At 66.5% G+C, this 461373-nt stretch carries 426 protein-coding genes, 9 tRNA genes and 4 pseudogenes (1 of these 439 only partly in view); 130 read left to right on the top strand and 309 right to left on the bottom strand.

Features of this window, described 5'->3' with window-relative positions; all coding sequences use genetic code 11:
- From ON04_RS11585 to ON04_RS11540, 10 genes are all read right to left on the bottom strand, one after another.
- Window positions 1–1004, bottom strand: the 5' end (the start) of a protein-coding gene (locus ON04_RS11585; protein WP_010541785.1) for a DEAD/DEAH box helicase. Its footprint begins 1657 nt before the window's first position; the window shows 1004 of its 2661 coding nt (coding positions 1–1004); its start codon is at window positions 1002–1004; the stop codon falls past the left edge of the window.
- Complete coding sequence (gene tatC, locus ON04_RS11580) at window positions 988–1962, bottom strand: twin-arginine translocase subunit TatC (RefSeq protein WP_010541784.1); 975 nt, start codon at window positions 1960–1962, stop codon at window positions 988–990. The genes ON04_RS11585 and tatC overlap by 17 nt, the downstream gene beginning before the upstream one ends.
- A 114-nt stretch (window positions 1963–2076) precedes the next feature.
- Window positions 2077–2484, bottom strand: a complete 408-nt coding sequence (tatA, locus tag ON04_RS11575) for a Sec-independent protein translocase subunit TatA (RefSeq protein ID WP_010541783.1) — start codon at window positions 2482–2484, stop codon at window positions 2077–2079.
- 116 nt (window positions 2485–2600) lie between these two features.
- Window positions 2601–3557, bottom strand: coding sequence for a helix-turn-helix transcriptional regulator (locus ON04_RS11570; RefSeq protein WP_010541782.1), 957 nt, complete (start codon window positions 3555–3557; stop codon window positions 2601–2603).
- Complete coding sequence (locus ON04_RS11565) at window positions 3557–4522, bottom strand: helix-turn-helix transcriptional regulator (protein ID WP_010541781.1); 966 nt, start codon at window positions 4520–4522, stop codon at window positions 3557–3559. The genes ON04_RS11570 and ON04_RS11565 overlap by 1 nt, the downstream gene beginning before the upstream one ends.
- An 11-nt stretch (window positions 4523–4533) precedes the next feature.
- Window positions 4534–5940 (bottom strand): Pup--protein ligase, encoded by a 1407-nt coding sequence (pafA, locus tag ON04_RS11560; protein ID WP_010541780.1) that lies wholly within the window; start codon window positions 5938–5940, stop codon window positions 4534–4536.
- A gap of 6 nt (window positions 5941–5946) precedes the next feature.
- On the bottom strand, window positions 5947–6123 hold the full coding sequence (locus tag ON04_RS11555) for a ubiquitin-like protein Pup (RefSeq protein WP_010541779.1): 177 nt from the start codon (window positions 6121–6123) through the stop codon (window positions 5947–5949).
- Between the two features lie 11 nt (window positions 6124–6134).
- Entirely contained in the window at window positions 6135–7622 is a 1488-nt protein-coding gene (gene dop / locus ON04_RS11550; RefSeq protein ID WP_010541778.1) for a depupylase/deamidase Dop, read from the bottom strand.
- On the bottom strand, window positions 7619–9319 hold the full coding sequence (gene arc / locus ON04_RS11545; protein ID WP_010541777.1) for a proteasome ATPase: 1701 nt from the start codon (window positions 9317–9319) through the stop codon (window positions 7619–7621). Before arc ends, dop begins: the two co-directional genes overlap by 4 nt.
- Before the next feature lie 88 nt (window positions 9320–9407).
- On the bottom strand, window positions 9408–10247 hold the full coding sequence (locus ON04_RS11540) for a tRNA (adenine-N1)-methyltransferase (RefSeq protein ID WP_010541776.1): 840 nt from the start codon (window positions 10245–10247) through the stop codon (window positions 9408–9410).
- Between the two features lie 30 nt (window positions 10248–10277).
- On the opposite strand from ON04_RS11540, the gene ON04_RS11535 reads away from it, so the two are divergent.
- A complete protein-coding gene (locus ON04_RS11535; RefSeq protein ID WP_010541775.1) occupies window positions 10278–11243 on the top strand; it encodes a RecB family exonuclease in 966 nt (321 codons plus the stop codon).
- Window positions 11240–12007 (top strand): thioesterase family protein, encoded by a 768-nt coding sequence (locus tag ON04_RS11530; protein WP_010541774.1) that lies wholly within the window; start codon window positions 11240–11242, stop codon window positions 12005–12007. The genes ON04_RS11535 and ON04_RS11530 overlap by 4 nt, the downstream gene beginning before the upstream one ends.
- A 20-nt stretch (window positions 12008–12027) precedes the next feature.
- Here ON04_RS11530 and hisG read toward each other — a convergent pair whose 3' ends face one another.
- From hisG to metH, 4 genes are all read right to left on the bottom strand, one after another.
- Window positions 12028–12879 (bottom strand): ATP phosphoribosyltransferase, encoded by an 852-nt coding sequence (hisG, locus tag ON04_RS11525; protein WP_010541773.1) that lies wholly within the window; start codon window positions 12877–12879, stop codon window positions 12028–12030.
- A gap of 53 nt (window positions 12880–12932) precedes the next feature.
- The gene (locus ON04_RS11520; protein WP_010541772.1) at window positions 12933–13196 is read right to left on the bottom strand and encodes a phosphoribosyl-ATP diphosphatase; all 264 of its coding nucleotides are present in this window, start codon (window positions 13194–13196) and stop codon (window positions 12933–12935) included.
- Entirely contained in the window at window positions 13193–13909 is a 717-nt protein-coding gene (locus ON04_RS11515) for an HAD family hydrolase (protein ID WP_010541771.1), read from the bottom strand. Before ON04_RS11515 ends, ON04_RS11520 begins: the two co-directional genes overlap by 4 nt.
- Before the next feature lie 93 nt (window positions 13910–14002).
- Entirely contained in the window at window positions 14003–17563 is a 3561-nt protein-coding gene (gene metH, locus ON04_RS11510) for a methionine synthase (RefSeq protein ID WP_010541770.1), read from the bottom strand.
- Window positions 17564–17612: 49 nt separating this feature from the next.
- Here metH and ON04_RS11505 point away from each other — a divergent pair, with 49 nt between their 5' ends.
- Entirely contained in the window at window positions 17613–18536 is a 924-nt protein-coding gene (locus ON04_RS11505; RefSeq protein WP_010541769.1) for a PAC2 family protein, read from the top strand.
- 28 nt (window positions 18537–18564) lie between these two features.
- Here the strand turns inward: ON04_RS11505 and mshC are convergent, their stop codons facing one another.
- From mshC to ON04_RS11480, 5 genes are read right to left on the bottom strand one after another with little or no spacing between them, the layout of a single operon-like run.
- Window positions 18565–19818, bottom strand: a complete 1254-nt coding sequence (gene mshC, locus ON04_RS11500) for a cysteine--1-D-myo-inosityl 2-amino-2-deoxy-alpha-D-glucopyranoside ligase (protein ID WP_010541768.1) — start codon at window positions 19816–19818, stop codon at window positions 18565–18567.
- A gap of 27 nt (window positions 19819–19845) precedes the next feature.
- On the bottom strand, window positions 19846–20631 hold the full coding sequence (locus ON04_RS11495) for an SCO1664 family protein (RefSeq protein ID WP_010541767.1): 786 nt from the start codon (window positions 20629–20631) through the stop codon (window positions 19846–19848).
- Window positions 20628–21215, bottom strand: coding sequence for a DUF3090 domain-containing protein (locus ON04_RS11490; protein ID WP_010541766.1), 588 nt, complete (start codon window positions 21213–21215; stop codon window positions 20628–20630). Before ON04_RS11490 ends, ON04_RS11495 begins: the two co-directional genes overlap by 4 nt.
- Window positions 21216–21267: 52 nt before the next feature.
- A complete protein-coding gene (locus ON04_RS11485; protein ID WP_010541765.1) occupies window positions 21268–21972 on the bottom strand; it encodes a histidine phosphatase family protein in 705 nt (234 codons plus the stop codon).
- Between the two features lie 42 nt (window positions 21973–22014).
- A complete protein-coding gene (locus ON04_RS11480) occupies window positions 22015–22860 on the bottom strand; it encodes an undecaprenyl-diphosphate phosphatase (RefSeq protein WP_010541764.1) in 846 nt (281 codons plus the stop codon).
- Between the two features lie 177 nt (window positions 22861–23037).
- On the opposite strand from ON04_RS11480, the gene ON04_RS11475 reads away from it, so the two are divergent.
- Together ON04_RS11475 and ON04_RS11470 are read left to right on the top strand one after the other, a co-directional pair.
- A complete protein-coding gene (locus ON04_RS11475) occupies window positions 23038–24069 on the top strand; it encodes a YncE family protein (protein ID WP_010541763.1) in 1032 nt (343 codons plus the stop codon).
- A 35-nt stretch (window positions 24070–24104) separates the two neighbouring features.
- Complete coding sequence (locus tag ON04_RS11470) at window positions 24105–25172, top strand: quinone-dependent dihydroorotate dehydrogenase (protein ID WP_010541762.1); 1068 nt, start codon at window positions 24105–24107, stop codon at window positions 25170–25172.
- Between the two features lie 3 nt (window positions 25173–25175).
- Here ON04_RS11470 and ON04_RS11465 read toward each other — a convergent pair whose 3' ends face one another.
- On the bottom strand, window positions 25176–25718 hold the full coding sequence (locus ON04_RS11465) for a YbhB/YbcL family Raf kinase inhibitor-like protein (protein WP_010541761.1): 543 nt from the start codon (window positions 25716–25718) through the stop codon (window positions 25176–25178).
- Window positions 25719–25906: 188 nt separating this feature from the next.
- Here ON04_RS11465 and ON04_RS11460 point away from each other — a divergent pair.
- From ON04_RS11460 to ON04_RS11445, 4 genes are all read left to right on the top strand, one after another.
- Window positions 25907–25992 (top strand) — tRNA-Leu (locus tag ON04_RS11460).
- Between the two features lie 142 nt (window positions 25993–26134).
- A complete protein-coding gene (locus ON04_RS11455) occupies window positions 26135–27583 on the top strand; it encodes an SDR family NAD(P)-dependent oxidoreductase (protein ID WP_010541760.1) in 1449 nt (482 codons plus the stop codon).
- 361 nt (window positions 27584–27944) lie between these two features.
- Window positions 27945–29138: an acyltransferase family protein gene (locus tag ON04_RS11450; RefSeq protein WP_238529303.1), complete on the top strand. Its 1194-nt coding sequence runs from the start codon at window positions 27945–27947 to the stop codon at window positions 29136–29138.
- A 102-nt stretch (window positions 29139–29240) separates the two neighbouring features.
- On the top strand, window positions 29241–30032 hold the full coding sequence (locus ON04_RS11445; RefSeq protein WP_010541758.1) for a class I SAM-dependent methyltransferase: 792 nt from the start codon (window positions 29241–29243) through the stop codon (window positions 30030–30032).
- 56 nt (window positions 30033–30088) lie between these two features.
- On the opposite strand, the gene meaB is transcribed toward ON04_RS11445, so the two are convergent.
- From meaB to ON04_RS11430, 3 genes are all read right to left on the bottom strand, one after another.
- Complete coding sequence (gene meaB / locus ON04_RS11440; protein ID WP_010541757.1) at window positions 30089–31096, bottom strand: methylmalonyl Co-A mutase-associated GTPase MeaB; 1008 nt, start codon at window positions 31094–31096, stop codon at window positions 30089–30091.
- A gap of 92 nt (window positions 31097–31188) precedes the next feature.
- On the bottom strand, window positions 31189–33477 hold the full coding sequence (gene scpA, locus ON04_RS11435) for a methylmalonyl-CoA mutase (protein ID WP_010541756.1): 2289 nt from the start codon (window positions 33475–33477) through the stop codon (window positions 31189–31191).
- Window position 33478: 1 nt separating this feature from the next.
- Entirely contained in the window at window positions 33479–35317 is a 1839-nt protein-coding gene (locus tag ON04_RS11430) for a methylmalonyl-CoA mutase family protein (protein WP_010541755.1), read from the bottom strand.
- 139 nt (window positions 35318–35456) lie between these two features.
- Here ON04_RS11430 and ON04_RS11425 point away from each other — a divergent pair, with 139 nt between their 5' ends.
- Complete coding sequence (locus tag ON04_RS11425) at window positions 35457–36092, top strand: TVP38/TMEM64 family protein (protein ID WP_238529302.1); 636 nt, start codon at window positions 35457–35459, stop codon at window positions 36090–36092.
- On the opposite strand, the gene ON04_RS11420 is transcribed toward ON04_RS11425, so the two are convergent.
- Entirely contained in the window at window positions 36076–36894 is an 819-nt protein-coding gene (locus ON04_RS11420; RefSeq protein ID WP_010541753.1) for a DUF3097 domain-containing protein, read from the bottom strand. The two genes, ON04_RS11425 and ON04_RS11420, sit on opposite strands and share 17 nt — an antisense overlap.
- Before the next feature lie 68 nt (window positions 36895–36962).
- On the opposite strand from ON04_RS11420, the gene ON04_RS11415 reads away from it, so the two are divergent.
- On the top strand, window positions 36963–37772 hold the full coding sequence (locus ON04_RS11415) for a hypothetical protein (protein WP_010541752.1): 810 nt from the start codon (window positions 36963–36965) through the stop codon (window positions 37770–37772).
- On the opposite strand, the gene ON04_RS11410 is transcribed toward ON04_RS11415, so the two are convergent.
- The 8 genes from ON04_RS11410 to ON04_RS11375 form a co-directional block, all read right to left on the bottom strand.
- The gene (locus tag ON04_RS11410; protein ID WP_010541751.1) at window positions 37773–38819 is read right to left on the bottom strand and encodes a ferrochelatase; all 1047 of its coding nucleotides are present in this window, start codon (window positions 38817–38819) and stop codon (window positions 37773–37775) included.
- A 1-nt stretch (window position 38820) separates the two neighbouring features.
- Window positions 38821–39651, bottom strand: coding sequence for an NADH-dependent enoyl-ACP reductase InhA (inhA, locus tag ON04_RS11405; RefSeq protein ID WP_010541750.1), 831 nt, complete (start codon window positions 39649–39651; stop codon window positions 38821–38823).
- A 1-nt stretch (window position 39652) separates the two neighbouring features.
- Complete coding sequence (fabG1, locus tag ON04_RS11400) at window positions 39653–40384, bottom strand: 3-oxoacyl-ACP reductase FabG1 (protein ID WP_010541749.1); 732 nt, start codon at window positions 40382–40384, stop codon at window positions 39653–39655.
- A 22-nt stretch (window positions 40385–40406) separates the two neighbouring features.
- A complete protein-coding gene (locus ON04_RS11395) occupies window positions 40407–41387 on the bottom strand; it encodes a VWA domain-containing protein (protein WP_010541748.1) in 981 nt (326 codons plus the stop codon).
- Complete coding sequence (locus tag ON04_RS11390; RefSeq protein ID WP_010541747.1) at window positions 41384–42367, bottom strand: DUF58 domain-containing protein; 984 nt, start codon at window positions 42365–42367, stop codon at window positions 41384–41386. Before ON04_RS11390 ends, ON04_RS11395 begins: the two co-directional genes overlap by 4 nt.
- A complete protein-coding gene (locus ON04_RS11385) occupies window positions 42364–43428 on the bottom strand; it encodes an AAA family ATPase (RefSeq protein ID WP_010541746.1) in 1065 nt (354 codons plus the stop codon). The genes ON04_RS11390 and ON04_RS11385 overlap by 4 nt, the downstream gene beginning before the upstream one ends.
- Window positions 43429–43565: 137 nt before the next feature.
- Window positions 43566–44975, bottom strand: a complete 1410-nt coding sequence (locus ON04_RS17225) for an NlpC/P60 family protein (RefSeq protein ID WP_010541745.1) — start codon at window positions 44973–44975, stop codon at window positions 43566–43568.
- A gap of 444 nt (window positions 44976–45419) precedes the next feature.
- Window positions 45420–45959 carry an Rv1476 family membrane protein gene (locus ON04_RS11375; RefSeq protein WP_010541744.1) on the bottom strand — a complete coding sequence of 180 codons (540 nt, stop codon included), beginning with the start codon at window positions 45957–45959 and terminating at the stop codon, window positions 45420–45422.
- Window positions 45960–46200: 241 nt separating this feature from the next.
- On the opposite strand from ON04_RS11375, the gene ON04_RS11370 reads away from it, so the two are divergent.
- Together ON04_RS11370 and ON04_RS11365 are read left to right on the top strand one after the other, a co-directional pair.
- The gene (locus ON04_RS11370) at window positions 46201–49014 is read left to right on the top strand and encodes an aconitate hydratase (protein WP_010541743.1); all 2814 of its coding nucleotides are present in this window, start codon (window positions 46201–46203) and stop codon (window positions 49012–49014) included.
- A gap of 94 nt (window positions 49015–49108) precedes the next feature.
- On the top strand, window positions 49109–49678 hold the full coding sequence (locus ON04_RS11365) for a TetR/AcrR family transcriptional regulator (RefSeq protein ID WP_029458295.1): 570 nt from the start codon (window positions 49109–49111) through the stop codon (window positions 49676–49678).
- Between the two features lie 25 nt (window positions 49679–49703).
- Here the strand turns inward: ON04_RS11365 and ON04_RS11360 are convergent, their stop codons facing one another.
- Window positions 49704–50408, bottom strand: a complete 705-nt coding sequence (locus ON04_RS11360; protein WP_010541741.1) for a hypothetical protein — start codon at window positions 50406–50408, stop codon at window positions 49704–49706.
- Window positions 50409–50520: 112 nt separating this feature from the next.
- Here ON04_RS11360 and ON04_RS11355 point away from each other — a divergent pair, with 112 nt between their 5' ends.
- Genes ON04_RS11355 through ON04_RS11345 form a run of 3 tightly spaced genes read left to right on the top strand, consistent with a single transcriptional unit; the run spans window position 50521 to window position 54329 of the window.
- A complete protein-coding gene (locus ON04_RS11355) occupies window positions 50521–51357 on the top strand; it encodes an aldo/keto reductase (RefSeq protein ID WP_010541740.1) in 837 nt (278 codons plus the stop codon).
- Window positions 51358–51411: 54 nt separating this feature from the next.
- A complete protein-coding gene (locus ON04_RS11350) occupies window positions 51412–52785 on the top strand; it encodes an MFS transporter (RefSeq protein WP_010541739.1) in 1374 nt (457 codons plus the stop codon).
- The gene (locus ON04_RS11345; RefSeq protein WP_010541738.1) at window positions 52782–54329 is read left to right on the top strand and encodes a pyridoxal phosphate-dependent decarboxylase family protein; all 1548 of its coding nucleotides are present in this window, start codon (window positions 52782–52784) and stop codon (window positions 54327–54329) included. Before ON04_RS11350 ends, ON04_RS11345 begins: the two co-directional genes overlap by 4 nt.
- 96 nt (window positions 54330–54425) lie before the next feature.
- Here ON04_RS11345 and ON04_RS11340 read toward each other — a convergent pair whose 3' ends face one another.
- Window positions 54426–54776, bottom strand: coding sequence for a hypothetical protein (locus tag ON04_RS11340; RefSeq protein ID WP_010541737.1), 351 nt, complete (start codon window positions 54774–54776; stop codon window positions 54426–54428).
- 345 nt (window positions 54777–55121) lie between these two features.
- Here ON04_RS11340 and ON04_RS11335 point away from each other — a divergent pair, with 345 nt between their 5' ends.
- The 3 genes and pseudogenes from ON04_RS11335 to ON04_RS16525 all read left to right on the top strand — a co-directional run.
- The gene (locus tag ON04_RS11335) at window positions 55122–55862 is read left to right on the top strand and encodes a mycothiol-dependent nitroreductase Rv2466c family protein (protein WP_050815341.1); all 741 of its coding nucleotides are present in this window, start codon (window positions 55122–55124) and stop codon (window positions 55860–55862) included.
- Complete coding sequence (locus tag ON04_RS11330; protein WP_010541735.1) at window positions 55855–56661, top strand: maleylpyruvate isomerase family mycothiol-dependent enzyme; 807 nt, start codon at window positions 55855–55857, stop codon at window positions 56659–56661. The genes ON04_RS11335 and ON04_RS11330 overlap by 8 nt, the downstream gene beginning before the upstream one ends.
- A gap of 77 nt (window positions 56662–56738) precedes the next feature.
- Window positions 56739–56828, top strand: a pseudogene (locus ON04_RS16525) (IS6 family transposase); the annotation flags it as partial.
- An 87-nt stretch (window positions 56829–56915) separates the two neighbouring features.
- Here the strand turns inward: ON04_RS16525 and ON04_RS11320 are convergent.
- Window positions 56916–58547 carry an ABC-F family ATP-binding cassette domain-containing protein gene (locus tag ON04_RS11320; protein WP_010541733.1) on the bottom strand — a complete coding sequence of 544 codons (1632 nt, stop codon included), beginning with the start codon at window positions 58545–58547 and terminating at the stop codon, window positions 56916–56918.
- A gap of 145 nt (window positions 58548–58692) precedes the next feature.
- Between ON04_RS11320 and ON04_RS11315 the strand changes: the two genes are divergently transcribed.
- Window positions 58693–59832 carry a lycopene cyclase family protein gene (locus tag ON04_RS11315; RefSeq protein ID WP_010541732.1) on the top strand — a complete coding sequence of 380 codons (1140 nt, stop codon included), beginning with the start codon at window positions 58693–58695 and terminating at the stop codon, window positions 59830–59832.
- On the opposite strand, the gene ON04_RS11310 is transcribed toward ON04_RS11315, so the two are convergent.
- The 8 genes from ON04_RS11310 to ON04_RS11275 all read right to left on the bottom strand — a co-directional run bounded on the left by ON04_RS11310 (window position 59818) and on the right by ON04_RS11275 (window position 67051).
- Window positions 59818–60603, bottom strand: coding sequence for a hypothetical protein (locus ON04_RS11310; protein WP_010541731.1), 786 nt, complete (start codon window positions 60601–60603; stop codon window positions 59818–59820). The genes ON04_RS11315 and ON04_RS11310 overlap by 15 nt on opposite strands.
- Before the next feature lie 78 nt (window positions 60604–60681).
- Window positions 60682–61089 carry a metal-sulfur cluster assembly factor gene (locus ON04_RS11305; protein ID WP_010541730.1) on the bottom strand — a complete coding sequence of 136 codons (408 nt, stop codon included), beginning with the start codon at window positions 61087–61089 and terminating at the stop codon, window positions 60682–60684.
- 3 nt (window positions 61090–61092) lie between these two features.
- Entirely contained in the window at window positions 61093–61545 is a 453-nt protein-coding gene (gene sufU, locus ON04_RS11300) for a Fe-S cluster assembly sulfur transfer protein SufU (protein WP_010541729.1), read from the bottom strand.
- The gene (locus tag ON04_RS11295) at window positions 61542–62801 is read right to left on the bottom strand and encodes a cysteine desulfurase (RefSeq protein ID WP_010541728.1); all 1260 of its coding nucleotides are present in this window, start codon (window positions 62799–62801) and stop codon (window positions 61542–61544) included. Before ON04_RS11295 ends, sufU begins: the two co-directional genes overlap by 4 nt.
- A gap of 18 nt (window positions 62802–62819) precedes the next feature.
- Complete coding sequence (sufC, locus tag ON04_RS11290) at window positions 62820–63587, bottom strand: Fe-S cluster assembly ATPase SufC (RefSeq protein ID WP_010541727.1); 768 nt, start codon at window positions 63585–63587, stop codon at window positions 62820–62822.
- Between the two features lie 58 nt (window positions 63588–63645).
- The gene (gene sufD / locus ON04_RS11285) at window positions 63646–64854 is read right to left on the bottom strand and encodes a Fe-S cluster assembly protein SufD (RefSeq protein ID WP_010541726.1); all 1209 of its coding nucleotides are present in this window, start codon (window positions 64852–64854) and stop codon (window positions 63646–63648) included.
- A gap of 5 nt (window positions 64855–64859) precedes the next feature.
- Complete coding sequence (gene sufB, locus ON04_RS11280) at window positions 64860–66317, bottom strand: Fe-S cluster assembly protein SufB (protein WP_010541725.1); 1458 nt, start codon at window positions 66315–66317, stop codon at window positions 64860–64862.
- Window positions 66314–67051, bottom strand: a complete 738-nt coding sequence (locus tag ON04_RS11275) for a helix-turn-helix transcriptional regulator (protein WP_010541724.1) — start codon at window positions 67049–67051, stop codon at window positions 66314–66316. Before ON04_RS11275 ends, sufB begins: the two co-directional genes overlap by 4 nt.
- A gap of 163 nt (window positions 67052–67214) precedes the next feature.
- On the opposite strand from ON04_RS11275, the gene mptB reads away from it, so the two are divergent.
- The 4 genes from mptB to ON04_RS11255 all read left to right on the top strand — a co-directional run bounded on the left by mptB (window position 67215) and on the right by ON04_RS11255 (window position 71570).
- Window positions 67215–68801, top strand: coding sequence for a polyprenol phosphomannose-dependent alpha 1,6 mannosyltransferase MptB (mptB, locus tag ON04_RS11270; RefSeq protein ID WP_010541723.1), 1587 nt, complete (start codon window positions 67215–67217; stop codon window positions 68799–68801).
- Window positions 68802–68825: 24 nt separating this feature from the next.
- Window positions 68826–69761, top strand: a complete 936-nt coding sequence (locus ON04_RS11265; protein WP_010541722.1) for an ABC transporter ATP-binding protein — start codon at window positions 68826–68828, stop codon at window positions 69759–69761.
- Window positions 69758–70549: an ABC transporter permease gene (locus tag ON04_RS11260; RefSeq protein WP_010541721.1), complete on the top strand. Its 792-nt coding sequence runs from the start codon at window positions 69758–69760 to the stop codon at window positions 70547–70549. Before ON04_RS11265 ends, ON04_RS11260 begins: the two co-directional genes overlap by 4 nt.
- Before the next feature lie 124 nt (window positions 70550–70673).
- The gene (locus tag ON04_RS11255) at window positions 70674–71570 is read left to right on the top strand and encodes a COX15/CtaA family protein (protein ID WP_010541720.1); all 897 of its coding nucleotides are present in this window, start codon (window positions 70674–70676) and stop codon (window positions 71568–71570) included.
- Between the two features lie 59 nt (window positions 71571–71629).
- Here ON04_RS11255 and ON04_RS17110 read toward each other — a convergent pair whose 3' ends face one another.
- On the bottom strand, window positions 71630–73063 hold the full coding sequence (locus ON04_RS17110; RefSeq protein WP_010541719.1) for a hypothetical protein: 1434 nt from the start codon (window positions 73061–73063) through the stop codon (window positions 71630–71632).
- A gap of 112 nt (window positions 73064–73175) precedes the next feature.
- Here ON04_RS17110 and ON04_RS11245 point away from each other — a divergent pair, with 112 nt between their 5' ends.
- Window positions 73176–74144 carry a quinone oxidoreductase family protein gene (locus tag ON04_RS11245; protein WP_010541718.1) on the top strand — a complete coding sequence of 323 codons (969 nt, stop codon included), beginning with the start codon at window positions 73176–73178 and terminating at the stop codon, window positions 74142–74144.
- 37 nt (window positions 74145–74181) lie between these two features.
- Here the strand turns inward: ON04_RS11245 and ON04_RS11240 are convergent, their stop codons facing one another.
- Entirely contained in the window at window positions 74182–75195 is a 1014-nt protein-coding gene (locus ON04_RS11240; RefSeq protein ID WP_081477174.1) for a heme o synthase, read from the bottom strand.
- A gap of 176 nt (window positions 75196–75371) precedes the next feature.
- Between ON04_RS11240 and tkt the strand changes: the two genes are divergently transcribed.
- The 5 genes from tkt to pgl are packed head-to-tail and all read left to right on the top strand — an operon-like array spanning window position 75372 to window position 81854.
- On the top strand, window positions 75372–77480 hold the full coding sequence (tkt, locus tag ON04_RS11235) for a transketolase (RefSeq protein ID WP_010541716.1): 2109 nt from the start codon (window positions 75372–75374) through the stop codon (window positions 77478–77480).
- The gene (gene tal, locus ON04_RS11230; RefSeq protein WP_010541715.1) at window positions 77480–78586 is read left to right on the top strand and encodes a transaldolase; all 1107 of its coding nucleotides are present in this window, start codon (window positions 77480–77482) and stop codon (window positions 78584–78586) included. The genes tkt and tal overlap by 1 nt, the downstream gene beginning before the upstream one ends.
- Window positions 78583–80163, top strand: coding sequence for a glucose-6-phosphate dehydrogenase (gene zwf, locus ON04_RS11225; RefSeq protein WP_010541714.1), 1581 nt, complete (start codon window positions 78583–78585; stop codon window positions 80161–80163). The genes tal and zwf overlap by 4 nt, the downstream gene beginning before the upstream one ends.
- The gene (locus ON04_RS11220) at window positions 80160–81080 is read left to right on the top strand and encodes a glucose-6-phosphate dehydrogenase assembly protein OpcA (RefSeq protein WP_337998991.1); all 921 of its coding nucleotides are present in this window, start codon (window positions 80160–80162) and stop codon (window positions 81078–81080) included. The genes zwf and ON04_RS11220 overlap by 4 nt, the downstream gene beginning before the upstream one ends.
- Window positions 81081–81131: 51 nt before the next feature.
- Window positions 81132–81854 carry a 6-phosphogluconolactonase gene (pgl, locus tag ON04_RS11215; protein ID WP_010541712.1) on the top strand — a complete coding sequence of 241 codons (723 nt, stop codon included), beginning with the start codon at window positions 81132–81134 and terminating at the stop codon, window positions 81852–81854.
- An 82-nt stretch (window positions 81855–81936) separates the two neighbouring features.
- Here pgl and secG read toward each other — a convergent pair whose 3' ends face one another.
- From secG to ON04_RS11010, 42 genes are all read right to left on the bottom strand, one after another.
- On the bottom strand, window positions 81937–82170 hold the full coding sequence (gene secG / locus ON04_RS11210; protein WP_010541711.1) for a preprotein translocase subunit SecG: 234 nt from the start codon (window positions 82168–82170) through the stop codon (window positions 81937–81939).
- A 128-nt stretch (window positions 82171–82298) separates the two neighbouring features.
- Window positions 82299–83084, bottom strand: coding sequence for a triose-phosphate isomerase (gene tpiA, locus ON04_RS11205; protein WP_010541710.1), 786 nt, complete (start codon window positions 83082–83084; stop codon window positions 82299–82301).
- 27 nt (window positions 83085–83111) lie between these two features.
- On the bottom strand, window positions 83112–84329 hold the full coding sequence (locus ON04_RS11200) for a phosphoglycerate kinase (RefSeq protein WP_010541709.1): 1218 nt from the start codon (window positions 84327–84329) through the stop codon (window positions 83112–83114).
- A 131-nt stretch (window positions 84330–84460) separates the two neighbouring features.
- Window positions 84461–85477: a type I glyceraldehyde-3-phosphate dehydrogenase gene (gene gap / locus ON04_RS11195; RefSeq protein ID WP_010541708.1), complete on the bottom strand. Its 1017-nt coding sequence runs from the start codon at window positions 85475–85477 to the stop codon at window positions 84461–84463.
- A 121-nt stretch (window positions 85478–85598) separates the two neighbouring features.
- Window positions 85599–86582 carry a DNA-binding protein WhiA gene (gene whiA / locus ON04_RS11190; RefSeq protein ID WP_010541707.1) on the bottom strand — a complete coding sequence of 328 codons (984 nt, stop codon included), beginning with the start codon at window positions 86580–86582 and terminating at the stop codon, window positions 85599–85601.
- 25 nt (window positions 86583–86607) lie between these two features.
- Window positions 86608–87624 carry a gluconeogenesis factor YvcK family protein gene (locus ON04_RS11185; protein WP_010541706.1) on the bottom strand — a complete coding sequence of 339 codons (1017 nt, stop codon included), beginning with the start codon at window positions 87622–87624 and terminating at the stop codon, window positions 86608–86610.
- 8 nt (window positions 87625–87632) lie between these two features.
- Entirely contained in the window at window positions 87633–88505 is an 873-nt protein-coding gene (gene rapZ, locus ON04_RS11180; protein WP_010541705.1) for an RNase adapter RapZ, read from the bottom strand.
- Between the two features lie 4 nt (window positions 88506–88509).
- The gene (uvrC, locus tag ON04_RS11175; RefSeq protein ID WP_010541704.1) at window positions 88510–90579 is read right to left on the bottom strand and encodes an excinuclease ABC subunit UvrC; all 2070 of its coding nucleotides are present in this window, start codon (window positions 90577–90579) and stop codon (window positions 88510–88512) included.
- Between the two features lie 6 nt (window positions 90580–90585).
- Complete coding sequence (locus ON04_RS11170) at window positions 90586–91059, bottom strand: PH domain-containing protein (RefSeq protein ID WP_010541703.1); 474 nt, start codon at window positions 91057–91059, stop codon at window positions 90586–90588.
- Window positions 91056–91532, bottom strand: a complete 477-nt coding sequence (gene ribH / locus ON04_RS11165; RefSeq protein WP_010541702.1) for a 6,7-dimethyl-8-ribityllumazine synthase — start codon at window positions 91530–91532, stop codon at window positions 91056–91058. The genes ON04_RS11170 and ribH overlap by 4 nt, the downstream gene beginning before the upstream one ends.
- Window positions 91529–92785, bottom strand: a complete 1257-nt coding sequence (locus ON04_RS11160; RefSeq protein ID WP_010541701.1) for a bifunctional 3,4-dihydroxy-2-butanone-4-phosphate synthase/GTP cyclohydrolase II — start codon at window positions 92783–92785, stop codon at window positions 91529–91531. The genes ribH and ON04_RS11160 overlap by 4 nt, the downstream gene beginning before the upstream one ends.
- Window positions 92786–92856: 71 nt before the next feature.
- A complete protein-coding gene (locus ON04_RS11155; protein WP_010541700.1) occupies window positions 92857–93480 on the bottom strand; it encodes a riboflavin synthase in 624 nt (207 codons plus the stop codon).
- On the bottom strand, window positions 93480–94565 hold the full coding sequence (ribD, locus tag ON04_RS11150; RefSeq protein WP_010541699.1) for a bifunctional diaminohydroxyphosphoribosylaminopyrimidine deaminase/5-amino-6-(5-phosphoribosylamino)uracil reductase RibD: 1086 nt from the start codon (window positions 94563–94565) through the stop codon (window positions 93480–93482). Before ribD ends, ON04_RS11155 begins: the two co-directional genes overlap by 1 nt.
- A gap of 3 nt (window positions 94566–94568) precedes the next feature.
- A complete protein-coding gene (gene rpe, locus ON04_RS11145) occupies window positions 94569–95237 on the bottom strand; it encodes a ribulose-phosphate 3-epimerase (RefSeq protein WP_010541698.1) in 669 nt (222 codons plus the stop codon).
- 55 nt (window positions 95238–95292) lie between these two features.
- A complete protein-coding gene (locus tag ON04_RS11140) occupies window positions 95293–96774 on the bottom strand; it encodes an RsmB/NOP family class I SAM-dependent RNA methyltransferase (RefSeq protein WP_010541697.1) in 1482 nt (493 codons plus the stop codon).
- A complete protein-coding gene (gene fmt, locus ON04_RS11135) occupies window positions 96771–97703 on the bottom strand; it encodes a methionyl-tRNA formyltransferase (protein WP_010541696.1) in 933 nt (310 codons plus the stop codon). The genes ON04_RS11140 and fmt overlap by 4 nt, the downstream gene beginning before the upstream one ends.
- A gap of 2 nt (window positions 97704–97705) precedes the next feature.
- Window positions 97706–98260: a peptide deformylase gene (def, locus tag ON04_RS11130; protein WP_010541695.1), complete on the bottom strand. Its 555-nt coding sequence runs from the start codon at window positions 98258–98260 to the stop codon at window positions 97706–97708.
- An 83-nt stretch (window positions 98261–98343) separates the two neighbouring features.
- Window positions 98344–100389 (bottom strand): primosomal protein N', encoded by a 2046-nt coding sequence (locus ON04_RS11125; protein WP_010541694.1) that lies wholly within the window; start codon window positions 100387–100389, stop codon window positions 98344–98346.
- 43 nt (window positions 100390–100432) lie between these two features.
- Complete coding sequence (gene metK, locus ON04_RS11120) at window positions 100433–101662, bottom strand: methionine adenosyltransferase (RefSeq protein WP_033444227.1); 1230 nt, start codon at window positions 101660–101662, stop codon at window positions 100433–100435.
- A gap of 39 nt (window positions 101663–101701) precedes the next feature.
- Window positions 101702–102982 (bottom strand): bifunctional phosphopantothenoylcysteine decarboxylase/phosphopantothenate--cysteine ligase CoaBC, encoded by a 1281-nt coding sequence (coaBC, locus tag ON04_RS11115; RefSeq protein WP_010541692.1) that lies wholly within the window; start codon window positions 102980–102982, stop codon window positions 101702–101704.
- Window positions 102979–103263: a DNA-directed RNA polymerase subunit omega gene (rpoZ, locus tag ON04_RS11110; RefSeq protein WP_010541691.1), complete on the bottom strand. Its 285-nt coding sequence runs from the start codon at window positions 103261–103263 to the stop codon at window positions 102979–102981. The genes coaBC and rpoZ overlap by 4 nt, the downstream gene beginning before the upstream one ends.
- Before the next feature lie 74 nt (window positions 103264–103337).
- On the bottom strand, window positions 103338–103943 hold the full coding sequence (gene gmk / locus ON04_RS11105; RefSeq protein WP_010541690.1) for a guanylate kinase: 606 nt from the start codon (window positions 103941–103943) through the stop codon (window positions 103338–103340).
- Between the two features lie 7 nt (window positions 103944–103950).
- Window positions 103951–104274, bottom strand: coding sequence for an integration host factor, actinobacterial type (gene mihF, locus ON04_RS11100; protein ID WP_007631925.1), 324 nt, complete (start codon window positions 104272–104274; stop codon window positions 103951–103953).
- A 421-nt stretch (window positions 104275–104695) separates the two neighbouring features.
- Window positions 104696–105571, bottom strand: coding sequence for an orotidine-5'-phosphate decarboxylase (gene pyrF / locus ON04_RS11095; RefSeq protein WP_010541689.1), 876 nt, complete (start codon window positions 105569–105571; stop codon window positions 104696–104698).
- Complete coding sequence (carB, locus tag ON04_RS11090) at window positions 105568–108930, bottom strand: carbamoyl-phosphate synthase large subunit (RefSeq protein ID WP_010541688.1); 3363 nt, start codon at window positions 108928–108930, stop codon at window positions 105568–105570. Before carB ends, pyrF begins: the two co-directional genes overlap by 4 nt.
- Entirely contained in the window at window positions 108930–110138 is a 1209-nt protein-coding gene (gene carA / locus ON04_RS11085) for a glutamine-hydrolyzing carbamoyl-phosphate synthase small subunit (RefSeq protein WP_010541687.1), read from the bottom strand. The genes carB and carA overlap by 1 nt, the downstream gene beginning before the upstream one ends.
- Window positions 110135–110680 (bottom strand): PH-like domain-containing protein, encoded by a 546-nt coding sequence (locus ON04_RS11080; RefSeq protein ID WP_010541686.1) that lies wholly within the window; start codon window positions 110678–110680, stop codon window positions 110135–110137. Before ON04_RS11080 ends, carA begins: the two co-directional genes overlap by 4 nt.
- Window positions 110677–111993: a dihydroorotase gene (locus tag ON04_RS11075; RefSeq protein WP_010541685.1), complete on the bottom strand. Its 1317-nt coding sequence runs from the start codon at window positions 111991–111993 to the stop codon at window positions 110677–110679. The genes ON04_RS11080 and ON04_RS11075 overlap by 4 nt, the downstream gene beginning before the upstream one ends.
- Window positions 111990–112934, bottom strand: coding sequence for an aspartate carbamoyltransferase catalytic subunit (locus tag ON04_RS11070; RefSeq protein WP_193350619.1), 945 nt, complete (start codon window positions 112932–112934; stop codon window positions 111990–111992). Before ON04_RS11070 ends, ON04_RS11075 begins: the two co-directional genes overlap by 4 nt.
- On the bottom strand, window positions 112931–113512 hold the full coding sequence (gene pyrR, locus ON04_RS11065; protein WP_010541683.1) for a bifunctional pyr operon transcriptional regulator/uracil phosphoribosyltransferase PyrR: 582 nt from the start codon (window positions 113510–113512) through the stop codon (window positions 112931–112933). The genes ON04_RS11070 and pyrR overlap by 4 nt, the downstream gene beginning before the upstream one ends.
- Window positions 113513–113581: 69 nt before the next feature.
- Window positions 113582–114148, bottom strand: a complete 567-nt coding sequence (gene nusB, locus ON04_RS11060) for a transcription antitermination factor NusB (protein WP_010541682.1) — start codon at window positions 114146–114148, stop codon at window positions 113582–113584.
- Window positions 114149–114150: 2 nt separating this feature from the next.
- Window positions 114151–114714: an elongation factor P gene (gene efp / locus ON04_RS11055; protein ID WP_010541681.1), complete on the bottom strand. Its 564-nt coding sequence runs from the start codon at window positions 114712–114714 to the stop codon at window positions 114151–114153.
- A 71-nt stretch (window positions 114715–114785) separates the two neighbouring features.
- On the bottom strand, window positions 114786–115886 hold the full coding sequence (locus ON04_RS11050) for a M24 family metallopeptidase (RefSeq protein ID WP_010541680.1): 1101 nt from the start codon (window positions 115884–115886) through the stop codon (window positions 114786–114788).
- Window positions 115883–117010 carry a 3-dehydroquinate synthase gene (gene aroB, locus ON04_RS11045; protein WP_010541679.1) on the bottom strand — a complete coding sequence of 376 codons (1128 nt, stop codon included), beginning with the start codon at window positions 117008–117010 and terminating at the stop codon, window positions 115883–115885. Before aroB ends, ON04_RS11050 begins: the two co-directional genes overlap by 4 nt.
- A 46-nt stretch (window positions 117011–117056) precedes the next feature.
- Window positions 117057–117608, bottom strand: coding sequence for a shikimate kinase (locus ON04_RS11040; RefSeq protein ID WP_010541678.1), 552 nt, complete (start codon window positions 117606–117608; stop codon window positions 117057–117059).
- Window positions 117605–118819: a chorismate synthase gene (gene aroC, locus ON04_RS11035; protein WP_010541677.1), complete on the bottom strand. Its 1215-nt coding sequence runs from the start codon at window positions 118817–118819 to the stop codon at window positions 117605–117607. The genes ON04_RS11040 and aroC overlap by 4 nt, the downstream gene beginning before the upstream one ends.
- A 46-nt stretch (window positions 118820–118865) precedes the next feature.
- Complete coding sequence (locus tag ON04_RS11030; RefSeq protein WP_010541676.1) at window positions 118866–119705, bottom strand: shikimate dehydrogenase; 840 nt, start codon at window positions 119703–119705, stop codon at window positions 118866–118868.
- Complete coding sequence (mltG, locus tag ON04_RS11025; protein WP_010541675.1) at window positions 119695–120867, bottom strand: endolytic transglycosylase MltG; 1173 nt, start codon at window positions 120865–120867, stop codon at window positions 119695–119697. Before mltG ends, ON04_RS11030 begins: the two co-directional genes overlap by 11 nt.
- Before the next feature lie 92 nt (window positions 120868–120959).
- Window positions 120960–121451: a Holliday junction resolvase RuvX gene (ruvX, locus tag ON04_RS11020; protein WP_010541674.1), complete on the bottom strand. Its 492-nt coding sequence runs from the start codon at window positions 121449–121451 to the stop codon at window positions 120960–120962.
- Window positions 121448–124108 carry an alanine--tRNA ligase gene (alaS, locus tag ON04_RS11015; protein ID WP_010541673.1) on the bottom strand — a complete coding sequence of 887 codons (2661 nt, stop codon included), beginning with the start codon at window positions 124106–124108 and terminating at the stop codon, window positions 121448–121450. The genes ruvX and alaS overlap by 4 nt, the downstream gene beginning before the upstream one ends.
- A 181-nt stretch (window positions 124109–124289) precedes the next feature.
- Window positions 124290–124436 (bottom strand): hypothetical protein, encoded by a 147-nt coding sequence (locus ON04_RS16845; protein ID WP_193350606.1) that lies wholly within the window; start codon window positions 124434–124436, stop codon window positions 124290–124292.
- A 111-nt stretch (window positions 124437–124547) separates the two neighbouring features.
- Entirely contained in the window at window positions 124548–125894 is a 1347-nt protein-coding gene (locus ON04_RS11010) for a replication-associated recombination protein A (protein ID WP_420795342.1), read from the bottom strand.
- Between the two features lie 178 nt (window positions 125895–126072).
- On the opposite strand from ON04_RS11010, the gene ON04_RS11005 reads away from it, so the two are divergent.
- Window positions 126073–127377: an alkaline phosphatase family protein gene (locus ON04_RS11005; protein WP_010541671.1), complete on the top strand. Its 1305-nt coding sequence runs from the start codon at window positions 126073–126075 to the stop codon at window positions 127375–127377.
- 101 nt (window positions 127378–127478) lie between these two features.
- Here ON04_RS11005 and aspS read toward each other — a convergent pair whose 3' ends face one another.
- Window positions 127479–129287, bottom strand: coding sequence for an aspartate--tRNA ligase (aspS, locus tag ON04_RS11000; RefSeq protein WP_010541670.1), 1809 nt, complete (start codon window positions 129285–129287; stop codon window positions 127479–127481).
- 228 nt (window positions 129288–129515) lie between these two features.
- On the opposite strand from aspS, the gene ypfJ reads away from it, so the two are divergent.
- Window positions 129516–130433 (top strand): KPN_02809 family neutral zinc metallopeptidase, encoded by a 918-nt coding sequence (gene ypfJ, locus ON04_RS10995; protein WP_029458273.1) that lies wholly within the window; start codon window positions 129516–129518, stop codon window positions 130431–130433.
- 19 nt (window positions 130434–130452) lie between these two features.
- On the opposite strand, the gene hisS is transcribed toward ypfJ, so the two are convergent.
- Both hisS and ON04_RS10985 read right to left on the bottom strand, forming a co-directional pair.
- On the bottom strand, window positions 130453–131733 hold the full coding sequence (hisS, locus tag ON04_RS10990; RefSeq protein WP_010541668.1) for a histidine--tRNA ligase: 1281 nt from the start codon (window positions 131731–131733) through the stop codon (window positions 130453–130455).
- A 48-nt stretch (window positions 131734–131781) separates the two neighbouring features.
- The gene (locus tag ON04_RS10985) at window positions 131782–132447 is read right to left on the bottom strand and encodes an MBL fold metallo-hydrolase (protein ID WP_010541667.1); all 666 of its coding nucleotides are present in this window, start codon (window positions 132445–132447) and stop codon (window positions 131782–131784) included.
- 211 nt (window positions 132448–132658) lie between these two features.
- Between ON04_RS10985 and ON04_RS10980 the strand changes: the two genes are divergently transcribed.
- Window positions 132659–133576 carry a peptidylprolyl isomerase gene (locus tag ON04_RS10980; protein WP_010541666.1) on the top strand — a complete coding sequence of 306 codons (918 nt, stop codon included), beginning with the start codon at window positions 132659–132661 and terminating at the stop codon, window positions 133574–133576.
- Window positions 133577–133600: 24 nt separating this feature from the next.
- On the opposite strand, the gene ON04_RS10975 is transcribed toward ON04_RS10980, so the two are convergent.
- The 18 genes from ON04_RS10975 to thrS form a co-directional block, all read right to left on the bottom strand.
- The gene (locus tag ON04_RS10975; protein ID WP_029458270.1) at window positions 133601–135964 is read right to left on the bottom strand and encodes a RelA/SpoT family protein; all 2364 of its coding nucleotides are present in this window, start codon (window positions 135962–135964) and stop codon (window positions 133601–133603) included.
- Between the two features lie 46 nt (window positions 135965–136010).
- The gene (locus tag ON04_RS10970) at window positions 136011–136568 is read right to left on the bottom strand and encodes an adenine phosphoribosyltransferase (protein WP_010541664.1); all 558 of its coding nucleotides are present in this window, start codon (window positions 136566–136568) and stop codon (window positions 136011–136013) included.
- On the bottom strand, window positions 136565–137626 hold the full coding sequence (gene secF, locus ON04_RS10965) for a protein translocase subunit SecF (protein ID WP_010541663.1): 1062 nt from the start codon (window positions 137624–137626) through the stop codon (window positions 136565–136567). The genes ON04_RS10970 and secF overlap by 4 nt, the downstream gene beginning before the upstream one ends.
- Window positions 137623–139251 (bottom strand): protein translocase subunit SecD, encoded by a 1629-nt coding sequence (secD, locus tag ON04_RS10960; RefSeq protein ID WP_010541662.1) that lies wholly within the window; start codon window positions 139249–139251, stop codon window positions 137623–137625. Before secD ends, secF begins: the two co-directional genes overlap by 4 nt.
- 144 nt (window positions 139252–139395) lie before the next feature.
- Window positions 139396–139704 (bottom strand): preprotein translocase subunit YajC, encoded by a 309-nt coding sequence (yajC, locus tag ON04_RS10955; protein WP_010541661.1) that lies wholly within the window; start codon window positions 139702–139704, stop codon window positions 139396–139398.
- 91 nt (window positions 139705–139795) lie between these two features.
- On the bottom strand, window positions 139796–140884 hold the full coding sequence (gene ruvB, locus ON04_RS10950; RefSeq protein ID WP_010541660.1) for a Holliday junction branch migration DNA helicase RuvB: 1089 nt from the start codon (window positions 140882–140884) through the stop codon (window positions 139796–139798).
- Entirely contained in the window at window positions 140884–141483 is a 600-nt protein-coding gene (gene ruvA, locus ON04_RS10945; protein ID WP_010541659.1) for a Holliday junction branch migration protein RuvA, read from the bottom strand. The genes ruvB and ruvA overlap by 1 nt, the downstream gene beginning before the upstream one ends.
- Window positions 141480–142136: a crossover junction endodeoxyribonuclease RuvC gene (locus ON04_RS10940; RefSeq protein WP_141564744.1), complete on the bottom strand. Its 657-nt coding sequence runs from the start codon at window positions 142134–142136 to the stop codon at window positions 141480–141482. The genes ruvA and ON04_RS10940 overlap by 4 nt, the downstream gene beginning before the upstream one ends.
- A gap of 60 nt (window positions 142137–142196) precedes the next feature.
- Window positions 142197–142949, bottom strand: a complete 753-nt coding sequence (locus ON04_RS10935; protein ID WP_010541657.1) for a YebC/PmpR family DNA-binding transcriptional regulator — start codon at window positions 142947–142949, stop codon at window positions 142197–142199.
- Between the two features lie 82 nt (window positions 142950–143031).
- A complete protein-coding gene (gene pdxT / locus ON04_RS10930; protein WP_010541656.1) occupies window positions 143032–143646 on the bottom strand; it encodes a pyridoxal 5'-phosphate synthase glutaminase subunit PdxT in 615 nt (204 codons plus the stop codon).
- Window positions 143643–144515, bottom strand: a complete 873-nt coding sequence (locus ON04_RS10925; RefSeq protein ID WP_010541655.1) for an acyl-CoA thioesterase — start codon at window positions 144513–144515, stop codon at window positions 143643–143645. Before ON04_RS10925 ends, pdxT begins: the two co-directional genes overlap by 4 nt.
- A 186-nt stretch (window positions 144516–144701) precedes the next feature.
- The gene (pdxS, locus tag ON04_RS10920; RefSeq protein ID WP_010541654.1) at window positions 144702–145607 is read right to left on the bottom strand and encodes a pyridoxal 5'-phosphate synthase lyase subunit PdxS; all 906 of its coding nucleotides are present in this window, start codon (window positions 145605–145607) and stop codon (window positions 144702–144704) included.
- Between the two features lie 96 nt (window positions 145608–145703).
- Window positions 145704–146285 (bottom strand): LemA family protein, encoded by a 582-nt coding sequence (locus ON04_RS10915; protein WP_010541653.1) that lies wholly within the window; start codon window positions 146283–146285, stop codon window positions 145704–145706.
- Entirely contained in the window at window positions 146275–147390 is a 1116-nt protein-coding gene (locus ON04_RS10910; protein WP_029458266.1) for a glycosyltransferase family 4 protein, read from the bottom strand. Before ON04_RS10910 ends, ON04_RS10915 begins: the two co-directional genes overlap by 11 nt.
- 8 nt (window positions 147391–147398) lie before the next feature.
- Window positions 147399–148307 carry a phosphatidylinositol mannoside acyltransferase gene (locus ON04_RS10905; RefSeq protein WP_010541651.1) on the bottom strand — a complete coding sequence of 303 codons (909 nt, stop codon included), beginning with the start codon at window positions 148305–148307 and terminating at the stop codon, window positions 147399–147401.
- The gene (gene pgsA, locus ON04_RS10900; RefSeq protein ID WP_010541650.1) at window positions 148304–148948 is read right to left on the bottom strand and encodes a phosphatidylinositol phosphate synthase; all 645 of its coding nucleotides are present in this window, start codon (window positions 148946–148948) and stop codon (window positions 148304–148306) included. Before pgsA (ON04_RS10900) ends, ON04_RS10905 begins: the two co-directional genes overlap by 4 nt.
- 15 nt (window positions 148949–148963) lie before the next feature.
- Window positions 148964–149545: an ATP adenylyltransferase gene (locus tag ON04_RS10895; RefSeq protein WP_010541649.1), complete on the bottom strand. Its 582-nt coding sequence runs from the start codon at window positions 149543–149545 to the stop codon at window positions 148964–148966.
- A complete protein-coding gene (thrS, locus tag ON04_RS10890) occupies window positions 149542–151626 on the bottom strand; it encodes a threonine--tRNA ligase (RefSeq protein ID WP_033444259.1) in 2085 nt (694 codons plus the stop codon). Before thrS ends, ON04_RS10895 begins: the two co-directional genes overlap by 4 nt.
- A 157-nt stretch (window positions 151627–151783) precedes the next feature.
- On the opposite strand from thrS, the gene ON04_RS10885 reads away from it, so the two are divergent.
- The 3 genes from ON04_RS10885 (at window position 151784) to ON04_RS16270 (ending at window position 153743) form a co-directional block, all read left to right on the top strand.
- Complete coding sequence (locus ON04_RS10885) at window positions 151784–152323, top strand: DsbA family oxidoreductase (RefSeq protein WP_010541647.1); 540 nt, start codon at window positions 151784–151786, stop codon at window positions 152321–152323.
- 35 nt (window positions 152324–152358) lie between these two features.
- A protein-coding gene (locus ON04_RS10875; protein ID WP_141564743.1) for an IS3 family transposase occupies window positions 152359–153545 on the top strand; the annotation gives its coding sequence in 2 pieces (ribosomal slippage) (window positions 152359–152637 and window positions 152640–153545; 1185 coding nt in all).
- 30 nt (window positions 153546–153575) lie between these two features.
- Window positions 153576–153743, top strand: a complete 168-nt coding sequence (locus tag ON04_RS16270) for a DsbA family protein (RefSeq protein WP_081477171.1) — start codon at window positions 153576–153578, stop codon at window positions 153741–153743.
- Window positions 153744–153810: 67 nt separating this feature from the next.
- Here the strand turns inward: ON04_RS16270 and ON04_RS10870 are convergent.
- Window positions 153811–153882, bottom strand: a tRNA-Val gene (locus tag ON04_RS10870).
- A gap of 259 nt (window positions 153883–154141) precedes the next feature.
- On the opposite strand from ON04_RS10870, the gene ON04_RS10865 reads away from it, so the two are divergent.
- The 7 genes from ON04_RS10865 to ON04_RS16740 all read left to right on the top strand — a co-directional run bounded on the left by ON04_RS10865 (window position 154142) and on the right by ON04_RS16740 (window position 156972).
- Window positions 154142–154214: transfer RNA gene (locus tag ON04_RS10865), tRNA-Gly, on the top strand.
- A 47-nt stretch (window positions 154215–154261) separates the two neighbouring features.
- A tRNA-Cys gene (locus ON04_RS10860) sits at window positions 154262–154335 on the top strand.
- 27 nt (window positions 154336–154362) lie between these two features.
- Window positions 154363–154437 (top strand) — tRNA-Val (locus ON04_RS10855).
- A gap of 532 nt (window positions 154438–154969) precedes the next feature.
- A complete protein-coding gene (locus ON04_RS10850; RefSeq protein ID WP_010539787.1) occupies window positions 154970–155353 on the top strand; it encodes a hypothetical protein in 384 nt (127 codons plus the stop codon).
- A gap of 53 nt (window positions 155354–155406) precedes the next feature.
- Complete coding sequence (locus ON04_RS15775) at window positions 155407–156207, top strand: DDE-type integrase/transposase/recombinase (RefSeq protein WP_010541643.1); 801 nt, start codon at window positions 155407–155409, stop codon at window positions 156205–156207.
- A gap of 28 nt (window positions 156208–156235) precedes the next feature.
- Complete coding sequence (locus tag ON04_RS16745) at window positions 156236–156403, top strand: hypothetical protein (protein ID WP_158217838.1); 168 nt, start codon at window positions 156236–156238, stop codon at window positions 156401–156403.
- A gap of 173 nt (window positions 156404–156576) precedes the next feature.
- The gene (locus tag ON04_RS16740) at window positions 156577–156972 is read left to right on the top strand and encodes a GNAT family N-acetyltransferase (protein WP_158217837.1); all 396 of its coding nucleotides are present in this window, start codon (window positions 156577–156579) and stop codon (window positions 156970–156972) included.
- Between the two features lie 28 nt (window positions 156973–157000).
- Here the strand turns inward: ON04_RS16740 and zapE are convergent, their stop codons facing one another.
- Window positions 157001–158017, bottom strand: coding sequence for a cell division protein ZapE (zapE, locus tag ON04_RS10835; protein ID WP_010541641.1), 1017 nt, complete (start codon window positions 158015–158017; stop codon window positions 157001–157003).
- A gap of 51 nt (window positions 158018–158068) precedes the next feature.
- On the opposite strand from zapE, the gene ON04_RS10830 reads away from it, so the two are divergent.
- The 4 genes from ON04_RS10830 to msrB all read left to right on the top strand — a co-directional run bounded on the left by ON04_RS10830 (window position 158069) and on the right by msrB (window position 162005).
- Window positions 158069–158815, top strand: coding sequence for a dihydrofolate reductase family protein (locus ON04_RS10830; RefSeq protein WP_010541640.1), 747 nt, complete (start codon window positions 158069–158071; stop codon window positions 158813–158815).
- Window positions 158812–160311, top strand: coding sequence for an alpha/beta hydrolase (locus tag ON04_RS10825; RefSeq protein WP_010541639.1), 1500 nt, complete (start codon window positions 158812–158814; stop codon window positions 160309–160311). The genes ON04_RS10830 and ON04_RS10825 overlap by 4 nt, the downstream gene beginning before the upstream one ends.
- An 83-nt stretch (window positions 160312–160394) precedes the next feature.
- Entirely contained in the window at window positions 160395–161561 is a 1167-nt protein-coding gene (locus ON04_RS10820) for a glycosyltransferase family 87 protein (RefSeq protein WP_010541638.1), read from the top strand.
- 9 nt (window positions 161562–161570) lie between these two features.
- Entirely contained in the window at window positions 161571–162005 is a 435-nt protein-coding gene (msrB, locus tag ON04_RS10815) for a peptide-methionine (R)-S-oxide reductase MsrB (RefSeq protein ID WP_010541637.1), read from the top strand.
- A 96-nt stretch (window positions 162006–162101) separates the two neighbouring features.
- On the opposite strand, the gene hemQ is transcribed toward msrB, so the two are convergent.
- The 3 genes from hemQ to hemE are packed head-to-tail and all read right to left on the bottom strand — an operon-like array spanning window position 162102 to window position 165304.
- Window positions 162102–162797, bottom strand: coding sequence for a hydrogen peroxide-dependent heme synthase (hemQ, locus tag ON04_RS10810; protein WP_010541636.1), 696 nt, complete (start codon window positions 162795–162797; stop codon window positions 162102–162104).
- 3 nt (window positions 162798–162800) lie between these two features.
- A complete protein-coding gene (hemG, locus tag ON04_RS10805) occupies window positions 162801–164183 on the bottom strand; it encodes a protoporphyrinogen oxidase (protein WP_029458259.1) in 1383 nt (460 codons plus the stop codon).
- A 2-nt stretch (window positions 164184–164185) separates the two neighbouring features.
- Window positions 164186–165304, bottom strand: a complete 1119-nt coding sequence (gene hemE, locus ON04_RS10800) for a uroporphyrinogen decarboxylase (protein WP_010541634.1) — start codon at window positions 165302–165304, stop codon at window positions 164186–164188.
- Between the two features lie 106 nt (window positions 165305–165410).
- On the opposite strand from hemE, the gene ON04_RS10795 reads away from it, so the two are divergent.
- Together ON04_RS10795 and ON04_RS10790 are read left to right on the top strand one after the other, a co-directional pair.
- Window positions 165411–165998 carry a DUF3000 domain-containing protein gene (locus tag ON04_RS10795; RefSeq protein WP_010541633.1) on the top strand — a complete coding sequence of 196 codons (588 nt, stop codon included), beginning with the start codon at window positions 165411–165413 and terminating at the stop codon, window positions 165996–165998.
- Window positions 165999–166060: 62 nt separating this feature from the next.
- Window positions 166061–167233 (top strand): HRDC domain-containing protein, encoded by a 1173-nt coding sequence (locus tag ON04_RS10790; protein WP_010541632.1) that lies wholly within the window; start codon window positions 166061–166063, stop codon window positions 167231–167233.
- A 23-nt stretch (window positions 167234–167256) separates the two neighbouring features.
- Here the strand turns inward: ON04_RS10790 and dxs are convergent, their stop codons facing one another.
- From dxs to ON04_RS15770, 3 genes are all read right to left on the bottom strand, one after another.
- The gene (gene dxs / locus ON04_RS10785; protein WP_010541631.1) at window positions 167257–169146 is read right to left on the bottom strand and encodes a 1-deoxy-D-xylulose-5-phosphate synthase; all 1890 of its coding nucleotides are present in this window, start codon (window positions 169144–169146) and stop codon (window positions 167257–167259) included.
- A gap of 117 nt (window positions 169147–169263) precedes the next feature.
- On the bottom strand, window positions 169264–170589 hold the full coding sequence (locus ON04_RS10780; RefSeq protein WP_010541630.1) for a class I SAM-dependent RNA methyltransferase: 1326 nt from the start codon (window positions 170587–170589) through the stop codon (window positions 169264–169266).
- Entirely contained in the window at window positions 170586–172577 is a 1992-nt protein-coding gene (locus ON04_RS15770; protein WP_050815338.1) for an APC family permease, read from the bottom strand. Before ON04_RS15770 ends, ON04_RS10780 begins: the two co-directional genes overlap by 4 nt.
- A 115-nt stretch (window positions 172578–172692) precedes the next feature.
- Here ON04_RS15770 and ON04_RS10770 point away from each other — a divergent pair, with 115 nt between their 5' ends.
- Together ON04_RS10770 and ON04_RS10765 are read left to right on the top strand one after the other, a co-directional pair.
- Window positions 172693–173355, top strand: a complete 663-nt coding sequence (locus ON04_RS10770) for a potassium channel family protein (RefSeq protein ID WP_010541628.1) — start codon at window positions 172693–172695, stop codon at window positions 173353–173355.
- Window positions 173356–173431: 76 nt separating this feature from the next.
- Window positions 173432–174091, top strand: coding sequence for a potassium channel family protein (locus ON04_RS10765; protein ID WP_010541627.1), 660 nt, complete (start codon window positions 173432–173434; stop codon window positions 174089–174091).
- Here the strand turns inward: ON04_RS10765 and ON04_RS10760 are convergent.
- The gene (locus ON04_RS10760) at window positions 174066–174827 is read right to left on the bottom strand and encodes a hypothetical protein (protein ID WP_010541626.1); all 762 of its coding nucleotides are present in this window, start codon (window positions 174825–174827) and stop codon (window positions 174066–174068) included. The two genes, ON04_RS10765 and ON04_RS10760, sit on opposite strands and share 26 nt — an antisense overlap.
- 48 nt (window positions 174828–174875) lie before the next feature.
- Between ON04_RS10760 and ON04_RS10755 the strand changes: the two genes are divergently transcribed.
- Together ON04_RS10755 and hrpA are read left to right on the top strand one after the other, a co-directional pair.
- Window positions 174876–175064 (top strand): hypothetical protein, encoded by a 189-nt coding sequence (locus tag ON04_RS10755; protein ID WP_033444223.1) that lies wholly within the window; start codon window positions 174876–174878, stop codon window positions 175062–175064.
- A gap of 33 nt (window positions 175065–175097) precedes the next feature.
- Window positions 175098–179012: an ATP-dependent RNA helicase HrpA gene (gene hrpA / locus ON04_RS10750; protein WP_010541624.1), complete on the top strand. Its 3915-nt coding sequence runs from the start codon at window positions 175098–175100 to the stop codon at window positions 179010–179012.
- 13 nt (window positions 179013–179025) lie between these two features.
- On the opposite strand, the gene nrdR is transcribed toward hrpA, so the two are convergent.
- Both nrdR and ON04_RS10740 read right to left on the bottom strand, forming a co-directional pair.
- On the bottom strand, window positions 179026–179481 hold the full coding sequence (nrdR, locus tag ON04_RS10745; RefSeq protein WP_010541623.1) for a transcriptional regulator NrdR: 456 nt from the start codon (window positions 179479–179481) through the stop codon (window positions 179026–179028).
- Between the two features lie 112 nt (window positions 179482–179593).
- Window positions 179594–180010: a hypothetical protein gene (locus ON04_RS10740; RefSeq protein WP_010541622.1), complete on the bottom strand. Its 417-nt coding sequence runs from the start codon at window positions 180008–180010 to the stop codon at window positions 179594–179596.
- A 228-nt stretch (window positions 180011–180238) separates the two neighbouring features.
- Here ON04_RS10740 and lexA point away from each other — a divergent pair, with 228 nt between their 5' ends.
- Window positions 180239–180907 carry a transcriptional repressor LexA gene (gene lexA, locus ON04_RS10735; RefSeq protein ID WP_010541621.1) on the top strand — a complete coding sequence of 223 codons (669 nt, stop codon included), beginning with the start codon at window positions 180239–180241 and terminating at the stop codon, window positions 180905–180907.
- Between the two features lie 39 nt (window positions 180908–180946).
- Here the strand turns inward: lexA and hflX are convergent, their stop codons facing one another.
- Both hflX and dapF read right to left on the bottom strand, forming a co-directional pair.
- Entirely contained in the window at window positions 180947–182395 is a 1449-nt protein-coding gene (gene hflX / locus ON04_RS10730; RefSeq protein ID WP_010541620.1) for a GTPase HflX, read from the bottom strand.
- A gap of 54 nt (window positions 182396–182449) precedes the next feature.
- Window positions 182450–183337, bottom strand: coding sequence for a diaminopimelate epimerase (dapF, locus tag ON04_RS10725; protein WP_010541619.1), 888 nt, complete (start codon window positions 183335–183337; stop codon window positions 182450–182452).
- A gap of 118 nt (window positions 183338–183455) precedes the next feature.
- Here dapF and ON04_RS10720 point away from each other — a divergent pair, with 118 nt between their 5' ends.
- Window positions 183456–185636, top strand: coding sequence for a malate synthase G (locus ON04_RS10720; RefSeq protein ID WP_010541618.1), 2181 nt, complete (start codon window positions 183456–183458; stop codon window positions 185634–185636).
- Window positions 185637–185703: 67 nt separating this feature from the next.
- Here the strand turns inward: ON04_RS10720 and ON04_RS10715 are convergent, their stop codons facing one another.
- Genes ON04_RS10715 through ON04_RS10705 form a run of 3 tightly spaced genes read right to left on the bottom strand, consistent with a single transcriptional unit; the run spans window position 185704 to window position 188095 of the window.
- Window positions 185704–186450: an IclR family transcriptional regulator gene (locus ON04_RS10715; protein ID WP_010541617.1), complete on the bottom strand. Its 747-nt coding sequence runs from the start codon at window positions 186448–186450 to the stop codon at window positions 185704–185706.
- Complete coding sequence (miaA, locus tag ON04_RS10710) at window positions 186447–187400, bottom strand: tRNA (adenosine(37)-N6)-dimethylallyltransferase MiaA (RefSeq protein WP_010541616.1); 954 nt, start codon at window positions 187398–187400, stop codon at window positions 186447–186449. The genes ON04_RS10715 and miaA overlap by 4 nt, the downstream gene beginning before the upstream one ends.
- Window positions 187397–188095 (bottom strand): class III extradiol ring-cleavage dioxygenase family protein, encoded by a 699-nt coding sequence (locus tag ON04_RS10705; RefSeq protein ID WP_010541615.1) that lies wholly within the window; start codon window positions 188093–188095, stop codon window positions 187397–187399. The genes miaA and ON04_RS10705 overlap by 4 nt, the downstream gene beginning before the upstream one ends.
- Before the next feature lie 186 nt (window positions 188096–188281).
- Between ON04_RS10705 and ON04_RS10700 the strand changes: the two genes are divergently transcribed.
- Entirely contained in the window at window positions 188282–189655 is a 1374-nt protein-coding gene (locus ON04_RS10700) for a DUF349 domain-containing protein (RefSeq protein ID WP_029458250.1), read from the top strand.
- Window positions 189656–189671: 16 nt separating this feature from the next.
- Here the strand turns inward: ON04_RS10700 and ON04_RS10695 are convergent, their stop codons facing one another.
- The 9 genes from ON04_RS10695 to pgsA (ON04_RS10655) form a co-directional block, all read right to left on the bottom strand.
- Window positions 189672–190253, bottom strand: coding sequence for an Rv2732c family membrane protein (locus ON04_RS10695; RefSeq protein WP_029458248.1), 582 nt, complete (start codon window positions 190251–190253; stop codon window positions 189672–189674).
- Window positions 190241–191872 carry a tRNA (N6-isopentenyl adenosine(37)-C2)-methylthiotransferase MiaB gene (gene miaB / locus ON04_RS10690; protein ID WP_420795347.1) on the bottom strand — a complete coding sequence of 544 codons (1632 nt, stop codon included), beginning with the start codon at window positions 191870–191872 and terminating at the stop codon, window positions 190241–190243. Before miaB ends, ON04_RS10695 begins: the two co-directional genes overlap by 13 nt.
- Window positions 191848–192414: a regulatory protein RecX gene (locus ON04_RS10685; protein WP_010541611.1), complete on the bottom strand. Its 567-nt coding sequence runs from the start codon at window positions 192412–192414 to the stop codon at window positions 191848–191850. Before ON04_RS10685 ends, miaB begins: the two co-directional genes overlap by 25 nt.
- Before the next feature lie 41 nt (window positions 192415–192455).
- Entirely contained in the window at window positions 192456–193559 is a 1104-nt protein-coding gene (recA, locus tag ON04_RS10680) for a recombinase RecA (RefSeq protein WP_010541610.1), read from the bottom strand.
- Window positions 193560–193785: 226 nt separating this feature from the next.
- Entirely contained in the window at window positions 193786–193980 is a 195-nt protein-coding gene (locus ON04_RS10675; RefSeq protein WP_010541609.1) for a DUF3046 domain-containing protein, read from the bottom strand.
- 69 nt (window positions 193981–194049) lie between these two features.
- Window positions 194050–194877, bottom strand: a complete 828-nt coding sequence (locus ON04_RS10670) for a PspA/IM30 family protein (RefSeq protein WP_010541608.1) — start codon at window positions 194875–194877, stop codon at window positions 194050–194052.
- 96 nt (window positions 194878–194973) lie between these two features.
- A complete protein-coding gene (locus ON04_RS10665) occupies window positions 194974–195288 on the bottom strand; it encodes a helix-turn-helix domain-containing protein (RefSeq protein WP_010541607.1) in 315 nt (104 codons plus the stop codon).
- Window positions 195289–195304: 16 nt separating this feature from the next.
- Window positions 195305–195838: a CinA family protein gene (locus ON04_RS10660; RefSeq protein WP_010541606.1), complete on the bottom strand. Its 534-nt coding sequence runs from the start codon at window positions 195836–195838 to the stop codon at window positions 195305–195307.
- On the bottom strand, window positions 195822–196430 hold the full coding sequence (gene pgsA, locus ON04_RS10655) for a CDP-diacylglycerol--glycerol-3-phosphate 3-phosphatidyltransferase (RefSeq protein ID WP_010541605.1): 609 nt from the start codon (window positions 196428–196430) through the stop codon (window positions 195822–195824). Before pgsA (ON04_RS10655) ends, ON04_RS10660 begins: the two co-directional genes overlap by 17 nt.
- An 81-nt stretch (window positions 196431–196511) precedes the next feature.
- Here pgsA (ON04_RS10655) and ON04_RS10650 point away from each other — a divergent pair, with 81 nt between their 5' ends.
- Complete coding sequence (locus tag ON04_RS10650; RefSeq protein ID WP_010541604.1) at window positions 196512–196793, top strand: YciI family protein; 282 nt, start codon at window positions 196512–196514, stop codon at window positions 196791–196793.
- 37 nt (window positions 196794–196830) lie between these two features.
- Here the strand turns inward: ON04_RS10650 and ON04_RS10645 are convergent, their stop codons facing one another.
- From ON04_RS10645 to ON04_RS10535, 22 genes are all read right to left on the bottom strand, one after another.
- Window positions 196831–199704, bottom strand: a complete 2874-nt coding sequence (locus tag ON04_RS10645; RefSeq protein WP_010541603.1) for an FtsK/SpoIIIE family DNA translocase — start codon at window positions 199702–199704, stop codon at window positions 196831–196833.
- A gap of 52 nt (window positions 199705–199756) precedes the next feature.
- Window positions 199757–200413, bottom strand: a complete 657-nt coding sequence (locus tag ON04_RS10640) for a TIGR03085 family metal-binding protein (RefSeq protein WP_010541602.1) — start codon at window positions 200411–200413, stop codon at window positions 199757–199759.
- A gap of 4 nt (window positions 200414–200417) precedes the next feature.
- On the bottom strand, window positions 200418–202613 hold the full coding sequence (locus tag ON04_RS10635) for a ribonuclease J (RefSeq protein WP_029458243.1): 2196 nt from the start codon (window positions 202611–202613) through the stop codon (window positions 200418–200420).
- Window positions 202610–203569 (bottom strand): 4-hydroxy-tetrahydrodipicolinate synthase, encoded by a 960-nt coding sequence (gene dapA, locus ON04_RS10630; RefSeq protein ID WP_193350605.1) that lies wholly within the window; start codon window positions 203567–203569, stop codon window positions 202610–202612. The genes ON04_RS10635 and dapA overlap by 4 nt, the downstream gene beginning before the upstream one ends.
- Before the next feature lie 58 nt (window positions 203570–203627).
- Window positions 203628–204380, bottom strand: coding sequence for an FAD-dependent thymidylate synthase (gene thyX / locus ON04_RS10625; protein WP_010541599.1), 753 nt, complete (start codon window positions 204378–204380; stop codon window positions 203628–203630).
- A 34-nt stretch (window positions 204381–204414) separates the two neighbouring features.
- A complete protein-coding gene (locus ON04_RS10620; protein WP_010541598.1) occupies window positions 204415–204867 on the bottom strand; it encodes a flavodoxin family protein in 453 nt (150 codons plus the stop codon).
- On the bottom strand, window positions 204864–205343 hold the full coding sequence (locus tag ON04_RS10615; RefSeq protein ID WP_141564739.1) for a hypothetical protein: 480 nt from the start codon (window positions 205341–205343) through the stop codon (window positions 204864–204866). The genes ON04_RS10620 and ON04_RS10615 overlap by 4 nt, the downstream gene beginning before the upstream one ends.
- Window positions 205344–205353: 10 nt before the next feature.
- Window positions 205354–206103 carry a 4-hydroxy-tetrahydrodipicolinate reductase gene (gene dapB, locus ON04_RS10610; RefSeq protein WP_010541596.1) on the bottom strand — a complete coding sequence of 250 codons (750 nt, stop codon included), beginning with the start codon at window positions 206101–206103 and terminating at the stop codon, window positions 205354–205356.
- 33 nt (window positions 206104–206136) lie between these two features.
- Window positions 206137–207459 carry a M16 family metallopeptidase gene (locus ON04_RS10605; protein WP_010541595.1) on the bottom strand — a complete coding sequence of 441 codons (1323 nt, stop codon included), beginning with the start codon at window positions 207457–207459 and terminating at the stop codon, window positions 206137–206139.
- Between the two features lie 109 nt (window positions 207460–207568).
- On the bottom strand, window positions 207569–209821 hold the full coding sequence (locus ON04_RS10600; RefSeq protein WP_010541594.1) for a polyribonucleotide nucleotidyltransferase: 2253 nt from the start codon (window positions 209819–209821) through the stop codon (window positions 207569–207571).
- A gap of 335 nt (window positions 209822–210156) precedes the next feature.
- Window positions 210157–210426, bottom strand: a complete 270-nt coding sequence (gene rpsO, locus ON04_RS10595; protein WP_010541593.1) for a 30S ribosomal protein S15 — start codon at window positions 210424–210426, stop codon at window positions 210157–210159.
- Window positions 210427–210554: 128 nt separating this feature from the next.
- Entirely contained in the window at window positions 210555–211529 is a 975-nt protein-coding gene (locus ON04_RS10590) for a bifunctional riboflavin kinase/FAD synthetase (RefSeq protein WP_010541592.1), read from the bottom strand.
- 11 nt (window positions 211530–211540) lie between these two features.
- Complete coding sequence (truB, locus tag ON04_RS10585) at window positions 211541–212452, bottom strand: tRNA pseudouridine(55) synthase TruB (RefSeq protein ID WP_010541591.1); 912 nt, start codon at window positions 212450–212452, stop codon at window positions 211541–211543.
- Window positions 212449–213168 carry a 4'-phosphopantetheinyl transferase family protein gene (locus ON04_RS10580; RefSeq protein ID WP_010541590.1) on the bottom strand — a complete coding sequence of 240 codons (720 nt, stop codon included), beginning with the start codon at window positions 213166–213168 and terminating at the stop codon, window positions 212449–212451. Before ON04_RS10580 ends, truB begins: the two co-directional genes overlap by 4 nt.
- On the bottom strand, window positions 213165–214091 hold the full coding sequence (locus ON04_RS10575; RefSeq protein WP_010541589.1) for a metallophosphoesterase family protein: 927 nt from the start codon (window positions 214089–214091) through the stop codon (window positions 213165–213167). Before ON04_RS10575 ends, ON04_RS10580 begins: the two co-directional genes overlap by 4 nt.
- Window positions 214088–215449, bottom strand: a complete 1362-nt coding sequence (locus tag ON04_RS10570; RefSeq protein WP_141564738.1) for an MATE family efflux transporter — start codon at window positions 215447–215449, stop codon at window positions 214088–214090. Before ON04_RS10570 ends, ON04_RS10575 begins: the two co-directional genes overlap by 4 nt.
- Before the next feature lie 34 nt (window positions 215450–215483).
- Entirely contained in the window at window positions 215484–216464 is a 981-nt protein-coding gene (locus ON04_RS10565) for a DHH family phosphoesterase (RefSeq protein WP_029458232.1), read from the bottom strand.
- Window positions 216461–216922, bottom strand: a complete 462-nt coding sequence (gene rbfA / locus ON04_RS10560) for a 30S ribosome-binding factor RbfA (RefSeq protein ID WP_010541586.1) — start codon at window positions 216920–216922, stop codon at window positions 216461–216463. The genes ON04_RS10565 and rbfA overlap by 4 nt, the downstream gene beginning before the upstream one ends.
- A 145-nt stretch (window positions 216923–217067) precedes the next feature.
- Complete coding sequence (gene infB / locus ON04_RS10555) at window positions 217068–219884, bottom strand: translation initiation factor IF-2 (RefSeq protein WP_081477170.1); 2817 nt, start codon at window positions 219882–219884, stop codon at window positions 217068–217070.
- 147 nt (window positions 219885–220031) lie between these two features.
- Window positions 220032–220352, bottom strand: coding sequence for a YlxR family protein (locus ON04_RS10545; protein WP_029458228.1), 321 nt, complete (start codon window positions 220350–220352; stop codon window positions 220032–220034).
- 142 nt (window positions 220353–220494) lie between these two features.
- A complete protein-coding gene (gene nusA / locus ON04_RS10540) occupies window positions 220495–221481 on the bottom strand; it encodes a transcription termination factor NusA (RefSeq protein ID WP_010541583.1) in 987 nt (328 codons plus the stop codon).
- Window positions 221478–222023: a ribosome maturation factor RimP gene (locus ON04_RS10535; RefSeq protein WP_010541582.1), complete on the bottom strand. Its 546-nt coding sequence runs from the start codon at window positions 222021–222023 to the stop codon at window positions 221478–221480. Before ON04_RS10535 ends, nusA begins: the two co-directional genes overlap by 4 nt.
- 247 nt (window positions 222024–222270) lie before the next feature.
- On the opposite strand from ON04_RS10535, the gene ON04_RS15990 reads away from it, so the two are divergent.
- The gene (locus tag ON04_RS15990; protein ID WP_238529299.1) at window positions 222271–222618 is read left to right on the top strand and encodes a hypothetical protein; all 348 of its coding nucleotides are present in this window, start codon (window positions 222271–222273) and stop codon (window positions 222616–222618) included.
- Entirely contained in the window at window positions 222615–223019 is a 405-nt protein-coding gene (locus ON04_RS10525) for a ferritin-like domain-containing protein (protein WP_010541580.1), read from the top strand. The genes ON04_RS15990 and ON04_RS10525 overlap by 4 nt, the downstream gene beginning before the upstream one ends.
- Window positions 223020–223027: 8 nt before the next feature.
- Here the strand turns inward: ON04_RS10525 and ON04_RS10520 are convergent, their stop codons facing one another.
- A complete protein-coding gene (locus ON04_RS10520; RefSeq protein WP_010541579.1) occupies window positions 223028–224779 on the bottom strand; it encodes a proline--tRNA ligase in 1752 nt (583 codons plus the stop codon).
- Between the two features lie 58 nt (window positions 224780–224837).
- On the opposite strand from ON04_RS10520, the gene ON04_RS10515 reads away from it, so the two are divergent.
- Window positions 224838–225587 carry a YaaA family protein gene (locus ON04_RS10515; RefSeq protein WP_029458226.1) on the top strand — a complete coding sequence of 250 codons (750 nt, stop codon included), beginning with the start codon at window positions 224838–224840 and terminating at the stop codon, window positions 225585–225587.
- Between the two features lie 32 nt (window positions 225588–225619).
- On the opposite strand, the pseudogene ON04_RS15765 reads toward ON04_RS10515, so the two are convergent.
- From ON04_RS15765 to mqo, 3 genes and pseudogenes are all read right to left on the bottom strand, one after another.
- Window positions 225620–226557: pseudogene (locus tag ON04_RS15765) on the bottom strand (LLM class flavin-dependent oxidoreductase).
- Between the two features lie 33 nt (window positions 226558–226590).
- Window positions 226591–227817 carry a uroporphyrinogen-III C-methyltransferase gene (gene cobA / locus ON04_RS10505; protein WP_010541575.1) on the bottom strand — a complete coding sequence of 409 codons (1227 nt, stop codon included), beginning with the start codon at window positions 227815–227817 and terminating at the stop codon, window positions 226591–226593.
- Window positions 227818–227940: 123 nt separating this feature from the next.
- Window positions 227941–229443: a malate dehydrogenase (quinone) gene (gene mqo, locus ON04_RS10500; RefSeq protein ID WP_029458224.1), complete on the bottom strand. Its 1503-nt coding sequence runs from the start codon at window positions 229441–229443 to the stop codon at window positions 227941–227943.
- 133 nt (window positions 229444–229576) lie between these two features.
- On the opposite strand from mqo, the gene ON04_RS10495 reads away from it, so the two are divergent.
- On the top strand, window positions 229577–230623 hold the full coding sequence (locus ON04_RS10495) for an alpha/beta hydrolase (protein ID WP_238529298.1): 1047 nt from the start codon (window positions 229577–229579) through the stop codon (window positions 230621–230623).
- Between the two features lie 5 nt (window positions 230624–230628).
- A complete protein-coding gene (mtr, locus tag ON04_RS10490) occupies window positions 230629–232029 on the top strand; it encodes a mycothione reductase (RefSeq protein WP_010541572.1) in 1401 nt (466 codons plus the stop codon).
- A 62-nt stretch (window positions 232030–232091) separates the two neighbouring features.
- On the opposite strand, the gene ON04_RS10485 is transcribed toward mtr, so the two are convergent.
- The 6 genes from ON04_RS10485 to dxr form a co-directional block, all read right to left on the bottom strand.
- Window positions 232092–233567: a flavin-containing monooxygenase gene (locus ON04_RS10485; RefSeq protein ID WP_010541571.1), complete on the bottom strand. Its 1476-nt coding sequence runs from the start codon at window positions 233565–233567 to the stop codon at window positions 232092–232094.
- 102 nt (window positions 233568–233669) lie between these two features.
- Window positions 233670–234545 (bottom strand): type I methionyl aminopeptidase, encoded by an 876-nt coding sequence (gene map / locus ON04_RS10480; RefSeq protein WP_010541570.1) that lies wholly within the window; start codon window positions 234543–234545, stop codon window positions 233670–233672.
- A gap of 111 nt (window positions 234546–234656) precedes the next feature.
- On the bottom strand, window positions 234657–235511 hold the full coding sequence (locus ON04_RS10475; protein ID WP_010541569.1) for a GNAT family N-acetyltransferase: 855 nt from the start codon (window positions 235509–235511) through the stop codon (window positions 234657–234659).
- A 3-nt stretch (window positions 235512–235514) separates the two neighbouring features.
- Window positions 235515–236663, bottom strand: a complete 1149-nt coding sequence (gene ispG, locus ON04_RS10470; protein ID WP_050815333.1) for a flavodoxin-dependent (E)-4-hydroxy-3-methylbut-2-enyl-diphosphate synthase — start codon at window positions 236661–236663, stop codon at window positions 235515–235517.
- A 136-nt stretch (window positions 236664–236799) separates the two neighbouring features.
- Window positions 236800–238020, bottom strand: a complete 1221-nt coding sequence (locus ON04_RS10465; RefSeq protein WP_010541567.1) for a M50 family metallopeptidase — start codon at window positions 238018–238020, stop codon at window positions 236800–236802.
- 3 nt (window positions 238021–238023) lie between these two features.
- Complete coding sequence (gene dxr / locus ON04_RS10460) at window positions 238024–239187, bottom strand: 1-deoxy-D-xylulose-5-phosphate reductoisomerase (RefSeq protein ID WP_141564735.1); 1164 nt, start codon at window positions 239185–239187, stop codon at window positions 238024–238026.
- 164 nt (window positions 239188–239351) lie between these two features.
- Between dxr and ON04_RS10455 the strand changes: the two genes are divergently transcribed.
- Entirely contained in the window at window positions 239352–239708 is a 357-nt protein-coding gene (locus tag ON04_RS10455; protein WP_010541565.1) for a DUF2631 domain-containing protein, read from the top strand.
- Window positions 239709–239817: 109 nt separating this feature from the next.
- On the opposite strand, the gene rlmN is transcribed toward ON04_RS10455, so the two are convergent.
- Entirely contained in the window at window positions 239818–240927 is a 1110-nt protein-coding gene (gene rlmN, locus ON04_RS10450; protein ID WP_010541564.1) for a dual-specificity RNA methyltransferase RlmN, read from the bottom strand.
- Window positions 240928–241012: 85 nt separating this feature from the next.
- On the opposite strand from rlmN, the gene ON04_RS10445 reads away from it, so the two are divergent.
- Window positions 241013–241441: a LapA family protein gene (locus ON04_RS10445; RefSeq protein ID WP_010541563.1), complete on the top strand. Its 429-nt coding sequence runs from the start codon at window positions 241013–241015 to the stop codon at window positions 241439–241441.
- Window positions 241442–241458: 17 nt separating this feature from the next.
- Here the strand turns inward: ON04_RS10445 and ON04_RS10440 are convergent, their stop codons facing one another.
- The 5 genes from ON04_RS10440 to rpsB form a co-directional block, all read right to left on the bottom strand.
- A complete protein-coding gene (locus tag ON04_RS10440) occupies window positions 241459–242337 on the bottom strand; it encodes a phosphatidate cytidylyltransferase (protein ID WP_010541562.1) in 879 nt (292 codons plus the stop codon).
- Window positions 242338–242380: 43 nt separating this feature from the next.
- On the bottom strand, window positions 242381–242938 hold the full coding sequence (gene frr / locus ON04_RS10435) for a ribosome recycling factor (RefSeq protein ID WP_010541561.1): 558 nt from the start codon (window positions 242936–242938) through the stop codon (window positions 242381–242383).
- A 55-nt stretch (window positions 242939–242993) separates the two neighbouring features.
- Window positions 242994–243716 (bottom strand): UMP kinase, encoded by a 723-nt coding sequence (gene pyrH / locus ON04_RS10430; RefSeq protein WP_010541560.1) that lies wholly within the window; start codon window positions 243714–243716, stop codon window positions 242994–242996.
- A 236-nt stretch (window positions 243717–243952) separates the two neighbouring features.
- On the bottom strand, window positions 243953–244777 hold the full coding sequence (tsf, locus tag ON04_RS10425; protein ID WP_010541559.1) for a translation elongation factor Ts: 825 nt from the start codon (window positions 244775–244777) through the stop codon (window positions 243953–243955).
- A gap of 205 nt (window positions 244778–244982) precedes the next feature.
- The gene (gene rpsB / locus ON04_RS10420; RefSeq protein ID WP_010541558.1) at window positions 244983–245885 is read right to left on the bottom strand and encodes a 30S ribosomal protein S2; all 903 of its coding nucleotides are present in this window, start codon (window positions 245883–245885) and stop codon (window positions 244983–244985) included.
- 80 nt (window positions 245886–245965) lie between these two features.
- On the opposite strand from rpsB, the gene ON04_RS17290 reads away from it, so the two are divergent.
- Complete coding sequence (locus ON04_RS17290) at window positions 245966–246892, top strand: M23 family metallopeptidase (RefSeq protein WP_337998989.1); 927 nt, start codon at window positions 245966–245968, stop codon at window positions 246890–246892.
- Window positions 246893–246912: 20 nt separating this feature from the next.
- Here ON04_RS17290 and ON04_RS10415 read toward each other — a convergent pair whose 3' ends face one another.
- From ON04_RS10415 to ftsY, 16 genes are all read right to left on the bottom strand, one after another.
- On the bottom strand, window positions 246913–247881 hold the full coding sequence (locus ON04_RS10415) for a tyrosine recombinase XerC (RefSeq protein WP_010541556.1): 969 nt from the start codon (window positions 247879–247881) through the stop codon (window positions 246913–246915).
- Window positions 247882–247972: 91 nt separating this feature from the next.
- Complete coding sequence (dprA, locus tag ON04_RS10410) at window positions 247973–249157, bottom strand: DNA-processing protein DprA (protein ID WP_033444252.1); 1185 nt, start codon at window positions 249155–249157, stop codon at window positions 247973–247975.
- A gap of 20 nt (window positions 249158–249177) precedes the next feature.
- Window positions 249178–250695 (bottom strand): YifB family Mg chelatase-like AAA ATPase, encoded by a 1518-nt coding sequence (locus ON04_RS10405; protein ID WP_010541554.1) that lies wholly within the window; start codon window positions 250693–250695, stop codon window positions 249178–249180.
- Window positions 250696–251097, bottom strand: coding sequence for a YraN family protein (locus tag ON04_RS10400; protein ID WP_010541553.1), 402 nt, complete (start codon window positions 251095–251097; stop codon window positions 250696–250698).
- A gap of 145 nt (window positions 251098–251242) precedes the next feature.
- The gene (locus tag ON04_RS10395) at window positions 251243–251548 is read right to left on the bottom strand and encodes a DUF2469 domain-containing protein (RefSeq protein ID WP_007632861.1); all 306 of its coding nucleotides are present in this window, start codon (window positions 251546–251548) and stop codon (window positions 251243–251245) included.
- Entirely contained in the window at window positions 251545–252237 is a 693-nt protein-coding gene (locus ON04_RS10390; protein ID WP_010541552.1) for a ribonuclease HII, read from the bottom strand. The genes ON04_RS10395 and ON04_RS10390 overlap by 4 nt, the downstream gene beginning before the upstream one ends.
- Complete coding sequence (gene lepB / locus ON04_RS10385) at window positions 252234–252998, bottom strand: signal peptidase I (protein WP_010541551.1); 765 nt, start codon at window positions 252996–252998, stop codon at window positions 252234–252236. Before lepB ends, ON04_RS10390 begins: the two co-directional genes overlap by 4 nt.
- A 62-nt stretch (window positions 252999–253060) precedes the next feature.
- A complete protein-coding gene (rplS, locus tag ON04_RS10380) occupies window positions 253061–253402 on the bottom strand; it encodes a 50S ribosomal protein L19 (RefSeq protein ID WP_010541550.1) in 342 nt (113 codons plus the stop codon).
- A 162-nt stretch (window positions 253403–253564) separates the two neighbouring features.
- Window positions 253565–254332: a tRNA (guanosine(37)-N1)-methyltransferase TrmD gene (gene trmD / locus ON04_RS10375; protein WP_029458208.1), complete on the bottom strand. Its 768-nt coding sequence runs from the start codon at window positions 254330–254332 to the stop codon at window positions 253565–253567.
- Between the two features lie 32 nt (window positions 254333–254364).
- The gene (gene rimM, locus ON04_RS10370) at window positions 254365–254898 is read right to left on the bottom strand and encodes a ribosome maturation factor RimM (protein ID WP_010541548.1); all 534 of its coding nucleotides are present in this window, start codon (window positions 254896–254898) and stop codon (window positions 254365–254367) included.
- A 45-nt stretch (window positions 254899–254943) separates the two neighbouring features.
- Entirely contained in the window at window positions 254944–255186 is a 243-nt protein-coding gene (locus ON04_RS10365; RefSeq protein ID WP_010541547.1) for an RNA-binding protein, read from the bottom strand.
- Window positions 255187–255191: 5 nt separating this feature from the next.
- Window positions 255192–255701 carry a 30S ribosomal protein S16 gene (gene rpsP / locus ON04_RS10360; protein ID WP_010541546.1) on the bottom strand — a complete coding sequence of 170 codons (510 nt, stop codon included), beginning with the start codon at window positions 255699–255701 and terminating at the stop codon, window positions 255192–255194.
- 224 nt (window positions 255702–255925) lie between these two features.
- The gene (gene ffh, locus ON04_RS10355) at window positions 255926–257494 is read right to left on the bottom strand and encodes a signal recognition particle protein (protein WP_010541545.1); all 1569 of its coding nucleotides are present in this window, start codon (window positions 257492–257494) and stop codon (window positions 255926–255928) included.
- A gap of 195 nt (window positions 257495–257689) precedes the next feature.
- Entirely contained in the window at window positions 257690–258028 is a 339-nt protein-coding gene (locus ON04_RS10350) for a P-II family nitrogen regulator (RefSeq protein ID WP_010541544.1), read from the bottom strand.
- Between the two features lie 23 nt (window positions 258029–258051).
- The gene (locus tag ON04_RS10345; RefSeq protein WP_010541543.1) at window positions 258052–259419 is read right to left on the bottom strand and encodes an ammonium transporter; all 1368 of its coding nucleotides are present in this window, start codon (window positions 259417–259419) and stop codon (window positions 258052–258054) included.
- Between the two features lie 144 nt (window positions 259420–259563).
- On the bottom strand, window positions 259564–260976 hold the full coding sequence (gene ftsY / locus ON04_RS10340; RefSeq protein WP_010541542.1) for a signal recognition particle-docking protein FtsY: 1413 nt from the start codon (window positions 260974–260976) through the stop codon (window positions 259564–259566).
- A 194-nt stretch (window positions 260977–261170) separates the two neighbouring features.
- On the opposite strand from ftsY, the gene ON04_RS10335 reads away from it, so the two are divergent.
- From ON04_RS10335 to ON04_RS10325, 3 genes are read left to right on the top strand one after another with little or no spacing between them, the layout of a single operon-like run.
- Entirely contained in the window at window positions 261171–261806 is a 636-nt protein-coding gene (locus ON04_RS10335) for a succinate dehydrogenase cytochrome b subunit (RefSeq protein ID WP_010541541.1), read from the top strand.
- Window positions 261807–261844: 38 nt separating this feature from the next.
- The gene (locus ON04_RS10330) at window positions 261845–263779 is read left to right on the top strand and encodes a fumarate reductase/succinate dehydrogenase flavoprotein subunit (RefSeq protein ID WP_141564758.1); all 1935 of its coding nucleotides are present in this window, start codon (window positions 261845–261847) and stop codon (window positions 263777–263779) included.
- Window positions 263780–263798: 19 nt separating this feature from the next.
- Window positions 263799–264542, top strand: a complete 744-nt coding sequence (locus ON04_RS10325) for a succinate dehydrogenase/fumarate reductase iron-sulfur subunit (protein ID WP_010541539.1) — start codon at window positions 263799–263801, stop codon at window positions 264540–264542.
- Window positions 264543–264558: 16 nt separating this feature from the next.
- On the opposite strand, the gene smc is transcribed toward ON04_RS10325, so the two are convergent.
- From smc to ON04_RS10270, 11 genes are all read right to left on the bottom strand, one after another.
- Entirely contained in the window at window positions 264559–268128 is a 3570-nt protein-coding gene (gene smc / locus ON04_RS10320) for a chromosome segregation protein SMC (protein WP_010541538.1), read from the bottom strand.
- A gap of 16 nt (window positions 268129–268144) precedes the next feature.
- Complete coding sequence (locus ON04_RS10315; RefSeq protein ID WP_010541537.1) at window positions 268145–268435, bottom strand: acylphosphatase; 291 nt, start codon at window positions 268433–268435, stop codon at window positions 268145–268147.
- Window positions 268432–268890, bottom strand: coding sequence for an OsmC family protein (locus tag ON04_RS10310; RefSeq protein ID WP_010541536.1), 459 nt, complete (start codon window positions 268888–268890; stop codon window positions 268432–268434). Before ON04_RS10310 ends, ON04_RS10315 begins: the two co-directional genes overlap by 4 nt.
- Window positions 268891–268895: 5 nt before the next feature.
- Window positions 268896–269819 carry a bifunctional DNA-formamidopyrimidine glycosylase/DNA-(apurinic or apyrimidinic site) lyase gene (gene mutM / locus ON04_RS10305; RefSeq protein ID WP_010541535.1) on the bottom strand — a complete coding sequence of 308 codons (924 nt, stop codon included), beginning with the start codon at window positions 269817–269819 and terminating at the stop codon, window positions 268896–268898.
- 1 nt (window position 269820) lies between these two features.
- A complete protein-coding gene (gene rnc / locus ON04_RS10300) occupies window positions 269821–270519 on the bottom strand; it encodes a ribonuclease III (RefSeq protein WP_010541534.1) in 699 nt (232 codons plus the stop codon).
- Entirely contained in the window at window positions 270516–271097 is a 582-nt protein-coding gene (locus ON04_RS10295; RefSeq protein WP_010541533.1) for a YceD family protein, read from the bottom strand. The genes rnc and ON04_RS10295 overlap by 4 nt, the downstream gene beginning before the upstream one ends.
- Window positions 271098–271120: 23 nt before the next feature.
- Window positions 271121–271903, bottom strand: coding sequence for a DivIVA domain-containing protein (locus ON04_RS10290; protein WP_029458203.1), 783 nt, complete (start codon window positions 271901–271903; stop codon window positions 271121–271123).
- Between the two features lie 147 nt (window positions 271904–272050).
- Window positions 272051–272524, bottom strand: a complete 474-nt coding sequence (gene coaD, locus ON04_RS10285) for a pantetheine-phosphate adenylyltransferase (protein WP_010541531.1) — start codon at window positions 272522–272524, stop codon at window positions 272051–272053.
- Complete coding sequence (gene rsmD, locus ON04_RS10280) at window positions 272521–273102, bottom strand: 16S rRNA (guanine(966)-N(2))-methyltransferase RsmD (RefSeq protein WP_010541530.1); 582 nt, start codon at window positions 273100–273102, stop codon at window positions 272521–272523. The genes coaD and rsmD overlap by 4 nt, the downstream gene beginning before the upstream one ends.
- Window positions 273103–273172: 70 nt before the next feature.
- Window positions 273173–275455, bottom strand: coding sequence for an ATP-dependent DNA helicase RecG (recG, locus tag ON04_RS10275; RefSeq protein WP_050815320.1), 2283 nt, complete (start codon window positions 275453–275455; stop codon window positions 273173–273175).
- The gene (locus ON04_RS10270; RefSeq protein WP_010541528.1) at window positions 275452–277188 is read right to left on the bottom strand and encodes a DAK2 domain-containing protein; all 1737 of its coding nucleotides are present in this window, start codon (window positions 277186–277188) and stop codon (window positions 275452–275454) included. Before ON04_RS10270 ends, recG begins: the two co-directional genes overlap by 4 nt.
- Before the next feature lie 128 nt (window positions 277189–277316).
- Here ON04_RS10270 and ON04_RS10265 point away from each other — a divergent pair, with 128 nt between their 5' ends.
- Window positions 277317–278111: an enoyl-CoA hydratase/isomerase family protein gene (locus tag ON04_RS10265; protein WP_010541527.1), complete on the top strand. Its 795-nt coding sequence runs from the start codon at window positions 277317–277319 to the stop codon at window positions 278109–278111.
- A gap of 54 nt (window positions 278112–278165) precedes the next feature.
- Here ON04_RS10265 and ON04_RS10260 read toward each other — a convergent pair whose 3' ends face one another.
- From ON04_RS10260 to thiL, 3 genes are read right to left on the bottom strand one after another with little or no spacing between them, the layout of a single operon-like run.
- Window positions 278166–278876 (bottom strand): uracil-DNA glycosylase, encoded by a 711-nt coding sequence (locus tag ON04_RS10260; RefSeq protein WP_010541526.1) that lies wholly within the window; start codon window positions 278874–278876, stop codon window positions 278166–278168.
- Between the two features lie 3 nt (window positions 278877–278879).
- Window positions 278880–279401 carry a gamma carbonic anhydrase family protein gene (locus tag ON04_RS10255; RefSeq protein ID WP_010541525.1) on the bottom strand — a complete coding sequence of 174 codons (522 nt, stop codon included), beginning with the start codon at window positions 279399–279401 and terminating at the stop codon, window positions 278880–278882.
- 9 nt (window positions 279402–279410) lie between these two features.
- Window positions 279411–280397 carry a thiamine-phosphate kinase gene (gene thiL, locus ON04_RS10250; RefSeq protein WP_010541524.1) on the bottom strand — a complete coding sequence of 329 codons (987 nt, stop codon included), beginning with the start codon at window positions 280395–280397 and terminating at the stop codon, window positions 279411–279413.
- Between the two features lie 212 nt (window positions 280398–280609).
- Here thiL and ON04_RS10245 point away from each other — a divergent pair, with 212 nt between their 5' ends.
- Window positions 280610–281131, top strand: a complete 522-nt coding sequence (locus ON04_RS10245) for a DUF3515 domain-containing protein (protein WP_010541523.1) — start codon at window positions 280610–280612, stop codon at window positions 281129–281131.
- 49 nt (window positions 281132–281180) lie between these two features.
- On the opposite strand, the gene ON04_RS10240 is transcribed toward ON04_RS10245, so the two are convergent.
- Window positions 281181–282281 carry a D-alanine--D-alanine ligase family protein gene (locus ON04_RS10240; protein ID WP_010541522.1) on the bottom strand — a complete coding sequence of 367 codons (1101 nt, stop codon included), beginning with the start codon at window positions 282279–282281 and terminating at the stop codon, window positions 281181–281183.
- Between the two features lie 10 nt (window positions 282282–282291).
- On the bottom strand, window positions 282292–283290 hold the full coding sequence (locus ON04_RS10235) for an NAD(P)H-dependent glycerol-3-phosphate dehydrogenase (protein ID WP_010541521.1): 999 nt from the start codon (window positions 283288–283290) through the stop codon (window positions 282292–282294).
- A 109-nt stretch (window positions 283291–283399) separates the two neighbouring features.
- Here ON04_RS10235 and cofC point away from each other — a divergent pair, with 109 nt between their 5' ends.
- From cofC to ON04_RS10220, 3 genes are read left to right on the top strand one after another with little or no spacing between them, the layout of a single operon-like run.
- Window positions 283400–284137 carry a 2-phospho-L-lactate guanylyltransferase gene (cofC, locus tag ON04_RS10230; protein ID WP_010541520.1) on the top strand — a complete coding sequence of 246 codons (738 nt, stop codon included), beginning with the start codon at window positions 283400–283402 and terminating at the stop codon, window positions 284135–284137.
- Window positions 284134–286227, top strand: a complete 2094-nt coding sequence (locus tag ON04_RS10225) for an RNA degradosome polyphosphate kinase (RefSeq protein WP_010541519.1) — start codon at window positions 284134–284136, stop codon at window positions 286225–286227. Before cofC ends, ON04_RS10225 begins: the two co-directional genes overlap by 4 nt.
- A complete protein-coding gene (locus ON04_RS10220; RefSeq protein ID WP_010541518.1) occupies window positions 286227–287144 on the top strand; it encodes an NUDIX hydrolase in 918 nt (305 codons plus the stop codon). Before ON04_RS10225 ends, ON04_RS10220 begins: the two co-directional genes overlap by 1 nt.
- Window positions 287145–287190: 46 nt before the next feature.
- Here ON04_RS10220 and ON04_RS10215 read toward each other — a convergent pair whose 3' ends face one another.
- From ON04_RS10215 to leuC, 3 genes are all read right to left on the bottom strand, one after another.
- Window positions 287191–287583 carry an HU family DNA-binding protein gene (locus ON04_RS10215; RefSeq protein ID WP_010541517.1) on the bottom strand — a complete coding sequence of 131 codons (393 nt, stop codon included), beginning with the start codon at window positions 287581–287583 and terminating at the stop codon, window positions 287191–287193.
- 131 nt (window positions 287584–287714) lie between these two features.
- A complete protein-coding gene (leuD, locus tag ON04_RS10210) occupies window positions 287715–288311 on the bottom strand; it encodes a 3-isopropylmalate dehydratase small subunit (RefSeq protein WP_010541516.1) in 597 nt (198 codons plus the stop codon).
- Between the two features lie 6 nt (window positions 288312–288317).
- A complete protein-coding gene (leuC, locus tag ON04_RS10205; protein ID WP_010541515.1) occupies window positions 288318–289784 on the bottom strand; it encodes a 3-isopropylmalate dehydratase large subunit in 1467 nt (488 codons plus the stop codon).
- Window positions 289785–289854: 70 nt separating this feature from the next.
- Between leuC and ON04_RS10200 the strand changes: the two genes are divergently transcribed.
- Entirely contained in the window at window positions 289855–290556 is a 702-nt protein-coding gene (locus tag ON04_RS10200) for an IclR family transcriptional regulator (protein ID WP_010541514.1), read from the top strand.
- A gap of 27 nt (window positions 290557–290583) precedes the next feature.
- On the opposite strand, the gene ON04_RS10195 is transcribed toward ON04_RS10200, so the two are convergent.
- Together ON04_RS10195 and ON04_RS10190 are read right to left on the bottom strand one after the other, a co-directional pair.
- Entirely contained in the window at window positions 290584–291474 is an 891-nt protein-coding gene (locus tag ON04_RS10195) for a TroA family protein (RefSeq protein WP_010541513.1), read from the bottom strand.
- A 70-nt stretch (window positions 291475–291544) separates the two neighbouring features.
- Window positions 291545–291620, bottom strand: a tRNA-Glu gene (locus ON04_RS10190).
- 115 nt (window positions 291621–291735) lie between these two features.
- On the opposite strand from ON04_RS10190, the gene ON04_RS10185 reads away from it, so the two are divergent.
- Window positions 291736–292404: a TetR/AcrR family transcriptional regulator gene (locus ON04_RS10185; protein WP_010541512.1), complete on the top strand. Its 669-nt coding sequence runs from the start codon at window positions 291736–291738 to the stop codon at window positions 292402–292404.
- Window positions 292401–293978 carry an MDR family MFS transporter gene (locus ON04_RS10180; RefSeq protein WP_010541511.1) on the top strand — a complete coding sequence of 526 codons (1578 nt, stop codon included), beginning with the start codon at window positions 292401–292403 and terminating at the stop codon, window positions 293976–293978. The genes ON04_RS10185 and ON04_RS10180 overlap by 4 nt, the downstream gene beginning before the upstream one ends.
- Before the next feature lie 237 nt (window positions 293979–294215).
- Here ON04_RS10180 and ON04_RS10175 read toward each other — a convergent pair.
- The 3 genes from ON04_RS10175 to gltX all read right to left on the bottom strand — a co-directional run bounded on the left by ON04_RS10175 (window position 294216) and on the right by gltX (window position 295979).
- A tRNA-Glu gene (locus ON04_RS10175) sits at window positions 294216–294288 on the bottom strand.
- 54 nt (window positions 294289–294342) lie between these two features.
- Window positions 294343–294414 (bottom strand) — tRNA-Gln (locus ON04_RS10170).
- Between the two features lie 80 nt (window positions 294415–294494).
- Window positions 294495–295979, bottom strand: coding sequence for a glutamate--tRNA ligase (gene gltX / locus ON04_RS10165; RefSeq protein WP_010541510.1), 1485 nt, complete (start codon window positions 295977–295979; stop codon window positions 294495–294497).
- 121 nt (window positions 295980–296100) lie between these two features.
- On the opposite strand from gltX, the gene ON04_RS10160 reads away from it, so the two are divergent.
- Window positions 296101–297231: an isochorismate synthase gene (locus ON04_RS10160; RefSeq protein WP_010541509.1), complete on the top strand. Its 1131-nt coding sequence runs from the start codon at window positions 296101–296103 to the stop codon at window positions 297229–297231.
- 54 nt (window positions 297232–297285) lie between these two features.
- On the opposite strand, the gene ON04_RS10155 is transcribed toward ON04_RS10160, so the two are convergent.
- The 5 genes from ON04_RS10155 to serA form a co-directional block, all read right to left on the bottom strand.
- Window positions 297286–298083, bottom strand: a complete 798-nt coding sequence (locus ON04_RS10155) for a fumarylacetoacetate hydrolase family protein (protein ID WP_010541508.1) — start codon at window positions 298081–298083, stop codon at window positions 297286–297288.
- A gap of 10 nt (window positions 298084–298093) precedes the next feature.
- Complete coding sequence (locus ON04_RS10150) at window positions 298094–298810, bottom strand: exonuclease domain-containing protein (RefSeq protein ID WP_010541507.1); 717 nt, start codon at window positions 298808–298810, stop codon at window positions 298094–298096.
- On the bottom strand, window positions 298810–300672 hold the full coding sequence (locus tag ON04_RS10145; RefSeq protein ID WP_029458195.1) for a DUF294 nucleotidyltransferase-like domain-containing protein: 1863 nt from the start codon (window positions 300670–300672) through the stop codon (window positions 298810–298812). The genes ON04_RS10150 and ON04_RS10145 overlap by 1 nt, the downstream gene beginning before the upstream one ends.
- A gap of 89 nt (window positions 300673–300761) precedes the next feature.
- Window positions 300762–301781, bottom strand: a complete 1020-nt coding sequence (locus ON04_RS10140; protein ID WP_010541505.1) for a 3-isopropylmalate dehydrogenase — start codon at window positions 301779–301781, stop codon at window positions 300762–300764.
- 25 nt (window positions 301782–301806) lie between these two features.
- Complete coding sequence (serA, locus tag ON04_RS10135; protein ID WP_010541504.1) at window positions 301807–303399, bottom strand: phosphoglycerate dehydrogenase; 1593 nt, start codon at window positions 303397–303399, stop codon at window positions 301807–301809.
- Window positions 303400–303502: 103 nt separating this feature from the next.
- Between serA and ON04_RS10130 the strand changes: the two genes are divergently transcribed.
- A complete protein-coding gene (locus ON04_RS10130) occupies window positions 303503–304156 on the top strand; it encodes a hypothetical protein (RefSeq protein ID WP_238529297.1) in 654 nt (217 codons plus the stop codon).
- Window positions 304157–304170: 14 nt separating this feature from the next.
- Window positions 304171–305637, top strand: a complete 1467-nt coding sequence (locus ON04_RS10125; protein ID WP_010541502.1) for a phytoene desaturase family protein — start codon at window positions 304171–304173, stop codon at window positions 305635–305637.
- Between the two features lie 7 nt (window positions 305638–305644).
- On the opposite strand, the gene ON04_RS10120 is transcribed toward ON04_RS10125, so the two are convergent.
- The 4 genes from ON04_RS10120 to ON04_RS10105 form a co-directional block, all read right to left on the bottom strand.
- The gene (locus ON04_RS10120) at window positions 305645–307261 is read right to left on the bottom strand and encodes a hypothetical protein (protein WP_010541501.1); all 1617 of its coding nucleotides are present in this window, start codon (window positions 307259–307261) and stop codon (window positions 305645–305647) included.
- A gap of 76 nt (window positions 307262–307337) precedes the next feature.
- Complete coding sequence (gene ilvC / locus ON04_RS10115; RefSeq protein WP_010541500.1) at window positions 307338–308351, bottom strand: ketol-acid reductoisomerase; 1014 nt, start codon at window positions 308349–308351, stop codon at window positions 307338–307340.
- Window positions 308352–308387: 36 nt separating this feature from the next.
- The gene (gene ilvN, locus ON04_RS10110) at window positions 308388–308894 is read right to left on the bottom strand and encodes an acetolactate synthase small subunit (RefSeq protein ID WP_010541499.1); all 507 of its coding nucleotides are present in this window, start codon (window positions 308892–308894) and stop codon (window positions 308388–308390) included.
- On the bottom strand, window positions 308891–310786 hold the full coding sequence (locus ON04_RS10105; RefSeq protein WP_010541498.1) for an acetolactate synthase large subunit: 1896 nt from the start codon (window positions 310784–310786) through the stop codon (window positions 308891–308893). Before ON04_RS10105 ends, ilvN begins: the two co-directional genes overlap by 4 nt.
- A 189-nt stretch (window positions 310787–310975) precedes the next feature.
- Here ON04_RS10105 and ON04_RS17285 point away from each other — a divergent pair.
- Window positions 310976–311407 (top strand): annotated as a pseudogene (locus tag ON04_RS17285) (PH domain-containing protein); the annotation flags it as partial.
- Here the strand turns inward: ON04_RS17285 and ON04_RS10100 are convergent.
- Entirely contained in the window at window positions 311393–312877 is a 1485-nt protein-coding gene (locus ON04_RS10100) for a YhgE/Pip domain-containing protein (protein WP_010541496.1), read from the bottom strand. The pseudogene ON04_RS17285 and the gene ON04_RS10100 overlap by 15 nt on opposite strands.
- 203 nt (window positions 312878–313080) lie before the next feature.
- On the bottom strand, window positions 313081–313902 hold the full coding sequence (locus ON04_RS10095; protein ID WP_029458192.1) for a DoxX family protein: 822 nt from the start codon (window positions 313900–313902) through the stop codon (window positions 313081–313083).
- A 67-nt stretch (window positions 313903–313969) separates the two neighbouring features.
- Between ON04_RS10095 and ON04_RS10090 the strand changes: the two genes are divergently transcribed.
- The 4 genes from ON04_RS10090 to ON04_RS10075 all read left to right on the top strand — a co-directional run bounded on the left by ON04_RS10090 (window position 313970) and on the right by ON04_RS10075 (window position 318014).
- Entirely contained in the window at window positions 313970–314998 is a 1029-nt protein-coding gene (locus tag ON04_RS10090; RefSeq protein WP_010541494.1) for a PQQ-dependent sugar dehydrogenase family protein, read from the top strand.
- Window positions 314999–315113: 115 nt separating this feature from the next.
- Complete coding sequence (locus tag ON04_RS10085) at window positions 315114–316337, top strand: DUF222 domain-containing protein (protein WP_010541493.1); 1224 nt, start codon at window positions 315114–315116, stop codon at window positions 316335–316337.
- 290 nt (window positions 316338–316627) lie between these two features.
- Window positions 316628–317710: an IS110 family RNA-guided transposase gene (locus tag ON04_RS10080; protein ID WP_010541492.1), complete on the top strand. Its 1083-nt coding sequence runs from the start codon at window positions 316628–316630 to the stop codon at window positions 317708–317710.
- A gap of 10 nt (window positions 317711–317720) precedes the next feature.
- Complete coding sequence (locus ON04_RS10075) at window positions 317721–318014, top strand: HNH endonuclease family protein (protein ID WP_010541491.1); 294 nt, start codon at window positions 317721–317723, stop codon at window positions 318012–318014.
- Between the two features lie 23 nt (window positions 318015–318037).
- Here the strand turns inward: ON04_RS10075 and gatB are convergent, their stop codons facing one another.
- From gatB to gatC, 5 genes are read right to left on the bottom strand one after another with little or no spacing between them, the layout of a single operon-like run.
- Complete coding sequence (gatB, locus tag ON04_RS10070) at window positions 318038–319519, bottom strand: Asp-tRNA(Asn)/Glu-tRNA(Gln) amidotransferase subunit GatB (RefSeq protein ID WP_010541490.1); 1482 nt, start codon at window positions 319517–319519, stop codon at window positions 318038–318040.
- Between the two features lie 10 nt (window positions 319520–319529).
- Window positions 319530–320564, bottom strand: a complete 1035-nt coding sequence (locus ON04_RS10065; RefSeq protein ID WP_010541489.1) for an ATP-dependent 6-phosphofructokinase — start codon at window positions 320562–320564, stop codon at window positions 319530–319532.
- Window positions 320565–320609: 45 nt separating this feature from the next.
- A complete protein-coding gene (locus ON04_RS10060; RefSeq protein ID WP_010541488.1) occupies window positions 320610–321995 on the bottom strand; it encodes a DHA2 family efflux MFS transporter permease subunit in 1386 nt (461 codons plus the stop codon).
- A complete protein-coding gene (gene gatA / locus ON04_RS10055) occupies window positions 321992–323446 on the bottom strand; it encodes an Asp-tRNA(Asn)/Glu-tRNA(Gln) amidotransferase subunit GatA (RefSeq protein WP_010541487.1) in 1455 nt (484 codons plus the stop codon). Before gatA ends, ON04_RS10060 begins: the two co-directional genes overlap by 4 nt.
- Complete coding sequence (gene gatC, locus ON04_RS10050; RefSeq protein WP_010541486.1) at window positions 323443–323742, bottom strand: Asp-tRNA(Asn)/Glu-tRNA(Gln) amidotransferase subunit GatC; 300 nt, start codon at window positions 323740–323742, stop codon at window positions 323443–323445. The genes gatA and gatC overlap by 4 nt, the downstream gene beginning before the upstream one ends.
- Window positions 323743–323819: 77 nt before the next feature.
- Between gatC and ON04_RS10045 the strand changes: the two genes are divergently transcribed.
- Window positions 323820–324473: an ACT domain-containing protein gene (locus tag ON04_RS10045; RefSeq protein ID WP_010541485.1), complete on the top strand. Its 654-nt coding sequence runs from the start codon at window positions 323820–323822 to the stop codon at window positions 324471–324473.
- Here the strand turns inward: ON04_RS10045 and ON04_RS10040 are convergent.
- Together ON04_RS10040 and ligA are read right to left on the bottom strand one after the other, a co-directional pair.
- The gene (locus tag ON04_RS10040) at window positions 324434–324820 is read right to left on the bottom strand and encodes a hypothetical protein (protein ID WP_158217835.1); all 387 of its coding nucleotides are present in this window, start codon (window positions 324818–324820) and stop codon (window positions 324434–324436) included. The genes ON04_RS10045 and ON04_RS10040 overlap by 40 nt on opposite strands.
- A gap of 21 nt (window positions 324821–324841) precedes the next feature.
- Entirely contained in the window at window positions 324842–327016 is a 2175-nt protein-coding gene (ligA, locus tag ON04_RS10035) for an NAD-dependent DNA ligase LigA (RefSeq protein ID WP_010541484.1), read from the bottom strand.
- Between the two features lie 60 nt (window positions 327017–327076).
- Here ligA and ON04_RS10030 point away from each other — a divergent pair, with 60 nt between their 5' ends.
- On the top strand, window positions 327077–327772 hold the full coding sequence (locus tag ON04_RS10030; RefSeq protein ID WP_029458184.1) for an exonuclease domain-containing protein: 696 nt from the start codon (window positions 327077–327079) through the stop codon (window positions 327770–327772).
- Between the two features lie 10 nt (window positions 327773–327782).
- On the opposite strand, the gene ON04_RS10025 is transcribed toward ON04_RS10030, so the two are convergent.
- The 6 genes from ON04_RS10025 to ON04_RS10000 all read right to left on the bottom strand — a co-directional run bounded on the left by ON04_RS10025 (window position 327783) and on the right by ON04_RS10000 (window position 334833).
- On the bottom strand, window positions 327783–328865 hold the full coding sequence (locus ON04_RS10025) for a uroporphyrinogen decarboxylase/cobalamine-independent methonine synthase family protein (RefSeq protein WP_010541482.1): 1083 nt from the start codon (window positions 328863–328865) through the stop codon (window positions 327783–327785).
- Window positions 328862–329992 (bottom strand): tRNA 2-thiouridine(34) synthase MnmA, encoded by a 1131-nt coding sequence (gene mnmA, locus ON04_RS10020; RefSeq protein WP_010541481.1) that lies wholly within the window; start codon window positions 329990–329992, stop codon window positions 328862–328864. The genes ON04_RS10025 and mnmA overlap by 4 nt, the downstream gene beginning before the upstream one ends.
- Entirely contained in the window at window positions 329989–331185 is a 1197-nt protein-coding gene (locus ON04_RS10015) for a cysteine desulfurase family protein (RefSeq protein WP_010541480.1), read from the bottom strand. Before ON04_RS10015 ends, mnmA begins: the two co-directional genes overlap by 4 nt.
- 105 nt (window positions 331186–331290) lie before the next feature.
- Window positions 331291–332241 carry an electron transfer flavoprotein subunit alpha/FixB family protein gene (locus tag ON04_RS10010; RefSeq protein ID WP_010541479.1) on the bottom strand — a complete coding sequence of 317 codons (951 nt, stop codon included), beginning with the start codon at window positions 332239–332241 and terminating at the stop codon, window positions 331291–331293.
- A gap of 51 nt (window positions 332242–332292) precedes the next feature.
- On the bottom strand, window positions 332293–333078 hold the full coding sequence (locus tag ON04_RS10005) for an electron transfer flavoprotein subunit beta/FixA family protein (RefSeq protein ID WP_010541478.1): 786 nt from the start codon (window positions 333076–333078) through the stop codon (window positions 332293–332295).
- Between the two features lie 123 nt (window positions 333079–333201).
- A complete protein-coding gene (locus ON04_RS10000; RefSeq protein ID WP_010541477.1) occupies window positions 333202–334833 on the bottom strand; it encodes an AMP-binding protein in 1632 nt (543 codons plus the stop codon).
- Window positions 334834–335032: 199 nt separating this feature from the next.
- Here ON04_RS10000 and ON04_RS09995 point away from each other — a divergent pair, with 199 nt between their 5' ends.
- Window positions 335033–336394, top strand: a complete 1362-nt coding sequence (locus ON04_RS09995) for an outer membrane protein assembly factor BamB family protein (protein WP_010541476.1) — start codon at window positions 335033–335035, stop codon at window positions 336392–336394.
- On the opposite strand, the gene ON04_RS09990 is transcribed toward ON04_RS09995, so the two are convergent.
- From ON04_RS09990 to ON04_RS09980, 3 genes are read right to left on the bottom strand one after another with little or no spacing between them, the layout of a single operon-like run.
- Entirely contained in the window at window positions 336379–337599 is a 1221-nt protein-coding gene (locus ON04_RS09990; RefSeq protein WP_010541475.1) for a THUMP-like domain-containing protein, read from the bottom strand. The genes ON04_RS09995 and ON04_RS09990 overlap by 16 nt on opposite strands.
- Before the next feature lie 10 nt (window positions 337600–337609).
- On the bottom strand, window positions 337610–338365 hold the full coding sequence (locus ON04_RS09985; protein WP_010541474.1) for an NUDIX hydrolase: 756 nt from the start codon (window positions 338363–338365) through the stop codon (window positions 337610–337612).
- A complete protein-coding gene (locus ON04_RS09980; RefSeq protein ID WP_010541473.1) occupies window positions 338362–339204 on the bottom strand; it encodes an ABC transporter ATP-binding protein in 843 nt (280 codons plus the stop codon). The genes ON04_RS09985 and ON04_RS09980 overlap by 4 nt, the downstream gene beginning before the upstream one ends.
- A 151-nt stretch (window positions 339205–339355) precedes the next feature.
- On the opposite strand from ON04_RS09980, the gene ON04_RS09975 reads away from it, so the two are divergent.
- Entirely contained in the window at window positions 339356–341374 is a 2019-nt protein-coding gene (locus ON04_RS09975; protein ID WP_010541472.1) for a maltotransferase domain-containing protein, read from the top strand.
- Window positions 341375–341450: 76 nt separating this feature from the next.
- Window positions 341451–343667 (top strand): 1,4-alpha-glucan branching protein GlgB, encoded by a 2217-nt coding sequence (gene glgB / locus ON04_RS09970; RefSeq protein ID WP_033444246.1) that lies wholly within the window; start codon window positions 341451–341453, stop codon window positions 343665–343667.
- On the opposite strand, the gene ON04_RS09965 is transcribed toward glgB, so the two are convergent.
- Both ON04_RS09965 and ON04_RS09960 read right to left on the bottom strand, forming a co-directional pair.
- Entirely contained in the window at window positions 343664–344611 is a 948-nt protein-coding gene (locus ON04_RS09965) for a tetratricopeptide repeat protein (protein WP_010541470.1), read from the bottom strand. The genes glgB and ON04_RS09965 overlap by 4 nt on opposite strands.
- Before the next feature lie 35 nt (window positions 344612–344646).
- Complete coding sequence (locus ON04_RS09960) at window positions 344647–345846, bottom strand: acetyl-CoA C-acetyltransferase (protein WP_010541469.1); 1200 nt, start codon at window positions 345844–345846, stop codon at window positions 344647–344649.
- Window positions 345847–345921: 75 nt separating this feature from the next.
- On the opposite strand from ON04_RS09960, the gene mce reads away from it, so the two are divergent.
- Window positions 345922–346392, top strand: a complete 471-nt coding sequence (gene mce / locus ON04_RS09955; protein WP_010541468.1) for a methylmalonyl-CoA epimerase — start codon at window positions 345922–345924, stop codon at window positions 346390–346392.
- A gap of 51 nt (window positions 346393–346443) precedes the next feature.
- Window positions 346444–347319 carry a coiled-coil domain-containing protein gene (locus ON04_RS09950; RefSeq protein ID WP_238529296.1) on the top strand — a complete coding sequence of 292 codons (876 nt, stop codon included), beginning with the start codon at window positions 346444–346446 and terminating at the stop codon, window positions 347317–347319.
- A gap of 300 nt (window positions 347320–347619) precedes the next feature.
- On the opposite strand, the gene nucS is transcribed toward ON04_RS09950, so the two are convergent.
- The 16 genes from nucS to rho form a co-directional block, all read right to left on the bottom strand.
- Complete coding sequence (gene nucS, locus ON04_RS09945; RefSeq protein WP_010541466.1) at window positions 347620–348300, bottom strand: endonuclease NucS; 681 nt, start codon at window positions 348298–348300, stop codon at window positions 347620–347622.
- Window positions 348301–348338: 38 nt separating this feature from the next.
- Window positions 348339–348788: a DUF2550 family protein gene (locus ON04_RS09940; RefSeq protein ID WP_010541465.1), complete on the bottom strand. Its 450-nt coding sequence runs from the start codon at window positions 348786–348788 to the stop codon at window positions 348339–348341.
- A 56-nt stretch (window positions 348789–348844) separates the two neighbouring features.
- On the bottom strand, window positions 348845–349216 hold the full coding sequence (locus ON04_RS09935) for a F0F1 ATP synthase subunit epsilon (RefSeq protein WP_010541464.1): 372 nt from the start codon (window positions 349214–349216) through the stop codon (window positions 348845–348847).
- 9 nt (window positions 349217–349225) lie between these two features.
- A complete protein-coding gene (gene atpD / locus ON04_RS09930; RefSeq protein WP_010541463.1) occupies window positions 349226–350674 on the bottom strand; it encodes a F0F1 ATP synthase subunit beta in 1449 nt (482 codons plus the stop codon).
- Between the two features lie 3 nt (window positions 350675–350677).
- Window positions 350678–351670, bottom strand: a complete 993-nt coding sequence (locus tag ON04_RS09925) for a F0F1 ATP synthase subunit gamma (protein ID WP_010541462.1) — start codon at window positions 351668–351670, stop codon at window positions 350678–350680.
- A 54-nt stretch (window positions 351671–351724) separates the two neighbouring features.
- Complete coding sequence (gene atpA, locus ON04_RS09920) at window positions 351725–353365, bottom strand: F0F1 ATP synthase subunit alpha (RefSeq protein WP_010541461.1); 1641 nt, start codon at window positions 353363–353365, stop codon at window positions 351725–351727.
- Window positions 353366–353453: 88 nt separating this feature from the next.
- Window positions 353454–354272, bottom strand: a complete 819-nt coding sequence (locus tag ON04_RS09915; RefSeq protein WP_010541460.1) for a F0F1 ATP synthase subunit delta — start codon at window positions 354270–354272, stop codon at window positions 353454–353456.
- Window positions 354273–354286: 14 nt separating this feature from the next.
- Window positions 354287–354856, bottom strand: coding sequence for a F0F1 ATP synthase subunit B (locus ON04_RS09910; protein WP_010541459.1), 570 nt, complete (start codon window positions 354854–354856; stop codon window positions 354287–354289).
- 27 nt (window positions 354857–354883) lie between these two features.
- Complete coding sequence (locus tag ON04_RS09905) at window positions 354884–355132, bottom strand: ATP synthase F0 subunit C (protein ID WP_010541458.1); 249 nt, start codon at window positions 355130–355132, stop codon at window positions 354884–354886.
- Window positions 355133–355231: 99 nt separating this feature from the next.
- Entirely contained in the window at window positions 355232–355915 is a 684-nt protein-coding gene (gene atpB, locus ON04_RS09900) for a F0F1 ATP synthase subunit A (RefSeq protein ID WP_010541457.1), read from the bottom strand.
- A gap of 362 nt (window positions 355916–356277) precedes the next feature.
- A complete protein-coding gene (locus ON04_RS09895; RefSeq protein WP_010541456.1) occupies window positions 356278–356718 on the bottom strand; it encodes a Cg1360 family ATP-synthase-associated protein in 441 nt (146 codons plus the stop codon).
- 10 nt (window positions 356719–356728) lie between these two features.
- On the bottom strand, window positions 356729–357889 hold the full coding sequence (locus ON04_RS09890; protein ID WP_010541455.1) for a glycosyltransferase family 4 protein: 1161 nt from the start codon (window positions 357887–357889) through the stop codon (window positions 356729–356731).
- 3 nt (window positions 357890–357892) lie between these two features.
- On the bottom strand, window positions 357893–358546 hold the full coding sequence (locus tag ON04_RS09885) for an L-threonylcarbamoyladenylate synthase (RefSeq protein ID WP_010541454.1): 654 nt from the start codon (window positions 358544–358546) through the stop codon (window positions 357893–357895).
- The gene (gene prmC, locus ON04_RS09880; RefSeq protein WP_010541453.1) at window positions 358543–359469 is read right to left on the bottom strand and encodes a peptide chain release factor N(5)-glutamine methyltransferase; all 927 of its coding nucleotides are present in this window, start codon (window positions 359467–359469) and stop codon (window positions 358543–358545) included. The genes ON04_RS09885 and prmC overlap by 4 nt, the downstream gene beginning before the upstream one ends.
- A 4-nt stretch (window positions 359470–359473) precedes the next feature.
- Window positions 359474–360559, bottom strand: coding sequence for a peptide chain release factor 1 (gene prfA, locus ON04_RS09875; RefSeq protein WP_010541452.1), 1086 nt, complete (start codon window positions 360557–360559; stop codon window positions 359474–359476).
- Window positions 360556–362574, bottom strand: a complete 2019-nt coding sequence (gene rho / locus ON04_RS09870; RefSeq protein WP_033444245.1) for a transcription termination factor Rho — start codon at window positions 362572–362574, stop codon at window positions 360556–360558. Before rho ends, prfA begins: the two co-directional genes overlap by 4 nt.
- Window positions 362575–363062: 488 nt before the next feature.
- On the opposite strand from rho, the gene ON04_RS09865 reads away from it, so the two are divergent.
- Window positions 363063–364733, top strand: coding sequence for a long-chain-fatty-acid--CoA ligase (locus ON04_RS09865; protein WP_010541450.1), 1671 nt, complete (start codon window positions 363063–363065; stop codon window positions 364731–364733).
- Here the strand turns inward: ON04_RS09865 and thrB are convergent.
- From thrB to argS, 5 genes are read right to left on the bottom strand one after another with little or no spacing between them, the layout of a single operon-like run.
- Entirely contained in the window at window positions 364730–365692 is a 963-nt protein-coding gene (thrB, locus tag ON04_RS09860) for a homoserine kinase (protein ID WP_010541449.1), read from the bottom strand. The two genes, ON04_RS09865 and thrB, sit on opposite strands and share 4 nt — an antisense overlap.
- Entirely contained in the window at window positions 365689–366771 is a 1083-nt protein-coding gene (thrC, locus tag ON04_RS09855) for a threonine synthase (protein ID WP_010541448.1), read from the bottom strand. Before thrC ends, thrB begins: the two co-directional genes overlap by 4 nt.
- Entirely contained in the window at window positions 366768–368120 is a 1353-nt protein-coding gene (locus tag ON04_RS09850; RefSeq protein ID WP_010541447.1) for a homoserine dehydrogenase, read from the bottom strand. Before ON04_RS09850 ends, thrC begins: the two co-directional genes overlap by 4 nt.
- Entirely contained in the window at window positions 368117–369535 is a 1419-nt protein-coding gene (gene lysA / locus ON04_RS09845) for a diaminopimelate decarboxylase (RefSeq protein WP_033444221.1), read from the bottom strand. The genes ON04_RS09850 and lysA overlap by 4 nt, the downstream gene beginning before the upstream one ends.
- Window positions 369532–371184 (bottom strand): arginine--tRNA ligase, encoded by a 1653-nt coding sequence (argS, locus tag ON04_RS09840; protein ID WP_010541445.1) that lies wholly within the window; start codon window positions 371182–371184, stop codon window positions 369532–369534. The genes lysA and argS overlap by 4 nt, the downstream gene beginning before the upstream one ends.
- Window positions 371185–371375: 191 nt before the next feature.
- Between argS and ON04_RS09835 the strand changes: the two genes are divergently transcribed.
- Window positions 371376–371448: transfer RNA gene (locus tag ON04_RS09835), tRNA-Arg, on the top strand.
- 68 nt (window positions 371449–371516) lie between these two features.
- Here ON04_RS09835 and ON04_RS09830 read toward each other — a convergent pair.
- The 5 genes from ON04_RS09830 to ON04_RS09810 all read right to left on the bottom strand — a co-directional run bounded on the left by ON04_RS09830 (window position 371517) and on the right by ON04_RS09810 (window position 379642).
- A complete protein-coding gene (locus tag ON04_RS09830; protein WP_029458173.1) occupies window positions 371517–371996 on the bottom strand; it encodes a MarR family winged helix-turn-helix transcriptional regulator in 480 nt (159 codons plus the stop codon).
- 78 nt (window positions 371997–372074) lie between these two features.
- A complete protein-coding gene (locus tag ON04_RS09825) occupies window positions 372075–374723 on the bottom strand; it encodes an AAA family ATPase (protein ID WP_010541443.1) in 2649 nt (882 codons plus the stop codon).
- The gene (locus ON04_RS09820; RefSeq protein ID WP_010541442.1) at window positions 374720–375907 is read right to left on the bottom strand and encodes a metallophosphoesterase family protein; all 1188 of its coding nucleotides are present in this window, start codon (window positions 375905–375907) and stop codon (window positions 374720–374722) included. The genes ON04_RS09825 and ON04_RS09820 overlap by 4 nt, the downstream gene beginning before the upstream one ends.
- A 49-nt stretch (window positions 375908–375956) precedes the next feature.
- Window positions 375957–376715, bottom strand: a complete 759-nt coding sequence (locus tag ON04_RS09815) for a hypothetical protein (RefSeq protein WP_010541441.1) — start codon at window positions 376713–376715, stop codon at window positions 375957–375959.
- A complete protein-coding gene (locus tag ON04_RS09810; protein WP_010541440.1) occupies window positions 376712–379642 on the bottom strand; it encodes a DEAD/DEAH box helicase in 2931 nt (976 codons plus the stop codon). Before ON04_RS09810 ends, ON04_RS09815 begins: the two co-directional genes overlap by 4 nt.
- 488 nt (window positions 379643–380130) lie before the next feature.
- Here ON04_RS09810 and ON04_RS17095 point away from each other — a divergent pair, with 488 nt between their 5' ends.
- On the top strand, window positions 380131–380532 hold the full coding sequence (locus tag ON04_RS17095) for an HNH endonuclease family protein (protein ID WP_010541439.1): 402 nt from the start codon (window positions 380131–380133) through the stop codon (window positions 380530–380532).
- Window positions 380533–380534: 2 nt separating this feature from the next.
- Here the strand turns inward: ON04_RS17095 and ON04_RS09800 are convergent, their stop codons facing one another.
- Genes ON04_RS09800 through ON04_RS09780 form a run of 5 tightly spaced genes read right to left on the bottom strand, consistent with a single transcriptional unit; the run spans window position 380535 to window position 386977 of the window.
- The gene (locus ON04_RS09800; RefSeq protein WP_010541438.1) at window positions 380535–382529 is read right to left on the bottom strand and encodes a DEAD/DEAH box helicase; all 1995 of its coding nucleotides are present in this window, start codon (window positions 382527–382529) and stop codon (window positions 380535–380537) included.
- A 54-nt stretch (window positions 382530–382583) separates the two neighbouring features.
- Window positions 382584–383822 carry an MFS transporter gene (locus ON04_RS09795; RefSeq protein ID WP_010541437.1) on the bottom strand — a complete coding sequence of 413 codons (1239 nt, stop codon included), beginning with the start codon at window positions 383820–383822 and terminating at the stop codon, window positions 382584–382586.
- Window positions 383819–385153 carry a M20/M25/M40 family metallo-hydrolase gene (locus tag ON04_RS09790; RefSeq protein ID WP_010541436.1) on the bottom strand — a complete coding sequence of 445 codons (1335 nt, stop codon included), beginning with the start codon at window positions 385151–385153 and terminating at the stop codon, window positions 383819–383821. The genes ON04_RS09795 and ON04_RS09790 overlap by 4 nt, the downstream gene beginning before the upstream one ends.
- Window positions 385150–386346: an alanine racemase gene (locus ON04_RS09785; RefSeq protein WP_010541435.1), complete on the bottom strand. Its 1197-nt coding sequence runs from the start codon at window positions 386344–386346 to the stop codon at window positions 385150–385152. Before ON04_RS09785 ends, ON04_RS09790 begins: the two co-directional genes overlap by 4 nt.
- On the bottom strand, window positions 386339–386977 hold the full coding sequence (locus tag ON04_RS09780) for a TetR/AcrR family transcriptional regulator (RefSeq protein ID WP_010541434.1): 639 nt from the start codon (window positions 386975–386977) through the stop codon (window positions 386339–386341). Before ON04_RS09780 ends, ON04_RS09785 begins: the two co-directional genes overlap by 8 nt.
- A 143-nt stretch (window positions 386978–387120) precedes the next feature.
- On the opposite strand from ON04_RS09780, the gene ON04_RS09775 reads away from it, so the two are divergent.
- The 3 genes from ON04_RS09775 to ON04_RS09765 all read left to right on the top strand — a co-directional run bounded on the left by ON04_RS09775 (window position 387121) and on the right by ON04_RS09765 (window position 393121).
- Entirely contained in the window at window positions 387121–388455 is a 1335-nt protein-coding gene (locus tag ON04_RS09775) for a D-arabinono-1,4-lactone oxidase (protein WP_010541433.1), read from the top strand.
- A gap of 82 nt (window positions 388456–388537) precedes the next feature.
- Window positions 388538–389218: a hypothetical protein gene (locus ON04_RS09770; protein WP_010541432.1), complete on the top strand. Its 681-nt coding sequence runs from the start codon at window positions 388538–388540 to the stop codon at window positions 389216–389218.
- Window positions 389219–389350: 132 nt separating this feature from the next.
- Complete coding sequence (locus ON04_RS09765) at window positions 389351–393121, top strand: multifunctional oxoglutarate decarboxylase/oxoglutarate dehydrogenase thiamine pyrophosphate-binding subunit/dihydrolipoyllysine-residue succinyltransferase subunit (protein ID WP_010541431.1); 3771 nt, start codon at window positions 389351–389353, stop codon at window positions 393119–393121.
- A gap of 72 nt (window positions 393122–393193) precedes the next feature.
- Here the strand turns inward: ON04_RS09765 and ON04_RS09760 are convergent, their stop codons facing one another.
- A complete protein-coding gene (locus tag ON04_RS09760; protein ID WP_238529293.1) occupies window positions 393194–394108 on the bottom strand; it encodes a glycine betaine ABC transporter substrate-binding protein in 915 nt (304 codons plus the stop codon).
- A gap of 166 nt (window positions 394109–394274) precedes the next feature.
- On the opposite strand from ON04_RS09760, the pseudogene ON04_RS15760 reads away from it, so the two are divergent.
- Window positions 394275–395252, top strand: a pseudogene (locus tag ON04_RS15760) (magnesium and cobalt transport protein CorA); the annotation flags it as partial.
- 86 nt (window positions 395253–395338) lie between these two features.
- On the opposite strand, the gene ON04_RS09750 reads toward ON04_RS15760, so the two are convergent.
- The 3 genes from ON04_RS09750 to ON04_RS09740 are packed head-to-tail and all read right to left on the bottom strand — an operon-like array spanning window position 395339 to window position 397485.
- A complete protein-coding gene (locus ON04_RS09750) occupies window positions 395339–395944 on the bottom strand; it encodes a suppressor of fused domain protein (RefSeq protein ID WP_010541428.1) in 606 nt (201 codons plus the stop codon).
- On the bottom strand, window positions 395944–396450 hold the full coding sequence (locus ON04_RS09745; RefSeq protein ID WP_029458165.1) for a YflT domain-containing protein: 507 nt from the start codon (window positions 396448–396450) through the stop codon (window positions 395944–395946). Before ON04_RS09745 ends, ON04_RS09750 begins: the two co-directional genes overlap by 1 nt.
- 21 nt (window positions 396451–396471) lie before the next feature.
- A complete protein-coding gene (locus tag ON04_RS09740; protein ID WP_010541426.1) occupies window positions 396472–397485 on the bottom strand; it encodes an HpcH/HpaI aldolase/citrate lyase family protein in 1014 nt (337 codons plus the stop codon).
- A gap of 69 nt (window positions 397486–397554) precedes the next feature.
- Between ON04_RS09740 and ON04_RS09735 the strand changes: the two genes are divergently transcribed.
- The 4 genes from ON04_RS09735 to ON04_RS09720 all read left to right on the top strand — a co-directional run bounded on the left by ON04_RS09735 (window position 397555) and on the right by ON04_RS09720 (window position 401820).
- Window positions 397555–398868 (top strand): magnesium transporter MgtE N-terminal domain-containing protein, encoded by a 1314-nt coding sequence (locus ON04_RS09735; RefSeq protein ID WP_010541425.1) that lies wholly within the window; start codon window positions 397555–397557, stop codon window positions 398866–398868.
- Complete coding sequence (locus ON04_RS09730; RefSeq protein ID WP_010541424.1) at window positions 398865–399416, top strand: DUF1003 domain-containing protein; 552 nt, start codon at window positions 398865–398867, stop codon at window positions 399414–399416. The genes ON04_RS09735 and ON04_RS09730 overlap by 4 nt, the downstream gene beginning before the upstream one ends.
- A gap of 241 nt (window positions 399417–399657) precedes the next feature.
- Complete coding sequence (locus ON04_RS09725) at window positions 399658–400641, top strand: lytic transglycosylase domain-containing protein (RefSeq protein ID WP_010541423.1); 984 nt, start codon at window positions 399658–399660, stop codon at window positions 400639–400641.
- 39 nt (window positions 400642–400680) lie between these two features.
- The gene (locus ON04_RS09720) at window positions 400681–401820 is read left to right on the top strand and encodes an Mrp/NBP35 family ATP-binding protein (RefSeq protein WP_010541422.1); all 1140 of its coding nucleotides are present in this window, start codon (window positions 400681–400683) and stop codon (window positions 401818–401820) included.
- Between the two features lie 66 nt (window positions 401821–401886).
- On the opposite strand, the gene tatB is transcribed toward ON04_RS09720, so the two are convergent.
- The 4 genes from tatB to sigE all read right to left on the bottom strand — a co-directional run bounded on the left by tatB (window position 401887) and on the right by sigE (window position 405129).
- Window positions 401887–402387, bottom strand: a complete 501-nt coding sequence (gene tatB / locus ON04_RS09715) for a Sec-independent protein translocase protein TatB (RefSeq protein WP_010541421.1) — start codon at window positions 402385–402387, stop codon at window positions 401887–401889.
- A 75-nt stretch (window positions 402388–402462) separates the two neighbouring features.
- The gene (locus tag ON04_RS09710) at window positions 402463–403962 is read right to left on the bottom strand and encodes a S1C family serine protease (RefSeq protein ID WP_010541420.1); all 1500 of its coding nucleotides are present in this window, start codon (window positions 403960–403962) and stop codon (window positions 402463–402465) included.
- Window positions 403963–403990: 28 nt separating this feature from the next.
- The gene (locus ON04_RS09705) at window positions 403991–404410 is read right to left on the bottom strand and encodes an anti-sigma factor family protein (protein WP_141564752.1); all 420 of its coding nucleotides are present in this window, start codon (window positions 404408–404410) and stop codon (window positions 403991–403993) included.
- Window positions 404411–404505: 95 nt separating this feature from the next.
- On the bottom strand, window positions 404506–405129 hold the full coding sequence (gene sigE, locus ON04_RS09700) for an RNA polymerase sigma factor SigE (RefSeq protein ID WP_010541418.1): 624 nt from the start codon (window positions 405127–405129) through the stop codon (window positions 404506–404508).
- A 205-nt stretch (window positions 405130–405334) separates the two neighbouring features.
- On the opposite strand from sigE, the gene ON04_RS09695 reads away from it, so the two are divergent.
- On the top strand, window positions 405335–405943 hold the full coding sequence (locus ON04_RS09695) for an O-methyltransferase (protein WP_010541417.1): 609 nt from the start codon (window positions 405335–405337) through the stop codon (window positions 405941–405943).
- 8 nt (window positions 405944–405951) lie between these two features.
- Here the strand turns inward: ON04_RS09695 and glgC are convergent, their stop codons facing one another.
- On the bottom strand, window positions 405952–407178 hold the full coding sequence (gene glgC / locus ON04_RS09690; protein ID WP_029458158.1) for a glucose-1-phosphate adenylyltransferase: 1227 nt from the start codon (window positions 407176–407178) through the stop codon (window positions 405952–405954).
- A gap of 143 nt (window positions 407179–407321) precedes the next feature.
- Between glgC and glgA the strand changes: the two genes are divergently transcribed.
- Entirely contained in the window at window positions 407322–408488 is a 1167-nt protein-coding gene (gene glgA, locus ON04_RS09685; RefSeq protein ID WP_010541415.1) for a glycogen synthase, read from the top strand.
- On the opposite strand, the gene ON04_RS09680 is transcribed toward glgA, so the two are convergent.
- The 8 genes from ON04_RS09680 to dapE all read right to left on the bottom strand — a co-directional run bounded on the left by ON04_RS09680 (window position 408477) and on the right by dapE (window position 415048).
- Complete coding sequence (locus ON04_RS09680; protein WP_238529291.1) at window positions 408477–409382, bottom strand: putative RNA methyltransferase; 906 nt, start codon at window positions 409380–409382, stop codon at window positions 408477–408479. The two genes, glgA and ON04_RS09680, sit on opposite strands and share 12 nt — an antisense overlap.
- Window positions 409379–410851 carry a leucyl aminopeptidase family protein gene (locus ON04_RS09675; protein WP_010541413.1) on the bottom strand — a complete coding sequence of 491 codons (1473 nt, stop codon included), beginning with the start codon at window positions 410849–410851 and terminating at the stop codon, window positions 409379–409381. The genes ON04_RS09680 and ON04_RS09675 overlap by 4 nt, the downstream gene beginning before the upstream one ends.
- Window positions 410852–410927: 76 nt before the next feature.
- The gene (locus ON04_RS16250; protein ID WP_010541412.1) at window positions 410928–411095 is read right to left on the bottom strand and encodes a DUF3117 domain-containing protein; all 168 of its coding nucleotides are present in this window, start codon (window positions 411093–411095) and stop codon (window positions 410928–410930) included.
- Between the two features lie 90 nt (window positions 411096–411185).
- Window positions 411186–411536 (bottom strand): DivIVA domain-containing protein, encoded by a 351-nt coding sequence (locus ON04_RS09670; protein WP_010541411.1) that lies wholly within the window; start codon window positions 411534–411536, stop codon window positions 411186–411188.
- 73 nt (window positions 411537–411609) lie between these two features.
- The gene (gene folP / locus ON04_RS09665) at window positions 411610–412422 is read right to left on the bottom strand and encodes a dihydropteroate synthase (protein ID WP_081477163.1); all 813 of its coding nucleotides are present in this window, start codon (window positions 412420–412422) and stop codon (window positions 411610–411612) included.
- A gap of 68 nt (window positions 412423–412490) precedes the next feature.
- Window positions 412491–413045, bottom strand: coding sequence for an LOG family protein (locus ON04_RS09660; protein WP_010541409.1), 555 nt, complete (start codon window positions 413043–413045; stop codon window positions 412491–412493).
- Window positions 413045–413845, bottom strand: a complete 801-nt coding sequence (locus ON04_RS09655) for an LOG family protein (RefSeq protein WP_010541408.1) — start codon at window positions 413843–413845, stop codon at window positions 413045–413047. Before ON04_RS09655 ends, ON04_RS09660 begins: the two co-directional genes overlap by 1 nt.
- Before the next feature lie 36 nt (window positions 413846–413881).
- Complete coding sequence (gene dapE, locus ON04_RS09650; RefSeq protein WP_029458153.1) at window positions 413882–415048, bottom strand: succinyl-diaminopimelate desuccinylase; 1167 nt, start codon at window positions 415046–415048, stop codon at window positions 413882–413884.
- A gap of 61 nt (window positions 415049–415109) precedes the next feature.
- Between dapE and dapD the strand changes: the two genes are divergently transcribed.
- A complete protein-coding gene (dapD, locus tag ON04_RS09645) occupies window positions 415110–416078 on the top strand; it encodes a 2,3,4,5-tetrahydropyridine-2,6-dicarboxylate N-succinyltransferase (protein ID WP_010541406.1) in 969 nt (322 codons plus the stop codon).
- 274 nt (window positions 416079–416352) lie between these two features.
- Here the strand turns inward: dapD and dapC are convergent, their stop codons facing one another.
- The 3 genes from dapC to ON04_RS09630 form a co-directional block, all read right to left on the bottom strand.
- Window positions 416353–417462 (bottom strand): succinyldiaminopimelate transaminase, encoded by a 1110-nt coding sequence (gene dapC, locus ON04_RS09640; protein WP_010541405.1) that lies wholly within the window; start codon window positions 417460–417462, stop codon window positions 416353–416355.
- A gap of 6 nt (window positions 417463–417468) precedes the next feature.
- On the bottom strand, window positions 417469–417792 hold the full coding sequence (gene fdxA, locus ON04_RS09635) for a ferredoxin (RefSeq protein ID WP_010541404.1): 324 nt from the start codon (window positions 417790–417792) through the stop codon (window positions 417469–417471).
- An 86-nt stretch (window positions 417793–417878) separates the two neighbouring features.
- The gene (locus ON04_RS09630; protein ID WP_050815325.1) at window positions 417879–420461 is read right to left on the bottom strand and encodes a bifunctional FO biosynthesis protein CofGH; all 2583 of its coding nucleotides are present in this window, start codon (window positions 420459–420461) and stop codon (window positions 417879–417881) included.
- Window positions 420462–420561: 100 nt separating this feature from the next.
- Here ON04_RS09630 and ON04_RS09625 point away from each other — a divergent pair, with 100 nt between their 5' ends.
- Both ON04_RS09625 and ON04_RS09620 read left to right on the top strand, forming a co-directional pair.
- The gene (locus tag ON04_RS09625) at window positions 420562–421206 is read left to right on the top strand and encodes a PH domain-containing protein (protein WP_010541402.1); all 645 of its coding nucleotides are present in this window, start codon (window positions 420562–420564) and stop codon (window positions 421204–421206) included.
- Window positions 421203–422894, top strand: coding sequence for a PH domain-containing protein (locus ON04_RS09620; protein ID WP_010541401.1), 1692 nt, complete (start codon window positions 421203–421205; stop codon window positions 422892–422894). The genes ON04_RS09625 and ON04_RS09620 overlap by 4 nt, the downstream gene beginning before the upstream one ends.
- Here ON04_RS09620 and ON04_RS09615 read toward each other — a convergent pair.
- From ON04_RS09615 to typA, 4 genes are read right to left on the bottom strand one after another with little or no spacing between them, the layout of a single operon-like run.
- Complete coding sequence (locus ON04_RS09615; protein WP_010541400.1) at window positions 422865–423299, bottom strand: hypothetical protein; 435 nt, start codon at window positions 423297–423299, stop codon at window positions 422865–422867. The genes ON04_RS09620 and ON04_RS09615 overlap by 30 nt on opposite strands.
- Complete coding sequence (gene mshB, locus ON04_RS09610) at window positions 423296–424189, bottom strand: N-acetyl-1-D-myo-inositol-2-amino-2-deoxy-alpha-D-glucopyranoside deacetylase (protein WP_010541399.1); 894 nt, start codon at window positions 424187–424189, stop codon at window positions 423296–423298. Before mshB ends, ON04_RS09615 begins: the two co-directional genes overlap by 4 nt.
- Entirely contained in the window at window positions 424186–426066 is a 1881-nt protein-coding gene (locus ON04_RS09605; RefSeq protein ID WP_050815317.1) for an ABC transporter substrate-binding protein, read from the bottom strand. Before ON04_RS09605 ends, mshB begins: the two co-directional genes overlap by 4 nt.
- 10 nt (window positions 426067–426076) lie before the next feature.
- Entirely contained in the window at window positions 426077–427999 is a 1923-nt protein-coding gene (gene typA, locus ON04_RS09600; RefSeq protein ID WP_010541397.1) for a translational GTPase TypA, read from the bottom strand.
- Between the two features lie 349 nt (window positions 428000–428348).
- On the opposite strand from typA, the gene ON04_RS09595 reads away from it, so the two are divergent.
- Both ON04_RS09595 and ON04_RS09590 read left to right on the top strand, forming a co-directional pair.
- On the top strand, window positions 428349–429029 hold the full coding sequence (locus ON04_RS09595) for an Rv1157c family protein (protein ID WP_010541396.1): 681 nt from the start codon (window positions 428349–428351) through the stop codon (window positions 429027–429029).
- Window positions 429026–429796: an SIR2 family NAD-dependent protein deacylase gene (locus tag ON04_RS09590; protein WP_010541395.1), complete on the top strand. Its 771-nt coding sequence runs from the start codon at window positions 429026–429028 to the stop codon at window positions 429794–429796. The genes ON04_RS09595 and ON04_RS09590 overlap by 4 nt, the downstream gene beginning before the upstream one ends.
- Before the next feature lie 115 nt (window positions 429797–429911).
- On the opposite strand, the gene ON04_RS15980 is transcribed toward ON04_RS09590, so the two are convergent.
- The 6 genes from ON04_RS15980 to ON04_RS09555 form a co-directional block, all read right to left on the bottom strand.
- Complete coding sequence (locus tag ON04_RS15980) at window positions 429912–430625, bottom strand: hypothetical protein (RefSeq protein WP_010541394.1); 714 nt, start codon at window positions 430623–430625, stop codon at window positions 429912–429914.
- Between the two features lie 108 nt (window positions 430626–430733).
- Window positions 430734–432026, bottom strand: coding sequence for an acetyl-CoA hydrolase/transferase family protein (locus ON04_RS09575; RefSeq protein ID WP_010541393.1), 1293 nt, complete (start codon window positions 432024–432026; stop codon window positions 430734–430736).
- Between the two features lie 133 nt (window positions 432027–432159).
- Window positions 432160–433029, bottom strand: a complete 870-nt coding sequence (locus ON04_RS09570; protein WP_010541392.1) for an iron ABC transporter ATP-binding protein — start codon at window positions 433027–433029, stop codon at window positions 432160–432162.
- A gap of 14 nt (window positions 433030–433043) precedes the next feature.
- Window positions 433044–434093 (bottom strand): iron chelate uptake ABC transporter family permease subunit, encoded by a 1050-nt coding sequence (locus tag ON04_RS09565; RefSeq protein WP_010541391.1) that lies wholly within the window; start codon window positions 434091–434093, stop codon window positions 433044–433046.
- Window positions 434086–435105, bottom strand: coding sequence for an ABC transporter permease (locus ON04_RS09560; protein ID WP_010541390.1), 1020 nt, complete (start codon window positions 435103–435105; stop codon window positions 434086–434088). The genes ON04_RS09565 and ON04_RS09560 overlap by 8 nt, the downstream gene beginning before the upstream one ends.
- 20 nt (window positions 435106–435125) lie before the next feature.
- On the bottom strand, window positions 435126–436037 hold the full coding sequence (locus tag ON04_RS09555; protein WP_010541389.1) for a siderophore ABC transporter substrate-binding protein: 912 nt from the start codon (window positions 436035–436037) through the stop codon (window positions 435126–435128).
- Between the two features lie 361 nt (window positions 436038–436398).
- Between ON04_RS09555 and ON04_RS09545 the strand changes: the two genes are divergently transcribed.
- The 5 genes from ON04_RS09545 to ON04_RS09525 all read left to right on the top strand — a co-directional run bounded on the left by ON04_RS09545 (window position 436399) and on the right by ON04_RS09525 (window position 442133).
- Window positions 436399–436965 carry a protein-L-isoaspartate O-methyltransferase family protein gene (locus tag ON04_RS09545; protein ID WP_029458140.1) on the top strand — a complete coding sequence of 189 codons (567 nt, stop codon included), beginning with the start codon at window positions 436399–436401 and terminating at the stop codon, window positions 436963–436965.
- Between the two features lie 63 nt (window positions 436966–437028).
- Window positions 437029–438726, top strand: coding sequence for a fumarate hydratase (locus ON04_RS09540; protein WP_010541387.1), 1698 nt, complete (start codon window positions 437029–437031; stop codon window positions 438724–438726).
- Between the two features lie 58 nt (window positions 438727–438784).
- A complete protein-coding gene (locus tag ON04_RS09535; protein WP_010541386.1) occupies window positions 438785–439294 on the top strand; it encodes an LGFP repeat-containing protein in 510 nt (169 codons plus the stop codon).
- 26 nt (window positions 439295–439320) lie between these two features.
- Window positions 439321–440904 carry a cation:proton antiporter domain-containing protein gene (locus tag ON04_RS09530; RefSeq protein WP_010541385.1) on the top strand — a complete coding sequence of 528 codons (1584 nt, stop codon included), beginning with the start codon at window positions 439321–439323 and terminating at the stop codon, window positions 440902–440904.
- A complete protein-coding gene (locus ON04_RS09525) occupies window positions 440901–442133 on the top strand; it encodes a multidrug effflux MFS transporter (RefSeq protein WP_010541384.1) in 1233 nt (410 codons plus the stop codon). Before ON04_RS09530 ends, ON04_RS09525 begins: the two co-directional genes overlap by 4 nt.
- Here ON04_RS09525 and ON04_RS09520 read toward each other — a convergent pair.
- Window positions 442108–442830: a CPBP family intramembrane glutamic endopeptidase gene (locus ON04_RS09520; protein ID WP_033444236.1), complete on the bottom strand. Its 723-nt coding sequence runs from the start codon at window positions 442828–442830 to the stop codon at window positions 442108–442110. The two genes, ON04_RS09525 and ON04_RS09520, sit on opposite strands and share 26 nt — an antisense overlap.
- A gap of 98 nt (window positions 442831–442928) precedes the next feature.
- On the opposite strand from ON04_RS09520, the gene ON04_RS09515 reads away from it, so the two are divergent.
- From ON04_RS09515 to ON04_RS09490, 6 genes are all read left to right on the top strand, one after another.
- Window positions 442929–443795, top strand: a complete 867-nt coding sequence (locus ON04_RS09515; RefSeq protein WP_010541382.1) for an oxygenase MpaB family protein — start codon at window positions 442929–442931, stop codon at window positions 443793–443795.
- An 87-nt stretch (window positions 443796–443882) separates the two neighbouring features.
- On the top strand, window positions 443883–444812 hold the full coding sequence (locus ON04_RS09510) for a DUF808 domain-containing protein (RefSeq protein ID WP_010541381.1): 930 nt from the start codon (window positions 443883–443885) through the stop codon (window positions 444810–444812).
- Window positions 444812–445339 (top strand): DUF488 domain-containing protein, encoded by a 528-nt coding sequence (locus ON04_RS09505; RefSeq protein WP_010541380.1) that lies wholly within the window; start codon window positions 444812–444814, stop codon window positions 445337–445339. Before ON04_RS09510 ends, ON04_RS09505 begins: the two co-directional genes overlap by 1 nt.
- An 89-nt stretch (window positions 445340–445428) precedes the next feature.
- Window positions 445429–445911, top strand: a complete 483-nt coding sequence (locus tag ON04_RS09500) for a heme-binding beta-barrel domain-containing protein (protein ID WP_010541379.1) — start codon at window positions 445429–445431, stop codon at window positions 445909–445911.
- A gap of 66 nt (window positions 445912–445977) precedes the next feature.
- Window positions 445978–446256 (top strand): DUF7218 family protein, encoded by a 279-nt coding sequence (locus tag ON04_RS09495; RefSeq protein ID WP_010541378.1) that lies wholly within the window; start codon window positions 445978–445980, stop codon window positions 446254–446256.
- A gap of 160 nt (window positions 446257–446416) precedes the next feature.
- On the top strand, window positions 446417–447103 hold the full coding sequence (locus ON04_RS09490; RefSeq protein WP_010541377.1) for a phosphate signaling complex PhoU family protein: 687 nt from the start codon (window positions 446417–446419) through the stop codon (window positions 447101–447103).
- 82 nt (window positions 447104–447185) lie between these two features.
- Here ON04_RS09490 and ilvD read toward each other — a convergent pair whose 3' ends face one another.
- The 3 genes from ilvD to ON04_RS09475 all read right to left on the bottom strand — a co-directional run bounded on the left by ilvD (window position 447186) and on the right by ON04_RS09475 (window position 450941).
- A complete protein-coding gene (gene ilvD, locus ON04_RS09485; protein WP_050815316.1) occupies window positions 447186–448916 on the bottom strand; it encodes a dihydroxy-acid dehydratase in 1731 nt (576 codons plus the stop codon).
- A gap of 50 nt (window positions 448917–448966) precedes the next feature.
- Complete coding sequence (locus ON04_RS09480) at window positions 448967–450316, bottom strand: cryptochrome/photolyase family protein (RefSeq protein ID WP_010541375.1); 1350 nt, start codon at window positions 450314–450316, stop codon at window positions 448967–448969.
- A 97-nt stretch (window positions 450317–450413) separates the two neighbouring features.
- Window positions 450414–450941: a DinB family protein gene (locus ON04_RS09475; protein WP_010541374.1), complete on the bottom strand. Its 528-nt coding sequence runs from the start codon at window positions 450939–450941 to the stop codon at window positions 450414–450416.
- Between the two features lie 61 nt (window positions 450942–451002).
- On the opposite strand from ON04_RS09475, the gene arfB reads away from it, so the two are divergent.
- From arfB to ON04_RS09460, 3 genes are all read left to right on the top strand, one after another.
- A complete protein-coding gene (arfB, locus tag ON04_RS09470) occupies window positions 451003–451446 on the top strand; it encodes an alternative ribosome rescue aminoacyl-tRNA hydrolase ArfB (RefSeq protein WP_010541373.1) in 444 nt (147 codons plus the stop codon).
- Window positions 451447–451525: 79 nt separating this feature from the next.
- A complete protein-coding gene (locus ON04_RS09465; protein ID WP_010541372.1) occupies window positions 451526–452203 on the top strand; it encodes a TetR/AcrR family transcriptional regulator in 678 nt (225 codons plus the stop codon).
- The gene (locus ON04_RS09460; RefSeq protein ID WP_010541371.1) at window positions 452196–453635 is read left to right on the top strand and encodes an MDR family MFS transporter; all 1440 of its coding nucleotides are present in this window, start codon (window positions 452196–452198) and stop codon (window positions 453633–453635) included. Before ON04_RS09465 ends, ON04_RS09460 begins: the two co-directional genes overlap by 8 nt.
- A gap of 12 nt (window positions 453636–453647) precedes the next feature.
- On the opposite strand, the gene ON04_RS09455 is transcribed toward ON04_RS09460, so the two are convergent.
- Complete coding sequence (locus ON04_RS09455) at window positions 453648–454421, bottom strand: isocitrate lyase/PEP mutase family protein (protein ID WP_010541370.1); 774 nt, start codon at window positions 454419–454421, stop codon at window positions 453648–453650.
- Between the two features lie 92 nt (window positions 454422–454513).
- Here ON04_RS09455 and ON04_RS09450 point away from each other — a divergent pair, with 92 nt between their 5' ends.
- The 6 genes from ON04_RS09450 to ON04_RS09430 all read left to right on the top strand — a co-directional run bounded on the left by ON04_RS09450 (window position 454514) and on the right by ON04_RS09430 (window position 459117).
- The gene (locus ON04_RS09450; RefSeq protein WP_010541369.1) at window positions 454514–454720 is read left to right on the top strand and encodes a dodecin; all 207 of its coding nucleotides are present in this window, start codon (window positions 454514–454516) and stop codon (window positions 454718–454720) included.
- 27 nt (window positions 454721–454747) lie between these two features.
- A complete protein-coding gene (locus ON04_RS09445; protein WP_010541368.1) occupies window positions 454748–455029 on the top strand; it encodes a cupin domain-containing protein in 282 nt (93 codons plus the stop codon).
- Between the two features lie 138 nt (window positions 455030–455167).
- Window positions 455168–455359, top strand: coding sequence for a hypothetical protein (locus ON04_RS15975; RefSeq protein ID WP_010541367.1), 192 nt, complete (start codon window positions 455168–455170; stop codon window positions 455357–455359).
- Between the two features lie 33 nt (window positions 455360–455392).
- The gene (locus ON04_RS16515) at window positions 455393–455608 is read left to right on the top strand and encodes a hypothetical protein (RefSeq protein WP_141564727.1); all 216 of its coding nucleotides are present in this window, start codon (window positions 455393–455395) and stop codon (window positions 455606–455608) included.
- Window positions 455609–455674: 66 nt separating this feature from the next.
- Window positions 455675–457267 (top strand): ABC transporter transmembrane domain-containing protein, encoded by a 1593-nt coding sequence (locus ON04_RS09435; RefSeq protein ID WP_081477162.1) that lies wholly within the window; start codon window positions 455675–455677, stop codon window positions 457265–457267.
- A complete protein-coding gene (locus ON04_RS09430) occupies window positions 457264–459117 on the top strand; it encodes an ABC transporter ATP-binding protein (RefSeq protein WP_010541365.1) in 1854 nt (617 codons plus the stop codon). Before ON04_RS09435 ends, ON04_RS09430 begins: the two co-directional genes overlap by 4 nt.
- On the opposite strand, the gene ON04_RS09425 is transcribed toward ON04_RS09430, so the two are convergent.
- The 3 genes from ON04_RS09425 to ON04_RS09415 form a co-directional block, all read right to left on the bottom strand.
- On the bottom strand, window positions 459095–459313 hold the full coding sequence (locus ON04_RS09425; protein ID WP_010541364.1) for a YdhR family protein: 219 nt from the start codon (window positions 459311–459313) through the stop codon (window positions 459095–459097). The two genes, ON04_RS09430 and ON04_RS09425, sit on opposite strands and share 23 nt — an antisense overlap.
- Before the next feature lie 52 nt (window positions 459314–459365).
- The gene (locus ON04_RS09420) at window positions 459366–459857 is read right to left on the bottom strand and encodes an SRPBCC family protein (protein WP_010541363.1); all 492 of its coding nucleotides are present in this window, start codon (window positions 459855–459857) and stop codon (window positions 459366–459368) included.
- Window positions 459858–459977: 120 nt separating this feature from the next.
- Window positions 459978–460925, bottom strand: coding sequence for a LysR family transcriptional regulator (locus tag ON04_RS09415; RefSeq protein ID WP_010541362.1), 948 nt, complete (start codon window positions 460923–460925; stop codon window positions 459978–459980).
- 124 nt (window positions 460926–461049) lie between these two features.
- On the opposite strand from ON04_RS09415, the gene ON04_RS09410 reads away from it, so the two are divergent.
- Window positions 461050–461373 (top strand): putative oxygenase MesX (locus tag ON04_RS09410; protein WP_141564726.1); only part of this gene is annotated, 324 nt, incomplete at its 3' end.

Genomic DNA, 461373 nt, shown 5'->3' with positions numbered 1-461373 from the left:
AGGGGAAGCATCCCCGCATGGTGGGCGGCGATACCGCTGACCAGACCTGCGCGGAACGAGGAGTAATCGAGCGCGTCGAGATCATGCTGCGGCACCGCTGCGCAGGCCTCGTCGACGTGGGAGGCGATCCGTCTCGACTCCTCGCCCGTGGTCAGTCGCAACCTCGCCCGGCGCATCTGTGACACCGCGCCGTCACAGCCCGCTCGCGAGAAGACGAAATAGATCGCCGGGAGCAGGTGAGCGTCGTCGAGATGCTCGATGACGTCCTGACGTCGGGCCCACTGTGCGCGGGGACGGGCGGCAACCCTCTCATCGTGATACCCGCCCCTGACACGGCGGCGGTTATCTGCAGCAGCCCGCACGGGGACCAGATCTCCATCGGTGTACAGCATGTGGGCGAGTGGAACCGGACGTCGATCGGAGATGACCACGGCGGTATCCCCGCGGATCTCGGTGATCCAATCCCCCAACTCGTCGGTGTTGCTCAGAGTCGCGGACAGTCCGACGAGCCGGATGGCGGGGTCCAGGGTGAGGATGATCTCCTCCCACACAACTCCGCGCGACCGATCACCCAGGTAGTGGATTTCATCCATCACCACGCAGTCGAGGTCGTGCAGGGCGTAGGTTCCGCCGTAGACCATGTTGCGCAGGACCTCGGTGGTCATCACAACGATCGGGGCGTCCGCGTCGATGGAGTGGTCGCCGGTGAGCAGCCCCACGTTCTCGGTGCCGAACCGCTGACGGAACTGACGGAATTTCTGATTGCTGAGGGCCTTGATGGGGGTCGTGTAGAAGCACCGTCCTCCGCCGGAGAGCGCACGGTGTGCGGCGTACTCGCCCACGAGCGTCTTACCCGAGCCGGTCGGCGCGGACACAAGCAGGTTACGGCCGGCGTCGAGGGCGGCGAAGGACTCGATCTGGAACGGGTCCGGCGTGAATCCCTCGGTGGCGAGAAACGACTCGAGGAGGTCCGCCGGGGAGCCCTGATCAGATGGTGTCGTCATACACGGATCCACCCTCGGTTGGGGCCTGGAGCGGACGGGTACTCCCAGGGCTGTGGGAGACCGTGTCGGTGGAGGCCGAGACGGTGGCCGGGCGGTCGAGGGGGCCGGATCCGCCGACGCCCGTAGAACCGCCGAGTCCCTCCGATGTGCCGAGCGGTGACGCGGTCTCATCGTCGACTTCGAGCCAGTCTGCACGCTTCTTTTTCCGCCGCCGGTCATGCAGGCGGGTGAACTGGATCGAGGCCTCCACGAGTACACACACGGCGACCGCGAGTGCGAGCATCGAGAAGGGGTCCTGCCCGGGTGAGGCGACGGCGGCAAAGACGAAGATGCCCATGATGATTCCCCGCCGGGACCTGGCCAGCACCTCGTAGCTGAGGATGCCCGCCACATTGAGCATGGCGATCAGCAGCGGGATCTCGAAGCTCACTCCGAAGATGAGGATGAGCTGGATGAGGAACGTGAAATACTGCGTGCCGGACAGCGCGGTGGTCTGGACGTTGTCGCCGATCGAGAGGAGGAACTCGAGGGCGTGGACGATCACGATGTAGGCGAGGACCGCGCCACCGATGAAGAGGATCGCTGCAAGGATCGTGAACACGAACCCGTACCGCTTTTCGCTCTTGTGCAGTCCCGGTGTGATGAACGCCCAGAGCTGGTAGAGCCACACCGGGCTGGCGAGCACAATGCCGGCAGTCGCGGAGACTTTGAGCCTGAGCATGAACTGCTCGAAGGGGCCGGTCGCCAGCAGACGGCACTCGTCGCCGGCGTCCCCGAGCTGAAGGCGGGCACCGGGCGGGATGTCGCAGTACGGGCCGGTGAGAATGCCGCCGAGTGACGGGATTCCGAAGAAGCCGGTGCCGTACCACCAGAATCCGAAGCCGAGGGTCACCACGATCGCCGCCACCGCGATCAGTAGGCGGTTGCGCAGCTCATAGATGTGCTCGATCAGTGGCATGGTGCCGTCGGCGTTACGTGGCCTTCGACGGCGTGTGGATCGCAGTCGACCGGCGCCCCCCTTGCGGGTGGCGCCAGTGTCCGCGGAGCCTGTGGACGTCATGGAGTGCGGGGCCTACTGGCCCGGCTGACCCTGACCGCCGTTGAACGGGGCGGTGGGGTCGGAGTGCTGCTGGGGCGGACCGGGCTGCTGCGGGGCCTGAGGCGACGGAGACGGAGCCGGCTGCTGCGGGGCCTGTGGGAAATTCTGGGGTTGAGCCGGCGGCTGACTCTGCGGCTGCGTGTACTGCTGGGCCTGCGGCTGCACGAATTGAGCCGCGTCGGTCTGGCCCCCCTGCGTGATGGCCTGGGGATCCTGGGGCTCCCCCGCCTTGTCGTCGTTCTGCATCTCCTTCATCTCGGACTTGAAGATGCGCATCGACCGCCCGAGGCCTCGGGCTGCGTCCGGGAGCTTCTTCGAACCGAAGAGTAGGAGCACCACCGCGAGGACGATAAGCCAGTGCCAGATGCTCAGCGCACCCATGTCAACCTCCGTTTGTTTGACAACATGTCCATGCTAACGCACCCCGGTTGAGATGCCTCCTCGCGGGAGTGGTCGATATAGATGGTGACCTGCTAATTCACGTCTATTTCATGGTCTTAGGTGGGGTCGCCGCCAACACCGTACGCGGTCAGTCCATGAGAAGCGCGGGACGCGACTTCCGCGGTCAGTTCCGGGTCGGTGGGCGTCACCACGTCGGCGTGCCCGAGCAGGAAGCGCAGCAACCACGCGCGATCGTGGTATCCGATCTCCACATCCAGATCTCCGTCAGGGCGGCGGACGACGGAACGGAACCGGAATTCGTCGATGAACCAGGCAGCACTGGCCGGGACCTTGGCCGGTTCCACCCGGATGTCGCTGTCGCCGTCGTCCTCGGGTTCGGGCCCCAGCGCACGGCGTGGGCCTACGTCTTCGACTCCTTCCATCCGGTCGGTACGGAACATGCGCCATTGGCCGGACCCGCGATCCACGCCGTGGACATACGAGTGGCCGTCGGACAGAGACAGGCGGGCCGGGTCGACCACACGTGTGGTCGAGGTGTCCGAGCTGGCCGAGTGGTAGACGAACCGCAGCGCGCGACCGTCGTGCACAGCGGTGCGCACCAGGTCGGCATCCGGATCGGACACCACTGATCGTGACTCGGGGTTGCCGTCGATCCCGGCGTCGGTGCCGGCGGCGGTACGAAGCGTACGCAGGAGGTTGCGCAGCGCCTGCTGGTCCACCACCTCCGGCTGCCCGAGAAACACCGCCAGTCCGGTCTCCAGGGTCACGGCCTCCGCGGCGGTGAGCCGGACCGGGCGGTCGATGCCTGCGGTGAAGGTCACCTCGACCATCTCGGCGTCGTCCAGGTCCTCTGAAGAGAACGCGAGGTCGATGAGATCACCGGGGCCGTAACCGGGCAGTCCACACGACCACAGTTGCCAGAGGGCCGAACGGAGCTGCTTCTCGGTCATACCGAGATCTCTGGCGGCCTCGGTCACCGGCACGGGCCCGCGACTGTGGAAGTAGGGCACCACGCTCAGCAGCATGGCCAGGGGAACGGAACGTGGGCTCATCAGACGGACTCCTCGGCCGCGGTGAGGATCGATACGACTCGCACCCTCAGGTCGGCGGGGCGCAAAGCCACCGCGTCCGCGCCCTGCGACGCGACGAGCGACGACAATTCGGCCAGCGGCGCGGAGATACCGAGATCGGTGCCCGAGCGTCCGAAACGCTCGACAGGCGAGTGCGACCGTGCCATCGCCCGCAGTTCCGCAGCACGACCGTCGGCAGCCCACACCGTGGCCTCGACTAGGGGATTCAACCGGGAAACGGCGTCGTCGAGGAGCGCCAGCACCTGGGTGGTGGGCGGAACTGGCACGGTGCGGCGGGCCTGGTCGAGCCGCACGTCCGAGACGCGCACGAGGCGGAACGTTCGCGGTTGACCGCGGTCCAGGTCGTGACCGACCAGGTACCAGTGGCCGTGGCGGGAGCCCGTCCACCACGGCTCGACCCGCCGGGAGGTGGACTCCGAGGCACCGGCCTGGGTATGGGAGAAGGTCACCACCACGCCCTCGGCGAGGGCTTCCGCGACAAGGGCCGCGGTGGCGAGCTCGGCGGGGTCCTGGACCGTCACGGTAGCTCCTGCGTCGTGGACGGGATCGATTCCGGCCGCGGTGAGTTTGGCCAGTGCTCCGCCGGCTCTCGCGGCACGCTCGCCCTCGCGCCAGACTTCGGAGGCCACCGCGAGGACGCCGGCCTGCTCCGGGGTCAGCGTGATCTCCGGCAGCTCGTACCCGTGCGCCGGGATGCGGTACCCGGCAGGCGAGCCCGGTGCGAGCGAGGCGCCCTGCTCGAGCGGGACCCCAACGTCCCGGAGCTCACGCTTGTCGCGCTCGAACATCCGCAGGAAGGCTGCTTCGTTCTCACAGTCGTCGTAGCCCTGCACCATCCGGCTGATCTCGCCGGCCGATAGGTAAGCGTTGGTCGACCGCAGGCAGATGACGAGGTTGACCAGTCGCTGTGACTTCGAGGTGGACACGTCGAGGAACGCTATCGCCCGAGCGCTGCGATGAGGTCGTCGACACGCTGATCCTCGTGGGCGAACGGGTCGGTCAGGGCTACAGTGGGCAACGTCCCGTCGGAGACTTTCAGATGCACCCAGTCCACGGTGTGATCGCGCCCTGATTCGCGTGCCGCGTTGATGAATCGGCCGCGGAGCGCCGCACGGGTGGTGGCCGGAGCTTCGGTACGGGCTCGTTCGACCTCGGTGTCGTCCACGACGCGCGAGACGAGGCCCCGTCGCTCGAGGACCGAGTGCAACCCACGACCCGGCCGGATGTCGTGATAGGTCAGGTCGAGCTGCGCGAGCCTGGGGTGATCGAGATCGACACCGGTTTTCGCCTGCACCTGCCGCATGAGTCGGAGTTTGGCGGCCCAGTCGATGTCTGCGGCGATCGAATCGTGGTCGCCCGACTCGACCGCGTCGAGAACGCGCTCCCACAGCGCGACACAGTGCTCGACGGTCGAGCGGTCGTCGCGCTCCCACCCGCCTGCCGCGAGATAGCGGTGGACCGCGGCGAGGAACTCCCGCTGGATCTCCAGGGCTGTCATGGCGGTGCCGTCTGCCAGAGTCACCGGTCGGGTACCGGTGAGGTCGCGGCTGATCTCGCGGATCGCCCGAACCGGGTGCGCCACCGCCATTGGCCGCAGCTCGATTCCCGCCTCGAGCATCTCCAGCACGAGCCTGGTACTGGCGATCTTGAGCAGCGTCGTGGTCTCGATCATGTTGGAGTCGCCCACGATCACGTGCATGCGCCGGAATCTCGTGGAATCCGCGTGCGGCTCGTCGCGTGTGTTGATGAGCGGCCGGGATCGCGTGGTGGCGGAGGAGACGCCGTCCCACATATGTTCAGCCCGCTGCGAGAAGCAGAACGTAGGTCCTTCGATCTCACCGAGTCCGACCCCGGCCGGTGTCCCGGGCATGATCTTGCCCGCACCGCAGATCAACTGGCGACTCACGAGGAAAGGCAGCAGGGTCGTGGCGATGCTGCGCACCTGCGTGGACCTGTCCAGCAGGTAGTTCTCGTGGCAACCATAGGAGTTGCCGACACTGTCGGTGTTGTTCTTGAACAGGTAGACCTTCGCGTTGATCCCCTCGGCGGCGAGGGACCGCTCCGCATCGAGTGCCAGATCGTCCACGATCCGCTCCCCGGCCCTGTCGTGCGCGACCAATTGCCGGAGGCCGTCGCATTCGGCGGTCGCGTACTCGGGGTGTGATCCCACGTCGAGGTAGAGGCGGGAGCCGTTCCCGAGGAACACGTTGGAACTACGCCAGCGCTCGACCACGGGCCGGAACAGGTAGCGGGCGATCTCGTCGGCACCGAGAGAGCGTCCACCCTCCACGCCGACGCTCGTGATCCCGAACTCCGTCTCGATACCGACGATGCGACGGATCATGACGGTCTACTGCCCGCCCTTCTGGACGTAGGACTTCACGAACTCCTCGGCATTGGTCTCCAGGATGTCGTCGATTTCGTCGAGCAGTGAGTCGGCGGAGGTGGTGTCGGCGGTCTTGGCCACCTGGCCGGCCTCGTCGTCGCCGTCGGCCGGACCGCCGGCGTTCTTCTGGATCTGGGACATGGGTCTCGCTCCTATGTGGTGGTGGGGCCGTCGGGGTCGAGGAAGCCAGGAGTGGCCTCGCAGAACTCGCGGGTCCCTGTGTACGGGTCAGTGAGGTCAACGTGGCGGGGCTGACCGCGGGAGTCGGTGACGACGACGTGATCCCACCCGGCGGCCCGTACGCGATCGCCGAGTTCGGCGAGGAAACGCCCCCGGGCCCACGCCCGCGTGCGCTCGGGCGGGGTGGTGACGGCCGACTCGAGTTGCTCGTCGGTGGTGAGCCGGAGCATCGCGCCTTTACTCACCAGACGGTTGTAGAGGCCGCGCTGGGGATCAATGTCGTGATACTGAAAGTCGATGAGCGCGAGTCGCGCGGAGTCCCAACCGAGCGAGTCTCGCAGTCGGAAACCCTCGAGTAACCGTAGCTTGGCGGGCCAGTCCAGCCGGTCAGCGCAGGACATCGGACTCTCCTCCAGTGCATCGAGAATCCGTTGCCACTCGGTGAGGACGTCGAGCGACCACTCCGGGCGACCGGAGCCGTCCCCGATCACGTCGGCGACCCGTGCCAGGATCTGGCGCTGCAGCTCTATTCCGGTGAACTCGCGGCCGTCGGGCAGCGGCACCGTGGCGGCGAGCGACGGGTCTTGGCTGATCACGTGCACCGCCTCGACCGGATCCACGGGGACCAGATCGGAGAAGTCGACGCCGGCCTCGATCGCGTCCAGCACCAGGCAGGTGGTACCGATCTTGAGATAAGTCGCCAGCTCCGACATGTTCGCATCACCGATGATCACGTGCAGGCGACGCCATTTCTCGTCCGAGGCGTGTGGCTCGTCGCGGGTGTTGATGATGCCGCGACGCAGCGTGGTCTCGAGGCCGGTGAGCACCTCGATGTAGTCGGCCCGCTGGGACAGCTGGAAACCGGCCTTCTGTCCCTCCTGCCCGATGCCCACGCGACCGGCTCCGCAATACACCTGCCGGGACAGCAGGTGCGGGGCCAGGCTCATCGTGAGGGCGTCAAAGTCGACGTCGCGGCGCACCAGGTAGTTCTCGTGCGCACCGTACGAAGCGCCCTTGCCGTCGACGTTGTTCTTGTACAGCTTGAGTTCGGCGTTTCCCTCGGTCGCCGTGGACTCCACGCCAGCGCGGTGCATAACCAGTTCGCCAGCTTTGTCCCAGACCACCGCGTCCAGGGGCGAGTCGACCTCCGGCGCTGAGTACTCGGGGTGGGCGTGGTCCACGTAGAAGCGGGCACCGTTGGTCAGCACGCGGTTGGTCACCCCGAACTCGCTCGGGTCGTACATGCGTGCCGCGCCCAGGTCGAAGCCGCGCGCATCACGCAACGGCGACTCGGAGCCGTAGTCCCAGCGGGTCTCGTCCGTAGCACCCGCGCTCTCCCCCGGGTCCGAGTACGCCTTGATCACCTGCGTGGAGGTGACCACCGAGCTGAGCAGTGGCTGGCCCACCGCGACAATGCCGAACTCGATCTCGGTGCCGATGATCCGCCCACGGAGCGTCACTGCTGTTCCTCACGGTTCGGGACGGAAACCTCGACGACACGTTCACCGCGCACGCCCGTCAGCCGCGCCCACTCCTGCGGATTGGAGGTGTTGGGCAGGTCCGTGTTCTCGGCGAACTCGGCGTCGACCGCGTCGAGGAAATCGTCCGTGGTCAATCCGCTGCCCGTGCCGTGGACGATGTCCTTGATGGCGAGCTTCTTGGCCCGATCCACAATGTTTCGCAGCATCGCACCCGATGTCAGGTCCGCCAGGTACAGCGACGATCTGCGCCCGGAGGCGTAGACGAGGTGAACGTAGGTCGTGGATTCGTCACGGGTGTAGAGCCGGTCGACTATTTGGTCGATCAGTCCGTTCACGTGCTCGTCGGGATCAGTGGTACCGATTTCAGCCGGATCGAAACGCAGGTCCGGGGTGATGTACTTGGTCAGGATGTCGGCCGCCGCGTCGCGGTCGGGCCGGTCGATGCGGATCTTCAGATCTAGTCGGCCGGGGCGCAAGATGGCCGGATCTATCATGTCTTCGCGGTTGGACGCACCGATCACGATGACGTTGCGGAGATCCTCCACGCCGTCGATCTCCGCCAGCAGCTGCGGGACAATGGTCGTCTCCATGTCCGAGGACACTCCTGAACCGCGGGTCCGGAAGATCGAGTCCATCTCGTCGAAGAACACGATCACCGGGTTGCCCTCGGTCGCCTTCTCCCGCGCGCGCTCGAAGATCGACCGGATATGCCGTTCGGTCTCGCCGACGTACTTGTTGAGCAACTCCGGGCCCTTGATCGACAAGAAGTACGAATTAGGGAACCGGCCCTCCGACACGTCGTGGCCGCGGTTGCGGGCGGATGCCTCCGCCAGGGAATTCGCCACTGCCTTGGCGATCAAGGTCTTGCCGCAACCAGGCGGGCCGTAGAGAAGGACGCCCTTAGGCGGAGCCAGGTGGAACTCGCGGTACAGGTCGTGATGGACGAACGGTAACTCGATCGCATCCCGGATCTGCTCGATCTGCGGGCCAAGACCGCCGATATCGGCGAACTCGACCATGGGGATCTCCTCGAGGAGGAGCTCGTCGACCTCGGCCTTTGGCACGACCTCAAAGGCGACGGCGGCTTTCGGGTCCACCAGCACCGCATCCCCCGGACGCACGGGCGCCGAATGGTCGGATGTCCGGCCGCCGCGGAGGCCCACGGCCAGGTGGACGATCTGTTCCTCGTCGTTGCCCATCACCACGCGCGCCCGGACACCATCTGCCAGGACGTCGCGGAACATCGCGGTGACACCGGTGACGGGCAGGTCCGCCGAGGTCTCGACGACCGTCATCGCCTCGTTGAGTCGCACCGAGACACCGGCGGTCAGGCCGCTCGGATCGACACCCGGGGCGAGCGTGAGCCGCATACGCCGACCCGCCGCCATGACCTCCGCGGTGCCGGCTTCGGTGGGCGTCGAGAGCACCACGCCGTAGGTGTTGGGCGGCGTACCCAGCCGCTCGACCTCGCCCTTGAGCGCCTCGAGCTGGTCGCGGGAGTCCTTGAGGAGCTCCGCGAGCCTGACATTGCGTGCACCCAACGCGTCGATCTTGACCGACTTCTCGCGATCCGAACGGGCTCCCGCATCGACGGCTTCACGCATCCGCGCGAGCTCGGCCCGGTCGATCGCGACCCTCTCGTCACCCTGTCCCGCCGGGGAACGTCCCTCGGTCACGCGATCACCTGCCCTTCTGTTCGCCGACGAGTCACCTCGTCGTCGTCACCCCCACCTTATCGCCGCGGTGGGGCGGGGGCGCGGGGGCTCAGCCCTTACCGGCGCGGCGCTTGGGTTTCAGGGTGGTCACACCCTCGGCGAGTCGTCGCGCGGTAACCAGGAACGCGGTGTGTCCCTGCATGCGGTGCTCCGGACGGACCGCCAGACCCACTACGTGCCAGCCGCGGTTGATCGACTCCCACGCTCTCGGCTCGGTCCAGCACTCCTGGCGTCGTAGTGCCTCGACCACGTCTGACAGTTGGGTGGTGGTGGCCACGTACGCCACCAACACCCCACCCGGCATCAATACCTCACTCACCGTGGGCAGGCACTCCCAGGGGGCGAGCATGTCCAGCACGACACGGTCCACCCGGCCCCCCAGCGCCTCGATCGACGTGCCGGACAGATCCGCGACGCGCAGGTCCCAGTTGTCCGGATGTTCGCCGTAGAAGGTGCGGACGTTTCGCTCGGCGTGCTCCGCGTGATCGGCACGGATCTCGTACGAGAACACGCGGCCTTCCGGGCCCACCGCGCGGAGCAGTGAACAGGTCAGCGCTCCGGAACCCGCGCCCGCCTCGAGCACGCGCGCACCGGGGAACATGTCGCCCTCGTGGACGATCTGCGCCGCGTCCTTTGGATAGATCACCTGCGCTCCGCGCGGCATCGAGAGCACGTAGTCGGTCAGCAGTGGACGCAGCGCCATGTAGTTGGCGTCCTTGGACGATCGGACGATTGACCCCTCGGGGGCTCCGATGAGATCGTCGTGGCGCACCGCGCCGTGATGGGTGAAGAACTCGGCGCCCTCGACCAGGACGACCGTGTACTTGCGCCCCTTCGTGTCGGTGAGCTGGACGCGGTCACCCACGACGAACGGGCCGGATCGCTGCACTGTGGACCTCCAGGGGCCTGTCGGGGCCGGATGTCCGACCGGTTGTCTACCCTGCCAGGTGTGACGGACCCCCTGGAAATCGACAGTGCTCGCCACAGTGCTCGCCACAGTGCCCGCAGCGCCGCCGCGCCCACGCCAGAACGCAAGCCCCTCGCACTCTCGGCGTCTCGCGCGTCGGACTACCGGCAGTGCCCACTCCTCTACCGGTTCCGGGCCGTGGACAAGCTGCCGGAGCCCAAGACCCGCGCCCAGGTTCTGGGCACAGTGGTGCACTCGGTGCTCGAAGAGTTGTACGGGCTTGAGCAGGCTGAGCGCGCGCCGCAGCGTGCCGCGGATCTGGTTCCTGCCGCGGTCGACCGCTTCTATAGCGCGGAGAACGGGGCCGAGGTGGTTCCCGAAGCGAACCGACCGGCATTCGAGGCGGAGGTCTCCGCGCTGGTGTCCGCTCTCTACGGGGTTGAGGATCCACAGCGCTTTTCCCCCGAGTCCTGCGAGCAGTACCTGGTCACCGCCACGTCCGCGGGCACCCCGCTCCACGGATTCCTCGACAGGGTGGATGTGGCTCCCACCGGCGAGGTGCGGGTGGTCGACTACAAGACCGGCAAGCCGCCCAACCCGCGCTTCCAGGAGCAGGCGATGTTCCAGATGCGGTTCTACGCGCTGATGTATCAACGCATCCATGGCGTGATGCCCGCCCAACTCAAGTTGATCTACCTCAAGAACGGGAGTTGGCTGACCCTGACGCCGGACCTGGCTTCACTCACCGAAACCGAGGCATCCCTCGACGCACTGTGGTCGGAGATCGAACGTGCCGGTCAGACCGGGGATTTCCGGCCCAGAACATCCAGACTGTGCGACTGGTGCAACCATCAGGCATTGTGCCCGGCCTTCGGGGGTACCCCACCGGAGTATCCGGGTTGGCCGGGCACGAGGGTGGTACCAGTCGAGGCACACAACCTGATGCCGGATCAGAGAAACCTAAGGAGTTCATCATGACGGAGGCCTACTTCGAGCCGCTGGGCACGGATGACGGCTGGGAGGTCTTCAGAGCGACGCAGCACACCGTGAGCGCGTGGGGCCCGAACCTCCAGCACGGTGCGCCTCCGTCCGCGATCCTCGCTCGGGCTATGGACCGATTGGAAAGAACCGAGGACACCCGAATCGCCCGGGTCGCTGTTGACCTTCTCGGTGCCGTGCCACTCGGAGAACTGCGCACCCGCGCTCGCGTCGTCCGCCCGGGCCGTCGAATCCAGCTACTCGAATCGGAACTCGAGGCCGGCGGCAGGGTGGTCGCACGGGCGAGCGCCTGGCGGATGGCGATCGGGGATTCCTCCGAAGTCGAACAGTCGGCCGATGAGCCGAGGCGGCTCCCCACGACGGATTACGACAGCGCGTTCTCTGATACATGGACCAGCGGCTACATCGACTCCCTCGAGCTCCGCGGCGCCGAGGACGGCGCGGTATGGGCGCGGCCCAAGCTCCCACTCGTGGCCGGGGAGACCATGACGCCGGTTGAGCAGGTCATGTCCGTGGCCGACATCGCCAACGGGATCGGCGCGGTGCTGGACCCGACGCAGTGGCGATTCCTGAACACCGACTTGGTGACACATCTGCACCGACGGCCGGTCAGCGAGTGGATCGGCATCACGGCCGACGCCTCGATCGGCCCCGACGGGGTCGGTGCGACCTCAGGGACGATCTACGACGAAGTCGGTGCGATCGGTCACACCTTGCAGGCCCTGCTCATCGAGCGTGCCTGAGCAGAAGGGGCCTAGCGGGCTCAGCCCATGCGGCAGGAGCGGATGTCGGTCGCTATGATCGACTTCGCCCCGGCGGCGGCCAACCGATCCATGATCGAGTTGACCCGCTTGCGCGGCACCATCGAGCGGACCGCGATCCACGCCGGGTCGGCCATCGGAGACACCGTGGGCGATTCGAGTCCGGGAGTGATGGACGAGACGTCATCCAGGAGTTCCCGGGGGCAGTTGTAGTCCAGCATCATGTACTGCTGAGCAAACACGACACCCTGCAACCGCGCCCGCATCTGGGACATCGCCGAGGTGACCTCCGCGTCCGCACGGGAGATCAAGACCCCCGATGAGTCGCACAGCACATCACCGAACGCCTCGAGTTCGTGCAGCTTCAAGGTCCGTCCCGAGCCCACGACATCGGCGATGCAGTCGGCCACGCCCAGTTGGATGGAAATCTCCACGGCCCCGTCCAGACGGATGACTTCCGCCTCGATGCCGCGCTCCTGCAGGTCACGACGGACAATGTTCGGGTACGAGGTAGCAATCCGGGCACCGGCGAGTCGATCGGTGGTCCAACCCTCGCCGATGGGGCCCGCGTAGCGGAACGTCGACCGCCCGAAGCCCAGCTCGAGCAGTTCGTCAACCTCGGCCATTGAATCGGTGCTCAGGTCGCGGCCCGTGATTCCGAGCTCGAGGCGCCCCGACCCGACGTACACCGCGATGTCCTTGGGCCGCAGGAAGAAAAACTCGACGTCGTTCTCGCGGTCGATCAACGAGAGGTCCTTGCTCCCCTCCGGTCGACGGCGGTACCCGGCCTCTTCGAGCATCTCAGAGGCGGACTCGGACAGGGCGCCCTTATTGGGCACTGCGACTCGCAGCATTATGGCTACTCCGGGGTCAGGGGGTGCGTGGCGTGCAGACGATGAGTGGCGCTTTACAAGTGCTTGTAGACGTCGTCGAGACCGAGGCCGCGCTTGAGCATCATGACCTGGGTCCAGTACATGAGCTGGGAAATCTCCTCGGCGAGCTCCTCATCGGACTGGTACTCGGCGGCTATCCACACCTCGCCAGCTTCTTCGATGACCTTCTTGCCGAGGTGGTGCACTCCCTGATCGAAGGCGGCGACGGTGCCGGACCCCTCTGGGCGTGTGGCGATGCGGTCGGACAACTCGGCGAACAGCGAATCGAAGGTCTTCACGCGCCCGATTCTCCCACAGCGGCTCCCACGGGGTCGCCGGAGGTGAGGGCGTGGAGTCCGGCTGTGTTGACGCCCAACAAACTCGGGTACGTGTGGGCGCCAGCTACATCGGGTTGGCCGTCGGTCGAGGGCACGTAGAGCACCCGGCATCCCGCGGCCACGGCTGCGGTGGCACCGGTGACAGAATCCTCCACGGCGACTGCGGCGGTCGGATCGACCCCGAGCTGAGCACAGGCCAGCAGATACGGGTCCGGGGCAGGTTTGGCGTTGGTCACCATGCAGCCCGTCACCACTACGTCGAAGCGCGAGCGGCTGATGAACTCCAGCGGCACCACGGCCACATCCGCCGTCGTGTTGGTGACCAACGCCACCGGCGTGCCGGTGGCTGCGATGTTCTCCAGGAGCTCCTCCGCTCCGGGGCGCCACTGCATATCGGTGCGCATGAGTTCCGTGACACGGGAGTTGAGCATATGTGCCAGGCGATCGAACTCCTCCCCCTCGATCGGGTGACCGGTGTATTCGGCCAAGATCTCAAAGAACCCGTGGAGAGAGTTGCCGAGCGTTCGCTCACGGGTCGTCTCGTCAAGCGGACGACCCATGTGCTCGGCGAGCTCGTACACGGCCACATCCCAGAGGCGTTCGGTGTCAACGAGTGTGCCGTCCATGTCTAGGCAGACGGCAGCGGGTGTGATGTCATTCGAAATGCTGGTCACGGCCTACTGTCTACCCGAAGACTCTCACGCGGGGGTACCGGGCGAACCCGGCCCCCGACGCGGAACTGTCGAGGAGGGCGCGTCACGCTCCACTCAGACGTTGAAGTACTTCGCTTCAGGGTGATACAGCACGAACGCGTCCGTGGACTGCTCCGGATGAAGCTGAAGCTCCTCTGACAGTTCCACTCCGATTCGACCAGGCTGTAGCAACTCCACGACGATCTTTCGCGACTCCAGGTCCGGGCAGGCTCCGTAACCGAAGCTGTAGCGGGCTCCTCGGTACTTGAGGTTGAAATACTCCTGGATGGCGTCGGGATCTTCGTCCGACACCACGCCCTCCGGCAGACGCAACTCGTCTCGGACACGGCGGTGCCAGTATTCGGCGAGAGCCTCGGTCAACTGGACCGACATACCGTGGACCTCGAGGTAGTCACGGTAGTTGTCCGCCGCGAACAGTTCGTTGGCGAAGTCGGCGATTGGTGTACCCATGGTCACGAGCTGGAACGGCAGTACGTCCACCACGCCCTCGGCCTCACATCGCTCCTTGGAGGCGAGGAAGTCGGGGATGGACAGAAAGCGCGAACGTTGCTGACGCGGGAACGGGATCTTGTACAGCACCTCGGCGTCGGGCCGCGGTTCCGCCAGCACCCAGATCTCATCGCCGACCGAGTATGCCGGGAAGTACCCATAGACCACTGCGGCGTGAGAGAGGATGCCCTCGGTGGTCAGACGGCTGATCCAGTCGCGCAGGCGGGGCCGGCCCTCGGTGGCCACCAGTTCTTCGTAGTCCGGTCCCTCGCCGCCGCGGGTGCCACGCAAGCCCCACTGGCCGAAGAACAGTGCACGCTCGTCGAGGTGACCGGCGTAGTCGGCAACCGGGATGCCCTTGGCGATCCGGGTACCCCAAAACGGCGGGATCGCGATCGGCTGGTCCGCAGCGACATCGGAACGCTCGGGGACGACGACGGGATCAGCCTCCGCGGCCCGCTTGGCCGCGATCCGCTCGCTCCGCGCACGCCGTTCACGACGCTCGGCGGCCTTGGCAGCCGACTCGGATGACTCCGCCATCGGTACGCCTGTGCGCTTGGAGGTCATCACCTCGTCCATAAGACGCAGGCCCTCGAACGCATCGCGTGCGTAGAAGACATCCCCCTGGTACATCCCGGCCAGGTCGACCTCGACGTAGGCCCGCGTGAGGGCTGCGCCGCCCAGGAGGACCGGGAACTCGTCCGCGATGCCCTCGGTGTTGAGCTCGGACAAATTGTCCTTCATCACGACGGTGGACTTGACCAGAAGTCCCGACATGCCGATCACGTCGGCCTTGTGCTCGCGGGCGGCCGAGATGATGTCCGAGATCGGCCGTTTGATACCGATGTTCACCACGTCGTAGCCGTTGTTGGACAAGATGATGTCCACCAGGTTCTTTCCGATGTCGTGGACATCGCCCTTGACCGTGGCCAGCACGATCCGGCCCTTGCCGTCCTCGTCACTGGCCTCCATGTGGGGTTCCAGATGCGCGACGGCGGCTTTCATGGTCTCGGCCGACTGCAGGACGAACGGCAACTGCATCTGACCTGAACCGAACAGCTCGCCGACAGTCTTCATACCGTTCAGCAGGTGTTTGTTAATGATCTCCAGCGGCGGAATTTCCGCCATCGCGGAGTCGAGATCCCCCTCGAGGCCCTTGCGCTCGCCGTCGACGATCCTGGCGGAGAGACGCTCCATCAACGGCATAGCCGCCAGCTCCGCGGCCCGGGCATCCTTGGCGCTGGCCGCGGAGACGCCCTCGAACAGCTCCATAAAGACCTGGAGTGGGTCGTAACCTTCCCGACGTCGGTCGTAGACCAGGTCGAGGGCCACCTCGCGCTGGCGGTCGTCGATCTTGCTCATCGGCAGGATCTTGGAGCTGTGCGCGATCGCGGAATCCAGGCCGGCCTGGATGCACTCGTGCAGGAACACCGAGTTGAGCACCTGCCGAGCGGCAGGGTTGAGGCCGAAAGAGATGTTGGACAGCCCGAGAGTGGTGTGGAGTTTCGGGTGCTTCTCGGTCAAGCGGCGGATGGCCTCGATGGTCTCGATGCCATCGCGGCGTACCTCCTCCTGGCCAGTTGAAATGGGGAACGTGAGGCAGTCGATGATGATGTCGTCCTCATGCACACCCCAGTTCCCGGTGAGGTCGGCGATGAGACGTTCGGCGATCTCGACCTTGCGGTCCGCTGTGCGGGCCTGCCCCTCCTCGTCAATGGTCAGGGCGACCACGGTCGGCCCGTGCTCGGCGACCAACCGCATGATCTTCTGGAACCGGGAATCCGGCCCGGCCCCGTCCTCGTAGTTCACCGAGTTGACCGCACAGCGACCACCCAGGTGCTCGAGCCCGGCCTTGATGACTTCCGGCTCCGTGGAATCGAGCATGATCGGAAGAGTGGATGCCGTGGCGAACCGGCCGGCGAGCTCGGCCATGTCCCCGGCGCCGTCGCGACCGACGTAGTCAACGCACAGATCGACCATCTGGGCGCCGTCCCGCATCTGCTCCTTGGCGATGTCCATACAGGCTTCCCAGTCGGCGGCCAGCATCGCGTCTCTGAACCGCTTGGAGCCGTTGGCGTTGGTTCGTTCGCCGATCATGATTATCCCGGCATCGGCACGCAGAGGGGTGGAGGTGTAGAGCGAGGACACCGCGTTGATAGGCGAGACCCGGCGCTCGGCCTTGTCACGCGACCCGACCTCGGCCTTGAGTTTGGTGATGTGCTCGGGAGTGGTGCCACAGCAGCCACCGACCATGGACAGGCCGAACTCGGAGACGAAGTCCGCGACCTGGGGTCCGAACGCATCGGCGCCGAGCGGGTAGACGGCGCCGTGCTCGCCTAGTTCCGGCAGCCCGGCGTTCGGCATGACGGACACGGGGATCCGGGCGTGCTGAGACAGGTAGCGAAGATGCTCGACCATCTCGGACGGGCCCGTCGCGCAGTTGAGACCGATCATGTCGATGCCCAGGGGCTCCAGGGCGGTCAGAGCCGCACCGATATCCGAGCCCAGGAGCATGGTGCCGGTGGTCTCGATGGTGACGTGCGAGATTATCGGCAGCCGACGCCCGGCAGCGGCCATCCCGTCCTGGCAGCCGAGGACTGCAGCTTTGACCTGAAGCAGGTCCTGGCTCGTCTCGATCAGGTACGCGTCCGCACCTCCGCGCGCCAGTCCCTCGGCTGCCTGGGCGTATGCGGAACGCATTTCCTCGAACGTGGTCTGACCAAGTGAGGGCAGTTTGGTGCCGGGCCCCAGCGATCCGAGCACCATCCGCGGCGTGCCGTCCTCGGACGGGCCCATCTCGTCGGCGACCTTCCTGGCGATGGCCGCGCCCTTCTCGGCGAGCTCGCCGATCCTGTCGACGATGTCGTAGTCGCCGAGGTTGGACAGGTTACAACCGAAGGTATTGGTCTCCACCAGGTCGGCGCCGGCAGCGAAGAAAGCGCGGTGGATCTCTGCTACGACATCGGGCCGGGTGGCATTGAGGATCTCGTTGCAACCCTCCAGGCCGAGGAAGTCCTCGTCCACGCTGAGGTCGACCGCCTGCAACATCGTGCCCATCGCGCCATCACCGATCAGTACCCGCTGGCGGGCGGCATCCAGTAAGGGCGAGTCAAATTCGACAGACATGTGACCAGTGTATGGGTGCAACCAAATCGGACGTCCGTAGGCTGTACTGATGACTGTCGAATGGAGTCCGGACGGGCCTCTCGATCTGGAGAACCCGGTGATGATCGTGGCCTTTGAGGGCTGGAACGACGCTGCGGACGTGGCGACCGGCACCATTGAGCACCTGTCGCTGAACTGGGAGGCGCGACAAATCGCGGAGATCGGCGGCGACGACTTCTTTGACTACCTGGATCAGCGGCCCATCGTCCGCCACTCCGGTGGGGTGTCTCGTTCGGTGGAATGGCCACGCATCGTGGTGTCCGCCTGCCGACCGGATGGGGTGGCCAACGACGTTCTCCTGGTCCGCGGACCGGAGCCGGCGCTGAAGTGGCGACGGTTCGCCTCGGAGTTCGTGGATCTCGTGGACACACTGGGCGTGACTCAGGTGGTCATGCTCGGGGCTTACCTGGCCGACGTGCCCCACACCCGTCCCGTCCCCCTCACTGGCGCGGCGTTCAGTCGCGAACGTATGGCTGGCATGGGCGTCGAGTCCTCGGACTATCAGGGCCCGACCGGGATGACCGGCGTGCTGCAACAGTTGCTCACCGAGGCCGGCGTGCCGGCCCTGAGCCTGTGGGCGGGCGTGCCTCACTACGTGGCCTCGCCACCCAACCCCCGGGGCACCGAGGCGATGCTGTCCTGGCTGGGCGAGCACCTCGGGGTTCCGGTACCGATGGACGCGCTGCGGGTGCAGGCACGCACGTGGGCGGACCGGGTCGACGCCGCGGCCGGCGAGGACGAGGACCTGCGCGACTACATCCAGTCACTGGAGGACCGGATGGATGAAGAGTCCGGGGTGGACCATATGGATCCGGAACCGGACCGCGGACGAGCGGCCGACGGCGACGCGATGCCGCTCATCGACGGCGACGCGATCGCCGCGGAGTTCGAACGTTTCCTCAGGGGCGACAGGGACGAGCCGGACGCGGGCTGAGCTGTCCCGGAGGCGTCGGCAGCCCGGGTCAGTCGGATCGGAGCGAGATTCCCAACAGGCCGTCCAGAGCGGTCGCCACCGCCGCGCCTGCGGTCGGGTCCGACCGGTCACCGTCCAGGGACGCCGCGGCCCACGCGTCGACTACGGCGAGTGCACCCGGGGTATCGAGGTCGTCGGCCAGACGATCGCGTAGGTCGGCGATCATCGTTGCGGCATCCGCACCCGCGCTCAGGGAGATCGCCCGGGCCCACGCCGCGCTGCGCTCACGCGCCTTGTCCAGAAGGTCTGCCGACCAGGAGCGGTCGGTTCGGTAGTGCTCGGCGAACAGGCCCAACCGGATCAGGGCCGGGTCCACGCCGTCCTCAAGCAGCTTCTGAACGCGCACGAGGTTTCCGAGGGACTTACTCATTTTGACGCCGTCGAGACCGATCATGGCCGCGTGGACATAGAAACGCGCGAAGGGGGAACTGCCCGTGGCGGCTTCCGCGTGAGCGGCCGAGAACTCGTGGTGGGGGAAGGCCAGATCGCTGCCGCCGCCCTGGATGTCGAACTCCATCCCGAGCCGGTTGCGGGCGATCGCCGAACACTCAACATGCCATCCCGGCCGGCCCGCACCCCATGGGGACACCCACGACGGTTCACCGGGCCGTTCGACGCGCCAGAGCAGCGCATCCAGCGGATGCTCCTTTCCTGCTCGGTCCGGATCGCCACCGCGCTCAGCAAATGCGGCCGCCATCTCGTCGTCGTCATATCCCGACTGGTAACCGAAGTTCGCGGTGGCACGATGCCGGTAGTACACGTCCGAGAAGCCGTCGACGGCCGGATCGATTGTGTAGGCGTGGCCCCGCTCGATCAGCTCTCCGACCATCTCCACCACCTCGTCGATGGTCTCCGTGGCGGCAACGTAGTCGCGCGGCGGTAGGACGCGTAGAGCTTCCATGTCGGCTCGGAACAGGTCGGTCTCCCGGTCCCCCAGTTCCCGCCAGTCAACGCCGTCGCGCTCGGCCCGCTCGAACAGCGGATCGTCGACGTCGGTGGTGTTCTGCACGTAGTGCACCTCGTGTCCCGCGTCCAACAGGAGTCGGTACACGAGGTCGAACGTCAGGTACGTGGCCGCGTGGCCCAGATGGGTGGTGTCATAGGGGGTGATGCCGCAGACGTACATCCGCGCGACAGGCCCCGGGGCCACCTCGCGGATCCCGTTTCCGGCAGTGTCGAACAACCTGAGAGAGGCGCCGTCGCCGGGAACCGAGGGGACGACTGGCGAGGACCACGAATGCATGGGGCCGAGTCTAGAGAGTTCGCCGGTTCAGAAGAGCGGCCAGGGTAAGGGGTAGCCCGGGCCGGGTGCGGGAAAGACTCCGCCGGTGAGCAGTCCGTCGACGCGACGTTCCAAGGCCTCGATTTCAGCGCTTGTGAGCAGGTCGGACAGGGTGTCACGCAGTGACCCATGCGCCGCCAGGCCGTCCAGGACCTTGTGCAGACCCGCCAGGTCTGGTTCCGGCAACGGTTGTCCCGCCCACCCCCAGAGGACGGTACGGAGCTTGGGTTCGGTGTGGAAGGACAGGCCGTGATCGATCGCCCAGGTCTGGCCGGCCGTGTCCACAAGTACGTGCCCGCCCTTGCGGTCGGCGTTATTGACCACCACGTCGAATAACGCGATACGACGAAGTCGGGCGTCGGTTGAGTGAGCGACCACTACGTCCTCACCCTGTGCACCCTCCCCGCGGAGCACCGCGGCTCGTCCCTCGGGGAGCTCGTCGGCAGGATGCACGTCCACAGGATCGTGGTCGCCCACTCGTGAGCCGCGGTCTGCTTCCTCGACCCACCGCTGCGCCATTCCCCGCCCACCCGGTCCGAATGCCAAGACGGTCTTGGGAACCAGGTCCCAGCCGAGCGCCGCGGACACGTCATGGGCGGCGATCTCACGGGCGGCCAGACTGCCGTCCGGGAAGTCCATCAGGGGCCGCTCCCCCGCCGACGGCTTGTAGACCCACCCACCGCCCTCGGCGTCTTCGCAGCGGTAGACGGCGTTGCTCCCCGACGGGATCCGGTACAGGACGGTGAGCTCGGGGCCCGCCGGGCGGTCGCTCACGGATCTACGAGGTCGGCCAGCGCTTCACCCGAACGCGGCAGGTACCCGTTCAGGCGGATACACAGGTGCCCTGTGGTATCGATCGGCTCGCCGCACAGCGGGCAGGGGGCGCGTCCCGCCGAGACGACCTTCTCGCTGCGGAGCACGAACTGACGGGCCCTCTGCGGGCTCAAGAAGACGCGGAGCGCGTCGGGGGCGTCCTCGGAGTCTGATAGCACTACCGACTCGTCGGTCGAGGAGGGGTCCAGGGCGAGAAGTTCCACCACGATCTGGTTGCGCTCACCGTCCCAGCCCAACCCCATTGTGCCCACCTGGAATTCCGCGTCCACCGGCATCTCCAGCGGCGCCAGGTCGTCGACCGTGCCCGCCTCGGGAGGCACCGCCACATCCGATTTCTCGGCGATCTCGTCGAGCAGGTCTCCCATGCGCTCGGAGAGGATCAGGGCCTGCTGCTTCTCGCAACGCACGGAGACCGTGCGTCCGGATTCGGTGGCCTGAACGAAGAAGACTCGCTCGCCGGGCTGGCCGACGGTGCCCACCACGAACCGGGTCGGGTCGCGGAACTCGTGGACTTCCCTGCTCATGCCGGTCGTCTCCTCGTGTGTTGCCGGGTATGGGTGCTGGTGCTCAGGCTCATCAGGGTACGTTCCCGCCCGGGACCGCGTCCGAGCTTGCATGGCCCGGCGTCGCGTTGCCGACGTGCCCCGCGGGATCGCCGGCCAGGCTCGACAGGTCGCCGCCCGTGTCGTTTACCCGCAGTACGAACGGACGGTGCGGGGTGTAGCGCACCACCGATACCGACGCAGGTTCCACCACGATGCGCTGGAAGTGGTCCAGGTGCATTCCGTACGCATCGGCGAGGATCGCTTTGATCACATCGCCGTGGCTACACGCCACCCACAGGACGTCACGGCCCGCGGCGTCGGCCAGACGGCGATCGTGCATCCGGATCGCGGAAACCGCACGGATGGCCATCTGGGCTAGCGACTCGCCCTCAGGGAACGCGGCCGAAGAAGGATGTTGCTGCACGACGGACCAGATGTGTTCCTTGGCCAGATCCGTGAGTGTTCTGCCCGTCCAGGTGCCGTAATCCACCTCGATCAGACGGTCGTCGATCTCGGCCTCGATACCGAGGGCGGAGGTGAGCGGTTCGATGGTCTCCCGGCATCGCATGAGCGGCGACCGAACGACGGCTTCGACGGGTAGCGCCCCGAGTCGGGTGGACAGGTCCGCCGCCTGGCCACGGCCGGTGTCGTCGAGGCCAACACCGGGGGTGCGGCCCGCGAGGGTGTGTGCGGTGTTGGCGGTGGAGCGGCCGTGCCTGAGCAGGATGACGGTCATACCGGCAGGTTACCGACGGCGGAAGACTCCGGTGGTGAAGGGTCAGGTAGCGGGGATGATGCCCGCGGCGAGAAGGCCCATTACCAGTAGTCCGAGGAGGATCCGGTAGCCGGCGAACCACGCGATCGAGTGGGTGGAGACGAACCTGAGGAACCACGCGATGGCCGCGTACCCCACCACGAACGCCACGGCGGCACCGAGAAACAACTGGATGCCGCTGGCGGATTGTCCGACCGACGGCTCAAACGCGTCGGGGAGGCTGAACAGGCCGGAGGCGAGGACTGCGGGAATGGCGAGCAGGAACGAGAACCGGGCCGCAGCGGAGCGGGACATGTTGAGGAACAAGCCGGCTGAGATCGTGCCGCCGGAGCGGCTCACACCCGGGATCAGGGCCAGGCACTGTGCCAGACCCATGATGAGTGCGTCCTTCATTGTAAGGCCCTTGAGCGACGTCGCCTCGACCGGACGGTCCTGCCGGCCGAGCTTCTCGGCGAGGAGGAACACGAACGAGAAGGCGATCAGGACGATCGCCGTGATCCAGAGATTCCGTGCGGCGTCCCGGATGAGGTCCTTGCCCAGGAAACCGATCAACGCGATCGGAACGGAGCCGATAATCACGTACCAGCCGAGCCGGTAGTCGGCGTCGTCACGTCGGGTCGCGTCGAGCACCCCCCGGAACCAGGCGGCGAGAATGCGGACGATGTCCCTGAAGAAGAACGCCAGGACGGCAGCTTCGGTGCCGAGTTGCACGACCGCGGTAAACGAGGCGCCCGCGTCCGCACCGAACCACCACGTGGAGAAGATCCGCAGATGCCCGGATGAGGACACGGGCAGGAACTCCGTGAGCCCCTGGATAACGGAAAGGACGATGACCTGGAGCCAGGACATCTCCTCTGCACCTCCGGCGGCGAGGACGGTTGTGTTCACCGGTGAAGCTTCCTCTCGGGGTCGACGGGCGACATGACGCGGAGCGCATCGCCGCACGCAGTGAGGGTAGTCGGCCGGACCTGGACGGTGTCCGTTGACTCGGGTGATGGACAATGGCGGATAGTCGAAAGGAACCCCGTGCCCCTTCGTTACCTTTGTTCTTCCGTTCTGCCCGCCGTGCTGGTCACGGCCGCGGTCGGTCTCACTGCCTGTTCTCCGGCCAGCAGTGACCTTGAGGACAGCAACCGGATCGAGCAGGGCAACGCCTCCCCTGCAGAGTCGCCCCAGGTCTCAGATCCGCGTGAGGGCGAGGTGATCACTACCCCGGGTTCGGTGCGGGCCCTACTCGCTGTGGGTGACCGGGTGATTGCGCAGGTCGACGGTCCGCCGTCCCTGGAGATCGGGGACGTAGAGGGCACTCGGTGGACCCCCGAGAAGTCGGTGCCCCTGCCTGAGGACGCCGGCGTCGCGACCGTCGGTACCGACGGGACTGTGCTGGTTCCGCACGGCGACGGAGTTGTCCTGGTCGCCCCCGGCGGCGAGGTTCGTGAGCTGGACGGACTGGGCGCAGTCACGGCCGCGGCCCAGACCGCCGATGGCCGGGTGTTGACCGGCACCAGTGAGGGCGACGTGGTGGTCCGAGATGCTGACGGTGTAGAGCAGCACCGTATCGGCGGGCTGACGTCTGTCGACCGGATCAGTGTGGCGCGTGACGGTTCGGTGACCGTGTTGAGCCGCCCCGACACCGTAATAGCGAGCATCGACCTCTCCGATGAGGTCGCGGGCCCGCTGCTGCGGGCGGGCAGCGGCGCGGGGATGCTGGACGAGTTCGGTGAACGCTCCGTCGTAGCGAGCGATACGGTCGGCAGCACACTTCTGCTGTTCTCCACCTCGCCGGTCAGGCTACATCAGCAGTTCCCGGTCGCCTCTGCTCCGTGGGCCGTGGCCGAGGACGCCTCGCGTGGTGTCGTCTGGGTCACCTCAACCGGTACCAACACCGTCCAGGCGTACGATCTCGGCGACGGGATCGGGGTACGCCGGGCGGAGGTCAACACGGTGCGTCAGCCTGATTCGTTGGCCGTCACGGACTCCGGGACCGTGGTCGTGGGCTCGGCCGATGGCGCGGGTCTGCATCTGATCAGTCCCGCGCTGACCGAACCATCGAGCTGACCGCTCCCGACCATCCACATCCCCCGAGGAGAACCGTGTACGCACTGCTCAAGAGTGTGCTGTTCCGCTTTCCCGCGGAGCGAATCCACCACCTGGTATTCGGAGTCCTCAAGCTCCTCACACTCGTGCCGCCTCTGGGCACGCTCGTGCGCCGCATCCTGGCCGTGCGGGACCCCCTGCTGGCGCAGGACATCCTGGGGCGGACCTTCCCCGGCCCGCTCGGCCTCGCGGCCGGCTTCGACAAGAACGCCGCCGCCGTGGACTCCTGGGGAGCCATCGGGTTCGGGTTCAGCGAGGTGGGCACTGTTACCGCGTCGCCGCAGCCCGGCAACCCGACGCCGCGGCTGTTCCGTCTGATCGAGGATCGTGCGATTCTCAACCGGATGGGCTTCAACAATCACGGGGCCGGCAACGCCGCGAATAATCTCCGGAGGCGCCGCAGCAGCGACCCTGTGGGCATCAATATAGGCAAAACCAAGGTGGTGCCCGCAGAGGACGCGGTCCGCGACTACGTGGCCTCGACGACCATGCTCACAGGACTTGCCGACTATCTGGTGGTGAACGTCAGCTCCCCCAACACTCCGGGGCTGCGTGATCTGCAGGCCGTCGAGTCGTTGCGTCCGATCTTGACCGCGGTTCGCGACGTGGCCACGATCCCCGTCTTGGTGAAGATCGCCCCGGATCTGGACAACTCGGACATTGACGCGGTCACCGACCTCGTGCTGGAGCTCGGTCTGGCGGGGATCGTCGCGACTAACACCACCATCTCGCGGGATGGGCTCACCACACCTGCGCAACGCGTCGAAGCGCTCGGTGCCGGTGGAATTTCGGGAGCTCCGGTCGCGAGCCGTTCCCGCGAGGTCCTTGCACGGATCCACGGACGCGCCGGAGGTCGCATCGTGATCATCTCCGTGGGCGGTATCGAAACACCCGAGGATGTGTGGGAGCGCATCACGCACGGAGCGAATCTCGTCCAGACCTACACCGGATTCATCTTCACAGGACCCGAACTGGTGCGGGGCACCAACAAGCTGGTCGCACGGCGGCTCCGCCAGGGCGGGTTCGCTTCCCTGGCGGAAGCCGTCGGCTCTGCCGTGGGCTGAGCTCTACTGCTCGAAGAGCCCAGTTGTGGTGCCCCGAGCCAGTCCCTGGCCGAAGAGGTTGAAGCCGACGAACGCGCACGAGGCGTCGTCGTCGAGTTCGATACGTCCCCCCACCGCGTGCACGCCGAGGATGTAACGGTGCGGGCCGTGTCCCGCGGGCGGGGCCGCGCCCACGAACCCCTTGAAACCGGCGTCATTGCGGACCACTGCGGCGCCCTCGGGCAGCCCCGAGATGTCGTCTCCTGTGCAGGCACCCTCGGGTAGCGACGTGACGTCGGCGGGGATGTTAGCCACGGACCAGTGCCAGAAACCCGAAGCGGTGGGTGCGTCAGGATCGAACACGGTCACCACGTACGTCTCCGTGCCCTCCGGTCCGGCGCTCCAGCTGACCTGAGGCGATTTGTCGAGGCCGCCCTCCACCCCCATTTTACCGCCGAGCTGGGCGGCCGAGAGCGTCCCGCCTTCGGTGAACGACTCGCTGGTCACCTCGAGGGCGGGCAGGCTCGGCAGAGCAGCGTATGGGTCGGGCACTCGAAACTCTGTCATGGTGATCCTCCTGGGTCGGTCGTCGTGGAGGGGGTCCCTCCAATGGGTCACGTCCCTGTCTACCAGCGATGACCCGCTTGCGTGGGCTGTGGAGGAGGCCCGATTTGGTCGCCGGTTCAGGCATCGGATAGTGTCATTCCTCGCACGACCAAGCTGGACACGATCCGGTGTGGTCGGCAGGTGTGCAAGCGCGAGTGGCGGAATGGCAGACGCGCTAGCTTGAGGTGCTAGTGTCCTATTAACGGACGTGGGGGTTCAAGTCCCCCCTCGCGCACACTGTGTCGAGACAGTAGAAGGGTCCCGGTTCCTCAAGGAGCCGGGACCCGCTCTCGTTTCAGGCTCCGCGCCGGTCACCAGGGCCCCAGCCCGGGTGGACGGTTTAGGGTCCGACCCCCTCGTCGTCGTACCGTGTCTTGGTGACCGGCATCGATCAAGACGACTTCGACACCTTCCAACGGGTCCTCGACCAGGCGGCGGCGCTCGACATCGATCATCCCGACTCGATCCGCGTGCAGCGGTCAGTGGGCCACATGTTCAAACTCCTCAAGAAGACTCGCCGCGCCGAGGTGCGCAGGGAGCGGCAGGACGCCGACAAGTCGGTGATCGAAGCTACCGCGACCGGATCGCCCACCCGTATCGATGACGAGACCGCCGGCATCCGTCTCGTCTCGAATACCCCCGGTGCCGTCGCAGGCCATCTCCAGCGTGCGATGGCGTGTTACGTCTGTAAGCAGCGTTTCACCCAGGTGGATGCGTTCTATCACCAGCTTTGCCCGAACTGCGCCGCCGCCAACCGGGCTCGCCGCGATCCGGAGATGGACTTGACGGGGCGGCGGGCACTGCTGACCGGTGGTCGCGCCAAAATCGGTATGTACATCGCGCTCATGCTGCTGCGCGCCGGCGCCGACGTCACCATCACGACGCGCTTCCCCCGCGATGCGGTCCGCCGCTTCGCGTCGATGGACGACTACTCCGACTGGTCCGATCGCGTACACGTGATGGGAGTGGATCTGCGTGATCCCGCCCAGGTCGTGGCGCTGGCGGACGAGGTGGCCGCCGCCGGACCGTTGGACATCCTCATCAACAACGCCGCTCAGACCGTCCGCCGCTCCCCGGGTTCGTACTCCGGACTGGTCGAGGGCGAAAATGCGCCGTTGACCGGCCGGGCGGCGGACATCCCGCTGGTGACCATGGGCCGCACGTCCGAGTTGCACCCGGCGGCCCTCATGGGCGGCGAGTCCGCTCTGATCGGCAGCGACGAGGCTGAACGGGAGGCCGGGCACATCGCCACTCTCGCGCTGCAAGCCGGGTCGGCATCGCTCGAACGCATGGCCGCCGGGACCGCCATCGACGCGGGTGGTCTGCTTCCGGACGTGGTGGACCACAACAGTTGGGTGGCCACCGTCGAGCAGGTCGAGCCCATGGAGATGCTCGAGGTGCAACTGTGCAACTCTGTGGCCCCGTTCATTTTGGTCTCACGTCTACGTCCTGCCCTGGCGGCGTCGAAAGCCCGGCGGAAGTATGTCGTGAACGTCTCCGCGATGGAGGGCCAGTTCTCGCGCCGTTACAAGGGCGCCGGCCATCCGCACACCAACATGGCCAAGGCCGGCCTGAACATGCTCACCCGCACCTCTGCCGAGGAGATGTTCATCGAACACGGGATACTCATGACGGCCGTGGACACCGGATGGATCACCGACGAGCGTCCGCACGTCACGAAGGTGCGCCTGCACGAGGAGGGCTTCCACGCCCCGCTCGATCTGGTGGACGGTGCGGCGCGGGTGGTGGATCCGATTGTGCGCGGCGAGGCAGGCGAGGATCTCTATGGCTGCTTTCTGAAAGACTTCCAGCCGAGCCCGTGGTGAGCCCGGCTCCCGTCCCGGGCGGTCGCGGAGCGAGACTGTAACCGGTGCTAGGCTCCACCGAATGTTCCGGCGGCCTGCACAGGTGCCCGGAAACGCGCTGTCGTCCCACTTCACCGCCCCGGGAGAGTTCATGAGGTCTGTCGCTGCCGCCTTGATCGTTATCGCTGGTGGGGCGGTCGTCGCAGGAATTTCAGCACGGCGCGAGGCGGTGGCCGCGGGTGAGGTGGAGCCCCCCGCGGTGGCAATACGGTCCGCAGTGTCTTCTGCTCGGTCGTCGGTCCGCCGACGGGTCCGTGGATTCGCTTACGTCGCGCCAGGCGGCGCGGGTCAGGGCGCGGGTCCGGCGTCGGACGACGGGACCGTGTCGGGACGACTAGTCGGTGGCACCGGTTTTGACCCCCGTGCAGCGAAGGCGGGACTGGCGCCGAGCCGGCCCGTCGGTGCGAAGGGCTTCGTGCCCGCGCTGGAGGGCCTTCGCGGTCTCGCTGCCGTCGGCGTGCTCACCACTCACGTCGCGTTTGTCACCCGCTCATCGAGCGGGTCACCGATCAAACGGATCTTCGGCCGTCTCGATCTGGCGGTCGCGGTGTTCTTCGCTAAGTCCGGCTTCCTGTTGTGGCGGTCCCACGCCGATCACGCACGTCGGGACGAACCGGGAACGGCCCGCCCCACCAAGGAGTACCTGCGCTCTCGGGTCGTCCGCATCATGCCCGCGTACGCGGTACTGGTCGCGGCCGCGATGCTGCTCCTCAAGCAGAACCACGTCAACGGCCCCGTATCCTGGATCGCCAACCTGACGCTCACGCAGATCTACACTTCGAATTTTCTCGTCGCAGGGCTCACCCACGCCTGGTCGCTGGCCGTCGAGATGGCCTTCTACCTGGCGTTGCCAGTTCTGTGGACCGCCATGAAGGATCTTCGCGGGAATGCAGCCCGCTGGCGAATCCCCGCAATCGCAGCGTTCGGTGCATCCGGACTCATCTTCCCGATGATCCCCTGGAACAGCATCGGTCTGCTCCCGGCAGACATCAATGCCCAGATCCTTCCGCCGTCCTTCACTGCATGGTTCGCTGCGGGCATGCTGCTGGCAGAGGTGGCCACCGCGCCGCCCGGAACGCTCGTCCGGATGTGCCGCGAGACGCTCTCCCGGTGGGGCTGGTGGAGTGTCGGCGGCGCGGCCCTGGTGGCAACGACCGTCCCCGGATGGTTCTCCGAGGGGTTTGTGCACCCGGGTTCGATCGAATTCGCCGCACGCACCGGGCTGGCCGGAGCCATGGCGTTCTTCGTCCTCGCGCCGGTGGTGCTCGCTCCGGAAGGCGCACGCTTCCCTATTCTGGAGTCGGAGCCCCTGCAGAAGGTAGGCCGGTGGTCGTACGGGATTTTTTTATGGCACCAGCTGGTGCTCCTGGCGGCGTTCCCGCTCACACGTACCGCGCTCTGGGACCGTCGGATGGGCGTGATCTGGCCGGTCACCGTCGCGGGTTCCCTCGCCGCAGCCATGGCTAGCTACAACCTTCTCGAGGAGCCCGCTCGCAAAGCGTTGGAGCGGCGCTGATCCAGGAGAACTCGGGGCGGGTATTCACATGAATTAACTGCAAGCGTAGCCTTACCTAAGTAGACGCCAGGTCGATGCGTGCCACCGAGGTAAGGAACTGCCATGACCACCAGCCCGCTCCCCCAGCACGAACGTGACACAGAGTCCGTCGCCGGACATTGGCTCCTTGCACGGATTGGCAAGAAGGTCCTGCGCCCGGGTGGTCGCGAGTTGTCAGAATGGCTTGTGACCTCCACTCCGATCAGCGGCAAGCGCGTGGTCGAGTTTGCCCCGGGGCTCGGACTCACTGCCGCGCTGTTGTTGGACACCGACCCCGCCTCGTACACGGGTGTGGACGCCGACCCCGAGGCTGTGGAGGTGACTCGGGAAGCGATCGGAGCCCGCGGCGAACTCGTGGTGGCCACCGCACAGGAAACTGGTCTGGGCGACGACTCCGCGGACATCCTCATGGGCGAGGCCATGCTCACGATGCAGGGTGATCGGGCTAAGCAGCAGATCGTGGCAGAAGCGGCCCGGGTGTTGGAGCAGGGTGGGCACTACCTCGTCCACGAACTGTGCTTGGTGCCGGATGACCTCCACGACGACATCAAGATGCGCATCCGCAAGGATCTCGCCCGCTCGATCCGTGTCAACGCCCGGCCGCTCACTCTGAGCGAGTGGACACAGTTGTTCGACGAGGCGGGCTTTGACGTGGAGAACACCGAGCTGCGGCCCATGGCGCTCCTCCAGCCCCGCCGACTCATCGCGGACGAAGGACTCGGGGGCGTGGCCCGCATAGTCCGCAACCTTATTCGCGACGCCGACGCACGGAAGCGCGTTCTGGAGATGCGCAAGACCTTCATAACCCACGATCAGCACATGAGCGCCGTCGGATTCGTCCTACGTAAGCGGTGAGTGCTCGCCCTGATTAGGTCTCGGGCGCGGTTGCAGCAGAGGTGGGCGTCCGGGTATCAGGAATCAAAGGCGTCGATAATCGCCTGCGCCGCGAGCGCCGCGGTGAGCGTGCCCTCCCGCACCTGCTGCTCCACCTCGGCAGTGACCCTGCGAACGTCGGGGTCGGCGGCCAGACGTGCCATGAGCGTGTCGTGGACCATCGATCGGGTCCACTCGACCTGCTGATGAGCACGCCGGGCCTCGACCTCGCCGATCTCGTTCATCGTGTCTTGATGGGAGCGCACGGCGTCCCAGAAGCCGTCCAGGCCCTCGGCCTCGAGTGCGGACATCGTCAGCACCGGGACCTTCCACACGGCGTCCGTCGGCCGGACCAGGCGCAGCGCGGCGCCGAGCTCGCGGGCGGCCCGCTGGGCGTCCTTGACGTGCGGCCCGTCGGCCTTGTTCACGGCCACCACGTCGGCCAGCTCCAGCACGCCCTTCTTGATGCCCTGGAGCTGGTCGCCCGTGCGGGCCAGAGTGAGGAATGTGAAGCAGTCGACCATCCCGGCGACGGTCACCTCGGACTGCCCGACGCCGACGGTCTCGACGAGGATCACGTCGAAGCCGGCGGCCTCCAGCAGCACCATCGTCTCGCGAGTTGCTTTTGCGACGCCGCCGAGCGTGCCTGAGGTCGGCGAAGGCCGGATGTAGGCCCGCGGTTCGGTGGAGAGGGTGGCCATACGGGTCTTGTCGCCGAGGATGGAGCCGCCGGTGCGGGTGGAGGACGGGTCGACGGCGAGGACCGCCACCTTGTGGCCCTTCTCCACCAAAAAGAGACCGAAGGACTCGATGAACGTCGACTTGCCGACACCGGGCACACCGGTGATGCCGATTCGGAGGGCCCCGCCGGCGTGAGGCAGTGCGCCCAGAAGGAGTTCCTGGGCCTTTTCCCGGTGTGCCGGATTGGTGGATTCCAGGAGTGTGATGGCCCGCGCCAGCAGGGGCCGCCGGTCATCGAGGACTCCCTCGAGCAGTGCGTCCACGTCGATCTCGCGCCGTGGCCGTGTCCCACCTGACGCCGGCACAGGTCCTGCGACGGAACCGGTGCCGAGCGTGGTCGACAGACTGCCCGACAGGTTGCCCGACCCGGCGGGGTCGGGGCCGGCGCCGAGGCGGCTCAGGACTCGGCCCCCGAGCCTGCCCCCTCATCCGAGGAGACCGACGACAGGTCGTGCCCGAGCTCCCCGGCGAGCGAGTCGAGGAGGCTGATGGCGGCCTCGGAGATCACGGTGCCGGGCGGGTAGATCGCTGCCGCTCCCGCGTCGTAGAGCTCCTGGAAGTCGCCTGGTGGGATCACACCGCCCACCGTCACCACGATGTCCTCGCGACCGACCTCCGCGAGCGCCGCACGCAGCGCTGGAACCAAGGTGAGATGGCCCGCCGCGAGCGAGCTCACGCCCACCACGTGGACGTCGGCGTCGGCCGCCTGCTGGGCGACCTCCTGGGGGGTCTGGAAAAGTGGACCCATGTCGACGTCGAATCCGAGGTCGGCGAACGCTGTGCCCACGACCTTCTGCCCGCGGTCGTGACCGTCCTGGCCCATCTTGGCCAGCAGGATGCGGGGACGCCGCCCCTCTTGTTCGGCGAAGGCGTCAGCCATCCGCATGGCCTTGGTGACGTTGTCCACGGCACCCTCCTTGGTGACCTCCTGGCGGTACACGCCCGACAGGGTCTTGATCTCGGCCTTGTGTCGACCGTAGACCTTTTCGAGCGCATCCGAGATCTCGCCGATACTCGCATAAGCGCGGGCGGCGTCGATAGCCAGCGCCATGAGGTTGTTGTCCGGATCGCTGCTCGCACCACCGGACGCCGCCTCGGTGAGTCGGGTGAGTGCGGACTGACACGCTTCCTCGTCCCGCTCGGAACGCAGCTTGTCCAGCTTTGCCAGCTGCTCTGTGCGAACACGGGAGTTATCGACCTTGAGGACCTCGATCTCCTGGTCCTCGGTCACGACGTACTTGTTCACGCCGATCACGGGCTGGCGCCCCGAGTCGATACGCGCCTGCGTCCGAGCCGCGGCCTCCTCGATGCGCAGCTTGGGAATACCTTCGCCGATCGCCTGGGCCATACCGCCGGCCTCATCGATCTCGAGCAGGTGTAGGCGAGCCTTGTCCGCGAGCTGCGCGGTCAACCACTCGATGTAGTACGAGCCGGCCCATGGATCAATGGGACGAGTGGTGCCCGACTCCTGCTGCAGCAGGAGCTGGGTGTTGCGCGCGATGCGCGCGGAGAAGTCTGTGGGCAATGCCAGCGCCTCGTCGAGGGCATTGGTGTGCAGCGACTGGGTATGACCCTGCGTCGAGGCCATAGCCTCGATCGCGGTGCGGGCGACGTTGTTGAACACGTCTTGGGCGGTCAGCGACCAGCCTGAGGTCTGCGAGTGCGTACGCAGCGACTTGGACTTGGCATTCTTCGGCCCGAACTTCTCGACCAGCTCGCTCCAGAGGAGACGTCCTGCACGGAGCTTCGCTATCTCCATGGAAAAGTTCATCCCGATCGCCCAGAAGAAGGACAGGCGGGGCGCGAACTTGTCGATGTCCAGGCCCGCATCCAGGCCGGCGCGGAGGTACTCGACACCGTCGGCGAGCGTGTAGGCCAACTCCAGATCTGCCGTCGCACCGGCTTCCTGGATGTGGTAGCCGGAGATCGAGATGGAGTTGAATCGAGGCATCTTCCGCGAGGTGTACGCGAAGATGTCCGAGATGATCCGCATGGAGGGCTTAGGCGGATAGATGTAGGTGTTGCGGACCATGAACTCTTTGAGGATGTCGTTCTGGATGGTCCCCGCGAGCTGCTCGGGAGAGACACCCTGCTCCTCGGCGGCCACTACGTAGAAGGCAAGGATCGGCAGGACGGCGCCGTTCATCGTCATGGACACCGACACCGCGGACAGGTCGATCCCATCGAACAACTCACGCATGTCCAGAATTGAATCGATGGCGACACCCGCCATCCCCACGTCGCCGGCTACCCGCGGGTGGTCGGAGTCGTATCCGCGGTGCGTGGCGAGGTCGAACGCCACCGACAGTCCCTTCTGGCCGGCGGCGAGGTTGCGCCGGTAGAAGGCGTTGGACTCGGCGGCCGTGGAGAATCCCGCGTACTGGCGAATGGTCCACGGCTGATTGACGTACATCGAGGGATAGGGGCCGCGGAGGAACGGTGCGGCACCGGGCACAGTGTCCAGCGGGAAGGGGGTGACCTCGTCGCCGTCGTCGGTCGCGGCGGTGCCTGCCTCCACACCGTCACGGTCCGCCTTGGTGTAAACGCGCTTGACGTCGATGCCCTCCGGGGTCTCCCAATGGGGTTCGGCGGCGATACCGTCGTCGACCACAGCGGGAGCAGCGTCCGCCGAGGTGTCCTCAGAATCGCGGAGTGGAGCGGTGCTGAAATCAGGGAAGGTCGTCATCTCACTTCACTCCCAGCTGGTCGAGAAGGGTGGTCAGGGCGGCCACGGCGTCGATGCCGAGGCCCAGGTATCCGTCTGGGCGGTCTGTGGCATCGGAGGGGAAACCCTTCTCCGTACCTGCCAGGTACACCGTTGAGACACCGGAATCGCGCAGGGCGCGTACCGCATCAGATCCCTCGGACGCGTAGCGCTTGTCGGAGCCACACAGAACGGCGATCTCCTCGCCCTCCCGGGCGCGATCGTACTGTTCAGCCTCGGTTGCGCCCGGGTTCCTGGCCTCGATCCCGCCGGCGGCGAGAAGGTTGGACACAAAAGTGACGCGTCCCGTGGTCTCCGCCTGCGGACCGAGACCGGCCACCAGAACGACGGGACGCGAGCCCGTGGCTTCGAGGTGTGCGTCGGATCGGTCACGCAGGTCTTCGAATGCCCGGCCGTAGCGGTACTCCTCGCCGCCTCGACGAGAGGCGTCCAGGGCCGGTTCGGCGAGGTTGGGGAACTCGGAAACACCCGTGACAGGCGCCGTGCGGTGCGCGATATCGGCGTCCCGGGCCTCGCGGACACGGGCCACTGCATCGGATAAGGATCCCGAGGCGATGGCGGCGGACAGCCCTCCCTCGGCCTCGACTGATTGGAGGACCGCCCACGCGGAGTCGGCGAGTGCGTCGGTCAGAGACTCCACGAACCAGGAACCGCCCGCGGGGTCCACCACGTGGCCCAGGTGCGACTCCTCGAGTAGGAGCAGCTGGGTGTTTCGGGCGATGCGGTCGGCGAACGAGCGCGAGGTGCTCTCCAGGCCGCCGGGCACCGAGGCATCGAACGGCAGGACGGTGACGGACGTCGCGCCGCCAACACCTGCACCGAACGCGGCCAACGTCGTGCGCAGCATGTTCACCCAGGGGTCGCGGCGGGACATCATCGCGGATGAGGTGACGGCGTGCTGGGCAGCACCACCGGCCTCGGGGGCCCCTAGCAACTCGGCGACTCGGGCCCACATGAGCCGGCCCGCGCGGAACTTGGCGATCGACGCGAACTGGTCGTCGGTGGCGGCGAGACGGAACGAGACCTGGCGGAGCGAGTCCCGGACGGGCAGGCCCGTGGCAACGAGGGCACGTACGTACTCCAGCCCGGCGGCCACCGCATAGGCCAGCTCTTGGGCGTCTCCGGCGCCGTCGGCGTGGAAGACCGTGCCGTCAGCGACGAAAGTCCGGACTGTCTCCTCCCGCTCGGAGACCTGCGCGGCGAGCCGGACCGCGGAATCGATTTCGATCGAGTCAGTCCCCGCATAGGTCGAGGTCACGGGTGTGGCGCCGAGGTCGGCGACGACGGCAGAACGATCGGTCACCCCGTCGCCGGCGGCTTTGCGATTGTCGAGAAGCGTGAGGTAAGCCTCGGCCACCTCGATGAGGTCGGTCCCCGCGTCGAAGGTGACGGGGGCGAGATCGAGGTAGACGTCTTTGAGGACGGTAGCGACATCGGCGGCTCCGACGGCCAGCCACAGGGCTGACGCGCCCTGCTCGAGCAGATCCAGCACCGCGAGGTTGGCCTGAGACGCGTCTCCGTCAACTTGGATGCGCGACGACACATGCCAGCCGTTCTCCGGTAGGCCCGACCGGTCCCCGCCACGCACGTACGGAAAGCGCCCCGGAGCGGGACGCTCGGCGACCTCGTCGGCACGCGTGTAGAGCGGGTTGATCTCTATGCCGTCACGCGTTGTCGCCACGAGTGAGCGCCAAGCGTCCTCCGGCATATCGGCGGGATCCTTGCGGGCGGCCTTCGCGAGGACGGCTCCCACAGAGGCGTACCAGGAGTGAAGGTCTGGACCTGTGGTCGGACTGGTCACCGGTACCTCGTTCTCTTGTGGAGTGAAGGGGGTCACCCCCGGACTCTAGTCGAGCGTGCGGGGCGCCTGAAATATGGCCGTGCGTCGCGAGGGCTGGGCGCGGAGCGATAGACATACGACTACGGCTACAGTCGTCCCGGTGCGGAACCGGGTTATGGCGTGGGCGGCAGCAGTCGTGCTGGTCATCATTCTGGCAACGCTCGCGCCTACCCCCGAGCTTGAACAGTTTCGCGAATGGACCGCGCAACTCGGGCCGTGGTTCCCGTTGGTGTTCTTCGCGGCCTACGCGATCGTCACCGTCACGCCGATCCCACGGTCCACGTTCACCTATTCGGCGGCGGTGCTGTTCACGCCGGCCGTGGCCATCCCCTGGTCGCTCGTGGCCACCGGGGTCGCAGCGACGATCGCGTTCGTGGTGATCAGACAGCTGGAGCACGACCGGACCGCCGCGCTGAGAGCGGATCCGCGGGTTGTATCAGTCGACGCGCGCCTGCGTCGACGAGGGTGGTTGTCGGTGGGGAGTCTGAGACTCGTGCCAGCTGTGCCGTTCTCGGTGGTCAACTATGCCTCCGCGCTGACCTCGATCCCCTACTCGCAATTCCTCCTGGCCACGCTGATCGGGAGCGCACCGGGAACGGTGGCGGCAGTCTATCTGGGAAACTCGCTGACGGAAGGCGATGGCACGGCCGCATTGTGGGCTACTGGTGGTTTTGCTGCTGTGGGCCTGGTCGGGATGGTGCTGGACGCCAAGCTCCCGCTCAGGCCGGTTCCGTGACGAAGTCCACCAGCCTCTCCACTGCCCCCAGCAGTGCTGGCTCGACGTCGCGATAGGAACTCACCGAGGCCAGCACCTTACGGAAACCGTCCACCGGTTCTCCCCAGCCCAGGCGCTGGCAGATGCCGGTCTTCCAGTCCTCACCGCGCGGCACCACAGGCCATTCGTCGATACCCACAGCAGAGGGTTTGACCGCCTGCCAGATATCCACGTAGGGGTGGCCGGTCACGAGGACGTTCTCGCCCAGCCCCGCGACGATCCGCGATTCCTTACTACCCTCCACTAGGTGGTCCACCAGCACGCCCAGACGGGCGTCGGGGGTCGGATCGAATTCATCGATCAGCGCTGAGAGATCATCGATCCCGTGGAGCGGCTCCACCACGACTCCCTCGACGCGGAGATCGTGTCCCCAGATTCGCTCGACCAGCGCGGCATCGTGTATCCCTTCCACCCAGATGCGTCCCGCCCGAGCGGCCCGGGCCCGCAAGCCGTCGACCTTCCTCGATCCCGACGCAGTGATCGTGGGCCCCTTCGCCGCCGGGGCCGGCTTCTGCAGTGTCACTGGTGATCCGTCGATGAGGAACGCCGACGGGGTCATGGCGAACAGTCGGACCCGTCCCCGCCGATCCTCGAGTTTGACGAACTCGCCGTCGTAGGACCGGTCGAACCCCACCACCGCGCCGCAGAAGCCGGTCTCGGCGTCCTCCACTACGAGGTCGCGTTCGGCGTCGACGACGGGCACCTGCGGTCGGCGACGTCGCGCGGTGCCGGAAAGGATATCGGAGCCGTACATGTCAGCCATGGCGAACAACGCTAGCCGGACCTGCGCGTGGGTTGGCGGCGGCGCACCGGCCGGTAGGATGGATTCTCATGTCCCGTCCCCTCACCAGTGACACCGTGGTGTCCTCCGCTTGGACGCTGCCGCTTCATCTCCTGCAAACCGCATGGGCCGACCAGCCGTTCGACACCCTGACTGATCACGTGTCGGGGCTGGCGGAGTCTCATCTACTGGAGATCAGCGGTGAGCCCGTCGCGATGCTCGACGGCGTCTCCCCCGCCGCGGGTCCCGTCGGACTCCTGCCGGGCTTGGTCACCACGCTGCGCAGAGCCGGTGGTTCCCATCCTGCGCAGGAAATTCTTTCGCTTCTCACCTCGGCACCCGGGGACTCTTCCAGCATCCCGGCGGTGCCTTCGATTCGTTCGGACGTCACCAATGCCGGGTGGGGTGTGCTGGTCCGTGATCCGGACAACCGCCAGGCGGTAGCACTGACGTGCACCCGGCCGCACGAGGACGTGTTGAGATGGCGCGCCCGGGGCGTGGTCGACTGCCCTGTCGCTCCACAGCCGGATGGTCCCTCCCGGGCGCTGGCGGGTTTGGGGCAGGCCGTGGTCGATGCCGCGGAGTTGATAGAACAGACGGCGGTGCACACCGGCTCAGTCGCGCGAGTGGATGTGCACTCCCACGTCACTCGTCTACCCGCGGGGCTACCCGCGAGGGTGCTCGAGTTGGTGGATCGTATCGATCGCGTCGAGGCAATCCTTTCAGTCGCTCTGACCCGGCCAGGAATCGGTGTCGACCCCGCCACCCGCGAACCCGTACTGCGACGACTCGTCTCGGTGAAAGACGCAGCGCGCCGTGCCGTGGTAGCCGCCTCGGGCGAGGCCGCGCTCCGCTCTTAGCTAACGGGAACAGCAGCCTGTCGCGCAGCGCGTTCCGTCACGATTACAGCCGAGCGCGGGCACCGTTCCCGGGCGGTCCTGTTGAACCCCGCTCTCGACCTCCTCGAGTAGCTCGAGGATCATCTTCGTGAACTCCTGACTCGGGCCGGGGGTGGCCACGCGTGTCACCGTCACGCCGAGCTCGCGGACCTCGTCCACGAGTTCGGTGTCGAGGTCCCAGATCACCTCGACGTGGTCGGAGATGAAGCCGATCGGCACCACCACCACATGGCGCAGGTCCTGCGTGGTGGCGAGTTCGCTGACATGGTCCACCACATCGGGTTCCAGCCACGGAACGGTAGGAGGGCCGGAGCGCGACTGCCACACGAGGTCGTAGTCCTCGGCGCCAGCGGCTTCGGCTACCAACCGTGCGGCCTCGGCCACCTGCCGGCTGTATAGATGGCCCCCGAGTTCCGGTGGTCCCGCGACCGCGTCCGCGGCATCCGGGACGGAGTGGGCGGTGAAGATCACCCTCGCGTCCGACGGAGCGGACTCGACCGCCCCCCGGAGGTCGGCGGCGAAGCGCCGTATGAACAGTGGGTGGTCGTAGAACTGTCGCATCCTGGTCAAGGTCGGAGCACCCTCGACCTGAGTGATGGCGCGAGCGATATCCTCCTGGTATTGCGCGCAACCCGAGTATCCGCCCCAAGCGGACGTTGCGAACACCGCGGCGTTCCGGACACCGTCCGCGGCCATCTGCTGGACTGCGTCCTCCACCATCGGGTCCCAGTTGCGGTTGCCGAAGTAGACCGGTAACTGCCGTCCGCGGTCCGCCAACTCGGCTTCGACGTTCGCGATGATCTCGCGATTGAGGTCATTGATCGGACTGCGTCCGCCGAGGTGTCGGTAGTGGGTCGCCACCTCTTCCAGCCGCTCGGGCGGGATGCCTCGACCACGCGTCACGTTCTCGAGGAACGGGATCACGTCGTCCTGCCCCTCGGGTCCGCCGAATGAGAGCACCAGCAGTGCGTCCACCGGACCGTTACCCACGTGTGAACCCTTCGTCATTTCAGGCCTCCTGACTACTGAACGCGACGGTCCCGGCGCCGCCGTCGGCGTAGATCACCGTGCCGGTGGTGGCGGACATGAGGTCGGACAGCAGGGCCACCGCCGTGGTGGCGACGGAGGTCGGGTCATTGACGTCCCAGCCGAGGGGTGCCCGCCGCGCCCATTCGTCCTGCATCTGGTCCAACTCCCCGCCCGGTCCGAGGGCGTCACCTGCGATTGCTTTGGCAGCGAGCGTCTTGACCGGTCCTGCAGCGATCAGGTTGGACCGCACGCCGTCCGGACCGAGATCGCGGGCCACGTAGCGGTTGACTGCTTCCAATGCGTTCTTTGCGACCGACATCCAGTTGTAGAACGGCATCGAGGACCGGGGATCGAAGTCCAGGCCGATGATCGAGGCACCGGGATTGAGCATCGGACGTACGGCCTTGGCCAGCGAGGCGTACGAGTAGGCGGAGACCTCGAGAGCCACTGCGACGTCCTTCCAGGGGGCGTCGAGGAAAGGATCGCCGAGGCAGGCCGGAGGGGCGAAACCGATCGAATGCACCACGCCGTCGAGTGAGTCGGTGTGTTCGCGGACCCTGCCTTCCAGCGCCGCCAGGTCGTCGTCGCTCTGGACGTCCAGTTCGATCACGGGTGGTCGGACTGGAAGTCGCTTAGCGATGGCTTTGACCAACGAGGGCCGGCCGAACGCGGTGAGGATCACCTCCGCTCCGTGGAGCTGGCAATGTTTGGCGATATGGAACGCGATCGACGCGTCGGTGATCACGCCGGTGACGAGAATCGTCTTGCCGGCCAGCAGGCCGCTGGTGGTGGTGTCGTCGTTCTGGCTCATCTCAGTGCCCCATTCCCATTCCGCCGTCGACCGGTAGTACCGCACCGGAGATGTAGCCGGCGTCGTCGCCGGCGAGGAAGCTCACGGCCCCGGCCACGTCAGCCGCGGATCCCTGTCGTCCGAGCGGAATGGCCGCCACGGCGAGCTCGCGTGTCTTCTCGTCCAGACCCGCTGTCATGTCGGTGTCGATGAAACCAGGGGCCACCACGTTCGCGGTGATGTTGCGTGAGCCGAGTTCACGAGTGAGTGAGCGCGCCATGCCCACGAGCCCGGCCTTGGAGGAGGCGTAGTTGACCTGCCCGGCGGTGCCCGACTGTCCCACCACGGAACCGATGAAGATCATGCGACCAAACTTTGCTCGCAGCATTCCGCGCGAGGCCCGCTTCGCCACCCGGAACGCACCGGCGAGATTGGCCTCGACCACGCGCGTGAACTGGTCATCCTTCATCCGCATCAGCAGGGTGTCGTCGGTGATGCCGGCGTTGGATACGACCACCTCGACCGGCCCGTATTCCGCCTCGACGGCGCTGAACGCCGCGTCGACGGACTCGGGGTCGGTGACATCGCACTCGACGCCGAAGAGCCCGTCGGGAGCGCCGGACCCACGATGGGTCACGGCCACCCTGTGGCCGTCGGCGAGGAGTCGTTCGGCGACGGCGCGGCCGATCCCCCTGTTGCCTCCGGTCACGAGGACGGTTCGGGCTGTGGCGGCACGCGTGCTCTCGGAAACCATGGGTCCACCCTAGCGACCCGGGTCACGGGATCCGACGGTGCGCCGCCAGCGATCCCGCCGCTGCCAGCATCGCTAGCAGCGATCCGATGATGAGCCACGGCCGGGAGGCGTCGGCCTTCTTCAACTCGTAGCCGATCTGCTCCTCCAACGTGCGGTAGACGGAGTCGAGCTCTTCGAGGCTGGAAGCGGTGAAGAAGTCGCCACCGGAGAGTTCGGCGATCGTGCGAAGTGACGCGTCGTCAACGGGGACGGGTTGTGGGCGTCCTTCGATATCGACCGTGCCGTAGAGGGTGCCGAAGGAGATAGTCGAGACCGGGATGCCCGCTTCCTCCGCGCGTTCCGCAGCGGTGAATGCGCCGCGTTCCTCCGTGGGATCAGCTGGGACGGTTTCTTTGCCGTCGGAGAGCAGAACAATGCGCGCGGGAGGCGCCTGGTCAGGTCCTCCGAGGCTCTCGGTGAACGTCGTGATGGCCTGCGTGGCGGTGTAGATCGCCTCGCCGGTGGCGGTGCGCTCGTCGAGCTTGAGCCTGTCGATTGCTCGCACGACGGGGCCGCGGTCCGTGCTGGGCGCGACGAGCATCGACGCGGTTCCCGCGTAGGACACCAGCCCAAGATTGACGCCCGGGGTGAGATTGTTCGCGAACGTGGTGGCGGCCTCTTGAGCGGCCTCGAGGCGGGAGGGGGCGACGTCGGTGGCCTCCATGGACAGAGAGACGTCGACGACGAGCATGACGGTCGCCCGGTTCCGTGGGACCTTCTGTTCCCTCTGAGGGCCGGCGAGCGCCACCACCAGCGCGAGCAGCGACACCACCAGGAGCACGGCAGGAACGTGAGTGAACCACCGCTTCCCTGGCCGGTCGATCGTCCGGAGTACCCCGAAGTTGCCGAAGCGGACGGTACGTCGCTTCTTCGAGCGCAGCGCGATCACGTATCCCACGGCGATGGCCACCGGCACCACGAGCAGGAACAGCCAGTACGGGTGCTGGAATTCCGACAGGCTCACCGGCTGGTCACCTCCGCGGGGTCGCCGGCGTCGTCAGGCAGGCCCTTGGCAAGTGAGTCGCCGGTCGGATGGCCGCCCTGTCTGCGAACTCCGACGAAGTCGATGACATCGCGGACCCAGTCCCGGTCCGTCCTCAATGCGAGGACGGGTGCGCCGCTGCGGCGCAGGGCCGAGTGTACGGTGACGCGATGGTCCTCCGCCGCGCGGCGGTAATCCGCGGCGAGCGCATCGTCCACGTCCAACTCGAGTACTTCACCGGTGGCAGGGTCTTGCAGCAGGGCCGAACCGACAGCGGGCAGGGCGATATCGAGCGGGTCGGCCACGTGGACGGCCAGGAACTCGTGGCGAGCTCCCAGGACTCGCAGTGAGCGCTCCCAGGTCACGTCGGCGAGGAAGTCGGAGATCACCACCACCAGTCCATGTCGGCGTGCGGCATTGCGTACGGAATGCAGACAGGCCTCGAGATCGCCGCCGGCCGAAACGTGGGCCTCGGAACGGGACACCTCCTCGAGCAGACGTCGCACGTGGTCCCGCCCCCCTGTGGCGCGAAGGACCCTGGGCCGTCCGTCGCCGGTGATGACCATGCCCACTCGGCTTCCGCCGCCAGCGGACAGGAATCCGACGGTGGCCACGGCGGCCTCGACGAGGCGGCGTTTGGTGCCGTACCGACCCTGCACGTCCAGGGTGGGTGAGAGATCGACGACTATCCATGTCTCGAGTTCACGGTCCGCGATGGTCTGGCGGATGTGGGGTTCCGTGGTGCGGGCGGTCACGGACCAGTCCATGGAGCGCACATCGTCGCCGGGCTCGTATGCGCGCGCCTCCCCCGGTTCGGTACCCGGGCCCGGAAGCAGCCCTCGATGATCCCCGTTGAGCACACCGTCGAGTCTCCGGGTGACGAGTAGTTCGAGTTGTGCCAACGCCGCTGGTGATGTCGCTTCGACCGGGCCTGCGCGTCGGCCTTCGTCCGCGGTGGTCACGGGGTGGGCGGCGGGCCGGTCTGGGCGGGAACAGCGCTGATCTGCGGAAGCGGCACAGCCTCGAGCACGCGCCGAACAACGGAGTCCGCGGTGATTTCGTCCGCCAGCGCATCGTAGGTCAGGACGAGGCGATGACGCAGGACAGAAGGAAGAACATCCACGACGTCCTGCGGGATCACATAATCGCGACCTCGGACGAGCGCGAGAGCCCGCGCTGCGGTCACGGCGCCCAGGGTGGCACGCGGTGATGCGCCGTAGGACAGCCACCGCGCGACATCCTCCAGACCGTGACGGGCGGGCTCCCGCGTGGCCACGGTGACGCGGACGACGTAATCGACGAGTGCGTGGTGGACGAACACCTCGCGAACGGCATTCTGCAATCTTTCAAGAGCATCCACACCGAGGATCTGGCCGGGCTCCGGGGGCGTGGATCCCATCCGGTAGACGATCTCGCGCTCCTCCTCCGGACTCGGATAGTCCACGATGAGCTTGAAGAGGAAGCGGTCGCGCTGTGCTTCCGGCAGCTGATAGACGCCTTCGCTCTCGATCGGGTTCTGGGTGGCCATCACAAGGAACGGTGACGGCATCGGGAACGTCTTGCCCCCGATCGAGACGTGGCCTTCCGCCATGACCTCGAGCAACGCCGACTGAACTTTGGCCGGAGCGCGGTTGATCTCGTCAGCCAGTACGAAGTTGGCGAGGATAGGCCCCAGTTCCACCTCGAATTCTTCGCGACCCTGGCGGTAGATGCGCGTGCCGACGATATCGGCGGGAACGAGATCCGGGGTGAACTGAAGTCGGTGGAAACTCCCTCCCACGACTTTCGCGAACGTTTCCACGGTCAGAGTTTTGGCGACTCCCGGGACCCCCTCAAGGAGGATGTGCCCTCGCGAGAGCAAACCAACGAGGATCATCTCGATCAATCGGTCCTGACCCACCACGATCTTCTTGATCTCGTACACGGCGCGCTCAAGCAGCCGAGCGTCCTCCGCGGCGGACGAGACATTGACCTCGGGGGCGGCGCCCGCGTTGGACGCCTGTTCGTGGGGTGGATAGCTCACCGCGGAGAGCTCCTTCGCGTGGTCGGGTGTGTAGGTCGGCCACTACGGTCGGACCGACGTGACGGACTGGGCACGACAGTACCCGGGGTACCGGCGTGTCCGGCCCGGCCACCGTCTTCGGTGGCCGGGCCGCTCGGTTACACCAGACGAACCACCATCGGCATGACGCCGGCCATGCGGACGGGAGAAATCTTGACGACATCTCCGGACTGGGGGGCCTCGATCATTTTCCCGTCACCGAGATAGAGGGCAACATGCCCCGGCCAGAACAGCATGTCGCCCCGCTTGCGCGAAGAAACAGGAAACTGCGGGCCCGATGTGTACTGGTAGCCGGTGAAGTGCGGCAGCGCCTTACCGACCCCCGCGAATGCATAGATCATCAGACCGGAGCAGTCGAAGCCGATCTTGTTGTAATCGCCGTGACTGTCCGCCACGCCGCCGTCCCGAATTCCGCGGGTGGGACCGTTGGCGTCTCCCCCGCCCCAGGCGTAGGGGGTGCCGAGCTGGGACATTGCTCGGTTGATCACGGTTTCCACGCGAGAAGAATTCGACGGGTTTCCTGTGTCTCCCCCGCCTCCGCCGCCGCCCTGGCCCGTTCCCGTTCCCGGACCTGCGGGACTCTGACCGACCGAGCCGAAGTCGGCGTTTCCTATCGCGTCTGTGACCTGCTGGACGATAGCGTCGGTGTCGCCGCTGACGCCCGCATCTACAGCCGCGCCAACACTGCCGGCGTCAACCGTGCCGCCGATTGCGTTGACCGCCCGATCCGAAGATCCGCCCGCGAACTGGCGAACCTGTCCGAGGTCCAGATGTGCTGGCAGTGCCAGAGCGATGTCCGCCGCCTGTTCGCGTGCCTCGGGCTGCGAGGCCAGATTGCGCACTGCCTGCTCACGCATCGCGTCGGAGGCGTCGGCACCAGTGTCCGGCGCCGGGGGGTCGACCACGGTCGGGCCCTCGACCCCGGATTCCACCAGAGCGGCCCGGTGATCGTCGAGTTCGCGGGTGAGCGTCTCGATTTCGCCTTCGAGAGCTGCAACCTGGAGAGAGACCTCAGCGACCTCGTCCTCCGCTGAATCACGACGCGCTGCGGCGTCGGAATAGCGTTGCTGCGCCGCCTCCCGTGCGTGTTCGGCCTCGGACTCCCGTTGGGTCGCGGCTTCTACCGCTGTGGTCATCTCGCCGACAACCTGACGCTGGTCCACTGCCGCCCGCTGGAGGAACTCCTGTCGACGCGCGGACACGGCGGGCCCGCCCGGGTCGAGTATCGCCGAGGCCGCACCTGGTGCCGTTCCCTGCTTATGAAGGAGCCTGGAGTAGTCATCGAGCGTGCTCCGGGCAGATTCCACCCCGGATTCCGCCTCTTCGCGCTCCCGCGTGGTGCGGTCCGCGTCGGCGATAGCCCGGTCCAGGTCGATGCGCGCCATCTGCAGATCGACGAGAGTCTTGTTGACGCCCTCGCGCTTGACCGCGATGTCCTGCCTGGTGGCGTCGAGACGGGCGGCGGCGTCTGCCACCGCTCGGATCAACCCGCTGACGTCGCCCGGCATGACCGCCGGGACCTCCTGCGCCGACGCTATCGGGATATGCACCGCGCCGGAAGCAGTTCCCAACACCAACGCCACCGCGAGGGTTGCGCGCCCTGAGGCACGCCCGGTGGTCTTGCGTTTACGTGCCCTGAGGGCACGGCGTGACAAATGGTCAGGCTCCACGTTTCACCTTCCGCTGACCGCACGAGGGTGCGGCTGTCCGCGCGTCCGCACAGCGGGACGCGTGACCGAGCAGGTGAGTGTGCTCCGGTGATGCCTTCCCCTGCGCCACTGGAGACTCTTACCTACTCGGCAGAACCTACGGTTCCTCTAGCACCGTAGGTCACAGCGAACACATCTGAAACATCGATCGGCAAAATACACTGCTGTAACTTGATTAACGCCTGTTACTTACGGCGTGTCGCAATGCGTGGGCGGTGGCCTAGTAGGTCTGGTGAAGCAGGATCAGCGAGTGCGGCGGCGGAGAGCCACGGCAAATGCCGCTACCGCGATAATCGCCAAAACCAGAGTGATCGCGCTCAGTGTTCCCCACGGGGGCGCGGGTGCCGTGACCTTGTGGGCGAAGACTGCGGCCGAGGCGACCGGGTCGAACTCCTCCCACGCGTCGTCCTGGCCTGTTTCCAGTTGGTGACGGGCAATCGCGTCGCTTGATGAGCCGATGAACGCCGGTGTGCGGACGAAGATCGTGCCGTCGTACTCCTCGTTGAGGAAAGCGGCGAGGTCGCGGGCGTCGGTGTATACGGCGGCGGGGGCCTCCGTGTAGACCACCTTGAGGTCGAGGCCGCGGTCGGCCGCTTCGTCCACGACTGACCGGAGGCCCTCGACGAACGGCTCGGGAGCCGAGACGCCGTCGTCCGCCAGGTCGTCGACCACCGCCTGGTAGTCGAGCCAGTTCGGGAAATCGCCGTCTCGGATGGACACCACGGGTTCGGCCTCGTGCGCCAGCATCGTCACGGAATCATCTGTGGTGTCCACGGCGGACATAGTGCCATCTTGTCGTCGTCCCGTTTGTTCGTACGCGCCGGAGGGTTTGATTACCGCGGTATGGCCCCCACCTTCGGGCGTGCCGGACGGTATACAGAACGGACGTACTGGTAAATTGGTCGTCGCAACCGGATGCGAGGGTCCACAATGGGCCTTGTGTCCGACCCGGCGTTGCCGTCCGGCACGGGTGGCTGAGCCGGGAGGGACGACAAACCGACAAGACACCACGAGTGGAGCTGACGTGACAGCAAGCAATGACAGCTTCGGCGCAAAGGGGACCCTAGAGGTCGGCGGCGAAGCATACGAGATCTACCGACTCTCAGCGGTCCCGGGAGCCGACAAACTCCCCTATTCGCTCAAAGTCCTGACGGAGAATCTGCTTCGTACCGAGGATGGCAAGAACGTCACCAAGGGGCATATCGAGGCTCTCGCCGGATGGGACCCGAACGCCGAGCCCGACACCGAGATTCAGTTCACGCCTGCCCGCGTGATCATGCAGGACTTCACCGGCGTTCCCTGCATCGTCGACCTCGCCACGATGCGCGAGGCCGTGGAGACCCTCGGCGGCGACCCGAACAAGGTCAACCCGCTGGCTCCTGCCGAGATGGTCATCGATCACTCGGTCATCATCGAGTCCTTCGGCCGCCACGACTCTTTCGAGACGAACGTGGAGATCGAGTACCAGCGCAATGAGGAGCGTTACCAGTTCCTCCGTTGGGGCCAGGGCGCCTTCGACGACTTCAAGGTCGTCCCCCCGGGTACCGGCATCGTGCACCAGGTCAACATCGAGTACCTGGCGCGCACGGTCATGGTCCGGGGCGGTCAGGCTTACCCCGACACCTGTGTAGGCACCGACTCGCACACCACCATGCAGAATGGTCTCGGCGTCCTGGGCTGGGGCGTCGGGGGCATCGAGGCAGAAGCCGCGATGCTCGGCCAGCCGATTTCCATGCTCATCCCGCGCGTCGTGGGATTCAAGCTCACCGGCTCGATCAAGCCCGGCGTCACCGCGACCGACGTCGTGTTGACGATCACCGAGATGCTGCGCAAGCACGGCGTCGTGGGCAAGTTCGTCGAGTTCTACGGAGCCGGTGTCGCGGCTGTGCCGCTGGCCAACCGCGCCACCATCGGCAACATGAGCCCGGAGTTCGGCTCCACCTGTGCCATGTTCCCGATCGACAGTGAGACCATTGACTACCTGCGCCTGACCGGCCGCGACGAGGAGCAGCTCGCTCTGGTCGAGGCGTACGCCAAGGAGCAGGGCATGTGGCTCGCCCCGGAGGGCCCCGAGCCGGTCTTCTCCGAGTACCTCGAGCTGGACCTGGGCGACGTCGTCCCCTCGATCGCCGGCCCGAAGCGCCCGCAGGACCGCATCGAGCTCTCCGATGCCAAGAGCGCGTTCCGCAAGGACATCCACAACTACGTGGACGCCGACATCGACAAGCTCGGCACCCGGGAGGGTCGCCGGATGCAGTCCGAGGGCGGTGCACCGTCCGCTGCCACTGGTGGCGCCCGACTGTCCTTCGCCGACGACGGCTCCGTGCGGGCCGATGCGTCGGTGGGTGCAGAGGGGCGTCCGTCGCAGCCCGTCGAGTGCAAGGTCGGCGAGAACGAGATGGTGCTGGACCACGGCATCGTCTCCATCGCCTCCATCACCTCGTGCACCAACACGTCCAACCCGTCGGTCATGATCGGTGCCGGCCTGCTGGCACGGAAGGCCCACGAGAAGGGTCTGACCGCCAAGCCGTGGGTCAAGACCTCCATGGCCCCGGGTTCGCAGGTCGTCACCGAGTACTACGAGCGCGCCGGTCTGTGGCCGGACCTGGAGGCCCTCGGCTTCCACCTCGTGGGTTACGGCTGCACCACCTGCATCGGTAACTCCGGCCCGCTTCCGGAAGAGATCTCCGCGGCGATCCAGGAGCACGACCTCACCGCGACCGCCGTTCTGTCCGGCAACCGCAACTTCGAGGGTCGGATCAACCAGGACGTCAAGATGAACTACCTGGCGTCCCCGCCGCTGGTCATCGCCTACGCGATCGCCGGCACGATGGACTTCGACTTCGAGACCGACTCCCTGGGCCAGGACAAGGACGGCAACGACGTCTTCCTCGCCGACATCTGGCCCACGGGCGAGGAGATCGAGTCGACCATCAAGGCCTCGATCTCCTCCAACGAGTACAAGTCCAAGTACGCCGACGTCTTCGCGGGCGACGAGCGTTGGCGCGGGCTGGCCACTCCGGACGGCAAAACCTTCGAGTGGGACGACAAGTCGACCTACGTCCGCAAGGCTCCGTACTTCGACGGAATGGAGATGGAGCCGGCACCCATCGAGGACATCTCGGGCGCCCGCGTCCTGGCCAAGCTCGGCGACTCGGTCACCACCGACCACATCTCGCCGGCCTCCACCATCAAGCCGGGTACCCCGGCTGCGCAGTACCTCGATGCCAACGGGGTCGAGCGCAAGGACTACAACTCGTTCGGCTCGCGTCGTGGCAACCATGAGGTCATGATCCGTGGCACGTTCGCCAACATCCGTCTGCAGAACCAGCTGCTCGATGGAGTGACCGGCGGCTACACCCGCGACTTCACCCAGGATGACGCGCCGCAGGCGTTCATCTACGACGCCGCCCAGAACTACGCCGAGCAGAACACCCCGCTCGTCGTGATCGCGGGCAAGGAGTACGGGACCGGCTCCTCGCGTGACTGGGCAGCCAAGGGCACCCGACTGCTGGGAGTCAAGGCGGTCATCGCCGAGTCGTTCGAGCGTATCCACCGCTCCAACCTCATCGGCATGGGTGTCATCCCGCTGCAGTTCCCCGAGGGCGAGTCGCACGAGACCCTCGGCCTGGACGGCACGGAGACGTTCGACATCTCAGGCATCACCGAGCTGAACAACGGCACCACGCCCAAGACGGTCAAGGTCGTGGCCACCAAGACGGACGGCTCGAAGGTCGAGTTCGACGCCGTGGTGCGCATCGACACCCCCGGCGAGGCGGACTACTACCGCAACGACGGCATCCTGCAGTTCGTCCTGCGGAACATGATCAAGGGCTGATCACCCTCACCTGACGGCGGTGTGCGGATCTCCCAGCTGAGGCCGGGAGAACCGTGCACCGCCGCGGTGTATCGGTAGGAAGGTTGTTCTGAAGATGCCCAGGGTCAGCCAGGACCATATGGACGCCCGGCGCCACCAGATCTTGTCCGGGGCCCGCGAGTGCTTTGCCGAATTCGGCTTCGAGGGCGCCACCGTGCGTCGACTCGAGGAGACCACCGGACTGAGTCGGGGCGCGATCTTCCACCACTTCGCCGACAAGGACGCATTGTTCCTCGCCCTGGCGGACGACGACGCGGCCGCTATGGCGGAGACGGTCGCCGAACAAGGACTGGTCCAGGTGATGCGGGAGATCCTCGCGGATCCCGAGGAATTCTCCTGGCTCGGCACCCGCCTCGAGATCGCTCGCCGAATCCGCACCGACCCCGTGTTTCGTGAGCGGTGGACGGACCGTCAGGCCGAGGTGGACGCCGCAGTCGTGGCGCGACTGCGAGAGCAGAAGACCTCGGGGAGAATGCGCACCGACATCCCGGCGGACGTGCTGCGCGTGTATCTCGACATCGTGCTCGACGGTCTCATCACCCACCTGGCGACCGGGCGCGGGACTGAACACGTCAGCGAGATGTTGGACCTCGTCGAGAATTCGCTGCGCACCGCCAGTTCGTGACATGAAACCCGGGTGAACTCGACGACTACGGACAGTGGACGGTGAAATTCCAATCGGTGCCCTGGATTGGGGCGATCACTTCGACCTGAACGGATGTGGAGCCGCCCGGCGGAACATGGACGTCGACCCAGCGGTCGCCGCGGGTGCTCGTCGCGGGGTCCACAAAAATTCGCTTGCCCTCGTAGAAGACGCTGACGGTGTCGGGGATGTTGTAAGTCTCGTAGCGGAGACGTAGGACGGTCGGACCGGGGCGACCCAGTTCCACCCGTCGGTTGACGCCGCCGAAGCCACCGGATTCGCTGAGGTCATTGCAATACTGCAGCGGGGCACCGATCGCGTTGAACTGGCGCCAGACGTCGTCGATGGTGGCCTGGCCCGCTATGGCCCGCATAGCGGTTTGGGCGAAGTCATTTAGACCTCCGGGCAATCCTGCGAGAACCGCGAACGCTCCCGTATCGAACGCGCTTGACATCGAGTCGACCATCTGCATTGCGTCCGGGTCGCCGTTGGCCACCTCGCCGAGGCTGCCGAGCAAGACACTGATGTTTCCAAGGTTGCCAGTGCCGCCTTGCAGCTGTGTACTGGTGTCGAGCAGGGTCAGACTCGAATCGATGGAGCTTCCGGTCTCTCCTTCCTGCGCTTGGACAGGACCGCCGGAAACCGCCAGGACGGTGGCGGAGGCCACTGCGACGGCGGTGGCTTTTGTCAGTTGCGTGCGGAAAATGTTCATCGTGGGCTCCGATTCGGCTCAAGCGGACAAGGTGTGCCTACCGAGAATAAATCGGCTCTCACCGTTCGGCTGTCGGCCAAACGGATGATTTACTCAGCGTAGGGTCGCGTTCATGGATACCCCGATACTTCCCACAATTGACCTATCCGACGGCCGGGCAATCCCCCAACTCGGTTTCGGCACCTTTCAGATTCCGCCCGCGGACACCGAGAAGGTCGTTTCCGACGCCATCGCGGCCGGATACCGCCATCTGGATACCGCCCAGATGTACGGCAACGAGAAGGGCGTGGGGCGGGCGGTCGCGGCCTCCGGTGTCCCCCGCGACGAGTTCTGGATCACGACCAAGCTCAACAACTCCTTTCACGTGCGCTCCGCCGCGCGGGAGGCAACCGAGCGATCGCTCGAGGCCCTCGGAGGCCGGATCGATCTGTACCTGGTGCACTGGCCTCTGGCGATGCACGACGACGTCGCGCGGGTGTGGGAGGTGATGGAAGAGATCAAGGCGGATTTTCCCGTCGATTCGATCGGTGTCTCTAACTTCACCTCGACGAACCTGGCGCGACTGGCAGAGGCGGGGCTGAGCACCCCGACGGTCAACCAGATCGAGTCCAACCCTTACTTTGTCAACGACGATCTCCGTGCCGCCTGCGTCGAGCGGGGCATCGCCGTGGAAGCGTGGAGCCCGCTCGCGCAGGGCTCGGTCTTCGGGGACCCGCAGTTGGAGGCAATCGCAGAGCAGGTCGGTCGTACCGTCTCGCAGGTGGTGCTGCGCTGGACGTTGCAGCGCGGTGACATCGTGTTCCCCAAGTCCTCGGCGCCCGAGCGGATGCGCCAGAACCTTGAGGTGTTCGACTTCGAGTTGACCGACGACCAGATGGCGTCGGTGTCCGCCCTCCACAACGGCACCCGGTCGGGCCCGGACCCGGACGTCTTCGACTGGCGCGGCTGAGGCGGTAACCCGGATTCCCCTCTGCGCGGGCCTCGTCGCTCATAGAGTCAGGCCATGTCCACTACCCAAGTGACGGGCGCTCCCGGTGACGCGCGACCCGACCGTTCCGCGACCGGACCGGTACTGGCGTCCTATGCGGCGGGCAGTCTCGGCACGGGGGCGTTCGGCACGCTCCCCGGGCTCGTGTTGGCGTACTACCTGACAGATTCGATCGGAGTAGCGGCTGCCCTGGCCACGGTGTTGGTTCTGGTGCCGAAGATGATCGACGTGCTCGCCTATCCGCTGATCGGGGCGCTGTCCGACCGCGCGTCGCACCGGACCGGCTACCGCACGGGATTGATGTTGGTGGGGGCGCTCGCCCTGCCGTTGCTTTTCGTGGCGACGTTCTCCGCGCCGGCCGACTGGGGTGCGGGCCCTGCGGGTGTCTGGGTGATGGGGTTCTTCCTGCTGGCCTCGTTGGCGTACTCATGCTTCCAGGTGCCCTACCTGGCTTTACCGGCCGAGCTCACAGACGACTCTGCTCGACGGGTGACCCTGCTAGCTTGGCGCGTGGCGATACTGGCTGCCGCCATTCTGCTCTCCGGTGGCGGCGGTCCGGCGCTGCGTGACATCGCGGGCGGAGGTGCGCGCGGCTATGTGGTGATGGCGATGGGCGTGGCCGCGCTAATGCTAATAGGGATGTTGTGGGCGACGTTCATCGCGGGCCGTCGCACCATCATGCGGGCGGACGCGCCGGCGGGTGGTCTGGCGCATGAGTACCGCGACGGGATAGACGCCCTACGGACCACGCGCCCCTTCCGGCTCCTGGTCGTGGTGTTCTGTCTGCAGGCGGTGGCGACCGCCGTGATGCTGGCCGGCGGCCAGTATGTTGCGACGTACGTGCTCGGTGACGAGGCCGCGTTGACCGGACTCTTCCTCGCCCTGGTGGGACCGGCACTTGTGGTGATGCCCCTGTGGACCAGGTTCGCGCACTCGCGCGGGAAGGTCGCCGCTCTGATGGCGGCGACGGTCCTGTTCACCGTCGCCGCGCTCATGCTGATCCCGGCCGGGCTGGCGCCCGGCGCCTGGATTCACGTGCCGGTGGCGTTGGCCGGGGTGGCGTACGCGGGAATGCAGGCTCTACCGATGTCGATGCTCCCGGATACCACTGACCTTGACCGCGCACTGGGGGGACGACGACGAAGTGGTGCCATGAGTGGTTTGTGGACGGCAGCGGAGACGGGCGCAATGTCTCTCGGCCCTGTGCTCATCCTGGCGCTGTTGGCGGTGGGCGGTTTCCGGTCCGGCGGGGTGAGCGATCAACCCGCGACGGCGCAGTGGGCGATCGTCCTTGGATTCTCCCTCGTGCCTGCTCTGCTGGCCGGAGCGAGTCTTCTGATGGTACGGGCGCTGGGCAGGTCTTATCCCCGATGGACGGAGAGAGCATGACCAACGACCCACTTGCCGTGGAGGTCTCCGATCGCGGGGCGCTGGCCCTGGCGCGACTCGCACGCCTTCGCGAGACGGACCCTCCCACAACAGGGGGCAGGGTCCTGTCCTACGTGTACGACTCCGGGCTCTCCGAGCTCGACGACCTCGCCATCCGCGCGGCACGCCTGGCCCACGGCGTGAACGGCCTGGATCCCACGGTGTTCGGTTCCGTGGCGCGAATCCACGGCGGGATCGTCGCCCGGGTGCGCGCCGTCCTCGGTGGCGGAGCCGATGTCTTTGGCAGCGTCACCTCAGGCGGAACGGAGAGTTGCGTCCTCGCCTGCCTGGCAGCACGGGAGGTCTGCGGCCGTGAGCCGGGCAGCGGTGGCGCGATCGTCGCACCCGTCACCGTGCACGCTGCCTTCCGCAAAGCGGCCCATCTGCTCGGACTGCGGTTCGTGGGAATCGAGGTGAATCCGGAGACCGGGCGGGTTAGTGCGGAGGAGATGTTGGCGGCCGTGGATGACGACACAGTGCTGGTGGTGTGTTCGGCGCCGTCCTACCCGACCGGCGTGATCGATCCGGTGGCCGAGGTCGCGGCCGGGCTCGAGGCCCGTCACGACCGGCGAATCGGGTTGCACGTCGACGCCTGCCTGGGCGGCATGGTGCTGCCTTTCTGGCCAGGGCAGGACAGCTCCACACTGTGGGACCTCCGGCTGGAGCGAGTCACCAGCGTGTCAGCTGACCTGCACAAGTACGGCTTCGCTCCCAAGGGGACATCGGTCCTGCTCAGCCGCGGTCGTCAGCGTCACCGGGCATCGTGGTTCGCGACCGCCGACTGGCCGGGCTACCCGGTGGTCAACCCGACTCTCGCCGGGTCCAAACCCCTCGAGCCGGCGGCGGCCGCGTGGGTTGTGCTCGAGGCGCTCGGTGACGACGGTCAACGTGAACTTGTCGCGCGGACCGCCCGCGCCACGCACCACCTGCTCGAGGAACTCTCGACCATCGAGGGACTCCGGATCCTTGACCACGATCCAGGACCTCTTATCGCGGTGGCGTCCGACGACACCGCCCCGGAGGGCCGACGCGTCCACCCGCACCTTTGGGCTGACGCGTGCGCACGTCGCGGCATTTCCGTCCAGGCGCAACCTGCGTACCAGCAGGAGCGGGGCGCGTTGTCGTCGTCGTCCCACCTCACCGTGACCCCGGTGACTGGACGTCTGGTGGACGAGATCGTGGACGTCGCGCGTGCGGCAGCCGATGAGGTGCGCGGGCTTCCCGCGCCGACGCCGCCGGCCGGTTTCGCCGATGTGCTCGAGGCGCTGAAATCCGGGGCTCTTTCCCCCGCCGAGATCCTCGCGCTTCCAGAGGACGACGTGCACGCTCTGGTGGTCGGAGTGCTCCCCGCTTCGTCCGTCGCAGACGACGCAGGTGAGCAACGCGCGGCAGAGGGCGTCAGTGGCGGTACCGGTATGGCTTCGCTGCTCGCCGCGATAGAACGACTGCCCGCGGATGTGGGGGCGCGGCTCGTCCGGGCCTACCTGGCTGCGGTGATGGAATGACCGCCTAGTCCGGTTGCCCGCCGGTGGGTCAGTTTCTGGGACGTGAACCGCCCCTCGACCAGGGGTCGAGGGGCGGCACGTGTTCTGTTGCGCCGGTCAGACGAGCACGGCGATCGCTACGTTGACGATGCCGAGCACGCCGGCGACGTGAGCGAGAGTTGCAGTACTCCCCTGGGCCCGGGCCTCCTTGCGTACGCCGATTATCGCGACGACGAGGATGACGATCGCGACCAGGAGCTTGATGCCGATCTTCATGTGGTTGAGCTCGAAACCGTCCTCGAACTCGCGCATCACGACCAGGATCAGGCCGGTCACCACCTGGATGATGGCACCGTGCAGGATTGCCTTGTTGACGTGCGGCGCCTTAATAGTGGCAAGCCAGCCGCCGATAATTCCGGCGAGGCCGATGAAGTGCAGAATGAGAACGATATTAAAGACGATGTCCATGACGCCAGTGTCTCAGTTCGCGCGGAAAAACCCCAGTTAGGGGTTAGGTTTGTGCGGCAACGTGCCCGTGCGAAAGGGCCACGACTGGGCAGCACGCATTGGGCACCACGTACTAGCTGACCGAGCCGAACGGTATTCCGGTAACGCCACCGCGCCTCGAGCATGGCGCGTGCCCTGCTCGCCCGGATCGAGGGCAGCATCCTGCTGGTCAAGGCGCGCAACATGGCCGCGCGGGCTATCGTCGACGACGGGCGACGTGCTGGATCTCTACCTTGCCAAGGAGGCCGCGTGAGAGACGCGACAAACGCCGTGGACGCCGAGTCGGTGGACTTCCACTTCGACCCCATGTGCCCCTTCGCCTACCAAGCCTCGGTGTGGATCCGGGAGGTCCGCGAGCAGACCGGCCTCGCGGTGAACTGGCGGTTCTTCAGCCTTGAGTGGGTCAACCATGTCAGCGGCAAGAAGTACCCGTGGGAGCGCCACTGGTCGTATGGGTGGTCGCTCATGCGGATCGGCGCCTATCTGCGCAGGCGCGACATGAACGCTCTGGACCGCTGGTACGCCGCGATTGGCGCCGAGTTGCACGAGCGTGGCGGATCGCCGCACCGGCCCGAGGTGGCCGCGCGCATCCTCGACAACCTGGGACTTGGTGACCTGGGGTTGGGCGACCTGGGTTCGGGCGCCGACGTGCTCGAGGCCGCCCTGGCTGACCCGACCACCCACGACGACGTCCGGCGCGACCACGAGCGGGTGATCGACGCCGCAGGCTACGGGGTGCCGACGCTCTTCCTGGACGGGCAGCGGTGCCTGTTCGGACCCGTCCTGGTGGACCCGCCGGTCGAGGCGGAGGCGATGGCGCTGTGGCGGGTGGTCGTCGGCATGGCAGCCCTGCCCGGGGTATTCGAGCTCCAGCGGCCCAAGACGCCCGAAGACCAGGCCCGGATCGGCGAGCGGTTGACGCCGTACCTGCAGGGCCGCGACTGGGTGAGCATCGACCGCGGCGAGCTGATCGACCTCGACACGATGGTGGCCGAACACGAGCGGGCCGACACCCGGCAACGGACGGACGGAGATGACGATGACTGAGAAGAACCGGATTGTGGACGCCCTGGTCGGGGTGTGGCGCGACATTCGGGACGTGACCGTGGGCTTCACCGACGAGCAGTGGGCCGCCCCGAGCCCCTGCCCCGGCTGGTCCGCGCACGACGTGGTGGCCCACATCGTGGGCACCGAGGAGATGCTGCGCGGCACCCCGAGCCCCGAGGCCTCCGGTGAGCGGCCGGCCCACGTGCGCAATGAGATCGGCGCGGTCAACGAGGTGTGGGTAGAGCACCTGCGTTCGCTCTCCCCCGCCGAGCTGCTGGCGCGCTTCGACGAGGTGACCGCCGCTCGCGCCGAGGCGTTGCGCGCGATGAGCGAGGAAGAGTTCCACGCTGAGTCCTGGACCCCCGAGGGGCCCGGCACCTACGCGGGCTTCATGCGGATCCGCGTGTTCGACTGCTGGGTCCACGAGCAGGACCTGCGCAGTGTGGCCGGCGCGGAGGGCGGTTACGACTCCGATGCTGCGGAGCTCGCGGTGGCGTTCATGGTGGCCAAGCTGGGATTTGTGGTGGGCAAGCGTGCCGGTGCGCCGCAGCAGTCCACCGTCACTTTCGAGCTCACAGGTCCCCTGGCCCGGACCGCGTCGGTGCTCGTCGACGGCCGTGCCCGCGTCCTCGATTCCCCTGCCGAGAACCCGACCGCCACGCTGAAGCTGCCCACTTCCCAATTCGTCTGCCTCTACGCCGGTCGAGTCGCCGGAGCCGCCGTGGCTGATCGGGTGGAGATCACCGGCGACGAGGAGCTGGGTAGGCGCGTCCGGGACTCACTGGGTGTGACCGTCTAGCCCTTCGCGCAAGGGTGCTGTCGCAAAGTTGACCGGCCGTAACTCGCTGCCGAGTAACCCGCTGGCAGGCTCGCGGTATGAGCATGTTCTCTGGTCGTCACTACCCGCGTGAGGACATCCTCTGGGCGGTGCGTTGGTACTGCCGTTACGGCATCTCTTACAGGGACCACCGGCTGTGGCCGGCCGCTGTTCACGCCGCCCTCATCCAGTGACTCCGTCCACTTTGCAACAGCACCCGTCAAGTGTTCTCTTGCCTATGCCAGCTCCACGACCTCCATGTACTCCTGGCTCCACAGGTCCTCCGTGCCGTCCGGCAGGATGATGACGCGCTCCGGCTCGAGGGCCTCGACGGCGCCCGGGTCGTGGGTCACCAGGACGACAGCACCCTCGTAGGTCCGTAGTGCGTCGAGCACCTGCTCTCGCGAAACGGGGTCGAGGTTGTTTGTCGGCTCGTCGAGCAACAGCACGTTGGCTGCGGACGACACCAGCCCGGCCAGCGCCAGGCGCGTGCGCTCACCGCCCGACAGTGTTCCCGCCGGCTGCTCGAGCTGCGGACCGGTGAACATGAATGCACCCAGCAGGCCTCGTAGCTCCTGCTCCCCCGCGTCAGGCGCGGCGTGGCGAATGTTCTCCCACACGCTTGTGTCCATGTCCAGGGTGTCGTGCTCCTGGGCAAAGTAACCGATCTTCAAACCGTGACCGGAGACGACGCCGCCCTCACCGTCGGTGCGCTCCACTCCGGCGAGCAACTTGAGCAGCGTGGTCTTGCCGGCGCCGTTGTAGCCGAGCACCACCACGCGGCTGCCCCGGTCGATAGCCAGGTCCACCCCGGCGAACACCTCGAGTGAGCCGTACATCTTGGTGAGCCCCTCGGCGAAAAGGGGTGTCTTTCCACAGGCAGCAGGCGTGGGGAACTTGATCCGGGCAGCCTTGTCAGCCACGCGGACCTCGTCGAGATTGTCGATCATCGCGTCCGCGCGCCGGATCATCTGCTTGGCGGCGGCGGCCTTGGTGGCCTTGGCGCCCAGCTTGGCGGCCTGCATCTTGAGTTGCGACGCCTTCTTTTCCGCGTTCGCCTTCTCACGTCGGCGACGGGCCTCATCGGTGGCTCGGGCGTCGAGGTACTTCTTCCAGCCCATGTTGTAGGCGTCGATTTCGCCGCGCACCGCATCGAGGAACCACACCTTGTTCACCACGGACTCAAGCAACTCGACATCGTGGGAGATGATGATCAACCCGCCCTCGTGCTTCTCCAGGAACTGGCGCAGCCAGGTGATCGAGTCGGCGTCTAGGTGGTTGGTGGGCTCGTCGAGCAGCAGCATGGTCTGCGACTTGCCGGCACCGTCAGAAGCGGCGAACAGAATCCGGGCCAGCTCCACGCGTCGACGCTGCCCGCCCGACAGGGTGCCGAGATTCTGGGTGAGGATCCGATCCTCAAGCCCCAGGCTGCTGCAGATCCGGGCGGCCTCACTCTCGGCCTCGTATCCCCCGCGGGCAGAGAATTCGTCCTCGAGCCGGCCGTATCGCCGGACGGCCTTGTCCATGGCCTTGTTGTCCTCGGCCTCGACCATCTGCGTCTGGGCGTCGGTCATGTCCGCCATGAGGACGTCGAGTCCGCGCGCGGAGAGAACGCGGGACCGGGCCAACTGGTCCATGTTGCCCTCGCGAGGGTCCTGCGGGAGATAACCCAGTTCCCCGGTTCGGATGACCTTCCCGGCATAGGGCTCCCCCTCGCCGGCGAGGATCCTCATCGTCGTCGTCTTACCCGCGCCGTTCCTGCCCACCAGACCGATCCGGTCGCCGCGCTGGACCCGCAACGAGGACCCGTCCATGTGGAGCAGGGTGCGCACGCCGGCGCGCACCTCTAGGTCGTCGATAGTGATCACGTGCGCGGGTACCTCGTCTGCTTTCGGGGAAATCGGGCCGATCCGCCACTCTACCGGCGGCCCGAGTCGTGAGACGAGTCCGGTGACCTGCGTCTCCGGCCTGATGCCTTCGCTGACGGCGGTACTGTGAGGAGTAATGGATGCTATGGGGGACGATCTCTTCGATGTCGCCGTGGTCGGACTCGGTCCGGCTGGTCGCGCGCTCGCCTCCCGTTGTGCCGATTCGGGCCTCACAGTCCTGGCCATCGACCCCCGTCCCGACGCGCCCTGGCTACAGACCCTGTCCATGTGGCTCGACCAGTTGCCCCCGTGGCTCACAGAAGAAATGTGCGGTGTCGACGTTCTGGCGAGCCGGGTGTCTGCGCCGGCGCTGTACTCCACGGACCGCGCCGTCCTCCCCCGGGACTACGGCGTGATCGCTAACGACGCCCTCCGCTGCGCACTTCCACTCGGGCCCGGTGTCGCCATCGAACGCACGAGTATCGACGATGCTGGCCTGCGCGCACTCACCAGCCGTGCGCATCGTGTGGTTGACTGCCGCGGCGCCGGAGGCCAGCGCAACCGTGGGCCCCTACAGACCGCCTACGGCATCGTCCTGCACGCCGACGATGCCGCGGCCGCCCTGGGTGGGGAGTCCGCACTACTCATGGACTGGCGCGACGACTACGACGACGAGGAGGGGGCCGTCCCGAGCTTCCTCTACGCGATCCCCCTGGATTCGGACCGGGTTCTCCTCGAGGAGACGTGTCTTGCGGGATCGCCGGGCCCGGGTCAGAGCGTCCTGGCTAGCCGGCTGCGCTCGAGACTGGCAGGTCGGGGGGTCTCGTCGGCTGCCATCGACTCGCCGCTGGCCGTGGAGCGGGTGCGGATCCCGTTGATGCCCCCGTCACCGGCCTCCGACGATCCGCGGGTGGAAAGTTTCGGCACGGCGGGCGGCCACGGCCACGCCGCCACGGGTTATTCGGTGGCGGCGATGTTGGCAGCGGTCCCGGCGGCGGTCCATGCTCTCGGCTCGGGTCGTCCGCTGCCGGCTCCGCGGGCCCGACTGACAACCTCGTTGCATAGGGCGGGTCTCCGGGCGCTGTTGCGAGCCGACGCCCGTACGTTGCGGGAGTTGTTCAACGCGTTCGGCAAGTTGGACGGTCTGCGGCAGCACTGGTTCTTCGACGGTGCGAGTCCGTCCTATCAGGTGGCGTCCGCGATGTGGGGAATGTGGAAGTCGATGCCGCTCAGACAGAAGGCAGGACTTGCGGCGGCGGTCATACGCCCGTCAAGCCGTGGGTGACCTGAACCCGTCGAAGCGCACGGTCAGGCCGTGAGGAACGCGGACGACGCGGAACATCGACGAGAGGGCTGTCGCTGCTACCGCCACAGCGATGAGTTCACAGGTCTCCTCGATGTACATCAACACGAGGTAGGTCGTGGACATCCCCTCGTCCGCGCGGTGGACGAACCCGGTCAGGGTCTCGATGACCAGGGACCCGAGGAGGAAGAGGGCGGCGGAAGCGATCAGTGCCGCGGTGACCCTGCGGTCCAGCGCCAGGACCAGTCTGATCAGCAGGACTGCTACTACTAGCGCGATGATCGATCCGGGGATCACCCAGTTGTAGAACGTGTCGAACGGTAGGTAGGGGGCGAGTCGGTCCCCCACCACGAAGAGTCGTTCGTGCAGTGCCGCGGCTTCATCCATCGATGCCATGACGCCGACGGCCGAGAACAACCACCATGACTTACGGAACCGGGGCGCGGTGACGGCGGCAAGTGCTGCGAAGACGCCCACAACGAGCCATACGGTGGAGGCGAACCAGACGGCGGCATTGCCCTCCGCACCGATGTCGAACGCGGTCCACAAGAGGTTCCACGCGTGGAACGGCTCGTTGCTACCCGTGCGGTGGACCATGTACAGCAGGAATCCGGACAGCGGCGCGAGCAGGATCGCGGGGGGCAGCAGAAGCCACGCGGTCGGTCGAGTCAGGGTATTGCCCTGGTGCGTGCCAGGGTTGCGAAAGTCATCGCCCGGGGCGGCGTGATCAGTGTGATCAGCAGATTCAGGCATTTACCCAGTTTAAGTCGCTGGAGAAAGACCATTGGCGCCGGGGTGCCCGGCGCCAATGGGGGTGTCCCGCGTTCGGGCTCAGACTGTGAAGCCGATCGCGCGGAGTTGCTCGCGGCCGTCATCGGTGATCTTCTGGGGGCCCCACGGCGGCATCCAAACCCAGTTCAACTCGAGTTCGTTCACCAGGTCGGCTCCCACTGTCGCGCTCTGCGCCTGGTCCTCGATCACGTCCGTGAGAGGGCACTCCGCAGAGGTGAGGGTCATATCGACGCGTGCGATAACAGAGCCGTCCGTCTTTCCTGGCCGAACCCAGATGTCGTACACGAGTCCGAGATCCACCACGTTGATGCCGAGCTCTGGGTCGACCACGTCCCGCATGGCCTCCTCGAGATCGGCGACCAGCGCCATGTCCTCCTCGGACTGTTCCGGCTTGTTGGGATCCGGTTGGTATTCGCGGTTGAGGGCGGTGCTCGCCTGATCAGTCATTTTTCACTCTCCTGTGTGATCGGTCTGTCGACCGAGGGCGTCCTTATAGGCCATCCAGCCCAGTAGCGCACATTTGACTCTGGCCGGGTAGCGCGAGACTCCGGCAAGGGCGACAGCGTCGTCGAGGAGGTCCTCGTCGCCTTCTTCCTGACCTCGGGACGAGATCATGGAGTGGAATGCGTCGTAAATCTCCAACGACTCCGCCACCGGACGGCCAACGATGAGTTCTGCCATCATCGACGCAGATGCCTGGCTGATGGAACAGCCCTGGGCGTCGTACGACACGTCCTCGATGGTCGCCTGGTCATCGGACAGCTGAAGCCGGAGGGTCAGCTCGTCGCCGCAGGTCGGATTGACGTGATGGACTTCGGCGCCATAGGGCTCCCGGAGACCACTGTGATGCGGCCGCCGGTAGTGGTCCAGGATGACTTCCTGGTACATCTGTTCGAGCTTCACAAGTGCTTGCCTCCCACTCCGAAGAACTCCTGGGCCCGGCGCAGCGAGCGGGCCAGGGTCTCGACCTCGTCGAGTGTGTTGTATAGGGCGAAAGACGCCCGGACCGTGGATTGTACGCCCAACCTGCGGTGGAGCGGCCATGCGCAATGGTGACCCACGCGGACTGCGACCCCGTCGTCGTCGAGCACCTGGCTCACGTCGTGTGCGTGGACGCCGTCGACTACGAACGAGACGGCTCCTCCCCGCGACACCATGTCGGTGGGGCCGACAATGCGTATGCCCGGAATCTCTTCGAGAGCCGCGAGTGTGGCGACGGTGAGGGCCTCCTCGTGCCGCGCGATCGACTCCATTCCCACGGCTTCGAGGTACCGCACCGCTGCGGCCAGGCCCACGGCCTGGGACACCATCGGCACGCCGGCCTCGAACCGCTGCGGCGGGTCTGCGAAGGTGGATTCCTCCATTGTCACGGTCCCGATCATCGACCCACCAGTGAGTACGGGCGGCATGTCTCGCAAGACTTCCCGACGGCCGTAGAGGACTCCGATGCCGGTGGGACCGAGCATCTTGTGGCCCGAGAACGCTGCGAAGTCCACGCCCAACTCGTGAAAGTCCACGGCCATGTGCGGCACGGACTGGCAGGCGTCCAAGACGACCATGGCGCCCACGGCGCGGGCCGCCTCGACCACTCGGGCGACGTCGGTGACGGCACCGGTGACGTTGGACTGATGCGTCACCGCCACGACCTTGACCGCGTTGGTGAGTTCGAGCGAGTCGAGGTCAATCCGCCCGTCGTCGGTCACCTCGTACCACCGCAGAGTCGCGCCGGTACGACGTGCCAGTTCCTGCCACGGCACGAGGTTGGCGTGGTGCTCGAGTTCGCTGATCACGATCTCGTCACCGGGCTTCACGGCGCGCTCGCCGAAGCGGGCATCGCCGCAGGCGAACGCCACGAGGTTGAGCGCCTCCGTGGCGTTCTTCGTGAAGACGAGCTCGTCTACGTCGGCTCCGACGAACCTCGCGATGTCGGCTCTGGCGCCCTCATAGGCGTCGGTGGCCTCCTCCGCGAGCTGGTGCGCGCCACGATGCACCGCAGCGTTGGAATGCATGAGGAAATCGCGCTCTGCGTCCAGCACCTGGATCGGTCGCTGTGAGGTTGCGCCCGAGTCCAGGTAGACGAGGGGCTTATTGTCACGCACTGTGCGCTGCAGGATCGGAAAATCCGCCCGCAGGGCTGTGAGGTCGAGTGTCGAGGTCATCTTCTCCCAGCTGTCCGATCAGGCGTGTGCCGCGGTCAGGTACTTCTCGTATCCCTCAGCCTCGAGCTGGTCGGCCAGCTCGGCCCCACCGGTGTCAACGACCCGGCCGCCCACAAAGACGTGGACCTTGTCGGGCTTGATGTACCGGAGGATGCGGGTGTAGTGCGTGATGAGGAGGATTCCGCCGTTCTCCTCGGTCCGGTAGCGGTTGACGCCGTCCGAGACCACGCGGAGTGCATCTACGTCGAGGCCCGAGTCGGTCTCATCCAGCACGGCGATCTTCGGCTTGAGCAAGTCCAACTGGAGGATCTCGTGGCGCTTCTTCTCTCCACCCGAGAATCCCTCGTTGACACTGCGCTCGGAGAACGCGGGATCGAAGTCGAGGTCGGTCATGGCTTCCTTGACCTCCTTGATCCAGTGTCGGAGCTTGGGGGCCTCGCCACGCACGGCCGTTGCGGCGGTACGCAGGAAGTTGGCGGTGGAGACGCCAGGGACCTCGGTGGGGTACTGCATGGCCAGGAAGAGTCCGGCCCGGGCACGCTCGTCGACCTCCATCGCCAGGACATCCTCGCCGTCCAAGGTCACGGTTCCGCCCGTGACCTCGTACTTGGGGTGTCCGGCGATGACGTAGGCCAGCGTCGACTTGCCGGAACCGTTGGGTCCCATGATGGCGTGCGTCTGGCCCGACTCGATGGTGAGGTCGACGCCCTTGAGGATGTCGACGGACTCCGCGCCATCCGTCGCGGCTACGCGGGCGGTGAGGCCCTTGATCTCAAGTGTGGTCATGAGTTGGTCTCGCTATCTTTATCGTCAGGTGTCTTTGGGAATGTTTCTGGTGCCGCGGTTACAGACCGGAGGACTGCAATTCGACCTCGACGGCCTCGGTAATTCGCTCGCGAACCTCCGGGACGCCGATCTGGTTGATCACTTCTCCAAAGAAGCCACGGACCACGAGTCGACGGGCCGCATCCTCCGGGATCCCGCGCGACATGAGGTAGAACAGGTGCTCCTCATCGAAGCGGCCGACGGCGCTGGCGTGACCGGCACCGGCGATCTCCCCGGTCTCGATCTCGAGGTTGGGCACGGAATCAGCGCGAGCACCGTCGGTGAGGATGAGGTTGCGGTTCATCTCATAGGTGTCGGTGCCCTCAGCCGCGGCACGGATCAGCACGTCGCCGATCCACACGGTGTGCGCGTCGGGGAGGTTCGACTTGGGGTCGCCCTGGAGCGCGCCCTTGTAGAGAATCTCCGACTTGCAGTTGGGCACTGAGTGGTCCACGAGCAGGCGATGCTCGAGATGTTGACCGTCATCCGCGTAGTACAGGCCGTTGAGGGTGACCTCGCCGCCCGGCGCGGTGAATGTCGCGACCGGTGCAATGCGGACAACCTCGCCGCCGAAGGTCACGGCTGTGTAGGTCAGGCTGGCGTCGCGGCCGACCTGGATGTGGTGGCCGGCCACGTGAACCACGTCGCTGTCCCAGTCCTGGATGACAACCACTTCGAGGTGGGAGGAGTCGCCCACCACGAACTCGATGTTCTCCGCAACGGTGCCGCCGCCCCGCTGGTCGATCACGAACGTGGCCTTGGCGAACTGCTCCAGACGCAGCTGGAGGTGGCCGTAGGCCAACTCGCCCTCGCCGGGGCCGTCGACCGTGACATAGACCGGCTCGGCGAACTCGGTCTCTTTGGCCACGGTCAGCAGCGTGGCTTGGTCAGCCGAGCTGAAGGCCTGAGCAGCAACACGGTCACGCGGTGCTCCGGCCTGACCGATGCGCTTGTCGTCTGTCGCGACCGTCTCCACGGTCAGGCCCTCGCGTTCCGGCACGGAGACCAGAAGCCGCCCGGTGGCCGAGACCCCGGAGCCGTCATGGAGACCACGAAGCCTCCGGAGCGGCGTGAAGCGCCAGGCCTCGTCCTTGTGGGTGGGGACCTCGAAGGCATTCACGTCGAACGAGGTGAACTGGTCGCCTTTGGTCGCGGTGACAGGTACGCCGTAGCTGTCGGTGATCGGCGCAGGACCGGTCGCCGTTGTGGGGGTTGTGGTGTCGGTCATGGTGGTCAGCCCACCGATCCTTCCATCTGGAGTTCGATAAGACGGTTGAGCTCGAGCGCGTACTCCATCGGGAGCTCCTTGGCGATCGGCTCGACGAAGCCGCGCACGATCATGGCCATGGCTTCTTCCTCCGTCATCCCGCGGCTCATGAGGTAGAACAGCTGGTCCTGGCTCACCTTTGAGACCGTGGCCTCGTGGCCCAGGGTCACGTCATCCTCACGGATGTCGATATACGGGTAGGTGTCCGAGCGGCTGATGTTGTCCACCAGTAGCGCGTCGCACTCGACGTTCGACTTCGAACCCTTGGCACCGGGGTTGATCTGGATCAGACCGCGATACGCCGAGCGTCCGCCACCGCGTGCCACCGACTTGGAGACGATGTTCGACGATGTGTTGGGCGCCAGGTGCAGCATCTTCGAGCCAGTGTCCTGGTGCTGTCCCTCGCCGGCGAAGGCCACGGATAGAACCTCGCCCTTGGCGTGCTCACCGGTGAGCCACACGGCCGGGTACTTCATGGTGACCTTGGAACCGATGTTTCCGTCGATCCACTCCATGGTCGCGCCCTCTTCGGCACGCGCCCGCTTGGTCACCAGGTTGTAGACGTTGTTCGACCAGTTCTGGATGGTCGTGTAGCGGCACCGGCCGCCCTTCTTGACGATGATCTCGACGACCGCCGAGTGCAACGAATCCGACTTGTAGATCGGAGCCGTGCAACCCTCGACGTAGTGCACGTACGCGCCCTCGTCGACGATGATGAGCGTCCGCTCGAACTGGCCCATGTTCTCGGTGTTGATACGGAAGTAGGCCTGGAGCGGGATGTCCACGTGGACGCCCGGCGGGACGTACACGAACGAGCCCCCGGACCAGACGGCGGTGTTGAGCGCCGAGAACTTGTTGTCCCCGGACGGGATGACGGAACCGAAGTACTCCTCAAAGAACTCGGGGTGCTCCCGGAAGGCAGTGTCGGTATCCATGAAGATGACACCCTGCTGCTCCAGGTCCTCACGGATCTGGTGGTAGACCACCTCGGACTCGTACTGCGCGGCCACGCCTGAGACGAGTCGCTGCTTCTCGGCCTCGGGAATGCCGAGCTTGTCGTAGGTGTTCTTGATGTCCTCGGGCAGGTCCTCCCAGCTGGTGGCCTGCTTCTCCGTGGAGCGGACGAAGTACTTGATGTTGTCGAAGTCGATCCCGGACAGATCCGAGCCCCACTTGGGCATCGGCTTCTTGTCGAAGATCTTGAGAGCCTTCAGACGCTTGTCGAGCATCCAATCGGATTCGCTCTTCTTGGAGGAGATGTCACGCACGACCGCCTCGGACAAGCCACGCTTCGCGGTGGCACCGGCGTCATCGGAGTCGTGCCAGCCATAGTTGTACTGGCCGAGGGAAGCGATCCGCTCCTCATCGGTGGTCGGCTCGTGCCCGGTGACGTCGGCCGTCACCTGATCTGGGGTGATGGTCATCGCACTGTCCTTTCGGCGGTCGTGACCGACGCGGCTGCGTCGGCCGGTGCAGGCATCGTGGCCGCGAGTGACTCCGCGGACACGGCCCCCGTGGGGATGTTTGTGGTGCAGGCGCAGTTGCCGCCCGCAATGGTGGCGAGACGCTGGACGTGGGTGCCCACGATCTCGGACACCACCTCCTGCTCGGCCTCGCACAGCTCGGGGAAGCGAGAGGCGACGTTCCAGACCGGGCAGTGGTGCTGACAGATCTGCAGTCCGGTCCCCACCTCTTCGACGGAGGATGCGTATCCGGCCTCTGAGAGGGCTGAGGCGATGTCCCCCGCAGCACGCTGGATGTCCGCTTGGCCTTCGGCGGGGCGAACGTGTCCGATCACCGACCGCACGCGCTCGCGTGCGAAGTCGCTGACGGCTTCGCTTCCGCCTACCCGGCGTAGAGCGGTCAGCGCCTCGACAGCCAAGTGGTCGTACCCATGCCGAGCCGTCTCGCGTCCGGTGGCCGTGACCTGGAAGGCTTTGGCGGGACGACCGCGGGTTCCGGCCGGTCGGGTACGGACGGATTCGATTTCTCCGGTCTCGCTGAGATGGTCCAGATGGCGGCGGACGCCAGCGGCGGTCAACCCCAGCTCTCGGCTGATTTCGACCGCGGTGAGTGCTCCTCGTTCTAGCAGGAGCTCTCGGATGGTCGAGCGGGTGTCAGGGCGCGTGCCGCTGTCGTACACGTGCTGCACGCTCATACGCCTCTCCCTTCCGGTTATGCTCGGTGCGCCCCGTGCGGGACGCACCACCTCATATTACGCAACACTCCTGTGACGAAAATATTCCCCCCCACCCCGAACTAGTCCGAAGACGAGGCGGGAGTGGTCCGATTGCACCAGCGGTGGACGAGAGGGCGAGACTGTGGCAGCCGATTCCCCGAGACGTGGCGCCGGTGCCGTGACCTCCCGCCTCCACGCCGAGGAACGCTTCACCGGCGCGCCGATGTCGGCGGCGATGGCCCGGCTGCGGCGAATCCGTCTGCTGGGTACCACGGCCGCGGTCGCCATGGCGGTCGGCGCTCTCGGCGCCGGGGCTCTGCCGGTGTTGCAGAACCCCGTGGCGGGCGAGCGGCTGTTCGGCCTGTGGCTACGACTTCAGCAGTCCTCGATGACCATCGTCATGACGGGGATGGTGGTGGTGACACTGTGCTGGCTGATGCTCGCACCCTACGTTCTTGGTTTCGACCGTCGGGGAAGGCTGAGTGGTCGCATAGATCGTGCGACGCTTGATCGGATCATCGCGTCCTGGGCGATCCCCTTGGCGCTAGCTCCGCCGATGTTCAGCAAGGACGTGTACAGCTATCTGGCGCAGGGTGCGATCGGAAACACGCTCGACGATCCCTATTCGCTCGGGCCGGTCTCCGCGCTGGGGACTTCACACGCACTCACGATCAACGTCCCTGATATCTGGCGAGACACCCCCAATCAGTACGGACCGCTCTTTCTGGGCGTGCAGAAGGTCATTCACGCGATCACCGGCGACGATGTGGTCGTCGGGACGATCCTGCACCGCATCGTGGCGGTGGTGGGAATCCTCATGCTCGGTTGGGCGGTCCCCCGTCTCGCCGAGTACTGCGGGGTCTCCGACGTCGCAGCTCTCTGGCTGGCCGTGGCCAACCCGTTGGTGCTGTTCCATCTCGTGTCCGGGATTCACTCCGAATCGCTCATGATGGGTCTGCTCGCCGTCGGTCTGGTCTTCGCGCTTCGGGCTGTCGCGTCCTCCGACTCTGGGTGGCCGGTTGCTGCGCAGTTCATCCTGGGCGCCGTCCTTGTGACCGGGTCAGCCCTCGTGAAGCTGCCGACGGTGGTCGCTCTGGGTTTCGTCGGCATGGCACTCGCACGTCGGTGGGGGGCCGGCTGGTCGGCGACCCTTGGCGCTGCAATGAGCATGCTGCTGATCAGCGGCGCGACAACCGCAGTCGCGATGTTCGCCACGTCGTCGGGTCTGGGCTGGATCACCAAGCTCGGAGCTGCCACCTCGCTTCGCAGCTGGCTGTCGCCACCGACCGCCATCGGGGTCATCGTGGGCGGGATCGGTCAGTATCTCGGCCTGGGCGACCACACCGAGCAGATCCTCGCGATGACCCAGACCGCAGCCCTCGTCCTGGCCGGTGCGTTCACCGTGAGAATGCTGTTCGCGGTCCAGTCCGGACGGATCCACCCCGTCGGCGGTCTCGGTGTGTCCATGGCGGCGATCGTTCTGTGTTTCCCGGTCGTCCAGCCGTGGTACGTACTGTGGGCTCTCGTCCCGCTCGCTGCGTGGGCAACACGGGTCGAGTTCAGAATCCCGGTGGTCGCGGTCAGCGCGATCCTCGCCTGTTTCACCCTGCCCCCCGGCGCTGGTCTGCCCCCGTTCGTCACAGTCCAGGCCTGGGCTGCTGCGGTGGCGAGTGTGCTGGTGCTCCTGGTCTTACTCTTCCGATGGCCGGGTCTCCTGCGCTACCGCTGACCCGCCCGGCCTAGACTCTGTGCCGTGATCTCACCTTCCGACTCCCCCGCGCTCTTCGTCGAGGGACTCGTCAAGAGATTCGGCGCCACGACTGCGGTCGCGGGTCTTGACCTCCGGCTCGAACAGGGGCAGGTCATGGCCTTGCTCGGCCCCAACGGGGCCGGTAAGACCACCACCGTGGAAATTTGCGAAGGGTTCATGCGCCCGGACGCCGGAACCGTGCGTGTCCTCGGGCTGGACCCGGTGAACGACCGTCAACAGGTCCGCAGCCGCATCGGCATGATGTTGCAGGGTGGCGGCGCGTACCCCGGAGTGCGGCTTGGCGAGATGCTGCGCCTGGTGGCCTCGTATTACGCCGACCCCCTCGACCCGGAATGGCTCCTTGACATCCTGGGACTGACGGATCACGTCAAGACGCCCTACCGCCGCCTCTCCGGTGGACAGCAGCAACGCCTGTCTCTGGCGATCGCGGTGCTGGGTCGCCCCGAACTCGTGTTTCTCGACGAGCCCACCGCGGGGCTCGACGCGCAGTCACGACGAGCGGTGTGGGACCTGGTCCACGCGCTCCGGCGCGACGGCGCGGCCGTCCTGCTGACCACGCACCTGATGGACGAGGCCGCCGCACTGGCGGATGACGTGGTGATCGTGGACCACGGCCGTCGCGTCGCCGCCGGGACCCCCGCAGAACTGGAACGGTCAGGCCTTTCCGAGGGAGTGACTCTGGTCGTCGAGGGAGACATCTCGCCAACACTGCTCGAGGGAGTCGTGGGCCCAGAGCACACCGTGACCCCGGGCACCGCGGTCGGAGTGCTGGAGATCCACGGTCCGGTGGCCCCCGCGCTCATGACCACCCTGTGCGCCACCCTCGAAGGTGCGGGCGTCCAGCTGACCTCTCTGGCCACCCGGACCCGAAGCCTCGAGGACGTCTTCCTCGACCTGACCGGACGGGAACTGCGATGACACACACCACCACCGGGACTGATCGGTTCGCCCCCGGGATGTTCGCCAACCCCTCCGTTCCGGCTTCCCGTGCGCGGATGACCGCGGCCCAGACCCGGATGGAACTCACCTTGTTCCTTCGCAACGGCGAGCAATTACTCGTCGCCCTGGTCATCCCGGTCGCGATCCTGTTCGCATTGACCGCAGTGGAATTCGGCTCGATCCCGGAACCGCGGATCGACCACGTGATCACCGCCGTATTAACTGTCGCGATCATGGGCACGGCCTTCACCGGCCAGGCGATCGCGGTCGGCTTCGACCGTCGATACGGAGCCCTCAAGCGACTCGGCGGGACGCCGCTGCCCCCGACCGTGATCATCATCGGGAAGATCCTCGCCACGCTCATCCTGGTGGCTGGGCAATCCGTGATCCTCGGGGCCGTCGCTGGGGCGCTCGGATGGCGGCCCGCACTCTCTGGTCTGGCCCTGGGTGCGATCGCGGTCGGCCTGGGCTCGGTGGCGTTCTCCTCTATGGGGCTACTGCTCGGGGGGACCCTGCGCGCGGAGATCGTTCTGGCCCTGGCCAACCTCATCTGGTTCGTCCTCATGGCAGGTGCCGGTCTGGCGATCGGGGTGGTCGACCTGCCGCCCGGGGTGGAGAACCTGCTCGTCGTCGTCCCCTCCTACGCCCTGACCACCGCATTGGTCACCGCCACCACAGGAGGGATCCCGGCCTTGGCTGCGCTGGTCCTGGTCCTTTGGACGATCCTCTGCGGTGGACTCGCCGTGCGTCACTTCTCGTTCACCTGAAAACGGGCGACCACAGGCCGCGGCCTAGAATCGGGGCGTGACCTCGACATCCCACGCCCCCACCTCCGGAGAACCGGCCGCGAGCGATCCAGGGACGGTCCCAGGCCCGCTCTCCCGGCTACCGATGCCGTCGCCGCGGGTGCAGAAGGGCATCGCGCTCGCGAACGTATTCGCCCAGATCGGCATCATGACGACCGGAGTCACGGTCCGCGTCACCGCCTCGGGACTCGGCTGTGAGACGTGGCCGCGCTGTAACCAGGACAGCTTCGTGCCGGTTCCCGGCGCCGGTCCCGCCATACATCAGGCCATCGAGTTCGGAAACCGACTCCTGACCTTCGTCCTGGCCGCGGTCGCCGTGGCACTGTTGCTCGCCCTCTACCGGGCAGGGCGCCGAAAGGGACTAATCATCCTCGCGTGGGCGATGCCCGCGGGCATCCTCGCGCAGGCGGTGATCGGTGGCATCACGGTCCTCGCCGGGCTCGCGTGGTGGACCGTCGCCCTCCACCTGCTGCCCTCGATGGTCTTGGCGTGGCTATCGGGTGTGCTGTTTGCTCGGATAGGTGAGGACGACAACGCCCCCGCGCGACGCGTCATCCCCAAGCCTCTGGCCTGGCTCACCGTTCTGTCCGCCGTCCTTATGGCGGGAGTGCTGGTCAGCGGGACAATGGTCACCGGTGCCGGACCTCACGCCGGAGACGCTCGGGTCGGCGTGGCGGACCGGCTGCAGATCCCCATCCAGTGGCTCGTCCATTTCCACGCCGAGCTCATGGTGGGGTACGTCTGCCTGTTGATCGGTCTGGTGGCCGGCCTGGTCGCGCTACGCACGGAAGGGCCAGCCGTGCGGCGATGTGCGATCCTCATCGGAATGATCGCCGCGCAGGCGGCCGTCGGCATCACCCAGTACCAGCTCGGTGTGCCGGAACTCCTCGTGGTGATCCACGTGACGTTGGCGGGCGCGATCACCGCCGTGACGGGGTCACTGTGGGCCGCGGGTGTCATCCGGGACCGCATCCGGGCTTGAGACTAGAACGACGACGGCCCAGCATCTCGCCGGGCCGGCGTCGTTAGTCGTGCGGGCGCCTAGAGTAGGGAGCCTGACCCTGCCATGCGCTTCCAGTGTCCCGTGGGAACGTCGGTCCTGGAGACGAGTTCGCGGGTCCAGTCCGACTCGGTGAGGCCGTCAATCCCATCGCGGACCGCCTCGGCCTGAGACAAGGTGTCGACCATAGTGTCTCCCAGGACACCGTCAGCGCCGACCAGGGTCACGCGGACACCGCTTCGGCCAACCGGCTGCAGAACCACATCTGCGGACCCGCCGTGACCGGCGATGAACTTCCGAACGAACTTCGCGACCTTCGCCGGTGGCGTTGGGCGAGCGGGTTCCGGCGCGGCTTCGATTTTCTTGGACGCGGCCTTCTCAGCGGTGGCAGTTTTTTCCGCGTCTTTTTTCTCCGCGTCGTTCTTTGCTGTGTTCTTCGCCTCCACCGGCGTGGTCGCGGGCTGGGCGGCCGTGGAGGATTCGGCGGGCTCCTCGACCGAGGCGGGTGTCTTGTCCTCCTCTGACAAGCCCTTGTCGTTCGTGGCCGTGGAGGCAGCTGCCGTGGCGCCTACGGCTGCCGCTCCCCCACCGAGTGCGATCTTGGCAGCGCCGCCACCGGGGGCCTTGGCCGTGGAGCCGCCGCCCAGTGAAAGACCGCCGGTTTTGCCGCCGCCGGGAGCCTTTGCGGCGGAACCGCCACCGAGGGTCACACCGCCCGACTTCTTCTCCGCGGCGGCCTCGGCGGGCGCGTCTTCTGTGGTGGCTTCCGGCGTCTGCTCAGACTTCGGGGCGGGCTCTACCCCAGCTTCCGTCGTTGCCGGTACCTGCTCCGCGGCCGGAGAGTTGTCTTTTGAGGAGGAAGTCGTTGCCGCGGCTGCCGCAGCTGCAGTGCCCGCAGCGCCACCCAGAACTAGCTTTCCGGCGGAGCCGCCGCCCGGAGCCTTGGCCTTGGAGCCGCCCCCCAGGGAGAGTCCACCGCCAGCCGACGGGGCCGCTGTGTTGGGTGCGGCCTTCTCCGGTTCGGTCGGGGTTACCTTGGGACCCGCCTGGCTGGCGGACGAGTTCACTGCCTCTGCAGGCGAGGTAGTCGGCGCATCGGAGGAAGTCGCCTGTGCGGGGGCCTCCGAAACCTCAACTTCGGTGATCCGAGAGGCGTGCAGGGTGGAGGCGCCCCCGCCCGGAGCCTTGGGTGCACGACGCCCGAGGGCGATCGATCCGCTGGAGGCAGCGGCTGCGCCGGCCGCTCCCGAGGGCGCCGCGGCAGTCCGGGACTCAGGAGTCGAAGCGGAGTTGGTCACCGCCGCGTCTTGAGGTTTCTTGGCTGCGGGCGCCCCGGCCGGGGCCTGCGCCGACTCCGTGGCGGGCGCCTGACCGGCTTTCGGCTCGGTGCCGGATCCGCTCGTGGCGATCTCGGGCCAGCCGGTTGCCCTGACTCGCGGCCCCCCGGCGTACTGGGAAAGGATCTGCAGGCTCATGGGGGTAGCCTATCGCCTCCGGTCCGCGCGTTCTCGCAGCACTCCCGGGACGACGCTAACCAGTGTGTCGATCAGGGCTGCGCTCAGTCGGCGCCTGGCGGATACTGCTCCCATGCGTGCCATTCGAATCTCCGAACACGGTGGGCCCGACGTTCTGGAAACGGTCGAGCTGGACACCCCCTCCCCCGGCGTCGGTGAAGTTCTCATCCGCACCACGGCTGTCGGGGTCAACTACATCGACACCTACCTTCGGCAGGGCACATACCCGCGCGACCTCCCCTTTATTCCCGGCAACGAAGGCTCGGGGGTGATCGAGCAGATTGGCGAGGACACGCGGGGCCTGCTGCCTGGCGACCGGGTGGCCTGGTGTCAGGTGCCCGGGTCATACGCGGAGTACGTTGTGGCGCCCGCCGAGGCGTTGGTCGCGGTGCCGGACGAGATCTCTGACGAGGTGGCGGCGTCGATGCTGTTGCAGGGGCTCACAGCGCACTACCTCATCACCGATACCCACAGGGCCCTCGGTGGGGACACGGTCCTCATCACGGCCGGTGCCGGCGGTGTCGGGCAGCTGCTCATCCAGTTAGCGGTGACGCATGGTTTCCGGGTCATCACCACCACGTCGACGGAAGAGAAGGCAGAAATGTGCCGTTTGCTCGGCGCGCATCACGTTCTGCAGTACTCCGATGCCACCCCCGAACGGGTTCGTGAGCTGTCGGATGGTGGTGTGGCGACGGTATTCGACGGGGTGGGTTTGGATACCTTCGACAGCAGTCTGGCCTCGCTTGCCCGCCGCGGGTCCCTGGTGCTGTTCGGCGCGGCGAGTGGTCCGGTTCCGCCGGTGGACCCGCAGCGGCTCAACGCCGCCGGATCAGTGTTCCTCACTCGCCCGACGCTCGCTGACTTCATCGCTGACGCCCGGGAGTACCGCGAGCGAGCGGCCGAAGTGATGGAGGGGATCGTCGACGGATCACTCAGGTTGAGCGTGGGGGCGACCTTCGGGCTCTCGGAGGCGGCAGAGGCGCACCGAGCGTTGGAATCGCGCGAGACCACGGGTTCGGTGATACTGGACCCGGCCCGGTGATCGGGTGGTGGCCACTCCGGTCAGACGACTAGGCGTATCAGAGGAACGGGAGCATCTCCGAGACGGTCTGCAAGCCTAGGACGGCATCGATCGACAGAGCCACAAAGACCCCGGCCAGGTAGTTATTCGAGAGAATAAAGAGCTTGAGCGGTTTGACCTCGATACCGCGCCGGACCCCGGCTTCGAGACGATGTGCCATCACGATGAACCACACTCCGAAGCCAATCGCGCCGACCGCGTAGACCCAGCCTGCGGCGGGCAATAGGACCAGGGTGCACAGCACGGTGATCCAGGTGTAAATGGTGATGCGACGTGTGACGCCCTCTTCGGACATGACCACCGGCAGCATTGGGACGCCGGCCGCCTTGTAGTCCTCCTTGTACCGCATGGCCAACGCCCACGTGTGGGGCGGAGTCCAGAAGAAGATGACGAGGAACAGCACGACCGCCTGCCACCAGTTGCCAGGATGGTCCGGCACGTTGTCAGTGATGACAGCCCAGGAAACGAACACCGGCATACATCCGGCGGCGCCTCCCCAGACGACGTTTTGAGCGGTACGGCGCTTGAGGATCATCGAGTAGACGACCACGTAGAACAGGATCGTGATCAGGATGAAGATGGCTGCGAGCCAGCTCTTGGCCAGAAAACCCAGCCAGAGCATGCTGGCCGCTCCGAGCACGAGCCCGAAGATCAGGGCTGCTCTGGGGGTGATCGCATGGCGTGCGAGCGGCCGACGTTCCGTGCGCTTCATGACCTGGTCGATGTCGTAGTCGACCACCATGTTGAGCGAATTCGCACTCGCTGCGCCCATCCAGCCGCCGACCAGTGTCAGCAGAACCAGCGAGAGGTGGATATGACCGCGGTCCGCCTGCAGGAGGGCAGGAATGGCGGCGACCAGCAGCAGCTCGATGACTCGGGGCTTGGTGAGGGCGATGTACGCCATCACCACGTCGACCGCGCGGGCCCGCCCGCTCGCCGGAGCCGGCCGCCCCGTGGACTCTGGAGCGGAGACAGAATGTCCCCCACTCCGTGTCGGGGTGGAATCGTGCACCGGTACTCCTCGCAGCAGACGTGAACGCTCTACTCCGTTGATAGTACGTCCCCTGCGCGCTGGCGGCGAAAGAGCGGGGGCGGGGACCACGAGACCCGAGACGCACCTGACCACTAAGGTGGTTCACGACATACGCGCGGATCCGCGCCGCACCCTCAGACCCGGGAGAACCACAAGTGACCAGCGCGTCGGAGATCACCGAGCTCACAACCGCCCGCCACCCGTCCGATTGGACGGAACTGGATACCCGAGCGGTGGACACCGCTCGGGTCCTCGCGGCCGAGGCGGTGCAGAACTGTGGCAGCGGCCACCCGGGCACCGCGATGAGCCTCGCGCCACTGGCTTACACGCTCTACCAGCGGGTGATGCGACATGACCCCGCGGACCCGAAGTGGGTCGGCCGGGACCGATTCGTCTTGTCGTGCGGCCACTCCTCGCTCACCCAGTATATCCAGCTCTACCTCGCCGGATTCGGCCTGGAGCTGGAGGACCTCAAGGCGCTGCGAACTTGGGGTTCCAAAACCCCAGGACACCCCGAGTGGAACCACACGGCGGGCGTGGAGATCACCACCGGTCCCCTCGGGCAGGGGCTGGCCTCAGCCGTGGGCATGGCGATGGCCGCCCGCTACGAGCGCGGACTGTTCGACCCGGAGACCCCTGCGGGCAAGAGCCCGTTCGACCACTTCATCTACGTGATCGCCTCGGACGGTGACCTGCAGGAGGGTGTCACCGCGGAGGCCTCGTCCTTGGCGGGTACCCAGCAGCTCGGCGGTCTGATCGCGATCTACGACGACAACGAGATCTCGATTGAAGACGACACCGATATCGCATTCAATGAGGACGTCGCGGCACGCTACGAGGCTTATGGGTGGCATGTCCAGACGGTGAACGGCGGCGAGGACGTGGCCGCCATCGAGGAGGCGATCGCCGAGGCGCGTGCAGTAATTGACAAGCCGTCAATCATCGTTCTGCGCACGGTCATCGCTTACCCCGCCCCCAACCTGATGAACACGGGTGCCTCGCACGGAGCTGCGCTCGGCCAGGACGAGGTCGACGCGGTCAAGGAGATCCTGGGCATGGGCGGCTCGGAGCCGTTCACCGTCGCGGACGAGGTCATTGCCCACACTCGGTCGGCGCGTGACCGCGGTGCTCGTGCCCACGCGCAGTGGAGCGATATGTTCCACGCCTGGGCGGATGCCAACCCGGAGCGAAAGGCACTGTTCGACCGCGTCTACGCGGGCAAACTTCCTGAGGGGTGGGATGCCGGACTCCCCACCTGGGAGGCCGACGCGAAGGGCGTCGCTACCCGCAAGGCGTCCGCCGAGGCCATCCAGGCTCTCGCCGCCACGCTTCCAGAGCTGTGGGGCGGGTCATCGGACCTCGCAGGGTCCAACAACACTCCCATCAAGAACGCGAACTCCTTCGGCCCGCCCTCCATCTCCACTGAGACGTGGACGGCGTCGACCTACGGACGCAACCTGCACTTCGGGGTCCGTGAGCACGCCATGGGTGCGATCCTCAACGGCATCGCCCTCCACGGTCCCACCCGCCCGTACGGCGGGACGTTCCTCATATTCAGTGACTACATGCGGCCGGCGGTCAGGCTCGCTGCGCTCCAGGGCAGTAACGCCTACTACGTGTGGACCCATGACTCGATCGGCCTCGGCGAGGACGGACCAACCCATCAACCCGTCGAGCAGCTCGCCGCACTGCGGGCGATCCCGGGTCTGGCGGTCATCCGCCCGGCGGACGCTAACGAAACCGCGGCCGCGTGGCGTGCGATGCTCGAGGCGGTCGACGGTCCCAAGGGCCTGTGCCTGACCCGCCAGAACGTCCCGGTGCTCGATGGCACGGCGGAACTCGCCCGCGAGGGGGTCGAGCGTGGCGCGTACGTCCTGTCGGAGGCGTCCACGGGGACCCCTGAGGTAATCCTTATGGGTACCGGCTCGGAGGTCCAGCTGGCGGTCGCCGCCCGTGAAACCCTCCAGGCTGAGGGCGTTCCCACCCGGGTCGTCTCGATTCCGTGCGTCGAGTTCTTCGACCAGCAGGACGCCGAGTACCGCGAGTCTGTTCTCCCGCGGGCGGTTCGTGCCCGGGTCTCTGTCGAGGCCGGTATCGCGATGCCGTGGCACCGTTTCCTAGGAGATGCGGGTCGCGCGGTCTCGCTCGAGCATTTCGGCGCCTCAGCGCCGTTCGAGACACTGTTCGAAGAGTTCGGTATCACCGCCGACGCTGTAGTCGGCGCGGCCCGCGAATCCCTCGCGGCCGTCACCGGGGAGGCATAATGACCAACGCTAATCTCGCAGCACTGAGCGCCGCAGGGGTGTCCGTGTGGCTCGACGACCTGTCTCGTCAGCTACTCACCTCCGGTGAGCTCGAAAAACGGATGTCGACCTACTCGATAGTGGGAGTCACCACCAACCCTGCCATCTTCCAGTCAGCTTTGGCCGACTCATCGGCGTACGAATCCTCACTCGCCGAAGCCGTTCAGGCAGACCGGGACGTGGATTCCGTTGTCCGGGCCCTCACCACGTCGGATGTGCGCGACGCGTGTGACGTCTTCGGTCGAATTTTCGAGATCACCGACGGAGTGGACGGCCGCGTGTCATTGGAAGTCGATCCACGACTGGCGGACGAGACCGAACAGACCGTGACGCAGGCTGTGGAGTTGGCGGACGTGGTCGATCGCCCCAACGTTATGATCAAGATCCCCGCGACCGCTGCGGGTCTGCCGGCGATCACCGATGTCATCGGTCGCGGCATCGACGTCAACGTCACCCTGATCTTCTCGGCCGATCAGTACCGACGGGTGGCCGAGGCCTACCTCACGGGACTCGAGAACGCCGCAGCGGCGGGGCACGACCTTTCGCGCATCCATTCGGTTGCGTCTGTCTTCGTCTCCCGCCTGGACTCCGAGGTCGACTCCCGACTAGCAGCCGACTCGGAGTTGCGGGGCAAGGCAGGCCTGGCTAACGCACGCTTGTGCCAGGAGGTCTACGACGAGGTCTTCGACCCCGAGGGGCGTTTCGGTGCTCTCGCCGACCGCGGCGCCCGCCCCCAGCGTCTGCTGTGGGCCTCTACGGGTGTGAAGGACCCTGCCTATCCAGACACCTTGTACGTGACCGGTCTAGTCACGCACGGAACCGTCAACACCATGCCGTACGGCACGATCGAAGCGTTCGCCGACCACGGCGTGCTCGAAGGTGACACCGTCCGTGGGGCCGCGGCTGATTCCCGCGCCACGCTCGATGCTCTGCGTGCCGACGGGATCGACCTCGACGAGGTTTTCACCCTCCTCGAGCAGCAGGGTGTGGAGAAGTTCGTCACGGCGTGGGACGACCTTCTCGCCACCGTCAGGACGCGGATCGACGAGATCCAGTCGGGGTCGTGAGCAACCCCGACAAGGTCGCCTCCCCTGGCACCGACTCGCGCAATCGGCCCGGTAACGGCGGGAGTAACCCGCTCCGGGACCCGAGGGACAGGAGACTCCCCCGAATCGCCGGTCCGTCCGGGCTCGTCATCTTTGGCGTCACGGGCGACCTATCCAAGAAAAAGCTCATCCCAGCCATCTACGACCTGGCCAACCGCGGTCTGCTCCCCCCGGGGTTCTCGCTGATCGGGTTCGGTCGTCGTAAGTGGTCTCACGACGAGTTCGCCGAGTTCGCGCGGGAACACGCCCGCGAGCGCTGCCGCACCCCGTTCCGTGAGGATGTGTGGCAGCAGCTGGCCGTGGGCATCCGCTTCGTCTCCGGGAATTTTGACGACGACGAGGGTTTCGATCGCCTCGCGGACCAGCTGGCCGCTCTGGAATCGAAACAGGGCACGGCGGGAAACTACGCATTCTACCTGTCCATCCCGCCTGACGATTTTCCCACAGTGTGCCGCCACCTCGACCGGACGGGCTGCACCAGGGCTGCGGAGGGTTCGTGGCGTCGGGTGGTCATCGAGAAGCCGTTCGGGCACGACCTTGACAGCGCCAAGGAACTTAACAAAGTGGTGGGAGCGGTTTTCCCCGAGGATTCGGTGTTCCGAATCGACCACTATCTCGGCAAGGAAACGGTTCAGAATATTCTCGCCCTGAGGTTCGCTAACCAGCTGTTCGAACCGGTCTGGAACGCCAATCACGTCGACCATGTCCAGATCACCATGGCCGAGGACATCGGACTCGGAGGTCGGGCTGGGTACTATGACGGAATCGGTGCCGCCCGTGACGTCATCCAGAACCATCTCATCCAACTGATGGCACTCGTGGCGATGGAGGAGCCCACCGATTTCTCGGCGGCAGCACTCCGGGCGGAGAAGACCAAGGTCCTCGAGTCGACGTCTTTGGCGCTGCCGATCTCCGAGACCGCCGCGCGGGGTCAGTACTCAGGCGGGTGGCAGGGCTCCGAGCAGGTTGTGGGGCTCAAGGACGAGGAGGGCTACGATCCGTCGTCGACCACCGAGACCTACGCCGCTATCACTCTAGAGGTCCATAATCGCCGGTGGGCTGGAGTTCCGTTCTACCTGCGGACCGGTAAGCGACTGGGGCGTCGGGTCACTGAGATTGCGGTGGTGTTTCGTCGGGCACCGCACCTGCCGTTCGATTCGACGATGATCCAGGAGCTAGGCCAGAACGCTCTGGTGATCAGAGTGCAACCCGACGAGGGCGTCACCCTCCGATTCGGATCCAAGGTTCCGGGCACCGCGATGGAGGTCCGGGACGTCAACATGGATTTCGCGTACGGCGAGGCGTTCACCGAGTCCTCCCCCGAGGCCTACGAGCGACTCATCCTCGATGTCCTACTGGGCGAGCCGTCGCTATTCCCGGTATCGCGCGAAGTGGAGTTGAGCTGGACACTGCTCGACCCGGTTCTGCGAGAGTGGGAGTCCCAGGGCACGCCTGAGCAGTATCAGGCGGGAACTTGGGGGCCGAAGGGCGCAGACGAGATCTTGGCCCGTAGTGGACGCACATGGAGGCGACCGTGATCATCGACCTGCCCGACACCTCCACCCGGGAGATCTCCAAGAAACTCGTGCAGATCCGGGAGGAAGCCGGCCTCAGTACGATCGGCCGCGTCCTGACTCTCATCGTCCTCACCGATCACGTGCGTGGAAGTGAGGCCGCGATCGAAGCGGCTAACGAGGCCAGCCGCGAGCATCCGTGCCGGGTGATCGTGGTGATCCGCGGCCGGCGCGCGGATCAGGATCGGCTGGACGGCCAGATCCGGGTCGGAGGCGACGCCGGGGCTGCCGAAGTGGTGGTTCTGCGAACCTCCGGTGCCATGGCTTCACAATCCGCGGCCCTAGTCACTCCCCTACTCCTGCCCGATACCCCGCTCGCGGTCTGGTGGCCCCGGCACTCCCCCACGCTGCTGTCCGAGGATCGTGTGGGACGGCTGGCACGGCGTCGCATCGTCGATTCCGATGTCGAGGGCCACCCGACGGACGCACTGGCCAAACGGGCTGCGGGCTACGCCCCCGGTGATACCGACCTGGCCTGGGCTCGCATCACCCACTGGCGGTCGCTGCTCGCCGCGACTCTCGACCGCCCGCCGTTCGAACCGATCACCGGCGCGACCGTCTGCGGTCCCGAGCGTGCCGCTTCGGTGGATCTTGCAGGCGGGTGGCTCGCCTCGCGCCTCGGGATTGACGTGCACCGCGCGGTCGGCCCCCACATGGTGGTTCTGGAGCGGGCCTCCGGATCCATCGTCATCGAGCAGATAAGTGCCACCTCCGCAGAACTGCGGATCACCGGTCAGGAGCCGACCAGGGTCGCCCTCGTCGGCCGATCAGTCGCTGATTGCCTCGCGGAGGAGTTGCGCAGGATGGACACTGATGGTGTCTACGCCGACGCACTGGCCAATCATGACCGTGTCATCTACACCTCGGCGTCTGTTCGCTGATCCCGAGATCGGCCTGCAAGGACGCCCCAACCCACAACCCCAGGAGCGCCGATGTCCAACACCCGTCATCTCGTCCATCCCGACGCGGACACCCTCGCCCGAGCCGCGGCTCTCGCGGTTGCCGGACACCTCAACGAGCGCATCGCCTCGACAGGGCGGGCCACCCTGTCGCTCACCGGGGGCTCAGTGGGAGTGAAGACCGCCGAGGCTCTGGCTGATGCCGAGATCGACTGGTCCAAGGTCACCATCTACTTCGGTGACGAGCGATTTGTCTCCGCCGACGACCCCGAGCGCAATGACGGCCAACTCGCCCGCGTTCTCCTGGACTCTCTTGGCGGCCGACCGACGATCCACCGTTGGCCGGCTCGCACCGCGGAGGACTCTGACGTCGACGCAGCCGCTGAGAAGTTTTCCGCAGAGCTGGATCTACAACCGGGCAACGAGCCGCTCTTCGACGTGACGATTCTCGGAATGGGGCAGGAGGGCCACATCGACTCGATTTTTCCCCACACACCCGCTGTCGCCGAGACAGAACGACTGATCGTTGGTGTGCGAGACTGCCCCAAGCCGCCGCCAGAGCGCCTTACCTTCACGCTCCCAGCGGTGCGGAGCTCTCGGCACGTCCTCGTTGTGGCGGCCGGTGGTAGCAAGGCCGAGGCGGTGGCCAAGGGACTGGGCGGAGCCGATCCGGCGGAGTGGCCGGTCGCAGGTGCCGTGGGTACCGAGTCGACCACATACCACCTCGATGGGCCCGCCGCGTCGATGTTGGGCTGATACAGAGGGCACAGACAGAACAAACGGGGTGCGCCCCTCCCGCTGGCGGGAGGGGCGCACCCCGTTTGTGATTACGTGTGGGTCAACCGAACCTGACAACCAAGCCCACCGCGACGATGGCGATGAGCCATAGCACGGCCACGATCACTGTGACGCGGTCAAGGTTCCGCTCCACGACGCTGGAGCCGGAGAGGCTCGACTGGACTCCGCCGCCGAAGAGCGAGGACAGTCCGCCACCCTTGCCGCGGTGCAGCAGGATGAACAGGATCAGCAGCAGGCTGGTGGTGACCAGGAAGATGTCCAGGGCGAGCTTCATGTAGAAATCGTGCCTCACGTCAGGTCGGGCGGTCGGGTAGCGACCGCTATAGACTACCCGGTCGGGCGTCCACGGCGAATCCCGGCGCGCCCCGACCGCTGAGGCAGGGTCGCGCAGGGACTTTCAGGTCAGGGCAACGGGCCGCCGGCCGCGATAGCGGACAGCTGAGCAAACTCGTCGGGTTTGAGCGACGCCCCGCCCACGAGGCCACCATCGACATCGGTCTGCTCGAGGAGCTCACCGACGTTGGCGGCGTTGACGCTGCCGCCGTACAACACGCGCATCTGCTCGGCGGTGTCGGTATCGGCCAGTTCGGCCAGCGCCTCGCGGATGGCAGCGCAGACTTCCTGAGCGTCTGCGGCGGATGCTGTCTTTCCGGTGCCGATCGCCCACACGGGCTCGTAGGCGACCACCGTGGACGCGAGCTGATCTTTGGCCAGCCCGGCGAGCGAACCCTTGAGCTGCTCCACCACAAAGCGAACGTGGTCGCCTGCTTCGCGGACCTCCAGCTTCTCCCCCACACACACGATCGGGGTCAGTCCGTTCTGGTGGCATGCGGCGGCCTTTGCCGCCACCAACTCGTCCGTCTCTGCGTGGTAGTCACGCCGCTCGGAGTGGCCGACCACAACGTAGGTGCAGCCGAGCTTGGCGAGCATACCCGCCGAGATCTCGCCGGTGTAGGCACCGGACTCGTGGACGGAGACGTCCTGGGCACCGTAGTCGAATCCGAGCTTGTCGCCCTCGATCACGATCTGGACGCCGCGGATGTCGGTGAATGGCGGGATGAATGCCACGTCCACCTTGTCGAGGTACTTCTCGGGCAGTGCGAAGGCGACCTTCTGCACAAGCGCGATGGCTTCGAGGTGGTTGAGGTTCATCTTCCAGTTACCGGCGATGAGCGGGGTGCGTGCCATGTTCTCTCCTGTGGTCGACGAGCCTGGTCAGTTGGTTCGCTCGAGCGCAATGACGCCGGGCAGTTCCTTGCCCTCGAGGTACTCCAGGGAGGCGCCGCCCCCGGTGGAGATGTGCGAGAAGTTCTCCTCGCCGAGCCCGAGCGTGCGGACCGCAGCCGCGGAGTCGCCACCGCCGACAACCGAGAACGCACCGTTTTTGGTGGCGGTGATGATCGCCTCGGCGACACCTCGGGTGCCGGCCGAGAACGCCTCGAACTCGAAAACCCCCATTGGGCCGTTCCAGAACACGGTTTTGGCGGCAGAGAGCTTCTCCGCGAAAGCTCTGACAGACTCAGGGCCGATGTCGAGTCCGATCTTGCCTTCGGGGATCGCGTCTGCGTCGACTGTTGTGTGCGCGGCGTCGGCAGCGAAGGCGTCAGCGGCCACCACGTCCAGCGGGAGGCTGATCACGTCACCGAATTTCGCCAACAGATCCTTACAGGTGTCGATCATCTCCTCCTGCAGGAGCGAGGAACCGACCCGATGCCCTTGGGCGGCCAGGAACGTGAAGCACATGCCGCCACCGATCACGAGGGTGTCGACCTGGGGAGCGAGCGCCTCGATCACGGCGAGCTTGTCCGAGACTTTGGACCCGCCCAGGACCACGGCGTACGGGTGTCCGGGGTCCTGGGTCAGGTTAGCCAGGACCTCCACCTCGCTCTGGACCAGATCGCCCGCGTAGGCGGGCAGGTTTTTGGCCACGTCGTACACCGAGGCCTGCGCACGGTGGACAACGCCGAAACCATTAGAAACAAACGCGCCGTCATCGCCGACCAAGGTTGCGAGCTCGGCGGCGAAGGCCGCACGCTCGGACTCGTCTTTGCTGGTCTCACGCGGGTCGAAGCGGACGTTCTCGACCATCAGCACGTCACCGTCGGTGAGTCCGTTGGCACGCTCACGGGCGTCGGAACCAACGACGTCGCCGGCGAGCTGAACGTAGCGGCCGAGCTCGTCGCCGAGCTTCTCGGCCACGGGAGCGAGTGAGAACTCGGGGTCGACCTTGCCGCCGGGGCGACCGAGATGCGCTGTGATCACTAGGGCAGCTCCCGCGTCGAGGAGCGCGTTGAGCGTGGGCAGGGAGGCCGTGATGCGTCCTGCGTCGGTGATGACGTTGCCGTCGAGCGGGACGTTCAGGTCGCAGCGGACGAGGATCTTTCGACCTTCGACGCCGACCTCGAGCAGATCCTTGAGCGTGCTCACTGCCATGGGGTGGATTCCTCCGGGTGATGCGGTGGTTTCGGATGTGTGGTGATGCCACACCGGGCCCGGCCGGGACGCTCTGGGCGTCCCCGGACCGGGCCCGGTGGTGAACCTGGTGTCGCGAGGCCCCGGGGCTCTTACAGCGACTTACCGACGAGGCCGATGAGGTCGGCCAGACGGTTGGAGTAACCCCACTCGTTGTCGTACCAGGAGGCGATCTTGATCTGGCCGTCGATCGCCTTGGTCAGCGGCGCGTCGAAGATCGACGAGTGCGGGTCGGTCACGATGTCGGAGGACACGATCGGATCCACGTTGTACTTAAGGATGCCCTTCATCGGGCCCTCGGCAGCAGCCTTCATCGCAGCGTTGACCTCGTCGACGGAGGCCTTCTTCTCAAGCTCGACCGTGAGGTCGGTGAGGGAGCCGGTGGGCAGAGGAACGCGCACGGCGTAGCCGTCGAACTTGCCCCTGAGCTCGGGCATCACCAGCTCGACAGCCTTGGCTGCACCGGTCGAGGTGGGCACCATGTTGATCGCGGCCGCCCGGGCACGACGCGGGTCCTTGTGCGGCGCGTCCAGCAGGTTCTGATCAGCCGTGTAGGCGTGAATGGTGGTCATGAGGCCCTTGATGATCCCGAACTCGTCGGACAGGACCTTGGCCACCGGCGCGAGGCAGTTGGTGGTGCAGGACGCATTGGAGATGATCGTCTGAGAGCCGTCGTACTGGTCGTCGTTGACGCCCATGACCACGGTGAGGTCTTCGCCGGAGGCGGGGGCCGAGATGATGACCTTCTTGGCTCCGCCGTCGAGGTGGCCGCGGGCTTTATCCGCCGCGGTGAAGATGCCGGTGGACTCGACCACCACATCGACGCCGTAGTCGCCCCACGGCACCGAGGCCGGGCCCTCCTTGACGGCGAGCGCACCGATGGTGGTGCCCCCGACGGTCAGCGACTTGTCGTCGAAGGTGACGTCCTTGCCCAGACGGCCGAGAGTCGAGTCGTACTTCAGGAGGTGAGCGAGCATGTCGTTCGTGGTCAGGTCGTTGACGGCCACGATCTCGATGTCCGTCTCGCCCTGGGCCTTCAGAGCCTCCACCGCGCGGTAGAAGTTGCGGCCGATACGTCCGAATCCGTTGATGCCTACGCGCACGGTCACGTGATGTCTCCTTATTGGTGGTGCGAGAACACTGGACGTCACCGGGGCCGGGTGGGGCCCGGGACGTGATCCAGACTACCTGGGCACCCGCCGGTGGCGTGCAGAGTCCTCCGGGGTGGGATCAGGCGTCGTCGAGCATGTCCTCGGTCACCACGGATTCAGTGTCCGGGATGCCCAGTTCCGAGGCCTTCCGGTCCGCCATCGACAGCAGCCGCCGGATCCGCCCGGCCACCGCGTCCTTGGTCATGGGCGGGTCCGCGAGTTGGCCGAGTTCTTCCAGCGAGGACTGTCGGTGCTGGACTCGCAGCTCGCCGGCCGCGAGCAGATGATCGGGCACGTCCTCGGCCAGAATCTCGAGCGCGCGCTGTACCCGCGCGGCCGCCGCCACCGCGGCGCGGGCGGACCGCCGTAGATTCGCGTCGTCGAAGTTCGCCAGGCGATTTGCGGTGGCGCGAACTTCACCACGGGAACGGCGTTCCTCCCAGACATCCCTGGTCGAGGAAGCTCCCATCCGGGCTAGCAGGACGCCGATGGCCTCCCCGTCGCGAATGACGACGCGGTCCCCACCGCGCACTTCGCGGGCCTTGGCCGCAACCCCGAGTCGTCGGGCCGCGCCGACCAGAGCCATGGCGGCTTCGGCGCCGGGCGCGGTGACCTCGAGGGCGGACGACCGTCCGGGCTTGGTGAGGGAACCGTGCGCGAGGAACGCCCCGCGCCACGCGGACTCCGCCGCCGCCACGGAGCCGCCGACGACCGCGGCCGGCAGCCCTCGGGCGGTGCGGCCTGTGTTGTCGATCAACCCCAGTTGACGGGCGAGGTCGGCACCCCGGTCGATGACACGCAGCACGAATTTCCGCGCGGGTCGCCCACCAGATGCCCCGATCGGGTGTATTTCGCAGGCGACAGAGAACAGCGAGTCGAGTTCGCCGGCCAACCTGTCAGCGATCTCGCCGGAGTCCACCTCAGCTTCGATCACCAGACGACCGGAGAGCACTTGGAGTGTCCCGGCGAACCTGAGTAGCGAGGCGACTTCAGCCCTCCTGGTCTCGGTGTTCCCCACAGGGACCCTCACCAGTTCGGACTTGACCTGTGCGGTCAGCGACACGCCCTGCTCCTTCGTTCTCCGGTCATTACTCCGACCCCCCGGTGACCGACGCTGCGAGCGCTGAGGCCAGCAGTGCCGGATCGTGGACGGGTCTCATCGTCCCATCCGCGGCGGTACGCGCTATCTCCGCGGTCATCACACGCGCCCCCAGTCCGGCGGCCGCGCGGTCCAGGTGCGCTCGTTCTGTGGCACTCAGGGGCATCCGCGGGTCCACCAGGACCACGTCCACGTCGACGTCAGGCGCGTGCTGGCGCAGAACGTGCAGATGCTGTTCGGCGGAGAACCCCGCGGTCTCCCCGGGCTGGGGCGCGAGATTCAGCACCAACACCTTCGTCGCGGTCGTACGGGAGAGAGCGGCGGCGATCTCCGGGACGAGAACGTTCGGGATCACGCTGGTGAACCAGGATCCCGGTCCCAGGACCACGAGATCGGCGTCATCGATGGCCTTCACGACCCCCGCAGCGGCCGGAGGGTCTGGAGGTATAAGCCGGACCCGCCTGACCCGACCGGGCGTGGTGGCTACGGCTACCTGGCCGATGATCGTGCGGACGACCCGCGGGTCGGCCTCGAGACCCACTACCTCGGCCGCGATGTCGAGCGCGATCGGTGACATCGGGAGGACTCGACCGGACACACCGAGGATCGAACCCACGGCGTCTAACGCCTTGAGTGGGTCTCCCAGAAGTTCCCACAGGCCGGCGAAGACGAGATTGCCTACCGCGTGTCCGGCCAGTGCGCCGGAGCCCCCGTACCGGTGCTGGAAAAGTCTGGTCAACAACTCGTGCTGATCGTCGTCCGCGGCAAGTGCGCAGAGGGCCATCCGCAGGTCGCCGGGCGGAAGGATGCCGAGTTCGCGGCGCAACCTACCCGAGGAGCCCCCGTCGTCGGCGACCGTCACAACGGCTTTGATGTCCTCGGCCACGATTCGCCCGGCTCGTAGTGTCGCCGACAGACCGTGGCCGCCACCGAGTGCGACGAGGGACGGGATAGTCGGATGGGGCTCATCGCTCTCGCCGTCCGAGGTGGTGGCGTCATCGTTCATTGTGGGCCTCACTCCCGCCCGAGGTCGCGGTGGCGCACATGGACGTCCACCGATTCCAATCCGGACAGTCGCCCGGCCAGTGATTCGGAAATGGCGACGCTCCGGTGTTTGCCGCCGGTGCAGCCCACCGCGATGGTCATGTAGCGCTTGCCCTCACGGCGGTATCCGGTCATGGCGAGGCTGATCATCGTCTGCGCGGCCTGAAGGTATTCCTCGATCGATTCGTCTGCCAGCACGTAGTCCTGGACCGGTTTCTCCCGACCGGTGTGGGGCTGGAGTTCCGGGATCCAATGGGGATTGGGCAGGAACCGCATGTCCAGCAGCATGTCGACATCTACCGGCACGCCGTACTTGAAACCGAACGACTCCACGGTCAGATGGAAATCGAAGCCGAGATCACCGAACGGCGTTTCCAGTCGGTGTCTCAGGTCGTGGACGCTCAGCGAGGCGGTGTCCACCACCACGTCGGCCCGTCCCCGCAGGCCCTCCAGGACTTTGCGTTCACGTTCGATGCCGTCGATCAGACCGCCGCCGGACTGTAGCGGATGCGAGCGACGCACGTTGTTGAAGCGGCTGACCAGTGCCTCGTCCGAGGCGTCGAGGAATAGGATCCGTGCCCGATCGCGGCCGTCGAAGAGCTCGAGCAGGTCTGCGAGATGGTCGTCGAATCCGAGGCTCCGGGTGTCGGCGACGATGGCCAGGCGGAGGGGTTCGTCATCGGAGTTACCGAACCTGTCCAGAAGGTCACCGACGAACGTCAGGGGCAGATTGTCCACGACGTACCAGCCGAACTCCTCGAGCACCTTCGACGCGGTGCCCTTACCGGCTCCCGACATCCCGCTGATGAGGAGAAGTTCGCGTCCCTCGTCCACTACGTCCATCGTGTCACCTCGCGTCATCCGCGCCACCCGTATCGGTCGGCTGCGTCGAGTCTCGCACGTTCGCTGACGGCGCGTCCGACTGCTCGGCTGGTGGACGGAGTGCGGCCTGGATGGCCGCGGCGACATTGGGTCCGATGCCGGGCACGGTGCACAGGTCGTCGGCATCCGCCGCGCGCATCGCGGACACGGTCGGGAACTTCTCCAACAGGGCCGCGCGCCGAGAGGGGCCAAGACCTGGGATGCCGTCCAGGACAGAGGTGGTCATTCGCTTGGACCTGGCGCCGCGGTGGGCTTTAATGGCGAACCTGTGGGCTTCGTCGCGGAGCCGTTGGAGCAGAAAGAGTCCCTCGCCGTGACGGGGAAAGATCACCGGGTACTCCTCCCCCGGCAGCCAGATCTCTTCGAGACGCTTGGCGATCCCGATCACGGGAACGTCGTTCACCCCCAGTTCGGACAGCACCTCCGCTGCCGCTTCGACCTGTGGGCGCCCGCCGTCGACCACGTACAACTGGGGCGGATACGCAAACCTGCGGGCGGGCTGGGCCGTGTTCTCGGTGCCGGGCTCATCGTCGACGGGCCCATCCGTGTCATCCGGGGTCACCGCGGGCTCGTCGTGGTGCCTGCGGAACCTGCGTCGCGTCACCTCGGCGATGCTCGCCACGTCATCCGAGTGGCCGTCGCCGGCGGCGTCGCGGATCCGGTAGAGCCGGTAGTCGCTCTTGCGCGGGATGCCGTCCTCGAACACCACCAGGGACGCCATGACATCCGTGCCCTGCGTGTGGGAGATGTCCACGCACTCGATTCGTAGTGGTGCCGTCTCAAGTTCGAGGTTTTCCTGAATTTCCTGCAGCGCGGCCGACCTCGCGGTGAGATCACCGCTGCGCCGCAGCTTGTGCTGGGTGAGCGTCTCGACGGCATTGCGGTGAACGGTCTCCGCCAGTGCGCGTTTGTCTCCGCGCTGTGGAATCCGCAGTGACACCCTGGAACCGCGGAGTCCGGAGAGCCAGTCCGCGAGTTGGTCGGAGTCCTCCGGTAGGGCGGGCACGAGCACCTCGCGGGGCACGGCCGCAGCGATGTCGCCGGATTCGGCGGCTTCTGCCAGGTCGGCCTCGCCTCCGTAGAACTGCGCGAGATAGTCGGAGATGACACCGGGAATGGCCCGTTTGGCGTCGAACCGACCATCGTCGTCCACGCCGTGGGAGTGTTCGACCACCCAGCCGCGCTGACCACGGATCCGCCCGCCGCGCACGTGGAACACCTGCACCGAGACCTGCAGTTCGTCTGCCTCCACGCCCACCACATCAGCGTCGGTACCGTCCCCGAGCACGACCGCCTGCTTCTCCATGGCCCGCTTCATGGCGCCCAGGTCGTCGCGTAGTCGGGCTGCGCGTTCGAAGTCGAGGTCCTCGGAGGCCTCGAGCATCTGCTTCTCGATCCGGCGCATGATCACGTCGGTTCGGCCGGCGAGGAAGTCGATCAGCTCGTTGACGATGGATCGGTGCTCGTCAGGTGTGACCCGACCGATGCAGGGGGCGGCACACTTGTCGATATAGCCCAACAGGCAGGGCCTGCCCAGTTGGGCCTGACGCTTATAGACGCCGGCGGAGCACGACCGTACGGGGAACACCCGCTGCAGGGTGTCGAGGGTGTCGCGGATGGCCCACGCGTGGGAGTACGGACCGAAGTAACGCGTCCCGGGACGACGCGGGCCCCGGTAGACGAAGGCGCGGGGGATCTCCTCCCCCACGGTCACGGCGAGCAGAGGGTAGGTCTTGTCGTCGCGGTAGCGGACGTTGAAGCGGGGGTCGTACTTTTTTATCCACGTGTACTCGAGCTGGAGGGCCTCGACCTCAGTGGAGACCACGGTCCACTGGACACCGGAGGCGGAGGTCACCATCTGCCGGGTCCGGGGATGCAGCAGGGTCAGGTCGGCGAAATACGAGCCGAGCCGACTACGGAGGTTCTTGGCCTTACCCACGTAGATGACACGCCCGTGCTCGTCACGGAAGCGGTAGACCCCGGGCTCCGTGGGAATGGAGCCGGGCGCCGGTCTGTAGGTACGCGGATCGACCACGGCGGATCAGCGGTCGGCGACGGTCTCGGGATCGGCGGCCGAGGGCTTGTACGTGCGAACAACCTCGCGCAGGCGCGACATGGCCTCGACGCCTTCCACCCGGTCAAAGGTCTGTATGGCCCAGATGCCGGCGTGCTCGTAGGCCGGCAGTTCCAGTCTCGGGAAGTAGCTCGACCGCGGAAACGTCAGGCCGACGATGTCCACCCAGGGCCAGAGCCGGGTTCGAAGGGGACCGCGAAGTTCGACCCCCTGCTCCCCCACGCGCACGCGGATACGGAGCAGCGTCAGCAGGACACCGGCGAAGATCAGTCCGGTCACCACAAAGGCGAGCTGATCGGCGATGCCGATCGTCACCCCGGTGTCGCCGCGGACGAGGATCACGGCCCAGACCACGTGAACGATCACGATGAGAACCGCCAGCACGATCACGGCTTTCCGCATCCGACGTGGCTCGTGTGCGAAGTCCCATTCGTCGTTCACAGTCCGGCCCTCAGGTCCCGCAGGGTCAGTGCTACGCCCAGAGCAGCGGCGACCGCCTCGCCGCCCTTGTCCTCTGCCGCGCCCTCATGGCCGTCGCGGTCTCGGGCCTGCTTCTCGTTCTCGGTGGTGAGCACGCCGTGCGCCACAGGGGTTGCCTCATCCAACGCGATGCGGGTCAGGCCGTCGGTGACGGAGCGACACACGTAGTCGAAATGCGGTGTCGACCCCCTGATGACCACCCCAAGCGCCACCACGGCGTCGTTACCGCGGGCGAGCTCCTGGGCAACGACCGGAAGCTCGACGGCCCCGGTGACCCGGGCGACCGTCACCGCGGCACCAGAGGCTTCGGCGACGGCCAACGCGCGGTTCAGCAGTTGCGTACAGATCTCTTCATGCCAGGTGGACGCCACCACCCCCAGGCGGAGTCCGCGGGCGTCGGGGACAACCATTTCGGGCCTACCGTTACCGCTCATCGTCGATCCTCTCCGTCTGTAGATCCCTCGGCCTGCTCGTCCAGGTCATCGAGGAGGTGGCCCATCCGGTCGCGCTTGGTCCGCAGGTACCGCAGGTTCTCAGAGGTCACCGCGGTGGGCATCGGGACGCGTTCGGTCACCTCCACCCCTCCGGCGCTCAATGCGTCGGCTTTGGCGGGATTATTGGTCATCAGTCGAACTCTGCTCACCCCGAGATCCCGCAGCATCTGTGCGGCGAGGCTGAAGTCACGGGCGTCGGCCGGCAGACCCAGATCGAGATTGGCGTCGACGGTGTCGCGTCCCTGGTCTTGCAGCTGGTAGGCGCGGAGTTTCTGAACCAGGCCGATCCCCCGGCCCTCGTGGCCGCGCATGTACAGCACCACGCCGCGGCCCTCGTCGCAGATCGCCGAGACGGCCGCGTCCAACTGGGGACCGCAGTCACAGCGGAGGGAATGGAAGACGTCGCCGGTCAGACATTCGGAGTGAATCCGGACGGGGACCGGCTCATCGCCCGAAATATCCCCGGCCACCATGGCTACGTGCTCGACGCCCTGGATGACGTCCCGGTACCCGTGCGCGGTCATGGTGCCGGCCGGGGTGGGGATTCGTGCGGCGGCCTCGTGAACGATCTGCACCTCATGGGCGCGACGCCAGGCCTGCAGATCCTCGATGGTGATCATGGCCAGCCCGTGCTCGTCGGCGAACTGCCGGAGTTCGGTGGTGCGGGCCATTGTGGTGGGGTCTTCTTCGGAGACGATCTCGCAGATCACGCCAGCAGGTCGCAGTCCCGCCAGTCGTGCGAGATCCACCGCGGACTCCGTATGCCCGGGGCGGGTGAGTACACCACCGGGGCGCGCCCGCAGGGGCACCACGTGGCCCGGTCGGGTGAAGTCGCCGGGAACGGTCTCCCCGGAGGCGAGCAGTCGCGCCGTCCGCGCCCGGTCGGCCGCCGAGATCCCGGTGGTCACACCGATCCGCGCATCCACCGTGACGGTGTAGGCGGTGGAGTGCCGGTCCTCATTGATGGCACGCATGGGCGGCAGATCGAGTCGCAAGCAGTCGTCGGCCTCGAGCGCAACGCAGACGAAGCCGGAAGAGTAGCGGACGAGGAAGCCCATGAGCTCCGGTGTGGCGAGTTCGGCGGCGAAGATCAGATCGCCCTCGTTCTCCCGGTCCTCGCTGTCCACCACCACCACGGCTCGTCCCGCGGCGATGTCGGCGATGGCGCGGTCGATGCCGTCGAAGGTGGTCACTGCTGCGGGTTCTCCTCGGTCGAAAGGCCCGGACGAGGGCCCGGGCACGGCCCCAAGTATGGCGTATCCGGTCAGAGGGTCCGGTCACCGCGTCCGCCGAGCAGTCGCTCGACGTACTTGGCCAGCACATCCACCTCAAGGTTGACGGGGTCACCGGGGGTGAGTGCGCCCAGGATCGTGGCTTCGAGGGTGGTGGGGATGAGCGAGACCTCGAACCACGGCTCAAGCTGATCGGGGTCGCTGACGGCGGACACGGTCAGCGACGTCCCGGAGACCGTGATGGATCCTTTCTCCACCACGTAGCGCGCGAGATCGGAGGGCAGCGAGATCCGCACGACATGCCAGTGTTCGTGAGGGGTGCGGCTGAGCATCACGCCGGTGCCGTCCACGTGCCCCTGCACGATGTGACCACCGAAGCGGGCGTCCGCACGCCTCGCGCGTTCTAGGTTCACGGGGGCACCGGGCGTGAGCGCGCCCAGCGCGGTCCGGTCCAGGGTCTCGGCCATCACGTCCGCATCGAACGTCTCCCCCGTCTCGTAGGTCGTCACGGTGAGGCAGACACCGTTGACCGCGATCGAGTCGCCGTGGCCGGCATCGGAGGTGACGAGCGGCCCGCTGATACGCAGGCGTGCGGAGTCGCCGACCCTCTCGACCGATTCGAGTGTTCCGAGCTCCTCCACGATTCCGGTGAACATCAGCGGGGTCCTCTCGTCGTGTCGACCGGATCGAACCGGCCGGTGGTGGGGTGTGCATCGAGTCGCACGTGGATGTCGGTGCCCAGGACGGTGGTCTGAAGGACCGTGAACCCGTGTGCGGCGGCGAGGGTGTGCACGCCGGAGCCCTCGACAGCGGGGCGTCCGGCGCCCAGCACGATCGGGGCGAGGTAGGCGTCGATCTCGTCGACCAGCCCGGCGGACAGGAACGCCCCGGCGAGGCGGGGGCCGCCCTCGACCAGGACGTGGTTGACATCGCCGAGCATGTCCAACGCCCGCGCGGCGTCGCGGGTGGCGAGGTGACGGAATCGTCCGTCCGTGCCGCGGACCGCCGCGTCATCCGGGACGTCGGTCAGTCCCATGACGGCACGCAGTGGTTGCCTGGCAGCCGGACGGCCGTCATCGAGGCGGGCGGTGAGCGCGGGGTCGTCGGCGGCGAGGGTTCCGGTTCCGACGACGAGGGCATCCACCTCTTGCCGTCTGCCGTGCGCGTGACGGCGCGAATCCGGACCGGTAATCCAGCGACTCGTCCCGTCGGCAGCCGCCACCCTGCCGTCGAGGCTGGCCGCGTACTTCCAGGTGACGAATGGCCTGCCGACGCGCTGTCTGTGCAGCCATGCGCGCAGTGGGCCGTTCTCGGCAGCGTGCACCTCGTCGTCGTCGGCCTGTGTCACGTCGACCCCCGCGAACCGCAGGGACCGTGCCCCGCCGGCCGCCTCCCGGGTCGGGTCCGCCACCGCGTACACCACGCGGGACACTCCGGCCTCGAGGGCGCGAGCGGTGCAGGGCCCGGTGCGGCCCTGGTGGTCGCACGGCTCGAGGGTCACCACGAGCGTCCCCCCGCGCGCCAGGGCGCCGGCGGCGTTCAGCGCCACGACTTCCGCGTGGTGCCCCCCGGCGGCTTCGGTGACACCGCGTCCCGCGACCCGCCCGTCGTTATCCAAAACAACGGCTCCGACCGGTGGATTGGGTGTGGTTACGCCCAGTGCAGAGCGGGATAGCGTGATCGCCTCGGCCAGGGCCTCGCGCTCGCGGCGACGTCCTTCGGAATCAGTCGGGTCTGACATATTTCAGGACCTGGCGGCCGCGGCCCCCGCGCGCAGGGTCTCGATCATCGCGTCGGGGTCCGGGGCGCCGTACACGGATGACCCGGCCACGAACACGTCGCAACCAGCTGCCGCGGACTCACCGATGGTGTTCCCGTCGATACCGCCGTCGATCTGGATCAACACATCCAGATCGCGGCGGTCGATCTCCGCTCGGAGCGTTCGCACCTTGTCGAGTACCTCGGGCATGAACCTCTGGCCACCGAAGCCGGGCTCGACGCTCATCACCAGCACCAGGTCCACGTGATCGAGCAACTCGAGGTAGGGCTCGACGGGCGTGCCGGGTTTGATCGAGATTCCCGCCCTACACCCCTGCGAGTGCAGAAGATCCGCCACGCCTTTCGGGTCGTCCGTCGCCTCCACGTGGAAGGTGACGTTGAACGCCCCCGCCTTCACGTAGTCACCGACCCAGCGTGCCGGGTCCTCGATCATCAGGTGGCAGTCCATGGGCTTGTCGGTGACCTTGCCGACAGCCGCGGCGACGGGCGCGCCGAAGGACAGGTTCGGTACGAAGTGACCGTCCATCACGTCGACGTGGATCCAGTCCGCAGCGGGGATCCGCTCTATCTCACGATCGAGGCGGGCGAAGTCAGCGGACAGGATCGACGGCGCGATGAGCGGCTGGTACGACATGCGGACCAGTCTAGGCCGCGCGCTCATACGGTCGGCCGCCCACGTGGTTCGGTGATCAGATCGTCCGGCGCAACGCGGCCATGAACATCGCGTCCGTGCCGTGCCGGTGTGGCCAGAGCTGCACCCACGGCCCTTCACCCGGGTCGTTCACCGCTCCCACGGTGAAACCTTCGAGGATCTCGCGTACGTCCAGCGCCTCCACGTTGTGGCGGCGGATCGCCTCGCGAACCACCGACACCGTCTCGGACAGGTGCGGCGAGCACGTCGCGTACAGGACCACACCACCGGGCCGTACCAGGGTCAGTGCGGAGTCGAGGAGTTCACGTTGGAGCGTGACAAGCCCCGGGATATCCGCCGCCGTCTTGCGCCACCGCGCCTCGGGTCGACGACGAAGTGCTCCCAGCCCGGAACACGGCGCGTCGAGGAGTACGCGGTCAAAGCCCCCCTCCAGGCCGGGATCGCGGCCGTCTGCCGTGTGCACGGTCACCGGCAGGCCCTTGGTCGCGGCCCGCACCAGGTCGGTCCGGTGTTCGGAAACCTCCACCCCGGTGAGGGTCGCGCCCTCAATCCCGGCCAGAGCCCCCAGCATCACGGCCTTGCCACCCGGGCCCGCGCACAGATCGAGCCAACGACCCCCGTCTGCGCCCGCGACGGGAGCGCGTGCGGCCGCGAGGGCCACCAGCTGACTACCCTCGTCCTGGACTGTCGCCAGTCGGTCTTTCACCGGCTCGAGTGTTCCCGGATCGCCGGAGTCCAGGTACACCGCATACGGCGACAGGACTCCTTCGTGACCTCCGGTCACCAAGGCGAGCTCTTCTGACGAGATCTCGCCCGGACGCGCGGCCAGATGGACCTTCGGTCGCGCGTCGTCGGCCGCGAGCAGCTCGGGGAGCTCGCCGGCCCTGGTACCCAGCGATTCAGCGAACGCTCGGGCGATCCACTCGGGATGCGCGGTGCCCACGGCCATGCGTGCCACCGGGTCCTTTACACCCTCACGGAGGGTGTCGACCCACTCGTCCGTGGTCCGGGCTGTGACCTTGCGCAGCACCGCGTTGACGAACGCCCCTGCACGACCCAGGCCCGCGGTTCGGGCGGCTTCGACACTGGTGTCCACCGCGGCATGGGCGCCGATACGGGTGAACAGCAGCTGATAGGTGCCCAGCCGCACCAGGTCGAGTACGGGCGGTTCAATCTCGGTGACCGGTCGCGCCGCGGCGACGCTGATCACGCGGTCCAACAGCCCCTGGGCGCGCAGAGTGCCGTAGGTGAGCTCGGTCGCCAGAGCCGCATCACGTGTGTCCAGGTGCGCACGCCGGAGTTCGGCGGGCAGTGCCAGATTGGCGTAGGCATCTCGCTCGCGTACCGCGGCCATCACGGACAAGGCCACCGACCGGGCGTCCGGCTTGGTCTTTTTCTGCTGCTGAGGTGTCGCCCGTTGCCGTCGGCCACCGGCGGGCCGGTCGCGGTCACCCGAGCCGCGACTGCGGTTGCCCTGCCCGCCGGCCCTGTGCTCCCTGCGCTCCCCGCCGGCGCTCACTCGAACGCCACCGCGGAATCAAGCCGGGCGCCCCGGACCCAGTCGAGGGCGTTCATCATCTTTTTGCCCGGCGGCTGGATGGTCTCCACGGAAACGGGACCGGTAGCGGTGCCGACGATAAAGGTCCGCTTGTCCCACTCGATCTGTCCGGGTGCGAGCTCCGGCGCGTCCTCGTCCGCTGGTCGCACAGGCCCAATCTTGACTCGCTCGCCGCCCAGGGTTGTCCACGCTCCAGGGGCCGGTGTGACCGAACGGATATGGCGGTCCACGGCGATCGCCGGATCGCTCCACCGCACCCTTGCGTCATCCACGGTCAGTTTGCGCGCATGCGAGATCCCCTCTGTCGGCTGGGGGATCTCCTGCAGCTCACCGTCCTCGATTCCGTCGAGGGTGGCCGCGAGGAGCGTCGCTCCAGCAACCGACAGGCGACCCAGTAGTTCTCCCGCCGTGTCTCGGGGCCGGACGGTCTCGGTCATCGTGCCAAGCACCGCGCCGGTGTCCATTCCCTCATCGAGGCGGAAGGTGGTGGCACCGGTGACTTCGTCACCCGCAGCAATGGCCGCGTTGACCGGGGCAGCGCCGCGCCAGGCCGGAAGTAGGGAGAAGTGCAGGTTGATCCAACCGTGGGTGGGGATGTCGAGAACGGGACGTGGCACAAGATGGCCGTAGGCAACCACCGGGACGGCGTCAGGTGCGAGTTGCCGCAGGCGCTCGGCGAACTCGGGGTCTCGGGCATTCGGCGGGGTGAGCACCTCGATACCCGCTTCGTCCGCAGCGGCCGCCACCGGGCTGCGCGTCAGGCCTCGGCCACGTCCGGTCCGGGCGTCGGGTCGCGAGACCACCGCGACGATCTCGTGGCGGTCACCGGCGAGTAGAGCCCGCAGGGAGGGGACGGCGACCTCGGGGGTGCCTGCAAAGACCACGCGCATCGTCACCTCACCGCCATTGCGTCGACGAGCTGGTCGAAGATGATCCCCGCACTGGTTGCGGCGCTTCCGAACCAGTCGGACCGGCGGATCTCCGCCATCGCCTCCCGGCGACGATCCGGAGTGAGTCGCTGCAAGAACAACACCCCGTCGAGATGGTCGGTCTCGTGCTGCACCGCGCGGGCGAGGATGCCCTCGGCCTCGAAACGGACCGGTCGGCCGTGCAGATCCACCCCTCGCGCAGTCACGCGGGCGAATCGCTCAACCGGGACGGACACGCCAGGAATGGACAGGCATCCCTCGCTCACCTGAGTCTTCTCGTCCCCGATGGGCGCCCATTCCGGGTTGACCAGGTGTCCTTCGCGGCCTCCACAGGTGTAGACGAACACTCGGGTGGAAAGTCCGACCTGCGGGGCTGCTAATCCGGCTCCGTCCTCGTGACTCACGGTGTCCATCAGATCCGTGACGATGCGTGCCAATCGGTCGTCGAACGAGGTCACCGGATCGGCGGGCGTTCTCAGGACAGGATCGCCGAAGAGCCGGACGGGGTGGACGGCCATGCGTATCGGTACTCCTCGCGAGCGGTGAAGGTGGTGAACGCCCATTCTAGGCGTTCCACGGATAACTCCCTCCCGAGGCCCGATCAGCCGATGTGGACCGGGTCGAGCCGAACGCGGACGGACTGGACGTTCCGACGTCCCGAGCGTCCCACCACGAGAGCCCGGAGCTCGGCCGAGACCTCAGCGAGCATCGCCGGTGGTACCCGCAAGAGCAGCCGCTCGGGGTCTTCTACGGCGTCGTGACCCGGTAGTTCTTCTCCGGAGGGTAGATCGACCGGACCAAGCACTTCGACCCGGTCGACCAGCCGGAAGTCTTCGAGAATCTCGGCCAGCGCGGAAGCGGGACCGTCCACCGCGACCATATGCACCGCGGGCGGGAAGCCGACCTCCGCCCGGTCCGCGAGCTCGCGTTCGGCCCACCCCTGCGGATCCCACCTGACCAGTGCCTGCGAGACGGCAGACTCCGAGTCGGCGGACAGGAACACCTTGCCCCCCGAGGCGGCGGGACGGACGAGGCCAGCGGCACCCACCCAGTATCGCAGTGCATTCTGCACGGCCCGCAGGTTCGGACGGCCGAGCAGCGCCCACGAGTCCAGAAGCAGCGCCGCGCCGTATCCGCCCTCGGCGACGGGCTCCGCTCCGGGCGTGCAGACGATGATCGCGGGTTTCGCGGGCACGGTGTCGAGGATGTCCCCTCCCCCGCTCGTGCGGACCCGGACTCCCGGGAACATCCGTCCCAGCTCTTCAGCGGTACGTCCGGTGCCCACGACGCCCGCACGGAGTGCGCGGGATCCGCAGACAGCACATCGGAATGCGGATTCGGGGGCACCGCACCAACCGCACGCGAGATCGACCGGACCGTGGACCTCGTCCATCCGCCCGGCACGAAGCGGCCCGTTGCACCGTCGACACCGTGCCGGCGACCGGCACGATCCGCACAACAGGGTGGGGATGTAACCCTTTCTCGGCACCTGAACCAGAACGGGGGCGTCGACGTCAATGGCCTCGCGCGCCATCGTGAGGGCGACCGCAGGCAGTCTGGTCCGACCCCCCGCAACATCACGCGCCTGAACCGGGTCGGCGTCGGTCACCGCCACGACACGAGGAGCGAGGTCGCGGATGAGCCCGGGCCGCGGTCGAATTTCATGCGCCCACCCGGCTCGGACGTACTCGGCCACCTCCGGCGTTCGATCAACAGAGGTCAGCAGAAGTGGCGTGGCCTCAAGTACCGATCTTTGGGCGGCCACGTCCCGGGTATGAGGATACGGCGCACGTGGTTCGACAAAGGAGTCGTCGCCGTCGTCGTGAAGGACGATTAGGCCGAGTTCCGGTAGTGGCGCGAACACGGCACTTCGTGTGCCCACCACGATGCGCGCGTGTCCCCGGACGGCCCGCAACCATCGCCGATATCGGGCGGACGGACCGACGCCTGCCGACAGGTCCGCGACGAGGTCCCGGCCGGCCGCGCCTCCGCCGACGATCTCGCGACAGGCGAGGGCGAGACGGTCGACATCTCGCTGATCGGGGACGACCAGCAGTACCTGGAGGCCGCGCCTGCGAATGGAGTCGGCCAGGATCGCCAGAGAATGTGCCCAGTCTCTTCCCGGCGGGACCGTCCACACCCCACGGGCGGGCACCCCGAGGGTGGTGGCCTCGAGGAACCGGGCGACCATCGGGTGGTCGTCCCACCCGGTGGGTAGTTCGACCGGGCCGAAGGTGACTCCAACGGGTGGTTCCGGGTCGGGAACGGACTTTTCTGCGGCGGCGTGCCGGGGAGGGATCGCCAGACGGATCACGTCCGATCGCATTCCCACCCACCGACGTGCAACATGCTCGACCAGACGAAGTAGAGCCGGAGTGAGAACCGGTTCGGGCGAGACGACCCTCTCGAGCCAGGAGAGCTCGCCGTGGTGGTCGCTCTTCTCGGACCGTTCGACGAGGAACCCGTCGACGAGTCGACCAGCGAAGCGGATCCTCACACGGCACCCGGGCACCGCGTCAGCGGACAGCGATTCCGGTATGAGGTAGTCGAACTCTCGGTCGAGGTGTGCGACCCCGAGCAACGGCAGAACCCGGGCCACGGGGGCATCAGCCGCCGCGACCCGGGTCGCTGGGCGCGTAGTGGTCACGTCCGGAATACTCGCACCCCGCTACGACAACCGGTGTTGGTTGTCAGAGTCCTGTGGCCTTCTTCAGTTCGTCGACACGGTCGGTCCGCTCCCACGGAAGGTCGATATCGGTGCGACCGAAGTGACCGTATGCGGCTGTGGGGGCATAGATCGGCCGCTTCAGGTCGAGGTCGCGGATGATCGCGCCCGGACGCAGGTCGAACACGTCCGACACGGCCTGCTGCAGCACGTTGATCTCGACTTTCTCGGTGCCAAAGGCCTCGACGAACAACCCCACCGGGGCGGCCTTGCCGATGGCGTAGGCGACCTGGACCTCGACCCGGTCGGCAAGTCCGGCGGCGACGATGTTCTTGGCGACCCACCGCATGGCGTAGGCGGCGGAGCGGTCGACCTTGGACGGATCTTTTCCGGAGAACGCGCCACCACCGTGGCGGGCCATGCCGCCGTAGGTGTCGACGATGATCTTGCGCCCGGTCAGACCGGCATCGCCCATCGGGCCACCGAGCACGAACCGACCCGTGGGGTTGACCAGGAGACGGAAGTCCGCGGTGTCGATGCCGCCGGCCGCATCGGCCAGCACGGGGTCGATCACGTGGCGGGTGAGGTCATCCCGCAGAGTGGTCTCGAGATCGATCCCATCGGCATGCTGGGTGGAGATGACGATGGTGTCCAGGCGCACGGCGTGGTCACCGTCGTACTCGATGGTCACCTGGGTCTTGCCGTCCGGGCGCAGGTAGGCCAGCGTGCCGTCTTTGCGCACCTCGGTCAGGCGACGCGAGAGGCGGTGGGCCAACGCGATGGGCAGCGGCATCAATTCTGGGGTGTCCGAGCAGGCGTAACCGAACATCAGGCCCTGGTCGCCGGCCCCCTGTCGGGCGATGGCGTCCTCGACTGACTCTGTGGACGTGCGGGCCTCGTGGGAGGTGTCGACACCCTGGGCGATCTCCGGCGACTGCTGGCCGATCGAGACGGACACACCGCACGAGACGCCGTCGAAGCCCTTCTCGGACGAGTCGTAGCCGATCTCAACGATCTTGTCGCGGATCAGCTGCGGGATCTCCACGTACCCGGTGGTCTTGACCTCACCGGCCACGTGAACCTGACCTGTGGTGACCATCGTCTCCACCGCCACCCTGGCAGCCGGGTCCTGCTCCAGCATCGCGTCAAGGATCGTGTCGGAGATCGCATCGCAGATCTTGTCTGGATGCCCCTCGGTCACGGACTCGCTGGTGAACAGCCGACGTGCCTGAGTCACAGTGGTTCTCTCTTCCATGATGGGATCGCGTGTTGAGTCAGATCGCGTGAAAACAGACTAGTCGGTGCGCTCCGCGTGGCCCCGGGCGGTGGGGCTCTGCATCATCGCAACGACCGCGTCGAGGATGCGGTCGGCCAGCAGTGTCTTGCTCGAATGCTCGAGGAACGTTTCGCCGCCCGCGGAATCGAGGATCCACCCGCCGTTGTCGTCGTGGCCGAAGGTGGTGTTCCTTCCCACCTCGTTGACAACGAGGAGATCGCACCCCTTCCGGGCCAATTTGGCGCGCCCGTGCTCGAGGACAGAGCCAGTGGAGTCGCCCGTTTCGGCGGCGAAGCCGGCCAGAAGACAGTCGGCAGGGATGTCGCCGCCCAGGCGTGCGGCGACGAGGTCCGCCAGAATGTCCGGGTTGCGCTCGAGCCGGATCTCGGCGGGCTCGGAACCGCTGTCCTTCTTGAGCTTGGAGTCGGACACGTCCGCCGGACGGAAGTCCGCGACCGCAGCCGCCTTGATAACAATGTCCGCGCTCACCGCCGCGCTCAGGGTGTGCTCGCGCAGCTCCAGAGCGGATTCGATCGGGACGGAGTGGACCGCCGCTGGGGTGGGCAGCTCGGAGGACGTGATCAGCGTAACCTCGGCACCGCGGGCGGCGGCGACAGCCGCGATCGCATGACCCTGCTTTCCGGAACTCCGGTTACCCAGGAATCGAACGGGATCGATCTCCTCGCGGGTCCCGCCGGAGGTCACCACGATGTTCTTTCCCTGGAGATTCCATGGGAGTTCGCCGCCGTCGAGTAGGAGGAACGCCAGCCGCGCGATGTCAGACGGATCTGGTAGCCGTCCGGCACCGGTATCCGCGCCCGTGAGCCGACCGGAGGCCGGGGGCATGACATGGATACCGTCGCCCCTAAGGGTTCTAACGTTGCGCCGCGTGGCGGGGTGTTCCCACATCTCCGTGTGCATCGCCGGTGCCAGCAGGACCGGGCACCTCGCGGTGAGGAGCGTGGAGGTGAGTAGATCGTCCGCCCTCCCGGTGGCGGCCCGCGCGAGCAGATCCGCGGTCGCGGGGGCGACGACTATGAGGTCCGCGCGTTGCCCGAGGGCGACATGGCGGACCGCAGGCACGTCCGAGAACACGCCTGTCGAGACCGGGTTGCCGGAAAGTGCCTCGAAGGTGGCCGACCCGACGAAACGGAGGGCGGCCTCTGTGGGGACGATGTCGACGTGGCACCCGGATTCGGTGAGCAACCGGATGAGGCCACAGGCCTTGTAGGCGGCGATGCCGCCACCAACACCGACGACGACGCGCTTAGCGCGCAGATCGTCCCCGGAGGGGGTCACTCGCCCTCGGCCGTATCGAGGAGGTCAGAGTGCAGCTCGCGCAGCGCGATGGTCAGGGGCTTTTCCTGCAGACCCGGATCGACCAGCGGCCCGACGTACTCGAGGATGCCCTCCTCGATCTGGTTGTAGTAGGAGTTGATCTGGCGCGCACGCTTGGCCGCGAAGATCACGAGGGCGTACTTGGAGGACGCCCGCTCGAGGAGCTCATCGATCGGGGGGTTGGTGATGCCGATGGGGGTGTCGTACAGCGGGGCGGCCGCTGCGGCTTCGATGGTGGCCACTATGGGTTCTCCTCTGGGTACTACCTGGGGTCGTGCTCTGGGATTATGTTCGTGATGACGTGATCGGGCCGACGCTATTCGTGGCCGACCAGCAATGATACCAACTCGTCGACCGCGACCTCGAGTTCGTCGTTGACGACGACCGCGTCGAACTCTTCACGCGCATCCATCTCGACCTTGGCTGTCTCCAGCCGGCGGCCCACGACCTCATGCGGTTCGGTCCCCCGACCACGGAGCCTGACCTCGAGTTCCTCCCAGGAAGGCGGGGACAGGAAAACCGTCGTGACCTCCGGGATGGACTCGCGAATCTGACGGACCCCGGCAAGGTCCACCTCGATGAGGACTGGTCGCCCCTCCTCCAGAGCGCGAAGAACGGGTTCGGCGGGGGTGCCGGACAACTGCAGGCCGCGATGGATCTCCGCCCACTCCAGCATTCGGCCCTCCGCGACGGCTGCACGGAAGTCCTCGGTGGTCACGAAGAAGTAATCACGCCCGTCGACCTCGCCGGGGCGCGGATCCCGGGTGGTCATGGAGACACTGAAATACAGGTCAGAGACTCGCTCGCGAAGACGGGCGACAACGGTTGACTTACCGACGGCGGAGGGGCCGGCCAAGACGATCAGCCGGCCCCTCTTCGCCGTCGTCCCCGGGGGCTTCTCCCCGGACAACGGTGTGTTCATTCGTCGATCAGTCGACCGTGAAGTCGAACCGCTCGAGCAGCGCGCGGCGCTGGCGGTCACCGAGACCACGCAGACGACGCGTCGGCGCGATCTCAAGCTCGGTCATGATCTCCTGAGCCTTGACCTTGCCAACCTTCGGCAAAGCCTCGAGCAGTGCGGAGACCTTCATCTTGCCGAGGATCTCGTCGCTCTCGGCGTCCTTGAGAACCTGCTTGAGGTCGGTGCCGCCACGCTTCAGGCGCTCCTTGAGCTCTGCCCGGGCGCGACGGGCCGCAGCCGCCTTCTCCAGAGCAGCAGCGCGCTGCTCATCGGTCAACTGGGGAAGGGCCACAATTCCTCCGTCTCGTTCGTGTGTGTCTCATGACTCACGCGGGTGTCCACCGTAGGACATCCACGATTGGTGTGCGGTGACCGTCCCCGGCGCGTCCGCGGTATGCGGATCACGTCGAGAGCGGGCGCTCCCTCGTACTCACCGTACCCGGGTGCTTCCGACTCCCTAGCGGAAGGCGTCCACAGCACCGAGCCTGATGACCTTGGCAACAGTACGCGGCCATCTGACCTCGTACCCCAACGGGGTGCTGACGTAGCACCCCGTCTGAACTGCGCATTGGCATGTTGAGCCTACTGGCAGGATAGCCCCGGATGCTTCCCGACGCGATTTGAAATGTCCTAAATTCCACGAGCGGCGGCACACCTGGGGCAGTGAACCGTGAACAGTGAGACTCCGGTGACCCACTGTGGTGCAGGGCTACTCACGGCTCGTCGCTGAACCTGTACTTCGATGCCAGATCCAGAACGACGTCACGCATCGCCCCGACATCCGGACCGGCCTTGAGCACGTGACGTGAGATGTTGACCAACGTCTGCCCCAATGCGGACCCGGCGATGCGACGCACGTCCTCGAGAGTCCCTCCCTGCTCCCCCACGCCCGGCATGAGGACCGGACCACCGAGCGAGTCCAGCAGTGGCGGGTCGGCGACGGTCGCGCCCACCACGACTCCGAAGGACCCGTGCGAGGGGCTCCCCGTACCGGTGCCGGCGACGCTTGCCGTGGAGTTGCGTCGTCCGACCTCATCCACCACCGACTGAGCGACGGTCCCTCCTCCTACGGCGGCGCCCTGGAGTGCGCCCGCCTCCGGGTTCGAAGTGCGAGCCAGGACGAACAAGCCTCGCCCTGAGGCGACGGCCTCATCGAATGCCGCATCGAGTGAACCAACCCCGAGGTACGGGGACACCGTCAGCGCGTCGCACGCCAACGGGGAGCCGTCTCGCAGCCAGGCACGTGCGTACCCGGCCATCGTCGAACCGATGTCGCCTCGCTTGGCATCGGCGATCGACAGCGCCCCCGTCTCCCCGATGGAGCCCAGGAGGTCCTCGAGAACCGCCAGGCCATGAGAACCGTGTTCCTCGAAAAACGCGACCTGCGGCTTGATGGCCGGGACGAGGTCGCCGAACGCCTCCATCGATCTCTTGGAGAAATCGGCGACCCCGGACGCGTCGACGCCGAGCCCCCATGCCCGGAGCAGCTCCGGGTGGGGATCGATCCCTACACAGAGGTTCCCGCGGTCGGTGACCGCTTGGTGTAGGCGTGTTCCGAAGGAGACCCGCACCGACGCGGTGCCGGTCATCGGGTAGCGAACCCCGCGTGCAACTGTTGCAGAGGGCTGACAGTCACGTCGCCGCGTTGCATCGCCTCGATACCGTGCACTGCCGCGGTAGCGCCCTGGACCGTCGTCACGCAAGGGACTCGACGCGAGATCGCGGCGGACCGGATCTCGTAACCATCCGCACGAGTCCCGCCCGTCGAGGACGCGATGTTCAGAATCAGGTCCACCTCGTCCGCGTTGATCCTGTCCACGATCGTCCGTACAGGCTGGCCCTGCTCGTCGACGGGGCCGGCTCCAGCCTCCGTCAGTTTCGCGACGGTCTCACAGGTGATCCCGTAACGGCGAAGCATGAGTGCCGTGCCCTCGGTGGCCAGCACGGTGAACCCGAGCGCGGCCAGACGCTGCGCGGGGAACACCATCGAGCGCTTGTCCCGGTTAGCCACCGAGACGAACACCGTGCCGGACGTGGGTAACACGCCCTCGGCGCCGAGTTGTGCCTTGGCGAAGGCGACGGCGAAGTCGGGCCCGATGCCCATGACCTCGCCGGTCGACTTCATCTCGGGGCCCAGTAGCGAGTCGACGGCGTTGCCTTCTGGTGTGCGGAAACGGTTGAACGGCAGTACCGCTTCCTTGACGGCGACGGGCGCATCGGCCGGAAGGGATCCGCCGTCCCGGTCCGAGGGCAGGAGTCCCTCGGCCTTGAGGTCCGCGATCGACTCTCCGAGCATGATGCGCGCACAGGCCTTGGCCAGGTGGACGCCGGTCGCCTTGGAGACGAACGGGACCGTGCGGGACGCCCGTGGGTTCGCTTCGAGTACGTACAGGATGTCGTCCTTGAGCGCGTACTGGACGTTCATCAGCCCCTTCACGCCGATACCGAACGCGAGTGCCTCGCTGGAGCGGCGGACCCGGTCGATATCGTCCTGACCCAGGGTGATGGGGGGAAGTGCACAGGCGGAGTCGCCGGAGTGGATGCCGGCCTCCTCGATGTGCTCCATGACGCCGCCGAGGTAGACCTCGGTGCCGTCGCAGAGCACGTCCACGTCGATCTCCACCGCGTCGTCCAGGAACCTGTCGACCAGCACCGGACGATCCGGGCTGATCTCAGTCGCACGGTCGATGTAGGAGCGCAGCGACTCCTCGTCATACACGATCTCCATGCCGCGGCCGCCGAGCACGTACGACGGGCGCACGAGCACCGGGTAGCCGATGTTTCCCGCGATCGCGGTTGCCTCAGCGGCGGTGATGGCGGTACCGAACTCGGGGGCCGGGAGACCGGCCTTCATCAGCACCTCGCCGAATTCCCGGCGGTCCTCCGCGAGGTCGATCGCCGACGGGCTCGTGCCGACGATCGGAACCCCCGCCGCCTCGAGTTGAGCGGCTAGTCCGAGCGGGGTCTGACCACCGAGTTGAACCAGCACTCCGGCGACGGTCCCGGACCCGGCCTCGGCGTTGTAGACCTCCATGACGTCCTCGAACGTCAGGGGCTCGAAGTAGAGGCGGTCGGCCGTGTCGTAGTCGGTGGAGACGGTCTCGGGGTTGCAGTTCACCATCACCGTCTCGTAGCCGGCCTCGGAGAGGGTGAGTGCGGCGTGGACACACGAGTAATCGAACTCGATGCCCTGGCCGATACGGTTGGGGCCCGAGCCCAGGATGATGACCTTCTCTCGCTCGGTCTGTGGGGCCACCTCCGACTCCGCGGCGGGATCGAGTTCATAGGTCGAATAGTGGTACGGCGTCTTGGCCTCAAACTCCGCGGCACAGGTGTCGACTGTCTTGTACACGGGTCGTACACCGAGCCGGTGGCGGAGTCGCTGAACGCCCTCGGCGCCGGCGAACTCCGGCCGCAGCGCGGCGATCTGAGCATCGGACAGACCGTTGTGCTTCGCCTCGCGGAGCAGTTTCTCATCCACCACGGGTGCATCGACGATGACCTGGCGCAGCTCGACCAGAGCGGCGACCTCGTCGATGAACCACGGGTCGATCGACGAGGCTTCGTGGACCTGCTCGACCGTCGCGCCGAGACGCAAAGCCAACTCGACGTCGTACATACGTCCCTCGGTGGGGCGACGCAGGTCGTCCAGAACAGCCGCGACGTCCGTCGACCGGCCCGGGGCGATCGACTCGTCTGGCAGGGTCCAGAAGCCTGCGGCCTTGGTCTCCAGCGATCGCATGACCTTGCCGAGCGCCTCCCGGTAGTTGCGACCGAGGCTCATCGCCTCACCCACCGACTTCATGGTCGTGGTGAGGGTGTCGTCGGCGCCGGGGAACTTCTCGAACGCGAACCGGGGCGCTTTGACCACCACGTAGTCCAGCGTCGGCTCGAAGCAGGCCGGGGTGACACCGGTGATGTCGTTGGTGATCTCGTCCAGCGAGTACCCGATCGCGAGGCGGGCGGCGATCTTGGCGATCGGGAAGCCCGTCGCCTTGGAGGCCAGTGCCGACGACCGCGAGACCCGTGGGTTCATCTCGATCACGATGAGACGACCGTCAGCGGGGTTGATGGCGAACTGGATGTTGCAGCCACCAGTGTCCACCCCGACGGCCCGCAGGATATCGATGCCGAGGTCACGCATGTTCTGGAATTCACGGTCGGTCAGGGTCATGGACGGGGCGACGGTCACCGAATCACCGGTGTGAACGCCCATCGCATCGACGTTTTCGATTGAACAGACCACGACCACGTTGTCCTTGTGGTCGCGCATGAGTTCCAGCTCGAATTCCTTCCACCCGAGGATGGACTCCTCGATGAGGACGTTCGCGGTGGGAGAGGCGGACAGCCCTCCGCCGGCGATTCGCTCGAGGTCTTCGGTGGTGTACGCCATGCCGGAGCCGAGGCCGCCCATGGTGAACGACGGGCGGACCACGACCGGAAGGCCCATCTCGGCGACGGTCGCGTGGACCTCCTCCATCGTGTAGCAGACGGCGCTGCGTGCCGACTCGCCACCGACGCTCGCCACTATGTCCTTGAACATCTGGCGGTCCTCGCCGCGGTTGATAGCGGGGATGTCGGCACCGATCAGCTCCACCCCGTGCTTGGCCAGGATGCCCTGAGCGTCGAGCTGCATAGCGGCGTTGAGCGCGGTCTGCCCGCCAAGGGTGGCGAGGACGGAATCGATCGGGTGCCCGTCCTCGGCCTCCTTGGTGAAGATCTTGTCGATGTATTCCGGGGTGATCGGCTCGACGTAGGTCGCGTCGGCGAACTCCGGGTCGGTCATGATCGTGGCGGGGTTAGAGTTGACGAGCGTCACACGCAGGCCTTCGGCGCGGAGCACCCGGCATGCCTGGGTACCCGAGTAGTCGAATTCGCATGCCTGTCCGATCACGATCGGTCCGGATCCGATCACGAGGACGTGGTTGATGTCTGTGCGGCGGGGCATCAGTTCGAGCCCTTTCTGGAGTCGTCGGAGCCGCCTGCGGAGGAGCCCAGCAGGCTGACGAAGCGGTCGAAGAGGTTGGCGGCGTCACGGGGGCCCGCGGCAGCTTCCGGGTGGTACTGGACGGAGAACGCGGAACCGTCGGTCAGGGCCACGCCCTCGACCGTGCCGTCGTTTGCGCACACGTGGGTGACGGTCGCGGTACCCCACGGGGTCTCCCAGGTCTCCGCTTCGGGTGCGCGCAGCGCGAAACCGTGGTTCTGCGAAGTGATCGCCACCGCCCCGGTAGCTTTCTCGATCACCGGGATGTTGGTGCCGCGGTGCCCGAACTGCATCTTGTATGTGTCGAGGCCGAGTGCCCGGCCGAGGATCTGATTGCCGAAGCAGATCCCGAAGAACGGGATGCCCTGGCTGAGGACCTCCTTGGTGAGGTGGATCGCCTGGTCGGCCGTTGCCGGATCGCCGGGGCCGTTGGACAGGAATACCCCGTCGACGTCCAGATCGAGAACATCCTCCAGTGTTGATTCGGCCGGGATCACATGGACCCGGACACCCCGCTCCGCGAGCATTCGGGGTGTGTTGGCTTTAATTCCGAGATCCAGCGCGGCCACCGAGAAGCGGGGCTCGCCCTCGGGTTCCACGATGTATGCCGCTTCGGTCGTGACCTCGGCTGACAGCGACGCCCCGGCCATCGAATCCTGGGACCTTACTGTGGCGAGCATCGATGCGTCGTCGGTCACATCCGCTCCGGAGAAGATCCCGGCCTTCATGGCGCCGCGGTCGCGGATATGGCGGACGACCGCTCTGGTGTCTACACCGGCGATGCCGATCGTCCCCTGCGCGATCATCTCGGTCTCAAGGCTGCGCTGTGCCCGGTAATTGGAAGTCCGGCGGGACAGATCACGGATGACCAACCCGGACACCCAGATACGACCGCCGCCGTCGACGCCGTCGAGGAGCGACTCGCCGTCCTCGTCGTTCCAACCTGTGTTACCGATCTGTGGTGCGGTGGTGACCACGATCTGGCGGCAGTACGACGGGTCCGTCAGGGTCTCCTGGTAGCCCGACATGGCGGTGGTGAACACGGCCTCACCGAGGGTGGTGCCGGTAGCACCGAAGGCGGTGCCGCGATGGATGCGACCGTCCTCGAGGACGAGCGCGGCGGGCTGCGGTGCCCCCGGTGCGGCTGGTGTGGTGCTGTGCGATGTCACTGCTTCTCCTCGGTGGTGGAGCGGGGGGTGTCTGGCTGATCGGTTGTGGCGTCTCCGCGCAGCGCTTCCCAGCGGGGGTAGGTGTCCTTGTCGTCGGCGCGGAAACCGGAGTCGATGAACGTTCGGCCGTCATCACCCTCCACCTGCCAGCGGGCGACGAGAATGCCACCCCCGGGCACGGTTTTGTTGGCCAGCGCCGATTCGCGCCGCACGTCGACCAGATCCGTGCGCGGGATCCAGACGGTGTGCCCGGCGAGTTCGAACCGGATTCCGCCGGTGTGTGCGGTGATAGTTCCTGCCGAGCGGTGGCCGAGAGGAGCGCGGGCGATCCGAGCGTGCCAATCCCCCGCCTCGGTGCTGCCGATGTAGACGCCACTGAGCGGGCCGAGCACTATCTCTCCGGGATCAGCGGGGAGTTTGGGCAGCTCGTAGAACAAACCCGACTGGCGTCGGGTCCTGTTGCGCCACCCGAGTGCCATCAGCCCGAGCAATCCCACGAACAGTGCGACGACGACGACAACGGTCCAGAAGTTCTGACTCATTCGATGACCTCTCCTTGACGATTGGTCATGCGGCCCCGGTACACGGTTCCCACGACACTGGCCGCGAAGGTCATTCCCTCGTACGGGGTGTTGGCGGACAGGCTCGCGAGTTCGTCACCGACCACGGTCCACGGTGAGTCGGGGTCGACGACGGCGAGGTTGGCAGGCTCTCCCACCTCGATCGGCCGACCCTGATCCGTGAGTCCGGCGATCTCGGCCGGTCGGACACTCATGACCCGGGCGAGGTCACGCCACGTCATGTCGCCGGTCTCGACCAGCAGTGCAGCGATGATGGGCAATGCGGTTTCGAGCCCGAGCATTCCCGGCCGGGCTGCCGCGAACTCGCAGCACTTGTCCTGCGCAGCGTGCGGGGCGTGATCTGTCGCGACGCAGTCGATAACTCCGGCGACCAGTGCCTGGCGAAGGGCGAGGGTGTCGTGTGCCTCCCGAAGGGGCGGGTTGACCCGGTATACGCCGTCGTACGTATCGAGACGGGAATCGTCGAGCAGAAGGTGGTGTGGTGTGACCTCGGCCGTGATCGAGATCCCCTGTTCCTTCGCCCACCGAAGCAACTCCACGGTGCCGGTAGTCGACGCGTGGCAAATGTGCACGCGGGCACCGGCGTCCCGGGCGAGGATCGCGTCCCGGGCGACAATAGATTCCTCAGCGGACCTGGGCCAGCCGGTCAGTCCGAGCCGTGCGGCATTGGGGCCCTCATGAGCCACCGCACCGTGCGTGAGACGTGGCTCCTCGGCATGCTGGGCGATCAGCACGCCCAAACCTGCCGAATACTCGAGTGCGCGGCGCATGACCAGCGGGTCGTAGACACACATGCCGTCGTCGGAGAAAAGCCTCACCCGCGCCTCGCCGGAGGCCATCTGGCCCATCTCGGTGAGCTGCTCACCCTTCAGACCGACGGTGACGGCTCCGACGGGATGGACATCGCAGAGTCCGACCTCGCGCCCGATGCGCCACACCGAGTCGGTCACCGTCTGGTTGTCCTGCGGCGGCTGGGTGTTGGCCATCGCGAACACGGCGGTGTAGCCGCCGCGCGCGGCTGCAGCGGATCCGGTGGCGATGGTCTCGGTGTCCTCGCGGCCGGGTTCGCGTAGATGCGTGTGGAGATCGACGAAACCCGGGAGAAGAACCGCGCCAGCGAGATCGTGGACCTGCGTATCGGCGGGCAACCGCTCGCCGGCGTCAGTGCCGATTGCGGCAATGAGTCCATCGCTGACCAGAATGTCGACAGGGTCCCCCTCCCCGTATGGGCGAACCCCGCGGAGAAGCAGGGGCGGGTCGTGGGCGGTGCTCACTCGGTGTTTCCTTCCGTTCCGACAAGTGTGTGGAGCAGGACCGACATACGGACGTGCACACCATTGGTCACCTGCTGCAGGATCGCGGAAGACGTGGCATCGGCCGTGTCGAAACCGATCTCCATTCCGCGGACCATGGGACCTGGGTGGAGGACGACCACCTGGTCGCCGAGCCCGGCCGTGCGTGCCGGACCGAGCCCGTATCGCACCGCGTATTCACGGGCCGACGGGAAGAAGCCGCCGTTCATCCGCTCGGCCTGCACACGAAGCATCATCACGACGTCGGCACCGGGTAATTCCGCATCGAGGTCAGTGGATGCGCGCACCGGCCACGTCTCGACGCCGACGGGAAGCAACGTCGGAGGCGCGACGAGCACGACCTCGGCACCCAGGGTAGAGAGCAGTAGAGCGTTTGAGCGGGCGACCCTGGAGTGCAGAACGTCGCCCACGATCACGACTCGTCGGCCCGCTATGCCCCCGAGGCGCTCCCGAATGGTCATCGCGTCCAGCAGTGCCTGGGTCGGATGTTCGTGCATCCCGTCTCCGGCGTTGATCACCGACGGCCCGTTCCCTCCGGGTGCGACCCAACCGGCGATCTGCTGGGCTGATCCGGAGGCCGGGTGCCTGACGATCAGCGCGTCGGCACCGATCGCGGTGAGAGTGAGAGCGGTGTCCCTCAGCGATTCGCCCTTCTGGACGGACGAGGCGCTGGCGGAGACATTGATGACATCCGCGCTCATCCACTTCCCGGCGGTCTCAAAGGAGACACGGGTCCTGGTTGAGTTCTCGTAGAAGACCGTGAGCACGGTCTTTCCTCGCAACGTCGGGAGTTTGCGGACCTCGCGGCCCAGCAGCATCTCCTTGAGTCGCGCCGCCTCGTCGAGGATGGACAGCGCCGCATCGCGATCGAGATCCGCGGCGGAGAGCAGATGCTTCATCAGGGCCTCTCTGGATCGGGCCGGTGTAACACGACCGCGTCGACACCGTCGATCTCGGTCAGCTGAACGGAAACACCCTCGTCGCGGGAGGTGGGAACGTTCTTGCCGACATAGTCGGCCCGAATCGGCAGTTCGCGATGCCCGCGGTCGACTAACACGGCCAGCTGGACGCGAGCGGGTCGGCCCAGATCGCGCAGCGCGTCAAACGCAGCTCGGATGGTGCGGCCCGAGAACAGGACGTCGTCGACCAGGATGACGGTTGCCCCGTCGATCCCCGATGACGGGACACGCATGGGATTCATAGGCCTGTGCGGGCCCCCGGCGAGGTCGTCTCGGTACAGGGTCACATCGAGCGCACCCGCGTACACATCGGCCCCGCTGAACTCGCGAATTCGTTCTGCGAGGCGGGTGGCGAGCGGTACGCCTCGTGTGGGGATTCCGAGCAGGATCACCCGGCCCGAGTCAGGCGCGTCCGCAGCCGTGCGTTCGATGATCTGATGTGCCAGACGAGAGACCGTCCTGGCGACGTCGTGGGACGTGAAGAGTGACACCGAGTTCGAATGCGAACCGTCAGCGCTCACCGATCACCACCTCCTTGTCCGCCTCGCTGGACGGCTCGTTAAAGGGATAGCTTTCGGGATGGAACTATATCAGTCCCCGGTAGTCGGTTCCGACGTGTCGGACGTGGGCTGTGACACGTCCGGGTCACCTCCCGTTGCGGCCGGGGCCCCGGACTCGGGCAGATTCGACACGGCGCGTTCAGCCGCCCGGATGTGGTCCGCCAGGCTCGCAACTCGGTCCAGGACCGCATTGACGTAGGGCACCGACTTCTCGGCGGAGAGATCGGAGACGAGGAGGACAGCTTGGTCGATCACCACGGCGGAATCAATCTCGTCGGTGCCGAAAAGCAGTTCCCACGCGCCGGCGCGGAGCACCGCCCTGTCGACTGCGGGAAGTCGCTCCAGCGTCCACTCCCGCAGGTGCTCGGAGATCATGGTGTCGATCCGGTCCAACCGCTCAGCCACACCGGTGACGATCTCCATCGTGTACGGCGCCACGTCGTGGAACTCGTGGGAATCCGCACCCATCTTTCGGCGCTCCTCCGAGAGCTCCACAACGTCTGCGTCGCGGAGTTCCGCCTCGAACAGTAATGAGACGGCGCGCCTGCGTGCCCGGTACCGGGATCCGCGGCGGCGGTGATCGACCTCGTCCGACATGATCAGTCGTTCACCCGGCTGAGGTAATGGCCGTCGCGGGTGTCGATGCGCAGCTTGTCACCGGTATTGATGAAGAGTGGCACGTTGACCTCGGCACCTGTCTCGAGCGTGGCCGGCTTGGTGCCGCCCGTCGAGCGGTCGCCCTGCAGGCCGGGATCGGTGTGCTGCACCAGAAGGTCGACGGCGACCGGCATCTCCGCGAACAGTGGCAGGCCCTCGTGCATCGAGACCTGGACCGACGTGTTCTCGAGCAGGAACCGTGCGGCGTCCCCCATCACGGCGGGCGAGACGTTGATCTGCTCGAAGTCCTGCTCGTCCATGAGGACGTAGTCCTCACCATCGCGGTAGAGGTAGGTCATATCGCGGCGGTCGACGGTGGCGGTCTCCACCTTGACCCCTGCACTGAAGGTCTTGTCGACATTCTTTCCGGTCACGACGTTCTTCAGCTTGGTCCGCACGAACGCGGGGCCCTTGCCGGGCTTGACGTGCTGGAATTCAGTGATCTGCCAGAGCTGGCCCTCCTCCTTGAGGACGAGGCCGTTCTTGAAGTCGGCGGTGGACGCCATAGTAGGAACTCCTTAGCGAGTCGTCAGCGGGCTGCCGTGAGGCGCCGCGCTCGTGGTCATAAGACAGCGGTTCAGAGCACGCTCAACGCCGTCGACGTGGTTGTCAGGGACCTGCCGCCGTCGTTGGTGACGGCCACGGTGTCCTCGATTCGGATCCCCCCTAGCCCCGGAAGGTAGATCCCGGGCTCGATGGTGATCACATCGCCGTCGGAGAGTGTACTCGTTGATCTGGTGGATACCGCCGGCGCTTCGTGCACGTCCAGCCCCACCCCGTGCCCCAGGGAATGGCCGAAGTACTCCCCGAAACCGGCGTCATTGATGATGTTCCGGCTCACCGCATCAAGCTCCGCGCAGTCGAGGCCCCGGCGCACCGCGGCGACGCCCGCCTCCTGAGCGCGACGGACGACCTCGTAGGCCTCGAGGAGCCTGGTGGACGCGCCACCGAGCGCGACCGTGCGGGTGCAATCGGAGGCGTAGCCCTCCACGGTGGCGCCAAAGTCGACGACGACGAGGTCGCCGGCGGACATTTTCCGGTCGCCCGGTAGGTGGTGTGGGTGAGCACCATTCGGGCCGGACGCGACGATGGTCTCGAATGCCACTCCATCGGAACCAGCACGCCGCATCGCGTGCTCGAGATCAGCGGCCACGTCCCGCTCGGTGCGCCCCACCGCCAGCAGGCCCGACCCCAGCAGGTGGGTCCACGCTAGGTCTACGACACCACAGGCGCGCTCGATCAGCGCCAGCTCGTCAGCGTCCTTGGCGCGGCGAACCTGCTCGACGAGCCCTTCGGTCTCGACGATCCGCGTGCCCGGACCGCCGACCTCCGCAAGTATCCCGCGGAGGGCGGAGCCGGCGGACATCGTCAGATGCCCGGCCTCCACCGCTACCGGGTCGCCAGCGGGTCCGCGGCGTCGTCCGAGTACCCCGGCGATGTATTCGCGCGAAATCACATGTCCCACGTCGGGTGCCTGCTCAACGACCTGGAGTTCGTACCGGGAATCGGTACAGAGAACCGTCTCGCCGTCGTCCTCGACCAGGACCGCACCGCCGGAGCCGCGAAAACCTGTCAGGTAGGTGATATTCCGCGGATCGGTGACCACCATCGCCTGGGCACCCACGCTCGTCAGCGCATCCGCGACAGCTCTCCGACGTTCGGCCATCCGACCGGTCACAGCAGGATCCCGCCGCCGCTGGGCTTGCGCCCCTCGGAAATGGCCGCGTAAGCCGCCATCATCAGCGACGGGTCCGGGGCCTCCATGCGGGATGGGCGGGCCAGACCGTCCAAGACGACGAGCCGCAGGAATCCCGAATGATTCTTCTTGTCCCCCGCCATCAGCTCATGCAGACGCGGGAAGGCATCCTCGTCGTACCCGGTGGGCAGACCGATCGAGGAGAGTATAGAAGCATGACGGTCGGCGGTCGCATCGTCGAGACGCCCGGCCAGTCGGGCGAGCTCGGCGACGAAGCACATCCCCACGCTCACCGCTGCTCCGTGGCGCCAACGGTACTGCTCCTTGCGCTCGACGGCGTGGCCGAGCGTGTGGCCGTAGTTCAGGGTCTCGCGCAGCCCGGATTCCTTGAGGTCCTGGCTGACGACGTCGGCCTTGACCTGCACACTGCGACGGATGAGTTCGACGATCGTGTCACCGGTCGGATCCAGAGCGGCCTCGGGATCCGCCTCGATGATGTCGAGTATCTCGGGATCGGAGATGAAACCGCACTTGACGACCTCCGCCATTCCCGAGATCAGTTCGTTGCGCGGAACCGATTCCAGCGTCGCGGTGTCCACGAACACGGCGGCGGGCTCGTGGAAGCTTCCCACCAGGTTTTTCCCCGCGTCGGTATTGATGCCGGTCTTGCCCCCGACGGCGGCGTCGACCATCGCGAGGAGAGTCGTGGGGATGTGCACGACGCGCACGCCGCGCATCCAGGTGGCAGCCACGAATCCGGCAAGGTCCGTGGCCGCTCCCCCGCCGAGGCTGACGACCGTGTCTTTACGATTCACGCCGATCTGACCCAGGACGTCCCAGCAGAAGCCTGCCACGGCGAGATCCTTACCTGCCTCGGCGTCCGGGATCTCGATGCGGTGGGCGTTGACGCCGGCCTCCTCAAGCTTCTCGCGGAGCGCTTCGGCGGTCTGGGCCAGTGGTGGCTGATAGAAGATCGCCACGGTCCGGGACTTCGCACATGCCTCGATGATCTCGGGCAGCAGACCCCGACCGATCACCACCGGATACGGGTCCGCCGCGCGCACCTCCACGACGACGGGCTCGGTCTTGTTCGTGTCCTGATTCATCTACTGCTCCAGATCATCGGTCGTGTCGCGCGGTCGTTCTGCTTCGTCAGGGTCGTCCTACGGAGCTCCGAAGATGAGGGTCACCTGATTCAAGTCTGTCAACAATGTCCGTCACCACCTTGCCCGAACTGCGCCGTTCAGTGGTCACCGTGGTCCAGGCGACCTTCCGGTACAAGGGCGCTCTCTCGGTCAATAACGCCTGGTATCGGGCGGTCACGTCGCCACCCGCGAGGAGCGGACGGCCGGAGCCCTGCGACCGACGTACTCCCTCCGCCACTCCGAGCGTCAGGTGGACAACGCGATGGTTGCGCAGCCGGCGGCGGGTTTCCGCGGACAGTACGGCGCCCCCACCAAGGGAGAGCACCCCTGGAAATGATCCCAGGGCTTCTCCGACGATCCGCTCCTCGATCTCCCGGAAGCCGGCTTCGCCGTCACCTGCGAAAATCTCCGGGATGGTGCGCCCCTCGGACTCCTCGATCATGTGATCGGCATCCAGGAACGGGACGCCCAGGCGCCGGGCGAGTTTCCGGCCGATCGTCGTTTTGCCGGCACCCGGCGGGCCCACCAGAACGGCGACCGGTCGTACCGGGCCGCTCATGCCTCGTCCGTCGCCCAGCCCAGCCGCTCGCTGACCGCGTCGAGGTAACCCTTGACGTTGCGACGGGTCTCCCCGAGCGAATCGCCACCGAACTTCTGCAATACCGCACGGGCGAGAACGAGTGCGACCATGGATTCGGCGACAACACCCGCGGCGGGGACAGCACACACGTCGGAACGCTGATGGATCGCCGTTGCGGCCGAGCCGTCGGACATGTCCACCGTGCTCAAGGCGCGAGGCACCGTCGAGATGGGCTTCATAGCAGCGCGCACCCGCAAGGCCTGTCCGTTGGTCATTCCGCCCTCGAGACCTCCGGCACGGTTGCTTCGACGGGAAACCCCGTCGTCTCCACGCTCCATCTCGTCGTGCGCCGCGCTGCCCCGCCGGCGCGCGGTCTCGAAGCCGTCCCCCACCTCGACGCCCTTGATCGCCTGGATGCCCATGAGGGCACCGGCGAGCTGGGCGTCAAGCCGGTCCTCACCCGAGACATGGGAGCCGAGGCCGATGGGTAGTCCGTGGACCACTACTTCAACGACGCCCCCGAGCGTGTCCCCTGCCTTCTTGGCAGCCTCGATCTCGGCGATCATCGATTCGCCGGCTTCCGTGTCGTAGGCACGGACCGGGTTGGCGTCGATCGCCTCCAGATCCGGGAAGCCGGGCTCCGGACCGACGTAGGGTTCGGACGCACCTATCGAGATGACGTGGGAGAGGATCTCTACACCCAGGACATCTCGGAGGACCGCTCTGGCGACCGTTCCTGCAGCGACCCTGGCAGCGGTTTCACGAGCACTCGCGCGCTCGAGAACCATCCGCGCATCATCGAAGTCATACTTGAGCATGCCTGCGAAATCGGCGTGACCGGGGCGCGGGCGGGTCAATAGCGCGGCACGCGCCTTGTCGTCGATCGAGTCGGGGTCCACGGGATCCGCCGACATGATCTGCTCCCACTTCGGCCATTCCGTGTTACCGACCTCGATCGCTATGGGCGAACCCATCGAAAGACCGTGACGGACACCGCCGAGAATCCGCACGGCGTCCGCCTCGAACTTCATCCGCGCCCCCCGGCCGTAGCCCAGGCGTCGACGAGCGAGTTGCGACGCGATCTCGTCGGTCGTCACCTCGACTCCAGCAATGACACCCTCGACGATCGTCACGAGGGCCTGGCCATGCGATTCTCCGGCAGTGGTCCACTTCAGCACGTCGCTGATCATCCCACGAGAGCATGCCGCCGGGCACATCAGGCCTGCCGGAGTGGCCTCAGCGTCCCAGCGCCTCCGCCAGGGCGGTCGTCATCGCCTCGCGGGGAGCGGGCATCCCCGTGAAGAGTTCCACCTGTCCGAACGCCTGATTGAGCAACATGACGTCGCCTCCGACCACCGGGATGCCAGCCTCGGCCGCCACCGCTCCCGCGGCGGTCGGCCAGGGGTCGTAGAGGACGTCGAACAGACGGCGTGCGCCCGCGACGAGGCCGGTCAGTTCCCTGACCCCGGGCTCGGGAACGGTGTTGATCAGTACGTCCGCCAGCTCGATCTCAGAAAGGAGGGACTCGTCGGTCAAAAGGAGGGTGGCGATCTCGAGCCCGAGCGCCCGTCCACACTCGGCGGCCGGACCTGCGTTGTTCCGTCGGGACGCCAGGACGATTCGTCGAGCTCCGGCCTCAGCGAGCCCGGCCAGAACCGGTCGTGCCGTTCCGCCGACCCCCAGCACGACGGCGGTAAGAGACGAGGGTAGATCGCCGAACGCCGCGAGAGCGCCGGTCACCCCGTCGATGTCGGTGCAGTCCGCGTACCAACCGTTGGCGCTGCGAACCAGTGTGTTGGCACTGCCCACGATCCGTGCGCGCTCACTCACCTCATCGGCGTGCTCGAGAGCCGCGAACTTCCCGGGCATCGTGACCGAGTAGCCGATACGATCGGGGGCCGAGTTGTCCACGACACCCGGCAGGGACTCCGCGTCGCAATCGATGCGCTCGTAGCTCCAATCGTCGAGACCGAGTGCGTGATAGGCCGCACCGTGCAGGATCGGCGACAGAGAATGGTCAACAGGGTGTCCCAGAACCGCCGCGCTTCGTGAGACTCCGGTCGAATCACCGGCCACTGGAGAGGACTCCGTTCGCGATCGCCTCGCTCTGATAACGCTCGTGCTCCGGGTACTCGTCCGCAAAACGGGTGGTGCCATCCATATCCACGGTCACGAAGTATTTCCACTCGCCGTCCGCGGGATTCTCCATGGCTTTGAGCGCCTCCAAGCCCGGTGACCCGATCGGGCCATACGGAAGACCGTCAATGGCGTACGTGTTCCACGGGGTCTCTTCCTCGCGATCCGCGTCGGTCGTGGCGATCTCCTGGTCGGCGAGAGCGTAGTTGACCGTCGAGTCGAACTGCAGGCGCATGGGTTCTGCGAGTCGGTTGAGGATCACCCGGGCGATCTTGTCGAAGTCCTCCAGAGTGCCCTCCTTCTCGACCAGCGATGCCGCTGTCACCACCTGGTACGGGGTGATCCCGATTCTCTCCGCCGCCGGGACGAGGCCCGTGGCGTCATAGGATTCCGTAGACGAGTCGATGAGCTGGCGCAGTGCCTCGACGGGCTCGGACTGCGGGTTAATGTTGTGGACACCCGGCGCTACGAGGCCCTCTAGTCGCCGAACCGGATCCGGCGCTCGCTGAACCTCGTTGATCGCCCACTCGGGGACCCCGAGAGTGGCCGGGTCCGCTTGTACCGCGGCGTCCACGATCTCCTGGGGATGGCGGCAGGCCGGCTCGGCGTCCGGGTTGTCGAGATCGCGCATGCAGGTCGCGTCAGCGATCATCGTGAAGATCCCCTTTTCGGTGCCCCCACCCACCACCACGGTGTCGAGCAGCCGACCACCCGGTTTCACATCGATGAAACCCACACGGTGCTGCGGATCAGCCAGTGCATCAATGGCCGACTGTGCGCTCATCTCTTGCTGTACCTGGTAGTAACCCGGCTGAATGTCCTCCACAGCGGTACCAGCCGCCGCCCCCGTGAATGCCCGGGTGCTAGCAACGGTGCCGATCTCGTAGAGACGGTCACCCACCACACCGAGGGTGTCACCGGGCTCGACATGGAGAAGTGCGTTACCGCTGCCGTCTCCGTCAAAGTCGGGAGCTGCCGCGACTTCAGAGTTCAGATTTCGGTAGACCATCAAGCCAAAGGCAAGGACCACCCCGATCACTGCCGCCAGGAGAACGAACCTGGTTGTGGCGCTCGTGCGAGAGCGTCCTCGTGCCGCAGACATCGTGCTCCTTGGTCAGGGGTACAGGAAACTGCCCGGCGGACAGTAACGTGCTTGCCGTCGAGTTTATCCAGCCACGAGGCGTGACACGCCGCTCATTGACGGGCGTGCCGTGAGTCGAGCCAGGCCTGCAGCAGGACCACCGCCGCTGCCTGGTCGATCACATCGCGTTGCTTACGGGTGTTTCGGCCCGCACCGTGCAGAGCTGCCCCTGCGGTCACCGTCGTGAGCCGTTCGTCGGTGAACTCCACCGGAATCTCCGGTGACACCGCCTCGAGTGCGGTGACGAAAGACCGGGACATCGCTGTGGACGCCGTCTCCCTACCCTTGAGAGAGGTCGGCAGGCCCACGATCACACCGAGCGCGTCGTATTCCTCCACCAGATCGTTCAGCCGGCGGATTTCCGCCAGCCAGTGAGGATCGCCATCCGACACTCTGATGGTCTCTACAGGTGTTGCGAGGATTCCGTCGGGATCACACGAGGCGACCCCGATGCGAGCGGTGCCCACGTCGAGGCCCAGGCGCCGACCGCGGGTCCACCCCGAGGGGAAAGCCGTGAGCCCGTCGGTCGGGGGCGTTCCGGTCACCCGGCGTCCCTCACGGCATCGCGGAGAGCGACGACAGCCGCGTCGATTCCGGAGGGGTCGGAACCCGCTCCCTGGGCCATGTCGGGTTTGCCGCCGCCACGTGCACCTAGTGCGGGCGCGATGGCCTTGACCAGGTCGCCAGCCTTGAGTCCGAGTTCCTGGGCCGCCGCGCTGACGGCGATGACGAACGGGACCTTGTCCTGACCGGGGGCGGTGAGGAAGACGACACCGGCGTCCGATCCGAGCCGTCCCTTGAGATCGGAGGCCAGCGTGCGAAGGTCGCCGGCGGCGCCCCCCGGCGTGCTGTGAGTCAGGAACCGGATGCCGCTCAGGTCCTCCGCCGCGGCCACCAGATCGCCGGCCTGAGACGCGAGCTGCGCCGCCCTCATCGACTCGAGAGCCTTTTCCGCCTCCCGGAGTTTGGTGGTCAGCGCAGCGACGCGATCGGGAAGCTCGTCCGCCGGTGCTTTGAGCGAGGTCGCGAGCCCCGAGACGAGCGCGCGTTCGCGGGCCTGGTGACGGTAAGCGTCCATGCCGACGTACGCCTCCACGCGCCGGATGCCGGAACCAACCGAGGATTCTCCGAGAAGACTCACCGGTCCGATCTGGGCGGAATTCTCGACGTGGGTGCCACCGCACAGTTCCATAGAGAACGGGCCGCCGATTTCCACGACACGAACCCGGGAACCGTAGTTCTCCCCGAACAGGGCCATTGCCCCCATGCGCCTGGCCTCCTCCAGCGTGGTCTCGACGGTATTGACCCCGTAGTCGGCGTCGACGGCCGCGTTGGTGACCTCCTCCACCTGAGCCAGGACATCGGAGGGGATCGAGCCCGACCAGTTGAAGTCAAAGCGCATGTAACCGGGCTTGTTCAGCGAGCCGGCCTGGACGGCCTCAGGGCCGAGAATCTGGCGGAGCGCGGCGTGGACGAGGTGCGTGGCCGAGTGCCCCTGGGTTGCTCCCTTGCGCCAGTCCTCATCGACCGCAGCCGTCACCAGTTGACCGGCCTCGACCTCGCCCCCGGTGAGGACGCCCTTGTGGACCCAGAGCTTCTTGCCGATTTTCTGCACGTCGTCGACACGCATCTGGAATCCGGCGGTCGAGATCAAACCCCGGTCTCCGAGCTGTCCGCCGGACTCGGCGTAGAACGGGGTCCGATCGAGTACGAACTCGACCACGTCGCCCTCACGGGCGACCGCGGTGGTTTCCCCCCCGGAGACGATGCCCAGTAGGCGCGCCTCGTCGGTGAGGTCGGTGAAGCCGGTGAAGACCGTTTCCCCGGCGTCGAGGAAGTCCCGGTAGACGGACAGATCGGCATGGGCGTGCTTCTTGGACCGCGAGTCAGCCTTGGCGCGGGCCCGCTGCTCGGACATGAGCGAACGGAAGCCCTCCTCGTCTACCTGCAACCCCGCCTCCGAGGCCATCTCCAGGGTGAGATCGATAGGAAAGCCGTGAGTGTCGTGCAGCGCGAACGCCTGGCGTCCCGTGAGCTGCGCGGCACCTGACGCCCGGGCGTCCTCGGCGGCACGTTCGAACAGCTGGGTCCCGGATTCCAAGGTTTTGAGGAACGCCGCCTCCTCCGCCACCGCGATCCGCTCGATGCGGTCATATCCCGCGACGGTTTCGGGGAACGACGGGCCGATCGCGTCACGGACGGTGGCCATGAACTCCGCCATCGTCACACCGGTGGCGCCGAGGAGACGGACGGAGCGAACGATGCGGCGCAGCAACCGGCGAAGGATGTAGCCGCGGCCCTCGTTCCCAGGTGTCACGCCATCAGAGATCAGCATATAGGCGGTGCGGGCATGATCAGCGATCACCCGGAATCGCACATCGGAGGCGTTGTCGGTTCCGTACTCGGCTCCGGAGACACGCTCGGCGGTGTCGATGACCGGGCGCAGCAGATCGGTCTCGTAGACGTTTTCGACGCCTTGAAGCAGAAAAGCGACGCGTTCGATGCCCATGCCAGTGTCGATGTTCTTCTTGGGCAGCGGGCCGAGTATCTCGAAGGAGTCCTTACCGCTGCCTTCGCCGCGTTCGTTCTGCATGAACACGAGATTCCAGATCTCGATGTAGCGGTCCTCATCCGCTACGGGTCCACCCTCCACGCCGTACTCCGGCCCGCGGTCGTAGAAGATCTCCGAGCACGGCCCGCATGGACCGGGGACGCCCATCGACCAGTAGTTGTCGGCCATACCACGCCGGTGGATGCGCTCCGCGGGAATGCCCACCACGTCGCGCCAGATGCGATGAGCCTCGTCGTCGTCGAGGTAGACGGTCACCCACAGCAAGGCAGGGTCAATCCCGAATCCACCTTTGTCGACGGGACCGGTCAGTAGTGACCACGCGTGCTGGATGGCGCCTTCCTTGAAGTAGTCGCCGAACGAGAAGTTCCCCGCCATCTGGAAGAACGTGTTGTGACGGGTGGTGATGCCCACCTCCTCGATATCCAAGGTGCGCACGCACTTCTGGATGGAGGTTGCAGTGGCGTACTCGGGCGTCTCCTGGCCCAGGAAGTACGGCTTGAACGGCACCATTCCCGCGTTCACGAACAGCAGGTTGGGGTCATCGAGGACCAGTGACGCACTGGCGACCTCGGCATGCCCGGCCCTGACGAAGTGGTCGAGGAAGCGGCGCCGGATCTCATGGGTCTGCACAGGGGGCCTCACTGGTGGTGTTCAGGTGGTTTCAACGAGCACCCAGCCTACCGTCGGGGGATTTCCTCCGGCCGCGGGACCACCACGGGCTCACGAACCGGACCCCGCGAAATGTGACAGGCGCACATCCGGCCGGATGGCCAGACGTGCGCCCAGTCAGATTAACTGCACTGTCGAAAGGTCAGCGAGGCATCGGCGGCAGAACGATTCCAAAGTTCGCGGCGGTGATGAACGCCTCTTGCGGCAGCAGGCCCATGCTGTGAGCGCCAGCACCCCAGACCCCGATCGAGGTGGCAAAACTAACGAGAGTGGAAACGATTGACGCCATGATTCCTCCGTGAATGAGTGCGATCTGATTGTGGTCTGCCTGTCACCGGCAGATGTCATCAGGTTCTCATAATATTCAGGAAGTAACTGGGTCTTCCCCAGGCGGTGGAGCTCAGCGCCTGATAATTCCCCGTAGTTTCGCGATGCGCGCCGACAGTTCCCGCTCGTGGCCATGGCCTGACGGCGAATAATAGTCGCGCCCCACCAGCTCATCCGGCGGGTATTGCTGGCGCACCACCCCTGAATGGGCGGCGTGGGGATACGTATAGCCCACCCCGTTTCCGAGTCCTTTGGCACCCGCGTAGTGGCCGTCGCGGAGATGCTTGGGCACCTCGCCCACCCCGCCTGTACGGACATCGGCCATCGCGGCATCGATTGCGGCGATGACCGACTTGGACTTGGGTGCTGTGGCCAGGTGGATGGTGGCTTGGGCCAGTGCCAGTCGACCCTCCGGTAGACCGACCTTCTGGATAACCTCCGCCGCAGCCGTCGCCGCGAGCAGTGCGGTGGGATCCGCCATCCCGATATCCTCGGAGGCGTGGATCATCAGACGACGCGCGATGAACCTTGGGTCCTCCCCCGCCACGAGCATCCGGGCGAGGTAGTGAAGCGCCGCATCGGCATCCGAACCACGAATAGACTTGATAAATGCACTGATGACGTCGTAGTGCTGGTCCCCGTCACGGTCGTAGCGGACCGGAGCCGCGTCGAGACTCATCTCAACGATCTCGGGCGTGACCAGACCTCCTTCCGCCGCGCCTGCTGCTGCCTCGAGGATCGTCAGACTCCGCCTCGCGTCGCCACCAGCCAGGCGGACGATGTCCTCCACCGCCTCGTCGGTCACTTCGAGTTCGCCGGCCAGACCGCGTTCATCCTCCACCGCTCGTCGGACCACCGCTGATACACCGTCGACATCGAGTCCGCGGAGTTCCGCTATTAACGACCGGCTGAGCAGCGGGGCGATCACCGAGAAATGTGGGTTCTCCGTGGTGGCCGCCACCAGGAGGACAATGCCGTTCTCCACCGCAGCGAGCAGCGCATCCTGCTGACTTTTGGAGAACCTGTGCACCTCGTCGATGAACAAGACGGTGCGCTGGCCGTGAATTTGTCGGGTACGTGCGTCGTCGATAACCGCGCGCACGTCCTTCACCCCGGCGCTCAGCGCGGACAACGCCACGAAATGTCGACCGGAACTGCTCGCCACCAGGTTGGCGATGGTGGTCTTTCCCGTACCCGGAGGGCCGTACAGGATCACAGAGGAGCCCCCACTGCCCTCTACCAGGCGTCTCAGAGGGGAATTGGGTCGTAGAAGGTGATCTTGGCCGAGTACCTCATCGAGCGTTCGTGGGCGCATCCTCACGGCCAGAGGAGCGGACGGATCCACGGCGGACAGGCCGGGCGGCGAGGACACGTCCGCGCCAGTGTCACCTGCGGCGAATAAACCAGCGTCATCGGGCACGACCGACAGGCTACCGTCGCGCGACGACGGAACGGGCAGGTGAACATTCGACCAAGAAATGGCGACTGTACCGGCAAGTACGGCCCACTATGCAGTGTGGTCGAACGCAGGTGTGCGACGATCCATATCGGCTGGACGAGAGCCGTTAGATTTTCCCACCGTTAAGGACCCGTACCCGATGAGCAAACACAACGACCCGTGTCTCGGCCCCACCCTCACGCGCCGGGAGGCTCTCGCCGGTGCAGGCATGGTGGCAGCCGCCAGTGCGGTCGGCATCACCCTTCTGTCCGAACCCGCCACGGTGTGGGCGGATCCGGTTCGTCCCGTGGACGACCACATGGATGTCTACGTGATCGTTACGGACGGGATGCGTCCAGACGAGCTCAATGCCACGCAGGCACCGACGCTGCACCGCTGGGCGACCGAGGGCACACGTTTTGCCGATGCCTCCTCGGTGATGATCGCCGAGACCTTGCCCAACCACGCCGCGATGGTGACGGGGGTACTTCCGGAACGCAACGGAGTCCCCGCCAACGCGATCTGGGATCACGCCCTCGGTACCGATCGCACGCTCGACCGAGCGGACGACCTGCGCGCGCCGACGGTCCTCGACCGCATCAGGACCGAAGCCGGACTCATCACCGCCAGCGTTCTGAGTAAGGACTACCTCCACGGTCTGTTCGGTGGAAGAGCAAGCGTCCAGTGGGCGCCGTTCCCGCTCGTCCCGGTCACCGACCACTCTCTGGACTGGTTCACCATCGAGGCGCTCAAGCAGACGATCACCGACCACGCCCCGCGGTTCGCCTTCGTCAACCTGGGTGACATGGATCGGTTCGGACACATGGACCTGTCCGGCACGTCGCTCCGACTGGCCCGGAATCAGGCGATCTACAACTCCGACCACAAACTCTGGGACCTGGAGCAATTCCTGCGGTCCACCGGCCGCTGGGAGCGTTCGGTGCTCATCGTTCTGTCCGACCACGGAATGGACTGGTCCGAACCACTGCGACTGATTAGCGCCGCCGGCGCGATAGACGCCGATCCCGTTCTCCGGGGCCGCTTCGGAATCGCGCAGAACGGTGGCGCCGATACGTTCGCATACCTCGGGCCTGCCGGCGATCGCGAGGCGACGCTGGCGCGCCTCCGGGAGGTCGTGGGCAGACTGCCCGGAGTCAACCGACTCTACGATCCGACCGAGCTCTCCCTGGGGGAGCGGGCCGGAGACCTGGTGGCCACGTGTCATCAAGGTTGGCGGTTCTCCGACCCCACTCCATTCTCCAACCCCATCCCCGGGAACCATGGTCACGAGGTAACGAAGGGCATTCCCTTTTTCATCAGCGGGGGCCATGCCATCGTGCGACGGGGCCAGGTGGTAGCCCGGCCTGTACGCACGCTTGATGTGGCACCCACCGTGGCGCGGTTGTTAGGCCTCGAGCACTCGTCGATGGACGGTGACCCGGCACGCGAGGCTTTCCACCTGTAGAGGTCGGCCATGCGCCGGTTTTGGTTCCCGGCATCAGAAGGGCCCGCCGCATCGCGTTAGTAGCGGTGCGACGGGCCCCTACCCGATATGGCTGGGGTCGCTTATCGCGACGTGGCGGCGTCCGCCTCCGGCTGCAGAGTCTGCCCGCGCTGCACCGGTTTGAAGTCGATACCCGACTCCTTACGCTGCTGCGCGGTGATCTCCGCCGGCGCGTCCGTCAGCGGATCGATCCCGCCTCCCGACTTCGGAAAAGCGATAACTTCACGGATTGACTCGGTGCCCGCGAGAAGTGCACAGATGCGGTCCCAACCAAAAGCGATCCCGCCGTGCGGCGGAGCGCCGTAAGAGAAGGCGTCGAGCAGAAAACCAAACTTCTCCTGCGCCTCCTCCTGCGAGATTCCCATGACGCCGAAGACACGCTCCTGCACGTCCTTGCGGTGGATACGGATGGAACCGCCGCCGATCTCGTTGCCGTTGCAGACGATGTCGTAGGCGTACGCCAGCGCGGAACCCGGATCAGTATCGAACGTCTCCATGTGTTCGGGCTTGGGCGAGGTGAACGCGTGATGCACCGCAGTCCAGGCACCGGACCCCACGGCCACATCGCCGGCGGCGGTCGCATCATCCGCGGGCTCGAACATGGGGGCGTCGACCACCCAGGTGAAGGCCCACTGGGACGGATCGATCAGTCCGAGCTTATCGGCGATCTCGCCACGCGCGGCACCCAGTAGAGCGCGAGTCGTCTTAACCGGCCCGGCGCCAAAGAAGATGCAGTCGCCCGGCCCCGCACCGACGTGTGCGGCGATACCGGCGCGCTCGGAATCTGACAGGTTCTTGGCGACCGGCCCACCGAGTTCGCCATCCTCTCCGACGAGGATGTACGCGAGACCCTTGGCACCGCGCTGCTTGGCCCACTCCTGCCAGGCGTCGAGCTGACGACGAGGCTGCGATGCGCCGCCCTTCATCACCACGGCACCGACGTACGGCGCTTTGAATACCCGGAACGGGGTGTCGGAGAAGAAATCGGTGCACTCCACCAATTCGATCTCGAACCGTAGGTCCGGCTTGTCGGAGCCGTATCGACGCATGGCCTCGTCGTAGGTCATGCGCGGGATGGGCGTACTGATCTCGATCCCCGCCGCCGCCCAGACGCTCGTGAGGATCTCCTCGGCGAGGACTATCACGTCGTCCTGGTCGACGAAGCTCATCTCAACGTCCAGCTGGGTGAACTCGGGCTGCCGGTCGGCCCGGAAGTCCTCGTCGCGATAGCACCGTGCGAGCTGGTAGTAGCGCTCCATGCCGGCGACCATCAGCAGCTGCTTGAAGAGCTGGGGCGACTGCGGAAGAGCATAGAACGTGCCTGGCTGTAGGCGGGCCGGGACCAGGAAGTCGCGAGCACCCTCAGGGGTGGACCGTGTCAGGGTCGGGGTCTCGATCTCCACGAAGTCGTGCCGCGCCATCACGGCGCGAGCGGCCGCGTTGACCTTGGAGCGCAATCGCAGGGCCGCACCGGGGCCCTCCCGACGCAGGTCGAGATAGCGGTGCCGTAGGCGCGCCTCCTCGCCCACCTCATCGTCGAGCTGGAACGGCAGCGCCGCGGCTTCGCCGAGTACCTCGAACGAGGTCACATCGATCTCCACCTCGCCCGACGCAAGATTCGCGTTCTCGGATCCCTCGGGGCGACGATCGACGGTGCCCGTGATCGACACGCAGAACTCGTTGCGAAGACGGTGCGCGCGGTCGGCGACCTCCTCGGAGCGGAAGACCACCTGGCACACGCCGGTGGAATCCCGCAGGTCCACAAAGATGACCCCGCCGTGGTCCCTGCGGCGTGCGACCCAGCCGGCCAGCGTGACGGTATCCCCGGCGTCGGCGGCTCGGAGCTGGCCTGCGGAATGGGTGCGCAGCACTACGGTGGTCCTCTCGTAGGAAAAACTGTGGATGTTCGTGAGCGGGGCGGGTCGACAGAAAGGCCGGCGACCGGCCCACCGCTCAGACGAGAACAGTCTACGTCCACCACACGAGTATTCACGTCTCGGCGGCCACCTCTCTCGGGCCGGCCATAGAGTATGTCCGTAAACAGGGGCAGCGGGCCCTACCGGAAGCATCCGAGGCGCCCGCGGAGGAGAGGGCAAGCGATGACTTTCAGGCAGGGCGGGCGTCTTGATACCAGCGGGGTGTCCGGCGGAGGCCGCGGGGGTCGCGGCGGCCGACGCGGAATGGCTGTCGGTGGTGGCGTCGGCGGCATTGTCGTCGTCGTCATCGCACTTTTCCTGGGCGTCGATCCGGGACAGCTAGGACTCGACTCGGGCGGCACCAGCAGTCAGGGACAGCGGTCCGACTCCGCGCAGGAGCTCCAGGAACACATCGACCAGTGCGACCTCCAACAGGCCAACTCCGACACCATCTGTCGGATCGTGGCCACCACAGAGAGTCTCGAGGACGTCTGGAACGCGCAATTGCCTGAGCAAGCCGGGAGGAATTGGGTCCAGCCACACACCAACATCTTCACCGGCGCGATCAACACCGGCTGCGGCGCCGCCTCGTCGGACATCGGACCGTTCTACTGCCCTGCGGGCCAGGAGGTCTACATCGATCCCGCGTTCTTTGATGAGGTTCTGGTGGGTCAGCTCGGCGGTTCCCCAGATGGTGCGGCGCAGATGTACGTCGTGGCACACGAATTCGGGCACCACCTTCAGACCATGCTCGACAACATACAACGCTCACAGCAGGACCCACAGGGCGCTTCGTCGGGCGCCGTCCGGGTCGAGCTCCAGGCTGATTGCTACGCAGGCCTGTGGGCCCACTACGCCACCTCCTCGCCCGCTCCGGACGGCGGTCCGCCGCTACTGGAGAGCCTCACCGCGCAAGACGTGGACGGGATCGTTCAAACCGCCGAAGCGATCGGAGACGACCACATCCAGCGCTCCGGTGGAGCCCGCGTCGACCCGGGGTCGTGGACCCACGGCTCGTCCGAGATGCGCCGGCAGTGGTTCCTCGTCGGCTACGAGCAGGGCTCGATGCAGGCCTGCGACACCTTCAACGCCCGGATCTAGAGCTACCCGGCACCGACCCTCAGTCGGTCAGTAGGCCCGCCACGTGCGACACCACCGAATCCAGCGGGATGGGGTGTTGCTCGCCCGTCGCCATGGTCTTGACGACCGCCGTGCCGGCGGCGAGTTCGTCCTCGCCCACCACTACGGTTACCATCGCCCCTGACCGGTCCGCGGCCTTGAAAGCGCCCTTCATGCCGCGTCCACCGTACGCCATGTCGGCGCGGACTCTGATGCGCCGGAACTCTGCCAACAACGGGACCATCGCGGCTCTGGCCTGTGCGCCCAGCGCGACGCCGTAGACGTCCACACGCCCGCCGGCCCCCGGATCGATCCCCTCGGCCTCGAGTGCGAGCACGGTTCGATCGACGCCGATTCCGAAGCCGATCCCCGACAGCGCCTGGCCGCCCAGCTGCTCCATGAGACCGTCATACCGACCGCCTCCGCCGATCCCCGACTGGGCCCCGAGCCCGTCGTGAACGAACTCGAACGTCGTCTTGGTGTAGTAGTCCAGGCCGCGCACCATGCGCGGGTTGACCTCGTACGGCACGCCCAGCGCGGTCAGGTGTGCGCGCACCTCGGCGAAGTGCTCCGCACTCACGTCCGATAAGTGGTCGACCATCAACGGGGCATCCGCCAGCTGGGCACGGACCTCGGGACGTTTGTCGTCGAGTACCCGTAGCGGGTTCATCCGCGCACGTTCCCGCGTCGCCTCATCGAGGTCCAGGCCCCCAAGGAAGCTCTGAAGACGCTCTCGGTACTCCGGCCGGCAGGTCTCGTCGCCCAGAGACGTCAATTCCAAACGGAAGCCGGATAATCCGAGTGACCGGAACGCCTCGTCGGCCACCGCGATGACCTCCGCGTCCAGCGCCGGGTCATCCACGCCGATCGCCTCGATGCCGACCTGCTGAAGCTGGCGGTACCGACCCGCCTGCGGACGTTCATATCGAAAGAACGGACCCGCGTAACAGAGCTTGACCGGCAACTGGCCCCGGTCCAGACCGTGCTCGATAACAGCGCGCATAACCCCGGCTGTGCCCTCCGGTCGCAGGGTCACACTCCGGCCGCCGCGGTCAGTGAACGAGTACATCTCCTTGGACACGACATCGGTCGACTCCCCCACGCCACGTGCGAACAGCGCGGTGTCCTCGAAGATCGGCAGCTCGATATGGCCGTACCCCGCGCGACGCGCGGCGGACGTGATGGCCTCCCGCACGGCGACGAACCCGGCGGAGGCCGGGGGAACGTAGTCAGGGACGCCCTTGGGCGCCTTGAGAGCGGTCTTCTTTTCGGAGCCGGTCACGTGTGGTCAATCCTTGGGTCTAGAGGGGTGGGCATGCGCGGGGGCGGGTCAGAGATCGCGCAGGAACGGGTTAGACCTGCGTTCCCGACCGATCGTGGTGGACGGGCCGTGGCCGGGGAGCACCACCGCGTCGTCGTCTAGCGCCAGAAACTTCTGGGAGATCGACTGCATCAACACCTCGGTGTCCCCCGCTGGTAGGTCAGTGCGTCCCACGCCGTCCTGAAACAGGACGTCGCCACCCAGAACGACCACCCGCGGCCCTTGCTCGGTAGGGACCGTGATCCGGAACGACACCGAGCCCGGGCTGTGGCCGGGGACGTGGTCCACATCGAAGGTCATCGAACCGAACGTCAATGAGTCACCGTCGAACACCTCGATCACTTCAGCGGGTTCAGTGAAAGTCACGTCTTTGAGCATCGCCGACAGATCGAGCGACAAACCCTTCCCGGGGTCCGACAACATGACGCGATCCTCCGGATGTATATAGGCGGCCACCCGATAGTGATCAGCGACCTGCTGGGCATTCCAGATGTGGTCCAGGTGGCCGTGCGTGAGCAGGACCGCGCGGGGCCGCAGTCCGGTCTCGGAGATCTGCTGCCGGACTTGCTCCTCTGCGTCCTGGCCCGGATCAACGATCACGCAGTCCCCCGCGTCGTCGGACACGATGTAGCAGTTGGTCTGTAACATCCCGGCCGGAAAACCGACGATCTGCATGTCACGCACTCCTCTTCTTCATGCATCCACCACGTTTGTCGCGGACTGTCGAGCGAACGACCCCCGGCACCGGAGTGGTGTACGGCGATCTCAGCCCGACCTGGTAGACAAGGACTCCGGGCTGGACCGCTTTGGGTCTCCGACCGAGGGGGCTCGCCCCCTGTGGATCCAGCCGACCGTTCCAGCCTAGTCCAGGTACCCAGGAGGGTCAGTGTCCACCAACCAGGAACGCCGAGCAGAGGCGCGTCAGCGTCTGCGCGAGCAGATGGAGGCCCAGGCCCGACGCGAGAAGCAGCTGAAGATCGGCGCGGCCTCTGTGGTTGTGGTGGTTCTGCTGGGCATCGTCGGAGTGGTGGTCTGGAAGAAGGCCGAAGAGGCCCGCGCCGAGCAGTACGCGGCCGACTGGATCTCCTGCGAGTACGCCCCTGACGAGGCTGCCAAGCTGGAGAAAGCCGACCCGGCGGAGGCCGAAGGCAAGGGCGCGGAAGCAGAGGAGCAGGTAGCCCGCCAGAACGAGTTGGTGGACCAGTTAGACGAGCTCGGGAGAAGCGAAGAGCCGCCGACCGGAGACCAGCCGCGCAGAGGTACCGCCGAGGTCAACATCACCACCAGCGCAGGTGATATCCCGCTGACGGTTGACCGTGCGAATGCACCCTGCAACGTCGCGAGCTTCGTTCACCTGACCGAGCGCGACTTCTACAACGACACCCAGTGCCACCGCCTGTCCGAGGACGAGGGCATCTCCGTGCTGCAGTGCGGAGATCCGACTCGCACGGGTTTCGGCAGTGCTGGCTACACCGTTCAGGACGAGCCGCCCACCGACCTCGCCCTGGCTGACGACCAGTCCGGAATGTCTGTCTATCCCCGCGGAACCGTGGCGGCGCCAAAGTTCCAGGCACCGGACTCCGGAGGTAGCCAGTTCTTCCTCACCTTTGGAGACACGATGCTGCCCCCCAATTTCGCGGTACTCGGAACCATTGACGAATCGGGGCTCGAAGTGCTGGACAAGATTGCTAAGGCTGGAGTGAAGAGCGACGACCAGACAGATCCTGACTTCGACGTGCCCGTCAAGCCTGTCGCGATCAAGCGCATGACCGTTGACGACCAAGCCGGACTTCCCGAGGCCTGACATCCCCTCGGCCGTTGGCGTCCCCTAGTTTGACGTCACCCGGTTGACGTCAAAGACCCCTTCGACGCGACGGACCGTGGACAGGACGTGCCCCAGATGTTTAGGGTCGGCCATCTCGAACGTGAACCGGGAGATTGCCACCCTGTCATCGCCTCCAGTCTGCACGGACGCGGAAAGGATATTGACCTTCTCGTCCGCCAGGACCTTGGTCACGTCCGACAGAAGACGATGACGGTCGAGAGCCTCGACCTGGATTGCCACCAGGAAGACCGCCCCAGGCTGCGGCGCCCATTCCACCTTGACCAGCCTCTCGGGCTCCCGGTGCAAGTTCGAGGCATTTGTGCAATCCGTGCGGTGCACGCTTACAGTGCCACCCCGGGTGATGAATCCTAGGACCTCGTCACCGGGGACAGGCGTACAACACCGGGCGAGCTTCGCGTGAACGTCCTCCACTCCGCCCACGAGGACGCCGGCCCCCGACGGAGCCGACCGGTGCGGGGCGATGGTCTTGTCGCGGGAGCGATCGGCCAGTTCCTCGGTGACCTCGTCGACGCCACCGTGTGCGGCGACGAGCCGGCCGACGATGTGCTTGGCGGAGACATGGTTCTCACCGATAGCCGTATACAGGCCAGTCACGTCGGTGAAACCGAGTTCACGGGCGATGCCGGCGATCGACTCGTTGGAGAAGACCCGGTGGACGGGAACACCGCCTCGTCGGACCTCCCGTGTGATGAGGTCTTTGCCGCGCTCCAGAGCTTCTTCGCGACGTTCCTTGGCGAACCACTGCCGGATAGAACTCTTGGCCCGACCGGAGACCACGAACTTCTGCCAGTCGAGGCTCGGGCCGGCGTTAGGATCCTTGGAGGTGAAGACCTCGACGACCTCGCCGTTTTCCAGCGGACGCTCGAGCGCCACCAACTTCCCGTTGACTCGGGCGCCGATGCACCGGTGACCCACCTCGGTGTGGACCGCATAGGCGAAGTCCACAGGTGTAGCGCCCACAGGAAGGTTGACCACGTCGCCCTTCGGCGTAAAGACGAAGATCTCCTTGCTGGTCATCTCGAAACGCAACGAGTCGAGGAATTCCCCGGGGTCGGCCGCCTCACGCTGCCAGCTCAGCAGCTGACGCATCCACGCCATCTCGTCGACTTCACTTGGGTCGCCGTGGTGCTTACCGCGGGTCTCCTTGTACCGCCAGTGAGCCGCGATGCCGTACTCAGCATTGCGGTGCATCTCGTGGGTACGGATCTGGATCTCGAGGGGTTTGCCGTCCGGACCGATCACGGTGGTGTGAAGCGAGCGATAGACACCGAACCGAGGTTGTGCGATGTAATCCTTGAAACGACCGGGCATGGGCTTCCAGGTGGAGTGCACCACGCCGATCGCGGCATAGCAGTCGCGCACGTCCTCGCAGAGGACCCGGATGCCCACGAGGTCGTGGATCTCGTCGAACTCGCGACCCCGCACGATCATCTTCTGATAAATGGACCAGTAGTGCTTAGGCCGGCCTTCAACGCGGGCCTGAATATTCGCCTTTTCCAGCTCGGACGTAACACGGCTGGTGACGGTCGCGAGGTAGACGTCGCGACTCGGCGCTCTGTCGGCGACCAGCCTGACGATCTCCTGATACTTTTTGGGCTCCAGTATCGCGAACGCCAGGTCTTCGAGTTCCCACTTGATGGTGGCCATGCCGAGGCGGTGCGCGAGGGGTGCGATCACCTCGAGGGTCTCCCGGGCCTTTTTCACCTGCTTTTCTGGCGGAAGAAAACGCATGGTGCGCATGTTGTGCAAGCGGTCGCCGACTTTGATGACCAGTACGCGCGGGTCATGCGCCATCGCGATGATCATCTTTCGGATGGTCTCCGCCTCGGCGGCCTCACCGAACTCGACCTTGTCGAGTTTGGTCACGCCGTCCACCAGGTGCGCGACCTCACCCCCGAAATCCCCGGAGAGGGCTTCCAGCGAGTAGTCAGTGTCCTCCACTGTGTCGTGCAGCAGCGCGGCCACCAGCGTGGTGGTGTCCATTCCCATCTCTGCACAAATCGTGGCCACGGCGAGGGGGTGCGTGATATATGGGTCGCCCGACTTGCGGTACACGCCGTCATGCTGCCTCTCGGCGAGCGCGTAGGCGCGGGCGAGAAGCCCGACGTCGGCTTTGGCGTGGTGCATCCGGTGTACGCGGACCAGCGGTTCAAGAACCGCTGGAGTCGATGTGACAGTGAGGCCGGACGTGAGGCGTCGCGCCCAGCGCGCACGTACCCGACGACCGGCTGACGGCCGGGCACCCGGGATCACGGGGAGAGGCTGGGTTGTGGATTCGGACTGGGCCTTCTGCCCGGGCGGTACATCGCGCCCGTCCGCACCGGGCGGATCCTGTTGTTGCGTCATCTCAGGCTTGTCCCTCCGGTACCGGGCCGTCGTTAACGGCCGGGGGTCACGCGACCGTGAGACAGGTCAGCGGCGTGCCGGCCAGTCTATCCCGACCTCCGAGACCGGGAACTTCCAGAACGACCGACAGCCCCGCGACGATCGCACCGCAGTCGTCGAGGAGTCCCACTGCTGCACCGAGTGTGCCGCCGGTGGCGAGCACGTCGTCGACCACGAGGACACGCTTGCCTCTTAGGTCGAGACCGTCGGCCGGCAGTTCCAACGTAGCGGCGCCGTACTCGAGCTCGTAGGAACGGGAGTGCACCGGCGGCGGAAGCTTTCCGGCTTTACGGATGGCCAGAACACCGGTGTGGAGCCGCACGGCCACCGCTCCGGCGAGTAGGAATCCGCGCGCGTCAAGACCGGCGACGTAGTCGATGGTGCCGACCTCGTGTCCTGCAACGAGCCCCTTGATCACGGCGTTGAACCCGTGGGCGTCAGCGAACACGGGGGTGAGGTCACAGAACTGCACACCGGAGGACGGGAAGTCTTCTACGCGGCGCATCAGTTTCTCCACCGCGGAGCTGATGTCTGGGGAGACCTGGGTGAGTGAAGTCTCTGTCACGCGATGGCCTCAGCCTTCTCGCGGCGGGCCAGGACTTTGGCGGTCTGGCGCTTGATCTCAGGGTCCCGTTCCGTGAGGGTCACCAGCAGCGGGGTCGCCAGGAACACAGAAGAAAATGTACCGGTGATGATTCCGACCATCTGGACGATTGCCAGGTCGAGCAGCGTACCCACGCCGAGGATCCATACGGCGATGATCACCAGGGACAGCAGCGGAAGCACGCCGATGACGGTGGTGTGAATCGAACGCATGAGGGTCTCGTTAACACCGAGGTTGGCTTCTTCGGCATAGGTGCTGCGCGCGGTGTGTTTGAGCCCACGCGTATTCTCCTCGACCTTGTCGAACACAACTACGGTGTCGTACAGCGAGAACCCGAGGATGGTGAGGAGACCGATAATAGTTGCGGGTGTGACCTCGAACCCGACGATCGAATAGATGCCGGCGGTGGTCACTACGTCGTACAGCAACGCGATGATTGCGGCGGTCGCCATTCGCCACTCGAACCGGAAAGCGATGTAGCCGAATACCACGACGAGGAACACCACGAGTGCGATCAGCGCCTTCTCCGTGACCTGGCCTCCCCAGCTCTCGCTTCGAGCGGAATCGCCAATTACATCGATGGACGGCACGCCATTGGAATTGACCGGCTGGAACTCCTCGAAGAGGGCGTTCTTTGCCGCTCGTACCTCGTCGCTGTCGAGGAACCTCGTCTCCAACTCGATGACCCGCGCGTCGCCGGCGCCGACCGTCTGGACGGTTTGTGGCTCCTCGCCTAGCGATTCTTCGACCACCATCGCCACGCGGTCTTCATCATGGTTGCCCGCGGGCATGGTCAGTTTGGTGCCGCCCGTGAAGTCGATGCCGAAGCTGAATCCACGAAACAGAATGCTGAACAGGCAGATCGAGACGATCACCAGCGTCAGGACGTAGAGCTTGCGTCGGTTCGGCACGATGTTGAATGCACCGGTGCCGGTGTACAACCGGGTGAAAAGGCTTTCCTTGGACCTCGGAGCAGAGTGGTTACCGCCCTCGGGGGCGGTGGTGGTGGGCGCGTTCATCGTCCCTCCTCTTCATCCTTGGCGGGGCGTTGCGTTGGGGTCTCGGCGAGGGTGGTTGCGCCAGGCCCGCGGATACTCGCGTTCACACCACGTGACGCAGACTTCTCGCTGTCCCTCTCCGCCTCTCGATCCAGGCGACGCTGTTCAGCTGCGGCGGCCTGAAGGTTTTCCATGCGCCCCATGCCGTTGGCCCATGTCTTGGCGAACAGCGGCTTGGTGGAAACCAGGTAGACGAGTGGCCAGGTGACAGTGAACGCGACGAACACGTCCATGACGGTGGACAGTCCGAGCGTGAAAGCGAACCCGCGCACCTCTCCGCTGGCGAGAAGATACAGGACCACAGCGCCGATCAGGCTAACCATGTTGCCGGTGACGATCGTCCGTGACGCGCTCTTCCATGCCCTGGGGACTGCTGATCTGAATCGGTGCCCGTCGCGAAGCTCATCCTTGATGCGTTCAAAGAACACCACGTAAGAATCGGCGGTCATGCCGATACCGATCACCAGACCGGCAATGCCGGCCAGATCCAGACTATAATCGACGGTATAGCCGAGAAAGACGAGCATGACATACGTGAGGAGGAACGACAGCAGCAGCGAGAAGAACGCGAGCACGCCGAGTAGTCGATAGAAGAAGGCGGAGTAGGCCAGGACCAGGAGGAAGCCGATGGCTCCAGCCAGCAGCCCGGCTTCGAGAGAGGCGAGTCCCATGGACGCGGGCACGTTGTCGACGTTGGGGTCCTCGAATGAGATGGGTAGCGCACCATAGCGAAGATTCGCTGCCAGCGACGCCGCCTCGTCGATGTTGAAATCGCCGGTGATGGAGGTTGCCGATCCGACCGGCGTGACGCCTTGGACCACGGGCGCGCTGATGACCGAGCCGTCCAGCAGGATCGCGATCTGGCGTTGCAGGTTCTCCTGGGTCAGCTGAGACCAGGTGGCACTTCCCTGCTGGCCGGGACCGGCCGAGAACCGGAAGGAGACCTCGTTCTTCCCGGCCTGCTGGCTGAATCCGTGGCTCACGGAATCCTTGACGATCTGCTGTCCGTCCAGGCGCTGACCGTCCTCTGGCTCGCCTATCAACAGCGGCACGGGGCCGAGGATGTACTTCGCACCGTCACCACAGGCGATAAGCGCCTCAGCGGGATCGTCGAACCCCGCGAGGACGTCACGTTCAGGGCAACGGAAGGTGGAGAACGCCTCGGCGAGTTCCTGTGGATCCCCCTGGCGGGTCTGGCGCGCCTCCTCCACCTCCTTGGCGACGGCTTCGCGGTCGCCCTTTGCCGCGGGTACCGGCTCGAGGTCGCCTTCGGCAACGGGTTGCACCTGAAGGACGGGGCGGATCGTCAACTGCGACGTGGTGCCGAGGTCCCGGGCCTGGCTGGAGTCCTCACCGGGCACTGTCAGTACGAGATTGCTACCTTCGATCACCACTGATGTGCCGGCCACTCCCAGCCCGTCCACGCGGTCGCGGATGATCTCCTGTGCCAGTCGTAGATCGGACTGGTCAGGCTGTCCCTTGGGGATCAGCGTGACGCGGGTGCCGCCCTGTAGGTCAATCCCCAGCTTGGGCGTCAGTCCCTTGTCGCTTACCGCGAACGCCCCCAAGAAGAGGACAAAAAGCACGAGCAGAAATATGGACAAAAGCGCCCAGGGTCTGGGTCGGGCGTCGCCGCCCCGAGAACGTACTGGTGACACAGGGGGATCTCTCTCGGTCTCGGCTGAGGCCTCCGGCTGGACGGCCCCATCACACTACTCGCAGGTAGCCGTCTATCGGGAACCCGACGCGTCCGCCTCGGAGATGCCGCCGCCTTCCGGGTTGTCGATGACCTTCTCACGGATGACACGACGATCCCACTCTGTATTCACGCCCGGGGCGATCTCGAGCATCAGTGTCTCGTCGCCGATCGTCGCGATGGTGGCTCGTAGACCTGATGTGGTCAGCACCCGGTCGCCGACGGTAAGTGAGTCCTGCATCTCGCGGAGGGCCTTGACGGCCTTTCGCTGCTTCGAACTCTGCATGAACATCAGGACCACAAGTCCGATGATCATCAGCGGCAGCAGCAGTTCCAGTCCCATGCGAGTCCTCCTGAGATGGCCCGCTTGTCTGAGGGCCGGTATTCGGATCCGTCTGACGGATCGGTCAGGTCCGAGGATGCCAGTCCCCTGCTCATCCCCGTGCGCCGGGTCCTCGATCCACTCCCAGCGACAGCGTGGGGCTGATTGAGGAGTCTCCGGGTCGGGTGAGCCCGAGGTGGTCCCACGCCGCCGAGGTCGCGACACGCCCCCTGGGGGTGCGTGCGAGTAGTCCGGCACGCACGAGGAACGGCTCACAGACCTCCTCAAGCGTTGTGGATTCCTCGCCCACGGCTACCGCGAGAGTGCTCAACCCAACGGGTCCGCCCTCATGTTGGATGAGCAGGGCCCTGAGCACTGCACGGTCGAGCCGGTCCAAGCCCAGTTGGTCGACCTCGTAGACCTCGAGGGCGGCGCGGGCGACGGGAACGGTGATATGTCCGTCCGCGCGAACCTCCGCGTAGTCGCGCACTCTTCTGAGTAGGCGGTTGGCGATTCTCGGTGTGCCCCGCGAGCGACCCGCGATCTCGATCGCGGCCTGCGGTTCCACGGGGATCGCGAGAATATCGGCCGCGCGGGAGACGATCCGTGCGAGATCGGTGTCGGAGTAGAAGTCCATGTGGGCGGTGAACCCGAACCTGTCCCGGAGTGGGCCGGTGAGGGCCCCGGAACGGGTCGTGGCGCCGACGAGGGTGAAGGGGGCAATCTCGAGCGGTATCGACGTGGCGCCGGGACCCTTGCCCACCATGATGTCGATGCGGAAGTCCTCCATCGCGAGGTAGAGCATCTCTTCTGCCGGACGAGCGATGCGGTGGATCTCGTCGATGAAGAGCACGTCGCCCTCGATGAGATTGGACAGCATCGCGGCCAGATCCCCCGGCCGTTCGAGCGCCGGACCGGAGGTGATCCGAAGAGATCCGCCGAGTTCGGCGGCCACGATCATCGCCAAACTTGTCTTGCCCAGTCCGGGCGGTCCCGAGAAAAGTAGATGGTCAGGTACGACGCCGCGTCTCGTTGCGGCGGTGAGGACCAGGTCGAGTTGCTCGCGGACGGTCTCCTGCCCGATGAACTCCCCCAGGTTGCGGGGTCGCAGAGCTCCCTCCACGTCCGTGTCGAACGGGGTGATCGTGGCGGAGAGTTCCGAGTCCGTGCCTTCGTCCGCTTCCTCGAACGGGCCTGTCATCAACGCCTACCGAGCGACTTGAGTGCCAGACGGAGCGCTTCCGCGGGTCCGATATCCGGATCGGACGCGAGGACAGCAGTGGCGGTTTTTTCTGCCTCCACCGCGGAGAAACCCAGACCTTCGAGGGCTTCGGTGACCTCCGTTGCTGCCGGCGTCGTCGCCGGTCCCGCGGCGGGGTCGACCCCGGTATCGCCCGGTATTGCGCCCACCTTGTCTTTGAGTTCGAGCACCATTCGTTCCGCGGTGCGTTTGCCGACGCCGGGTACGCGGGTAAGCGCCTTGACGTCGCCGCCACCTAGGGCTCGGACCAGCTCATGCGGCTCGAGCGTCGCGAGGATTGCCAGGGCGAGGCGCGGGCCCACCCCGGAGACCGTCTGGACGGAGAGGAAGAGCTGACGCGCGTGGACGGAGTCGAACCCATAGAGCGTCAGCGAATCCTCACGGACCACTAGTTCGGTGTGGAGCATGCCCTCGGTTCCGCGCCGCAGCCCCGCGAGCGCGGCCGGCGTGGCGTGGACCAGCACCCCGATCCCACCGGTCTCCATCACACACCGGTCCAGACCGACCTCGGCTACCGTTCCCCGAATCGAAGCGATCACCAGCGCACTCCTTTCGTTCGACCCATCGCACGGGCTGCGGCCCGTGCGCGTTCTTGATCTGCTGAGCCCGCACCCCGAGTGCGGTTCGCGGCCGCGGAGACACGCGCCGAGGCGACTTTGGCCTCAAACCCTGCGCGGGAGTTCGCCACCTGGGCGTCATGCGTGGCAACGCGGCCCTGCATGGGTGCCCGCCAGCTGTGACAGACGGCCAGTGCGAGCGCATCGGCGGCATCTGCCGGACTCGGGGGTTTCTGTAAACCGAGGATCCGGGTGATCATCAGCGTCATTTGCTTCTTGTCCGCACGCCCACTGCCGGTGATCGCGGCTTTTACCTCCGACGGGGTGTGGAAGGCTACCGGAATGTTGCGATAGGCCGCGGCGAGCGCGACCACTCCAGCAGCCTGGGCCGTGCCCATCGCCGTCGACACCTGGTTCTGCGCGAACACCCGCTCAATGGCAACGACGTCCGGAGCGTGGATTTCCATCCACTCATCAGCGATCGCGTGGACCGCTCGCAATCGTCGTTCGAGCGGCTCCTCGGCAGTCGTGCGGACCACATCGACGTCCAGCGCGACAACGGACCGACCCGGTGCGGTCTCGATTAACGCGAGCCCGCACCGTGTCAGCCCCGGGTCCACACCCATGACGCGCACAGTCACCTCCGTGGACCACTGGTAGAACCTACGTTCGAGACCATACCAGGCGATCTGTAGTCAGTCGTTCAGCGCTGCCATCACGTCGTCCGGCACGTCAACGTTCGAGTAGATGTTCTGCACATCATCCGAGTCTTCGAGTGCATCGATTAGACTGAAAACCTTGCTCGCCCCGTCGGCGTCGACCGTCACTTCGACCGATGCGCGGAACCCGGACTCCGCTGACTCGTAGTCGATCCCCGCCTCTTGGAGCGCGGTGCGCACGTCCACCAGATCGGTGGGTTCGCAGACCACCTCGAACTGGTCGCCCAGGTCGTTGACCTCCTCAGCGCCCGCCTCGAGTACCGCCATGAGCACGTCGTCCTCGGCGAGCTCGCCCTTGTCCAGGACGATTTCGCCCTTGCGCGTGAACATGTAGGCCACCGAACCGGGATCGGCGAGGTTCCCGCCGTTGCGGGTCATGGCGGTCCGGACCTCACTGGCGGCGCGGTTGCGGTTGTCCGTCAGACATTCGATGAGCAACGCCACGCCGTTGGGGCCGTAGCCCTCATACATGATGGTCTCCCACTCTGCGCCGCCTGCCTCTTCGCCGGCGCCGCGCTTGCGGGCACGCTCGACATTGTCTGCGGGTACCGAGTTCTTCTTCGCCTTCTGAATGGCGTCGAAGAGCGTGGGGTTACCCGCCGGGTCGCCCCCGCCCGTGCGAGCCGCGACCTCGATGTTCTTGACCAGCTTGGCGAACAGCTTGCTCCGCTTGGCATCGATCGCGGCCTTTTTGTGCTTGGTGGTGGCCCACTTGGAATGGCCTGCCATGTGATGTTCCGCCCTCCGGGGGTGTCAGACCGGACTCCGCACTGTGCGTGCATCCGGTGCGATGTCTAGCTGACCGTGCAGTCTACGAGGTCGCGGCGCTGACCATGTCGACGAAGTACCGGTGAACCCGGATGTCGTCGGTGACCTCAGGGTGAAAAGAGGTCGCCAGCGCGTTGCCCTGGCGTACCGCTACCACGTGGTCGTGGCCGTCGGAAGCGCGTACCGAGGCCAATATCTCGACGTCAGGACCGACCGCCTCGACCCACGGCGCGCGGATGAACACTGTGCGCAGTGGCTCGGGCCCGAGAGCGTCGACGATCAGGTCGGCCTCAAACGAATCGACCTGTCGCCCGAAGGCGTTCCGCCGCACCGTCATGTCGATCGCGGAGAACCACGAGGCGTCGGCCCGCGTGTCCAGGACGACAGCGGCCAGCAGGATCATCCCCGCGCACGATCCATACACGGGCATCCCGGAGGCGATCCGCTCGGCCAGCGGCTCGTACATCTCGTACACGTCGAGCAGTCGGCTCATTGTGGTGGACTCCCCGCCCGGCAGGACGAGCCCGTCCACCTCCGCCAGTTCGGCGCGGCGTCGAACGGTCACCGCTCGTGCACCGGCCTCCTCGAGGTGTCGGAGGTGTTCGGCCACGTCGCCTTGCAGCGCGAGAACGCCGATGACCGGTGCCTCGGAACTCACTTCTTCTCCGGCTCGTCACCGGTGCGCACCGGGAAAGACTGAGCACCCGGTCGCAGACGGCGGGAGAGACCCTCCTGCGTGACGGCCGCGACGAGTCGGCCGGAGCGGTCGAAGATGCGGCCCTGGGTGAGGGTCCTCCCTCCGGACGCGGATGGCGACGTCTGGTCGTACAGCAGCCAGTCGTCCGCCCGGAAGGGTCGCATGAACCACATGGCGTGGTCGAGCGAGGCGTCCTGCGTGGGCTCGTCCGGGTGCGGGATCTTGGCGGAGCCCAGCAGGGTCATGTCGGACATGTAGGCGAGCGTGCACACATGGAAGTTGGGGTCGTCGGGCAGCGGGTCGATGCAACGGAACCAGACACGCTGTTGAGCGGCTAGCGCCGACGTGGTTTCGAGGCGATCGCGGGGCACGATCCGGATATCCCACTGGGCCCATTCGTCGACAAATGCCCGGTGGGTCTCGTCGAGGTCCGCATAAGTCGGGACCGCGACCTCCTCCGGGCCGATCACGCGGGGCATCGCGTCCTGGTGTTCGATCCCCTCCTGATCCACCAGGTGGAAGGAAGCAGACATCGAGAATATGGGCTCGCCCTCCTGGATCGCCGTGACCCGGCGGGTGGCGAAGCTGCGCCCGTCCCTGAGTCGGTCGACCTGGAAGACGGTGGGCACATCCGGAATGCCGGGCCGGATAAAGTACCCGTGCAGAGAGTGCACCTGCTTGTCGTCGTCCACCGTGCGGACCGCCGCGGTCAGTGTCTGACCGGCGACCTGGCCCCCGAAGGTGCGCTGCAGGTGGGTGCTGATGGCGGGACCCCGGTAGAGGTCACGGTCCAATCGCTCGATGTCGAGGATTTCCTCGATCTTGGCCATCGTGGGTCACCGTGCCCGTTCGGAGTGTGCGTTCATGGTCAGATCCTAACGTTGCCGTGATGACGGCCCGGCAGATGAGCCAGCCCGGGCCCCACCGCCCCAGCGGAGGGACCCGGGCGGCGTGTCGCTCAGGTCGGGAGTCGGGCAGGCCGTATCAAAGGGTTCAGCCGTCGGCCCCGCCCGGATTCACCAGCCGCGCTCGGCGAGGCGGTGCGGCTCGGGGATGTCGTCGACGTTGATGCCGACCATGGCCTCGCCGAGTCCGCGCGAGATGTTGGCGAGCATCTCCGGATCGTCGTGGAAGGTCGTGGCTTTGACGATGGCCTTGGCCCGTTCAGATGGGTTACCGGACTTGAAGATGCCGGAGCCCACGAAGACGCCCTCGGCGCCTAGCTGCATCATCATCGCAGCGTCGGCGGGGGTCGCGATGCCGCCGGCGGTGAACAGCACCACAGGAAGCTTGCCGGCCCGGGCGACGTCCTTGACCAGGTCGTACGGGGCCTGGAGCTCTTTGGCGGCGACGTACAGCTCGTCCTCGGGCAGGCTCGCCAGAGCGCGGATCTGCTGGCGGATCTGTCGCATGTGGGTGGTGGCGTTGGAGACGTCCCCGGTGCCGGCCTCGCCCTTGGAGCGGATCATGGCCGCACCCTCGGTGATACGACGCAGGGCTTCCCCGAGATTCGTGGCGCCGCAAACGAACGGCACTGTGAACTCGAACTTGTCGATGTGGTTGGTGTAATCGGCCGGGGTGAGCACCTCGGACTCGTCCACGTAGTCCACGCCGAGGGCCTGGAGGATCTGTGCTTCGACGAAGTGACCGATGCGGGCCTTGGCCATCACGGGAATGGAGACGGCCTCGATGATGCCGTCGATGAGATCGGGGTCGCTCATGCGAGCCACGCCGCCCTGGGCGCGGATGTCGGCGGGGACGCGCTCGAGGGCCATCACGGCAACCGCTCCGGCGTCCTCCGCGATCTTCGCCTGCTCGGCGGTGACGACGTCCATGATGACGCCGCCCTTGAGCATCTCGGCCATGCCTCGCTTTACGCGTGCGGTTCCGGTGGTGTTTTCGCTGGACTTCGGCTCGCTCACGAAATAGGCCTTCCCTGGCTCAGACGACGTGTAACAGGGTTCTATTGTAGGTGTCCCTGACTTCGTCTCCCCAACCGCGGCCCTACCGAGGGATGGTCACCCATCAGGCGCAGGGGGATCGACGAGTTCGACGTAGTCCGGCATAGGTGCCCGTCCGGCCAGTCGCAGGGCTCTGACGATAATCTTCTCGCGCAGACCGCGGGTGTCGCGGACAGCGTCGTTGTAGAAGCGTCGCGCCATGGCCACACGGTCGGTCACGTCCTCGAACTCAGCTGCGAGGTCCGGCGGGAGCGCAGGAACATCGACCGTGGACAGCACCATCCCGAGAGCGTTCTCGGCGTGTTCGGCCTCTGGGGCGTGGGGTCGAGCGCGCCAGTCGCGGCGGTCGGGGTCTGGCGCGGGGTCGGTGCCGGCGATCGCGCCCGGGCGGTGGGTGCGTGCCGCCGCGACCGTCGTCGTGATCCGCTCGGCGGCACATGGGTCCCTGGTGGCGACGTCGCGCGCAATCGCCGTGGCGGCGGTGTGTCGGCGTTCGAGCGCCCCGGCGAGGGCGGTGCGTGCCTGGTCGGTGCGGATGTGGAGTCGGTCGAGGCGGTGGGCGGTGAGGTAGGCCACGAGAAGTGCGGCGACCACAGCGAGGGAGATGACGACGACGAGGACGAGCAGTTCAGCGGACACGTAACGTCTCCCCCGGACTTCGGATGGTCTCGTACACGCGGATGACTCTTTCCGCCACGACGGGCCAGTCGAACTCCCGCACCGCCTCGGTGCCCCGGGAACGCAGGTTGTCCCGGCGGGCCGGGTCGGTCAGGACCGCCGTGAGTGAAGCGGCGAGTGCATCTGGGTCACCGACCGCGGCGAGTTCGCCGCAGTCGCCGTCCCTCAGGACCCGGCGGAAGGCGTCGAGATCGGACGCCACCACAGCTGTCCCCGCCGCCATGGCCTCGACCAGGACGATTCCGAAACTCTCACCGCCGGTATTCGGGGCGCAGTAGACGTCCGCCGCAGCGAGGACCGCCGCCTTGCGTGCGTCGTCCACGCGGCCGAGGAACTCTACGTCCAGTTCGGCCGGGAGGCGTGCCCGGAGTGCGCGCTCATCGCCGTCTCCCATGATGCGCAGACGCAGATCCGGCACGTGGCGGAGCACCGAGGGCAGGGCCGCGGCAAGGACCTGCATCCCCTTGCGGGGTTCGTCGTAACGGCCGAGGAACGCGACGCTGGGTACGTCTGATTTCTCGGCCGAGGTGTCGACACCGGCGAAAGCGGACACGTCGACCCCGTTAGGGATCTCCACGGCGTCGGAGCCCAGGGCCTCCATCTGCCAGCGTCGCGCGAGGGTAGAGACGGCGATTCGTCCGCGGATCTTCTCGAGCACCGGGGCCAGCGCTCCGTCGAACGCGCCCAGCACGAGCGAGCCGGTCGTTGAGGTATGGAACGTTGCGGCAATCGGGCCTGAGGACATTGCCAGGGCGAACATCCCGACGCCGGGCGCGTTGGGCTCGTGGATGTGCAGCACGTCCAACGGCTTCTCCTTAAGCCATTGCCGCGTCGCCCGCCAGGTCGCCGGACCGAAGCTCAGTCGCGCGACGGAGCCGTTGTACGGGATCGGTACACCGGGACCGGTCAGAGTCATCCCGGGTATCGGCGCGTTCTCGGGTCGGCCGGGCGCGAGGATCCGGACGGTGTGCCCACGTCGCCGGAGTTCTTGCGACAGGTCCACGACATGGGCCTGCACCCCCCCGGGTGCATCGAAGGAGTACGGGCAGATCATGCCGATCCTCATAATAGAGATCAGCCCTCGATGCGTGCGCGACGCTCGGCGGGCAGGTCTTCCAGCCACAGCGGCTGCAGCATGTGCCAGTCGGCGGGGTGCCGGGCGATCCCCTCAGCGAAGAGGTCCGCCATCGACTGGACCGCGGGACCGACGCCTCCGGAGACATCGATGGGAGGGGTGATCCGCACTCGCATCGTGTCCTCGTCCGCATACCAGAACTGGGCGACCAGCAGTGGTGCTCCGGTTTCCACGGCGAGGCGCGCAGCCCCAGCGGGCATCCGGGTCTGCTCGCCGAAGAACGTCACCGGGATCCCGGTGTGCCGTAGGTCCCGCTCCCCCGGCAGACAGACGATTCCGTTACCCCCCAGGAACTCACGTAGGGAGTCCAGGGGCGGCGTGGGGCCGCCGGTGTGGGGATAGATCGTGAACCCGAGGCCTTCGCGGAAGTCGAGGAACCGTTGGTAGAGGGATTCGGGTTTGAGTCGCTCGGCGACGGTCGCGAAGCCCCCGTAGCGCCGGGCCAGCCAGGTCCCGCCAAGGTCCCAGTTCGCACAGTGAGGCAGCGCCACTACGACGCCGCGGCCTTGCTCGAGCGCGGCGTCGATGTGCTCGACCCCGGCGATGGTCCGGTCCATCTCGCGAGCCACCGCCTCCCTATCCATTGACGGCAACCGGAAGGCCTCACGCCAATAGCGGGCGTAGGAGCGGAAGGAATCCCGGATCAACTCATCCGGAACATCGGATGGCCGCACTCCCAGCACTCGCGCCAGATTCTTACGCAGTTGGGAGTCCGGCCCCTGTCTGCGGGCGGCGGCGTCGGCGCCCGCCTGGAACAGTGCGCGCGCCACGCTTTCCGGTAGTGCTTTCACCACCGCCCATCCCGCTGCGTAGCCGGCGTCGGAAAGCCGCTCACCGATCCCGCTCATCGTTCTCCCACCGTCGGAGTGTCGGCCTGCGCCACCCTGTCGAGGTAATCGGCACGCCCACCCCACACGCGCTGCAGCACCGTGATGAGACTGCCCACGGCGACCGCTGTGAGTGCTATTTCCAGCGCCCAGGGCACGCCCAGTCCCTCGAGCCCGGCGCCCAGCAGGATCAGCACCAGCCGGTCGGCCCGTTCCATCAGCCCACCGGGGGTCCGCAACCCACCGGCGTCCGCGCGGGCCTTGGAGTACGACACCACCTGCGAGAGCACGAGGCAGGACAAGGCCATGACCACCGCGAGACGGTTCTCGGGTTCGGTGTAGACGAGCCACCACACGAGCGACGACAGTATGACGCCGTCCGCCACCCGATCCGATACCGCGTCGACGAGTGCCCCGTAGGGCGATCCGCCGTCACCGGCACGGGCGACCGCACCATCGACGAGGTCCAACAGGGTGCACAGCGCGATCACGATCGCTCCCGCCACCAGGTGTCCGTTGCCGAAAAGCGCGATCGCCGCCGCGCAGGTGAGAATCAGCCCGGTGACGGTGATCCCGTTGGCGGTGACCCCCATCCGGACCAGGAGCGTCGCGAACGGGTGGGTCACCCTGTCGACCCCTGACCTTCCGTACTCGCTGAGCATTCGTCTCCCGCTCGTTCAGGTGTGGTCTGGTCCGGACGCTGTGGAGGACCACGCGTCGGAGAGAAGCTGCCGTGTCTGACGAAGGAGCTGGGGCAGCACCTTGGTTCCGCTGGTCACCGTAATGAAGTTCGCGTCACCGATCCAGCGCGGCACGACGTGCTGGTGCAGATGCTCGGAGAGCGACCCCCCGGCAGCACTACCCAAATTCAGACCCACATTGAACGAGTCCGGTCGGGAGACCGATTTGATGACCCGGATCAGGTGCTGCGTGTAGGCCATCAGTTCGTGGGATTCGTCGTCGTCGAGGTCCTCCAGGTCCGCTACCTTGCGGTACGGCACCACCATCGAGTGACCCGGGTTGTAGGGGAACAGATTGAGGACTACGTAGACGTGCTCGCCCCGGGCGACAACGAGTCCGTCCTCGTCGCTCATCCGGGGGATGTCGAGGAATGGCTCGCCTGTCATGCCCTCTGCGGGAGCGCTCCGGGTCTCGGTGATATAGGACATCCGGTAGGGGGCCCACAGCAACTGGAGGCCGTCCTCTCCCACGCCGAACTGACGGTATTCCTCGGTCGGTCCCGACGCGCCGGCCGTCACGCCCGATCCGCCGTGGGCACGTCATTGCGCCGCGAGTTGATCCAGTACTGGATCTTGTCCATCGCGGCGTTGCGGGAGACTCCGTTGAGCTGGGTGCCGTCGGGGAAACGGAAACTCACCGCCCCGGCTTCGACATCCCGATCACCGGCCAGGAGCATAAATGGCACCTTGCCCGTGGTGTGATTGCGGATCTTCTTCTGCATACGCTCGTCGGACGTGTCGAGCTCGGCTCGGATGCCCCGGCCTCGCAGCTCATCGATCACATCCTCGAGGTGCTTCTCGTGCCCCTCGGCCACCGGAATGCCCACGACCTGGACCGGCGCCAGCCATGCCGGGAACAGACCGGCGTAGTGCTCGAGCAATACCGCGAAGAACCGCTCAATCGATCCGAAGAGCGCTCGGTGGATCATCACGGGACGTTTCTTGGTGCCGTCTGCGGCGTTGTATGTGAGGTCAAACAGCTCGGGCAGGTTGAAGTCGAGCTGCACGGTGGACATCTGCCAAGTGCGACCGATCGCGTCCCGTGCCTGTACCGAGATCTTGGGGCCGTAGAACGCCGCCCCGCCCGGGTCCGGGACCAGCTCAAGACCGGAGTTGGTGGCCACACGCCGCAGGGTGTCTGTGGCCCGAGCCCACAGGGCGTCATCGCCCACGTACTTCTCAGGATCCTTGGTGGAGATCTCGAGATAGAAATCGTCCAGTCCGTAGTCGCGCAGCAACGAGATGATGAACGAGAGCACCGAGGCGATCTCGCCCTCCATCTGCTCCTCGGTGCAGTAGATGTGTGCATCGTCCTGCGTGAACCCGCGGGCGCGGGTCAGTCCGTGGATCACGCCCGACTTCTCGTAGCGGTAGACCGTACCGAACTCGAACATGCGCAGCGGAAGCTCACGGTAGGACCGTCCACGGGAGTCGAACACGAGGTTGTGCATCGGACAGTTCATGGGCTTGACGTAGTAGTCCTGGCCCGGCTTGGTCTCGTTGCCCTCCGCGTCGTACTCCGCGTCGACGATCATCGGGGGGAACATTCCCTCGGAGTACCAGCTCAGGTGCTGCGACTTGCGGAACAGATCGCCCTTGGTCATATGCGGTGTGTTGACGAGCGAGTACCCAGCCGAGAGGTGCCGCCTGAGCGAGTGCTGTTCCATCTCGTTGCGGATGATGCCGCCACGTGGATGGAATACCGGGAATCCGGAGCCGATCTCATCAGGGAAACTGAAAAGGTCCAGTTCCGTGCCCAGTCGACGATGGTCGCGCTTCTCCGCCTCGGCCAGACGGTCGAGGTAGGCGTCCATCGCCTCGGTGCTCTCCCAGGCAGTGCCGTAGATGCGCTGCAGTCCGGCGTTGCTCTGATCGCCGCGCCAGTACGCCGCCGACGACCGCGTGAGAGTGAACGCCGGGATGAACTTAGTTGTGGGCGTGTGCGGGCCGCGACACAGATCCGACCAGATCACCTCGCCGTTACGCGGGTTCAGGTTGTCGTAGGCGGTCAACGCGCCAGCGCCGACCTCCATGATCTCGGAGTCCGCGAGAGCCTCGGCGCCGCCGGTGTCCCCGGCGTCCGCGCGACCTTTGTCCTCGATCAGCTCGAGCTTGTACGGCTCGCCGGCGAGCTCGGTGCGTGCCTCGTCCAACGAGGCGTACTCGCGCCGCGAGAACCGCTGGCCGGACTTGATGATTTTCTTCATCCGCTTTTCGAGGTCCTTGAGGACCTCGGGTGTGAACGGCTCCGACACGTCGAAATCGTAGTAGAAACCGTTCTCGATCGGAGGGCCGATCCCGAGCTTGGCCTCCGGGAACTTGTCCTGCACGGCCTGTGCCAGCACGTGCGCGCAGGAGTGGCGGATAACCGAGCGGCCGTCCTCGGAGTCGGCGCGGACCAGTTCGACCTCGGTGTCTGCTTCCGGCGCCCAGGACAGGTCTCGCAGCCCGCCCTCGGGATCGCGCACGACGACCACGGTCTCGGGGCCACTCCTCGACTGCAGTTCACGCTCGGCAAGGATCTTCCCAGCCGGCTCCCCCGCCGGGATCACGGTGGTCACGGTGGGCGCACCCGTCAAGTCGACGTCGGCTTCCGGCATGCGGTTCTCGGACACGGGCGGCGATCTCCTCGGGAGTGGACGTCGGGTGACAGCGCGCCACCCAGGTTGGCATCCCGGAACGCGGACGGACCGGGGCCGGTCCATGCTACCTGGGCTGTCATGGAATTCCGGATCACCCTGCGTCGTTCCGGTAAGCATGCGCATTGATATCTGGTCGGACGTCATCTGTCCCTTCTGCTGGATCGGTAAGCGACACCTCGAGGCTGCGCTGGAGACTTTCCGCGCCGAGCATCCTGAAACGGACGTCGAGGTGGTCTGGCGCGCCTACGAACTCGACCCTTCGGCTCCTCGCGTCACAGGTGCAACCCATGGGGAGAACAGCGCCGAGATGCTCTCTCGGAAGTACGGGATATCCCTGGCCGAGGCCGAGACGGGTCAGGAGCAGATGGCGGCCAGGTTCCGCGAGTTCGGCCTCGAATTCAACTGGCGAGCAGCCATTATCTGTTCGACGTTCGACGCACACCGGTTGTCGGTGCTCGCCGCAGAACACTCCACGTCAGACGCGGTTGACGAAGCGCTCCGAAAGGCACATTTCTCGGAGGGTCTGGCAATCTCCGACCCCGACGTCCTGCGCCGGATCGGCGTTGATGCGGGACTGCCGGCAGATCGCATCGACGCACTACTCGCCGGTGAGGACTTCAGCGATGGGACTGCCCAGGCTTTGCTTGACACCTGACCTGTGAGGATTTCCTTGCTGGAAGGATGTTGACCATGCCCAAGCCCCATCCCCCCGAGTTCCGCGACGACGTCGTGGCCGTCGCCCGCAAGCGCGAGGCCCCGTTGAAGCAGATTGCGAAGGACTTCGGGATCTCCGAGGGCTGTCTATCGACCTGGTTGAAGAAGGCCGACGTCGAGGACGGAAACCGCCCTGGCGTCACCGATCAGCAGGCCGCTGAGCTTCGTGAGCTCAAGAAGCGCAACCGGCTGCTGGAGCAAGAGAACGAGGTCCTGCGCCGAGCAGCGGCATATCTGTCGCAGGCGAACCTGCCGGGAAAATAGTCTTCCCGCTCGTCCGTGAGATGGCCGCGACCGGCGCCCGCATCAGGGTGCCGGTCGCGGTGGCGTGCAGGGTGCTCAAACTCAGCAGACAGGCGTACTACCAGTGGCTCGCCGAGCCGTTCAGCCAGCGCGATTGGGATGACGCGCACGCGATCGACGCGCTGCGTGAGCTCCATGAGGACGACCCCACGTTGGGATACAGATTCCTGACCGACGAACTCGAAGACGTGGGCATCGCTGCCTCCGAGAATCGCGGCTGGCGACTCTGCTCGATGGCGGGCGTATTCGCGTCACACCACCGGCGACGAGCCAAGGCACGAAAGCCTGGCCCGCCGGTGCACGATGATCTACTCGCGTTCGTCGACCGACATGGACAGACGCGTCACGACTTCACCGCAACCAGGCCGGATGAGAAGTGGCTGACCGACATCGCTGAACATCGAACCGGTGAAGGAAAGCTGTACCTGTGCGCGGTCAAGGACTGCTACTCGAGGCGGATCGTGGGCTACTCGATCGACTCTCGAATGAAGTCCGCTCTCGCCGCCTCAGCGATCCGAAATGCGATCACCCAACGCGAGCCGGCCGGCACGATCTGCCACTCGGATCGAGGCAGCCAATTTCGTTCCAAGAAGGTCCAGCGGCTCCTGAAGAACAACGGCCTGAAAGGGTCGATGGGCCGCGTCGGGTCCTCGGGCGATAACGCTGCCATGGAGAGCTTCTTCTCGTTGCTGCAGAAGAACGTCCTGGACACCCGCCGCTGGGAGACCCGCGAAGATCTGCGCCTGGCGATCGTGACCTGGATCGAGACCAAGTACAACCGCCGACGTCGCCAACGACGCCTCGGCAAACTCAGCCCCGTCGCATTTGAGACAATCTACGCAGCCGCACACGCGGCCTGACAATCACTAACCCCGAGTGTCAACCAAACTCTGGGCAGTCCCGATCGTGTTCGTGATGACGTCGCGACCGCACAGAAAATCGGAGTGAAGGGCGTGCCGTTCTTTGTCTTTGACGGCCGCCTGGCCGTCAGTGGCGCACAGCCTCGCGACGTTTTCAGACAGGCCCTGGAGCAGACGTTGACGAGCCAGCGGAACTGAACCCATTCGTCGAAATTAAATGACCGAACCCCTCACGGAAATCCGGGAGGGGTTCGTGGGATCACTGTGGTCCTAACTGGGTTCGAACCAGTGACCTCTCCGGTGTGAACGGAGCGCTCTTCCGCTGAGCTATAGGACCTCCACATGCCGGGCTCGAGAGCCAGGCACCGGAACAATATAGCAAGCAGATGCCGGAGACCCAATTCGGGTCCCCGTGTTCCGTGCGCGACCATTTCGGCCGGCGCGAGGAGTGCACACGCAGGGTATCGGCGCGCAGGACAATTTCATTGTCCGCACAGGTGGCAAGCCATTTCGGTTGCTCGATTTGTGTTCGCACTCCGGGGTCGGCTAATGTTCTTTCTCGCAGCCCGGAGCGCGAGAGCACGCCGGGAAGCAGTGCGGATGTGGCGCAGCTGGTAGCGCATCACCTTGCCAAGGTGAGGGTCGCGGGTTCGAATCCCGTCATCCGCTCGGAGGGATCGAGGGGCCAGGAACCTCACCAGGCTCGATACCTTTGCGGTGGAGTGGCCGAGTGGTGAGGCAGCGGCCTGCAAAGCCGTCAACACGGGTTCGATTCCCGTCTCCACCTCCACTCCGAAGAAATTCGGACGGAGTGCCCGCGCGTTTAGCTCAGCGGGAGAGCGCTTCCCTGACACGGAAGAGGTCACTGGTTCGATCCCAGTATCGCGCACCATAACGGATGCCCCGGCCGATGGCCGGGGCATCACTCGTATTTAGGTAGCGCCGGTCTCGAAGTGATCCTGCGGTGGTCGGGCCAAGTTGACCGTTCACGGGTTCGCCGCCGTTGGGAGGCACAGTTGTCGATCGCGTCTGGCTACTTCCACCCGCCGAGGTCGTACAGGGGTTCAAGAAAACGAAGCGGTGCGACGGTATTGGCACCGTCCGGTGCCGGCGCGAAACCGGCGGTGATCGCCGTGGCACTCTGGTCCGTCGCGTGAATTGCGCATTAGCTGGCTCTAAGCAACTCGAAAAGCTGCGTGACATCCCGGTGAAACAGATCTTGTGGGGGTTGGGTTCGTTCTGAAGTTAGTATCCATCGAGGGGCAACTCGTTCGCTGCAGAGCGAGTTAATTGGCTCACATCCCCCGAATGAAAGGTGACTTTGTCCACACTCGTTGAGTGGAACTTGCGTTAGACCTCTAGTATTTCGGTCGTGCCCTGAGTGGCAGGATGGTTGTGAACCGGAGGTCAGGGAGGTGATGGCTATGAGTGTGACGGTCGAACCTCGGCAGTTCACGCCGGATCAGATCCGGGAGCACGTGTTGGCCTATACGCGGACCAAGCACGGGAGGAAAGCGGCGTACTTGGAGGTGCATGAGATCGGACGAGATCAGATGTACCGGTGGCGGGCGGCGTTCACCGACGGGGACCTCGACTCCGGCAAGATCCCGCGTCAGTCTGGTCGTATGACGCACAAGGATATCTCCGAGATCGAGCGACTCAAGCGACTGCTCGCCGAGCGTGATTCCCAGATCGACGAGCTCGAAGGTGAGATCGATCGGTCCCGGAAAGTGGCTGATGCGCTGGGAAAAGCTATCGACGTCATGCACTCACATGGCGTCGAACCCGACAAGGCGGAAAGCGACTGACCGACCAGCAGCAGGCCTGGTTCGACGAGCTCGTCGCCGCCGAAGGTCGACTGTTGGCCGAGCTCACCGGCGCTGGAACGACGCAGACGGCCGCGATGGCGTTGATCGGGTTGGCCAAGTCGGCGCTGCACTACCGGCGAAATCCCAGGCCGGGCGTGGCCGAGCCGATTGCGCACCGCGATCGGCGCCAGCCCACGGCTATCACTGACCAGGAGCGGGCGTGGATTATCGACCAGCTCAATGCCCATGACGGGGTGCCGGTCGAGCAGGTCTACTACCTGAGCCTGGACCAGGGTGAGGGCAGCTTCGTCAGCCTGGCCACGTTCCACCGCATCGCCCGGGTGATCGAGCGACCCTCGTGCCGTCGGCAACGCCGGGCCGGCACCCCAGATGCGGCTCGGCGACAGGCCCCGGACCTGCGGGCCACCGGCCCGGGGCAGGTGCTGTGCTGGGACATCACGGTCCTTCCTGGGCAGTACCGGGGACAGTCGTTCGCCTTGTACGCGGCGATCGACCTGTTCAGCCGCAAGGTGGTCGGCCACACCGTGCAGCCGCGTGAGGACCACATCGTGGCCGCGAAATGGATGGGCAAAGTGCTCGATTCCCTCGGCGGACGAACCAGGGTCGTGCACTCGGACAACGGCGCGGCGATGACCTCCAACAAGATGAAAGACCTGCTGGGAAAACGGGGCGTGACCCACTCACTTTCTCGGCCCGCGGTCAGTAACGACAATCCCCACATCGAGTCCTGGTTCTCCACCGTCAAGCCACGATGCAGCCAGCTGGTGCGACGAATTCATCGAGTACTACAACAGTGCCCACCGGCATTCCGGGGTCAACGGATACACCCCTGACCAGGTCTTCTCCGGAACCTGGCGCGAAGTGCACGCACGCCGTCAAGCCAGCGCCGACCAGGCCTACAACACCACGCCCATCCGATTCCGACGACCACCAACCGTGCCCGCCCCGCCCGAGCACACCCGCCTGGCCGTCACCGCACGCAAAGCACCCACCGCGACGAGCACAGTCGAACAACTACTCGCGGCTTGAACCAAACAAAAGTTGAAAAGAGGTTGACACCAAGCGTGCTCCTGACTTTTCGTCCAGCACGTCCCGACGAGGCAAATAAGCTCGCTGATCTCGCTTCGCGGACGTTTCCTCTCGCATGCCCGGAGGACCTCCCCCGCCAGGCAATAGACGAGTTCATCCGTACGAACCTGGGAGTGGATTCTTTCCGGCGTCATCTCGCGGACCCCACTCATGTCGTCATATGTGGATCAGATCCGCGCGGTCGGGTACGCGGTTACGCGCTGCTAGTCGACGGCACGGCGGCGGACGACGACTGCGCCCACCTGATCCGGGCTCGCCCCACCGCGGGAATCAGCAAGTTCTATCTGGATGTGGAACTCCACGGCTCGGGCAACGCATCGCGACTGTTGGAGACGATCGTGCAATCGGCGACCAGCAGGGGCGCAGCGAGCCTGTGGCTGGCGACGAACGTCAACAACACCCGGGCCCGCACCTTCTACGATCGCAACGGATTCGTGCGCCGAGGCACGAGGGTGTTTCTCGTCGGCGGCCGAGCGAACGACGACGTGGTGTACGAGCGGCCGCTGTGACGCTCTATCCGGACCGAGTTGCCGCCGCTCAGCCGCCGACGTCCTCGAAGCGAGACAATGCCAGAAGCCGCGAAGTTGCTCGGAGATACTTCTTCCGGTAACCGCCGGCGATCATCTCCTCGGTAAAAATGGCGTCCAGCTTCTCGCCCGAGTTCCGCACGGGGATGCCGGCGTCGTACAGCCGGTCTGCCAGCACCACCATCCGGAGAGCGATCGACTGATCAGGAAGCGGCCTGACTCCGGAGAGGCAAACGCGATTGACCCCGTCCACAAGTCGGTTGTACTTGGATGGGTGGAGTGTGGACAGGTGCGCGCACAGAGCGTCGAAGTCATCGAGCGTGGCGCCGTCCACGGATTCCGCATTGGACCGCAGCTCGTCGTCGTTCATCGGCTCCGGTGCCGGAGGAAGGTTTCGGTGACGGTAATCGGGGCCGTCCACACGAATCGACTCGAAGATCCCTGACATCTTGCGGATCTCGCGCATGAAGTCCTTGGCGGCGAAGCGCCCCTCCCCAAGCTGCTCCGGCAGTGTGTTGGACGTCGCGGCAACACTCACGCCCGCCGTCGTCAATTCGGCGAGTAACCGCGAGACCAACATCGTGTCGCCTGGATCGTCGAGCTCGAACTCGTCGATGCAGAGGACGGAGTGACCGGAGAGCTCCTCGACGGCGCGATTGAAGCCGAGTGCACCCACCACATGCGTCAATTCGACGAACGTCCCGAATGCTTTGGGCTCGGGACAACTGTGATAAATCGACGTGAGCAGGTGCGTTTTGCCCACACCGAACCCACCGTCGAGGTAGACCCCCGCCCCCTGGACGCTCTTCGGGCGTCGGGCGAACAGGCCCTTTTTGGGAGAGCGCCGCGCGGTGACGGACTGGGCGAATTCACGGCAGATCTTGACCGCGGCAGCCTGCGACGGTTGTGCCGGGTCCGGGATATACGAATCGAAACTCACGTCATCGAACATCGACGGGGGCACCATCTGGGCGACGAGTTGATCGGCGGGTACCACCGGGGTGACGTCAACGAGGCGAGAGACCATGGACAGAGCTTATCGTGGGGGCATTCGACGTCAGAATGGAAGGAGTCCGAGGTGCACCAGACGCGGCTCACCGTGCTTGACGACAACCCGGCGGCACTCGACATCCTGTGGGATTCACTCGCGCCGGAGCCTGGCCATCAGTCCCCGAGGATCCGTTCGGTCATGATCTCCTCGATTGACGGAACCACCACTGTCGACGGCCACAGTGGAGGTCTCGGCACTCCCACGGACGGGCTCGTCTACCACGCCATGCGGGCACGAGCCGACTTCGTTGTGGTGGGCTCGGGCACGGCGCTCGCTGAGGGGTACGGTGCAGCCCGTGTATCCGACACCTGGGCTGACCGGCGCTCCGGTCCCCCGCCGGTGGTGTTGATCCTCTCCCGCTCACTGCCGGACGCGTTGCTCGATCTCTGCGTGGGGGCGGGCGACGGACTCCGGGTCGTGGCAGCGCATGACACCGCCCCGGATCGCCTGGAGGCCGCGAGTCGTCGAGGCGTGACCGTCCACGTCCTGGGCCCGGGTCCGACGGGCGCCGCAGTCCGATCGCTGGTCACTGCACTCGGCGCCGCCGAGGTGGTACTTGAGGGCGGCCCCTCGGTGCTGGGGGAGTTCCTGGAGCAGGGAGAGGTCGACGAGCTCGTCCTCTCATTCGCGCCGGAACTCTTCATCAGCGGTGATGACACCCGACTGGTGAGCGGAATGAGACCCGTCCGGATCCCGATGCGGGTCGCAGCCGCTTTCACGTGCCCGCTCGGAGGGCTCTACACCCGCTGGGTAGTCGGGGACGAGGCTCGATGAACGGACTTCGGTCCGTGGTCGCCGGGCTCGCCGTGCTTGCCTTGGCGTTGACAGGCTGCGCGCCGCTGCCCGCGAGTGGCCCGACCCTCGCTACCGGCGATGGACCGCGCAGAGAGTCCGGCAATACGGAGGACCCGTCCCGACTCGAACGCCCGGTGTGGGTGGAGCCGAAGAAGGATCTGGACTGGCGCTCCTGTGCGTCGGGATCCCCCGGCGATCTCCCGCGCGGCACCACTATCGTCTGTGCGACGCTCGGCAGGACTCCCGTTCTGCGACTCACCTCAACCGACACCCCTACTGGGGCCGCTCCCCTTGTCGTCGTCGCGGGTCCTGAGACATCTCCCGACGTATTCGCGCGACGTCTCGCGGCCGCCGGCCCCGAGCTCACCGGCGCCCGGCCGGTCGTGATCGTGGACCACAAGGGCCGGACCGGCGCAGCCAACAGTTGTCTGACGTTCCCCGCCCGGCGCACGCTCGACGGACTCGCCGACCGCGGCACCGACCCCGGCTCCCCCGGACTACGCGGCGAATTAGCCGACACGGCTCAGTCCTGCACGGACCAACTGCAGGGCGAACAATTGGACTTCGGTGCTTCCGGGTCGGCCCAAGACCTCGAGCGTCTCCGCCATGCATGGGAAGTACCAGGGCTGGCCGTCATGGGCGTGGGGACCGGCGCGCGCACCGCGTTGTCCTACGCAAGCACGAATCCGGACCGCCTGTCACTGCTGATCCTTGACTCCCCCGCTCCCTCTGATGGGGATCAGGAAACCGCCGCTCGTGCCGCCCTCGACGGATCAGACGCCGCCCTCCGACTCTGGGCGGCCTCCTGCACCCGGCCCGAGTGCGGGCCCGGTGCGGCCGACCAGAGAGTCGATGCGATCTCCCGCGCCCTCGACCGGGCACGTAATCCTGGAGCCAGGCTCCCCGCCGCTCTGCTGTCCGACGTCGTACGCTCCGCACTGGCAGACCTGTCCGGTGCGTCCGCTGCGGATGCGTCGCCCGGCGACGTGATCCTCGGGGACCTCGTCGGAGCAGATGGCGACGCGATCCCCGGCTCCGTACGTGAGCGGGCAGAACAACTGTCCACCTCCTCGTTGCCGTACGTCGCCGGGTGTTCAGACCTGTCACGCAGGGTCCCGGTCAACCGCGTGGCCGAGCTCAGCGCGGAATGGACGAGCACCCCCCCGTTCGGGGAGATCCTCGCTGCTCAATTGTCTGCCTGCTCCACCTGGCCAGTGCCTGGCCCAACTTCCATCGAACTGCCTGGAACGGCACCAGTACTACTGGCCGGCGGGATCGCCGACCCTGTGGCCGGAGCAGCTGCGGTGGAGCCCACCGCCGGTCGACTCACCGCAGCGGGCGCCTCAGATGTCCGCCGGGTGACGTGGGGAGCCCCCGGTTCCCGGGTGGTCGTCCACTCCGCCTGCGCGCGCCAAGCAGTGGTGGCCTTCCTCGACGACCCCTCCACTGCAGAGGACTCCGCCTGCCCGTCCTGACGGGCCGGGGTGCCTAACCTGAACCCGGACGTGTGGGCGGTACCCTGCGATGCGTGCCGCTGCCGACTCGAAGCACGACCTCCGTGCCACGCCTTCTGAACCACATCTTGTGGCCGCTGGCGATCATGACCGTGATCCACCGCGTCCTCATCAAGGCCGTCAACGGATCGATCACCAACGACTTCGGCACGGTGTACACCGCCACCAGACACTTTCTGGCCGGCGAACCCGTCTACGGTGAGAGCCTGCTCACGGTCCAACCTCACTATCTTTATGCGCCCAGCGGCACGTTCGTGTTGGCGCCGTTCGGGATGATCGACAACTACACGATCGCGCGATGGCTCTTCATCATCATCAATGCCACAGCGATCGTCGGTGCACTGTGGCTGCTCATGCGACTGTTTGACCTGGACGTCCGGACCTACGCCGCACCCGCAATCCTGCTCGCCGCGTTCTGCACCGAGGCGGTGACCAATACCCTGGTCTTCACCAACGTTAATGGCGTTATTTTTCTGTGCCAGGTCGCGTTCCTCCACCTGCTGCACCGGCGGCGACTCTGGTGGGCGGGCGTGGCGATGGGCGCTTCCCTGGCTATAAAACCGATGCTCGCTCCGCTGCTGGTGCTCCCACTGATTCGTAGGCAATGGCAGCCGTTCGTGGCCGCGCTGTCTATCCCCGCCGTGACCATGGGCGCTGGCTGGGCACTGACGGTGGACGCACGCCGGTACGTCGACAGCACGCTCGCCTACATGGGCGAGGTACGCGATTACTACAACAGTTCGATCGCCGGGCTCGGTCTGTACTACGGCGTCCCTGAGCCGGTCATCCTGGTGGCACGCATCCTCGTGGTGATGGCCACCCTCGCTGCCGTCTGGCTGCTCATGGACTACCGCCACAACCACGAGGTTCTGTGGCTGGCCACTACGTCCGGCGTCATTCTGGCCGGCGTCTTCCTGGTTTCCACTCTGGGCCAGATGTACTACTCGATGATGCTGATCCCGCTCATGCTCACGGTGGTGCTGGACAAGTCGCTGGTCCGGAACTGGCCAGCCTGGCTCGCCGCCTACGCCTTTTTCACCCTGGACTTCTGGGAGTCCGTGCGGTGGCCGTATTACGGCCGTCTGCTCGAGTTCGCGCACCCCACCCTGGGATGGTTGCTCATCCTCGTCACCGTGCTCGTGGTGTTGCTGTGGCGGCGAACGGACCCCCGCCGCTACGAGCGGATCGCACCGACCGCCGCGTCGGCGTAGCCTGCGGGCATGAGCGAGACAGTCAATACCAACACCTCTCAGCCGGACTTCACACTCGACGACGCCGAGTGGAGGCGCAGGCTCACGCCTGACGAGTACCGTGTTTTGCGCAAGGCAGGCACCGAGCGTCCGTTCACCGGTGAGTACAACGAGACCAAGACCGAGGGCGTTTACCGCTGCCGCGGCTGCGGGGCCGAGTTGTTCCGTAGTGACGGCAAGTTCGAGTCCGACTGCGGTTGGCCGTCCTTCTACAGCCCGCTGGCCGGTGACTCCATCATCGAGCGCGTCGACGATTCGCTGGGCATGCGGCGCGTGGAGGTGCTGTGTGCGACCTGCCACGGTCACCTGGGCCACGTCTTCGAGGGAGAGGGCTACCCCACGCCCACGGATCTGCGCTACTGCATCAACTCTCTGAGTCTGACCCTCGAGCCGAAGAAGGACTGACCGCAGCCCGCGCGGCTCGCGGGTACCGAAGAAGACGACGGAGCCCGCCGGGGGAGATTGCTCCCCGGCGGGCTCGATCATCGGCCCCAGCGACCGTCAGGGCATGCTAGACGCCAGTTTCGCGGCCGTCACCCGCGGCCCGGTGAAGAACGGGATCTCCTCGCGGACGTGGCGACGGGCCTCTGTGGCGCGCATCTCGCGCATCAGGTCCACGATGCGGTCCAGCGCGGGGGCTTCGAAGGCCAACAGCCACTCGTAATCGCCGAGCGTGAATGCCGGAACCGTGTTGGCGCGCACGTCCGGGAATTCGCGTGCGGCGCGGCCGTGGGCGGCGAGGATCTGGCGACGCTCCTCGTCAGGGAGGAGGTACCACTCGTAGGAGCGGACAAACGGGTAGACGGAGATGTAGGCGCCGGGCTCCTCGTCAGCGAGGAACGCCGGGATGTGGCTCTTGTTGAACTCCGCGGGACGGTGCAACGCCGTGTTCGACCAGAAGACAGTGCTCGCGCGACCGAGGTGGGTGCTGCGGCGGAAGTCGTTGTAGAACCCCTGCAGGTCTTCGATGTGCTCTGCGTGGGTCCAGATCATGAAGTCGGCCTCGGCGCGGAGTCCGGAGACGTCGTACAGTCCGCGGACCACCACGTCGGTGTCCTCGTAACGGGCAAGGAATTTCTCGAGATCGGTGCCGACGGCCGTGCGGTCCTCCCCCAGTTGCCCGGGGGTCACGCTGAAAGCCGAAAACATCAGGTAGCGCAGAGTCGAGTTGAGCTTGGAGTAGTCAAGGCGTGCCATGTCTCAATCCTGCCACTTCTCAGCCAGACGCCGGGCCGCGGCCCGGGCGGAGCCGATACACGCCGGTACGCCCACCCCCTCGGTAGCCCCGCCCACGAGTTCGATACCGGGCAGCGTGTCGGCCAGTGCGGCGCGGACCGCCGCGATCCTGACGTCGTGACCGGGACCGATCTCGGCGAGGGCGTGGTCCCAACGCCGTACCCGCGAGTGCAGGATCGCTGGGCGCGCCCCACAAAGGTCTGCCACCGCCGATTCAGCCATCCGGGCCAGGGCGGGGTCGTCCGCGGTGAGGATCTCGTCGTCGTCGAGCCGCCCGAACGACACACGCACCAGATGGCCGGGGCGATCGTCGAGGTGGGGCCATTTGCGACTGGTGAAGGTGATCGCCTTGTACGGAACCGGCTCGTCTGTGGCCACGAGTACCCCGGATTGTTCAGGGAAATCGACGGACCTCTCCACTTCCAGCGCGACCACGGCCGACGATGCGGTACGAACCTCCGTCAGAACCCGCACCGCAGCATCGGCGACTCCGGTGGAGGACAGAAGGGGGACGGCGTGGGGAACAGGGACGGCCACGACGACGAGGTCGGCCTCCTCCAGCCACTCCCCGCGTTCACCACGGACCCCAAGAACGTATCCGCGACCGTCAGTCCGGATGGAGGTGCAGGTGGCGTGCGTGCGGATCAACGCGCCGGAAGCGATCGCGAGCGCATCAACCAGTCGGCGGTAGCCGCCGTCGAGGGTCGCGAACACCGGACCCGGCACGGTGCGTCCGACGAGTTCACCGGCAGCGGTGGTAAGGCTGGGTGCCCCGCGGTCCAGGGCCTCGGCCAGTCCCGGGACGACTTGCCGTAGGCCGAGACCACTGCTGGGGGCGGCGTACACCCCGCCGAGCATGGGGTCGAGGAGCCGTGTCACCACGGCGGGGCCGAACCGCTCGCCCACGAGGGTTCCCAGTGAGATGTCGCCGCCCGGCTCCCAGTTCAGCGGGAGGTCCACCTCGCGGGCCGCAATCTCGGTCTCGTCGGCACTGAGCACATCGGACAGCGTTGACACGTCGGAGGGAAGTCCCATGAGGGTACGGGCGGGCATCGGGACCAGTTGGCCACGGGTGAGCAGGGCCGGCTTCAGCGAGCCAGGATGGCGCAGCGCGCTCGTCAGTCCCAACTCGGACACGAGTTCTGAAGCCTCGGGACGACGAGCGATGAATGCCTCGGCCCCGAGCTCCATCGGGCCGGAGGGGAAATCAGTGGTGTGCAATGCGCCACCGGGCCTCGCACCGGCCTCGAGGATCGTGATCCGGACGTCCGGGAGGTCACGAGAGAGCTGGTAGGCGGAGGTCAGTCCACTGAGCCCTCCGCCGACCACCACGACATGTGGCGCCACGGTTACTTCCCGGTCAGCTCGTGAACCAGGTCCACGACATGGGTGACGGCGCCGGCGTCGGTGGTCGGCAGAACGCCGTGGCCGAGGTTGAACACGTGCCCGCGGGCACCGTTCGTACGAGCCCGTGCGCCCTCTTCGACAATGCGTTTGACCTCCCCGTCCAGCGCCGATCGCTCAGCGAAGAGCATCGCCGGGTCGAGGTTGCCCTGAAGAACCTTGCCCGGCACGCGGGTGGCGGCGTCGTCGAGCGGGATCCGCCAATCCACGCCCACGACCTCGGAACCGGCTTCCGACATCGCACCCAGGAGCTCGCCCGTTCCCACTCCGAAGTGCGTACTCGGGACCGAGGACACCAGGTCATCGGAAAGGATCTGTGTGGAGTGCGGCAGAACCAGCGAACGGTAGTCGCGCTGGGTCAACGCACCGGCCCACGAGTCGAAGAGCTGGACGGCATCCACGCCAGCACCGATCTGGGCGCGCAGGAACACCGTTGTGAGATCGGCGAGCTTGCTCATCAACGAGTTCCACAGGTCGGGCTGGGAGTACATGAGCGACTTGGTGTGCTCATGGTTCCGGCTCGGGCCGCCCTCGATCAGGTAGGACGCCAGGGTGAAGGGGGCACCGGCGAAGCCGATGAGTGCGATCGCCGGATCTAGCTCGCGAATGATCAGACGGACGGCCTCCTCGATCGCCACCAACTTGTCGGGGGTGAGCTCGGGAAATCGCGCCACGGCGGCGGCGTCACGAATCGGCTCGGCGACGACCGGGCCAACACCGGGAACGATGTCGATGTCCACGCCCGCTGCAGCAAGCGGGATCACGATGTCGGAGAAGAAGATCGCCGCGTCGACCCCGTGGCGTCGCACGGGCTGAAGGGTTATCTCGCAGGTCATCTCGGGATTGAAGCACGCTTCGAGCATCGTGGACTCGCCACGGACCTTCTTGTATTCGGGCAGCGACCGTCCGGCCTGCCGCATGAACCACACCGGGGTGTGCGAGCCGCCGGCACCGGTTACTTCGTCGAGGTACGGCCCTGTTCCCGAACGGCGGCCGGTAGGTTCGCCTGCAGCCCTGGCAGAGTCGTCGGGGAGGGAAGTCGAGGTCACATCGGAGTTAGCCACGACCCCATGGTCCCACGACCGGGCTCCCGGGGCCTGTCAGCCCACCCGGCCGTGTGACGGCGCGCCTTCTGCTCCCGCCGGAACACGGTGGCTAGCGTGGCGACCCGTGAGCACATCGGTCAATGACGGCGAGCCCGAGATCTTCCGGGAAGCGGTCGAGTCTCTATCGCGACTCGAGGTCCGCCCCGAGATCTCGGTGGGCCCCATCCGCCCACCACAGCGTCTCGCGCCATTCAGTCACGCTCTCGGCGTGGAGATCATCCCACCGTCCGGGGATAACGTTCCCGAGTTTTCCGACGGCGATGCCTTCGGTCGGCTCATCCTCCTCCACGACCCGACTGGGGACGACGCGTGGAACGGGACCCTCCGGCTAGTCGCTTACATCCAGGCGGACATGGAAGCCTCGCTTGCCGGAGACCCACTCCTGCCCCAGGTGGCGTGGAGTTGGCTGACCGAGAACCTTGATGAGGAGGCGGGCCCCTATACCGCTCTCGGCGGCACCGTCACGAGCACAGCCTCCGTCCGCTACGGCGACATTTCGGGCCCGCCACAGGCGCATCAGCTCGAACTGCGCGCCTCCTGGACCGCGCTCGAATCGGACCTCACCGGTCATGCCGCCGCGTTCTGCACCACCCTCGCCCTGGCCGCAGGCCTGCCGCCCGTCGGCGTGACCTCCCTCCATCGTCGGGCGTGAGCGTCCGCCGCCGCGGTGACACTCCGCCCGGGACTCCGCCCCCTCCGGCGGAGTACGAGTTCGTGGACGACCAACCCGGCATCGAGGCCGTCGCCTCGACTCTCGACTCGTCCTCCGGCCCCGTCGCAGTGGATGTCGAGCGCGCCTCCGGGATCCGCTATTCGGAGCGGGCGTTCCTTCTACAGTTACGTGCGGACTCCGGCCCGGCGCTGCTAGTGGACCCCGAGACCCCGGGTCAGACGGTGGGGCCCCTAGCCACACTTCTTTCGCAGCGACCTCTCCTGCTGCACGCCGCGAGTCAGGACCTCCCATCCCTTCGTGAACTCGGAGTCGTCCCCACTTCGCTGGTCGACACCGAGCTGGCGGGACGGTTCCTGGGCAGCGAACGCGTCAACCTCGGTGCGATGATCTCCGAGCACCTAGGCATCGCTCTCGCCAAGGCCCATTCGGCGGCCGACTGGTCCCGCCGTCCCCTGCCGGGCTCCTGGCTCGACTACGCCGCCTACGACGTCCTGTTCCTCCACGAACTCGCTGGCGTCGTGGTCCCCCGTCTGGACGACCTCGGCCGTCGAGAGTGGTTCGAGGCCGAGTGTCGACATCTCGTCGAGGCCGGCCCCGCGCCGGCCGCAGTGGAACCCTGGCGGCGGTTGTCCCAGTTGTCGTCACTTCGCGATACCCGCCAGATGGCCCGGGCCAGAGAACTTTGGATGGCGCGAGACCGCGTTGCCGCCGAAAGCGACATCGCCCCCAAACGACTCCTGAGCGACTCCGCCATCATCGAGGCGGCACGCGTCGCCCCCACCTCCCGGTCCGGTTTACTGGCGATCGACGGGTTCGACGGCCCACAACGCCGTCGACTGGCCCCCGAATGGTTAGCAGCCCTCGAGTGGGCAGAGGGCCTGGGTCGCGCGGATCTACCGTCCCGCTCCGGGCCGAAGGGTGAACACCCTCCTCATGCGTCGTGGAAGCGACACGAGCCACAGGCAGCAATCCTGTTGGAGGCCGCACGCGAGGCTATCGGCGCTCTCGCCGACGACCTGGAACTGGAGCACGGGCTTTTGCTCAAACCCTCAACCCTGAGACTGTGGGTCTGGCGTGCCGCCACGAATCGTCCTACCGACGACGCCGAACTGTTGGACGAGGTCCTGCGGGCCGAGCAAGCGCGGCAGTGGCAGATCGACCTCACCGGTCCTGTACTACTGGATACGGTCCGCGAGTTCCGCGCCGCGGACTGAGCACTCTGCACGCATCGCAGTCGTCAGTCGGTCTGCTTCTTGGTGAGACGCCCGCGTATACTCTCGGCGATGCCGCCGGGGGTGAGCCCTGCGTCGGCGAGAATCTCGCCGCGTGAGGCGTGGTCAAGGAACTCCTGCGGTATGCCGAGCGAGAGACGGTCGCATCTGATGCCCGCGGTCTCGAGGCGGGCGGACAGCGCCGAACCGACTCCGCCATGGAGTCCGTTATCCTCGACGCTGACCACGAGATCGCGCCCCCTCGAAGCCTCGACGATGGACGCCGGAACCGGGTAGACCCATCGCGGATCAACCACATCCACGCTCAGTCCGTCGGATTCGAGGATGCGGGCCGCCTCTACGGCAGGTACGACCATCGAGCCGATAGCCATGACAAGGACGTCTGCGCGGCCGGTGCCATGGACCCGGTCGACCCCGTCGTCGGACGTGTCGAGGGCGGGAACCGGGTCGCCCACGGACCCCTTGGGGAACCGGATGACCGTCGGTCCGTCCGTGACCTCCACTGCCTCGCGGAGCTCCTGGCGCAGCGTCAGTGAGTCACGCGGTGCAGCTACCCGCACGCCGGGGACGATGCCGGTTAAGGATAGGTCCCACATGCCGTTGTGACTTGCACCGTCCGGCCCCGTGACGCCCGAGCGATCCAGGACGAGCGTGACCGGCTGACGGAGCAGCGCCACGTCCATCAGTAGCTGGTCGAAGGCACGGTTGAGGAAGGTCGAGTAGATGGCCACGACGGGATAAAGACCGCCAAGAGCCAGCCCCGCCGCCGAGGCCATGGCGTGCTGTTCGGCGATGCCGACGTCGTACATCCTGTCCGGGAACCTCTCCCCGAAGGCCGTGAGGCCGGTGGGGCCGGCCATCGCCGCGGTGATAGCCACCACGTCGTCGCGCTCCGTCCCGATCTCACAGAGCTCGTGGGAGAAGACGGTGGTCCAGTCCTCAGCTGATGAGGACGACAGCGGCTTGCCCGTGTCAGGGTCGATGACGCCGGTCGCGTGCATCTGGTCGGCGACGTTGTTCTCCGCGTGGACGTAGCCCATGCCCTTGCGGGTCACGACGTGGACCATCACGGGCCCGCCGAACTCCTTGGCCAGGCGCAGTGCGCTCTCTGTGGCCGCGAGGTTGTGCCCGTCGACGGGGCCCATGTACTTGATCCCGAGGTCGGCGAACAGCTCCTGGGGGGAGACCACGTCCTTGAGACCGGCCTTGATGCCGTGGAGGACCGAGTAGACGGTTTTGCCGATCAGGTCTTTCCGTGCGCCGAGGGTCCGCTTGGTGCGGTCCATTGCCTTCTCGTATGCCGGCTGCAAGCGCAGCGCTCCCAGCCGTTCGGCGATCCCGCCGATTGTCGGCGAGTACGAGCGGCCGTTGTCGTTGACCACTATCACCATCGGTCGATCCTTGCCGGCTGCGATGTTGTTGAGCGCCTCCCAGGCCATCCCGCCGGTCATCGCACCGTCACCGATCACCGCCACCACCGTTCGGTCGGTCTCACCACGCAAGGAGTAGGCCTTAGCCAGTCCGTCTGCGTACGACAGGGACGCCGTGGCGTGGGATGACTCGACGATGTCGTGTTCGCTCTCCGCGCGACACGGATAGCCGGATAGTCCGTCGCGGGTGCGGAGCCCGTCGAACTCGTCGCGACGCCCGGTCAGCATCTTGTGGACGTAGGACTGGTGTCCGGTGTCGAAGATGATCGGGTCGCGCGGCGAGTTGAACACCCGGTGCAGGGCCACGGACAGTTCGACTACCCCGAGGTTGGGCCCGAGATGTCCGCCCGTGGCCGAGACCTTCCGAATGAGAAATTCACGGATCTCGCCGCACAGCTGGCCCAATTGCTCGGCGCTCAGCGCGCGGAGGTCTGCGGGGCCGTTCACCTGATCGAGCACGCTCATTGCTGTCGACTGCACCTTCCCTGACCAACACCCCACTGGGTCGAAACGACAGTCTACGGTCTCCTGTCCCGAGGACTCGCCCGTGGGCCGTGGTCGCGACGGGCCCCACGGTAGTCGTCAGATCCCACCGGGTGCGTCGAGCACCGCGATCCCCTCGATGTGATGGGTCCCGGGGAAGGACGCCACGCCGCTGAGGGAGGCCAGGGACCAGCCGCGGGAAACCAGGACGCCGACATCCCGGGCGAGGCTCGCGGGATCGCACCCCACGTGCACGATCCGTGTGCCGACCCTCGAGGAGAGGTGCTCCATGACCGCGATCCCCGCACCACCGCGCGGTGGGTCCAGAATCACGATGTCCGGATCGGCGGAACCGCCGTCCGTGTCCGCGGGCGTCTCGAGAAACGACTCCACTCTCGACCGCACCGACCGAATGCCGGTCTCCTCGCTCAGCGCGGTGGTCACAGCGCGGAGCGACGACGACGCCGACTCGACGATCGTGACGCGAGCGGAGGGCAACACGTCGAGCACGGCGGCGGAGAACAACCCCGCTCCGCCGTACAAGTCCCACACCACCGGATCCGTGGCGGGACCCGGAGCTGCCGCCACAGCAGCACGTACCAGGTCGGCGTAATGGCCAGCGGCGGAGCGGTGCGCCTGCCAGAACGCCTCGACCGGCAATCGCCACTCGTAGCCAGCTACCCGGCGCAGGACGACGTGCTCCCCCGTCACTGTCTGCCAGTTACCGGCGCGGGCGTGTCTGGCTCGCGCTCGGGTGGCGGCGGACGCTCGAGACCGTCGACCGCGACCGCCCGGACCCCTGGAGTCGGCCGCGCGGTGTGCGACATGGATCCCGCCGTCGTCCCCGATCACACCCAGCACCTCACGCCCCGGACCGACATCGGCGTCCAGGACCGCGCGCAGTATGCGGGAATCGGGTTGGACACAGGGTTCGGTGACCAGGTCCCGGGACCGTGCGCGGCGCACGCCCGGCGTCCCTTCGTTATCGGTGACCCACCTGGCGACCGTTCGCCAACCGGTGGTCGCGTCATCGCCCGCGGGCGACTCCACGGGCACCACACCGCCCGCGTCATCGATCCCTCCGATGCGGGCCGCCTGCTCGGCGATGATCCGCCCGGCGTAACCGCGGGCGGCCTCAGGGGCGATATGGCTCCAGTCGCAGCAGCCTGCGCCGGCGGCCGCCGCGGGGCATCTCGGCTCCACCCGGTGTGGTGACGGTTCGATCACCGCGCTGACCGTCCCGCGGCAGAATGCGCGACCCGGGTCGTCGTCCACCACAACGTCCACCAGTTCGCCGGTGATGGCGCCGCGGCAGAACACCACGCGCCCCTCGTGCCGCGCCACGAACTCCCCGCCCTGCGCTGGGCCCTCCACACGCACGCGCAGCACTCGGCCCGTCCAGTCGGTCGTCCGTTCCTGTGTCATCTGGTTCCCGGCCCTCTCCAGCGTCCGACGATCGGTTCGTCCCTCGCCTGCTCCGCCCGCCCGTCCGAGGACGACAGTTGCCACGGCACGCTGGTCACCATGACGCCCCTCTCGTAGAGGAGTCGGGTCTTGAGACGCCGTGCGCTCTGATTGTGTAGCAACTGCTCCCACCACCGGCCCACCACGTATTCGGGGATGTAGACGATCACCACGTCCCGCGGTGCCTGCTCCCGGAGCCGCGTCACGTAGTCGATGACCGGGCGGTTGATCTCACGGTACGGGGACTCGACCACCTTGAGCGGGACCGAGATGCGCCGTTCCTCCCACTCGCGTACCAACGCCCGTGTCTCGGTGGTCTCGATATTCACCGTCAAGGCCTCGATGGAGTCGGGTCGGGTGGCTCTGGCGTACGCCAGCGCACGCAGCGTGGGCAGGTGCAGCTTGGACACCAGCACCACGCAGTGCGTCCGGCTGGGCAACACCACCTCCCACGACGACTCCTCGAGTTCCCTGGCAACCGAGTCGTAGTGCCGATGGATGAGTTTCATCACCACGAACACCGTCACCATGGCCAGGACCGCGATGTACGCGCCGGGGAGGAACTTGGTAGCCATGACGATCACGAGCACGCTTGCTGTGAGGACCAGCCCCACCGCGTTCAGCGCCCGCGCCCGCTTCACTCCGGCCCGGACCGCGGGGACCTCCTCATGGCCGAGCCGTCGGGTCCAGTGGCGGACCATCCCGAGTTGACCCAGCGTGAAAGCGACGAACACGCCGACGATGTACAGCTGGATCAGCATCGTCACCTCGGCATCGAACGCTACGACGAGCGCGATCGCCGCCACCGCCAGCAGCAGAATCCCGTTGGAAAACGCGAGCCTGTCCCCCCGCGTGGCGAGCTGCCTGGGCAGGTACTTGTCGCGCGCCAGGACCGAGGCGAGCATCGGGAAACCGTTGAATGCGGTATTAGCAGCGAGCATGAGGATCAGCGCCGTCACACCCATCACCACGTAGAACATCGGTGACAGATTCGCGAAGACGGGCTCGGCGAGCTGCGCGATCATAGTTTTCTGTCGATACCCCTCCGGTGCCCCGATCAATTGGGTGGCCGGGTCCTCGGCGATCTGCAATCCGAGTTTTACGGACAGGGCGATCAGTCCCATGAGAAATGTCACGGCCAGGACGCCGAGCATCGTGAGCGTGGTGGCCGCGTTGCGGACGCGCGGTTTGCGGAAGGCCGGGACACCGTTGTGGATCGCCTCGACGCCCGTGAGCGCGGCGCTGCCGGCGGCGAACGACTTGGCCACGACAAACAACAACGCCAGGCCCGTCACAGCGGCGCCGTCTGGGGTGACCAGGTCGAAGTCCGCCGACTCCGCCACGAGATCGCGGCCCAGCACGTCCACCTGGAACAGCCCCCAGACGATCAGCGCGGTCAAGGCCGCCATGAACGCGTAAACGGGGATCGTCGACATGGTGCCGGTCTCGCGGATCCCACGCACGTTGAGGGCGGCCAGCACGATGATCGCGAGGACCGCGAACACCACCTCGTATGACTGCACCCACGGGATCGCCGAGCTGACGTTCGCCGCCGCGGCGGAGACCGACACCGCGACCGTCAGGACGTAGTCGATGAGCAGGGCGGCCCCCACCCCCAGCCCGGCATTCGGGCCCAGGTTCACGGTGGCGACCTCATAGTCACCGCCGCCGGACGGGTACGCGCGGACATTCTGGCGGTAGCAGGCGACGACGACGAGCATGACGATCGATACCGCCAGCCCCACCCACGGGGTGAACGCGAGCGCTGACATCCCGGCCAGCGAGAGGACGAGAAAGATCTCCTGCGGGGCATAGGCCACCGAGGACAGGGCATCTGAGGCGAACACCGGGAGCGCCACGCGCTTGCGTAGAGCCGTGGTTCCGATGGTGTCGCTGCGGAAGGGACGGCCTACGAGCAGGCGTTTGGCTCCGACGGAGACCTTGGAGATCCTGGACACCGACACATCGTAGAGCCCCGCGCGCCGCGTCGGACAGCACCGGGGAACGTGAGTACCGTGAATGGACGGGTCCACGTGGTGTGGACCGTGAGGAGTTGGACTCGCGATGAGGGTCGTCATCTTGGGCTGCGGGCGCGTCGGCGCCGCGCTTGCCACCGAACTGGACGCCTCCCGGCATGACGTGGTGGTGATCGATCGCGATGCGTCGGCCTTCGACCGGCTCCCGGAGGGGTTCAGTGGTCGGACAGTGGCCGGTCTGGGGTTCGACCGCGAGGTTCTCGACCTCGCAGGTCTCGACGGCGCGGACGCGTTCGCTGCGGTGTCCTCGGGAGACAACTCCAACATCATCGCCGCCCGGGTGGCCCGCGAGACCTATGGTGTGGAGCGCGTGATCGCCCGCATCTACGACGCTGGTCGCGCCGCGGTCTACGAACGGCTGGGGATCCCGACCGTGGCCACGGTCCCATGGGCCACCGGCCGATTAGTCCGCTATATCGCCGCTGGCTCGAGCCCGGTGGTGTGGCGTGAACCGACCGGCTCTGTATGCGTGGTAGTCGTGGAAACCCCCACGGTGTGGGTGGGTTCCCGGGTCGACGCGCTCGCCGACTCCGTCGCCGGGCGGGCCACCGCGCTCACGCGGTTCGGCCAGTGCCGGATTCCCGCCAAGGACACCATCGTCCAGGCGGATGACGTCCTCCACCTCGCCGTCCCCTCGTCTGTCGTGGACGATCTCGACGACATACTGGAACGAGGTCCCCACGATGCCTGAGAATCCGGTTCCGGACTACGCCGACGGCACCGGACTCCTCAACTCCGACCCGGCGCCCACCGCACGCGCCTCGACCATGCGGGTCGTCGTGGCCGGCGCCGGTGTCGTGGGACGGTCGATCGCCAGAGAGTTGCTGGCAGGCTCCCACCACGTGACCCTGGTCGACAAGCGATCGTCCGTGTTCGTGGCCGACCCGGTAGACGACGCCGAGCAACGGGTCGGGGACGCGTGCGAGCTCAGCTTCCTCGAACAACTGCACGTCGAAGACGCCGATGTTGTGGTGGCCGCCACCGGAGACGACAAGGTCAACCTGGTGGTGAGCCTGCTCGCCAAGACCGAGTTCGCCGTGGGCCGTGTCGTGGCCCGCGTCAACGACCCCCGCAACGACTGGCTCTTCGATGAACGCTGGGGCGTGGACGTGGCGGTGTCCACCCCCCGCCTGATCGTCTCCGTGGTCGAGGAGGCGGTGTCAGTGGGCGACGTGGTCCGGCTGATGACGCTCCGACGCGGTGGCGCCAACCTGGTCAGCGTGACGCTGCCGGACCAGACGCCGCTCGCCGGCCGCTCCGTGGCCCGCGTCCGCTTCCCCCGGGACGCCGCCCTGGTCGCGATCCTGCGCGGGGGCCGCGTGATCGTGCCCGAACCCGACGTGCCCTTCGAACCCGGTGACGAACTATTGGTGGTGGCCCCCGAAGAGGTCGAGGCAGAACTCAGTGACGCGATCCTGGGTGGTTGACCGTCACGGCGATCTCCCTGCCATAGCTCCAGCCGGGCGCCAGCGGCAGGTCATCCCCGCTCCAGAACCGGCCGGGGTCGTACCAGCTCACGTCCCCGGCTGGCAGCAGGATCCCCATTTCCTCGAGCGTGAGCCCGACAACCTCCGCGCAGTACGCTGCCTCCATGCGTAGTGCCGCGCCCGGGCGATTACGCCCACCGAGCCCGAGGCGGGCCCGGATGCCCGTGCCGCGTGCTTCGTCGTCGTCATCCCGTCCCGGTAGGGACCCTCGGCCGCTGGTCGTGAGATCCGAACGTCGGCCCCGCGATGCCAGTCGTCCGCGAGCCCACCGCGCGGTCAGACGCCCCGCCGAGGGGAATGACACCCCGTCGAGCCGGGCGATCGAGGTCAGCAATGCATCCTCCTCCGCTCGGCCGACCTCGGGCTCGATCTGCCGGAACCACGCCCGCTGACCGTACGGCCCGGTCCACTGACGCACCGCTGCCTCGAGGTCGTGCAGTTGGACCCCGCGTTGGCGCCTGCCGGTCCATACGTCGGTCAATCCCCGTCCCATCTCCGCGTGCCACATCAACGGCGGCATGTCACCCAGGACCACGGCTACCCCCACGTGGTTCACGGGGGAATTGGTCAACGTCTGGATGAGCCGGTCGGCCGGTGCACGGCCACGGAACACCCACAGGTCGCCGGTGCGGGTGCGGTGGGCCGCGGCGGCCAGAGGAACGGTGTCGACGGTCATGACGCGATCCTGCCAGTCCGAACACGGACACGGCCTACGCTTGGTTCCATGGCTCCCAGAGGACGGCAGTGGCTCAAGGTGGTCGGCGCGGCCGGGGTGGTAGGCGTGGCAGCCTCCGGCATCCTCGTCGCCCGCACCGAACGTCGACGCCGTACCTACCAACCTGAAGAGATCCGCGAGCAGTTGCACGAGCGCTACGCGCGCATCCAATCCCACCGGGACAGCGGCGTCACCTGACATCGCGCCGGGAGCCGATATCCTGGGGGCATCATGTCGTCGTCCTCTTCTCCAGCCCCCGAACTCCGCAGGGCACGCCACGAACTGCTCGTCCGACTCGACGACGTCGGCTCCCTCGATGCGCACCGATTGCGCCCGCGCATCCGCCGCGCCCGCGCAGACCAACTCGGCGACCTGGGCACCCGGGTCAACGATGCCGCCGCGCGACTGCAACGTCGTGCCGAATTGATCCCAGTCCCCGAGTACCCGCCGCAACTTCCGGTCAGCGAACGCAAAGACGAGATCGCCGCGGCGATCCGGGATAACCAGGTGGTGGTGATCGCCGGCGAGACCGGCTCCGGAAAAACCACCCAGATCCCCAAGATCTGCCTCGAACTGGGACGCGGCGTCCGCGGCATGATCGGGCACACCCAGCCCCGGCGCCTCGCCGCCCGGTCCGTCTCCGAACGCATCGCTCACGAACTGGGCGTCGAGATCGGCGGGGTGGTGGGCTCCGCCGTCCGTTTCGACGACCGCACAGGGCCGGACACCGCGGTCAAGCTGATGACCGACGGCATCCTGCTGGCCGAGATCCGACGCGACAGGCTACTTCGCGCCTACGACACCATCATCATCGACGAGGCACACGAGCGCAGTCTCAACATCGACTTCCTGTTGGGATACCTCCGACAGATCCTGCCGCGCCGGCCCGACCTGAAGATCATCATCACTTCCGCCACCATCGACCCGGAACGGTTCGCCCGCCACTTCGCCGGGCCGGACGGTCGTCCCGCCCCCGTCATCGAGGTGTCCGGGCGCACGTTTCCCGTCGAGGTCCGCTACCGGCCCCTACAGGTGCAGCACGGCGACCGTGTCGTAGACCTGGACCCTATGGATGGTCTCGCCGACGCCGTGGCCGAACTCCTCCGTGAAGACGACGGTGACGTTCTGGTGTTCCTGTCAGGCGAGCGTGAGATCCGCGACGCGGAAGAAGTTCTGCGCGGCCGCAAGTTCAAGAACACTGAGATCTTCCCCCTGTTCGCACGACTGACGGCCGCTGAACAGAATCGGGCGTTCCGGGCTCACTCCACCCGACGCGTGGTCCTGTCCACGAACATCGCCGAGACGTCCGTGACCGTCCCCGGAATCCGTTACGTAGTGGACATGGGGCTGGCCCGCATCTCGCGCTACTCCACCCGCACCAAGGTTCAACGCCTACCTATAGAACCGGTGTCGCAGGCCTCCGCCGCCCAGCGCGCAGGACGCTGCGGTCGCGTCGCCGACGGCATCTGTATACGCCTGTACTCGGAGGAGGACTTCGACTCACGGCCCGAGTTCACGGACCCTGAGATCCTCCGCACCAACCTGGCGTCCGTGATCCTGTCGATGGCTGACCTCGACCTGGGGCCCGTGGACGATTTTCCGTTCGTTGAACCCCCCGATCGGAAGTCCGTCCGTGACGGGACGATGTTGCTCACCGAACTGGGAGCGGTGACGGTCGACGACGATGAGCGCCCTCGCTTGACCACGGTGGGCCGAGACATGGCCTCACTCCCCCTCGATCCCCGACTCGCCCGAATGGTCGTCGAGGGTCATCGCAACGGGTCGCTGGGAGACGTCCTGGTCCTGGTGGCGGCGTTGACCGTGCAAGATGTCCGGGAAAGGCCCGCCGAGGAACGCGACAAGGCTGATCAGTTGCATCGCCGGTTCACTGACAAGAGCTCAGATTTCCTCGGATACCTGAATCTCTGGCGGTACATCACCGAACAGCGCCGCGAACTGTCCGGCAGCGCGTTCCGGAAGATGTGCAAGGCCGAGTATCTGCACTGGCTACGGATCCGTGAATGGCAGGACCTCACGTCCCAACTGAAGGGGATGTGTCGAGACAGGGGTTGGCATCCCGCCTCGGGGCACGCTGCGGAGGACGACCTGCACAAGGCTGTGCTCACCGGTCTACTGACCAATGTGGGTGCGCGCGACGGAGATACGCGCGAGTTCCGCGGCACGCGGGGCATTCGATTCCAGGTGTTCCCCGGCTCGGACCTGGCCAAAAAACCGCCCTCCTGGGTGATGGCCTCGGAACTGGTGGAGACTTCGCGGCTGTGGGCCCGCGACGTAGCCCGTATCGACCCCGCGTGGATCGAACAGATCGGGGGGCACCTGGTCCGCTACCAGTACTCCGAACCTCACTGGTCCGACGCGCAGGGCGCCGCGATGGCCTACGAAAAGGTCCTGCTGCTCGGACTGACCGTCGTGGAGGCCCGCCGAATCCTGCTGTCCAAGGTCGATGCACCACTCGCCCGGGAGTTCCTCGTCCGCAACGGGATCGTTGAGCAGCGAGCGAATACGCGCGTCCCCGTCATCGTCGAGAACGCCAAAGCCGTCCAGAGTGCTCGTGAGTTGGAAACGCGGAGCCGCCGCCGCGACCTGGTGATCGATGACGACGCTCTGGTCGAGTTCTACCTGGCTCGCCTTCCCGAGAACATCACCTCGGTGCGGCATCTCGAGTCCTGGTGGAAGAAGCGCGGACACAAGCAGCCAGACGCACTACGTCTGCAGCCTGAGGACATCCGGACCGCGGAATCCGCCCCGGACGCAGGCGATTTCCCACCGTTCTGGCTCCAGGGCGACCGCCGTTTCGAGTTGGTGTACGCATTCGATCCCGGGGTCGCCGCCGACGGCATCACCGTCCGGATCCCACTGCCGCAGCTTTCGTCCGTCGCGTCTGCAGGTTTCGAGTGGTTGGTGCCGGGCCTGCGGGAGGAGCTCTATACGGAGATGCTCCGAACCCTGCCCAAGTACCTGCGGCGCCTCTGCTCGCCACCCGCGGAATTCGCTGCGTTGCTGGCAGAAGACCTCAAACCACGATCCGCCCCGCTGCCGGTGGCACTGGCGAAGGCTTTGTCAAGACGTATCGGTACGACCGTGGACGCCCGGGAATTCGACATGAACCAGCTGCCCGTGCATCTTCGGGTGCGTTTCGAGATCGTCGAGGGTGACGAGGTGGTCGCCTCCGGAACCGACCTGGCAGCTCTACGCACGAAATTAATGGACAAGGTGCGTTCAACTCTCAATGCGCGCCTGGTCCCCGATGACGGCCCCTACGCAGAGTGGACCGCCGAGTCCATCGGTGACCTGCCACCGTCCATCACCGGATCAGTAGACGGCGTGGAGGTCACCGTCTATCCGGCGCTTGTCGTACGGGACGACGGGATTCACGTTATCGCGTGTGCCACCGAGGATGAGCAGCGCGCGACCCAGGCCACCGCGGTGCTCAAGATGGTCTCGTCGGGATTGGTTTCTTCAGGTTCGATACTGAAAGGCCGTTCTGTGGAGCAAAGACTCGCGCTGACGCAATATCCGCATGGGGGCGCGGAGGCGTTGGTCTCTGACGCGGCGTTGGCGGCAAGCGGGCGCATCATCGCTCGCCGCAAGGGTGTGCCGGTGTTGTCCGTAGGCGAGTATCAGGAGCTGCGTGAAACGGCCGCCTCCGCGGTGCCGGGCGCTGTGGCGGCGACTATCTCGTCAGCGCTTCCGGCGCTGGTGGTCGCGCAGCGTGTCGCACGCCAACTCTCTGAGGCCCGACCGGATGTTTCGGATGCTGTAGCGCCGTCGCTCGAGTTCCTGGTGGGCAAGGGCTTCCTCGCGCGGCACCCCGCGGATGTCCTACCCCACCTCGAGCGACACGTACGGGGAGTGGGGTTGAGGCTGGATATGGCTGAAAAGTCCCCGGTACGTCACGATGACCTCACGACACGACTGGCTCGATCCGAGCAATCCGTCGAAGAGGCAGTGGTCTTGTTGCGGCGGCGTCCGGGGGGTGCGCGCGCGGTGCGGGAGCTGCGATGGCTCTTGGCGGAGTATCGGGTGGGGTTGTTTGCCCAATCGCTGGGGACCGCCCGTCCGGTGTCAGCTGAGCGGATCGACAAAGCCGTCACCACGGCACTGGCTCCCCGTCGCTCACGCTGACCGGCCGGGGCCGCTACCGGAGGGCGCGGCGCTCGCGCAGACTGATGATCTCTCGCTCGAAGTCATCTGCCGAACTGAATTGCTTATACACGGACGCGAAGCGTAGGTAGGCCACTTCGTCCAGGTCCTGCAAAGGCCCCAGGATCGCGAGCCCGATCTCATGCGCGGGTACCTCCGAGACACCGCCAGCGCGGACCGCGTCTTCGACCTGCTGTGCGAGACGACGGAGGGCATCTTCGTCTACAGATCGTCCCTGACATGCCCGACGAACCCCGCGGACGACTTTGTCGCGGCTGAACGCCTCGGTGACGCCGTTTCGTTTCAGAACGGTCAGCAGTGGTGTTTCGAGTGTCGTGAATCGGTGGCCACACTCCGGGCACTCCCGCCGACGCCTAATCGCCTGGCCCTCGTCGACTGACCGTGAGTCGATCACCCGGGAGTCCTCGTGGTGGCATGTCGGGCAGTACATCGCCGCTGCGCCCTTCGTCGACCGGACCGTCCGCCTCCCCGAGTCGGTACCGAAGGGGTGCGGGGACGACACCACGCCGTCCCCGTCATATTCTAGGAGTAGCGACGCCAGGTCACGCGTAGGCGGGGCCACCGAGGAGCGCTAGCACCAGGAGCAAGATGACACCGAACGCGATTCCGCAGGCCAACAGCACCCAGGTCGGCACGTCATCGACAACTCCCGACTCGCTCGGTGCCTCCACGCTGCAAGCGCGAACATTGTCCGCATAGGACAGACGGGCCACGATGGAACGCCTGGGCGCGGCGAGAGGGGCAGCGGTCATCCTCGCCCGACCAGAAGGCCGGGCCAGCTCTCCGTAGTTCGAACGGTCGACGCTCCGAGCCGAACGCTTGGCCGGTCGGACCTTAGCGCCGTCTCCCACGCAGTGCTCCCGCCTCATTCGGGGGGGCGGAGTGATGTGCTCGGCCGCACAGACCTCGATCCACCGCGTGGCCGGACGTGCCTGTGAATGCATCTCCAGAATCGTCATGACGCCTCCTCGCTCGCCTCGGTGTGCGATCTGTGTTCGCACACCCGTGTGTACCCGTCAGTACGTCTGTTCGAATTCGAATCTGCCTAGAGTTGTACCACGTGGGTACGACAGAGTCACCATTCTCCGGACAAAACTTTCGAACACCTGTGTGGCGTAAAGCCGAGACCGGGGTTAGGGTGTAGACAGAAAAGTACGTCGAACATCCATTCGCCGAAGGGACCACAGATGCCGAAGCCGGACTTCGAATCACTCACTGCGCGCCAGAAGAGCGTGCTTCTTCATATCCACGACACGGTCAAGGACCGGGGCTACCCGCCGAGCATCCGCGAAATCGGAGACGCCGTGGGCCTACAGTCCACCTCGTCGGTCGCCCATCAGCTTCGGACACTGGAGAAGAAGGGGTTCCTGACCCGTGATCCGCATAAGCCCCGTGCGGTTGACGTCCACGGTGTACCCGGCCAGAAATCCAGGGGACGTCGTGCCGCCGCTCCCGAGCCACAACGCCCCAGCGGAGCCGCGGAGCCCGTGTACGTCCCCGTTCTCGGCCGCATCGCCGCCGGCGGTCCCATCCTGGCGGAGCAGGCTGTCGATGAGGTCTTCCCACTTCCCGCGGATCTCGTGGGGTCGGGGGACCTGTTTATGCTCAAAGTCGTTGGTGAGTCGATGATCGACGCAGCAATCTGCGACGGTGACTACGTCGTCGTACGTCGCCAAAACGTTGCGGAGAACGGTCAGATCGTCGCTGCCATGATCGACGGTGAGGCAACAGTCAAGACGTTCCGTAGGGATTCAACCGGGGTCTGGCTCCTCCCCCACAATCCGTCGTTCAGCCCCATCCCGGGCGAGCACGCGACCATCCTGGGCAAGGTCGTCACTGTCTTTCGTAAGCTTTGACGCTCATAGACCGTAACGCCGCCGTCTGACCTGAGAAGGTCAGGCGGCGCCGTCTCGTGTGCCGTCCGAGCGGAAGTCCTCAAGTTCTCCGGCGACGGAGGCCGGTATTCTCACCACGATTCGAGTGCCATCCTGCGTGTGCATCTCGTCCAGCACTGCGCCCTCCGCGTGAACGCGCGAGACCACGTCTCCACGGGTATACGGGATATCCAGCGTCACGAGCGTGTCCCCCGACGCCACGATCTCCATAATCCGTTGGAGTAGCTGCTCAATGCCTTCTCCGGTGACGGCCGAAACGAACTCGGCGTCGGGTAGAGCATGATGCAGCTCTGTCAGCACGAGTGGGTCAGCTGCGTCTATTTTGTTGATGACGACTAGTTCACGGGGTCGTTCCGCGTTTTGCTCCTCAACGACCTCGTTGATGACTTTCCGGACAGCCTCGATCTGGCGCAGCGGGAACATATCGGAACCATCCACAACGTGGAGCAGCAACTCCGAGTCCACAACTTCCTCGAGAGTTGATCGAAATGCCTCGACTAGCTGAGTCGGAAGGTGGCGGACGAATCCGACAGTGTCAGTGAAGACCACTGCACGCCCGTCAGGGAGTTCCGCCCGGCGAGTAGTGGGGTCGAGCGTTGCGAACAGTGCGTCCTGAACGAGAACCCCCGCACCGGTGATCCGGTTGAGCAGGCTCGACTTCCCGGCGTTCGTGTACCCCGCGATGGCGATCGAGGGCACCGGCGTCGCGCGCCTGCGGTGCCGTTTGGTGTCGCGCGCCTGCTTCATCCCCTTGATCTCGCGCCGCAACCGTGCCATTCGCTCACGAATCCGGCGCCGATCGGTTTCGATTTTGGTCTCACCCGGTCCACGCAGCCCCACGCCGCCGTTGGCCCCGGCCCGCCCGCCCGCTTGACGGGACATTGATTCACCCCATCCGCGGAGCCGCGGCATCATGTATTCCATCTGCGCCAGAGAGACCTGGGCCTTGCCCTCGCGGCTCGTGGCGTGCTGAGCGAAGATGTCGAGGATCAGCGCCGTGCGGTCGATCACCTTGACGTTGACCGCCTTCTCCAAAGCGAGAAGTTGACCGCCGGTGAGCTCACCGTCGCAGATAACGGTGTCCGCGCCAGTCGCTGAGATGACCTCCTTCAGCACGGCCACTTTGCCCGAACCGATGTAGGTCGAGGCGTCAGGTTTGTCGCGTCGTTGGATGAGTGCGTCACAGACCTCCGAGCCGGCGGTCTCCGCCAACTGCGCGAGCTCTGACATCGCTGCGTCGGCCTGAGCTGCGTTGCCCTCGGTCCAGACACCCACGAGTACGACTCGCTCCAATCGGAGCTGCCGGTACTCGGCGTCGTGGACATCCTCGAGTTCGGTGGACAACCCGGCGACTCGTCGCAAGGAGGAACGTTCCTCTAGCTGCAGCTCGCCGATAGAAGGGTTGAGGTCGCGTGTGCGCCGGTCAGGCGCGGTGTCATCAGTAGTCATTCCTCATCATCATCTCACAGTCCGCGAGGGCGTGCAGTGCGCCGAAGGCGCTTGTCACGTCCCGCCGAGTGTTCCTCGCGCGACTAGTGCCGACGGTCCCGTGAGTGTTGAACCGTTCTCGCCGAGACTTACGGTGACTTCTCCCCCGCGTACCTTGACCACGACATCACCGGTGCGTCGACCCGAATCGGCGAGTGCGGCGACCGCGGTGGCCACAATTCCGGTGCCACAGGACATCGTCTCGCCGGAACCGCGTTCGTGGACCCGCATCCGGACGACACCGTCGGAGATCGGGGTGGCTATCTCGACGTTCACACCATTGGGAAAGAACGCAGTATCGAAGACCGGGGCTTCGTCAACTGGCAGGGAGTCGAGCCCGGTCACGTCGAGGCCGGGGACGATGCACGCCAGGTGGGGGTTGCCCATGTCGATGGCGAGTCCCGCGAACGAGCGTCCCCCTAACTCGGCGGCGGAGACACCGAGCAATTTCGGCGACCCCATATCGACACGGACCACCGCGTCGTGCCCGCTGCGGGAGAGAATCTCCGCAGTTCGCGCACCCGAGCGCGTGCCGACGCGAATCGCACCCACTTCGGCTCGACCTGTGGCAACCAACGCGTGCGCAAAAACTCGGACACCGTTTCCGCACATCTCCGCTATCGACCCGTCTGCGTTGCGATAGTCCATGAACCAGTCCGCCGGGTCGACGCCGTTGGGCAGCGTGTCGAGAACGCCGCGGTCGAGTAGTGCTCCCGATTTGGCAATACGGATCACCCCGTCCGCACCGATACCGCCACGGCGAGCACACAGCGCCCTGACCAGCTCGGGATCGAGATCGATCTCCACGGAATCGTCCGGAATGATCACGAAGTCATTAAGGGTGCCATGCCCCTTGAGGAAGGAGATGCCGTCGCGGGCGCTCGCCGGGCGCGCTGAATCCATGGGGGTGATCGTACCTCCGGACTCCTTAGTTCCACCCTGCGGAAAAGTCGGATGAACCCAAACCAGGTGCCCACTAGAGTCGTGCACAAGAACGATCCCCTACTCAAGGAGAGCATCGATGTCCGAACGCATCACCGTCGGCGGTATCCAGGTGGACAAGGTCCTGTACGACTTCGTCAACGACCAGGCGATCCCGGGCACGGGCATCGACCCCGACGCGTTCTGGGCTGGTGCGTCCGAGATCTTCACGGACCTCGCTCCCCGTAACCGCGAGCTCCTGGATAAGCGTGACGAGCTGCAGACCAGGATCGACACCTGGCACCATGAGAACCCCGCGCCGATCGACCCGGCCGCATACAAGGCGTTCCTAGAGGAGATCGGGTACCTCGTTCCCGAGCCGGGCTCCGTCGCCGTGAACACCGAAAACGTAGACGATGAGATCGCTACCGTGGCTGGCCCTCAGCTGGTCGTGCCCATCATGAATGCCCGTTTTGCGATCAACGCCGGTAACGCGCGCTGGGGCTCGCTGTACGACGCGCTCTACGGCACGGACGCCATCCCGGAGACGGACGGAGCAGAGCCGGGCTCCTCCTATAACAAGGTGCGCGGCGACCGGGTTATCGCCTGGGCGCGTGAATTCCTGGACGACGCAGCCCCGCTGGCCTCGGGAAGTCACGTGGGCAGCACGGGTTACGCCGTGGTCGACGGAGGCCTGCAGGTCACGCTCGCAGACGGTTCCACCACCGCGCTCGCTTCCGCCGATCAGTTCGTCGGCTTCCTCGGTGACCAGTCCTCGCCTTCCTCGGTGCTGCTGCGCAATAACGGGCTCCATATCGATATCCAGATCGATGCAGATTCCCCGATCGGGTCCACCGACGCAGCCGGGGTGAAGGATTTGGTGCTCGAGTCCGCTGTCACCACGATCATGGACTTCGAGGACTCTGTCGCAGCCGTGGATGCCGAGGACAAAACCCTCGGGTACGGCAACTGGCTGGGACTGATGAAGGGTGACCTCGCGGAGGAGATCTCCAAGGGTGGAAAGACCTTCACCCGCGTCCTCAACGACGACCGTGTCTATCTCGCTCCTGACGGGTCGGGCGAGATGCGCCTCCACGGCCGTTCCATGCTGTTCGTGCGCAACGTCGGCCACCTGATGACCAACCCGGCCGTGCTCGACGCGGAGGGTAACGAGATGCCGGAGGGCATCCTGGACGCGCTCGTGACCTCTCTCGGCGGCATGCACGGGATCGCCACGGAAAACCAGCGCGGTAACAGCCGCACGAGGTCCATCTACATCGTGAAGCCCAAGCAGCACGGCCCCGCCGAGGTCGCATTCACCTCTGAGCTGTTCGGTCGAGTCGAAAAGGTTCTCGGTCTTCCCGCCAACACGCTCAAGGTCGGCATCATGGACGAGGAGCGTCGCACCTCGGTCAACCTCGCTGCGTGCATCGCCGAGGCGACCGAGCGCGTCGTGTTCATCAATACCGGCTTCCTCGACCGCACCGGCGATGAGATCCACACCTCCATGGAGGCCGGGCCGATGATCCGCAAGGGCGAGATGAAGGGCGCCCGCTGGATGAACGCTTACGAGGACTTCAACGTCGACACCGGTCTGGCCTGTGGTCTACGTGGTCGCGCCCAGATCGGCAAGGGGATGTGGGCCAAGACCGACCTCATGGCCGAGATGCTCGCCGAGAAGATCGGTCAGCCGAAGGCGGGGGCCAACACCGCATGGGTGCCCTCCCCGACCGGCGCGACCCTGCACGCGACGCATTACCACCGCGTCAACGTGATGGCCCGTCAGGAAGAATTGCTCGCCGGCGGCCCGCGTGCGTCAGTGGACGACATCCTCACCGTTCCGCTCGCACCCTCTACGGACTGGTCGGACGCGGAGAAGAAGGAGGAGGTCGACAACTCCTGCCAGACGATCCTCGGTTACGTTGTCCGATGGGTAGAACAGGGAGTCGGCGTCTCCAAGGTGCCGGATATCCACGATGTGAACCTGATGGAGGACCGGGCCACCCTACGGATCTCCTCGCAATTGCTGGCCAACTGGATCCGTCACGACATCGTCAACGCTGAGTTCGTTGAGGACTCGCTGCGTCGGATGGCTGAGGTGGTGGATACGCAGAATGCCGGGGATGACGCGTACCGCAACATGGCGCCGGACGTCGAGAAGTCAATCGCATGGCAGGCCGCCCGCGAGCTGATCCTCGAGGGCACCAGCCAACCGTCCGGTTACACCGAGCCGATCCTGCACCGTCGTCGTCGGGAGTTCAAGGCCGCCAACGGCCTGTAGCAGTCACCGGCAAGCAACGCGCGAGACCCGCCACCCGAGTTCGCGGATGGCGGGTCTCGTGCCGAATTCAGGACTGCAGTGCTGCCACCGCACTGCGAAGGATGTCAACTGCGGCGTCCCGCCGATCCTTGGTGAACCTGGCCTCGGGACCCGACGCGGAGATCGCGAACGCCGCCTCACCGACCCCCACGGCGATGGCCACACAGCGAACACCCTCTTCCTGCTCGGACTCATCCGTAGCGAAGCCGCAACGACGCACCCCGCGGATCTCATCCAGTAACTCGGACGGTTCGGTGACGGTCGATTCCGTATAGCGACGCATGCCGGTGCGCCGCAGCATCGCGAGGATCTCGTCGTCGTCGTCTCCGGCCACCAAGGCCTTGCCCACGGCGGTGCAGTGGACATCCACACGACGACCCACCTCAGTGAACATCCGCATCGAGTGCGGCGACGGGACCTGGGCTAGGTACACCACGCCGTCACCCTCGCGGACGGCCATGTTTGCGGTCTCGCCGGTGCCCGCGACCACTGCGGCCAGCACGGGCTCGGCCCACGAGGCTGTGGCTCGTTGTGCCGCGTCTCCGATCCGTTGGAGGCGAGGCCCCAGGAGGTAGTCGCGACGGGCGTCGCGGCGGAGATGTCCGGATTCGGCGAGGGTCGCACAGAGCCGGTGCACGGTGGCGGCGGCCAGCCCGGTATCGGCGGCCAGTTCGCCGAGTGACGCTCGTCCGCCCCGCTGACTCAACGCGTCGAGCAGAGCGAACGCGCGGTCTACCGACTGAACCCTTCCTCGCCCCGGGTTCGGACTAGTCATAGGGATTCCTTCCCGAGAAACTCCAGGGCGGATTGCAATGGGGGGACAGCGTCGTCGGCGATACCGATCGTGTCGGTGTCCACCCAGTGAATGCGGTGATCGCGGCCGAACCAGGACCGTTGACGACGCACATAGCGGCGGGTACCGATCACCGTGCGCTCCTCTGCGCGAGCGAGGCCGTCGAGGTTGATCCGCTGTCCGTCGTCCATCTCGTCGAGTACCTGCGCGTAACCGATGGCGCGGCGGGCTGTGACCCCCTCGAGTAGGCCCGCGCCGATCAGGGTCCGGACCTCGTCAACCAATCCGTCGGTAAACATGCGCGCGGTCCGGATAGCCAAACGTTCGTCGAGTTCCGGCTGTGCACATCGCAGACCGATGATCCGGGTCCCCCACCGGGGTTCACCGATTGTCGGGCGGGACGCGGAGAACGGCTTGCCGGTCAGCTCACCGACCTCCAACGCCCGCACGGTGCGGCGGGGGTCCGTCGGCAGGATGGTCCGAGCGGCCTCCGGATCCACCTTCGCGAGCTCGGTGTGAAGTGCCTCCACGCCGATCTCCGCCAATCGGTTCTCGTAGCGCGCGCGAACATCGGGGTCGGTGTCTGGGATCGTCCAGCCGTCGACGAGCGCCTGGATGTACATCATCGAACCGCCGCATACGATCGGGACGTTTCCGCGGTCACGGATCGCTGCGATCTCGATTTCCGCTTCCCGCCGGAAGTCAGCGACGCTGGCCGTCTCTGTCACGTCGAGAACATCGAACATGTGATGTGGGATCCCCCGACGCTCGGACGGGTGGAGTTTGGCGGTCCCGATATCCATGCCGCGGTACTGCTGCATCGCGTCGCAATTGACCACCTCGCCGCCGAGCCTCTGGGCCAGGTCCAGCGCCAGCTCCGACTTGCCGGTCCCTGTCGGGCCCACGACCGCGATAGGGACGGGAGCGCTCATCCCGCCGCTCCGGACCGGTACTCCGCAGGGTGCGGAACGTCGTCCCAGACCGCGTGGTGGTAGCCGACTCCGAATGGTGCCCACGAGTCCGCCGCGTTCGGTTGACGACCGTCGGTGGTTTCCGCCAGCAGCAACCAGGCGGGACGGCTCCACCAACCAACCTCATCAGCAACCTCCCGGCCCGGGTCGGGGAGCTTGCCTCCGGTCCGCAGCCATCCGGTCAGCCGGGCGTCGAGATCGACGCCGCGAGGATCCTCCGGCACGGGAGCGCGGGGAGTGAGTGACGCGGCGCCATCCGCCACGATGACGACGAGTTCGCCCTCCGATGCCTTTAGGGTGTGCGGCGATTCGCTTGTCACGCCCGTGAACGCCCTCGGTAGGGCGATGCCCGCGCGGTCGAGCAGCCACCAGGCGATCAATGCGGCGTCGGGTACCCGGTCGTGATCCGCCAGCCGAGAACCGGGCCGCCCCACGGGGACGTCGGCTCCCCACCGGGCCAACGTCGAACGCACGTCAACGACCGTCCGACCACCGGGATCCGTCCCGTAGACCCGTACCCCGGTCGCTGCCACCGCGGTCCGCCGGAGCGTATCCACAATCTGGTCGATCTGGCGCGCGGAATCCTCCGCGGCGAATCCGGACAACTCCGGCACCATGACTGGGGCGCCGGGGACCAGAATGACTGAGATGCTCACACCACGAAACCTTACTAACCGGCTCCGACCCCGCCGACCGTGACTCGCGGGGCATACAGCGGACACCCGGGCGGAGGTTGGTACACACTAGGGGGATGCCGTCCCGAGTCGAGGGGCGGCGAGGCGACGACCGGTGCGAACCCGGCGACGGTGCCGTGTCACGCGGCAGAATGAAACGAGGACGAGATGACCGAGCAGTCACCCACCGACCACAACGGCCCGGCCACAGGTGGGGCGTCACCAACCCCCGGCCCCAGGCCCGGCCCGCCCTCACCGGCCGCACTGGCCCGCAAGGTGGCTCCCCGTACAGCACCAATGGCCGAGCCACGGATGGCACGCGCATCGGATCCGTCTGAGTGGGGCCGCGTCGACGAGTCGGGCACGGTCTTCGTCCGTACAGCGGACGGTGAGCGTGAGGTGGGCTCCTGGCAGGCTGGGGCGCCGGAGGAGGGGCTCGCGCACTTCGGGTTGAGGTTCGATGATCTCGCCGCTGAGGTGGCACTGCTGGAGGCCCGCCTCGACTCACACCCCCAGGACGCCCGTAAGACCCGGACCTCGGCAGAGTCCCTGGCTGAGCAGATTCCGACCGCCGCCGTCGTCGGCGACCTGGACTCCCTCGCCTCTCGTGTTGCCGGTGTGATCGAACGTTCCGGGGAAGTCGAGACACGGGCAAAGCAGCACAAGGACGAGCAGCGCGCCGCAGCGATTTCGCGTAAGGAGGCCCTGGCCACAGAGGCGGAGGCTATCGGCGAGTCCTCAACGCAGTGGAAAGCCGCCGGCGACCGGTTGCGGGAGATCCTCGACGAGTGGAAAACGATCCGGGGCATCGACCGGAAGACGGACGACGCGTTGTGGAAGCGCTTCTTCAAGGCGCGCGAGGCGTTCAACCGACGCCGCGGATCACATTTCGCAGAACTCGACCGCACTCGTGCGTCGGTGAAGCGAGTCAAGGAGGACCTTGTTGAGCGCGCGGAGACGATTTCCATGTCGACTGAGTGGAACGACACCGCCACCGCGTTCCGTCGGTTGATGGACGAGTGGAAAGCCGCCGGGCGTGCTCCTCGCGAGGCTGACGACGCCCTCTGGAAGCGGTTCAAGGCCGCACAGGATAAATTCTTCGACGCTCGACACGCTGCGGCCGCGGAGCGCGACGCTGAGTTTGAGGTCAATGCGTCGGCGAAGGAAGCACTACTCGCCGAGTTCGAGGGTCGTATCAATCCATCGGCGGGCTTGGAGGCTGCGCGGTCGGCATTGCGTCAGCTCCAGTCACGGTGGGAGGAGATCGGCAAGGTACCCCGCGACAAGATGGGAAAGCTCGAGGGTCGTATCCGTGCCCTGGAGAAGTCGGTCTCCGACGCTGCCGATACCGAGTGGCGTCGTACTGACCCGGAGGCCAAGGCCCGCGCGGGTCAGTTCTGGGACCGGGTGCGGGACTTCGAGGATCAGGCGGCCAAGGCCGAGTCTGCCGGCAAGGCAGAGGACGCGGCCAAGGCCCGCGCGCAGGCAGCCCAGTGGAAGGAGTGGGCGGAGGCCGCAGAGAACGCCGTCGACACCCGCTGAACGCTGGCGATCTGGGTCATTCGCCGTCGCCGTGGCGCGCGGACTCCTCGAGCACACGCTGCTCCGGGACCCGCGCCCACAGCACGGCGGCGAGGAAACCCACCAGCAGGAAGACGAGGATCTCGCTGATATAGAGCCCGATCCCCGGCGCGCCGAAGTTCTCGAAATCCGGGTTCGGTCCACGACCGGACTGCCGAAGCCAGATCGCGAGGACCCCATAGACGGCAGCCACACATGTCGCACTCCACGCGATCCCGGCCGCCCACCATTTCTGGGTGAGGATCATCGTGCCGCCGAACAGGATGGTGCCGACGGAATAGAGAAGCACGAACAGGTGCGAAGGCAGTGACGTCTGTTGCTCACGGGCGACATCGGTGAAAAACAGTACGTCGAACCCTCGGACGCCCGCACTGTGTGGCAGCGCAAGCGCTACCGCAAGCAGCACGATCAGGACCGCAGACACGAGGTAGGCCTTACCGATCACAAGGGTGCGGCCGAGAACCCGGTCCTTGTTCCGTAGGTCCGACTCGGCCTTCTGTGTGACTTCCATAATCCCCGCGATGGGGTCGGGCCGATCTTCGGTGCTCACGTGTGGCATCCCTTCTCGGTGGTGTCGGCGTCGATTTCGACCACGCCGGTGTCACGTCGGAGTGTGGGAAGGCCCAGTCCGACGCCGATCGGTGGTGTCTCCGGCTTCTCGCCCGCCTCGTGGCGGTCACCCGCGCGGGTCCTGCGATGGCTCAAGACGCCATCGTCTGCGAGCAGATGCGACGGCGCCGCCCTGGTGATCGATGTGGTGATCATGTCGCCCGGCCTGACGGGCCCGATCTGGTCGCCGATCGGAGCGAAGTGGACGAGTCGACCGTCGCGAGCCCTGCCGGTCATCCGGGCAGTCGCGGCGTCTTTTCGACCCTGGTCGGCGGTCACGAGCAGTTCGACGACGCCTCCGACCTGCTTCTGGTTCTCCTCTAGGGTGATCCGGTCCTGAAGATCAATCAACCGTTCGTAACGTTCCTGCACGACGGCTTTGGGGACTTGGTCCGCCATGGTCGCCGCCGGAGTACCCGGGCGCGGCGAGTATTGGAAGGTGAATGCACTGCTGAAGCGGGCCTTCTCGACGACGTCAAGGGTGGCCTGAAAATCCTCTTCGGTCTCACCGGGGAACCCGACGATGATGTCGGTCGTGATCGCGGCGTGGGGCATCGCCACCCTGACGCGGTCCAGGATCCCGAGAAATTTTTCCGATCTGTACGATCGCCGCATCGCACGCAGTACCCTGTCGGATCCGGATTGAAGCGGCATGTGCAGTTGGGGACATACCGTGGGAGTGGAGGCCATCGCCTCGATCACGTCATCAGTGAACTCAGCCGGGTGTGGCGAGGTGAACCTTATACGTTCGATCCCCTCGATCCGGCCAGCGGCGCGGAGCAGTTTAGCGAAGGCTCCCTTGTCGGACGGCTCCTCGAGATCGTGGAAAGACCGACCGTAGGCATTGACGTTCTGTCCGAGCAGGGTGACCTCGAGAACCCCTTCGTCGGCGAGTGCCTGCATCTCGGCCAGGACCTCTCCTGGTCTACGGTCGACTTCTTTGCCCCGCAGGGAGGGCACAATGCAGAAGGTGCAGGTGTTGTTACAGCCGACGGAGACGGACACCCAGCCGGCGTACGCCGATTCGCGTGTCGCCGGCAACGTCGACGGGAAATGCTGGAGGGAATCTGCTATCTCGATCTCAGCACGCTGGTTGTGGCGCGACCGGTCGAGGAGGGTCGGCAGGTGACCGAGGTTGTGAGTTCCAAAGACCACGTCCACCCATGGGGCCCGGGAGACCACGACATCTTTGTCTTTCTGCGCCAGGCAACCACCGACCGCAATCTGTAATCGCGGATTTGCGTCCTTCCACGGTCGTAGGTTCCCGAGCGTGCCGTACAGGCGGTTGTCCGCATTTTCGCGAACAGCGCAGGTATTGAACACTACGAGGTCGGGAAGCTGACCGGTCGAGGGATCGGCGTCGCCCTGAAAGGGCACGTATCCGGCGGCGTCGAGCACGCCGGAAAGCCGTTCGGAGTCATGAACGTTCATCTGACATCCGAAAGTGCGTACCTGATAGGTGCGTCCGTCGACGCCCTCCGTGAGAGCGCCCTCCTCCGCCGGCTGCAGGTCGGTTACGAGAGAATCCACGCAGGCCAGGGTACTCAGCACGAGGCGTAGGCCGCCAATTCGGCGTTGACCACCGACATCGCCAACCCCGTCGGATAGCCCCGCCTGGCCAGATAGGCCAGGAGCCTCCGCTTCTCCCCCTGGAGATCGGCCACGGATTGACTGGAGGCGGGCTTGCGTGCCAGGCGCGCCCTCACGAGCTCCGTGGCCTGTTCGCGATCGTCCGAATCGTCGATGTTTGCCACCGCGCCCGTGATATGCCTCTCGGCCACACCCTTGTTCCGGAGTTCGCGTTCGAGTGCGCCCCGCGACCGTCCGCGCCTGCGCCGCCGACCACGAACCCATTCTTCGGCGAACTCCGCGTCGTCGACAAGACCCCACACCCTGAGACGGCTCACAGCCTCGTCGACCGCTTCCGGGGCATACTCTCTGGCGAGCAGCCGTTCTCGGAGCTCGTGCTCGCTACGCGGCCGGTACCGCAGAAGGCGCAAAGCTGCCGCGGCTGCCTCATGGGCTTCGGGAGCCAAGGGCGGCAGGTCCGACGAGCCTGAGGGGCGTGACTCCACGGCGGCGATGGCGGCGCGGAGATCGTCTGCATCCACAGGTTCGTCCGACCCGACGCCTCGGCGACCAGAAATGGTCATCAGAACTCGACGGGCACCACGTCGATCGGCGCGTCCTCGTCAGACTCCGCCTCGATCTCCGCGAGTTCCGCGCCGGCACCGATGTTGAGCTTGTCCAAGATCTTTCGCTCGATCTCATCGCGGACTGACGGGTTGTCCTTAAGATACCGGCGGGCATTCTCCTTACCTTGACCGAGCTGGTCCGGACCATATGTGAACCACGATCCGGACTTCTTGATGAACCCGTTGTCCACCCCCATGTCGATGAGCGAGCCCTCGCGGCTGATGCCCTCGCCGTAGATGATGTCGAACTCGGCGATCTTGAACGGCGGTGCGACCTTGTTCTTGACGACCTTCACCTTGGTTCGGTTACCAACTGCATCGGCACCGTCCTTCAAGGTCTCGATTCGGCGGACGTCCAGCCGCACGGATGCGTAGAACTTCAGGGCCTTACCACCGGTGGTGGTCTCGGGCGAGCCGAACATCACACCGATCTTCTCGCGGAGCTGGTTGATGAATACAGCGGTGGTGCCGGTGTTGTGCAACGCGCCAGTCATCTTCCGGAGCGCCTGGCTCATGAGCCGGGCCTGCAAACCCACGTGGCTGTCGCCCATCTCACCCTCGATCTCCGCACGCGGGACCAGCGCCGCCACGGAGTCGATCACCAGGATGTCGATCGCACCTGACTTGACGAGCATGTCGGCGATCTCGAGCGCCTGCTCACCGGTGTCGGGCTGCGAAACGATCAGGTTGTCCGTATCTACGCCGAGTTTGCGGGCGTACTCGGGATCGAGCGCGTGCTCCGCGTCGATGAACGCCGCGATCCCGCCAGCAGCCTGGGCATTGGCTACAGCGTGCAGAGCGACAGTGGTCTTACCCGAGGACTCTGGGCCGTAGATCTCGACGACGCGGCCACGGGGAAAGCCGCCCACACCCAAGGCGACGTCGAGGGACAATGCACCCGAAGGAATGACTTGAATGGGGGGCCGGTTGTCGTCGCCCAGTCGCATGACGGAGCCCTTGCCGTAGGCTTTGTCGATCTGAGCCAGAGCAAGCTCCAGTGCCTGCTCACGATTTTGTGCGACTCCGGGCTTACCCGTGCTTGTCTTGGCCTTAGCTGCCATGTGCCTGCTCCGTTCGTGCTCGACCCCCGGCACGCCGCCGATCGGTCTGTGTGGTCATCACTCGCGGACGTTACGGGCCGGGTACGACACGAATCGTCCTACGAGGCCCGGCGACCGCTCCCTGTGGAGGGACGACGCCGTGTGGATAACGGCAACCCGTCGTCATGTCCATCCCACTATAGGCGAACGGGTGTTCGAGAGCGAACGACACGCCGCCCGGGAACGGTTAGCGCAAATGTTCGGAGACATCGAACTCACTGCACAGGGCCAGCCAGACCTGTTTCACGGACTGCCCCGCATCGATCGCCTCCTGCGCCGTCTGACCACCGCAGGCAGCCAGATTGTGTGTGCGGATCAAGTGGTCGGCCCGAAGATCGCCGAAAGCCTCGACGGTCCTGGCCTGAAACTCGGTGAGAGTCACCTGCCCCTCCTCCGTTTGGGACGACAACGGGCCGTCGGCAAACCCGCCGACGGCCCGCTACCTGTCAGATCACTGTTGTTCGGTCTGCGCCTGCTGCTGCGGCGGTGTGGACGGCTGGGCCTGCCCCTGCCCCAATTGACCGGCAGAGCCGGTGCCCTGGCCGAGTTGCCCACCCTCGGCCTTCATTGACGCACGGATCTGCTCGAGTCGACTGTGGCCCGCCATCTGCGTCGAGGCCTGCTCGACCTCGAGCATGCGTCCCTGAACGGAATTTTGTGCGAGCTCTGCGGATCCTAATGCGTTGGCGTAGCGGCGCTCGATCTTGTCGCGCACCTGGTCCAAGTTCGGGGTGTTGCCACCGGAAGACACCTCGGACATCGACTGCAATGAGGCACTGACCTGCTCCTGCATCTTCGCCTGCTCGAGCTGGCTCAGGAGCTTCGTTCGCTCGGCGACCCTCTGCTGCAACACCATCGCATTCTGTTCGACGGCCTTCTTGGCCTGGCCCGCCGCCTGCAATGACTGGTCGTGCAGCCCCTTGAGGTCTTCGACGTTCTGCTCAGCAGTCACGAGCTGAGCAGCAAACGCCTCGGCGGCGTTCTCGTACTCCGTCGCCTTCTGCACATCGCCGTTCTGGTGAGCCTGCTCGGACATCTGGAGAGCCTGCCGGGTCGAGCCCTGCAACTTCTCGATATCGGCGAGCTGGCGATTGAGCTTCATCTCCAGCTGGCGCTGATTGCCGATGACGGCAGCCGCCTGCTGGGACAGTTGCTGATGCTGACGCTGGGCGTCGGCGATAGCCTGCTGGATCTGGACCTTGGGATCGGCCTTCTCGTCGATCTTCGAATCGAACAACGCCATCAGGTAGCGCCATGCCTTGGTGAATGGATTGGCCATCGCTGCGTAGTGTCCTTCTGCCGATTCGGACGACGGGTCGATACCACGGTACCGAACAACGCCGACGGGCGAGCGGCGGGCGTCACCCGCCGGAGCTCAGGCCGCGAGCACGGGGTCGGTGATAGTCCCGGGGGGTGAGACCTCGAAAGCCGCGCGGATGAGAATCTCGCCCAGAGAGACGTCAAGGGCGCCGGAGATCGAGGCGAGGAGTTCGCTCGAGGCCTCCTTGCGGCCGCGTTCGATCTCCGAGAGGTAGCCGGGACTCACCCGGGCGGCGTCGGCCACGTCCCGCAGCGTGCGACCGGTCTCGCCGCGTAGTCCACGCAGTACGTTCCCGAGAGTCTCGCGCAGCAGAGGTGGCCCGCTCCGGTGGTCCGGTCGGGGCAGCGTGGTCATCTGGATGTTCGGCATCACGGGGTATAACGCATCAACTGCCGGAAACGTTCCCGCCACCGTGATTCACGTTGTCCACTCCCCCGGTCAGCAGCACGATCTGTTCCAAAGCCGCATCGACGGCGGTGCGGCGGATCCGATGGCGGTCACCGTCCAATCGGAGGGGGACGGCCCACGGCTCCAGTCCCGGCGCACACAGGCCGAGGTACACGGTTCCGGATGGCTTTCCTTCCTGACGGTCCGGCCCTGCCACCCCTGTCAGTCCCACCCCGACGTCGGCACCGCATCGCTCAGCCGCGCCTGCGGCCAACGCCTGCGCGGTCTCGGGAGACACCGCTCCGTATCGCTTCAGCACCGCCGTCGGCACATTCGCGAGGTCGTGCTTGAGATCGGTGGCGTAGACGATCAGACCTCCACGCAACACCGCGCTTGCGCCGGGAACCTCCGCGACAGTTGCGGCGAGCAGGCCCGCGGTCAGAGATTCGGCGGTCGCCAGGGTCCAACCCCGGGACCGGAACGCCTCCACGACGTCGACGGCCCGGGCATTCGGCTCATGCGGGCGTGTCATGTGACTCCCGGGCGGCGTCAGCAGCGCGGCGAGCCTTCACCAAGTAGTCGATTCCCGTGTAGACGGTCAAAGCCACGGCGACGCCCATCACCGCCCACTCGATCGGCCAGAACCAGTGCGGAAGCGGAAGGATGAGCATGCCCAGCCCCACGGTCTGGGTGACAGTCTTGAGTTTGCCGCCCTTACTGGCGGCCACCACGTGGTCCACGCCGAACAGCCGCCACAGGGTGATACCGACTTCGCGGACCAGGATCACCACGGTGACCCACCAGAACAGTTCGTGGACCAAGGACAGCGAAATCATGGCCGCGGCAATCAGCGCCTTGTCGGCAATGGGGTCGGCGATTTTGCCGAAGTCGGTAACCAGCCCGAGCCTGCGGGCGAGGTACCCGTCGACGTAATCGGTGAACATGGCTACGGCGAACACGACGAAGGCGCCCACGCGCCACCACGCGTCTTCGGCGCCGTCGTTGAAGAACACCACGACGAACACCGGCACCAACAGGATGCGAAGCATGGTGAGCACATTCGCGATGTTGAGCACTCGGACCTCGACGGGTCGGGAGCCGTCCTCGGACGTGGAAGCAGTCACCCCCACACCTTAGCGAGAGGCTCACGAATACCCTTGATCGAACATCATCCCCGATGTCTCGAACCACAGGGAGTCAACCCGATGCCGATCTTTGCCGTCACCTACCGCTACGAGGCCGCCCGCGCCGAACAACGCGAGGCCAACAAGCCGGCGCACCGGGAGTGGTTGGAGGCCCGCGTCGCGGAAGGTTCCATAGTGACGGTGGGGCCGTTCGTGGACGGTTCCGGTGCGTTGCTTCTCGTGGAGGCCGACGACGACGAGGCGGCCCGATCGCTGGTACAGCAGGACCCCCACTGCCTGCGCGGAATGGTTCCGGAATTCACGGTGCGGCAGTGGATGCCCGTCTTCGGCGCATTCTCCTGACAACCGCGTGGCCGGGCGATCGCCGGGCCACGCGGGATCAGCCCACCGGCGAGTGTATGGAGTCGTCCAGTTCCGCCTGCTCGCCGTCGGACTCGCTCTCGGGCGGGGTGCCGCCCTTGATCATCCACATCACGGACGCCAATTCGTCGGGCTTGACCAGTACATCTCGCGCCTTGGATCCCTCGGAGGGGCCCACGATGTCGCGCGACTCCATGAGGTCCATGAGTCGTCCGGCCTTGGCAAAACCCACTCGCAACTTGCGCTGGAGCATCGACGTCGACCCGAACTGGCTGGAGACCACCAGTTCCACGGCGGCCAAGAGGTCGTCGAGGTCGTCGCCGATGTCTCCGTCGATGTCCTTCTTCGCGTCCGCCTTCTCGGCGGTCACCGTGTCGTCGTAGTCGGGTTCAGCCTGGTTCTTGGCGTGTTCCACGACCTCCTGGATCTCCTCGTCGGTGATAAACGCGCCCTGCATACGGACGGGACGCGACGCGCCCATCGGAATGAAGAGGCCGTCACCCATGCCGACAAGTTTTTCAGCACCGGGCTGGTCGAGGATGACCCTCGAGTCGGTCAGAGACGAGGTCGCGAAAGCCAGTCGTGACGGAACGTTGGTCTTGATCAATCCGGTCACGACGTCCACCGACGGACGTTGCGTCGCAAGGACCAGGTGGATTCCGGCCGCGCGGGCCTTCTGTGTGATCCGGACGATCGCGTCCTCGACATCCCGTGGCGCCGTCATCATGAGGTCGGCGAGCTCGTCGACGACCGCGACGATGTACGGGTACGGACGGTATTCGCGTTGGCTACCGGGCGGCGTCGTGATCTCCCCCGACTTCACCCTGTCATTGAAGTCACTGATATGGCGCACCCGTGTGGACTTCATGTCCTGGTACCGCTGTTCCATCTCCTCGACCAGCCATGCGAGCGCGGCCGCGGCCTTTTTCGGCTGCGTGATGATCGGGGTGATGAGATGCGGAATACCCTCGTACGGCGTGAGCTCGACCATCTTGGGGTCGATCAGAATGAGGCGGACCTCGTCAGGCGTGGCGCGTGCGAGCAATGAGACCAGCATGGAGTTCACGAAGCTGGACTTACCTGAACCGGTAGAGCCGGCTACCAGTAGGTGCGGCATCTTGGCCAGGTCCGCCGTGACGAAGTCGCCCTCAATGTCCTTACCCAACCCGATGAGTGTCGGGTTGTGCTTATTGGCAGTACGCGGGTCGGTGAGCACATCAGCGAGGCGAACAAGCTCGCGGTCGAGGTTGGGAACCTCGATGCCCACGGCCGACTTGCCCGGGATGGGTGCGAGCAGTCGGACGTTGTCAGTAGCCACCGCGTAGGCGATGTTCCGATGCAGAGCGGTGATCTTCTCGACCTTTACGCCGGGCCCGAGCTCGACCTCGTACCGGGTGACCGTGGGCCCACGTGTGAACCCCGTGACGGCGGCGTCGATCTTGAACTGTTCGAGGACACCCTGGATCGCCTCGATCATCTGGTCGTTGGATTCACTACGCGCCTTGGGCGGGTCGCCTGCGGTGAGCAACGTGAGCGGCGGCAGTGAGTACTCGACGCCACTGAGCAGCTGCGTCTGGGAGTCCAGTCGCTCCACATCGCTGTCGGACGCCGTGTGGGTGGCCGGGGTGTTTTTCTGCTCTACCCCCGAGGCATCCACCCTGGGCGCGCGCGCCGCGGAGGCGGTCGACCGGGTACCTGCATCGGAAGCACCGGCAGTCGTTTCGGCCGCGCCAGCATCGGCGGCCGGAATGGCTACGGGAGCGGATGCGGTCTCGGGGGCGGGCGAGGCGCGCTTGCGAGGTACGCGCGGGGGCCGGGTCGGCGCGGTTGTCGCATCCGTCTCCGGATTCGGTCCACCGGTGGGGTCAACAGACCGTGCCAACTCCGTCGCTGCGCGTGCAGCCGCCGGCATCTCGACGGTCTCCCCGGCCGTAGGGGTGTCGGACCAGGACGAGACACGCCGGCGCGAACTGCGGCTTGAGACAGGACGTTCGGGCTCCGCGGGCTGGTCGAGTTCGGTTACCGGGTAGGCGGTGGTGGCGTCCTCGCCCCATTCGTCGTCGTAGCCGTCGTGATCGACGATGTCGCCGCTGCCGTCCCAGCCAAAGAAGCCGCGGACCATCGCCGGGATCTCGCGCGCCGGCCTTCCCACGATCACGAGAATTCCGAACGCCACAACCAGGACCAGTAACGGAATGGCCACGAAGACGGAAAGCCCGGTCTCCAGAGCCCCACCGATTATCCGTCCCAGAACGCCCGCGCCGGAGCGCACACCGTCGGGGTCGGCCGGCGAGCCCGAGCCCAGGTGCCAGAGTCCGAGAACACCGAGCCCGGTGACGGTGGTTCCGACGAGCCAGCGTGAATGCACATCCGAACGCGGCTCGCGGGCCATCACCAGGACGCCCCATCCGCCGAGGAGCAGCGGAAGGAGCGCGCCGGGGGTTCCGACCACGGTTCGGATCCCCGTGTTGATCCACTGTCCGATGGGGCCGGCCGCGCCGAACCACACCGCTCCGGCGAAGATTATCGCCACACCGATCAGTATCAGTCCGAGCCCGTCGCGCCTGTGTGGCGGAGCCACCTTGTCGTCGTCGGATCCACCACCGAGGCCCCGGACACCGTGTCCGATCCCGCGGGCCGCGGCTGCCCAGCTACCGACCAGACCGCGGCCCACGGCGCCGAACGCGCCGGAGGTGCGGGCGGGGGCGGCCGGCTGCCGACCGCCCCGCGTGGTGGTCTTGGGTGTCGAGACGACAGCCCCGCGCCGCGTGGCGCCGTTTCTTGACGACGGGGTGGGCTTGGTCGATCGCTGCGCTCCCGATTTCGAAGCCGGACGTCGGCCGCCGGGGGCACGGGTTGACCGCGTGCTCGAGGTGGATGCCATGGTCTTCACTCTAACGCCTTAAGCAACACTGGTAACAGCAGCCACACGGGCGGGGAGGCCTTCAGATGCCGCGCGGGACGGACTCGAGCGCATCGATACCCCGCTGGGCGCCCGAGATGTCCACGTTGACCGCGGATCTGCCGAACGCCCACAGGAGCATTTCGATGGGCTCGGCCGTGATGCTCACCAACGGTGCCAGGGCCGCGCCGGTCGAGACCGACCCGCCTTTGGCCAGCTGCACCGTGGCCGGGGTCCGAATGTCCACACGAGCGTCCACCTTGCGCAGGAATGTCCTGGCGACGGTCGTTCCAAGTGTCCAGATACGGTCAAGATCCTCCGCGTCGAACTGCCTGGCGGTCCATTCGGTACCGGCTCGGCGGACGTCCTCGTGGTGGACCAGGTACTCGGCTGCGTTGGCCAACTTATCGGCGTAGCGCAGCGGGGAATACCAGGGCGCACCGCCAGCGATCCTGTCGAGCAACTCGTCCCACGGCCGTTCGGTCTCACGGAGTCGCAGCTCCTCCATGCGGGCGGCGAGCGCGGGTACGACGACCCCGGCGGCCGCATCGATCCGGCCCTCCCGCACCACGAGGTGCGCGGCCAGGTCGCGAGTCGTCCAGCCCTCGCACAGGGTCGGGGCGTCAGGCCCCGAAGAACGCATGGCCGCAACGAGTGCGCTGCGCTCACGCCTGGCGAGGGTCGGACGATCGGAACTCACTTGCCTAGACCTCCGCGCCAGCGGAGGTGATGACCGTCGGCACGATCATCGGCTTGCGGCGCCACTTCTCGGACACCCACTGACCAACGGTCCGACGCACGGCCTGCGCGAGGCGGTACGGGTCGGTCTCGCCCTTGCCGGCGAGGTCCCACAGTGCGTTCTCCACCAATTCGACGACCGGTGCCAATGCACCGGGCTCGTCGGTGAAACCCTTACCGATAATCTGCGGCTTGCTCACCGGACGCCCGGTGCGGGGGTCCACCACGACCGTGGCCACGATGAAGCCGTCCTCGGCGAGAGCTGTGCGGTCCGCGAGTACGGTGTCGCCGACGTCCCCTGTCGAAAGGCCATCAACGTACAAGTTGCCGACGGCGATCTGGCCGACCACGGACGCCTTGCCGTCGATCAACTCGACGACCACACCGTTCTGCGCCAGGACAACGTTGTTCTCGGGTACGCCAGTGGCGATAGCGAGGGCCTTGTTGGCACGGAGGTGCCGCCATTCGCCGTGGACAGGCATGGCGTTCTTGGGGCGAACGGCGTTGTAGATGAAGAGCAACTCGCCGGAGTAGCCGTGACCGGAGACGTGGATGTTCGCCTCGCGTCCCGTGATCACCTCGACACCCATCTGCGACAGGCTGTTCATGACACCGAACACGGCCTCCTCGTTGCCCGGCACGAGCGATGAGGAGAACAGCACGGTATCGCCGCCGGACAGGTTCACCTGACGGTGCTCCTTTCGGGCCATCCGAGACAGGCCTGCCATCGATTCACCCTGGGTACCGGTGGTCACCACCACGAGCTTCTCGGACGGGAGCTTGGCCGCGGCATCCATGTCCACGATTACCCCCGACGGATCGGTGAGCAGGCCCATCTCGAGTGCGATCTCCATGTTTCGCAGCATCGATCGCCCGTTCAGAGCAACCTTGCGGCCGGAGGCTGCGGCCGCCTCGACCACCGACTGCACGCGGTAGACGTTGGAGGCGAAGCAGGCCACCACGACGAGCTGGCGCGCGTCGTCGATCAACCGCTCGAGAGCCGGACGGACACCGGTCTCCGACGGGCTGATGCCGGGGGTGGTGGCGTTCGTCGAGTCCACCAGCAGCAGGTCGATGCCGTCGTCGCCGAACCGCGACATCTTGGGCAGGTCGGTGGGGCGCTTGTCCGTGGGGAGCTGGTCGAGCTTGATGTCACCGGTCATCATCACGGAGTTACCTCCGGCGTGGATGACCACACCGAGGCACTCTGGAATCGAGTGGTTCACGTCAAAGTACTTGACCTCGAACGCGCCGAACTTGCTGATGCTCGACTCGTCGACCTCGTGGAACACCGGCTTGATGCGGTGCTCGCGGCACTTCGCGGCGACCAGCGCGAGCGTGAACTTGGAGCCGACGACCGGGATGTCCGGGCGCAACTTCAGCAGGAACGGGATGGCGCCGATGTGGTCCTCGTGCCCGTGGGTGAGGACCAGCGCTTCCACGTTGTCGAGACGATCCTCGATGTGCCCAAAATCAGGCAGGATCAGGTCGACTCCGGGCTCGGTCGAACTGGGGAACAGCACGCCACAATCCACGATGAGCAACTTCGAGTCGTACTCGAACACGGTCATGTTGCGACCGATCTCGGAGATGCCACCGAGTGCCACCAGTCGCAACGCACCCTTGCGGGGCTTGGGGGGGCTGGGGAGCCGGACGGTCATGTCCGCACCCTGCATCGTCTTGACACCACCAAAGTCGGCGGTCGACGAATCGCCGCGACCACGCCCGCGGCCACGCCCGCCACGGTTGCGGCCGCCGTTCTGACTGCCACCACCCTGGTTATCGTTGCTCTGACCGCCACCGTTCTGGTTGCCACCGTTGTTCTGGCCACCACCCTGGTTGTTGCCGCCCTGATTGCCTCCGCCGGAGGAGGATCCGCGTCCGCGGCCCCCACGGCTTCCGCCCTTGGATGCATCCCGCTTCTGGCTCTGCTGGCCCTTGTCCTTTTGGGTCTGCTGCTGCGATTTGTCCTGCCGAGAAGCGGCCTGCTGATCCTTGTCGGCTGTGGAGCCGCCCTTGCCACTGTCGCTGGCGCGTGCCGAGGCGACCGGGGACGGCTCGGTGAACTGCACAGCCGTGGCCGGTGCCGGCTCCCCGGTGGGGCGACCGGCGGCACGACGGGTGCGTCCCCGTCCTCGACTGTTAGAGGTACTCTCTGTCATCTGGTGACTCCTGCTCTGTGCAGCAGCGACGCGAGTGCGTGCTGCTGCTCATCGGTTGGTGGTAACTGCGGGAGACGCGGCATTCCGGCCGGGATCCCGAGAAGTTCTAGTGCTGACTTGGACATCGACACGCCCCCGAGCGCCCGCTGGGCATCGAAGAGCGGGAGGAGTCCGAGGTTGATCCGGCGGGCCGTCTCGACATCGCCGGCGAGGTACGCGCGGCGCAGTTCCACCAATTGTGGAGCGGCCACGTGGCCGATCACACTGACGAAACCACTGGCTCCGACGGCTAACCACGGGAGATTGAGCTGGTCATCTCCCGAGTAGTAGACAAGATCGCAGTGCGACATGACCGTCACCGCATCGTGGAAATCTCCCTTGGCATCCTTGACCGCCACGATGTTCGGGTGCGCGGCTAGGCCGATCAGAGTGTCCGCCTGGATGGGAACTACAGACCGCGGCGGGATGTCATAGAGCATCACCGGCCGGTCCGTTGCGTCGGCGATAGTCCGGAAATGGGCGTCGAGACCCGCCTGGGTTGGCTTCGAATAATACGGCGTCACGACGAGCATCCCGTGTGCGCCCGAGGCCGCGGCCTGGCGTGCGCAGTGGACGGAATGGGCGGTGTCGTAGGTGCCGACACCGGCGACGATCGTCGCCCTGTCCCCCACCGTCGCCAGAACGGTCTCCAGGACTGCCATCTTCTCGGCGTCCGTCGTGGTGGGTGACTCCCCCGTGGTGCCGGAGACGACTAGACCGTCGCACCCCGAGTCCACGAGATGTTGCGAGACACGTGCGACACCCTTCAGATCGACGTAACCATCGGGTCCGAAAGGGGTGACCATCGCCGTGAGCACCGTGCCGAACGGCGTCGGGCGCCTGGTTTCGGTTGGGATGGGGCGGCTGTCGGCCGGCGATTGCCAGCCTTCAGGGCCCCCGGTGGTCACGTGTGTCATGGTGCCCCAGAGTACCCGCAGTGTGTCGGTAGACCCGATTCCGACCCGAGGTGTGGCGTCATCCCTCCAGGACGTACGGGCTCACGGCGATCTCCGATCCGTCCTCCAACGTCGTGATCTCGAAGTCCGAGAACACCGCTGGCGCTGCATCACGGAGCTGTCGAAGAACATCGATCGCCAGACCACGGATCTCTGTGTCCGCATGCTCGGTGGCTCGCATTCCGATGAAGTGGCGCCACGACCTGTAGTTTCCGGTCACGACGATTCTCGTCTCGGTGGCATTGGGGAGCACGGATCTGGCGGCTTGGCGCGCTTGCTTGTGACGCAACATCGGGTTGGGCACGTCAGCAAACCGGTCCTCGAGCTTGGAGAGCATCTCCGCATAGGCGTCACGTGAGGCATCAGTGGCGCGTTGAAAGATCTCCACCAGTTCAGGATCGTCAGCGATGGCCGGGGGTGGAACGACCTTCGAGTCGTGCTCGGGGACGAACCGCTGGGAGAGCTGACTGTAGGAGAAATGCCGATGCCGGATCAGCTCATGGGTGCAGGAACGCGATATCCCGGTTATGTAAAAGGTCACGTTCGCGTGCTCGAACACCGACAGATGCCCGACCTCCAGGATGTGCCGGAGGTAGCCCGCATTCGTGGCGGTGCGCGGGTTCGGCTTGTCCCAACTCTGGTAACAGGCTCGACCGGCGAACTCGGCGAGTGCGGAACCACCCTCCGAGTCGGTGTCCCACCCGAGCTCGTCGGGTGGGGTGAACGCGGTGTGCGCGACCATGCGGACCTGCCGCCGGACGAGCTCGGACATGATGAGGCTCCTAATCAAGAAGGTGGTGGCAGGGTCAGCCGAGAAGATGTGCGGCCACGGTGGCCGCGATGTCGGCCGCGGCGTCCAGTTCAGCGCCCCCGGGCTCGCCGGTCAACTGCAACGCCGGACCGACCTGACGGAGGTCCCACCCGGTCGCGATCCGCTCGACTGAGGTGACGGCGCCGGACGTGTCGTTGTCCCCGTGCACGCAGAGCGCGTAGGGCCGACCGGCGACCGCACCCTCACAGGTGTAATAGTTGCGGTCGAAGAAGTGTTTGAGCGCGCCTGACATATAGCCGAAGTTCGCCGGGGTCAGGAAAACATAGCCCCCGGCACGGAGAACGTGGTCGTCGGTCGTGGCCAGGGCCGGGACCGACTCGACCTCGACGTCCTCGAGCTCCGGGTGCGCCAGACCGGTTTCGAGCGACTCCAGAATCCGCCGCAAGCGCGGGGAGGGCGCATGATGAACCACCAAAACCATGCTCACAGTGACTCCCCCGAACGGGATTTCTCCGCACCGTGCAAGCTGATCGCCTCCCGCATCACCTCGCGGGCCCGGATCCGGTCGCCGGCATGGTCGTAGGCCCGGGCCAACCGATAGTGAGACCTCCAATCGTCCGGAGCGGCCTGGTATTCGGCGCTGACCTGGTCGAACAGGCCGTCCGCCGCAGCGTGCTCGAGTCGGCCGGATGGACGCTGGTCGAGGCCGGTCAGGTCTAGCTCGATGCCCTCCGCCGCCGCAGCTGCGGAGATGCGCTGCAGCTCTAACCCGTTTCGCACGATCGCCCAAGTGGCCCAAGCGCCCACACAGGTCAGCAGGATAATTCCTACTCCGAGCCCACGCATAGCCAGAAAGTCCGAGCGCGTGATCATGGCCCATCCGAGAAATAACAGGTAGCCGAATGCCACCAGCAGACCGAGGGCGGTCACGATCATGACCGTCGGTTTAGCGATTCTGTCCACGATGGATCCCCTACAGGTCCATGAAGGCGTCGAGCCCCACGGTGAGACCCGGCGCCGAACCTATAGACCGGACGCCCAGAAGAACCCCCGGGGCGAAAGAAGTGCGATCCAGCGAATCGTGCCTGATGGTGAGCGTCTCCCCCTGTGTCCCGAGCAGGACCTCCTGGTGAGCGACCAGTCCGGTCACGCGTACAGAGTGAACTCGGACGCCGTCCACATCGGCTCCTCGCGCGCCGTCGAGTCCGGTCGTGGTGGCATCAGGAGACGGCCCGAGGCCCGCCTCGGCGCGGGCCTCAGCCATCATGGCAGCCGTGCGGTGGGCGGTGCCCGATGGTGCGTCGGCCTTGTTCGGGTGATGCAGTTCAATGATTTCCGCGGACGGGTAGTAACGCGCGGCCTGCACGGCGAACCGCATCATGAGGATCGCACCGATGGCGAAGTTGGGAGCCACCAGCACCCCGGTCTCGGGCTCCGTCTCCAGCCACCCACGAAGCGTATCCAAACGCTCGTCGGTGAATCCGGTCGTCCCTACCACCGCGTGGATACCGTTGGACACACAGAACTCGAGGTTTTCCATCACCACATCGGGGTGGGTGAAGTCGACAACGACCTGTGCGCCGGACTCGACGAGGGACTGGAGAGAATCCCCCTGGTCAACCTCCGCGACGAGCTCCAAGTCCTCGGCCTCGCGGACCGCCTCGCAGATCGCCGTACCGACTTTCCCGCGTGCACCGAGCACTCCGACCTTGGTCATCGTCATGGTCTCCTCCGTTATCGTCAAGACCCTTCCAGCCTATCCGCCGACCCTCCCGAGCAGCCCAGCCGCGCCGCCTCCGGGCATCCCGGGTCCCACCGCGGCCAGGCACCAGGGGGCGGTCTCAGTGGCCCAGTAATCCGCCACCGCATCGCGGGTCACCCTGCGGAAACGGTCAACCGATTCAGAGACGGGTACAACAGCATCCCTATCGAGTAGGTGGCGTCCGATCCTCGTCATCCTTGACAGCGGATCATCCAGACCGAGATGGATGGAACCGGAGAGATGCCCGAACGCCCTGTCCACCTCATCGGCGGAAGCAGGATCGGTAGCCATGCCATCGACGACCGTTCCGAGTTCTTCGCAGAGAGCTTCAGTGCGAGCGGACGGGCATCCCGCCACCACCGTCATCAGCCCGGTCGTGCGGAATTGGTCCATGCTGGCGTAGACGGTGTACGCCAGACCGAGATCCTCCCGAATGCACTGGAACAGTCTCGAACTCAGCCCGCCCCCGAGGACTGCGGTGGCTATCTGCGCGGTCGCCCGATCCCGGTGATCCCGCGCCGGGGTGCGGCGTCCCAGTGCGATCAACGACTGTTCCGAGTCCTCGTCCTCCCCCACCAGTATCGGGGTCGGCGCCCAGGCACCCCGGCCACCGACAGTCCCGGTTGTGCCGGTGACCTCCTGTGAATTCTCGGAGTTCTCCCGAGCGGCCGCGTCGCGCACGACACGCGCCAGCGGCCCTTCCGCGATGCGACGGACCAGTGCGTCGTGGTCGACCCGTCCTGCCGCCGCAACAACCACGTCACCGGCCAGTAGAGCCCGACGATGGAATGCCACAAGGGTCTCGGAATCCAAGGACTCCACGGATTCCACGGTACCGATGATCGGTCGGGCGAGCGGGTCGTGGCCAAGCGCCGCGGTGGTCACCAGTTCGCAGGCGAGATCCTCCGGGTCGTCGGCCCGACCGGCTAACTCGTCCAGAACGATGTCCCGCTCGATCTCCACGTCATTCGGGTCGCACACGCCGTTGGCCACCACATCGACCAGCACGTCAACCGCTGTGGCGAGGCCTTCCGCCGGAACGTGCACGTGGTAGCAGGTGTGTTCCCGACCGGTGTAGGCGTTGAGGTCACCACCCAGCAGGTCGATCCGCTCCGAGAGTTCCCGGCCACTCGCCGTCGTGGTCCTCTTGAACAACACGTGCTCCAGAAAGTGGGCCGCGCCGTGTTCCATCGGCTGTTCGTCCGCGGAGCCCGAGCCGATCCATACGCCAACCGCCGTGGTGTGGCACCAAGGCAGGGATTCGGTTACCACCCTGAGCCCCGGGATCGACCGGTCAACTCGGATCGTCGTGTCCACTACCCACACTCCTAAGAGGGAAACGACCGAGGCACGTACCCCACCGAACTCGAAGGGGTACGTGCCTCGAATGGTGCCGACCCCGCGGTAGGCGGGGCGGGCGGGAGGATCAGTCGTCGCTCTGGACATCCTCGGTCGGCTCATCATCGCTGACAGGCACGAGGCTGATCTTGCCGCGGTTATCGATATCCGCGATCTCGACCTGCATCTTGTCGCCCACGTTCACGACGTCTTCCACCTTGCCGACGCGCTTGCCCTGGCCCAGCTTGGAGATGTGGACCAGTCCGTCGCGGCCCGGAAGCAGCGAGAGGAATGCGCCGAACGGGGCGGTCTTGACGACTGTGCCGAGGAACCGCTCGCCGACCTTGGGCAACTGTGGGTTGGCGATGGCGTTGATCTTGTCGATCGCGGCCTGGGCGGAGTCGCCGTCAGTGGCACCGATGTACACGGTGCCGTCGTCCTCGATCGACACCGAGGCGCCGGTCTCCTCGGTGATCGAGTTGATCATCTTGCCCTTGGGCCCGATAACCTCGCCGATCTTGTCGACGGGGACCTTGATGGCGATGATCCGCGGCGCGAACGGGCTCAGCTCATCTGGCTCGTCGATCGCCTCGGCCATCACGTCGAGGATTGTCAGACGAGCTTCGCGGGCTTGCGTCAGCGCACCGGCCAGGATCTCCGAGGGAATGCCGTCGAGCTTGGTGTCCAGCTGCAGAGCCGTGACGAACATGCCCGTGCCGGCGACCTTGAAGTCCATGTCACCGAACGCATCCTCGGCACCGAGGATGTCGGTCAGTGCGACGTAGCGAGTCTCACCGTCGATTTCATCGGAGACCAGGCCCATGGCGGTGCCTGCGACCGGCGCCTTGAGCGGCACTCCGGCGTTGAGCAGCGACAGCGTCGAAGCGCAGACGGAACCCATAGAGGTGGAACCGTTGGAGCTCAATGCCTCGGACACCTGACGGATCGCGTAGGGGAACTCCTCCACGCTGGGCAGCACCGGCATCAGAGCACGCTCAGCGAGTGCACCATGGCCGATCTCACGACGCTTGGGCGAACCCACACGCCCGGTCTCACCGGTGGAGTAAGGCGGGAAGTTGTAGTGGTGCATGTAGCGCTTGCTGGTTTCCGGTCCCAGCGAGTCGATCTGCTGTGCCATCTTGACCATGTCCAAAGTGGTGACACCCATGATCTGGGTCTCGCCACGCTCGAACAAGGCCGAGCCGTGGGCGCGTGGGATGACCTCGACCTCGGCGGAAAGCGCCCGGATGTCCCGCACGCCTCGACCATCGATGCGGAAGTGGTCTGTGAGGATCCGCTGGCGCACGATCTTCTTGGTGAGTGACTTGAACGCGGCACCCACCTCGCCGAGACGATCGGCAAAACGCTCGCTGAGCTCGTCGAGCACCGTGGCCTTGAGCTCGTCGGTCGCGGCGTTGCGGTCATGCTTGTCCGCGATCTGCATAATCTTCCCGAGCTTGGTCTCCGCGATCTTCGCGACCGCCGCATAAGCGTCGTCCTGGTACGGCGGGAACAGCGGGAACTCGCGCGGCGTACCGGGGGCGGCGGTGGCCAGAGCCTGCTGCGCGGCGCAAAGTTCGGAGATGAACGGCTTGGCCGCCTCGAGTCCCTGGGCCACGACGTCCTCGGTGGGCGCCTGGGCGCCACCGGCGATCTTCTCGATCACGTTATCGGTGGCTTCGGCCTCGACCATCATGATCGCCACGTCGGCGGTGTCACCCGACCCGATCACACGGCCGGCGACGACCATATCGAAGACAGCGTCTTCGAGCTGCTCGACGGTCGGGAACGCGACCCACTGGCCGGCCGGGTCGGCGGCGGTCGGGATGAGGGCGATACGTACGCCGCCCACGGGGCCGGAGAACGGCAGCCCGGACAGCTGGGTCGAGGCAGAGGCCGCGTTGATGGCCACCACGTCGTACAGGTCCTTGGGATCCAGGCTCAGGACGGTCACAACGACCTGGACCTCGTTGCGGACGCCGTCAGCGAAGGTCGGCCGCAGTGGCCGGTCGATGAGCCGACACGTCAGGATCGCATCTGTGCTGGGGCGACCTTCGCGGCGGAAGAACGAGCCCGGAATACGACCCGCGGCATACATCCTCTCCTCGACATCCACCGTGAGCGGAAAGAAGTCGAAGTGCTCCTTGGGGTGCTTGCCCGCCGTGGTTGCGGACAGCAGCATGGTGTCGTCGTCAAGGTAAGCGACGACCGCGCCAGCTGCTTGCTGGGCCAACCGGCCTGTTTCAAAACGAATCTCGCGGCGACCGAAGTCGCCGTTGTCGATGGTCGCGACGGTCTCAAAGACTCCGTCATCAACCTCGACGGCATTGATCTGTGGCATATAGATTCCTGTCGTGTGGGAAATGGGGCCACACGGCGGAGTCGTCCCGCCGTGGCCACCGGGCAACACGTCAGGGGGTCCCGGTACGACTTCGGTCTTCGATCGAAGCGGCCGGATCCGGTGCCCTGTCCATAGGGCCAACTCGATTCCGGCAGCCACTACCGAGGACCGCCAATCGGACCTGTCAACCACCCCGGCACGTGTGCGCCGGACTAGCTCAGGCTATCAGGGAAAACACGCGAGGTCACCGAGGCGCACGGGCCGTCGCCCCCGGCAGACAACTGTTCCCCGCCCTGAACAGGACGGGGAACACTGGAATCTGTGTGCGGCGTGCGTCAGCGACGCAGGCCGAGTCGCTCGATCAGGCTGCGGTAGCGTGCGATGTCAGTCTTGGCGATGTACTTGAGAAGGCGACGCCGACGACCGACCAGAAGGAGCAGACCACGACGCGAGTGATGGTCGTGCTTGTGGTCTTTGAGGTGCTCGGTGAGCTGCTGAATGCGCTTGGTCAGCATCGCGATCTGGGCCTCGGGTGAGCCGGTGTCTGTCTCGTGGATCCCGTATTCGGCCAGTACGGCCTTCTTGTCTTCGGTGCTCAGTGCCATGATTACTCCCGGTTGTTCCAGTCCACGAAAATGAGTAACCCCGCCGCCGCGGACCGCAGCAGAGCCGATAGATGACGCTACCAGTACGGACCCCTCGGGCCCGAATCGACGGCTGTGGACCCTGCCGGTCAGATTTCCAGCACGGCCCTGGTCCGGTCGACGTCGCGCCCCATGGCCACCAGGAGTTCATCCACGGAGGAGAACTTCTCCATGGACCTGACGTGGTCCACAAAATCAACCGCGGCGATACGTCCGTAGAGGTCGGCCACCTCGTCCAGTACAAACGCCTCGACACTCCGCGCAGCGTCGCCGAATGTGGGGTTGGTCCCCACGGACACCGCGGCTGCGTACCGACGCCCCGGGACGATCGAGCCGTCGAGTGGACCGTCGTCCATGACGGTGAACCATCCTGCGTACACGCCGTCAGCTGGCACCGCGGTGTACTCGGTCAGGTTGAGATTCGCCGTCGGATAGCCGAGGTCACGGCCGCCGCGCCCAGCACCGTGGATCACGGGGCCGCATACCCGGTGCGGTCGGCCGAGAAGCTCCGCCGCGCCCGCCACATCCGATTCGGCGAGGAGTCGTCTGATCCGGGTCGACGACACGGTCTCACCGTCGGACTCCATGAGATCCACCACATTAACGGTGATCTCGCGCTCGGCACCTAGCTCGCGGAGCGTGTCCGGCGTGCCGGCGGCGCGACGACCGAAGGTGAAGTTGCCGCCCACCGTGACCGCCCGGCAACTCAATCCCTTGACCAGGACGCGATCGACGAACTCGTCCGGGTCCCACGACGCCATCTCCCTGTCGAAGGGCAGTGCGAACACCGCCTCCACCCCGAACTCGCCAGCCAGTTCGGCCCGTCGATCCAGGGGCGTGAGCACGAGCGGGTGGGTGCCGGGGCGCACCACCTCCACCGGGTGCGGGTCGAAGGTGACCAGGACGGGGCTCGCACCGAGTTCGCGTGCGCTGTCAACGGCACGCTCCACGAGTTTTCTGTGGCCCCTGTGGAGCCCGTCGAACACCCCGAGCGCGACAGAAGTCCCGCCGTCGGGGGTCACGATCGCGTCGAAAGTTCGCCACAGTTGCACGGCGACCACCATACGCCCGGGACTCACAGCCCCGCCGGTCGCATGACGACGACCGGGGCCGCGCGCTTGCCCGACTCCGACACGAGCGCCGCGACCCGACCGTCCGGCGCGACCGCCGCCACCACGCCGGTGTCGCCCTGGGCATCCAGCCACCTTCCGTGCCGGAGTCCCTCGGCATCTTCTGCGTCGATATCACGACGGGGGAAGGCTGCCAGCGCTGCGGCGTCAAGGTCGAGGGAGAGCCGGGGTTCGGCCTCCAACTCCTCGAGGGTGCGGGCCACGTCCAGGTCGAACGGCCCCACCATCGTGCGTCTGAGCGCCGTCAGGTGCCCTCCTACACCGAGTCCCGCGCCGAGGTCCCGAGCGAGCGCCCGGATGTAGGTTCCGGTGGAACAGTCGACGACGACGACGAGGTCCACCACCTCACCTGAGCGCAGCCGCCCCAGAACGTCGAACCGGGAGACCGTGACCCGCCGCGACTTCAGCACGACCTCCTCGCCCGCCCGCACACGGTCGTAGGCTCGCTTGCCGTCTACCTTGATCGCGCTGACGGCGGAGGGAACCTGGTCGATCTCCCCCGTGAGTGCGGCCACTCCGGCGTCGATCGCCTCGTCGGAGACCTCGGAAGCGTCCGCGGTGGCGGTGATCTCGCCCTCAGCGTCGTCGGTGGCGGTTGTCTGCCCCAGCCGGATGGTGGCCTCGTAGGACTTGGTCTCCAGTGCGAGCAGCCCGAGCATCTTGGTGGCGCGTTCGATCCCCACCACCAGCACTCCGGTGGCCATCGGATCGAGTGTTCCCGCGTGCCCGACCTTGCGTGTACCGAAGAAACGGCGCAGGCGCGCGACCACATCGTGACTGCTCATACCACCCGGTTTGTCGACCACGACGAGGCCGGGCTCGGGGGCGGGACGGGGTTCCGATCTGCGAGAGGTCACGGGAACACGGTATCCACGCCGGCCGGTCGGAGCACGATCGCCGAGGCCACGTAGCCGTCCCGGACCACCCAACGACCGTGGAACTCAAGCAGATCCGCTCCCCCGTCAACCGCGTGGGGCTCCACCAAGATCCGCGACCTCAGTGCGCCGGTGACCACGTCGTCGTCGATCCTGTCGGGAACAAGGGTGATCCGTGCATCGGCGAAGCCCAACCATCTCCGGGTGAGCGGGAACCACGCTTTGTAGGTGGCCTCTTTGGCCGTGAACAGCAGGCGGTCCCAGTGCACCGATGGCATATCCGAGCGAGCAGCGCGGACCCACGCCGCCTCGTCCGGCAACGAGACGGCATCAAGGACCCCGTCCGTCAGGGACCCGTGGACCTCGACATCCACGCCCAGCGAGCGGACCCGGCCCGTCGGAGCCAGCGCTGCGGCGCGCAGACCATCCGTGTGTGTGAGGGTTCCCACCACTCCGGGCGGCCACACCGGCATGCCCTGACCTCCGCGCACCACCGGCCCCACGGGAACGCCCAGCCTGGTCATGGCCTCTCGCGCGCACGCCCGGGCCGACGCGAATTCGACTCGCCGCCGCTCGACCGCCCCGGCAATCTGCTCGGCCTCTACCGGATGCAGCGCGTCGAGCACCGCCGCGTCATCCATCCCCAACTCGGAGTCGGTTACCGTCACCACATCGGGTGGCAGAATGTCGCGGATCACTGCTCCTCCTCCAGGAATGGTCCGGGCTCTCCCGGCCGGGCGAGCCGGGGCAGTCCCTGCCCGTCACGGATCCACCTCGCCTGTGGCTCCGCCGGGGCGGGCAGGATCTGACGGGCCAGCGGCTCCGGACGCCCCCGGCTCCCCCACTCGCGCGGGTACCCCAGGGAGACTTCCTCGAAACGCACCTCGTCGTAGCTGGACGACCTCGGGATGTGCAGATGTCCGTAGACGCACGCGGCGGCGCGGTAACGGCGGTGCCAATCGGCAGTCTGATCCGTGCCGCACCACAAGGCGAAGTCGGGGTGGCGTAGTACCCGCGTGGGGTCCCGCAGCAGCGGCCAGTGATTGATCAGGACTGTCGGATGGGGTGGGTCGATCCGGCCCAACCTTGATGTGGTGGCAACCAGACGATCGCGGCACCACGCCGCCGCGTCTGAATACGGCGCCGGATCGATGAGGAACTCATCAGAGGCCACCACGCGTCGTTCGCGTGCGCCCGCTAACGCGTCCGGCCGGGACTGGCCGCGCACCAGCGTCCACGAGTAGTCGTAGAGCAGGAACATCGGCACGATCCACGCCGGTCCGCCAGGCCCTGTCCACAACGGGTATGGGTCCTCCGGCGTGTCCACACCGATCGCGCGGCAGGCCTCCACCAGGCGGTCGTACTTCGTCGGGGACGTGATGCCCTCGTCGTCGCGGCCGATCCAGAGTTCGTGGTTTCCCGGCACCCAGATCACGCGTTCGAAGCGCTCGGCTAACCTACCGAGCGCGTTCACCACATGGTCGGTCTTCTCCGCGACGTCCCCCGCCACGATCAGCCAGTCACCCGGATGACCGGGGTGGATCTCGTCCAGCACATCCGCGTTGCCGCGATGCCCGACGTGGAGGTCGGATACCGCCCGCAGACTCGGCGTCGAGGTCATGATTCGTCGTCCTCCCCTGCGCTGGATCGCGCGATCCGACCTCCGTTAGGTGTTCCGGCACCGGTCACCATCCATGCCTCGCCACGTACTCGAATCGCCACCGCTATCAGTCTCATCCCCACGAACACACCCATCCCCCACCAAATCCCCGCCAGACCCCAGCCGAAGTGGCGGGTCGCCAGTAGAACCGGCAGGAAACCGGACAGCGCGGCGATCACCGTGCTCGTACGCAGGTATGCAGCGTCTCCGGCCCCCAGTAGTACACCGTCGAGGCCGAACACCACCGCCGCCGGAATCACCACGACCGCCATCCCGACCAGCGCCACCGTCAGACGCTCCGCCACGCCGGGATCACCCGCCAGGAACAGGGACACAGGACCACGCAGTGCCACGGTGAGCACAGCCAGCACCGCCCCCAGCCCGAGCGACCACACCACCACTGCACGCGCGAGCGCGCGGCCGTGCGCGGCGAGGCCTGCCCCCAGGGCGGCGCCGACCAGTGATTGCGCGGCAATCGCGACCGAATCCAATACCAGTGAATAGAGCGCCCACATCTGCTGGGCCAGATGGTGCGCTGCCAGCGAGCCCACTCCGGCCGCAGCCGCGGCCGTGGTGGCTACTGCGAACGTGATCTGGAACGACGCGGTGCGGATCACTAGGTCCACACCCATACGGAGTTGGCTCACGATCACGGTGCGCCGCGGTCCCAGGGGTCCCCGGTGCTCGCGCACCAGAGCCACCAGGAAACCCGTCGCCATAAGCACCTGTCCCGCCAGATTGGACCACGCACTACCCACCAACCCCAACGCGGGCGCCGGCCCGAGCCCGGGCACGAGCAGCACGCACCCCGCGGTGGAAACCCCGATCCCCACCGTCACCAGGAATAGCGGGGTGCGAAGTCTCTGTACGCCGCGCATCCAGCCGTGTCCCGCCGACGCGACGAGGATGCACGGAATGCCCCACACCGCCACCTGCAGCCATTCCGCGGCCTCTGCCGCGACCTCGGCATCCGCGGCCAATACGCGCGTCAATGGCCCCACCAGTGCGAGAACAGCTGCCACCACGGTCGCGCCTACCGCGAACGCTATCCATGTGGCCTGGACGCCTTCGGCGACCGCGTCGGCCCGGCGTCCGGCGCCGTGCAGTCGTGCGGAGCGAGCGGTGGTGCCGTAGGACAGGAAGTTCATCTGGGTTCCTAGAACCAGCAGGACCAGTGCACCCACACCGAGGGCAGCGAGGTCATCGGGTCCCTGACGGCCCACCACGATCCCGTCGACGAGCAGGTAGACCGGCTCCGCCGCGAGCACCGGCAGGACCGGAAGTGCTATTGACCACAGCCGCCGTCCGAGGGCGGCCACGCCCGTACCGGGATCAGGACCAACGTGTGCCAGTTCAGTCGAGGAGCCCACGGAGCCTCGCGGAGACCGATTCCAGATCCCCCGCGACCGTGCAGCCAGCCGCCGCAGGGTGTCCGCCGCCGCCCAGTGCGGCCGCGACGGCAGCCACGTCCACGGCGTCCGCACCCCCCGCGGGAGGACGGGAACGCAGAGAGATCGTCCATTCGTCGGGCAGGTATTCCTTCAGCAACACCGCGACGTGAGCCTCACGTGCACCGCGCAGGTGGGATACCAGGGATTCCACGTCCTCCTCCTCGGAAGACTCGATTATCGCGTGTGGAACAGCCAACCAGATTGATCCGAGACCTCCCAGGGTCTCGGGTTCAAGACGGGCCGAGGACAGGAGTTCGCCTAGTATGCGGAGCCACGAGAATCCGTGGGCATCGAGGAGCGCATACGTCAGCTGGCTCGATTCAGCGCCGGCGGCCAGGAGACGGCGGGCGGTGTCATGGGCGTCTGGCCCACCCCATCGGAACGAACCGGTGTCAGTGACCAGTCCCGCGTACAGAGCCGTGGCGATGTGCGGGTCGACCTGAAGTCCGCCGGCCTCCAGGATCTCTAGAACGAGTGACGCAGTTGACGCCGCATTCGGATCAAGCAGGATGTGGTCGCCGAATCCAGGATTCGAGCGATGGTGGTCCACCACCAGGATCTCAGTTGCCGCCTCGGCCAGTCGATCCCAGTTCCCCACCCTGTCGGCGCTCGCGCAGTCCAGCGTGACCACAAGACCGTCATGTGCCGGGACTTGCGCCAACGGCACGACGTGCTCCGTGCCGGGGATGGCGCGGAGCGAGGGCGGGACGATGCCGGGGTCGAACGACTGGTGAACAGTCGAGCCCCCGGCACGTAGCGCACGGGCGAGTCCGCATGAGCTGCCGAGCGCGTCGGCATCCGGCCGGACATGGCACAGCACGGTCACTTCTCGGTGCCGGCCCAGAACTTCAGCCGCCCTCCGGACGTCAACCCGGGAGTTCACCGGTCGTCGCCCTCCGGCCGCTCGTCCTCCTCGGGCCTGCGGTACGGGTCCTCATCGCCAGCGGGGCGGGCACCCTCTGCAGCACGACGGACCTCTTCGTCGCTCGCACGCGCCTTGGCCAACAGCTCTTCCATGTAGCGAGCCGCGTCCGGGACGGAATCCAAGACGAAGGTCAGCTCCGGAGTGAACTTGACGCCGGTCTGCTTTCCGACCATCGTGCGCAATCTCCCGCGCGCTGTGGTCAACGCATCCTCGGCAGCCTCGAGATCGGGCTCCTCGTCGAGAGTCGCACCGCGCACCGTGTAGTACAGGGTCGCCACCCGGAGGTCCGCGGTGATGCGTGAGTCGGTGATGGTGACGAACTCGAGCCGCGGATCCTTGATCTCGTGTTCGATCGCCATGGCGACGATCTCTCCGATCCGCTTGCCCAACCGTCCCGCACGTCCCTTACCGGTCATGCCGATCCTCCTCGACTCTGTGTGGTCGGTCCGGGCGGGGACGGGCCCCTGAAGGCCCGTCCCCGCGACCACTGGCTACCCCAGCATGCCGCGAGGGCAGGTCCGTTCACCACGGAACCTGCCCCCACGGCCTTATCCGGCGACATCAGTCGCGCGGCTTCTCCACGAGCTCGTAGGTCTCGACGATGTCACCGATCTTGATATCGGAGTACGTCACCGTGAGACCACACTCGAAGCCCTCGCGGACCTCGGTCGCATCGTCCTTCTCACGCCGCAACGACGTCACGGTCATCTCTTCCGCAACGACATTGCCGTCTCGGATGAGCCGTGCCTTCGCGTTACGCCGCATGATGCCGTCCAGCACCATACAACCGGCGATGTTGCCCACCTTGGAGGAGCGGAAGATCTGGCGGATCTCCGCCTGACCGAGCTGCTTCTCCTCGTAGATCGGCTTGAGCATGCCCTTGAGCGCACTCTCGATCTCGTCGATCGCCTGGTAGATGATCGAGTAGTACCGGATGTCCACGCCCTCGCGGTTGGCCATCTCAGTGGCCTTACCCTCTGCGCGCACGTTGAACCCGATGATCACCGCGTCCGATGCGGCCGCCAGGTTGACGTTGGTCTCGGTGACGGCACCGACACCTCGGTCGATGACGCGCAGCTGCACCTCATCGTCGATCTCGATACCCATGAGAGCCTCTTCGAGCGCCTCGACGGTACCGGAGTTGTCGCCCTTGATGATCAGGTTGAGCTGGCTCGTCTCCTTGAGATGCGAATCCAGGTCCTCGAGGCTGATCCGACGGCGGCTACGAGCGGCCATCGCGTTGCGCTTGCGAGCATTACGACGGTCGGCGATCTGCCGTGCGGTGCGGTCCTCCTCGACCACCATCAGGGTGTCGCCGGCACCGGCGACGCTGGTCAAACCAATGACCTGGACCGGACGCGACGGAGTCGCCTCAGCGACGTCCTCACCGTGCTCGTCGACCATCCGACGCACACGACCGTAGGCGTCACCGGCGACGATCGAGTCGCCCACGCGGAGGGTGCCGCGCTGGATGAGCACCGTGGCAACCGGACCGCGACCGCGATCCAGGTGCGCCTCGATGGCAACGCCCTGCGCATCCATATCCGGGTTGGCCCGCAGGTCCAGCGACGCATCAGCGGTCAGGACCACGGCCTCGAGCAGTGCCTCGATGTTCAGGCCCTGCTTGGCGGAGATGTCGACGAACATGGTGTCGCCGCCGTACTCCTCCGGGACCAGCCCGTACTCGGTCATCTGACCACGGATCTTGTCGGGCTGTGCGCCCTCCTTATCGATCTTGTTGACCGCCACGACGATCGGCACATCGGCCGCTTGTGCGTGGTTGATCGCCTCCACCGTCTGCGGCATCACACCGTCGTCCGCCGCCACCACGATGATCGCGATGTCGGTCGACTTGGCGCCGCGCGCACGCATCGCGGTGAACGCCTCGTGACCGGGGGTGTCGATGAAGGTGATGGTCCGATCGACCTCGTCGACCGGGACGGTCACCTGGTACGCACCGATGTGCTGGGTGATGCCTCCGGCCTCGCCCTCGCCGACCTTGGCGGAGCGGATGCTGTCGAGCAGCCGCGTCTTACCGTGGTCGACGTGACCCATGACCGTCACGACGGCAGGACGAACCTCGAGGTCATCCTCGCCACCCTCGTCCTCACCGAAAGACAGGTCGAACGAATCCAGCAGTTCGCGGTCCTCGTCCTCGGGGCTGACGACCTGAACCTTGAAACCCATCTCCTCGCCGAGGAGCTGGAGGGTCTCCGGCGTCACGGACTGCGTGGCCGTGACCATCTCACCCAGGTTGAACAGCGCTTGGACGAGCTGCGACGGGTTCACGTCGATCTTGTCGGCGAAGTCGCTCAGCGAGGCACCCTGTGCCAGTCGAAGGACCTGGCCGCGACCGTCGGGAAGCCGGACGCCGCCGACCTCTGGAGCCCGCATCGAGTCGTATTCCTGACGCTTCTGCCGCTTCGACTTACGACCGCGACGAGGGGCGCCACCCGGACGACCGAACGCACCCGCGGCACCGCCGCGACCACGATTGCCGCCACCGGGACGACCCCGGAAACCGCCACCGCCACCGGCGGGAGCGCCGCCACCTGGACGGAAACCTCCACCACCGGGACGACCGCCGGGACCACCCGGACGGCCCCGACCCGCAGCGGGGCGAGCGACCTGACCCGGCATCTGGCCGGGGCTCGGACGAGGCGGCATGTTGCCGGGCGTGGGGCGCGGACCGCCCTGTCCCGGAGCGCCCGGGCGCTGGGGCGGACGGGGTCCACCCTGGCCTGGCGACGGACGTGCTCCACCCGGACGCGGGCCCGCCTGGCCTGGTCCCGGACGGGGACCGGCCTGGGGACGCGGAGCCGGTGTGGTGCCACTCGAGTACGGGTTGTTGCCGACACGAGGTGCCTTGGGACCGGGTTTCGGTCCAGCCGGGCGCGGGCCGGGTGCCGGGCGGGATGCAGCCGCGGGCGTCGGGCCCGGGGTCGCACCCGGAGCGGGCTTGGCCTCCCCCGGCTTCGGGCCCGCAGCCGCGCCCGGGGTGGGCTTCGCTGCGGGAGCCGGAGTCTCGGCGGGTGCCGGCTTGGCGGCCGGCGCTCCCGGCTTGGGCCCCGTCGACGGCGTGGATGCAGCTGGCTTGGCCGCTGCGGTCCGCGGGTCCGCACCGGGCTTTGGCCCGGGCTTCGACGCTGCCGCACTCGGTTTCGGCGACGCTGCGCCGGTGGGCTTGGAGTCTGCGGGGGCGGAGTCTGCGCCGCCCGCCGGCTTGTGGGCCTCGCGGAGGCGCCGGACGACCGGGGCCTCGAGTGTCGAGGACGCCGACTTGACGAATTCTCCCTGATCGCGGAGCTTCGTCAGAAGTTCTTTACTGGTGACACCGAACTCTTTTGCCAGTTCGTGTACCCGGGGCTTGCCTGCCACTGCTCTCCTCACTGCGAGGTCTTCACGGCAGGGCTGGCCGCGCGACCTCGGTCTACATTCGATGGACGTTCATCGCTGGAGCTTCACGGTGTGCTCATCGTGTCTGGTCCGTTCCTTGTCATGTGCTCCCCCTACCAGTCTGTTCGGCTAGCGGGTGGTCTCGTACTCGTGGCGTAGTGCCTCGAGTACCTCCGAGATCGCATCCTGGGACACGCTCCCGACGACTCGCAACGACCTGATGAAGGCCTTGCGGTCGAGTGCTGTCGCGATGCACCGCTCGTCGCGATGCACCCAGGCTCCTCGTCCAATTGCCCGACGGCGGGGATCCGGCGAGAGTGCCATCGACCTCGGATCATGAACGATCCTCAGTAGCCGGGAGTCTGAATCCCGACCACGACAGCCGACGCAGGTCCGAACCGGACCTACAACCTCAGCAACGCCGTCGAGCTGGTCCTTACGTCCCCGCATGCGGCCGCCTCGGTTTCTCGCCGCCTCGCCCGCACCGAGCGGGTGGACGTGAAGTCACTGTGACAACTGCTTAGTCTACAGATAACGGGGTATCGACACTAACGGCGCGCCCGACCGCGTGGGTGCGGGTGGGCGCCCGCCCTCACTCCGCGTCGCTGTGGATGTCGATTCTCCACTGGGTGAGGCGGTGCGCCAGGCGGGCGTTCTGCCCTTCTTTCCCGATCGCGAGGGAGAGCTGGTAATCGGGGACCACAACTCTCGCGGCACGCGTCGCCTCGTCTGCAACGGTGACGGAGATCACCTTAGCCGGTGAGAGTGCGTTGCCCACGAAGACGGTCGGATCGTCGTCGTAGTCCACGATGTCGATCTTTTCGCCGTTGAGTTCAGCCATCACCGCGCGTACCCGGGCACCGTTCGGTCCGATGCACGCCCCCTTGGCGTTGAGTCCGGAGATGGTGGATTCCACAGCGATCTTGGTTCGGTGGCCCGCCTCGCGCGCTATCGCAGCGATGCGAACCGAGCCGTCATCGATCTCCGGGACCTCGAGCGCGAAGAGTCCGCGAACCAGATCCGGGTGCGTACGCGAGAGCGAGACAGAGGCACCGTGCGGCCCCTTGTGAACGCCGACTACGTGACACTTGATGCGATCCCCGTGCCGGTATGTCTCCCCGGGGACCTGCTCTGCGGGAGCGATGGTGCCCTCGGTCCCACCGGTCTCCGGTCCGATGTGGACAACGATGATCCCCCGGACATTAGCGCGGGAGTCAGATTGGATGACACCACTCACCACTTCGCCCTCGCGAGTGACGAGGTCTCCGTAGATGCGCTCGGTCTCGGCTTCACGAAGACGCTGGAGGATGATCTGGCGGGCGGTCGCCGCGGCGATCCGGCCAAAATCCGACGGCGTGGCGTCGAACTCACCGATACGGTTGCCCTCGTCGTCGACCTCGGCGGCCATAACGGCGACGGTCCCGGCTTTACGGTCGAGCTGGATCCGCGCGACGCGGTGCGCGTCTTCGGTCCGCTTGTATGCGGTCAGCAGAGCGTTCTCGAGAGTGTTCACGAGATCGTCCAACGGAATCTCGCGTTCCGTGGACAGCATGTTCAGCGCCGCCATGTCGATGTTCAACTGTTTTCTCCTTCTCGCACGCCACGCCCGGAACCGTCCGACTCCGCCAGCAGGTCCAACTCGTCCTGCGGGGGCGGTCGGAACTCGATCCGGATCACGGCGCGGGACACGGTGTCCAACGCTACCGAGTCCACGCCGATCCCACGATTCGACTTCGTCACCAGCCGGACCGAACCCGAGTCCTCTGTTAGGTCGCCGACCCTCCCCCGAGCCGGACCCTTCGCGCCGTCGACGTAGCTCAGATCGACCTGGCGACCTCGCGCGCGCCGCCAGTGGCGGGGCTCTTCAAGCGGTGCGTCCACCCCCCGACTCGTGACCTCGAGGGTAACCGGCCGCTCGGGACCGCCCCAGGATTCGGCCAGTGGATCGAGCGCAGCGGACAATTCCGCCAGATCATCGAGCGAGACACCGGAGTCGCCATCCACAACGACCTTCACGGTCCATGTGGACGACCGTGTGTCCTCGCGAAGGTCCTCGAGGTCGAGGCCACGGTCGGAGACCGCCTTGCTGATGTGGGCCCTGTCGGCCTCGGGGACGATCACTGTGCTCCTGGCATGCGGTCTGACGGGTTCCGTTCCGGATCGCGGACGGGCCGGATCACTGTACCGCCTCGTCGTCGAGTCCCCCGACCCCTGGCAGGATGTCGGGGTGCCCCATTCCGCCCCCATTGTTCTCACACGCCCTCTTTCCCGCCGTCAATTCATCGCGGTCACCGCGGGTGCAACCGCTCTCGCGGCTACCGTCGGGGGCTGCTCGACGCCCTTGTCTCTCGGCGGCCCCGATCCGCTCGTGGAAATTGCGGACGCAGCACGTCGAGACGCCGTCCAGTTCGCCGCCGCGGACGCCTCGCACGGCGATCGGATCCAGATACTGCACACCCTGGCGGAGGTTCGGCGAGTCCACGCCGAGCGACTTCAAGAGATGATCGAACAGCCGTCACCCGATGTGACATCGTCGGCGATCGAGGCAGAGGAGGCCCCGCCTGTCTGCCCCCCGCTGGACGAGGTGCGGACTCGGTTGCGCGCCGACGCCTCCAGGGCGACCGAAGTGGCGGTCGACGCCGAGGGCACACGCGCCGAACTGACAGCCTCAGTCGCCGCTGCGTGCATCTCCGCCGTCGAGGTGGTGCTGGCGTGACCACTCCGGTCGGACTCGCAGCAGAGGATGCAGCCGTCTACGGATACGGACTCGTGCTTTCCCGGGCTGACGGATCGATCCGTGCAGCGGTCCGACGTGAGCTCGCCGCACACCGGGCCCGTCGAGACGGCGCGGAGGAGCTGTGGCCGGGCTCTCCACCCGCCCCGGTGGGCTATCTCACCGGTCCGGACACCCCCACCTCACCCGTGCTGCTCGCGATCAGGATCGAGTCGGACTGCTGCGAAGCCTGGCGCGCACAGGTCGCCACAGCCGAGACGGCGGAAATGAGGCGCTACGCGGTGGAGGCATTGACCGCTGCCGCGATCCAACTCGCCCGGTGGCGGACCCTGGTCCCGGGCGCGCCGTTCGAAGCTCTTCCCGGGTTCCCGCCGGACGCCTGAAATCCGGTCTAGCGGGCGGAGGTTATCAGTCGGATGATCTCGTCCGCAGCTCCCTCGACGGCAATCTGGGTCACCTCTCCCGTGGCGCGCTTTCGAAGTTCGACCGTCCCCTCGGACCATCCACGGCCCACCACCACGACCCAAGGCACGCCGATCAGTTCAGCGTCCTTGAACTTCACTCCCGGTGACGCCTTTCTGTCGTCAAAGAGAACCTCGAGCCGGGCCTCATCGAAGGCCTTCACGAGCGTGCCTGCCCCGTTGATCGCGGCCTCGTCCTTGTTGGCAATCACCACGTGCACGTCCGCGGGCGCGGCTTCTGCCGGCCATACCAGGCCTTTGTCGTCGGCGAACTGCTCAGCCAGAACAGCGACGAGGCGCGATACCCCGATGCCATATGACCCCATCGTCACCCTGGCGGGCTTCCCGTTCTCGCCCAACACATCAAACCCGAACGCGTCGGTGTACTTACGGCCCAACTGGAAGATGTGACCGATTTCGATGCCGCGCGCCAGGGTGAGGGTGCCGTGCCCACCGGGTGCCGGATCGCCTTCACGGACCTCAGCGGCCTCGATCGTGCCGTCAGGGATGAAGTCGCGGCCACAGACCAGATCCACCACATGCTTGTCGGGTTCGTCCGCTCCGGTGATCCACGCCGTCCCTTCCACGATCCGGGGATCGACGAGGTACCGGACCTCGTTCTCGATCAGCGCTCGCGGGCCGATAAAGCCCTTGACGAGGAAGGGGTTTGCCTTGAAGTCCGCGTCGTCCAGAACTGCGACCTCGGCAGGTTCGAGCGCAGCCTCGATGCGCTTCATGTCGACCGCGCGGTCGCCCGGGAGCCCGACACCGAGCAGTTCCCAGTCTTTACCCGGCTCGCGAACCTTGAGCAGCACGTTCTTCAAAGTGTCGGCGCCGGTGATCTCACGTCCGAGGTCCGCCGAGTTCGCCCACGACACGAGTGTCTCGATAGTCGGGGCGTCCGGGGTGGAGTGCACTACGGCGTCCGGAAGTCCTTCAAGTGGGGGAGCCGGAGGTGCGGGGGTCACCACTGCCTCGACGTTCGCCGCGTACTTCCCGTCGGTCGACCGGACGAATGTGTCCTCGCCTGCGCCGGAGACAGCGAGGAACTCCTCCGATGCCGAGCCGCCCATGGCACCCGAAGTGGCGGCACAGATCACGTACTCGATACCCAGGCGATCAAAGATGCGCTGGTAGGCCGCGCGATGGTTCTGATAAGACCGCTCGAGCCCCGCGTCGTCCACGTCGAAGGAGTACGAGTCCTTCATGGTGAACTCGCGACCACGGAGGATTCCTGCACGCGGGCGTTCCTCGTCCCGGTACTTGGTCTGGATCTGATACAGCGTGACCGGCAGGTCCTTATACGAGGAATATTCGCCCTGGACGGTCAGCGTGAACAGTTCCTCGTGAGTCGGACCGAGCAACATGTCGTTGCCCTTACGGTCCTTGAGCCGGAACAATGCCGGCCCGTACTCCGTCCACCGGCCGGTCGTCTCGTACGGCTCCCGTGGGAGCAGCGCGGGGAGGCTGATCTCCTGGGCGCCGGAGGCGTCCATCTCCTCGCGGACGACCTCCTCAATCCTGCGAAGGGTACGCAGACCCAGAGGCAGCCATGAATAGACGCCGGGCGCTACCCGGCGGACGTATCCGGCGCGGACCAGCAGTTTGTGGCTGAGGACCTCGGCATCAGCCGGGTCGTCGCGGAGGGTACGCAGGAAAAGGTGGGACAGACGCGTGATCACGGTGGTCCAGCGTAGCCGCCCGTCTGGAACTGATCCGCCCGACGGTAGCCTCAGCCGGGTGCGCATCCTCCTGTCCCCCTCCGAAACCAAGTCCGTCGGTGGGCCCGGCAGCTCACTCGACCTCGCTCGTCTCTCTCTTCCCACTCTCACCGACACCCGACGGTCGGTCGCCGACACGCTGGTCACGATGTGTGTGGAGGACCCCGACAGCGCGCGGTCCACACTCGGGTTGAGCGAGAAACTCGCGGGTGAGGTGGATCTGAACGCGCAACTGTGGGGCACGCCCTGTGCTCCCGCACTCGGCCGGTACACAGGGGTGCTCTATGACGCGCTCGACCAGGGATCCTTTACACGGGCCACCCGGTCACGAGCAGAGGCCCGTCTGTGGATCGGGTCCGCGTTGTTCGGCCTACTGGCCGCCGGTGACCCTATCCCCCACTACCGACTATCCGCTGGCACCCAGTTGCCGGGTATGGGGACGCTGAGGGCGACCTGGCGGCCGGCATTGTCCGAGGCCACCATTGACTGGGCCGACGATTTGGTGGTGGATCTGCGTTCGGGCGGCTACCACCAGTTGGGACCGGTCCCCGGTGCGATCACCATTGATGTGGTGACCGAATATTCGGACGGGTCACGCAAGGTGGTGTCGCACTTCTCCAAGCACCACAAGGGATTGCTGGCACGGACCCTGGCGACCTCGCGGGCCGAGATGGACGACGTGACGTCGCTACTTCGCGTGGCCCGTCGAGCCGGCCACTCCGTCGAACGCACGTCGGCGAAGGTTCTGACTATGGTCACCGAGCCCTGAACCGCGGCGCATCCAGGTGTTGCCGCCGTCGTTCACCGCCATCCGAGTTCCGGTGCGACGTACGCGAGCAGAGAGTCGATCACGTCGGGTTCGGCCACATAGGATCGCCCGAACACGGCGCGACTGCCGGGCTCGATTCGCCCGAACCGGTCCCCACACGCGCCTCCCAGGACACGGCGACGGTCGACGTCGCTGGTGATCGCGACAATGGACCGTGAGACGGCGACCCGCGGCTCGAAACCGTGGTCGCGAGACGACCACGCATCACGGACGGCTTCGATCTGTCGGCGCTGCTGGACGTGGAGAGGTTGACCGGACTCGTCCTGCTTGAGCATCGACGCCATAAGATTCATCCCCCGTTCGGCGGCCCACCGGGCGGTGTCATCTGATCCGGCCCCCCACCAGATGCGCTCACGCAACCCTTCGGAGTACGGCTCCTGACGGAGGGCACCCGGTGGTTTGGGGAACCTCGGGCGAGGGTTCGGTTCGGCCATTCGTGTGCCGTCGACCGCGCTCAGGAAGACATCCGTGTGCCGCCGGGCCATGTCCGCGTCCGTCTCCCCCACCGCGGGCCGGAACCCGAAGTAGCTCCATCCGTCGAGTGCCTGCTCCGGTGATCCCCGGGAAATCCCCAGTTGGACACGACCACCGGAGAGCAGGTCCGCAGCGGCAATGTCCTCGGCGAATCCCAAGGGTTGACCTAGCGCATGTCCACCTCCCCTGTGTAGATCTCGATCCGGGAGGTACGCGCACCCACCGCGGCGAGAAGTGGGGCCGGGGTACCCAGCTGTCGGGCGAAGTGGTGAACGCGGAAATAGGCGCCGTCGGCACCCAACCGCTCGGCGGCTGCTGCCAGTTCCACGCTCTGGATCAGAGAATCCCGCGCGGTCCGCACTGCCGAGTCGGGATGGTCCGTCCAGTGGCCAAAGGACAGGAAGCCGATCTTCTTGCGGGTGCTCACGAACCCCATCATGTACCAGGAGTACGGGATCAGACGGCGGTCTCAGGAACGGGCCAGGACCTGGGGCAGCCCCGCGACTTCCCCCACCACGACGATCGCCGGCGGCCGCACGTCGTGGACGCGCAGTTCTTCCGCAAGGGTCGCGAGGGTGCACCGGTAGGTCGCCTCACCTTCGAGGCTGCCGTCGACGATCACGGCCGCAGGCGTGTCGGAGGGCCGCCCCCCCGCCAGGAGGGAATCAGCTATGGCCGGGGTGTTCTTGACCCCCATGAGGATGACGATCGTGCCGCGCAGCCGGGCGAGGGCGTCCCAATCGACGAGTGAGCCGGGGTGGCCGGGGGGCAGGTGTCCGGAGACTACGGTCACCTCGTGCGTCATCCCTCGGTTGGTGACCGGGATCCCCGCCAGCGCGGGGACGGAGAGCGCACTGGAGACGCCCGGGACGACGGTGCAGGGCACGCCTGCCTCAGCGCAGGCCTGCGCTTCCTCGTACCCACGACCATAAAGAAACGAATCGCCGCCCTTGAGCCTCACGACGAACTTGCCCGATAGTGCACGGTCCACCAAAACCTCGTTGATGGCCTCCTGCGCCATGGCTCGGCCGTAAGGAATTTTGGCCGCATCCACGATCTCCACGTCCGACCTTAGTTCGGCGAGTGGTCTTTGGGGGGCGAGTCGGTCGGCCACGACCACGTCTGCGCGCGAGAGGAGGCGTCGGCCTCGTACCGTCATGAGGTCATCAGCACCCGGCCCTCCACCCACGAGCGCCACAGTGCCGCGGAGCTTCTCGTCTACCTCGGGGGCCTCCGCCCCTGCCACACTCAGCGCGCGTGCCACGATGTCGCGGGCCTCGGAGGTGCGGGCGCGGTCACCGGTGAGTACCGCGACGAGCATCTCGTCGCGACGGACGACGGCCGGGGTGACCGCGGTACCCGAGTTCACCGCGTCGGACCGCACACAGAAAGTGCGGTGTTGCTCGGCCTCGGCGGCCACCCGTGCGTTGACGAGCGAGTCCTTGGTGGCCGCCACCACGTACCAGGCACCCTCGAGATCGCCGGTGCGATATTCACGTGACTCCCACCAGATGCGTCCGGCGTCCACCAAGCCCTGCAGGGTGGGGGTGATCTCGGGGCTCACCAGGTAGACGGCCGCTCCGGCCTCCAGTAGGACGGGGACGCGACGCTGGGCCACGGAACCTCCGCCGATCACCACCACACGGCGACCTTCGAGGTCCAGGCCGACGGGATAAGGGTTAACGGGCCGGATCATGGGCCGATCCTATCCGGCGATGGCAGCACCGCTCGCCCGGGGCCGAGTGCTGAGATACAGCTCATCCCCCGACCTCGGTGAGGAGATCGGGGGACGAGAAACGGTACCGGTGGTGCGTCCGGGCTAGACCTTCTGATCGAGCTTGAGCGTCCGCGTGGAGCGTTCGAACTGCTCGGTGAACAGTGACGGCTCAGTCGCGAGATCGCGACCGAGGGACGGGATCATCTCCTCGAGGGCTGGCTTCCAATCCGCGAAGCGGCTGGGGAAGCAACGCTGCAGCACGTCGACCATGGCGTCGACAGCCGTAGAGGCCCCGGGAGATGCCCCCAGGAGTCCGGCGATCGAGCCGTCCGCCGCGCTTACCACGGCCGTTCCGAACTCGAGCGTGCCACCCCTACCGTTGGGCTTGGGCTTGATCACCTGTACGCGCTGGCCCGCGATGACCTTCTCCCACTCCCCGTCCACGGCTGACGGCACAAAATCCCGAAGGGTGTCGACCCGGGCACCATGGTTCTTGGCGAGTTCCGTCACGAGGTACTTGACCAGGCCCATCTCGGTGAGACCGATGTTGGCCATGGGCAGCAGGTTGCCGGCCCGGATGCTCGAGGGCAGGTCGAGGAAACTGCCCATCTTGAGGAACTTGGGGGTCCAGCCGGCGAACGGGCCGAACAGCAATCCCTTCTTGCCGTCGATGACTCGCGTGTCCAGGTGCGGCACGGACATCGGGGGGGCACCGACCGAGGCCTGACTGTAGACCTTGGCCTGGTGCTGCTCGACCAGATCGTCGTTGGTGCAGCGCAGCCACTGGCCACCCACCGGGAAACCGCCGATGCCCTTGATCTCGGGGATACCCGACTTCTGCAGTAGGTGCAGCGCGCCGCCACCAGCCCCCACAAAGACGAATTTGGCGTCGATAGTGCGCTCGTCGCCGGTGTGCCGGTTGGCCACGGTGAGCCGCCATGTGCCGTCCGTGTTCCGCTCGAGGTCCTTCACCTGATTCTGGTAGTGGACCTCGGTGCCGGTGCGGGTGAGGTACTTGATCAGCTGACGGGTCAACGCACCGAAGTTGACGTCCGTACCGCCTGCGAAGTGGCTCAGAGCGAATGGCTGCTCCGATGAGCGACCACGGGCCATGAGCGGGACGAGCCGCTCGAGCTCGCCGAAGTCGGTGGTGTGCTCCATACCCGGGAAGAGGGGATGCCCGGCGAGCTTGTCGTACCGCTTCTGCAGGTAGTCCTGGCCGTCCCTGCCCGTCACGAAGCTCATGTGCGGAACCGATCGGATCCACTCGGTCGGGTCACCGAGGATGGTGTTCTCCACGGCATAGGACCAGAACTGCCGGGAGACCTGGAACTTTTCGTTGACGCTCACGGCCTTGGTGATGTCCACATCGCCGTCAGCGGTTTTTGGTGAATAGTTGAGCTCACACAGGGCCGAGTGGCCGGTACCAGCGTTGTTCCACGCGTCGGAGGACTCCAGCGCGGGCCCCTCGAGACGCTCGTAGACCTGGATGTCCCAGTCTGGTTGGAGACGGCGCAGCAGTGCCCCTAGTGTCGCGCTCATGCTGCCGGCGCCGATGAGCGCCACATCCGTCGTTCCGTGCCTTGCCACCTGGTCTGCAGTCACCGGCTACCCTCGCTCATTGGTCGTGGACCCGAATCTCAAGTAGACGCGGCCGTCCTCTGACACTCCGCGTCCACGGGGAACCAAGACTACTCTCGGGACCGTGGATGGGGCACACCGGACTAGGGTGGTGCGCGTGTCATCTCTCTCCTCCGATCGCGCCGCCGATGCCGTCGCCGACGAATCGTGGACCGCTGATCTGCTGGGGCCGTCCTTTCGCAGGCGTGAACTGCCACTCGGTACCGATCCCGACGGTGAGGGACCGATCTCTGCGACCCTGGTGCGCCACGAAGAGGCGCCGTCCGAGCCGGTCGCGGCTGTGTTGGTGGTCCACGGATTGTCCGACTACTTCTTCCACACCCATCTGGCGGAGTTCCTCGCCGCGCGTGGTTTCGCGACATACGGGATCGACCTCCGCAAATGCGGGCGCTCCAGACACGAAGGGCTGACGCCGCACTTCACCACCGACCTGGAGAGGTACGACGACGAGTTGGAGCAGGCTCTCGCGGTGATCGTCTCCGAACACCCGGGGTTGCCCGTCATCGTGGAGGCGCATTCGACGGGCGGTCTGGTGGTCCCGCTGTGGCTGGGCCGGCGGCGCGACAAGGGGACGTTGGAGCCCGTCATCGGATTGGTTCTCAATTCCCCCTGGTTTCAGCTGGACCTCCCGGACCGCACCCGCTCGGTGTTGGACCGGGTGATCCGTGTCCTCGGCGCCGCCCGCCCCTTCTATCGTCTGCCACTCCCGACTTCCGACAGATATGTCGCGAGCACGCACGTGGATCACGACGGCGACTTCGATTTCGACGTGACCCTCAAACCTCCGGGCGGGGTGGGCGTGCGCGCAGGCTGGCTGGCTGCGGTCCGTCGTGCGCAGCGGCGTCTGCAGGAGGGGATCGACCTCCCTCTTCCGGTTCTCATGCTCCGATCAGCGGCGTCGTCGGTCGGCCCTGCTGCAAAGACCGCGAAGAACAGGTCGATCGACGTGGACACCGATCTGATCCTCGACGTGCGGTCCATGGAGCGATTCGCCGACCGCGTTTCGTCCAGTGTCACCGACATCCCGATCGAGGGAGCCCGCCACGATGTCTTCCTATCCCGCCCTGACGTCCTCGCGGTGGCTTTTGGTCACCTCGGCGACTGGCTGGACCAGATAATTTCCTCTCACACCAAGGAGTCCTGACCACAATGACCCAGACCCCCACGCGGCACTTCGACCTCGTCGTGATCGGCACCGGCAGCGGCAACTCGTTGATCGACGAGTCGTTCGCCGACAAGTCGGTGGCGATATGCGAGAAGGGGACGTTCGGCGGGACCTGTCTGAACGTGGGGTGCATCCCCACCAAGATGTTCGTCTACGCCGCGGACACGGCCACCTCGATCGCCCATTCGTCGAACTACGGGGTGGATTCGACTCTGGACGGGGTGCGGTGGCCGGACATCGTCTCGCGAGTTTTCGACCGACGGATCGACCCGATCGCCGCGAGCGGTGAGGACTACCGACGAAACCGCAGCGAGAACGTCACCGTCTACGACGGCCACGCGACGTTCGTGGGCCCGAGGACCATCGACACAGGCACAGGTGAGCTGATCACGGCCGATCAGGTGGTCATCGCCGCCGGCGCTCGTCCGTCCATCCCACAGATCGTCACTGATGCGGGCGTGGACTACTTCACGAGCGACGACGTGATGCGCCTGCCCGAACTTCCCGAGTCCCTGGTCATCAAGGGTTCGGGGTTCATCGCCTGTGAGTTCGCCCACGTGTTTGCCGCCCTGGGCGTCAAGGTGACGATCATCGGACGCTCCGACGTGCTTCTCAAGTACCTCGACCGCGAACTAGCCGAGCGGTTCACCCGAAACGCCTCCGACCGGTGGGACGTCCGCCTCGGCAAGGTGGTCACAGAGATGACCGCCACGGGCGACGACAACCGCGGCGTGGAGATCACCTTCGAGGACGGCTCGACTTGCGCCGGAGATGCACTGCTGGTGGCCACGGGCCGCACGCCCAACGGGGACCTCTTGGGACTCGCCTCCGCCGGCGTGGAGATGGACGGGGACCGTGTCCGGGTGGACCAGTACGGCAGGACCTCGGCCGACGGTGTCTGGGCCCTGGGCGACGTGAGTTCGCCGCATCAGCTCAAGCACGTGGCGAACCACGAGCAGCGGGTGGTGTCCCACAACCTGCGCAACCCCGACGATCTACAGCCGTTCCATCACGCCCACGTGCCTTACGCCGTGTTCACGTGGCCACAGATCGCCTCCGTCGGGATGACCGAGATCGAGGCCCGCGCCGCCGGTTACGACGTGACGGTAAAGACCCAGGATTACGGTGACGTGGCCTACGGCTGGGCGATGGAGGATTCGGTTGGCTGTTGCAAGCTCATCGCAGACCGTGCCACCGGACTCCTGCTGGGCGCACACATCATGGGGGCACACGCACCTTCGTTGATCCAGATACTCATCCAGGCCATTGAGTTCGGGATCACAGTTCCCGACCTCGCACGTCGCCAGTATTGGATCCACCCCGCGATGGCAGAGGTCGTGGAGAACGCGCTTCTGGGTCTGGACTTTCCCGACCGCGGTTTCTGACCTGTGGGACACGGGCGGGGGTGGGTCTTATTGGCACACCTCCGCTCTGGGAATATCGACTGTCAGATCACCACGTAGTCGGACGGGTCGACCGATCTGAGCTGTGAGCGGTATCGGAAGGTATACGACGGCCACTGCAGGGAGTTGCGTCCCTTCACGTCGAAGTACCAACTCGAGCAACCGCCCTCGTTCCAGACCGTGTGCGCGAGTTCGTCGTCCATCCGGTCCGCGTAGGCCTTGACCGCCTCGGGTCGGACCTCGACTGCGTGGCTACCTCCCTCGGCGAGGTCGATGATCCGCGAGATGTATTCGGCCTGCGATTCCAGCATGTACACGATCGAAGAGTGCCCCAGGTTCGTGTTCGGCCCGTATAGCAGGTACAGGTTGGGAAACCCGGCCACCGTCACGCCGTTGTATGCGCGGGGGCTGCCGTCCCAGTGCTGGGCCAGAGTCTCGCCGAGAGATCCGGTGATGACGCGGGCGATCGGTGGCTCCGTGGGCTGGAAGCCGGTGCCGAAGATGATCACGTCGGCCTCGTGCTCCAGGCCGTCGGCGCCGAGCAGACCGCGTCGGGTCGCGCCCAATGCAGCGTCCGGGACAAGGGTGACGTTCGGGCGGGTGAGCGCGGGAAACCATCGGCTGGTCAGCAGTACGCGCTTGCAACCGATTGAAAAGTCCGGTGTGAGGGCTTTGCGCATCTTCCGGTCTCCCACATTGAGCAGTAGGTAGAAGCGCGCGAACCACTCGAAGAACCGCAGCATGAACTGAGCTCGGGTGAACAGCAGGACGTACAGCTCGCGTCCAAGGTAGATCCGCCCGCGCACCAGGCGCTGCAGGATCGGAAATCGCTCGTACAGGTGCTTTCGCCGCTCGGAGATCGCCCTGTCCAGTCGCGGGATGATCCACCCCGGTGTGCGTTGGAAGACGGTGAGGTGATCAACGCTCGGGGCGATCTCCGGGACGAACTGCACAGCTGAGGCGCCGGTGCCCACCACTGCCACTTTGCGCCCGTCGAGCCGGACATCGTGTCTCCAGCGGGCGGAATGGAACACCTCGCCCTCGAATGTCTCCAGGCCCGGAAGCTGCGGGATGGACGGGGAGGAGAGTGCCCCGCTCGCGACAACCAGATGACGGGAACGGATCGGCCCCTTGGTCGTCTCGATACGCCAGAGCGCCTGCGTGCCGTCCCAGGAGGCTCCGAGCACCTCACACGACGTGACGAGCCGGTCGCGCAGTCCGATGCGGTCAGCCACTGACATCAGGTAGGAGTGGATCTCCGACTGCCGGCCGAACGAGTGCGACCAGCCGGGGTTGGCGTGGTGGGCCAACGAGTAAAGGGCCGTGGGGACGTCACAGGCGCAGCCCGGATAGGTGTTGTCTCGCCAGGTGCCGCCGACCTCGTCTGCAGCCTCCAGCACGAGGAAGTCGTCGCCCCGCTTCTCTCGCAGAAGCCGGTCAGCCATGGCGATGCCACCGAATCCGGCACCCACCACGAGTATGTCGATCTGATCGACGAGTCCGCCGCTGGTCTCGAGCATGCTGGACAGTATGCACCGACCTGTCCAGATTCGACCGTCGATTGGGACAATGGTCCACATTCATCGCCCCTGCGAGATGTCAGCCGCGCAGGAGCGGTTGCCTCAGGACTCGGTCGGCAGCGTGAGAATCTCGTACCCCTCGTCCGTGACCACTACGGTGTGCTCGAATTGCGCGGTCCACGCCTTGTCAGCGGTGGTGACCGTCCAGTTGTCCTCCCACACGTCGAAGCCCGGATCACCCAGCGAGATCATGGGCTCCACGGTGAGCGTCATCCCCGGCTCCAGGATTTCAGTCCTGGACGGATCGTCGTAATGCAGCACCACCAGACCGTTATGGAAGGTAGGGCCCACGCCATGGCCGGTAAATTCTCGAACGACAGTGTAATTAAAGCGTCGAGCGTATGACTCGATCACGCGTCCGATCACGTTGACCTCACGGCCCGGACGGATCGCCTTGATCCCTCGCTCCATGGCTTCCCTGGTGCGCTCGACGAGCAGTCGGTGTGTCTCGCTCAATTCGCCGGCGGCGAAGGTGGCGTTGGTGTCGCCGTGCACGCCGTTCTTGAAGGCCGTGACGTCGATGTTGACGATGTCACCTTCCTGTATCACCGTCGTGTCCGGAATGCCGTGACAGATGACCTCGTTGAGCGAAACACAACTGGACTTGGGAAATGCTTTGTATCCGAGCGTTGAGGGATACGCGCCGTGGTCGAGCATGTACTCGTGAGCGATCCGGTCGATCTCATCGGTCGTCGCGCCCGGCGCCACGGCCCTACCCGCCACGGCTAGCGCATCGGCCGCGATGGTCGACGCCTCGCGCATCGCCTCGATCACCTCGGGGGGCTGAACCCAGGCTTCACCGTTGGCCTCGTCGACCGAATCGCGCCAGACGTACTCCGGCCGCGGGATCGATGCGGGAACTGTCCGAATCGGGGTGGGCTCACCCGGGACGAGTGGCTGACGTGTCGAGGTTGTCATGAATCCAGGATAGGCCCGAACAGCTCGTGCCGTCGCACGGGCAACCCCACCTGGCTAGGTCAAGTTCAGGCAGCTGAGCTCGCCCGGGCTGCTGGCCGCGCCTACCTTCGGTCACAGCAGGACTGTCGCGTAGTCGACCACGTCCACCATGCCCACCCGGCGGTACGCCGCTCGCGCTGCGGAATTGCTGGCGTTAACAACGAGCGAGGGAATCAGCCCGCGAGACTGGAGGGCGGCACAGACCGCCGCCGTGCCGCCGGCACCGAGACCCTCACCCCGGAGGCGTGGATGCACCCACACCCCCTGGACCTGAGCGACGGCCGGAGTGATCGCCGCGACATCGGCTTTGAAGAACACCTCGCCGTCGTCACACCCCACCCAGGTCCTCCCCCGTGCGATCGAGCGGGCTACCCGCCGCCGGAACGGTATCCCCCCGCCCACGGCGAACGGATCCGCCCGCAACTCCTCCCGGTACATGGCCGCGGCAGCCAGCAGCACCGGGTCGAACTCGTGCAGCGTCGCAGGCCGGATGCCCGGCACGACGAGCGCCGCGTCGACCGGACCTCGCATAGCCATGAGGAACTGTGCGGCCCGGTACTCCCGAGACTCGCCCCATCTAGCGCTGAGCGCGGGCCAGAGGGCCGCCACCTGATCACGACGGCCGTGAACGGACATAGGTCCGGTGCCGAGAGTGCCCACGGCGTCGCCAAGTGTCCGCAGGTCCGTGATGTCACCCCGCAACGGAAGTACTGAATTGCCCACGAAGACCAACGACCGCTCGGGGCTTCCACGGGTCAGAAACCGACCATCCGGGCCAGCCAGCACTCCGGAACTGGCAAACTTCTCGGCAGCCGGCGCCGCGACCAGTGGGTCGGCCTCGAGTACGGACAGAACAGCGACCGAGTCACCCTGACCGACTTCCCGGCATCCGTCGACCCCGGTTCCCGGCGCTGCCGTGTCGGACACGGCCTATCGCGTGACCTTGACCTGGGGGCCTTGCCCCTCGCCGACCTCGCCGACGGGCTCGCCCATCTCCTCGGCGATACGCATGGCTTCCTCGATGAGAGTCTCCACGATCTGGGCCTCGGGCACGGTCTTGATGACCTCGCCCTTGACGAAGATCTGGCCCTTGCCGTTACCCGACGCCACACCTAGGTCTGCCTCACGGGCCTCACCCGGCCCGTTGACGACACATCCCATCACCGCGACACGCAGCGGGACGCTCATGCCCTCGAGGCCTGCGGTGACCTCGTCAGCGAGCTTGTATACGTCCACCTGCGCACGACCACATGACGGGCAGGACACGATCTCGAGCTTGCGCGGCCGCAGGTTGAGCGACTGCAGGATCTGCGTTCCGACCTTGATCTCCTCCACCGGCGGCGCGGACAGCGAGACGCGGATCGTGTCACCGATGCCCTCGGAGAGCAGCGCCCCGAACGCCACGGCTGACTTAATGGTGCCCTGGAACGCAGGGCCCGCTTCGGTCACACCGAGGTGCAGCGGATAGTCCGTCTTTGCTGCGAGCTGGCGGTACGCCTCCACCATGATCACCGGGTCGTTGTGCTTGACCGAGATCTTGATATCTCCGAAACCGTACTCCTCGAATAGCGAGGCTTCCCACACGGCCGATTCGACCAGAGCCTCGGGGGTGGCCTTCCCGTACTTTGCCAGTAGACGGGGATCCAGCGAGCCCGCGTTGACACCGATCCGGATGGGAATGCCCGCGTCACCGGCCGCCTTGGCGACCTCCTTCACGCGTCCGTCGAATTCCTTGATATTGCCCGGATTCACTCGCACCGCCGCGCACCCGGCGTCGATCGCGGCGAAAATGTACTTGGGCTGGAAGTGAATGTCCGCGATCACCGGGATCGGGGACTTGCGGGCGATCGTCGCGAGAGCATCGGCGTCCTCCTGACGGGGACAGGCCACGCGGACGATGTCGCAGCCCGACGCCGTGAGCTCGGCGATCTGTTGGAGCGTCGAGTTGATGTCGTGGGTCTTGGTCGTGGTCATGGACTGGACCGAGATCGGGTGATCGCTGCCCACGCCCACCTGACCCACAAAGAGCTGACGGGTCTTCCGGCGCGGCGCCAGTGCGGGTAGCGGCGCGTCGGGCATACCCAGTCCGATAGGGATCGAGGAGGAGTCGTTCACTTCAGGGCCTTCCGTAGGGGCTGCCAGCCGGGTGCTCGCGAGTCCCACCCGCCATTATCCGGGTAACCGGTCGGGTGCGCGAGACGGGTGTGCCGGCGGGTCAGCCGGTGAGCAGGATCGGGTTCACGAAGTCGGCGGCGATAACGATCGCGCTGACCCCGAGGAGGAGGACGAACACGGCCATGGTCACTGGGGCGAGCTTCTCGTAGTCAGCCGGCCCACCCGGAGCCAATCCACGCAGTCGCCGTAGGGCGTCCCGGATCTTCTCATAGAAGACCACCGCGATGTGTCCGCCGTCGAACGGAGTGAGCGGGACGAGGTTGAACGCACCGAGGAACAGATTGAGACCGGCCAGGAACAGCAGGAACAACCACCATGCCCCCTGCTCGGCCGCCTGGCCCCCGATGTAGCTGGCGCCTACCACTGAGACAGGAGAGTCGTCTGCACGTTCGGCGCCGAAAACCGACGCGGCGACCGCTGGGATCTTGGCCGGGAACGAGATGAGGCCTTCGAACGTCGCCTCCACCATGTCGCGGGTGAAGACCATGGTCGCAGGCACCGCGCTCAGGGCGTCGTAGGTGTTCACATTCTGATACGCGGGGTCTTCGAGGATCTCTCGTGGAATGCCGTCCTCGGAGAGCCTGACACCGATAGCGCCCGTGGCTTGCCCGTTGACGGTGGACGAGGTCAGCGTGGTCGTCGTCGTCACGACCTCCCCGGCGCGGTCCAGCATGACCGGCACGGTCTCACCTGGGCGCTCCGAGACGACCTCCGCCAGGTCGGCCCAGCTCGCCACGACGACCCCGTCGATCGAGGTGATCCGGTCGCCCGGGAGAATTCCCGCCTCACCGGCCGGGCCCTCACCCGGTCCGCACCGCTCCGAACCGGCGCAGGTGTCTCCCACCACGGCAGCCACGCGGTCAGTCGGGATCTCCTGGACGTCTCGGTTCACCAGCCCCCACCCGAGCGCGACCGTGTAGAAGAGCGCGATGGCCAGCACGATGTTCATGAACGGGCCGGCGAGAAGCACCAGGACCCGCTTCCACCAGGCTTGACGCCACATCGCCCGCGGTTCATCTTCCGGGGACAACTTGTCGTACGCGGTCATTCCAGCGATATCGCAGAATCCGCCCAGTGGAACCGCCTTGAGTCCGTATTCGATTCCCCCGCGCCTGGTGGACCACACGGTGGGGCCGAAGCCGACGAAGAACCTCCGGACCTTCATCCCTGACCACTGCGCCACCTTCATGTGACCCAACTCGTGGAGCACGATCGACAGCATGATCCCGACCGCGAACAGGACGACTCCGAAGATCAGCACGACTCAGCCCTCTCTGTCCGTGACGAGTGCAGCGGCGTGACGCCGTGCCCATGTTTCTGCCGCCGCGACATCGTCCAGGTCGCGAGGGTCCGCGGTCCACTCGTCCGCCGCGTCCACGGTGTCAGCCACCACGTCCACGATGTCGGTGAACCCGATCCGGCCATCGAGGAACGCCGGTGCCGCCTCCTCGTTGGCGGCGTTGAAGACCGCCGTGAGCAGACCACCCGCAGCACCGGCCGCCCGTGCCACCGAGAGCGCCGGGAACGTTACCTCGTCCACCGGCTCGAACGTCCACGTGTGCGCGTGGGTGAAGTCCAGTGGCTTCGAGGCGCCGGGAATCCTGTCCGGCCAGCCCAGAGCCAGAGCTATGGGCAACTTCATCGATGGGGGCGATGCCTTGGCCACCGTCGCGCCGTCGACGAATGTCACCGCGGAGTGCACGACCGACTGGGGGTGCACAGTCACGTCGATCTTCTCGTACGGCACACCAAAGAGGAGGTGCGCTTCGATCAACTCGAGTGCCTTGTTGACCAGTGTCGCCGAGTTCAGCGTTATCATCCGTCCCATCGCCCAGGTGGGATGACGCAGAGCCTGCGCCGCTGTGACATCCGCCAACTGATCGCGGGTCATCCCACGAAAAGGCCCTCCCGAGGCTGTAAGCAGCAAACTCTCCACCTCATCGGCGGTTCCGGCGCGCAAACACTGAGCCATGGCGGAGTGCTCTGAGTCGACGGGAACAAGCTGGCCAGGTGCGGCCGCACCAGTCACCAATGCACCGCCGGCGACAAGCGACTCCTTATTGGCAAGCGCCAGTCTCGCGCCGATGGCCAGGGCTGCGAGAGTCGGTCCCAAACCGATCGAACCGTCGACCCCGTTGAGCACCACATCCGCCTCCACGGCACGAACGAGCGTCGTTGCCGCATCTGGGCCGTCGAACACCATCACGTCCGGGAATTGCGTACGGATGAAGTCCGCTGCTCCCGGGTCCGCGACTGCGACGAACCCGACGCCGGTCGATCGGATCTGGTCGCAGAGGAGATCCACTCGGCCCCCGCCGGCGGCCAGGCCGACCACCTCGAACCTGTCGTGGGCAGCCTCTGAGGTCACCTCGAGTGCCTGGGTACCGATCGAGCCGGTGCTGCCGAGGATGAGAACACGCGTGGTCACACCGCCATTGTCCACGTCCGAGGCCCGTCGTGCAGCATCGGTGGCCGCGCAGTGGGGCAGGACACGGAGGGTTACCTGTCGAGCACGACACAGCGTGTGACAAACTGAGCGAGATGTCGGTGGCCCGCAGGGCTGCCAGCGAGCCGTGAGGAGAACCGGGGAGCATGAGCGCGGACGGGCACCACACCAGCAAAGAAATCGTTGTCGAGGGGATCAGCTCGCTCGACGAGCCCTCGATCGAGTGGGGATGGCACCAGCACAGCGCGAAGGTGGGCTGGGCAGCTGGAGGATTCTTTGTTCTCTTCCTGCTCGCCATGCTCTTCGGCAACCACGTCGGCAATACCGAGAACATCTGGCTGGTGGTCATTGCCGCAATCCTCGCGTTCTGGATGATCCGGTCGTTGCGCCCCAAGAAGGACAAGACAGCCGAGAAGAGCAGGGTCTTCCTGGTTCCGTCTGACCACTACGCGGTCACCGGTTCCGCCGCTACAGGCGCCATTACGTCGGCAGCTGGGCGCTGACCTGGCAGGTTGATTCGACCTGAAGAGGGCCGCATCCCGTTAAGTCCGGGATGTGGCCCTTCTCTAATTGCGGGTGCCGCGAGGTCCCAGCGGTCGTGTCCGGCTCGGCTCACTCCTCTGCGGCGAGTTGGCCGCAGGCTGCGGCGATCTCCTGACCACGGGTGTCGCGAACGGTGCACGAGACTCCAGCCGCACGGACCGCATCGACGAACGCGTCCTGTTGATGCTTGGGACTGGCGTCCCACTCGCTGCCCGGAGTGGGGTTGAGGGGGATCAGGTTCACGTGGGCCATGGGCCCGAGACGCTGCGAGAGAAGTCGCCCTAACATCTCGCCTCGCCAGGTCTGGTCGTTCACATCACGGATCAATGCGTACTCGATCGACACCCGACGACCGGTGGCGTCGGCGTAATGACGAGCTGCGTCCATGACTTCGGAGACCGGCCAGCGGTTGTTCACCGGCACAAGCGAATCCCGCAGCTCGTCGTCGGGAGTATGCAACGACACGGCAAGCGTGACCTGGAGCCCCTCCTCTGCGAGGCGATGAATCGCGGGCACCACACCGACGGTCGAGACCGTGACGGCACGCTGGGACAACCCGAAACCGGACGGCGGCGGCGAGACGATACCCCGGACGGCGGTGAGAACCCGCTTGTAGTTCGCGAGCGGTTCGCCCATACCCATGAACACGACATTGGACAGTCGTCCCGGCCCCCCGGGAACCTCCCCGTCCCGCAGGGAGCGGGCTGCCACCCGTACCTGCTCGAGGATCTCGGCCGCAGACAGGTTGCGCTGCAATCCGCCCTGGCCTGTGGCACAGAACGGACAGGCCATGCCGCACCCGGCCTGGCTGGAGATACACAAGGTGGCCCGGTCGGGATATCGCATGAGAACACTCTCGACCAACGAGCCGTCGTGAAGTTTCCACAGCGTCTTGCGCGTGGTGCCCTCATCGGCGGTGATGTGTCGGAGCGACGAGGCCAGGGGCGGGAAGAGCTCGTTGCCCACCTGCTCGCGGAGTCCCGCGGGAAGGTCGGTCATTTCGGCCGTGTCCGCCTCGAGGCGGGCAAAGTACTGGTTTGCCAGCTGCTTACCGCGGAACGCGGGTACGCCGAGCTCGGCCATCACCTCCGCACGGCCCTCTGCATCGAGGTCTGCGAAATGACGAGGTGGGAGCCCGCGACGGGGCGCATCGAAGACGAGGGGAAGTGGTTCAGCCATGATGCGGCCATTGTGTCAGAAAGGAGACAGTACGACACACCGCGAGCCGATGCCGCGAGCGCGTCCGAGCGAATACAGTTCACCCATGACCAAACGATCGCATGAATTCGTTGATCCCGACCACACCACCGGTGAGGCCGCCGCGGTGCCCGCCCCGGATGGAACGCATGCATCGTCATCCGCACCGGTACCGGTTGAGGGCACACCCGCGGGCTACCGAGACCACCGTCCCGAGCCACTTCCGGACAGCGCCGGCGGAAAGCTGGGTTCAGCGTGGGTGATACTCGTGCTTGGCGCGCTCGTCACGATCCTCGTGTTGATCTTCATCGCCCAGAACACCGACCCGACCGATGTCGGCTACCTCGGGGTCGAGTTCACCCTCCCTCTGGGGGTATTGATCCTGTTCGCTGCGATCGCTGGCGCGCTCATCATGGCGCTCTTCGCAGGATTCCGGATCCTGCAGCTGCGCATGCGCGCACGTAAGGCGCGCAAAATCAGCGCCCGCTCGAACTAACCGCGTACCCAACGCACCTAGGTCGGAACGACGTAGGTGAAGATTATCCATACGACCACCGCAGTGGGCAGCACGGAATCGAGACGGTCCATGAATCCGCCGTGACCCGGCAGCATGGTGCCCATGTCCTTGATCCCCAGATCGCGCTTGACCTGAGACTCCACGAGATCACCCAGGGTCGCCGTGAAGACGGTCAGCACCCCCAAAAGGATGCCCTTCCACACAGCGTCATCGAACAGTAGCGCCACTACCAGTGCACCACCGATCGTGGCGAAAAAAAGCGAGCCTGCAAACCCTTCCCAGGACTTCTTGGGGCTGATCGCTGGGGCCATCGGGTGCTTGCCGAACAGGACGCCCGCGGCGTAACCGCCCACATCCGAGCACACCACAAGCACGATCAATGCGGCCACCCGCTGTGCGCCGTGGTCGTCGTCCGACAGCATCGCTCCCAACGAACCCGGCACCGCGATCCACACGAGGACGAACAGCGCCACCGAGACGTCCCGCAGATAGTGCTGTGGAGCAGTCTGCAGCCCGGCCATGAGCAGGCGCCACACCAGAACCAGCACGGATGTGGCTGCGAACGCTGCGAAAGCTCCCCCGGCGCCCGCGAAGAATCCCGACCAGACCATCGCCTGGCCACCCAGCAATAGTGGGATGAGCGGCAAACTGAACTGGGCCTGACGCAGGCGTTTGAATACCTCCCACGTCCCGATCGCCACGGCGCTGGCGGCGACCAGGTACCAGGCTCGCGGATTGAACACGATGCTCGCCACGACGAGCGCGCCGAGGGCCACGCCCACCGGGATGGCCAGGGTCAGGTCTCGACCCGCCCGCGATGGAGGGGCGGTGGCCGCAGCGGTGGGCCCGGGCGGGCCGGAGGGAGCGATGTCCACGGCGTGATCCTCGAGTCTCGTGTGGGTGCGAAGCTGGCGGAGGTCAGACCTCCATCAACTCGCCTTCCTTGGTCTTGACAATCTCGTCGACGTCGCCAACGAAGCGCTGGGTGAGCTTGTCCAGGTCTTTCTCGGCCGCGTTGACTTCGTCCTCGCCGGCTTCGCCGTCCTTGTCGATACGCTTCAGCTCGTCCATCGCCTTTCGTCGCACGCCGCGCACGGCTATCCGCCCGTCCTCGGCCTTTGCCTTGGCCTGCTTGACCAGGTCGCGTCGACGTTCCTCGGTGAGCTGCGGAACAGTCACCCGGAGTACCTGGCCGTCGTTGGTCGGGTTCACGCCGAGGTCCGAGTTGCGGATTGCGTTTTCTATCGGGCCGATCTGCGACATCTCGTACGGCTTGATGATGAGCATGCGGGGCTCGGGAACCGTGATGCCGGCCATCTGGGTGATAGGCGTCAGGACTCCGTAATACTCACAGAGCACCCGATTGAACATGCCCGGGTTCGCACGGCCCGTACGGATCGCGGAGAGTTCGTCCCGGACGTGATCGAGGGCCTTCTCCATCTTTTCTTCGGCCTCGAGCAGCGTGTCGTCGATCATGACTGTCTCTTTTCGTTCTGGTGGGGTGATGCGTGGTCCGGGCTCCGTAGGTGCACTACGGGCTGGTAACCAGGGTGCCGATCTCCTCGCCCGCGATCGCTCGAGCGATGCTGCCCTCGGTGAGGAGGTTGAAGACCAAGATGGGCATCTTATTGTCCATGCAAAGACTGAACGCCGTAGCGTCGGCGACCTTCAATCCACGTTCGAGGCACTCGCGGTGTTCGATCCTGGTGAACATCTCGGCATCCGGATTGGTTCGCGGATCATCCGAGTAGACGCCGTCCACGGCCTTGGCCATGAGCAGTACATCGGCCTTGATCTCCAGTGCACGCTGGGCGGCGGTGGTGTCCGTGGAGAAGTACGGCATTCCCATGCCAGCACCGAAGATGACGACTCGTCCCTTCTCGAGGTGTCGCTCGGCGCGTAGTGGGATGTAGGGCTCGGCGACCTGTCCCATGTGGATGGCCGTCTGTACCCGGGTCGACACACCTTGCTGCTCGAGGAAGTCCTGGAGCGCCAGACAATTCATGACCGTGCCGAGCATGCCCATGTAATCACTCCGGGCCCGGTCGAGCCCGCGCTGCTGGAGCTGGGCCCCGCGGAAGAAGTTGCCGCCACCGATCACGATCGCGATCTGGACTCCCGTGCGGGAGACCTCCGCGATCTGCCGGGCCACGGACTGCACCACGTCGGGATCGATCCCCACGCTTCCGCCGCCGAACATCTCGCCACCCAGCTTCAGCATCACACGCTTGTAGCCGTCCCGCGGGTCGGTCATTGCTCTCCTCGTCCCGGACGGTCACGCCCGTCTCGTGCGTCAATGCCCCCGACATAATCGTCGGGAAGTCCTGCGGCCCCAGATGGAACCCCATCCATTCTGCCCTATTCTCCCGGCCTCCACGTCGGAGCCCGCACGCGCGCCCCTGCAGGCCGAACGAACGCCGACGGCGGCATCCGGGATTCCCGGATGCCGCCGTCGGTGAGCCGCACGCCGAAGCGAGCGAAGGGGCAGGGTCAGGCCTGTCCGACCTCAAAGCGGAGGAAGGCGGAGACCTTGGCGCCGGCCTCGTCCAGAACCGCGCCGACAGTCTTCTTACTGTCGGTCACCGACGCCTGATCGAGAAGGACCACGTCCTTGTAGTAACCGTTGAGGCGACCCTCGACGATCTTCGTCAGCGCCTGCTCGGGCTTGCCCTCTTCACGAGCGGTCGCCTCTGCGATCTCCCGCTCCTTGGCGACGACGTCGGCCGGGACCTCGTCGCGGTTGACATACTGCGCCTTGAGGGCGGCGATCTGCATCGCCGCGGAACGCGCGGCGGTCTCGGCGGCCTCACCCACGCCCTCGTAGGCGACCAGGACGCCGACTGACGGCGGCAGGTCGGAGGAGCGCTTGTGGAGGTAAACGGCGACCGGGCCGTCGAGCTTACCGACGCGGCGCAGGACGAGCTTCTCGCCGGACTTGGCGGAGAAGGCCACAACCGCGTCGGAAACCGAGGTTCCGTCGAGGTCGGCGGCATTGAGCGCGTCCAGGTCAGAGATGCGGTTGCTGGCGGCGACGGCGACGATCTTGTTGGCCAGCTCGATGAACTCGGCACTCTTGGCCACGAAGTCGGTCTCGGAATTGAGCTCGATCATGACGCCATCCTTGACGGCGACGAGGCCCTCGGCAGTGGTGCGCTCGGCGCGCTTGCCCACGTCCTTGGCACCCTTGATGCGCAAGACCTCGACGGCCTTGTCGAAGTCGCCGTCGGTCTCCTCGAGAGCCTTCTTACAGTCCATCATCCCGGAGCCGGTGAGCTCGCGTAGACGCTTGACGTCGGCAGCGGTGTAGTTCGCCATGGTGGGGCGACCCTCCTTAAAGGGGTTCGTGATCTGTCGGAAAGTTGTTCTCGTCGGTCGGCGGGCCCAGTCGCCCTCACCCTAGTCGTGCGGGTTGCGGCGATCGTCGACCCACCCGATCCGACACCTAGGGCCCGGCCCCCGGGAGATTCCGCGAGGGAATCATGGGCGGCCGGGCCCGATGGTGCTCGAGCGGTTCTATGGATCAGGCCTCGGTGGCAGAGACCTCGCCGGTTGCGGCCTCGATGGTCGGGGGCTCCGCCGCGAGGGACTGGGTGCCGGTGACCTCGTCCACGGGGGTCTCGGCGTCGGGGGTCTCGGCCCCCTCGACAGCAGCCGCACCGGTGACCTCGTCGAGCTGCTGGGACTCCCACTCGGCCAGGGGTTCGGCCTCTTCGCCGGTGGCTGCCTTGCCAGCCTGCGAGCGGGCCTTGAGTCCTTCGGCCACTGCCGAGGCGATCACGCGGGTGAGAACGGTGACGGAGCGGATCGCGTCATCGTTCGCCGGGATCGGGTAGTCCACGACGTCCGGGTCACAGTTGGTGTCGAGCAGCGCGACGACCGGGATGTTCAGCTTGCGGGCCTCGCCGACCGCGATGTGCTCCTTGTTGGTGTCGACGACCCACACCACCGAAGGAACCTTGGTCATGTCGCGCATACCGCCGAGGGTGCGCTCAAGCTTGTTCTTCTCACGCGTGAGCATGAGGATTTCCTTCTTGGTGCGTCCCTCGAAACCACCGGACTGCTCCATGGCCTCAAGCTCCTTGAGACGCAGAAGACGCTGGTGCACGGTCTGGAAGTTGGTGAGCATGCCACCGAGCCAACGCTGGTTGACGTACGGCATCCCGACCTTGGCGGCCTCTTCAGCGATGGCCTCTTGGGCCTGCTTCTTGGTGCCGACGAACAGGACTGTGCCGCCGTGGGCGACGGTCTGCTTGACGAACTCGTACGCCTGATCGATATACGTCAGGGTCTGCTGGAGGTCGATGATGTAGATGCCGTTGCGGTCGGTGAAGATGAACCGACGCATCTTCGGGTTCCAGCGACGGGTCTGGTGGCCGAAGTGAGCACCTGCGTCGAGCAGCTGCTTCATGGAGATAACTGCCATGATGGGTTGAGGGCTCGTCCGGCTTGGAAGCAGCCGAACCGCGAGGCCCTCGTCCTCGCTTTCTGAATCTGGATCGGGTTATGCCGTTCGACCGGGTGGTCTCAGGCCCTGGTATCCGCGTCGGGCCGGACCCACGTAATGCGGGCACCTGCTGGTCCGACGTCCGGGAGGCCGGGGCTTTTCACCCAGGGGCCCGGACACGACCCTCTGTGAAGAGGGCCGCGGGACACGCGAAGTCGATCGACGAAGAGTCGACCGCACCCGGAAGCATATCCTCTCGGCGGCCACCCTCCAAAGCGGCCTGTCGTCAGACGGATCACGACAAGCAATTCGCATCACTTGTCTGTGGATCGTCGTCCACTCCATCCACAGACGAGCTGCACCCCGTGTCGCATCCCGAGTCACTACGGTGGACTGGCCCCATGGCTTCTATATCGGTCCGCAAGCGATGCACGAGAACCCGAGGGCGCACTGGCCTCGCATCAGCGACCCTCGTCGTGGGCATGCTCGTGAACCCGGTGACCGCCGCAGATCCCCGTCCCCCCACCCCGATCCCAGGCGGGCCGCTACAAGGACGTTTGACAGTGGTGACCCCGTTTGACCCGCCGGACGAGAGGTGGCTTGCCGGGCACCGAGGTGTGGATCTGGCTGGCCTGCCTCTCGCGCCCGTCCTTGCACCGGCGTCAGGGACCGTTGTGTTCGCTGGGTCGGTAGCGGGTCGACCGGTGTTATCGATCGACCATGGAGGCGGTCTCCGTACGACCTATGAACCCGTCCGTGCCACGGTTCGGGAGGGCGAGCCGGTACAAGTCGGCGAGACCGTAGCGCACCTGATGGCGGGGCACCCCGGCTGTCCGGTGGACGCCTGCCTGCACTGGGGAGCGCGTTGGTCCTCGGGCGGGCCGTCCCGTAGCGACGACGACTACATCGACCCCATGGAACTGTTGTCAGTCGACAATCGGCCCATCCGGCTCAAACCAACACTCCCGGGGGACGGGTCCCGCTGACCCCTGGGGTGTCCCGGCGCTCAGGCCCGGGGGTGCGCGCCCCGATAGGCCGCCCGCAGGCGCTCTGCGGAGACGTGTGTATAGATCTGAGTAGTTGCGGGCGTGGAATGGCCGAGGAGCTCCTGCACGTGACGCAGGTCCGCCCCGCCCTCGAGCATATGAGTGGCGGAACTGTGTCGAAGGGCGTGGGGCGAGACCTGCGGCGACCCCGGGGTGGCGGCTGTGACCTCGTTGACGATCCGCCGGGCGGCACGGGGGTCCAACCTTCCGCCCCTCGCCCCTAGCAGAAGCGCCGGCCCCGAGTCATCAGCCGCGATTGCTGGTCGTCCGGCGGTGATCCACGCAGTCAGTGCCCGCTCCGCGGGCACCCCGTAGGGTACGGATCTCTCGCGGTCGCCTTTGCCTACCACCAGCAGCAGGCGTCGGGTGGTGTCCACATCGTCGACGTCGAGCCCACAGAGTTCCGCCACACGGATTCCGCAGGAATACAGCAACTCAACGACCAGGCGATCGCGAAGTGCGATCGGGTCACCCTGCTCGGCTCCGAGTTCGGTGGTCCTGAGGGTGTCGGCCGCCTGAGTGACGTCCAGTACCTCGGGCAGGTGACGCTGCGCCCGCGGCGCCTCGAGTCGGGCCGCGACGTCCGTCGGCAACAGCCCGGATCGTGCAGCCCATGTGCTGAAGGATCTCGCCGCCGCCACACGCCGGGCGATGCTCGACCTGGCGGCGCCAGCGGAGACCTGGGCCGCCAGCCAACCCCGAAGCGCGGGCAATGTCAGCCCGACTCCGAGATCGGCTGCGGTGGACGGGCCCTCCTCACCCGCGGTGAGGTGTGCGAGGAGTCCACGGACGTCTGATCGGTAGGAACGCAGGGTGGCCACGGACCGGGATCGGCCGGTCCGCAGGTATTCGACGAACTCGTCGACAATCGCCTCTAGCGGCTCGGCGAGTTCATGTACCCCCCGACCGACACGCCGCTCCTGTCCCATGAGAATCAATTGTCACTGGTGTCACTTGAGTGTGCAAGCGAGACCACCGACCGGGGCATCGTCGAGAACGGCTGGAGCTAGTCGGATCACCTCAGTCGACCGCTAGTGAGAGCTGCAGTCCTCCGTCACCGGCGCGACGCCAGCCTTCCGAGCAGCGAACCGCAGCCCCTGCCGACATCAGTCGACCGAGGACCGCTCTGGTGGTGGCTGGCGCGATTCCCGCGGACGCCGCGATCTCAGCGGGAGCTGCGCCACCTGACGTGGGGAGTGCCTCGAGAATCCTCCGGGTCACGTCGTCGATCCCATCCCAGGAGGAGACCTCCCCTGATGGAGGTGGGCTGGTCTCCCCCATATCGCCCGCGAGTTCCACCACGTCCGCCGTGCGACCGACCAGAACCGCACCCCTGTCCCTGATCAACAGATGGCATCCCACCGAGGCCACCGAAGTAACAGGACCGGGCACCGCGCCCACGGGCCGTCCGATCGCATCAGCCCATGCTGCGGTGCTCAGGGCTCCACTGCGCGCCGCCGCCTCCACCACTACGGTGGAGGCACCCAGAGCCGCGATGATTCTGTTCCTGTCGAGGAACCGATAGCGGGTCACCCCGGTCTCCGGTGGCTGTTCTGAGATCACCGCTCCCGACTCCGCAATGGCACGCAGCAGCCCGTCGTTGCCCCGTGGGTAGAGACGATCCACGCCGCCCGCCAGGACCGCGATAGTGCACCCGCCCACCCCAAGAACCGCACGGTGAGCCGCCGCATCGATGCCGAACGCCCCACCTGAGACGACGGTGAACCCCTCCGCAGACACGCCCGCACTGAGATCAGCAGTCACGGCTCGTCCGTAGGAGGTGGGCGCCCGGGTCCCGACCACGGCGACTGACCGCGACAGGATCCGCTCCGGATCCGCGGGACCACGCCACCACAGACCGAGTGGCCTGAGGGCGATCGCTAACCCGGATTGGCTGGATCGCCGCCTACCGCGGGGGCGATCAAGCGGCTCAAGGGCCGCGGCGGGCCAGCCTGGATCACCCGGCACCAGAAGCCGCGCCCCGACTTCCGCGGCGGCCTCCAGCAGTTGGGCACCGTCCACCCGGTCACGACGTGACTCGGATTGGGCGCCGAGTTCCGCAACCACCCTGCCCGCGCGGATGAGCGCCTGTGCCTCGACCGGCCCCACCGAGTCCACCAGGTCCCACAGCTGAGCGGTCGGCCTCTCCGTGACCGCCCCCAGATAGGCGAAAGCCTCCCGTTCCTCCTGCGTCACCCAGTTCATTCCTGTCTCCGATTCCCCCATCAGTCTTCTCCCCTCAACACGAGAGCCTCCGACACGTGCGCCTCGCTGGGAACACAGGCCCCTTCCAGATCTGCCAGCGTCCACGCCAACCGCAGACACCGGTCAACACCACGTGGGGACAGCACGCCATGGGCCAGCGCACGGTCAAGCAGGCGCGACCCGCTACTGCCCGGGCCCAACCCCGTTCGCAACACTCGCCCGGGAACATCTGCGTTCGATCGAGCGCCCGCGGCGTCTGGGCAGGCGGCCCACCGCTCGACGGCAGCGGACCTCGCCGTCGACACCCTCGCCCTCACCAGCGCGGTGTCCTCCACCTCACCCGACGAGAGGATCCCGGAACCCATCGGCAGGGTCCGTGCGGCAATGTCGATACGGTCGCGAAGGGGTCCCGTGAGCGATTTGCCATATCGCCGACGCGCGTTCGGAGTGCACGCACAGTCGTCCGGACGCGCACTGCCGCACGGGCAGTCATTCGCCGCCAGCACGAGTTGGAAGCGGGCAGGAAACACCCAGATCCTGCCCCCTCGGGCGATACGGACCTCCCCGTCCTCGAGAGGGGTCCGGAGACTGTCCAGGACTCGACTAGGAAACTCCGCGCATTCGTCGAGGAACAGGACACCCCGATGAGCCAGGGTGGCGGCCCCGGGATGGGCGACCGTCGATCCGCCCCCGACGAGAGAGGCCATGGACGCCGAGTGATGCGGGGCCACGAGGGGTGGTCTGCGAAGCAGTGGATCCTCCGGGGAGAGCCTCCCCAACACCGACAGGATCGCGGTGGTCTCCAGTGCCTCGGACTCGGCGAGATCGGGCAACAGGCCCGGCAGCCGCCGCGCGAGCATGGTTTTTCCCGTTCCCGGCGCCCCGCGGAGGAGAAGTGCGTGGCCACCCGCGGCCGCGACCTCCACGGCTCGACGGCAATCTTCCTGACCGTGAACCTCCGCCAGGTCCGACAGATCGCGCTCCTTCGCCTCGCGCGGTGGTGGCGCGTGTGCGACCAGATTTCCGGACCCCCTGCTCCAGGCCGCGAGCATCGCCAACGAGTCCACTCCGGCCGTGTCGATCCCTCGTACGAGTCGCGCCTCAGCCAAGTTTTCGGCCGGGACGATCGCCCGCACCAACCCGGCCTCTCTCGCTGCGAGAACTGCCGGGAGCACACCCCTGACCGGTCGTACCCGACCGTCCAGTGCGAGTTCCCCAACCAGCAGGGTTTCGTCGAACCCCGGGCCCGGTAACTCGCCCGACGCTGCGAGCGTCCCCACGGCCAGCGGGAGGTCGAACCCCGATCCACGCTTCGGTATCGCTGCCGGCGACAGCGATAGAACGACCTTTCTTCCCGGCCAGGTCAGGCCCGAGTTGATCACAGCGGCACGCATCCGTTCGCGGGCCTGGAGGACGGCCGAGTCCGGCAAGCCGACGATGCTCACTCCGGGTAGGCCCCTGCCCACATCCGCCTCGACCTCGACCAACTGCCCACCGACCCCGGACAGAGTCACCGCCCACGTTCGCCCCAGCGCCACCTAGAACACTTCCTCAAACAACTCGAGCCGGGGCCGCGATGGATCGGAGAGATCCACCCCGACCACGTCAAAACAGACCTCACGCCAGCCACCCGGATGTGCGGACAACCATTCGCGAGCGACTTTCCGGATCCGGCGCCGCTTGTCTTCTGTCACCGCCTCAGCGGGTGTGCCGAAGCCGACACCTGTACGGGTCTTGACCTCTACGAATCGCAGCCGGCCTCCCGCATCGAGCACCACGAGATCCAGTTCTCCCGACGCGCAGCGCCAGTTCCGGCCGATTACCACTCCGCCGCGCGCCCGAAAAAGTCCGGCCGCGTATTCCTCACCTGTTTCTCCGATCCGTCCTCGCGGATCCAGACCGCCCCCGCCGGCGGCCGTTCCAGCCCTGATTCCCGCCATAGCGAGCCCCTCCCCGACCAGCCCGGACCGTCCGGGCTCGCCGCGGCTCACACTGCCTGACGCAAACGGCCCGGTCAGCGTGATACTGACCGGGCCGGGGGCTGCCTGTGGAGACAGCGGAGGTTGTGGAGAATTGGTTCCGGGGCTACTCCGGTAGGCGGAGTTCCGGCTTGTCCAACTCCTCGATGTTGACGTCCTTGAAAGTCAGGACTCGAACGTACTTGACGAAACGTGCAGGTCGGTACATATCCCAGACCCAGGCGTCGGACATCCGCACGTCGAAGTAGACCTCACCGTCAGCGGACCGGGGAATCAATTCCACGGCGTTGGCGAGGTAGAAACGCCGCTCCGTCTCGACGACGTAGGTGAACTGCCCGACGATGTCGCGGTACTCGCGGTAGAGCGAGAGCTCCATCTCGGTCTCGTAGTTCTCCAGATCCTCGGCGCTCATCTCGTGTTGCTCCTCGAATGCGCCTGCGCGGCGCGACGGACGTTGGCGTACGACATTCGGTGGATGTCGCTGGGACCGAGCTCCTCGATCGCCCTGACGTGACGCGCGGTGCCGTAGCCCTTGTGGGCGGCGAACCCGTATCCCGGGTAGCGCGAGTCAATCTCCACCATAATCTGATCACGCGTCACCTTCGCGAGGACACTCGCGGCGGCGATGGATGCGGCCACGCCATCACCCCCGATCACCGATGTGGACTGACATCCGAACCCGTCCACTGCGAATCCGTCGGTCAGGACGAATCCGGGAGCGGCATCCAGGCCCGCGACCGCCCGACGCATCCCCTCCAGGTTGCAGCGGTGGATCCCTCGCGCGTCGATCCGAGCGGGGTCGATCACGACCACCGACGTGGCCACCGCACGCCGCAGAACTGCGTCGTGGAGTCGGTGCCGAGTGGTCGGAGAAAGTTTTTTCGAGTCGTCGAGATCCGCCAACTCCGGGTGCAATCGGTCGCCGAGGACGCACGCGGCCACCACCAGCGGCCCGGCACAACACCCGCGCCCCGCCTCGTCCACGCCGGCCACGGGACCGAGACCGCGGCGGGATAGTGCCGCCTCCAGTGCCAGCCTTCCGCCTCTCCGGGTCACCCGGACGCGGCCGGGCAGCTCCAGTCCGGGCCGAACCAGACTCACCCGCCGCTGATGACCGGTGAGGAGACTGTGCCGATCCGGTTGAACGGCAGAATGATCGCCTGGACCTTCCCGATGATGTTCTCCTCGGGGATCGAGCCCTGGAACTCGTCGCCCATGTGGAACCGGGAGTCAGCGGAGTTGCCGCGGTTGTCACCCATCACCCAATAATTGCCCTCAGGCACTGTGACCGGGCCGAAAGCACAGTTGAGGGGGTTTCGTGCCGGCGAGGGCGTTTCCTCGAGATAGGGCTCGTCCAGTGGTTGACCGTCGACCAGCAGACCACCATCCGGCGCACACCCTCCGACGGTCTGCCCGCCCACAGCGATCACACGTTTGACGAGGTCGTTCTGGTCGGGAGGGACTATCCCGATGACTCCCCCGATGTTCTGCAGCGTGCGGACGATCGCGTTGTCCGAGCGAATCGACTGATACCCCTGGTTCCAGGAGTCCGGGCCTTCGAAAACGACAACGTCACCGGGCTCGGGGTCGCCGAGGAGGTAGGAGATCTTGTCAACGAAAATCCGGTCACCCGTGCACCCCGTGCACCCATGCAAAGTGGGCTCCATCGACTCCGAGGGGATCTGGTAGACGCGACCGACGAACGTCTGGAAGACGAACACCAGGACCAGCGCGATCACCACGAGCACGGGAATCTCGATGTACCAGGGCTGACCCTTCTTCTCGACGCCGTGAGCCGGGGCCCCGTCAGTGCGGGGCCCCGGCTCGGCGGGGTCATGTCCAGGTGATTCGGTGCTGCTCACCCGGACGAGCGTAGTCGATCCCTGATCGCCTGAGGCGACCGAGTCCGGCCAGCTCTACGCGATCAGCGCTTCTCCTTGATCTTGGCGGCCTTGCCGCGGAGCTCACGCAGGTAGTACAGCTTCGCGCGGCGCACGTCGCCGCGGACCAGCACGTCGATGCGATCGATGTTGGGTGAGTGCACCGGGAAGGTGCGCTCAACGCCGACGCCGAACGAGATCTTGCGGACGGTGAACGTCTCACGCACTCCGCCACCCTGACGACGGATGACGACTCCCTTGAAGACCTGGATACGCTCCTTGGCGCCCTCGATGACCTTGACGTGTACGTCGAGGGTGTCACCGGCACGGAAGGCCGGGATGTCGTCCCGTAGGGACTTGTTATCGATAAAGTCGAGCTTGTTCATTGTGTTCCTTGCATGTCAGGAATGAGGACAGAGGACCCTGGCGCCCACCTTCCGGCGGGTCGACCGGTTCGTGCCCCGGATCAGCGCAACCGTCCGCGGGTGCGCTACGCACCCGCTAGGTCAACCCCGTTAGTGTGCCACCGACTGTCCGCGCGACCAAAATCAGAGGTCATCCGCCGACCAACCGAATTCAGCGAGGGCGGCCTTGTCGCGAGCGTCCAACTCGACCTTGTCCAGAAGGTCCGGACGTCGCGTAGCCGTGCGGCGCAGCGATTCGTCCCGCCGCCACCTGTCGATCTTCGCATGGTCTCCGCTACGGAGGATCTGCGGAACGACCCGGTCCCGCCACACTTCGGGCCGTGTGTAGCTGGGGCCCTCGAGCAGACCGTCGGAAAAGGAATCCTCCTCGTGACTGCGCCGATTTCCGAGGACTCCTGGCAGGAGACGGACCACCGCCTCGGCGATCACGAGGACGGCAACTTCGCCGCCGATCAGGACGTAGTCGCCGATGCTGACTTCTTCGACGTCCATGCGTACGGAGGCCTCGTCGACGACGCGCTGATCGATTCCTTCATATCGGCCGCACGCAAAAACAAGGTGCCGCCGCTTCGTGTACCGGTGGGCGTCAGCCTGCGTGAAGGGCCGCCCCGCCGGGGTCGGAACGACGAGCAGCGGCCGCGCGGCGTCCTCACCGTTCATGGCCGTGGGCACGAGTTCGTCGAGTGCTTCACCCCACACAGTGGGACGCATGACCATTCCCGGTCCGCCGCCAAATGGCGAGTCGTCAACCGCCTTGTGAACGTCATGGGTCCAGTCGCGCAGATCGTGTATGCCGACTTCGAGGATCCCTCGATCGATCGCGCGACCGAGGAGCGCCAGATGCAGCGGTGCCAGATACTCCGGAAAGACTGTGACCACGTCGAGTCGCATGAGCGGGTCACGCGACTCGTCGTCAAGTTCGGTCATGAGATTTCCAGGTCGAGCAGTCCCTCCGGCGGGTCGATCACGCAAGTACCGGCCTCGAGATCGACTTCGGGGACCATCTCCGTGACGAACGGCACCAGTGCGTCGGTTCCGCTCTCCAGCCGGATGGCGAGGAGTTCGCCGGCCGGAGTGTGCATGATCTCCGTGACTTCACCGAGCCGGGTTCCCGCGGTGTCGAGGACCCGAAGGCCGACGAGTTGGTGGTCGTGGAACTCGTCCGGGTCATTCGTGTCCGGAAGCGAGTCGGAGTCCACAATTAGCAGCATGCCGCGGGCCGCGTCGGCCGCGTCACGATCGCCGATACCCTCCAGACGCACGAGAAGCCGCCCGGAGTGACTCCGGGCGGCTTCTACGGTGACCTCACGGTCGGAGGACATCAGTCCCTTGCCGATCCGGCCGACAAAGCGGTTACCGGGTGCGAACCGTTCCTCAGGCGAATCGGTCCGCACCTCCACCACGAGCTCCCCGCGGATGCCGTGCGCTTTGACGACGCGACCCACGACGAGCTCCATGATTTCCTTACCTCCGGTTACCGACGTCTATCAGTGCTGGGATATTCAGCGGTCGGTGTCGACCACGTCAACCCGCACACCGGACCCGGCGACTGCGGAGACGATCGTGCGGATCGCCGAGGCGGTTCGTCCGCCGCGCCCGATGACGCGCCCGAGGTCCTCGGGCGCCACGGCGACGCGGATCACGGTGCCGCGCCTACCACCACTCGACTGGACGGAGACCGAGTCGGGATCCGACACGATTCCGCGGACGAGGTGGTCGACGGCGTCGACGACCATGTCGTTCATCTGTCTCAGGCCTCAGCCGTCTCGGCGTCGGACGACTCGCCCTCAGCGGACTCTGATGCCTTCTCTGCCTCGGCGGCCTTCTTGGCCTCATCCTCGGCCTTCTTGGCCTCTTCAGCCTTCTTGGCCTTCTCGGCCTTGCGCTTGGTGGTGATGGCCTCGGCCGACGGCTCGCCCTGGGCCTCCTCGAGTGCCTTGTTGAACAGGTCCAGCTTGGACGGCTTGGGCTCAGCGGTCTTGAGGGTGCCCTCGGCACCATCGATACCCTTGAACTTCTGCCAGTCACCGGTCAGCTTGAGCAGCTGCTCGACCGCCTCGGTCGGCAGGGCGCCCACGCCGAGCCAGTACTGCGCACGCTCCGAGTCGATCTGGATGAAGCTCGGCTCCTCCTTGGGGCGGTAGAGGCCGATGGTCTCGATGGAGCGACCGTCACGACGGGTGCGGGCGTCTGCCACAACTACCCGGTACTGGGGGTTGCGGATCTTACCGAGGCGGGTGAGCTTGATCTTGACGGCCATGTGGGCGTCTCACTTTCTGTTGCAGGTCACGTGGCGATTCAGCGACTCCCACACCATTTGTGGGGCCCGGTTTCGCCTTGCGGGTGACCGCCGGTCGGCGCGGAACCCGGACACGACATGCCCAAGGGTTCCACCGATGACGGCGTCCAGCGCATCAGTCTAAGCGTCGGCCCGCCGCTGGCACCAATCGGCGCACCGGGCGGGACGATCCAGAAGACGGTGGATCAACGCTTGGGAAACTTCAGGTCGTTGAGGTCCACGCCCTCCAGCCCCGGGGGGAGCTCATCCAGCCCGGCCGGCATCTGGGACAGGTCCGGCATTCCGGCCGGCATACCCGGCATCCCCGGCATCCCCGGCATGCCGCCGGGCATCATGCCACGATTCTTGGGCGGAGTCGGACCGCGTCGCTTTCCCTTCCCCTTCTTGTTCTTGCGCTGGTTTTTGTTACCGGCGCCCGGCATGCCCATCTGGCCTGCCATCCGGGACATCATCTTGCGGGCCTCGAAGAAGCGGTCGACGAGTTGATTGACGTCGGTCACTGTGACGCCGGAGCCCTTGGCGATGCGCTGGCGTCGGGAGCCGTTGATCACCTTGGGGTTGGCCCGCTCCTCGGGAGTCATGCCGCGGATGATCGCCTGGATGCGGTCGAGGTACTTCTCGTCGATGTCCCCGACTGCCGCCTTCATCTCTTTGCCACCCGGAAGCATCCCGAGCAGGTTTCCGATCGGGCCCATTTTGCGGATCATCAACATCTGGTCGAGGAAGTCCTCGAGTGTCAGTTCACCGGACCCGATCTTGGCCGCGGTCTTCTCCGCCTCTTTGGCGTCGAAGACGGTTTCGGCCTGCTCGATAAGTGAGAGCACGTCGCCCATGCCGAGAATCCGACTGGCCATCCGCTCCGGGTGGAAGACGTCGAAGTCCTCGAGCTTCTCACCGTTAGAGGCGAACATGATCGGGGTGCCGGTGAGCTCACGGACGCTCAACGCCGCACCACCGCGGGCATCGCCGTCAAGCTTGGTGAGTACGACACCGGTGAAGCCGACGCCTTCCCGGAACGCCTCGGCCGTCACGACGGCGTCCTGACCGACCATCGCGTCGAGGACGAAGAATGTCTCGTGTGGTTGGACCGCGTCCCGGATGCCCCGGGCCTGAGCCATCATCTCCTCGTCGATACCCAACCTTCCCGCGGTATCAACAATCACGACGTCGTGCATCTTCGCGCGTGCGTGGGCCAGACCCCGCTGCGCCACGGACACCGGCTCCTGGACCCCGATCACGGCACCGTCGCCACCTACCGAGGTGCCCGGGTGCGGGGCGAAGGTCTGGACCCCGGCCCGCTCGCCCACGATCTGCAGCTGGTCCACGGCGCCGGGGCGCTGGAGGTCACACGCCACGAGCAGTGGCGTGTGTCCCCGCTGCTTGAGCCAATGGGCAAGCTTGCCGGCAAGTGTGGTCTTGCCCGCACCCTGTAGGCCGGCGAGCATGATCACCGTGGGCGGCTGCTTGGCGAACTCGATGCGCCGCGCGGCGCCGCCGAGGATCGCGGTGAGCTCGGCGTCTACGATTTTGACGACCTGCTGGGCGGGGTTCAGCGCCTCGGAAACCTCGGCGCCCTTGGCTCGCTCCTTGACCCGCGAGATGAACGTCCGGACGACGGGCAGAGCGACGTCCGCTTCGAGCAGTGCAAGTCGGATCTCGCGGGCCGTCGCGTCGATGTCGGCATCGCTGAGCCGGCCTTTTCCGCGCAGGTCCTTGAGCGCACCTGTCAGGCGATCGGACAAGGAATCGAACACGGTCACAGCTCCCTGGTTCGCGGCCCGGAAGCCAATGGCTTCCAGCGTCGTCGGCGACAACTGGTCATAGCGTATCGGCCCGGGTCCCGTGATGTGTCGTGGGACCGCCTCCGAGCAATAGCGACCCGGACTCTCTCACCACGGCGAGAACCACCCGCGGTCGGGGCGGACGTGACCATCCGCCCCGGCTGCCGGTCAGATGGCGGCTCCACCAGCCTCCCCCGTACGAACCCGCACGATGTTCTCCACTGGGGTCACCCACACCTTGCCGTCGCCGATCTCGCCGGTGCGGGCAGCGTCGACGATCATCCGCACCGCGGTGTCGACGGTGGTGTCGTCAACCACCACCTCCACCCGGATCTTGGGGACGAGGTTGACGGCGTACTCGACGCCCCGATAGACCTCCGAGTGACCTTTCTGTCGGCCGAAGCCCTGCACCTCGCTGATGGTGAGGCCGTTGACGCCGGCGTGTTCCAGAGCGTCCTTGACGTCGTGGAGGGTGATCGGCTTGATGATCGCGGTCACGAGTTTCATGTCTGTGCTCCTTTGACGGCGGTTCAGCGAATGAGCGAGTTGGTAGAGGCCTCGTAGGCACTCTCGGCGTGCTGGGAGCCGTCGATTCCGGCCTGCTCGTCGGACTTGTTGATTCTCCAACCGAGCGGAAGGCAGATCGCCCAGGCGAGCGCGGTCATGACGGCGGTGAACCCGAGGGCGGCCACGGCGATCACGATCTGAACCACCAGGAGCCGCCAGCCATCCGCCGAGTAGAACACTCCCGCGTCCGTTCCGAACGTGCCTGTGGCGAACAGTCCGATCGCGATGGTCCCCCACAGTCCCGCTACGAGGTGCACGCCCACCACGTCGAGGGCGTCGTCGTAACCGAAGCGGTGCTTGAGACCCACGGCTAGCGCGGACAGAATGCCCGCGATCGCTCCCAGAGCGATCGCGCCGAGCGGGTGGACGGAACCGGCTGCGGGGGTGATGGCCACGAGGCCGGCGACCACTCCGGAGGCGGCGCCGAGGCTGGTGGCATGGCCGTCACGGATACGCTCCGCCAGTAGCCAGCCGAGCATCGCCGCTGCGGCGGCCGCAGTGGTGTTCACCCACGCCAGGCCGGCCGCGCCGTTCGCGCCGAACGCGGAGCCCGCGTTGAACCCGAACCAGCCGAACCACAGGAGAGCGGCACCGAGCATGACGAGCGGCAGATTGTGCGGGCGGTAGGCGGTGCGGCCGAACTCGAGACGCTTGCCGATGAGCAGGACCAGGACGAGTGCGGCCATGCCGGCGTTGATGTGGACGACGGTCCCGCCGGCGAAGTCGACTGGTGCCACCGCGGCGGTGAGCCCGCCCTCACCATCGCTTGTGGTCCCAAAGATCATCGCCGCGAGCCCACTGGCCGAGTGTGAGAGCAATCCCCCGCCCCAGACCATGTGTGCCAAGGGGAAGTACACCAGAGTCACCCATACGCCGGCGAAGGACAGCCAGGTTCCGAATCGCACCCGTTCGGCGACGGCTCCCGAGATCAGTGCGACGGTGATGATCGCAAACGTGAGCTGGAACGCCACGTCGACCACCTGCGGGTACGACCCGGAAGCAGACATCTGCCAGCCGTCGACGCTCCCGATCACCCCGGCCAGGCCGAACATCTCGAACGGGTTCGCGAACACCCCGAGAACGGATTGGCTGCCGTAGGACATCGACCAGCCCCACAGAAGATAGATGACGCCGATAAGGCCCATCGAGCCGAACGACATCATCATCATGTTGAGCACGGATTTCCGCCGCGACATCCCGCCATAGAACATCGCCAGGGCGGGGGTCATGAGGAGCACCAGGGATGCCGCCATGAGCATCCAGGCCGTGTCCCCGGTGTCGAACTCCGGCACCGCCTCGTGGGCGAGCAGCGCGACTTCGTCACCTCTCATGGTGCGGTCCTCCCGGTCTCGAACGCGGTGAGCGGTCTTCCGCTCCCCGTCGAGTCCCAAGATTTCCGTGGCGATGTTTCCCCGGACGATCGCCGGTGTTTCGGACCTGTTACGCGGTGTGACCCGGCGTTCCGATCATGTGTCCTAGGTGCCGAGCAGGGCGTCGACGAACGCCTCGGGCGTGAACGGAGCCAGGTCGTCAGCCCCCTCTCCGAGTCCGACGAGCTTCACCGGGACGCCGAGTTCGTGCTGCACCTGGAAGACAATGCCGCCCTTTGCTGTGCCGTCCAGCTTGGTCAACACGACTCCGGTGATGTCCACGACGTCCTTGAACACCCGGGCCTGCATGAGGCCGTTCTGACCGGTGGTGGCGTCGATGACCAGCAGTACCTCGTCGACGGGTGTCTTCTTCTCCACTACCCGCTTGACCTTGCCGAGCTCGTCCATGAGCCCCGCCTTGGTGTGGAGGCGACCGGCGGTGTCCACCAGGACCGCATCGACTCCGGTCTCGACGCCGCGGGACACGGCGTCGAACGCGACCGACGCGGGATCTGCGCCCTCCTTGCCGCGGACGATCTCGGCCCCGACGCGCTCACCCCAGGTCTGGAGCTGATCCGCGGCGGCCGCGCGGAACGTGTCGGCGGCACCGAGAAGGATGGCGCGGCCGTCCGCAACGAGGACGCGGGCGAGTTTGCCGGTAGTGGTGGTCTTACCGGTGCCGTTGACGCCGACGACGAGGAGTACCGCGGGCTTACCAGCGTTCGGTAGCGCGCGGAGCGAACGGTCGTACTCGGGGTGGAGGTTGTCGACGAGGGTTTGCCGAAGCAGATCCCGCACCTCGGCCTCGGTGCGGATCTGACGGGTCGCAATCTCCTCACGCAGACGGGCGACGACACGCTCGGTCGTGGCCGCGCCGATGTCCGCCATGATCAGGGTGTCCTCGATCTCCTCCCATGCGTCCTCATCCAGATCACCGGCGCCGAGAAGTCCTAGGAGTCCCTGGCCGACGGAGTTCTGGGACCGTGAGAGGCGGCCGCGGAGACGATCGAGCCGCCCAGCGGCAGGATCGATCTGCTCGACCGGAGCCACCGGGGCGGGGGTTCCAGTGATCGGCTCGTCCGTCGGCGTGGGGACTTCGTCGGTGGAAACCTCGGGCGGCACCACGACGGGCTCGACCGGGGCGGGCTCCACGACCACTGTCTCCGCGCTGGGGCCCGGCTCGATATCCGGCTCGGGGGTGACGATGCTTCTCTCGGGCCCGTCAGCGGGCACCGACGGCGCAGACGGGGTGGACGGCGATTCTGTCCGAGGCGCCTCTCGCGGCAGCGGTTCCCTGACCGGCACCCCTGTGCCCACTCCACCGGCCTCGGTAAAGGAGAATCCCGTCCCCGCCTGATAGTTACCGGAGCGCTCCTCGCGCGTGAGCTCTTTTCTCTCCTCCGGCTTGCTCAAGGTGATCTGCCGCTTCTTGCGCAGCTGCAGCCCCACGACGAGCGCGATGATGGCGAGCAGCAGTACCGCGGCGACGGCGATGATGATCCAGGTGGTGGTAGTCACGCTTCCCAGTATGGCCGACTCCGCCCGCCGTCATCACGGTCCCGGGGGGCAGTGGCAGGCCTAGACTGGGTCGCGTCATCGTCTCGGGAGGAACTCCAGTGGTCGAGGTAGCCGCCCCGTCAGGGGTACCGTCCGGGCATCAGCGACCCGTCCGTCGTGCACCTACTCCGCCCACGTGGCTCGTCAAAACCGTCATGGCGGTGACGGGACTGATCTTCACCGTATTCGTCGTCGTCCACATGATCGGCAACCTGAAGGTGTTCGGCGGCGCGCCGGGTTTCGACGGCTACGCCGTGTGGCTACGGACATTGTTGTACCCACTCGTTCCGCCGGCGGGCATCCTGTGGGCTCTGCGCGTGGTGCTCATTGTGAGCCTCGTCGCGCACGTCTGGTGCTCACTGTTGCTGGTGCGGCGCTCGCGTGCCTCCGCCGGCCGTCACCGTCGGCGCGGCGGCCTCACGGCCAGTTCGTTCGGCGCGCGCTCGATGCTGACGACCGGGGTGATCCTGCTGCTCTTCGTCGTCTTCCACATCTTCGACATGACCATCGGCACCGCCCCTGTCGCCCCGGAGGCGTTCGAGCCCGGCTCGGCGTACGCCAACCTGGTGGCCAGCTTCTCCCGTCCCTGGGTGGCGACGTTCTACATCGTCACGATGGTGGCGTTGGCCGTGCACGTCGCCCACGGCGTCCGCACGGCTTCCGGTGACCTGGGGGTCACCGGTGTGAGGAGCCGCAGGACGATCAGGGTCGCGGGTGGGGTCGCGGCGGTCGCTGTTCTCCTCGGCAACGCCGCGATCCCCCTTGCGGTCCAGGCCGGGTGGCTGCTGTGAGTTTCTCCCCGCCCCCCGTCGCCGTCCCCGGCGCCCGGATGGGAGACACCCTGTCGCCGGGCATCCCGGACGGCAACCCCGCGACCGCGTGGGCGAGACGGCGGGATGGGTATCGGCTCGTGTCACCGGCAAATCGTCGCAACCTTCACGTTGTGGTGGTCGGCACGGGCCTGGCCGGCGCCGGCGCCGCGGCCGCCCTCGGCGAACTCGGCTACCGGGTCACGGCGTTCACCTATCACGACGCGGCCCGCCGGGCGCACTCCGTGGCTGCGCAGGGCGGGATCAACTCCGCGCGCGGTCGGCGGGTGGACGGCGACTCGGTTTCCCGGTTCGTGGCCGACACGGTCTCGGGTGGGGACTTCCGCGGACGGGAGGCCGAGGCGTTCCGGCTCGGAGAGGAGTCGGCGCGGGTGATCGACCACTTCTCCGCCATCGGTGCCCCCTTCGCCCGGGAGTACGGCGGGGTCCTGTCCACGCGGTCATTCGGCGGCGTGCAGGTCTCGCGCACTTACTACACCCGCGGGCAGACCGGCCAGCAACTCCAGATCGCGGGCGTCCAGGCGCTCCAGCGGCAGATCCGGGAGGGCACCGTAACGCTGCACACCCGCCACGAGATGCTCGACCTCGTCGTCGACGAGTCGGGGTGCCACGGGGTGGTGGTCCGCGACCTGGTGTCCGGCCGCATCCGGGCCGAGACCGCACACGCGGTGGTCCTCGCGACCGGGGGCTACGGCACCGTCTTCCACGCCTCCACTCTCGCGGTCCACTCCAACGCGTCCGCGGTGTGGCGCGCGCACCAGCGGGGCGCGCTGTTCGCCTCGCCCTCGTTCGTCCAGTTTCATCCGACCGCGCTGCCGAAAGACAACGACTGGCAGGCCAAGACGATCCTCATGAGCGAGTCGTTGCGCAACGACGGCCGCGTCTGGGTTCCACGCGGTGCCGGTGACCACCGATCCCCCGCCGACATTCCCGATTCCGACCGGGACTTCTTTCTCGAGCGCCGCTACCCCGCGTTCGGCAACCTCGTGCCCCGCGACGTGGCATCCCGGGCCATCACCGCCGAGATCGGGGCCGGACGCGGCGTGGGCCCGCGCCGTAACTCGGTGTACCTCGACTTCCGTGATGCGCTCGCCCGCGACGGCCGGGGAAAAATCACCGAGCGATACGGCAACTTGTTCGAGATGTACTCGCACGCCACCGGCGAGGACCCGTACACCGTGCCGATGAGGATCGCTCCGACCTGCCACTTCACGATGGGCGGGCTGTGGAACGACTATGACCTGCAGACCTCGATCCCCGGACTCTTCGTTGGCGGCGAGTGCAGCTCGGGCTACCACGGCGCCAACCGGCTCGGAGCCAACTCCCTGCTCAGCGCTAGTGTCGACGGCTGGTTCACACTTCCCTACTCGGTTCCGTCGCACCTTGCCACCCGGCTCGGGGACGAACTACCCGACGATGACGACGAGGTGGTCGTCACCGCCGTGGCTCGCGCTCGCGAGCGTGTACAAAACCTGCTCGCCGTGGGCGGATCCACAGGGCCGGAGCACTTCCACCGCGAACTCGGCGAGATCCTCTACTCGGGATGCGGGGTCACGCGCACGGCAGAAGCCCTCGCCGGGGCGCTCGATCGCGTTCGGGACCTGCGCGCCCGGTTCTGGACTGACCTGCGCGTCACCGGCACGGGCAGCCAGTTCAACCAGGTCCTCGAGCACGCAGGACGGGTGGCCGACTTCCTCGAGCTGGCGGAACTGATGTGCGTGGACGCCCTGGACCGCGATGAATCCTGCGGCGCCCACTTCCGCGATGAGCACATGAGCGCGGACGGCGAGGCGCTACGAGACGACGCACGCTGGAGCTTCGTCTCCGCATGGGCGTCCGACGGCGACGACCGTGGCGGGCCCAGAACTTTCACCCGCCACGCAGAACCGCTGGAGTTCTCGGCGATCTCCCCCACGACGAGGGACTACAGATGAGGCAGAGGATGCGGACACCGTGAAACTGACATTGCGGGTCTGGCGCCAGTCCGGCCCAGACGAGACCGGTCGTTACGAGAAGTTCGAGGTCGCCGACGCGCGGCCTGAGATGAGTGTGCTCGAATTACTCGACGTCCTCAACGCCGGGCTGGTCGACGCGGGAATCGAACCCGTAGCTTTTGACTCCGACTGTAGAGAAGGGATCTGCGGTGCGTGCGGGGTCACCGTCGATGGTCTCCCACACGGCCCGGCCGAGAACACCCCGTCGTGCCACCAGCGGCTGGCGTCCTTCGCCGACGGTGACACGATACGGATCGAGCCGTTGCGTGCGGCGGCCTTCCCGGTCATCCGCGATCTGGTCGTGGACCGGTCGGCTCTCGACGATGTACTCGGCGCGGGAGCCTACGTATCGGTCCCCGCGGGGTCGGCGCCGGACGCGGACTCGACTCTCCAGGGCCACGACTCGGCGGAGACGGCCCTGGATCTCGCGGCCTGCATCGGCTGCGGAGCGTGTGTCGCGGCTTGCCCCAACGGCTCGGCCAACCTCTTCGTCGGGGCGAAACTCGGTCACCTCGCCCTCATGCCGGTCGCACAACTTGACCGGGCCCCCCGGGCCCGTGACATGGTCCGCGCCGCCGACGAGGAGTTCGGACCGTGCTCGCTGTACGGGGAGTGCTCGCGGGTGTGTCCAGCCGGGATCCCGCTACGTGCGATCGGTGCGGTGAACCGGGAGCGGCTGCGGGCGGTGTTCCGGCGCTCCTGAAGCGGCGCCGGGGCGGTCAGCGCATGCGCTGGGAGATGACCTTGGAGATGCCGTCGCCCTGCATCGACACGCCATAGAGCACGTCGGCTACATCCATCGTGGGCTTCTGGTGGGTGATCACGATGAGCTGGCTCGTTTCGCGAAGCTCTTCGAACAATCCGATCAGGCGGCGCAGGTTGGTATCGTCCAGAGCCGCCTCGACCTCGTCCATCACATAGAACGGGCTGGGCCGGGCCTTGAAGATCGCCACGAGCATCGCCACCGCTGTCAGAGACTTCTCCCCTCCCGAGAGCAGCGACAAACGTTTGACCTTCTTACCCGGCGGGCGAGCCTCGACCTCGATGCCGGTCGCCAGCATGTCGGACGGATCGGTCAGCACAAGCCGTCCCTCACCACCGGGGAAGAGCACCGAGAAGACACCGCGGAACTCGCGTTCGACGTCCACCCACGCCTCGGTGAAGATCTGCTCGATCCGCTCGTCGACGTCGTCGATCACGCCCTCCAGGTCGGCGCGGGCCTTCTTGACGTCGTCGAGCTGGGTGGACAGGAACGCATAGCGCTCCTCGAGAGCAGCAAACTCCTCGAGAGCCAGCGGGTTGACCTTGCCCAGTGTGGCCAGGTCCTTTTCTGCGCGCTTGAGGCGGCGCTGTTGATCAGCGCGAACAAATGGCATCGGCGGGGGCGGGATCACGTCCTCCCCCCGCTCGCGGGCCGCCTCGTACTCCTCCACCTCGAGAGCAGAGGGCGGCAGCTCCACGTCCGGCCCGTACTCAGCCACCAGCGCCCCGGGTTCGATGCCGTGCCGTTCGAGCACCGCGCTTTCCAACTCCGACACCTTGACCTCGAGCTGAGCGCGAACGATCTCATCCCGGTGCGCGGCGTCTCCGAGCTTGCTCATCTCGGCCTCCGCCGCGGACAGATCAGCGCGCATCGCCGCCAACCGGCTCGTGGCCTCGGTGCGGGCGGCAGAGAGCCGGTCCCTCTCGGCACCTGCGATCCGGATGAGCTCATCGAGCCTCGCGAGCAGACGACCGCTGAGTTCGTCAACCACGCCCGCCACCTCGGCTCCACGTCTGCGGGTTGCCGCCGCACGAGCTGCCCGGGCACGGGATTCCCTCTCCGCCTGCGCGGCCCGACGCAGCGACGCCGCCTTTCCGCGTACGCCTGTCGCGCGTTCCTCGGCCGAACGGTGCGCGAGTCGAGCCTCCAACTCTGCGGCGCGGGCTGTGGAGACATCCGCCTGTGCCGCGACGCGCCCCCCGTCCGCCGGCAGCATCTCGTCGTCGTCGTCGTCCTCTCCCGCCCTGGCGAGACGGTCGGAGAGCTCGGCGTGCTCGGCCCGCGCATCGTTCACCTTGTCCACGGCGATTCGCCGGGACTGCTCGATCCTGCGCGCCTCGGCTTCCGCGCGGCGACGACGCTTACCTATACGGGCGAGCTCGGCGTAGATCTCCTCGATCGCCGCATCGGACTCGGACATGGCGGCCATGGACTCGGAGAACCGGTCGGCCCGCTCCGTGTCCTCGGCCTCGGCCCCGGCGAGCTCGGCGCGTGTCCTTTCGATCTCGGCGCGGACCTTCTCCCTCTCCGCGACCGCAGAGTCGATCGCCGACTGGATCTCCAGACCTGTGCGGCCGCCAGCCGAGCCTCCGACAGTCCACCCGGCTCCGGCGAGTTCCCCGTCCCGGGTCACCGCCCGAACCCGACGATCAGCCTCGACTTGCGAATGTGCGGAGGCGAGATCGTCCACCACCACCACGTCCACCAGCAGCGAGGTCACCGCGGAGACCAGGTCATCGGGCACATCGACCACGTCCAGCGCCCAACGGGCGCCTCTGACCAGGTCAACCTCCAGTCGGTAGTCGCCACCCGGCCCACCGCGGCCGACGAGTCCCGCCCGCCCGCCGTCCGCGTCCCGGAGCGCCACCATCACCTCACGACGATCCACGGCAGGGTCCACCACCACCGCATCCACGGCCGGACCGAGCGCCACGCCCACCGCGCGCTCCCATCCCTCCTCGACTGCGACCATCTCCCCGACGGTCCCCGCCACTTCCTCCGCCCCCAGGTGCTTCAGTAGCCACGTGGCCCCGTCTCCGGCGCCCTTGTTCTGCTCGAGCGTCTCGATCCGGGCACCCAGGCGCGCGATTCGCTGATCCGCTTCCCGCTCGATCCCCCGGAGTTCGGTCAGTCGCTCACGGGCCGCGAGGTGGGCCCGCTCGGCCCGGCTCAGGTGTTCGTCGAGGGTCCGCTCGCCCTCGGAGTGCGCCGGTACCCGGGCGTACACCGCGTCGAACTCCGCCTCAGCGTCCGCGACGGCGGTCTCGACTGTCCTGGCCTCCGCATCCAGTCGCGCGATCTCGGTCTCCGTCGTCTCGACGCGCGCCGCCAGCGTCTCGACTTTCCCCGCCAGTCGCGCCACGCCCTCACGCCGGTCCGCGATCGCTCGGACGGCCTTGAGATGCTCGGCCTCGAGCGCGGCGAGCGCGGATTCCTTCGCCTTGAGCTCCGTGGTGGCCCGGAGCGCACTCTCTGCGGCCTTCTCGACCTCGTCGGCGAGGTGCTGCTCGTGCTGTGCTGCTCGCTCCGCCTGCCGATCGAGCTCGTCGGGGTCCGTGCCGTGATGGACAGCCACCTCGGCGGCGAGTGAACGCGAGCGGTCCGCGGCGATCCGGGCCGTTGCGCGCGCCCGCTCCGCGAGGGTCGAGAGCGCGAACCAGCGTTGCTGCGCCGCGTCCGCCTCGGGAGTGAGCTCATCGAGCCGGGCCTGGGTTTCGGCCACCGCCCGTGCCAGCTCATCCCGGCGTGCCGTGGCCTCGGTGACCTGCCCCGCCAGCCGGATCCGAACGCTTTCGGCATCCGCCAGTTCGCGCCGACGGGTCACCAGATCGTCGGCGGCCAGTCGGAAGGTGGCGTCCCGCAGATCGGCCTGGATGGTCTGCGCACGTCGTGCTACCTCCGCCTGCCTGCCCAGCGGCTTGAGTTGGCGACGCAGCTCGGTGGTCAGGTCGCTGAGCCGGTCGAGGTTGCCCTGCATCCCGGCGAGTTTGCGCTGCGCCTTTTCCTTACGCCGCCGGTGTTTGAGGATGCCGGCGGCTTCCTCGATGAACGCGCGACGCTCCTCCGGTCTCGACTCCAGGATCTCGGCGAGTTTCCCCTGGCCCACGATCACGTGCATCTCGCGTCCGATCCCCGAGTCGGACAGCAGTTCCTGCACGTCCATCAGGCGGGCGCGATCGCCGTTGATCTCGTATTCCGCAGCCCCGTCTCGGAACATCCGGCGGGTCAGAGAGACCTCGGCGTAGTCGATCGGCAGGGTCCCGTCGGAGTTGTCCAGGGTCAGCGTGACCTCTGCGCGACCCAGTGGCTGCCGTCCGGCGGTCCCGGCAAAGATCACGTCCTGCATCTTTCCGCCACGGAGCGTCTTGGCGCTGTGTTCACCCATCACCCAGGTGAGCGCATCCACGACGTTCGACTTACCGGAACCATTGGGCCCCACCACGCAGCAGATCCCGGGTTCGAACCTCAGCGTCGTGGGCGCCGCGAAGGACTTGAAGCCCTTGAGCGTCAGCGACTTGAGGTACATGGGTGTCGATCCTAGGTCAGCGTTCGACGAATCCCGTCAGTCCGCCCCGTGCCGGCTCATAGGTGTCGACGACGACGTCTACGGTCCCGGGAGTGTTTCCCCCACGCAAGAGCGCGCCCAGTTGCCGGCAGGCGTCCTCCGGACCCTCGGCCACAACATGCACCCGTCCGTCCGGTTTGTTTGCCGCGTACCCGGCCAGACCCAGTTCGAGCGCACGACTGCGGGTCCACCAGCGGAATCCGACGCCCTGCACCCGCCCGTGGACCCAGGCGACCAGCCGGACATCGGCCGTAGGGTCACCGGTCACTTCGGCTGTGTTCGGGTCTCGAAGTCCAGATCGATCTCCGTACCCGACTGCAGGGTGCGGCCGACGGTGCACGCGGCGTCCACGGAGCGACGAATCATGTCGATCAGTCGCTCCGCCATCGCGGGATCGAGCCCCGACAGATCCAGCTCGTAGGTCTCCTGCAGGTGCGGGTAGCGCTCCACCTCGCGGTCGGCGTCACCGGTGATGTGGACGGTCGCGGCGTAGTCGTCGCCGAGCCGACGGGACACGGTGAAGTCCGACGCCATCAGGGTGCAGGCACCGAGGGCGATTTTGAGCAGTTCACCCGGGGTGAACACACCCTCGACGCGCGCGGATCCGATCTCGACCCGGGCGCCCCGCGTGGACACGCCGACATAGCGACGGCTGCCGGTCCGCTCCACCCGGATTTCGGTGGCGGTTGCTGATGCGGGATCTGGGGAGGTGTTCTCGGTCATACCGCTCATCGTACGACCGGCCTTCGCTGCGTCTCGGGTCGACGTACCGAGGTGCGCCGGGGAGCGGGCTGACAGACCGGGCAATAGTGGGAGCCGCGATTCATGAAGTCCTCACGCACGATTTCCGTACCGCACCGGCCGCACGGGCGGCCCGTTTGTCCGTACGCGTCGAGCGAGCGGTCGAAGTAGCCGGAGGCTCCGTTGACGTTGACGTACAGCGCGTCAAACGAGGTGCCCCCGGCGGCAAGTGCATCGGCCATCACGTCACGGGCGTGCTCCAGGAGGTCGGTCACCGCCCGCACGGTGAGTGCGCCCGAACGACGGCGTCCATGAATCCCCGAGCGCCACAGCGCCTCGTCGGCGTAGATGTTGCCGATCCCGGACACAACGGTCTGGTCCAGTAGCAGTCTCTTGATCTCGGTGTTTTTGCGGCGGATCGTCCGGGCCACCTCCGCAGCGTCGAATCCGGCCTCGAACGGGTCTGCAGCGATGTGGGCGGCGGGTGCGGGGAGCAGGACCCCGGTGCCGTCGAGGGCTTCGGTCAACGGGACCACGGTCCAGCCGCCGAACGTGCGTTGGTCCACGAACCTGAGTTCGGTGCCGTCATCCAATTCGGCTCGGGCGTGGAGGTGGCGGACGGTCGGTTCCCCGGCGGTGGTGACCAGCATCTGCCCGCTCATACCCAGGTGGACCAGTAGACAGTCTCCGCCGGCGGTGTCCTCGTGGTCGAGGGTCAGCCAAAGGTACTTGCCCCGCCGGTGAGCGCCACTCACGGTTCGTCCGGTCAGGCGCGCCTCGATCTCCGGGGCTCCGCCCGGTTGACGTCGTGCGGTCCGGGCCCCGGTGACGGAGGCCGCGACGATCGTCCGCGCCACGACGTGGTCGGCGAGTCCGCGCCGCACCACCTCGACCTCCGGGAGCTCCGGCATGTCAGCGCTTGGCCTTGTCCAGGACCGCCCAGGCCTGTTCGGCCGCCTTCTGCTCGGCTTCCTTCTTGGTGCGGCCGGTCCCCTGCCCCAGGGAGTCCTCACCAACAAAGACAACCGCCGAGAACGTCTTGTCGTGATCGGGTCCGGTGGAGGTGATCTCGTACCGTGCCTTGGGTCGGCCGATCGACGCGGCCTTCTCCTGCAGGCTGGTCTTCCAGTCGAGCGCCGCACCCAGGGTGGGCACGAGCTGCAGGCGTTCGCCGATGATCGCCTCGATGACCCGACGCGCGGTCTCGAGCCCGTGTGTGAGGTAGACAGCACCGAAGACCGCCTCGAGGGTGTCAGCGAGGATCGAGTGCTTGTCGTTGCCGCCGGTCAGTTCCTCACCACGCCCCAGGCGCAGGTGCGCTCCCAGCCCGTCGTCGCCGAGCTCCCGGGCGATGTCCGCCAGCACATAGGTGTTCACCAGGCTGGCACGGATTTTTGCCAGGTCTCCCTCGGGCCGGTCCGGGTAGGCGCTGTAGAGATATTCAGTCACCACGAGCTCCAGCACAGCGTCACCGAGGAACTCGAGGCGCTCGTTGTGGGGAAGGCCGCCGTGCTCGTACGCGTACGACCGGTGGGTCAACGCCTGGGTGGCGAGTTCAATGGGAAGTTCCACTCCCAGGGCCGAGTCCAGCGGCGACCGCGACCCCGTCACTCGCGGTCTCCCTCTGTTCCGAACCTCTCAGCCAGGCCTGCCCAGCGGGGGTCGATTCGCCCCTCGGAGCTGCCCGAGACCCCGTCGGGAGCGGGTGTATCGGTGTTGAGGCACTGGGGATGCCCGTAGTCGGTACATGTGGGCGACATCGGGAACTCGAGGCCGAAGGCGTCGACTAGCGCTGGCTCCAGGTTGAGCAGGTCTCCGTCGAGCAGACGGACCTCGTCCCTCTCGGCGCCGTCTGCCGCAGCGGTGCCCTCCGCCGCGTACATCTCGGTGATCTCCACGGAGACGTCGGTGGAGAACTCCGCCAGGCAACGTGCGCACTCGATGTCGGCGCGGCCGGTGACGGCCCCGGTCACCAGGACGCCCTCATCGACGAATGTGAGCGTGAGATCGAGGTCGACCTGCGAGCCCTCTGGTATCCGGATGAGTTCGACCCCGATGTCGGAAGGCAGCACGGCGGGCCGCTGGACCGAAGACATGGCACCGGGAGTGCGGGCGACGACGCGGGTGTCGAGAACGAGTGAATCGGCGGCCGGGCGGCCGTGGCGGGGGGTGCGGGAGGTGGTGGACACGCCCAGCAGACTACCCGTAGGGATCAGTAGTCCCCGGACCCGTCACCGTAACGTTCGGCACCACGACGTGTGGGCACCTCGCGCCGGCTCATGGGGGGGACACCGTGCAGTTCCTCGCGCCCCCGGGCGACTGTGCGGATGGTGGCGCTGAGGAACTCCTCGAACCCGACCATCTTGTCGTCGATGTAGGCGTCACATTCCTCGCGACGACGATCGCTCTCTGCGTGCGCTGCGTCCCGGACGCGGGCCGCCTCCTCGTCGGCAATCCGTACGACCTCGGACTCCGACAGCATGCGCTGTTGCTCCTGACGGGCCTCGGTGATGGTGCGGTCGTAGATGATGTTCGCCTGCTCAACGAGACGCTCGGACTCGGCCCGGGCACGCGTGGTGGTGGACTCGGCCTCCCGTCGGGATCGCTCGAGCAATTCGGAGGACTCGGCCCGGGCGTCGACTACCAGACCGTCGGCGTGCGTGGTGGCCTCCGCGACCATCCTGTCCGCGCGCGCCTTGGCATCGGCGAGCATCGCGTCGGCGTCCTCGCGCGCCTCGCGCAGGACGCGGTCCGCCTCCTCGTCGGCGGCGGTCACCGTCTCGCGTGCGGTGGCGTCGGCCTCCGCAAGCACTCGATCTCGTTGGTCCAGCACGTCCTGCGCGTCATCCAGTTCACCCGGGAACGAGTCACGGATGTCGTCGAGCAGCAAGAGGGACTCGTGCCGGGGCACCATACAGTTCGCGGTCATGGGCAGACTGCGGGCGTCCTCGATCATCGCGTTCAGCTCGTCGAGGGCCTGGAACACTCGGTACACGCTCGTCCCTTCACCGGATCGTCACTTCTGTGTCGCCAGTGTGCCCGGTTCGCGCGGGTTATCGCGGGTGCGTGGTCGGTGTGTCCGATGGTCGGGAGACTATGGACGTGGCGACCCGGGACGACGCACCGCCGGCCCGCCCCAGCATCAGGTCAGACGTTCTTTCAGCGCCGTGGCCACGACGTCGGGCAGCAGGTGCGAGACGTCGCCCCCTAGTCGCGTGACCTCCCGGCACAACGACGAGGACACGAAAGAAAGATCTGACCTGGTGGGCAGGAACACGGTATCGATCTCGGCGATCGAACGATTCATGTGTGCCATCGGCAGCTCGTAGTCGTAATCAGTCGAGTCGCGCAGACCTTTGATGACGGCAGTCGCACCCTGGTCGCGGCAGTAATCCACGAGCAGGCCATAGAAACTGTCCACCCAGACGCCCGGGATGTCCGCGCTGACTTCGTCGATGAGCGCCTTGCGCTCGTGGATCGTGAAGGTGCCCTGCTTGTTCGGGTTGGCCACCACACACACGATCACCTCGTCGAACAGGTCCGCGGCACGGCGGATGATGTCGAGGTGTCCGAGAGTCACCGGGTCGAACGAGCCAGGGCACACGACTGTGGTCATTGGGCGACCGTATCAACAGACCGCGCCATTTCGACGGTGGTTTCGCCGTAGGTTCGCTCGAATTCGACCTCGTAACCGTCGGGCCACTGTACCGCCGGGTCGCGCTTGGACCGCTCCCACACCACCAACGCGTGTTCCGCCAGCCACCCACCGGCTCGCAGCGCCCGCAGCACCGGCTCATCCAGAGTTCCGGAACGACTGTAAGGAGGGTCCGCCAGAATCAGATGGAATCCTCCGGCCACGGGGCACGGACCGCCGACGGCGCCAGGAAGTGCCGCGCGCCTGACCGTGGCCACGATAGAAGACGACGACAACCCTCCGGTGTTCTTCTTGAGGCACGCCACCGCACGCGGGTTCTCCTCCACGAACCAGGCCGTGTCGGCTCCTCGTGAGACTGCCTCGAGGCCGAGGGCACCGGAACCGGCGAACAGGTCGAGCACGGCGGCTCCGTTCAGGTCCACCCGGCTGTCGATGGAACTGAACAACGCCTCGCGGACACGGTCGGTGGTGGGCCTGGTCCCGGCCGGGGGGACGTCGATAGACAGCCCCCGGAGGCGGCCGGAAATGATGCGGGTCATGTCTGTCCTGCTCGTTCAGGTGGTGGGTTGCGCAATCGGCGCGTAGTTCGGGTGACCAGTGTGCCTGCGATCAGTACCTGAAGAGGTACTCAGCCTCTTCAGAGCCGGCCAGTCGACGCACTCGTTCGGCCAGCGCGGGGTGCCGAAGCAGTCCTGGATCATCGTCAAGAATCTCCTCGGCGTGACGTCGCGCGATCTCGATCACCTCTCCGTCATCCACCACCGACAACAGTCGCAGCTGCGAGAGTGCGCCGGACTGCGCGTCACCCAAGACATCGCCTTCCCTGCGCTGGACGAGATCCAGTTCCGCCAGCCGAAAGCCGTCGGTGGTCGCGGCCACGGCGTCCAACCGTTCCATCGATGCGCCGCCGGGACGGGAATTGGTGACCAGTAGACACAGCCCCGGTAAGCCACCACGGCCCACGCGACCACGCAATTGGTGGAGCTGACTCACCCCGAAGCGTTCGGCGTCCATCACCACCATGACGGTGGCCTCGGGCACGTCCACCCCGACCTCGATCACGGTCGTGGACACGAGCACGTCGAGTGCACCCGCCGCGAAGGCAGCCATGGTGGCGTCCTTCTCGTCTGGCGGAAGACGCCCGTGCATGAGCCCGATCCTTAGACCCTTGAGCGCCCCCCGGGAAAGCTGTTCGTGAAGGTCCACCGCCGCGACCAACGGCTGGCGTTCGCCGCCGTTGTCGTCGACCCCGCCGACCCGGCCGGATCGAGCGGAGTCAGAAGGGTCGGCGTCCGCGTCGATGCGCGCGCACACCACGTAGGCCCGATGTCCGGCCTCTACCTCCTCGCGGACCCGCTCCCAGGTCCGCTCCAGCCAGCGCGGCTTGTCTCGCGCCGGCACTACCGATGTAGAGATCGGGCGTCGGCCACCCGGCAACTCCCCCAGCTCGGATACCTCCAGGTCACCGAACACCGTCATGGCTATGGTTCGGGGAATGGGGGTCGCCGTCATGACCAACAGGTGCGGCACCAACCCGGCCCGCCCCTTCGACCTCAGCCGGTCACGCTGCCGCACACCGAATCGGTGCTGCTCGTCGACGACCACCAGCCCCAGGTCGAAGAATTCCACCGAGTCTTGGATCAGTGCGTGGGTGCCGACGACGATCCCCGCCTCGCCGGTGACGATATCGAGAAGCGCATCCCGTCGCTGCGAAGTGGACATCGAGCCGGTAAGCAGAACCACTCGCGTCGCCTGCTCGTCCGCACCGAGTGTCCCCCGAGCGCCCAGATCACCGAGCATCGCTGATAGCGAACGGTGATGCTGAGCGGCGAGCACTTCGGTGGGGGCCAGCATCACGCACTGCCTGCCGGCGTCGATCAACTGGAGCATCGCAAGCAACGCCACCACGGTTTTGCCGGAACCCACCTCGCCCTGCAGGAGGCGGTTCATGGGCTCGTCTCGCGTCAGATCCGTCGAGATCTCGTCCAAGACAGTCTTCTGACCGTCGGTCAGCTCGAAGGGCATCCTGGCCCCCATCGCGGCCCGTATCCCGTCGTCCCGGAGCGGACTCGCAGGGGCGGGATCGCGGGCCACGAACCTGCGGCGGGCGCCCAGCAGGAGTTGCAGGGCGAGGGCCTCGTCAAAGCGAAGGCGATGCCCCGCCCGGTCTTTGTCCAGTTCGTTTTTCGGCAGGTGCGCGCTCCGAAGGGCTTCGTCGAGCCCCATCAGCCCCGCGATCGATCGAACTGTGTCGTCGAGAGGATCCACCACGGGAACCAGCGCGCGGATCACCGTGACCACCGCGCCGAGCAGGTCCCACGACGTGACGCCCTCCTTGGCCGCGTACACCGGAAGTAGCGGCCGGTCGAACAGGCTGGGGCCGCCCTCCGCATCAATATCCGCCGCCAGCTTGGCCAACGCCGCGAGGTCCCCGGACCCCTGGAGTCCGCCGCCGCCCCCCGATACCGCCCGTAGCACCAGGAACTCCGGATGCTTGAGATCCAGCGACTGGCGGAATCTGGATACGGTGCCGTCGAACATCGCCAGGGTGCCCACCGGGAGCATGTACTTGATCTTCTGACCCGCGAAGAAGACTGCCTTGAACGTGGTGTCACCGTCTTGCACGGTGAGCTTGAGCATCTGCTGCTGCCGACCCTGCTTGGTCGTGTAAGGGCGTGACTGCGCGGCGGTAACGGTCCCGATAACCGTGATGCGCTCCCCCTCGACCAGTTCCTGCTTGTCGTAGCGGTGCCCCTGCTGGCGATAGCGGCGAGGGAGAGTGTGCAGCAGGTCGCCCACCGTACGGTGGCCGAATGCTGTGGTGATCTTCTTCGCGAGTCCGGGATCCAGCACTTCTGCCAGCGGGGTATCTGTGGTTGCCAGAGAAGTCATTCGACCCCGACGTGCGCCAGGATCCGCCCCGGCCCGGCAGCATATCCGGCCACCTCGACGTTCGGGTGGCGTGACCGCAGTCGGGACAGCGCGGCCTCGGTGGCGGCCTCGTCGTACTCGTCGCCGAACAGGACCGTCACCAACTCACCGCCCGCCGACAGCATCCGGTCCGCGAGGTCGCACACGGTGTCCACCAGGTCAGTGCCGATCAGGGCGACATCGTGGCCAATCACTCCGAGCAAGTCGCCCGGGGCACAGCGCCCGACCAGCGTGAGTGCGTCCTGTTCCGCTCTCAGCAAGTGCGCATGACGTGTCGCCGCCGCGGCGTCAGCCATTCCGAACCCGTCCAGGGAGAGGGTGGTGGTCGGGTCGTGAACCGCCAGGGCCGCCAGTCCCTGGACGGCCGAACCGGTCGGCAGAATGAGCGCGTGTCCGTCCACCTCACGCAGAGCCGCATCGAGGGCGCCGATCTGTGCTCGGGACAGTTGTCCGTTGGGCAGGACCAGGAGCTCATCGGCCTCCACGGCCAAGAGCGCATCGATCACGCCGTCGCCGCTCTCCCCGGGGTCGACCGTCTCGGCTCCCGCCTCGGAGAACAGATCCGCCAACGGCCCGTGCCCGACGATCGAGACCACAGTGCGTCGTGCCGGCGTGGTGGGCTTAGGCGCGACCTTTACGTCGTCGGACCGCGGACTTCCGGCCTCACGGTGGGCGTCACGCGCGTGGTCCCCCACGGGGTCCAGCATGTCCGTCACGCGGATCTCGGTGACCCGGCCGAGGGGTAGCGCCGACTCGATGGCGGCGCCGATGTCATCAGTGTGGACGTGCACCGCCCACCGGGCGTTGTCCCCGGTCCCACCGTCACCCACCACGACCACGCTGTCTCCCAGCGACCGCAAGGCAGACCGCAACTCGTCCGCGCGAGCATCATCGGAGTGAGTGAGCGAGTACATGACCTCGTAGCGTGTACCAGCCGGATCGTCAGTCGGTGGGCCGCCGTCGATCCCGCCGCACTGCGTACCCGCCTCGGCCACGGGCTGCGTGGGGATGAAGTACTCGGGCCGCTCGGGAGCCTCCCCGACAAGCACCTCGACCATGGTGTCGAGCAACACCAGCAGGCCGCGCCCCCCGGCGTCGACGACACCGGCCCGGGTCAGTGCCGGCAACTGCATGGTGGTGCGGTCGAGCGCAGCCGCGCCCGCGTCCGCCGCCGCGCGAGCGACCTCCACCAGCGATGAGGAGGAGGATCGGCCTGCTCCCGCCGCCGCTTCACGGAGCACGCTGATGATGGTGCCTTCAACGGGATCACTGAGCGCGTGGTCAACGAGGGTGACACCGGTGCGGAGCGCACGCCGGTAGGTCGCGGCGTCCACCACGGTGAAAGTCGCGGCCTCGCCGACCGCCCTGAGTACCTGCGACAGGATCACCCCTGAGTTACCGCGTGCCCCGTGGACCGCACCGTGACCGAGAGCGACGGCGATCTCACGGGCTCCCGCGCTCCCCCCGCCCTCAGCGATCCACGCCTGCTCGCCCTCGGCGCGGTCGACGGCCGCGCGCATCGTGTAGAGAAGGTTCGTTCCGGTGTCGGAGTCGGGGACCGGGAAAACATTGAGTGCGTTGATCTCCTCACGGCGCGCAGCCAACTGCTCAACGCAGCGGCGCGCCCAGGTCAGCACGCCCTGCGCGTCGAGCGTGGACGGGCGGTCCTCGACACGGGTCGACTCTTGTGTCATCACCCCTCCTGCCCCACACGCACCCCTGCGGTCCGACTACACCGTGGACGCGCCCCAGCCTAGTACCCTCACCTCTCGACAGCCGTCGAACAGGCCGAGACAGCGACACGACACGGGAGCTCCCTGCAATGACATTTGATCTCACCTCCATTCCCCTGAGCACGCTGGAGGACGGCGTGCTGACCGTCCCGATCTCGTTGGAGGGCAAAGGCAACTCGCTCGACTCCGACGCGGTTGACCAGGCATCGATCGCACTTCGAGCCGTCCTCGCCGGGGAGATCCAGGCCGGCGCACTGCTCCTGGTGGGGTTGGGTAAGAACTTCTGTGCCGGGGGCGACGTGGGCGGATTCGCAGCCGCGACGGATCGGTCCGAGCACGTGCGGGATCTGGCGGATCGACTCCACCGCGTGATCCGCCAGTTGGACGAGTTGACCATCCCGGTCATCGCAGCGGTGTCAGGCTGGGCCGCGGGCGCCGGACTGTCCCTGGCGCTAGCCGCCGATTTCTCCGTGGGCGGCCCCGACACCCGCCTCCTCGCCGCCTACCCCGGTATCGGACTCTCTCCCGACGGCGGGATGTCCTGGCGCCTCCCCCGCGCGATCGGGCAATCCGGTGCGCGCGCGTTCATCATGAGCAACGAGCCCATGGACGGTACGCGCGCCCACGGCTTGGGGATGCTCACAACGTTCACCGAGGGCGACGTCAAGGACGCCGCCCGCACACTCGCTGTGCGGCTGGCGGCCGGTCCGCGCGAGTCCCATGCCGCGACCAAGGCCCTGCTGCGGGCCTCCGAACACGCGTCCCTGTCTGACCAGCTGGACGCCGAGCGTGACTCCATAGCCCGCCTGGCCTCCACGCCGGACGGTATCGAGGGCGTGAACGCCTTCGTCGCAAAGCGGACCCCAGATTTCGGCCGCTCCTGAACCTGACGCGAGTGCCCGGTACACAGCTGGAATGTGGAGAGCCCGTCGTGGCCCCTACGACTGTTCGGGTTCCTGGGGCAGCGTCCAGTCGACGGGCGCGTCACCTAATCGTTCGAGCTCAGTATTCGCCCGACTGAAGGGTCTGGAACCGAAGAACCCTCTCCGGGCGGAAAGCGGCGACGGGTGCGCCGACGCGATGACCGGCGTGTCGCCGAGCGTCGGGGTCAGTGATTGCGCATCCCTGCCCCAGAGGATCGCCACCATCGGCCGGTCTCGTTCCACCAACGCCTCGATGGCGCGCTGCGTGATGGCCTCCCAACCCTTTCGACGGTGCGAACCAGCCTCTCCCGGCGTGACGGTGAGCACCCGGTTGAGCAGGAGCACGCCCGATCGTGTCCAGGCCCCCAGGTCGCCGTGGGCGGGCGCGAGGAGTCCGAGGTCCTCGGTGTACTCGCGGTAGATGTTGCCAAGACTCCGCGGTAGCGGCCGCACGTTGGCGTCGACGGCGAAACTCAAGCCGATGGGATGCCCGGGGGTCGGATACGGGTCCTGCCCCACTATCAGCACTCGAACGTCGTCGAAGGGCTGGGCGAACACCCGCAGCACCCGGTCCGAGGCCGGAAGGTATCCACGTCCCGCCGCATTCTCGGCACGCAGGAAATCGCCCATGCGGTGGATCTGGTCCTCTACCGGGGCCAGCGCTCGCGCCCATCCCGGGTCGAGCTGCTCCCTCAGCGTCTGGAGCGTCGTGAACTCGTGACCCACCGTTCAGTCGAGCCGGCGTAATTCGGCGCGGTATCGCATCGCGTTCTCGTGGTACAACTCCGTGTTGCCTGCGAGCTTCGCCGGGTCCACGTCAAAGCCTTCCCGGATCTTGGCCGGGGTCCCCATGGCCATGCGGCGAGCGGGGAGCTCGAACCGCGGCGGAACCAGGCAGCCGGCCGCCACGATCGCCCCGGCCCCGATCACGGAGCCGTTGAGAACCACGGATCCGGAGGAGATCAGTGCGCCGTCTCCGATGGTCGCGCCCTCGATGTGCGCGTTGTGTCCAACAATGCAGTGCTCACCGAGGATCGTGGGATCCGACTCGGTGCAGTGCACGATCGTCCCGTCCTGAATGTTGGACATGGCTCCCACCTCGATCCGACCGTAATCGCCCCGCAGTACTGCGGTGGGCCACACGGACACGCCGGGACCGAGTCGCACCCGTCCGATGACCACCGCGTCGGGGTGCACCCACGCGTCGGGTGCGATGTCGGGTTCGAGGTCTCCCAGTGCATAGACAGCCATGAAGGCATCCTAGTTCGCGCCGCGCGCCGAGTCCCATCCTCCAGGGATCCTCGGCTGCCCGTCGACGGTCACCTCACCGGGGGTCCCGGCCCGAATCGTGCCCACGACCGTGAATTCCGGGGGGATGGTGGCGCCGGCCGGGAACGTCGCGAGAAGTCCGTGGTCCTCGCCCCCGTCGAGCATCCAGTCCAGGACCTGCGCCGAGGGGTCCGTCGCCCCGAGGGTGACCGCGGCCTCGAGCAGCAGCGTATCGACGGGAAGAGCGTCGACGAGGAGGTCCGCGGCCACTCCCGAGGCGCGCGCGAGCCCAGCGAGATCACGAAGTAGACCGTCGCTGACGTCGGTGAGGCCCCCGGCCCCGCCGAGTCGCGCCGCCCGTCCCGACCCGATCGGGGTCCAGGGGACGCGATGCGCATTCTGCAGGGGTCCGTCCCGATGCCCCGCCATGAGCAGAGCCAGTCCCGCTGCGGACCGTCCGGGGACCCCGGTCAACGCCACCTGGTGTCCTACCTTCGCCCCATCTATCCGGAGAGGTTCCGCACCGGCCGGCAGCGTGCCGATGGCCGTGACGCCCACGATGACGGAGTCGGAACTCGTCAGGTCGCCGCCCACGACCACGGCGCCGGATCGCGCTGCTTCAGCATGAACGCCGGCCGCCAGATCCTCTATCTGTCCCATTGTCGTGCCCCCGGGAACCGCGAGCGCGACCAGCACCCGGGAACAATCGGCGCCCATCGCAAGCACATCCGAGACGTTCTGGGCGACCGCCCGTCGGCCGAGCTGCTCCCACGACGTCAGGTCCAGGCGGAAGTGCGTGCCCTCGACGAGCATGTCCGTGGTCACCACGGTGGCTGCGGCAGGCCCGAGCACGGCCGCGTCGTCACCATTGCCGACGAGGTCTGATCCGGTGAGTCCCGCCGGCCCGCTCAGCACTTTCACTACCGCGGCCTCACCAGCCTCGGCGACCGCCACGGTCCGATCGGCCACGCCCGCCATGTGCTCCCCCGGTGGTGTCTGGCACCGGGTTCGCCGGCGCCGATCTGTAACGTTGCCGTCAGGCTAGCGGGCCGTGTCCGACGGCCCATCCATCCGAGAGAGGACGACGCGACGTGGCAACGACGGACAGCGTACCGCCTGACAGGTACAGCGCCGGCCCCCGTGACACCGGGGATTCCCCTGGGTCGGGTCTTCCTGTCTCTAAGGTCGTAGTGATCACAGCGATCGTCGTGCCGCTGGTCTTGCTGGTGGTGGTCCTGGTGATGGTGCGGGACATTGGTAACGACGCCGCCGAAGCCGCGGCGAGTGAACCCGTGACCGCGGTGACGCTGCCTGCCCCCGGAGCGGAGTCCCAGGAGTGCACGATGCTCGTCGAATCGCTGCCGGAGACCCTCGGCGACGCCACCCGGGTGGCGTTCTCCGAACCCTCGCCTCCGGGCGCAGCCGGTTACCGCATGCCCGACGCCGAGCCCGTGGTGGTCCGTTGTGGACTGCCCGCGCCTCCGACCTTCATCGTGGGGACATCACTACAGGAGGTCAACGGCGTCCAGTGGTTCAACGAGCCCGATCCGGATCCGGCGATCACCGCATCGACCTGGGTAGCGGTGGACCGCGCGCAATATGTCGCGGTGACATTGCCCGACGGCAGCGGCACCGGCCCGATCCAGGATCTGTCCGACGCGCTCGCCGCCACTCTCGAAGCGGTGGAGCCGCGACCTGCGCCGATCGGCTGATCCCCCCGAATCGAGTCGCCGCGGCCGACTGGCCGCGGCTTCTCCTGTCCTAGGCGAGTGCGCTACGAACGAGTGTGTCGAGGAGCGTCGGATAGTCCACCCCGGTCGCTGCCCACATCTGTGGGTACATCGAGATCGGCGTGAACCCCGGCATCGTGTTGACCTCGTTGATCACCGGACCGTGCTCGGTCACGAAGAAGTCGACGCGGCTCAGCCCGCGGGCGTCGAGGGCGTGGAACGCGCGAATCGCCAACTCGCGCAGGTTGTCGGTCTGCTCGTGCGGGAGTTCGGCTGGTAGGTCGAAAGTGCACACGTCGTCGAGGTACTTGGTGTCGAAGTCGTAGAAGGCCTCGCCCGTGCCTTCGCCCTCCGAATCAGTGGGCTCGCCTGGAATGTGTAACTCCGCAGGCAGGCTGGCCTTTACTCGACCGTCCGGATATTCCAGGACGCCGCACTCGACCTCTCTGCCGACGACCGCGGCCTCGACGATCACCTTGGGGTCAAAGCGCCGCGCCTCAGCGATCGCCGTATCCAGATCCTCGTACCGGGAGACCTTGGTGATTCCGATGGAGGATCCACCACGGGCGGGCTTGACGAACAGCGGCAGCCCTAGATCCGTGCGCTCGTCGTCGGAGAGAGTCGCGCTACCCGGCCGCAGGACCACTTGCCGGCCGATCGGAAGTCCGGCGGCACCCAGCACGATCTTCGTGAACTCTTTGTCCATCCCAGCAGAACTGGCAAACACCCCGGGGCCGACGTACGGGACGCCTGAGAGTTCGAGCAATCCCTGTATCGTCCCGTCCTCGGCGTGCGTTCCGTGCATCACCGGGAACACCACGTCGACATGCGCGATCTCGTCGCCGGCCTTCTCGCCGTCGACAAATCGTAAGACCCCTCGATCTTCGGTGGAGAGCCCCAACGACACCCGGGGTCGCTGCGGGTCCACGACCGGCATGGCGCGATTGACGATCCGGAGGTCTGAGAAGTCCTCCGGCCCCAGGGTCCATACCCCCGAGTCGGTGATCCCGACGGGGATCACGTCGTAGACCGACCGGTCGAGGTGGCTCATGACGGCGCCGGCGGACACACAGCTCACGGAATGCTCGGAGCTGCGGCCGCCGTAGAGTACGGCAACGGTGATGCGGTTCACCGAGCCGAGGCTACTCGGGCTTGGTGCTCCTGCTCATAAGGCGCACCGCCACCTCGACGGCGTCGCCCCCCTCGTGGCAGATCTCATGGATCGCCTCCGTCAGTGGCATCTCCACCCCGACCTGTCGGGAGAGGTCACGTATCGAGGTGCAGGACTTGACCCCTTCCGCCACCTGGCCGTTGGTCGCCTGCTGGGCCTGCTCGAGCGTCTCCCCTTTGCCGAGTCGCTCCCCGAACGTGCGGTTGCGGGACAAGGGTGAAGTACACGTTGCGACCAGGTCTCCGAGACCGGCAAGACCGGCGAATGTCATCTGGTTGGCGCCCAGCGCCACTCCTAGGCGGGTGGTCTCCGCCAGCCCCCGGGTGACGAGTGTCGCCATCGTGTTGTCGCCCAACCCCATCCCCGAGGCGATACCGCACACCAGCGCGATCACGTTCTTGGTCGCTCCCCCGATCTCACAGCCCACGACATCGGTGTTCGTGTAGGGCCGGAAGTATGAGGTGGTGAAAGCGTCCTGCAAACGCGCTGCCCGGTCCTCGTCTGTGCACGCGATCACTGTCGCGGCGGGCTGACCCTCAGCCACCTCCCGAGCGAGATTGGGTCCCGATAACGCAGCTATCTTGCTCTCCGGCAGCCCCATCACCTCAGCCACCACTTCACTGATCCGCTTCAGTGTCCCGGTCTCGATACCTTTGGCGAGAGAGATGACCCCGGCGTCGGGCTCGAAGAAGTCCACCCACTGCTCGAGATTGCCGCGCAGACTCTGCGACGGTACTGCCAGCACGACCTCATCCGCACCGGCCAGAACCTCCGCGGGGTCCGTCGAGGCCGTGATCGTGGCGGGGAGAACGATATCCGGCAGATACCGGGAATTGCAGTGATGCTCGTTCAGAGCGCGTGCGGCCTCGTCACGACGCGCCCACATCACGACCTCGGACCCCGCGTCCGCGAGCACTTTCCCCACCGCGGTTCCCCACGATCCCGCACCCATCACCGCGATCCGCGCCATCATCGCCTCCCGACTCTCGTCCTCCACGTGCCCCCACCCGAGGTGGACCGTGAACAAACGCTACCCGCCTGGGGGCGGTCCTGAGGCGTGGCTGGCAGGATGGCCTCCGATGAGCACGCCGGGTGAGCACGTGGTCGCGGTTGACGGGTGGACGATCGTCGTCCCCGTCAAGGCGCTTGCGGGCGCGAAGAGCCGCCTGGCTGGGGCTGTGACCGCCCCGCGACGACGGGACCTGGTCATGGCTATGGCCACCGACGTCGTGCGTGCGTGCGTCTCCGCACCCGGCGTGTCGAGGGTCCGCGTGGTCTCTCCGGATCCGGAGCTCGAGGCGATGGCCCTCCGGATCGGCGCCGAGTTCGTTGCGGAACCGGCCGGGAAGGCAGAGGCCGGGCGAGGTGAACACGCCTCCGACCACGACACCCTCAACGCCGCGCTGGCGGTGGCCTTCAGAGATATCCGGGGCCCGGTGGGGGTGGTGACGGCCGACTTGCCAGAGATCACGGCCGAGCACCTTGGTCGGATCCTCGCCGCGGCGTCCTCGCACCCGCACTCGATCATCACCGACCGCAGCGGCGAGGGGACGACCATGGCGTTCTGGACCGGCCCCGCGGCGGCGCGCACCCCGAGGTTCGGAGCGGGCTCGGCTGACCGTCACCGGGCCGAGGGCGGGGCGGTCACTCTCCACGGCGAAGCATCGCCCGCACCGGCGACTCGCGATGTCGACACCCCCGTCGACCTCGACGACCTCGCACATCGTCCTGTGGGTGCGGCAACCGCGGTTGTCCTACGGCACGAGTCCCCGCCCAGCACCCGCGCGTCCGGAGTTTCAGTCACAATGGTCCCGTGACCGCAGACGACCACGACCTCAAGGGACTTCCCCGCGCCCGGGATCGCTACCTCAACCGTGAACTGAGCTGGCTCGACTTCAACTCCCGGGTCCTCGCTCTCGCCGGCGAGAGAGACGTGCCGTTACTCGAGCGGGCCAAGTTCCTCGCGATCTTCGCGTCGAACCTCGACGAGTTCTACATGGTGCGCGTGGCCGGCCTGAAGCGCCGCGACAAGACGGGCCTGTCCGTGCGGTCCGCGGACGGCCAGACACCGGCGGAGCAATTGGTCCGCATCAGCGTCCGGACACGCGAACTGTGTGACGAACAGACCCGGATCTTCCAGGATGAGATCCAACCCGAGCTCGAACGTCACGGCATTCGGATCCTCCGATGGTCGGAGGTCACCGCGGATGAGCGGTTCTCCCTTTCCGAGGTCTTCCGCAACACCATGTTCCCGGTCCTGACCCCGCTCGCCGTGGACCCCGCTCATCCGTTCCCGTACATCTCCGGCCTCAGTCTCAACCTCGCGGTGATCATCAAGAGCCTTGACTCGGGCCAGGAGCACTTCGCTCGGGTAAAGATCCCCCACAATGTGCCGCGGTTCGTCCGGGTCGACCGTGGGATCGAGGAAGTGTTCACGTTCGTCCCAGCCGAGGAGATCATCGCCGCACACCTCGGTGAGCTCTTCCAGGGCATGGAGATCGTCGAGCACCACGTGTTTCGTGTGACCCGCAACGCGGACATGGAGGTCGAGGAGGACCGTGACGAGGACCTACTGCAGGCTCTCGAGCGGGAACTCGCGCGTCGACGCTTCGGTTCGGCGGTCCGCCTGGAGATCGCCGAGGACACCACCGAGCGCATGCTCCGGATCCTGCAACGCGAACTCGATGTGGACTCCGCGGACGTCATCCGATTCCCCGGGCTCTTGGACCTGACGGGACTCTGGCAACTGCACCGGCTCGACCTTCCCGACCTCAAGGACCAGGCCATGGTGCCGGCCACTCCCCCGGCGTTCGGCGAGCGCGAGACGGCAAGGAACATCTTCGACTCCCTCCACGAGGGTGACGTCCTGGTGGAGCATCCATACGACTCGTTCGCCACCACCGTGCAGCGGTTCATCGAACAGGCCGCGGCGGACGAGAACGTCCTGGCGATCAAACAGACGCTGTACCGGACGTCGGGAGACTCCCCCATCGTCAACGCCCTGGTCGACGCCGCCGCAGCTGGCAAGCAGGTTGTCGCACTGGTCGAGATCAAGGCCCGGTTCGACGAGCAGAACAACATTCGTTGGGCGCGCGAACTCGAGCAGGCGGGCGTCCATGTGGTCTATGGCCTGATCGGCCTCAAGACGCACTGTAAAACCTGTCTCGTGGTACGCAAAGAAGGCGATCGGCTGCAGCGCTACGCCCACATTGGGACCGGAAACTACAACCCCAAAACGGCCCGACTCTACGAGGACGTGGGCCTGTTCACCGCCAACGAGGACGTGGTGTCGGACCTCACCGATCTGTTCAACCACCTCACGGGCTTCTCCAATGTCAGCAAGTACCGCCGATTGCTGGTAGCCCCCGAGGGGATCCGGTCCGGGATCATGGAGCGGATCGACCGCGAGATCGCTCTGGCGACCGAGGGACGCGAGGCCGGCATCAGGCTGAAGGCCAATGCGCTGGTGGACGAGCAGATCATCGATTCGCTGTATCGCGCGTCCCAGGCAGGTGTGCCGGTGGAGATCGTGGTCCGAGGGATCTGTGCGCTCCGTGCCGGGGTTCCCGGACTCAGCGACAACATTCATGTCCGGTCAATCCTGGGTCGGTTCCTCGAGCACTCCCGGATCCTGAATTTCCGGGGTGCGGACGAGGTGCTGATCGGGAGCGCGGACATGATGCACCGGAACCTTGATCGTCGTGTGGAGGTGATGGTCACCGTCACCGATCCGCGTCTCAAGTCGCAGATCCACCGCATCTTCGATTCGGCACTCGATCCGGCGGCACGTAGCTTCCATCTGCAACCCGATGCCACCTGGTCCCGGATGCCCGCTGAGGCGGACTGGGGCGATTCGTTCGACCACCAGGAACGTATGGCAACCGTTCGCGCGGGGTTCCGGAATTGATGGCGCGATCGTCCGACGCTAAGTCGAAAATTCGGGTCGTCCCGGCCGCCGGCGCCGTGCTGTACCGGATGGAGGGCGACGCCCCGCTCTGTGCGGTGGTCCACCGTCCCAGGTACGACGACTGGTCACTCCCTAAAGGCAAGGTCGACGCCGGGGAGTCACTACCGGTGACGGCCGTGCGTGAGATCGCGGAGGAGACTGGTTTCAAGGCTGTCCTGGGCTCCCGTATCGGGACCACGGGGTACCCGCTGAAGGAGAACACCCGCAAGGAGGTCACCTACTGGGCGGCTGTCGCCGCGGATGGTGCCTTCGAGCCCAACTCCGAAGTAGACGAACTCCGGTGGCTGCCTCTCGACGAGGCCAAGGAGCAGGTTACGTACGCGTTGGACCGGAAGATTCTCAATCGTTTTGCCGACGGCCCGTCCGCGGACTCCAGCCTGTTGCTTGTCCGGCACGCCAAGGCCGGAAAACGAAGTGAGTGGAGCGGTGACGATTCACTCCGTCCACTTGAGAAGGCAGGCCGGTCGCAGGCGGAGTTTCTCGCGCCCATGCTGCAGGCCTTCGGCGTACGACGGCTACACAGCGCTCCGCGGGTGCGCTGTGAGCAGACCCTCGTGCCGCTCTCCGACCAGCTCGACGTGGAGATCGCGAGCGAGCCGGCCCTCAGCGACGAGGCGTACATGGACGACCCGGTAGCCGCGCGCACACGACTTGTGGAGCTTGCGTCCACCGGCGGCGTGCCGGCGGTGAGCTCACAGGGCACAGCGATACCGGGCCTCATCGGCGATCTCGCAGAGCTGGCGGGACTCCGGGTCGAGAACGCGTCCACCAAGAAGGCCGGGGCGTGGGGACTCGGATTCAACGACGGCGTACTGGTCTATGCGGACTATTATCCCAGTCCGTTGCCCGTGCGCTGACGCGAAAACCCGGCGGCCTGCGTACGGGCTGCCGGGCTCTCGACCCCTATGAGATGACTCCGCTCACCTTGTCGCGATGAGCGATCCCGGTGGGATGGAGACCGCCGAACGACTGGTGGGAACTCGACCGCTTGGCGGCGAGCCGGCCTTCGGGCAGTGACTCATCACCCTGGACCACGGATTTGAAGTACTGGCCGGGCCGGAAGACGGGCGAGTAGGTCGGCGGGACCGGAATGGATTCCCCGGTGTGGGGGTTACGGGCTACCCGGGCTGCTCGCGCACGCTTCTCGAAGATGCCGAACCCCATGATGGTGATGGATTCGCCGGACGACACCGCCCGCACGATGATGTCGAGCGTGTTCTCCAGCGCCTCGGTGGCGAGCTGCTGGTCGCCGCCCATCCGGTCCGCCAGCTCGGCGATCAGGTCGGCCTTGTTCACGTCGGGTCCCCCTTCGAGTGAGTGATGCAGGTGCGGAATCATTCCGCACCGATCGAGATAAGCGTACTCACACGTTCATGCCAGCCGTAGGCAAACCGGAGGAGACTCCGTAACTTTTTTTATCTACAGGCTCAGTTGCTGAGGGTGACCGGCTTAAACGCCGGCCGACCGTTCTCGAACTCCTCGATGGCGTCGGCTTGCCGCAGCGTGAGACCGATATCGTCCAGCCCTTCCATCAGTCGCCAGCGCGTGTAGTCGTCGATGTCGAAAGGCACGGTGACATCCCCCGCGGTGACCGTCCGGGAACCGAGATCGACCGTTAGCTCAATACCCGGTCTTTCGTCCATGATCTTCCACAGCAGCTCCACATCGCCCTGCTCTACCTGAGCTGCGACGAGCCCGGACTTGCCGGAGTTTCCCCGGAAAATGTCCGCGAACCGCGGTGAGATGACCACGCGGAAGCCGAAGTCCATCAGCGCCCATACCGCGTGCTCGCGCGACGAGCCCGTACCGAAGTCTGGGCCCGCCACGAGTACGGAGGCGCGATCGTACGGCTCCCGGTTGAGCACAAAGTCCGGCTCGTTCGCGCGCCACGACGCGAAGAGTCCGTCCTCGAAACCGGTTCGAGTGACGCGCTTGAGATAAGAGGCGGGAATGATCTGGTCGGTGTCCACGTTCGAGCGGCGCAGCGGGGCGCCGATGCCGGTGTGGGTGGTGATCGGCTCCATGATGTTTCAGGCCCCCTTCGCGGGCTCGAGGTCAACGGGTGAGGACAGACGGCCGGTCACCGCGGTGGCGGCGGCGACTGCCGGGCTGACCAGGTGGGTGCGCGCGCCCTTTCCCTGGCGTCCCTCGAAGTTCCGGTTCGAGGTAGAAGCGCAGCGCTGGCCTGGTTCGAGCGAGTCCGGGTTCATCCCCAGACACATCGAACAGCCCGGTTGACGCCACTCGGCGCCGAACTCGGTGAAGATCTTGTCCAGCCCCTCTGCTTCGGCCTGCTGGCGCACCCGCATCGAGCCCGGGACGATGAGCATCCGGACATCATCGGCGACCCGGCGCCCCTCGACGACCTCCGCGACGGTTCGCAGGTCCTCGATCCGACCGTTGGTGCAGGAGCCCACGAACACCACGTCAACGGGCACCTCACGCATGGGGGTGCCTGCCTCGAGATCCATGTAGTCCAGGGCGCTCTCCGCGGCGACTCTCGCGCTCTCGTCGGTGAACGAGTCTGGGTGCGGGACGGACGCCCCCAGCGGAATACCCTGGCCCGGATTGGTCCCCCAGGTGACGAAAGGAGTGAGCGCGGAGCCGTCGATCACGACCTCCGTGTCGAACACGGCGTCGTCGTCGGTCTTCAGACCGTTCCAGTACTCGACCGCCGCATCCCACTGGGCGCCGGTCGGCGCGTGCGGGCGGCCCTGCAGGTAGTCATAGGTGGTTTGGTCGGGAGCGATCATCCCGGCGCGGGCGCCGGCTTCGATGCTCATATTGCACACAGTCATCCGGGCTTCCATCGAGAGCTTCTCGACGGCCTCGCCGCGGTACTCGATGATGTGCCCCTGTCCGCCGCCGGTGCCGATCTGGGCGATCACTGCGAGGATCAGATCCTTGGCGGAGACGCCTGGCTGCAGTCCACCGGTGACAGTGACGGCCATGGTCTTGAACGGTCGCAGGGAGAGCGTCTGGGTGGCCATGACGTGCTCGACCTCGGAGGTGCCGATGCCCATCGCGATGGAGCCGAAAGCGCCGTGGGTCGATGTGTGGGAGTCGCCGCAGACGATCGTCATACCGGGCTGGGTCAGTCCGAGCTGCGGGCCGATGATATGAACAATGCCCTGATCCACATCCCCCATGGGGTGCAGCCGGACACCGAACTCCTCACAGTTGCGACGCAGGGTCTCGATCTGCGTTCTCGACGTCAGGTCGGAGATGAGGTTAACCGCGCCGCCGACTATGTCGGTGGGCACATTATGGTCCTCGGTCGCGATGGTGAGGTCGGGCCGCCGGAGTCCACGGCCCGCCAGACGGAGGCCGTCGAAGGCCTGCGGGCTGGTCACCTCGTGGACAAGGTGAAGGTCAATATAGACGAGGTCGGGCCGTCTCGACTCGCCCTCCCCGTCGCCGCGGACCACCATGTGGTCGTCCCAGACCTTCTCTGCCAGGGTCCGCGGCCGATCGCCGCCGGGCACCGTCTCGCTCATCACGCCTCCAGTCCACATCCCTGGCGAGGAACCGATGGATTCTCACCATGTAGGACGCTATAGTCGAACTGTGAGACAGTATAGCGGGATCGGTGTCCTCGACAAAGCGATGACGGTGCTGCACGCGGTAGCCGAGCAGCCGTGTGCCCTGTCCGACCTGTGCGAGCGCACCGGCCTACCGCGGGCCACAGCACACCGGCTCGCGGTAGGCCTGGAGATCCATCAACTCCTGTCGCGTGATGACGCGGGCGTGTGGGGCCTAGGACCCGGACTGGCCGCGCTCGCCGCACACGTGACCGATTCCCTCGCCGACGCCGCCGCTGTGGTCCTACCCCGCCTGAGGGAGGCCACCGAGGAGAGCGTTCAGGTCTACCGACGGGACGGCGACCGCCGGATCTGCGTGGCCTCGGCGGAACCACTGACTGGCTTACGCGACACGGTACCGGTGGGCGCCATCCTCCCGATGAGCGGCGGATCCGGAGCCAAGGTGTTGGCAGCCTGGGCGGACCCGGTGACCCAGCACTCCCTACTCGTGGGTGCCGCATACACCGAGCGTCAGCTCGCTGAGGTCCGCCGGCGCGGATGGGCGCAATCGGTCGCCGAGCGCGAACCCGGCGTCGCCTCCATCTCGGCCCCGATCCGCGACTCCTCCGGCACCGTGGTGGCCGCGATCTCCGTGTCCGGCCCGGTCGATCGCATCGGCCGTCGACCGGGGGTGCGGTGGGCCAACGACCTCCTCGCCGCGGCCGACGCGATCCACAAGCGCATCTGACCGGCAGCACCTCGATCGGGAGAACCGTCAGGCCGGGCGCCGCGCCCGCACGAGTCGTTCCAGCGCCCACGGCAGACTGCTGACACTCGGTTGCCTGACTGCCGCCACGAGGTCTCCGTCACGCGGGTCCACCCGTACCACTCGGACGCCGCGACGCCGGAACTCCCGGTAGGGCGTCGGCTCAGGTCGATGTCCCACCTCGAAACCCAGTTCACGGATCTCGACGCCGAGCGGGGAGTCTGTCGCAAGGGTCGCGACGGGAGTATCGGGTCTGGCTCCGGTTCCCACGACGACGACGACTTCTTCCACCCCTAGGCGCCGCTGGTCCCGCGCCCACGCGTCGAGCTTTTCCGAGGTGGCGCTCGCGGCCGGTGAGGGGTCACCCTCAACGGCGTCCGCCATCAACTCCAGATGGTCCCGCCACCGCGGCCGTCCCCGAGGGTCGACGATCACGGTCCCCATCCGCTCGTATCCCCGCAGTTGCGCCAGCGACGCGTCCGCAGAGGCCACGGCGAGCGCCTCCATGCCGAACGGCAGGAGCGAGCGCAGACTGGGCAGGCCGGGCCCGTCCCACTCCGGCACAGGCGGGGCCGGATATTCGCGCCACGGCCGCGGGCCAGTCCCGTCGACGGCCCAGGCAGCGACCGGGTCCCGCCCCAGCTCGACTAGAACATCGAGGTCAGCGGAGGAAAGAGCCACGACGCGATGGACCGGAGCATTCGCGGTCGGTGTCCGAATCGGGCTCGGCGGAGCCAGCGGGTCCGCTGGGGAGGGGGTGGAGCTCGTCGTCGTCGACCCCCCGGGCGTCCCACAGGCGGCAACGCCGGACAGTCCCACCAGCGCCAGTCCCCCGCCCACCGTCAGACGGAGAAGCCCACGCCGCGACACGGGGCCCGGGTTCTCACGAGGGACGCTCACGTCGGCGATCCTCTCATGGACCGAAATACACGATGTCCCGGCTCATCATTGATGAGCCGGGACATCTCCCTGGTACCCCCGATGGGATTCGAACCCACGCTACCGCCGTGAGAGGGCGGCGTCCTAGGCCGCTAGACGACGGGGGCTTAGGTGCTGGAACAGCTTAACAACCGGCGCACGGCGCGCCAAATTACCTGAGCCGCTAGCCCTGCACCGGATGCAGAAATGCACCAAGTGCACTTTCTGCGTTAGTGTCCCTCCATGACTTCTCCGTCCGATCTCGACTCGTTGCGTGAGCGCAAGCGCCGAGCAACGATGGTCGCCATCGAGAACGCCGCCACCACCTTGGTCCTGGAGCACGGCTACGACGAGGTGACGGTCGATCAGATCTGCGCTACGGCCGATATCTCCAAGAGGACGTTCTTCAACTACGTGCCCTCCAAAGAAGCCGCGGTCATCGGCGCCACACCCGAGGACGTGGTGGAGGCTGACCGCGTCGCGTTTCTCGAGGACGCAGACCCAGACGTGCCGCGCGCAGTACTGCGGCTGTTCCTCGCCGCATTCACCGCGGCACGCACCGCCGATGACGCCCAGACCATCACCCTCGCGCAGCGCCATCGGGACATCTACCGCCGAAACCCCGACCTCAGAGCGGCCAGGGCCACCGCGTCGTCACGGTTCCAGATGCGGTTGGTGGACATTGTCACCGAACACTTCACACGCCACCCATCACTACGCCGACTGACCGGTGTTCCCGTCGACGCCGAGGCCCGCGCCTGTGTGGCACTGGTCTCGGCCTCCGCGAGCCTGGGTCTGTCCACCTGGCTCACCAAAGAATCGGCCACGGTCGCCGACCTCGACGACGAATGCAGCACAGCGCTCCGCCATCTGGCACGGCTCGTCGCACCATCCACAGGGAGTTCCTCATGAGCCAGACCACCACCGCGGCCGCACACGGCACCGCACCCACCAGCCCGGCGCCCACCCACAACATCCCGCTGGTGTTCACCTCACTTCTGCTGGGGATGCTCATCGTGTCTCTGGGACAGATGATCTTCGCTACCGCGCTCCCCACCATCGTCGCTGACCTCGGTGGAGTGGACCGGATGAGCTGGGTGATCACGGTCTATCTGCTCACCATGACAATAGGGTTACCCGTATACGGCAAGCTCGGCGACCAGATCGGCCGCAAACCGCTCTTTGTTGTGGCCATCCTGTTGTTCTCCGCCGGCTCGCTCCTTGGCGCGTTGTCGTGGAACATCGACGTACTCATCACGTCCCGCGCGATCCAAGGACTAGGCGGCGGTGGCCTCATGGTTCTGTCCCAGGCCATCGTCGCCGACGTGGTTCCCGCACGTCAGCGGGGTAGGTACATGGGCATCATGGGCGCGGTCTTCGGGCTTTCGTCCGTCCTCGGCCCTCTCCTGGGCGGCTTCTTCACCGAGGGCCCCGGCTGGCGCTGGGCGCTGTGGTTCAATCTGCCCGTCTGCCTGCTCGCCCTGATCGTGGCAGTGGCCTTCCTGCGCCTACCCAACCGTGGTGCCGGTCGGCAGACGGATTGGCCCGGCACCATCCTCATGGCCACCAGCACCACCGCGCTCATCCTGCTGTCCTCCTGGGGCGGACACCGCTACGACTGGACCGACCCGGTCATCCTCGGTCTAGGCGCACTGTTTCTCGTGACCGCAGTGGCGTTTGTGCGGGTCGAACTTCGTTCTGAGCATCCGCTCATCCCCATGTCATTGTTCGCCGAGCGGAACTTCACCCTGTCCACCGCAGCCGGCCTGGCGATCGGTGTAGCGATGTTCGGCTGCGTGGCCTACCTGCCCACCTACATCCAGATGGTGCATGGCCTCGGCCCCACCCAGGCCGGACTCATGATGACTCCCATGATGGCCGGGATGATGGGCACTTCGATCATCGTGGGCAACATCGTGAGTCGCACTGGTCGCTATAAGTGGTACCCGGTGGCGGGAACCCTGATCATGGCCTTAGGGCTATGGCTCATCGGTTCGCTGGATGCCCGGGACACGCTGGTGCACCTGGGAGTGGTCCTGTTCGTGTTCGGATTCGGGCTCGGGCTCTGCATGCAACTGCTCGTTCTGATCGTGCAGAACTCGTTCCCGATCTCGCAGGTGGGAACCGCTACCGCTTCCAACAACTTCTTCCGGCAAATCGGCGGCACTCTGGGCTCCGCGGTGGTGGGCTCCGTCTTCGTGAGCAGGCTCGCCGACCTTATGGCTGAGCGGATCCCTGCCGCCGCCGCACAGATGGGCCCGCAGGGCACCGAAGTCGCGGCTGGCTTCACCGAAGGGGCGGGCGCCGCCAACTCGATGAGCCCCGAGATCCTGGGGGGGCTCCCCGGTCCGCTGCAGGACGCGATCGTCGGCTCGTACAACGACGCTTTGGTCCCGATCTACCACGTGGTGGTGCCTCTGGTTCTTCTTGCTACCGTCCTGTTGCTCTTCATCCGCGAGGACACGCTCAAGGAGACGGTCGACTAATCGCTGACGGGGGCGGCGGCCGCGCCCCGGGATGGCGTGCCTCCGCGCACCCGCGCGACCCGCCGCCTGCCTTTGCGTAGCCGCGCCGCTCAGAGTCATCCTGCACCGATCTATCGGTGCAGGATGACTCTGAGCGGCGCGGTTGTATGCGATACGGGAGATACGGGGCGAAAGGGCAGGCGGCACCAACGAGAAAGGCGCCCGAAGCGGGAAGCTCCGAGCGCCTTCTTGTGTTTGTACCCCCGATGGGATTCGAACCCACGCTACCGCCGTGAGAGGGCGGCGTCCTAGGCCGCTAGACGACGGGGGCATAGGAGGCGGAACACGTAGTGATTCCACCGCGAAACGCGTCAGACGCGCTCAGCTGGCCTACCAGGACTCGAACCTAGAACGACGGTACCAGAAACCGCTGTGTTGCCAATTACACCATAGGCCACTGCATTCACTTGTCTGCCCCTTGCGGAGCAACCTCGAAGAGACTATCAGCCCACCACGGGGTGAATGCAAATCGCCTGGTCAGTTGAGAATCGGAGCACTCTTCAAACGGGCGATCGAGGCTTCCTTGCCAAGCAACTCCATCGACTCGAAGAGTGGGGGCGAAATGTGCGAGCCTGTCACCGCTACGCGCACCGGGCCGTAGGCCTTACGCGGCTTGATTCCGAGACCGTCAACCAGCGCGCCCGAAAGAGCAGCTTCGATCTCCGCCTTGGTCCACTCCTCCAGCGGCTCCAGCGCGGCCACGGCGGCGTCGACAACCTCACGTGCCTCAGGCTTGAGGTTCTTCGCGGCGGACTGCGGATCCACCGTGAAGTGGTCATCGCCCACCACAAGGAAGCGGATCAGGCTCCACGCATCGGACAAGACCACGATGCGCGTCTGAAGCAGTTCTGCCACGTCTGCCCACCGATCGCCGACCAGATCATCGGGCAGCGTCAGCCCGTCCTCAGCCGGATGGGACACGAGGAACTCCCGCAGTCTGCGCGCGAACTCCTCGGGCGGGAGCTGCCGTATGTGCTCGGCGTTGATGGCGTCTGCCTTTTTCTGGTCGAAACGCGCAGGGTTAGCGTTGACCTGCCGCACATCGAACGCGTCAACCATTTCTTGCAGGGAGAAGACGTCCCGGTCCTCGGATAGTCCCCAGCCGAGCAGCGCCAGATAGTTCAGCAACCCCTCCGGCAGCATGCCGCGGTCGCGGTGCAGGAACAGGTCGGACTGCGGGTCCCGCTTCGAGAGCTTTTTGTTGCCGTCACCCATCACGAACGGCAGGTGCCCGAAGGCGGGGACCTGCTCCGCAACTCCGATGCGTATCAGGGCCCGGTACAGCGCGATCTGGCGCGGAGTGGAGCTGAGAAGGTCCTCCCCGCGCAGCACATGAGTGATCTTCATGAGCGCGTCGTCGACCGGATTCACGAGCGTGTACAGCGGAATCCCGTTACCACGCGTCAGCGCGAAGTCCGGGATCGTGCCCGCCTTGAAGACCGTCTCGCCACGCACCAGGTCATCCCAGGCGAGGTTCTCGTCCGGCATCCGCAGCCGCACCACGGCACCCCGGCCCTCGTTGCGGTAGGCCTGCTTCTGCTGCTCGGTGAGGTCGCGATCGAACCCGTCGTAGCCCAGCTTGGGATCACGGCCGGCCGCCCGGTGACGCGCTTCGACCTCCTCGGCGGTGGAGAACGACTCGTAGGCCTCACCCGCATCAAGCAGCTTCCGCACGACGTCCAGGTGCAGATCGCGCCGCTCGGACTGCCGGTAGGGGGCGTACGGCCCACCGACCTCGGGCCCCTCGTCCCAGTCCATCCCGAGCCACCGCAGCGCGTCCAGCAGGGACTGGTAGGACTCTTCCGAGTCGCGGGCCGAGTCGGTGTCTTCGATACGGAAGACGAACGTTCCTCCCGTATGCCGGGCGTGAGCCCAGTTGAACAGTGCAGTTCGGACGAGCCCGACATGGGGCGTACCGGTGGGTGACGGGCAGAAGCGGACTCGGACGTCTGAGGCGGTCATACCGACCATCCTAGTGACGGTCCCGGCTCACACCCCCGTGGAGGACCGGCCTAGGATCGGCGGGTACCCGTGGACGCACCCAGGTCGCGATCCACGACCGACGAGCAGAGGGAGGCGAGCCGTGGCGTCAGGGCCCCACCCCGACGCGGCGAGGCCGGTCACCGCCCCGGATTTCCTGCTCTCACGCCACACCGGCTCGCTGCGTACCCAGGGCGCTCTGTGCACGTTCACCGACCCAGCGGATGCCGCCCTCGCCCTGAGGGCCGGAACCAGCGACCTCGTGGTGGGCGCGATCGGCTTCGAACCGGACTCCCCCGCTGCCCTGGTCCAGCCCGATGTCGTTGTACGCACCGACGGCCCTCTGGAGCCGCCAGCGTACTTCCGCGCGATGCGCACCGAAGCGCGGGTCCTTCGCGAGGTCCCGTCGCCGGAGGAGCACCGAGCCCGCGTGGCCAGTGCTGTTGCCGGGGTCCGAGCCGGAGAACTCGAGAAGGTGGTCCTGGCCCGGGCCGTCCGCCTGGCGGCCGACGAACCGATAGATCCCCACGCGGTGTGTGCGGCCCTGATCGACGCCAGCCCGTCAGCGGACGGCTATCTGGTCGACCTCTCCCCCGCCGGTGGCGCCTACGCCGGCAGGGTCTTGGTGGGCTCCAGCCCTGAACTTCTCGTCCGCAGGCGTGGCGATGTGGTGGAGTGCCACCCCCTGGCCGGATCGGCGCCCCGCTCGGCTGACCCGGCAACGGACCAGGCCGCCGGCCGGGCACTGAGGGCCTCCGGCAAGGACGCGGCCGAGCACGCCTTTGTGGTGGACTCCCTCGCCGCTGCGTTGGACCCGCTGTGTCGAGAACTCGAGATCCCCGAGCACCCCTCACTCACCTCGACCCGCGAAATGTGGCACCTGGGCACTCGCATCCGGGGCCGGATCGCTGATCCGCGGACCACCGCACTGGACCTCGCCCTCGCGGTCCACCCCACGCCCGCGGTCTGCGGCACACCGACGGAGAAAGCCCGCCGGGTGATTGCCGGATTGGAAGGCGGCCGGGGCTTCTACGCCGGTGCCGTGGGGTGGGCGGACTCGGACGGTGACGGGGACTGGATGGTCACCATCCGGTGTGCCGAGATCGACGCGGACCGCGCCGGGGCCACCGCGTGGGCTGGCGGTGGACTGGTTGCCGATTCCGACCCGGATGACGAGGTGGCGGAGACAGGAGCGAAGCTCCGGACCGTCCTTCGGGCGTTCGGCATCTCCTGACACCGAACGCCCGCACGCGTGCTCGGAACTATCCCAGCCCGAAAGTTCAGCGGGTCAGGCGCGGTCCACGACCGGGTTGGACAGCGAACCGATGCCCTCGATCTCCACGGTGACCCGGTCACCGGGCAACATCGGGCCGACGCCTGCCGGTGTGCCTGTGAGTACTACATCACCGGGCAACAGGGTCATGACTTTGCTCACGTACTCGATGATTTCTCCGACGGTGTGCATGAACTGCGAGGTGTTGCCGTCCTGGCGTAGCTCACTGGTGCCGTCCTCGTGCGTCAGAGTGGTGCGCACGTCAAGGCCGTTGGGGTCGAGGTCGGTGACAATCCAAGGTCCGAGCGGACAGAACGTGTCGTAGCCCTTACCCCTGGTCCACTGACCGTCAGAAAGTTGCTGGTCGCGGGCCGTCACATCGTTGGCACAGGTGTACCCGAGGATCACCTCGTGGGCGCGGGCAGCGGGGACGTCCCGGCAAGGCTGGCCGATCACCACCGCCAGCTCTCCCTCGTGGTCGACTCGATCGGAGCTCGGCGGGTACGAAATCGCCGCTTCCGGACCGACTACCGACGTGTTGGGCTTGAGGAAGATCAAGGGCTCGGCCGGAGCCTGCGACCCCATCTCCTCGGCGTGGTCGGCGTAGTTCTTTCCTACGCAGACGACTTTGGAGGCCAGGATCGGCGCAAGCAGTCGCACATCGGCCAGGGGCCACTCGCGGCCGGTGAATTCGGGGGTGCCGAAAGGGTGCTCGGAGATCTCCGCGCACATCAACGAGGACGTGTCGGAGACTTCTCCACGAACCTCGACGAAGGCGAACCCCTGCGGATGGGCGATACGGGCGAGACGCATATGAACGATCCTATGCCGTCCGCAGATCCCGCATCGAGATCGCCCCGCGCTCACCGAGTTCGGCAACCTGGGCCAGGTACAACTCCGCACACGCGAGAGCGTCCACCAGTGCGTCGTGGGCGCGGTATCGGGGCAGCCCGTAGTGGCCACGCGCGTTCCACAGCCGGAGTTCGTCCCGAGCCGGATCCGCAGTGAAGCCCATGTCCACCCCTCCGGTCAGCACGCGGCGTTGCAGTGCGAGCGTGTCCACAGCCCGCAGCGGGGGACGAACGCCGTAGGTGCGACGACAGAGGGCACCGAGGAAATCAGTCTCTATACGACTGTAGTGGGCGAGGATGATTCGGCCGTTCAGCGCCGTGAAGATCGCATCCAGGAAGTCCCTGGCATCTGCTCCGGCGGAAACCTGGTCGTCAGTGATGCCGTGCACTGTCGCACTCTGCCCCACCCCGTCGTCGTTGACTCCGGCATCGGGTCGCAGAAACACCGACCCGGCGCCCCCAAGCGTGATCTGTTGACCGTCGACTGGGACGAACCCCACCGACAGTATTCGATTACGGCGTGGGTCCAGTCCTGTGGTTTCCACGTCCATCGCTAGTAGGGGCAGTTCGGCGATGGGGGTGGAGAAATCCGGAGTCGGAGTCTGCAAGAAGCGCCGCAAAGGCCCGTTCTCGAGGTGCCTGGCCGCACGCCGTCGACGCACGTTCTCGGTCAGTCGGTCCAGCGCCATCACATCTGACCGACCCGGTACTTCAAGGCCAGTGCGGACTGCGCCGCGGCGATCATGCGGAATGCGGCCCGCAGCCTGTGGCGGTCCTTGGTACTCAGTTCCGAGGGATCCACATTGTTGTCCCTGGGCACGTCCTCCGCGATCTGGCGCGCGTGGTGCCGATAGGCCAAGCCGCGCAGGAAGCGAAAGGCCTCGGACAGGTTCTCGGCATCGGTTCGCGCGACCACACGGGCGCGCGCGGCAGCATCCAGCCGCTCGAGAGTGGACACTTCGTCCAGTCCACCCGATAGGGCGTACAGCCTGGCTATCTGCACCACCGGCGCCAGCCCGCCCGCTTTGATCTCAAGCGTATTGCGGTATTCGCCCCGCCGCGCCACGACCAGACCCCGGAAAAACCCCAGCGGTGGATTCCACTCGCAGGCCAGGCGTGCCAGGTGCGCCTGGAAGCGGGGGTTACCTCGCGACAACTCGAGAATCTCGCGCTGGACGGACTCGCACAGTGACGCTTCGCCGTGGACCGCCCGGATGTCAAAGAAGACCTGAGTGTGCAGCATCGCGTCCGCTTCGGGGGCGCGAACCCAGTCCCCCACCTGCCGTCGCCAGGCCGAGCGGGTTCGGCGCCACTGCGGGTTCGAGGACATCACGTCGCCGGGACAGAGCGGAAAGCCGGCACGGTCCAAGCCGTCACACACCCGCTCGGCGAGCGCGGCGAAGTACGCGTCGACATCGGGGGTCGTGTCAGCTGAGTCATCGAGAATGAGGGCGTTGTCCTGGTCGCTGGCGACGCCGAGTTCACCGCGTGCCTGCGAACCGAGACCCACCCAGCAGTAGGGCACCGGCGGGGGCCCGAGTTCGTCCTCCGCGAGGGTAATGAGTCGGCGCGTAGCCGCGTCGGCGGTCGCCGTGATGACCCGGCCGATGTCCTGAGGCGCTGTTCCGCGGCGAACAAAGTCCCCGACGAGCGGCAGAAGTCTGGAACACAATTTGGCCACCGAGTCGGGATCCGGGGCGCGAGAAATCCGTGCCGCCAGGTAGACGGGGTCGGTCTGCGCAAGTCGCAGGAGGTCGCCGCTCGTCACCATTCCCACCGGCACGCCGCTCTCCGACACCGGCAAGTGGTGCACGCCGGTCTCGATCTGCAGAAGCGTGGCATCAAAAGCGCGCGTCCGGACATCCACCGTCACCGGGTTCGGGGTCATGATCGTCGAAACCGGAGCGTCGGTGTCTCCGCCCACCGCCACGACTTTCGAGCGCAGGTCCCTGTCTGTGAAGATCCCCACCACCTGTCCGTCCGACGCCACCAGGAGGGCGGATACCCGACTGTCGGTCATCATGCGTGCGGCGTCCCGAATCCTGGTCTCAGGGCCGGTGGTGACGGCGTCCCGGGTGATCAGCTCACCCACGGGTGTGCCCAATGCGTCGCCCCCGGCGGCATCGAGTCGTGCTGAGGCAAGGTCCTGACGGACCCGATCACTGCGCTCGCCGAAGAAATGGCGAAGTTCAGGGTGCGAGGCGGCGATCTCGTCAAATATCCCGCGGGGCATCTCGATCAGCAGGGTGTCGGCCACCGCGACCATGCGATACCGCGAGGTCCCGGAGTGAGTGAGGGTGGAATACCCGAAGCAGTCGCCGGCGTCGCGTGCTTCGAGCAGGTTGCCGTCCGGATCACACACCTCGACAGCGCCCGAGCGAATGATGTGGAGCGTGTCGTTGGGACTGCCCGCGTCAACGATCACGGTTCCGCGGCGGTGGTACCGCTGGGTCAGCTTTTCAGGGAGCCGGTCGAGGACCGGTCCGGGCAGTTCATCGAAAGGAGCGACACGCGCGATGAAGCCCCTCACCTCTGCTAGTTCCACATGCATACATCCACTGTGTATGCCGACGGCCCGCGGTGTGCAGCGCTTGGAACGATTCACACCCGCGGGCCGCGGAGAGCTAGTGCAGTTGGGCCTTAGGCGGTGATCGCCTCCACGATCCGGTTTCCGATCTCGGATGTGATGACGGCGGCGTTCCCTCGCGAGCCCAGGTCAGCCTCGACCGCGGCCTCCACACGCTCGGCCTCCGCGGTCTTGCCGACGTGGCGCAGCAGCAACGCGACGGACAGGATGGCGGCGGTAGGGTCGGCTTTACCCTGGCTGGCGATGTCCGGTGCTGAGCCATGGACGGGCTCGAACATGGATGGGTTCGTACCGGAGGCGTCGATGTTGCCTGACGCCGCGGTACCGATTCCACCGGTGACAGCGGCCGCGAGATCGGTGATGATGTCGCCGAAGAGGTTGTCGGTGACAATCACGTCGAAGCGCGCCGGGTCGGTGACCAGGTAAATGGTCGCGGCGTCGATGTGGCAGTAGTCCACCTCCACCTCGGGGAACTCCGGGGCCACCTCGTCGACCGTGCGCTGCCAGAGCCCACCGGCGTTGACCAACACGTTGGTCTTGTGAACCAGTGTCAGCTTGCCGCGACGCGACCTCGCCCGGGCGAACGCATCGCGGACCACGCGTTCAACGCCGTACCGGGTGTTGACCGAGGTCTCGGTGCCGACCTCGTGGGGAGTTCCCACACGAAGCGCCCCACCATTACCGGTGTAGAGACCCTCGGTGCCCTCCCGGACCACCACGAAATCGATCTCACCAGGGTCTTTCAGCGGAGTGGCCGACCCGGGATAGAGCCGCGATGGGCGCAGGTTGACGTGGTGATCGAGTGCGAACCGCAGCGGCAGCAACATGCCGCGCTCCAGTACTCCCGCTGGCACCGAACGGGGATCGCCGATGGCGCCCAGCAGGATGACGTCGTGCTCCTTCAGGCTCGCGATGTCGGCGTCGGTGAGGGTCTCACCATTGCGTAGGTAGCGCCGCGCGCCGAGATCGTACTCGGTCTTGGTGACGCCCGGCACGAGTGCGTCAAGCACCTTGAGTGCCTCGGCCGTGACCTCAACACCGATGCCGTCGCCGGGGATGACTGCCAGCTTCATGGGGATCGTCGGTTCCTTAACTCTTCTAGTCCAGGTTGATCTGGGTGGCGGTGGCGGAGAGCTCGGAGACGATCCGATCCAGGGTCGGCTGCGCGACGGCACGGTCCACCCTCAGGATCAGCGATGCGCCCTCACCGGTGGCGTCCTGGCTCAGGGCCGCCGCCTGGATGTCGATGCCCTCGCCGCCGAGTACGGAGCCCACCTTGCCGAGCACGCCCGGGCGGTCGGAATACTGCACGATGAGGTTTTGGCCCTCGGCGCGCATATCGAAGCCACGGTCGTTGATACGGACGATCTTCTGCACCTTTTCCAGCCCGGACAGGGTTCCGGTCACCGACGCGGCCTCACCGTCAGCCGCGACGGCGATCACCGTGACGGTACTGCGGTAGGACTTGGACTCGCTGCGGGTCTCGAGGGAGTGTGTGACGCCACGCTGCTCGGCCATCTGGCCCACGTTGACGAAGGTCGCCGGCTCATCGGTGATGGCAGAGAACATGCCGCGCAACGCCGCGAGATCCAGCACGTCGACCTGCTCGGCGGCGAGCTCGCCGGCCACGTCGACCTTGACGGTGGTGGGCACTCCCGGGCACAGGTGTCCGGCGATCAGACCGACCTTGCGAACCAGGTCGAGCCAGGGTGCGACCTCGTCACCCACTGGGCCGCCGGAGACGTTGACGGCATCGGGAACGAACTCCCCGCGGAGCGCGAGCAGCACGCTGCGGGCGACGTCGGTACCGGCGCGGTCCTGGGCCTCGCTGGTGGAAGCACCCAGGTGCGGGGTGACGACGGTGTTCTCGAGGTCGAACAGCGGCGAGTCCGTGCAGGGTTCCGTGTCGAACACGTCGAGCGCAGCGGACCGGACCTTTCCGGACTTCAGAGCGTCGACCAGTGCCGACTCTACGATCAGGCCACCGCGGGCCGCGTTGACGATCACGACGCCGTCCTTAGCCCGAGCGAGACGGTCGGCGTCGAACAGGCCGGCGGTCTCCTTGGTCTTGGGCAGGTGCATCGTGATCATATCGGCGCGCTCGACCAGCTCGTCGATGTCGACCAGTTCGATACCCAGTTGGGCGGCGCGGGCCGCCGGCAGGTACGGGTCGTACGCGATGAGGTGGGTCTCGAACGCCGCGAGTCGCTGAGCGACGAGCTGGCCGATACGGCCGAGACCCACAACACCAACGGTCTTGCCGAGCAACTCGACCCCGTTGAAGGAGCTGCGCTTCCAGGTGTGCTCGCGCAGCGTCCGGTCCGCTGCGGGAATCTGGCGGCACGCCGCCATGAGCAGGGCCACGGCGTGCTCGGCGGCCGAGTGGATATTCGAGGTGGGCGCGTTGACGACCATCACGCCACGCTCGGTGGCGGCGGGGATATCGACATTGTCCAGGCCCACGCCTGCTCGACCGATGATCTTGAGGTTCGGACCGGCGGCGAGGACTTCCGCGTCGACAGTCGTCGCGGACCGCACCAGCAGCGCGTCCGCGTCTTTGACCGACTCGATCAGCTTCGGGCGGTCCGGGCCGTCTACCCAGCGAACCTCCACGGCGTCGCCGAGCGCGTCGACGGTCGACTGGGCGAGTTTGTCGGCGATGAGGACGACGGGCCGTCCGGATGCTGTCACAGTGTGATCTCCTCGGTGGTCAATTCAGGCAGAGTCAGTCTAGGCCACCGGCCGGACCCGGATACCAGTGGCCGGGGTGGCCTCGGGCACCTACCGTTGCGGTATGTCGGTCACCGATCGCCCGCGCCGCGCCCAGAGACCGGAGTCCACGATGCCTCGCAGTTCACGATCCGGTCGACGAACGGTGCGCCTTCCCGAACCCTGGTTCCCCGTGGTGGCGCCCGCGCGTGGCTCGACGGCGGTGGCGCTGTATCTACGGACCCACCTGTACGGAGCCGCGGTGGGACGCAGCCTTCTGGAACGTTGCATCGCCGCCGTGGACGTCCACGACCGCGACGGGCTCGTGGCGCTGCGCTCTGAGTTCGAGTGGGAGATGGAAACCGCGTCGTGGTTGCTGGCGCGCCTGTCCCCGTTCGGGGCGCCGGGGAGGCGGCTCCTGCGGCTCTCGTCGGCCGTCACCCTCTTGGCCGTACCCGTCGGCCCGATGCTGCGCGATCCGCTGGCCCGACTCGGAGTGCTAGAGGCGCTGCGAACCCTGGTGGTGGCCAAGCGCTCCATGTGGGAGTTGTTAGAGCGGTCCTGGGTGGCCGACGGGCCGCCTCCGGCACGGGGCACCGGTGGGGACGAAAACGTCGTCGACGACGACGGGGACTCTTCCACCAGCCTTCTCCTGCGTGGTCTCGCGGATCAGGCCCGGGCACAGGAGGAGTTGCTGGAGGACTTGCGCAGAACCTACGGATTGGCGGTATTCGGGTGAGCGGCGGAGCGAGCGTGCAGGCGGACGTCATTGTGGTGGGCTCGGGCCCCAACGGGCTGGCGGCGGCTCTGCTGTGCGCGCGGGCCGGCCGACGGGTGGTGGTGCTCGAGACCAACAACGAGGTGGGCGGCGGCTGCCGGACCCTGCCCATGGCGGATTTCGCTGTCGGCATCCCGGACGAGCTCGCGGACGGCCTGATGGTGGACCCCTGTTCCGCTGTCCACCCGATGGCGGGCGCATCGCCGTTCTTCCTGGAGTTCGATCTCGCCACCCATGGGGTCGAGTTGCTGACCCCTCCTGTGCAGTTGGCGCACGCGCTGCGCGGCCGGGACGCGATAGTGATGCCGTCGTCGTCCTCCCACGATGCGCTGGCCGACGGCTTGGGCTCGGCGAACGAGGCCGACAGGTGGTGGTCGTTGATGGGCCCGCTGGGTACGCGGGCAGAGGACGTGGCCGCAACTGCGCTGTCCGACCAGCGGTCCGTCCCCCCGGTGACCGCGACCGCCGCGCTGGCCACCGCGTTCCTGCGCGCGCATCCCCGCGGCGGAGTCGCGGATCCACTGGGCCCCGATGGCCGCACTCTGCTATCTGGGATCTCGGCTCACGCCATCACTCCGTTGACTTCACCCGCGGCGACCGGCGTCGGACTGGTGTTGGGCTCGCTCCTGCACTCTCCACGCGGGTGGGCCATGCCGGTCGGTGGCAGCGGCGCCATCACCGCCGCGATGGCCCGATCGATCCGGGAAGCCGGTGGCGAGATCCGTACCGGGGTGACGGTGGAGTCGCTTGACGGGCTCGACGCGCCGCACATCGTGTTCAACACCTCGTCGCGGGTCCTCGGCGAGATCCTGCTGAGATCCTCGCCCTCCGCCGCGACCGCTCGTCGGGCCCGCCGACTCACCCGGGCTCCCGTCGGCGGGGCGGCGGCCAAGGTCGACCTGGTGCTCTCCGGCCCGGTGCCGTGGCGCGATCCCAGGCTCGCCGGAGCCGGCACTGTGCACCTGGGCGGGGACTCGGCCGAGATCGGCGTGGCCGAACGTGCGGTCGCCGCCGGCAGACACGCGGAAAGGCCGATGATTCTGGTCTCGCAGCCGTGGGTCACCGATCCAGGGCGCATCGCGCCCGACGGTCGGCGACCACTGTGGACGTATGCCCACGTCCCCGCGTTCTCCGGCCGCGATCAAACACACGAGGTGCTCACAGCCCTGGAGGAGGTGGCTCCCGGCATCCGCGACGTGGTGGTGGCAGCGCACTGCACACCGGCAGCGCGGATGGGCATACACAACGCCAATAATGCGGGCGGCGACATCGCCGCCGGCCGGGTCGACCTACGCGGTCTGGTAGCGCGCCCGGTCCCTCGTGTCGACCCGTTCGCAACGGGGGTACCGGGCGTCTGGCAGGCCTCCGGCTCGACTCCCCCGGGCCCCGGCGTACACGGGATGGCCGGTCAGCACGTCGCGCACCGGATCCTGCGCGACTGAGCCGCCCCTACTGGTACGACACGAACCACGGCCTCGGCTCGATCGCCATCGTCTGCTCCGGTGTGAAGGTGGGGGTGTCCTCGTCGTAGAAGTTCTTCCAGGCCATCCAGATGTCCGGCGACAAGCCCGAGCGGAGCGCGTCCCACGTCTCCATCTTGAGATCCGGGGTGCCGTGGCCGTCTGCGTGCAGCGAGATGGCCAGTTCGGGCCGCGAGGTGTCGATCTTGTCGCGATTTTTGATCATCGATGCGTTGAACTGGTGCAGGATGAGCAATTTTTGTGGACCCCCGGTGTCCCGGGTGAGATCGGCCAACCAGTCGATGACCCGGTTGATCTCCTCGGCGTCGACGGACCCGATCTGCGCACCCGGCTGCTGGCCCGGCTTGAGCATCCATTCCGGATCCAATGCCAGTCCGACCCCGGGCCTTCTGAGCACGTCCTCGAAGATCTTGGCCTGGGCCACCATGTCCGCCATGCCGGGCTGCAGATCGATCACGGCGTACCCGCCGGCGTCGGTGATGGCGTCGACCAGCGGTTCGAACTCGCTGGGATCCCACTCGTTGGTGAAGTTTCCGTCGTCACCCGGCTCACTGGAGGCAACCGTGCCGATGATCTCAAACGCGGGAATGACCGGCTCAGGAGAGAACGGCTGGTACTCCTCGACCAGCGTCTCCACCCGGGCGACGCTCTCCTCTGGCCCCTGTTCACCGAGGATCCCGAGCAGCGGGGTGATGGGCGAGCCGTATGCCGCCACGAATCGACGACCTGGGAACACCAACTGGCCGCCGCCCGGCAGCTCGGGAACGGTCCGAGCCTTCTCGATCCGACCCGCGAGTTCGTCCTCGGTGCCCCACTCTGGCCCCAGGGCGTACACCGCCGCTGCATCGCGCACAGCCTCGACCGAACCTCCGTCGACCCGCGGGTCCGGCGCCCGCAGATGAGACACAGCGGCGCCTGCCGATACCGCGGTCGCGATAGCGGCGACCGGCGTCTTGTCGTGCACCAGGATGCGAGGGGCTTCGTCGCCGTCCCACGCTGCTTCGCCTATCTCGAACGGCTCGACGTCCGTGGGATTCGCCGCCCGCGACGTGGTAGCCCCCGAGGCCAGGAGCGCCGGCTCGCCGGGCGTCTGATGCACCACGTGATCGTCGATCAGCGACTCGGGGATCTCGACCTCGGACCGGAATGAGATGCCAGTCAGCTTCTCGAGCTCGGCGCGATCCTCCGGCGCGTCCACCACCTCGCCGTCGTCGGGTTCGAACGTGATGTCACCAACTCGTAGCACCCTCTCCACACCGAGGCGGGCGAGCTCGGCCGACAATTCAGCATCGCCAGCCGGTAATACGGTGAACATCGGGGCCCGGAGCCCCACCGCCACCGACGCCGCGCGCGCCTGCGCCCCGGCGTCCGGCGCTGCCACCACGACAACCGGCGCGGATTCCAGCAGCAACCCGGATGTCTCCACGCCGGAGCCATCCGAATCCTCGGCGACCCGGGTGCCCTCGACCTGCGCGACCTCGACTCCCGGTCCTTGCCCCCCGGAGTCGGAAGCGCAGGCGGCGGTGGAGGCCACTAGGGAAACGGCGAGGACCGCCGCACCCACTCCTCGGTTGAAGCGGCGCACGGCGGTCCTCCTGAAAGTGTCTGGATTTAATCTCGGCAGACCCTACCGGGCCATCACGAGATCAGACCGGCAACACTCAGGCCGTCTCCGTGATGGGACGATCGACCCAGCTCATCAGGTCGCGCAGCTTCTGGCCGGTGACCTCGATCGGGTGCTCGGCGTTCTGCTTGCGCAGGCCCTCGAGCTCGGTGTTGCCACCCTCCACGTTGGCCACGAGACGCTTGGTGAACTCTCCGCTCTGAATGTCGGCGAGGATCTCCTTCATGCGCTCCTTGGTCCCAGCGTCGATCACGCGGGGACCGGAGAGGTAGCCACCGAACTCCGCGGTGTCGGACACCGAGTAGTTCATTCGGGCGATGCCGCCCTCGTACATCAGGTCCACAATGAGCTTGAGCTCGTGCAGCACCTCGAAGTAGGCGAGCTCGGGCTCGTAACCGGCCTCGACCATGACCTCGAAGCCCGTCTTGACGAGCTCCTCGGTGCCACCACACAGCACGGCCTGCTCGCCGAACAGGTCCGTCTCGGTCTCGTCCTTGAAGGTGGTTTTGATGACACCCGCGCGCGTGCCACCGATGGCCTTGGCGTAGGACAGCGCAAGGGCCTCACCCTCGCCCTTCGGGTCCTGCTCGACGGCGATGAGCGCCGGGACGCCCTTGCCGTCGACGAACTGACGACGCACCAGGTGCCCCGGGCCCTTGGGGGCGACCATGGCGATGGTGATGTTCTCAGCCGGCTTGATCAGGCCGAAGTGGATGTTCAGACCATGCCCGAAGAACAGCGCGTCGCCGTCGTTCAGGTTCGGCTCGATGTCCTCGGTGAAGATCTGTGCCTGCGAGGTGTCAGGGGCGAGCAGCATGACCACGTCGGCCCACTTGGTGGCCTCGGCCGCGGTCATGACCTTGAGTCCGGCCTCCTCGGCCTTGGCGCGGGACTTCGAACCCTCGCGCAGACCGATCGCGACCTCCACGCCGGAGTCGCGCAGGCTCAGTGAGTGCGCGTGGCCCTGCGAGCCATAGCCGATCACGGCGACCTTGCGGCCCTGGATCAGCGACAGGTCAGCCGCATCGTCGTAGAACATCTCCACTGCCATGGTGGATTCCCTTCGTGTTGGTGATAGAAGTCGAGACTATCGAGTGGTGGTGATGGACTTGGGGCCGCGTCCCAGCGCGACCATGCCGGACTGCACGATCTCGCGGATTCCGTAGCCGTCGAGCATCCGGAGGAGGGCGTCGAGCTTGTCCGGGGTGCCGGTCGCCTCGAGGGTGACCGACTCCGGGGCGACGTCCACGACGTGGGCGCGAAACAGGCTGGCGATCTCCACGATCTGGCCACGGTTGGTGGCGTCGGCGCGGACCTTGACCAACGTGAGCTCACGGGCGACGGAGCCAGCTGGGTCCTGTTCGACGATCTTGATGACGTTGACCAGCTTGTTGAGCTGCTTCGTCACCTGCTCGAGCGGGAAGTCATCCACGGCCACGACGATCGTCATCCGCGATAGGCCGTCGGTCTCGGTCGGTCCCACCGCGAGGGACTCGATGTTGAACCCGCGCCGGGAGAACAGTGACGCCACGCGGGCGAGCACGCCCGGCTTGTCCTCCACCAGCACGCTCAGTGTGTGGGAGCGAGCGGTCACTGATCCTCCTCCTGGTCGGCGAGCACCGCAGCGTCGATGCGCTCGGTCACCTCGTGAATCTCCGCCGGCTCGTCGGCTGCGGAGTCGTTGTCGTCGAACAGCGGCCGGATGTCCCGTGCCGCCATGATCTCGTCGTTCGACGTGCCGGCTGCGACCATCGGCCACACCTGGGCGTCCTTGCCCACGACGAAGTCGATGAGCACCGGGCGGTCGTTGATCTCCCGCGCCTGCGCGATCACGGCGTCCACGTCCTCGGCACGCTCACACCGGAACGCCACGCAACCCAGTGCCTCTCCGAGCTTGACGAAGTCCGGGATGTGCCTCGAGTGGGTCGACAGATCGGTCTGCGAGTAGCGCTTGTCGTAAAACAGCGTCTGCCACTGCCGGACCATGCCCAGGTTGCCGTTGTTGATCAGGGCCACCTTGATCGGCGCGCCCTCGATCGCGCAGGTGGCGAGCTCCTGGTTGGTCATCTGGAAGCAACCGTCGCCGTCGATGGACCACACCTCGGCGTCAGGGCGACCAAACTTGGCACCCATGGCGGCGGGCACCGAGTAACCCATGGTTCCGAGCCCGCCCGAGTTGAGCCATGTGCGCGGCTTCTCGTACTGGACGAACTGGGCGGCCCACATCTGGTGCTGGCCCACGCCCGCGCAGTAGATGGCATCTGGCCCGGCCGCCGCGCTGAGTCGTTCGATGACGTACTCGGGCGACAGGGAACCGTCGGACTGCGGGGCGTACCCGAGCGGGTACTCGTCGCGGATCTCATCGAGCTGACCCACCCACGCGACCGGCGCATCCAGCACCCCGGAGTCCCGCTCGGCACGAAGTGTCTCGACCAGTTCGACGAGAACCTCCCTGATATCGCCGACAATCGGCACGTCGACGGCACGGTTCTTGCCGATCTCCGCCGGGTCGATGTCCGCGTGGATCACCTTGGCACCCTGGGCGAACGTATCGAGGCGGCCGGTCACCCGGTCGTCGAACCGCGCTCCGAGGGTGATGAGTAGATCCGACCGCTGCAGGGCTGCCACCGCCGCGACCGCGCCGTGCATTCCCGGCATTCCGTAATGCAGCCGGTGCGAATCCGGGAACGCACCCCGAGCCATCAACGTCGTGACCACGGGAATTCCCGCCAACTCGGCGAGCTCCATCAGCTCGGCCGAGGCGTCGGCCTTGATCACGCCGCCACCGACGTAGAGCACCGGGCGATCGGCCTTGGCGATCATCCGCGCGGCCTCGCGGATCTGCTTGCCGTGCGGCTTGGTGACCGGACGGTAGCCCGGAAGCTTCATCTCCGGCGGCCAGGAGAACGTCATCTCGTTCTGGAGGACGTCCTTGGGGATATCCACGAGCACCGCCCCCGGGCGACCGGTCTGTGCGATGTGGAATGCCTCGGCGATCATGCGCGGGATGTCATCGCCACTTGAGACGAGGAAATTGTGCTTGGTGATGGGCATGGTGATACCCGAGATGTCGGCTTCCTGGAAACCGTCCGTCCCGATGAGGGCCGTGCCGACCTGCCCGGTGATGGCGACGATCGGGACCGAGTCCATCTGCGCGTCCGCCAGGGGCGTGACCAGGTTGGTCGCGCCGGGTCCGGATGTCGCCATGCAGACACCCACCTTGCCGGTGGCCTGTGCGTATCCGGTCGCGGCGTGGCCGGCCCCCTGCTCGTGCCGGACCAGGACGTGCCGGACCTTGGCCGAGTCGTAGAGTGGGTCGTAGACCGGCAGGATCGCCCCGCCGGGAATGCCGAAGACGACCTCGGTCCCGATCTCCTCGAGGGACCGGACGACCGCCTGTGCGCCGGTCATCCGCTCGGGGACCGTGGACCGGGCCTTCTGCTCTGAACCCGGACGTGGTCCGGGCTGTGCCGTTGGTGCGCTCACTTCAACTATCCTTCATGCTGGTCGTGGAGCAGTGGATTGTCGCCCTCCGCAGCCCGGTCGGCCCGCGGGTACCCGGCAACAAAAAACCCCCGACGGCCACGGGGCCGGCGAGGGTGCGCGTCGTCGAGAAGCCAGGTGACGGCTCAGGCGCCGACGCGCCGGCCGAGTACGAGACCGTTCCGTGTGTTCATGGCACTAAGACTAGGTGGACGTCATCGGCAGCGTCAACTCGTGGAACTCCGATCCCACATAGTGGGTGGTGCCATACTGGGCCTCATCATGAGCGCGCCTTTCAGAGCCCCCGTCCCGGAGTCGACCCCTCAAGACCGGGCACTGTTCCGAGTCAATCCGATGTCGTACCTCGTCATCGCGATCTTCGTCATCGCCATCGTCTGGCCCATCACCGTTTACCCGCTGGCTCTCGGCTGGTTGGTGTTGCTGCCGATCGCCTTCGCCTGGTGGGTCGCCCGTACCCGGACCCGGCTGGACGCTGATGGTGTCCACCTGTCTTCGTGGTCCTCTCGGCGGTTCGTCCCCTGGGACGAGGTCAAGGGGGTCATGTTCCCCAAGAACGGCTTCGCACGCCTGGTGACCACGTCCGAGGACTCAGTGGCGATGGGTGGCGTTTCGTTCCACGACCTCCCCCGCCTCTCCCTGGCCAGCGGTGGTCGCATCCGTGACCCTTACTCCGCTCCTGGTCTCGACGACGCCACCGGTTCCGACGCCGGCTGACGAGCGTCGTGCAGACCGCCCCACACCGACGCCACGGCCGGCGGGAACGCGGTCCGCGACGGCCTGCCGGCGCAATCCCATCCGCTCATAGATGAGTGTCACAGCAACGCCCAGGATCAATCCCGCCAGAAGCCAGCCGAATAGGACCCACACGGCGTGCCCGAGCCCGGCCTCCCAACTCGAGCCGAAGAACATGATCGACCGTAGGCCCAGGTACGCCTGGTGCATGGGCTCGAGGGCGCCGATCGCGGCGAATACCGGCGGCAGCATCTGCGTAGGCGTGGCTCCACCTGATGTGGGAATTCCCAGCACCACGAAGACCACCAGGTTGACAAGTAGTCCGGCGTTGCCGATCGCGGCGATGATCGTGTGCGCACACACGCCCACCGCGACGATCACCAGGTTCGAGAACCAGAACATGTGCCCTACGTCGTACCCGGTCATCCCCACGATATCGGCGGCCCACAACGTCAGGCCGGAGACAAGCGGAGCAGTCACGAGAGTCACCGCCCACTTCCTGGCGAGCGTCTGGAGACGACCGAACGGGGCCACGTGGAGGTGTAGGGCGAGAGGCCCGATCTCGAGGGGGACGAATCCCAGCCTGGCATCCAACAGTGCGGAGATGATCATGGCGCCGGTAAATCCGGCAAGGATCACGATGAGCGCGTAGAACATCGGCAACGAGGCGTTGGATATCCCCTCCGGTAGCGGGTTCCAGGCCGTCACGTCGACGCGCACGGGGTCCTCGAGTGCCAGTTGCGCGGCGGCGCCGACAGATTGGCCCTCGGCCTCCGCGAGCAACTGGGTATTCTTCAGAACGGTCGCCCCCATTCGTTCGTGGAGCGACACCCTCATCTGCTCGGCCATGGTGTTCATGACCTGCCCCGAAACTATCGAGACCCGGGGCGAGTACTCCAGGGTGACGCTAGCTGTATCCGGTACATCGCCCGCCTCCCCCGACTCGGTCGCCGCGGCCTCGATCAGATCCACCACGTTCTCGCTGAGCTCCGGCGGCATATGAATCACGCCGAAGTACGTCCCGCCGCGAAGGCCCTCTTCGGCTTCCTCAGCGCTCACCACGTGAAGTCGGATCTTGGTCCAATCGTTGTTCTGCAACAGGCCGGAGGTGATCTGGTTACCGACATCCAGTTGCCGGGTACCCACCGGAGTGTCTAGCGTCGCCCCCTTGTCCTGGTCGACCACGGCCACCGGTACGTACCTGGCGTGGGATTGCGGGTCGGCCGTTCCGCCGAGATACATGAAGGACAGCAGGAAGAACAGGCCGCAAACGAGAGCCACGGCTCCGGCGGAATGCGAGACGAACTCACGGAGTCCGCCCGTGTGGCCGGAGTCGGTCATTTCGGTACCCATTCGAGTCGTAGCGGGTCGGCCGGGCGGTCGACAGTGAAGAGAGTAACCCCGTGGCGGGGCGTATTGTGAGACTGCCGCGGGCGGCTCGAGAGGGCTCGTGTGTCACGGGGACGTGGTGACGATCGACGTGACGACGCGGTCCAACTCGGTGGATGACGACGACGATTTGGCCCGACACCGAGGCCGGGTGATCAGCCGGCGGTGACCGGGACGCTCTCCGCGGTCGAGTTCAGAGGATTGCTGCCATTGAGGAAGTACCAGGCGATCCCGGCAGCAAGTGCCACGACGACCAGCCACACCAGTCCGCTGAAACGCGGGCGGTGGGACCAGCCCCACCTGCGGTCCATAGACCACCGGCCGGGGCCCGCAAAGAGCAACGAGAAGAGCGCGGCGGCATACAGAATCGGGGTCTCGAGTCCTCGAACCGTGTCTCCCAGGAGCGGGATCTGATCGGGTCCTGTCAGTCTGATCGCGATCCCCAGTGCCACGAGTCCGAGCAGTCCGGCCGTGGCAATCGGCGTTGCCAGTCCGATGATGAGCATGACGCCCGCGACCAGTTCAATCGCACCGCCTGCAATCGCCAGGAGCTTCGCCTGTTCGAACCCCGTGTCGGTCAGAGTTTGTGCGAAACCGTTGATCCCGGGGCCACCGAACAACCCGAAGAGTTTCTGCAACCCGCGCATCGCGAGCAGCGCCCCCACCACCAGCCGCAGGACGAAGAGGCCGAAGTCCGTGGTTCCGCGACGGCCAATCTCGTTGCGGGGCGAGGGCGGAACGGTCGTCGGTTGATCGCCGAACGGCAGTGGGCTCGAGACGTCATAGCCACCCGATTCGGCGAATTGGGAGTAGTCGGTGCGTCCGGCGACGGGGAACGCCGTTGTCGCCGTGCTTCCCATTGCAGCGCCGGTACCGGAACTCCTTCCGCTCTCAGAGGTGCTCGGTACGTCGAGCGGGTAGTCGACATCGTGGATGATCTCGGTACGGGCGTCGTCTCCGGGCTCTGATGAAGTCACCCTCCGACCATATGCCGCTGTCGGGGGTCGCAGCATCCCGGACGCGGCGCGTCGTAGTCTTGTCGGTATGAGATCGCTCCCTCTGCTCCTGGTGCTGGCGCTCGCCATGACCGGGTGCGCGAGGTTCGACGATCGCCTCGATGACCCGTTCACACCCGCTCCCGGCCCGGGGATGGCGGCAGCGCCGTCGAGCCCTCCGGCACATCCTCCCCCGCCACCGTCGTCGTCCGATCCCGGCAAGCCGGAGTCCCCGCCCGAGTCGGGGCCGTGTGTGGACCCGGATCCTGCCGTCATCGCCACCTGCCTGGAGCCCGCCGTCGCGGTCGCGAGCCTGGGCGACCGCGCCCTTGTCGCCGAGTCGAGCGGCGGGGTGAAGATCGTCTCCCCCGACGCCGATCCGGAGGAGTTCGGCCGGGTCGACCCCGGCGCGGGCAGGGTGGCCGCAATTGCGCCCTCACCGGATTTCGCGCAGGACCGCCTGGTGTATCTCCTTGTCGTCGGAGAGGGCCCCACGCGTGTCGAGCGGCTCGCCCGGGGTGACGCACCACGAACCGTCGCCGAGCTCGCCCCGGCGGACAGCGGAGGGCTGGCGTTCGTCGGCGACGTCATGACGGTCGGCGTGGGCGGCGAACTGCTCCGCTTCCCGGGATTCACTGGCATCGGCCGCGCAGGGGACCCCGAGGTCGTCGCGGGAGAACTGGGCCGGATTCAGGGCTTGTGCGTTGTCGGCGACGAGGTGTTCCTCTCCAGCATCACCGACCGCGGCGCCGTGATCCGCACGCCGGACAGGAACGTATGGACATGGCCGGGTGAGCGCTCCGCGGGTGGGTGCGCCGCCACCGAACAATCGCTCACGATCGCCCTGCCCGATGCCCAGCGCGTTGACACTCTGGAAACCGCCGGAGGAGCTGCACGCGGTCAGCCTGAGCCACTCGCCGAGGGCGAGTACGGCCGACTCACCGGGCTCACCGCGATCGCGGACGGCGTTCTCCTCGCCGGCACCACCAACAAGACGGGCGGCAACCCGGTACCTACCGACGACCGGGCGATCATCCTCCCCCGGCCCGGCGGCGGGGGCGGGGACGCTCGCACCTGAGCTAGTCGCGCTCTTTCCGAACGGACCGAAACCGAACTCTTGTTCTATGCCGACGCCTCCGGTAAACTAGATCACAGGTTCGATTTAGGGTGTGCGGCGCGGGGTTGGAGGTCTCATGGATACGTCGACGACAAGAGCATCCCTTTTCGGGGCGCTGCGCGCCGTGCCTTTGGCCTTGGATGAGTTGGACGCGGAGGCACTGAGTGAAGCCGCCCGGTCAGCCACCCTGGCGCAGAACCTTGCCGGGGCGACTCGACTTCAGGCCGCGCATCATTTGGTCGAATCGCTTAGGCGAACCGACCATTCCCAACACGGCTACGCCGACGACGCCCGCTTCGCTGACACTCGACCTGCGCATGCGCGACTCGACCCCGCAGACCAGGCTCGCGACCACCTGGCCGCCGCCATGAAGCTGACGGTCTGGCACGCCGGCCGCCTGGTCACCGCCGGTGTCCAGATCCACACCCGGCTCCACCGCCTCCGCAAAGCTGTCTCTCGCGGACTGTTCCCAGAACAGTTGGCCATCGATGCCGCCTGTCGCCTGGCCGCGATTGAAGACGACATCCTTCCGGCGGTCGAAACCGACGTCATCGGCCAACTCGCCCGCGCCCTCGACGGCGGCAACCGCCCCAGCCGTGCCGCTCTCGACAACGCCATCGACGCCGCACGCGGGCGCCACGACCCCCGAGCCACCCAGGACGCCCTCGATAGTGCTGCTGAGCAGCGAACTGTGCGGTTTCGTCCTGGAGCCGACGGCATGACCAACATGTGGGCCCATCTACCGGCGGCGGATGCGGAGAAGCTACGCCGACGCATCGAATCAGCGGCCCGAGAGGCCTACGACAGCGGCCACCCACGAACCCGTGATCAGCTTCGCGCGGACGCTTTGATCGCCCTCGGCGACCCCAACACCACGGACCTCGCGGATCCTCTTCCAGATGCGGACGACCCCGCCGATGCCGCCAAACCCGTCGACCGCCCGTCTCCGGGTGCCTCCTGTGGCACCGACAAACCCATCCGAATCTCCGTGATCGACGGTAGGCCCCAGGGTTTGGCCAATCGCGTCAGCTTTATCAAGGGCGCGTACGCCAGTGTCGACTGGCTGTGCAAAGCGCTTCTCGCCGGCGGCGAGGCACGCATCCGGTTTGACCTCATCGACCCGCAGCCCGGCGCCGCAGACAACCCCGACACCCTACTGAAGTACACCATCAGACCGGCTCTGGCCGAACGCATTCGGTTACGCGACGGCACCTGCCGCCACCCCGGCTGCCACGTCCCAGCCGCAGACTGCGATCTGGACAGAGAGCATGAGAAGGCACCGCTTCTGATCGCGGCCTGACTCGGATATCGATTGGCACCGGTTTGGTTGTCTTTACATGGATTGGTCGACCGCGGGCAGAAAATGGTGTTGCACCGTCTCTGGTCCCGGCCTGACTCGGACTTCGATTGACGCCGGTCTGGTTGTCCTTACGTGGATTTGTCGACCGTGGCCGGAGGCGGTGTGTACGTCACCGGCGACGACGGCTGTGACTTCATAGGAGCTTGCTGCAACAAGCCCATCTCTGTCCTGTCCAACCGCCGCCGCCGGTGAGCTACCACCCACCCAACTCGCGGACGGCAGGTTCAATCATGACAAGTACACCCGCTACACGTCAGGTCGTAGGCGGCGTCGACACCCACAAGCAGACTCACCACGCCGCCATCCTGGATGCCTCGACCGGGAAGCAACTGACTGATCGCGAGTTTCCGGCCACCGCCGCAGGCTATAGCCAGCTCGTGATGTGGATGCAGGGCCATGGAGAGGTACTCAAGGTCGGCATCGAGGGCACCGGATCCTATGGGGTGGGGCTCTGCCGCCAGTTCAAGGCCCAGAATGTCACCGTGATCGAGGTGATGCGCCCCAACCGGCAGGCCAGGCGAGCGAGAGGAAAGTCCGACCCGATCGATGCGATCAACGCCGCACGCTCGGTGCTCAGCGAATCGGCGGTCACCACCCCTAAAGACCATGACGGGTTCGTCGAGGCCATCCGGCTGATCCATGCGACCAGGCGCAGCGCAGCCAAAGCCCGCAAAGCCACCCTGGCCCAGATACATGGAATGCTGTGGGGCGCCCCCGAGGAGTTGCGCGAGAAGCTCCGGGGCCACAACCGGGCAGCTCTCGTCACCCGCTGTGCGCGGCTGCGAGTGCCCACTAGCGCCGCGCCTGATGACCCGGCGGCCACGGCGCGTCGCATGCTGCGCCGGCTGGCCAAACGGATCCAGTACCTGGACGAAGAGATCGCCGAGGCCAACGAGCACCTCAAGGCGATCCTCGAAGAACACGCGCCGAACCTCATGCAGGTGTACGGCGTGGGAACCGAGGCAGCGTCTCAGATGCTGATCACTGTCGGCGAGAACGCGCAGCTCCTCAACACCGAGGCCTCCCTGGCCCGGATCTGCGGCGTTGCGCCGATTCCCGCCAGCTCAGGGCAAACCACTCGGCACCGGCTACACCGGGGCGGAGACCGAGCAGCGAACTGCGCTATCCACCTCATCGTGATCAACCGGCTCAGATGGCACGAGCAAACCCGGGCCTACAACGAACGACGGATCCAAGAAGGAAAGACCAAAAAGGAGATCATCCGCTGCCTCAAACGCGCCGTCGTCCGCGAGCTCTACCGCGCAATTCAGGCCGACCTCAACCAGTACGAGAAGTTACTTGACGCTGCATAGGAGCATCCATGTGATCGCCTTCGACCACCGGCGTCCGCAGTTCGGCGGACCGACCGCCGAATGGAACCTGATGTGCCTTTGCCGCAGACATCATCGGGAGAAAACCTTCGGCTATAACGCCTACAGACCGGGTCCCTTGGGCGAACTGATCATTTACGCCAGCACTGGCCACGAACACCGAACCACGCCGACCGGTCCCCTGGCTCAAGCACGCGATCAGATCCTCGACCACGCGTGGAAGCGGCATCTCGAGACTCTCCTCGACGATGCCGACCACCTCACCAACCCGCCCGGCGCAGCCTGATCGCGAGCGGTGCGTGAGTGTTCTCAGATACAAGCGGCGATAACCAGTTCCTTCACGCGGGCCGGGTCGGCCTGGCCACGGGTTGCCTTCATGACGGCGCCGACAATCGCGCCGGCTGCCTGAACCTTGCCCGAGCGGATCTTCTCCGCGATGTCCGGCTGTGCAGCAAGAGCATCGTCCACCGCTTTCTGCAGCGCCGAATCGTCACGGACCACCTCGAGGCCCTTGTCCGCCACGACCTGATCCGGCTCGCCCGCACCGTCGAGCACCGCGTCCACGACCTGGCGCGCGAGCTTGTTGGTGAGCTTGCCCTCGGCGACGAGCTCGATCACCTGGGACACCTGGGTCGGCGTGATCGCCAGCTCCGTCAGTTCGACGCCACGCTTGTTGGCCTGCTGCGACAGGTACGACACCCACCAGGAGCGGGCCTCGGTCGGCGACGCACCGGCGTCGACGGTCGCGAGGATCAGGTCCAGGGCACCGGCGTTGATCAGGTCACGCATTTCCTCGTCGGAAACGCCCCAATCGGCCTGGACCCGCGCTCTGCGTACCCAGGGTAGCTCGGGCAGCGCCGCCCGGATCTCCTCGATGAGCTCCTCGGTGGGCTCCACCGGCGCGAGATCAGGCTCCGGGAAGTAGCGGTAATCCTCTGCGGATTCTTTGGGACGGCCGGATGTGGTGGTGCCGTCGCCCTCCTGGAAGTGGCGGGTTTCCAATACGACCTCGCCCCCCTCGGTGAGCACGTCGGCCTGGCGGCACATCTCGTAGCGGACGGCGATCTCGACACTGCGCAGTGAATTGACGTTCTTCGTCTCCGTGCGGGTCCCGAATTCGGTGGTTCCCTTAGGCATAAGTGAGACGTTGGCGTCACAGCGCATCGATCCCTGGTCCATGCGCACATCGGAGACATCGAGACTCCTGAGTAGATCACGCAGGGCGCTCACGTACGCCCGGGCGATCTCGGGCGCCCGTTCTCCGGCTCCGACGATCGGCTTGGAAACGATCTCAATCAAGGGCACGCCAGCTCGATTGAAGTCGAGCAGCGAGTGCGTCGCACCGTGGATCCGGCCGGATGCCGAACCCATGTGGGTCGACTTACCCGTGTCCTCCTCCATGTGGGCGCGCTCGATGTCCACACGCCACGTGGAGCCGTCCTCCAGCTCGACGTCCAGGAACCCGTCGTGGGCGATCGGCTCGTCGTATTGCGAGATCTGATAGTTCTTCGGCTGGTCCGGATAGAAGTAGTTCTTCCGCGCGAATCGGCTGTACGGCGCTATCGAGCAGTTCAGCGCCAGCCCGATCTTCATGGCCCACTCCACCGCCTGGCGGTTTACCACGGGCAACGCCCCGGGCAAGCCGATGCACACCGGACACACCTGGGTATTGGGGTCCGCACCGAACGTGGTCGGACACCCACAGAACATCTTGGTGGCGGTGTGCAGTTCGACGTGCACCTCCATACCCATGACGGGATCGAAACGTGACACGACCTCGTTGAACTCCATGCGCAACAATCTAGCCGAAGAGGTGTGTGGCCTCGCGGTAGCGGTCCTCGGGAACGGTTTTGAGCACCGCTACCGCGTCCTCTACCGGCACCATCTCGATCGACTCCCCGCGTAGAGCGACGATCTGACCGAAATCCCTGCGGTGCACGGCATGCGCCGCCTGTACGCCAAACCGGGTGGCCAGGACACGGTCGTAGGCGGTGGGCGTGCCGCCGCGTTGGATGTGCCCGAGCACCGTGGTCCGAACGTCGCGGTTCATCCGCTCCTCGATCGCCCTGGCCATCTGATCGGCCACCCCGGTGAATATCTCGTGTCCGAACTGGTCAGTGCCGCCCTCGCGGAGCGTCATCCCCGAACCATCGGCGGGGGTGGCCCCCTCGGCGACCACACAGATCCCGTAGGCCTCCCCCATCTGGAACCTGCGCTTCATGACCTTGCACACGTAGTCGATATCGAACGGCTGTTCCGGGATCACGATCATGTGCGCACCCGAGGCGAGCCCCGCATGCAGGGCGATCCAGCCCGCATGCCGCCCCATCACCTCCACCAGCATCACGCGCTCGTGGGATTCCGCCGTGGTGTGCAGGCGGTCGATCGCGTCGGAGGCGATCGAGACCGCCGTGTCGAAGCCGAACGTGTAGTCGGTGCCTGAAACGTCGTTGTCGATCGTTTTGGGTACGCCCACCACGGGGACACCGTTCTCGGTCAACCAGCGGGCCGCCTTCAACGTCCCGTCACCGCCGATCGCCACCAGTGCGTCCAGGGCATGTCGTTCGATGGTCTCGCGAATCTCCGGCAGACTCGATCGCAAGATGTCGGGATTCAGTCGGCCGGTTCCGAGGATCGTCCCACCGCGCAACAGGATGCGGTCGATCTCCTCGTCGTCGAACAGTGGCACCGCCCGGTCGTAGACCAGACCCGCCCAACCGTCCTGGAAACCCAGGACCGGCGAGTCATACTCGGAATTGGCGGTCCGGACGAGGGCACGGATGACCGCGTTGAGTCCGGGACAGTCGCCGCCGGCGGTGAGCACGCCTATACGCACGTGGAGCTCCTCTCGGTTTCCCCGCAGTCTAGGGGCGCAACGGGTTCACGGCGCCGGGCTCTTCGACGATTGATCGGTTCGGAACGCCATTGTGGCGAGCCCGCCCAACAGGACGACTACCGCGGGGAGGAACATCGAGTCCGCCACGGCCTGTCCGACGTCTCCATGGGCGACAAGTCTGGCCTGCATCAACGCGCCGATGGCAGCGGAACCCAGGACGGCGCCCACCTGGCGGGTCGTGTTGTACACCCCGGAGCCGGCGCCTGCGGAGGCGAGCTCGAGACGCCGCATCGCCGTTGACGACGTGGGGGCCCACACGCAGCCGTTGGCCACACCCATCAAGGCGATCGGCCCCAGCAGCACCGGAATGGACGTCTGAGAGTCCATCACCAGCGCCAGCCAGAACAGCGAGACCGCGTAGGAGAAGTACCCGATTCCGGTGAAAATCCGCGGATCCAGACGGTCTGCTAGACGTCCCACCATCGGCGCGAGGAACCCGGCGATTATCGCCATCGGCAGCAGCATGAGGCCTGCGGAGGTGGGTGACAACTCTTTGACACCCTGGAGGTAGAACATCAGCGGGACCATCGTGCCAGCGGTGACGAACCCGATCGTCGAGACGCCGAAGTTGCCGATGGAGAAGTTCCTGTCGCGGAACAGCCGGAGCGGCACGAGCGGCTCTGTACGCACCCGGGACTGCCACCATAGGAACAAGACGATCGCGACCATGCCGGAGGCGATCAGCACGAGCGTACTGGCACCCCAACCGTGCGATTCGCCTTCCTGGATGCCGTACACGAGCAGGAACATGCCGGCGGCCGAGAGCACGATGCCGGGGACGTCGTAACTGCGGTTGCGGGTCGCCATCGGCGGCACCCACAACCAGACCAGCACTACTGCGACGATTCCGAACGGGATGTTGACGAAGAAGATCCATCGCCAGTTGAACGCGTCGATGAGGACGCCACCGAGTACCGGGCCGACCACCGAGGCAATGCCCGCGACGGCGCCCCATGCACCCATGGCTGCTCCCCGGCGCTGCGGTGCGAACACCCGGGTGATCACGCTAAGTGACTGAGGAGTCAGCAGCGCGGCGCCGATCCCCTGGAAGACGCGGGCCAGGATGAGGGTCTCAATGTCCGGGGCGAGGCCACACCACAGCGACGCTGCGGTGAAGACCACGAGGCCGGCGATCGCCACCGTGCGCGGTCCGATCTGATCACCAAGACGGCCCGTGAACAGCAGCGGCACCACATACGCCAACAGGTAAGCGCTGGTCACCCAGATCACCTGGTTGGTGGTGGCACCCAGTTGCGTGACAAACGCCTCGGTAGCCACCGCGACGATCGTCTGATCCACGAGGATCATGAAGAACCCGATGACGAGCGCGGCGAGAGCCTTCCACGCATCCCGCTCGGGGACCACTGTCACGCGATCGCGCCCCTCTGGGCCTCGTAGGCCGCGCCGACCCGATACAGACGCTCGTCCGCGAGCGCCGGCGCCATGATCTGCATCCCGGCAGGCAGACCGTCGACCAGTCCGGTCGGGACGGACATCCCGCAGTGCCCGGCGAGATTCAACGGCAGCGTGCACAGGTCGAACTGGTACATCGCCACCGGGTCCTCCACCTTGTCCCCCAGTGGGAACGCGGTGGTGGGCGTGGTGGGCGAGACCAAGACGTCGACCTTCTCGTAGGCCGCGTCGAAGTCGCGCGAGATCAGTGTGCGAACCTTCTGCGCCTGGCCGTAGTAGGCGTCGTAGTAGCCGGCGGACAGGGCGTACGTCCCCAACATGATTCGACGCTTGACCTCCGGGCCGAGCCCGGCCGCCCGGCTGGCCGCCATCACCTGGTCTGCGGAACCCTCACCGGTGCGCAGGCCATAACGCATGGCGTCGAAGCGCGCGAGGTTACTGGAGACCTCGGACGGAAGGATCAGGTAATAGGCCGACAGCGCGTGTCGGAAATTGGGGCACGAGACCTCCATTACCTCTGCGCCGAGGCTTCGAAGTGCCTCGACGGCGGCCTGGAAAGACGCTTCCACGCCGGACTGATATCCCTCGCCGGCCAGCTCACGGACGACGCCCACGCGGACGCCCTTCAGGTCGCCGCGGGCGCCCTCGCGAGCCGCCGCGACCATGTCCGGGATCGGTACGTTCAGGCTGGTCGAGTCCCGGGGGTCGTGGCCGGCGATCACCTGGTGCAGAAGCGCGGTGTCCTCAACCGTCCGGCCGCACGGGCCCCCCTGGTCGAGGGACGACGCCGAGGCGACGAGGCCGTGGCGCGAGACCGTGCCGTAGGTGGGCTTGACGCCAACCGTTGCAGTGAGTGCGGCCGGCTGGCGGATCGATCCGCCGGTGTCGGTGCCCACGGCCATCGGAGCCTGGTTGGAGGCCAGGGCCGCAGCCGAACCGCCGCCCGAGCCGCCGGGGGTGCGGGAGAGGTCCCATGGGTTACGGGTGGGCCCGTACGCCGAGTTCTCTGTGGAGGAACCCATCGCGAACTCGTCGAGGTTGGTCTTACCGAGGATCGGGATGCCGGCCTCGCGCAGGCGGGTCGTCACCGTCGCGTCGTACGGCGACATGTAACCCTCGAGCATCTTCGAGGCGCATGTGGTGGGCGCGTCGGTGGTGGTGAAGACATCTTTGAGGGCAACGGGGACCCCGGCAAGGGGGCCGAGTTCATCGCCGGCGGCCAGACGAGCATCGACGGCCCGGGCGGCCTCGAGTGCCGCGTCTGCGCCCACGTGCAGGAAGGCGTTGATCTCGGCGTCGACCTGACCGATCCGATCCAGATGCGCGCGGGTCACCTCCTCCGAGGACACCTCCCGCGCGGCGATCCGGCCCGCCAACTCAGCGGCGGTGGCGGTGGTGAGCTCGGTCATGCGTCCTCCCCGAGGATCTGCGGAACCTCGAAGCGCTGCTGCGCTGAGGCCGGGGCCTGGTCGAGCGCCTGCTCGGGGGTCAGCCCCGGGGTAATCACGTCCTCGCGGTACACGTTGGTGATCGCGGTGGGGTGGCTCATCGCCGGCACGTCGTCCGCGGCGACCTCAGACACGGCCTGCACGTGGTCGAGGATGTCGGTGAGCTGTCGCGCGAACGAATCAAGCTCGGCGTCGCTCAGATCCAGACGTGAGAGCCTGGCGAGATGCGCGACGTCCCCGCGTGAGATCGAGGTCACGGGCCTGCCCCTTTCCGTGGCGTGGTCAGTACCGGCCCAGCCTAGTCAGCCCGGTTCCGTGCGGCACAATGGGCTGCATGTCCTATCTGCTCCGTGTGATCCTGCCCGACCGACCGGGCAGCCTGGGTCATCTCGCGGTCTCGCTGGGAACCGTCGGTGCGGATATCGTCAGCCTCGACGTGGTCGATCGTTTCGACGGCGTCGCCGTGGACGACATCGTGGTGGAGGTCCCCCACGGCACGTTCCCGGACACGCTCATCACGGCCGCCGAGCAGCTCGATGGGGTCGTCGTCGACTCATTGCGCCCGTTCGGCGGAATCCTCGATGCACATCGGGAACTCGAGCTGATCGACGCGGTCGCGGGCGCTGGTGCCAGGGGTGCCCAGATGCTTGCCGACGAACTCCCCGCCGCGCTGCGTGTGGGCTGGGCGCTGGTGGTGGAGGTGACCGGGGACGCGGGTTGTCGACTGGTCGCGCGTGGTGAGTCAGCGCCTATGTGGGAGAACGACGACGTGCCCGTCCTTCGCGACTTGGACCGGGTCATCGAACTGGACGACGACGACGACGTGCCAGCGGAGTGGACCGCCATGGACACCGCCCTCGCGGCGGCGCCATTGACCTCGGGCCACATCCTCGTCGTGGGCCGTCCGGGGGGCCCCTCGTTCCGGCCGTCCGAGATCGCCCGGCTGGGTTATCTCACGGGGATCCTGCGCTCTCTCCATGCCAGTTGATTCGCTCGACGCTTCCACGACCACACGGCGACGATCCCGGAAAGCAGCGCTGTTACCGGCAGGATCCACGCCAGACGTCTCGTGCGAACGATCTGCCGTAGCTGCTCGTTCGACAGGAACTGTTTCTCGGCACATGTGTAGAGGCAAGCGGCCCGGTTCGACATCGGGACAACCCACAGCCATATCAGAGCCACGAACGCTCCGCCGGAAGCCCCCACAATGGCGTAGACCGTCGTCGTGAGGACGCCCCGCAGTCCTGCCCTCCGCAGTCCGCGGAGGGAGACCCCGACCGCGAGCGCCAGACCGATGCCCCCTGCCAGGATCAGGGGCCAGGGGAACTGCACCATGGACGTCACCGGCGGCACCGGTCAGCTTCCGCCCGCGGCCGTGTCAGCATCCCCGTCTCCTGTCGGCCCGTTCTCCAGGAGCTCGACGAACCCGGCTTCGTCGAGGATCGTCAGTCCGAGCTCCTCAGCTTTGGTGGCTTTTGAACCCGGGTTATCACCCACCACCACGTAGTCGGTCTTCTTGGACACCGAACCGGAGGCTTTACCGCCGCGGGAGATGATCGCCTCCTTGATGCCATCGCGTGTGAAGCCCTCCAGGGAGCCTGTTGCGACGATCGTGAGGCCTTCCAGCGTGAGCGGCACAGACTCGTCGCGCTCGTCTGCCATAGAAACGCCGGAAGCCGTCCACCGGTCCACGATCTCGCGATGCCAGTCTTCGGCGAACCACTCAACAACCGACGCGGCGATGGTCCCACCGACGCCGTCTGTCTCGGCCAGGTCCTCCTCCGACGCCGACCGGATCGACTCCATCGACCCGAAGCGCGTCGCCAGCGCCCGCGCCGCAGTGGGCCCGACGTGACGGATCGACAGTGCGACCAGGACCCGCCACAGCGGGCGTTCCCTGGCCGCGGCGAGGTTAGTTAGCAGCTTGCGACCGTTCTCAGTGAGAACGGTGCGCTCGGGCTCGGCGCCGTCGGCGACCTGCTTGCGGGTGGCTTTGTCGACCCGGGTGTACAGGCTGGTCCGGAGCAGATCGGGTTCCGCGAGGTCGAACAGTCCCGCCTCGTTCTCCAGCACTCCACTGGAGAGCAGATCGCTGGCGCCCTCGTACCCCAACGCCTCGATGTCGAGGGCATTGCGTGAGGCTAGGTGGAACAACCGCTCCCTCAACTGCGCGGGACAGGATCTCTGATTGGGGCACCGCCAGTCCGCGTCGCCTTCCTTGGCCGGGGCCAGGACGGTATCGCACTCGGGACACCGCTCGGGAAAGACGAAGGCGCGCTCCGTCCCGTCACGCCGGTCGACAACCGGGCCCAGGACTTCCGGGATCACGTCACCGGCCTTGCGGATCACCACGGTGTCGCCGATCAGGACACCCTTGCGCACGACCTCGGTCTGGTTGTGCAGGGTCGCCAGAGAAACAGTGGACCCGGCCACCAGCACCGGCTCCATGTGCGCGAACGGCGTGACGCGGCCGGTGCGACCAACCGACACCCGGATGTCGAGCAGAGTGGTCATCACCTCTTCCGGAGGATATTTGTAGGCGATCGCCCATCGGGGGGCCCGGGAAGTCTGGCCGAGACGGCGCTGGATCCGTCGGTCGTCGATTTTCACCACGAGGCCGTCGATCTCGTGTTCGGGGTCGCTGCGGTGCTCTCCCCAGTACCGCATCCGCTCCACAACGTCCTCGACACCAGTCGCCGGAGCCGTATGCGGCGAGACCGGCAGACCCCATTCAGTGAGCGCGAGATAGACGTCGTGCAGGCTTTCGAAGGTGGCCCCCTCCACCGCCCCGAGTCCGTGGCAGTACATCCCCAGGCGGCGCTGCGCGGTGATCGCCGGATTTTTCTGGCGAAGAGAACCTGCCGCACTGTTGCGCGGGTTGGCGAACGGCGCTTTGCCGTCGGCGACCAGCCGCGCGTTCAGCTCCGCGAAGTCCTCGAGCCGGAAGAAGACCTCACCGCGCACCTCGAGCAGGCTGGGTACCGGACGATCCGGCGATGAAGTCAACGTGACGGGGATGTCCTCGATAGTCCGCGCGTTCAAGGTCACATCCTCACCCGTACGTCCGTCACCGCGGGTGGCGGCACTGATCAGTCGACCGTCGCGATACACGAGGTCCAGGGCCACGCCGTCGATCTTGACCTCACACAGGAACTGCAATTCGTCCTCTGGCACGTGAGCCTGCTCCACCGCCGAGGCGACCCAGTCTCGCAGCTCGTCTTCGGAGAAGACGTTGTCCAGACTCGTCATGCGCTCCAGGTGCTCGACCGGAGCGAAGTCGGTGGAGAAGCCGCCGCCCACCAACTGGGTTGGCGAGTCTGCGGTCCGCAGGCCCGGGTGCTTCTCCTCCAGCGCCTGCAGCTCAGCAAACAAGGCGTCGAATTCCGCGTCGGAGACGATCGGCGCGTCTCTGACGTAGTAGCGGAACTGGTGGTCTCGGACGGTCTCCGCCAGTTCGGTCCATGCCTGACGTACGTCCGGCGGTATATCTCCGGTGCCGACGGGTTCGGTGGTGTCATTGGCGTGGCTCACGTGGCCAGAGTAATAGCGAGTCGGTCTGGATTGTCGGACCACTGCCCTACCGTGATGCCCATGACAACTGACATCCAGAATCCCGTGACCATCAACCGCAACCGGCTGCTCGCGTTCGACCTCGAGACGACCGGCCCTGATCCACGCACCGCCCACGTCGTCACGTCGGCACTCATTGCCATCGACGGCCCGGAGAAACGAGAACGGACCTGGTTAGCTGATCCCGGCGTGGAGATCCCGGCGGGTGCCACAGCGGTGCACGGAATCACCACTGCTCGAGCTCGCGAGCACGGCCAGCCACACGCCGAGGTGGTGGCTGAGACGATCGCCGGTATCCGGCAGGGCTGGAGCGAGGGCCGGGCGCTGGTCGTGTTCAACGCCTGCTTCGATCTGACAATCCTGCGCAAATGGGACCCGTCGTTCGAGATTCTCGGCCCGGTGGTGGACCCCTTCGTGGTGGACCGAGCCACTGATCCGTACCGGAAGGGCAAACGCACCCTCGAGGCGCTCTGCGAGGTCCACGGGGTCGATCTGGGTAATGCTCACGAGGCCGAGGCGGATGCTCTGGCCGCGGCACGTCTGGCGTGGAAGATGCTCGGCACTGTCACGGAGATCGCCACTGCTGACTGGCGAGACGTCAACGCGCAGCAGGCATCGTGGCACGAGATCCGTCAGCGCGACTTCTCGGCGTACCTCGAGCGCACAGGCAAGGATGCCTCGAGCGTCAACACGATGTGGCCCATGGCCACGCTGTAGCACAGACCGGCTACTCGGCAATTCGAAGTGCGGTTTCCGCGACCAGCCGGGAACCTGCCAGTGCCCGCGCGGCGGCGGCCGCGCCACCTGTGACCTGCTCGACGGTCGGGCTCAGGGTGAGTCGACCCAGGCTCTCGTACCGCGGCGCTGCGAGCCTGTCGAGCAAACCGAGCAGGTCGTATGCCGCCTGCTCCGCCTCCGCGGTGGTATGAGGTACACGCGCGGTGTCTGCGGTGCCTTCCAAGTGAAGGAGCCGGCCGTCACCCAACACGGTCCCGGCGGCATCGAGCGCCTCATGGGATCGTGCCGCATACAGCATCTCGCCGGCCAGACAGAGCCCGTCGAGCGGGGTTTCACCGCGGGGAGGCTCGGAAAAAGAGGTGAATAGCGCTGGGGCATCGGGCCCGGAGGTGGTGGGGACCCGCAGCAGGACGTGGTCGACACCGGCTGCTCGCAGGGCGTCGCCGAAGCGACACAGCGCCAGCGCGAGCTGGTCGGCGGGGACGGCACGAACGGGATCGAAGTGACTGGGAGCGGGAACCGTGCCCGCCGCGACACGCCACAGCATCGGTTCATCCAGGATGACCCTGGTCCCGGCCCGCAGACGACCGGCAAGCTCGGTAGCCCGGGACGCGACGCCCTGCGCCAGCGATTCCGCGACATCGCGCCGAGCACCGCGGTCGGTGAGAGTGGGCAGCCCACCGGGCAGTTCGAACCCCGCGGACAGGGACCACGGTCCCATCACACGGACCTGGAGCAACCGCTGGGATGACGGCGGCTCGGCTTCCGGGTCACGGGCCTGCTCGTCTGCCTCCTCGAGTGCGTCACAGTCCCTGTCGAGTAGATCGACGGCGCGGCGCGCGAGCCGCCCGGGTGAATCCGCTAGTCGCCAGCCTCGCGGTGACACGTCCACCGGAAGATCAGCGAGCATCGCCAGTGTGCGTCCCTGCTGGTCGCCGCCGGGGCCCCGCTCTGGAAGTTCGGGGAGGAACGGTAGAGCGTGACATTCGCCCATGACGATTCGTGCGGCTTCCCTGGAATCGGTACCCGGCATCGGACCGGGTCCGGTATTGGCCGGAGCCACCGACTTCACGAATTCTCCGTGGCAGGACGGGCGACCGAGATGGTTCCGCTACCCAGGACGCGGTCTCCCCCTGTCTCGGGACGGTAGAGCACTGCGGCCTGGCCGGGCGCCACTCCGCGGACGGGCTCATCGAGCGTGATCTCGAGCCGGGCTTCGGACCCGTCACCAATGCGACGCACGTGGCCCGGGGTGGCCTCCCCGTGAGCGCGGATCTGCACCAGGCAGTCGGTCTCCCGGATGTCGTCATCCACGAGCCAGTACGGGGCGGTGGCGGTCATCGACGCGGCGAGCAGATGATCCGCGCCGCCTACGGTGACAGTTCCGGTGTGCGCGTCGATAGCGGTGACGTAGCGGGGTCGACCATCCGAGGCAGGACCCTCCAGTCCTAGCCCTTTGCGCTGCCCGACGGTGAAGCCGTGGACACCCTCGTGGCGACCGAGTTCGTCGCCCGTGTCGGCGTCGACCATCGCCCCCGGCCGCAGGCCGATCCGGGCACCCAGGAAGGCCTGGGTGTCACCAGAGGGGATGAAGCAGATGTCGTGACTGTCCGGCTTGGACGCCACGGGCAGGCCGGCCGCGTCCGCCTCGGCGCGGATCTCGGACTTGCGGGTGTCACCCAACGGAAACATCGAGTGCGCGAGTTGCCTGGATGTGAGTACACCCAGGACGTACGACTGGTCCTTGGCGTTGTCGACAGCCCTGCGAAGTACAGGTCGGGTCGTGCCGTCGGGCAGCTCCTCATGCGACAGTCGGGCATAGTGGCCGGTGGCCACAGCGTCAAATCCGAGTGCCATACCTCGCTCGAGCAGAGCTTCGAACTTGATGCGTTCGTTGCAGCGCAGGCACGGGTTAGGGGTCTCTCCCCTGGCGTAGGACTCGACGAAGTCATCTATCACGTCCGCGCGGAACCGTTCGGCGAAGTCCCAGACGTAGAACGGGATGCCCAGCAGGTCAGCGACCCGGCGAGCGTCGCCCGCGTCCTCACGCGAGCAACAGCCTCGAGAGCCGGTGCGAAGTGTGGCCGGGTCGGCGCTGAGCGCCAGGTGAACCCCCACCACGTCGTGGCCGGCGGCGACAGCACGGGCGGCTGCCACCGCGGAATCGACTCCCCCGCTCATCGCGGCGAGAACTCTCATGACGTGGTCACCTCGGTACGGGTCAGTCCGAGTCCGGCGACGCGGGCGCGGTCGGCTGCGGGACCGAGCGCGGCGATAGCGGCGTCAACGTCATCCTCGGAGGTGGTGTGCCCCAGGCTGAGCCTGAGACTGCTGCGGGCGGATGCTTCGTTGGCACCGGTTGCCAGGAGGACATGGCTGGGCTCGGCGACCCCGGCGGTGCAGGCGGATCCGGTGGAGCATTCGATACCGGCGGCGTCGAGGAGCAAAATCAGGGATTCACCGGAGCAACCCGGGAAGGTGAGGTTGGCGATCCCTGGCAGACGATCGCCACTGCCGTTGGTGATCACCCCCGGTACCGCGGCGCGAACACCCTCGACGAGCCGCTCCCGTAAAGCTGCGAGTCGGGTGGCCTCAACCTCCATCTCGCGCACCGATTCGTCGAGCGCGGCGGCCATCGCCACCACCCCGGGAACGTCGACGGAGCCCGAGCGCAGGTCGCGCTCTTGCCCACCACCGAAACCGACGGGCCGGCACTCCGCACCGCGGTCGAGCAGAAGTGCGCCCACGCCCAGCGGGCCCCCGAACTTGTGGGCTGACAGGCTGAGAGACGTCACGCCGAGGGATTCGAAGTTCACCGGAACGTGGCCGACGGCCTGGACGGCGTCGGTGTGCACTGCCGCCCCGACCGCTCGGGCAGGGGCCGCGACCGCGGCGACGTCGGTGATGGTGCCGATCTCGTTGTTACCCAGCATCGTCGCGACCAGGGCGAGTCGCTGACCGACCTGGGATGCGAGGTCCGCCACGGTTACGGGTCGAATGGCGCCACGGGCGTCGACTGGCAGGACCCGGACGTCGTAGTTCCCGCCCCGGTCGGTGGCGAGGTGCGCCGCGGCGTCGAGGACCGAGTGGTGCTCTGTGGCCCCCACGGCCACCACGTCACCGGTCGCGGCCGCGGCCTGCCCGAGTACCGCGAGGTTGTCGGACTCGGTGCCACCTGAGGTGAACACGACTTCCGAGGGCCTGCACCCCAGGTGGTGGGCGAGGGACTCACGAGCCTCCTCGACGCGGCGGCGGGCGCGACGGCCGGAACCGTGGAGGGAAGACGCGTTACCGACGGTCGCCGCAGCCTCGGCGTAGGCGGCTATGGCCACCGGACGCATCGGGGTGGTCGCGGCGTGGTCCAGGTAGTGCACGAAACGGGTGGTGGACATATCGCAGGCAACGATACGCCCGAACGCACCGGACCCCGGCACCGCAGGGGTGCCGGGGTCCGAAACCGGTGCGCTCAGCCGCGGTTTGACGTGGTCACATCGGTCTTACTTGCGGGCGTTGACGGCCTCGGTGAGCTGGGGAGCAACGTTGAACAGGTCGCCCACGATGCCGTAGTCCGCGATCTCGAAGATCGGGGCCTCTTCATCCTTGTTGACCGCGATGATGGTCTTGGACGTCTGCATGCCGGCGCGGTGCTGGATGGCGCCTGAGATGCCGAGCGCAATGTACAGCTGCGGCGAGACCGTCTTGCCGGTCTGGCCCACCTGGAACTGGCCCGGGTAGTAGCCCGAGTCGACGGCGGCACGCGAGGCGCCGACCGCACCCTTGAGGGAGTCGGCGAGCGGCTCGACGACCTTCTCGAAGTTCTCCGCCGAGCCGACGCCACGGCCACCGGAAACCACGACGGTGGCCTCGGTGAGCTCGGGGCGGTCGCCACCGACGATCGGGTTGCGCGAGACGATTTTGGCAGCGTTCTCGGGCTCGGGGACCTGCACCTCGACGACCTCTCCGGCGCCCGCGGTCGGAGCGGCCTCAACGGCCCCCGGACGCAGGGTGTACACCGGGGTGTCTCCCGAGACGGTCGCCTCTACCGTGAAGGCGCCACCGAAGATCGAGTGAACGGCCGAACCGTCGGATTTGATCTCCACGACATCGCACAGTGTTCCGGACCCGGTACGGGCAGCGAGACGGCCTGCGACTTCCTTGCCTTCGAAGGTAGCGGCAAGGATGACGGCGGCTGCACCCTGCTCGGCCAGACCGGCGAGGACGTCGACCTTCGGGGTAACAAGGTAGTTCTGGACCGCGTCGCCCTCGGCGACGTAGATTTTCTCAGCGCCGGCCTCCTTGAGGGCGTCGGTGAAGGCGGCCGCGGATCCGGTCTCACCGAATACGACGGCCGACGGCTCACCGAGCGCCCGCGCGGCGGTCAGCAGCTCGTGGGTGACCTTCTTGAGTTCGCCGTCGACGTGCTCGACCGCGACGAGGACTTCAGCCATGGTGAATTCTCCTTGAATAAGACTGGGGGGAGTCGGTCGGGTGAGCTCGGATCAGATGAGCTTCTGCGAGACGAGGTACTTGGCGACGTCGTTGCCGCCCTCTCCCTCGTCAGTGACCTTTTCGCCAGCGGAACGAGGCGGCTTCGGGCTGGACGAGGTGACCGTGGAAGCGGCATTATCCTTGCCCACCTGGCCGGCCTCGACGTTGGTGTCAGCGAGGGTCAGAACCTCGACCGGCTTCTTCTTGGCGGCCATGATGCCCTTGAAAGACGGGAACCGCGGCTCGTTGATCTTCTCGCCGACCGACACGACACACGGGATCGTGGCCTCGATCTCGAAGAGTCCTTCGTCGGTCTCACGCTCGCCCTTGATGACGCCGTCGGCGACCTCGATTGTGCGCATGTGGGTGACCTGCGGCAGACCGAGGTACTCCGCGAGGATGGCCGGCACGGCACCCATACGACCGTCGGTGGCCTCGTTACCGCAGATGACCAGCTCGGTGCCCTCGATGGTGCCCAGTACGTTGGCCAGCGCCCACGAAGTCTGGATGACGTCGGAGCCGTGAAGCGCCTCGTCGTTGAGGTGGACAGCCTTGTCGGCGCCCATCGACAGTGCCTTGCGGATCGCGTCGGTGGCGCGGTCCGGACCGGCGCAGAGGACGGTCACCTCGCCGCCATTGGCCTCCTTGATCTGAAGGGCCTGCTCGACAGCCTTCTCGTTGATCTCGTCCAGCACCGCGTCCGCGGCCTCGCGGTCCAGGGTGAAGTCCCCGTCGGAGAGCTTGCGCTCCGAGTAGGTATCGGGAACCTGCTTGATCAGTACGACGATGTTCGTCATGGGCCTGCGTCGACCTCCTGCGAGTCGGGGCTGGGTGCGGTCCCAAGATGTGCGGGCGCACCAGGTTGTGGTCCTGCCACACACAATAACGCCACCCGGGCCTGATGTGCAGGGCCGGGGCCGTCAGTTGATGCGCTTGTCCCACCCGGACCACGCCGCGTCGCGCAGTTCGTTCTTCCGCACCTTGCCGGTTGAGGTCCGCGGTAGCGCTTCGGTCAGCTCCACTGCACCGGGGACCTTGTAGCGGGCGATCTTGGTGCGGCAGTGCTCGATAACACCTGTCTCATCGAGGTCCGATCCGGGCCTGACCACCACGTACGCCTTGGGTCGCTCGCCCCACTTCTCATCCGGCATGGACACCACTGCGCAATCGACAACGTCCGGGTGGGACGCGATCGCCTGCTCCACCTCGATCGTCGAGATGTTCTCGCCACCGGAGACCACCACGTCCTTGGCACGGTCGAGGAGCTGGATGTACCCGTCCGGGTGCATCACCCCGAGGTCGCCGGAGTGGAACCATCCGCCTGCGAACGCGACCTTCGTGGCCTCCGCGTCCTCGAAGTAGCCCTTCATGACGCCGTTGCCGGTCATGACGACCTCTCCCATGGTCACTCCGTCAGCGGGGACGTCCACGAGGTGCTTCTCCCCCGGCGACGTGCGCTCGACCACACGGACCGTGTCGGCGTGGATCATGGCGACACCCTGGCGGGACTTGAGTGCGGCGCGCTCGTCCGGGTCCAGTTCGTGCCACCGCGGCTGCGGCGTGCACACCGTGAAGGGTCCGTACGTTTCGGTCAGTCCGTACACCTGCGTGACCTCGATACCCAGGTCCTCGAACCGACGCAGAATCGTCGGTGACGGCGGGGCCCCTGCCGTGACCATGCTGATGCCCTTCACGGGTCGGGCGGCGGGGTCATCGGCGATGGTGGACAACACCGCGGGGGCGCCGGCGAGGCGGTTGACTCCCTCGGCGTCGAAAAGCCGCCAGATCTCGTCACCGCGGACGGCACGGAGACACACGTGGGTCCCCCGCGCGCCCGTCATGGCCCAGGTGGTGCACCACCCGTTGCAGTGGAACATCGGCAGCGTCCACAGGTAGTTGGAGTCGGCGTCGAGGTTCTGGGTGATGATCTCCCCGAGGGCGTTGAGATAGGCGCCGCGGTGGGTGTACATGACGCCCTTGGGCCGACCGGTGGTGCCCGAGGTGTAGTTGACGGCGATCACGGAATCCTCGTCGTCGACCGCCCACGAGACCTGCCGCGGCGACGCCAGAGCTAATCCGTCCTCGAACGCTTCCGCGACGGGGCCGAAGCTGCTCGCGTCGGGCTGCGTCCCGTCCGCGTCGGGCGCTACCAGGATGAGTCGCAACTCGGCCGGAAGCTCGTCACCCAGGCCGGCCAGTAGCTCGGCGTCGGCGATGAGGACCTCGATCCCGGCGTGCTTCACGATGTAAGCGACTTCGGCTGGCGCCAGCCGTGTGTTGAGCGCCACCACAGCCGCCCCGGCGAGGGGAATGCCGAACTGGGCCAGCAGTGCCTCGGCCGAGTTGGGAGCAAGTACGCCTACGCGGTCGCCACGCGATACCCCGCGCATCTTAAGCAGTGCCGCCAGCCTGGTGGCCCGCTCGGCGAACTCGGCATAGGTCTGCCGGCGGGGCCCGTCGACCACCGCGGTCGCGTCGGGTGAGACGCGCGCGGCCTTCTCGAGGAACCCCAGAGGTGAGAGCGCGGTGTCGAGGCCGGAGTTGGCTGTCATCGTGGGAGATCCGCCTATCGGTCGGGTTCGCGGGTGATGTTCGTCACGATAATCGTCCCGTCACTGCCGCGTGCCCCACAACCCCCCGACGTACCCCTGTCCGGCGGTCGGGTGTCTGCGGCCGGCCGGAGCGCCGGTCCGGTCCGGTCCGTAGCGCGGTCTACGCTCATGCGAGACGAATCTGAAGTCGGGGGGCACTGTGGCACGGGCATCTATACCGCGTACGGCGCGCGCGCTGGCCGTCGCGGCGCTGGCCGTCGGGGTGGCTGCGGGGTGCGCCTCGAACACCGAAAGCGGTGACGCCCGCCTGGGGCAGGCGGCCAGCTGGTCGTCGGTCACCGGCGGTCCGCCGAACTCGAGCCGCGCTCACGCGTCGGTGTCCGACTCCCCGGAGCTGCTCTGGTCGCGCGCTCTCGGTGCGCCGACGATCGGAGTGGCCTCGTCGGACGGGATCGGGACATTTTTTCAGGCCACGGTGTCCGAGCGCGGGTGCAACCTCTGGGCGCTGACGGCCGATGACGGTCGTAAACGGTGGTGTCTGCGCATGCCAACGGACGGACCTCGCATCACCGCCACCGTGGACGGGCGCGGGTCGCTGTTTGTCCCCCTGTACGACGGGGTTGGCGCCGTGGCGGCGGAGGGGGAGAACCGCTGGCATTCGGAGACACGTGGGGTGCCCACCACTGTGACGTTGCTCGACAACCGGCATCTGTTGCTGGTCTCCCACAAAGGTGACGCACGGGTGATCAACACGCAGACCGGACTGAAGGTGACACCTGAACTGCGGATCGCCGGGGACTTCCCGACGGGCGACACCACGTACGGGTTGCCGTGGTGTGCGACCGGCGAGCGCGGATGCCCGGCCCCCGGTCCGGCGGCCGTGGACACCGACGGCGCCCTCGCCTACCTCACCTCGTGGACGCCGGGCGCCGACGAGCCCGAACTGGTGGCCGTGAACTTCGTTTCCGACGAGACGGCGAGCCTTGAGGTCCTGTGGCGCGCGCCGTTGCCCGGGGGGCGGCTGGGTGCGCCGGTGGTCCTGTCGAACGACCGCGCCGAGGTGTATGTGCATTCGAGCGACGGTGCGCTCACGGCATTTTCGACCGCCGACGGTGCACTCTTGTGGTCGGCGCCGATCGGTTACCGCCCCGATGCCGCACCGGCGCTGCTCCCCGACGGCACCCTCGTAACCGGTGGTCGTACGACAACCGTATGGAGAGGACCCGACGACGACCACGACGACGACGCCGGCCCCGCCCCCGTGGTAGCCGTACGCTCCGAGGACGGATCAGGCCGGGAACTCTGGCGCCGGGATGATCTGCAGCAGCTCACCAACCCCGCGGCTACCGACGACGGGCGGGTGCTCGTGGCCGTGCGTAGTACCGGAGGAGGTGAGGGCCGACCGGGGATCGCGGTACACGTGCTCAACGGCTCCGACGGCAGCACCCTGCACCGGATCGAGGTGCCTGCCGCGACGGGCCCAGTCTCGGGCCTGAGCGTAGATTCGGACGGCCGGATCGCACTCACCACGTCGGCGGGTGCGCTCTACGTGTTCGAGTAACGCGCCGTGCGGGGTCCGCAGACAAAAACGACGGCCGACCGGTCGATGCGGGTGACCACCAATGCCAGAGGTACCGATCCCTTCAGCGCCAGGGAGCGACGGAGGACGTCCGGGTCCACGTCGACACCGCGGACCAGGATCTCCAGCGAGCCGCACTCCCGCGCGCGCAGGACGCGACGGAGTTCTTTGCGGTCGAGCCGGCACCGCTCGAGCACCTCGAAGCCGGAGTAACCGGCGGGGATCTGTGCGCCCGTCAGGTGCGCGATCCTCGGGTCGAGCTGACGGAGCCCGTGGCGACGGGCCCAGTGACGGACCAGGCCCGCCCGGACCACCGCGCCGTCGGGGTCCACGATGAACTGCTCGGGCTCGGGGTGGGCGTCCACGTCGTCGTCGAGCTGATCCGTTACCTCCTCCACGTAGACCGCGAGGCCGTCGGTGACGAACCGCGGCTCGGCCCACGGGCCGGGGGCGCCTTCAGTCGCGGTACGCACGACGGTGGCCCTACGCCGGATACCGCCCGACAGTCCCTGTGACCAGAGGCAGGCCTCGCGCACCGACCCATCGAGTGAGACCAGTTCCACCTCTCCGGTGTGGGCGAGGGTGGAGGTGTCCAGGCCCGGGGCGCACTTGATCACGTGATCTCGGCCGCCGGCCACCTCCAGGAGATCGGGCAGCGGTGGACTGAGCTGCGAGGGATCGTGGATGCGTCTGCCCCCAGCCCGGCGGGCGGGGTCAGCCACGAGGACCGTGTCGCGACTGGGGGGCGCGAGCGCGTCCGCCACGCACACCACCGCGCCGGCGACGTTGTGCGCGGCCATGCGGGCGCGCAACGGGTCGAGGTCGGAGCCGATTACCCGGTCGGCGGTACGAACGAGCTCGTTGATCTCGGCGCCGACGGAGCAGGTCACATCGTGGACGTTTCTGCCCGCCAGCCGACGCGCTCGTAGCGCCGCCACCGGCCACGCCGTGGCCTGCTGCACGGCCTCGTCGGTGAGCAGCATGTCCTCGGCACCCCGGATCCGACCGCGGGCGCGGGCGCGGGCTGTCACCACGTCGATCACAGCGGCCGCGTGGACAGGGTCGGCGTCACGGACCGCCGCGGTCGAGGCCACCACCCGGGCACGCGAGAAATCCAGGTCGCCGGCCAGTGCGAGCAGGTCCGCGCCGGCGTCGGTGCACAGGTAGTCCAGGTCCTCTGGTGTCATCGTGGCAAGGCTAGTTCCCGCCGGGGGCGATCACCCGCGGGGTGTTCAGCACCTCGTCCACATCGGCGGCCACCGCGAGGTCGGCGAGCACGTTCAGGGTGGGTCGCAGCATGCCCAACCGGCCCAGAGTCCCGGCCTGGGCGGCGTCATCGGCACGAATCCACTCGGTCGCGCGGGCCTCGGTGGTCCCGCCATCGGGGTCGGCCCCCTCGGGTAGCCGTGCCACGAAAAATAGGGTGTCATAGCGCCGTGGTGGCCCGACGGGGGTGGTCCAACGGTCCCAGGGACGCAGCAGGTCCGCCGAAAGAATCAGACCGTGCGCGGCGAGCAATGTGTCGAGATCGCCCTCCCCCGCGTCGAGGGTCAGGCGTTCGTCAGGGCCTGGCAGGTCTGCGCGCGTCGCGCCGGGAGCGGAGTCCGGCCCGCTGCGCATCCCTGCCTCGGGTTCGGCTAGAAGCACGCCGGTCTCTTCGAACAACTCGCGCGCCACGCCCCGGACCGCGGCGGCGGCGCGGTCCGGGTCCACAGAGAAACTCTCGGCCCACCACCCCGGCTCCGGCCCCCGCCACGGGCGCGATCCGAGATAGTCGCGGGGCTCCACGCCGCCGCCGGGGAACACCGACATCCCGGCGGCGAACTGCATCGTGGATACGCGGTGCTGGAGAAACACCTCGACACCCCCGCCCACGGCCGCGTCTCGGATCAGCGCGACCGTCGCGGCCTCACGCAACGGCACGGAACGAGGATCGGGAGCGCGGGCGGTCATGCCCGTCGGTGGCGACCCAGGCGTCGCGCACGCCGTGCGAAGTAGCGCCCGTCGATCGAGTCCACCGCGATTGCCTGGGAAAACGCGCTGCTGAGGTGCTCCGAGGTGATCACGTCATCGATCAGGCCCATAGCCGTGACCCCTCCCTCCGCGAGCAGCATCGCGTGGGTGAACCCCGGGGGGATCTCCTCCACGTGGTGGGTCACCAGGACGGTGGCCGGGGCATCGGGGTCCATGGCCATATCGCCGAGGCGCGCCACCAGGTCCTCTCGCCCGCCCAGATCCAGGCCCGCACCGGGCTCGTCCAGTAGGAGCAGCTCCGGGTCGGTCATCATGGCGCGGGCGATCAAGACGCGCTTGCGCTCGCCCTCGGACAGAGTGCCCCAGGTCCGCTCGGCCAGGTGCTCGGCACCGATCGATTCGAGGATATCCGCGGCGCGGTCAAAGTCCTGCTGGTCATACTTTTCGCGCCACCGACCGAGCACCGAGTACCCGGCCGAGACCACCAGGTCCTGCGCCACCTCGTCTCCAGGGATGCGACCGGCCACGGCCACCGAGGACAGGCCCACGCGACTGCGCAGCTCGGTGACATCGGTCCGGCCGAGCTGCTCGCCCAGGATCACGGCGGTGCCCGTGCTCGGATACTCGAGCGCTGAGGCGATCCGCAGCAGCGACGTCTTGCCCGCGCCATTGGGTCCCAGTACCACCCACCTCTCGTCCAACTCCACCTGCCAGGTGAGGGGTCCGACGAGGACGCGGCCGTCGCGCCGGAGCGAGACGTCACGGAGGTCGAGGACGAGGTCGGGGTCGCTGTCGATCAGGGTGCTCACGTCGCCCATCTAACCCCGTATCGGGGATCTGGGCCGCGAGGAACACGGCCCCGGCGGGTGAACCGGAGGTGACACCCCTGCCTGAACCCCCCGGCTTCGCTAGCGTCATGGGTGCGACACCGCCCACCGCGGTCGATCCGCAGCCGAGAGGAGCACCGACGTGAACGACCGTCTGGCCATCGATGAGGTCCGCCCCCTGGTCTCCTGCGGGAGGTTTCCCTCCAAGTCCGTCGTGGGCGAGATCCTCCCCGTCTCGGCGACCGTATGGAGGGAGGGGCACGACGCACTGTCGGCGAGCCTGGTGGTCCGCAGACCCGGTGGTGGCTCGTCGCGCATCACCATGACGGCGGGCGCCGAGCCCGACACCGTTCATGCGCTGCTGCCGACCAACGTGGCCGGGATGTGGTCGTTCCGGGTGGAGGCGTGGTCCGATCCGTTCGCCACCTGGCGCAGTGGGATCGTCGCGAAGATGGACGCCGGTCAGGATGCCGACGTGCTGGGCAACGAATTCGAGGTCGGAGCGAGGGTGATCGACCGCGCGATCGCGCGCGCCACCACGGCCGGTAACTCCGGACGCGCCGTTCTGCTGACCGGGGCCGCCGCGGATCTCCGGGGTTCGGGCGACGCCGTCACCCGAACCACTGCGGCACTGTCGGGTGCGGTGGCCGACGCCATGGCCGCCGACCCGGTCCGCGATCTGGTCACACTGGGGCCGACGCACCGCGTCTGGGTGGACCGCCGCGAGGCACAGTTCAGCTCCTGGTACGAATTCTTCCCCCGTTCCACCGGCGGACGGGACGACCTCGGTCAGCCCGTCCACGGAACCTTCCGGACGTCCAAGGCGTATGTCGACCACGCCGCGGACATGGGCTTCGACGTGGTCTACCTCCCGCCGATCCACCCCATCGGCCGGATCAACCGCAAGGGCCGCAACAATTCGCTCACCCCGGAGCCGGACGACGTCGGCTCGCCGTGGGCCATCGGCTCAGACGAGGGCGGCCACGACGCCGTGCATCCCGCACTGGGAACCGTCGAGGACTTCCGAGACCTGGTGGATTACGCGGGGAGGCAGGGCGTGGAGATCGCATTGGATCTGGCACTGCAGTGCGCCCCGGACCACCCGTGGGCGGCCGAGCATCCGGAGTGGTTCACGATGCTCCCCGACGGTCACATCGCCTACGCCGAGAACCCGCCCAAGAAATACCAGGACATCTACCCGGTCAACTTCGATCTCGACCCCGAGGGCATCTACGCGGAGGTGCTGCGGGTGGTGCGCGTGTGGACCGCTCTCGGCGTGCGGATCTTCCGCGTGGACAATCCGCACACCAAGCCGGGCGATTTCTGGCATCGGCTCATCACCGAGGTCAAGCAGACCGAGCCGGACGTGTTGTTCCTGGCCGAAGCGTTCACCCGCCCGGCAAGGATGTTCGGCCTGGCCAAGCGTGGCTTCTCGCAGTCGTACACCTACTTCACCTGGAAGACGACCAAGGCCGAGCTGGTTGAGTTCTGCGAGCAGCTGCTCAACCACGTGGACGAAGCACGGCCCAACATGTTCACCAACACCCCCGACATCCTCCACGAGTCTCTGCAGCGCGGCGGGCCCGCGATGTTCGCCATCCGGTCCGCGCTCGCGGCCACGATGTCGCCGGCCTGGGGCGTGTACTCCGGCTTTGAGCTCTACGAGTGGCAACCCGTCGCGGACGGCAGTGAGGAGTACCTCGATTCAGAGAAGTACGAGCTCCGGCCCCGCGACTTCGCGGCGGCGGAGGCTGCCGGGCAGTCACTCGCCCCATGGCTGCGCACCCTCAACCGGATCCGCCGCGAGCACCCCGCGCTACAGCAGTTGCGCACCCTGCGTTTCCACCAGGTGGACAACGACCAGATCATCGCCTATTCCAAGCTGGACCCGGCCACCGGTGACTGCGTGCTGACCGTCGTCTCGCTCGATCCCTACGGGGCCCAGGAAGGCACCCTGACCCTGGACATGGCGTCTCTCGGTTACCGCGACGACGCCCGGTTCAGCGTTCGGGATGAGGTCACCGGAGGCGAATTCCACTGGGGCGTGAGCAACTACGTCCGGCTTGAGCCCTGGAGCGCGGTGGCCCACATCGTGTCGATCCCGCCCTGTGACGAAGCACGTAGGGTCGAATTGTCCTATCGCAAGCACATCGTTGACTGAAGACGAGGTACGCACCGTGTCAGAGCATCCCGTGAAGAGCGCTGACGGGCGGCAGTCGAACACCTCGTCGTCGTCGATCCCATCCCCCACGCCACTTCCACTCGGGGTCCTCGACCGGCTCCGGTCGGGCACCCACCACGATCCCCATTCGGTTTACGGCGTGCACCCGGATGCAGGCGGCTTCGTGGTGCGCACCATGCAGCCCGGTGCGATCGGTGTGGAGGTGGTTCTGGCCGCCGGTACCGTACCCATGGAGCCGATCGGTGAAGGGATGTTCCAGGCCGCCCTCCCGCACAGCGATCCGGCCGGTACCGATCTACCGGACCTGCGCTACCGCGTCACGTATTCCGACGGTCACACCCGGACTGTCGCCGATGGCTACCGTTTCCTGCCCACGCTCGGCGAGGTCGATCTGCACCTGATCGGCGAGGGCCGCCACGAGCGGCTCTGGACCGTCCTCGGCGCCCATGTACGCACGTACGACACCCCCGGCGGCCCGGTCACCGGTACCTCGTTCGCGGTGTGGGCTCCCAACGCCCGCGGCGTCAGCGTGATCGGCGACTTCTGCGCGTGGAACCCTGTGGCGCTACCCATGCGCACGATCGGCTCGTCCGGCGTGTGGGAACTGTTCGTCCCCGGAGTGGAGGACGGCGCCGTCTACAAGTACTGTATCCGCGGCGCCGACGGCCGCACCGTCGACCACGCCGACCCCATGGCCGCGGCCACCGAGGTGCCCCCGGCTACCGGCTCGCGGGTGTTCACCGCCCGATACGAGTGGGACGACGACGACTGGGTCTCCGCCCGCGCTGCCCGCGACCACTCGCGGTCCCCCATGACGGTCCTCGAAGTGCACGTCGGCTCCTGGCGGCCCGGACTCGGTTACCGGGAGTTCGCGCACCAACTGGCCGAGCACGTCCTGGAGTCCGGGTTCACCCACGTGGAGTTGATGCCCGTCGCCGAGCACCCCTTCGGCGGGTCCTGGGGATATCAGGTCTCCTCGTATTTCGCGCCCACCAGTCGATTCGGTTCGCCCGACGATATGCGCTATCTGGTCGACCACCTCCACTCGCACGGGATCGGCGTCCTGGTGGACTGGGTGCCCGCGCACTTCCCCAAGGACGAATGGTCCCTCGGCCGGTTCGACGGCACCCCCCTCTACGAGCACGCCGATCCGCGCCGCGGTGAACAGCTCGACTGGGGCACCTACGTATTCGACTTCGGCCGCAACGAGGTACGCAACTTCCTGGTGGCCAACGCCCTGTACTGGGCCGAGGAATTCCACGTCGATGGTCTACGCGTGGACGCCGTGGCCTCCATGCTCTACCTCGACTACTCACGCGAGGACGGCCAGTGGGAGCCCAACGTGCACGGCGGACGGGAGAACCTTGAGGCCATCTCGCTTCTGCAGGAGGTCAACGCCACCGTTCAGGCACGCCACCCGGGCTTCCTCACGATGGCGGAGGAGTCCACCTCCTGGGGCGGCGTCACCGCACCCACCTCGACGGGCGGCCTCGGATTCTCGATGAAGTGGAACATGGGCTGGATGAACGACACCCTCCGTTACATCGGGCTCGACCCCGTGCACCGCGGGCACCATCACGGAGAGATCACCTTCTCACTGATGTACGCGTGGAGCGAACGGTTCATCTTGCCGCTCAGCCACGACGAGGTGGTGCACGGCAAGGGGTCGATGTGGGAGCGGATGCCCGGCACGTCCTGGGACCGCGCTGCCGGAATACGGGGCCTCTACGCCTACATGTGGGCCCACCCGGGAAAGAAACTGCTGTTCCAGGGACTGGAATTCGGCCAGACCACCGAGTGGGACGCCGACCGGGGCGTCGCCTGGTCCGACCTCGAGGGCTGGGAAGGCGAATACCACCAGGGCATCCTGGCATGCGTCTCCGACCTCAACGCTCGCTACGCGGAGAACCCGGGCCTGTGGACGCTGGACGACGATCCGTCCGGCTTCTCGTGGATCGACGCGAATGACTCGGCGCGGGGCGCCCTGTCCTTCCTACGCACCGACCACGCCGGCAACACTGTCGCGTGCGTGGCCAACTTCTCCGGCATCGCACTGGAGCACTACCGCATCGGCCTGCCCGAGGCCGGATACTGGGAGGAAATCCTCAACACGGACGCCTCCGCCTACGAAGGATCGGGGGCGGGAAACCTCGGCGGTGTGCACACGCGGGAGGTCCCCCACCACGGACGCCCGCACTCGGCGGACATCACCGTGGGGCCGCGTGCGACCGTCTGGTTTCGTCACACGCGCTCTGGCCCCAGCGGCCGCTAGTACAGGGCGTTGGCCAGGTTCCGGCGGGCCGCGAGAACGCGCGGATCATCCCCCGGGAGCACCTCGAGCAGCTCCAGCAGGCGTGTTCGAAGTGCTGCCCGATCGTCCCCGGAACTGATCCGGATCGCGTCCACGAGGACTGAGAACGCGGTCTCATACTCGCCGGCCACCAGAACCCGGTCGGCTCCACGCAGTGCGGCCGCGACGGTGCCCTCGCCGGCATCGGAGTCATCGGAGACCCGACGACCCGCCTGGACGTAGCGTAGGGCCTCCAGCAGGGAGTGATCCTCCGGTCTGGACTCGACGAGCGCCGTGAAGAGTTCCTCCGCAGTCGGCAGGTCGCCCTCCGACAGGGCCTCTTCGGCCGCATCACGCTCGGGGTCCGTGACCTCCTCCGGTTCCGTCACCTCCCCCTGCGGCGCGGGGCCGCTGAGCTTGCCCTCGGTAGCCTGCAGGACTGCGGTCAGCCACTGCTGCAGGGCCTCCTCCGGCTGTTCGCCCTCGAAATCCGCGAGCGGGCGACCACCCGCCACCGCGATCACCGTCGGCACGGCCCGTGCCTGGAACGCCTGCGCGATGTTCGGCGAGGCGTCCACGTCCACAACCGCATGGACCCACTGCCCTGCCGCCAACTCCGCCATGGCCGTGAGCAGGCCCGTCATCTGGGTGGGCGCACGTCGGGACATGAGCTCGACGATCACCGGCACCTGAGTCGAGCGGACGAGGACCTCCTGCTCGAAAGAGGCCTCGTCCACCTCGACGTGAGTCGCGACGGCGCCGGGCTCACCCGCCGCGCCGGCTGATCCCGGGGTGCGACCGGGCGCGGTCGCGTCCCTGCGGGTCTCGGCCCGCTGCTTCAATCCCGAGAGGTCGACGGCGCCGGCGAGCGACGCCGCGAGCTGCTGCTCGGAGGCGGACGGGGGTCGGTTACCTGGTCTCGTCACGACCTCGATCCTGCCATGACGAGACCGCGAGGGTGTCAGCCGGCCGCGGGCACCCGGATGATCAGGGCGTCACCCTGGCCTCCACCACCGCACAGCGAAGCCGCACCGAGTCCGCCACCACGGCGGGCGAGCTCGAGAGCCAGGGTCAGCACGACGCGGTTACCTGACACACCGATCGGGTGCCCCACAGCGATGGCGCCACCGTTGACGTTCACCTTCGCCGGATCAACTCCGAGAGCCTTCGTCGCGTGCAGGCCCACGGAGGCGAAGGCCTCGTTGATCTCGAACAGGTCGATCTCGTCCACCGAGACGTCCGCGCGACGGCAAGCGTCGAGCACAGCGTCGGCCGGCTGGTGCTGCAGGGTCGAGTCCGGGCCGGCCACGGTGCCGTAACCGACGATCTCCGCCAGCACCGGCCACCCCTCGGCCTCGGCGCGCGCAGCGCTCGTCACGATGACGGCCGAGGCGCCGTCGGAGATCTGCGACGACGACCCGGCGGTGATCGTGCCGTCCTTGGCGAAGGCCGGGCGCAGCTTGGACATCGACTCGGGCGTCGAGTCGGCGCGCACCCCCTCGTCAGAGTCCACAACCGTGTCGCCCTTACGGCCCTTGACCGTCACGGGGATCACTTCGTCGGCGAACTTGCCCTCGCTCCACGCGGTGGCGGCACGCTGATGCGACGTAGCGGCGAATTCGTCCTGTGCCTCGCGGGTGATTCCGAGTTCCGCGTTACGGGTCTCGGTGAGGGCCCCCATCGGCTGGTCGGTCGGCACGTCGTGCAGACCGTCGTACGCCATATGGTCAAGCACTTCGATGGAGCCGTACTTGTAGCCGCTGCGACTCTTAGGCAGTAGGTGCGGGGCCTGAGACATTGACTCCTGGCCACCTGCCACCACGACATCGGAGTAACCCGACCGGATCGCCTGGTCCGCGAGGGCGATGGCGGTGAGACCGGACAGGCACATCTTGTTGATGCTCAGCGCATCGATCTTTTTGGGCAGGCCGGCAGCGATCGAGGCCTGACGCGCGGGCATCTGTCCCGTCCCGGCAGAGAGCACCTGTCCCATGATCACCTGGTCGACGGCCTCCGCGGGAACGCCGCCGCGCTCGAGGGCACCGCGGATAGCGATACCACCCAATTCGGCCGCGGACAGCGAGGACAGGCCCCCCTGGAGGCGCCCGAACGGGGTGCGGGCGCCGGCGACGATGACGGTGCGGGTGGGGTCGGCGGTCATGAGACACCTTCCATTGGAGGGGAATAGTTGTGCTCGCCAAACTACCGTCTCGACCCACCGACTAGCGTGAGAGGCATGACCAGTACCCCAGTCGACCAGCCCCTGCTGCCCTCCGACCTCGTCGTGGCGATCGACCACGTAGGAGTGGCTGTGCCCGATTTCGACGCCGCGGTGGCGTGGTACCGCGAAAACCTCGGTATGGAGAACCTCCACGAGGAGGTCAACGAGGAGCAGGGCGTCCGTGAGGCCATGCTCGGCTCCCCTGGCCGTCCCGAGGGCAGCGCTCTGCTGCAGGTGCTTGCGCCCCTCGACGAGTCGTCGACCATCGCGAAATACCTGGATCGCAGCGGGCCTGGCATCCAGCAGATGGCCGTCCGAGTCAGCGATATCGAAGCTATCTCCGCTCACCTGACTGGACGCGGTGTGCGCCTGCTCTACCCCACCCCCAAGTCGGGGACGGCGGGGTCACGAATCAATTTCATCCATCCCAAAGACGCGGGCGGGGTCCTGCTCGAACTGGTTGAGCCCGCCGCGGACTCGCACTAGGCCAGCACTCACGGCGGGCGCGGGCCTCCACCCCGACGCTAGGGTGGGGGCATGTCGAGCATGCACACGCCCGTGACCAGCGCCGATCTCTTCGCGGTAGTGCGTCGGGGCTTCGACCGCGAGCAGGTCACCGAAATGGTGGCCAGGCTCGAAGCCGAATCCGAGCTGCTCCGTGCGGACCGCGAAGCCGCCGTAGAGCGCGCTGAGCGTGCCTCTGAGGAGGCCGCGCAGGAGCGGGCCAGGGTGGCCGTGCTCGAATCTCGCGTCGCCGAACTGGGTAGAGCCCCGGTCACCAGTGGCCAGATGTCGGATCGTCTGTCGACCATGCTCTCGCTGGCGACCGCGGAAGCAGAATCGATCAGAGACGCCGCGCTCGTCACCGCGGACAGGATCCGGGCCGAGGCGGACGAGGAGGCGTGGCGGACCCGCGAGGCCGCGACCTCGGCCCTCGCTGATGCGCGGGCACGGGCCGACGCAATCCGCAGGGAGCACTCGGCGGTGATCGCGGCGGCCCGCTCCCGTGCCGACGAGATTGCTCTCGCCGCCCGCCGCGAGTCAGAGCTACTCGATTACGAGGCCGCCCAAAAGAGGGCACAGATCGACGAGGACCACCGCCTGGCAACCAATCTCCGCAGGGCCGAGTCTCTGCGCGAGATCGAGTCCCGCAATTCTGCTGCGCTGAAAGCAGCTGAGACGATCCGCGCCGAGGCAGAGGCGGACGCCAGCCTCCGCGAGCATGAATCTCGCGCGGAAGCCGAGCGGATGATCGCAACAGCGAGGTCGTATACCGCCGAACTCCTCATGATGAGAGAGCGCGTGCTCGGCGAACTGGCGTCGATCCGTGCACGGCTCGAGCCGATCCCCGGCCGGGTCGCAAATGATGACCAGATGCCTCCGCAGCCGGACCTCAGCTCCAGCGGCGAGTGATCCCCCTGCGGGCGCGCGCGGACCAGCAGCCGTCGTGCCAATGCCGGCGCTCGCTGTCGCCCCCCGGGCGATCCGGCCACGCCGCCACGTGAGCGGTTCCGGACTTCACAACGTGGTCGCACCCCGGGCAGCGGTAGTCCTTCGACGCCCGCGAACCCGGAATTCTCCGCACGTGGTAACGGTCGGGGTCACCCGCGGGCCCGGACTCGAACCCGCGGCCCCCGAGCCCGTCCCGTCGGGGTAGGGGCCGCTCGTCGTTTGCACGGCGGTGACGTCTAGGCATCGATGACCGACCCGGCCTCAGAAAAGACGCAGGTCGGTCGACTCGATACCGCGCAGGGAGTCGTAGTCCAGTGTCACACAGCGAATTCCTCTGTCCTCGGCGAGAGTACGAGCCTGAGGCTTGATCACCTGGGCGGCGAACACGCCCTTCACCGGAGAAAGCAGCGGGTCGCGGTTGAGCAGCTCCAGGTATCGGGTCAGCTGCTCAACACCATCGATCTCGCCCCGACGCTTGATCTCCACCGCCACGCTCACACCGTCGGCATCCCGACCGAGGATATCGACCGGGCCGATCGCAGTCATGTACTCACGGCGAACCAAACTGTACCCGTGACCCAGGGTCTCGATGTGCTCGGCGAGAAGTTCCTGGAGGTGAGCCTCGACGCCGTCCTTGACTAGGCCCGGGTCAACGCCGAGTTCATGCTCGGACTCCTGATGAATTTCCGTAATAGTGATCCGTAGCTGCTCGCCGGCCTTGTTCTCGACCACCCAGAGGAGATGGTAGGAATTGTCGGGATGCTCCGTTTCCGTGAGCGAACAGGGCGGCGTCATCCAGTTGAGCGGCTTGTATGCCCGGTCGTCGGCGTGGACACTAACCGAGCCGTCAGCCTTGACCAGGAGGAGTCGCGGTGCCATCGGAAGGTGCGCCGTGAGGCGACCTACATAGTCGACCTGGCACGTGGCTACGACGAGTCGCAACGAATTCCTCCTGAGAGTTCAGCTGGGCTGGACGGTGGTCAACGGCGCCGACGAGGCGGGCGGACCTGCTCCACGGAGCAAGCCTCGATCCAGGAGCGGAGCCCGGTCAGCTCGGACGGTCCCAGGCAGAGTTCGCTTTCCACGGTACGATCCCGCCGATCATGTCCCGAGAAGCTCACGATCGATTCCCCCTCCTCCGCAACGTCGAGTTCGTCCCCGGTGGGTTGTCGCTGGGGACCGAGGATCAGGGAGCGTCTATCCAGGCGGGTATCCGCGGTGAACCTGATGCTGACCAGACGGTAGAAGGCCAGCTCGGTGTCCGAGTAACGAATCGCCCCGTAACCCCAGGACCGCTCGCCTGATCGACGAAAGAGAACAGACGTGGAGTCGCGCCGGACGATGAACAGGCGATACACAACGGCCGCGGCCACCGGGGCGAGGATGAGCACGACGATCGCACCGAGAATGAACTCGATGGCAATCGTCAATCTGCTCAACCCCTTCCGATGGTCGCGGCCGTGGGTGACGGTCGGGACCGATAGTGCTAGGCGCCGGCCTTGTCGACGGCAAGCAGTCGACCACGAGCAGCCGCCGAAGCAGCGGCGTCGTCGCCCGCCTCGGTCAGTGCCCGCTCGGCTGCGGCGCGGTCGATGGTATCCGACCACTCTGCCGACTCACCGAGGATACTGACCTTGTTGGCGGTCACCGAGAGGAATCCGCCCTGCACGGCCGCGACCTTCTTGCCCTCGTCCGTGTAGACGGTCACGGTGCCACCGGTGTCCAGCTCGCCGAGCAGCGGTTCGTGCCCGGCCTGGATACCGATCTCGCCCTCGGTGGTCTTAGCAACGACCATCGTGGCGGTCCCGGACCAGAAACGGCGCTCGACCGTAACGAACTCGACTTCGATCTCAGCCATGATCTACTGTCACCTCCCCGCGAGCTTCTTAGCGGCGGCCTCGACGTCGTCCAGACCACCGATGCCGTTGAACGCCTGCTCGGGCAGATGGTCAAGCTCGCCCTTGCACAGCTTGTCGAAGGCCTCGATGGTGTCCGACAGCGGGACGACCGAGCCGACCTGGCCGGTGAACTTCTCGGCGACGAGGAAGTTCTGACCCAGGAAGCGCTCGAGTCGACGTGCACGCTGCACGGTGACCTTGTCCTCCTCGGAGAGCTCGTCCATGCCCAGGATGGCGATAATGTCTTGGAGCTCCTTGTACTTCTGGAGAATCCGGATGACTTCCTGCGCAACCCCGTAGTGCTTCTCACCGACGATACCGGGCTCGAGAATACGAGAGGTCGAGGTGAGCGGGTCGACAGCCGGGTAGATGCCCTTCGATGCGATCGAGCGGGACAACTCCGTGGTGGCGTCGAGGTGGGCGAAGGTGGTCGCCGGCGCCGGGTCGGTGTAGTCGTCGGCGGGCACGTAGATCGCCTGCAGAGAGGTGATCGAGCGACCGCGCGTCGAGGTGATCCGCTCCTGGAGCTGACCCATCTCGTCCGCCAGCGTCGGCTGGTAACCAACGGCGGACGGCATACGGCCGAGCAGCGTCGAGACCTCGGAACCGGCCTGGGTGAAACGGAAGATGTTGTCGATGAAGAGAAGGACGTCCTGTCCCTGCACGTCACGGAAGTACTCGGCCATCGTCAGGGCCGAGAGAGCGACGCGCATACGCGTCCCCGGCGGCTCATCCATCTGGCCGAACACCAGGGCGGTGTCCTGGAGGACGCCCATCTCTTCCATCTCGAGGAAGAGGTCGGTGCCCTCGCGGGTACGCTCACCGACGCCGGCGAACACCGACGTACCGGAGAACTCACGCGCGATACGGGTGATCATCTCCTGGATCAGCACGGTCTTGCCGACGCCGGCACCACCGAACAGTCCGATCTTGCCGCCCTTGACGTACGGGGTCAGCAGGTCGATGACCTTCACGCCCGTCTCGAGAATCTCGGTCTTGCCCTCGAGCTGGTCGAATGCCGGCGGCTCACGGTGGATCCCCCACTGCTCACCGTCCCGGCCTGTACCGGGTGCGTCGAGGCAGTCGCCGAGCGCGTTGAATACGTGGCCCTTGACGACGTCGCCGACGGGCACCGAGATGGGCTTGCCGGAGTCAACGACCTCGGCTCCGCGGACGAGACCATCGGTGGACTGCATCGAGATGCAGCGCACCATGTTGTCGCCCAGGTGCTGGGCGACCTCGAAGGTCACGGTCTTGGCGACCGCCTCGAGGGTGATCTCCGCGGTGAGGGCGTTGAAGAGGGCCGGGAGGGCGCCGCGCGGAAACTCCACGTCGACGACCGCACCCAGGACGCGGGCAACCCGACCGGTGAGACCGGCCGTGCCCGTCGTGCTCTGATCGGTAACAGCTGTGGTCATTGCTTAGTCACTTCCTGCGCTAGCGGCGAGCGCACCGGCGCCACCGACAATCTCGCTGATTTCCTGGGTGATCTGTGCCTGGCGAGCCTGATTCGCCTCTCGGCTGAGGCCCTCCACGAGCTCGGTGGCGTTATCGGTCGCCGACTTCATGGCGGTCCGTCGCGCCGCCGACTCCGATGCCGCCGACTCGAGAAGCGAGGCGAAGGCGCGGGTCGACATGTACCTGGGGAGAATGTTGTCGAGCAGGGTGTCCGCGTCGGGCTCGAAGCTGACCTCCGGCTTGAACTCGGACACGGCCTCCTGATCGTCCTTCATCAGGCCGCCGCTCAGGTCCAGCTCCTCGATCTCGACCTCGGTCTCGATCGGGGCCAGTCGACGTGCACGCGGGGTTTGCGTGAGCATCGAAACGAACTGCGTGTAGACGATGTGGACCTCGTCGACGCCTTTACGTGTGGTATCCCCGTCCTCATTCTCAAGGAACTCTGACGCGTCGAAAGTCGCGCCGCCGCCAGCTCTGAACGCTGCCGATAGAAGTTGGAACGCGGGGCGCGCCTCCTGGTAATCAGGCTTCTGTGAGTGCCCGTGCCATGCTCCGGCGAGTTCGATTTCGCGGAACGTGTAGTACACGATCCCCTTGTTGCCCATCACATAGATGTCGACCTCACGGCCGACCTCTTCGAGATAGGCGATGAGCTCGGCGGCCTCTTTGAGCACGTTGTGGTTGTACCCACCACACATGCCACGGTCGGATGTCACCACGAGGACGGCGGACCGCTTGGGGTCCTCCGGCTCGTTGAGCATCCGGTGCTTGAGCGACGAAGCACTCGCGAGATCGGTGAGGATCTCGGTGATCTGGTCCGCGAAGGGCTTGGCCTCCGCGACACGGGCCTGCGCCTTGGAGATCTGCGAGGTCGCGATCAGCTCCTGGGCCTTGGTGATCTTCTTGGTCGAGTTGACCGACTTGATGCGATCACGAAGTTCACGCATGTTCGCCATGGTGGTGGATCACTCTCCTCTCGGCCTCGAATCGGATGGCTGTCATCGCTGGCCTCAGGCCTTCTTCTTCTTGGTGACCTTGAGGGTCTCGCGATCGATCTCGTCCTCCGACAGTGCCTCGGCCTCGGGCTCATTGACCACCCGTGACCCGTCGGAGGCGACGAAGCCTTCCTTGAATTCGTTGGTCTTGGCTTCAAGGGCCTGCTTGGACTCGTCGGACAGTGCGGCGCCGCCGTCGATCTGCTGGAAGACGTCCGACGCCGAATGGCGCAGGGTCTCCAGCAGCTCGTTCTCGAAACGGCGGACATCGTCGACCGGGACGCTGTCGTAGAAGCCCTCACCGGCGAGGTAGATCGACACGATCTGATCCTCAACGGCGACCGGGGAGTTCTGATCCTGCTTGAGAATCTCGACGAGTCGCTGACCCCGCTCAAGCTGGGCCTTGGAGGCTGCGTCGAGGTCGGAGGCGAAGGTCGCGAACGACTCCAGGTCGCGGTACGCGGCCAGATCCAGACGGAGCGAACCGGAGACCTTCTTCATGCCCTTGGTCTGTGCGGCGCCACCGACTCGAGAGACGGAAATACCGACGTTGACGGCCGGACGCACACCGCGGTTGAAAAGGTCCGACTCGAGGAAGACCTGACCATCGGTGATCGAGATGACGTTCGTCGGGATGAAGGCGGAAACGTCGTTGGCCTTCGTCTCGATGATGGGTAGCCCCGTCAGCGAGCCGCCGCCCATCTCATCGGAGAGCTTGGCGCACCGCTCGAGCAGACGGGAATGCAGGTAGAAAACGTCGCCGGGGTATGCCTCACGGCCCGGCGGACGACGGAGCAGCAGCGAGATGGCGCGGTACGCATCGGCCTGCTTGGAGAGGTCGTCGAACACGACCAGGACGTGGCCACCGTCGTACATCCAGTGCTGACCGATGGCCGAGCCCGTGAATGGCGCGAGCCACTTGAAGCCGGCGGAGTCGGAAGCCGGAGCCGCCACGATGGTGGTGTACTCCATCGCACCGTTCTCCTCGAGGGTGGTCTTGACACCCGCGATGGTGGAGCCCTTCTGGCCGATGGCGACGTAGATGCAGCGAAGCTGCTTGGTCTTGTCGCCGGACTCCCAGTTGGCCTTCTGGTTGAGGATCGCATCGATGCAGACGGCGGTTTTACCGGTCTTACGGTCGCCGATGATCAGCTGACGCTGTCCTCGCCCGATGGGCGTCATGGCGTCAATCGCCTTGATGCCCGTCTGCATTGGCTCCTCGACCGGCTGACGCTCCAGCACGGACGGGGCCTGCAGCTCGAGTGCGCGGGTTTCGGTCGACTCGATCTCACCGAGACCATCGATGGGCTGACCGAGCGGATTGACGACGCGTCCGAGGAAGCCGTCACCGACGGGAACGGACAGAACGTTGCCGGTGCGTCGCACCTCCTGCCCCTGCGCGATCTCGTTGAAGTTACCGAGAATCACCGCGCCGATCTCGCGGTCCTCAAGGTTCAGAGCGACGCCGAGAACGCCGCCCGGGAACTCGAGGAGTTCGTTGGCCATCGCGGACGGGAGTCCGCTGATGTGGGCGATACCGTCGCCGGTGTCGGTGACGATTCCGACTTCCTCGCGCGACGCCTCGTTGGAGACCGTCGACGTGTAATTCGCAATCGCACTACGGATCTCGTCGGAGGAGATAGTCAGCTCCGCCATGTCATTCCTGCTCTCACTAAGTGTGGTCTGGATATGTGTAATCAGGTGAGCATCGACCGAGTGCGACCGCTGCTCGTCGGGTAGACGCCTAGGGAAGCGCTCGTCGTACCGCCGCAAGCCGACCCGCGACGGAACCGTCGATGATCTCGTCGCCGACGCGAATCACCATTCCACCGAGAATTTCCGGGTCGATCTGCACGTGCACGGTCATCTCACGTCCGTAGATCGAGGCGAGCTTCTCTTCGAGAGCACTCTGCTGTTCGGCGCTCAGCTCGCTGGCGCTGGTGACCACCGCAACCGACTGTCCCTGGAGTTCGGCGGCCTGCCGGGACAACCCGTCGAGATCATCGGCCGGCATCCCGCTCGGGCGGGCGATGGTCTGGCTCGCGAGGGTTTCGGTAACTGCTGTCACCTTGCCGTAGAGGACCTGACCGAGCAGCGCCCGCTTGGAGTCCGCGGAGGTCGAGCGGTCAGACAGCGCCTGCTCGAATCCCGCGTCGCTCGCGACGATGCGACCCAATCGGAACAGTTCGTCCTCGACTGCGCCCAACTGGCCCTGCTCGCGGGCCGAGATCAGGAGAGCCTCACGGCCGAGCGTGACGAGTCCCTCACGGAGATCTCGCGGAGAGGACCAGGTCAGAGCGACCGCAGCAAGCACGATCGCGAGGCTCGACTCATCGATCTTCCAACCGAAGACCGATCGGACGAGGTCCTCGCGAGCCTCCACCGGCGCCGACGAATCCGCGACAGCGACGCGAAGGGAACGGTCACCCTCCAAAACGTCCACTACCTGGAAGAGGTCGGCTCCGACCTTGGCGCCGGTGGCGCCCCCTGCAGGGTTCTCGGAGAGCGAGGACTGCAGGACCGACCGGGAGTGCTCGAGGGCATCACGGCTTGCTGCGTGCATAGTCTGCTTTCTCCTTACTTCTGGCCCGCCCCGGCGACCTTGTCAAGGTCGGCGAGGAAACGGTCGATGGTGCCCGAGCGGCGAACAGGATCAGAAAGCTGCTCGCCCATGAGACGCTCTGCGAGCTCCACCGACTGCCGTCCGAGATCGCCACGCAGTTCGGTGACGATCTGCTGACGCTGGGCGGCGAGCTGCTGCTGGCCTGCTGCGACGATTCGGTCGCTCTCGGCCTGTGCCTCGGTCTTCATGTCCGCGAGGATCTGCTGCCCCTGAGCACGGGCGTCGTCACGGATCTTTGCTGCTTCCCCACGCGCCTCGGCGAGCTGCGCGTTGTATTTGTCCAGCGCCGCCTTCGCCTCGGCCTGCGCTGCCTCCGCCTTCTCGATGCCACCCTCGATGCGCTGGCTGCGCTCGTCCAGGACCCGCTTGAACATCGGGAGAACGAACTTCCAGAACACGAACAGGACGATTACAAAGGGGATCAGCGACCAGACGAGGTCGTACAGCGCCGGCGAGAGGACGTTTGGCGTCTCCTCCAGCGGGAGTTGCTCAGCCTCCTGGGCGAGGATGTGGATCGGATTCATGTCGTTGACCTTGGCTCCAGCCGGCTATCAGAAAATGAAGCCGGTGACGATGCCGATGAGCGCCAGGGCCTCGGTGAAGGCGATGCCCAGGAACATCGTGGTGCGCAACTGGCCGGCCATCTCGGGCTGACGAGCCATGCCCTCGATCGCCTTACCGACGACGATGCCGATGCCGATGCCGGGGCCGATGGCGGCGAGGCCGTAGCCGATGGCGCCGTAGCCCTTGGCCGTGGTCTCGACGGTCTCGGCAGCTTGGGCGAGAGTGACGATATCCATGTGGGTTTCCGTTCCCTTTCAGATGGCCGGTGCGGGATGTCCGCACGCGGTCGTCGGTGTGGTCTGGGTATCCCGACGCTCTCAGGCGTCGGAAGTCTCTTAGTGACTGTCGGCGTGCAGTGACAGATCGATGTACACCGCGGTGAGCAGCGCAAAGATGTACGCCTGCAGGAAGATCACCAGCAGTTCGAAGAATGTGAACGCCACCGACACGATGATGGTCACAAGGCTGACCGCGGTCCACCCGTTGAACTGCCAGAAGAAGAAGTTCGTCGCGGAGAACAGCAGGACGATCATGATGTGCCCGGCCAACATGTTGGCCATGAGACGAATGGTCAGCGTCGCCGGTCGCAGGATGAAGGTCGAGACGAATTCGATCGGCACGACGAGCAGGTGGAGTGCCGGCGGAAGGTTCGGCACCACGACGGACTTACCCACGAAGGAGAAAAAGCCGTACTTCTTGGCCCCGGCGTAGATGAAGACCACGTACGCGATGGCCGCCATGACAAGCGGCATTCCGATCCGGGCGTTCGGCGAGATGTTGAATCCCGGAATGACCGCGGGCAGGTTCATGAACAGCGTAAGGAAGAAGATGGTCGCGATGACCGGAAGGAACCGGTCTCCGTCCTTCTTCCCGATGATCTCGTCGGAGATGTTGTTCTTGACGAAGTCGAGAGCAATTTCCCCAACGTTCTGCAACCCGCGCGGGACCACTGCCGCCTTACGCATCGCCAGGTAGAACAAGACTGCGACGACCGCAGCCGCGATCAGTCTGATGATCATCAGCCGGTCGAGCGCGAAGGGCGTGCCCTCGAAAAGTACTGCCGGCGGGAAGAAGTCGTGCAGCGACGGCGAGTGAAATTCGCCCTTGAATGCCAGCAGTGAGGTGCTCAGCGTTCTCTCCCCTGTTCGGGCCGCCTGCGGAGACGGTGGTCATGTCCAGTGTTTCGTTCCGACCTGCGGAACCCGTGAAGGCCCGGGGTTGTCAGCGGCGCGTAGAGCCGGCTCATCCCGTATCTCCTCCGCAGGACATCGTAACAAAGGACCGCCGCACCAGCCTAAGGGGGGCACCATGCGTTGTTATCGCATCCAGACCTGGACGAAACCTCGCCGTGACCCCTCGGGAACGACGAAGAGGCTCCTGCTTAGGCATCGACGTACGGGGCTTTGTTCCGCAGCACCGCGACGGTCTCCGAGGCGAGAACCACCACCATCGCGACGACGATCGTCACCGCGAAAGCGGGCTTCGAGTAGAAGTCGAGCGGTTTGAGCACCGCGACGATGCCGATAGCCACGATGAGCTTGAGCAGCCAGGTCCCAAGAAGGACGGCTCCGGTCACCTGCGGCGAGGTCCTGGCGGTAGCGATCACGACGACCGCGGTCACGAGGACGAACATCCCACCGACGGCGGCACCGAGCAGAGCGCCCCACAGGCCGGGCATACCATCAACGGCCCACCACAATATGGCGCTGAGCACCAGGAGGACGGTCAGTGCACCGGCGCCCAGGGCCACCGCCCGCCGCAGGCCTGCGGTGTGCGCGCTCTCGACGGGCTGGTGTTCGGATCCCGCGGGGGTGTCGGTCATGTGGTGCAGCCTAGCGGTGGCTGTCCGCTCCCCCGGATTGGTCCTCACTACGCGAGCTACGCAGACGCGGAACAAGCGTGGCGGTGAGGACGGAGATCAAGCCGGCGCCGACGAGCGGGACGATCACCTCGGTCGGCAGCATCGTGGCGCCGACCGCACCAAAAGCGATCAGCGAGACCCAGGCGTAGATGACCAGGGCCACCCGGCGATGGGAGTGCCCCAACGCCAGCAGCCGGTGATGAAGATGCATTTTGTCGGGCGCGAACGGACTACGCCCGGCTCCCACGCGGCGGACGACAGCCATCACCAGATCGAGCATCGGAACGAACATCGCGGCGGCCACCACGATCATGGGTGAAAGCAGGACGATCATCTCCTGCGGCCCGTACAGACTCTGCGAGATCTTTCCCGAGGCACTGGTGGAGGCCGCGGCCAGGACGAGCCCTATCAGCATCGATCCGGAGTCGCCCATGAAGATGCGGGCGGGCTGGAAGTTGTGCGGCAGGAAGCCCAGTAGAGCTCCCGCGAGAACCGCGGTGACCAGCGCTGGCGGGTAAGCGCCGACGGTCCCGCCCTGGTCGAGCATGATGCCCACGGAGAACAGGCAGATCGCGAGGGCCGCGATCGTCCCGAGTCCGGCCGCGAGCCCGTCCAACCCGTCGACGAAGTTCATCGCGTTGACGATCGTCAGGGTGAACACGACGGTGAGCAACCCGGCCTGGAGTTGGTCCAGAACGAGGATGTTGCCGTCGCCGAACGGCAGGTAGACAAGGGTCCACGAAACCCCCATGGCCACCAGGACTCCTGCCGCGGCTGCCTGACCGGCGAGTTTGGTCACCGCCCCCAGCCCGAGGATGTCGTCGACGATACCCACCAACACGATGACGCCGCCCGCGAGGATGGTGGCCTCGACATCCGGGGCGAAGGGCGGAAAAGCCCTGTTCAGGGCAGGGAGCTGCGCGGCGAGATAGATCGCGACCAGCATCCCCGTGAAGATGCCCACGCCGCCTAGTCGCGGAGTCGGGACGAGGTGTACGTCGCGCTCACGTGGGTACGCCAGGCCGCCGATCGTCGGCGCCACCCCTCGGACCATCCCGGTAACGACAAAAGTGACGAGGCCGGCGGTCAGTCCGATGAGCAGGAGCTCCCGGAACGGGATCCCGATGCCCACGGATCAGCCTCGAAGGGCCGCGGGGTCGATGCCGAGGACCCCGCCCACGCGCTCGGTGGTCACCGCTCCCTCGCGGACGATTCGCGGTGCGGAGCCGGTGAGGTCGACGATCGTGGAGGGCTGGCCGATCGAGCAGGGGCCCCCGTCGAGGTAGACGGCTACCGAGTCACCGAGCTGCTCACGTGCCTGGGTGGCGGTGGTCGCCGGCGGCTGACCCGAAACATTGGCACTGGAGACCGCGAGCGGTCCGACCTCGCGCAGCAACTCGAGGGCAACGGGGTGCAGCGGCATCCGCAGCATGACCGTCCCCTGGGTGTGCCCCAGGTTCCAGTTCAGCGACGGTGCCTGGTGGACGATCAGGCTGAGTCCGCCGGGCCAGAAGGCGCGGATGAGGTCGCGGGCCGGGGCGGGCGTGCTCACCACGAGACCGTCGATGGTCTCCCAGGAGCCCACCAGGACCGGCACCGGCATGTCGGGACCGCGCCGCTTGGCCGACAGAAGCAGGTTGACCGCATCTGGGTCGAAGGCGTCCGCGGCGATACCGTAGAGCGTGTCGGTGGGGGTCACGACAAGCCGGCCGGCGCGCAGTGCGCCCGCCGCTGAACTGAGGCCGACCTCCCGGCCGGTCTCCTCGGTGCAGTCGTAGGTGATGGTCACCGGGCGATCCCCTTCTGGACTCTGGTGTCGACCTCGTCGTCGACGAGGCGGGTAGCGGTGACGAACCGCGGGCGGTCGGCGAGGTCGGTGTGCTGCTCCACGGTACCGAAGCCGCCCTGCGCGGAGACCACCGCCGCAACGTCGGTGCCGGTCGTGTCGTCGTGCTCCACGGCGAAGTGTCCGCCCGGGGCGAGCAGTCCGGCCGCGACGTCGACGAGAGGAATGACGACGACGAGGCCGTCACTGCCCCCGAACAGCGCGGTCGGTGGCTCATGCGCGAGGACGTCGGCGGGCAGGTCATCGGTGACGGGAATGTATGGCGGGTTGGACACCACCGCCGTCACCCGACCCCGCAGGTGCGAAAGGACATCCGGATCCGTAGCGTCGCCGCGATGGATGACCACGGGCGTATCTCCCGCTTCCTCGCGTTCGACGGCGTTCCGTCGGAGCCACCCGAGGGCCGCGTCGTGGAACTCCACCGCATGAACCTGTGCGTCGGGTCTGGCGTGGGCGATCTCCAGCGCGATCGTGCCGCTTCCCGCGCAGAGATCCACCACGACCGGTGGCGGCCCGACACCCGGGGCGGGCAGCGCCTTGAGCGTCCATTCGACCAGCAGTTCGGTCTCGGGGCGCGGGATGAACACCCCCGGCCCCACGAGCAGGTCGAGACGACCGGAGACAGCGCGACCGAGCAGGTATTGCAGTGGTGTGCGATCGCGGGCACGGGCCGCGACGAGCTCGTCGACGCGTGCGGCAGCATCGGCGTCGAGGTCGTCGGTCAGCATCAGCCTCGACCGATCTACACCCAGGACGTGGGCGCAGATGAGTCGGGCCTCGACGTCTGCGGAGTCGATACCGGCGTCGCTGAGGGTCTGGGCCGCCGACCGCACGGCGCCGGCCACACCGACAGGGCCGGGCACCACGGTCCTAGGCCTCTTCCATGCGACGACGACGGTCCTCGACCGCAAGGGCGTCGAGAACCGCGTCCATGTCGCCGTCGAGTACCGAGTCGAGGTTGTGCGCCTTGAAGCCCACGCGGTGGTCGGCGATCCGGTTCTCGGGAAAGTTGTAGGTCCGGATCCGCTCGCTGCGGTCGACGGTGCGGACCTGCGTGGCCCGCCCCTCCGAGGCCTCTGCGCTGGCGGCTTCCTCGGCCGCCGCCTGGAGACGTGCCGCCAGGACCTCGAGCGCGCGTTGCTTGTTCTGCAGCTGGCTACGTTCGTTCTGACACGTGACCACGGTGCCGGTGGGCAGGTGCGTGATGCGCACGGCCGAGTCGGTGGTGTTGACCCCCTGACCGCCCTTGCCGGAGGAACGGTAGACGTCAATCCGTAGATCAGATTCGTCGATCTCCACGGGGCCGACGTCCTCGGGCTCCGGGAACACGAGCACGCCAGCGGCCGAGGTGTGGACCCGTCCCTGGGATTCCGTCACAGGGACACGCTGGACGCGATGGACCCCGCCCTCGAACTTCATCCGTGACCACACGCCGTCTCTCGACGGCTGCCGGGCGCGGATCGAGTAGGACGCGTCCTTGATGCCACCGAGATCGGATTCGGTCATGCCCAGTACCTGGACGGTCCAGCCCTGCTTCTCCGCATATCGGGTGTACATGCGGGCCAGATCGGCGGCGAAGAGGGCGGACTCCTCGCCGCCCTCACCGGATTTGATCTCCATGAGCACGTCGTCTGCGTCGTGCGGATCCCGCGGCGCGAGGAGATCCGCCAACCGGGACTCCAGAACCGAAGCCTCGCCATCCAACCGCTCGGCCTCGGCTGTGAACGAGGAGTCGTCGTCGGCCAGTTCCCGCGCGGCGTCGGCGTCGTCACGTGTCGACACCAAGGCCCGGTGGCACTGCACCACCGGGGTGAGCTCGGCGAACCTCTTGCCAACACGGCGTGCTGCGGCCGCGTCCTCGTGCAACGTCGGGTCCGACAGTTGCGCCTCGAGACCGCCGTACTCGGAGAGAACGTCGTCGATCGAGGACGACGCCCTCCCTACTGGATCGCTCACTCCTCGTCCTGGGGCAGGCTGGGCGTCGTCTTGGCCACCTGCAGGAGGAACTCGTAGTTGGTGGTCGTCTTGCGCAGTTGCGACATGAGCAAGTCGATGGCCTGGTGCGAATCCAGTCCCGACAGAACACGGCGGAGCTTATGCATAATCCCCGCCTCCTCTGGGCTCATGAGGAGCTCCTCCTTACGCGTGCCTGAAGGGCCCACGTCGACCGCTGGGAACACTCGCCGCTCGGCGATGCGCCGATCGAGCTTGAGCTCGGCGTTTCCGGTGCCCTTGAACTCCTCGAAGATCACGGTGTCGCCGGCCGAACCGGTCTCGACCATCGCCGTGGCGATAATCGTCAGCGAGCCGCCGTTCTCGATGTTGCGCGCCGCGCCGAGGAAACGCTTGGGTGGGTACAGCGCGGTCGAGTCGACACCGCCGGAGAGGATCCGGCCCGAAGCGGGCGAGGAGTTGTTGTACGCGCGACCGAGACGAGTGATGGAGTCGAGGAGGACGACGACGTCCTGCCCCAGCTCTACCAGTCGCTTCGCGCGCTCGATAGCCAGCTCCGCGACCTGCGTGTGATCACCCGGCGGCCGGTCGAACGTCGACGCGATGACCTCGCCGTTGACCGACCGCTGCATATCGGTGACCTCCTCGGGGCGCTCATCGACGAGCACCACCATGAGGTGGCATTCCGGGTTGTTGATGGCGATCGCATTGGCGATGTTCTGCAGGATCGTGGTCTTGCCCGCCTTGGGCGGTGACACGATCAGGGCGCGCTGCCCCTTGCCGATCGGCATGATCAGGTCGATCACCCGAGTGGAGATGATGTTCTTCTCCGTCTCGAGGCGGAGTCGCTGGTTCGGGTACAGCGGGGTGAGCTTGCCGAAGTCCGGACGCTGACGCATATCGTCCAGCGAGCCGCCGTTGACCGTATCGATGCGGACCAGGGAGTTAAACTTCTGACGATTCTTGCCGCCGCCCTGTCCGCCGCCGCCCTGGCTCTCGCCCTGTCCGTCGCGCGGCATCTTCACAGCGCCAGTGATCGCATCACCGCGCCGAAGACCGTGGCGACGGATCATGTTCATCGACACGTACACGTCGTTCGTCCCGGCGAGGTACCCCGAGGTGCGGACGAACGCGTAGTTGTCCAGGACGTCCAGGATTCCGGCGACCGGCTGCAGGACATCGTCTTCTCTCACCTCGGTCTCGCCCTCGACCGGACGGCCGCCACCGCGGTTGCGCTCGCGCCGACGCCGACTGCGACGTCCGCGGCCGCTGCCGTCATCATCCCGGTTCTGTCCGTCGCCGCGGGGTCCGTTATTGCTCTCGCCGCCGCCCTGGTTGCCCTGGTTGCCCTGCTTTCCCTGGCCGCCACGGTCGTTCTGGCCAGCGCGCTCGTTCTGACCGCCCCGGTCGTTCTGGCTACCGGAGTCGCCGCTCTGCTGATCACGATTCTGGTCCCGGTTGCGGCCGCCCTGCTGGTCACGGCTCTGCTGATCGCGGTTCGGGTCGCGGTTCTGGTCGCGGTTGCGACCGCTCGACTGGTTCGAGCCTTGCTGGTCGCTCGATCCCTGATCGTCACGATCTTGCCCGCCACGACGTTGGCGGCCACTCTGATCCTGGGTCTGCCGCTGAGTTTCACCCCGGTTGTCAGCGTCACCGGAGGCCTCGTCGCGGGGGTCGGACTTGTCGCCGCTCTGCTGCTGACGGCCCTGCTGCTGCCGGTCCCGCCTCTGCCCACGATCCTGCTGGCCCCGCAGCTCGGCCTGCTGGGTCGCCTCACCACTCGGCGCGGACTCAGCCTGCCGATCGTCCGACTCGGGACCGGTGGCGGTGGCGGTAGCGACCGTGGGATCCGCGGCCTTTGCTGCGGGGGCAGCCGTGGCCACATCCGTGCGATCGGCGGCCGGGGCGCGCCCCCCACGGGAACTCTCGATCATCGAGACGAGCTCGCCCTTGCGCTTTCCGGACAGGCCCTTGAGGCCCATCTGTTGCGCGATTGACTTGAGGTCAGCGAGTCGCATCGCCGACAGTGGAACGCCCTGCGGGGGCGTGGAGGTGGTGTCCGTCGAGGTCACGGGGATCCTTTCTGGGCTCGGTACCGGGGCGGTCGTGACCGCCTCGCATCGAGCAGGTGTCCGGGAAGCGGACTTGGCGTCCCGGGTGGCCGCTGAGGCCTCCCGCATCGGCGAATTGGCCGAATGCGGATACTTCGTTTGAGGGGGACCCACGTGAGGGGAGAGTGCCCACCGTGCGGGAGTCCCTGTTCACCACTCGCCGTATCAACCGCTCCCACCGAGAACTGTCCTAGCGGAACCAACCCAGTATCGGGGGCGTCGCGTGGGAGTGATCAGGGTGCGGGGACGACCGGGCGTCCGTGGCTGCGTCAAGCATACTACCCACGCACCGAATCCGTGCACTTCCCGTGGCGAGTCTCCACCGGGCGTCCGCCAACCGATGATCGGGCGGTAACCTACAGCTCATCTGGATCCATGCGAGGAGGGAGCCGCTCGTGTTCGGAACGATGCTGGACACGCCGCTGCTCGTTTCCGCGATCCTCGATCACGCTGCCCAACGGCACGGCAGTTCGACGGTGACCGGCTTCAATGCTCTGGGCGAGTCACGGACAGTCCGGTTTGAAGTGATAGCAGCAAGGGCAGCTGCGACGGCTCACGCACTCGCCGAACTGGGAATCCGGCCCGGCGACGTGGTGGGCATCCTCGCCGGCAGTCGTCCCGAGACTGTCGAGGCGATGCTGGCCGTCCCATCGATGGGTGCGGTGGCACTACCCGTGAACATCCTTCGCCCAGCGTCTTTCATGGTCTCGGTGCTCCGCGAGAACTCGGTCTCCGTGGTCCTGGTCGATCCGGAGGTCCTCCCTGCCGCACTCTCCGTGGCTGCGGACGTCGAGACCCTGCGCCACCTCGTCGTCGTCGACGCCCTCGCCCCGACTGTCACGGACGACGCCCCCGTCGAGGTCCATGCCCTGGAGACGCTCCTCGACGGCCAGCCCACGAACTACCCGTGGCCCCACCTCGACGAGCACATGGCCGCCGCCATCGCCTACACGTCCGGAACCACGGGCACGTCCAAAGGCGTGGTCTACACCCACCGTTCCATCTGGCTCCACTCCATGCAGATGTGCGCGGCGGAGAGCGCGTCATTACGGAGTGGCGACACCGTGCTCACAACCATCCCGATGTACCACGTGATGTCGTGGGGATTGCCCTTCGCGGCGTTCATGTCGGGTGCAGACCTCATCACCGCCAGTTTTGACCCCGGCCGGGACTCCGACCGCGGGCGCCACCTGGCTGAACTCCTGGGCACCCACCGGCCCAACAAGCTCACCACCACGCCCGCAGCTCTCCAACAGCTCCTGTCCCGGCTGGAGTCCCATCCCCAACCGATCAGCCATCTCGCCGAGATCGTCGTGAGCGGCTCCCCTGTACCCGAGGCACTTTTCGACGCGTTCGTCGAGCGACACGACGTCACGATCGTCCAGGCGTACGGACTCACCGAGTCCAGTCCCATCGTCTCGTTTGCTCGCCCCGACCCGCATTCCTCCGCGACCCACCGACGTTCTCAACTCCTCGGGCAGGGCCGCTTCCCCGCTGGAGTCCAGGCCCGGGTCGTCGACGGCGACCGTATTCAACCCAACGACGGCTGGTCGGTCGGGGAACTCCAGCTCCGTGGCCCGTGGGTGACCGCCCGGTACATCTCCGACCAGTCCTCCGAACGGTTTGTCGACGGGTGGCTACGAACCGGGGACATGGCCACCATCTCCCCCCGCGGGTATCTCAACGTGGTCGACAGAGTCGACGACATCATCGCCTCCGGCGGCGAACTAATCTCGACTATTGAGCTCGAACACGCCATCGTTCACGACGATCGCGTGAGCGAGGCGGCAGTGATCGGCGTTCCCGACAATCGGTGGGGCAACCGGCCACTCGTGCTGATCAACCTCAAGCCCGGCGTCAACACCGCCGCACGCTCGCTCTGGGAGCGCCTCGAGGGCCAAGTCGAGATGTGGAAGCGACCCGACCACTGGGCCTTCGTCAAAGACATCCCCCGCACCACGGTGGGCAAGTTCGACAAGATAGAGATCCGCGCCCGGCACGCGGCGGGAGAGTACGACATCACCACGATCCTGCCGGGATCACAGCACCGTACCGCTGACGGCTAGTTCTCGGACACAACCCGGGCGCCGTCCGCGATCTCCAGGTCCAGCACCCGCCAGCCCTGCTCCTCTGCTTGCGTCCGCAGGTCGGCCGGCAAGGCCGAAGTACCCAGGACCAGGACGGTGGGACCGGCACCGGACACCGTCGCCGCGAGGCCCCGGTCCCGCAGCCGCCCGACCCACTCGGTGGTGGCGACCAACGCGGGTGCCCGGTACGACTGGTGCAGCCGGTCTTCCGTCGCGGCCAGCAGGAACTCCGGATGCGATGCCAGAGCGACCGACATCAGTGCGGCGCGACTGGCGTTGAACGCCGCGTCCTCGTGCGGGACCGTCGCCGGTAACAGCCCACGGGTCCGCGCGGTAGACGACGTCTCCGCCGGGACCAGTACGGTCGCGACGATCGACGGGTCCACCTCCATCCGTACCGCCCGGTACGTGACGGCTGTGGCCGATCGCTCGGTCCACGAGACCACGACGCCACCCAGCACACTCGCCGCCGCGTTATCCGGGTGGCCCTCGAACTCACTCGACAGCTGTACCAGATGCTCGTCCGTCAACGCGCCGCCCATGAGACCGTTCGCTGCGACCAGCCCCCCGACCGCAGCAGACGCCGACGAGCCCAGACCACGCGAGTGCGGAATAGCGTTGCGACACGAGATCCTGACGCCCGGCGCACCCATACCCCCGGCACGTAGTCCTGCTTCGACCGCTTTGGCCACCAGATGCGAAGCGTCCGCGGGAACCTCGCCGGCCCCCTCGCCTTCCACGTCGAGCTCCAGACCGGAGTCAATGGTGGTCACGCTGATGATGTCGTGCAAGCCCAAGCCCACGCCGAGCGCGTCGAAACCCGGACCCAGGTTCGCACTGGACGCAGGCACCTCCACGGTGACCGTGCGCCCGACAGGAAGGATGCGGCCCCCCGAACTGCCGAAGACCTCGGGGCCGGAGCCGCTCTTGTCGCTCATTCCAGACCGAGCGCGCTGGCGACGGCCGTGGGATCCACGGGGATCGGCTCAACCTCCGGCATTCCCAGGAGGGCGGTGTCCGGGTCTTTGAGACCGTTACCGGTAACGGTGCACACGATGGTCTGCCCGGCTTCGAGTTCCCCGTTCGCGTGAGCATCGAGAAGTCCGGCTATGGAGGCCGCTGACGCCGGTTCGACGTAGACGCCGTCCTTGGCGGCGACCATGCGGTAAGCCTCGAGGATCTGCGCGTCGGTGCGCTTGCGGAACGTACCTTCCGATTCGTCACGAGCCGTGACGGCGCCGTCCCACGACGCCGGGGCACCGATCCGGATAGCTGTAGCGATGGTCTCCGGATTCTTGACCGGAGCACCGTCGACGAGCGGGGCCGATCCCGCGGCCTGCACGCCCATCATCCGAGGCCGAGCAGAGATGACACCATCCGCGTGATACTCCGAGTAACCCCTCCAATACGCGGTGATGTTGCCCGCGTTACCGACTGGGAGGAAGTGCAGATCCGGGGCCCGACCCAGCACGTCGACGATCTCGAACGCCGCGGTCTTCTGTCCCTCGATGCGGACCGGGTTGACCGAGTTCACGAGCCCGATCTCGGAATAGGTGGACGTGGTCTTGCGTGCGAGCTCCAGGCAGTCGTCGAAGTTCCCGTTGACCTGGATGATAGTCGCGCCGTGCATGACCGCCTGCGCGAGCTTCCCCGCCGCGATCTTGCCCTGCGGGATGAGCACAGCGCAGCCCATGCCCGCACGGGTGGCGTAGGCAGCGGCCGAGGCGGAGGTGTTCCCGGTCGACGCGCACAGTACGGCCTTCTGGCCACGCGCCCGGGCGTCAGTGACCGCCATCGTCATACCACGGTCCTTGAACGAACCAGTCGGGTTCAGACCCTCAACCTTCAGGTAGACCTCGCATCCGGTGACCTCGGACAGGTGCGTCGCACGCATGAGCGGCGTACCGCCCTCGTACAGTGTGACGGCCTGCCAGTCGTCCCCGATGGGTAGCCGGTCGCGGTAGGCCTCGATGAGACCTGGCCAACGGCTGTGCACGGGCTTGTGGTTCCTGCTCATTCTGTGTCCACTCCCTCGAGTCGGATGACGCTGGTGATGGCCGTGACCGCATCCTGATCGGATAGCGCAGCCACCGTGTCAGCTAGCGCTCGCTCGGATGCCCGGTGGGTCAATACGGTCAGTTCGGCGCTGGGATCGACGTCCTCGCCCGCGGACTCGGGGATCTCGACCTCGGTCTGACGCACTTGTGCGATCGACACGCCGTGATTCGAGAACTCGGCGGCCACCAGGGAAAGGACGCCGGGCTTGTCCGCCACGCGCATGCGCACGTGGTAGCGCGTGGACACCTCGCCCATCGACGCCACCGGCAGATCCGCGTACGTCGACTCCCCCGGCGCACGTCCGGCACCAACCTTGTTGCGGGCCGCCGCCACCATGTCGCCCAGCACCGCGGACGCGGTCGGCGCTCCCCCGGCGCCCTGGCCGTAGAACATCAGACGACCCGCGGCCTCGGCCTCGACCACAACCGCGTTGAACGCGCCGTTGACTGTCGCCAGCGGGTGAGTATTAGGCAGTAACGCCGGGTAGACACGGGCGGACACCGCGTCGGTGCCGTCCGCGCGCCGGAGCTTCTCGCAGATCGCGAGAAGCTTGATGGTGCAGTCCATGTCGCGAGCCGACTCGAAGTCGTCAGGCGAGATCCGCGAGATCCCCTCCCGGTACACATCGCCTGCGGTCACGCGACTGTGAAAGGCGATGGACGCGAGGATTGCGGCCTTGGCGGCCGCGTCATATCCCTCGACATCGGCGGTGGGGTCCGCCTCCGCGTATCCCAGGCGGGAGGCCTCGGCAAGAGTCTCCGAGTAATCGGCACCCGTGCTTCCCATCTCCGACAGGATGTAATTCGTGGTGCCGTTGACGATCCCCAGGACCCGCTCAACCTGGTCGCCGGCCATCGAGCGTCGCAGCGGGCCGATGACAGGGATCGCGCCGGCCACGGCCGCCTCGAAGTAGAGATCGGTGCCGGAGGAATCCGCCGCCTCCGCCAGTTCATCGGTGTATTCGGCCAGGAGCGCCTTGTTGGCGGTGACCACGGCCTTTCCGTGTCCGAGCGCGTCCAGCAGGAGCGGGCGCGGCACATCGATGCCGCCCATGAGCTCCACCACGATGTCCACGTCGTCACGCGATACCAATGCGGCCGGATCCGCGGTGAGTAGATCGCTGTCGAGCCCCCGGTCACGGCTAAGGTCGCGTACCGCGACTCCCCGCAGGACAAGCGGCGCGCCGATGCGGGCGGCCAACGCGTCGGCATTCTCGGTCATGTAGCGGATGACCTCGGTGCCCACGGTGCCCATTCCGAGAACTGCCACCCCCACGGGTCGCACGTCCGACTCAGTCGAATCGCTCACTGTCCCACCTCCAGGCTCGTCAGATCGTCTAGGGTCTCACGTCGCAGCACCAACCGTGCCCGGCCGTCTCGTACGACGACGACAGCGGGCCGGCCGATGAGGTTGTAGCGACTCGACATCGAATAGCAGTAGGCCCCGGTCGCGGCGACGGCCACTAGGTCACCGGAAATCAGGTCATCGGGCATCCAGAGGTCGCGGACCACCACGTCACCGCTCTCGCAGTGCTTACCCACCAGACGCGAGACCACTGGTTCCGCTTCAGAGCGACGCCCCACCAGCCTGGCGTCGTACTCCGCGTCATACAGCGCCGTGCGGATGTTGTCACTCATCCCGCCGTCCACGCTGATGTACCGGCGACTCTCGTCCCCGGGGAGGTCGACGTCTTTGATCACGCCGACCTCGTACACGGTGACTGTTCCCGGTCCCGCGATCGCACGACCCGGCTCCACGACGAGCGTCGGTGTGACGAGTCCGGCCTCGGCGGCGAACGTTTCGACGATATTCTTGAGAGACTCGGCGAGCTCGGCCACCGGCGGCGGGTCATCCGAGGGGACATAGCTGATCCCCAGGCCTCCGCCGAGATCCAGATAGTCCAACTGCGCGGTGCGCTCCGCACCGAACTCGTCAACTATCTCGCGGAGGAGTCCGATGACGCGTCGGGCGGCGAGCTCAAATCCGTCGATATCGAAGATCTGCGATCCGATATGGCTGTGCAGGCCCGTCAATCGGATGTTCTTCGCGCCGAAGACCGCACGCACGGCCTCCATAGCGGCACCTCCGGACAGGGAAAACCCGAACTTCTGGTCCTCGTGCGCAGTGGCGATGAACTCGTGGGTGTGGGCTTCGACGCCCACCGTGACACGGACGAACACGTCCTGAATCACGCCCTCCTCGCCGGCAATCCGGTCGAGGAGGTCGATCTCCGACATCGCGTCGATCACCACGTGGGCCACACCGCTCCGGACGGCCAGCCGCAGCTCGTCGGCCGACTTGTTGTTGCCGTGCATCGTGATCCGGTCCGTGGGGAAGTCCGCCCTCAGCGCGATCGCGAGTTCTCCGCCCGAGGCCACGTCCAGGCTCAGCCCCTCTTGGGCTACCCACCGTGCGGTTTCTGTGCACAGAAATGCCTTGGACGCATAGTGGACCCTCTCGGCCCCACCGAAAGCCTCGGCCATCTCGCGGCAGCGCGAGCGGAAATCGTCCTCGTCGATCACGAACAGGGGTGTGCCGAATTCCGCGGCTAACTCGTCGGCGGGCACGCCGGCGAACTCGACAACGCCGTCGTCACCCCGCGCCGCGCCGCGTGGCCAAACCTTGCTGTCCAGAGCCATGAGCTCCTCAGGGCTCAAGGGACGCTCCGCTATGCCCGGGGCATGCGGGAACTCGTGCCGTGCCCCGGCCGGGTGCGCGCTCACATCTTCTCCGGTGCGCTCACGCCGATCAGGCGGAGTCCGTTACCGAGGGTCTGGCGGGTGGCCGAGCTCAGCGCGAGCCGGGCGGCATGAAGCGGACCCGGTTCCTCGTCGCCCATGGGCAGGACGCGACAGGTGTCGTAGAACCGGTGGTAGGCGGCGGCAAGCTCTTCGAGGTACCGGGCAACGCGATGCGGTTCCCGCAGGTCCGCAGCACTGGCGACCACCCGGGGAAACTCCCCGATCGTTCGAATGAGCGCACCCTCTCGGTCCTCAACCAGAAGTGACAGGTCCGCCGCTTCCGTGGTGACTCCCAGATCCGCGGCGTTCCGCGCCAGGGACGACAGACGGGCGTGGGCGTATTGCACGTAGAAGACAGGGTTGTCGTTGGTGGCTGACGTCCACAACTGCAGGTCGATGTCCATGGTCTGATCCACGGACGAGCGAATCAGTGCGTAGCGGGCCGCGTCCACGCCGATAGCGTCTACGAGGTCATCGAGCGTGATGACGGTGCCCGCCCGTTTGCTCATCTTGACCGGTGCGCCGTCCCGGACGAGGCTGACCATCTGACCGATGAGTACCTCGATGGCCGCGGGGTCGTTACCCAGCGCTTCGGCAGCGGCCTTGAGCCGGGCGATGTAACCGTGATGATCCGCCCCCAGCATGTAGATGCACAGGTCGAACCCTCGCTCACGCTTGTCGAGGAAGTATGCGATGTCGCCGGCGATATAAGCCGCGTTCCCGTCAGACTTAAGGACCACGCGGTCCTTGTCATCACCGAAGTCGGTCGAGCGCAGCCACCACGCCCCCTCGAATTCGTAGAGGGTGCCGTTGCCTTTGAGGGTGTCAATCGCACGGTCCACCGCGCCGGAGGTGAACATCGAATTCTCGTGGGTGTAGACGTCGAAGACGGTGCCGAACTCCGCGAGGGACTCCTTGATGTGGGTGAACATCAGATCCACCCCGGTCGCGCGGAAGGTCTCGAGGGCCTCCGCCTCCGGCTTGTCGAGCACGTCGGGGTGAGCGGCCACGACCTGGGCGGCGATGTCCTCAATGTAGGCACCGGCGTAGCCGTCCTCCGGGGTGGCCTCGCCTCGAGCGGCCGCGAAGAGCGACCGGCTGAACCGGTCGATCTGGGCACCGTGGTCGTTGAAGTAGTACTCGCGAGTGACCTCGGCACCCGAAGCCTCCAGGACGCGCCCCAGGGCGTCGCCGACGGCCGCCCAGCGAGTTCCGCCGAGATGGATGGGCCCGGTGGGGTTGGCGGAAACGAACTCCAGGTTGACCCTGCGTCCCGCCATGGCATCACCGACGCCGTATGCCTCGCCCATTTCCAGGACCGTGGAGACGAGCGAGCCCTGGGCGCCGGAATCGAGTCGGATGTTGAGGAAGCCCGGACCCGCGATCTCTGCGGCCTCGACGCCCGGATCGGCAACGAGGGCGTCGGCGAGTTCCTGCGCGAGATCACGGGGGGCCGCCCCCACCCTCTTGGCCAGTTGCAACGCGATGTTGGTCGCGTAGTCACCATGTTCCGGGTTGCGGGGCCTCTCCACGGTCACCGAGTCCGGAACGACCGAGGCGTCGGCTCCACGTTCGGTCAGAACGTGGACGAGTGCGGCGCGGATGAGTGCGGCGAGGTCGGCGGGAGTCACGTCTTCGTATCCTAGATGTCGGCACGTGGACAGCGGAATCGGACGCCTTGAGAGTCGGGGTGCCGCCCGCTCCATCAGGGCCGATGAGGTCGCCCCCTCCGCCCGGTGCTACGATCGGTTTCGCCGTTCGAGAGGTGAGCCACCCGTGGACACCGTTTCATCGGTCTCCGACCCGTGAGGGTCGGTATCCCGCCCTCGTAGCTCAGGGGATAGAGCGTTGGTTTCCGGTACCAAAGGTCAGGGGTTCGATTCCCTTCGGGGGCACGAAGAAATTAAAGAAGGGCCCGGGCTGAAAAGCCCGGGCCCTTCTTTTATCTCATCGGTGTCTGCGTTCAACCCGGCAGGGTGATCCCGTCGACGGAGTCGATCCGTGCCACGATTCTCTCGTAAATGTCGGTCAGCACGGCCACCTCGTCCTCTGTGAGGATGTCGATGAATAACTCCCTGACCTTCTCGACGTGCAACGGTGCGACCCTCGCGATTGCTTTGGCCCCCTCCGGAGTGAGCGTCACGATGGTCCCGCGCCCGTCCTCGGCGCACTCGCCCTTGACCACCAGACCGCGACCCTCCATGCGACGGACCTGGTGGGAAACCCGACTGCGGTCCCAGCCAAGAGCCGCGCCGAGTTCGCGAGCTCGCAGCCCGCGCCCCTGGGCCTCACTCAGGCTCACCAGGACCGCGTAATCCGACTGGGAGAGTGACGCATCACGCTGGAGTTGACGCTCCACGGCGAGATCGAGGAGCTGATTAACGTCCCGGTACCGGCGCCACATGCGCTGCTCTGCCTCAGTCAACCAGCGAGTTTCCGTCATGCTTCTATTACAACACGTTCACTGTCCACCACCGCCGTCAGCCACCAATAATCCCGAAGGGCAGATTCGCTGTCGGACTCACTTCGCCGACTGGCCTGATCTGCCCATGACATGAGTTCGCGCACCGCCGATACCGGCGAACCGCGCACGGTCACAGGTGAGCACAATCACCTGCGACGTGGCGGCGGCAGCCGCGATCACCGCACCCATCGTCATCCGACGTGTGGGGTCGGTGTAGCCCATCGTGTCGTCGAGGAACACCGGTACACCGCCCTCCCCCACAAGGCGGGCGCACGCGATCCGAACTATTACTGCCAGCTGCTCCCTGGCCCCTCCCGAAAGGGACTCATAGTCGACGGTCACGTCGCCGGTCCTTCGGGACAGAATAGTGAGGTCCTCGCCAAGCCGAACGTCGAAGTCGCGGCCGTACACCAGCGAACCGAGTTCCACGACGGCTTGATGGAAGGGCGCCTGATAGGCCTTCAGGGCTTCGGAGCGCCTGGCCACGAGGGTGCGATGCAGTAGATCCGCCGCTCGGGCACGTCGCCACAACGTGGTGTTCTCCCGTTCCGCCATCTCAAGTTCACGCTCGGCTACCGACACCTCGTCGAAACGGCCCTGATCTCCGATCGCGTTGACCCGCCCGAGCGCTGCCGCGACCGCCTCCGCCGACTCGCGCTCTTCCACGACCAATGCAGTGAGCGAGGCCCGGGCGTTGTCGAGCAGCTCTCGGGGTGCGACGGCCAGTGCCGCATCCAGGTCCCCTCTGGCAACGCGCGCTTCCTCTCGAGTCGTTTCAGCGAGCGCCTGGGCCTGGGATTCCGCTTCGGCCAGCTCTGAGTCGGGCGTAATCCCCCGCGCGGTTTCCAGGGTGTGCCTGCACTCCTGCAGGCGGGCTGCCGCCTCGTCCGCCAACGCGAGACGCGTAGCAAGCTCCGTCCGAAGTGCCCCTACCTCCGCTGTGGCCGATCGGTCCTCAGCGCGACAGCGTGCGAGTTCCTGCTCGGCTGATGCGGTTTCGGCTACCGGGTCCGCGGCTTCCGGATCATCCGATCCGACCGAGTCCTCGTCAACGTCTTCATCAATTGACTCTTCCGGCGCAGACGGATCGTCCTGCTCCTCCGCCGCGAGTAGATCCCTGCGGTTGATGAGATCTTCAGTGGTGTCCCCTGCGAGGAGGTCCCCACGGCGCCGTCTCAGAGCGTCGATCTCGGCTCGCAGCCCCTCGGTTCGGCGGGCCCGCTGGTCTGCCTCCGCCAGCGACTCGACCCCGAGCGTCTCCATCAACGAAGCGAAGTGGGCCCGGGCCGCCTGTTCCTCCCGGCGTACGGCATCGGTGTCGCCGGCGGGCACGACGGTCAACGAGACGGTCCCCATCTCGAAAACGGTGTCCTCGACAATATCCCTGCTCCAGTGCTCACCGACGTCTACATCCTCGCCGCCGACTCGGACAGAGCCCTCACCCGACAGTTCCACCCGGGGCGCACTGGCACTGCTTCGGATCACCGCCTCACGAAGTGCTTCCTCCGCTGCGCGGAGCCTGTCCACCGCATCGTCGGGGACTTTCACGTCGAGGAGTGCAGCCTCCTTTTTATCGAGTTCGTCACCTACCTTGCGCAGCGTCTGTAGGCGTGTCTCAAGGGTCGCCAGGTCCGCACGTCGCCGTGCTCGCTCTTGCGATGCCCTGACCGCATCCAGCCGACGACGCGCCCGGGTCACACGCTCCTCTGCCTCCTCCAACGCCGACCGTGTCGTGCGGGCTCTGGCTTCTGCGGGTGAAAGGCGTTCTGAGGCCGTCGCCGCGGCAGCACGGAGCTCGGCCTCCTTCGCTTCTTCTCGCCGCGCACTCTCGACCAGCCCCTCCCGCTCGCGATGCTCGCGCTGGCGGGCGTCGTGGGTCGCCACGGCACGGTCGACCTCCGACTCAGCGGCAGTGCACGCTCTGCTCAATTCTGCCGCCGCGCGACCGGCCTCCTCCAGACGCGCAACCTCTGCCTCAATCGCCGCGAGGGACACCCGACGGGCCTCATGAACTGATGCCTGGGCCGCATGATCCTCCACCGCGGCATCGAGTTCCGCATGCCTCGCCCGCGCGGCAGCGAGCTGGGTCGCGGCTTCAGTAACCCAGACCTGTGAGCGCGCCAGGTCTCCTGTCGGTTCGCCCTTCTTCGCCGTAAGGTATCGATTTCGTTCTTCAGTGACGCGTTCGATCAGAGAGTCGTCTCCCGTGGGATCCTCACCTCCGGCCGCGGCGTCGAGGGCGCGGCGAAGCGAATCCATCCCCTTCGCGGCGTCGACTTGACCGATCGGCTCATCCTGAGCGATCCGCAGCGCCTTCCACAACGAACGGTCGACTCTGCGGTCGAGAAGTTCACGAACGTACTCGTGCGCATCATCTCCGGACAGCGCGGGCCGGGCAGAGCTCAGAAATTCCAGTGAGGTGCGCTTCCCACGGACGAATTCCTTCCGGTAGCTCATCCGCTCGCCGTCGATGGTGAACTCGGCCTCCACCACCACGGGTACATCCCGTCCCACGGGACTCGCGGCCTTGATCTCCGCTCGTCCCGAGGAGGCCTTATGCTCCAGCAGCATCTCCAGCGAATCCATGAGGCTGGTCTTGCCGGATTCGTTGGGCCCCTCGATCACCAGGACTCCCAGGGCGGGAACCTCCACTTCTTCACGAACGACACCGCGGAAGTCCTCGATCATCAGTCTGTGCAGAATCATCGCGAGTTCCCGTCTACCAGTCGGTACAGGAGGCTGAGCGCGTTGCCGGCGTCGTCGCCCGTATCCCCACCGCCGGCTGCGATCCGGACCAGATCCGCTACCGCCCGGCCGGCGTACCCGTCTACGAGATCCGTGAGGTCGGAATCGTCCGCGCGCACCACCAGGTGGGTCCGGGACTGCCTGAGGTAGGCGGAGGCGAACAGTGCCTTCCATCGTTCGAGAAGGTCGTCGATTCGTGCCCGGAGAGAGACACCCACGGTGCCGGTCAGTCCCAACTTCAGCACCGTGCGCGACTTGTCCTCCACCGCCTCGATCTTTTCGGCCAGCGTGTCCAGGTCAGCATCGGTGTCGATCTGCGCATCGACGGCGCGGAAGGACCACCGCCCCGTTCGCAGAGGTGTCACGTGGCATTCACCTCGGTCACCGTCACCGATCCGCCTGCCGAGTTCCACCAGCAGTGCCTGCCCGGAGTCCTTCTCCACGTCGTCGAAGTCCGTGGTCTCAGGACTGCCGGAGAACCAGATCCGGTCACCGGCCCCCACCCGGGTGACCGAGTGCCTGTCGCCAAGGGCCACGTAGTCGAGGTGCCCCGCGTCGATCGCCGCTTCGAGAACGGAGACGGCGATCGCTTCCACCGACGGTGCGAGTCCGCCGTAGATCTCGTCGGTTCCGCCGTGAGCGATCAGAATCCGCACCCCTTCCGCGGGCTCGAGCGAGTCGAGCAGCGCCGGCAGACGTGAGGGATCCGGACGCTTGGAGGTCCACGGCACCCCCACCACCTCGACACCCGGGGCAATCTCGATCGGGTCCGGGCCGTCGAGGACGACAACGGCACCTCCCTTGAGGGCCGGAGCGAAGTCCCTGCAGCGGAACACCGAGGACACGTCGAGCGGGTCATGGTTTCCCGGCAGGATCAGGACCGGGACCGGGAACTGTGCCAGTGCCTCCACCGCGCGCAGAACGACCGAACGCGGCACCGCGTTGTCTTCGAACGCGTCGCCGGCAACCACCACGAACCGCGCCTCGTGGCGGGTTGCCAGGTCGCCGAGCGCGGCAACCGCAGCGAGGCGGTCCGCCGTGTAGACGGCCTGCGAGTCGGCACCCAGAAATCGCCGGGTCATGCCCAGCTGCCAGTCGGCAGTGTGAAGGAATCGGATCGGTTCGCCTTCCCCGGGGTTGGTCATGCCCGCATCGTAGGTCGCAGGTCCGACAACAGGGCCACGGGTGTCTTGTTCACCGTGGCCGGTACCGGGTGAAGGCCTCGAGAAAATCCTCCAGGTCGGCCACCACCCGCAACTGCTCCAGCGGATCCCGCGTAGCCGCGGCGGCCAGTCTCCTGGTGACCGGCGCGTCTAGGAGGTCCTCGAGTCCTGCGGGGTCTGGTGTTGGGATCTGAGGTAGGACGGGACTGACTCCCCACAGTGCTTCCTCGGCGTCGAAGGAGATCTCGCTACCATCCTCGCCCGCTCCACGGAGCACCGCGCCGAGGCTGTCGGGACGTAGGCCGCGCAGCGCGAACATCACCTCAGGCGCAGAATCCCACCACTCGACCATGATGTACGCGGCCGCCAGGACGTGACGGCATGGCCCGGGCTGAACCGGGCAGCGACAGGAGAAGGACGTGGCGCCGTTGACCGCCGGAATGAGCAGGAAACCGACCGTGTCGGAGAACCTCCCCGATAGTGCTCCGAGCACGCCCCCCTCCTCGGCCCGCAGAGCCGAGCGCAAGGCGTCCGAATCCGTCTCATCGAGCGGTTCGAACCGGAACTCCACCGTGAACGGCTCGGGCCTGCTGCCGCGCACGTCCAGAAGGACGCTGCGACCTGCGTGATCCAGCGAGAGGACCTTGCCTTTCCGCGCGTCCTGCCGGGCGAGGTGGATCTCACCGCGGGAGACACCGGCCTCGATGTCGGAAGCCCAGCGTCTGCTCCACATGTGAGTACCGAACTGGCCGGCTCGGGCCTTGGCCGGAATTCCGTTACCACCGCTCATTCGTCGTTCCGCCCCTCCTCGGTGAGAGCCACCAACGCGCGGAGGCCCTCGTCGTCGAGATCGGTCAGCGCACCCGCGAGTGGTCCAAGTGTGAGTTCCGCGAGGTCCCGCTTAGCTTCGAGGAGTTCGTCGATGCGGTCCTCCACGGTCCCCGGCGCGACCATGGTGCGGACCTGCACGACCCGCTTCTGACCGATGCGGTGGACACGGTCGGTGGCCTGGTTCTCCACCGCCGGGTTCCACCACCGGTCGAGGTGAACGACGTGGTTGGCCTCCGTCAACGTCAGCCCGGTGCCTCCCGCACGCAGCGACGCGAGCATCACCGGGGGCCCGTCTGACGCCTGGAACCTCTCGACCATCTCCGCGCGGCCGGCGGCCGTAACGCCTCCGTGGAGAAACGGCACTGCTGTGGCCGCACGACGCTCGAGCATCGGCAACAGGAGGTCTCCGAACGCCCGATACTGGGTGAACAGGAGCACCTTCTCACCGGCATCTAGGATCTCGCCGAGCACCTCGTCCAGTGCGGCGAGTTTGCCTGACCGGTGCCGTCCACCGCGCAGCAGCGCCGAACCGTCACCAAGGTAGTGCGACGGGTGGTTGCACACCTGCTTCAGCGCTGTGAGTCCGGACAGGATCGCACCCTTGCGGGCCGTTCCCTCAGACTCTTTGACCTGCTCCATCATGTCCTCCACCACTGCCTGGTAGAGGGTCGCTTGTTCGCGCGTCAACGGTGCATCGACCCTGATGTGCTGCTTTGTGGGCAGATCGGCGGCCACGCGGGGGTCTGATTTGAGTCGGCGGAGGACGAACGGTGCTGCCAGGGCTCGTAGCCGTGACGCCGCTGCCTCATCCCTATGCGACTCGATAGGAACGGCGAACCGTGCACGGAACGTGCTGGCCGACCCGAGCATTCCGGGGTTGGAGAAGTCCAGGACGGCCCGGAGTTCGTCCAGTCTGTTCTCGACCGGGGTTCCGGTCAGCGCAACGCGATGCTCGGCCGGGATCGATGAAATGGCGCGCGAAACCGCCGTCGCGGGATTCTTGACGGTCTGCGCCTCGTCTGCGACCAGACGACGCCAAGGGACGTCTCCGAGTAACTCGGCGTCCCTGGTGGCCGTGCCGTACGAAGTCAGCACGAGGTCTGCTCGGGCCATCCGCTCGACAGCGCCCCGACCCCGCTCACGGGTCGCTCCGTGATGGACCTCCACGTGCAGCTCTGGGGCGAATGTCGCGGCCTCCCGCGCCCAGGTGGAAAGCAGCGTGAGCGGTGCTACGACTAGCGTCGGACCCCTCCTGTCCCCGTGCTCCGAGGCCGTCAGCGCCAGGACCTGCATCGTCTTGCCCAGCCCCATGTCGTCGGCGAGAACCGCTCCGGTACCTGCGCGGGCGAGCGACGTGAGCCACCGGAGGCCCTCGTTTTGATACGGGCGTAAAGAGGCCCGAAACCAGTCCGGGAGATCGACCGGGGTCGACGACGACGAGGGAACCCAGTCCATCGTGGTGGGCGCCTCGATCTCCACACCCTCGCCCTCCTCGGACATCAAGGCGCCGACGAACGCCGGGGCGGTGACCCTGCCCCCTCGGCGAGACGAGAGAAACCTCGCGGCCCGGCGGAGTGCACCGGGGTCAGCCCGGACCCACTGCCCCCGGAGCTTGACTAGATCCGAGGCTGCGTCGAGCAACATCTGGATTTCCGCGGCATCCAGCGGGGTGTCGTCGACGACCATCTCCCAGTCCACGTCCGCCAATTGATCCAGGCCCAGACGTCGGCCCGAGTCCACGTCCTCCGTACCCGGCTCCTTGACCACCACACGCACCGCGGTCCGGACCCTCGTCCACGCCCGGGGCAGCAGCACCTCGACGCCACGACCCCGCAGGGCCTCCACACCCTCGTCGACGAGGTCGACCACCAGGTCGGTCGGCAGAAGCAGGTCTGGCCCCTGCGAGGTCTGCTTAGCGCGCCCGAGAGGCGGCCACGACCTCACCGCCCGGTCCACCACATCGCGGACGGGGCCCTCCACGATCGTCTTGTCAGGAAGCTCGGTGAACGGGCGCAGTGAGTCGGCACCCGTCCGCACGAGGACCTCCAGACGCCACAGGACCACCTCGCCCGACGACTCATCACCGCCCGGCGGGGTCAAGTGCTCCGGTCCGCTGCCGTCATCTTCGGGGTCGTCGCCGGACGGCTCAACGATTCGGAACACGACTTCCACGTCGCGGGCGGCCGCGGCTCGACCGAACTCGTCGATGGCCTCAACCAACGCGTGTCCCGCCGAGGCCATGTCTCCACCGGTAATCAACGCCGACCCCAACTCACTGCGACGGTCCCCGGCCAGGGGTGCCAGAGCCATGCGTGCGTGTATGTCGGTGAGCGCCGACAGCAGGCGGTCCAGTTCCTCGCGGCTTCCGACCAGTCCGTGGCATCGCGGAAGACTCTCAGCCGTCCACGCCGAGATGGCCGGTGAAGCGGCCAGTGTCCACGACGAACTCCACCCACCGTCAGCGCGGACGAGTGCCGGGATGACGTGCCCGGCGCGCACGAATGCAGCGACCCCTTCGGATAGCGCGGCGAACGCCCGCAGTCCCGGACCGATCCAGTAGTCGTCCGTATCCCGATCCGTGTCCAGCCCCTGATCGATGAGGCCACAGAGGTCCACCGCGGCGTCGATGGCGATCCGTATTCCCGGCACGGTGGCGGGGCGGACGCGCCCCTCGACGGGGACACGGACGCTGATCCTGTGTGTGAGTGCATACGCGTCCAGGAAGTCGACGACCTGATCAGGTGCACCAGCCCGGCCCACTGCGGAGACACTGGCCGCTGGCGCCACCGACGAGGGCTTCCGCAGTCCCGCCTCACACCACAGACCCACGACCCCGGATTGCCACACAGCGTGCAGGCGCGGTTCGGCTGCTTGGGTCACGAACACATGTAAGCACGCGCGTCCGACATCAAGTTCACACCGGCTCTATCCACAGGACCCCGGCACTCCACAGGTCGACGTCCGAGTTCGCCGGTCCGAAAGTTTCCGGCGCAGCTCGCGGCGATACTCGAGCCGTGGCCCGCAACCGACTTCCACGATTCGCCGCACCCCGGCGGGGACGGGTCGTGCCGCCGATCCCGGCACGCGCTCTCACGCTGACGATGGTGGCCATCTGTGCCATCGGGGCGGTGACGTGGCTGGGCCAAACGAGATCGTCGGCACCCGGGAGTCCGAGCCGGAACCTCGTTGCCGCCCTCTTGGGCCGGGTCGTCATTGTTCCCTCCCGGGTAGCGATGCCCGGATACGAGCGGGACTGTTCGGGGACGTCCGCGTGCGTCTTCGGACCAGCGTGGAGCGACTCGACCGGTGCCCCCGGGGCGGGAAACGGGTGCTCGACCCGCCACGACGTATTGGCCAGAGATCTGATCGGTGAGATGGATCGCTCCGCGGCCGGGTGTGAGGTGTCCACAGGGATACTGGTCGACCCGTACACCGGGAGATTGGTTGACGCAGGTGTCACCGGGGTGCGCGGTATCCATGTTGATCACATCTATCCCCTGGCTGCGGCCTGGGATCTGGGTGCATGGAGATGGCGACCCGAGAGAAGAGCGGCATTCGCCAATGACGTGGACCGCAATCTGCTCGCGGTGATCGGGTCGGTCAACTCTGCAAAAGGCGATGCGACACCCGAGGACTGGATGCCCCCGGATGTCGCACGACACTGCTTCTACGCGGCCCGATACCTCACGGCCGCAATCGCCTACGGACTACCCGTGACGAACGCCGATCATCAAGTCCTCGCGAAGGCGGTTAGTCGATGTCCCGTCGGCGACTGATCTCAGTAGCGGTCCTGGCCGCCGCCGGACCGGCCGCGAAAACCGCCCCCGCCCCCGCTCCCGCTGCCGCCGCGACGGTCGTCGTCGCCTCGGCGGAACCCTCCGCCGCGGTCATCTCGTCGACCCTCACGACGGTCCCCGGAACGCTCTCCGCGGTCGTCGCGACGGTGTCCACCTCCACCACGGGGCTTACCGCCGCGGTCATCGCGGAACGATGACGGGCGACCCGTCGGAGGGCCGGAATCGGGACGGATATCGATCTCGGTCCCGCCGACCTTGATCCCCTTCATCGAATCCAACTGGTCCTTCGGCAGGCCAGCCGGCAGCTCGACCACCGAGTGATCGAAACGGATGGAGATCCGACCGATGTCGCCGCCACTCAGGCCAGCCTCGTTAGCCAAGGCGCCCATGATGGAGCCGGGCTTGACGTTGTTCCGCTTACCGACCGCGATCCGATACTGCGCCATGTCTTTTCCGGAACGCGACGAACGCGGCCCGTCCGAGAAGTCACGCCCGGGGCGATCTCGACGGTCGTCCCGGCGGTCGTCCTGCCGCTCCCGACGCGCCGGCCGCTCGGGCTCGCGCATCAGGAAGTCGTCAGAGTTGCGGGACTGCGTAGCCACTGCGGCCGCGATGTCGGCCATCGACACCGAATGCTCGGAGGCATAATCCTCCACGAGACGGCGGAAGAGCGCGATGTTTGGATCGTTAAGACTTTCCGTGATCGAGTGCGAGAACTTCGCCATTCGCATCTCGTTGACGTCGTCCACGCTCGGCAATTGAATCTCGGTGAGCGGCTGACGGGTGGCTCGCTCGATCTGCGAGAGCATCCGACGCTCACGTGGGGTCACGAAAAGCAGAGCCTGCCCGCTCCGGCCGGCGCGACCAGTCCGGCCGATCCGGTGGATGTAGGACTCGGTGTCATGCGGAATGTCGTAGTTGACGACGTGGCTGATTCTGGGGACATCCAGGCCGCGTGCGGCAACGTCCGTGGCCACGAGGATGTCGGTGCGACCATCCTTCAGTGCCTCAATCGTCCGCTCGCGCAGGTTCTGCGGGATGTCGCCGTTGATCGGGGCCGCGGAGAAGCCGCGCGCACGGAGCCGCTCGGCAAGCTCCTCCGTGGCCGACTTGGTGCGAACGAACATGATCATGGCCTCGAAGTCCTCGACCTCGAAGATCCGTGTCAGCGCGTCCAGCTTGTCCCGATGATTCACCAAGACGTACCGCTGCTGGATGGTCGGTGCGGTGGAGGTCTTGGACGCAACCTTGACCTCGGCGGGATTCGTGAGGTATTTCTGCGAGATTCGACGAATCGCGGCGGGCATCGTGGCCGAGAAGAGCGCCACCTGCGTGGTTTCTGGGGTGTCGGACAGGATCCGCTCCACGTCCTCCTGGAAGCCCATCGCGAGCATCTCGTCCGCCTCGTCGAGGACCAGATGGCGCAGCCCCGACAGATCGAGCGTGCCCTTCTTGAGGTGATCGATGACACGTCCGGGGGTGCCGACGATGATCTGCGCGCCACGACGGAGGCCCGACAGCTGGATGCCGTAGGCCTGCCCACCGTAGATCGGAAGGACGTTCACCTGGGGCATGTTCGCCGAATAGGTGACGCAGGCCTCGGCGACCTGGAGTGCGAGCTCCCGTGTCGGGGCCAGGACCAGAGCCTGCGGGCTCTTCACCGCGGGATCTATCAGCGAGAGAATCGGCAGCGCGAACGCCGCCGTCTTTCCTGTTCCCGTCTGCGCTAATCCCACTACATCACGACCCTCGAGGACCAGCGGGATCGTGGCAGCCTGGATGGCTGAGGGGACCTCATACCCGACGTCCTTGACCGCCTGGGCGACGGCGGGGGCCAACCCCATGTCGGCAAAGGTAGGTTCCGGGGCCTCGTCAACGGATTCATCGGTGGAGGTCGGGGTGATCTGTGGTTCGCTGGCGTCGCTGTTGACCTCGTCGCCGGCGGTGGCGGTACGGTCCTCGTCGTTATTGTTCATTAGGTCATACATGTTACGACGTTGACTACCTGATAAGCGAGACGACGACGCAGGTCACTCCCCCACTGTGACAGCCCTGTCCGTGGTTTCTCTCGTCTCGCGGGCGAACAACCACGGGACCACCGCCGTCAGAAGTAGCGCGCCGGAGACGGCAAAACCTGTTCGATATCCCAACGCGTCCACCACGAGACCCACCACGACCGGGCCCAGGATGGCTCCGGAGTCACTGGCCATCTGGAATGTGGCCAGTACTTTTCCGCCACCCCGGTCCGAGCCGATCACGTCCGCGACCGAGGCCTGTTGGGACGGATTGAGAATCCCGGCGCCGATCCCGGCGACGACAGAGGCGGCCACGAGCAGCGGCACCGTGTCGCACCATCCCATGACGAAAGTCGATCCGCCCGAGATCAACAGACCGCCGATCACGAGCGGACGTCGGCCGTAGTGGTCCGACAGCCAACCCGCTACCGTGATCACGGACGCAGTTCCCACCGCGAACGATGCCAGCGCCGTCCCCGCGATGCCGGGCCCGGCGTCGAAGTTCGCCGCCGCGAACAGCGGCACGATCGCTACCCGAACGCCGAACGACGCCCAACCGTTGACGAAACTCGACACCAGCGCAGCGCGATACCGGGCATCCCGCAGTGCCTCTTTGACCGGGAGTGGTTCCTGCTCCGGCGTCTCATCGTCGGCTAATCGGCGCCGTCCCCCGCGTAGGAACACCGCGACGACAGCCGTGGCGACCAGCAGCGAACCCGAGTACACGAAGAACGGGACGCGCATCCCGAACTCGGCAAGCAATCCGCCAAGCACGGGTCCGCCGATGTTTCCGATCAGGAACGCGGTGGCGTAGAGGCCCATGATCCGCCCCCGTGCACCCGGCGGTGAAAGCCGGGTGAGTAATGCCATCGCCGAGATAGTGAACATCGTGGAACCGAGCCCTCCCAGGCCGCGGAACACCAGGAGTTGCCAGTACGACTGCGCGAGACCTGTGGCGAGGGTGGAGACCGCGACGATGAGCAGCCCGGTCATGTACACCTTGCGCTCGCCCAGCCGGTCCACGAGGAACCCGCCGGTGGGTGCAAACACGAGCCGGAAGAACGCGAACGCGCTCACCACCACCGAAGCGGCGGTGACGGAGACGTCGAAACCGCGGGCGAACTGAGGGAGAACCGGAGCCACGAGGCCGTAGCCGATCGCCACCGCGAACGCCGCGGCAACGAGAACCCAGACGTCAGCGGGCAGCCGGGTACGCGGGGCGGAACGCTGACCGCCGGTGCTGGGTCCTGTCACGCCGATCGGAGCACGCGGGACAAGACGTCCGCCCCGAAGTGGAGTGCGTCCACCGGGACGCGCTCGTCCACCGCATGGAAATGCCCGAAGACATCGAAGTCGTCGGGTACACGGAGCGGGACGAAACCGTAGCCTTCGATTCCCAGCCTGGCCAGGTGCTTGTTGTCCGTACTCGCCGGCAACAGGTACGGCACCACCAGCGCGTCGGGATCAGAGCCGATCACTGTCTCGCGGATCACGTCGACAAGCGGGTCATCGGCGGGGGCGGCGATGGGCGGCTCCCAGATCCAGTCAACCGAGACATCTGGACCGAGCTCGGCCTCGATCTCCGCCCGAAAAGTGTCCTCACCGCCGGGCAGGACACGGCAGTCGATTTCCGCGTGCGCCTCGGTGGGGATCACGTTGGTCTTGTATCCGGCGGCCAGCATGGTCGGGGAAGCCGTGTGCGAGAGCGACGCCTCCACGAGGGGGCCGAAATGACCCAGAACGTCCAGATTCGCGGGCAGATCGGCGACGTCGCCTCCCCCACCCGTAATCTGTCCGACCGCAGCTGCGAGCGAAGTGTTGGCCTCGGTCGGCGCCACCGGGAAGTTGATCGAGGCCACTCGGTGGACCGCTCCAGCGATCGCGGCGACCGCGTTGTCGACGGTGGGTCGCGACGCATGCGCGGCAGTGCCGTGAGCTGTCACGCTTGCCCACGCGACGCCCTTCTCCGCGACGGCGATGGGATAGAGACGACGACCCGCCACAGGCACCGACCAGCCGCCGACCTCACTGAGCGCATGGGTCATCCCGGCAAAAAGTTCGGGGCGCTCGCGGACGACCCACTTAGCGCCCATGATTCCGGCGGCCTCTTCGTCGGCGAAGAACGCGAGCAGCAACGGCCTGCGGGGGACGATTCCCTCGCGTCGGAAATGACGGACCACCGCCAGCATCATCCCGATCATATTTTTCATATCCACGGTTCCACGCCCGTAGAGCCAGCCGTCGCGGATCTCCCCCGCAAACGGCGGGACTGTCCAGTCCTCCGCCATCGCCGGAACCACGTCGACGTGCCCGTGCACGATGAGACCACCGGCGTCCGGGTCCGAGCCTTCGACTCGCGCGAAGAGACTGCCGCGTCCGGGCACGGACTCGACGAGCTCGCTGGGGATGCCGACGTCATCCAGATACTCGGCGATCCTTCGGCACACCCGGGTCTCGCCATCGCCGATCGTGGCGGGGTCCCCGGTGTTGGTCGAGTCGATGGATACCAGGTCAGCCGTGATCGAGACGGCTTCCGCATGCAGCTTCTCGCGCGCCTGATCGGACATCGTCTGGGCGTCGGTCATCCAAAACACTTCCCTTCACCGCGGTAGGTGGGCCATCGATCGACGATCGCGGGCCCATCTGGAGTCTCGTCCACCACGTGGATTGTGTCGAACCGCTCGCACAGCTCCCCGGCCTTGGCGTGCCGCCACCACGCCCGGTCCCCTATAGCGACCTGGCCGCGCACGGGAGTCTGGACCTCGCCCGCGCCCTCTCGTCCCAGATATCGCAACCCGGCTGGTCGCGCGGGCACGGGCAGGCGATCGGGCCCCGGCACGCCGGAGGCCACGTAACCGCCGTAGAGGAGTGTGGTGAGCCCGCGGGCAGGGGTCCGGACCGCCGGCAGCGCGAAGAACAACGACGGCCTGGGCGTGAACGAGCGATAGTTGTCGAACAAGCCGGGAACGTAGAGGCCCGAGCCGGCGGTGACCTCGGTGACCACCGGGTCCGCAGCGCTCTCGGCGATCGATCCCGACCCGCCCGAGTTGATTATCTCCGGGCGCCGTCCAGTAATTTCCTCGATGGTCGCCGCGACCGCCTCGCGCACCCCTAGGAGCCGACGCATCGAGAGTCGCTTGACCAGTCCGATGCCGCGAACATCGTCCGGCACACCGGCGACCTGGGCCTCGTAGAACATCGCACCGACCACCCGGAACCTGAGTTCCGTGGCCCGGTGGACGAGCGGCGCCACATCGTCTGCGTTCCGGAGAGGCGACCTCCGCACCCCCAGATGAACCGGACCGAATTTCAGTGAGGCATCCACATCCACGCAGACACGTGCACCGCTGACTCCCGCGTCGAGGGCGATCTCCAGCTGCCGAATGTCGTCCACCATCAACGTCACCGCGTCCTGGGCCATGCGGTCCGCGGCGAATTTTCCCAGGGCCGCGCGATCCACCGTCGGGTATCCCATCAGGACGTCGTTACACCCGGAGCCCACGAGCCACAACGCCTCAGACAGCGAAAATGCCATGATCCCGCGCACCGCGTCGTCCCCACGCAGATCTGATCCCAACGCTTCGGCCAGCACCAACCGTGAACGCACCGACTTGCTCGCGATGCGAATCCTGGTTCCGGACGCACGACGCCGGAGGTCGTTGAGATTGGCTCTCAAACTCGGTAAGTGAAGCGCTGCCAGCGGCGCGTCGATTCCCGCGGTGGCGGCATCCAGCGCGTCCACCACGGTGGGCGTCGACCCACTTGCGCGCTCAGACATTGTTCTTCGGGCGTGCGTCTCCGACCACCAGGTCGACGGCACGGTGCAAGAGGATGTTGGCCTCGTCGTCGTCGCGGTAGATCTGCCACCTCAGCCCGATCCCTGTGATCACCGACAGCACCACCCGGACCATGTCGTCGAGCCCCATGTTCCAGTACACATCGGCGGACTCCGCCGTGCGTTCTAGTACCGATCGCACGATCGCCTCGTTGGACTCCTGCTGGTCGCGGGCGAGTCCCACCTCCGGCAGACCGTGAGTACGCAACGAGTACGACACGATCTCGTAGGTCAGCAACTGTCTGTCCGGGGACGCGGAGATGACGGCCCAGATGAGGTCGATGGCCTCGTACAACCGACGTCGCAGGCCATCCTTGCCCCGGATTCCGGAGTCGAAGTCCACGCTCACGAACGCCGTGGCGGCCTGGTGGACCTCCGAGTTCACCGCGCCGATCAGCTCTCGGAGAAGTTCTTCCTTACCCGTGTAGCAGTAATGGACGACGCCGAGTGATACGCCCGCCCGCTCGGCCACCCCGCGCACGGTGACGGCGCCCAATCCGTCATGTTCGGCGATCTCCAGAGCCGCCCGGAGCAACTGGGCGCGGCGCTGGTCGGCAGGAAGTCGTCTGGTCACTGGTCCATCGTACGACGCCGAGGCCCCGGTTTACAGCGTTCACGTCGCACGTCTTCGGGGAAGATGGGGCGCCGGTCGAAATGTGTCAGGTCGATCGTCCAGGACCCCTCACGCACCGCCCCCCGCGGGTAATGTCAACCTCCATGACGACCCCGCAGCCCTCCTGGCAGAACTGGGCAGCCAACGTGCTGGCGACACCGACCGAACGTTGCGCCCCGACGACAGTCGCCGAAGTGGCGGACATCGTCACGACCGCGGTCGACCGCGGTCGCAAGATCAAATGCGTCGGCGCCGGCCACTCGTTCACCCCCGCAGCCGCGACCGACGGCGTCATGGTTTCGCTGGACGACCTCACAGGCATCGAGTCGATCGTTCCGACGCGAGACACCCACGGGCGGGTCTGCGGGGCAGACGTGACCGTCTGGGCCGGTACGCGGTTGCACCGCCTCGGGCCCCTGCTATGGGATCTCGGACTAGCCCAGCCCAACCTCGGAGATTTCGACGAGCAGTCGCTGGCCGGTGCCGTCTCGACCGGCACACATGGCACCGGGCACCAGGCTCCCGGCTTACCGGCTACTGTCGTGGGACTTCAGCTCGTCACCGCGGACGGCACGGTGCTCTCTTGCTCCCGCGACTCCCACCCCGAGGTCTTCGAAGCCGCACGCCTGGGGGTCGGCGCGCTGGGGATCATCACCAAGATGACCATCCGTTGCGTCCCCGCGTTCGCCCTCCGAGCCGAGGAACAACCGTGGTCCCTGTCCGCGGTCTTGGCCGACATCGAGGGCTTCGCCCGCTCAGCGGACCATGCTGAGTTTTACTGGTTCCCCCACACGGACGCGATCAACATCAAACGCAACACCCGCCTTCCCGGGGACGCCGATCTCCACCCCGTGGGCCGGGTCCGGGGCCTCCTCAACGATGAGTTCCTCTCCAACGAGGCGTTCGATGCGCTGTGCCGGGCCGCCACCCGCAGGCCCGCCCTGACCCCCGGCTTGAACCGCTTCTCCTCCAAGGCGCTGTCCGGACGGACCTACACCGACCGCAGTTACAAGGTGTTCGCCTCGCCGCGTCGCGTGCGCTTTCGCGAGATGGAGTACGCGGTCCCGATCGCCGCCGCCTCCGGGGTCCTGGCCGATATCCGGGACGCGATAGATCGCTCCGGCGTGGTGACCCCGTTTCCCATGGAGGTGCGGTTCGCCGCCGCCGACGACGTCTGGATGTCCACCGCATTCGGTCGGGAGGTCTGCTACATCGCCGTGCATCAGTACCACCGTATGGACCACACCGAACTGTTCCGGCTCGCCGAGCAGATCCTTCTGGCCGCCGATGGTCGACCCCACTGGGGAAAAATGCACACGCGGACCGCCGACGACCTGTCGTCTCTGGTCCGGCACTTTGATGACTTCGTTTCCGTGCGAGACCGGCTCGATCCCGGCAGGGCCTTTGGCAACGAGTACACCGAGAGGATTCTCCCCTAGGACGGACGCCCGCGAACTTCCGTATCGTGGGTATTCGAACACGGGCGGCGACCATGTCCGCCACGACCCCGAGGAGTGCCCAGTGCCAGACAGCGCCCCCGCCGAAGTCGACACCTCCGGACCGATCGCAGGCGTGGTCACCGGCGTCCTACGCCGGTCGATCCGCAGTCAGACCGGCGTAGCGAAGCTGTACGTGAGCAAACTCCGCAGGAGCCATCCCGACGAGAGCCCCGCACAGATTCGAAAACGACTGGATGCCCACTTCCTGGCGCTGGTCACGGCCTCTGGTGCGACCGTCGGTGCCACCGCCGCCGTCCCGGGGGTCGGAACCCTCATGGCGCTCGGCGCCATCGGCGCGGAGTCTCTGGTTTTCATCGAATTGGCCGCTTTTTACACGATGGCGGTGGCCGAGGTCCATGGCGTGGACGTCCACGAGGGTGAGCACGAAGAACTCCTCGTCATGACCGTCATGCTCGGGGCGTCCGGTACGGCCATCTTGTCCAATGCGGTCGGCTCCGGCGGATCCGGGCCCCTCGCCCTTCAGGCCCGGAGGCTCCCCGGGCTCAAGGAGATCAACAAGCGGATGCTCCATCGCTTCGTTCGCAAATTCGGTGTCAGGCGCGCATCCCTGGCCATGGGCAAACTCGCCCCCGCAGGACTTGGCGCCGCGGTCGGCGGATGGGGTAACCGCAAGCTCGGTCGGACGGTGGTGGACACCGCAGACGCGACCTTCGGCGCGCCCCCACGGACCTGGTCACCCTGATGGAAGGCGAGTAGGCCGCCTGGGACATCCCCCTGTCAGGTGAGATCGGAAGGCCCGAAACCCGAAGAAGGTCTAGCCTGGATCCATTGACGTGTGAAACCCACCACAGCAAAAGAGAGGCATCACAGCATCGTGAGCAACAACGTCTCACAGTTCGGACAGAACCAGTGGCTCGTAGACGAGATGTACGAGCGCTTCGCCAAGGACCCGTCCTCGGTCGACCGGTCCTGGCACGAGTTCTTCGACGCGAACCCGGAGGCCGCCTCTTCCTCCGGGAGAACGTCGACGAACGGCGCCTCCCCGGGTGACAGGCCGGCACAGAAGAGCGGGAAGAAGGCCTCGGAATTGACAGTCGACGACGTCACGCCGGAAGCAACCGCTAAGGACGTGGCAGCCAAGCCCGCCCCGGATGCCACGCCACGCCGTAAGGCGCGTGGCCAGGGTGTCCCCGCTCCGGTCCGCACTCCCGAGACACGCAACAAACCCGACACACCCAGGCCCAAAACCCCCTCACGCCCCGAATATGCGCCCCCGGCAGAGGAGGAGAGCAAGGTTCTGCGCGGTGCCGCCAACGCGATCGTCAAGAATATGAACGCGTCGCTCTCCCTGCCTACCGCGACCTCGGTCCGCGCCGTGCCGGCCAAGTTGATGATCGACAACCGAGTCGTCATCAACAACCACCTCAAGCGCACGCACGGCGGCAAGATCTCGTTTACCCACCTCATCGGTTACGCCATGGTCCAGGCCATCAAGGCCTACCCCAACATGAACAACCATTACGAGGAGGTTGACGGCAAGCCGCACTCCGTCACCCCGAGCGGGATCAACCTCGGGCTCGCGATCGACATGAAGACCAAGAGCGGCCGCACCCTCGTGGTGGCCGCCATCAAGAACTGCGAGAAGCTCGATTTTCGCGGCTTCCTAGACTCCTACGAGGACATCGTCGCGCGTGCCCGCGAGGGCAAGCTGACGATGGACGACTTCTCTGGCGTGACCGTCTCGCTGACCAACCCGGGCGGCATCGGCACGGTGCACTCGGTCCCCCGTCTAACCGTCGGACAGGGCGCCATCCTGGGGGTCGGCGCCATGGAGTACCCCGCCGAGTTCCAGGGTGCTAGCGAGGACCTGCTCGCCAAGAACGCGATAGGCAAGATCACCACCCTCACGTCGACGTACGACCACCGGATCATCCAGGGGGCCGAATCCGGCGAGTTCCTGCGAGAAATCCACAGGCTGCTCATCGCCGACGAGTTCTACGACGAGATCTTTGGGGTCCTCGGTATCCCCTACGAGCCGGTCCGTTGGCGTCAGGACATCACCGATCCTCGTGTGGACAAAGATGCCCGCGTCCTCGAACTCATCGCAGCGTACCGCGATCGTGGTCACCTCATGGCCGACATCGATCCGCTGGATGGCATGCATGCCCAGCGTCGCCGGACGTTCCATCCGGATCTCGATGTCAACAGCCACGAACTCACTCTCTGGGACCTCGACCGCAAGTACTCCGTTGGCGGCTTCGTCGGCAAGGACAGGATGCGCCTGCGGGACGTGCTGTCCGCGCTCCGCGCCGCCTACTGCCGCAAGATCGGTATCGAGTACACCCACATCCTCGAGAACGACCAGCGTCAGTGGATCCAGGACCGCGTCGAGGGAGTCGACGACAAGCCGACCGTCGCCGAGCAGAAGTACATCCTCTCCAAGGTCAACGCGGCCGAGGCGTTCGAGACCTTCCTGCAGACCAAGTACGTGGGTCAGAAGCGCTTCTCCCTCGAGGGAGCTGAATCCGTCATCCCGATGATGGACGCCGTAATCGACGAGGCCGCAGAGTTCGCGCTCGACGAGGTGGTGATCGGTATGCCGCACCGCGGTCGTCTCAACGTACTGGCCAACATCGTCGGCAAGCCCTACCGTCAGATCTTCACCGAGTTCGAGGGCAACATGGACCCCTCGGCCGCACACGGTTCGGGCGACGTGAAGTACCACCTTGGGGCCGAGGGCATCCAGTACCAGATGTTCGGCGAGAACGAGATCAAGGTCTCGCTCACCGCCAACCCGTCGCACCTCGAGGCCGTGGACCCGGTATTGGAGGGCATCGTCCGCGCCCGACAGGACCTCATCGAGGATCCGGAGCGGAGGGCGGAGTACCCGATCGTCCCGCTCATGCTCCACGGTGATGCCGCGTTCGCCGGACAGGGTGTGGTGGCGGAGACGCTCAACCTCTCCCTCATCGACGGATACCGCACCGGTGGCACGATCCACATCGTGGTCAACAACCAGATCGGCTTCACCACCGCCCCCGAGGCCGGCCGTTCCAGTCAGTACTGCACGGACGTCGCAAAGATGGTCGGTGCGCCGATCTTCCACGTCAACGGTGACGATCCCGAAGCCTGCGTCCGGGTGGCACGTCTGGCGATGGATTTCCGACAGCAGTTCAAGAAGGACGTGGTGATCGACCTCGTGTGCTACCGCCGTCGCGGTCACAACGAGGCTGACGACCCCTCGATGACCCAGCCGCGGATGTACGAGGTGATCGACGGCAAGAAGAGCGTCCGCCAGTCCTACACCGAGGATCTCGTCGGTCGTGGCGACATCACCGAGAAGGAGGCGGAGAACGCCCTCCGCGACTTCCAGGGGCAGCTCGAGCGGGTATTCAACGAGGTGCGCGAACTCGAGAAGCACCCTGTCAAGGCCTCCGAGTCGATCCTGCCCAACCAGCCGCTGCCCAAGCGTCTGGTCACAGCAGTGGACGAGTCGGTCATCCACTCGATCGGAGACGCGTTCGGGAACCTGCCCGAGGACTTCCACATCCACTCGCGTGTGAAGCCCGTCTACGAGGCACGCCAGAAGATGGCGTACAACGGCAATATCGACTGGGCCTTCGCTGAACTCTTGGCCATCGGGTCCCTCGTCCGCGAGGGTCGGACGGTTCGCATGGCCGGACAGGATTCCCAGCGCGGTACCTTCACACAGCGGCACGCGGTCGTGGTCGACAAGACCACCTCTGACATCTACTCCCCGCTGCAACATCTGGATGACGCCGAGGGCCGGTTCGAAGTATGGAACTCGGCGCTCACCGAATACGCAGGCCTCGGCTTCGAGTATGGATACTCCGTGGGTGACCCCGAGGCTCTGGTGATGTGGGAGGCGCAGTTCGGCGACTTCGTCAACGGTGCCCAGACCATCATCGACGAGTACATCTCCTCCGGTGAAGCCAAGTGGGGTCAGAAATCGTCGGTGACTCTTCTGCTCCCCCACGGCCATGAGGGAATGGGTCCGGACCACACCTCCGGGCGCATCGAGCGGTTCCTCCAGTTGTGCGCGGAGGGCTCTATGACCGTCTCACAACCGTCGACACCGGCGAACTACTTCCACTTGATGCGCCGTCACGCCACCGACGGGATCAAGCGGCCGCAGATCGTATTCACGCCCAAGTCGATGCTGCGCAACAAGAAGGCCGTCAGCCCGCTCGAGGAGTTCACCTCCGGCAAGTTCCGATCGGTGCTCGACGACCCGACCTTTGACGACGACAGCAAGGACGCGGGCAAGGTCACGACCATGCTCCTCGTCTCGGGCAAGCTCTACTACGAGCTCGCCGCCCGTCAGGAGAAGGACGGCCGCGACGATATCGCGATCGTTCGACTCGAGCAGCTGCATCCGGTCCCGCACCGCCGTATGCGTGAGGCTCTTGACCACTACCCGAATCTCTCCGAGGTCCGGTGGGTGCAAGAGGAGCCGGCCAACCAGGGCGCCTGGAGCTTCCTCGCGCTCGAGCTGCCCGAGCGCATCGAGGATTTCCCGCGCCTCAAGCGCGTCTCGCGACGCCCCATGGCCGCCACCTCCACTGGCCTGAGCAAGGTTCACGCGGTCGAACAGAAGGCGCTGGTGGACGAAGCGTTCGCCTAAGCATGACCGAGGAGAGCCCGTCCGCCATCGGCGGACGGGCTCTTTCGCGTGTGCCGGGTTCGCGGCGAATGGTCAGTAGTCGTGCTTGTCCAACCAGAAGTTCGCCAGTCCCACCGGGGTCGCGGTCCCGAACTCCACTCCCAGCAGGAGTTCACGCACGTCCTCGGAGGTCAGCTCACCGCTGACTCGATTGACCAGGGCGAGCTGGTCCTCGGACAGGCTGCCCTTGCGAAACACCGGCACCAGGTTCTGGGCGGTGACGGCGTTCTTGTCGTCGTCGAGCACGACCATGTCATCAGGCGCCAGAATCGGGTCGGCCGACTGCGTCAGGCCCACCCCGATCTGGCCGGACCGCAGGGCCTCGAACACAGCGCGGGGATTGGGCCCCATGGCCACCCGACGCCCGAATCCACACGAGTACGTCGAACCGATCGCAGCCGATAGTTCGGCGTCCGCCAGCGCCTCCTGTCGGGCGCCCAGCGCGAACTCCCCGCACCGTCCCGCCAGGTCCGACATCGTGCGGAGCCCCTGAGACTCAGAGGTGTGACGGGTGACCACGTACACCGGAACGTCTTCCGCCGGCGCCTGGTCGGCCGCGGTAACGCCTTCCGGGAGGGCTGCCATCATCGCCGCGTAAACCTCATCGGATTCGACGGCGGTCGATGCGGGATCGAAGGTCCGGAGCAGCTCACCGGTGAACCCGACCGTGAAGGTGGATTCACCCGTCGTGACGGACTCCACCACCTCTCGCTGGGTACCCGCCTGGGTCCGCGGCTCCACACGCCAGCCCGCACGGGACAGCGCGTTGGCGTAGATCTGGCCCACGATCTCAGCCTCACCGAACGAGGCGGTCTCCACAACGACCACCGGCTCGTCGCGGTCGGCCGGCACGATCGACGACTGTGCCTGGCATCCGGACAATGCCATCGTCGCGACCCCCGCGAGCACTATCGCGCCCCGACCGATTCGCTCCCTTGTCCGCTGCACCCGACCACACCCTTTCTCACACCGGCCGCGCCGGCTGACGCGGAAATCTCTTGAGACAGTCTCCCAGCCCCACTCGCTAGTCATCACCCCGAGGTCCCGCTCGACCGATAGTGTCAAGCATCACGAGGAAGGAGGCTGCGTGTCCGCGATCCCACCACGACGTCCGATGTCCACCGGACCTGCCAAGCCGTTATCCTGCCGGGCCGTGCCAAGCACATCGACCCTGCCAGCCGACGCAGCGATGGTGGACTGCGCTATCTACATCGACGGGGTCCGCGACCGCCATCACGCGACCTACAACGAAGCGATCCACCGGGTTCGCGGCATCGGTCGCGGTTTTGTCTGGATCGACCTCATCTCCCCGGATCCCGACTTCATGGAGACACTGTCCCAAGAACTGGGACTGCACGCACTTATCATCGAGGACGCCGCACAAAATAAGCAGCGTTCCAAGCTGGAGGCTTACACTGACACCCTTGTGCTCACCATGTCGACAGCAGAGTACATCGATCACAAATCCGCCACCCAGGTCAGTGACATCGTGCCCACTGGCGAGGTGATGGTGGTCCTGGGTCTGGATTTCGTCGTGACCGTCCGACACGGTGACCAAACCGAACTGGCCGACATCCGAACCGGTTTCGACCTCTCTCCGAAGTTGCTCGCCCAAGGGCCGGCGGTGGTGATGCACGCCATGGCTGACCGTGTGGTCGCCAACTATCTGGTGGCCACCGACGGACTGACAGCAGACTTCGACGAATTAGAGTCGGCACTCTTTGCACCACCTACAGCGGTCGACATCGAACAACTCTACGTCTTCAAGCGTGAACTACTCGAGCTTAAACACGTCATCGGGCCACTGACCCTCCCCCTGCGACGCCTGGCATTTGATCACCTGGATCTGATCCCCCCTGAGATCCGTCACTACTTCCGCGACGTTCAAGACCATCACGCCCTGGCGGCAGCGGAGGTCGCAACGTTGGACGAGCGAAGCACTTCGCTCGTGGGCGCAGCGATGACCATCGTCGGGGTGCAACAGAACACCGACATGCGCAAAATCTCGGCATGGGTTGCTATTGCGGCCGTACCAACGATGATCGCCGGCATTTACGGAATGAACTTCAGGCACATGCCCGAGCTCGGTACACAGTACGGATATTACGTGGTGCTCGGAGTCATGATCGCGATGTGTACCGGGCTTTTCTACTGTTCCGCAGGAACCGCTGGCTCTGATCACCGATTCATCCCCGGGTTCACCGCGGACCGGCCGGCATCGGTCACATCGATCCCCGCCTCGGCCCACGCCTCCTCTAGCTCTGCGGCGCCCTTCATCCGCACCCACGCGGCCTCGGTGTGGGTCACCGGCACAGCACGGAACACCTGGACGGGTGCCGCCTCCCCCGGCAGCTCCACATCAGGAATCTCCGGGGCGCGGAGCACCACCGCGGTGAACGCCGACCCGGGCCACAAGGGCTCGCCGAGGTCGATCAGTGCACCCTCCGCAAGAATCAGGCCCTCGACAGCGGGTGCCGCCGCCAACACCGCGAGCGCTCGAACGAGACCATCCACTCCGCCACGCAGCACGAGGCAGATCTCCGCACGCGGGGCGGTCGGGTCAGGCACCAGCGCGGAGGGATCCCCCATCGGATCCGCGGAACAGCCGAGCGAGGCGTACCGCACGATGCCGGACTCGATGTCCGCGAATCGAAGGATTCGGATCGGAGACGCCCCCAGGAACGTCACCGAAGCCTCCTGGGGGTCCGGTCCGAAATGCTCAATGAGATGATCCCGGACCACGTCCAGGACCGACGACTGAGCGCCGGAGTCCCCGATCTGCATTACTTGAGACCCAGGCGCGCCAACTCGTCACGGACGCGCTCCGCGTTCGCCGGTTCGCACAGCACGTCATAGCGTCCGGCTACCAACTGTGACGTGGACGCGAAGTCCCGCTTTCCGCGAGTGGCGGCGTAGGAAAGCGAAGCGGAGAGGACACCGAATACCGACCCGCCGATCAGGCCCGTGAGCACGACACTCCACATCGGCTCGGTGAAGATCCCCAGTAGCAGCCCTACAAACAGGCCGAGCCAGGCACCCGTGGCCAGCCCACCTAACAGGACCTTGGGCCACGTCAGTCGGCCAGTCACTCGCTCGACCTGCATCAGATCCACGCCGACGATCGTCACCTCATGGACCGGGAACTCCTCGTCGGCCAGGTGGTCTACGGCGGCCTGCGCATGCGCGTAGTCGGTGTACGACCCGACCACCCAGCCAGTGGGCGGGGTCGGCAGGCCCGGCGTCTTGCCGGATCGTGCACGTGTGGCCGAGGGATTCACTGGAGAACTCATAGGGCACGTCCTTCTCGGGTCTTACCCGGTGCTGGTGGTCTGGTCCGAGACCGTCATGCCTGCCGCGCGGCCGCGCGCGGAGACGACCAGGGCCATCTTACGACTGGCCTCATCGAGCATCTCGTCCCCGAACATGACCGCACCTCGGGCGCCGCCCTCCACAGACGTGGAATGCGCGTACGCGGCGAGAATGCCCTCAGCTTTGTCGAACTCGTCCTGGCGGGGGCTGAACACCTCGTTGCCCGCATCCACCTGGGCCGGATGAAGCACCCACTTGCCGTCGAACCCCAACGCCGCGGTCCGCGCGGCAGCCCTGCGGAACCCGTCCTCATCGCGCACCTTGAGAAAGGGGCCGTCGATCGCCTGGAGTCCGTGTGCCCGTGCGGCCACGAGGATCGACATGAAGACGTGGTGGTAGGCGTCGCCGGGCGTGTACCCCTCGGGCTGCTCCCCCACCGTCAACGTGCGCATCCCGATCGCTGCCATGAAATCGGCGGGCCCGAACACCAGTGTCAGAACCCGGGCGCTCGCGACGGCGATCTCGTTGATGTTGGTCAGCCCGAGCGCGTCCTCGATCTGCGGTTCGATTCCGATGTACCCCACAGGCAGCCCCGCGGCCTTTTCGACCTGCGTGAGAACCAGGTCCAGTGCGGTCACCTCCCCGGCCGTGCGCACCTTGGGCAGCAGGAGAGCGTGCAGCTTCGAGCCGGCGCGGCCCACCACCTCCGTGACGTCGCGAACCGTGTGTTCCGTGTCCCACGCATTGACACGCACCACCACCGTCGGTGCGGAGAATCCCCCGGTGTTCAACGCCTCGACGACGTTGGCACGCGCCTCCTCCTTGGCCGGACCAGCCACGGCGTCCTCCAGATCAAGAAACACCTCGTCCACCGGCAGTCCTCGCGCCTTGCCGATCATCTTGACACTGCTTCCAGGAACCGCGAGCACCGTCCGACGCGGTCGCGCACGGAGTTCGGCGATGGTGGCTGCGGCGTCTGAGGAGGGCGCTGGCGTCGCACTGGGGGCGGGGTTCATCTGTGGTGGCACTCCCTTACGTCCGGTACGGCGGGCGGGTACCGCCCGTCGATGACTAGCCTGGTCGGCATGGCGAACCTCAACAAGGCCTTCGTCGCCAGGCTAGCCGGACTCCCCGTGATCGGCCCTGACGGGGATGAAATCGGACGGATTCGAGATGTCGTGGTGACGATGCGGTCCCAGCACAAGCAACCAAGGGTCATCGGCCTTGTGGTTGAGATGCCCACGCGACGTCGGATCTTCGTGCCCATGTTGCGAGTGGCGTCGATCGATCCACGGTCGGTGTCACTCGTCTCCGGCACGATCAACCTCCACAGATTTCAATCGCGACCCGGCGAGAACCTGGTCCTCGGCGCGTTGGTCGACTCGATTATCGGAGTCGACCACGACGCCGTGGGCCCGTCCTCGCCCCGCCCCGTCGACAGAGCTGCCCGTTACCAGGTGGTCGACGTGGAGATCGAACGGCAGCGGTCGCGTGATTGGTTGGTCTCCAGGGTGGCGGTCCGGTCCCGTCGGGGCCGCTCCTCGCTCGGTCGTCGCGGGCCGGTGTCTATCCAACCGTGGGTCCGCATCCGGGGACTGGACGACGACGCGATCGGAACGCCCGACCACGGGGCGGAGAGCCTCGTCGAACAGTACGCAGATCTCCGCCCGGCTGACGTGGCACACGCCCTGCGTGAACTTCCCGAGGTGCGACGGCTCGAGGTCGCCCGGACCCTGGATGACGAGCGACTGGCAGACATCCTCCAGGAGATGCCCCACGACGAACAGACCGAGATCGTCACCAGGTTGGAACTCGAGCGAGCCACGGATGTCCTGGAAGCGATGGATCCCGACGACGTCGCTGACCTCCTGGGCGAACTTCCGGAGAAGGACGCGGAGTCGTATCTGGAGCGGATGAATCCGGAGGACTCCGCGCCCGTCCGACGACTACTCACCTTCGACGCGGACACCGCCGGCGGTCTCATGACGCCGGAGCCGATCATCCTCTCTCCGCAGACGACCGTGGCGGAGGCGCTGGCTCACTGCCGGAATCCGGACCTCAGTCCCGCGCTGGCCAGCCTCGTGTTTGTGGTCCGATCCCCGACCGCTACGCCGACCGGGAAGTACCTGGGATGTGTGCACATTCAGGCGCTGCTGCGGGAACTGCCGTCGATGATGGTTGCCGAGACCGTGGACACCAGCCTGTCCACCCTTCGCCCCACCGATTCGGTGGACGCTGTCACCAGGTTCTTCGCCACCTACAACCTCGTCTGCGGCCCCGTGGTCGACGACGAGGGGCACCTCCTCGGAGCGGTGGCGGTCGACGACCTGCTCGACCATCTCTTACCCGAGGACTGGCGCGACATGGACCTGCACGACGACAGGGAGGCCCGCCCGTGAACGAATCCACCCCCCGTTCGTCCCTGTCGACACCTGTCACCTCTCGGCGGCCCCGCATCAGCTTCGACCGCGACGCGGTGGGCCGGTACAGCGAGGCCGTGGCGCGGTTCTTCGGCACCGGCATGTACCTGGTGATCCAGACGCTCGTGGTGATCGTCTGGATCATCATCAACGTGGTCGTGGTCGCGCTCCGGTTTGACCCCTATCCGTTCATCCTGCTCAATCTGGCGTTCTCCACCCAGGCGGCCTACGCCGCCCCCCTGATCCTGCTCGCGCAGAACCGGCAGGAGGATCGTGACAAGGCGTCGGTGAGGGAAGACCGGCTACGTGCGACGCAGACCAAGGCCGATACCGAGTTCCTGGCACGGGAGCTGGCGTCCGTCCGACTATCCGTCGGCGAGACCGTGACGCGCGACTACCTACGCCGTGAACTCGACGATATGCGCGACGCCGTCGATCGGATCGAGACCATGCTCGCGGGCCTCGGTAGTGACGGTGGTAACACTGAAGCCCCGAAAACCGATTCAGTCGGCAGGAACCGGGAGTAGCCTCAGTCACTACGGAAGCGACACCCGGACACGCCATGCCCGCGGTACCGTCCGTGAAGTCGTAGGGGGGAAAGTCTTGCGCAATGTAGCGCGGAACGCTAATCGTCGTGTGCTCACCAGTGCAGCAGTCACTGCGAGTGCTATTGCGGTGCTCGCGGCCGTCGGTCTCAACGTGGACCACAGCCGGCCGTCTACGCCGAATATCACCCCATTAGCGGAATCATCGCCGGGCGTACCTACGGTGACCGAGTCGCCCTATCCGGCGCCGGACCCGGAGAAGTCGAAGGAGTTCGACAAACCCGAGGTCCCCGGGCCAGGGAAGCTCGAGAAGGATCCCGGCGCGGCCCACATTGTGCCCGCGACGATTCCGGATGGGCCGCTGGGCATCCCCGGCATCGCACTCGACGCCTACCACCGCGCGGCCGACCGACTAAACGCCGAGAACCCGGTCTGTGAGATGGACTGGACCGTCCTCGCGGGGATCGGGCAGGTCGAGTCCAATCAGGGGCGGGGACAGTTCGACGTGCACGGAAACACCATCGGGCGGATCGTCGGCCCCCGTCTGGATGGTTCATTGAAGGGCACGGCCGTCATCACCGATACCGACGGCGGTCGATTTGACGGCGACGACAAGTTCGATCGCGCGGTGGGACCTGTTCAGTTCATCCCGTCGACCTGGGCCCTGCTCGGTCGCGATGGGAACGACGACGGTCTCGCAGACCCCAACAACATCTACGACGGAGCCCTCTCCGCAGCAACCCTGTTGTGCGATCAAGGCGGTTCCATGGCCGACCCCGCAGCGCGGACACGCGCAATCCTGGCTTACAACAACTCGCTGGCGTACGTGGCCAACGTCAACGCGTGGGCCCATGGATACGCGATCAACTCGTTCCCGCTGCCGTCGGACCTGCCGGCGATCCACCAGCCGGAGCCGACCATCGAGCCGCCGGAGGCCCCCGAGAAGTGCCCCGAGGGCTGGGAGGGCGCGCCGACCGCTGCCCCCGCACCGGGCACCCCGGGCGAGCCGGCCCCGCCGGTACCGGGCTGTACCGAGGCAGAACACGTGAACACGCCGCCTCCGGCCCCGTCGCCCCCACCGGAACCCGTCCATCCGGCGGAAAGGCCCACCGAGACCGCTCCGGCCTCACCCCCGCCTCCGCCTCCGGGGCTACCGGTGATCGAACTTCCGTGTATCCCGCCGTTCTGTGTTCCGCCACCAGCCTGAATCATCGCGCCAGAACCCGACGCCTAGACTCGACTTATCATGAGTGCACCCAGCGAAGAATCGATCCGCGCCGCTCTGGCCAAGGTTGACGACCCGGAGATCAACAAGCCGCTCACGGAACTCGGCATGGTCAAGGGTGTCGAGGTGGACTCGGCGACAGGCCGGGTCGACATCGGCATCTATCTGACCGTCGCCGCATGTCCGATGCGAGAGACCATCACCGACCGCGTTCGTTCCGCGGTGTCCGACGTCCCCGGAGTGGGCGAGGTCGCGGTGGAACTCGACGTGATGAACGACGAGCAACGTACCGAGCTGCGCAAGCATCTTCGCGGAGACGCCGCCGAACCCGTCATCCCGTTCGCACAGCCCGGCAATCTCACCCGCGTCTACGCCGTCGCGTCGGGCAAGGGCGGCGTGGGCAAGTCGACCGCCACGGTCAATCTCGCCACATCCCTCGCCTCGCGGGGACTGTCCGTGGGTGTGCTCGATGCGGACATCTACGGGCACTCGATTCCGCGGATGCTCGGGACGGACGCGCGCCCGACCCAGGTCGAACAGATGATCCTGCCCCCGATAGCGCATGACGTGAAGGTCATCTCGATCGCCCAGTTCACCAAGGGCAACACCCCGGTGGTCTGGCGTGGCCCCATGTTGCACCGAGCCCTCCAGCAGTTCCTCGCGGACGTGTACTGGGGCGACCTCGACGTTCTGCTCATGGACCTGCCCCCCGGCACAGGCGACGTGGCGATTTCGATAGCCCAGCTCATCCCCTCGGCCGAGATTCTCGTGGTGACCACGCCTCAGCAGGCGGCCGCCGAGGTGGCCGAGCGTGCCGGCTCGATCGCACTGCAGACACGTCAGCGGATCGCCGGTGTCATCGAGAACATGTCGTGGCTTGAACTGCCCGACGGCACGCGAATGGATGTCTTCGGTTCCGGCGGCGGTGCCGAGGTCGCGGCCAACCTCTCGCGGTCGGTCGGTGCTCCGGTCAAGCTCCTCGGCCAGGTGCCGCTCGAGCAATCGGTGCGGGAGTTCGGAGATGAGGGCACGCCGATCGTCCTGGCGGAACCGGATTCCCCGTCCGGCCGCGCGTTCCGCGAGATCGCCGATGGTCTTGCCGTTCGCCCACGCGGACTGGCGGGCATGAACCTCGGGATCGACACCACGCGTCACCTCTGAGAGTCGAGGAAGACCGGCCGGAAGCTGAATCCCGGCCGGTCTTCGTCATCCCGGTGAAACCTTCTGTCAGGTCGCGTCGATATCCCAGACCGGCGGCGCCCCGGGGGACGCCGGGGGTGGGGATTGGCTGGCGGCGGGGCCAGCTGCCGCGGGCGGAGCTGTCGAGCGGCGCGGGTCGGCGGAGCCGCGCGGATCGGTGGACGCGGACCCTGTTCTCGCTGATTCGGCGGCGGCGACTCCACCTGCCGCAGCGCCACCCGCAGGTGCGGCGGCTCCAAAACTTCCGGTGAACAACGAATCGTCGCCGTCCAACAAGTGCTTGGTCACCATCGCGCGCGGGTTCAATCCGCGTAGCTCATTGAGCTGCTTGAGGGGTTCCCGAAACTCGTCGAAGTCGGTTCCGTAGTCGTCCTGGAGCTGCTGTTGAGCGTTACTCGCGAACTGCTTGACCTTGCGGATTGCGGAGGCGAGCCAGCGGGCGGCCTCGGGGAGGCGCTCGGGTCCCAGGACCACGAGCGCGATGACACCGAGAACCAGCAGCTCGGACCAACCCACGTTAGTGAACATCGATCTCAAGGATACGTCGTCGCGCCCCGGCGCGGGACCCGGACGTGTCCACGATGTCGTTCGCCCGCCAGGACGTCACTCGAGCGTGGGCCGGACCTCGAGCTCGACCCTGGTGCCGTCACGGATAACCTCGACCGGTACCTCGGTGTCCGCGCCAGCGCGCCTGACAGCCACCACGAGCTCGTCGGAGGACCTGACCTGTCGTTCGCCCACCTTCGTCACCACGTCACCCTCACGCAGGCCCGCTTCCTTCGCGGGGGAGCCCTCGCGCACGTTCACGATCTCCGCACCTTCAACCGCACCGTTGTCCGCCTTACGGGCGTTGACGCCGATGGTGGCGTGCTCACGACTGCCCCCGGTCATGAGGGATGTGGCGATGTCGCGGACGTCGTTGACGGGGATCGCGAATCCGAGGCCGATCGATCCTCCCGACTGAGTGAAGATCGAGGTGTTGATCCCGATGACAGCTCCGTTGGCATCGATGAGCGGGCCGCCCGAGTTCCCCGGGTTGATCGCGGCGTCGGTCTGGATCGCATCGATTACCACGTCACCGTCAGATGTGGCTTCGCCGAGGGCGATCGGACGGTGCGTGGCGGAGACGATGCCTTCGGTGACGGTCCGAGCGAGTCCGAGCGGTGAGCCGATCGCGATGACCTGCTCGCCCACCTGGACGTCGTCGGAGTTGCCGAGCGTGGCGACCGTCAGGTTCTGTACATCCTCGACTTTCAACACGGCGAGGTCGGTCGCGGGGTCTCCCCCGACCATTTCGGCGGAGGCTCTCGAGCCGTCGGGGAATATGACGTCGATGTCGGCGCGATCCGCCGCCCCCTCAAGGGTCACGACGTGGTTGTTGGTCACGATATAGCCGCGGGGGTCGATCACGATTCCGGAGCCCTCACCCCGTGCGGAAGGGGTGGATACCTGGATGTTGACCACTGCGGGCTGCACACGGGTCGCGACCTCACCGACCGCGTTGCCCGGACGTATGGCGTTTTCCGGAGCGTCGGCGATGCGCACCGTGGAGGTGGTGAGTACACGGGCGCTGTCAGCCACGACCGCGCCGATGGCACCGCCCACAAGGGCGACGACGGCGACGGCAGCAACAGCCCCGGCCAGGGCCCGCCTGCTCAGTCTGCGCTCGAACAGCGCCTCCGAGAGCGAGAGTCGTGGCGCCGGGGGTTGGTCAGCACCAGAAATATCCACCGGGCCCGGGTCGTGGGCGGCCTCTACCGCGGGGGCACCAATTCTGACGGGAGCCTGCGGGTCGCGCCAGGGGTCCGGCGGGGGCGGAACGGACTCGTGGACCTCGTCCTGCCAGGACGGATGTCGTTCAATCGGGCCGATGGCACCCGGCGTGGGACCGAACGCCTGGGCCAGCGCGGGATCGGCTGGAGCGATTAGCGAGCGGGCAGTGACCGCATCTCCGGCCGTGTGTTGCGGGTCGAAGCCCCCCTCGATCCCTGCTGGTCGGGAGAACCCGGCGACGTCGGAGTCGGACACTGCCGGGCGATGGATCGGAGCCGGTTCGCGCAACGGCCGATCTGGTTCCGGCTCAGGCCCTGCTGCTCCGGACACGCTAGTCTGCTCCTCCACCCGGCCCACCTTAACGGCCGCGGTGCCGGAGCCGGCGTAAGAGCCGCGTCCACGGGGACTCAGGCGCGCTCGCCGGGGGTCGAGCGGACTCGGCCCCAGGGGTGTCCTCGAGTGATCGAAGCCGCTCGAGCAGTTCTCTGGGCATCTGGATGGGACCGGAGTCGCGGAGTACGTGGCGGGCCTCGCGCTGGCCCGCCACCTCACATCGGCACTGCGGACACCGTGCAAGGTGCGCATCCGCTCGGAGCTGTCCGGCGCTCGGCAACCGTCGGTCGACGTAAGCGGCAGCCGCCTCGGTCGACAGGTGGTCGGTCGACAAGAAATCCGGCCTGTCACGCGTGACCCCCGTGCGGTGGGCGACCTCCCGGGCGGAACTTCTGGAAAGCCGGTAGTCGTGTGGGGTCCCGTCCTCGGAGCCGCGCCGGTCCATCGTCGCCCCCTTGTCGCCACTCGACGGATCGTCGACGATCCCTGTCAGATGGATCAACGTCCGAGTCGTCCGGGTGGTTCCCGCACGTCTGGCGGTCAGTAGAGACCGCTGTGCACGTCCTTGACGCCAGCCGACTCCAACTCTGCCCGTAGTGCGGCGCGACCACGGTGTATACGACTGCGCACGGTCCCCATCTTGATGCCGAGGATGCGCCCGACGTCCTCGTAGCTGAGGTCTTCGATGTCGCTGAGGACCACGGCGGCGCGGAACTCGGGCGAAAGATTGTCGAGTGCCGTCTGCAGGATCGGGTCGAACGACTCCTCCGCCAGGACCTGCTCTGGACTTCGTTCACGACCGGGCACGCGTTCGGCATCGTCGGGCAGTGCCTCGAACCTGATGCGCGAACGGCGGCGGGCCATGTCCAGGAACAGGTTGGTCACGATGCGATGCATCCAGCCCTCGAACGTGCCCGGGCGGTACTTGTCGAGGGACCTGAACACCCGTATGAACGCCTCCTGGGTGATGTCCTCAGCGTCGTGCGCGTTGCCGCACAGCCGGAAGGCCAGTCGGTACACCCTGTCACCGTGCTGGGCTACGAGGTCGGACCACGAGGGCATATCAGCGGCCTTGCCCGAGGCGTCGAATCGCGCGGTCCCCACGGCCTCATCGCTGCCGTCGGCGCGGGCGATCGTCGTGTCGTGCACGGTTCGTGAATACATGCGCTGCCGCCGCCTCCCGGCGCGGTTCCGTCGCCGGTGGGCCGCGCAGTGTCCACCGCACCCTTGTGGCGCGATGTCTACCCACCCTCCCCTATCGAGCTGTCCTCACGGTATACCTGCACTGAGATCGCCCTGAGAGTCTTATACCGATCCGATCACCGCGCGTTGCCCGCCGTCCACGCGCGCTCGGAGATACGCTGCTCGGGTGTCCGATTCCATTGACGTTCCCGCCTCCGACGGCCCCGGGGTCGACGCACTCGCCCGCCGTAGCGCCGAGTTGGTCGACGACTCCCTCTACGCCTCTGCACGTGCGGAAGCCGACGAACTGGGGGCCCCGTCCCCTGATCCCCTGACCGCCGAGGCGATCCGACTCATCGCGCGATTGAACGGGGCCCGCGCGGCGGTGTGCATCTCCCCCGCTCCCGGCGTTCCGGCACTGGCGATCCTCGCGGCGGCGGGGCCCGGCGCCGGCGCGGTCGTCACTTGCATCACCGACGATCCCCACCATCTGGACGCCGCCAGGTCAGCATTGCGCGCCGCGGGACACCCTTCGTCGTCCGCCCGCTACATCGCGGCTCGCCCGCTCGAGGTCGCGGACAAACTCGCGGACGGGGCGTACGACCTCGTTGTGGCGGATGTCCCTGATCATTCGGTGCCCCGGGTCGTCTCCCGGGCCCACCAGTTGCTGCGCTCTGGCGGGGCACTGGTGCTCATGGGCGAACATGCTCCGCTACCCGAAGATTCGGATCTCCCCGATCACGCCCACGTGACGGTGCTGCCCGTGGGCTCCGGCCTCACCGTGGTCACCCTCTGACGGTTGCCCTAGCCCGGTAACGAGGTCACGGTGTTCTTGCCGACACTCACCACACCACCAGCGCTCACCGGGAACCGCTGTCGATCCCGCTCGTGGTCCACGCCGATCAGGTCGCCGTCGCCGATGTGACAGTTCTTGTCGATTATCGCCTTGCGGACCACGGCTCCACGTCCGATACGGCACCCTGGCATGAGAACACTGCCCTCCACCACGGCGCCGTCCTCGACCACGACGTTGTTGGAGATCACCGAATTGCGCACGGTGGCCGCCGAGATGATCGTCCCGGCGCCTACCATCGACTCCTGTGACGTGCCGCCACGAACGAATTTTGCGGGCGGCAGATTGTCCTGCTGCGTCCGGATCGGCCACATGTAGTTGTACAGATTGAACACCGGGTGCACGGAGACTAGGTCCATGTGGGCGTCGTAGAACGCGTCTATCGTCCCCACGTCCCGCCAGTACCCACGGTCACGGTCCGTCTCGCCGGGAACACGGTTCCGCGCGAAGTCGTAGACATAGGCGCGGCGCTGCTCGACCAATGCCGGGATGATGTCGCCGCCCATATCGTGGGTGGAATCCGGCTGCTCGGCGTCCGCCTTGAGCGCATCGACGAGTGCCTGGGTGGTGAAGATGTAATTGCCCATCGACGCGAAAGTGGCATCGGGGTCGTCCGGGGTGCCCGGCGGGTCGGACGGCTTCTCCACCCAGCCGCGGATCAGATCGTCGTCCGTGGCGTCGATGCAACCGAACGCGAACGCTTCGCTGCGCGGCACCCGGATACCGGCCACCGTCACCGCGGCACCACTGGCGATGTGGTGGTCGAGCATCTGCCGGGGGTCCATCCGATACACGTGGTCCGCGCCGAAGACGGCGATGTACTCCGGATCCTCGTCGTGGACGAGGTTTAGAGACTGCAGGATCGCATCCGCCGAGCCCGTGTACCACCGGGGCCCGAGCCTCTGCTGCGCCGGGACCGGCGCGATGTACTCGCCGCCCATTCCACTCATGTGCCACACCTGCGAGATGTGGCGGTCGAGGGAGTGCGACTTGTACTGGGTGAGCACGCAGACGCGCATGAACCCGGCGTTGACGAGGTTGCTGAGCACGAAGTCGATGAGCCGGTACGACCCTCCGAACGGCACCGCGGGTTTGGCGCGGTCCGCCGTGAGCGGGAAGAGACGCTTGCCCTCGCCCCCGGCGAGAACGATTGCTAGGACGTGCGGCTGATTCCTCACACCACCCACCGTAACGACTTCCGCCTCACAACCACCGGTCATCGCGTGCTTTCCCCCCGCTTATGCCCGGCATCCACCCCAGAACGACCTGTAGTCCATCCGGCAGACCACGAGCGGAGCACGAAGCGACTAGGTTGACCGGTGTGCGAGTAGCGATGATGACGAGGGAGTACCCGCCTGAGGTGTACGGCGGGGCGGGAGTCCATGTGACCGAGCTGGTCGCGAACCTACGGTCCCTGTGTGAGGTCGACGTGCTGTGCATGGGTGCGGACCGCGACACCGCACGGGCCTTCCGTCCCGACCCAGAGCTGGGCCCGGACGCCAACCCTGCCATCCAGACGTTGTCGGCTGGCCTACGCATGTCGGTCGCGGCCGACGGCGCGGACATCGTCCACTCACACACCTGGTACTCGGGGCTGGCCGGACACCTGGCGGGCGAGCTCTACGGGATCCCCCATGTGGTGTCCGCACACTCGCTCGAGCCGAGTCGGCCATGGAAGGCCGAACAACTCGGCGGTGGCTACCGCGTGTCCTCTTGGTCCGAGCGCAACGCGTTCGCCCACGCCGACGCCGTCGTGGCGGTGAGCGCGCGGATGAAGGAGGAGATCCTGCGCGTCTATCCCGAGATCGAACCGGACCGTATCCACGTGATCCTCAACGGAATCGACACCGCGGCGTGGTCCCCGGTCGAGCCGTTCACGGCCGAGGACTCCATTCTCCGGAAGCACGGTGTGGACCCCGACCGACCGATCGTGGCGTTTGTCGGCCGCATCACGCGTCAAAAGGGTGTGCCCCACCTGGTCCGGGCAGCTCGCGATTTCCACCCCGACACCCAGCTGGTGCTCTGCGCAGGGGCACCGGACACCCCCGAGATCGGCGCCGAGATGGAAGGGCTCGTGGAGGAACTCCGCGAAGGCCGGGACGGGGTGTTCTGGCTACGTGACATGTTGCCGCGCCACCAGGTCATCGAGGTCCTCTCCGCCGTGACAGTCTTCGCCTGCCCCTCGGTGTACGAGCCGCTGGGAATCGTGAACCTCGAGGCGATGGCGTGTGACACCGCCGTGGTGGCATCCGATGTCGGAGGAATCCCCGAGGTGGTTGTTGACGGTGAGACGGGCACCCTCGTCCACTATGACGAGGCGGACACCGAGGCGTTTGAGGCCGGGATCGCGGCCGCAGTCAACGAGCTGATCTCTGACCCGGACAAGGCCGCACATTTCGGGCGGGCGGGCGCCGACCGGGCCCGGACCAGGTTCTCGTGGCAGGCGATCGCCGAGCAGACCCACCAGTTGTACGCCTCACTGTTGTAGAGCCCGGTAGGACCGCACCTCCACGTGTAATCGCACCGGTGACTCCCCCGGGCCGAGGTGACGTTCGAGCTCTGCGCGGTCGAGGTGGAGCCCGCTCGGCCCCATCAGCGCCAGGTCCACCGCTATCGAGGTGGGAACCGCTGCGGTCGAATCGACGCGACGAACCCGGATAGGTTCGAACGCCTCCGCCAGGTCGGCGTCCAGACGCTCGCCCTTATCGGCCGCCGGTCTGAGCATTCCCGCGCGCGTGCGCAGTGGTTCCAGATGCCCCTCGCCAGGCACCGCGATGACCAGCGTCCCGCCCGGGCGCAGGACACGCGCGAACTCAGCGGTGTTCCGCGGCGCGAAAACCACCTGGAGCACATCCACGGAGCCCGTCCCGAGAGGCACCCGGTCCCAGGTGTCCGCAACCACCGCGGCGACGAGCGAGTTTGCCTTGGCGAGGCGACGGGCCGCCGCCACAGAAATCTCGGTACCGACCCCGAGGACCCGATCGGGTGACTGCTGGGCCGCGCTGACCGCTTCGACGACCCGGTCGAGGTAAAAACCGGTCCCCGCACCCGCTTCCAGCAGCACTGCAGCAGGGTGATCGGCCCGCGCGGTCGCCGCGTGAAAACCAGTGCCATCGACAGCGGCGTCGGCGAGTGCCTCGGCGAGTTCGTCGAACAGGCCTGCCCTGAGTACCCGGTCGCGGGCTGCCAGCTGCTCAGCTGTGTCACCGGAAAAACGACGACCGCGGGGGCCGAACAGGGTGAGATAGCCCTGCCGCGCCCGGTCGAACGAATGCCCGCTGCCGCACACCACCCCGGTGTCGACCGCCTCCACACCACGACCACAGTGTGGGCACTCCAGAAGCGGTACGAGTCGATCCAGCGCCTCCGGTGAGGCACTCACGACCTGGGCCGCTCCGCCAGGTCCCTCAGCAGACCGAGCAGCGTGCGCGTCGCGAACCCGGTGGCGACGGGACCGACCTCGTCGATCTCTTCCGGCGACCGGGCCGGCCCCGCGATGTCGAGGTGAGCCCAGGGACGGCCCCCCACGAACTTCTCGAGGAATAGCGCAGCGGTGATGGCACCGGGCCCCTTGGGCGCCTGATGAATATCGGCGATGTCCGACCGGACGGCCGGGCGCAGATCCTCGGGCAGCGGAAGACGCCACCACCGCTCCCCCGACGTCGCACCCGCCAGGGCGACACGGTCCGCGAGGTCATCGTCAGTCGCCATCACGGCACCGGTACGCATGCCCAGTGCGACCTTCATCGCGCCAGTGAGGGTGGCCACGTCCACCACGACCTCCGGATCACACACCTCGATGCCGTGGGCCAACGCGTCCGCAAGGACCATCCGCCCCTCCGCGTCCGTGTTGGTGATCTCGGACGTCGTCCCGTCGACATGCGTCACCACGTCTCCGGGGCGATAAGCAGACCCCGAGAGCATGTTCTCCGCAGAGGGAACCACGACGGTCAGGTCCAGATCCTCGTGCGCGCCGGTGGGGTTGGAGCAGAACGTGGCCGCGGCCGCCGCTACCGCCGCCGACCCCGCCATGTCGGTCCGCATGAGATGCATGCCCTCTGCGGGCTTAACCGAGATCCCGCCGGTGTCGAACGTGATGCCCTTGCCCACCAGCAACACCCGGGGCCCGGAGCCCGGGCGGCGCGCCACCAGGACTCGGGGGGCGTTATCCGAGCCGCCGCCCACGGCGAGGACGCCGCCGAAGCCGCCGGTGACTAACTCCTCGCCGTCGATCACGGTCGTCTGCATCCCTGCCGCGACCAACACCTCGGACATCCGGGCCACCAGCCATTCCGGAGTCTTCAGGTCGGACGGGGCCCCGGCGAGATCGCGGGCCAGAGACGTGGCCTCAGCGGATTTCACGGCGACCGCGACGGCACGGGCGACCGCGTCCTCGTCGTCGTCACTTCCTATCTCGGAAACTGTGCGCACCACGAGATCGGGTGCGGGCGGAGACGGCTGCGCAGCATACACGTCCTGCCCCCGGGCGCCCAGGAGGTAGCCCAGGACGAGATCCCCCACGCGATCGAGCGGGACCACATCCGGCACCGTCACCTCAACCGACTGCGCCCGGCGGGAATCGCGGAGATGGCGGGCCAGCGCCGCACCCGCGCGGCGGTGCCCCAGCCCATGGTCGACCGCACCTGCCCAACCAGCACGCGGCACGGTCTCGTCCAGCTCCACCTCGATCACGGGGTGACCGTCATGAACGTCAACCCTCGCCTCTGCCGCCAGCCCACGTGGCGGCCTACCCGGCTCGGCGGACCGGACGACAACGGACAGGGAGTCGACCGTCGCGGGGCCGGACACCACGCTGACGGTGGGCAGCGAACGACTGGGGATGGCTGACATCAGAACACCTTACGAGGACATGAGACGGCGCACCCGCCACTAGGGTCGGATGCGCCGGCAACGGTGGAGCGATCGATCAAGAGGTGGCCTGCGAGAGCTCCTCGCTGAGCGACTTCGCCTCGTCGGGGGTCAGCTCGACGACAAGTCGTCCGCCACCCTCCAGAGGGACTCGCATGACGATCCCGCGGCCCTCCTTGGCCGCTTCCATCGGTCCGTCACCGGTCCTGGGCTTCATAGCCGCCATCGGGTCGATTCCCTTCGTCTTTGTCCGCGGGGCGGCGTCCGGTGAGGACCTCCGAGCCACGACGGTACTGCTGAGTGGATGTACCCAATTCTAGCGCGTTGATGCGGCGTGGGATGCCGGAGCGGGTCCGACGTCCAGCCCGTGGGACGCCCCGGGCTCGATCCCGGCCTCTTCGAGCCGCGCGCGGAGACGGTCTATCTCCGCCGCCGCATGTTCCAGCGTCCAGTCGACCTCGGACATCGTGTACCCCCGGGCCGACATTCCGAAGCGCACCTCGCGCAGGTCCTCGCCCGCCAGGGGCCCCTCGGGAAGATGCGTGACAGTGTGGCCGGTCGCCACGGTCGGCAACACCTCCGAACGGCCGAAGACCACCACGGACAGGGCGAATAACGCGGCTGCCACAACCAGAGTGACCACCACGTAGACGATGACTGTGAGCATTCCGCGCGCCCCTATTCCCTACTGCCAACCGAAGCTCCAGTTTGGCACACGCCGGTCGGACCGATCGTCGCGGTCACGCCAGTCCACGGATCGTCCGCGCAGGTGGGCGCGTCCCCACGATCGATGCGATCATCTCCAGCGCCCGCAGGGTCCCCGGCACGTCATGCGTCCGGAACACCCGCGCACCGTGCAGCGCCGCCACCGAGGTCGCCGCGAGGGTGCCCTCCGAACGGTGGTCGACGTCCGCATCCAGAGTCTCGCCGATGAAGTCTTTGTTGCTCAGCGCCATGAGAACCGGGTGACCCACCGCGACGACCTCGTCCATCCGGCGGAGCAACTCCAACCCATGGAAAGTGTTCTTGCCGAAATCGTGGGTCGGGTCCACCAGGACCCCGTCGGCCGGAACTCCTGCGGCCAGAGCACGCTCCGCGGCCGCCGACAACTCATCGACCACGTCGCGGACCACGTCCTCGTACCCAACCCGATAGGGACGGGTTCTCGGAACCGCGCCCCCGGTGTGCGAGCAGACGAAGCCCGCACCGACCTCCCCCGCCGCTTCCAGAACCCCGGGATCGTGTCCGGCCCAGGTGTCGTTGACGAGGTCTGCTCCCGCCGCCAACGCGCGTCGCGCCACGTCTCCACGCCAGGTGTCGACCGAAATAACGACACCCGGATAACGACCACGAACCGCCTCCACGAATGGCACCACACGGCGGGTCTCGGCTTCAGCGTCGACGAGGTCGCCCGGTCCGGCTTTGACCCCACCGATGTCGACGATGTCGGCACCACCAGCCACGACCTCGTCGACCCTGCGCATCGCGGCGGTGTCCGTAAAGGTGGCACCACGGTCGTAGAACGAGTCAGGGGTGCGGTTGACGATCGCCATCACCAGCGGTCGTTCGACAGGAACCGGTCGACCGCAGAGCGTCGGCAGCGGCGGCACAGCTCGTCTACTCACCGTCGTCCTCCACAGGCGTCGAGTGCGGCCTCGAGATCGTCCTGTACCACCAGGCACGCAAGTGCCTCCTGTTTGACCAGGCCAGCCTCCGCCAGACTGTTCACCCAGTCCAACAGCGGCCGATAGAAACCGATCGGGTCGTAGAGCACCACGGGTTTGTGATGGAAGCCCAATGACGCCGCGGTCCAGACTTCGAACATCTCCTCCATCGTGCCGATGCCGCCGGGCAGCGTGAGGAACGCATCCGACCGCTCCTCCATCTCCCGCTTACGTTCGCGCATGGAGGTCACCACCACCAGCTCGTCAGACCCGGTGTCCGCGACCTCGCGAACCCGAAGCCCCTCCGGGATCACGCCCACGGTCCTCGCTCCGCCCGATCGTGCGGCCTCGGCGAGCGCACCCATCATCGAGACGTTTCCGCCCCCGGAGACCAGTGACCAGCCACGTCGGGCGATACCGTCTCCTACCGCCGTGGCGATGTCCAGCAGCTCGGGATCGTAGGTCGAGGAGGCACAGTAGACGCAGACCCTCCGGCCCGGAAGCGGCGACATCAGCGCTCGATCCCCCGGTGTTCCACGCCGAACTGATCCTCGCGCTGTTCGGTCGTCACCGCGGCCCGGTTATGAGCCCGGCGGATGTACTCCACGGCCTCAGGAACCGAGTCGGTGACCATCATCAGGTCCAGGTCGGAGGCGGAGATCATCCCCTGTTCGGCGAGCGTCCCGCGGATCCACTCGACCAGCGGCGACCAGAAGTCCACCCCCAGCAGAACGATCGGGAACCTTGTGATCTTGTCGGTTTGCACCAGCGTGATGGCCTCGAAGAACTCGTCGAGGGTGCCGAAGCCGCCCGGGGTGCAGACGAAGGCCTGCGTGTACTTGACGAACATCGTCTTGCGCACAAAGAAGTAGCGGAAGTGCAGGCCGAGTTCCACCCATCGGTTCACGCTCTGCTCCATGGGCAACTCGATGCCGAGCCCCACGGACAGCCCGTTGGCCTCCCATGCACCCTTGTTCGCCGCCTCCATCTGCCCCGGACCGCCACCGGTTACCACCGCGTAACCGGCCTCCGTGAGGGCCCTTCCCAGTTCGACCGCCTGCTCGTAGGCAGGATCGCCGGGCCTGGTACGCGCGGAGCCGAACACGCTCACGGCGTCGGGCAGCTCGGCGAGTGCGCCGAAGCCGTTGACGAACTCGCTCTGGATCCGCAGGACCCGCCAGGGGTCGGTGTGCAGCCAGTCCGTGTCCTGGTCGTGGTCCAGCAGTCGCTGGTCCGTCGTGGTGCGCTCGCCGCCCTTAGCGCGACGGACGAGGACCGGGCCTCGCATGTGTACCTGGTCAGTGGATGCCATGTGCCGGGTGTCTCCTTCAGGTCTGGTGGTGCGGGGTCAGTCGTTGGTCAGGTACGCGCGGAGCATGTCAGCCACCTCGGTGATCTGCGCTGCCGGGCAGTGTTCATCTCGCTTATGGGCGAGCCCCGGGTCGCCCGGCCCCAGGTTGACGGCCGGAATACCGAGTGCAGCGAACCTCGACACGTCGGTCCAGCCGAATTTCGCCCGAACGCGCCCGCCGGTCGCCCGCACGAGATCCGCGGCGGCCGGGGCGCTCAGCCCGGGCAGCGCACCTGGCGAGAGGTCGGTGAGTTCCCAGTACAGCCCGGGTTCTGCGGGAGGCGCCTGGCCCTGGCGCACACGCTGCGCCTCAGTCAGTCCGAGCGTCTGGAGCGCGTGCGTGAGTGACGCCTGGGTGTCGCGGTCCGGAGCGGAGCGGAAGTTCACGTCCATCCAGGCCTCGTCCGGAACGGTGTTCCCCGCGACGCCCGCCGACATGCGGACAGCCTGTAGTCCCTCCCGGTACACACAACCGTCGATGTCCACCGACCGCGGCTCGTACGCCCCGAGGGCCGCGAGGATCGGCGCGAGGCGATGGACCGCGTTGTCGCCCAACCAGCTGCGTGCCGAGTGCGCACGGACACCACGGGCGTGGACCCGGATCCGGAGCGTCCCCTGGCAGCCCGCCTCGAGTTGACCACCCGTCGGTTCGCCGAGGATCGCCACATCACCGTCCAGCCAGTCCCGGTGCGAGCGTTCGATCAGGCCCAACCCGTTCGCGGTGGCTTCGATCTCTTCGCAGTCATAGAGCACCAGAGTGAGGTCATGAGCAAGCGCGTGGGAGTCCGCGAGGGTCGCGAACAGATGGAGGAAAACGGCGTCTCCGGACTTCATGTCAACAGTCCCGCACCCGTGCAGCACGAGGTCGGCACCCTCACCTGTGACGCTGCACGGAATGTTGTCCGCGACGGGCACAGTGTCCAGGTGGCCCGCCAGGACGACCCTGGTAGGCAGCCCCCGGTTGGTCCGGGCCAGGACCCGGTTGCCGACGCGGATCACTTCGGTGCGACCGGCGGCCGGGCCGCTGAACCCGTCAACCGCGCCGCGGAGCGCCGCGTGCACAGCCGAGGCGATCGCGCCCTCCTCACGGGAGGGGCTGGCGATGTCGACCAGGGATCGAGTGAGGTCGATCGGGTTCACTGTCAGGTCGGGAACGGCGTTCACGGCGTCCACCTTAGATGCCGGTAACCGGTCAGCGTCGGCGCCGCCGGTTAGCATCGAGACCATGAGCGCACATGGAGCACTGGCCACAGGAATAGCCACCCTGACGTCCGACCACACGGTCCTGGACGTGTGGTATCCCGCACCGGAGCTCGGTGCCGCATCTCAGGGCGGTCACCGAGCTTTGTCCGGAGACGAGATCCCCTCCGATCTCGCACCACTGACCGGGCCCGACGTCGATCGCGGTGTCGAGCGGGTCGCCGTACGGGTGGAGATCGACGACCTCACGCAGGCGCCGACCGACGCCTACGACGCCTATCTCCGGCTGCACCTGATCAGTCATCGGCTGATCAAGCCGCACTTCGCCAATATGGACGGGCTGTTCGGCACGCTCACCAACGTCGTGTGGACCAACTTCGGGCCCTGCGCCGTCCCCGGCTTCGAACTCGTACGAGCAAAGCTGCGTTCTCGCGGCGCCCTGACCGTCTACAGCGTGGACAAGTTTCCCCGGATGGTGGACTACGTGATCCCCAGCGGGGTCCGAATCGCGGACGCTGACCGGGTCCGCCTGGGTGCCCATCTCGCCGAGGGCACCACCGTGATGCACGAAGGATTTGTGAACTTCAACGCCGGGACTCTCGGCGCCTCGATGATCGAGGGGCGCGTATCCGCCGGTGTCGTGGTGGGCGCCGATTCGGATGTCGGAGGTGGCGCCTCCATCATGGGCACACTCTCCGGCGGCGGCAAAGAGACCATCTCCATCGGTGAGCGCTGCCTGCTGGGTGCCAACTCCGGTGTCGGCATCTCGCTGGGCGACGACTGCGTGGTCGAAGCTGGTCTCTACGTCACCGCCGGCACCAAGGTGGACGTGCGCGCCGGGGCCTGGGCGGACAAGGAGCCGATCAAAGCCGGCCAGCTCTCCGGGATGGATAACCTGCTCTTCCGCCGCAACTCACTGTCAGGCGCGGTCGAAGCCGTGCCGTGGAAGCGCGAGAGAGTCGAGCTCAACTCGAACCTGCACGCCAACGACTGATCTCTTGCGGCGCATGTCGCGTACCCACACCTGCGACGTGTCCATGCAACACAGCCGCCACCGTCGATGAACTCGCGCTCCCGCCGAAGCGCGTGCCGGAGTTCATCGACGGTGGCGGCTGTGGACTACGCGTACAGGCGCGGGTGCGGATGCTTCAGCGGCTGGGGAGGGCAAAGCTGGGTCGATCCTGGGCCGGGCAGGGCAAAGCTGGGCCGGCTGGGGTGGGCAGGACAGTGCAAGGCTGACTGGGGCGGCGCCAAATGAGTGGGCCTGGTCAAGCGAGTCTGCTGACTGCCTCGGAGATCGTCTCGTCGGTAGCCGTGAGAGCGATCCGGACGTGCCGACCCCCCGCCGGACCGTAAAACTCACCAGGCGCCACCAGCATTCCCCGCTGCGCGAACCAGTCCACGGTGTCGCGGCACGGCTCGTCGCGGGTCGCCCAGAGGTACAAGCCCGCCTCGGAGTAGTCGATCCGAAAGCCCGCGGCTTCGACAGCCGGCAGAAGGCGTGCCCGCCGGGCCCGGTACCGCTCACGTTGCTCCGCCTCATGGGCGTCGTCGCGCAGGGCCGCGGCCATGGCGGACTGGATTGGCAGGGGCATCATGAGACCGGCGTGTTTACGCACCGCGAGAAGGTCTGCGACGAGTGCGGGATCCCCCGCGACGAACCCCGCCCGGTAGGAGGCCAAGTTCGAGGTTTTGGACAGCGAGTGCAGGGCGAGCAGATTGGTGTGGTCCCCTTCACAGACCCGGGAATCGAGGATCGAGGGTGCCTCCCCCTCCCACACCAAACCGAGATAACACTCGTCAGCGGCCACGATCACGCCGCGGTCACGGGCCCAGCCCACGACCTTGCGGAGATGTTCAATGCCGAGGATCTTGCCGGTCGGGTTAGACGGCGAGTTCAGGTAAAGCAGGTCAGGGGTAGAGGGGCCGAGCTGCATCAGGGAATCCGCACGGACCACCCGCGCACCCGCGATCCGCGCGCCCACCTCATACGTCGGGTACGCCACTTCCGGGACAACGACAGTGTGGCCAGGCCCGAACCCGAGTTGGGCGGGCAGTCCCGCGATCAGTTCTTTGGTCCCGATCACCGGCAGGATGGAATCCGGAGTCAGGCCGGTGGCGCCGTATCGACGGGAGAGGGCGTCGGCCGCGGCCTGCCGCAACTCGGGCCGTCCAACCGTGGTGGGGTAGCCGGGCTCGGCGGAAGCCGCCGCGAGTGCCTCGCGGATCACCGGCGCCACGGGATCGACGGGTGTGCCGACAGTGAGGTCGACCAGCCCCTCCGGATACGTGGACGCCCGGTCGCGGGCACCCGCCAGAGTGTCCCAGGGGAACTCGGGCAGCTCGCGACCGGGCGGACGACGCTCAGGACGAGCCACCGCAGGTCATTCCTCGTTCATGGGCGGAAGCGCCTTGACGAACGGCGTGTCGTAGTCGACCTTGCCGACCTTTGCGGCGCCGCCCGGTGACCCCAACTCGACGAAGAAGTCGGCGTTGGTCGCGTTGTACTCTGTCCACTCCTCGGGGGTGTCATCCTCGTAGAAGATGGCCTCGACGGGACAGACCGGCTCACAGGCTCCGCAGTCCACGCACTCGTCGGGGTGGATGTACAGCATCCGCCCACCCTCGTATATGCAGTCGACCGGGCACTCCTCGACGCAGGACTTGTCCATAACGTCAACGCACGGCTCGGCGATCGTGTAGGTCACGTCAGCCACCTTCCTCGTAGCGGTATGGCATGCATCGTATGCCACCCGGACCCCCACCGTGTGTTCCGCCCCACTGGTGCGCCACGCTACGTGACGAGTGTCACAGGGACCGGTTGGGGGGCCGGGCCGTAGAGCGTGCTCCGGGCCCGCGCGGGTCGACCGATCCCGGTGGCGATCTCCTCGATCTCCTCTGGTGTCCGGGCGGAACCGTTCTCCGCCCCGGCCATCCTCGAGATGGTCTCCTCCATCAGGGTGCCGCCCAGATCGTCGGCGCCCGAGCGCAGCATTGTGCGCGTCCCGGCCACACCGAGCTTGACCCAGCTGGTCTGCACGTGGTCGATCGCACCGTGGAGCATGATCCGCGCCAGCGCGTGCACCGCCACGTTCTCCTCGCGGGTCGGCCCGGGACGAGAGGCGCCGGCGAGGTAGAGCGGGGCACTGCGGTGCACGAACGGCAGCGGCACGAACTCGGTGAATCCGCCGGTGCGTTCTTGAATGCCACGCAGGGTGCGCAGGTGCGCCACCCAATGCCGCGGGGTGTCCACATGGCCGTACATCATGGTCGAACTCGACCGCAGCCCCACCTCGTGGGCGGTGGTGACGATGTCGATCCATTCCGAGGCGGGGAGCTTGCCCTTGGTCAGAACCCAGCGGACCTCGTCGTCGAGTATCTCCGCCGCCGTGCCCGGGATGGAGTCCAGACCGGCCGCGCGTAGGTCGGTCAGCCATTCGCGGACACCCACGCCTGAGCGGGAGGCGCCGTTGGATATCTCCATGGGGCTGAACGCATGGACGTGCATCGACGGCACCCGCTCCTTGACCGCGCGCACGAGGTCGGCGTACCCCGACACCGGCAGGTCGGGGTCGATGCCCCCCTGCATACACACCTCGGAGGCCCCGGAAACGTGTGCCTCGTACGCTCGGTCGGCGACCTCGGAGGTCGACAGTGAGAACGCGTCTGCATCACCCTTACGCTGGGCGAACGCGCAGAATCTGCAGCCGGTGTAGCAAATATTGGAGAAATTGATGTTGCGGTTGACCACGTAGGTCACCGTGTCCCCCACAACTTCGGCGCGAATGCGGTCAGCCAGACCCGCGACCGCCGCCAGCCCATCGCCGGTGGCGGTGGCGAGCGCCAGGTACTGCTCGTCGGTGAGCCCAGCGGGATCGGTTTCGGCGGCCCGCAGGGCGGAGAGGACCTCCGCGTCAGCGCGCTCGGGGACCAGGGCTGCCGCTCCCAGCTCGGCCGCGCGGGCCCGGATGACGTCCCAGTTACCGAAGGCCTCGCCGATGTCGGAGCGGGTGTCGGTGTTGCGGCCCTCGGAGTCGATCGCAGTGTTCAGATCGATCCGTCCGCTCGAGTCCCAGTCGTCGTCGGGCTCCTGCCACGGCATTCCGGTGGGGCGGACCAACTCGTCGTCGTCGTTCCCCACGGCCGCCAGGCCGCTCGCCGGATCGGCCAGCGCGCGCACATGGCCGGCCACCCTCGGGTCGATCCACGCATCGCCGGCACCGACGTAGCGGGGATGTGCCGTGAGACGCTCTGTCAACGTCCATCCGGCGTCGGCGAGATCAGCGGTCAGGCCCGCCAGGTGGGGCCACGGCCGCTCGGGGTTGACGTGGTCGGGCGTGAGGGGCGAGATCCCCCCCAGGTCATCGACACCCGCGTCGATGAGCGCGAGGACATCCTCACGGTCCACGAGGTTGGGCGGAGCCTGCACCGCCACACGCGGGTCCAGGACCAGCCGGGCGACGGCGATCGCGGCCAGGAACTCGTCCCTGCCCGCATCGTCCGCGCCACGCATGGCGGTATCGGGTTTGGCCCGGAAGTTCTGGACGATCACCTCTTGCAGGTGGCCGAACTCGCGCGCCAGACCGGCCAGCGCGAGCAGACTCTCCGCGCGCTCGGTCCGGTTCTCCCCTATGCCGACCAGGATTCCGGTGGTGAACGGCACGGCCAGCCGACCCGCATCGGTCAGCGTCCGCATGCGGACGGCCGGGTCCTTGTCGGGGCTGCCGTAGTGCGCCTCGCCGGGCGTCGTGAACAGGCGGGTGGAGGTTGTCTCAAGCATCATGCCCATGGACGGCGCGACAGGCTTGAGTCGCGAGAGTTCGGCCCAGCTCATCACGCCCGGATTGAGATGCGGTAGCAGACCGGTCTCCTCGAGCACCCGGATCGCCATGGCCCGCACGTAGTCCAACGTCGAGGAGAAACCGCGCGACTCCAGCCATTCCCGAGCCTCCGGCCAGCGATCTTCGGGCCGGTCCCCCAGCGTGAACAGAGCCTCCTTACAGCCCGCCTCGGCGCCACGGCGGCACAGTTCCACCACCTCGTCGGGGTCGAGGAACATCCCCTCGCCCGCCGCGCGGAGCTTGCCCGGGACCGTGACGAAGGTGCAGTAATGACATTTGTCGCGGCACAGACGCGTCAGCGGGACAAATACTTTGCGGGAGTAGGTGACGACGCCCGGACGCCCCTCATCGATGAGTCGCGCATCGCGGCGGGCGGCGGCCAGTCCGGTGAGACGGTCCAGATCGTCGCCCCGGGCCGCGAGGAGGACCGCGGCTTCGGTGGTGTCGAGGGTGAGCCCGTCCGCCGCGCGGCGCAGGGCGCGTCGCATGGCCGAGGGCGTGGGGTCGGGATCAACTATCGAGGGTGCGGGATCCATGGTCACCGATGATGCCCCACGTCGGCGCAAGGCCGGTCGTCCGGTGCTGCGTGGGTGGTCAGCGCGGTGACGCTGTCGCGGCCCCACTACTCTGGTGCGCATGTCCGATCCCGTCGCCACCCTCCGCACCAACGGGGACCCTCTGGTGTCCGCCCCGGCCACCGATGTGGGGGGTGCCCACGCTCTCCGCGCGCCGCGTGTCGCCGTTGACGATGGGCCCGGCCCCGATGCCGGCGACGCGTTGCTCACCTCCAACCGCGTACTCATCACCGCGCCGCGCCACCGGATTGAGAAGCGCACCCCGTTCCTTTTCGTCGTCGAGGGAATCTGGTCGTGGATGGTCCTCGCCGGATTGCAGGTGGCCTGGTTCTTCTGGGGCGACAATGTGATGGGCTTCTGGAATTGGGTCGCCCTGGCGGTGACCGTGCCGTTTGCCTTCATGGGCATCGTGGTGGCGCCGTACTGGCGGTATCTCGTGGCTCGCTGGGATGTTTCGGACACCGCTGTGTGCTCGCGGAAGGGATGGTGGACGACGCAGTTCCGCATCGCGCCCCTGGCGCGGCTGCAGACTGTGTACACCACGCGAACTCTGTTCGAGCGGTGGTTCGGGCTCGCGACGGTGAACGCCTCCACCGCCTCCGCGCAGGGCACCGTTGAGATCCGTGGGCTCAACCTGGCGGATGCGGAGGCGCTGGCCCAACACCTGATTGCCATCGCGAACCTCGACTCGGCGGACGGCACGTGACCGGCCGGGAGGCGGCCACCGCGGGGTCCGACGTAGAGGGGGTCGACGACGACGAGACCGTCTCCGCCGTCGAGACCGCGTCAACAGTGGGGGCGGAACGGGCCGAGGAGGTCCTCGGCGCGGACGAACCCGCGGTGGAGGACAAGGTCGATCCGGAAGCCCCGTGGGAACGGTTATCGTGGCGAATGCTCCTGGTCGACCCACTGGGTTCGCTCACGCGTCTGCTCCCGCTGTTCCTGATCTCCCTGTGGCTGGGCTCCAACCGCAGCAACTACTGGTTCGAGATCACCATCATTTCGCTGGTCGTGCTGGCGGGTCTGCTGCGGTGGTTGTCGACCAGCTACCAGGTCGGCCGGACGCACATCATCCTCAAGAAGGGCTTCTTCAGCCGACAGGTGGTGACCGTCGCCCGGAATCGCATCCGCAGTGTCGACACGGAGTCGGACCTGTTCCACCGTGTCATGCGGGTGTCGATCGTGGAGGTGGGCACGGGTCGATCCGATGCCGGCAAGTCCGATGCGGAGAGGTTCCGACTCAACGCTATCGACACCGCGCTGGTGGAGCCACTGCGCGACGAGCTACTGGCGCACCGCCGCGCCATGGACCCCACGTTGACCGAGGAAGACGAGGCGCAGTGGGGTTCCAGGTACGGCGAGGACATCGCCCGCTGGCGGATCACCTGGGCACGTTTCGCGCCGTTCTCCTTCCTCGGATTCGGTGTCCTGTTCTCTCTCTGGCTCATCTCGTGGCAGATGGGAGACATGCACGACCGGGTCATGGACCTCGCCGTGGTCACCGGCACCATCGCCTGGCTGGACTCACTAGGTGAGCCCTGGGCATTTGTCGGCAAGGGCATCGCCGTCTGGCTGGTGGCCGGTGTCCTCGCGGTGGTCACCTACGCGATCCGGTACGGCAAGTACGCCCTCACGGACCACGGGCAGCTGCTCTACGTGCAGAACGGAATACTCCGACGCAAACACCAGGCCTTGGACAAGGCCCGTTTACGCGGCGTCGAGATACGACTGCCGGTGTATCTGCGGATGATCGGTGGCGGTCGACTCGAGCCCGTCATGACGGGAACCAAAAAGGGCGCCACTGCCTCCACGCTGCTGCCTCAGGCCCCGATCGGCGATGTTCGCCGGGTCGCCATACGGATCCTCGGCGACGAGACCCCGGTGTCCATCAAGCTTCGGCGTCACCCGTGGAAGGCCACGCGTCGTCGGATCACGCGCGGGCTGCTGCCGTTCTGGGTCGTCGCGGGGCTCATCGTCCTGGTCCGCATCGATTCCGGGCCGTCCACCGACGTCTGGGTCCACTGGGGCATCCCCGGCGCCCTGGTGTTTTTCCTGCTGCTGTCTTTCGACCGCATCCGCATGCTCGGACACGCCCTGCTACCGGGGATGTTGGTGACCTCTCATGGTTCGTGGAGTGCCAAGCGCTCCGTCCTCGAGGCCGAGGGCATCATCGGCTGGACGGTCACCCAGTCGGTCTTCCAACGTTCCGCGGGGGTGGCGACGGTGTCTGCCGCCACCCCCGCCGGCAACGGTGTCTACTCAGTGGTAGATATCGCGGCGGACGAGGCGTGGACGCTGGCGGAGGAGTTGACGCCGGGGATCACCGACGTGTGGCACGACCCGGAGGACGTGAGCGCCCGGTATTCACCGTCGATGGGTATCCGGCGCCAGTGACCGGCCGAGGGTGGCCACCCATAGCGGGATGAGCCCGCCGAAGGCCAGCAACGCCAGGCCGCGCAGGCCGATCGGCACCGGCATGTCGTCGCCGGGGCCCATGTCGAGCGCGATGAGGGTGAGTATCCACACCAGCGCAGGAAAGGCCGCCACGATGGTGCGGTCCGACCAGCTGGCAGCCACCCGGACCAGAAACAGCGACCAGACCCCGGCCGCGATCACCGTGATCGGGAACGGCACCGGCCCGATGTACATGGTCAGCCACGCCGACGCGATGACGCAGCTCGTAGCGGAGCCCACGGCGAGGAGCACCAGCGCGCCCCCGAGTTCGATGCCGGAAGGTGTGCTGCCGACCGACGTCCGGCCCGCAACGTCGAGATCCAGGTCGGACGAACCAGCGGTCACGAGCGCTCCCCAGCCAAGCCGTCGAGCAGATGGGCCGAGCCCGGGGGGCACTTGACGTAGGAACCCCTGGCATCCGGCAGATCACGCGATATATACCACTCGCTCTGCGGGACAGGCTGCAGCACGTTGTTTGTCAGCGCGAGGAACCAGCACTCCTCTTCGACACCGGGCACCAGTTCCAGTTGGGTGGCGTGGCTGGTCAGTGCCTCGAGTTTTGCCGCGTACGCGGACGCGTCCAGTGGCACACGATGGGTCAACCTGGAGTCGGGTACCGACGGGAGTTCGCCCTCGTGGGCGGGTCGCAGGTGCTCGGGCGGTGCCGGATGACGACGGGACACCTCCGAGCGCGCGGTGACCGTCCAGGCCACACGTGCGGGCCTGTGCTGGGCCGCCTCGATCGCGGCGTGGACGATCTCGTGGGCGCGGATGTGATCCGGGTGGCCGTAGCCGCCCTGCGGGTCGTACGTCACGACGAGCTGGGGCCGCCAGTCGTCGAGTGCGGCCACAAGGTCGTCCACGGCCTCCGGGCCGGACTTCACGAAGGCGCGGGGATGGTCAGCGGACGGTGTCCCTGCCATGCCGGAATCGCGCCAGCGGCCGGCGCCACCGAGAAAGCGGGGCGCCTGCACACCAAGAGCGCGCAGTGCGCCGGCCAACTCGCCGATGCGGTATCCGCCCAACTGGTCAGCCCGGTCGGCGACGAGCCCGGAGAACTCGTCACCGAGCACCTCCCCTTCTTCTCCGAGGGTGCACGTGAGCACCCGGACCTCAGCTCCCGCGGACACGAGGGCGGCGATGGATCCACCGGTGGTGATCGTCTCGTCGTCGGGGTGGGCGTGTACGAACAGAGCACGCACTCCGCTCGCGGACGGGGGCACGATGTTACTCATCCGATCCTCCTCCAGGTGGGTGCGGTGCCGAAGATATCGGTGACGCCCCGGGGTCTATCCGCGCCGCTGTCGGGCCGTCCCCTGCCGGAACGTACACCGTCCACGCCGTTCTCCGACAGCAACAACGTAGGACGGACCAGGGGGATTCGCACGGCCTGCTCGGCGACGAGCTCCGCAGCCGTGGACAGGTCGGTGGCGCCACCGCCGACCCCTAGAGCTCGATCGAGCGCCGAATCACACAGTCCCGACACGTCGGCTGCCCGGGCCGGGGAGTCGACTCCCACGGTGCGAGTCGGCGTGGTGCCAGCGGTAGTGGTGGCGGTGGTCCTGTCAGTCGCGGGGGACTCACCGCTATCCGGTTCGGGCGGGATGAGACTGGAGACGGTCGTACGTGGGCGCGTCAGTGTGACGGAGCCGGTGGTCGCACTGGCTCCGGTATCTGAGGATTCCTCGGCGGTGGTGCTGACGTCGGTCTTCTCCGTGGCCTCCGCCGTGGCAGTACAGGCGAATCGTGACGTAGCGGCGACCTCCGCACTCCCATCGGCCCGCTGCCAACCCACCACCCCGTCGATCAGCCCATGAGGTAACGCGTCCGCGTAGAGCGCTACTGGGTCCAGTTCCCAGACCCGGGCACCGATCCCCCGACCCCGCAACTGATCGGCGACCGTGTACGCGGCGGTCAGGGCCCGCTCGTCCGCGGCCTCGACGCCAAGAGTGATGCTCAGAGGGGTTGCGGCTCGTTCCCACCGTTTGCCGGGGCGCGTGTATCCAGCCGCGGCCAGTTCGCGCTCCACAACGTCGGCACCGCCGGTCGGCGTCGTCGCGGATCCGGTGGGGAAAGGAAAGTTGGTGGTCGCCGGGGTGGACTCGCCTGTGACGATGCGACCCACCGTGGTGGGGTCGATCGCTGCGGCGATCGCCCGCCGGACCGCGATCTGCCCGGCGGATGGCGCGACGGTATTGAGAGCGAGTTCCAGCTGCGCCGCCTCAACGGAACGCACACTTCGTACGCCAGGCACGGTGGCCGCGACGTCAGCCGCCACCGGGGTCGCCGGCACCAACGCCATCGATCCAGGTCCGTCTCGTAGAGCCGCACCAACCTGCCCGGCTCCGGTCGCGCGCCTGACCACGATCTGATCCGGTTCGGGGGCTTGCGCCCAGTACCTGTCGTTGCGGACGAACTCGATCACCCCCCGCCCGATGTCGGCATCACGGATCATGAACGGTCCGGCGCTCATCACCGGCAGAGACGCCATCGCGCCCTGGAATCCGTCGGGCGCATCTTTGAGAATGTGTCCCGGCAGCAGGTTCGAAAACAGGTCACGCCACTGTTCGGTCGGGGTGTCAAAGACCACGTCCACGACCTTGCCGCCGGCTCCGGAGCGGACCGCGACAATTCGCTCGTACCCGGCGGGGTCCACCACCCCGGGCTGCGTGGTCATCTGTCGCCACAGGTACTCGAAGTCCTCCGCTGCTACCGGCACACCGTCAGACCACTGGGCCTTGGGATGGATCGTGTAGCGGATGGTGGCCGTCGCACCGGCCAGCGGTTCCGCCGACACCAGCAGCGCGCGGTTTAGCACGGGTTCGCCGTCGGCGCCACGGACGAATGCACTGGGCAGCAGCAGCGAGGCAACCAGGTCGGTGTCCACGCCCTGGTTGGCCAGCAGGTGGGGATTGAATCCCGGGTCCACCCGGTCAAGGGCCAGCAGGACGCCGCCCCCCGAGAGACTGACGGGCGCACCGTCAGTACGATCCTCCCCCACCACGGTGGGCGGGGGAGGATCGGCCACACACCCGGAGACGACCAAGAGGGCGACCGCGGTGGCCACGACCGCAGCCGCCCGGCGACGCCTCGACGCCCCCCTCGTCGTCATCCAGGCCTCGTCAGTTGACCGTCTGCTGGTCGCGGGACTTAGACCGGCTACGGGCCTTGGCGCGCTCATTCGCGGTGAGCAGAACCTTGCGCACGCGAATCACTTCGGGAGCCACCTCGACGCACTCGTCGACCGCACAGAATTCCATTGCCTCCTCGAGGGTGAGGTTCTTGTGCTTGGAGAGAGTCTCGGTGGTATCGGAGCTCGCCGCGCGCATATTAGTGAGCTTCTTTTCCTTGGTGATGTTGACGTCCATGTCCTCCGAGCGCGGGTTCTCCCCCACCACGACGCCCTCGTAGACCTCTGAGCCGGGTTCGATGAAGAAGTCACCCCGATCGGCCAGCCCCAGAAGCGCGAAGGTGGTGGCCTTGCCCGCGCGGTCCGCCACCAGCGAACCGGTGTGCCTTGCGCGGATCTCGCCCGCCCAGCTGTCGTATCCAGCGGAGACGGAGTTGGCGATTCCGGACCCGCGGGTCTCGGTCATGAAGGTCGTCCGGAAGCCGATGAGGCCGCGTGCCGGGACGATGAATTCCATCCGGACCCAGCCCGAGCCGTGGTTACTCATCTGCTCCATGCGGCCCTTGCGGGCTGCCATGAGCTGGGTGACGGCGCCGAGATGCTCCTCGGGGACATCGATGGTCATGTGCTCGAACGGCTCATGAATCTTACCGTCGACAATCTTGGTGACCACCTGCGGCTTTCCCACAGTCAATTCGAAGCCCTCGCGCCGCATGGTCTCGACCAGAACCGACAGCGCCATCTCGCCACGACCCTGCACCTCCCAGTCGTCGGGGCGCTCGGTGTCTAGAACCTTGAGTGAAACGTTGCCCACGAGCTCCTGGTCGAGGCGCGCCTTCACCATTCGGGCAGTCAGCTTGTTACCGCCGTTTCGCCCGGCGAGTGGTGAGGTGTTGACACCGATGGTCATCGAGATCGCGGGCTCGTCGACCGTGATCGCGGGCAACGCGATCGGGTTCTCGGGGTCGGCCAGCGTGTCACCGATCATGATGTCGCTGATTCCGGCCACTGCCACGATGTCGCCGGCCACAGCCTCGTCGGTGGGTACGCGCTCCACGCCGTCGGTCTTGAGCAGCTCGGAGATCCTGACGGACTTGGTGACCTGCTCTCCGCTCGGGAGGTTGTGGATCCACGCGACCTGCTGACCCTTGCGCAGGCGCCCGTTGTGGATACGGACCAGGCCGATACGGCCAAGGAAGTTGGAGGCGTCCAGGTTGGTGACGTGGCCCTGCAGCGGCGCCTCCGCGTCGCCCTTCGGCGCCGGGATCACATCGTAGAGGAGCTCGAAGAGCCCGTCGAGGTTTTCGCCGTCGGGCTCCTGCCCGTTAGCCGGCTGTGTGGTCGACGCCTTGCCCGCGCGCCCGGAAGCGAACACCACGGGCAGCTCGAGCGCGTGCTCGGCCGCGGCCTGCGCGGCAGGGTCCTCGAGATCGGCCGCGAGGTCCAACAGGAGGTCCTGGGCCTCCTCGACGACCTCGTCAATGCGGGCGTCCGGCCGGTCGGTCTTGTTGACGACGATGATGACCGGCAGAGAAGCCGCGAGTGCCTTGCGCAGGACGAAGCGGGTCTGCGGCAACGGCCCCTCCGAGGAGTCGATGAGCAGGACCACACCGTCGACCATGTTGAGACCGCGCTCGACCTCGCCGCCGAAGTCGGCGTGGCCGGGGGTGTCGATGATGTTGAACACTAGGTCTACGCCACCCGAACCGGCGCCGAGACGCCGAACGGACGTGTTCTTGGCGAGGATCGTGATGCCCTTCTCGCGCTCGAGGTCGCCCGAGTCCATGACCCGGTCCACGAGCTCCGCGCGTTCGTCGAACGCGCCGGACTGGCGCAGCATCGCGTCGACGAGGGTCGTCTTGCCGTGGTCGACGTGGGCGACGATTGCGACGTTGCGGAACTCGGTCAGGGCCATACGTTGGGTTCTCCCTCAGGGGCGTTCTGCGCCGGAGGCGGATCAAAGCCGCCGGGCGCGTGATGGGAATCTGCGGATACTCCGCCTGATCCACAAGCGCGTCCGGTCGAGCGCGCGTGCCGGTCCACTTTACCTGTTATCGCACGCGCAATCCCTATCCAAGACCGCCCACGCCACTCTGGAAACACTTGTTGTTATTTACATCACCTATATCTTCTGTAACATCAGCCCCATATCGCGTCCTTATCCGACTCCCGGTGCCCTCGTGTATAGGCACTGTGAGAATATCGACTGGTCGACTGGTCGATTCCGATCCGTCCGCCCGCTCATCCGAAGAATGGACTCGCCTGTGATCCGCCACTCGCTCAGGACCTCGTTCCGGACCCTCGGCCTCGGCGCAGTAGCCGCCCTGGCTGTAGGACTCGCCACGCCCGCCACCGCCGGTGCTCAATCGCTCGACGAGCTGGGGCGCCCCACCGAGCCCGTCCTCCAGGCCATCGAGAATCTTGCTGAGCAGCAGTGGATCCCGGAGAGCACCCGGGGAACCATCGCTCGCGCGGTCGGGTTCTTCCGCGGAACTGGGGAGCCGGGCACCCCGCTGCCCGAGAACGGCCCGGTAATCGCGCAATTCGCGTACCCCACGATCATGCAGCAGTGCATCGGAGGCGAAGAGACCGCAGTCGGGGCTGCGACCGCCATTCCCGGGCCGGCCGATCTACCCCTTCCCGGTATCGACCCCGGCAAGCTCGGTTTCATCTTCACCGCACTGGGCACCGAGGGCGTGGCCGCTCAGCAGGCCCAGCCCATGACTGTTGACTGGCTCAACATCAATAACGGTCGCCGTGGCACCACCGTCCTGACGTACAACGGCATCAACGAGGGTGGCCCGGCCACGGTCAACGGCGTGGCGGATACAGGGCCCGGCCAGGTCCTGATGCTGCTCCAGGGCGGGGTCACGACCAATCTCGAAGACGGCGGCACCTCCAACTGCGTCGCCTTCCCGACCGTCGGGACCGCATTCGTCCAGTGACCGCTGACGTCACGGGGCCCGACCGGTTCCACCTCGACATGAGTAAGGCCCGCCACGCTCTCACGGGTGGCGGGCCTCTCGTCGTTCTGACCGGGGCGGGCATGAGTGCGGAGAGTGGCGTCCCCACCTTTCGTGATGCTCAGACCGGACTATGGGAGAGGTACGACCCCACAGCTCTCGCCACACCGGAGGCCTGGGCTCACGACAAGGACACCGTCTGGTCCTGGTATCGCTGGCGCGAGCACCTCGTCTCCGAGGCCGAACCGAACGCCGGTCATCTGGCGATCGCTCGGGCGGCCAGCGGCCGTGATGTCGTGGTGGTGACACAGAATGTCGACGACCTCCACGAGCGCGCGGGGTCTCAGACCGTGCATCACGTGCACGGGAGCCTCTCTGCCCACCGGTGCGACACCTGCAGTGCGCCGATAGAGGTGGGTCCCCCGCCCGCAGCGCCCGTCGATCGACTGCCCCCACCGATCTGCGACCGTTGCGGGGGTCGGGCGCGACCCGGCGTCGTATGGTTCGGCGAGAACCTGCCCTCCGAATCGTGGGAAGCCGCGGTCTCCGCGGTCACATCGGCGACTGCGGTTCTCGTCGTAGGAACCTCCGGCCTGGTCCATCCCGCCGCATCGCTGCCCCCACTGGCCGCCGCGGAGAGGATACCGGTTGTGGAGGTGAACCCGGGATCGTCAGCACTCGGATCCGAGGTATCGGTTCACGTACGGGCGACGGCTGGGCAGGCACTCCCACACATTCTGGCACCCTGACTTCCGCCCATCACGCCACCTCGTTCGGCTGGTGTCGGCACCGCTCGCCGGGCAGATTTCTCTCCCCGGCGAGCGCGGCGTTTTGGGCAGCAGGCGCCGACCTCGCTCCCGATAATCAGTGCCGGGGTTCGTCCCTGTGTGTCCGGCCCAGCATCTTATCGACGATCCCGGGGTCGTCGTCCCGGTTCGTGGTCGGGTTGACGGAGTCCCCGCGCCTCCCGGGCGTGTGATCCGTGGATTCGAGTGGCCCTGCGTCCGCGGGATCGTTAGACCTGGCGTGGCGACCACCGAGGTGATCGGGGCCAGCGGTGTCACCGTGACCGGGGTCGAGCAGATCACGATCGGCAGCCCGACCGCGCCCCTCGTCGGTCAGCCGTGCATCGTGATCGCGGGCGCGGTGGTCGTGATCCCCCACATGATCGTGATCCTTTTCGTCCGCATGCGTGTGCTGGCGGTCGCGGCCGGCGCCCTGGTCAAGATCATCCGCCCGACGCCGGGGGTCGAGCTTGTCGGCGGTCTGTTCCATGCGCTGGACGTCGCGCTGCTGCTCGTCGACCGTTCCCCGATGGTGCTGGGCGTCTGCGCGGAGCTTGTCGGCTTCCGCCGCCTTGGCACGCGCCTCCTGCTCCGCCGCACCCGCTCGGTGCTCGTGCTCACGGGCCACGGCGTCTTGTCGCTCGAGTTGCTGCTCGCGTTCACGTGCGCTCCGCCGCAGTTCTCCGGCCTCGGTGAGCTTCTTGCGGTTACTGTTCCTGACTGCCAGGGCGACGAGCGCGATGATCACTATCAGCGCGATCACCCCGATCACGATCCAAACCATGGGGTCCACAGCTGCCTCCTTCTTCCGCGGTCGAGTGTCCCTGGAACGTAACCCCACCCCCCACTGGGTGCCACCGGTCCCCCTCACCCCGTGCGCTCATCCAGCTCCCGCACCCGCCTAGAGCAGCACTCGCGGGAGCAGACCCGCCTCACGGGCCTCCCGGCTGAGCCGCTCCCTGTGGTCGGGGTGCGCGATCGAAATCAAGGCAGCCGCCCGACCGGCCACTGACTTGCCCCTCAGCTCCGCGATTCCGAATTCGGTCACAACGTTCTCGATGATGTTCTTGTGGGTCGTCACCGGACTGCCCGGCGTGAGAGAGAGCGTGATCCGACTGACCCCCTTCGACGTCTGCGAAGGCGTGACTATGAACCCGTGGCCCCCGGGCGAAAAGGAACAACCGCGCGCGAAGTCCGCCTGGCCCCCGGCGCCTGACCAGTACCTGCCGGCGATGGTTTCGGACGCTGCTTGCCCGTAGAGATCCACCTCGCTGGTGGCGTTGATCGAGTAGAGGTTGTGCTCTTGCCCGATGACGCGGGGGTCGTTGACGATGTCGACCGGAAGCATCGCGATGGACGGGTTGTTGTGCAGCCAGTCCATAAGCCGCTGGGACCCGACCGCGAACGTGGTGACGTGTTTGTAGGGCCGGCCCGTTTTACGGGAGCCGTCGATGACGCCGGCCTTGACCAGTTCCATCACCCCGTCGGACATCGCCTCAGTATGGATCCCGAGGTTGCGGTGGTCGGTCAACCGCGACAGGAAGGCATTAGGTAGTTTGCCTACTCCCAGCTGCAGACACGCTCCGTTTGGGACGCGCTCGGCGATGAGCCCGGCGATCGCGTCGTCCACGCTCCCGGGCGCGGGTGCCTCGACGGTGATCATCGGCTCGTCGTTGCGCGTCACCCCGGCAACCTGGGAGATGTGGATGTGGTTGCGACCGAAGGTGCGGGGCATGTGAGCGTTCACTTCGACGAAGAACGGCACCTGGCCGATGAAGGACGCCACGTAGTCAGCGTTCGTGCCCATCGAGAAGAATCCGTGCTCATCTATCTCGGACACGCCCGCGATCGCCAGCCCGGGTGGTGTGAACTCACGCAGGGTCGCGGGAATCTGCGCGAAGTCGACCGGTATCAACTCGCAGTGACCCTCGTGGAAGTTCTTGCGCGACCCGGGCCCGAGGAAGTAGTCAACATGACGGAGCCGGCCCGGGTATGCCCCCTCCATGAACGGCAGCGACACCCAGGGGTCCATGTGGTGGATGGTGACGTCATCCATACCCTCGGCCCCCGCGTCCAGAGCACCGAGTAGCGCCGGGGGCGCACCGTTCTGGATGGGCGAGATGATGTGCATCCCGGATCGGACATGATCCAGCACCGCCTCCGCGGGAAGTTCCTTGTAATCGATGGCCTTCATAGAGGGCAAGCACTCCTGGTGTCGGGTGTGGACGCGTGGGCGAGCCTAGCGCCGGAACCCGCCCACGGCGGCCCTTCGACACCACCTCTGGAGTCACCCTGTCGCGACCCGAGCACACCGACGACAGGGATGCTCAGGCGGAGAACACCTCTGTGCCGCAGTCGGCCGTCTCGTCGTCGCCGTCGAAGTACAACGCCACATACCGTCCGGCGACCTCGGCGACCTGCATCTCCATGTCGTATATCCGACTCAGGATCTCGGTTCGCATGATCTCGGCGGGCGACCCATCAGCCACGATCTGACCGTCTTTCATGGCGATGATGCGATCAGAGTAGGCCGCGGCGATGTTGATGTCGTGGATCACCAGCACGATGGTCTTGCACCGCTCCGCGGCCGTCCGCCGCAGCAGCCGCATGATCGACGTGGCGTGCCGCAGGTCGAGGTTGTTGAGCGGCTCATCGAGCAGGACGTAGTCCGTGTCCTGCGCTAGGACCATCGCGATGTGCGCGCGCTGGCGCTGGCCACCGGAGAGCTCGTCGAGATACCGGTCGGCGAGGTCCTCCAACTCCATCGCCGTCATGGCGTAGTCGATGTGCTCGGCGTCTTCGGGGGTCGGCCGCCCACCGTTGTGCGGGAACCTGCCGAACGCCACGAGCTCGCGAACCGTCAACCGGATGGAGACCGCGTTCTCCTGACGGAGGACAGCAAGCCGGCGAGCAAGCTCGCGTCCGCCGTTGACGGACACGTCGACCCCGTCGACCAGCACCCGACCCGACTCGGCCTGCTGGAGGCGGCTCATCACGCCGAGGAGCGTCGACTTTCCGGCGCCGTTGGGGCCGATCAGCGACGTGACCCCGCCCTGGGTGAAGCAGGCGGTGACGTCGTGGAGGACGCGGGTGTCGCCGTAGGACGAGCAGACGGTCTGCGCTTCGATACCGCACGTGGCCGACCAATCCGGCGCGCCGGTCGTCGCGCCACGGCGGCGGAACGGGAGAAGGGACATGCGTGCCTCTTTCGTCAACGGGCTCGGTTGGTGAGGAGGAGGAACAGGAACAGCAGGCCACCGACGAACTCGATGACGATGCTCAGCGCGGATTCGACCCCGAGCGCGCGCAGGACCATCTCGCCACCGGCCAAGGCGATAACGCCCAGGAGCGACGCGACGGGCAAGGTGAAGCGGTGAAGGGTGGTGCCTAGCAGTGCGTACGCCGCATTCGCGACGATGAGCCCGAAGAACATCACCGGGCCGATCAGGGCAGTCGAGGCGGAGACGAGGAACGAGACCACCACCAGGACGATGATCGTCACCCGGCGGTGGTTCACCCCGAGCGCGATCGCCGGGTCGCGCCCCAGGAGCATCACGTCGAGACGGCGACCGAGCAACACCACCACGCCCAGACCGACGACGACGATGAGTCCGCACGCCACGAGCACGTCCAGCTGGACGCCCCGGAAGCTGGCGAACATGGCGTCCTGGACCTGCAGGTAGGCGGCCGGGTCGAGGAGCCGCTGGAAGAACGAGGAGATCGAGCGGAAGAACACGCCGAAGACCACGCCCACGAGCAACAGCAGGTGGATATCCGTCCGACGTCCGCCGAGCAGCCAGAGGTAGAGAGAGGTCGACGCCACCACCATGAGCGCGGTCTGGGCGAGGAAACCGGAGAGACCGCCGCTGATCAGACCGCCGGCGATCGCGTCGGGCCGCGGCACCATGAAGAACACGAGCAGCGTCTGGATGAGTAGGTACAGGGAGTCGAAACCCATGAGCGCCGGGGTGAGGATCCGGTTCCCGGTGACGGTCTGGAACAGGACCGTCGACACGCCCACCGCGACCGACACCAGGACGATCGCGGCCGCATGCCGGGACAGTCGGCCCAGCGAGTAGGTCCACGCCCTGGAGCCGACGGTCTCCGGTAGGCCGGTCACCACGAGCGCGACGAGCGCACAGGCCGCGACGGTCACGCACACCAGGGCCACCGCCCAGCGGCGGCGGCGATCGGCGTCCGACCCGGTCCGGCGGCGCGGGGGCCCCTCCGGCGGGGCAGCGAGAACCGCGGCGTCAGCCATTGCGCACCCCCCGCAGCATCATGGCCAGGAAGGCGGCCCCGCCGATGACCCCGACCAGCGTCCCCACGGGGATCTCCCCCGCGCCCGCGGATCCGCCGGCGAGCAGGCTCGGGAGAGACCGGCCGATCATGTCGCAGACGAGGACTGTGACCGCGCCGAGGAGCGCCACCAACGGCAGGCCCCGGCGCGCGTCGTCGCCGACCAGCCGGGAGACCACGTTGGGCACCACGAGGCCGAGCAGCGGGAGCGCGCCGACGGTGACCACCACGACGGCGGCGACCGCGGCGACGATCGACATGCCCAGGGCGACCACCGACCGGTGGTCCAGCCCGAGTCCGGTGGACACGTTCTCACCCAGCCCGGCGACCGTGAATCGGTCCGCCGCGACGTAGGCCACAATGCCGAGCACGCCCACCAACCAGAGCAACTCGTACCGGCCGGCCAGGACCGCCGAGAAGTCGGCGAGCAGCCAGGAGTTGAGCATCTGGAGCAGGTCACGGGACAACGCGAGGAACGCCGCCACCGCCCCCACCACGGAGCCGAGCATGATCCCGATGAGGGGGACCACAAAAGAATCAGAGACCGCCACGCGCCGAATACAGGCGAGGAACAGCGCGGTGCCGGCGAGGGCGAACACCATCGCGACGAGCATTTTCACGACGATCGGCGCTCCCGGGGCGAGGATCGCCACCACCACCAGGCCCAGTCCGGCGGATTCGACCGTTCCCGCGGTGGACGGTTCGACAAAGCGGTTCCGGGTGAGCAACTGCATGAGCAGACCGGCGATCGCCAGGGACGCCCCGGCGAGCGCTGCCGCCGCGGTCCGCGGCAGGCGGGCCTCCACCAGGTAGACGCGGTGGGCCTCGGTGAGGCCGCCGGTCAGAACATCGGTGATGGTGATGTCCGCGGCCCCCACGAACACGCTCGCCATCAGCGCCACCACCAGTGCGGCCACGCCGAGAGCCGGCCATGGCGCGCTGCGCTGTGGCCGGCTCTGCACCGTGGTGGTCATGTCCTCGTCCCGACGGGCCGTCAGGAGACGGCCGCGTCGACCTCGTCGATCATCGAGTCCAGGACCCCGAGTCCGCCGCCGATGAGGTACCAGTTCTGCCCGTCGAGCAGGTGGACGTTGTCCTGGGTCGCGGCGGAGGTCCGGTTGAAGAGGGGATTGTCCAGCAGCGCGGCGGCCGCTTCGCCCTCGGCGCCGATCGCGGCGTCGCGGTCGATCACGAAGACGTGGTCGGGGTTGAGCTCGGCGATCTGCTCCCAGCTCAGCGGCGCACCGTGGCTGCCCTCGGTGGCGACCTCGCCGGCGGGGGTCATCCCGAGCTCGTTGAAGATGAGGTCGAAGCGCGACCCTGCGCTGTAGCCCGTGACCTTGCCGCCCGAAGTCATCAGCACGAGGGCGGTACCGGCGCTGCCGGCCTTGGCGCGGGTGGCTGCCACCTTCTCGTCGATCCCGTCGAGCTGCTCGCTCGCCTTGTCCTGCGCACCGAACAACGCGGCGAGTTCCTCGACCTTGGCCCGGTTGGAGGCGACCGTGTTCGAGGTGTCGGGGTCACCGGCGAGTACCTGATCGGAGATCTTGGCGAACTCAGGCTCCAGCTTCCGCGTCCGTCCCCCGAAAAGGATGAGGTCGGGACCGAGTTCGGCGATGACGTCAATCTTCGGCTCCTTGAGGCCTCCGATGTCCGTGTACTGCTCACCCGCGTAGGTCTCGAGGGCAGCCGGGAATACGCCGGTCTTGGGAAGGCCCACGACCCGCTCCTCGAGATCCAGTTCATCGAGCGTGTTGGCCGCCGCGTGGCTCGTCAGGACGACCCGCGCGGGCCCCTCAGTCTCGCTGGCACCGGACTGCGCGTCCGAACTGCCGCACGCCGTGAGTACGCCGCCGGTCAATGCGAGGGTGGCTGCCGCGGCGACGAACGTGGAAAATCGGTTCACTGTCTCTCCAAAGGCTGGGTCGTTAGGGGGTACAACCGGAAGGTTAGGCTCACCTTAGACACATCCTCCGGCCTCACGCAAAACTTAGGTAAGGATGCCCTCCCACTCTGGTCTAGCGGGTGCGAGTCTGCGCCCGCCCGAGCACACTGATGGACCTGGAGAATCCCCGCACGTTCGACCAGGACACTCTCGGTGACTAAGTCGAGGACACCCTCGACGGGAGTGAAAGGCTGGACGCCAACAGACGACGAGGATCTCCCGGCCGACCCCGAGACCGGATCGACGACCTCGATCCCGAGGGTGGGACCCGCCTCCTCGGCGAGCCCTAAAGGCCTCAAACCAGGAACGGGAGGCGGCGGGAATGACGGGAAGAGAAATCGCGTCGGCGATGCGCGCGCAGGACCGTCGCCGGTTCCTTCCGCCGCAGGTCGCCGATGAGCACCACCGCGACGTGCCCCTCCCGATCGGCTTCGGTCAGACCAACTCCCAGCCCTCCACCGTCGCGGCCATGTTGGCCCTCCTCGAGACATTCCCGGGGATGCGGGCCCTAGACGTCGGTTCCGGCAGCGGATGGACGGCGGCCATCCTCGGCGACCTCGGCGGCCCGGAGTCAACCGTCCATGCGGTTGAACTGGTGCCAGAACTGGTGGAGCGATCCCGCGCGGCCCTCACCCAGCCCTGGGTCCGAGTCCATCACGCCGAACCTGGCGTGCTCGGGCTCCCTGAATTCGGACCGTTCGACCGGATCCTCGTCTCAGCCATGGCCGACGGCGTTCCGTCGCCGCTTATAGACCAGCTCGCCGACGGGGGTGTATTGGTCGCGCCCTGGCGGGATGTGATGCACCGAGTACGCCGCGCCGACGGCGCGGTGGAGGTCACCGAGCACGGCCGGTACCGATTCGTACCGCTGCGCGGCACCCGTTTCTGACCCGGACACCACGACATCTATGCTGGCCCAGGTTTGTCCACCTCCAGAACCAGGAGCCCTTCGATGGCCGATTTCCTCTACGAGGACCTCCTTCCCGTCGGGGAGGACACCACGGAGTATCGCCTTCTCACCACCGAGGGCGTCTCGACCGTTGAGGGTCCTGACGGCACCACGTTCCTCCGCGTCGAGCCCGAGGCTATCCGCCTGCTCACAGAGACCGCGATGCACGACATCTCTCGCTACCTGCGCTCGGACCACCTCTTGCAGGTCGCCAAGATCCTCGATGACCCCGAAGCAAGTGACAACGACAAGTTCGTCGCACTGGATCTGCTCAAGAACGCGAACATCGCCGCCGGCGGCGTGCTTCCGATGTGCCAGGACACCGGCACAGCGATCGTCAAGGGCGAGCGCGGTCAGCGCGTTCTCACCGAGGGACCCGACGAGAAATCCGTGGCACGTGGCGTTTACGACGCGTTCACCCGCCTCAACCTTCGGTACTCGCAGAACGCTCCCCTCACGATGTGGGACGAGCGCAACACGGGCTCGAACCTTCCCGCGCAGATCGAGATCGGTGCAGACACCACTCCCGGAAACGAGAACGCCTACAAGTTCCTCTTTATGGCGAAGGGCGGAGGCTCCGCCAACAAGTCGTTCCTCTACCAGGAGACCAAGGCGATCCTCAATCCGGAGCGGATGATGCAGTTCATCGAGGAGAAAATCCGCTCTATCGGCACCGCGGCGTGCCCGCCGTACCACCTCGCCATCGTCGTGGGAGGCACCTCGGCGGAGTTCACGGTCAAGACCGCCAAGCTCGCCTCAGCGCACTATCTGGACGAACTCCCCACCGAGGGTGCGATGACCGGTCGAGGCTTCCGAGATCTCGAGCTCGAGGAGAAGGTCTTCGAGCTCACCCAGAAGATCGGTATCGGAGCACAGTTCGGCGGGAAGTACTTCTGCCACGACGTGCGCGTAGTCCGCCTCCCCCGCCACGGCGCGTCGCTCCCGGTCGCGATCGCCGTCTCCTGCTCGGCGGACCGCCAGGCCAGGGCCAAGATCACGTCTGAGGGCGTGTTCCTGGAGCAGCTCGAGTTCAACCCTGGCCAATACCTCCCCGCCACCACGGACGCCGAACTCGACGCCGCCACCGACGGCATCTCGGGCACAGGCAAGGGTGCGGCTGTGAAGATCGATCTCAATAAGCCGATGCCGGAGATCCTTGCCGAGCTGAGCAAGCACCCGGTCAAGACCCGCCTGTCGCTGACCGGGCCGCTGGTCGTGGCCCGCGACATCGCGCACTCCAAGATCAAGGAGCGGCTCGACGCCGGGGAGGAGATGCCGCAGTACCTCAAGGATCACCCCGTCTACTACGCCGGCCCGGCCAAGACCCCCGAGGGAATGCCCTCGGGTTCGTTCGGCCCCACCACCGCGGGCCGCATGGACTCGTATGTCGAGCAGTTCCAAGCCGCCGGCGGGTCCATGGTGATGCTGGCAAAGGGCAACCGCTCCAAGCAGGTCACCGATGCCTGTGCTTCGCATGGTGGGTTCTACCTCGGGTCGATCGGAGGCCCCGCCGCGCGTCTGGCCCAGGACTGCATCAAGCACGTCGAGGTGATCGAATACGAAGAGCTCGGCATGGAGGCGGTGTGGAAGATCGACGTGGTGGATTTTCCCGCGTTCATCGTCGTAGACGACAAGGGCGAGGATTTCTTCGCCCACACCGGTGAGGTAACGCTGACGATCGGTAAGCGACCCGGCCTCTGATCCGGATCTCATGGGGGCCCGTTCGCCGAGACGCAAGAGCGGACTAGTATCACCGCCCATGGACAGGTTGACGCGTGGCCTCGCCCCTCTCGCACTCACGGCCGTCCTGGGTGCCAGTCTGATCGCCTGCTCCGGAGATAACGGCGACGTCACCGGTCAGACTGCCGCGCCGTCGACTTCGGAGGAAGCGACGATGACGACGACGAGATCGACCTCCGTGCCAGGGCCTGCGGATTCCGCGATTGACATCCCGGTAGAGGTCGCGGATCGCTGGAACGAACTCGGTGGCGAGCAGGGCGACCTCGGACCCGTGACGGGGCCGGTGACGGCGGTAAAGGGTGGATCTGTCACCGATTTCGAGAGGGGATCGATCGTGTTCACGCCGTCCGGGCGCGCCTTCGTGATCCAGGGCGAGATCCTCGACTCCTACCGCGAAGCCGGCGGGCCCGGGGGCGACCTCGGCTTCCCCACAGCAGACGAGGCCGCCACGGACGGCGGCTGGATCTCGGTGTTCGAGAACGGCACGATCGCGTTCCTCGACGGCCGGCCGGTCGTCGAGGTCCGCTGACACTTATCCCCGGGGGGCGTTGAACCGTGGAGACCGTCGCGATCTACCTGGTCGTCACATTTGCATGTGGGTTCGTCGCACGGCTGGTCAAACTACCGACCCTCATCGGCTATCTCGCCGCGGGCTTCATCCTCCATTCCCCCGGGATCGAGGAACTACCCGTCGTCGACACGCTGGCTGACTTCGGCGTGACCACCCTGCTTTTCACCATCGGGCTCAAACTCGACCTCCGGATGTTGTTCCGGCGCGAGGTGATCGTCACGACGGTCGCCAACCTCATCGTGGTCGTGGGACTCACTGCCGGTTTCCTCGGGCTACTGGCCACCGTCGGGGTGCGTCTGCTCGCCGGAGAAGGCTGGCAGGTTTTCGCTCTGCTGGGTTTCGCGCTCTCCTTCTCGAGCACAGTGTTCGTGGTCCAGGTCCTCGACGAGCGCTCGGAGTCCAGTTCTCTCTACGGCCGCATCGCTATCGGTGTGCTGGTGCTCCAGGACGTCATCGCGGTGGCCTTCCTCACCGCGATGAGCGGCGAACCCCCCAGCCCGTGGGCGGCGGCACTGATCCTTCTCCTGCCGGGGGCGTGGCTCGTCCACCGACTGTGGAACCACCTCGGACACGGCGAACTCCAAACCCTGTTCGGAATCACCGTCGCACTGGTGCCGGGCTACTGGCTCTTCGAGAGCGTGGGCATCAAGGGCGACTTCGGCGCGATGGTCGTCGGGGTACTCCTCGCCAGTCATCCACGCGCCGCCGAACTCTCGCGCACACTGTTCGGCTTTCGCGAACTTCTGTTGGTGGGCTTCTTCGTATCGATCGGCCTGCATGTCGACCCCACCATCGAGACAGTCGTACTGGGGCTGCTGCTCACTGTTCTGCTCCCCCTCGAAGGCGCATTGTTGACCCTGACGTTGGCCGCTTTCGGAATGCGCACACGTACCTCGATCCTCGCCGGTATTGCCCTGGCCAACTTCTCAGAATTCGGGCTGATCGTGATCGCTGCGGGGGTGAGCGCCGACATCGTCGATGCCGACTGGCTCGTGGTGGTCTCGGTCGCGGTGGCGGCGAGCTTCGTCTTCTCGACCCTGGTCAACAGGCGTGGCACCGGGCTGGTGACGCGACTCTCCGCGTTCGTGCCCACGCCGCGTGCCGACCGGTTCCACCCCGACGATGCGCACATCGACCTCGGAAACGCGACGGCCCTCGTCTTTGGCGTCGGCCGCGTCGGCCGTGCGGTCCACGATCGCCTGACCCTGGAATATGGTCTCTCTGTCATCGGAATCGAGAACGATCCGGTCAAGGTCCGCGGGCTCCGGACGGACGGGGTCCGGGTGATCGAGGCCGATGCCACCGAGGCCGACTTCTGGGAACGTTGCATCAACGACGACGCGGTAGAGATCATCGTGCTGGCGATGCCGTTCCACGGCTCCAACCTCGTCGCCATGAACCACGTCGGCCGACGAGATTTCGAGGGGACCATCGCGGTCGTGGCCCAATATGACGACGAACGCGAGGAACTGATCGACATGGGTGCCGACGTGGCCTTCCACATCTACGAGGGGACCGGTGTCGGTCTGGCTGACAGCGCCGCCGAAGCGGCGGGGCTCGATTCATGAGCGCGCAGAAGCAGCCTGAGGGCCCCACCAACGGAACCGTCCCCGGGGCCATACTCGTCGCCCTCGCACTGGCCGGGGCTATCGGGCCGTTCGCCACCGACACCTACCTCCCCGGCCTCCCGCTCATCACCGGTGAATTCGACGTCTCGGCTTCCACCGCCCAGCTCACACTGACGGCCTTTCTGGTCGCGCTGGGCCTCGGACAACTGGTGATCGGGCCCCTGTCGGATCGTCTCGGGCGACGCCGCCTGCTCGTCCTCGGATCGGTGGGAACGGTGGCCGCCGCGATCGTATGCGCCCTCGCCCCGTCGATCTGGGTTCTTCTGGCCGGCCGGGTCCTGCAGGGATTTTTCGGGGCCGCCGGCGTGGTCCTCTCCAAAGCTGTCGTGGTGGACGTCGGTCGCGGAACGGGTGTGGCCAAAGCGTTCGCGATGCTCATGGCCATCCAATCCGTTGCTCCCGTGGTCGCGCCCCTGGTCGGTGGAGTCATCGTGCCGTTCGGCGGTTGGCGTGGTGTGTTCTGGCTCCTTGCCGTCCTGTCGGCGGTCACAGCCGTCGGCGTCTGGGCGTTCGTGCCGGAGACGCTCCAGCGCGAGGCTCGGAGCCGCGGCGGGGTGCTGTCCACCCTGTCTGACATGAGGATCGTCGCAACTCACAGACCGTACATGGCCCGGGTGTCGGTGTTCGTGTTCACCTTCGGCGTCCTGTTCGGTTATATCTCCGCCAGCCCGTTCGTGTACCAGGACATGGTCGGACTGTCCCCCACCGCGTACTCGGTGGCGTTCACCGTCAACGCACTGGGGATCCTGGTCTCCAATGTTGCGGGAACCCGGTTGGTCGGCAGGTTCGCGCCCGAGAAAATTCTGCTCACCGGGGTGGCGGGGATGGTCACCTCGATCGGCTACCTCGCCGTCGTCGTCGCTCTCTCCCCCGCTGGAACCCTGGGGCTGGCACCGGTCACCCCCGGATTCGTCCTGCTGACGCTGTCCATCGGGTTGATCTTGCCCAATGCGGCGGCACTGTCCATGCAGGCCACCCAGGGCCGATCTGGCTCCGGATCCGCTCTCATGGGCGCGGCCCAGTTCGCGTTGGCCGCCGTGGTATCTCCCCTCACCGGACTCGCCGGGCCGCATTCAGCGATCCCGCTTCTCCTGGTGATGGGCGTCAACGCCGCGCTCGTCATAGTCGCAACGTGGAGAGTGTTCAGCCAGCCAGTGCGCGCCACGTGAGCGCGGCCGCGAGTGCGCCGACCGCATTGAACGCCCAGTGCAGGCCGATCGGGGCAAGGAGGCTACTGCTGCGGCGCCGGATCCAGATGAAACCCGCACCCGCCACCGAGGTCGCCGCCACGGCCAGCGCGATCCCGGCGAGCTGACCACCCAGACCGGTCCCCAGCACGTCCGCGAGACCCGCGTTACCGGCCGTGAGTCCGAGCGACGAGGTGACATGCCACAGGCCGAATGCCAGCGACCCGACCACGAATACCCCGGTGGTGCCGAAGGTCCGTTCGAGCGCGCCCTGCAGGACCCCGCGGAACGCGAACTCCTCCGGGAGGACGGTCATGAGGGGGATCAGCACCAGCGCCGAAAACACCGCCATGCGCAGATCCGAGTAGCGCTCGGACAGGAAGAACGGGCTCGTCGCCGGGATGAGACACCCGGCCGTCACCACGCTCGCCACCCCCGCCGTCGCCGCCAGTCCGTACGCGAGCCCGCGGGGCATGTGTCGGACGGACAGGCCGAATTCCGACCATCTCATCCCCCACGCCTTGACCACCACAACCAGGGTCAGAACCGACAGGGGGACGATCCATTCGCGGAAGGGTAACCCGGCCAGATTGGCGGTCAGGTTGATCGCCATCAGAGTAATCAGGACCCCGGCGACCCCGGCCACCCCCCGCAGACGGGAGCCGCCGAACCGGGACATCAGCTGCGCAGTGATCACCCGCGACGATACCGCCCTTGATGCGGGCACCGGGCGTATCGTGACGGACACGACCGCTTCACGCGACGGGGGTGCCCACCATGACAACGGTGACGTCCCGCGCGTTGACCGGCGCCCGGCGCAGAGTGGGCCTGGTGATCCGCTCTCGGGTGGCCGGCAGCGATGCCGATGCAAGGCACCAGAAGATCTGGAACTCCGCGGGCGAGCGCTGGAACTCCCAGGACGACTCCGTCTGCCGCGTCCACGGGGACGCCTCGATGTTCGCCGGCGGACTCACCGCGCTTCTCCTGCAGTCCCTCCACCCGTCGGCGATGGCCGGCGTGGCGGACCACAGCGACTACCGGGGCGACCCCTGGGGGCGCCTGCAGCGGACGTCACAGTTCATCGCCACCACGACCTTCGGCACGATCGGCGACGCCTCGGACCTCATCCGGATGATCAACGGCGTGCATCGCACCGTCGTGGGAACCGACTACCGGGGCCGCCGGTACGACGCTCGCGACCCGCATCTACTTCGGTGGGTGCACGTTGCCGAGATCTGGAGCTTCCTCGAATGTCACCGGCTATACGGACGCGACCGGCTGTCGGCCCACGAGCAGGACGATTACGTGCGCCAGGCATCGAGGACCGGCCTCATGCTGGGCGCCCGGGAGGTCCCCCTCACCGTGCGCGAGCTCAACGAGGCATTGGAGCAGTATCTTCCGGAGCTGGAGTCGTCGCCAGCCGCACTGGACGCGCGCCACTTCCTGCTCGACGGGCCTCCGATGGGGCCGGCAGTCAGACCTGCCTATGCACTGCTGCGCCACGGCGCCGTCGCAGCACTACCCGACTGGGCCCGCGGGATGCTTGACCTGCCGGACGGACCGCTCGGGTCTCGGGTCCTCGGTCAGGCGGCCGGCCGCACCAGTGTCTCCACGCTGCGCTGGGTTCTCGACGCGATCGAGTGAGACGGCGCTACCCTGTGACGACCCGCTCCATCAGGAACGGATGCGCTCTGCAGCGGGACCCGACCCGCCCTTACCAGTGAGGTGACCATGTCCGGTGGACTCGCCGCCCTGCTCGACGACATCGCCGTCCTCGCCCGGATGGCTGCGGCCAGCACCGATGACGTGGCCGCCGCCGCGGGTCGCGCGAGCGTCAAAGCCGCCGGCGTGGTGGTCGACGACACCGCCGTGACCCCGCAGTACGTCCAGGGGGTGAAACCATCTCGTGAACTGCCCATAGTCCAGCGCATCGCCCTGGGCTCGCTCGGCAACAAGGCGATCATCATCGTCTTTGCCCTGGTGCTCAGCCAGTTCGTTCCGTGGATCCTCACGCCGATACTCATGCTGGGCGGTCTCTACCTCTGTTACGAAGGGGCCGAGAAGGTCTGGGAGAGGATCTCCGGACAGCACGAGGAGGCCACTCCCGTCGTGGACCAGGGGCCCGAAGCGGAAAAAAAGATGGTGCGCGGTGCTGTGACCACAGATTTCATCCTGAGCGCCGAGATCATGGTGATCGCCCTCAATGAGGTTGCCGATGAGTCCTTCTGGTCCCGCGCGATCATCCTGGTGGTGGTGGGTCTGGTCATCACCGCGCTCGTCTACGGCGTGGTGGCTGCGATCGTCAAGATGGACGACATCGGTTTGTATCTCGCGTCCAAGGAGCCCCCGCGCATCCAGCGTTTCGGACACGGCATGGTCAAAGCCATGCCAACGGTTCTCGAGGTCATCTCGTTCGTAGGCATGCTCGCCATGCTGTGGGTAGGCGGTCACATTCTTCTGGTGGGCCTGGATGAGCTCGGGCTGACCGCGCCGTACCACCTCGTGCACGTACTGTCCGACCCAGCCGGGGGGATCGCTGCGGTGGGAGCCGTGCTGAGCTGGCTTATCGGCACCGTCTGTGCGCTGATCTTCGGACTGATCGTGGGTGCCGTAGTGGTGGCTATCGCACACCTGATCCCACACCGCGGAAACGAACACTGATGTTGCTCACCGTGGGGCACGGACGGCTCGACCGCGACGAGCTCGCGGCTCTGCTCAAAGGCGCAGGCGTCGAATTGCTCGTGGACATCCGACGTTTCCCCGGTAGCCGCGCGAACCCCGCCGCAGCGAAGGGCGTGGTGCCCCAGATCGTCGAAGAGGCGGGGATCGACTACCGGTGGGAGGAGAACCTCGGCGGGCGGCGAAATCTCAACGCTGCCGAGCGCCGCGCCTCGCCTGACACCTGGTGGCGGGTCGAGGCGTTCCGCGCTTACAGCGCCTGGACCCGTGATCCCGCGTTCCGTACGGCTCTGGACCGGGTGGTCGCTGACGCCAGGAAGCGGCGAACGGCGGTCATGTGCTCGGAATCGGTGTGGTGGCGGTGTCATCGCAGGATCGTCGCGGATGTGGTCTCCACGGTCCACGAACTTCCCGTGGGGCATCTGATGCACACCGGGGCCGTCAACACACACGTACCCAGCGAGGGGCTGCGGCTCGACGAACACCGCGAGCCGTACTGGGATCGCTGATCGCATAACCGAACCCCGGCCCGTTCCCGCCGGCTCTCCCCTCACCTACTTCGGTGTGACTGACCCTCGGGTGACCTAGTCTCGGAGCCATGGATCCCGATTCGGCACTTGCTCCCAACCTCACGCCCGTCGCCGCTCTCCTCGGCACGTGGAGAGGCGAGGGCGCCGGCTCCTACCCGACCATCGAGGATTTTTCCTACACGGAGGAAGTCACTTTCACCGACGTGGGCAAGCCGTTCCTCCACTACGTCCAGCGGACCTGGGGACCCACCGGGGCCCCGATGCACACTGAGACCGGCTACCTGCGCTCCCCCGGGAACGGCACGGTGGAGCTGGTCCTGGCCCAGCCCACCGGGCAGAGCGAACTGTGTGAGGGCACCGTCACCGCCGAGGCGGATACCTTAGTCCTGGAGTTCCACGCGAGCCTGCTCAACAGTGCCAGCGCCAAGCAGGTCACCTCCACTCGTCGACGCTACGAACTCAGTGGAGATGCCATCACCACTACCTTCGCGATGGCCGCGGTCGGTCAACCCACGACGCATCACCTGCGTTCCGAACTTCGCAGGGCCTGACTGCGGCGTCCACGCCTGCCAGACCAAGAGGGAACCCACAGCTCCGGACAAACACAGGAGGGCAACGTGTCAGAAAAGAAGAATGACGAGGGCTCGTCCAGTATCAAGGACGAGAAGGTCTATGAGGCGCTGCGCGACGACGGCGCTAGCAAAGAGAAAGCCGCCCGTATCGCCAACGCGTCGGCCAACAAGTCGCGGTCAGAAGTGGGCCGGAAGGGCGGGGAGTCGGGATCCTACGAAGACTGGACCGTCGACGATCTACAGGATCGCGCCCGGGAAATCGGGATCGAAGGACGCTCCTCCATGAACAAGGACGACCTCATCAAGGCACTACGTAACCACTGATCGGTCGACGGTTCAGCGGGCCGGGTCACGCCGGAAAGCGGACGTCGGCAACGAATCTGGCCCGCGGCTTCCCCCGGTGTGACCCCCCTCCGCAGGTCTTACCGATGAACAGTGGGCAAACGAAACGACCGCTCATGCACGGTCGAACTACAGTTGTGGCATGCGTACCGTCTTCCACTCCAAACTCGACGAGTTCTCCGACCAGCTGGTCCGGTTCTGCGAGACCAACACCCGCCTTCTCGACCGCGCCACAGTCGCGCTGCTCGAGGGCGACGAGGTGGCCGCTACCGAAGTGATCGACGGCGCGGCCGAACTGGAAGAACTGCGTGAGGCCAGCGAGCAACACGCCTTCGAACTTCTCCTGTTGGAGTCGCCGGTCGCCGGTGACCTGCGCCAGGTCGTCTCGGGCATCTACATCGTCGAACACTTCACCCGAATGGCCGCGCTCGCCGGACACATCGCCCGCGTCGCCCGACGCAGACACCCGAACGCTGTGGTGCCCGAGTCCGTGGTGCCCCTCATCCGTGAACTCGCAACGCGCGACAGTGAGATGGCACGTCGCCTCACCGGGCTTCTCGCCGACCACGACGCTGAGCAGGCCCGGACCCTCGACTCCGAGGACGATGTGGTGGACGACCTCCACTCGAGCCTGATGCGCCAGATCTCCGCCCCCGATTGGCCACACGGCTCGGTTGCCGCGGTCGATCTAGCCCTGCTCGCCCGCTACTACGAGCGTTTCGCGGACCACACCGTCAGCATCGCCAACCGCGTGGTCTACCTCGCCACAGGCGAAAAACCCGATGTGGGTTCGCTCTCCCACCTCGACGACGGCACTGTCCTCGACTGACCCCCGCAAAAGTGAGGAAGCCGGGCTCGTCGCCTCTACGTATGAGACGACGAGCCCGGCTTTTCACCTGCCCACCCCGCGACTACCTACAGATCGCGCCCACGGACGCCGACTGCACGAGCTTGGAGTACTTGGCCAGCACGCCGCGCGTGTAGCGCGGGGGCAGGGGCTCCCAGCCCTCCTTGCGTGCCGAGACGTCGGCCTCGTCGACCAAGAGATCCAGGGTGCCCTTGGACACGTCCAGGCGGATCCGGTCGCCGTCCCGGACGAACGCGATCGGTCCGCCGTCAACCGCCTCCGGAGCGATGTGGCCGACACAGAGCCCGGTGGTACCACCGGAGAAGCGGCCGTCGGTCATGAGCAGGACGTCCTTGCCCAGTCCCGCGCCCTTGATCGCTCCGGTGATTGCGAGCATCTCGCGCATGCCGGGACCGCCCTTGGGTCCCTCATAGCGGATGACCACCACGTCGCCGGCGGTGATAGTGCCGTCCTCGAGTGCATCCATCGCGGCGCGCTCTCGCTCGAAGACCCGAGCGGTGCCCTCGAAGACATCTGAGTCGAAGCCCGCGGACTTGACCACGGCGCCCTCGGGCGCGAGGGAACCGTGCAGGATCGTGATACCGCCGGTCGGGTGGATCGGCTTCTCCATCGCCCGCAACACCAGACCGTCCGGGTCCGGCGGCGCGATGTCTGCCAGGTTCTCGGCCACGGTCTTACCGGTGACGGTGAGGCAGTCCCCGTGCAACAGGCCCGCATCGAGCAGCGCCTTCATGACCACGGGCACTCCGCCGATCTTGTCCACGTCATTCATCACGTGGGCGCCGAACGGCTTCACGTCGGCCAGGTGCGGCACCTTGGCGCCGATGCGCGCGAAGTCACCGAGCGTCAACTCCACCTCGGCCTCAGCGGCGATCGCCAACAGGTGCAGCACTGCATTGGTCGAACCGCCGAAAGCCATGACCACGGCAATGGCGTTCTCGAATGCCTTCTTGGTCATGATGTCGCGGGCGGTGATCCCGCGTCGCAGCATCTCCACCACTGCCTCACCACTCGCCCTGGCGAACCCGTCGCGACGACGATCCGGTGCCGGCGGCGCTGCGCTGCCCGGCAGGGACATGCCCATCGCCTCGGCCGCGCTGGCCATCGTGTTGGCGGTGTACATACCACCGCAGGCGCCCTCGCCCGGGCAGATCGCCCGCTCGATGGTGTCCACGTCCTCACGGCTCATCAGTCCGCGAGAACAGGCGCCGACCGCCTCGAAGGCGTCGATGATCGTGACCTGCCGTTCGGACCCGTCGGACATCTTGGCGAAGCCCGGCATGATCGAGCCGGCGTAGAGGAAGACACTGGCCAGATCGAGCCGAGCCGCGGCCATCAGCATGCCGGGCAGTGACTTGTCGCAGCCGGCGAGCAGCACGGAGCCGTCGAGACGCTCGGCGCTCATGACAGTCTCCACACTGTCCGCGATGACTTCGCGGGACACCAGCGAAAAGTGCATACCCTCGTGGCCCATCGAGATCCCGTCCGAGACCGAGATGGTGCCGAACTCGAGCGGGAAGCCTCCTGCAGCGTGCGTGCCCTCCTTGACCCCCTTTGCCAGCCGGTCCAGCGGGAGGTTGCACGGGGTGATCTCGTTCCACGATGACGCCACACCGATCTGGGGCTTGACCCAGTCGTCGTCGCCCATCCCCACCGCACGCAGCATCCCGCGCGCGGCGGTTTTCTCCAGGCCGTCGGTCACGTCGCGACTTCTGGGCTTGATGTCAACACCCTCACGGGCGGGTTTTACGGTTTGATCCTGATGGTCGCTCATGGGTCCAGCCTAGGCCCAGACAGCACTGCAGCGCGGTGCCGGGTAACCGCTCAGACCAAACCGTTCCTGGCTAGGTCGTAGCGATGTAGGGCTTCGCGCCGCTCCTCCGCGTGGTCCACGATCCGCTCCGGGTAACCCTTGTCGTATCCGTGCTCAGCGCGCCACGGCTCGTGGACCTCGTCTCCACCGAGGTGAGCGAGCTCGGGGACCCACCGGCGGACGTAGTCGCCCCGGGGATCGAACCGCTTGCCCTGGGTCACCGGGTTGAATACACGGAAAAACGGGGATGCGTCGGTTCCGGTTCCGGCGACCCACTGCCATCCGTGATTGTTCGAGGCGATGTCGCCGTCGATCAACAGGTCGAGGAAATGCCGTGCGCCCACCGGCCACCAGACGTGCAGGTCTTTGACCAGGAAGCTCGCGGTGACCATACGTACGCGATTGTGCATCCACCCCTCCGCTAGAAGTTGCCGCATGCCGGCGTCGACGAAGGGGTATCCGGTCCGCCCCTCACGCCAGGCGTCGACGAGGGCGTCTGTCTCGGGCCCCTCGTCGTACGGCAGACCCGACAGGGCGTCGCGCAGATCACTCCACGCGGAGCCGGGCCGGTGCCAGAGCACGTCTGCATAGAACTCACGCCACGCCAGTTCGGTGACGAACCGCTTCGCCCCATCCCCCGAGTTCACGGGGTGGGCAGCGATATCGGCCAGGATCGTTCGTGGGTGGATCTCGCCGTACTTCAAGTGCACCGACAATCGACTGGTGGTGTCGAGATCGGGCCGGTCCCGCCCCTCGGCGTACCCCTCCAGGTCCTCTTCGAGGAACGCCCGCCAACGAGCGAGAGCGGCCGCCTCCCCAGCACCTATAGGTACCGCAGTGACCTCTTCTCCCTCGGCGGTCGCCCAGGCGATGTCGGCGGGCAGGTGACCCGGTGCCGGCCAGCCGTGGTCATGCCAGGCTCGCGAGAAAGGCGTGAACACCTTGTAGGGCTCGCCAGTGCGATTGAGGACTCGTCCCGGGCCGACGGCGTACGGCGAGCCGGTCTCCACCAGCGCACGATTGTCATCACTCAGTGCGGACCGCACCCGCGCATCCCGGCGTCGACCGTACGGCGACGGCTCGCGGGAAATGTGCACCTCATACGCGCCGCTTTCGGCGGCAAGGTCAGCGATCACCGTCTCCGGGTCACCGCTGCGAATGACAAGCCTGCCGCCCGTGCTCTCCGACAGGGCGGCAAGGGAGGCCTCCAGGCGGCCCGCTCGGACGCCGCTGCGGGCCAGAAGCCCCGGGTCTCGGACGAACACCGGTAAGACCTCGTCCGCGGAGTCCAGTGCGGCGAGCAGAGCAGGGTTATCCGCCAGCCGAAGGTCTCGACGGAACCACAGGATCGACGTGCTCACCACACTCCCAACGGCCCGGGAACGACGACCCGGACCGCTCCGAGACTAGCGCCGGGCGAGAGGAAATGCGGCGCGACGTGATCACCGGGCCCCGCGTTCAACCTCGCACGTCGTACAGATGATGTTCCACATCGTGGACGATGTACCGGCACAGCGTGGCGATGGTGAACGTGTAGCCGTCTCCCCGAAGACCTGTGCGCTCCATCTCATCCGGCCCGACGCGTTCGAGGACCTCTTGGGTCCGGTCAGCGGCGTCCTGCAACCGATTGGCCAGTTCCGCCGGGTCGGCGCGCCAGTACTCGTGTTCGCGGACGGCGGCCTCGCCGTCGAAGTCACCATAGGTGGGCCCGTTCACCTCGAGCATCACAGCCACCCGCTGCCCCATGACCTCGATGAGGTCACGACAGTGACCGGCGTACTCCAGCGGCGACCAGACGCGCGGCTCGGGGCGGCGGGCGACATCCGGGCGCAGGAGAACGCGGCCCCATCGCTGCACCACATCGGTGAGGCGCCGGCTGGTGGTGGCGGGGTCGTGGAGGCGGTACCCACACTCCTCGCAGCCGGCGTCGAGCACAGTCGTCCAGTCGCGGGTGTCTGGCATTCCTGGTTCCGGTGCGTCATCCATGACTCCACACTCCCATCGGCGGGACCGATGCGCGAGAACCGGCGGCGGCACACTGGTGGATATGGACGATCTCCACGTACCTCCCGGACCCGGCATGCCGAGCGGTCTGGTGATCCCGTCGAGCGAACTGATCGAGCAATTCTCCCGCTCGTCGGGCCCGGGCGGCCAGGGCGTCAATACTGCGGACTCGCGAGTGCAGCTGAGCCTGGACCTCGCCGCGACCAGTGCGCTCACCGAGGCCCAGCGTGCCCGCGCGCTCGGCCGCTTGGCCACTTCTCTCGCCGGGACCGTGCTCATCATCGCCGCCTCGGAGCACCGGGCCCAGCGCCAGAACCGGCGGGCGGCCCGTGACCGGCTCGCGGGAATACTGCGCGGGGCTCTTGCCCCCGAGTCCGTTCGACGACCGACCCGCCCCACCTACGGGTCGCAGCGGCGGCGCATCGAGGCGAAGCGTCAGCGTTCACAGACCAAATCGAATCGCAAGCGCCCGAGCGCCCACGACTAGAATTCTCCGCCAACGGAGCTGTGACTGGCCTCATGAACATTGCACTTAACGCATTTTTGCACCTAGTGTATTCAGGGTTATGTACGAGACGACCACAGCAGAACTGGGTCTGCGCGAACGGAAGAAGCTCGAGACGAGGCAACTCATCCGCCGAGTCGCGTTAGATTTGGCGCTCGAACACGGGCTGGAGAACCTGACCGTCGAGGCGATCGCTCACCACGCGGACGTCTCGCCGCGCACATTCTTCAATTACTTCGACCATAAAGACGACGCCCTGGTGACAGACGCGTCCTCGGCCGCCGACGCCCTTCGGCAACTGATAGTGGCGCGCCCCGCGGACGAGTCCCCGCTTCACGCCATCCGAGCGTCGATCACCAGAGACGACTTTTTTGCTCTGATGAACACCGATCCCGATCGGATGCTCGCGCGCCAGAAACTCGTCAGGCAACACCCCGCGCTACTCGCCCGACAACTGACCCAACACGCGCATCTCGAGCGCGCGTTCGCGGACGCGGTCGCCACGCGCCTGGGCATCGAGGTCGGCGATGACCTTCGTCCGGCCCTGATCGCCGGTGTCGCCGGTTCCGCCATCCGGGTCGCGCTCCAATGGTGGTCCACGCACGCAAAAATTGATCCGCGCCATCTACTCGGGGCCGCGTTCGACTTGGTCGAACAGGGCCTCCACTCCCAGTCCGCACACGGCCCGGTCTTCCCCTCGACCGCCGCGCAGGAAGGAACCCCGTTCACCGATGAGTGACTTCAACGAGAACGACGATCGGGCGCCCGCTCCAGTAAACCGCAAGATCCTCATGGCGGTCCTGCTCGCCGGGGCGTTTGTGATCATCCTCAATCAGACGCTCCTCAACACGGCCTTGCCCGCGTTCATGGAGGATTTTGACATCACCGCCAGCGCCGCACAGTGGGTGACGACCATCTTCATGCTGGTCAATGGCATCATGATCCCCGCTACGGCGTTTCTCATCCAGAAGTTCACGACACGCGGACTCTTCCTTACCGCGATGGGGCTGTTCATCGTCGGGACCCTGATCTGCGCTCTCGCGCCCGTGTACCCCGTCCTCCTGCTCGGACGGGTCGTGCAGGCCGCGAGCGGAGGGCTCATGATCCCGCTCATCCAGACGATCCTGTTCGCTCTCTACGAGCGGCACGAACGCGGTACGGCCATGGGCACGTTCGGACTCGTCATCTCGTTCGCACCCGCCATCGGGCCGAGCCTGTCCGGGTGGGTCGTCGACCATCTTCCGTGGCAGACGCTCTTCTACATGATGCTGCCGATCGCAGCCATCGCCATGGCCATGGCTTACTTCATGCTCCGGAACGTCACCGAACGCACCAATCCCCACCTGGACGTGCTCTCAGTAATCTTGTCGTCCATCGGATTCGGCGGTCTGCTCTTCGGCTTCGGTGGAGCCGGGGAATCCGGTTGGACGAGCGCTACCGTGCTCGCACCCCTCGCTGTCGGCGTCGCGGCGCTCGTGTGGTTTGTCGCCCGCCAGTTCACGCTCGACGAACCGCTGCTCGAGCTCCGGGTGCTGAAGTACCCGATGTTCACGCTCAACACCGTGCTGGGCATGCTGGTCTTCGTCTCCATGATCGGTGGAATGCTCATCATCCCGATCTACATGCAGACCATGCGCGACTTCTCGGCCATGGACTCGGGGCTCGTGCTCCTACCGGGCGCAATAGTCATGGGCGTCATGTCCCCGATCACGGGCCGCATCTTCGACGCGGTCGGCGCCCGTTGGCTGGCAGTGACCGGGTTCGTACTGCTGACCGCCACTACATTCCTGCTCGCCAGACTCGACGTGGACACCACGTTCACCTACATCGCGCTGGTCAACACTGTGAGAATGCTGGGCACGGCGATGATTCTCATGCCGGTGACCACCGCGGCCCTGAACCAACTCCCGCAGCGACTGATCCCGCATGGAACCGCGCTAAATAACACGATGCGACAGGTCGCTGCTTCCGTGGGCACCGCGGTGCTGGTCACCGTCATGGTCAGCGCTGCGCGGGATCCGGAGGCATATGGCGCGGGGGGACCGATTCACGGCCCCAACATGGCATTTTTCGTCGCCGGCGTGGTTTCGGCGATCGGTCTATTCGGCGCCTTCTTCATCCGGCACTCCGCCGGAGCGCCCGACAGGGCGGCACCGGCGGACGCGGAGTAGCGCCGGCCTGGATCAGGCGGGAGCTGTCCAGGTGGAGAGCTTCTCCGCCGAGACCTCAGCGAGCCACATCTGCCACAACGGCCCGAAAGTCACCCGGCGCACGCCCAGCGCGCGCAACGCCGTCACGTCTCCGGCGCCGTGGCCCTTGACGGGATGCGCGGTCACGTTCAGTGGGACGGTCACTGCCTGCACGAGTCGTTCGACCTGTGCGGCCGTCGACAGGCCCACGGGGTAGACGGCGCGGGCACCCGCGTCCTCCATCAGCGTGATGCGTGCTTCAGCCTCCGCCAGCGGATCAGAGAAGACGTCGGTGCCGAGCTTGACCGCGTCGGTTCGTCCATTGATGACGAACGGGATGCCGGCGTCGTCTGCCGCCTTACGTGCGCCAGCGATGTAGTCGGCGTGCTCCTGCCGCTCGCGGACCCGCTTACCCTCGCTGTGGACCACGTCCTCGATGTTGGCTCCCACGGCGCCTGCCTCGAGCAGGCGGGCGATCAGCTCACCGGGCTCCAGCCCGTAGCCCGACTCCACGTCCGCACTCACCGGCACGTCCACCGAATCGGCGATCCGGGCGACCACCTTCAGGTACTCGGCGAAGTCCATGTTCTCGCCATCAGCGCTGCCGATCGCGTCCGCCACGGGGTGGCTGCCGACGGTCAACCCGGCAAATCCAGCATCGACCGCGACTCTCGCACTCCACGTGTCCCACACGGTCGGCAGGACCAGAAGGCCCCCGGCGCCGTGTTGGTCGGCTAGCTCTCGTGCGCGTGCAGCTGTATCTGCCATGGCAAACCTCCTGTTGGTTGTTTGTCCCGACCATATGCCCCGCTCACCGATCCACAGTAGGGTGATCTTCATCACACGATAGGGAGTGCATCATGAACAACGTCTACAACATCACCGAGATCGTCGGCTCCTCGCCCGAGGGCACGGACCAGGCGATCGCCAACGCAGTGGCCGAAGCCTCCAAGACCCTGCGAAACCTCGAGTGGTTCGAGGTCCAGTCCGTACGCGGCAAGATTGATGGCGACACGGTCGCCCATTGGCAGGTGACCATCAAGGTGGGCTTCCGACACGAACCGTGACGTCCCGCCCATTCAGAGGAGGAAACGTTGCGCAAGACCACGTCCCTGGGGGACGGAGCGCAGTTGATGATCAAGCGGATGGAGGGCACCGACGGCACGGAATTCCCGTCCCATACCGCGTCGCTCGAGTCGGCTCTGGTTCTCGTCGAGGGGTCCTGCACGGTCACGTTCGCGGACCGCGTGCACACGCTTCACCCGGGCGACACCCTCGTGGTGCCCGCTGATGAAGTGCACCGAGTGGCGGGCACCCTGGACTTCGCAGCAATCCACGTGATGCCGCGCGATATCCGCTTCGATTTCCGGGGCTGACGCGTCCGCCGACGGTGCAGATGCGCGGGGCAGACAGGTGGTTCCCACACATCCGGCAATACACAGGGCCGATTCCACTATCCACATATCGTCTAGCACGGCTGGTGCGGGCCGGAGCGGTCCCGAAGACTCGGGGCCATGACCTTCGACGAACTACCAGAGAACTGGACCACCCAGTCCCTGGACGACGCACCGCTCGCCACCGGCGTCATCGACCTCGTCCTGAGCCGCCACGACCGGATGAACAACTCCCTGCTCATCTTGCCGTGCGACGAGTACGACGTCGGGCTGCCCACTCCGATCGTCATCGGAGGAGTCACGTGGACCTAGACCGACGCCGGAAGACGGGCCGGTCTGACGTTTTTGCCAGACATCCCGGCGGCTGGCGTCGTGGTGGCGCTCTCCTCCCGTCGAAGACTTTCTGGCCGCGTCGTGCGCAACTGGCTGGGAAGTTTCGAGGGTGTCCGCGACGCCTCCGGGCAGGCGCTCCTGGCATTCGGTGTCGCGGATCCACGCAGCGTGACAATCATCGGGGGGCGGGCAGCGCGCAACGGCAGCCTGGGTGCAGCCGCCGGGTAGCGGCCGCCCGCTGACGGGGCTGCGTAAACGGGGTTGCCCGCCCGACCACCGGTATCGTTCTACTTGATGCCCGATACCGTTTCCGCCGCCGGGCGCGCGAGCTCCGTCGACTATTCGGCGCTCCCCGGGCCTGGCGGGCGCAGATCACTGATACCCCCGGTGGACGCGCGCTGGTGGACGCTGAAAGTTGCCCTCTCGCAGCGCCCGTGGAGCTTTGTCGCTTCGGCGGCGATGGCTGTCGCCTTTGTCTGCAACGGCGTCACGCCGGTGGTCGTTGGCCGCGCCGTGGACGAAGCCGTGGCCACCGGGGACTTCGGCCGCCTGTGGGTCTGGGTCGGTGTGCTTGCGGGTGTTTTCCTGGTGTCGATAGCCGCCAACTGGACAGCACGATTCATGCTGGTTCGAAGTCAGCAACTCGTCAGTCACGACCTCCGGACCCTGGTCACCGACCGCATCCAGGACCCTCGCGGGCTCGGCGGTCGCGAACGCACCCCCGGCGGCCTACTGTCCATCGCCTCCGCGGACACCACCCGCGTGGGCGACATCGTCATGATGACCGTCATGCCGGTGGCCGAGGCCGCGGCCATCCTCTACGGCGCAGCCGTCATGTTCACTATTAACCCGTGGCTCAGCCTCGCCACTATCACCGGCGGCCCGTTGCTCGCGTTGGTCGCGCTCCGCGTCGCGCGGCCGCTGCAAACCCGGTCGGTGGCACGTCAGCAGGCGATCGCCGAAGCCGCGGCCACAGCTACAGATGTCGTACAAGGATTGCGGATCTTGAAAGGACTCGGAGCGATCGTCACGGTCCGGGGCCGCTACGACGCGGTGTCCGACGCCGCCTACGAGCGCACCGTCCACGCCAACGGCGCCGAGGCCCGGCTCAACGGCGCCACGGACGCGGCGGGCGCGATCTTCGTCTCCACCCTCGGCCTGTCCGCTGGCGTGCTCGCCTTGGCCGGGCGGACGAGCGTGGGAGAGCTGATCACCGTGGTAGGGCTGAGCCAGTTCCTCGTGGTGCCCATGACTATGTTCGGCCGGAATCTCGCTTCTCGTTGGGCCTCCGCAGAGGCGTCCGGCGCCCGCATCCGCGAAGTCCTCGGCGCCGACTTCGAACGCACCTCGGAGGTTGACGGCGCACGGGCCGACCAGGCGATCGGGGCACTGTCCACCGGCATCACGACGGTCCACGGCTCAAACCCGGACCTGATTCGCCGACTGGAGGCACTCCCTCGGACCCGCGTTGTCGTGGCGCCACACGCCTCCGACCTGTTTGACGGCAGCGTTGCCGACAACGTTCACCTCGACCGGAAACGAGCAGTAGAAGCTCTGCACGCCGCAAGCTGCGATGACATCCCAGACGGCCCGGATAAGCGCGTGGGAGAGAACGGCCGCATGCTCTCCGGCGGTCAAAGACAACGCGTGGCGCTGGCGCGAGCCCTTGCCGCAGGTCCTGAGGTGCTGATCCTGCAGGACCCGACCACCGCCGTGGATTCGGTGACCGAACAGGCAATAGCCGACCGGGTCGCCCGGTACCGCGCTGGCGCCATCACCCTCGTGGTGAGCGAGGCTCCCGCGTGGTGCGCCGTGGCCACCACACACATGACGACTGAGGATCTCGATGCCGTCGTAGGCTCCTTCACCCCGGAGGGCGCACGATGAGCGCCGCAGCGGCCCCCCAGCCCCCTGTCAAGACCGACACCGCTCTACGATTCCCTCTCGGCAGCTTTGGCCAGGTGCGCAGCGAGGTTGCACGCCAGCTCCGCAGGGTCAATCACGCCACCCCCGCGCTACTGGGTGCCCTGGCCCTGCTCAGCGTCGGTGCCTACGCGTCGGTGATGGTGCCCCGGCTCCTGGGACGGATCGTCGACCTGGTGACGGGTGCGTCCAGCGGTTCGGTGTGGAACCTCGGCGCGCTGCTCTTCGGTGCCGCAATCTCCAGTGCAATCCTCAGCGCCTTCGGCTTCTACCTCGTCTCGAGGGTCGCCGAGCGGGTGATCGCCAACCTCCGCCAGGACATGGTGGGTACAGCGCTCGGCTTGCCCACCCACCGGGTCGAGGACGCCGGGTCCGGTGACCTGGTCAGCCGGTCGACCGACGACGTTGCCGAACTGTCCTCCGCTGTCACCGAGACCATCCCCATTCTTACGAGCTCGGTGTTCACCCTCGTAGCCACTGTGATCGCCCTCTTCGCACTGGACTGGCATTTCCTGCTGATCCCGCTCGCGGTCGCACCGCTGTACTTCCTCGCTGCCCGGCTCTACCTCCGTAAGGCACCCTCCCGATACGCTCAAGAGCGGGCCGCGATGGCTGATCGAGCCCACCGAGTGCTCGAGGCGATCCGCGGTCGTGCCACGGTGCGCGCCTTCTCCTTGGAGGACCGCATGCACGCGGAGATCGAGAAAGCCTCGTGGAACGTGGTGACCAAAGGTATTCGGGCCCGCACCACCATGCTCATCCTCAACGTCTGGATGTTGATCGCCGAGTTCCTCATGCTGACGTTAGCCTTGATAATCGGTTACTACCTCGTTCAGAGCGGGGCCCTCACAGTTGGCGCGGTCACCGGTGCAGTTCTGTTGATCATCCGGTTGCGCGGGCCGTTGAACATGGTCATGCGCGTACTCGACGTGGTGCAGTCCGGCTACGCTTCGCTCTCGCGGATCGTCGGCGTGGTGTCCGATCCGCCGACCCCCGTCCCGGACATCGGTGCCGACGCACCACGAGGCCATGTCGAATTGCGAGATGTCAGTTTCAGCTACGGCAGCACCTGGGCTGTGCGGAACATCGACTTCACCGTGGCCCCCGGAGAAACGGTCGCCATTGTGGGTGCCTCCGGCGCCGGAAAGACGACCGTGGCAGCACTTCTGGCTGGCCTACTGGTGCCCGACCGCGGCGAGGTGCTGGTCGATGGATATCGGGTCTCGTCACTATCCGACAGCGAGCGGATCGCTCGTCTGGCGACAGTCAGCCAGGAGATCCATGTGTTCTCCGGAACACTGCGCCAGGACCTCACACTGGCGGCCCCGGACGCCACCGATGAAGAGCTTCTATCAGCGTTGGAGCGCGTCCACGCACGCCCTTGGTTCGACCGATTGTCAGAGGGGCTCGACACTGTGGTCGGCGCACGGGGAATCCATCTGGAGCCCGTAGCCGCTCAACAGCTCGCGCTAGCCCGCGTCCTGTTGCTGGACCCCGCGGTCATCGTCATGGATGAGGCGACCGCCGAAGCCGGCTCCGCAGGCGCTGAGGCCCTGGAGGATGCCGCCGACGTGGTGGCCCGTGACCGTTCCGCAGTGGTGATCGCTCACCGTTTGGACCAAGCGTCGCGGGCCGACTCTATCCTCGTGATGGAGTCGGGCAGGGTCGTCGAACAGGGCACTCACAAGCAACTGCTCACGCACCACGGCATTTATTACCGCCTCTGGTCCGCATGGTCCGCAGGTCGAGAGGCCGGCAGAAGACCCTCTGCCGGACAGTCACGGGCAGAAATCAGCCCAGTGCCGCGTGGTTGAGTCTGCTCAGATCCTCGTTCACGTCTGAGTAGGTTGCCGTGACGTCCGTGATCCCGAACCCCGCCAAACGTTCGGTATGCATCGTGACGTAAGCGTCGGCATTCTCACGGGTGTCGAAGAGATAGATGCCACCAGAGAGACCGGCGGGCTGATCCTCGATCCACACCTTCCAGATGAACCCGGGCAGTACAGCCATCACTGAACTCCGTTCTCGATCTGGATCTCCAGGCGACCCGCCTGCACACAGCTCAGCGTCGAATCGAGCGGACATCCACGCCCTGCTCGGCGAATGCCTTGAAATCCCGCATATTTCGGCGTTTCCGCGTCTGAAATTCCTCGCGCATCATGGGATACAGTAGTCGCATCTTCAGACTGTCGAACCGATACTCGTTCTCACTCTCCCAGCGGGTTCGCCGGGGATTCATCACGAAGATCCTGTCGCGGCTGACACCGCGCATCCCCTCGGCGACGAGCTCTCGTTCAATCATCACGTCGGTCTCGCCCGGTATCTCCACCAGGCCAGCGGGCTCCCGCCGCGTGATGGTCTCGGTGGTTTCGATCTCCGCGGCACCTTGCCGCACCACCAGTCGCGAGACAGACCCCACTTCGCTGTGACCGCCACTGAGCGATTCCTGCAGAACCAGACCCCGGAGCCACATCGGCAGGTGAACCGGGTCGAGGAGCAGCCGGAGCACCTCCTCCCGAGGGATCCCGATCTCAACCGAGTCAATGAACTTCACTGCAGCGACCTCCGGTTCGGCATGCGCACGGGACGAGCATCGGCGCTCGCTTCCAGAGTAGACCGGTGCGGCCCGCCGCCGGCACCGACGAGCCCATTCTTTGATCACGCACGTCGGAGGTCAGGGCGAATCGAGCAATTCGATGCCGTAACCTGCGACAACAGTACGCATTTCAGCAAGATAGCGCCTCGCCTGCTCGGTGAGCGGGATACCGGAATGGCTGATCCAACCGATCTCGATGCTCTCGTCCACGTCGAGCGGAATGGCGACGATCTCCGGGTCGAGATTGTCACTGACGATCCCCGTCGAGATCGTGTACCCGTCGAGTCCGATCATGAGGTTGAAGATTGTCGCGCGGTCCGAGACCCGGATCTCCCGCTCACTCGACAGTGTGGAGAGGATTTCCTCGGCGAAGTAAAACGAGTTGTTCGCGCCCTGGTCGAAGGTGAGACGTGGCAGTTCGGCGAGGTCATCGAGGGTGACGCGCTCCCGGGAAGCCAACGGATTCTGCCGCGAGATGAAGATGTGCGGCACCGCGGCGAAAAGCGGCTGGAAGCTCAGCCCCGAGTCCCGCAACAGCTTGCCGATGACTTTCCGGTTGAAGTCGTTCCGGTAGAGGACTCCCAGCTCACTGCGCAGCGTCCGGACGTCCTCGATGATGTCCCAGGTTCGGGTCTCACGAAGAGAGAACTCATACTGGACCGCCTCGCCGGACCGCACCATGCGGATGAACGCCTCGACGACAAAGGAGTAATGCTGCGCCGAGACACCGAGCAGCCGACGGGAAGGCGTCTGACCGAGGTAGCGCTGCTCGAGGAGCGACATCTGCTCGACCACCTGCCTGGCGTATCCGAGAAACTCCGCTCCTTCGTCGGTCAGGGTCACCCCTCGCGCGGATCGATTGAGGAGAGTGCGTCCCACTCGGGATTCCAGATCCTTCATCGCGGCAGACATCGTCGGTTGCGCGACATAGAGCTGCTCGGCGGCACCGGTGATCGAGCCCTCGGCCACGACCTCGATGAAATAGTGCAACTGCTGGAGGGTGATGCCCCTGGATTCTCGCCGCATAGTTAAAGACTATATGCATCCATAGCAAACGCTAGTTACCCGATAACTGAACTGGGACTGCAGGATGGGAGCACGAACTTCCGCAAGGCCGAGCCCGGCCGATCGAGCACCGAATTGGATGTACATGTCGGACGAATTCACGTTCAGCATCACCACCACCCGCTTCGACGAGAACTACTCGCCGTCGGAGAATTCTCGGACTACCACGAACTTCGCCAACCTCGCACGGGGCGAGCACCGTCAGCAGAATCTCCGCAGAACCCTGTCGACGATCAACCATCGGTTCAATGACCTTGCACGGCGGGACAACCCCAACAGGGACCGCTATTCGGTCGACCTGGAGATTATCTCCGCGGATCTGCAGTTCAGAGCGGACGACGCTAATCACCGGTTCCCGCTGATCGAGGTCCTGGATATCCGGATCGTCGATAATCTGACCGGCGATCGC

It is taken from the genome of Dietzia alimentaria 72 (genome assembly GCF_000226215.1).
In the GTDB taxonomy this organism is placed as follows: domain Bacteria; phylum Actinomycetota; class Actinomycetes; order Mycobacteriales; family Mycobacteriaceae; genus Dietzia; species Dietzia alimentaria.
This window is presented reverse-complemented; position numbering and strand designations above follow the sequence as displayed.

Bases quoted from the DNA above. Each gene is read 5' to 3' on its own strand.
- rsmD (WP_010541530.1), bottom strand. From the start codon at position 273,102: ATGACCCGCATCATTTCCGGCCGCCTCCGGGGGCTGTCTATCGACGTC.
- recG (WP_050815320.1), bottom strand. From the start codon at position 275,455: ATGACTTCTCTGGCAACCACAGATACCCCGCTGGCAGAAGTGCTGGAT.
- ON04_RS11415 (WP_010541752.1), top strand. From the start codon at position 36,963: ATGTCCCGTCCCCTCACCAGTGACACCGTGGTGTCCTCCGCTTGGACG.
- sufD (WP_010541726.1), bottom strand. From the start codon at position 64,854: ATGACCGACACCACAACCCCCACAACGGCGACCGGTCCTGCGCCGATC.
- ON04_RS11410 (WP_010541751.1), bottom strand. From the start codon at position 38,819: ATGACGAAGGGTTCACACGTGGGTAACGGTCCGGTGGACGCACTGCTG.
- leuC (WP_010541515.1), bottom strand. From the start codon at position 289,784: ATGAGCGAGACGGTGCCCGGCGGCGATCGGCCGCGGACCCTGGCAGAG.
- ON04_RS11155 (WP_010541700.1), bottom strand. From the start codon at position 93,480: ATGTTCACCGGAATCGTGGAGGAGCTCGGAACACTCGAATCGGTCGAG.
- ON04_RS11310 (WP_010541731.1), bottom strand. From the start codon at position 60,603: ATGCCTGAATCTGCTGATCACACTGATCACGCCGCCCCGGGCGATGAC.
- ON04_RS10910 (WP_029458266.1), bottom strand. From the start codon at position 147,390: ATGAGGATCGGCATGATCTGCCCGTACTCCTTCGATGCACCCGGGGGG.
- ON04_RS09570 (WP_010541392.1), bottom strand. From the start codon at position 433,029: ATGTCCCTTCTCCCGTTCCGCCGCCGTGGCGCGACGACCGGCGCGCCG.
- lexA (WP_010541621.1), top strand. From the start codon at position 180,239: ATGCCGAAGCCGGACTTCGAATCACTCACTGCGCGCCAGAAGAGCGTG.
- ON04_RS09820 (WP_010541442.1), bottom strand. From the start codon at position 375,907: ATGACCAACCCCGGGGAAGGCGAACCGATCCGATTCCTTCACACTGCC.
- ON04_RS16845 (WP_193350606.1), bottom strand. From the start codon at position 124,436: ATGGCGTCAATCGTTTCCACTCTCGTTAGTTTTGCCACCTCGATCGGG.
- ON04_RS09455 (WP_010541370.1), bottom strand. From the start codon at position 454,421: ATGGCAGATACAGCTGCACGCGCACGAGAGCTAGCCGACCAACACGGC.
- ON04_RS10485 (WP_010541571.1), bottom strand. From the start codon at position 233,567: ATGCTCGAGACCAGCGGCGGACTCGTCGATCAGATCGACATACTCGTG.
- dprA (WP_033444252.1), bottom strand. From the start codon at position 249,157: ATGAACTGGGTGACGCAGGAGGAACGGGAGGCTTTCGCCTATCTGGGG.
- thrB (WP_010541449.1), bottom strand. From the start codon at position 365,692: ATGAGCGACAAGAGCGGCTCCGGCCCCGAGGTCTTCGGCAGTTCGGGG.
- ON04_RS10985 (WP_010541667.1), bottom strand. From the start codon at position 132,447: ATGCAGATCGTCGGTTTTCCGGCCGGGATGTTACAGACCAACTGCTAC.
- tatA (WP_010541783.1), bottom strand. From the start codon at position 2,484: ATGGGTGCGCTGAGCATCTGGCACTGGCTTATCGTCCTCGCGGTGGTG.
- ON04_RS09980 (WP_010541473.1), bottom strand. From the start codon at position 339,204: ATGGGCGACGTGAGCACCCTGATCGACAGCGACCCCGACCTCGTCCTC.
- ON04_RS11345 (WP_010541738.1), top strand. From the start codon at position 52,782: ATGACCAACGACCCACTTGCCGTGGAGGTCTCCGATCGCGGGGCGCTG.
- ilvD (WP_050815316.1), bottom strand. From the start codon at position 448,916: ATGAGCGACCATCAGGATCAAACCGTAAAACCCGCCCGTGAGGGTGTT.
- ON04_RS09520 (WP_033444236.1), bottom strand. From the start codon at position 442,830: ATGTCCCGGTTCGGCGGCTCCCGTCTGCGGGGGGTGGCCGGGGTCGCC.
- mshB (WP_010541399.1), bottom strand. From the start codon at position 424,189: ATGAGTAACATCGTGCCCCCGTCCGCGAGCGGAGTGCGTGCTCTGTTC.
- ON04_RS10455 (WP_010541565.1), top strand. From the start codon at position 239,352: ATGAGCGCGGACGGGCACCACACCAGCAAAGAAATCGTTGTCGAGGGG.
- ON04_RS11185 (WP_010541706.1), bottom strand. From the start codon at position 87,624: ATGAACGATGACGCCACCACCTCGGACGGCGAGAGCGATGAGCCCCAT.
- ON04_RS10905 (WP_010541651.1), bottom strand. From the start codon at position 148,307: ATGAGCGGGATCGGTGAGCGGCTTTCCGACGCCGGCTACGCAGCGGGA.
- ON04_RS09415 (WP_010541362.1), bottom strand. From the start codon at position 460,925: ATGCGGCGAGAATCCAGGGGCATCACCCTCCAGCAGTTGCACTATTTC.
- ON04_RS11255 (WP_010541720.1), top strand. From the start codon at position 70,674: ATGCCGTCGCCGCGGGTGCAGAAGGGCATCGCGCTCGCGAACGTATTC.
- ON04_RS17095 (WP_010541439.1), top strand. From the start codon at position 380,131: ATGGATCGCTCCGCGGCCGGGTGTGAGGTGTCCACAGGGATACTGGTC.
- ON04_RS10415 (WP_010541556.1), bottom strand. From the start codon at position 247,881: ATGGGACAGGAGCGGCGTGTCGGTCGGGGGGTACATGAACTCGCCGAG.
- ON04_RS10825 (WP_010541639.1), top strand. From the start codon at position 158,812: ATGAACGGACTTCGGTCCGTGGTCGCCGGGCTCGCCGTGCTTGCCTTG.
- mltG (WP_010541675.1), bottom strand. From the start codon at position 120,867: ATGTCTGCGGCACGAGGACGCTCTCGCACGAGCGCCACAACCAGGTTC.
- ON04_RS09565 (WP_010541391.1), bottom strand. From the start codon at position 434,093: ATGGCTGACGCCGCGGTTCTCGCTGCCCCGCCGGAGGGGCCCCCGCGC.
- ON04_RS10265 (WP_010541527.1), top strand. From the start codon at position 277,317: ATGACATTTGATCTCACCTCCATTCCCCTGAGCACGCTGGAGGACGGC.
- ON04_RS15975 (WP_010541367.1), top strand. From the start codon at position 455,168: ATGACCTTCGACGAACTACCAGAGAACTGGACCACCCAGTCCCTGGAC.
- ON04_RS10000 (WP_010541477.1), bottom strand. From the start codon at position 334,833: ATGACAGCCAACTCCGGCCTCGACACCGCGCTCTCACCTCTGGGGTTC.
- thyX (WP_010541599.1), bottom strand. From the start codon at position 204,380: ATGTCCGAGCTCGTCCGGCGGCAGGTCCGCATGGTCGCGCACACCGCG.
- ON04_RS10545 (WP_029458228.1), bottom strand. From the start codon at position 220,352: ATGCGGGGACGTAAGGACCAGCTCGACGGCGTTGCTGAGGTTGTAGGT.
- miaA (WP_010541616.1), bottom strand. From the start codon at position 187,400: ATGAGCGCTCCCGTCCCTATCGCGGTCGTGGGCCCGACAGGGACCGGC.
- ON04_RS10220 (WP_010541518.1), top strand. From the start codon at position 286,227: ATGGCGCGATCGTCCGACGCTAAGTCGAAAATTCGGGTCGTCCCGGCC.
- efp (WP_010541681.1), bottom strand. From the start codon at position 114,714: ATGGCGTCCACCGCCGACTTCAAGAACGGCCTCGTCCTCAAGGAGGAG.
- ON04_RS10665 (WP_010541607.1), bottom strand. From the start codon at position 195,288: ATGCCGAACATCCAGATGACCACGCTGCCCCGACCGGACCACCGGAGC.
- rapZ (WP_010541705.1), bottom strand. From the start codon at position 88,505: ATGGACGTAGTGGACGAGGGACGCGAACTTCTCCTCATCAGCGGGATG.
- mutM (WP_010541535.1), bottom strand. From the start codon at position 269,819: ATGCCGGAGCTCCCGGAGGTCGAGGTGGTGCGGCGCGGACTCGCCGAC.
- ON04_RS09625 (WP_010541402.1), top strand. From the start codon at position 420,562: ATGTCCGATCCCGTCGCCACCCTCCGCACCAACGGGGACCCTCTGGTG.
- ON04_RS11480 (WP_010541764.1), bottom strand. From the start codon at position 22,860: ATGTCCTGGCTCCAGGTCATCGTCCTTTCCGTTATCCAGGGGCTCACG.
- ON04_RS09460 (WP_010541371.1), top strand. From the start codon at position 452,196: ATGAGTGACTTCAACGAGAACGACGATCGGGCGCCCGCTCCAGTAAAC.
- tsf (WP_010541559.1), bottom strand. From the start codon at position 244,777: ATGGCGAACTACACCGCTGCCGACGTCAAGCGTCTACGCGAGCTCACC.
- msrB (WP_010541637.1), top strand. From the start codon at position 161,571: ATGAGCGAGACAGTCAATACCAACACCTCTCAGCCGGACTTCACACTC.
- atpA (WP_010541461.1), bottom strand. From the start codon at position 353,365: ATGGCGGAGCTGACTATCTCCTCCGACGAGATCCGTAGTGCGATTGCG.
- rpsB (WP_010541558.1), bottom strand. From the start codon at position 245,885: ATGGCAGTTATCTCCATGAAGCAGCTGCTCGACGCAGGTGCTCACTTC.
- ON04_RS11365 (WP_029458295.1), top strand. From the start codon at position 49,109: ATGCCCAGGGTCAGCCAGGACCATATGGACGCCCGGCGCCACCAGATC.
- rplS (WP_010541550.1), bottom strand. From the start codon at position 253,402: ATGAACAAGCTCGACTTTATCGATAACAAGTCCCTACGGGACGACATC.
- ON04_RS11570 (WP_010541782.1), bottom strand. From the start codon at position 3,557: ATGAGCCCACGTTCCGTTCCCCTGGCCATGCTGCTGAGCGTGGTGCCC.
- ON04_RS09655 (WP_010541408.1), bottom strand. From the start codon at position 413,845: ATGGCATCCACTGACCAGGTACACATGCGAGGCCCGGTCCTCGTCCGT.
- ON04_RS09465 (WP_010541372.1), top strand. From the start codon at position 451,526: ATGTACGAGACGACCACAGCAGAACTGGGTCTGCGCGAACGGAAGAAG.
- map (WP_010541570.1), bottom strand. From the start codon at position 234,545: ATGACAACCTCGACACGTCAGCCACTCGTCCCGGGTGAGCCCACCCCG.
- ON04_RS11445 (WP_010541758.1), top strand. From the start codon at position 29,241: ATGACCACCAGCCCGCTCCCCCAGCACGAACGTGACACAGAGTCCGTC.
- atpB (WP_010541457.1), bottom strand. From the start codon at position 355,915: ATGATCATCAGACTGATCGCGGCTGCGGTCGTCGCAGTCTTGTTCTAC.
- ON04_RS09800 (WP_010541438.1), bottom strand. From the start codon at position 382,529: ATGAACAATAACGACGAGGACCGTACCGCCACCGCCGGCGACGAGGTC.
- cofC (WP_010541520.1), top strand. From the start codon at position 283,400: ATGAGCACGCCGGGTGAGCACGTGGTCGCGGTTGACGGGTGGACGATC.
- ON04_RS09895 (WP_010541456.1), bottom strand. From the start codon at position 356,718: ATGACCGACACCCCCGCGGGATCCGAACACCAGCCCGTCGAGAGCGCG.
- ON04_RS11080 (WP_010541686.1), bottom strand. From the start codon at position 110,680: ATGAGTCAGAACTTCTGGACCGTTGTCGTCGTCGTCGCACTGTTCGTG.
- ON04_RS09775 (WP_010541433.1), top strand. From the start codon at position 387,121: ATGACGACCCCGCAGCCCTCCTGGCAGAACTGGGCAGCCAACGTGCTG.
- pgsA (WP_010541650.1), bottom strand. From the start codon at position 148,948: ATGCTCAGCGAGTACGGAAGGTCAGGGGTCGACAGGGTGACCCACCCG.
- coaD (WP_010541531.1), bottom strand. From the start codon at position 272,524: ATGACCACAGTCGTGTGCCCTGGCTCGTTCGACCCGGTGACTCTCGGA.
- ON04_RS10255 (WP_010541525.1), bottom strand. From the start codon at position 279,401: ATGGCTGTCTATGCACTGGGAGACCTCGAACCCGACATCGCACCCGAC.
- ON04_RS10575 (WP_010541589.1), bottom strand. From the start codon at position 214,091: ATGACCTCGACGCCGAGTCTGCGGGCGGTATCCGACCTCCACGTCGGG.
- ON04_RS10590 (WP_010541592.1), bottom strand. From the start codon at position 211,529: ATGGTGGTCGCCGTGCAACTGTGGCGAACTTTCGACGCGATCGTGACC.
- ON04_RS09785 (WP_010541435.1), bottom strand. From the start codon at position 386,346: ATGTCTGAGCGCGCAAGTGGGTCGACGCCCACCGTGGTGGACGCGCTG.
- ON04_RS09815 (WP_010541441.1), bottom strand. From the start codon at position 376,715: ATGAGCGGTGGTAACGGAATTCCGGCCAAGGCCCGAGCCGGCCAGTTC.
- ON04_RS11505 (WP_010541769.1), top strand. From the start codon at position 17,613: ATGACTGTCGAATGGAGTCCGGACGGGCCTCTCGATCTGGAGAACCCG.
- yajC (WP_010541661.1), bottom strand. From the start codon at position 139,704: ATGGGACTGGAACTGCTGCTGCCGCTGATGATCATCGGACTTGTGGTC.
- ON04_RS10600 (WP_010541594.1), bottom strand. From the start codon at position 209,821: ATGCCACAGATCAATGCCGTCGAGGTTGATGACGGAGTCTTTGAGACC.
- ON04_RS09510 (WP_010541381.1), top strand. From the start codon at position 443,883: ATGTCCGGTGGACTCGCCGCCCTGCTCGACGACATCGCCGTCCTCGCC.
- folP (WP_081477163.1), bottom strand. From the start codon at position 412,422: ATGGCGATCGTCAACCGCACCCCTGACTCGTTCTACGACCGTGGTGCC.
- ilvC (WP_010541500.1), bottom strand. From the start codon at position 308,351: ATGGCAGTGGAGATGTTCTACGACGATGCGGCTGACCTGTCGCTGATC.
- ON04_RS09985 (WP_010541474.1), bottom strand. From the start codon at position 338,365: ATGACCGCCCGCGCTCCCGATCCTCGTTCCGTGCCGTTGCGTGAGGCC.
- mnmA (WP_010541481.1), bottom strand. From the start codon at position 329,992: ATGAGAGTTCTCGCCGCGATGAGCGGGGGAGTCGATTCCGCGGTGGCA.
- ON04_RS09450 (WP_010541369.1), top strand. From the start codon at position 454,514: ATGAACAACGTCTACAACATCACCGAGATCGTCGGCTCCTCGCCCGAG.
- gatB (WP_010541490.1), bottom strand. From the start codon at position 319,519: ATGGAGTTCAACGAGGTCGTGTCACGTTTCGATCCCGTCATGGGTATG.
- ON04_RS10670 (WP_010541608.1), bottom strand. From the start codon at position 194,877: ATGGCCAATCCATTCACCAAGGCATGGCGCTACCTGATGGCGTTGTTC.
- ON04_RS09750 (WP_010541428.1), bottom strand. From the start codon at position 395,944: ATGCAGATCGGGGACTCCGGCGCTCAGTCGTCGGTCCTGGACGTGGTC.
- ON04_RS09435 (WP_081477162.1), top strand. From the start codon at position 455,675: ATGCCCGATACCGTTTCCGCCGCCGGGCGCGCGAGCTCCGTCGACTAT.
- ON04_RS09905 (WP_010541458.1), bottom strand. From the start codon at position 355,132: ATGGATATCGTCACTCTCGCCCAAGCTGCCGAGACCGTCGAGACCACG.
- fabG1 (WP_010541749.1), bottom strand. From the start codon at position 40,384: ATGGTTTCCGAGAGCACGCGTGCCGCCACAGCCCGAACCGTCCTCGTG.
- ON04_RS10350 (WP_010541544.1), bottom strand. From the start codon at position 258,028: ATGAAACTCGTGACCGCGATCATCAAGCCGATCACCCTCCACGACGTC.
- ON04_RS10935 (WP_010541657.1), bottom strand. From the start codon at position 142,949: ATGGCAGGCCATTCCAAGTGGGCCACCACCAAGCACAAAAAGGCCGCG.
- ON04_RS10005 (WP_010541478.1), bottom strand. From the start codon at position 333,078: ATGACGAACATCGTCGTACTGATCAAGCAGGTTCCCGATACCTACTCG.
- ON04_RS10270 (WP_010541528.1), bottom strand. From the start codon at position 277,188: ATGACACAAGAGTCGACCCGTGTCGAGGACCGCCCGTCCACGCTCGAC.
- ON04_RS10925 (WP_010541655.1), bottom strand. From the start codon at position 144,515: ATGGCCAAGATCGAGGAAATCCTCGACATCGAGCGATTGGACCGTGAC.
- carB (WP_010541688.1), bottom strand. From the start codon at position 108,930: ATGCCCCGCCGCACAGACATCAACCACGTCCTCGTGATCGGATCCGGA.
- ON04_RS17110 (WP_010541719.1), bottom strand. From the start codon at position 73,063: ATGAGCCTGCAGATCCTTTCCCAGTACGCCGGGGGGCCGCGAGTCAGG.
- ON04_RS10780 (WP_010541630.1), bottom strand. From the start codon at position 170,589: ATGACACAGGAACGGACGACCGACTGGACGGGCCGAGTGCTGCGCGTG.
- ON04_RS09630 (WP_050815325.1), bottom strand. From the start codon at position 420,461: ATGGATCCCGCACCCTCGATAGTTGATCCCGACCCCACGCCCTCGGCC.
- ON04_RS09575 (WP_010541393.1), bottom strand. From the start codon at position 432,026: ATGAAGGCCATCGATTACAAGGAACTTCCCGCGGAGGCGGTGCTGGAT.
- ON04_RS11260 (WP_010541721.1), top strand. From the start codon at position 69,758: ATGACACACACCACCACCGGGACTGATCGGTTCGCCCCCGGGATGTTC.
- rimM (WP_010541548.1), bottom strand. From the start codon at position 254,898: ATGGAGCTCGTCGTGGGTCGCGTCGTCAAAGCGCACGGCATCCGCGGG.
- aroB (WP_010541679.1), bottom strand. From the start codon at position 117,010: ATGAATCAGGACACGAACAAGACCGAGCCCGTCGTCGTGGAGGTGCGC.
- tpiA (WP_010541710.1), bottom strand. From the start codon at position 83,084: ATGGCACGCACCCCGCTCATCGCCGGTAACTGGAAGATGAACCTCAAC.
- pyrF (WP_010541689.1), bottom strand. From the start codon at position 105,571: ATGACCGGCACCGCGTCGGTGCGGGTCTCCTTCGGAACACGCCTACAC.
- ON04_RS10345 (WP_010541543.1), bottom strand. From the start codon at position 259,419: ATGAGAGGTGACGAAGTCGCGCTGCTCGCCCACGAGGCGGTGCCGGAG.
- rpsP (WP_010541546.1), bottom strand. From the start codon at position 255,701: ATGGCCGTCAAGATCAAGCTCACCCGCCTCGGTAAGATCCGCAACCCC.
- ON04_RS09705 (WP_141564752.1), bottom strand. From the start codon at position 404,410: ATGGACCGGCGCGGCTCCGAGGACGGGACCCCACACGACTACCGGCTT.
- ON04_RS10010 (WP_010541479.1), bottom strand. From the start codon at position 332,241: ATGGCTGAAGTCCTCGTCGCGGTCGAGCACGTCGACGGCGAACTCAAG.
- gmk (WP_010541690.1), bottom strand. From the start codon at position 103,943: ATGAACACACCGTTGTCCGGGGAGAAGCCCCCGGGGACGACGGCGAAG.
- ON04_RS10695 (WP_029458248.1), bottom strand. From the start codon at position 190,253: ATGCCACACGTGAGCACCGAAGATCGGCCCGACCCCATCGCGGGGATT.
- ON04_RS09490 (WP_010541377.1), top strand. From the start codon at position 446,417: ATGCGTACCGTCTTCCACTCCAAACTCGACGAGTTCTCCGACCAGCTG.
- ON04_RS11530 (WP_010541774.1), top strand. From the start codon at position 11,240: ATGACGGAGGCCTACTTCGAGCCGCTGGGCACGGATGACGGCTGGGAG.
- sigE (WP_010541418.1), bottom strand. From the start codon at position 405,129: ATGTATTCACGAACCGTGCACGACACGACGATCGCCCGCGCCGACGGC.
- ON04_RS09990 (WP_010541475.1), bottom strand. From the start codon at position 337,599: ATGACACCAGAGGACCTGGACTACCTGTGCACCGACGCCGGCGCGGAC.
- ON04_RS10335 (WP_010541541.1), top strand. From the start codon at position 261,171: ATGGCGGTGACGGGACTGATCTTCACCGTATTCGTCGTCGTCCACATG.
- ON04_RS11485 (WP_010541765.1), bottom strand. From the start codon at position 21,972: ATGACCGTCATCCTGCTCAGGCACGGCCGCTCCACCGCCAACACCGCA.
- ON04_RS11305 (WP_010541730.1), bottom strand. From the start codon at position 61,089: ATGACTGATCAGGCGAGCACCGCCCTCAACCGCGAATACCAACCGGAT.
- mtr (WP_010541572.1), top strand. From the start codon at position 230,629: ATGACCCAGACCCCCACGCGGCACTTCGACCTCGTCGTGATCGGCACC.
- ON04_RS11315 (WP_010541732.1), top strand. From the start codon at position 58,693: ATGGGGGACGATCTCTTCGATGTCGCCGTGGTCGGACTCGGTCCGGCT.
- dapA (WP_193350605.1), bottom strand. From the start codon at position 203,569: ATGACACACGTGACCACCGGGGGCCCTGAAGGCTGGCAATCGCCGGCC.
- arfB (WP_010541373.1), top strand. From the start codon at position 451,003: ATGGACGATCTCCACGTACCTCCCGGACCCGGCATGCCGAGCGGTCTG.
- ON04_RS10185 (WP_010541512.1), top strand. From the start codon at position 291,736: ATGACTTCTCCGTCCGATCTCGACTCGTTGCGTGAGCGCAAGCGCCGA.
- trmD (WP_029458208.1), bottom strand. From the start codon at position 254,332: ATGCGACTCGACGTGGTCACAGTCTTTCCGGAGTATCTGGCACCGCTG.
- hrpA (WP_010541624.1), top strand. From the start codon at position 175,098: ATGTCGTCGTCCTCTTCTCCAGCCCCCGAACTCCGCAGGGCACGCCAC.
- ON04_RS10445 (WP_010541563.1), top strand. From the start codon at position 241,013: ATGACCAAACGATCGCATGAATTCGTTGATCCCGACCACACCACCGGT.
- smc (WP_010541538.1), bottom strand. From the start codon at position 268,128: ATGTACCTCAAGTCGCTGACGCTCAAGGGCTTCAAGTCCTTCGCGGCG.
- zapE (WP_010541641.1), bottom strand. From the start codon at position 158,017: ATGGTCTCTCGCCTCGTTGACGTCACCCCGGTGGTACCCGCCGATCAA.
- ON04_RS10045 (WP_010541485.1), top strand. From the start codon at position 323,820: ATGTCCTATCTGCTCCGTGTGATCCTGCCCGACCGACCGGGCAGCCTG.
- ON04_RS10330 (WP_141564758.1), top strand. From the start codon at position 261,845: ATGGGAGACACCCTGTCGCCGGGCATCCCGGACGGCAACCCCGCGACC.
- ON04_RS11200 (WP_010541709.1), bottom strand. From the start codon at position 84,329: ATGGCAGTGAGCACGCTCAAGGATCTGCTCGAGGTCGGCGTCGAAGGT.
- ON04_RS10040 (WP_158217835.1), bottom strand. From the start codon at position 324,820: ATGGTGCAGTTCCCCTGGCCCCTGATCCTGGCAGGGGGCATCGGTCTG.
- ribD (WP_010541699.1), bottom strand. From the start codon at position 94,565: ATGTCAGACCCGACTGATTCCGAAGGACGTCGCCGCGAGCGCGAGGCC.
- ON04_RS10145 (WP_029458195.1), bottom strand. From the start codon at position 300,672: ATGCATGTGGAACTAGCAGAGGTGAGGGGCTTCATCGCGCGTGTCGCT.
- nusB (WP_010541682.1), bottom strand. From the start codon at position 114,148: ATGTCGGACGAGGTCGATCACCGCCGCCGCGGATCCCGGTACCGGGCA.
- ON04_RS10400 (WP_010541553.1), bottom strand. From the start codon at position 251,097: ATGGCGGGAATCAGGGCTGGAACGGCCGCCGGCGGGGGCGGTCTGGAT.
- ON04_RS11330 (WP_010541735.1), top strand. From the start codon at position 55,855: ATGACTGAGAAGAACCGGATTGTGGACGCCCTGGTCGGGGTGTGGCGC.
- ON04_RS09505 (WP_010541380.1), top strand. From the start codon at position 444,812: ATGTTGCTCACCGTGGGGCACGGACGGCTCGACCGCGACGAGCTCGCG.
- rpsO (WP_010541593.1), bottom strand. From the start codon at position 210,426: ATGGCACTGAGCACCGAAGACAAGAAGGCCGTACTGGCCGAATACGGG.
- dxs (WP_010541631.1), bottom strand. From the start codon at position 169,146: ATGAGCGTGCTCGATCAGGTGAACGGCCCCGCAGACCTCCGCGCGCTG.
- ON04_RS10310 (WP_010541536.1), bottom strand. From the start codon at position 268,890: ATGACCGAGAACACCTCCCCAGATCCCGCATCAGCAACCGCCACCGAA.
- def (WP_010541695.1), bottom strand. From the start codon at position 98,260: ATGGCCGTCCACCCCGTCCGGCTCTTCGGCGATCCTGTCCTGAGAACG.
- metK (WP_033444227.1), bottom strand. From the start codon at position 101,662: ATGGAAGAGAGAACCACTGTGACTCAGGCACGTCGGCTGTTCACCAGC.
- hisG (WP_010541773.1), bottom strand. From the start codon at position 12,879: ATGCTGCGAGTCGCAGTGCCCAATAAGGGCGCCCTGTCCGAGTCCGCC.
- ON04_RS10080 (WP_010541492.1), top strand. From the start codon at position 316,628: ATGACAAGTACACCCGCTACACGTCAGGTCGTAGGCGGCGTCGACACC.
- pgl (WP_010541712.1), top strand. From the start codon at position 81,132: ATGTCCAACACCCGTCATCTCGTCCATCCCGACGCGGACACCCTCGCC.
- ON04_RS10850 (WP_010539787.1), top strand. From the start codon at position 154,970: ATGAGTGTGACGGTCGAACCTCGGCAGTTCACGCCGGATCAGATCCGG.
- ON04_RS09525 (WP_010541384.1), top strand. From the start codon at position 440,901: ATGAGCGCGCAGAAGCAGCCTGAGGGCCCCACCAACGGAACCGTCCCC.
- ON04_RS09475 (WP_010541374.1), bottom strand. From the start codon at position 450,941: ATGGATGACGCACCGGAACCAGGAATGCCAGACACCCGCGACTGGACG.
- leuD (WP_010541516.1), bottom strand. From the start codon at position 288,311: ATGGAGCCGATCACCACCCACACCGGCATCGGCGCCCCGCTGCGCCGC.
- ON04_RS11295 (WP_010541728.1), bottom strand. From the start codon at position 62,801: ATGACCTCGACACTCGACCTCACAGCCCTGCGGGCGGATTTTCCGATC.
- ON04_RS09720 (WP_010541422.1), top strand. From the start codon at position 400,681: ATGAGTGCACCCAGCGAAGAATCGATCCGCGCCGCTCTGGCCAAGGTT.
- ON04_RS17290 (WP_337998989.1), top strand. From the start codon at position 245,966: ATGCCGTTCGACCGGGTGGTCTCAGGCCCTGGTATCCGCGTCGGGCCG.
- ON04_RS10395 (WP_007632861.1), bottom strand. From the start codon at position 251,548: ATGAGCGCCGAGGATCTGGAGAACTACGAGACCGAGATGGAGCTCTCG.
- ON04_RS09740 (WP_010541426.1), bottom strand. From the start codon at position 397,485: ATGAACCCCGCCCCCAGTGCGACGCCAGCGCCCTCCTCAGACGCCGCA.
- ON04_RS09535 (WP_010541386.1), top strand. From the start codon at position 438,785: ATGGACAGGTTGACGCGTGGCCTCGCCCCTCTCGCACTCACGGCCGTC.
- ON04_RS11360 (WP_010541741.1), bottom strand. From the start codon at position 50,408: ATGAACATTTTCCGCACGCAACTGACAAAAGCCACCGCCGTCGCAGTG.
- ON04_RS09790 (WP_010541436.1), bottom strand. From the start codon at position 385,153: ATGACCGACGCCCAGACGATGTCCGATCAGGCGCGCGAGAAGCTGCAT.
- ON04_RS09960 (WP_010541469.1), bottom strand. From the start codon at position 345,846: ATGACCGCCGACCCCACCCGCACCGTCATCGTCGCCGGCGCCCGCACC.
- hflX (WP_010541620.1), bottom strand. From the start codon at position 182,395: ATGACTACTGATGACACCGCGCCTGACCGGCGCACACGCGACCTCAAC.
- ON04_RS11465 (WP_010541761.1), bottom strand. From the start codon at position 25,718: ATGACAGAGTTTCGAGTGCCCGACCCATACGCTGCTCTGCCGAGCCTG.
- inhA (WP_010541750.1), bottom strand. From the start codon at position 39,651: ATGAGCCAGAACGACGACACCACCACCAGCGGCCTGCTGGCCGGCAAG.
- ON04_RS11245 (WP_010541718.1), top strand. From the start codon at position 73,176: ATGCGTGCCATTCGAATCTCCGAACACGGTGGGCCCGACGTTCTGGAA.
- rlmN (WP_010541564.1), bottom strand. From the start codon at position 240,927: ATGGCTGAACCACTTCCCCTCGTCTTCGATGCGCCCCGTCGCGGGCTC.
- ON04_RS10755 (WP_033444223.1), top strand. From the start codon at position 174,876: ATGGCTCCCAGAGGACGGCAGTGGCTCAAGGTGGTCGGCGCGGCCGGG.
- ON04_RS16250 (WP_010541412.1), bottom strand. From the start codon at position 411,095: ATGGCGGCTATGAAGCCCAGGACCGGTGACGGACCGATGGAAGCGGCC.
- ON04_RS09745 (WP_029458165.1), bottom strand. From the start codon at position 396,450: ATGAGTTCTCCAGTGAATCCCTCGGCCACACGTGCACGATCCGGCAAG.
- typA (WP_010541397.1), bottom strand. From the start codon at position 427,999: ATGGCCCTGACCGAGTTCCGCAACGTCGCAATCGTCGCCCACGTCGAC.
- ON04_RS09500 (WP_010541379.1), top strand. From the start codon at position 445,429: ATGGATCCCGATTCGGCACTTGCTCCCAACCTCACGCCCGTCGCCGCT.
- ON04_RS09735 (WP_010541425.1), top strand. From the start codon at position 397,555: ATGGCGAACCTCAACAAGGCCTTCGTCGCCAGGCTAGCCGGACTCCCC.
- rho (WP_033444245.1), bottom strand. From the start codon at position 362,574: ATGCGACTCGCTGACCTCAAGTCAATCGCGCAACAGATGGGCCTCAAG.
- ON04_RS11040 (WP_010541678.1), bottom strand. From the start codon at position 117,608: ATGAGCGGCCCGGTACGACCGGTCGCCGTTCTGGTGGGCCCGCCGGGT.
- ON04_RS10765 (WP_010541627.1), top strand. From the start codon at position 173,432: ATGCGGGTCGTCGTGGCCGGCGCCGGTGTCGTGGGACGGTCGATCGCC.
- ON04_RS10030 (WP_029458184.1), top strand. From the start codon at position 327,077: ATGACAACTGACATCCAGAATCCCGTGACCATCAACCGCAACCGGCTG.
- dapF (WP_010541619.1), bottom strand. From the start codon at position 183,337: ATGGATTCAGCGCGCCCGGCGAGCGCCCGCGACGGCATCTCCTTCCTC.
- sufB (WP_010541725.1), bottom strand. From the start codon at position 66,317: ATGACCATCACCCCAGATCAGGTGACGGCCGACGTCACCGGGCACGAG.
- atpD (WP_010541463.1), bottom strand. From the start codon at position 350,674: ATGACCACAGCTGTTACCGATCAGAGCACGACGGGCACGGCCGGTCTC.
- ON04_RS11375 (WP_010541744.1), bottom strand. From the start codon at position 45,959: ATGTCCGCCGTGGACACCACAGATGATTCCGTGACGATGCTGGCGCAC.
- ON04_RS09950 (WP_238529296.1), top strand. From the start codon at position 346,444: ATGTCGAGCATGCACACGCCCGTGACCAGCGCCGATCTCTTCGCGGTA.
- gltX (WP_010541510.1), bottom strand. From the start codon at position 295,979: ATGACCGCCTCAGACGTCCGAGTCCGCTTCTGCCCGTCACCCACCGGT.
- ON04_RS17225 (WP_010541745.1), bottom strand. From the start codon at position 44,975: ATGCCGGGCGACGTCAGCGGGTTGATCCGAGCGGTGGCAGACGCCGCC.
- ON04_RS10235 (WP_010541521.1), bottom strand. From the start codon at position 283,290: ATGGCGCGGATCGCGGTGATGGGTGCGGGATCGTGGGGAACCGCGGTG.
- metH (WP_010541770.1), bottom strand. From the start codon at position 17,563: ATGTCTGTCGAATTTGACTCGCCCTTACTGGATGCCGCCCGCCAGCGG.
- ON04_RS10700 (WP_029458250.1), top strand. From the start codon at position 188,282: ATGACCGAGCAGTCACCCACCGACCACAACGGCCCGGCCACAGGTGGG.
- ON04_RS10140 (WP_010541505.1), bottom strand. From the start codon at position 301,781: ATGAAGCTGGCAGTCATCCCCGGCGACGGCATCGGTGTTGAGGTCACG.
- ON04_RS11355 (WP_010541740.1), top strand. From the start codon at position 50,521: ATGGATACCCCGATACTTCCCACAATTGACCTATCCGACGGCCGGGCA.
- ribH (WP_010541702.1), bottom strand. From the start codon at position 91,532: ATGAGCGGTAACGGTAGGCCCGAAATGGTTGTCCCCGACGCCCGCGGA.
- dapB (WP_010541596.1), bottom strand. From the start codon at position 206,103: ATGACGATGACCAAGGTCGGAGTGCTCGGTGCACGCGGGAAAGTCGGT.
- ON04_RS09560 (WP_010541390.1), bottom strand. From the start codon at position 435,105: ATGACCACCACGGTGCAGAGCCGGCCACAGCGCAGCGCGCCATGGCCG.
- sufC (WP_010541727.1), bottom strand. From the start codon at position 63,587: ATGACCACACTTGAGATCAAGGGCCTCACCGCCCGCGTAGCCGCGACG.
- ON04_RS10635 (WP_029458243.1), bottom strand. From the start codon at position 202,613: ATGACAGAGAGTACCTCTAACAGTCGAGGACGGGGACGCACCCGTCGT.
- ON04_RS09935 (WP_010541464.1), bottom strand. From the start codon at position 349,216: ATGGCTGAGATCGAAGTCGAGTTCGTTACGGTCGAGCGCCGTTTCTGG.
- ON04_RS11535 (WP_010541775.1), top strand. From the start codon at position 10,278: ATGTCCGACCGGTTGTCTACCCTGCCAGGTGTGACGGACCCCCTGGAA.
- ON04_RS11335 (WP_050815341.1), top strand. From the start codon at position 55,122: ATGTGCCCCTTCGCCTACCAAGCCTCGGTGTGGATCCGGGAGGTCCGC.
- frr (WP_010541561.1), bottom strand. From the start codon at position 242,938: ATGATCGACGACACGCTGCTCGAGGCCGAAGAAAAGATGGAGAAGGCC.
- ON04_RS10365 (WP_010541547.1), bottom strand. From the start codon at position 255,186: ATGAACGACATGGTCGTCGACGCCGTCGACCACCTCGTCCGCGGAATC.
- ON04_RS10150 (WP_010541507.1), bottom strand. From the start codon at position 298,810: ATGGCGCTGGACCGACTGACCGAGAACGTGCGTCGACGGCGTGCGGCC.
- secF (WP_010541663.1), bottom strand. From the start codon at position 137,626: ATGAACGCGCCCACCACCACCGCCCCCGAGGGCGGTAACCACTCTGCT.
- ON04_RS09545 (WP_029458140.1), top strand. From the start codon at position 436,399: ATGACGGGAAGAGAAATCGCGTCGGCGATGCGCGCGCAGGACCGTCGC.
- ON04_RS09670 (WP_010541411.1), bottom strand. From the start codon at position 411,536: ATGCTCACAGTCATCGTCTACGTGGTGGTCACTCTGGTTGTGGCAGCC.
- ON04_RS11340 (WP_010541737.1), bottom strand. From the start codon at position 54,776: ATGGACATCGTCTTTAATATCGTTCTCATTCTGCACTTCATCGGCCTC.
- ON04_RS09660 (WP_010541409.1), bottom strand. From the start codon at position 413,045: ATGTCGCCGCTTCCGGGCCGGAGGGTCTGCGTCTACTGTGCCTCCTCG.
- gatA (WP_010541487.1), bottom strand. From the start codon at position 323,446: ATGACCGAGCTCACCACCGCCACCGCCGCTGAGTTGGCGGGCCGGATC.
- ON04_RS10885 (WP_010541647.1), top strand. From the start codon at position 151,784: ATGCGCATTGATATCTGGTCGGACGTCATCTGTCCCTTCTGCTGGATC.
- dapD (WP_010541406.1), top strand. From the start codon at position 415,110: ATGAGCGCACATGGAGCACTGGCCACAGGAATAGCCACCCTGACGTCC.
- ON04_RS09430 (WP_010541365.1), top strand. From the start codon at position 457,264: ATGAGCGCCGCAGCGGCCCCCCAGCCCCCTGTCAAGACCGACACCGCT.
- scpA (WP_010541756.1), bottom strand. From the start codon at position 33,477: ATGACGACCTTCCCTGATTTCAGCACCGCTCCACTCCGCGATTCTGAG.
- pyrH (WP_010541560.1), bottom strand. From the start codon at position 243,716: ATGACCGACCCGCGGGACGGCTACAAGCGTGTGATGCTGAAGCTGGGT.
- ON04_RS09915 (WP_010541460.1), bottom strand. From the start codon at position 354,272: ATGCACGCAGCAAGCCGTGATGCCCTCGAGCACTCCCGGTCGGTCCTG.
- thrS (WP_033444259.1), bottom strand. From the start codon at position 151,626: ATGCCGGAAGCCGACGTCGACTTGACGGGTGCGCCCACCGTGACCACC.
- ON04_RS10740 (WP_010541622.1), bottom strand. From the start codon at position 180,010: ATGACGATTCTGGAGATGCATTCACAGGCACGTCCGGCCACGCGGTGG.
- ON04_RS10130 (WP_238529297.1), top strand. From the start codon at position 303,503: ATGTCGGTCACCGATCGCCCGCGCCGCGCCCAGAGACCGGAGTCCACG.
- ON04_RS10975 (WP_029458270.1), bottom strand. From the start codon at position 135,964: ATGACGCAACAACAGGATCCGCCCGGTGCGGACGGGCGCGATGTACCG.
- ON04_RS09830 (WP_029458173.1), bottom strand. From the start codon at position 371,996: ATGACGGAAACTCGCTGGTTGACTGAGGCAGAGCAGCGCATGTGGCGC.
- ON04_RS11005 (WP_010541671.1), top strand. From the start codon at position 126,073: ATGAGCAAACACAACGACCCGTGTCTCGGCCCCACCCTCACGCGCCGG.
- ON04_RS10760 (WP_010541626.1), bottom strand. From the start codon at position 174,827: ATGACCGTCGACACCGTTCCTCTGGCCGCCGCGGCCCACCGCACCCGC.
- ispG (WP_050815333.1), bottom strand. From the start codon at position 236,663: ATGCCCGACGCGCCGCTACCCGCACTGGCGCCGCGCCGGAAGACCCGT.
- pafA (WP_010541780.1), bottom strand. From the start codon at position 5,940: ATGATCCGTCGCATCGTCGGTATCGAGACGGAGTTCGGGATCACGAGC.
- ON04_RS10015 (WP_010541480.1), bottom strand. From the start codon at position 331,185: ATGTCCACCACCCGTTTCGTGCACTACCTGGACCACGCCGCGACCACC.
- tal (WP_010541715.1), top strand. From the start codon at position 77,480: ATGACCAACGCTAATCTCGCAGCACTGAGCGCCGCAGGGGTGTCCGTG.
- ON04_RS10770 (WP_010541628.1), top strand. From the start codon at position 172,693: ATGAGGGTCGTCATCTTGGGCTGCGGGCGCGTCGGCGCCGCGCTTGCC.
- ON04_RS09825 (WP_010541443.1), bottom strand. From the start codon at position 374,723: ATGATTCTGCACAGACTGATGATCGAGGACTTCCGCGGTGTCGTTCGT.
- ON04_RS09425 (WP_010541364.1), bottom strand. From the start codon at position 459,313: ATGGCTGTACTGCCCGGGTTCATCTGGAAGGTGTGGATCGAGGATCAG.
- tatB (WP_010541421.1), bottom strand. From the start codon at position 402,387: ATGTTCACTAACGTGGGTTGGTCCGAGCTGCTGGTTCTCGGTGTCATC.
- ON04_RS09910 (WP_010541459.1), bottom strand. From the start codon at position 354,856: ATGAATCCGATCCACATCCTCGCCCAGGAGGCTGAGCAACTCCCGCTG.
- mshC (WP_010541768.1), bottom strand. From the start codon at position 19,818: ATGCATTCGTGGTCCTCGCCAGTCGTCCCCTCGGTTCCCGGCGACGGC.
- tatC (WP_010541784.1), bottom strand. From the start codon at position 1,962: ATGCCACTGATCGAGCACATCTATGAGCTGCGCAACCGCCTACTGATC.
- rpe (WP_010541698.1), bottom strand. From the start codon at position 95,237: ATGTCGTACCAGCCGCTCATCGCGCCGTCGATCCTGTCCGCTGACTTC.
- ON04_RS10155 (WP_010541508.1), bottom strand. From the start codon at position 298,083: ATGCGTCTCGCCCGTATCGCCCATCCGCAGGGGTTCGCCTTCGTCGAG.
- ON04_RS10650 (WP_010541604.1), top strand. From the start codon at position 196,512: ATGCCGATCTTTGCCGTCACCTACCGCTACGAGGCCGCCCGCGCCGAA.
- ON04_RS09925 (WP_010541462.1), bottom strand. From the start codon at position 351,670: ATGGCGAACATGCGTGAACTTCGTGATCGCATCAAGTCGGTCAACTCG.
- thrC (WP_010541448.1), bottom strand. From the start codon at position 366,771: ATGAGCAGGAACCACAAGCCCGTGCACAGCCGTTGGCCAGGTCTCATC.
- ON04_RS10660 (WP_010541606.1), bottom strand. From the start codon at position 195,838: ATGACACGCCCGCATGAGCCGAATGCCCGGGCCGTCGACGTCGTGGAG.
- cobA (WP_010541575.1), bottom strand. From the start codon at position 227,817: ATGATCCGGCCCGTTAACCCTTATCCCGTCGGCCTGGACCTCGAAGGT.
- thiL (WP_010541524.1), bottom strand. From the start codon at position 280,397: ATGGCGGGCGTGGCCGATCGGACCGTGGCGGTCGCCGAGGCTGGTGAG.
- ON04_RS10715 (WP_010541617.1), bottom strand. From the start codon at position 186,450: ATGACTAGTCCGAACCCGGGGCGAGGAAGGGTTCAGTCGGTAGACCGC.
- ON04_RS10100 (WP_010541496.1), bottom strand. From the start codon at position 312,877: ATGACCGACTCCGGCCACACGGGCGGACTCCGTGAGTTCGTCTCGCAT.
- ON04_RS11420 (WP_010541753.1), bottom strand. From the start codon at position 36,894: ATGGCTGACATGTACGGCTCCGATATCCTTTCCGGCACCGCGCGACGT.
- hemQ (WP_010541636.1), bottom strand. From the start codon at position 162,797: ATGGCACGCCTTGACTACTCCAAGCTCAACTCGACTCTGCGCTACCTG.
- ON04_RS11490 (WP_010541766.1), bottom strand. From the start codon at position 21,215: ATGAGCAGGGAAGTCCACGAGTTCCGCGACCCGACCCGGTTCGTGGTG.
- ON04_RS10720 (WP_010541618.1), top strand. From the start codon at position 183,456: ATGTCCGAACGCATCACCGTCGGCGGTATCCAGGTGGACAAGGTCCTG.
- ON04_RS09675 (WP_010541413.1), bottom strand. From the start codon at position 410,851: ATGTCAGCCATCCCCAGTCGTTCGCTGCCCACCGTCAGCGTGGTGTCC.
- ON04_RS11275 (WP_010541724.1), bottom strand. From the start codon at position 67,051: ATGAGCGTGCAGCACGTGTACGACAGCGGCACGCGCCCTGACACCCGC.
- ON04_RS11555 (WP_010541779.1), bottom strand. From the start codon at position 6,123: ATGTCCCAGATCCAGAAGAACGCCGGCGGTCCGGCCGACGGCGACGAC.
- rbfA (WP_010541586.1), bottom strand. From the start codon at position 216,922: ATGACCGGTAAGGGACGTGCGGGACGGTTGGGCAAGCGGATCGGAGAG.
- ON04_RS09515 (WP_010541382.1), top strand. From the start codon at position 442,929: ATGACAACGGTGACGTCCCGCGCGTTGACCGGCGCCCGGCGCAGAGTG.
- secG (WP_010541711.1), bottom strand. From the start codon at position 82,170: ATGAAGCTCGCCCTGGACATCTTCCTGGTCACCACCAGCCTGCTGCTG.
- ypfJ (WP_029458273.1), top strand. From the start codon at position 129,516: ATGACTTTCAGGCAGGGCGGGCGTCTTGATACCAGCGGGGTGTCCGGC.
- ruvB (WP_010541660.1), bottom strand. From the start codon at position 140,884: ATGACAGGCCCGTTCGAGGAAGCGGACGAAGGCACGGACTCGGAACTC.
- ON04_RS10180 (WP_010541511.1), top strand. From the start codon at position 292,401: ATGAGCCAGACCACCACCGCGGCCGCACACGGCACCGCACCCACCAGC.
- ON04_RS10085 (WP_010541493.1), top strand. From the start codon at position 315,114: ATGGATACGTCGACGACAAGAGCATCCCTTTTCGGGGCGCTGCGCGCC.
- recA (WP_010541610.1), bottom strand. From the start codon at position 193,559: ATGGCAGCTAAGGCCAAGACAAGCACGGGTAAGCCCGGAGTCGCACAA.
- mce (WP_010541468.1), top strand. From the start codon at position 345,922: ATGACCAGTACCCCAGTCGACCAGCCCCTGCTGCCCTCCGACCTCGTC.
- ON04_RS09540 (WP_010541387.1), top strand. From the start codon at position 437,029: ATGGCCGATTTCCTCTACGAGGACCTCCTTCCCGTCGGGGAGGACACC.
- fmt (WP_010541696.1), bottom strand. From the start codon at position 97,703: ATGCGCGTGGTCTTTGCAGGCACCCCCGAGGTCGCCGTCCCCTCCCTG.
- ON04_RS10090 (WP_010541494.1), top strand. From the start codon at position 313,970: ATGAGATCGCTCCCTCTGCTCCTGGTGCTGGCGCTCGCCATGACCGGG.
- ON04_RS11350 (WP_010541739.1), top strand. From the start codon at position 51,412: ATGTCCACTACCCAAGTGACGGGCGCTCCCGGTGACGCGCGACCCGAC.
- nrdR (WP_010541623.1), bottom strand. From the start codon at position 179,481: ATGTACTGCCCGACATGCCACCACGAGGACTCCCGGGTGATCGACTCA.
- aroC (WP_010541677.1), bottom strand. From the start codon at position 118,819: ATGATCAGCGACGTGCTGAAGTGGACCACTGCCGGAGAATCGCATGGC.
- ON04_RS09605 (WP_050815317.1), bottom strand. From the start codon at position 426,066: ATGACGACGAGGGGGGCGTCGAGGCGTCGCCGGGCGGCTGCGGTCGTG.